The 456,603-nt window shown below is 56.3% G+C and carries 450 protein-coding genes, 13 tRNA genes, 1 other RNA gene, 4 pseudogenes and 1 riboswitch (2 of these 469 cut by a window edge); of the genes and pseudogenes, 264 read left to right on the top strand and 204 right to left on the bottom strand.

The features are described 5' to 3' along the window. A protein-coding gene (locus AAC637_RS00605) for an ABC-F family ATP-binding cassette domain-containing protein (protein WP_340303110.1) crosses the window boundary here: on the bottom strand, window positions 1-1,095 show its 5' portion. 756 nt of this gene lie to the left of the window's left edge; 1,095 of the gene's 1,851 nt are visible here — the first part of the coding sequence; its start codon is at window positions 1,093-1,095; the stop codon falls past the left edge of the window. Window positions 1,096-1,198: 103 nt separating this feature from the next. Here AAC637_RS00605 and ndk point away from each other — a divergent pair, with 103 nt between their 5' ends. Beyond that, the gene (gene ndk / locus AAC637_RS00610; protein ID WP_213675270.1) at window positions 1,199-1,621 is read left to right on the top strand and encodes a nucleoside-diphosphate kinase; all 423 of its coding nucleotides are present in this window, start codon (window positions 1,199-1,201) and stop codon (window positions 1,619-1,621) included. A gap of 297 nt (window positions 1,622-1,918) precedes the next feature. Here the strand turns inward: ndk and AAC637_RS00615 are convergent. Together AAC637_RS00615 and AAC637_RS00620 are read right to left on the bottom strand one after the other, a co-directional pair. Then, window positions 1,919-1,993 (bottom strand) — tRNA-Asn (locus AAC637_RS00615). A gap of 71 nt (window positions 1,994-2,064) precedes the next feature. After that, window positions 2,065-2,919, bottom strand: a complete 855-nt coding sequence (locus AAC637_RS00620; protein ID WP_340301865.1) for an MBL fold metallo-hydrolase — start codon at window positions 2,917-2,919, stop codon at window positions 2,065-2,067. Between the two features lie 52 nt (window positions 2,920-2,971). On the opposite strand from AAC637_RS00620, the gene AAC637_RS00625 reads away from it, so the two are divergent. Beyond that, window positions 2,972-4,306, top strand: a complete 1,335-nt coding sequence (locus AAC637_RS00625) for an ATP-binding protein (protein WP_340301866.1) — start codon at window positions 2,972-2,974, stop codon at window positions 4,304-4,306. Window positions 4,307-4,323: 17 nt separating this feature from the next. On the opposite strand, the gene AAC637_RS00630 is transcribed toward AAC637_RS00625, so the two are convergent. Then, window positions 4,324-4,400, bottom strand: a tRNA-Ile gene (locus tag AAC637_RS00630). A gap of 125 nt (window positions 4,401-4,525) precedes the next feature. Here AAC637_RS00630 and purM point away from each other — a divergent pair. Genes purM through rnd form a run of 3 tightly spaced genes read left to right on the top strand, consistent with a single transcriptional unit; the run spans window position 4,526 to window position 7,423 of the window. Beyond that, window positions 4,526-5,587 carry a phosphoribosylformylglycinamidine cyclo-ligase gene (gene purM / locus AAC637_RS00635; protein ID WP_340301867.1) on the top strand — a complete coding sequence of 354 codons (1,062 nt, stop codon included), beginning with the start codon at window positions 4,526-4,528 and terminating at the stop codon, window positions 5,585-5,587. Continuing rightward, on the top strand, window positions 5,584-6,186 hold the full coding sequence (purN, locus tag AAC637_RS00640) for a phosphoribosylglycinamide formyltransferase (RefSeq protein WP_340301868.1): 603 nt from the start codon (window positions 5,584-5,586) through the stop codon (window positions 6,184-6,186). The genes purM and purN overlap by 4 nt, the downstream gene beginning before the upstream one ends. A gap of 43 nt (window positions 6,187-6,229) precedes the next feature. Next, window positions 6,230-7,423: a ribonuclease D gene (gene rnd / locus AAC637_RS00645; RefSeq protein ID WP_340301869.1), complete on the top strand. Its 1,194-nt coding sequence runs from the start codon at window positions 6,230-6,232 to the stop codon at window positions 7,421-7,423. Here rnd and AAC637_RS00650 read toward each other — a convergent pair. Further along, window positions 7,420-7,863, bottom strand: coding sequence for a hypothetical protein (locus AAC637_RS00650; RefSeq protein ID WP_340301870.1), 444 nt, complete (start codon window positions 7,861-7,863; stop codon window positions 7,420-7,422). The genes rnd and AAC637_RS00650 overlap by 4 nt on opposite strands. 128 nt (window positions 7,864-7,991) lie before the next feature. Here AAC637_RS00650 and AAC637_RS00655 point away from each other — a divergent pair, with 128 nt between their 5' ends. After that, window positions 7,992-8,417 carry a SufE family protein gene (locus tag AAC637_RS00655; protein ID WP_340301871.1) on the top strand — a complete coding sequence of 142 codons (426 nt, stop codon included), beginning with the start codon at window positions 7,992-7,994 and terminating at the stop codon, window positions 8,415-8,417. Here AAC637_RS00655 and AAC637_RS00660 read toward each other — a convergent pair. The 4 genes from AAC637_RS00660 to AAC637_RS00675 form a co-directional block, all read right to left on the bottom strand. After that, window positions 8,414-9,064, bottom strand: a complete 651-nt coding sequence (locus AAC637_RS00660; protein WP_340301872.1) for a DUF1638 domain-containing protein — start codon at window positions 9,062-9,064, stop codon at window positions 8,414-8,416. The two genes, AAC637_RS00655 and AAC637_RS00660, sit on opposite strands and share 4 nt — an antisense overlap. A 6-nt stretch (window positions 9,065-9,070) precedes the next feature. Then, window positions 9,071-9,775, bottom strand: coding sequence for a corrinoid protein (locus AAC637_RS00665; protein WP_340301873.1), 705 nt, complete (start codon window positions 9,773-9,775; stop codon window positions 9,071-9,073). Window positions 9,776-9,910: 135 nt separating this feature from the next. After that, complete coding sequence (bmt, locus tag AAC637_RS00670; protein WP_340301874.1) at window positions 9,911-10,924, bottom strand: betaine--homocysteine S-methyltransferase; 1,014 nt, start codon at window positions 10,922-10,924, stop codon at window positions 9,911-9,913. A gap of 162 nt (window positions 10,925-11,086) precedes the next feature. Further along, window positions 11,087-11,401 (bottom strand): DUF1476 domain-containing protein, encoded by a 315-nt coding sequence (locus tag AAC637_RS00675; RefSeq protein WP_340301875.1) that lies wholly within the window; start codon window positions 11,399-11,401, stop codon window positions 11,087-11,089. Window positions 11,402-11,632: 231 nt separating this feature from the next. On the opposite strand from AAC637_RS00675, the gene purC reads away from it, so the two are divergent. The 7 genes from purC (at window position 11,633) to AAC637_RS00710 (ending at window position 20,723) form a co-directional block, all read left to right on the top strand. Continuing rightward, entirely contained in the window at window positions 11,633-12,391 is a 759-nt protein-coding gene (gene purC, locus AAC637_RS00680; RefSeq protein ID WP_317655038.1) for a phosphoribosylaminoimidazolesuccinocarboxamide synthase, read from the top strand. Between the two features lie 47 nt (window positions 12,392-12,438). Continuing rightward, window positions 12,439-12,669: a phosphoribosylformylglycinamidine synthase subunit PurS gene (gene purS / locus AAC637_RS00685; RefSeq protein WP_317655037.1), complete on the top strand. Its 231-nt coding sequence runs from the start codon at window positions 12,439-12,441 to the stop codon at window positions 12,667-12,669. A gap of 12 nt (window positions 12,670-12,681) precedes the next feature. Beyond that, window positions 12,682-13,719 carry a zinc-binding dehydrogenase gene (locus AAC637_RS00690; protein WP_340301876.1) on the top strand — a complete coding sequence of 346 codons (1,038 nt, stop codon included), beginning with the start codon at window positions 12,682-12,684 and terminating at the stop codon, window positions 13,717-13,719. Between the two features lie 18 nt (window positions 13,720-13,737). Next, a complete protein-coding gene (gene purQ / locus AAC637_RS00695) occupies window positions 13,738-14,406 on the top strand; it encodes a phosphoribosylformylglycinamidine synthase subunit PurQ (protein WP_340301877.1) in 669 nt (222 codons plus the stop codon). An 83-nt stretch (window positions 14,407-14,489) separates the two neighbouring features. Next, a complete protein-coding gene (locus AAC637_RS00700; RefSeq protein WP_340301878.1) occupies window positions 14,490-16,262 on the top strand; it encodes an ATP-binding protein in 1,773 nt (590 codons plus the stop codon). Between the two features lie 22 nt (window positions 16,263-16,284). Continuing rightward, window positions 16,285-17,607, top strand: coding sequence for a sigma-54-dependent transcriptional regulator (locus AAC637_RS00705; RefSeq protein ID WP_340301879.1), 1,323 nt, complete (start codon window positions 16,285-16,287; stop codon window positions 17,605-17,607). A gap of 488 nt (window positions 17,608-18,095) precedes the next feature. Further along, the gene (locus tag AAC637_RS00710) at window positions 18,096-20,723 is read left to right on the top strand and encodes an Rne/Rng family ribonuclease (protein ID WP_340301880.1); all 2,628 of its coding nucleotides are present in this window, start codon (window positions 18,096-18,098) and stop codon (window positions 20,721-20,723) included. 69 nt (window positions 20,724-20,792) lie between these two features. Here the strand turns inward: AAC637_RS00710 and AAC637_RS00715 are convergent, their stop codons facing one another. Together AAC637_RS00715 and AAC637_RS00720 are read right to left on the bottom strand one after the other, a co-directional pair. Then, entirely contained in the window at window positions 20,793-21,554 is a 762-nt protein-coding gene (locus AAC637_RS00715; protein ID WP_340301881.1) for a DsbA family protein, read from the bottom strand. Window positions 21,555-21,565: 11 nt separating this feature from the next. Continuing rightward, window positions 21,566-22,882 carry a M48 family metalloprotease gene (locus AAC637_RS00720; protein ID WP_340301882.1) on the bottom strand — a complete coding sequence of 439 codons (1,317 nt, stop codon included), beginning with the start codon at window positions 22,880-22,882 and terminating at the stop codon, window positions 21,566-21,568. A gap of 63 nt (window positions 22,883-22,945) precedes the next feature. Between AAC637_RS00720 and AAC637_RS00725 the strand changes: the two genes are divergently transcribed. The 20 genes from AAC637_RS00725 (at window position 22,946) to AAC637_RS00820 (ending at window position 46,642) form a co-directional block, all read left to right on the top strand. Continuing rightward, on the top strand, window positions 22,946-24,097 hold the full coding sequence (locus tag AAC637_RS00725) for a pyridoxal phosphate-dependent aminotransferase (RefSeq protein WP_340301883.1): 1,152 nt from the start codon (window positions 22,946-22,948) through the stop codon (window positions 24,095-24,097). A 108-nt stretch (window positions 24,098-24,205) separates the two neighbouring features. Next, window positions 24,206-25,141, top strand: a complete 936-nt coding sequence (locus tag AAC637_RS00730; protein ID WP_340301884.1) for an N-acetylmuramoyl-L-alanine amidase family protein — start codon at window positions 24,206-24,208, stop codon at window positions 25,139-25,141. 119 nt (window positions 25,142-25,260) lie between these two features. Next, the gene (locus tag AAC637_RS00735; protein ID WP_340303111.1) at window positions 25,261-27,810 is read left to right on the top strand and encodes a penicillin-binding protein 1A; all 2,550 of its coding nucleotides are present in this window, start codon (window positions 25,261-25,263) and stop codon (window positions 27,808-27,810) included. An 86-nt stretch (window positions 27,811-27,896) separates the two neighbouring features. Further along, entirely contained in the window at window positions 27,897-29,024 is a 1,128-nt protein-coding gene (gene prfB, locus AAC637_RS00740) for a peptide chain release factor 2 (protein WP_340301885.1), read from the top strand. A gap of 74 nt (window positions 29,025-29,098) precedes the next feature. Beyond that, window positions 29,099-29,233: riboswitch (FMN riboswitch) on the top strand. A 98-nt stretch (window positions 29,234-29,331) separates the two neighbouring features. Continuing rightward, complete coding sequence (locus AAC637_RS00745; protein WP_340301886.1) at window positions 29,332-29,769, top strand: 6,7-dimethyl-8-ribityllumazine synthase; 438 nt, start codon at window positions 29,332-29,334, stop codon at window positions 29,767-29,769. A gap of 5 nt (window positions 29,770-29,774) precedes the next feature. Further along, entirely contained in the window at window positions 29,775-30,938 is a 1,164-nt protein-coding gene (locus AAC637_RS00750) for an iron-containing alcohol dehydrogenase (protein WP_340301887.1), read from the top strand. Window positions 30,939-31,207: 269 nt separating this feature from the next. Next, window positions 31,208-32,155 (top strand): sugar-binding transcriptional regulator, encoded by a 948-nt coding sequence (locus AAC637_RS00755; protein WP_340301888.1) that lies wholly within the window; start codon window positions 31,208-31,210, stop codon window positions 32,153-32,155. A gap of 31 nt (window positions 32,156-32,186) precedes the next feature. After that, complete coding sequence (locus tag AAC637_RS00760) at window positions 32,187-33,632, top strand: ABC transporter substrate-binding protein (protein WP_340301889.1); 1,446 nt, start codon at window positions 32,187-32,189, stop codon at window positions 33,630-33,632. A gap of 123 nt (window positions 33,633-33,755) precedes the next feature. Next, window positions 33,756-34,679: a carbohydrate ABC transporter permease gene (locus AAC637_RS00765; protein WP_340301890.1), complete on the top strand. Its 924-nt coding sequence runs from the start codon at window positions 33,756-33,758 to the stop codon at window positions 34,677-34,679. A gap of 18 nt (window positions 34,680-34,697) precedes the next feature. Then, on the top strand, window positions 34,698-35,555 hold the full coding sequence (locus tag AAC637_RS00770) for a carbohydrate ABC transporter permease (protein ID WP_317655016.1): 858 nt from the start codon (window positions 34,698-34,700) through the stop codon (window positions 35,553-35,555). A gap of 4 nt (window positions 35,556-35,559) precedes the next feature. Then, window positions 35,560-36,672, top strand: a complete 1,113-nt coding sequence (locus AAC637_RS00775; RefSeq protein ID WP_340301891.1) for an ABC transporter ATP-binding protein — start codon at window positions 35,560-35,562, stop codon at window positions 36,670-36,672. Then, a complete protein-coding gene (locus tag AAC637_RS00780) occupies window positions 36,672-37,799 on the top strand; it encodes an ABC transporter ATP-binding protein (protein ID WP_340301892.1) in 1,128 nt (375 codons plus the stop codon). The genes AAC637_RS00775 and AAC637_RS00780 overlap by 1 nt, the downstream gene beginning before the upstream one ends. Then, window positions 37,796-39,367, top strand: a complete 1,572-nt coding sequence (locus AAC637_RS00785) for an FGGY-family carbohydrate kinase (protein ID WP_340301893.1) — start codon at window positions 37,796-37,798, stop codon at window positions 39,365-39,367. The genes AAC637_RS00780 and AAC637_RS00785 overlap by 4 nt, the downstream gene beginning before the upstream one ends. 5 nt (window positions 39,368-39,372) lie before the next feature. Next, on the top strand, window positions 39,373-40,422 hold the full coding sequence (locus tag AAC637_RS00790) for a 2-hydroxyacid dehydrogenase (RefSeq protein WP_340301894.1): 1,050 nt from the start codon (window positions 39,373-39,375) through the stop codon (window positions 40,420-40,422). Beyond that, window positions 40,419-41,108, top strand: a complete 690-nt coding sequence (locus AAC637_RS00795) for a class II aldolase/adducin family protein (protein WP_340301895.1) — start codon at window positions 40,419-40,421, stop codon at window positions 41,106-41,108. Before AAC637_RS00790 ends, AAC637_RS00795 begins: the two co-directional genes overlap by 4 nt. Continuing rightward, a complete protein-coding gene (locus tag AAC637_RS00800) occupies window positions 41,105-42,610 on the top strand; it encodes a glycerol-3-phosphate dehydrogenase (RefSeq protein WP_340301896.1) in 1,506 nt (501 codons plus the stop codon). Before AAC637_RS00795 ends, AAC637_RS00800 begins: the two co-directional genes overlap by 4 nt. Next, window positions 42,607-43,614, top strand: a complete 1,008-nt coding sequence (locus AAC637_RS00805) for a class II aldolase/adducin family protein (protein ID WP_340301897.1) — start codon at window positions 42,607-42,609, stop codon at window positions 43,612-43,614. The genes AAC637_RS00800 and AAC637_RS00805 overlap by 4 nt, the downstream gene beginning before the upstream one ends. Continuing rightward, entirely contained in the window at window positions 43,607-44,863 is a 1,257-nt protein-coding gene (locus tag AAC637_RS00810) for an FGGY-family carbohydrate kinase (protein WP_340301898.1), read from the top strand. Before AAC637_RS00805 ends, AAC637_RS00810 begins: the two co-directional genes overlap by 8 nt. Beyond that, complete coding sequence (locus AAC637_RS00815) at window positions 44,860-45,708, top strand: TIGR01459 family HAD-type hydrolase (RefSeq protein WP_340301899.1); 849 nt, start codon at window positions 44,860-44,862, stop codon at window positions 45,706-45,708. The genes AAC637_RS00810 and AAC637_RS00815 overlap by 4 nt, the downstream gene beginning before the upstream one ends. A gap of 1 nt (window position 45,709) precedes the next feature. Then, window positions 45,710-46,642 (top strand): sugar phosphate isomerase/epimerase family protein, encoded by a 933-nt coding sequence (locus tag AAC637_RS00820; RefSeq protein ID WP_340301900.1) that lies wholly within the window; start codon window positions 45,710-45,712, stop codon window positions 46,640-46,642. Window positions 46,643-46,696: 54 nt separating this feature from the next. On the opposite strand, the gene fsa is transcribed toward AAC637_RS00820, so the two are convergent. After that, the gene (gene fsa / locus AAC637_RS00825; RefSeq protein WP_340301901.1) at window positions 46,697-47,350 is read right to left on the bottom strand and encodes a fructose-6-phosphate aldolase; all 654 of its coding nucleotides are present in this window, start codon (window positions 47,348-47,350) and stop codon (window positions 46,697-46,699) included. Between the two features lie 227 nt (window positions 47,351-47,577). On the opposite strand from fsa, the gene AAC637_RS00830 reads away from it, so the two are divergent. From AAC637_RS00830 to AAC637_RS00845, 4 genes are all read left to right on the top strand, one after another. Continuing rightward, window positions 47,578-48,345, top strand: a complete 768-nt coding sequence (locus AAC637_RS00830) for a DeoR/GlpR family DNA-binding transcription regulator (protein ID WP_340301902.1) — start codon at window positions 47,578-47,580, stop codon at window positions 48,343-48,345. Between the two features lies 1 nt (window position 48,346). Next, window positions 48,347-49,117: a triose-phosphate isomerase gene (locus AAC637_RS00835; RefSeq protein WP_340301903.1), complete on the top strand. Its 771-nt coding sequence runs from the start codon at window positions 48,347-48,349 to the stop codon at window positions 49,115-49,117. A 17-nt stretch (window positions 49,118-49,134) separates the two neighbouring features. Further along, window positions 49,135-49,572, top strand: a complete 438-nt coding sequence (locus tag AAC637_RS00840) for an RpiB/LacA/LacB family sugar-phosphate isomerase (protein WP_340301904.1) — start codon at window positions 49,135-49,137, stop codon at window positions 49,570-49,572. A 79-nt stretch (window positions 49,573-49,651) separates the two neighbouring features. Next, window positions 49,652-50,446, top strand: coding sequence for a DUF2189 domain-containing protein (locus AAC637_RS00845; RefSeq protein WP_340301905.1), 795 nt, complete (start codon window positions 49,652-49,654; stop codon window positions 50,444-50,446). A gap of 66 nt (window positions 50,447-50,512) precedes the next feature. Here AAC637_RS00845 and AAC637_RS00850 read toward each other — a convergent pair whose 3' ends face one another. From AAC637_RS00850 to bcp, 4 genes are all read right to left on the bottom strand, one after another. Beyond that, window positions 50,513-51,040, bottom strand: coding sequence for a bactofilin family protein (locus AAC637_RS00850; RefSeq protein ID WP_340242508.1), 528 nt, complete (start codon window positions 51,038-51,040; stop codon window positions 50,513-50,515). After that, window positions 51,030-52,370, bottom strand: coding sequence for a M23 family metallopeptidase (locus tag AAC637_RS00855; RefSeq protein WP_340301906.1), 1,341 nt, complete (start codon window positions 52,368-52,370; stop codon window positions 51,030-51,032). Before AAC637_RS00855 ends, AAC637_RS00850 begins: the two co-directional genes overlap by 11 nt. A 199-nt stretch (window positions 52,371-52,569) precedes the next feature. Continuing rightward, the gene (locus AAC637_RS00860; RefSeq protein WP_445322721.1) at window positions 52,570-53,370 is read right to left on the bottom strand and encodes a ferritin-like domain-containing protein; all 801 of its coding nucleotides are present in this window, start codon (window positions 53,368-53,370) and stop codon (window positions 52,570-52,572) included. Between the two features lie 47 nt (window positions 53,371-53,417). Beyond that, complete coding sequence (gene bcp, locus AAC637_RS00865) at window positions 53,418-53,882, bottom strand: thioredoxin-dependent thiol peroxidase (RefSeq protein WP_340301908.1); 465 nt, start codon at window positions 53,880-53,882, stop codon at window positions 53,418-53,420. A gap of 259 nt (window positions 53,883-54,141) precedes the next feature. Between bcp and AAC637_RS00870 the strand changes: the two genes are divergently transcribed. The 7 genes from AAC637_RS00870 to AAC637_RS00900 all read left to right on the top strand — a co-directional run bounded on the left by AAC637_RS00870 (window position 54,142) and on the right by AAC637_RS00900 (window position 66,372). After that, on the top strand, window positions 54,142-57,432 hold the full coding sequence (locus AAC637_RS00870; protein WP_340301909.1) for a YhdP family protein: 3,291 nt from the start codon (window positions 54,142-54,144) through the stop codon (window positions 57,430-57,432). A 43-nt stretch (window positions 57,433-57,475) separates the two neighbouring features. Then, window positions 57,476-58,531 carry a tRNA preQ1(34) S-adenosylmethionine ribosyltransferase-isomerase QueA gene (gene queA / locus AAC637_RS00875; protein ID WP_340301910.1) on the top strand — a complete coding sequence of 352 codons (1,056 nt, stop codon included), beginning with the start codon at window positions 57,476-57,478 and terminating at the stop codon, window positions 58,529-58,531. A 56-nt stretch (window positions 58,532-58,587) separates the two neighbouring features. After that, window positions 58,588-59,868 carry an MFS transporter gene (locus AAC637_RS00880; protein WP_317654993.1) on the top strand — a complete coding sequence of 427 codons (1,281 nt, stop codon included), beginning with the start codon at window positions 58,588-58,590 and terminating at the stop codon, window positions 59,866-59,868. Between the two features lie 45 nt (window positions 59,869-59,913). Next, on the top strand, window positions 59,914-60,492 hold the full coding sequence (locus tag AAC637_RS00885) for a DUF924 family protein (RefSeq protein ID WP_340301911.1): 579 nt from the start codon (window positions 59,914-59,916) through the stop codon (window positions 60,490-60,492). Window positions 60,493-60,592: 100 nt separating this feature from the next. Further along, window positions 60,593-61,987: a dihydrolipoyl dehydrogenase gene (lpdA, locus tag AAC637_RS00890; RefSeq protein ID WP_340301912.1), complete on the top strand. Its 1,395-nt coding sequence runs from the start codon at window positions 60,593-60,595 to the stop codon at window positions 61,985-61,987. A gap of 192 nt (window positions 61,988-62,179) precedes the next feature. Continuing rightward, entirely contained in the window at window positions 62,180-65,047 is a 2,868-nt protein-coding gene (gene uvrA, locus AAC637_RS00895) for an excinuclease ABC subunit UvrA (protein WP_340301913.1), read from the top strand. An 89-nt stretch (window positions 65,048-65,136) separates the two neighbouring features. Then, a complete protein-coding gene (locus AAC637_RS00900; protein WP_340301914.1) occupies window positions 65,137-66,372 on the top strand; it encodes a DVUA0089 family protein in 1,236 nt (411 codons plus the stop codon). Between the two features lie 6 nt (window positions 66,373-66,378). Here the strand turns inward: AAC637_RS00900 and tpiA are convergent, their stop codons facing one another. Then, window positions 66,379-67,131, bottom strand: coding sequence for a triose-phosphate isomerase (gene tpiA / locus AAC637_RS00905; RefSeq protein ID WP_340301915.1), 753 nt, complete (start codon window positions 67,129-67,131; stop codon window positions 66,379-66,381). An 80-nt stretch (window positions 67,132-67,211) separates the two neighbouring features. Here tpiA and AAC637_RS00910 point away from each other — a divergent pair, with 80 nt between their 5' ends. Then, window positions 67,212-68,117 carry an isopenicillin N synthase family dioxygenase gene (locus tag AAC637_RS00910; RefSeq protein ID WP_340303112.1) on the top strand — a complete coding sequence of 302 codons (906 nt, stop codon included), beginning with the start codon at window positions 67,212-67,214 and terminating at the stop codon, window positions 68,115-68,117. On the opposite strand, the gene AAC637_RS00915 is transcribed toward AAC637_RS00910, so the two are convergent. The 5 genes and pseudogenes from AAC637_RS00915 to rimK all read right to left on the bottom strand — a co-directional run bounded on the left by AAC637_RS00915 (window position 68,114) and on the right by rimK (window position 72,006). After that, the gene (locus tag AAC637_RS00915; RefSeq protein WP_340301916.1) at window positions 68,114-68,842 is read right to left on the bottom strand and encodes a glycosyltransferase family 32 protein; all 729 of its coding nucleotides are present in this window, start codon (window positions 68,840-68,842) and stop codon (window positions 68,114-68,116) included. The two genes, AAC637_RS00910 and AAC637_RS00915, sit on opposite strands and share 4 nt — an antisense overlap. Window positions 68,843-68,887: 45 nt before the next feature. Then, window positions 68,888-69,697, bottom strand: a complete 810-nt coding sequence (locus AAC637_RS00920; protein WP_340301917.1) for an FkbM family methyltransferase — start codon at window positions 69,695-69,697, stop codon at window positions 68,888-68,890. Window positions 69,698-69,779: 82 nt separating this feature from the next. Then, window positions 69,780-70,157 (bottom strand): HesB/IscA family protein, encoded by a 378-nt coding sequence (locus tag AAC637_RS00925; RefSeq protein ID WP_340301918.1) that lies wholly within the window; start codon window positions 70,155-70,157, stop codon window positions 69,780-69,782. Between the two features lies 1 nt (window position 70,158). Beyond that, window positions 70,159-70,536 carry an SUF system Fe-S cluster assembly protein gene (locus AAC637_RS00930; RefSeq protein WP_340301919.1) on the bottom strand — a complete coding sequence of 126 codons (378 nt, stop codon included), beginning with the start codon at window positions 70,534-70,536 and terminating at the stop codon, window positions 70,159-70,161. A gap of 84 nt (window positions 70,537-70,620) precedes the next feature. Then, window positions 70,621-72,006: pseudogene (rimK, locus tag AAC637_RS00935) on the bottom strand (30S ribosomal protein S6--L-glutamate ligase). Window positions 72,007-72,099: 93 nt separating this feature from the next. On the opposite strand from rimK, the gene tgt reads away from it, so the two are divergent. From tgt to AAC637_RS00965, 6 genes are all read left to right on the top strand, one after another. Further along, window positions 72,100-73,230 (top strand): tRNA guanosine(34) transglycosylase Tgt, encoded by a 1,131-nt coding sequence (gene tgt, locus AAC637_RS00940; RefSeq protein WP_340301920.1) that lies wholly within the window; start codon window positions 72,100-72,102, stop codon window positions 73,228-73,230. A gap of 257 nt (window positions 73,231-73,487) precedes the next feature. Then, a complete protein-coding gene (gene lon, locus AAC637_RS00945; protein WP_340303113.1) occupies window positions 73,488-75,896 on the top strand; it encodes an endopeptidase La in 2,409 nt (802 codons plus the stop codon). 141 nt (window positions 75,897-76,037) lie between these two features. Continuing rightward, a complete protein-coding gene (locus AAC637_RS00950; protein WP_340301921.1) occupies window positions 76,038-76,496 on the top strand; it encodes an HU family DNA-binding protein in 459 nt (152 codons plus the stop codon). Between the two features lie 48 nt (window positions 76,497-76,544). Continuing rightward, window positions 76,545-76,619: transfer RNA gene (locus tag AAC637_RS00955), tRNA-Val, on the top strand. Between the two features lie 58 nt (window positions 76,620-76,677). Next, on the top strand, window positions 76,678-77,283 hold the full coding sequence (locus AAC637_RS00960; protein ID WP_340301922.1) for a histidine phosphatase family protein: 606 nt from the start codon (window positions 76,678-76,680) through the stop codon (window positions 77,281-77,283). 91 nt (window positions 77,284-77,374) lie between these two features. Then, window positions 77,375-77,450 (top strand) — tRNA-Val (locus AAC637_RS00965). A 51-nt stretch (window positions 77,451-77,501) separates the two neighbouring features. Here the strand turns inward: AAC637_RS00965 and AAC637_RS00970 are convergent. Continuing rightward, window positions 77,502-77,870: a hypothetical protein gene (locus AAC637_RS00970; RefSeq protein ID WP_340301923.1), complete on the bottom strand. Its 369-nt coding sequence runs from the start codon at window positions 77,868-77,870 to the stop codon at window positions 77,502-77,504. 41 nt (window positions 77,871-77,911) lie between these two features. After that, window positions 77,912-78,388, bottom strand: a complete 477-nt coding sequence (locus AAC637_RS00975) for a hypothetical protein (protein WP_340301924.1) — start codon at window positions 78,386-78,388, stop codon at window positions 77,912-77,914. A gap of 142 nt (window positions 78,389-78,530) precedes the next feature. On the opposite strand from AAC637_RS00975, the gene AAC637_RS00980 reads away from it, so the two are divergent. The 3 genes from AAC637_RS00980 to AAC637_RS00990 all read left to right on the top strand — a co-directional run bounded on the left by AAC637_RS00980 (window position 78,531) and on the right by AAC637_RS00990 (window position 79,084). Further along, window positions 78,531-78,746, top strand: a complete 216-nt coding sequence (locus AAC637_RS00980) for a superinfection immunity protein (RefSeq protein ID WP_340301925.1) — start codon at window positions 78,531-78,533, stop codon at window positions 78,744-78,746. A 149-nt stretch (window positions 78,747-78,895) separates the two neighbouring features. Continuing rightward, window positions 78,896-78,972: transfer RNA gene (locus AAC637_RS00985), tRNA-Asp, on the top strand. 35 nt (window positions 78,973-79,007) lie between these two features. Then, window positions 79,008-79,084 (top strand) — tRNA-Asp (locus AAC637_RS00990). 36 nt (window positions 79,085-79,120) lie between these two features. Here the strand turns inward: AAC637_RS00990 and mnmA are convergent. Then, entirely contained in the window at window positions 79,121-80,266 is a 1,146-nt protein-coding gene (mnmA, locus tag AAC637_RS00995) for a tRNA 2-thiouridine(34) synthase MnmA (RefSeq protein WP_340301926.1), read from the bottom strand. Between the two features lie 150 nt (window positions 80,267-80,416). Further along, window positions 80,417-80,557, bottom strand: coding sequence for an integrase core domain-containing protein (locus tag AAC637_RS12660; RefSeq protein ID WP_445322722.1), 141 nt, complete (start codon window positions 80,555-80,557; stop codon window positions 80,417-80,419). On the opposite strand from AAC637_RS12660, the gene AAC637_RS01000 reads away from it, so the two are divergent. The 4 genes from AAC637_RS01000 to AAC637_RS01015 all read left to right on the top strand — a co-directional run bounded on the left by AAC637_RS01000 (window position 80,505) and on the right by AAC637_RS01015 (window position 85,199). Then, window positions 80,505-80,630 (top strand): hypothetical protein, encoded by a 126-nt coding sequence (locus tag AAC637_RS01000; RefSeq protein ID WP_340301927.1) that lies wholly within the window; start codon window positions 80,505-80,507, stop codon window positions 80,628-80,630. The genes AAC637_RS12660 and AAC637_RS01000 overlap by 53 nt on opposite strands. Before the next feature lie 63 nt (window positions 80,631-80,693). Beyond that, the gene (ligA, locus tag AAC637_RS01005) at window positions 80,694-82,883 is read left to right on the top strand and encodes an NAD-dependent DNA ligase LigA (protein ID WP_340301928.1); all 2,190 of its coding nucleotides are present in this window, start codon (window positions 80,694-80,696) and stop codon (window positions 82,881-82,883) included. 3 nt (window positions 82,884-82,886) lie between these two features. Further along, complete coding sequence (gene recG, locus AAC637_RS01010; protein WP_340301929.1) at window positions 82,887-84,986, top strand: ATP-dependent DNA helicase RecG; 2,100 nt, start codon at window positions 82,887-82,889, stop codon at window positions 84,984-84,986. Window positions 84,987-85,076: 90 nt separating this feature from the next. Further along, window positions 85,077-85,199, top strand: a complete 123-nt coding sequence (locus AAC637_RS01015) for a hypothetical protein (protein WP_317654970.1) — start codon at window positions 85,077-85,079, stop codon at window positions 85,197-85,199. Window positions 85,200-85,368: 169 nt separating this feature from the next. On the opposite strand, the gene AAC637_RS01020 is transcribed toward AAC637_RS01015, so the two are convergent. Continuing rightward, window positions 85,369-85,815, bottom strand: a complete 447-nt coding sequence (locus AAC637_RS01020) for an iron-sulfur cluster assembly scaffold protein (protein ID WP_340303114.1) — start codon at window positions 85,813-85,815, stop codon at window positions 85,369-85,371. A gap of 87 nt (window positions 85,816-85,902) precedes the next feature. Here AAC637_RS01020 and hisI point away from each other — a divergent pair, with 87 nt between their 5' ends. Further along, entirely contained in the window at window positions 85,903-86,334 is a 432-nt protein-coding gene (hisI, locus tag AAC637_RS01025) for a phosphoribosyl-AMP cyclohydrolase (protein ID WP_340301930.1), read from the top strand. Here hisI and gluQRS read toward each other — a convergent pair. The 4 genes from gluQRS to gyrA form a co-directional block, all read right to left on the bottom strand. Continuing rightward, window positions 86,270-87,136 (bottom strand): tRNA glutamyl-Q(34) synthetase GluQRS, encoded by an 867-nt coding sequence (gene gluQRS, locus AAC637_RS01030; RefSeq protein WP_340301931.1) that lies wholly within the window; start codon window positions 87,134-87,136, stop codon window positions 86,270-86,272. The genes hisI and gluQRS overlap by 65 nt on opposite strands. Then, window positions 87,120-88,469, bottom strand: coding sequence for a methylenetetrahydrofolate--tRNA-(uracil(54)-C(5))-methyltransferase (FADH(2)-oxidizing) TrmFO (gene trmFO, locus AAC637_RS01035; RefSeq protein WP_340301932.1), 1,350 nt, complete (start codon window positions 88,467-88,469; stop codon window positions 87,120-87,122). The genes gluQRS and trmFO overlap by 17 nt, the downstream gene beginning before the upstream one ends. A gap of 54 nt (window positions 88,470-88,523) precedes the next feature. Further along, complete coding sequence (locus tag AAC637_RS01040; RefSeq protein ID WP_340301933.1) at window positions 88,524-89,216, bottom strand: hypothetical protein; 693 nt, start codon at window positions 89,214-89,216, stop codon at window positions 88,524-88,526. Window positions 89,217-89,455: 239 nt separating this feature from the next. Beyond that, entirely contained in the window at window positions 89,456-92,230 is a 2,775-nt protein-coding gene (gyrA, locus tag AAC637_RS01045) for a DNA gyrase subunit A (protein WP_340301934.1), read from the bottom strand. A gap of 253 nt (window positions 92,231-92,483) precedes the next feature. Between gyrA and AAC637_RS01050 the strand changes: the two genes are divergently transcribed. Beyond that, window positions 92,484-92,774 (top strand): usg protein, encoded by a 291-nt coding sequence (locus AAC637_RS01050; protein ID WP_340301935.1) that lies wholly within the window; start codon window positions 92,484-92,486, stop codon window positions 92,772-92,774. A gap of 20 nt (window positions 92,775-92,794) precedes the next feature. On the opposite strand, the gene AAC637_RS01055 is transcribed toward AAC637_RS01050, so the two are convergent. Together AAC637_RS01055 and AAC637_RS01060 are read right to left on the bottom strand one after the other, a co-directional pair. Then, the gene (locus AAC637_RS01055) at window positions 92,795-93,292 is read right to left on the bottom strand and encodes a disulfide bond formation protein B (RefSeq protein ID WP_340301936.1); all 498 of its coding nucleotides are present in this window, start codon (window positions 93,290-93,292) and stop codon (window positions 92,795-92,797) included. Next, a complete protein-coding gene (locus AAC637_RS01060) occupies window positions 93,289-93,870 on the bottom strand; it encodes a YqaA family protein (protein ID WP_340301937.1) in 582 nt (193 codons plus the stop codon). The genes AAC637_RS01055 and AAC637_RS01060 overlap by 4 nt, the downstream gene beginning before the upstream one ends. Window positions 93,871-94,282: 412 nt before the next feature. On the opposite strand from AAC637_RS01060, the gene zwf reads away from it, so the two are divergent. From zwf to pgi, 3 genes are read left to right on the top strand one after another with little or no spacing between them, the layout of a single operon-like run. Then, window positions 94,283-95,734 carry a glucose-6-phosphate dehydrogenase gene (gene zwf, locus AAC637_RS01065; protein ID WP_340301938.1) on the top strand — a complete coding sequence of 484 codons (1,452 nt, stop codon included), beginning with the start codon at window positions 94,283-94,285 and terminating at the stop codon, window positions 95,732-95,734. A gap of 4 nt (window positions 95,735-95,738) precedes the next feature. Further along, the gene (pgl, locus tag AAC637_RS01070; RefSeq protein WP_340301939.1) at window positions 95,739-96,410 is read left to right on the top strand and encodes a 6-phosphogluconolactonase; all 672 of its coding nucleotides are present in this window, start codon (window positions 95,739-95,741) and stop codon (window positions 96,408-96,410) included. Beyond that, window positions 96,411-98,021: a glucose-6-phosphate isomerase gene (gene pgi / locus AAC637_RS01075; protein ID WP_445322723.1), complete on the top strand. Its 1,611-nt coding sequence runs from the start codon at window positions 96,411-96,413 to the stop codon at window positions 98,019-98,021. Here pgi and AAC637_RS01080 read toward each other — a convergent pair. Both AAC637_RS01080 and AAC637_RS01085 read right to left on the bottom strand, forming a co-directional pair. Then, a complete protein-coding gene (locus tag AAC637_RS01080) occupies window positions 98,018-98,494 on the bottom strand; it encodes a DUF2938 domain-containing protein (protein WP_340301941.1) in 477 nt (158 codons plus the stop codon). The two genes, pgi and AAC637_RS01080, sit on opposite strands and share 4 nt — an antisense overlap. Window positions 98,495-98,519: 25 nt before the next feature. Then, the gene (locus AAC637_RS01085; protein ID WP_340301942.1) at window positions 98,520-99,209 is read right to left on the bottom strand and encodes a fumarylacetoacetate hydrolase family protein; all 690 of its coding nucleotides are present in this window, start codon (window positions 99,207-99,209) and stop codon (window positions 98,520-98,522) included. A 271-nt stretch (window positions 99,210-99,480) separates the two neighbouring features. Here AAC637_RS01085 and AAC637_RS01090 point away from each other — a divergent pair, with 271 nt between their 5' ends. The 12 genes from AAC637_RS01090 (at window position 99,481) to AAC637_RS01145 (ending at window position 108,356) form a co-directional block, all read left to right on the top strand. Next, window positions 99,481-100,491 carry an ABC transporter substrate-binding protein gene (locus AAC637_RS01090; protein WP_445322697.1) on the top strand — a complete coding sequence of 337 codons (1,011 nt, stop codon included), beginning with the start codon at window positions 99,481-99,483 and terminating at the stop codon, window positions 100,489-100,491. A gap of 74 nt (window positions 100,492-100,565) precedes the next feature. Continuing rightward, a complete protein-coding gene (locus AAC637_RS01095; RefSeq protein ID WP_340301943.1) occupies window positions 100,566-101,360 on the top strand; it encodes an ABC transporter ATP-binding protein in 795 nt (264 codons plus the stop codon). Continuing rightward, a complete protein-coding gene (locus AAC637_RS01100) occupies window positions 101,357-102,124 on the top strand; it encodes an ABC transporter permease (RefSeq protein ID WP_317654955.1) in 768 nt (255 codons plus the stop codon). The genes AAC637_RS01095 and AAC637_RS01100 overlap by 4 nt, the downstream gene beginning before the upstream one ends. 263 nt (window positions 102,125-102,387) lie before the next feature. Beyond that, complete coding sequence (locus tag AAC637_RS01105; RefSeq protein WP_340301944.1) at window positions 102,388-103,137, top strand: urease accessory protein UreD; 750 nt, start codon at window positions 102,388-102,390, stop codon at window positions 103,135-103,137. A gap of 3 nt (window positions 103,138-103,140) precedes the next feature. After that, window positions 103,141-103,443, top strand: coding sequence for an urease subunit gamma (locus AAC637_RS01110; protein WP_340260444.1), 303 nt, complete (start codon window positions 103,141-103,143; stop codon window positions 103,441-103,443). Window positions 103,444-103,461: 18 nt separating this feature from the next. After that, the gene (locus AAC637_RS01115; protein ID WP_340301945.1) at window positions 103,462-103,629 is read left to right on the top strand and encodes a peptidase M23; all 168 of its coding nucleotides are present in this window, start codon (window positions 103,462-103,464) and stop codon (window positions 103,627-103,629) included. Then, complete coding sequence (locus AAC637_RS01120) at window positions 103,626-103,931, top strand: urease subunit beta (RefSeq protein WP_340301946.1); 306 nt, start codon at window positions 103,626-103,628, stop codon at window positions 103,929-103,931. The genes AAC637_RS01115 and AAC637_RS01120 overlap by 4 nt, the downstream gene beginning before the upstream one ends. After that, complete coding sequence (ureC, locus tag AAC637_RS01125) at window positions 103,931-105,643, top strand: urease subunit alpha (protein ID WP_340301947.1); 1,713 nt, start codon at window positions 103,931-103,933, stop codon at window positions 105,641-105,643. The genes AAC637_RS01120 and ureC overlap by 1 nt, the downstream gene beginning before the upstream one ends. A 15-nt stretch (window positions 105,644-105,658) precedes the next feature. Beyond that, entirely contained in the window at window positions 105,659-106,147 is a 489-nt protein-coding gene (locus AAC637_RS01130) for an urease accessory protein UreE (RefSeq protein WP_340301948.1), read from the top strand. Then, window positions 106,137-106,787, top strand: coding sequence for an urease accessory protein UreF (locus AAC637_RS01135; protein WP_340301949.1), 651 nt, complete (start codon window positions 106,137-106,139; stop codon window positions 106,785-106,787). The genes AAC637_RS01130 and AAC637_RS01135 overlap by 11 nt, the downstream gene beginning before the upstream one ends. Next, window positions 106,784-107,428, top strand: coding sequence for an urease accessory protein UreG (ureG, locus tag AAC637_RS01140; protein ID WP_340301950.1), 645 nt, complete (start codon window positions 106,784-106,786; stop codon window positions 107,426-107,428). The genes AAC637_RS01135 and ureG overlap by 4 nt, the downstream gene beginning before the upstream one ends. A gap of 112 nt (window positions 107,429-107,540) precedes the next feature. After that, the gene (locus AAC637_RS01145; protein WP_340301951.1) at window positions 107,541-108,356 is read left to right on the top strand and encodes a bifunctional allantoicase/(S)-ureidoglycine aminohydrolase; all 816 of its coding nucleotides are present in this window, start codon (window positions 107,541-107,543) and stop codon (window positions 108,354-108,356) included. Here AAC637_RS01145 and AAC637_RS01150 read toward each other — a convergent pair. Together AAC637_RS01150 and puuE are read right to left on the bottom strand one after the other, a co-directional pair. Next, window positions 108,351-108,833 carry an ureidoglycolate lyase gene (locus AAC637_RS01150; RefSeq protein WP_340301952.1) on the bottom strand — a complete coding sequence of 161 codons (483 nt, stop codon included), beginning with the start codon at window positions 108,831-108,833 and terminating at the stop codon, window positions 108,351-108,353. The genes AAC637_RS01145 and AAC637_RS01150 overlap by 6 nt on opposite strands. Next, on the bottom strand, window positions 108,830-110,242 hold the full coding sequence (gene puuE, locus AAC637_RS01155) for an allantoinase PuuE (RefSeq protein WP_340301953.1): 1,413 nt from the start codon (window positions 110,240-110,242) through the stop codon (window positions 108,830-108,832). The genes AAC637_RS01150 and puuE overlap by 4 nt, the downstream gene beginning before the upstream one ends. A gap of 175 nt (window positions 110,243-110,417) precedes the next feature. Between puuE and uraH the strand changes: the two genes are divergently transcribed. Then, on the top strand, window positions 110,418-110,771 hold the full coding sequence (gene uraH, locus AAC637_RS01160; protein ID WP_340256093.1) for a hydroxyisourate hydrolase: 354 nt from the start codon (window positions 110,418-110,420) through the stop codon (window positions 110,769-110,771). Here uraH and AAC637_RS01165 read toward each other — a convergent pair. Next, window positions 110,768-111,685 carry a LysR family transcriptional regulator gene (locus tag AAC637_RS01165; RefSeq protein WP_340301954.1) on the bottom strand — a complete coding sequence of 306 codons (918 nt, stop codon included), beginning with the start codon at window positions 111,683-111,685 and terminating at the stop codon, window positions 110,768-110,770. The genes uraH and AAC637_RS01165 overlap by 4 nt on opposite strands. 104 nt (window positions 111,686-111,789) lie before the next feature. Between AAC637_RS01165 and AAC637_RS01170 the strand changes: the two genes are divergently transcribed. Next, window positions 111,790-113,016 (top strand): urate hydroxylase PuuD, encoded by a 1,227-nt coding sequence (locus AAC637_RS01170; protein ID WP_340301955.1) that lies wholly within the window; start codon window positions 111,790-111,792, stop codon window positions 113,014-113,016. Between the two features lie 6 nt (window positions 113,017-113,022). Here the strand turns inward: AAC637_RS01170 and bhcR are convergent, their stop codons facing one another. After that, window positions 113,023-113,838 (bottom strand): HTH-type transcriptional regulator BhcR, encoded by an 816-nt coding sequence (gene bhcR, locus AAC637_RS01175; protein WP_340301956.1) that lies wholly within the window; start codon window positions 113,836-113,838, stop codon window positions 113,023-113,025. A gap of 168 nt (window positions 113,839-114,006) precedes the next feature. On the opposite strand from bhcR, the gene bhcA reads away from it, so the two are divergent. The 4 genes from bhcA to bhcD are packed head-to-tail and all read left to right on the top strand — an operon-like array spanning window position 114,007 to window position 118,321. Further along, the gene (gene bhcA, locus AAC637_RS01180) at window positions 114,007-115,197 is read left to right on the top strand and encodes an L-aspartate--glyoxylate aminotransferase BhcA (protein WP_340301957.1); all 1,191 of its coding nucleotides are present in this window, start codon (window positions 114,007-114,009) and stop codon (window positions 115,195-115,197) included. Between the two features lie 12 nt (window positions 115,198-115,209). Further along, the gene (bhcB, locus tag AAC637_RS01185; protein ID WP_340301958.1) at window positions 115,210-116,181 is read left to right on the top strand and encodes a beta-hydroxyaspartate dehydratase BhcB; all 972 of its coding nucleotides are present in this window, start codon (window positions 115,210-115,212) and stop codon (window positions 116,179-116,181) included. Window positions 116,182-116,185: 4 nt separating this feature from the next. Further along, window positions 116,186-117,349, top strand: a complete 1,164-nt coding sequence (bhcC, locus tag AAC637_RS01190; protein WP_340301959.1) for a 3-hydroxy-D-aspartate aldolase BhcC — start codon at window positions 116,186-116,188, stop codon at window positions 117,347-117,349. Between the two features lie 12 nt (window positions 117,350-117,361). Next, window positions 117,362-118,321 (top strand): iminosuccinate reductase BhcD, encoded by a 960-nt coding sequence (gene bhcD, locus AAC637_RS01195; protein ID WP_340301960.1) that lies wholly within the window; start codon window positions 117,362-117,364, stop codon window positions 118,319-118,321. 15 nt (window positions 118,322-118,336) lie between these two features. Here bhcD and AAC637_RS01200 read toward each other — a convergent pair. The 5 genes from AAC637_RS01200 to AAC637_RS01220 form a co-directional block, all read right to left on the bottom strand. Beyond that, window positions 118,337-118,410: transfer RNA gene (locus AAC637_RS01200), tRNA-Gly, on the bottom strand. Window positions 118,411-118,477: 67 nt separating this feature from the next. Further along, entirely contained in the window at window positions 118,478-120,541 is a 2,064-nt protein-coding gene (locus tag AAC637_RS01205; protein WP_340301961.1) for an ASKHA domain-containing protein, read from the bottom strand. Between the two features lie 102 nt (window positions 120,542-120,643). Beyond that, window positions 120,644-121,720: a methyltetrahydrofolate cobalamin methyltransferase gene (locus AAC637_RS01210; RefSeq protein ID WP_340301962.1), complete on the bottom strand. Its 1,077-nt coding sequence runs from the start codon at window positions 121,718-121,720 to the stop codon at window positions 120,644-120,646. Window positions 121,721-121,726: 6 nt separating this feature from the next. Further along, on the bottom strand, window positions 121,727-122,656 hold the full coding sequence (locus AAC637_RS01215; RefSeq protein WP_340303116.1) for a methylenetetrahydrofolate reductase: 930 nt from the start codon (window positions 122,654-122,656) through the stop codon (window positions 121,727-121,729). A gap of 29 nt (window positions 122,657-122,685) precedes the next feature. Then, window positions 122,686-122,988 carry a virulence factor gene (locus AAC637_RS01220; RefSeq protein WP_317654931.1) on the bottom strand — a complete coding sequence of 101 codons (303 nt, stop codon included), beginning with the start codon at window positions 122,986-122,988 and terminating at the stop codon, window positions 122,686-122,688. Window positions 122,989-123,355: 367 nt separating this feature from the next. Between AAC637_RS01220 and AAC637_RS01225 the strand changes: the two genes are divergently transcribed. After that, window positions 123,356-124,471 (top strand): Ppx/GppA phosphatase family protein, encoded by a 1,116-nt coding sequence (locus tag AAC637_RS01225; RefSeq protein ID WP_340303117.1) that lies wholly within the window; start codon window positions 123,356-123,358, stop codon window positions 124,469-124,471. A gap of 24 nt (window positions 124,472-124,495) precedes the next feature. Here the strand turns inward: AAC637_RS01225 and AAC637_RS01230 are convergent, their stop codons facing one another. Together AAC637_RS01230 and AAC637_RS01235 are read right to left on the bottom strand one after the other, a co-directional pair. Continuing rightward, window positions 124,496-124,864 carry a DUF6976 family protein gene (locus AAC637_RS01230; RefSeq protein WP_340301963.1) on the bottom strand — a complete coding sequence of 123 codons (369 nt, stop codon included), beginning with the start codon at window positions 124,862-124,864 and terminating at the stop codon, window positions 124,496-124,498. Between the two features lie 104 nt (window positions 124,865-124,968). Beyond that, window positions 124,969-125,628 carry an alpha/beta hydrolase gene (locus tag AAC637_RS01235; RefSeq protein ID WP_317654925.1) on the bottom strand — a complete coding sequence of 220 codons (660 nt, stop codon included), beginning with the start codon at window positions 125,626-125,628 and terminating at the stop codon, window positions 124,969-124,971. Window positions 125,629-125,883: 255 nt separating this feature from the next. On the opposite strand from AAC637_RS01235, the gene AAC637_RS01240 reads away from it, so the two are divergent. From AAC637_RS01240 to AAC637_RS01300, 13 genes are all read left to right on the top strand, one after another. Further along, entirely contained in the window at window positions 125,884-126,345 is a 462-nt protein-coding gene (locus AAC637_RS01240; RefSeq protein WP_340256538.1) for an Rrf2 family transcriptional regulator, read from the top strand. Then, window positions 126,345-127,397: a cysteine desulfurase family protein gene (locus AAC637_RS01245; protein ID WP_340301964.1), complete on the top strand. Its 1,053-nt coding sequence runs from the start codon at window positions 126,345-126,347 to the stop codon at window positions 127,395-127,397. The genes AAC637_RS01240 and AAC637_RS01245 overlap by 1 nt, the downstream gene beginning before the upstream one ends. Before the next feature lie 120 nt (window positions 127,398-127,517). Beyond that, window positions 127,518-129,035, top strand: coding sequence for a Fe-S cluster assembly protein SufB (sufB, locus tag AAC637_RS01250; RefSeq protein ID WP_340301965.1), 1,518 nt, complete (start codon window positions 127,518-127,520; stop codon window positions 129,033-129,035). Next, window positions 129,035-129,229: a hypothetical protein gene (locus AAC637_RS01255; RefSeq protein WP_340301966.1), complete on the top strand. Its 195-nt coding sequence runs from the start codon at window positions 129,035-129,037 to the stop codon at window positions 129,227-129,229. The genes sufB and AAC637_RS01255 overlap by 1 nt, the downstream gene beginning before the upstream one ends. A 4-nt stretch (window positions 129,230-129,233) precedes the next feature. Continuing rightward, window positions 129,234-129,428: a hypothetical protein gene (locus AAC637_RS01260; protein WP_340301967.1), complete on the top strand. Its 195-nt coding sequence runs from the start codon at window positions 129,234-129,236 to the stop codon at window positions 129,426-129,428. A gap of 5 nt (window positions 129,429-129,433) precedes the next feature. Continuing rightward, entirely contained in the window at window positions 129,434-129,745 is a 312-nt protein-coding gene (locus tag AAC637_RS01265) for a heavy metal-binding domain-containing protein (RefSeq protein ID WP_340256141.1), read from the top strand. Window positions 129,746-129,778: 33 nt separating this feature from the next. After that, window positions 129,779-130,534, top strand: a complete 756-nt coding sequence (gene sufC / locus AAC637_RS01270; RefSeq protein ID WP_340301968.1) for a Fe-S cluster assembly ATPase SufC — start codon at window positions 129,779-129,781, stop codon at window positions 130,532-130,534. Then, entirely contained in the window at window positions 130,534-131,832 is a 1,299-nt protein-coding gene (sufD, locus tag AAC637_RS01275; RefSeq protein ID WP_340301969.1) for a Fe-S cluster assembly protein SufD, read from the top strand. Before sufC ends, sufD begins: the two co-directional genes overlap by 1 nt. A gap of 15 nt (window positions 131,833-131,847) precedes the next feature. Further along, complete coding sequence (locus AAC637_RS01280; RefSeq protein WP_340301970.1) at window positions 131,848-132,354, top strand: YIP1 family protein; 507 nt, start codon at window positions 131,848-131,850, stop codon at window positions 132,352-132,354. Window positions 132,355-132,358: 4 nt separating this feature from the next. Next, a complete protein-coding gene (locus tag AAC637_RS01285; RefSeq protein WP_340301971.1) occupies window positions 132,359-132,955 on the top strand; it encodes a YIP1 family protein in 597 nt (198 codons plus the stop codon). Window positions 132,956-132,964: 9 nt separating this feature from the next. Next, window positions 132,965-134,185 carry a cysteine desulfurase gene (locus AAC637_RS01290; RefSeq protein WP_340301972.1) on the top strand — a complete coding sequence of 407 codons (1,221 nt, stop codon included), beginning with the start codon at window positions 132,965-132,967 and terminating at the stop codon, window positions 134,183-134,185. Window positions 134,186-134,241: 56 nt separating this feature from the next. Next, window positions 134,242-134,318: transfer RNA gene (locus AAC637_RS01295), tRNA-Arg, on the top strand. Window positions 134,319-134,395: 77 nt separating this feature from the next. Beyond that, on the top strand, window positions 134,396-135,328 hold the full coding sequence (locus AAC637_RS01300) for a 3-hydroxyacyl-CoA dehydrogenase (RefSeq protein WP_340301973.1): 933 nt from the start codon (window positions 134,396-134,398) through the stop codon (window positions 135,326-135,328). A gap of 5 nt (window positions 135,329-135,333) precedes the next feature. Here AAC637_RS01300 and AAC637_RS01305 read toward each other — a convergent pair whose 3' ends face one another. The 8 genes from AAC637_RS01305 to AAC637_RS01340 all read right to left on the bottom strand — a co-directional run bounded on the left by AAC637_RS01305 (window position 135,334) and on the right by AAC637_RS01340 (window position 144,446). After that, complete coding sequence (locus AAC637_RS01305) at window positions 135,334-136,965, bottom strand: acyl-CoA synthetase (RefSeq protein WP_340301974.1); 1,632 nt, start codon at window positions 136,963-136,965, stop codon at window positions 135,334-135,336. Continuing rightward, window positions 136,962-137,771, bottom strand: coding sequence for an enoyl-CoA hydratase (locus AAC637_RS01310; protein ID WP_340301975.1), 810 nt, complete (start codon window positions 137,769-137,771; stop codon window positions 136,962-136,964). The genes AAC637_RS01305 and AAC637_RS01310 overlap by 4 nt, the downstream gene beginning before the upstream one ends. A 24-nt stretch (window positions 137,772-137,795) precedes the next feature. After that, entirely contained in the window at window positions 137,796-138,242 is a 447-nt protein-coding gene (locus AAC637_RS01315) for an OsmC family protein (protein WP_340301976.1), read from the bottom strand. Window positions 138,243-138,269: 27 nt separating this feature from the next. Further along, a complete protein-coding gene (locus AAC637_RS01320) occupies window positions 138,270-139,448 on the bottom strand; it encodes an NAD(P)/FAD-dependent oxidoreductase (RefSeq protein WP_340301977.1) in 1,179 nt (392 codons plus the stop codon). Continuing rightward, window positions 139,445-140,509: an Ldh family oxidoreductase gene (locus AAC637_RS01325; RefSeq protein ID WP_340301978.1), complete on the bottom strand. Its 1,065-nt coding sequence runs from the start codon at window positions 140,507-140,509 to the stop codon at window positions 139,445-139,447. The genes AAC637_RS01320 and AAC637_RS01325 overlap by 4 nt, the downstream gene beginning before the upstream one ends. Before the next feature lie 76 nt (window positions 140,510-140,585). Continuing rightward, window positions 140,586-141,779: an FAD-binding domain-containing protein gene (locus tag AAC637_RS01330; RefSeq protein ID WP_340301979.1), complete on the bottom strand. Its 1,194-nt coding sequence runs from the start codon at window positions 141,777-141,779 to the stop codon at window positions 140,586-140,588. A 67-nt stretch (window positions 141,780-141,846) separates the two neighbouring features. Further along, window positions 141,847-142,395: a carboxymuconolactone decarboxylase family protein gene (locus AAC637_RS01335; RefSeq protein WP_340301980.1), complete on the bottom strand. Its 549-nt coding sequence runs from the start codon at window positions 142,393-142,395 to the stop codon at window positions 141,847-141,849. Window positions 142,396-142,409: 14 nt separating this feature from the next. Continuing rightward, window positions 142,410-144,446 carry an NADH:flavin oxidoreductase gene (locus tag AAC637_RS01340; protein ID WP_340301981.1) on the bottom strand — a complete coding sequence of 679 codons (2,037 nt, stop codon included), beginning with the start codon at window positions 144,444-144,446 and terminating at the stop codon, window positions 142,410-142,412. A 171-nt stretch (window positions 144,447-144,617) separates the two neighbouring features. On the opposite strand from AAC637_RS01340, the gene AAC637_RS01345 reads away from it, so the two are divergent. Next, entirely contained in the window at window positions 144,618-144,797 is a 180-nt protein-coding gene (locus AAC637_RS01345; protein WP_340301982.1) for a hypothetical protein, read from the top strand. 170 nt (window positions 144,798-144,967) lie between these two features. Here AAC637_RS01345 and msrA read toward each other — a convergent pair whose 3' ends face one another. From msrA to AAC637_RS01360, 3 genes are all read right to left on the bottom strand, one after another. Continuing rightward, window positions 144,968-145,468 carry a peptide-methionine (S)-S-oxide reductase MsrA gene (gene msrA, locus AAC637_RS01350; protein ID WP_340301983.1) on the bottom strand — a complete coding sequence of 167 codons (501 nt, stop codon included), beginning with the start codon at window positions 145,466-145,468 and terminating at the stop codon, window positions 144,968-144,970. Between the two features lie 3 nt (window positions 145,469-145,471). After that, window positions 145,472-145,915, bottom strand: a complete 444-nt coding sequence (gene msrB / locus AAC637_RS01355; protein WP_340301984.1) for a peptide-methionine (R)-S-oxide reductase MsrB — start codon at window positions 145,913-145,915, stop codon at window positions 145,472-145,474. 142 nt (window positions 145,916-146,057) lie between these two features. Next, complete coding sequence (locus AAC637_RS01360) at window positions 146,058-146,612, bottom strand: YcbK family protein (protein WP_340301985.1); 555 nt, start codon at window positions 146,610-146,612, stop codon at window positions 146,058-146,060. A gap of 423 nt (window positions 146,613-147,035) precedes the next feature. Here AAC637_RS01360 and AAC637_RS01365 point away from each other — a divergent pair, with 423 nt between their 5' ends. From AAC637_RS01365 to AAC637_RS01380, 4 genes are read left to right on the top strand one after another with little or no spacing between them, the layout of a single operon-like run. Then, window positions 147,036-148,742, top strand: a complete 1,707-nt coding sequence (locus tag AAC637_RS01365) for a L,D-transpeptidase family protein (protein WP_340301986.1) — start codon at window positions 147,036-147,038, stop codon at window positions 148,740-148,742. Window positions 148,743-148,795: 53 nt separating this feature from the next. Continuing rightward, on the top strand, window positions 148,796-149,881 hold the full coding sequence (locus tag AAC637_RS01370; protein WP_340301987.1) for a UDP-3-O-(3-hydroxymyristoyl)glucosamine N-acyltransferase: 1,086 nt from the start codon (window positions 148,796-148,798) through the stop codon (window positions 149,879-149,881). Between the two features lie 38 nt (window positions 149,882-149,919). Beyond that, entirely contained in the window at window positions 149,920-150,186 is a 267-nt protein-coding gene (locus AAC637_RS01375) for an acyl carrier protein (RefSeq protein ID WP_340301988.1), read from the top strand. Next, window positions 150,183-151,394, top strand: coding sequence for a beta-ketoacyl-[acyl-carrier-protein] synthase family protein (locus tag AAC637_RS01380; protein WP_340301989.1), 1,212 nt, complete (start codon window positions 150,183-150,185; stop codon window positions 151,392-151,394). Before AAC637_RS01375 ends, AAC637_RS01380 begins: the two co-directional genes overlap by 4 nt. Window positions 151,395-151,416: 22 nt before the next feature. Here AAC637_RS01380 and AAC637_RS01385 read toward each other — a convergent pair whose 3' ends face one another. Continuing rightward, a complete protein-coding gene (locus AAC637_RS01385) occupies window positions 151,417-151,929 on the bottom strand; it encodes an invasion associated locus B family protein (protein WP_340301990.1) in 513 nt (170 codons plus the stop codon). A gap of 294 nt (window positions 151,930-152,223) precedes the next feature. Between AAC637_RS01385 and AAC637_RS01390 the strand changes: the two genes are divergently transcribed. The 10 genes from AAC637_RS01390 to rpsI all read left to right on the top strand — a co-directional run bounded on the left by AAC637_RS01390 (window position 152,224) and on the right by rpsI (window position 160,344). After that, complete coding sequence (locus AAC637_RS01390; RefSeq protein WP_340301991.1) at window positions 152,224-152,382, top strand: hypothetical protein; 159 nt, start codon at window positions 152,224-152,226, stop codon at window positions 152,380-152,382. Window positions 152,383-152,569: 187 nt separating this feature from the next. After that, on the top strand, window positions 152,570-154,549 hold the full coding sequence (locus AAC637_RS01395; protein WP_340301992.1) for a heme lyase CcmF/NrfE family subunit: 1,980 nt from the start codon (window positions 152,570-152,572) through the stop codon (window positions 154,547-154,549). Further along, complete coding sequence (locus AAC637_RS01400; RefSeq protein ID WP_340301993.1) at window positions 154,546-155,022, top strand: cytochrome c-type biogenesis protein; 477 nt, start codon at window positions 154,546-154,548, stop codon at window positions 155,020-155,022. The genes AAC637_RS01395 and AAC637_RS01400 overlap by 4 nt, the downstream gene beginning before the upstream one ends. Window positions 155,023-155,049: 27 nt before the next feature. Further along, a complete protein-coding gene (locus AAC637_RS01405; protein ID WP_340301994.1) occupies window positions 155,050-155,826 on the top strand; it encodes an enoyl-CoA hydratase-related protein in 777 nt (258 codons plus the stop codon). 113 nt (window positions 155,827-155,939) lie between these two features. Further along, window positions 155,940-156,422: a 3-hydroxyacyl-ACP dehydratase FabZ gene (gene fabZ, locus AAC637_RS01410; RefSeq protein ID WP_340301995.1), complete on the top strand. Its 483-nt coding sequence runs from the start codon at window positions 155,940-155,942 to the stop codon at window positions 156,420-156,422. After that, complete coding sequence (lpxA, locus tag AAC637_RS01415) at window positions 156,422-157,222, top strand: acyl-ACP--UDP-N-acetylglucosamine O-acyltransferase (protein ID WP_340301996.1); 801 nt, start codon at window positions 156,422-156,424, stop codon at window positions 157,220-157,222. Before fabZ ends, lpxA begins: the two co-directional genes overlap by 1 nt. Before the next feature lie 11 nt (window positions 157,223-157,233). Next, the gene (locus AAC637_RS01420; protein ID WP_340301997.1) at window positions 157,234-158,019 is read left to right on the top strand and encodes an LpxI family protein; all 786 of its coding nucleotides are present in this window, start codon (window positions 157,234-157,236) and stop codon (window positions 158,017-158,019) included. Beyond that, window positions 158,016-159,203: a lipid-A-disaccharide synthase gene (gene lpxB, locus AAC637_RS01425; protein ID WP_340301998.1), complete on the top strand. Its 1,188-nt coding sequence runs from the start codon at window positions 158,016-158,018 to the stop codon at window positions 159,201-159,203. Before AAC637_RS01420 ends, lpxB begins: the two co-directional genes overlap by 4 nt. A 169-nt stretch (window positions 159,204-159,372) precedes the next feature. Continuing rightward, a complete protein-coding gene (gene rplM / locus AAC637_RS01430) occupies window positions 159,373-159,831 on the top strand; it encodes a 50S ribosomal protein L13 (RefSeq protein ID WP_340301999.1) in 459 nt (152 codons plus the stop codon). A 3-nt stretch (window positions 159,832-159,834) separates the two neighbouring features. Then, window positions 159,835-160,344 carry a 30S ribosomal protein S9 gene (rpsI, locus tag AAC637_RS01435; protein WP_340302000.1) on the top strand — a complete coding sequence of 170 codons (510 nt, stop codon included), beginning with the start codon at window positions 159,835-159,837 and terminating at the stop codon, window positions 160,342-160,344. 97 nt (window positions 160,345-160,441) lie between these two features. Here rpsI and AAC637_RS01440 read toward each other — a convergent pair whose 3' ends face one another. Both AAC637_RS01440 and AAC637_RS01445 read right to left on the bottom strand, forming a co-directional pair. Next, on the bottom strand, window positions 160,442-161,860 hold the full coding sequence (locus AAC637_RS01440; protein ID WP_340302001.1) for a methyl-accepting chemotaxis protein: 1,419 nt from the start codon (window positions 161,858-161,860) through the stop codon (window positions 160,442-160,444). Between the two features lie 113 nt (window positions 161,861-161,973). Beyond that, window positions 161,974-162,756 carry a glycosyltransferase family 25 protein gene (locus AAC637_RS01445; RefSeq protein WP_340302002.1) on the bottom strand — a complete coding sequence of 261 codons (783 nt, stop codon included), beginning with the start codon at window positions 162,754-162,756 and terminating at the stop codon, window positions 161,974-161,976. A gap of 227 nt (window positions 162,757-162,983) precedes the next feature. Between AAC637_RS01445 and AAC637_RS01450 the strand changes: the two genes are divergently transcribed. Genes AAC637_RS01450 through AAC637_RS01460 form a run of 3 tightly spaced genes read left to right on the top strand, consistent with a single transcriptional unit; the run spans window position 162,984 to window position 165,765 of the window. Then, a complete protein-coding gene (locus tag AAC637_RS01450) occupies window positions 162,984-163,877 on the top strand; it encodes an ABC transporter permease (RefSeq protein ID WP_340302003.1) in 894 nt (297 codons plus the stop codon). Beyond that, on the top strand, window positions 163,874-164,680 hold the full coding sequence (locus tag AAC637_RS01455) for an ABC transporter permease (RefSeq protein ID WP_340302004.1): 807 nt from the start codon (window positions 163,874-163,876) through the stop codon (window positions 164,678-164,680). Before AAC637_RS01450 ends, AAC637_RS01455 begins: the two co-directional genes overlap by 4 nt. Next, a complete protein-coding gene (locus tag AAC637_RS01460; protein WP_340302005.1) occupies window positions 164,677-165,765 on the top strand; it encodes an ABC transporter ATP-binding protein in 1,089 nt (362 codons plus the stop codon). Before AAC637_RS01455 ends, AAC637_RS01460 begins: the two co-directional genes overlap by 4 nt. On the opposite strand, the gene AAC637_RS01465 is transcribed toward AAC637_RS01460, so the two are convergent. Then, window positions 165,762-166,004 (bottom strand): sulfurtransferase TusA family protein, encoded by a 243-nt coding sequence (locus AAC637_RS01465; protein WP_340250994.1) that lies wholly within the window; start codon window positions 166,002-166,004, stop codon window positions 165,762-165,764. The two genes, AAC637_RS01460 and AAC637_RS01465, sit on opposite strands and share 4 nt — an antisense overlap. 107 nt (window positions 166,005-166,111) lie before the next feature. Between AAC637_RS01465 and AAC637_RS01470 the strand changes: the two genes are divergently transcribed. From AAC637_RS01470 to AAC637_RS01490, 5 genes are all read left to right on the top strand, one after another. Beyond that, entirely contained in the window at window positions 166,112-166,858 is a 747-nt protein-coding gene (locus AAC637_RS01470) for a cytochrome c biogenesis CcdA family protein (protein ID WP_340302006.1), read from the top strand. Window positions 166,859-166,908: 50 nt separating this feature from the next. Beyond that, window positions 166,909-167,124, top strand: a complete 216-nt coding sequence (locus AAC637_RS01475; protein ID WP_340302007.1) for a hypothetical protein — start codon at window positions 166,909-166,911, stop codon at window positions 167,122-167,124. 21 nt (window positions 167,125-167,145) lie between these two features. Further along, window positions 167,146-167,355, top strand: coding sequence for a hypothetical protein (locus AAC637_RS01480; protein WP_340302008.1), 210 nt, complete (start codon window positions 167,146-167,148; stop codon window positions 167,353-167,355). Then, the gene (locus AAC637_RS01485; RefSeq protein ID WP_340302009.1) at window positions 167,348-167,491 is read left to right on the top strand and encodes a hypothetical protein; all 144 of its coding nucleotides are present in this window, start codon (window positions 167,348-167,350) and stop codon (window positions 167,489-167,491) included. The genes AAC637_RS01480 and AAC637_RS01485 overlap by 8 nt, the downstream gene beginning before the upstream one ends. 91 nt (window positions 167,492-167,582) lie before the next feature. Then, window positions 167,583-168,476 (top strand): fructose bisphosphate aldolase, encoded by an 894-nt coding sequence (locus AAC637_RS01490; protein ID WP_445322698.1) that lies wholly within the window; start codon window positions 167,583-167,585, stop codon window positions 168,474-168,476. Here the strand turns inward: AAC637_RS01490 and AAC637_RS01495 are convergent. The 8 genes from AAC637_RS01495 to AAC637_RS01530 all read right to left on the bottom strand — a co-directional run bounded on the left by AAC637_RS01495 (window position 168,458) and on the right by AAC637_RS01530 (window position 173,645). Then, window positions 168,458-168,688 carry a ribbon-helix-helix domain-containing protein gene (locus AAC637_RS01495; protein WP_340302010.1) on the bottom strand — a complete coding sequence of 77 codons (231 nt, stop codon included), beginning with the start codon at window positions 168,686-168,688 and terminating at the stop codon, window positions 168,458-168,460. The two genes, AAC637_RS01490 and AAC637_RS01495, sit on opposite strands and share 19 nt — an antisense overlap. Next, on the bottom strand, window positions 168,685-168,882 hold the full coding sequence (locus AAC637_RS01500; protein WP_340302011.1) for a DUF4169 family protein: 198 nt from the start codon (window positions 168,880-168,882) through the stop codon (window positions 168,685-168,687). The genes AAC637_RS01495 and AAC637_RS01500 overlap by 4 nt, the downstream gene beginning before the upstream one ends. Before the next feature lie 112 nt (window positions 168,883-168,994). Continuing rightward, complete coding sequence (fumC, locus tag AAC637_RS01505; RefSeq protein ID WP_317654858.1) at window positions 168,995-170,389, bottom strand: class II fumarate hydratase; 1,395 nt, start codon at window positions 170,387-170,389, stop codon at window positions 168,995-168,997. Window positions 170,390-170,455: 66 nt separating this feature from the next. Then, on the bottom strand, window positions 170,456-171,016 hold the full coding sequence (locus AAC637_RS01510) for a class I SAM-dependent methyltransferase (RefSeq protein ID WP_340302012.1): 561 nt from the start codon (window positions 171,014-171,016) through the stop codon (window positions 170,456-170,458). A gap of 63 nt (window positions 171,017-171,079) precedes the next feature. Then, entirely contained in the window at window positions 171,080-171,577 is a 498-nt protein-coding gene (locus AAC637_RS01515; protein ID WP_340302013.1) for an SspB family protein, read from the bottom strand. Between the two features lie 79 nt (window positions 171,578-171,656). Then, window positions 171,657-172,013, bottom strand: a complete 357-nt coding sequence (locus AAC637_RS01520; RefSeq protein ID WP_340251007.1) for a DUF4345 domain-containing protein — start codon at window positions 172,011-172,013, stop codon at window positions 171,657-171,659. Window positions 172,014-172,139: 126 nt separating this feature from the next. Further along, window positions 172,140-172,493, bottom strand: a transfer-messenger RNA (tmRNA) gene (gene ssrA / locus AAC637_RS01525). A gap of 108 nt (window positions 172,494-172,601) precedes the next feature. Next, the gene (locus AAC637_RS01530) at window positions 172,602-173,645 is read right to left on the bottom strand and encodes an extracellular solute-binding protein (RefSeq protein WP_340302014.1); all 1,044 of its coding nucleotides are present in this window, start codon (window positions 173,643-173,645) and stop codon (window positions 172,602-172,604) included. A 282-nt stretch (window positions 173,646-173,927) separates the two neighbouring features. Between AAC637_RS01530 and AAC637_RS01535 the strand changes: the two genes are divergently transcribed. The 9 genes from AAC637_RS01535 (at window position 173,928) to AAC637_RS01575 (ending at window position 183,361) form a co-directional block, all read left to right on the top strand. After that, window positions 173,928-175,343: a cryptochrome/photolyase family protein gene (locus tag AAC637_RS01535; protein WP_340302015.1), complete on the top strand. Its 1,416-nt coding sequence runs from the start codon at window positions 173,928-173,930 to the stop codon at window positions 175,341-175,343. 78 nt (window positions 175,344-175,421) lie between these two features. Next, entirely contained in the window at window positions 175,422-176,633 is a 1,212-nt protein-coding gene (locus tag AAC637_RS01540; RefSeq protein ID WP_340302016.1) for a cyclopropane-fatty-acyl-phospholipid synthase family protein, read from the top strand. A gap of 8 nt (window positions 176,634-176,641) precedes the next feature. Then, complete coding sequence (locus AAC637_RS01545) at window positions 176,642-177,748, top strand: NUDIX domain-containing protein (protein ID WP_340302017.1); 1,107 nt, start codon at window positions 176,642-176,644, stop codon at window positions 177,746-177,748. A gap of 79 nt (window positions 177,749-177,827) precedes the next feature. Continuing rightward, a complete protein-coding gene (locus AAC637_RS01550; protein ID WP_340302018.1) occupies window positions 177,828-178,856 on the top strand; it encodes a cysteine synthase A in 1,029 nt (342 codons plus the stop codon). Beyond that, window positions 178,856-181,186, top strand: coding sequence for a mechanosensitive ion channel family protein (locus AAC637_RS01555; protein WP_340302019.1), 2,331 nt, complete (start codon window positions 178,856-178,858; stop codon window positions 181,184-181,186). Before AAC637_RS01550 ends, AAC637_RS01555 begins: the two co-directional genes overlap by 1 nt. An 8-nt stretch (window positions 181,187-181,194) precedes the next feature. Further along, entirely contained in the window at window positions 181,195-181,911 is a 717-nt protein-coding gene (locus tag AAC637_RS01560; protein ID WP_340302020.1) for an alanyl-tRNA editing protein, read from the top strand. Window positions 181,912-181,996: 85 nt separating this feature from the next. Beyond that, window positions 181,997-182,086 (top strand) — tRNA-Ser (locus AAC637_RS01565). A 309-nt stretch (window positions 182,087-182,395) separates the two neighbouring features. Continuing rightward, window positions 182,396-182,863 (top strand): lysozyme inhibitor LprI family protein, encoded by a 468-nt coding sequence (locus AAC637_RS01570; RefSeq protein ID WP_340302021.1) that lies wholly within the window; start codon window positions 182,396-182,398, stop codon window positions 182,861-182,863. A 60-nt stretch (window positions 182,864-182,923) separates the two neighbouring features. Further along, window positions 182,924-183,361 carry a hypothetical protein gene (locus AAC637_RS01575; RefSeq protein ID WP_340302022.1) on the top strand — a complete coding sequence of 146 codons (438 nt, stop codon included), beginning with the start codon at window positions 182,924-182,926 and terminating at the stop codon, window positions 183,359-183,361. 110 nt (window positions 183,362-183,471) lie between these two features. Here the strand turns inward: AAC637_RS01575 and AAC637_RS01580 are convergent. From AAC637_RS01580 to AAC637_RS01595, 4 genes are all read right to left on the bottom strand, one after another. Continuing rightward, window positions 183,472-184,595, bottom strand: a protein-coding gene (locus tag AAC637_RS01580; protein WP_445322699.1) for an IS3 family transposase whose coding sequence is annotated in 2 segments (ribosomal slippage) — window positions 183,472-184,334 and window positions 184,334-184,595 — 1,125 coding nt in all. Because the reading frame shifts where the segments join, the coding sequence is not laid out codon by codon here. A gap of 238 nt (window positions 184,596-184,833) precedes the next feature. Continuing rightward, window positions 184,834-185,220 carry a hypothetical protein gene (locus AAC637_RS01585; RefSeq protein WP_340302023.1) on the bottom strand — a complete coding sequence of 129 codons (387 nt, stop codon included), beginning with the start codon at window positions 185,218-185,220 and terminating at the stop codon, window positions 184,834-184,836. Continuing rightward, the gene (locus AAC637_RS01590; protein ID WP_340302024.1) at window positions 185,217-185,681 is read right to left on the bottom strand and encodes a hypothetical protein; all 465 of its coding nucleotides are present in this window, start codon (window positions 185,679-185,681) and stop codon (window positions 185,217-185,219) included. The genes AAC637_RS01585 and AAC637_RS01590 overlap by 4 nt, the downstream gene beginning before the upstream one ends. A 219-nt stretch (window positions 185,682-185,900) precedes the next feature. Next, the gene (locus AAC637_RS01595; protein ID WP_340302025.1) at window positions 185,901-186,233 is read right to left on the bottom strand and encodes an EthD family reductase; all 333 of its coding nucleotides are present in this window, start codon (window positions 186,231-186,233) and stop codon (window positions 185,901-185,903) included. A 75-nt stretch (window positions 186,234-186,308) separates the two neighbouring features. Here AAC637_RS01595 and AAC637_RS01600 point away from each other — a divergent pair, with 75 nt between their 5' ends. Next, window positions 186,309-187,115 (top strand): SDR family oxidoreductase, encoded by an 807-nt coding sequence (locus tag AAC637_RS01600; RefSeq protein ID WP_340302026.1) that lies wholly within the window; start codon window positions 186,309-186,311, stop codon window positions 187,113-187,115. A 5-nt stretch (window positions 187,116-187,120) separates the two neighbouring features. Here AAC637_RS01600 and AAC637_RS01605 read toward each other — a convergent pair whose 3' ends face one another. Further along, window positions 187,121-188,638, bottom strand: coding sequence for a UxaA family hydrolase (locus tag AAC637_RS01605; RefSeq protein ID WP_340302027.1), 1,518 nt, complete (start codon window positions 188,636-188,638; stop codon window positions 187,121-187,123). A gap of 95 nt (window positions 188,639-188,733) precedes the next feature. Between AAC637_RS01605 and AAC637_RS01610 the strand changes: the two genes are divergently transcribed. The 3 genes from AAC637_RS01610 to AAC637_RS01620 are packed head-to-tail and all read left to right on the top strand — an operon-like array spanning window position 188,734 to window position 191,351. Next, on the top strand, window positions 188,734-189,462 hold the full coding sequence (locus AAC637_RS01610) for a GntR family transcriptional regulator (protein ID WP_340302028.1): 729 nt from the start codon (window positions 188,734-188,736) through the stop codon (window positions 189,460-189,462). 10 nt (window positions 189,463-189,472) lie between these two features. Then, a complete protein-coding gene (locus AAC637_RS01615) occupies window positions 189,473-190,465 on the top strand; it encodes a sugar phosphate isomerase/epimerase family protein (protein ID WP_340302029.1) in 993 nt (330 codons plus the stop codon). After that, a complete protein-coding gene (locus AAC637_RS01620) occupies window positions 190,455-191,351 on the top strand; it encodes a PfkB family carbohydrate kinase (protein ID WP_340302030.1) in 897 nt (298 codons plus the stop codon). Before AAC637_RS01615 ends, AAC637_RS01620 begins: the two co-directional genes overlap by 11 nt. Here the strand turns inward: AAC637_RS01620 and AAC637_RS01625 are convergent. Next, window positions 191,346-192,185, bottom strand: coding sequence for an amidohydrolase family protein (locus AAC637_RS01625; protein WP_340302031.1), 840 nt, complete (start codon window positions 192,183-192,185; stop codon window positions 191,346-191,348). The two genes, AAC637_RS01620 and AAC637_RS01625, sit on opposite strands and share 6 nt — an antisense overlap. A 22-nt stretch (window positions 192,186-192,207) precedes the next feature. After that, the gene (locus tag AAC637_RS01630; protein WP_340302032.1) at window positions 192,208-193,233 is read right to left on the bottom strand and encodes an aldo/keto reductase; all 1,026 of its coding nucleotides are present in this window, start codon (window positions 193,231-193,233) and stop codon (window positions 192,208-192,210) included. Window positions 193,234-193,306: 73 nt separating this feature from the next. Between AAC637_RS01630 and AAC637_RS01635 the strand changes: the two genes are divergently transcribed. The 4 genes from AAC637_RS01635 to AAC637_RS01650 are packed head-to-tail and all read left to right on the top strand — an operon-like array spanning window position 193,307 to window position 197,483. Then, window positions 193,307-194,143 (top strand): BtpA/SgcQ family protein, encoded by an 837-nt coding sequence (locus AAC637_RS01635; RefSeq protein ID WP_340302033.1) that lies wholly within the window; start codon window positions 193,307-193,309, stop codon window positions 194,141-194,143. After that, window positions 194,140-195,231 carry a M42 family metallopeptidase gene (locus AAC637_RS01640; protein ID WP_340302034.1) on the top strand — a complete coding sequence of 364 codons (1,092 nt, stop codon included), beginning with the start codon at window positions 194,140-194,142 and terminating at the stop codon, window positions 195,229-195,231. Before AAC637_RS01635 ends, AAC637_RS01640 begins: the two co-directional genes overlap by 4 nt. A 15-nt stretch (window positions 195,232-195,246) precedes the next feature. Further along, complete coding sequence (locus tag AAC637_RS01645) at window positions 195,247-196,743, top strand: FGGY-family carbohydrate kinase (RefSeq protein WP_340302035.1); 1,497 nt, start codon at window positions 195,247-195,249, stop codon at window positions 196,741-196,743. Further along, complete coding sequence (locus AAC637_RS01650; protein WP_340302036.1) at window positions 196,743-197,483, top strand: creatininase family protein; 741 nt, start codon at window positions 196,743-196,745, stop codon at window positions 197,481-197,483. The genes AAC637_RS01645 and AAC637_RS01650 overlap by 1 nt, the downstream gene beginning before the upstream one ends. Window positions 197,484-197,496: 13 nt before the next feature. On the opposite strand, the gene AAC637_RS01655 is transcribed toward AAC637_RS01650, so the two are convergent. The 4 genes from AAC637_RS01655 to AAC637_RS01670 form a co-directional block, all read right to left on the bottom strand. Beyond that, complete coding sequence (locus AAC637_RS01655) at window positions 197,497-197,952, bottom strand: RbsD/FucU family protein (RefSeq protein ID WP_340302037.1); 456 nt, start codon at window positions 197,950-197,952, stop codon at window positions 197,497-197,499. Next, window positions 197,952-198,869, bottom strand: coding sequence for a carbohydrate ABC transporter permease (locus tag AAC637_RS01660; RefSeq protein WP_340251046.1), 918 nt, complete (start codon window positions 198,867-198,869; stop codon window positions 197,952-197,954). Before AAC637_RS01660 ends, AAC637_RS01655 begins: the two co-directional genes overlap by 1 nt. Before the next feature lies 1 nt (window position 198,870). Beyond that, the gene (locus AAC637_RS01665; RefSeq protein WP_340302038.1) at window positions 198,871-200,052 is read right to left on the bottom strand and encodes a carbohydrate ABC transporter permease; all 1,182 of its coding nucleotides are present in this window, start codon (window positions 200,050-200,052) and stop codon (window positions 198,871-198,873) included. Window positions 200,053-200,135: 83 nt separating this feature from the next. After that, on the bottom strand, window positions 200,136-201,785 hold the full coding sequence (locus AAC637_RS01670; RefSeq protein WP_340302039.1) for a substrate-binding domain-containing protein: 1,650 nt from the start codon (window positions 201,783-201,785) through the stop codon (window positions 200,136-200,138). 221 nt (window positions 201,786-202,006) lie between these two features. Here AAC637_RS01670 and AAC637_RS01675 point away from each other — a divergent pair, with 221 nt between their 5' ends. From AAC637_RS01675 to AAC637_RS01690, 4 genes are all read left to right on the top strand, one after another. Then, window positions 202,007-203,071 carry an ABC transporter ATP-binding protein gene (locus tag AAC637_RS01675; RefSeq protein ID WP_340302040.1) on the top strand — a complete coding sequence of 355 codons (1,065 nt, stop codon included), beginning with the start codon at window positions 202,007-202,009 and terminating at the stop codon, window positions 203,069-203,071. Window positions 203,072-203,102: 31 nt separating this feature from the next. Continuing rightward, on the top strand, window positions 203,103-203,555 hold the full coding sequence (locus tag AAC637_RS01680) for an RbsD/FucU family protein (protein WP_340242635.1): 453 nt from the start codon (window positions 203,103-203,105) through the stop codon (window positions 203,553-203,555). A 9-nt stretch (window positions 203,556-203,564) separates the two neighbouring features. Next, complete coding sequence (locus tag AAC637_RS01685) at window positions 203,565-204,485, top strand: ribokinase (RefSeq protein ID WP_340302041.1); 921 nt, start codon at window positions 203,565-203,567, stop codon at window positions 204,483-204,485. Between the two features lie 69 nt (window positions 204,486-204,554). Next, on the top strand, window positions 204,555-205,562 hold the full coding sequence (locus AAC637_RS01690; RefSeq protein WP_340302042.1) for a LacI family DNA-binding transcriptional regulator: 1,008 nt from the start codon (window positions 204,555-204,557) through the stop codon (window positions 205,560-205,562). Here AAC637_RS01690 and AAC637_RS01695 read toward each other — a convergent pair. The 3 genes from AAC637_RS01695 to AAC637_RS01705 are packed head-to-tail and all read right to left on the bottom strand — an operon-like array spanning window position 205,552 to window position 208,719. Continuing rightward, window positions 205,552-206,688 carry a Gfo/Idh/MocA family protein gene (locus AAC637_RS01695; RefSeq protein ID WP_340302043.1) on the bottom strand — a complete coding sequence of 379 codons (1,137 nt, stop codon included), beginning with the start codon at window positions 206,686-206,688 and terminating at the stop codon, window positions 205,552-205,554. The genes AAC637_RS01690 and AAC637_RS01695 overlap by 11 nt on opposite strands. Window positions 206,689-206,706: 18 nt before the next feature. Further along, window positions 206,707-207,597, bottom strand: coding sequence for a sugar phosphate isomerase/epimerase family protein (locus AAC637_RS01700; RefSeq protein WP_340302044.1), 891 nt, complete (start codon window positions 207,595-207,597; stop codon window positions 206,707-206,709). Between the two features lie 18 nt (window positions 207,598-207,615). Next, on the bottom strand, window positions 207,616-208,719 hold the full coding sequence (locus AAC637_RS01705) for a Gfo/Idh/MocA family protein (protein ID WP_340303120.1): 1,104 nt from the start codon (window positions 208,717-208,719) through the stop codon (window positions 207,616-207,618). A 116-nt stretch (window positions 208,720-208,835) separates the two neighbouring features. On the opposite strand from AAC637_RS01705, the gene AAC637_RS01710 reads away from it, so the two are divergent. From AAC637_RS01710 to AAC637_RS01720, 3 genes are read left to right on the top strand one after another with little or no spacing between them, the layout of a single operon-like run. After that, window positions 208,836-209,813, top strand: a complete 978-nt coding sequence (locus tag AAC637_RS01710) for a PfkB family carbohydrate kinase (protein ID WP_340302045.1) — start codon at window positions 208,836-208,838, stop codon at window positions 209,811-209,813. A 12-nt stretch (window positions 209,814-209,825) separates the two neighbouring features. Further along, window positions 209,826-210,683: a 5-deoxy-glucuronate isomerase gene (locus tag AAC637_RS01715; RefSeq protein ID WP_340302046.1), complete on the top strand. Its 858-nt coding sequence runs from the start codon at window positions 209,826-209,828 to the stop codon at window positions 210,681-210,683. Beyond that, window positions 210,680-211,507 carry a class II fructose-bisphosphate aldolase gene (locus AAC637_RS01720; RefSeq protein WP_340302047.1) on the top strand — a complete coding sequence of 276 codons (828 nt, stop codon included), beginning with the start codon at window positions 210,680-210,682 and terminating at the stop codon, window positions 211,505-211,507. The genes AAC637_RS01715 and AAC637_RS01720 overlap by 4 nt, the downstream gene beginning before the upstream one ends. Here AAC637_RS01720 and AAC637_RS01725 read toward each other — a convergent pair. Continuing rightward, complete coding sequence (locus AAC637_RS01725) at window positions 211,504-212,580, bottom strand: fatty acid desaturase (RefSeq protein WP_340302048.1); 1,077 nt, start codon at window positions 212,578-212,580, stop codon at window positions 211,504-211,506. The genes AAC637_RS01720 and AAC637_RS01725 overlap by 4 nt on opposite strands. Window positions 212,581-212,729: 149 nt before the next feature. On the opposite strand from AAC637_RS01725, the gene AAC637_RS01730 reads away from it, so the two are divergent. Next, window positions 212,730-213,500, top strand: coding sequence for an SDR family NAD(P)-dependent oxidoreductase (locus AAC637_RS01730; protein WP_340302049.1), 771 nt, complete (start codon window positions 212,730-212,732; stop codon window positions 213,498-213,500). Window positions 213,501-213,530: 30 nt separating this feature from the next. Here AAC637_RS01730 and AAC637_RS01735 read toward each other — a convergent pair whose 3' ends face one another. The 6 genes from AAC637_RS01735 to AAC637_RS01760 are packed head-to-tail and all read right to left on the bottom strand — an operon-like array spanning window position 213,531 to window position 217,730. Beyond that, entirely contained in the window at window positions 213,531-213,731 is a 201-nt protein-coding gene (locus AAC637_RS01735; protein ID WP_340302050.1) for a hypothetical protein, read from the bottom strand. A 3-nt stretch (window positions 213,732-213,734) separates the two neighbouring features. After that, complete coding sequence (locus tag AAC637_RS01740; protein WP_340302051.1) at window positions 213,735-213,878, bottom strand: hypothetical protein; 144 nt, start codon at window positions 213,876-213,878, stop codon at window positions 213,735-213,737. A 28-nt stretch (window positions 213,879-213,906) separates the two neighbouring features. Beyond that, on the bottom strand, window positions 213,907-214,803 hold the full coding sequence (locus tag AAC637_RS01745; RefSeq protein ID WP_340302052.1) for a MurR/RpiR family transcriptional regulator: 897 nt from the start codon (window positions 214,801-214,803) through the stop codon (window positions 213,907-213,909). 11 nt (window positions 214,804-214,814) lie between these two features. Then, window positions 214,815-215,936, bottom strand: coding sequence for a Gfo/Idh/MocA family protein (locus tag AAC637_RS01750; protein ID WP_340302053.1), 1,122 nt, complete (start codon window positions 215,934-215,936; stop codon window positions 214,815-214,817). Beyond that, window positions 215,926-216,909, bottom strand: a complete 984-nt coding sequence (locus tag AAC637_RS01755) for a hydroxyacid dehydrogenase (protein ID WP_340302054.1) — start codon at window positions 216,907-216,909, stop codon at window positions 215,926-215,928. The genes AAC637_RS01750 and AAC637_RS01755 overlap by 11 nt, the downstream gene beginning before the upstream one ends. Then, the gene (locus AAC637_RS01760) at window positions 216,909-217,730 is read right to left on the bottom strand and encodes an HpcH/HpaI aldolase family protein (RefSeq protein WP_340302055.1); all 822 of its coding nucleotides are present in this window, start codon (window positions 217,728-217,730) and stop codon (window positions 216,909-216,911) included. Before AAC637_RS01760 ends, AAC637_RS01755 begins: the two co-directional genes overlap by 1 nt. A gap of 188 nt (window positions 217,731-217,918) precedes the next feature. Here AAC637_RS01760 and iolD point away from each other — a divergent pair, with 188 nt between their 5' ends. The 6 genes from iolD (at window position 217,919) to AAC637_RS01790 (ending at window position 224,495) form a co-directional block, all read left to right on the top strand. Continuing rightward, window positions 217,919-219,796, top strand: a complete 1,878-nt coding sequence (gene iolD, locus AAC637_RS01765) for a 3D-(3,5/4)-trihydroxycyclohexane-1,2-dione acylhydrolase (decyclizing) (protein ID WP_340302056.1) — start codon at window positions 217,919-217,921, stop codon at window positions 219,794-219,796. A gap of 5 nt (window positions 219,797-219,801) precedes the next feature. Then, on the top strand, window positions 219,802-220,698 hold the full coding sequence (iolE, locus tag AAC637_RS01770) for a myo-inosose-2 dehydratase (RefSeq protein WP_340302057.1): 897 nt from the start codon (window positions 219,802-219,804) through the stop codon (window positions 220,696-220,698). Continuing rightward, window positions 220,695-221,510, top strand: a complete 816-nt coding sequence (locus tag AAC637_RS01775; RefSeq protein WP_340302058.1) for an SDR family oxidoreductase — start codon at window positions 220,695-220,697, stop codon at window positions 221,508-221,510. Before iolE ends, AAC637_RS01775 begins: the two co-directional genes overlap by 4 nt. Window positions 221,511-221,611: 101 nt before the next feature. Further along, complete coding sequence (locus AAC637_RS01780) at window positions 221,612-222,523, top strand: sugar ABC transporter substrate-binding protein (RefSeq protein WP_340302059.1); 912 nt, start codon at window positions 221,612-221,614, stop codon at window positions 222,521-222,523. An 86-nt stretch (window positions 222,524-222,609) separates the two neighbouring features. Continuing rightward, entirely contained in the window at window positions 222,610-223,722 is a 1,113-nt protein-coding gene (locus AAC637_RS01785; RefSeq protein ID WP_340302060.1) for an ABC transporter permease, read from the top strand. Between the two features lie 2 nt (window positions 223,723-223,724). After that, a complete protein-coding gene (locus AAC637_RS01790) occupies window positions 223,725-224,495 on the top strand; it encodes an ATP-binding cassette domain-containing protein (protein WP_317654704.1) in 771 nt (256 codons plus the stop codon). Here AAC637_RS01790 and AAC637_RS01795 read toward each other — a convergent pair. The 7 genes from AAC637_RS01795 to AAC637_RS01825 all read right to left on the bottom strand — a co-directional run bounded on the left by AAC637_RS01795 (window position 224,492) and on the right by AAC637_RS01825 (window position 233,241). After that, window positions 224,492-225,127, bottom strand: a complete 636-nt coding sequence (locus tag AAC637_RS01795; protein ID WP_340302061.1) for an ATP-binding cassette domain-containing protein — start codon at window positions 225,125-225,127, stop codon at window positions 224,492-224,494. The two genes, AAC637_RS01790 and AAC637_RS01795, sit on opposite strands and share 4 nt — an antisense overlap. Then, a complete protein-coding gene (locus AAC637_RS01800) occupies window positions 225,124-226,794 on the bottom strand; it encodes an ABC transporter permease (protein WP_340302062.1) in 1,671 nt (556 codons plus the stop codon). The genes AAC637_RS01795 and AAC637_RS01800 overlap by 4 nt, the downstream gene beginning before the upstream one ends. After that, window positions 226,794-227,981, bottom strand: coding sequence for an ABC transporter substrate-binding protein (locus tag AAC637_RS01805; protein WP_340302063.1), 1,188 nt, complete (start codon window positions 227,979-227,981; stop codon window positions 226,794-226,796). Before AAC637_RS01805 ends, AAC637_RS01800 begins: the two co-directional genes overlap by 1 nt. Before the next feature lie 12 nt (window positions 227,982-227,993). Then, window positions 227,994-228,611 (bottom strand): CDP-alcohol phosphatidyltransferase family protein, encoded by a 618-nt coding sequence (locus AAC637_RS01810; RefSeq protein ID WP_340302064.1) that lies wholly within the window; start codon window positions 228,609-228,611, stop codon window positions 227,994-227,996. Next, window positions 228,608-230,761 carry an FAD-dependent oxidoreductase gene (locus AAC637_RS01815; RefSeq protein ID WP_340302065.1) on the bottom strand — a complete coding sequence of 718 codons (2,154 nt, stop codon included), beginning with the start codon at window positions 230,759-230,761 and terminating at the stop codon, window positions 228,608-228,610. Before AAC637_RS01815 ends, AAC637_RS01810 begins: the two co-directional genes overlap by 4 nt. A gap of 104 nt (window positions 230,762-230,865) precedes the next feature. Next, window positions 230,866-231,738, bottom strand: coding sequence for a universal stress protein (locus AAC637_RS01820; RefSeq protein WP_340302066.1), 873 nt, complete (start codon window positions 231,736-231,738; stop codon window positions 230,866-230,868). Window positions 231,739-231,750: 12 nt separating this feature from the next. Then, the gene (locus AAC637_RS01825) at window positions 231,751-233,241 is read right to left on the bottom strand and encodes a SulP family inorganic anion transporter (RefSeq protein WP_340302067.1); all 1,491 of its coding nucleotides are present in this window, start codon (window positions 233,239-233,241) and stop codon (window positions 231,751-231,753) included. A 190-nt stretch (window positions 233,242-233,431) separates the two neighbouring features. On the opposite strand from AAC637_RS01825, the gene AAC637_RS01830 reads away from it, so the two are divergent. Both AAC637_RS01830 and dusA read left to right on the top strand, forming a co-directional pair. Then, on the top strand, window positions 233,432-233,980 hold the full coding sequence (locus AAC637_RS01830) for a GNAT family N-acetyltransferase (RefSeq protein WP_340302068.1): 549 nt from the start codon (window positions 233,432-233,434) through the stop codon (window positions 233,978-233,980). A gap of 25 nt (window positions 233,981-234,005) precedes the next feature. Beyond that, window positions 234,006-234,998 carry a tRNA dihydrouridine(20/20a) synthase DusA gene (gene dusA / locus AAC637_RS01835; protein WP_340302069.1) on the top strand — a complete coding sequence of 331 codons (993 nt, stop codon included), beginning with the start codon at window positions 234,006-234,008 and terminating at the stop codon, window positions 234,996-234,998. Here dusA and AAC637_RS01840 read toward each other — a convergent pair. From AAC637_RS01840 to ccmI, 3 genes are read right to left on the bottom strand one after another with little or no spacing between them, the layout of a single operon-like run. Then, window positions 234,995-235,225, bottom strand: coding sequence for a DUF1289 domain-containing protein (locus tag AAC637_RS01840; protein ID WP_317654695.1), 231 nt, complete (start codon window positions 235,223-235,225; stop codon window positions 234,995-234,997). The genes dusA and AAC637_RS01840 overlap by 4 nt on opposite strands. A gap of 14 nt (window positions 235,226-235,239) precedes the next feature. Further along, a complete protein-coding gene (ruvX, locus tag AAC637_RS01845; RefSeq protein ID WP_340260618.1) occupies window positions 235,240-235,731 on the bottom strand; it encodes a Holliday junction resolvase RuvX in 492 nt (163 codons plus the stop codon). Further along, complete coding sequence (gene ccmI / locus AAC637_RS01850; protein WP_340302070.1) at window positions 235,728-236,975, bottom strand: c-type cytochrome biogenesis protein CcmI; 1,248 nt, start codon at window positions 236,973-236,975, stop codon at window positions 235,728-235,730. Before ccmI ends, ruvX begins: the two co-directional genes overlap by 4 nt. Before the next feature lie 241 nt (window positions 236,976-237,216). Between ccmI and AAC637_RS01855 the strand changes: the two genes are divergently transcribed. The 6 genes from AAC637_RS01855 (at window position 237,217) to rarD (ending at window position 244,100) form a co-directional block, all read left to right on the top strand. Further along, window positions 237,217-238,461 carry a sarcosine oxidase subunit beta family protein gene (locus AAC637_RS01855; protein WP_340302071.1) on the top strand — a complete coding sequence of 415 codons (1,245 nt, stop codon included), beginning with the start codon at window positions 237,217-237,219 and terminating at the stop codon, window positions 238,459-238,461. Window positions 238,462-238,504: 43 nt separating this feature from the next. Beyond that, complete coding sequence (locus tag AAC637_RS01860; protein ID WP_317654691.1) at window positions 238,505-238,825, top strand: sarcosine oxidase subunit delta; 321 nt, start codon at window positions 238,505-238,507, stop codon at window positions 238,823-238,825. Further along, window positions 238,822-241,824, top strand: coding sequence for a sarcosine oxidase subunit alpha family protein (locus tag AAC637_RS01865; protein ID WP_340302072.1), 3,003 nt, complete (start codon window positions 238,822-238,824; stop codon window positions 241,822-241,824). Before AAC637_RS01860 ends, AAC637_RS01865 begins: the two co-directional genes overlap by 4 nt. Beyond that, window positions 241,817-242,374, top strand: a complete 558-nt coding sequence (locus AAC637_RS01870) for a sarcosine oxidase subunit gamma (RefSeq protein WP_340302073.1) — start codon at window positions 241,817-241,819, stop codon at window positions 242,372-242,374. The genes AAC637_RS01865 and AAC637_RS01870 overlap by 8 nt, the downstream gene beginning before the upstream one ends. Before the next feature lie 81 nt (window positions 242,375-242,455). Beyond that, a complete protein-coding gene (locus AAC637_RS01875) occupies window positions 242,456-243,058 on the top strand; it encodes a superoxide dismutase (RefSeq protein WP_340302074.1) in 603 nt (200 codons plus the stop codon). A gap of 169 nt (window positions 243,059-243,227) precedes the next feature. Continuing rightward, entirely contained in the window at window positions 243,228-244,100 is an 873-nt protein-coding gene (gene rarD, locus AAC637_RS01880; RefSeq protein WP_340302075.1) for an EamA family transporter RarD, read from the top strand. On the opposite strand, the gene AAC637_RS01885 is transcribed toward rarD, so the two are convergent. After that, window positions 244,085-244,639: an LOG family protein gene (locus AAC637_RS01885; protein WP_340302076.1), complete on the bottom strand. Its 555-nt coding sequence runs from the start codon at window positions 244,637-244,639 to the stop codon at window positions 244,085-244,087. The genes rarD and AAC637_RS01885 overlap by 16 nt on opposite strands. 209 nt (window positions 244,640-244,848) lie before the next feature. Between AAC637_RS01885 and AAC637_RS01890 the strand changes: the two genes are divergently transcribed. Both AAC637_RS01890 and AAC637_RS01895 read left to right on the top strand, forming a co-directional pair. Further along, entirely contained in the window at window positions 244,849-246,222 is a 1,374-nt protein-coding gene (locus AAC637_RS01890; RefSeq protein ID WP_340302077.1) for a LysM peptidoglycan-binding domain-containing protein, read from the top strand. Between the two features lie 157 nt (window positions 246,223-246,379). Continuing rightward, entirely contained in the window at window positions 246,380-248,155 is a 1,776-nt protein-coding gene (locus AAC637_RS01895) for an ABCB family ABC transporter ATP-binding protein/permease (RefSeq protein ID WP_340303121.1), read from the top strand. A 15-nt stretch (window positions 248,156-248,170) separates the two neighbouring features. Here the strand turns inward: AAC637_RS01895 and AAC637_RS01900 are convergent, their stop codons facing one another. Together AAC637_RS01900 and AAC637_RS01905 are read right to left on the bottom strand one after the other, a co-directional pair. Then, the gene (locus AAC637_RS01900; RefSeq protein WP_340302078.1) at window positions 248,171-251,866 is read right to left on the bottom strand and encodes an efflux RND transporter permease subunit; all 3,696 of its coding nucleotides are present in this window, start codon (window positions 251,864-251,866) and stop codon (window positions 248,171-248,173) included. Next, a complete protein-coding gene (locus AAC637_RS01905; protein WP_340302079.1) occupies window positions 251,863-253,050 on the bottom strand; it encodes an efflux RND transporter periplasmic adaptor subunit in 1,188 nt (395 codons plus the stop codon). The genes AAC637_RS01900 and AAC637_RS01905 overlap by 4 nt, the downstream gene beginning before the upstream one ends. Before the next feature lie 294 nt (window positions 253,051-253,344). Between AAC637_RS01905 and AAC637_RS01910 the strand changes: the two genes are divergently transcribed. The 5 genes from AAC637_RS01910 (at window position 253,345) to AAC637_RS01930 (ending at window position 256,504) form a co-directional block, all read left to right on the top strand. Then, complete coding sequence (locus AAC637_RS01910; RefSeq protein ID WP_340302080.1) at window positions 253,345-254,016, top strand: hypothetical protein; 672 nt, start codon at window positions 253,345-253,347, stop codon at window positions 254,014-254,016. Window positions 254,017-254,029: 13 nt separating this feature from the next. Beyond that, on the top strand, window positions 254,030-255,394 hold the full coding sequence (locus AAC637_RS01915; RefSeq protein WP_340302081.1) for a PQQ-like beta-propeller repeat protein: 1,365 nt from the start codon (window positions 254,030-254,032) through the stop codon (window positions 255,392-255,394). Window positions 255,395-255,468: 74 nt separating this feature from the next. Next, the gene (locus AAC637_RS01920; protein ID WP_340302082.1) at window positions 255,469-256,080 is read left to right on the top strand and encodes a holin-associated N-acetylmuramidase; all 612 of its coding nucleotides are present in this window, start codon (window positions 255,469-255,471) and stop codon (window positions 256,078-256,080) included. After that, entirely contained in the window at window positions 256,071-256,253 is a 183-nt protein-coding gene (locus AAC637_RS01925) for a hypothetical protein (protein WP_340302083.1), read from the top strand. Before AAC637_RS01920 ends, AAC637_RS01925 begins: the two co-directional genes overlap by 10 nt. Window positions 256,254-256,273: 20 nt before the next feature. Beyond that, a complete protein-coding gene (locus AAC637_RS01930; RefSeq protein ID WP_340302084.1) occupies window positions 256,274-256,504 on the top strand; it encodes a 3TM-type holin in 231 nt (76 codons plus the stop codon). Window positions 256,505-256,533: 29 nt separating this feature from the next. Here AAC637_RS01930 and AAC637_RS01935 read toward each other — a convergent pair whose 3' ends face one another. From AAC637_RS01935 to AAC637_RS01945, 3 genes are all read right to left on the bottom strand, one after another. Next, the gene (locus AAC637_RS01935) at window positions 256,534-258,954 is read right to left on the bottom strand and encodes a GcvT family protein (RefSeq protein WP_340302085.1); all 2,421 of its coding nucleotides are present in this window, start codon (window positions 258,952-258,954) and stop codon (window positions 256,534-256,536) included. Between the two features lie 130 nt (window positions 258,955-259,084). Beyond that, on the bottom strand, window positions 259,085-259,864 hold the full coding sequence (gene xth, locus AAC637_RS01940) for an exodeoxyribonuclease III (RefSeq protein ID WP_340302086.1): 780 nt from the start codon (window positions 259,862-259,864) through the stop codon (window positions 259,085-259,087). 26 nt (window positions 259,865-259,890) lie between these two features. Next, window positions 259,891-260,229, bottom strand: coding sequence for a HesB/IscA family protein (locus AAC637_RS01945; RefSeq protein ID WP_340243585.1), 339 nt, complete (start codon window positions 260,227-260,229; stop codon window positions 259,891-259,893). Window positions 260,230-260,323: 94 nt separating this feature from the next. On the opposite strand from AAC637_RS01945, the gene AAC637_RS01950 reads away from it, so the two are divergent. The 7 genes from AAC637_RS01950 to AAC637_RS01980 all read left to right on the top strand — a co-directional run bounded on the left by AAC637_RS01950 (window position 260,324) and on the right by AAC637_RS01980 (window position 267,386). After that, on the top strand, window positions 260,324-261,487 hold the full coding sequence (locus AAC637_RS01950) for a deoxyguanosinetriphosphate triphosphohydrolase (RefSeq protein ID WP_340302087.1): 1,164 nt from the start codon (window positions 260,324-260,326) through the stop codon (window positions 261,485-261,487). A 71-nt stretch (window positions 261,488-261,558) separates the two neighbouring features. Then, window positions 261,559-263,286, top strand: a complete 1,728-nt coding sequence (argS, locus tag AAC637_RS01955) for an arginine--tRNA ligase (RefSeq protein ID WP_340302088.1) — start codon at window positions 261,559-261,561, stop codon at window positions 263,284-263,286. A 188-nt stretch (window positions 263,287-263,474) separates the two neighbouring features. Next, complete coding sequence (locus AAC637_RS01960) at window positions 263,475-264,539, top strand: SPOR domain-containing protein (RefSeq protein WP_340302089.1); 1,065 nt, start codon at window positions 263,475-263,477, stop codon at window positions 264,537-264,539. A 12-nt stretch (window positions 264,540-264,551) separates the two neighbouring features. Beyond that, window positions 264,552-265,565, top strand: a complete 1,014-nt coding sequence (locus AAC637_RS01965; protein WP_340302090.1) for a glycoside hydrolase family 3 N-terminal domain-containing protein — start codon at window positions 264,552-264,554, stop codon at window positions 265,563-265,565. Next, on the top strand, window positions 265,562-266,392 hold the full coding sequence (locus AAC637_RS01970) for a segregation and condensation protein A (protein WP_340242689.1): 831 nt from the start codon (window positions 265,562-265,564) through the stop codon (window positions 266,390-266,392). The genes AAC637_RS01965 and AAC637_RS01970 overlap by 4 nt, the downstream gene beginning before the upstream one ends. Continuing rightward, complete coding sequence (gene scpB, locus AAC637_RS01975) at window positions 266,389-267,123, top strand: SMC-Scp complex subunit ScpB (protein ID WP_340302091.1); 735 nt, start codon at window positions 266,389-266,391, stop codon at window positions 267,121-267,123. Before AAC637_RS01970 ends, scpB begins: the two co-directional genes overlap by 4 nt. A gap of 80 nt (window positions 267,124-267,203) precedes the next feature. Continuing rightward, entirely contained in the window at window positions 267,204-267,386 is a 183-nt protein-coding gene (locus AAC637_RS01980) for a hypothetical protein (RefSeq protein ID WP_340302092.1), read from the top strand. Window positions 267,387-267,437: 51 nt separating this feature from the next. On the opposite strand, the gene glnA is transcribed toward AAC637_RS01980, so the two are convergent. The 3 genes from glnA to AAC637_RS01995 form a co-directional block, all read right to left on the bottom strand. Continuing rightward, entirely contained in the window at window positions 267,438-268,844 is a 1,407-nt protein-coding gene (gene glnA, locus AAC637_RS01985) for a type I glutamate--ammonia ligase (protein WP_340242691.1), read from the bottom strand. A 77-nt stretch (window positions 268,845-268,921) separates the two neighbouring features. Further along, window positions 268,922-269,260, bottom strand: coding sequence for a P-II family nitrogen regulator (locus tag AAC637_RS01990; RefSeq protein WP_340302093.1), 339 nt, complete (start codon window positions 269,258-269,260; stop codon window positions 268,922-268,924). A gap of 165 nt (window positions 269,261-269,425) precedes the next feature. Continuing rightward, on the bottom strand, window positions 269,426-269,911 hold the full coding sequence (locus AAC637_RS01995; protein WP_340302094.1) for a hypothetical protein: 486 nt from the start codon (window positions 269,909-269,911) through the stop codon (window positions 269,426-269,428). A 161-nt stretch (window positions 269,912-270,072) separates the two neighbouring features. Here AAC637_RS01995 and AAC637_RS02000 point away from each other — a divergent pair. Continuing rightward, window positions 270,073-270,157: transfer RNA gene (locus tag AAC637_RS02000), tRNA-Leu, on the top strand. A 188-nt stretch (window positions 270,158-270,345) separates the two neighbouring features. Here the strand turns inward: AAC637_RS02000 and AAC637_RS02005 are convergent. Then, a complete protein-coding gene (locus AAC637_RS02005; RefSeq protein WP_340302095.1) occupies window positions 270,346-271,920 on the bottom strand; it encodes an FG-GAP-like repeat-containing protein in 1,575 nt (524 codons plus the stop codon). A gap of 498 nt (window positions 271,921-272,418) precedes the next feature. Beyond that, window positions 272,419-272,874, bottom strand: a complete 456-nt coding sequence (locus AAC637_RS02010; protein ID WP_340302096.1) for a c-type cytochrome — start codon at window positions 272,872-272,874, stop codon at window positions 272,419-272,421. 176 nt (window positions 272,875-273,050) lie between these two features. On the opposite strand from AAC637_RS02010, the gene AAC637_RS02015 reads away from it, so the two are divergent. From AAC637_RS02015 to AAC637_RS02030, 4 genes are all read left to right on the top strand, one after another. Continuing rightward, entirely contained in the window at window positions 273,051-274,580 is a 1,530-nt protein-coding gene (locus AAC637_RS02015) for an aldehyde dehydrogenase (NADP(+)) (RefSeq protein ID WP_340302097.1), read from the top strand. 9 nt (window positions 274,581-274,589) lie between these two features. Then, window positions 274,590-275,447 carry an SMP-30/gluconolactonase/LRE family protein gene (locus AAC637_RS02020; RefSeq protein ID WP_340302098.1) on the top strand — a complete coding sequence of 286 codons (858 nt, stop codon included), beginning with the start codon at window positions 274,590-274,592 and terminating at the stop codon, window positions 275,445-275,447. Window positions 275,448-275,588: 141 nt separating this feature from the next. Further along, window positions 275,589-276,914, top strand: a complete 1,326-nt coding sequence (gene tig, locus AAC637_RS02025; protein ID WP_340302099.1) for a trigger factor — start codon at window positions 275,589-275,591, stop codon at window positions 276,912-276,914. A gap of 155 nt (window positions 276,915-277,069) precedes the next feature. Continuing rightward, window positions 277,070-277,975 carry a hypothetical protein gene (locus AAC637_RS02030; protein ID WP_340302100.1) on the top strand — a complete coding sequence of 302 codons (906 nt, stop codon included), beginning with the start codon at window positions 277,070-277,072 and terminating at the stop codon, window positions 277,973-277,975. Between the two features lie 80 nt (window positions 277,976-278,055). On the opposite strand, the gene rplI is transcribed toward AAC637_RS02030, so the two are convergent. From rplI to rpsF, 3 genes are read right to left on the bottom strand one after another with little or no spacing between them, the layout of a single operon-like run. Beyond that, window positions 278,056-278,682 carry a 50S ribosomal protein L9 gene (gene rplI, locus AAC637_RS02035; RefSeq protein WP_340302101.1) on the bottom strand — a complete coding sequence of 209 codons (627 nt, stop codon included), beginning with the start codon at window positions 278,680-278,682 and terminating at the stop codon, window positions 278,056-278,058. A 12-nt stretch (window positions 278,683-278,694) separates the two neighbouring features. Continuing rightward, entirely contained in the window at window positions 278,695-278,922 is a 228-nt protein-coding gene (gene rpsR, locus AAC637_RS02040; RefSeq protein WP_213675305.1) for a 30S ribosomal protein S18, read from the bottom strand. A 20-nt stretch (window positions 278,923-278,942) separates the two neighbouring features. Further along, the gene (gene rpsF, locus AAC637_RS02045; protein WP_340302102.1) at window positions 278,943-279,296 is read right to left on the bottom strand and encodes a 30S ribosomal protein S6; all 354 of its coding nucleotides are present in this window, start codon (window positions 279,294-279,296) and stop codon (window positions 278,943-278,945) included. A gap of 247 nt (window positions 279,297-279,543) precedes the next feature. On the opposite strand from rpsF, the gene fabD reads away from it, so the two are divergent. The 5 genes from fabD to mltG all read left to right on the top strand — a co-directional run bounded on the left by fabD (window position 279,544) and on the right by mltG (window position 284,287). Continuing rightward, window positions 279,544-280,476, top strand: coding sequence for an ACP S-malonyltransferase (fabD, locus tag AAC637_RS02050; RefSeq protein ID WP_340302103.1), 933 nt, complete (start codon window positions 279,544-279,546; stop codon window positions 280,474-280,476). 11 nt (window positions 280,477-280,487) lie between these two features. Beyond that, window positions 280,488-281,225: a 3-oxoacyl-[acyl-carrier-protein] reductase gene (gene fabG, locus AAC637_RS02055; protein WP_340302104.1), complete on the top strand. Its 738-nt coding sequence runs from the start codon at window positions 280,488-280,490 to the stop codon at window positions 281,223-281,225. A 213-nt stretch (window positions 281,226-281,438) separates the two neighbouring features. Then, window positions 281,439-281,672: an acyl carrier protein gene (locus tag AAC637_RS02060; protein ID WP_340302105.1), complete on the top strand. Its 234-nt coding sequence runs from the start codon at window positions 281,439-281,441 to the stop codon at window positions 281,670-281,672. Between the two features lie 188 nt (window positions 281,673-281,860). After that, window positions 281,861-283,117: a beta-ketoacyl-ACP synthase II gene (fabF, locus tag AAC637_RS02065; protein WP_340302106.1), complete on the top strand. Its 1,257-nt coding sequence runs from the start codon at window positions 281,861-281,863 to the stop codon at window positions 283,115-283,117. 3 nt (window positions 283,118-283,120) lie between these two features. Beyond that, window positions 283,121-284,287 carry an endolytic transglycosylase MltG gene (gene mltG / locus AAC637_RS02070; RefSeq protein WP_340302107.1) on the top strand — a complete coding sequence of 389 codons (1,167 nt, stop codon included), beginning with the start codon at window positions 283,121-283,123 and terminating at the stop codon, window positions 284,285-284,287. Here mltG and AAC637_RS12665 read toward each other — a convergent pair. Beyond that, window positions 284,284-284,415 (bottom strand): annotated as a pseudogene (locus AAC637_RS12665) (V4R domain-containing protein); the annotation flags it as partial. The gene mltG and the pseudogene AAC637_RS12665 overlap by 4 nt on opposite strands. 47 nt (window positions 284,416-284,462) lie before the next feature. Between AAC637_RS12665 and AAC637_RS02075 the strand changes: the two are divergent. Both AAC637_RS02075 and cysE read left to right on the top strand, forming a co-directional pair. Then, complete coding sequence (locus AAC637_RS02075) at window positions 284,463-284,705, top strand: hypothetical protein (RefSeq protein ID WP_340302108.1); 243 nt, start codon at window positions 284,463-284,465, stop codon at window positions 284,703-284,705. A gap of 89 nt (window positions 284,706-284,794) precedes the next feature. Then, window positions 284,795-285,610, top strand: a complete 816-nt coding sequence (gene cysE / locus AAC637_RS02080) for a serine O-acetyltransferase (protein WP_340302109.1) — start codon at window positions 284,795-284,797, stop codon at window positions 285,608-285,610. Window positions 285,611-285,646: 36 nt separating this feature from the next. On the opposite strand, the gene typA is transcribed toward cysE, so the two are convergent. Then, complete coding sequence (gene typA / locus AAC637_RS02085) at window positions 285,647-287,464, bottom strand: translational GTPase TypA (protein ID WP_340302110.1); 1,818 nt, start codon at window positions 287,462-287,464, stop codon at window positions 285,647-285,649. Between the two features lie 378 nt (window positions 287,465-287,842). On the opposite strand from typA, the gene AAC637_RS02090 reads away from it, so the two are divergent. Next, window positions 287,843-288,241, top strand: a complete 399-nt coding sequence (locus AAC637_RS02090; RefSeq protein ID WP_340302111.1) for a PAS domain-containing protein — start codon at window positions 287,843-287,845, stop codon at window positions 288,239-288,241. Between the two features lie 136 nt (window positions 288,242-288,377). Here the strand turns inward: AAC637_RS02090 and AAC637_RS02095 are convergent, their stop codons facing one another. The 5 genes from AAC637_RS02095 to AAC637_RS02115 form a co-directional block, all read right to left on the bottom strand. Beyond that, a complete protein-coding gene (locus tag AAC637_RS02095; protein ID WP_340302112.1) occupies window positions 288,378-288,587 on the bottom strand; it encodes a hypothetical protein in 210 nt (69 codons plus the stop codon). A 470-nt stretch (window positions 288,588-289,057) separates the two neighbouring features. Next, entirely contained in the window at window positions 289,058-289,462 is a 405-nt protein-coding gene (locus AAC637_RS02100) for a hypothetical protein (RefSeq protein WP_340302113.1), read from the bottom strand. Next, entirely contained in the window at window positions 289,416-289,661 is a 246-nt protein-coding gene (locus AAC637_RS02105) for a hypothetical protein (RefSeq protein ID WP_340302114.1), read from the bottom strand. The genes AAC637_RS02100 and AAC637_RS02105 overlap by 47 nt, the downstream gene beginning before the upstream one ends. Beyond that, complete coding sequence (locus AAC637_RS02110; RefSeq protein ID WP_340302115.1) at window positions 289,648-290,895, bottom strand: tyrosine-type recombinase/integrase; 1,248 nt, start codon at window positions 290,893-290,895, stop codon at window positions 289,648-289,650. The genes AAC637_RS02105 and AAC637_RS02110 overlap by 14 nt, the downstream gene beginning before the upstream one ends. Before the next feature lie 117 nt (window positions 290,896-291,012). Continuing rightward, window positions 291,013-291,102 (bottom strand) — tRNA-Ser (locus AAC637_RS02115). A 322-nt stretch (window positions 291,103-291,424) separates the two neighbouring features. Here AAC637_RS02115 and rplU point away from each other — a divergent pair. From rplU to AAC637_RS02150, 7 genes are all read left to right on the top strand, one after another. Further along, the gene (gene rplU, locus AAC637_RS02120) at window positions 291,425-292,060 is read left to right on the top strand and encodes a 50S ribosomal protein L21 (protein WP_340302116.1); all 636 of its coding nucleotides are present in this window, start codon (window positions 291,425-291,427) and stop codon (window positions 292,058-292,060) included. Between the two features lie 12 nt (window positions 292,061-292,072). Then, window positions 292,073-292,342: a 50S ribosomal protein L27 gene (rpmA, locus tag AAC637_RS02125; RefSeq protein ID WP_317654644.1), complete on the top strand. Its 270-nt coding sequence runs from the start codon at window positions 292,073-292,075 to the stop codon at window positions 292,340-292,342. A gap of 96 nt (window positions 292,343-292,438) precedes the next feature. Further along, window positions 292,439-292,978 carry a GNAT family N-acetyltransferase gene (locus AAC637_RS02130; protein WP_340302117.1) on the top strand — a complete coding sequence of 180 codons (540 nt, stop codon included), beginning with the start codon at window positions 292,439-292,441 and terminating at the stop codon, window positions 292,976-292,978. Window positions 292,979-293,049: 71 nt separating this feature from the next. Continuing rightward, window positions 293,050-294,090 (top strand): GTPase ObgE, encoded by a 1,041-nt coding sequence (obgE, locus tag AAC637_RS02135; RefSeq protein ID WP_340302118.1) that lies wholly within the window; start codon window positions 293,050-293,052, stop codon window positions 294,088-294,090. A 17-nt stretch (window positions 294,091-294,107) separates the two neighbouring features. After that, a complete protein-coding gene (gene proB, locus AAC637_RS02140) occupies window positions 294,108-295,214 on the top strand; it encodes a glutamate 5-kinase (RefSeq protein WP_340303122.1) in 1,107 nt (368 codons plus the stop codon). A gap of 39 nt (window positions 295,215-295,253) precedes the next feature. After that, a complete protein-coding gene (locus AAC637_RS02145; protein ID WP_340303123.1) occupies window positions 295,254-296,489 on the top strand; it encodes a glutamate-5-semialdehyde dehydrogenase in 1,236 nt (411 codons plus the stop codon). Then, window positions 296,486-297,670 carry a trans-sulfuration enzyme family protein gene (locus AAC637_RS02150; protein ID WP_445322701.1) on the top strand — a complete coding sequence of 395 codons (1,185 nt, stop codon included), beginning with the start codon at window positions 296,486-296,488 and terminating at the stop codon, window positions 297,668-297,670. Before AAC637_RS02145 ends, AAC637_RS02150 begins: the two co-directional genes overlap by 4 nt. Window positions 297,671-297,678: 8 nt before the next feature. Here the strand turns inward: AAC637_RS02150 and AAC637_RS02155 are convergent, their stop codons facing one another. Continuing rightward, window positions 297,679-298,053 carry a hypothetical protein gene (locus tag AAC637_RS02155; RefSeq protein WP_340302119.1) on the bottom strand — a complete coding sequence of 125 codons (375 nt, stop codon included), beginning with the start codon at window positions 298,051-298,053 and terminating at the stop codon, window positions 297,679-297,681. Between the two features lie 189 nt (window positions 298,054-298,242). Between AAC637_RS02155 and AAC637_RS02160 the strand changes: the two genes are divergently transcribed. The 9 genes from AAC637_RS02160 to AAC637_RS12675 all read left to right on the top strand — a co-directional run bounded on the left by AAC637_RS02160 (window position 298,243) and on the right by AAC637_RS12675 (window position 307,003). After that, on the top strand, window positions 298,243-299,298 hold the full coding sequence (locus tag AAC637_RS02160) for an ATP-binding protein (RefSeq protein ID WP_340302120.1): 1,056 nt from the start codon (window positions 298,243-298,245) through the stop codon (window positions 299,296-299,298). Window positions 299,299-299,507: 209 nt separating this feature from the next. Further along, window positions 299,508-300,527 carry a PstS family phosphate ABC transporter substrate-binding protein gene (locus AAC637_RS02165; RefSeq protein WP_340302121.1) on the top strand — a complete coding sequence of 340 codons (1,020 nt, stop codon included), beginning with the start codon at window positions 299,508-299,510 and terminating at the stop codon, window positions 300,525-300,527. 96 nt (window positions 300,528-300,623) lie between these two features. Further along, on the top strand, window positions 300,624-302,192 hold the full coding sequence (pstC, locus tag AAC637_RS02170) for a phosphate ABC transporter permease subunit PstC (protein ID WP_340302122.1): 1,569 nt from the start codon (window positions 300,624-300,626) through the stop codon (window positions 302,190-302,192). Continuing rightward, window positions 302,192-303,961: a phosphate ABC transporter permease PstA gene (gene pstA, locus AAC637_RS02175; RefSeq protein WP_340302123.1), complete on the top strand. Its 1,770-nt coding sequence runs from the start codon at window positions 302,192-302,194 to the stop codon at window positions 303,959-303,961. The genes pstC and pstA overlap by 1 nt, the downstream gene beginning before the upstream one ends. 3 nt (window positions 303,962-303,964) lie before the next feature. Further along, window positions 303,965-304,774 (top strand): phosphate ABC transporter ATP-binding protein PstB, encoded by an 810-nt coding sequence (pstB, locus tag AAC637_RS02180; RefSeq protein ID WP_411567067.1) that lies wholly within the window; start codon window positions 303,965-303,967, stop codon window positions 304,772-304,774. 22 nt (window positions 304,775-304,796) lie between these two features. Then, a complete protein-coding gene (gene phoU, locus AAC637_RS02185; protein WP_340302124.1) occupies window positions 304,797-305,510 on the top strand; it encodes a phosphate signaling complex protein PhoU in 714 nt (237 codons plus the stop codon). A 22-nt stretch (window positions 305,511-305,532) separates the two neighbouring features. Continuing rightward, the gene (gene phoB / locus AAC637_RS02190) at window positions 305,533-306,219 is read left to right on the top strand and encodes a phosphate regulon transcriptional regulator PhoB (RefSeq protein ID WP_340302125.1); all 687 of its coding nucleotides are present in this window, start codon (window positions 305,533-305,535) and stop codon (window positions 306,217-306,219) included. A 264-nt stretch (window positions 306,220-306,483) separates the two neighbouring features. After that, a complete protein-coding gene (locus AAC637_RS12670) occupies window positions 306,484-306,786 on the top strand; it encodes an autoinducer binding domain-containing protein (protein ID WP_445322724.1) in 303 nt (100 codons plus the stop codon). Beyond that, window positions 306,752-307,003, top strand: a complete 252-nt coding sequence (locus tag AAC637_RS12675; RefSeq protein ID WP_445322702.1) for a sigma factor-like helix-turn-helix DNA-binding protein — start codon at window positions 306,752-306,754, stop codon at window positions 307,001-307,003. Before AAC637_RS12670 ends, AAC637_RS12675 begins: the two co-directional genes overlap by 35 nt. Window positions 307,004-307,307: 304 nt before the next feature. Here the strand turns inward: AAC637_RS12675 and tsf are convergent, their stop codons facing one another. Together tsf and rpsB are read right to left on the bottom strand one after the other, a co-directional pair. After that, on the bottom strand, window positions 307,308-308,183 hold the full coding sequence (gene tsf / locus AAC637_RS02200) for a translation elongation factor Ts (RefSeq protein WP_340302127.1): 876 nt from the start codon (window positions 308,181-308,183) through the stop codon (window positions 307,308-307,310). Between the two features lie 109 nt (window positions 308,184-308,292). Further along, window positions 308,293-309,084: a 30S ribosomal protein S2 gene (rpsB, locus tag AAC637_RS02205; protein ID WP_317654632.1), complete on the bottom strand. Its 792-nt coding sequence runs from the start codon at window positions 309,082-309,084 to the stop codon at window positions 308,293-308,295. A gap of 220 nt (window positions 309,085-309,304) precedes the next feature. Here rpsB and AAC637_RS02210 point away from each other — a divergent pair, with 220 nt between their 5' ends. From AAC637_RS02210 to AAC637_RS02220, 3 genes are all read left to right on the top strand, one after another. Further along, window positions 309,305-310,195, top strand: coding sequence for a PfkB family carbohydrate kinase (locus tag AAC637_RS02210; RefSeq protein WP_340302128.1), 891 nt, complete (start codon window positions 309,305-309,307; stop codon window positions 310,193-310,195). Window positions 310,196-310,197: 2 nt separating this feature from the next. Beyond that, window positions 310,198-311,109: a pseudouridine-5'-phosphate glycosidase gene (locus tag AAC637_RS02215; RefSeq protein WP_340302129.1), complete on the top strand. Its 912-nt coding sequence runs from the start codon at window positions 310,198-310,200 to the stop codon at window positions 311,107-311,109. 94 nt (window positions 311,110-311,203) lie between these two features. Further along, window positions 311,204-311,917, top strand: coding sequence for a DUF502 domain-containing protein (locus AAC637_RS02220; RefSeq protein ID WP_340242733.1), 714 nt, complete (start codon window positions 311,204-311,206; stop codon window positions 311,915-311,917). A gap of 59 nt (window positions 311,918-311,976) precedes the next feature. On the opposite strand, the gene AAC637_RS02225 is transcribed toward AAC637_RS02220, so the two are convergent. After that, window positions 311,977-313,788: an extracellular solute-binding protein gene (locus AAC637_RS02225; RefSeq protein ID WP_340302130.1), complete on the bottom strand. Its 1,812-nt coding sequence runs from the start codon at window positions 313,786-313,788 to the stop codon at window positions 311,977-311,979. A 256-nt stretch (window positions 313,789-314,044) separates the two neighbouring features. Here AAC637_RS02225 and AAC637_RS02230 point away from each other — a divergent pair, with 256 nt between their 5' ends. From AAC637_RS02230 to AAC637_RS02240, 3 genes are read left to right on the top strand one after another with little or no spacing between them, the layout of a single operon-like run. After that, complete coding sequence (locus AAC637_RS02230) at window positions 314,045-314,830, top strand: 3-hydroxybutyrate dehydrogenase (protein WP_340302131.1); 786 nt, start codon at window positions 314,045-314,047, stop codon at window positions 314,828-314,830. Next, window positions 314,827-315,480, top strand: a complete 654-nt coding sequence (locus AAC637_RS02235) for a DsbA family oxidoreductase (RefSeq protein WP_340302132.1) — start codon at window positions 314,827-314,829, stop codon at window positions 315,478-315,480. Before AAC637_RS02230 ends, AAC637_RS02235 begins: the two co-directional genes overlap by 4 nt. Further along, entirely contained in the window at window positions 315,477-316,688 is a 1,212-nt protein-coding gene (locus AAC637_RS02240; protein WP_340302133.1) for a multidrug effflux MFS transporter, read from the top strand. The genes AAC637_RS02235 and AAC637_RS02240 overlap by 4 nt, the downstream gene beginning before the upstream one ends. On the opposite strand, the gene mfd is transcribed toward AAC637_RS02240, so the two are convergent. Both mfd and AAC637_RS02250 read right to left on the bottom strand, forming a co-directional pair. Next, window positions 316,685-320,140 (bottom strand): transcription-repair coupling factor, encoded by a 3,456-nt coding sequence (mfd, locus tag AAC637_RS02245; RefSeq protein WP_340302134.1) that lies wholly within the window; start codon window positions 320,138-320,140, stop codon window positions 316,685-316,687. The genes AAC637_RS02240 and mfd overlap by 4 nt on opposite strands. A 38-nt stretch (window positions 320,141-320,178) precedes the next feature. Further along, entirely contained in the window at window positions 320,179-320,700 is a 522-nt protein-coding gene (locus AAC637_RS02250; protein ID WP_340302135.1) for a hypothetical protein, read from the bottom strand. Between the two features lie 118 nt (window positions 320,701-320,818). Between AAC637_RS02250 and hemB the strand changes: the two genes are divergently transcribed. From hemB to AAC637_RS02265, 3 genes are all read left to right on the top strand, one after another. Beyond that, window positions 320,819-321,817, top strand: coding sequence for a porphobilinogen synthase (hemB, locus tag AAC637_RS02255; RefSeq protein WP_340303125.1), 999 nt, complete (start codon window positions 320,819-320,821; stop codon window positions 321,815-321,817). Window positions 321,818-321,931: 114 nt separating this feature from the next. Beyond that, a complete protein-coding gene (locus tag AAC637_RS02260; protein WP_340302136.1) occupies window positions 321,932-322,519 on the top strand; it encodes a lipid-binding SYLF domain-containing protein in 588 nt (195 codons plus the stop codon). Between the two features lie 11 nt (window positions 322,520-322,530). Beyond that, entirely contained in the window at window positions 322,531-325,005 is a 2,475-nt protein-coding gene (locus AAC637_RS02265; RefSeq protein WP_340302137.1) for a penicillin acylase family protein, read from the top strand. Here AAC637_RS02265 and hflX read toward each other — a convergent pair. The 9 genes from hflX to dusB all read right to left on the bottom strand — a co-directional run bounded on the left by hflX (window position 325,002) and on the right by dusB (window position 336,933). Next, entirely contained in the window at window positions 325,002-326,252 is a 1,251-nt protein-coding gene (gene hflX, locus AAC637_RS02270) for a GTPase HflX (RefSeq protein ID WP_340303126.1), read from the bottom strand. The genes AAC637_RS02265 and hflX overlap by 4 nt on opposite strands. 44 nt (window positions 326,253-326,296) lie before the next feature. Next, window positions 326,297-326,530, bottom strand: a complete 234-nt coding sequence (gene hfq, locus AAC637_RS02275) for an RNA chaperone Hfq (RefSeq protein ID WP_317654620.1) — start codon at window positions 326,528-326,530, stop codon at window positions 326,297-326,299. Window positions 326,531-326,662: 132 nt separating this feature from the next. Then, on the bottom strand, window positions 326,663-328,171 hold the full coding sequence (locus tag AAC637_RS02280) for a TrkH family potassium uptake protein (RefSeq protein WP_340302138.1): 1,509 nt from the start codon (window positions 328,169-328,171) through the stop codon (window positions 326,663-326,665). Between the two features lie 47 nt (window positions 328,172-328,218). Continuing rightward, the gene (gene trkA / locus AAC637_RS02285) at window positions 328,219-329,595 is read right to left on the bottom strand and encodes a Trk system potassium transporter TrkA (RefSeq protein WP_317654618.1); all 1,377 of its coding nucleotides are present in this window, start codon (window positions 329,593-329,595) and stop codon (window positions 328,219-328,221) included. 108 nt (window positions 329,596-329,703) lie between these two features. Beyond that, complete coding sequence (gene ntrX, locus AAC637_RS02290; protein ID WP_340302139.1) at window positions 329,704-331,092, bottom strand: nitrogen assimilation response regulator NtrX; 1,389 nt, start codon at window positions 331,090-331,092, stop codon at window positions 329,704-329,706. Between the two features lie 13 nt (window positions 331,093-331,105). Next, the gene (locus AAC637_RS02295) at window positions 331,106-333,433 is read right to left on the bottom strand and encodes a sensor histidine kinase NtrY-like (protein ID WP_340302140.1); all 2,328 of its coding nucleotides are present in this window, start codon (window positions 333,431-333,433) and stop codon (window positions 331,106-331,108) included. 21 nt (window positions 333,434-333,454) lie between these two features. Further along, on the bottom strand, window positions 333,455-334,849 hold the full coding sequence (locus AAC637_RS02300; RefSeq protein WP_340302141.1) for a response regulator: 1,395 nt from the start codon (window positions 334,847-334,849) through the stop codon (window positions 333,455-333,457). Between the two features lie 15 nt (window positions 334,850-334,864). Continuing rightward, a complete protein-coding gene (locus tag AAC637_RS02305) occupies window positions 334,865-335,932 on the bottom strand; it encodes a two-component system sensor histidine kinase NtrB (protein WP_340242745.1) in 1,068 nt (355 codons plus the stop codon). Further along, window positions 335,929-336,933, bottom strand: coding sequence for a tRNA dihydrouridine synthase DusB (dusB, locus tag AAC637_RS02310; RefSeq protein WP_340302142.1), 1,005 nt, complete (start codon window positions 336,931-336,933; stop codon window positions 335,929-335,931). The genes AAC637_RS02305 and dusB overlap by 4 nt, the downstream gene beginning before the upstream one ends. A 192-nt stretch (window positions 336,934-337,125) precedes the next feature. On the opposite strand from dusB, the gene AAC637_RS02315 reads away from it, so the two are divergent. The 4 genes from AAC637_RS02315 (at window position 337,126) to AAC637_RS02330 (ending at window position 340,608) form a co-directional block, all read left to right on the top strand. After that, window positions 337,126-338,325, top strand: coding sequence for a bifunctional 2-C-methyl-D-erythritol 4-phosphate cytidylyltransferase/2-C-methyl-D-erythritol 2,4-cyclodiphosphate synthase (locus AAC637_RS02315; protein ID WP_340302143.1), 1,200 nt, complete (start codon window positions 337,126-337,128; stop codon window positions 338,323-338,325). Beyond that, window positions 338,322-338,810 carry a phosphatidylglycerophosphatase A family protein gene (locus AAC637_RS02320; protein ID WP_340302144.1) on the top strand — a complete coding sequence of 163 codons (489 nt, stop codon included), beginning with the start codon at window positions 338,322-338,324 and terminating at the stop codon, window positions 338,808-338,810. Before AAC637_RS02315 ends, AAC637_RS02320 begins: the two co-directional genes overlap by 4 nt. Next, window positions 338,798-339,277, top strand: coding sequence for a CinA family protein (locus AAC637_RS02325; protein ID WP_340302145.1), 480 nt, complete (start codon window positions 338,798-338,800; stop codon window positions 339,275-339,277). Before AAC637_RS02320 ends, AAC637_RS02325 begins: the two co-directional genes overlap by 13 nt. A 149-nt stretch (window positions 339,278-339,426) precedes the next feature. Then, window positions 339,427-340,608 (top strand): ammonium transporter, encoded by a 1,182-nt coding sequence (locus AAC637_RS02330; RefSeq protein ID WP_340302146.1) that lies wholly within the window; start codon window positions 339,427-339,429, stop codon window positions 340,606-340,608. 48 nt (window positions 340,609-340,656) lie between these two features. On the opposite strand, the gene AAC637_RS02335 is transcribed toward AAC637_RS02330, so the two are convergent. Then, a complete protein-coding gene (locus AAC637_RS02335; protein WP_340302147.1) occupies window positions 340,657-341,109 on the bottom strand; it encodes a type II toxin-antitoxin system RatA family toxin in 453 nt (150 codons plus the stop codon). 78 nt (window positions 341,110-341,187) lie between these two features. Here AAC637_RS02335 and hpt point away from each other — a divergent pair, with 78 nt between their 5' ends. The 4 genes from hpt (at window position 341,188) to AAC637_RS02355 (ending at window position 343,512) form a co-directional block, all read left to right on the top strand. Then, window positions 341,188-341,724, top strand: coding sequence for a hypoxanthine phosphoribosyltransferase (gene hpt, locus AAC637_RS02340; RefSeq protein WP_340251307.1), 537 nt, complete (start codon window positions 341,188-341,190; stop codon window positions 341,722-341,724). A gap of 64 nt (window positions 341,725-341,788) precedes the next feature. Further along, complete coding sequence (locus AAC637_RS02345) at window positions 341,789-341,950, top strand: hypothetical protein (protein WP_340302148.1); 162 nt, start codon at window positions 341,789-341,791, stop codon at window positions 341,948-341,950. Window positions 341,951-342,135: 185 nt separating this feature from the next. Next, window positions 342,136-342,603 carry a c-type cytochrome gene (locus AAC637_RS02350; protein WP_340302149.1) on the top strand — a complete coding sequence of 156 codons (468 nt, stop codon included), beginning with the start codon at window positions 342,136-342,138 and terminating at the stop codon, window positions 342,601-342,603. 21 nt (window positions 342,604-342,624) lie between these two features. Further along, a complete protein-coding gene (locus AAC637_RS02355) occupies window positions 342,625-343,512 on the top strand; it encodes a cytochrome c (RefSeq protein ID WP_340302150.1) in 888 nt (295 codons plus the stop codon). Here AAC637_RS02355 and lipA read toward each other — a convergent pair. The 4 genes from lipA to AAC637_RS02375 form a co-directional block, all read right to left on the bottom strand. Then, window positions 343,509-344,459, bottom strand: a complete 951-nt coding sequence (gene lipA / locus AAC637_RS02360; protein ID WP_340302151.1) for a lipoyl synthase — start codon at window positions 344,457-344,459, stop codon at window positions 343,509-343,511. The two genes, AAC637_RS02355 and lipA, sit on opposite strands and share 4 nt — an antisense overlap. Before the next feature lie 76 nt (window positions 344,460-344,535). Continuing rightward, the gene (locus AAC637_RS02365; protein WP_340302152.1) at window positions 344,536-344,835 is read right to left on the bottom strand and encodes a DUF6456 domain-containing protein; all 300 of its coding nucleotides are present in this window, start codon (window positions 344,833-344,835) and stop codon (window positions 344,536-344,538) included. Further along, window positions 344,808-345,077, bottom strand: coding sequence for a hypothetical protein (locus tag AAC637_RS02370; RefSeq protein WP_340302153.1), 270 nt, complete (start codon window positions 345,075-345,077; stop codon window positions 344,808-344,810). Before AAC637_RS02370 ends, AAC637_RS02365 begins: the two co-directional genes overlap by 28 nt. Then, the gene (locus AAC637_RS02375) at window positions 345,059-345,622 is read right to left on the bottom strand and encodes a hypothetical protein (protein ID WP_340302154.1); all 564 of its coding nucleotides are present in this window, start codon (window positions 345,620-345,622) and stop codon (window positions 345,059-345,061) included. The genes AAC637_RS02370 and AAC637_RS02375 overlap by 19 nt, the downstream gene beginning before the upstream one ends. A gap of 218 nt (window positions 345,623-345,840) precedes the next feature. Between AAC637_RS02375 and AAC637_RS02380 the strand changes: the two genes are divergently transcribed. Further along, entirely contained in the window at window positions 345,841-346,191 is a 351-nt protein-coding gene (locus AAC637_RS02380) for a DUF6477 family protein (RefSeq protein ID WP_340302155.1), read from the top strand. Here the strand turns inward: AAC637_RS02380 and AAC637_RS02385 are convergent. Continuing rightward, on the bottom strand, window positions 346,146-347,693 hold the full coding sequence (locus AAC637_RS02385) for a trimethylamine methyltransferase family protein (RefSeq protein ID WP_340302156.1): 1,548 nt from the start codon (window positions 347,691-347,693) through the stop codon (window positions 346,146-346,148). The genes AAC637_RS02380 and AAC637_RS02385 overlap by 46 nt on opposite strands. Before the next feature lie 173 nt (window positions 347,694-347,866). Here AAC637_RS02385 and guaA point away from each other — a divergent pair, with 173 nt between their 5' ends. Then, window positions 347,867-349,450 (top strand): glutamine-hydrolyzing GMP synthase, encoded by a 1,584-nt coding sequence (gene guaA / locus AAC637_RS02390; RefSeq protein WP_340302157.1) that lies wholly within the window; start codon window positions 347,867-347,869, stop codon window positions 349,448-349,450. Between the two features lie 10 nt (window positions 349,451-349,460). Here guaA and ccmE read toward each other — a convergent pair whose 3' ends face one another. Genes ccmE through speB form a run of 5 tightly spaced genes read right to left on the bottom strand, consistent with a single transcriptional unit; the run spans window position 349,461 to window position 353,697 of the window. Next, window positions 349,461-349,904: a cytochrome c maturation protein CcmE gene (gene ccmE / locus AAC637_RS02395; protein ID WP_340302158.1), complete on the bottom strand. Its 444-nt coding sequence runs from the start codon at window positions 349,902-349,904 to the stop codon at window positions 349,461-349,463. A 39-nt stretch (window positions 349,905-349,943) separates the two neighbouring features. Next, window positions 349,944-350,972 carry an N-acetyl-gamma-glutamyl-phosphate reductase gene (argC, locus tag AAC637_RS02400; protein WP_340302159.1) on the bottom strand — a complete coding sequence of 343 codons (1,029 nt, stop codon included), beginning with the start codon at window positions 350,970-350,972 and terminating at the stop codon, window positions 349,944-349,946. 10 nt (window positions 350,973-350,982) lie between these two features. Then, the gene (locus AAC637_RS02405; protein ID WP_340302160.1) at window positions 350,983-351,810 is read right to left on the bottom strand and encodes a glutamate racemase; all 828 of its coding nucleotides are present in this window, start codon (window positions 351,808-351,810) and stop codon (window positions 350,983-350,985) included. Further along, complete coding sequence (locus AAC637_RS02410) at window positions 351,791-352,729, bottom strand: lysophospholipid acyltransferase family protein (RefSeq protein ID WP_340302161.1); 939 nt, start codon at window positions 352,727-352,729, stop codon at window positions 351,791-351,793. Before AAC637_RS02410 ends, AAC637_RS02405 begins: the two co-directional genes overlap by 20 nt. Continuing rightward, complete coding sequence (speB, locus tag AAC637_RS02415; protein ID WP_317654594.1) at window positions 352,726-353,697, bottom strand: agmatinase; 972 nt, start codon at window positions 353,695-353,697, stop codon at window positions 352,726-352,728. The genes AAC637_RS02410 and speB overlap by 4 nt, the downstream gene beginning before the upstream one ends. A 136-nt stretch (window positions 353,698-353,833) precedes the next feature. Here speB and AAC637_RS02420 point away from each other — a divergent pair, with 136 nt between their 5' ends. The 14 genes and pseudogenes from AAC637_RS02420 to grxD all read left to right on the top strand — a co-directional run bounded on the left by AAC637_RS02420 (window position 353,834) and on the right by grxD (window position 365,127). Then, on the top strand, window positions 353,834-354,361 hold the full coding sequence (locus tag AAC637_RS02420; RefSeq protein ID WP_340302162.1) for a flavin reductase family protein: 528 nt from the start codon (window positions 353,834-353,836) through the stop codon (window positions 354,359-354,361). An 11-nt stretch (window positions 354,362-354,372) separates the two neighbouring features. Then, window positions 354,373-355,185, top strand: coding sequence for a nucleoside triphosphate pyrophosphohydrolase (gene mazG, locus AAC637_RS02425; protein ID WP_340302163.1), 813 nt, complete (start codon window positions 354,373-354,375; stop codon window positions 355,183-355,185). 87 nt (window positions 355,186-355,272) lie between these two features. Continuing rightward, a complete protein-coding gene (locus tag AAC637_RS02430; RefSeq protein ID WP_340302164.1) occupies window positions 355,273-356,169 on the top strand; it encodes a DMT family transporter in 897 nt (298 codons plus the stop codon). Between the two features lie 93 nt (window positions 356,170-356,262). Then, entirely contained in the window at window positions 356,263-356,733 is a 471-nt protein-coding gene (locus AAC637_RS02435; RefSeq protein ID WP_340302165.1) for a hypothetical protein, read from the top strand. Further along, window positions 356,700-357,047 (top strand): hypothetical protein, encoded by a 348-nt coding sequence (locus AAC637_RS02440; RefSeq protein WP_340302166.1) that lies wholly within the window; start codon window positions 356,700-356,702, stop codon window positions 357,045-357,047. Before AAC637_RS02435 ends, AAC637_RS02440 begins: the two co-directional genes overlap by 34 nt. After that, a complete protein-coding gene (locus AAC637_RS02445; protein WP_340302167.1) occupies window positions 357,013-357,393 on the top strand; it encodes a hypothetical protein in 381 nt (126 codons plus the stop codon). The genes AAC637_RS02440 and AAC637_RS02445 overlap by 35 nt, the downstream gene beginning before the upstream one ends. A 92-nt stretch (window positions 357,394-357,485) precedes the next feature. Next, window positions 357,486-358,358: an ATPase gene (locus AAC637_RS02450; protein ID WP_340303127.1), complete on the top strand. Its 873-nt coding sequence runs from the start codon at window positions 357,486-357,488 to the stop codon at window positions 358,356-358,358. Window positions 358,359-358,392: 34 nt separating this feature from the next. Continuing rightward, window positions 358,393-359,340 carry a homoserine O-succinyltransferase gene (locus AAC637_RS02455; protein ID WP_340302168.1) on the top strand — a complete coding sequence of 316 codons (948 nt, stop codon included), beginning with the start codon at window positions 358,393-358,395 and terminating at the stop codon, window positions 359,338-359,340. Between the two features lie 219 nt (window positions 359,341-359,559). Beyond that, window positions 359,560-360,286, top strand: a pseudogene (gene ppk2, locus AAC637_RS02460) (polyphosphate kinase 2). Continuing rightward, window positions 360,279-360,893 (top strand): TetR/AcrR family transcriptional regulator, encoded by a 615-nt coding sequence (locus AAC637_RS02465; protein ID WP_340302169.1) that lies wholly within the window; start codon window positions 360,279-360,281, stop codon window positions 360,891-360,893. The pseudogene ppk2 and the gene AAC637_RS02465 overlap by 8 nt, the downstream one beginning before the upstream one ends. Window positions 360,894-361,035: 142 nt before the next feature. Further along, on the top strand, window positions 361,036-361,938 hold the full coding sequence (locus AAC637_RS02470; protein WP_340302170.1) for a LysR family transcriptional regulator: 903 nt from the start codon (window positions 361,036-361,038) through the stop codon (window positions 361,936-361,938). 328 nt (window positions 361,939-362,266) lie between these two features. Beyond that, window positions 362,267-364,429: a phosphoribosylformylglycinamidine synthase subunit PurL gene (gene purL / locus AAC637_RS02475; RefSeq protein ID WP_340302171.1), complete on the top strand. Its 2,163-nt coding sequence runs from the start codon at window positions 362,267-362,269 to the stop codon at window positions 364,427-364,429. 88 nt (window positions 364,430-364,517) lie between these two features. After that, a complete protein-coding gene (locus AAC637_RS02480; RefSeq protein WP_340242769.1) occupies window positions 364,518-364,754 on the top strand; it encodes a BolA/IbaG family iron-sulfur metabolism protein in 237 nt (78 codons plus the stop codon). Between the two features lie 13 nt (window positions 364,755-364,767). Beyond that, window positions 364,768-365,127 (top strand): Grx4 family monothiol glutaredoxin, encoded by a 360-nt coding sequence (gene grxD, locus AAC637_RS02485; RefSeq protein ID WP_340302172.1) that lies wholly within the window; start codon window positions 364,768-364,770, stop codon window positions 365,125-365,127. A gap of 56 nt (window positions 365,128-365,183) precedes the next feature. Here the strand turns inward: grxD and der are convergent, their stop codons facing one another. Both der and AAC637_RS02495 read right to left on the bottom strand, forming a co-directional pair. Continuing rightward, complete coding sequence (gene der, locus AAC637_RS02490) at window positions 365,184-366,644, bottom strand: ribosome biogenesis GTPase Der (protein ID WP_340302173.1); 1,461 nt, start codon at window positions 366,642-366,644, stop codon at window positions 365,184-365,186. A gap of 81 nt (window positions 366,645-366,725) precedes the next feature. After that, a complete protein-coding gene (locus tag AAC637_RS02495) occupies window positions 366,726-367,220 on the bottom strand; it encodes a YaiI/YqxD family protein (protein ID WP_340302174.1) in 495 nt (164 codons plus the stop codon). A gap of 256 nt (window positions 367,221-367,476) precedes the next feature. Between AAC637_RS02495 and AAC637_RS02500 the strand changes: the two genes are divergently transcribed. From AAC637_RS02500 to AAC637_RS02520, 5 genes are all read left to right on the top strand, one after another. Continuing rightward, complete coding sequence (locus AAC637_RS02500; RefSeq protein ID WP_317654580.1) at window positions 367,477-368,661, top strand: ABC transporter substrate-binding protein; 1,185 nt, start codon at window positions 367,477-367,479, stop codon at window positions 368,659-368,661. A 75-nt stretch (window positions 368,662-368,736) separates the two neighbouring features. Continuing rightward, window positions 368,737-369,519: an ABC transporter ATP-binding protein gene (locus AAC637_RS02505; RefSeq protein WP_340260731.1), complete on the top strand. Its 783-nt coding sequence runs from the start codon at window positions 368,737-368,739 to the stop codon at window positions 369,517-369,519. Next, complete coding sequence (locus AAC637_RS02510) at window positions 369,516-370,235, top strand: ABC transporter ATP-binding protein (protein WP_340302175.1); 720 nt, start codon at window positions 369,516-369,518, stop codon at window positions 370,233-370,235. The genes AAC637_RS02505 and AAC637_RS02510 overlap by 4 nt, the downstream gene beginning before the upstream one ends. 3 nt (window positions 370,236-370,238) lie before the next feature. Further along, window positions 370,239-371,249, top strand: coding sequence for a branched-chain amino acid ABC transporter permease (locus AAC637_RS02515; RefSeq protein ID WP_317654577.1), 1,011 nt, complete (start codon window positions 370,239-370,241; stop codon window positions 371,247-371,249). Continuing rightward, complete coding sequence (locus AAC637_RS02520; protein WP_340302176.1) at window positions 371,246-372,556, top strand: branched-chain amino acid ABC transporter permease; 1,311 nt, start codon at window positions 371,246-371,248, stop codon at window positions 372,554-372,556. Before AAC637_RS02515 ends, AAC637_RS02520 begins: the two co-directional genes overlap by 4 nt. A gap of 63 nt (window positions 372,557-372,619) precedes the next feature. Here the strand turns inward: AAC637_RS02520 and AAC637_RS02525 are convergent, their stop codons facing one another. The 9 genes from AAC637_RS02525 to pyrH all read right to left on the bottom strand — a co-directional run bounded on the left by AAC637_RS02525 (window position 372,620) and on the right by pyrH (window position 381,301). Then, window positions 372,620-373,213, bottom strand: a complete 594-nt coding sequence (locus AAC637_RS02525) for an OmpH family outer membrane protein (protein ID WP_340302177.1) — start codon at window positions 373,211-373,213, stop codon at window positions 372,620-372,622. Further along, window positions 373,213-375,519, bottom strand: a complete 2,307-nt coding sequence (bamA, locus tag AAC637_RS02530; protein WP_340302178.1) for an outer membrane protein assembly factor BamA — start codon at window positions 375,517-375,519, stop codon at window positions 373,213-373,215. Before bamA ends, AAC637_RS02525 begins: the two co-directional genes overlap by 1 nt. 120 nt (window positions 375,520-375,639) lie before the next feature. Beyond that, window positions 375,640-375,774: a hypothetical protein gene (locus AAC637_RS02535; RefSeq protein WP_340302179.1), complete on the bottom strand. Its 135-nt coding sequence runs from the start codon at window positions 375,772-375,774 to the stop codon at window positions 375,640-375,642. 96 nt (window positions 375,775-375,870) lie between these two features. Then, entirely contained in the window at window positions 375,871-377,202 is a 1,332-nt protein-coding gene (gene rseP, locus AAC637_RS02540; RefSeq protein WP_340302180.1) for an RIP metalloprotease RseP, read from the bottom strand. A 15-nt stretch (window positions 377,203-377,217) separates the two neighbouring features. After that, on the bottom strand, window positions 377,218-378,396 hold the full coding sequence (dxr, locus tag AAC637_RS02545) for a 1-deoxy-D-xylulose-5-phosphate reductoisomerase (RefSeq protein WP_340302181.1): 1,179 nt from the start codon (window positions 378,394-378,396) through the stop codon (window positions 377,218-377,220). Window positions 378,397-378,411: 15 nt separating this feature from the next. Continuing rightward, the gene (locus AAC637_RS02550) at window positions 378,412-379,200 is read right to left on the bottom strand and encodes a phosphatidate cytidylyltransferase (protein ID WP_340302182.1); all 789 of its coding nucleotides are present in this window, start codon (window positions 379,198-379,200) and stop codon (window positions 378,412-378,414) included. Continuing rightward, window positions 379,197-379,907, bottom strand: coding sequence for a polyprenyl diphosphate synthase (gene uppS, locus AAC637_RS02555; protein ID WP_340302183.1), 711 nt, complete (start codon window positions 379,905-379,907; stop codon window positions 379,197-379,199). The genes AAC637_RS02550 and uppS overlap by 4 nt, the downstream gene beginning before the upstream one ends. Before the next feature lie 26 nt (window positions 379,908-379,933). Next, entirely contained in the window at window positions 379,934-380,500 is a 567-nt protein-coding gene (gene frr, locus AAC637_RS02560) for a ribosome recycling factor (protein WP_340242782.1), read from the bottom strand. A gap of 69 nt (window positions 380,501-380,569) precedes the next feature. Then, entirely contained in the window at window positions 380,570-381,301 is a 732-nt protein-coding gene (gene pyrH, locus AAC637_RS02565; RefSeq protein ID WP_340303128.1) for a UMP kinase, read from the bottom strand. Window positions 381,302-381,502: 201 nt separating this feature from the next. Here pyrH and miaA point away from each other — a divergent pair, with 201 nt between their 5' ends. The 3 genes from miaA (at window position 381,503) to AAC637_RS02580 (ending at window position 383,320) form a co-directional block, all read left to right on the top strand. After that, entirely contained in the window at window positions 381,503-382,393 is an 891-nt protein-coding gene (miaA, locus tag AAC637_RS02570; RefSeq protein WP_340302184.1) for a tRNA (adenosine(37)-N6)-dimethylallyltransferase MiaA, read from the top strand. A 52-nt stretch (window positions 382,394-382,445) separates the two neighbouring features. Beyond that, the gene (locus tag AAC637_RS02575) at window positions 382,446-382,745 is read left to right on the top strand and encodes a hypothetical protein (RefSeq protein ID WP_340302185.1); all 300 of its coding nucleotides are present in this window, start codon (window positions 382,446-382,448) and stop codon (window positions 382,743-382,745) included. Window positions 382,746-382,942: 197 nt separating this feature from the next. Then, the gene (locus AAC637_RS02580) at window positions 382,943-383,320 is read left to right on the top strand and encodes a helix-turn-helix domain-containing protein (RefSeq protein WP_340302186.1); all 378 of its coding nucleotides are present in this window, start codon (window positions 382,943-382,945) and stop codon (window positions 383,318-383,320) included. 12 nt (window positions 383,321-383,332) lie between these two features. Here AAC637_RS02580 and AAC637_RS02585 read toward each other — a convergent pair whose 3' ends face one another. From AAC637_RS02585 to pdxH, 8 genes and pseudogenes are all read right to left on the bottom strand, one after another. Next, window positions 383,333-384,355 carry a quaternary amine ABC transporter ATP-binding protein gene (locus AAC637_RS02585; protein WP_340302187.1) on the bottom strand — a complete coding sequence of 341 codons (1,023 nt, stop codon included), beginning with the start codon at window positions 384,353-384,355 and terminating at the stop codon, window positions 383,333-383,335. Then, window positions 384,352-385,242 (bottom strand): ABC transporter permease, encoded by an 891-nt coding sequence (locus tag AAC637_RS02590; protein ID WP_340251395.1) that lies wholly within the window; start codon window positions 385,240-385,242, stop codon window positions 384,352-384,354. The genes AAC637_RS02585 and AAC637_RS02590 overlap by 4 nt, the downstream gene beginning before the upstream one ends. A gap of 84 nt (window positions 385,243-385,326) precedes the next feature. Next, window positions 385,327-386,340, bottom strand: coding sequence for a glycine betaine ABC transporter substrate-binding protein (locus AAC637_RS02595; protein WP_340302188.1), 1,014 nt, complete (start codon window positions 386,338-386,340; stop codon window positions 385,327-385,329). A gap of 417 nt (window positions 386,341-386,757) precedes the next feature. After that, window positions 386,758-390,417 carry a vitamin B12-dependent ribonucleotide reductase gene (locus AAC637_RS02600; RefSeq protein WP_340302189.1) on the bottom strand — a complete coding sequence of 1,220 codons (3,660 nt, stop codon included), beginning with the start codon at window positions 390,415-390,417 and terminating at the stop codon, window positions 386,758-386,760. Between the two features lie 544 nt (window positions 390,418-390,961). Continuing rightward, a tRNA-Pro gene (locus AAC637_RS02605) sits at window positions 390,962-391,038 on the bottom strand. Between the two features lie 54 nt (window positions 391,039-391,092). Further along, window positions 391,093-391,536, bottom strand: a complete 444-nt coding sequence (locus AAC637_RS02610) for a DUF192 domain-containing protein (RefSeq protein WP_340302190.1) — start codon at window positions 391,534-391,536, stop codon at window positions 391,093-391,095. Window positions 391,537-391,555: 19 nt separating this feature from the next. Further along, a pseudogene (locus AAC637_RS02615) lies at window positions 391,556-392,083 on the bottom strand (cold-shock protein). A gap of 220 nt (window positions 392,084-392,303) precedes the next feature. Continuing rightward, on the bottom strand, window positions 392,304-392,915 hold the full coding sequence (gene pdxH / locus AAC637_RS02620; protein WP_340302191.1) for a pyridoxamine 5'-phosphate oxidase: 612 nt from the start codon (window positions 392,913-392,915) through the stop codon (window positions 392,304-392,306). Between the two features lie 153 nt (window positions 392,916-393,068). On the opposite strand from pdxH, the gene fabI reads away from it, so the two are divergent. The 3 genes from fabI to gpt are packed head-to-tail and all read left to right on the top strand — an operon-like array spanning window position 393,069 to window position 395,050. Then, window positions 393,069-393,884 carry an enoyl-ACP reductase FabI gene (gene fabI, locus AAC637_RS02625; RefSeq protein ID WP_317654552.1) on the top strand — a complete coding sequence of 272 codons (816 nt, stop codon included), beginning with the start codon at window positions 393,069-393,071 and terminating at the stop codon, window positions 393,882-393,884. Between the two features lie 7 nt (window positions 393,885-393,891). Beyond that, window positions 393,892-394,512: a LysE family translocator gene (locus tag AAC637_RS02630; RefSeq protein ID WP_340302192.1), complete on the top strand. Its 621-nt coding sequence runs from the start codon at window positions 393,892-393,894 to the stop codon at window positions 394,510-394,512. Window positions 394,513-394,531: 19 nt separating this feature from the next. After that, window positions 394,532-395,050: a xanthine phosphoribosyltransferase gene (gene gpt / locus AAC637_RS02635; protein WP_317654549.1), complete on the top strand. Its 519-nt coding sequence runs from the start codon at window positions 394,532-394,534 to the stop codon at window positions 395,048-395,050. Here gpt and aroB read toward each other — a convergent pair. Further along, window positions 395,047-396,162, bottom strand: a complete 1,116-nt coding sequence (gene aroB / locus AAC637_RS02640) for a 3-dehydroquinate synthase (RefSeq protein ID WP_340302193.1) — start codon at window positions 396,160-396,162, stop codon at window positions 395,047-395,049. The two genes, gpt and aroB, sit on opposite strands and share 4 nt — an antisense overlap. Beyond that, a complete protein-coding gene (locus AAC637_RS02645) occupies window positions 396,159-396,740 on the bottom strand; it encodes a shikimate kinase (protein WP_445322703.1) in 582 nt (193 codons plus the stop codon). The genes aroB and AAC637_RS02645 overlap by 4 nt, the downstream gene beginning before the upstream one ends. A gap of 168 nt (window positions 396,741-396,908) precedes the next feature. Here AAC637_RS02645 and AAC637_RS02650 point away from each other — a divergent pair, with 168 nt between their 5' ends. Genes AAC637_RS02650 through AAC637_RS02670 form a run of 5 tightly spaced genes read left to right on the top strand, consistent with a single transcriptional unit; the run spans window position 396,909 to window position 401,474 of the window. After that, on the top strand, window positions 396,909-397,043 hold the full coding sequence (locus AAC637_RS02650; RefSeq protein ID WP_317654546.1) for a hypothetical protein: 135 nt from the start codon (window positions 396,909-396,911) through the stop codon (window positions 397,041-397,043). Window positions 397,044-397,049: 6 nt separating this feature from the next. Next, window positions 397,050-398,600: a hypothetical protein gene (locus AAC637_RS02655; protein WP_340302195.1), complete on the top strand. Its 1,551-nt coding sequence runs from the start codon at window positions 397,050-397,052 to the stop codon at window positions 398,598-398,600. Window positions 398,601-398,612: 12 nt separating this feature from the next. Beyond that, window positions 398,613-399,563, top strand: coding sequence for a tyrosine recombinase (locus AAC637_RS02660; RefSeq protein ID WP_340302196.1), 951 nt, complete (start codon window positions 398,613-398,615; stop codon window positions 399,561-399,563). A gap of 8 nt (window positions 399,564-399,571) precedes the next feature. After that, window positions 399,572-400,873, top strand: a complete 1,302-nt coding sequence (locus tag AAC637_RS02665; RefSeq protein ID WP_340302197.1) for an HlyC/CorC family transporter — start codon at window positions 399,572-399,574, stop codon at window positions 400,871-400,873. After that, window positions 400,866-401,474 (top strand): nucleotidyltransferase family protein, encoded by a 609-nt coding sequence (locus tag AAC637_RS02670; RefSeq protein WP_340302198.1) that lies wholly within the window; start codon window positions 400,866-400,868, stop codon window positions 401,472-401,474. The genes AAC637_RS02665 and AAC637_RS02670 overlap by 8 nt, the downstream gene beginning before the upstream one ends. Here AAC637_RS02670 and AAC637_RS02675 read toward each other — a convergent pair. Further along, a complete protein-coding gene (locus AAC637_RS02675; RefSeq protein ID WP_340302199.1) occupies window positions 401,471-402,073 on the bottom strand; it encodes a Hint domain-containing protein in 603 nt (200 codons plus the stop codon). The genes AAC637_RS02670 and AAC637_RS02675 overlap by 4 nt on opposite strands. Before the next feature lie 616 nt (window positions 402,074-402,689). Here AAC637_RS02675 and AAC637_RS02680 point away from each other — a divergent pair. After that, window positions 402,690-403,376, top strand: a complete 687-nt coding sequence (locus AAC637_RS02680) for a haloacid dehalogenase type II (protein WP_340302200.1) — start codon at window positions 402,690-402,692, stop codon at window positions 403,374-403,376. Between the two features lie 15 nt (window positions 403,377-403,391). On the opposite strand, the gene AAC637_RS02685 is transcribed toward AAC637_RS02680, so the two are convergent. The 5 genes from AAC637_RS02685 to AAC637_RS02705 form a co-directional block, all read right to left on the bottom strand. Next, window positions 403,392-403,476 (bottom strand) — tRNA-Leu (locus tag AAC637_RS02685). A 37-nt stretch (window positions 403,477-403,513) separates the two neighbouring features. Continuing rightward, entirely contained in the window at window positions 403,514-404,353 is an 840-nt protein-coding gene (locus AAC637_RS02690) for a YdcF family protein (protein ID WP_340302201.1), read from the bottom strand. 9 nt (window positions 404,354-404,362) lie between these two features. Then, window positions 404,363-404,947: an HNH endonuclease gene (locus tag AAC637_RS02695; protein WP_317654532.1), complete on the bottom strand. Its 585-nt coding sequence runs from the start codon at window positions 404,945-404,947 to the stop codon at window positions 404,363-404,365. A gap of 187 nt (window positions 404,948-405,134) precedes the next feature. Then, the gene (locus AAC637_RS02700) at window positions 405,135-405,806 is read right to left on the bottom strand and encodes an alpha/beta hydrolase (protein WP_340302202.1); all 672 of its coding nucleotides are present in this window, start codon (window positions 405,804-405,806) and stop codon (window positions 405,135-405,137) included. Beyond that, a complete protein-coding gene (locus AAC637_RS02705; RefSeq protein WP_340302203.1) occupies window positions 405,803-406,429 on the bottom strand; it encodes a DNA-3-methyladenine glycosylase family protein in 627 nt (208 codons plus the stop codon). The genes AAC637_RS02700 and AAC637_RS02705 overlap by 4 nt, the downstream gene beginning before the upstream one ends. A 100-nt stretch (window positions 406,430-406,529) precedes the next feature. Here AAC637_RS02705 and AAC637_RS02710 point away from each other — a divergent pair, with 100 nt between their 5' ends. Continuing rightward, complete coding sequence (locus AAC637_RS02710; protein WP_340302204.1) at window positions 406,530-407,777, top strand: MFS transporter; 1,248 nt, start codon at window positions 406,530-406,532, stop codon at window positions 407,775-407,777. Here AAC637_RS02710 and AAC637_RS02715 read toward each other — a convergent pair. The 3 genes from AAC637_RS02715 to cysS all read right to left on the bottom strand — a co-directional run bounded on the left by AAC637_RS02715 (window position 407,750) and on the right by cysS (window position 411,601). After that, window positions 407,750-408,526 carry a squalene/phytoene synthase family protein gene (locus AAC637_RS02715; protein ID WP_340302205.1) on the bottom strand — a complete coding sequence of 259 codons (777 nt, stop codon included), beginning with the start codon at window positions 408,524-408,526 and terminating at the stop codon, window positions 407,750-407,752. The two genes, AAC637_RS02710 and AAC637_RS02715, sit on opposite strands and share 28 nt — an antisense overlap. After that, on the bottom strand, window positions 408,523-410,145 hold the full coding sequence (gene cimA / locus AAC637_RS02720) for a citramalate synthase (RefSeq protein ID WP_340302206.1): 1,623 nt from the start codon (window positions 410,143-410,145) through the stop codon (window positions 408,523-408,525). The genes AAC637_RS02715 and cimA overlap by 4 nt, the downstream gene beginning before the upstream one ends. Before the next feature lie 88 nt (window positions 410,146-410,233). After that, on the bottom strand, window positions 410,234-411,601 hold the full coding sequence (gene cysS, locus AAC637_RS02725) for a cysteine--tRNA ligase (protein WP_340302207.1): 1,368 nt from the start codon (window positions 411,599-411,601) through the stop codon (window positions 410,234-410,236). 194 nt (window positions 411,602-411,795) lie between these two features. Here cysS and AAC637_RS02730 point away from each other — a divergent pair, with 194 nt between their 5' ends. Further along, on the top strand, window positions 411,796-412,164 hold the full coding sequence (locus AAC637_RS02730; RefSeq protein WP_340302208.1) for an MmcQ/YjbR family DNA-binding protein: 369 nt from the start codon (window positions 411,796-411,798) through the stop codon (window positions 412,162-412,164). Here the strand turns inward: AAC637_RS02730 and eda are convergent. From eda to AAC637_RS02765, 7 genes are all read right to left on the bottom strand, one after another. After that, a complete protein-coding gene (gene eda / locus AAC637_RS02735) occupies window positions 412,161-412,802 on the bottom strand; it encodes a bifunctional 4-hydroxy-2-oxoglutarate aldolase/2-dehydro-3-deoxy-phosphogluconate aldolase (protein ID WP_340302209.1) in 642 nt (213 codons plus the stop codon). The genes AAC637_RS02730 and eda overlap by 4 nt on opposite strands. Before the next feature lie 17 nt (window positions 412,803-412,819). Next, complete coding sequence (edd, locus tag AAC637_RS02740; protein ID WP_340302210.1) at window positions 412,820-414,625, bottom strand: phosphogluconate dehydratase; 1,806 nt, start codon at window positions 414,623-414,625, stop codon at window positions 412,820-412,822. Window positions 414,626-414,696: 71 nt separating this feature from the next. After that, complete coding sequence (locus AAC637_RS02745) at window positions 414,697-415,830, bottom strand: ABC transporter ATP-binding protein (protein ID WP_340302211.1); 1,134 nt, start codon at window positions 415,828-415,830, stop codon at window positions 414,697-414,699. Window positions 415,831-415,864: 34 nt separating this feature from the next. Next, a complete protein-coding gene (locus AAC637_RS02750; protein WP_340302212.1) occupies window positions 415,865-417,517 on the bottom strand; it encodes an alpha-amylase family glycosyl hydrolase in 1,653 nt (550 codons plus the stop codon). A gap of 9 nt (window positions 417,518-417,526) precedes the next feature. Continuing rightward, window positions 417,527-418,705, bottom strand: a complete 1,179-nt coding sequence (locus tag AAC637_RS02755; RefSeq protein WP_340302213.1) for a carbohydrate ABC transporter permease — start codon at window positions 418,703-418,705, stop codon at window positions 417,527-417,529. Further along, the gene (locus AAC637_RS02760; RefSeq protein WP_340302214.1) at window positions 418,705-419,706 is read right to left on the bottom strand and encodes a carbohydrate ABC transporter permease; all 1,002 of its coding nucleotides are present in this window, start codon (window positions 419,704-419,706) and stop codon (window positions 418,705-418,707) included. Before AAC637_RS02760 ends, AAC637_RS02755 begins: the two co-directional genes overlap by 1 nt. Before the next feature lie 92 nt (window positions 419,707-419,798). Beyond that, window positions 419,799-421,160 carry an ABC transporter substrate-binding protein gene (locus AAC637_RS02765; protein WP_340302215.1) on the bottom strand — a complete coding sequence of 454 codons (1,362 nt, stop codon included), beginning with the start codon at window positions 421,158-421,160 and terminating at the stop codon, window positions 419,799-419,801. Between the two features lie 337 nt (window positions 421,161-421,497). On the opposite strand from AAC637_RS02765, the gene AAC637_RS02770 reads away from it, so the two are divergent. The 3 genes from AAC637_RS02770 to AAC637_RS02780 are packed head-to-tail and all read left to right on the top strand — an operon-like array spanning window position 421,498 to window position 424,872. Continuing rightward, on the top strand, window positions 421,498-422,517 hold the full coding sequence (locus AAC637_RS02770) for a substrate-binding domain-containing protein (RefSeq protein WP_317654510.1): 1,020 nt from the start codon (window positions 421,498-421,500) through the stop codon (window positions 422,515-422,517). Between the two features lie 60 nt (window positions 422,518-422,577). After that, complete coding sequence (locus tag AAC637_RS02775; protein ID WP_340302216.1) at window positions 422,578-423,906, top strand: GH1 family beta-glucosidase; 1,329 nt, start codon at window positions 422,578-422,580, stop codon at window positions 423,904-423,906. A gap of 15 nt (window positions 423,907-423,921) precedes the next feature. Beyond that, window positions 423,922-424,872, top strand: a complete 951-nt coding sequence (locus AAC637_RS02780) for a glucokinase (protein ID WP_340302217.1) — start codon at window positions 423,922-423,924, stop codon at window positions 424,870-424,872. Here AAC637_RS02780 and AAC637_RS02785 read toward each other — a convergent pair. Next, on the bottom strand, window positions 424,869-425,342 hold the full coding sequence (locus AAC637_RS02785; protein WP_317654506.1) for an Lrp/AsnC family transcriptional regulator: 474 nt from the start codon (window positions 425,340-425,342) through the stop codon (window positions 424,869-424,871). The two genes, AAC637_RS02780 and AAC637_RS02785, sit on opposite strands and share 4 nt — an antisense overlap. Before the next feature lie 119 nt (window positions 425,343-425,461). On the opposite strand from AAC637_RS02785, the gene putA reads away from it, so the two are divergent. Next, complete coding sequence (gene putA, locus AAC637_RS02790; RefSeq protein ID WP_340302218.1) at window positions 425,462-428,944, top strand: bifunctional proline dehydrogenase/L-glutamate gamma-semialdehyde dehydrogenase PutA; 3,483 nt, start codon at window positions 425,462-425,464, stop codon at window positions 428,942-428,944. Here the strand turns inward: putA and AAC637_RS02795 are convergent. From AAC637_RS02795 to AAC637_RS02815, 5 genes are all read right to left on the bottom strand, one after another. Then, window positions 428,941-429,666, bottom strand: coding sequence for a VIT1/CCC1 transporter family protein (locus AAC637_RS02795; RefSeq protein ID WP_340302219.1), 726 nt, complete (start codon window positions 429,664-429,666; stop codon window positions 428,941-428,943). The two genes, putA and AAC637_RS02795, sit on opposite strands and share 4 nt — an antisense overlap. Continuing rightward, window positions 429,659-431,074 (bottom strand): FAD-binding oxidoreductase, encoded by a 1,416-nt coding sequence (locus AAC637_RS02800; protein WP_340302220.1) that lies wholly within the window; start codon window positions 431,072-431,074, stop codon window positions 429,659-429,661. Before AAC637_RS02800 ends, AAC637_RS02795 begins: the two co-directional genes overlap by 8 nt. A 79-nt stretch (window positions 431,075-431,153) precedes the next feature. Further along, a complete protein-coding gene (locus AAC637_RS02805) occupies window positions 431,154-432,632 on the bottom strand; it encodes a carboxypeptidase M32 (protein ID WP_340302221.1) in 1,479 nt (492 codons plus the stop codon). Then, complete coding sequence (locus AAC637_RS02810) at window positions 432,629-433,786, bottom strand: COX15/CtaA family protein (RefSeq protein ID WP_340302222.1); 1,158 nt, start codon at window positions 433,784-433,786, stop codon at window positions 432,629-432,631. The genes AAC637_RS02805 and AAC637_RS02810 overlap by 4 nt, the downstream gene beginning before the upstream one ends. A gap of 83 nt (window positions 433,787-433,869) precedes the next feature. After that, window positions 433,870-434,637, bottom strand: a complete 768-nt coding sequence (locus AAC637_RS02815; RefSeq protein WP_317655779.1) for an RNA methyltransferase — start codon at window positions 434,635-434,637, stop codon at window positions 433,870-433,872. A 100-nt stretch (window positions 434,638-434,737) separates the two neighbouring features. Between AAC637_RS02815 and AAC637_RS02820 the strand changes: the two genes are divergently transcribed. Next, on the top strand, window positions 434,738-435,358 hold the full coding sequence (locus AAC637_RS02820; protein ID WP_340302223.1) for a thiamine phosphate synthase: 621 nt from the start codon (window positions 434,738-434,740) through the stop codon (window positions 435,356-435,358). Here the strand turns inward: AAC637_RS02820 and AAC637_RS02825 are convergent. The 3 genes from AAC637_RS02825 to AAC637_RS02835 all read right to left on the bottom strand — a co-directional run bounded on the left by AAC637_RS02825 (window position 435,330) and on the right by AAC637_RS02835 (window position 437,302). Beyond that, window positions 435,330-436,178, bottom strand: coding sequence for a lysophospholipid acyltransferase family protein (locus tag AAC637_RS02825; protein WP_340302224.1), 849 nt, complete (start codon window positions 436,176-436,178; stop codon window positions 435,330-435,332). The genes AAC637_RS02820 and AAC637_RS02825 overlap by 29 nt on opposite strands. Before the next feature lie 4 nt (window positions 436,179-436,182). Beyond that, the gene (locus tag AAC637_RS02830) at window positions 436,183-436,956 is read right to left on the bottom strand and encodes a GNAT family N-acetyltransferase (RefSeq protein ID WP_340302225.1); all 774 of its coding nucleotides are present in this window, start codon (window positions 436,954-436,956) and stop codon (window positions 436,183-436,185) included. A 160-nt stretch (window positions 436,957-437,116) separates the two neighbouring features. Then, window positions 437,117-437,302 (bottom strand): DUF3553 domain-containing protein, encoded by a 186-nt coding sequence (locus AAC637_RS02835; RefSeq protein WP_317654491.1) that lies wholly within the window; start codon window positions 437,300-437,302, stop codon window positions 437,117-437,119. Window positions 437,303-437,316: 14 nt separating this feature from the next. On the opposite strand from AAC637_RS02835, the gene AAC637_RS02840 reads away from it, so the two are divergent. Further along, entirely contained in the window at window positions 437,317-437,946 is a 630-nt protein-coding gene (locus tag AAC637_RS02840) for a histidine phosphotransferase family protein (protein WP_340302226.1), read from the top strand. Here AAC637_RS02840 and AAC637_RS02845 read toward each other — a convergent pair. Together AAC637_RS02845 and gmk are read right to left on the bottom strand one after the other, a co-directional pair. Next, window positions 437,941-438,459 carry a gamma carbonic anhydrase family protein gene (locus AAC637_RS02845; protein ID WP_317654488.1) on the bottom strand — a complete coding sequence of 173 codons (519 nt, stop codon included), beginning with the start codon at window positions 438,457-438,459 and terminating at the stop codon, window positions 437,941-437,943. The two genes, AAC637_RS02840 and AAC637_RS02845, sit on opposite strands and share 6 nt — an antisense overlap. Beyond that, the gene (gmk, locus tag AAC637_RS02850; RefSeq protein ID WP_340302227.1) at window positions 438,456-439,133 is read right to left on the bottom strand and encodes a guanylate kinase; all 678 of its coding nucleotides are present in this window, start codon (window positions 439,131-439,133) and stop codon (window positions 438,456-438,458) included. The genes AAC637_RS02845 and gmk overlap by 4 nt, the downstream gene beginning before the upstream one ends. Before the next feature lie 334 nt (window positions 439,134-439,467). Here gmk and AAC637_RS02855 point away from each other — a divergent pair, with 334 nt between their 5' ends. Beyond that, window positions 439,468-440,004, top strand: a complete 537-nt coding sequence (locus tag AAC637_RS02855; RefSeq protein ID WP_340302228.1) for a PAS domain-containing protein — start codon at window positions 439,468-439,470, stop codon at window positions 440,002-440,004. A gap of 20 nt (window positions 440,005-440,024) precedes the next feature. On the opposite strand, the gene AAC637_RS02860 is transcribed toward AAC637_RS02855, so the two are convergent. Continuing rightward, on the bottom strand, window positions 440,025-441,410 hold the full coding sequence (locus AAC637_RS02860) for a class II 3-deoxy-7-phosphoheptulonate synthase (RefSeq protein ID WP_340302229.1): 1,386 nt from the start codon (window positions 441,408-441,410) through the stop codon (window positions 440,025-440,027). A 225-nt stretch (window positions 441,411-441,635) separates the two neighbouring features. Here AAC637_RS02860 and AAC637_RS02865 point away from each other — a divergent pair, with 225 nt between their 5' ends. Beyond that, the gene (locus AAC637_RS02865; RefSeq protein WP_317654482.1) at window positions 441,636-442,634 is read left to right on the top strand and encodes a GlxA family transcriptional regulator; all 999 of its coding nucleotides are present in this window, start codon (window positions 441,636-441,638) and stop codon (window positions 442,632-442,634) included. Between the two features lie 4 nt (window positions 442,635-442,638). On the opposite strand, the gene AAC637_RS02870 is transcribed toward AAC637_RS02865, so the two are convergent. Both AAC637_RS02870 and AAC637_RS02875 read right to left on the bottom strand, forming a co-directional pair. Further along, entirely contained in the window at window positions 442,639-442,905 is a 267-nt protein-coding gene (locus AAC637_RS02870) for a hypothetical protein (RefSeq protein WP_340302230.1), read from the bottom strand. 39 nt (window positions 442,906-442,944) lie between these two features. Next, window positions 442,945-445,758, bottom strand: a complete 2,814-nt coding sequence (locus tag AAC637_RS02875) for a glutamine-synthetase adenylyltransferase (protein WP_340302231.1) — start codon at window positions 445,756-445,758, stop codon at window positions 442,945-442,947. 59 nt (window positions 445,759-445,817) lie between these two features. Here AAC637_RS02875 and AAC637_RS02880 point away from each other — a divergent pair, with 59 nt between their 5' ends. The 3 genes from AAC637_RS02880 (at window position 445,818) to speE (ending at window position 447,883) form a co-directional block, all read left to right on the top strand. After that, window positions 445,818-446,291, top strand: a complete 474-nt coding sequence (locus AAC637_RS02880) for a YbaK/EbsC family protein (protein ID WP_340302232.1) — start codon at window positions 445,818-445,820, stop codon at window positions 446,289-446,291. 159 nt (window positions 446,292-446,450) lie between these two features. Then, window positions 446,451-446,951: an adenosylmethionine decarboxylase gene (gene speD / locus AAC637_RS02885; RefSeq protein WP_340302233.1), complete on the top strand. Its 501-nt coding sequence runs from the start codon at window positions 446,451-446,453 to the stop codon at window positions 446,949-446,951. Window positions 446,952-447,019: 68 nt separating this feature from the next. After that, the gene (gene speE, locus AAC637_RS02890; RefSeq protein WP_340302234.1) at window positions 447,020-447,883 is read left to right on the top strand and encodes a polyamine aminopropyltransferase; all 864 of its coding nucleotides are present in this window, start codon (window positions 447,020-447,022) and stop codon (window positions 447,881-447,883) included. Window positions 447,884-447,887: 4 nt separating this feature from the next. Here the strand turns inward: speE and ispG are convergent, their stop codons facing one another. The 3 genes from ispG to hemA all read right to left on the bottom strand — a co-directional run bounded on the left by ispG (window position 447,888) and on the right by hemA (window position 451,757). Beyond that, window positions 447,888-449,015, bottom strand: a complete 1,128-nt coding sequence (gene ispG, locus AAC637_RS02895) for a flavodoxin-dependent (E)-4-hydroxy-3-methylbut-2-enyl-diphosphate synthase (protein WP_317654474.1) — start codon at window positions 449,013-449,015, stop codon at window positions 447,888-447,890. Between the two features lie 113 nt (window positions 449,016-449,128). Next, window positions 449,129-450,382, bottom strand: coding sequence for a helix-turn-helix domain-containing protein (locus AAC637_RS02900; protein ID WP_340302235.1), 1,254 nt, complete (start codon window positions 450,380-450,382; stop codon window positions 449,129-449,131). Between the two features lie 151 nt (window positions 450,383-450,533). Then, window positions 450,534-451,757 (bottom strand): 5-aminolevulinate synthase, encoded by a 1,224-nt coding sequence (gene hemA / locus AAC637_RS02905; protein WP_340302236.1) that lies wholly within the window; start codon window positions 451,755-451,757, stop codon window positions 450,534-450,536. Between the two features lie 271 nt (window positions 451,758-452,028). Between hemA and parE the strand changes: the two genes are divergently transcribed. After that, window positions 452,029-453,990, top strand: a complete 1,962-nt coding sequence (gene parE / locus AAC637_RS02910; protein ID WP_340302237.1) for a DNA topoisomerase IV subunit B — start codon at window positions 452,029-452,031, stop codon at window positions 453,988-453,990. A gap of 30 nt (window positions 453,991-454,020) precedes the next feature. On the opposite strand, the gene AAC637_RS02915 is transcribed toward parE, so the two are convergent. The 3 genes in view from AAC637_RS02915 to AAC637_RS02925 are tightly spaced (at most 51 nt apart) and all read right to left on the bottom strand, a layout consistent with a single transcriptional unit that may run on beyond the window. Then, entirely contained in the window at window positions 454,021-455,850 is a 1,830-nt protein-coding gene (locus AAC637_RS02915) for an ABC-F family ATP-binding cassette domain-containing protein (protein WP_340302238.1), read from the bottom strand. A gap of 51 nt (window positions 455,851-455,901) precedes the next feature. Beyond that, window positions 455,902-456,456, bottom strand: coding sequence for a peptidylprolyl isomerase (locus AAC637_RS02920; RefSeq protein ID WP_340302239.1), 555 nt, complete (start codon window positions 456,454-456,456; stop codon window positions 455,902-455,904). Continuing rightward, on the bottom strand, window positions 456,449-456,603 hold the 3' portion of the coding sequence (locus AAC637_RS02925; protein ID WP_340302240.1) for a peptidylprolyl isomerase. The gene runs 352 nt beyond the window's last position; 155 of the gene's 507 nt are visible here — the last part of the coding sequence; the start codon falls outside the window, past its right edge; the stop codon is at window positions 456,449-456,451. The genes AAC637_RS02920 and AAC637_RS02925 overlap by 8 nt, the downstream gene beginning before the upstream one ends.

Consider the following 456,603-nt stretch of genomic DNA (forward strand, 5'->3'; position numbering starts at 1 on the left):
GACACTGCCTGCCATTGCCGCCAATTTGCCTGCAATCAATTTGGACAGGGTCGATTTGCCCTCGCCGTTGCGCCCAAGCAGAGCGATGCGATCATCTTGGTCAATGCGCAAATCCAGCTTTGACAGCACTGCACGCCCCTCATAGCCAACACTTGCCCCGTCCAGCCGCAAAATAGGCGGCGAGAGCGTCTCAGGTTCGGGGAAGGTGAAGACGGTGCGGGCCGCGTCTTCGGGCGCGCGGATGGGTTCCATCCGTTCCAGCATCTTAAGCCGCGCCTGTGCCTGCTTTGCTTTCGAGGCTTTGGCGCGGAAGCGATCCACGAAACTCTGCAAATGCGCGCGCCGCGCCTCTTGTTTTTTGGCTTCTGCCGATTGCAGCGCCCGCTGCGCCGTGCGGGTTTTGATGAAATCATCATAGCCGCCCGTGTAAAGGGTCAATTTTTGATCGCTTACATGCAAGATATGCCCCACCGCGCGATTGAGCAGTCCGCGATCATGGCTGATGACAAGGACAGTGTGCGGATATTTGGCCAGATAGGCCTCAAGCCAGAGCGCCCCCTCAAGATCGAGATAGTTGGTGGGTTCGTCCAAGAGCAGGAAATCAGGTTGTGAGAACAGAACGGCGGCCAAGGCCACGCGCATCCGCCACCCGCCCGAAAAATCGGAACAGGGGCGGGCGGTTTCCGCATCGGTAAAGCCCAAACCCCGCAGGATCGTGGCGGCGCGCGCCTCGGCCGACCAAGCATCAATATCGGCAAGCCGTGTTTGCACCTCGGCCATGCGTTCGCCCTTTGCGGTTTCCGCCTCGGCCATGAGGGCGGCGCGCTCTGTATCAGCGGCCAAGACAGTGTTGAGCAGCGACACCGCGCTGCCAGGCACTTCTTGGCTGACGCCGCCGATGCGCGCGCGCGCGGGGATCTCAATCCCCCCCCCATCAAGCGATAATTCCCCCTTGATCAGGCGAAACAGCGTGGTCTTGCCCGCGCCATTGCGCCCGACAATGCCCACCTTATGCCCCGTGGGGATGGTCGCGCTGGCCCCATCAAACAGGGGACGACCCGCCATAGAAAAAGAGAGATCAGATATGCGCAACATGCGCGGCTCATGCACGGCTTGGCGCGTGCTGTCAATCGCGGCTTCCCTATTCTGATCCCTCATGTTATGGCCGCGCCAAATTCACCTTCACATGGAGAGATCAATGGCCGTGCAACGCACATTTTCCATCATTAAACCCGATGCAACCAAGCGTAACTTGACGGGTGCAATCAACGCAAAGATCGAAGCAGCGGGCCTGCGCATCATCGCGCAAAAGCGCATTCACCTGACCCCCGCGCAGGCAGGCGTGTTCTATGCCGTGCATAAAGAGCGCCCTTTCTACGGCGAGCTGTGCGAATTCATGGCGTCTGAGCCCGTTGTCGTGCAGGTTCTGGAAGGCGAAAACGCGATTGCGAAATATCGCGAAGTCATGGGCGCCACTGATCCTGCCGAAGCGGCAGACGGCACAATCCGCAAAGATTTCGCGCTGTCTAAGGGCGAAAACTCCGTTCACGGGTCAGATGCCCCTGAAACTGCCGCGGAAGAGATTGCCTATTTCTTTGCAGGCTTGGAATTGGTCGGCTAAGCCGATCACCATAGTCCCTGAATGAGGGCCGCATAGCCAATCGGCTGTGCGGCTTTTATTTTGCGCGCAAGCCGAGAATATCCATTTGGCGTTCAAATTCGCTGCGGTCTGGATCGTGGTGGTCATTGCAAATCTGATCAAAACGGCGTTGATGATTCCCATCACGCAGCGCGATCAATTGTGGCAATTTTGCCCTAAAAATCCCTGTCGCCATGCTTTCACTATGCTTCCAGAAATCAACGGCGGGCAAGCGCTCGCGGGCGGGGTGCCTGTAAGATATTGTTATATTTGGGTAATTGGCTCCGGCGGTAGGGATCGAACCTACGACCAATTGATTAACAGTCAACTGCTCTACCGCTGAGCTACGCCGGAACACGTTGGGCCGTATAGCAAGACGATTTTTGCGCGTCCAGTGCTTTGGGGCGAAAAAATCGTTCTTTGGATCAAATTCTGGAAAAACCTGCCTCGGCGCTGAGGGGGCTGTCTGGTTTTGCCTGATTTTCTTCAATCAATCCAATGAGATGCGCCAAAATGTTGCGCTCAGCCATCGGGTGTAGCAGGGGCTGAAGATCGGGGTAGATTTCCGCGCGCAGGCTGTTGAGACTGCGCGGGGTTGCTGTGAGGGCTGAAAGAATCTGGCCATGTCGCATCGCGCGATGGGCGCGCAACTCGGCACAGCGCGCGCGGGGGCTCTCAATCGCGGCCCCATGGGCGGGCAAAAGCCGCTTTGGCCCGCGCGCCTCGATCGCGGCGAGCGAGGTCAAATAGGCCCCCAAATGACCATCAGGCGGGGAAATCAAGGTGCTTGACCAATCCATGACGACATCGCCGCAAAATTCGACATCTTGCCATGCGACATTCATATGATTGCCCATATGGCCGGGGCTGTGATGGGCAGTGATGCGCCAGTCTTCTGTCTCGATCACGGCCCCATCGGGCAGGGCAATGTCGGGGATGAAGCCGTGATCGACCCCCTCGCCACCGCCCAGATCAGGCAGTGTGCTGCGCCCCATATCCCATGGGCCTGCCGCCAAAATGGGCGCCTGTGTCGCCGCGGCCAAGGGGCCGGCGAGGGCGCTGTGATCTAAATGCGCATGGGTGACAAAAATATGGGTGATCCGCCCGCCCTGCGGCACGGCTGCGAGGATCGCGGCCAGATGCTGATCTGATGCGGGCCCGGGGTCAATCACGGCGATAGAGGTTTCCCCCAGCATATAGGTCAATGTGCCCTCTGCCGTCATGGGCGAAGGGTTTGGGGCGCAGATGCTGCGCAAAAGTGAGCCATGCTCGGTCATCATCGGGCGTGTTTTTCCTTTGGCGCTTTGCGCGGGCCGCGGCTATAGATGGCCTATGTTTACGCGATTGATCAAGAAAATGCTGCCACGCAGCCTTTATGGGCGGGCTGCGCTGATCATGCTTGTGCCGATTTTGACGATCCAGCTTGTGGTTTCTGCGGCGTTTTTGCAGCGCCATTTTGACGGGGTGACGCGCCAGATGATGGAGGGGTTGGCGGTTGAGCTGCGCTTTATCATCCAAGAGATTGAGCGCGGTGGGATTTGGGCAGGTCGCAGTGTGGCCGCCCCGCTTGAGATCAGCCTTTTTGAGGGTGGGGGCAAGCCATTTGAGGGCGACGGACTGGAGGCGCGCGCCTTTTATGACCTATCGGGGCGCGGTGTGATTGAGGTTTTGCGCCGTGCGGTGCCTGAGGTGACATGGATTGATCTGATCACCGATGATCGCAAAGTGATGATCGGGCTGCGTCTTGCCGATGGCGCGCGCGTGGATGCCGAGATTGCACGGCGGCGTGTATCGGCCTCGAACCCGCATCAATTGTTGGTCTTGATGGTGTTTACGGGCATTTTGATGACCACTGTGGCGTTTCTCTTTCTGCGCAACCAACTGCGCCCCATTCGCCGCTTGGCGCGGGCGGCTGAGGATTTCGGCAAAGGCCGTATCGTGGATTACAGCCCCGCAGGGGCATTGGAGGTGCGCAGTGCGGGCCGCGCCTTCCTCGATATGCGCAATCGTATCGAAAACCAGATCGAGCAGCGCACCATGATGCTCTCAGGTGTCAGTCACGATTTGCGCACCCCGCTGACGCGGATGAAATTGGGTCTCAGTGTCATGGAGGAAAGCGAAGATGTGACGGCCCTGCGCCGTGATGTCGAGGAGATGGAAACCCTGCTCGAGGCGTTTCTTGATTTCGCCCGAGGCGATGCATTGGATGATTTGGCGGAATTGGATATTGATAAATTCCTGCGCGAGATTGTCTCGGATGCCACGCGGTCAGGGGCGCAGATCAGCTTTGCCCATTCTTCGAACAGTGGGATGCTTCAGGATTATACGGCCACATTCCGACCTGCGGCGCTGCGTCGTGCGCTTGGCAATTTGATTTCAAACGCGCAGCGATATGGCAGCGAGGCGCGTGTGACCTTGTCGCTTACGCCGCGTCAATGGCGCATTTCTGTGGAAGATGACGGGCCAGGCATCCCCGCAGATCAGCGCGAGGAGGCGATGCGCCCCTTCGTGCGGTTGGATGTGGCGCGAAACCAAAATCGCGGCTCGGGCGTTGGATTGGGTTTGGCGATTGCGCAAGATATCGCACGGCGGCATGGCGGGCGGCTGACTTTGGGGCAAAGCGCCGATCTGGGCGGATTAAAGGCAGACATTATTCTGCCGCGATAGCCGTGCTGGGGGGGAAATGGTAGGCCCGGCAGGACTTGAACCCGCAACCAAAGCGTTATGAGCGCTCTGCTCTAACCAATTGAGCTACAGGCCCCCGTAGGGCTTGGGTTACTGCGCCAATGCGAGGGGGTCAAGTATTGGATCACTCGCTTATGGACGAAGGCGGCGAAGATCGGTATCAGGGCGGAAAATCACGCCCCCTGAGGAAAGGCCCGATCAATGCCCGCAGATGCGCAAGCGCCCAAAAACAGTCTCACCTATGCCCAAGCGGGTGTTGATATTGATGCGGGCAATGCGCTTGTTGATCGGATCAAACCTGCCGCTGCCGCAACTGCGCGGGCGGGGACGATGTCTGGACTGGGCGGTTTTGGGGCTTTGTTTGATCTCAAGGCCGCAGGATATCATGACCCGATTTTGGTCGCCGCCACCGATGGGGTTGGCACCAAGCTGCGCATCGCGATTGATACGGACGCGGTGGACACCATCGGCATTGATCTGGTGGCGATGTGCGTGAATGATCTGGTCTGCCAAGGGGCGGAGCCTTTGTTCTTCCTTGACTATTTTGCCTCGGGCAAATTGGCGGTGGATCAGGCTGCGCGGATCATCGAAGGGATTGCCGAGGGCTGTGCGCAATCGGGCTGTGCTTTGGTTGGGGGGGAAACCGCCGAAATGCCTGGTATGTATGACGCAGGCGATTTCGACCTTGCGGGCTTTGCCGTTGGCGCGATGGAGCGTGGCGCAAGCCTGCCTGCCAATGTCACGGCGGGCGATGTGATCCTTGGCTTGGCCTCCGATGGGGTGCATTCAAACGGCTATTCTTTGGTGCGCCGCATTGTTGATGTGTCGGGTCTGTCATGGTCTGACCCCGCGCCCTTCGCCCCTGAGACAAGCCTTGGCGCCGCGCTTTTGGTACCAACACGGCTGTATGTGGAGCCTATTCTTGAGGCGATCCGCGCAGGCGGGGTGCATGGGTTGGCCCATATCACGGGCGGTGGTTTGACCGAGAACCTGCCCCGTGTCCTGCCTCAGGGGCTTGGCGCGCGGATTGACTTGGGCGCTTGGGGTCTGCCACCCGTGTTCCAGTGGTTGGCCGAAACAGGCGGGATAGAGACGCGCGAGATGCTCAAGACCTTTAACGCAGGGATTGGGATGTGCGTGGTAGTCGATGCGGCTGAGGCCGATGCCATTGCGCGGCTCTTGGTGGCTGCGGGTGAAACCGTGACACGGCTTGGCGTGGTTGAGGCGGGCTCTGGCGTGACCTATGAGGGCGCGCTTTCGTGAAACGGGTCGCTATCCTGATTTCAGGGGGCGGTTCCAATATGGTGGAACTGCTCAAGTCAATGACGGGGGATCACCCTGCGCGGGCCTGTGTGGTTTTGTCGAATATCCCTGATGCGGGCGGTCTGGCCAAGGCAGAGGCTGCAGGCGTGCCAACAGTGGTGGTGGATCACAAACCTTTTGGGGCTGATCGCGCGGCCTTTGAGGCTGAGATGGCCAAGGCGCTTGACCAATATCAGCCTGATATCATCGCGCTTGCGGGTTTTATGCGGGTTTTGACGGCTGAATTTGTGGCCCGCTATCAGGGGCGGATGCTGAATATTCATCCCTCGCTATTGCCCAAATATCGCGGCCTGCATACCCATGCCCGCGCGATTGAGGCAGGGGATGACATCGCAGGCTGTACAGTGCATGAGGTGACCGCGGATTTGGATGATGGCCCGATCTTGGGGCAGGCACGCGTCCCAGTGGTGGCGGGGGATGCGCCCGAAACCTTGGCCGCGCGGGTTTTGGTGCAGGAGCATCGCCTTTACCCTGCCGTATTACGCCGCTTTGCTGCGGGGGATCGCCGCCCGCTGATCTTTGAGGATGCTGAGCCCTGATCTAGAGGGGGGCTTTCCTTTTCCTGCGTCTTTTCGTAAACCCGTGTATCGCGGAAAAATTGAAGAAGTAACGCCCTTGCCGAAGACGCTGACAACCACATCCGAATTGGCCGAATTTTGCGAGGCCGCCGCACTGCACCCTTATGTGACCGTTGACACCGAATTCCTGCGCGAGCGCACCTATTACGCGCAGCTGTGTCTTGTTCAATTGGCGATGCCGGGCACGGATGACAGTGGCGCGGTTTTGGTTGACCCGCTGGCCGAAGGCATGTCGCTTGAGCCGCTTTATGAGCTGTTCCGCAATCCTGATGTGGTCAAGGTGTTCCATGCTGCGCGGCAGGATCTCGAGATCTTTCATGTCGAGGGCGGGCTCGTGCCTGCGCCACTCTTTGATACGCAAGTGGCCGCAATGGTCTGCGGATTTGGCGATCAAGTGGGATATGAAACTTTGGTGCGCAAAATTGCCAAGGCCGCGCTTGATAAATCCTCACGCTTTACCGATTGGTCGCGGCGTCCTCTATCGGATGCGCAAAAAACCTATGCCTTGGCCGATGTCACGCATCTGCGCCAGATTTATGAATATCTGTCCGCGCAACTGGCCCGATCTGGGCGCAGTGCATGGATGGAGGAAGAATTGGCGCAGCTGACCAATGCGGACAGCTATATCGTAAATCCAGATCACGCGTGGATGCGGATCAAAATGCGCTCAAGCTCGGGAAGGCTTTTGGCGGTTGTGCGCGAATTGGCCACATTCCGCGAGGCCTATGCGCAGGAACGTAACATCCCGCGCTCGCGCGTCTTCAAGGATGATGCCTTGATGGAATTGGCCTCGACCAAGCCGCGCTCTTTGGCGGATTTGTCGAAATCGCGCCTATTGCTGCGCGAGGCGCGGCGGGGCGATATTGCGGAAGGTATTATTGCGGCGGTCAATCGCGGCATGGACACGCCGCCCGAAAAATTCCCCAAATTGCCAAATGGGCCAGATCGCAGCGACCTTAACCCTGCCTTGGCGGATTTGCTGCGTGTCTTGCTCAAGGCCAAGGCCGATGAGGCGGGCGTTGCACAAAAGCTGATCGCGTCCAGCGCGGATTTGGACAATATCGCTTCTGGCCATTTGGATGGCCTGTGGTGCAAAGGTTGGCGCGGCAAGGTCTTTGGCGAGGATGCATTGCGCCTTGTTCAAGGCGATGTGGGCCTTGGTGTCAAAGGCAGCAAAGTGGTTTTGTTCGAACTTTAACGCGACACTGTGCGGCGATTATTGGCCCCTTGCACGCTGATCCGTGTGACACCGCGCAGTTCATTCGCGCTGCGGAACGTGCCGACCAGAATTTCGCGAGTGCGCGGCGCACCTTCTGCCGTGTCATCCCGCGGGGGAACCACGCGGAATTCGAACAGCATTAGCCCGTCCTCATTGGAAATCTCGACCAGTTCGGCCTCCCAATAGCCTTGACGTTCTGCGCGTCCTACGGCGCGGATGATGGCGCCGCCGTCAACCTGATCCGCTTCAAGCGAGATGACATCTGCGACAAGCGGGCGTGGATCGACAAATTCCTCGACCTGCACAACCTCAATCCGTTGCTCTTGGCGGTCATTTCCGAACCAGTTGAAGGGGTTCAGCCGCGTGGAACAGCCCGTAAGCCCCAAGATCATCGCAGCAAAAATGGCAGTGCGCAGCATATTGGCCCCTCTTGGCAAAGCATCACCCTTTGAGTGCTACCCTATCAGGGCGGTTTTGAAAAGCGCCTCTGGACGAATGGGGGGCTGCGCTTTAGGTCAGGGGGAGGTGACAAAAGGATGAGGGCAGAATGGCCAGCGAACGCTTTGAGGAAATCGCAGACACATTCGAATTTCTGGACGATTGGGAAGACCGCTATCGCCATGTGATCGAATTGGGCAAAGCGATGGAGCCCTTACCCGAGGCGATGCGCGTTCCCGCCACCAAGGTGGATGGTTGCGCCTCGCAGGTCTGGATCATGCCGCGGATCGAAGGGCAGGGGCCAGAGGCGCGGTTCGACTTTCAAGGTGAAAGTGACGCGATGATTGTCCGCGGCTTGATTGCGGTTTTGCACGCGCTTTATGCGGGCCTGAGCATTGCCGAGGTTCTGGCGGTTGATCCACGGGCAGAATTGGCGCGGTTGGGGTTGAATGACCACCTCTCCGCGCAGCGCTCAAACGGGTTGCGGGCCATGGTCGAACGCATCCACCTATTGGCGGCAAAAGCGCGGGGTTAATCCCCCCATTTTTTCAGGGCCGTTTCAAGATCACCATAGCCCGTAAAGCGGCGTTCAAAAGCAAGGCCAAGAAAATCGGCACAGGCCTTGGCTTTTTCGGTTAGGGCGGCGTCATCTGTCTGCGCCTGATAAACCAGCTTTTCGTAATTGCCAAAGTAGATATCCCGCAATTCGGGGTGTTTATCGAGGCCAAGAGGGCGGGTGACAAAAGCGTCAAACTGACGGGTAAGGAAATCCGTCAGGTAAAAGGCAGTGACCTCGCCCAAGTCTTCAAAGCGGGCATTGCCCTCGAAAAAGCTGTAGCAATGTGGGCCTTCGAGCATTTCAACGCCAAGCGCGGCGCAGCGCGCGGCCAAAGCCCCGCCTGTGCCGCAATCGGCATAAAGCACATAGATACTGTCGTAATCCCCACGCACCCGCGTGACCGCAGCTTCAACCGCGTCAGGGATCAATTCGGGGCGATTGTGCAGAATGGCGGGCAGGCATTGCAGGTCGAGATGGTCAAACCCATTGGCCGCCTTGATCGCCAAAACCTCATGCGCCAAAGCCCCGCAGGCCAAAAGCAAAACCCGCCCCCTGCCAGATGCTGAAACGCCGCTATCGCGTAACGTGTCGTCATCTGGCAGATGCAGGGCGGGATTTGTCATAATCGCTTAATGCGCGGCCATTTGGTTGTGTTTGCGCAGAACGAACTCCTTGGCGGTTTCCACGGCCACGGCCGCGTCACGGCAATAAGCGTCTGCGCCAATCGCGCGGCCAAATTCTTCGTTCAAAGGTGCGCCACCGACCAACACGATGTAATCATCGCGGATGCCTTGCTCTTTCATCGTGTCGATCACGACCTTCATATAGGGCATGGTCGTTGTCAAAAGTGCGGACATCCCCAGAATGTCGGGGGTCTCTTTTTCCAAGGCTTCAAGATAGGCTTCGACCGCGTTGTTGATGCCAAGGTCAACCACTTCAAAACCTGCGCCTTCCATCATCATGGTGACGAGGTTCTTGCCGATATCATGGATATCGCCCTTTACCGTGCCAATCACCATTTTGCCGATACGGGGGGCGCCTGTTTCCGCCAAAAGCGGCTTAAGGATGGCCATGCCACCTTTCATCGCGTTTGCGGCCATCAGAACCTCGGGCACAAACAAAATGCCGTCACGGAAATCGTGACCCACAATGGTCATACCACCCACCAAGGCCTTGGTCAGGATGTCGTAGGGGGCCCATCCGCGCTCAAGTAGAATGTTAACCGCCTCTTCGATTTCTTCTTTTAGACCATCGTAGAGGTCATCGAACATTTGTTGGACAAGTTCGTCATTGTCCAGTTCTGAGAGGATGATTTCATCATTTTCGTCAGACATCTCAAGCGTCTCCTGAAGCGGCACTTAGCCGATAGCGTTTGAACGATTACGTAAGCTCTTCGCGCCACCAGACGCGCAAATTTACGACATCACGACCGCCGCAGGCGACCTTTGCCCATGCGATTGCATACCAAATTAGCTGCGGCGGCGGCCTGTGCGCTCGCGGCGCTGCGGGCCATTGCCATCCGTGCCATCCGATCCTGAGGAAAAGCCGCCCAATGCTTCGGCGATCTGTTCAAGGCTTGGAACCGCGCCGCGCGGGGTCTCTTCCAGCGCCTTGCGCATTGCCGCAAGATGGACAGGTTGGGTGCCGCAACAGCCCCCGATGATCTTGGCCCCTGCATCGCGGGCCAGAACCGCGTAACGGGCCATCAACTCTGGGGTGCCATCGTAATGGATATGGCCATCAACGTATTTGGGGATGCCTGCATTGCCCTTGGCAATCACGGGGCGCTCGTTGCCCGAGGCACGAAAGCCCAGAACCGTGCGCATCAAATCCGAGGCCCCAACACCGCAATTTGCACCATAGGCCAAAGGTTTGTGATCCAGTTTCTCAACCAAATCCGACATCGCGGCGGAGGTGACACCCATCATCGTGCGCCCTGCCGTGTCAAAGCTCATGGTGCCGCACCATGGCATACCTGCTAGTTTGCAAGCTTCGGCTGCGGCGGCGTATTCTTCGGGGGCTGAGATCGTCTCAACCCAACATACATCCGCACCGCCTGCCTTAAGCCCTTCGGCCTGTTCATGGAACATCTCCACGGCGGCCTCGTGGGTCAAAGGCCCCATTGGCACCATGATCTCACCCGTTGGCCCCATGGACCCTGCAACGACCACCTCGCGGCCAGAGGCATCAGCGACTTCGCGGCCAATCTCTGCGGCAATTCGATTTAGGTCAAACGCGCGATCTTGGGCATCATGCAATTTCAGCCGTGCGCGCGTGCCACCAAAGGAATTGGTCAAGAAGATATCGGAATCCGCATTGACGGCCCCGCGATAGAGTTCGGCAATGCGGTCAGGGTGATCTTCGTTCCACAATTCTGGCGCATCGCCCGATTGCAGCCCCATGTTAAAGAGGGTCGTGCCCGTTGCGCCATCGGCCATCAGCCAATCGCGGGTTTCCAAAAGGGACTGCAAACGGTTCGACATAATAAAATTCCTTGTGTCACATCAGCTGCGACATGGCCCCTCTGGGGCTATGATGCAAGCCCGAAAATCCACATGATCTTTATGAAAAATCTGCGAGGTCAAAAAAGAAACACCCCGCGCAACAGATGCACGGGGTGCGCAGAACTGGGGCAGGGGTGGTGATTAATTCTCGTTCACCAATTGGGTCTTGGCCTTGATCAAGAGCGCGTCAAATTTTGCGCGCAGCTCATCTTCCGAAACTTTATCGCCCAAATCCGCCTTCAGCTTGCCGATGACATCCTCGTGGCCTGCTTCTTCGAAATCAGCGCGGATCACCTCTTTTGCATAGGCCTCGGCCTCATCGCCCGTTTTGCCCAAGATTTCGGCGGCCCATAGGCCCACCAGTTTATTGCGGCGCGCTTCAAGCTTGAACTTCATTTCTTCATCATGCGCGAATTTTGCTTCGAACGCGTGTTCACGGTCGTCAAATGTGCTCATTAATCTGTCTCCTTGGGCGGTGAGCTTGCGGTTTATCCCTGTGATAGCCTTAGCAGGGTTTTGGCCGCAAGCGGTGATTGGCAATCCAACTTGCGACACAGCGCGCTTTGGTCTATTGCGCGGACAATAGAGAGCGGGGCGCAGCATTGGTTTGGGCCAGATGCGGCGTTGCAGCATGCCCCCGATCTCAGACCACCACCTGCCTCCCGCAGATCAGGGATTGGAGACATCATGGCACGGCGCAAAAAAATCTACGAAGGCAAGGCGAAAATCCTATATGAAGGCCCCGAGCCAGGCACATTGGTGCAATATTTCAAGGATGACGCGACCGCCTTTAATGCGGAAAAGCGCGCCACGATTGACGGCAAAGGCGTGTTGAACAATCGTCTGTCCGAATTTTTCATGTCAGGTTTGAATGCAATTGGCGTTCCAACCCATTTCATTCGCCGCCTGAATATGCGCGAACAGCTGATCCGCAGCGTTGAGATCATCCCGCTTGAGGTGGTGATCCGCAATGTCGCCGCGGGTTCGATTTCCAAGCGATTGGGGATTGAGGAGGGCACAGCCCTGCCGCGCCCGATTGTTGAATTTTACTACAAGGATGACGCGCTGGGTGATCCTTTGGTGGCTGAAGAACATGTCATTGCCTTTGGCTGGGCCAGTCAGCAAGATTTGGACGATATGGTCGCCTTGGGCTTGAGGGTGAATGATTTCCTGTCTGGTCTGATGATGGGTGTCGGCATCAAATTGGTGGATTTCAAAATCGAAATTGGCCGCATTTGGGAGGGCGATTATATGCGCCTGATCGTGGCCGATGAAATCAGCCCCGATAGCTGCCGCCTGTGGGATATGAAAACGGGCCAGAAGTTGGACAAAGACGTCTTCCGCCGTGATTTGGGCGATTTGGCAGATGCCTATACCGAGGTGGCCAAGCGCCTTGGCGTTTTGCCTGATCAGGGCACGGTGTCAGGCCCGACATTGGTGAATTAAGCGAAGCCCCGCTTCGCAGATAGAACGTAGACAGAAAGGCAAAAGTAATGCGCGCAACCGTGACCGTGATGTTGAAGCAGGGGGTTCTTGATCCACAAGGCGAGGCGGTGCGCCATGCGCTGGGCGCTTTGGGCTTTGAGGGTGTTTCGGGTGTGCGTCAGGGTAAAGTGATCGAACTTGATCTGGCCGATGGCACAACCGAAGACCAAATCCGCGAGATGTGCGAAAAGCTTTTGGCCAATACTGTGATCGAAAGCTACCAAATCGCGATCAGCTAAAGGGGTCTGTCGATGCGTGCTGCCATCCTGCGTGAATATAACAAAGACCTGTCGATTGAGACTGTGTCAGACCCTGAATGCCCCGAAGACGGGGTGATCCTCAAAGTTCTGGCTTGTGGCGTTTGTCGCTCTGACTGGCATGGTTGGGTGGGGGAACACCCACGCATCAAACCCGGTCAAATCGGCGGGCATGAATATTGTGGCGAAGTGATCGAAGCAGGACCGCGCGCCACCTATAAAAAGGGGGATTGTTTGGTTGCCCCCTTTATTCTCTCCTGCGGCTCTTGCCCGACCTGTCAATCTGGCGCGGGTCATACCTGCCCTAATCAACGCTTGCCGGGCTTTACTGAGCCGGGCGCCTTTGCCGAATATGTCGCCGTTCCCTTTGATCATAATCTTGCGCGCTTGCCCGAAACTCTGTCACCGACTGTTGCGGCGGGGCTAGGGTGTCGTGTGACCACATCATGGCACGCGCTAACAGGGCGCGCGGCCGTGCAGGCGGGGGAATGGGTCGCGGTGCATGGCACGGGCGGCATTGGCCTTTCCGCCGCGATTTTGGCCAAGGCGCTTGGGGCTTTTGTGGTTGTCGTAGATGTCGTGCAGGAAAAGATCGACCATGCCCTGTCTTTGGGCATTGATGCAGGGGTGAACGCCCGTGATGGCGATGTCGCAGCCAAGATCATCGAAATCACCAAGGGCGGCGCGCATGTCAGCATCGAGGCACTCGGGATCGAGGCCACGGTTGCAGGCTCTATTGGATGTTTGCGCCCCTTGGGGCGTCATGTGCAGGTAGGCATGCCCGTTGGGCATACGGCCCAGATGCAGATTGATATGAACACGGTCTATATGCGCAATCTGGCCCTTTACGGAACGCGCGGCATGCCCTCTTGGCGGTATCCAAGCCTGTTGGGTCTGATCGAGGCGGGGCGGGTGGATATGTCCCCCCTGATTGCGCGGGAAATCCCGCTTTCGCAAACAGGGGCTGAGCTTGCCGCATTCAATGGCCCAACACCGCCCGGTGTGGCGGTCATCACTGATTTTACGTCCTGACGAAAGGAACCCCCAAAGATGAAAGCCGCCGTTCTTGTGTTTCCCGGATCGAATTGTGACCGCGATCTGAAGCGCGCCTTTGAACAGGCGGGCTTTTCCGTGGATATGGTTTGGCACAAGGACACCAAACTGCCCGAAGGGGTGGATTTGGTCGGTGTTCCGGGTGGGTTTTCTTATGGCGATTATTTGCGTTGCGGCGCGATTGCCGCGCAATCGCCCATTTCAGGCGCGTTAAAATCCCATGCGGATCGGGGCGGGTATGTGTTTGGGGTTTGCAACGGGTTCCAAATTTTGACGGAAACCAAATTGCTGCCCGGTGCGCTGCTGCAAAATATGTCGACCCGCTATATTTGCAAAACGGTTGGGTTGCGCGTGGAAAACACGCAAAGCGCCTTTACCACCGCCTATGAACAGGGCGCTGTGATCGAGGTGCCAATCGCGCATCATGAGGGAAATTATCACGCCGATTCAGAGACGCTTGCGCGCTTGAACGGCGAGGGTCGGGTGGCATTTCGCTATGTCGAAAACCCCAATGGCGCGGTCGAGGATATTGCAGGCATCCTATCAGAAAACCGCCGCGTTTTGGGAATGATGCCGCATCCCGAGCGCGCCTGCGAGCCATTGCATGGTGGCACGGATGGTGCGGGCGTTTTTGCTGGTTTGGCACAGGCCTTGGTTGCGGCCTAGCGCGGCTCTGCCATCGGCAAGACATCGCGCAAGCGTGATCTAATCTTCTTGTCTGGCCTGCAGGGCGCGCGTAGGTTTGCGCCATGAGCCTAAACACACGCCCCACTCTTGAACCCCGCCGCTTGCGTGCCTTACCACGCCTGAGTGGCGTTTGGGTTTTACGCCTGTTCTTGGCGCTGTTCTTGGTGGGCTTTATCGTCACGATCTGGGCGACAAACCTGTTTTTGACCGAGCGCCTGACCGAAAGCACCCGCAACCGCGCAGAAATTCGATTGGCGCTCTATTCTGGCACGATCATGTCAGAGCTACAGCGCAGCTCTGTCGTGCCGCTGTTGTTATCGCGCGACCCTGTCCTCATCACCGCGTTGCGCGAGGGGGAATTTACGGCCACCTCACAACGCCTGATTTCTTATTTGGATGAAATCGGGGCGGCCTCTTTTGTGCTGCTGAGCCGCTCGGGCCGTGTTGTTGCTGCGACCGACCGCGCGCGGCTTGGGGAATTGCGCGCAAGCGAGCCCTTTTTTGTGCAAGCGGTGCGCAGCGCAGATACGGTCTTTACCTCAAACGAACCTGCCACTGGGCGGTATGACTTTACCTTTTCGCGCCATATCACTGATAACAATCAGCTTTTAGGCGTGATCATGGTAGAGGTGAACTTGGCCCGTGTGGTCGAACAATGGCGCGGGGCATCCGAGGCTGTGTTCATCACCCAAAGGTCAGGCGAGATCATTTTGGCAACCGAACCCCGTTGGCGTGGCTTGATTGAGGCGGATGCCTTGGTCCGCCAAGATGCCCCATCGGCCATTCGCCGCGCCATTGAGAATGCGGGCGATTGGGCCTTTGGCGAGGAGGGTTATGTGTTTGGTGATGACACGCTGCGCCTTGCCCAAAATATGCCCTTTCGTGGGTGGGAAATCGTGTCCTACACTGCCTATGCCTCGGTGCGTGAGCGGGTGAACGGGGTATTGGCCCTTTTGACAATGGGCTTTGCCCTTGTGCTTGCGGGCGCGTTTTACCTGTTGTCGCGCCGCGCGCGGTTGCAAACGGCCGTGTTTCAGCGCGAAAGTGCGGAATTGCGCCGCTTGAATGATCGCCTCAGCCGCGAGATTGCCGAGCGCGAAAAAGCGCAGCGCGATTTGGAGCAGGCCGAATTGTCGCTAGCGCAGAGCCAGAAATTGGCCGCTTTGGGGGAAATGTCCGCTGCTGTCAGCCATGAGTTGAACCAACCGCTTGCGGCCATGAAAACCTATCTGGCAGGGGCGAAATTGCTGTTGCAGCGCCGCCGCCCTGATGAGGCGATGTCCTCCTTTCAGCGCATTGACGATCTGATTGAACGTATGGGGGCGATCACGCGGCAGCTCAAATCCTATGCCCGCAAAGGCGGTGACAGTTTTGCCCCCGTTGATCTGCGCGATGCGATCACAGGCGCGATGACCATGATGGAGCCGCAAATGCGGCAGATGAAGGTGGAAATTGCACAAATCATCCCCAACCAGCCTGTGATGATCTTGGGCGATATCGTGCGGCTGGAACAGGTGATCATCAATCTGTTGCGCAACGCCCTTGATGCGATGAAAGGCCAAGAGACGCGGCGCATTGAAATCCTTTTGGCCGAAGGGGATGAGGCGGTTCTCTCGGTGCGTGACAACGGGGCAGGGATCGAAGATTTAGATCAACTCTTCGAGCCGTTTTACACCACCAAGAAGCCCGGTGAAGGGGTGGGGCTTGGCCTTGCGATTTCTTCGGGCATTGTCACTGATTTTGGGGGTCGCTTGCGCGCACGCAACAGCGAAACAGGCGGCGCGGTATTTGAAATCAGGCTGCCGCGTCATCAGATAAAGGGTGCCGCAGAATAGGCGGCGAAAGGATCGGGTTGGAATGAAAGTTGTGATTGTCGATGACGAGCAGGATATGCGCCAATCGATCAGCCAATGGTTGGCCCTTTCTGGCTTTGAAACCGAAACCTATGGCAGCGCGGAAGAGGCGCTCAAAGAGATCACATCCGATTTCGCGGGTATTGTTATCAGTGACATTCGTATGCCGGGCATGGATGGGATGGCGTTTCTTAAACGGCTGAATTCTATCGATCACAGCCTGCCTGTGATCATGATCACGGGCCATGGCGATGTGCCAATGGCGGTCGAGGCGATGCGCATCGGCGCTTTTGATTTTCTCGAAAAACCCTTCGATCCCGAAAAGATGAGCAGCCTTGCCAAACGCGCGATCCAAGCGCGGCGTTTGACCCTTGATAATCGCTCGCTCAGGCGAGAACTCAGCGATGGCACAGGGATTATGCGCCGCTTGGTGGGCACAAGCCCCGCGATGGAACGGCTGCGCGAGGATATTCTCGACCTTGGCCAAGCCGATGGTCATGTCCTGATCACGGGCGAGACGGGCACGGGCAAAACCCTTGTCGCCCATGCCCTGCACGCGGTCGGCCCCCGTGCGGGCAAACCCTTTGTCACCGTCACCTGTGGCGCGCAGGACGAGGCGCAGTTGCGCAGCCTGATCTTTGGCGCAGAAGAAAACGATCTGGCCCGCCCCGCCCTAGAGGCCGCACGCGGCGGCACATTGGTGCTTGAGGATGTCGAAACCCTCAGCGATGCGCTGCAGGCGCGGCTGCTGTCGGCTTTGGACGAGGCGCAAAGCGCGGGCCGCGATCTGCGCATCATTGCCATTTGTAACGGGGCCGAAGGGGCCGCGGGGTGTGAGGCGGCGCTCAGGCCCGATCTGTTTTTCCGCTTGGCCGCGATGCGCATCGCGCTGCCCCCCTTGCGGCAGCGGGGCGAAGATGTGCTGACACTGTTCGCACAATTCGCTGAAAATTACGCCGAAGAATACGGCACCGAGCCAATCCACCCCAATGCCCAAGAGGCCGCGCAAATGTTGCAGGCCCCATGGCCTGGAAACCTGCGTCAATTGCTGAACTTGGCTGAACGCGCCACGCTGCAAGCCCGCCGTGGCGCGGCCTCGATCACGGCGCTGTTGATGAACGACACAACCGAGGTGGTGCCGCAGGATATGGACGAGGGCAAACCCCTCAAAGAATATGTCGAGGCGTTCGAGCGGATGCTGATCGACAACACCATGCGCCGCCACCGCGGCTCCATCGCCGCCGTGATGGAAGAACTCAGCCTACCAAGACGCACCCTGAACGAGAAAATGGCGAAATACGGGTTGAGTAGGTCGGATTATTTGTGAGGGGGCAAAGGGCTCTATGGGCCGATCGCCGACCAAAATGATTTCATCTACATACATCGTTGCCCATCCCCCCCCAAAAAAAACCCATTGCCCTCTTCCCCGCTCTGCCTCTATGGTAAACGTGATGATCTGGCGGTTTGAGCTAGCTGGACATCTGCAAAGTTTATCTGCCCCCTTCTTGAAGCGCGTCCGAAAACCCGCGCGGGAGAGAGGGCAGGATGCCAAAGCCTGACCGCCGCCCTTGTGCTGCCCTCAGGCCCATCTAACCCCCGCGCAAGCGGGACATAATGGGAGAGGCGCGGGCGAGTGCACGCGCAGCTTCGGAGATAAATCGCGATGAAACGCGTGCAGATCAGCCAAGTGAGTGACGGGTTGGCCCATGCCGCGCCCGCCCATCCTGCTGTCCGCGTCATCGCCCTTTCAGGACAATATCCCCCTCTCACGCGACACTCTGGGGTGCGCGCAGCGCGGGGATGTGCAAGGAACCCATGGCAAAGAAAATGCTTATCGATGCCACCCACGCGGAGGAAACCCGCGTTGTTGTGGCAGATGGAAACAAGGTCGAGGAATTCGATTTCGAGTCGCTGAATAAGCGACAACTGGCAGGAAATATCTATTTGGCAAAGGTGACGCGGGTTGAGCCCTCGTTACAGGCTGCCTTTGTGGATTATGGCGGCAATCGTCATGGTTTCTTGGCCTTCTCGGAAATTCATCCCGATTATTACCAAATCCCCAAAGCGGATCGTGAGGCGCTTTTGGCCGAGGAGCGGGAGTTGGCCGTCGAGGCCGAAGCCGATGAGGAGGAGAAATCCGCCCCCGAACGCCGCCGCTCGCGCCGCCGCAAATCCTCGGACACTCGTGCAGAGGCCGCCGCAGGTGATGCGATTGCCACAGGCGAGGTTAGCACGCCCTCGGGCATGGATGTGATTGATCTGGACGCTGAGGCTGAATCTGAGACGGAAGCAGATGAGGCGCTTGATGCGGTCCTCACTGACACGGCCGCCCCTGAGAGTGCTGCCGATACTGAGGTTGAGGCCGATATCGAAGATTGCGCATCTGACGAGGACGCCACCGCCCCCGCCGAGGCCGAAACCATCGCCGATGATGATGATCACGAAGATATTCGTCCTGCCCGCAAACCGCGCGCGCGCAAATATAAAATCCAAGAAGTGATCAAAGTGCGCCAGATTATTCTGGTGCAGGTCGTCAAAGAGGAACGCGGCAATAAAGGCGCGGCCCTGACCACCTATCTCAGCCTTGCTGGGCGCTATTGTGTTTTGATGCCCAATACCGCGCGCGGTGGCGGGATCAGCCGCAAGATTACCAATATTTCGGATCGCAAAAAGCTAAAGGAAATCGCGCAATCGATGGAGGTGCCGCAGGGCGCTGGTCTGATCATCCGCACCGCGGGCAGCCAACGCACCAAGGCCGAGATCAAGCGCGATTACGAATATTTGCAGCGCCAATGGGAACAGGTGCGCGAATTGACCCTGCGCTCGATTGCGCCTGCGCCAATTTATGAGGAAGGTAATCTGATCCACCGCTCGATCCGCGATCTCTATAATCGCGATATTGACGAGGTGCTGGTTGAAGGCGAGGCGGGGTATCGCCAAGCCAAGGACTTCATGAAAATGATCATGCCGTCCCATGCCAAAAACGTGAAACATTATGCGGACAGTCTGCCGCTTTTTGCGCGCTATCAGGTCGAGGGTTACTTGGCCGATATGTTCAACCCTGTCGTGCAGCTCAAATCGGGCGGCTATATCGTCATCGGCATCACCGAGGCTTTGGTTGCGGTTGATGTGAACTCGGGGCGCGCGACCAAGGAAGGCTCGATTGAGGAAACCGCGCTTAAGACCAATCTTGAGGCTGCCGAAGAGGTGGCGCGCCAAGTGCGTCTGCGCGATTTGGCGGGTCTGATTGTGATCGACTTCATCGATATGGATGATCGGCGCAACAATCTGGCAGTAGAAAAGCGGCTGAAAGATCGCCTCAAAACCGACCGCGCGCGCATTCAGGTTGGGCGTATCTCAGGCTTTGGCCTGTTGGAAATGTCGCGCCAACGTCTGCGCCCTGGGATGTTGGAGGCCACGACACAGCCCTGCCATCACTGCCACGGCACGGGGCTTGTGCGTTCTGATGACAGTCAGGGCCTATCGATCCTGCGCCAGTTGGAAGAGGAAAGCACCCGCCGCCGCTCGCGCGAGTTGTTGTTGACTGCGCCCGTGGGCATTGTGAATTTCATTATGAACCAAAAGCGCGAATATCTCGCTGATCTCGAGGCGCGCTATGGTGTTTCGATCCGTGTCGAGGCCGATCCTGCGATGATCACGCCCGATTATCGGATTGAAAAATTCAAAACAGCGACCCGCCGCATCGCCCCTGCAAGCACTGTTGTTTCGATGGATGCAGGGCTGATGGAGGAAATCGAATCCGCCGAAGCCGAGGCTGTGGATGAGATTGATATCACCGAGGCACCTGAGGCAGACCGCCCCGAGGCACAAGGCGAAGAGGGCGAGGGCAAGAAACGCCGCCGCCGCCGCCGTGGTGGCCGTGGCCGCCGCCGCAATCGGGGCGAGGGGGACGAGGCCCGCACAACCGGGGAGTTCACTGAGGCCCCAGAGGTTGCAGAACAGAGTGCAGGCGCGTCTGGGGCTGATGCCTTGCCCGCAGCGGAGGCAGTCGCCATCCCCAAAGTTGAAGAAAAGCCAAAGCGCCGCCGCAGTCGCAAGCCGACCAAATCTGACGCATCGGCGGAGACGGTAGCCGCGCCAGAACCATCTGATCCCACTACAGAAGCACCTGCAGAAGCAGCGGCAGAAGAGGCCCCAAAACCAAAGCGCCGTGGTCGCAAAACCAAGGCCGAAAAAGCCGCTGAAGAGGCCGCTGCGGTAACGGAATTGGTGGCTGAGGCGGAAAATGCCTCAGAGCCTGCGGAAGAGGCACCGAAGCCCAAGCGGGCCACGCGCAGCCGTAAAACCCCTGCGAAAAAGGCCGAACCTGTGGCCGAGGTGCCATCTGCGCCAGATGTTGATGTCGCGGCGGTGTCTGCGCCACAGGCCGCAGAACCTGCGCCTGAGGGGCCAAAGAAGCGCGGGTGGTGGTCACGCGGCTAACCGACCCGATCAAGATAAAACGGGCAGGGGAAACCCTGCCCGTTTTTCATTTTCACGCTAAGCGTTTGTTCAGTTTGCGTTGCGCTCAGTTGTAATCGCCGCCTCAATCTGGTCGCGCGGCAAAGCCCCGCGCAAGAGCCCCGTTTCCAGCACAAAGGTTGGCGTGCCGGAAATATTCAGCGCACGGGCCAATTCGTAATTGAGGCTGATTGTTGCATCGATTTGCGGGTTGTTGATTTCGGCCACGATGGCCGCGTGATCAAGACCCAGCCCTTCGGCGGTGGCCTGCAATGACCCTTCGCTGACCTCGGCCCGCATCACCATCATCGCATCATGAAGCGCGCGATAGGCTTCATCCCCCAATGCGATTTTGGCCGCGATCGCATAGCGTGAGGCCAAGAGCGAGGCATCGCCCAAAATCGGAAACTCTTTGACGATAAAGCGGATGTTCCCATCTGCCTCAAGCATGGCTTCGATATCGGGGAAGGCACGTTTACAATAGCCACAGCGATAATCAAGAAACTCGACTAGGGTCACATCACCCTCGGGGTTGCCGCCAACATAATCATAGGGTGAGGCGAAAATCGCGTCAGAATTGGCCGCGATAATCTGGGATTCAGCCTGCGCCTCTGCGGCCGCTTGACGCTCGTCTAGAATGTCGAAGGCCTCCATCAGCACTTCGGGATTATCCAGCAGATAGGCGCGGATTTCCGCGCGAAACGCTGCGCGTTCTGTCTCGCTCATGGCATCGATGTCAAATGCTGTAGCGGGATTGAGGGCGCCAAGTGTTAGGCCAAGCGCCAAGATCAGGCTTTTCAGGGAAGGGGTCATCGCGCATCCTGTCAGTCGTTTTTCGTTTCAGCCACACGTAACACATCTTGCGCCCGAAGCCACCCGCTTGATCCTTGAGGCAAGAGGCCTGTGGCACGGCGGGCGTGAAGGGCGGCGGTTTCAAAATCTCCCTCCAAGGCCGCGCGTTCTGCGGTGGCCCATGCGGCCATACCATCTTGGCCATCGCGCGCATAGGCCATAGCCAAATCTCGCATAAGCCGCGCGTTGCGCCGTTCGCGGGCAAAGGCGGCCTCTAGCACCGCCAAGGCCTCGGCATTGCGCGCGGGGCTGTCGGGCGCAAGAAGGGCACGACCATATCCCGCTAAAATCAGACCTGCATCAGGGGACATCTGGATGGCCCGTTCATAGGCCACAATCGCCGCGTCATACCGGCGGTTTTCAAATAGAACCTGTGCATATAGCTCTTGGTAATAGGGGTCTGCGGGGTGGTTTAGGATCAACCGCTCTAACTCACGCAAGGCGGCATCGCCTTCGGAATTGCGGTGATAGGCCACTGCGCGGCGCATTGTTGCGATCTCTGAGGGGTCATTTCCCACCTGCGCAAATGTCCAAGAGGGTGGGTTCAGAAAGGCTGCTAATTTCCCCTTGCTACGATCAAACCAATATTGCGCTTCGCTGTCAGGGGGTGGGGCCGTGCCGCCGTCAAAATTTGCGACCAATCGCAGACGATCACGGGTCAGCGGGTGGGTGCGCACATAGGGGTCTTGGCGGTTAGTTGAGAGTAACTCTTGCCCTGCAAAGCGATCTAGGACGCGCGCCATTGCGGTGGGGTCAACGCCTGCGCGCTCGAGATATCTAAGGGCGGCGGCATCCGCGCTCGCCTCTTCGGCGCGGGTATGTGAGAAAAAGACGCGCTGTGCGCTTGAGGCCATACCTGCCGCAACGCCCGCGCCTGCACCCGCATCCCCCGTGACGCCTGCGGCCAGCAGACCTGCCACTAAACCCAGCCGCGATGCACCGCTCATCGTGTCGGCATTCTCGGGGCGGCGGGCCAAATGCCCGTTGGCAATATGCGCGGCCTCATGGGCCAAAACGGCCTGCAATTCGGCAGGCTCGTCCAAGGCCATCATCAGCCCCGAAGTGACAAAAATCGTGCGTGCATCGCGAACAAAGGCGTTCATCTGCGGATCATTGAGCAAAATCACGCGGATAGATTGCCCCAATCCTGCCGCCTCGAGAATGGGCATCAGCAGGTTGCGTAAACCTGCCTCAATCTCGGCATCGCGGATCATGGATTGCGCCAAGGCCCCTTTGGGCGCAAGGCCAAGGCACAGGCCCAAGATCACGGCATAAAGAAAGGATCGCATCTGTGATTGACCTTTTCGGGCTAGGCTGTTTCAAACCGATGCATCCAGTCTAGTGAGGAAGCAATGCGTCATTCAAGCCGTGGTCAGGTTGATCCCTTTATTGTGATGGACGTCATGGAGGCCGCCCGCCGTCTTGAGGAGGAGGGGCGCCACATAATCCATATGGAGGTCGGCCAACCCGGCACAGGCGCGCCACGCGCCGCGCGCGAGAGGCTGGCGCGCGCAATGGAAGAAGACACGCTAGGCTATACTGTGGCGCTCGGGCGTCCTGATCTGCGCGCGGGGATCGCAGCCCTTTATGGCGAATGGTATGATATCGACCTTGATCCTGCGCGCGTGGTGATCACCGCGGGGGCATCGGGCGGGTTTTTATTGGCATTTTCCGCGCTTTTTGATGCGGGCCAAAAGGTTGGTATGGGGCTTCCCTGTTACCCGTCTTATCGGCAAATCCTTAAGGCAATGAGTTTGGACGTTGCGGGATTGCGCACCGATGCCAGCAGTGGGTTTCAGCCGCGCCCCGAACAGATCACCGAAGATCTCGCAGGTCTGATCTTGGCAAGCCCTGCAAACCCGACAGGCACGATGATCCAAAAGCCCGCACTTGCGGAACTGGCGGCTGCCTGCGCCGCGAGGGATGTGGCCTTGATCAGTGACGAAATCTATCACGGGCTGCATTACGAGGCGCGCGCCGTCAGCGCGCTTGAGGTGACCGATCAGGCCTATATTATCAACTCCTTTTCTAAATATTTCTCGATGACAGGATGGCGATTGGGGTGGATGGTCGTGCCCGAAGATCACCTGCGCGTGGTCGAGCGTTTGGCGCAAAATATGTTTATTTGCGCGCCACATGCGGCACAAATCGCAGCCCTAGGGGCCTTGTCGCCTGAAGGGCGTGCGGAACTGGATGAGAACCGCGCGATCTATGCCAAAAACCGCATGATCTTGTTGCATGGGCTGCGCGCGGCGGGATTTGAGCACCTCGCGCCCGCAGATGGTGCGTTCTATGTCTATGCCGATATCAGCGCCTTTGATTGGCCCGCGCAAGATATGGCGCGCGCAATGTTGGAGGAGGCAGGGGTTGCCGTCACCCCAGGCCTTGATTTTGATCCCGAAGAAGGCACGCGCGCCTTGCGGTTCTCCTATGCCCGCAGCACGGCCGATATCGAACAAGGGGTTGCACGTATCACGGCCTTTATGGCTGCACATGCAAAATAGATTGTAAATTTTGTATCTTTCTGACGCGGATAAGAGCAGAAAGACAACCCCATGCCGCAGGTCGTGTTTCGCAGTATTTTTGCGATTCTGTTTTTGTGGATTGGCCCCATGGTTTGGGCCGAAACACCTGTGCGCCTTGATCTAGGCGAAAGCTATGTCACGGATCGAGGCCAAGGGATTGAGGTGCAGCTTCGCCTTAATCGTGCCACCGCCTATGGGCTGCGTCTGTGCGACAATCCGATGCGGTTGATTGTTGATTTGGCAGGGGTAGAGGCGCAAAATCTGCCCAATGGGTTTGATCGAGCGGATCGCGCACAGGCGGTCACGCTTGGCCCCGCACCGCGTGCAGGTTGGGGGCGGTTGAGCCTGAATTTGACCGCGCCCATGGTGATTGAGCGCGCGGTGATGGATACAGGGCATCCTGACGCGGTGCGTCTCACCTTGCGGCTGCGCCCCGCAACGGCGCAAGAATTTGCAACCCATCTCACCCCAGCAAGCGCAGATGAGCCACCTGAAGCGGTGATTGCTGAACCCGCGCCGCCACTGCGCACACGGCCCTTGATTGCCCTTGATCCGGGCCATCGCGGGATTGATCTGGGCGCAGAGCGCGATGGCTATAGCGAAGCGGATTTGGTTTTGCTCTTCGCGTTAGAGTTGCGCGAGATGCTGTTGCGTGATGGACTCCTGGATGTGTTCATGACGCGCGAGCGGGATGAATTTATCCCCCTGCCTTATCGGATGTCGCGCGCGCGCATGGCGGGGGCTGATCTTTTCATTTCAATTCATGCCGATGCCTTGGTGACGGGCCTTGAGGGGGCAGGGGTTGAATTGCACAGCCGCCCGCGTCTTGAGGCAAATTTTACGGTGCTGCGCGCGCCTGATTACCCCTCTGTCCTCTTGGAAATCGGTTTTATGTCCGAAGGTGGGGATTTGGAAAATATCCTTGACCCTGTTTGGCGGTCGCGGGCGCAAGGCGGGATTGCGCGGGCCATCGAGGCATGGTTGGCCGAAGACAATCTGCGCCGCAGCCTGATGCGGCGATAATCTTGTGTGATCTCACCATGAAGTGAAGGTTTAAGCTTTTGACGCGCGCGCGGCTGCGCCCTATAAGCGGACACGCGCTTGGGGTAGGGCTTTTTGGGGAAGTGACACGCATGAGCCAGATCATCCGTTTTGTGATGGGTATTTTCGGCGGGCTCTTTGCCTCGGCGATCATGGCGGTTGTGTTTGGTGCCATTATTGTTGGCGGCGTGATTTGGGTTTTTGCGCGCGATTTGCCCAATTACGAAACGCTGTCGCAATATACCCCTGCCACAATCAGCCGTATCTACTCGCGCGAAGGCCGTATCATTGACGAATTCGCGCAAGAGCGCCGTGTTTTCGTGCCAGCCGAAGAAATCCCTGATCTGGTGGCTCATGCCTTTATCAGCGCCGAAGATCGCAATTTTTATCAGCATGGGGGCTATGATCCGCGCGCGATTGCATCGGCCCTTGTGGATGCGGTGCGTTCGCGCGGGCAGGATGTGCGTGGCGCCTCCACCATCACGCAGCAGGTGATGAAGAATTTCCTTCTCGATGGCAGCCGCACGATTGAGCGCAAGGTGCAGGAAATCATTTTGGCCGCACGGATTGAGCGATCCATGAGCAAGGAACGTATCCTTGAGCTGTATCTGAACGAGATTTTTCTTGGTCAAAATTCCTATGGTGTTGCCGCCGCTGCGCAGACCTATTTCAACACGGCGCTGTCCGATTTGACCCCTGCGCAAGCTGCCTATTTGGCGGCTCTGCCGCAACGGCCTGCGCGTCTACATCCTGTGCGCGATTACGATGATGCGGTTGAACGGCGCAATTATGTGCTGCGCGAGATGTTCGAGAATGGCTATATCACGCGCGAGGTGATGGAAGGTAGCCAAGCCTCAGAGCTTGAGACGGTGCAGCGGGGGGATATTGCGCCTTTCCGCTCTAGCCTGCCGCCACGGGGCTATTTTACGGATGAAATTCGCCGCCAATTGTCGACCCAGTTTGGCGAAGAAGAATTCTTCACAGGCGGGTATGCCGTGCGCGCAACGATGGATGAAAATCTTCAAATCGTGGCACAGCGCGCGTTGCGCAGCGCGCTTGAAACCTATGATCGCGGGCGCGGAGTTTGGCGGGGGGCCTTGGCGCAACTGGATGTAGCGGCCCTTGAGGATGCGGCCAGTTTGGCCGAGGCGCTTTCGGTTGCGGAAATCCCGCGCGATGTGGATCAGTGGCACGTGGCTGCTGTGACGGGGTTCGAGGGAGGTGATGCGCTGATTGCCTTTGAGGATGGCGAAACGGGTCGCATCTTGGCGGAGGATGTCACTTGGGCGCGCCCTTTGCGCGAAGATGGCACAACAGGCAGCGCGGCCAATTCTGCCGATGACCTGCTTGCGCGCGGGGATGTGATCCATGTTCTGCCTGTTGAGGATGACACAGGGGCAGGGCATTATTCCTTGCGCCAAATCCCCGAGGTGCAAGGGGCCTTTATGGCGATGGATGTGAACACGGGCCGCGTTTTGGCGATGCAAGGCGGCTTTTCCTATCAATATTCGGTGTTTAACCGCGCCACCCAAGCCACGCGGCAGCCTGGCTCAAGCTTTAAGCCATTTGTGTACGCGGCGGCGTTGGACAGTGGCTATAGCCCCAACACCATTGTGATCGATGCGCCCATTCAGGTGGAAACGCCCGAGGGTCTTTGGCGTCCAACCAATGCCTCGGATCGGTTTTATGGCCCTGCGCCCATTCGCACAGGGATTGAACAATCGCGCAACTTGATGTCCATCCGCTTGGCCCAAGATGTGGGGATGGAGACCGTTGCGCGCTATGCTGAACGCTTTGGCGTTTATGATGAGATGCAGCCATTTTTGGCCAATTCCTTGGGGGCGCAAGAAAGCACGCTTTACAAAATGGTCGCGGCCTATGCGATGTTTGCCAATGGGGGTGAGCGCGTGGAGCCTACCCTTGTTGACCGTGTCCAAGATCGGTTTGGACAAACTGTGTATCGCCATGATCAGCGTATTTGCGAAGATTGTTTGAGCGACACATTGCCCGCAGGCTTGGGGCCGCGGATCGTATCCAACCGCGCCCGTGTTATGGATCCAATTACCGCTTTTCAACTCACCTCGATGCTTGAGGGGGTTGTCGAGCGCGGAACAGCCGCGCGCGCGGTGAACCTGCCTGTGCCTGCTGCTGGGAAGACGGGCACAACCAATGACGCCCGCGATGTTTGGTTTGTTGGCTTTACCTCCAATATCGTGGCGGGGTGCTATATCGGCTATGACCAACCGCGGTCGCTTGGCCGCGCCTCGGGCGGTGGGACTTGTGCGCCCGTGTTCCAAGAATTTATGCAAGAGGCCGTAGCCGAATATGGCGGCGGCCCGTTTCGCGTGCCCGAGGGTGGTGTGTTCGTGCCAATTGATCGCTTCTCTGGCGAACGTCTGGCCGATGGGGAAAGCGGCGAAAACGTGGTTTATGAATATTTCCGCGCCGCAGAAGTGCCCCCTGTTGGTGCGCGTTCGGCCATTGTGGATGGTGGGTTTGCTATGGCCTCGGATTTGCCCGTCTTTGGGCCGGGTGAGGTTGATGGTGCATTGCAGGAAGAGGGCGCAGATGTGCGCACCTCGTCAGGCGAAACAGTGCGGGTTCCCACCGATACGGGCTTTGGCACGATCAGCTCAGGCGGGCTCTATTAAACCCCATCGGGGATTGCAGCCACGCCTCCGCTAGTCTAGATCACCGCGACCAGATGATTTCTTGATGCAATTGGAGCAGGTATCCGATGCGGGCCGAAACCCAATCCAATATCGACAAAATTCGCCGTTCGCTTGATTTGCTCGGGCAGCGAATGGATTTGACCACCGCCAAGCACCGCTTGGAGGAGTTCAACGCCCGTGTCGAGGATCCAGACCTGTGGAACGATCCCGAAAAGGCGCAAAAGCTGATGCGCGATCGTCAGGTGTTGCTTGATAAAATCGGCACCTATGACGCGATCAAATCGGGACTGGACGATAATATTGGCCTCATCGAATTGGGCGAGGAAGAAGGTGACAGCGCCATCGTGACAGAGGCGGAAGCCACCCTGTCTGCCTTGGTCGAGACCGCCGCCGCAAAAGAGCTTGAAGCCCTATTGAACGGCGAGGCGGACGCCAATGACAGCTTCCTTGAGATCAATGCGGGCGCAGGCGGCACGGAAAGCTGTGATTGGGCCTCCATGTTGGCACGCATGTATGTGCGTTGGGCCGAAAAACAGGGATATGAGGTTGATCTTCAATCCGTCTCTTACGGGGAAGAAGCGGGGATCAAATCCGCCGTTTACAAAATCTCTGGCCATAATGCCTATGGCTGGTTGAAATCGGAATCGGGCGTGCATCGTTTGGTGCGCATCTCGCCTTATGACAGTTCCGCGCGGCGGCATACGTCCTTTTCTTCGGTTTGGGTCTATCCTGTGGTTGATGACAATATCGAAATCGAAGTGGCCCCAAATGAGATCCGCATCGACACCTATCGCTCGTCAGGGGCGGGGGGGCAGCACGTCAACACCACCGACTCTGCCGTGCGTATCACCCATATTCCAACGGGGATCGTGGTCACAAGTTCGGAAAAATCTCAGCACCAAAACCGCGATATCGCGATGAAGGCGCTGAAATCGCGCCTCTATCAGATGGAGCTTGACCGCCGCAATGCCGAGATCACCGCAGCCCATGAGGCCAAAGGTGAGGCGGGTTGGGGCAATCAAATTCGCTCTTATGTTTTGCAGCCCTATCAAATGGTTAAAGACCTGCGCACAGGGTTTGAGACCTCTGACACCCAAGGTGTTTTGGATGGTGAAATTGATGGGTTGATGGCCTCGGTTTTGGCGCTGGATGTCTCTGGCAAAAGCCGTGCCGATGCACAGGCCGAAGATTGACGCCTGAGACGCAAGCACGCAGCGATGCGGCGCATTCGCGTCTTGCGCTGCTGCCTTTGGTTGATTACTTCTACTGACATTCTCGGGGCGGGGTGAAATTCCCCACCGGCGGTGACAGCCCGCGAGCGCTTTGGTTTCACGACCAAGGGTCAGCAGATTTGGTGAAATTCCAAAGCCGACGGTTATAGTCCGGATGAAAGAGAATGAGCCGTGTTTCGCGGTTGCGCGGGGGCGTGTCCCATGTGCAGGTGCGGGCGCGTGTTCACGATCGCCTTGGGCACCTTGGTCTTTAGAAAGGATGACCCAAATGACGAAAACACTGACTATCGCTTTTATCAAAGCAAATTGGCACAGCGACATTGTCAACCAAGCCTTGGTTGGCTTCGAAGCGGATATGAAAGCATCAGGTCAGGCGTATAACCTGATGACCTATGATGTGCCCGGCGCCTTTGAAATGCCGCTATTGGCAAAGAAACTGGGCGCGTCTGGTAAGGTTGATGCGATTGTCTGCGCCGCATTGGTGGTGGATGGGGGCATTTACCGCCATGATTTTGTGGCCGCTGCTGTGGTTGATGGTCTGATGCAAGCACAGTTGGACACAGGCATTCCCACCTATTCCGTATCGCTGACCCCGCATCATTTCCACGAGCATGCGGTGCATCACGATTTCTATCATGATCATTTCGTCAAGAAAGGCGCAGAAGCAGCGCAAGCCTTGCGCATGGTCGCAAGTATCGAGGTTTGATCCTGATGGCGCAGGCCCTGAGCTGTGAGTTTCTCACCGCAGGTCAAATTCAATTTGGTCGCGGGAAGGTCGGGGCGGGGCTTGCGCCGCAGATTATGACTTTGGGGGTGCCCGTTATGGTGATCACGGGCGGCTCTGGTCTGCGTCACACAGGAACGCGTGCTTTGGTTGATGCTCTTGCGCCCGTGCTGCAGGTGGCGATTGCGGCTGAACCCGATTTGAAAACCATCGAGGGCGCGGTGATGCGCGCGCGCGGGGCAGGGGTTGCCTGCGTTGTGGCGATTGGCGGGGGGGCTGTCATTGATGCAGGCAAGGCCATTGCCGCCTTGATCCCTGCACCGCATCCCGCCCTTCGTTATCTTGAGGTTGTCGGTGAGGGGCGCGCGCTTGATGCCGCGCCTTTGCCTTTTGTGGCCATTCCCACCACAGCGGGCACAGGGGCCGAGGTCACCAAAAACGCGGTGATTTCTGTGCCCGAACACCAGCGCAAAGTATCTTTGCGTGATGCGCGGATGCTGCCAGATTTGGCCATTATTGACCCAAGTTTATGTGACGGGATGGGGCGCGCGCAAACCATGATGAGCGGGCTTGATGCCCTGACCCAAGTGATCGAGCCTTATCTGTGCACCCGCGCCAACCCGTTCACCGATGCGCTGTGCAGGGATGCCATTCCGCGGGCCGTGTCGGGGCTGCGCCGCCTATCTGATGCCTTTGATCGGGGCGGCGATGATCCGATGGCGCGCGATGATATGGCCTTGGCATCGGTGATTGGCGGTCTTGCCTTGGCCAATGCGGGTTTGGGGGCGGTGCATGGCTTGGCGGGGCCTGCAGGCGGCTATCTGGCGCAACATGGCCTGATTTGCGCCCGTTTATTGGTGCCTGTTCTTTTGGCCAATGAGGCCCGCGCCGAAAGCCCCGCATTGCGTGGACGCTTTTCTGATCTGAGCGCTTGGATGGGCGATGCCTTTGGCGTCAGCGCCGAGATGGCCTTTGAGGCCTTGGCGCGATTTATCGAGGGGCAAAACCTGCCGCGATTGGGGCAAGCGGGTCTGCCTGCCGACAAGATCGACCAGATTGCACAAGCGGCGGCAAGCTCGTCTTCGATGAAGGCGAATCCAGTCGATTTGACCGCGTCTGATTTGACCGAAATTCTGCGCGAAGCCTTATAACCTAAGCCCCAATATACCCGTTGCAATTGCAACAATGGCCTCGATTTCCGCCAAAGCTCCAAAGATTTTTTCAAGAAATTATCCCATGAAATCAACGTAAAGTTGAGGCCGCTCGCATGTTTTCTGCAATGCGGCGTGTAATCCCTGTTGACGTAATTTTGCCCGAATGCAAGAAATTACAGTAAGTGTAATATTTTTCATTGCGGCGATGTATTGCCGCGTGAGGGGGGGATCACGGGTTATGCCGAAGCCAAGGATGATCTTTGGGGATGCTCATGGATTATGAGGCCAGTCTCGCCATTCGGGCTGCGTGGTTGCATTACGCAGGCGGTTTGACGCAGGCGGCTGTGGCCAAGCAGCTTGGCGTGCCATCGGTGAAGGCGCACCGCCTGATCTCGCGCGCGGTGCAAGAGGGTGCTGTCAAAGTGTCGATTGATGGCGATATCTCGGAATGTGTGCGCTTGGAGAGCGAGCTAAAAGCGCGCTTCAATTTGGATTTTTGCGAAATTGCCCCCGATATCGGCGAAGAAGGCTTTCCCATTCGGGCCTTGTCGATCGCGGGGGCAAGCTTTCTGCGCCGCGAAATCGAACATGGCGGCCACAGTTGCATCGGGGTTGGGCATGGGCGCACCTTGGCCGCTTCGGTGGCAGAGATGCCGCGTCTCGATGCCAAAGGGGTGCAGTTCGTGTCCCTTCTGGGGGGGCTTACGCGCAATTATTCGGCCACGCCCCATGACGTTATGACCCGCTTGGCCGAAAAAACAGGCGCAACCGCCTATGTGATGCCCGTGCCGTTTTTCGCCAACACTGTTGAGGATCGCGAAGTGCTGCTCAGTCAGCGCGGTGTTTCTAACGTGTTTGAGCTGGCCGCAGGGGCCGAATTGAAACTTGTCGGGGTCGGCACAACCGAACCTGACGCCTCCCTGGTTTCATCGGGCATGATCCAGCTCGATGAAATCCAGGAAGTCATTTCTCAAGGGGGGGTGGCCGAAATCTTGGGTCACTTCTTTGACGAGAAGGGGCAGCCGTTGGAAACAACGCTGACCGCAAGAACGCTGTCGGTCGGGCTGGAGGAGCCTCGCCGCACGCGGATTGTCGCCATCGCTGGTGGCAAGGAAAAGATCGGCGCAATCCGATCTGTTTTGATGAGCGGCTGTCTCAGCGGCCTCATCACTGATGAGCGCACAGCTATGGCGCTTGTGTTTCAAAAATCCTGATTGGTATCGGGATATAACGGGAGGATACCCTATGTACGATAAGGAAAAGCAGCTTGCCGAGGATTTTGTTGCTAAAAAAATCGGCCGCCGCGATCTGATCAAGGGAATGTCGGCTTTGGGCGTGAGCACTGCTCTTGCATCCACTTTGGTGAATGCCGCAGCGACACGTGCATTGGCGCAAAACGGGTTCAACTGGCGTGCGCATGAAGGCACGACCATCAAATTGCTGCTCAATCAGCACCCCTATACCGATGCGATGATCGCCAATATTGAAAACTTCAAATCCCTCACTGGGATGAATGTTGAATATGATGTGTTCCCCGAAGACGTCTATTTCGACAAAGTGACCGCGGCGCTGTCCTCGGGCTCAAGCGAATATGATGCCTTCATGAGCGGCGCATATATGACTTGGACATATGGCCCTGCAGGCTGGATTGACGATCTGAATGAATACATCATGGATCCTTCGAAAACCAACCCAGATTACAACTGGGAAGATGTTTTGGAAGGCGTGCGCAAATCTTGTGCGTGGAATGGTCGCCCAGGTGGTGCATTGGGCTCTGACGATGCGATGCAGTGGTGTATCCCATTGGCCTATGAGCAGAACAACCTGACCTATAACAAGCGCGTTTTTGACGCGAATAGCCTCAGCGTTCCAACCGATCTCGACAGCCTTGTTGATACCGCCGCTGCCGCAAAGGCCGCGATGGGTGATGGCTACGGCATCGGTGTGCGCGGCTCGCGGTCTTGGGCAACGATCCACCCAGGCTTCTTGTCGGGCTATGCAAACTTTGGCCAGTCTGACCTGACTGTTGGTGGCGATGGCACCTTGTCTGCGGCAATGAACACAGATGTGTCGCGTAACTTCCACAGCAAGTGGGTGGAAATGATCCAGAATTCAGGCGCGCCTGACTGGTCAACCCATACATGGTATCAGGTCGGCACAGATGTCGGCGCAGGTAAGTCTGCGATGATGTTTGACGCGGATATCTTGGGCTACTTCATGAATGGTGGCGATAATGCCGAAGCGGGTAACCTTGCCTTCTCCGCATTCAAAGCCAACCCTGCGGCCGCTGCCCCCACACCAAATATCTGGATCTGGGCAATGGCGATGTCGTCTTTCTCGACCAAGAAAGACGCGACATGGTATTTCCTCCAGTGGGTTACTGGCCCTGAGCATCAGCTGTTCGGTGCGCAGGATATGGACCTCGTGAACCCAGCCCGCAGCAGCGTTTGGGCGGATGAAATGTTCCGCAACAAGTTGTCTGCATCCTATTCTGGCTATGTGGAAATGCATGACGTCTCGGCACCTGGTGCATCGATCAAATTCACCGCACAGCCCTTGTTCTTCGATCTGACCACAGAATGGGCGGCGATGTTGCAGCGCATGGTGGCAGGCGAGGTGCCTGTGGATGAAGGTCTCGATATGTTGGCTGAATCGGTAAACAGCCAGCTTGCTGAGGCTGGTCTGCGCTAAGCGATCACGCAGGGGTCGGGGGTGCACTTGCATCCCTGACCTCATCCATTTTCACAATTTATTTTCTAATTCAGTGCCGCCCCATAAGGTTTGCGCCTTGGGGACGCCATAAGAGGGACTGAAATGTCTGACATCAGCTTTAACGCGCCACCGCGGCGCAGGTTCAAAGTCAGCCGCAAGTTTTTGCCTTATCTGCTGAGCTTGCCCGCGCTTTTAACCTGTATCGGCATTTTGATCCCATTCTTTACGGCCGTTTGGTATTCGCTCCAGCGGTATCGTCTGTCTCAACCTTGGAACCGTGGGTTCAATTGGGGTGAGAATTACCTGAATTTCATGACCGATGACGCGTTTTGGAATACCTTGCAGGTGTCCTTGACCTATGCGTTTTTCGCGGTCACGGCGCAGCTGCTCTTGGGGCTTGGGATTGCGCTGCTTTTGCAAAAGCGCAGCATGTTCAACAATTTTGTCTCGATCATGCTGCTGATGCCGCTGATGACGGCCCCTGCCTTGGCAGCCCTGATGTGGAAGCTGATGACCAATCCAGGCTTCGGGATCTTAAGCTATCTGGCAAGTTTGATCGGGCTGGAAGATTTCAGATGGGCGTCTGACCCGCAGACCGCCATGCTGACCGTGGTGATTGTCGATATCTGGGTCTACACGCCCTTTATCATGATCTTGCTTTTGGCGGGTTTGCGCTCGCTGCCGCAGCAGCCCTTCGAGGCCGCGGCCCTTGATGGTGTGCCGCGCCTCTTTGTGTTCTGGCGCATCACCCTACCGATGCTGACGCCATTCCTTTTGACTGCGACCCTGTTTCGCGTGATCGAAAGCATTCAGCAATTCGACATTATCTACGCCATGACCCAAGGCGGGCCCGGTAATACGCTGACCGTGTTTCAGGTCGAGGCCTATTTGAATTTCTTCCAATCCACCAATGTGGGGCGGTCTGCAGCGCTTTTGATGATCCTTTGGGCGATCACCTATGTGCTGTCGAACATCTTTATCAAAAACTGGTTGCGCCTGCGTGAAAAGCAGCGCGGCGAAGCCTAAAGCGCGGAGGGGGCATCCATGGAAAGCACAAGTTTGATTGAACGCATCCTGCGCGGCATCGCCATCACCGCAGTGATCCTTTTCTTTATGTTTCCGATTTTCTGGATTTTCTTGATGAGTCTCCAGACAAACGAAACGATTTTGCGCGTCCCACCTTCGATGGTGTTTGAGCCGACTTTTCAGAATTACCGCGCGCTCATCACGGGGCAGCTTGAGACACAGACGGGCACATTGGAAATTCGGTTCATGGGGAACCTGTTTAACTCCTTCTTCCTGTCGACCACATCGGTTGCGATTGGTTTGTTGTTGGGCGTGCCTGCGGCCTATGCTTTTGCGCGGCTGAAATTCCGCGGCTCTGAGGACATCGCCTTTACGCTGCTCTCCTTCCGCTTTGCGCCGCCTTTGTTGGTGTTGCTGCCCTTGACCATCTATTTCCAGCAATTGGGTCTGGCAAATACCTATGGCGGGTTGATCTGGGTGTATCAGTTAATTGTGCTGCCGCTTATCCTTTGGATCGTGCGGGGCTATTTCGAGGATATCCCCGCCGATGTCGAATATGCCTATCGCATCGCGGGGCATGATTTTTGGGCGACCTTCCGCAAAATCGCGCTGCCTTTGGCGGGCCCAGGTATCGCGGCGGCAGGTCTGTTGGCCTTTATCTTTGCGTGGAACAATTTCATTTTCGCCTTGGTTTTGGCCTCGGCTGATAAGCAGCCCGTCACGGTGGGGGCCTTGGCCTTTATCACGGCATCGGGCATTCAATATGGCCAAATCGCGGCGGGGATTGTGCTGTCAATCGCACCTACATTTGCCCTCGCGCTTTATGCGCAGCGCTATCTCGTTGAGGGTCTCAGCCTTGGCGCGGTGAAAGGATAAGAACATGAGTTTGGTTCTCAATAATATCGTCAAACGCTTCAAGACTGAGACCGTTCTCGATGATGTCAGCCTCAGCGTTGACACGGGCGAGACGCTTGTGTTGTTCGGGCCATCTGGCGCAGGGAAAACCGTTTTGTTGCGTCTGATTGCAGGGGTGATCGAACCCGATGCAGGGCAGATTTCCATTCATGGCCAAGATATGGACGGGGTCGAACCCGAAGATCGCGGGATCGGGATGGCGTTTCAAAACTTTGCGCTGTTTCCCCATATGGATGCCAGTGCCAATATCGCGGCCCCTTTGACCGCGCGGCGCATGGGGCAGGGCGCAATTTCTGACACGGTCGGAAAAGTCGCTAAGATGTTGAAGATCGACCACGTTTTGCATCACAAGCCCAAGGAATTGTCGAACGGGCAAAAGCAGCGCACGGCCTTGGCCCGCGCACTTGCGGGCGCGCCATCAATCTTGTTGTTGGATGATCCGCTACGCAATGTGGATGCCAAGCTGCGCTTTGAGATGCGTCTGGAATTGCCACGTTTGCTGAAAGATCAGAAGGCCACAGTGATCTATGTGACTCAAGATTATAAAGAGGCGATGGCGCTTGGCGATCGCATTGCGGTGATGAGTGGCAGCGGCATTCAACAAATTGGTACGCCGCAGGATATTTATCTCAATCCTGCAAATATTGATATCGCGCGTCTCTTTGGCGACCCTGTGATCAATCTGCTGGATGTGACCCCTGAGGCGGATGGTGCGGGTGTTGTTGTCTCGCTTTCGGATCAGCCGCTTAGTCTTGATGCGGGCTATGCCGATGCTGTCGGGCAGGACTGTGTAATCGGCATTCGCCCCGAAAGCCTGCGTTTTGTCAGCAAAGGCACCAAGGGCGCAATTCCTGTGACCATTGAAACAGAGGCACCGTTGAACGAGAAAACAGTGACCTTGGCGCTGACGAAGAATGGCCGCGAGATCATGATCTCGCGCCCCGCAGGTCAAATCGCACCGAGCAGTGGCGAGGCCTATATTGCCGCAGATACATCACAGATTTATCTGTTCGATCGCAAAAGCGGCGCGCGCATTACGCAATCTTCGGCACAAAACAAGAAAAAAGGAGCGGCCTGATGACAGCGCAACTCAAGCTACAGGGCGTTGATAAATTTTACGGCCCGATTGGCAAAGGCGTTCATGCCGTGCGCGATATCAATATGGATATCGAAAAAGGCGAGATTATCGCCCTTTTGGGCTCGTCTGGCTGCGGTAAAACCTCGACCTTGCGGATGGTTGCAGGGTTTGAAGAAACCAGCCGTGGCAAAATCCTAATCGCGGGGCGTGAGGTGCAAAACCTGCCTCCTGTGCGCCGCAATGTGGCCATGGCCTTTGAGGGGTATTCGCTTTATCCCACGGTGACGGTGCGCGAGAATATTGCCTTTGCCCTGAAGGCGCAGCGTGAAAGCGATGCGCAGGTGGATGCCAAGGTCAATGAAGTGGCCGAGATGTTGGAAATCACATCCATCCTCGACAAATTTCCCGCGTCCATTTCTGGCGGCCAGCAGCAGCGCGCCTCTTTGGCGCGCGCCTTGGTGCGCGATGCTGATCTCTATCTTTTGGATGAACCCATGGGCCAGCTTGAGCCGCAATTGCGCACGCTTTTGCGCGGGCGGATCAAATATTACATCAAGGAACGTGGTCTAACCGCGATCCTTGTGACCCATGACCAGACCGAGGCCAATGCCATGGCAGATCGCATCGCGGTGATGGAAGGGGGCGTTTTGCAGCAATTTGCAAGCCCCGATGAAATCAAACTGGCCCCTGCCAATCTGTTCACGGGCACATTCGTGGGCGAGCCGCCAATGAATGTGTTTCCCGCCCGTGCGTCCGAAGTGTCAGGCGATATTCAGTTCCGCCTCGATGCAGGGGTAGAGCTGACCTATAACGCCGATCAATTCGCGACTGATCTGCGCGCGGCGCTCTTGTCGCGCGGTGATGTGGTCATGGGGGTGCGCCCCTATGCTGTGCGCCGCGCCAAGGGCAAGAGTGGGGCTGCCGCGCAGGTTGTAGCCAATCAATGGTTGGGGGATCAAACCCATATCGCCGCGGCCTTTGCAGGAAGCACGGTGGTCTTGGTCGAACATGATCGCGCTGATATTTCGATGGGCGACACCATTAGCGTTGAACTGAAGCCCGAAGATTTACATTTCTTCGACCCTGCAAGCGGGGCCGCAATCAGCCACGGGGCGCAAATGGCATGAGCGCATCAGGGGCAGACATTCTGATTGGAATTGATGCAGGCACATCGGTGATCAAATCGGTGGCCTTTAGCCTTGGCGGACAGCAGATCGCCATGGCATCGGTTCCGAATGTCTACCACTCTGATGCAAGCGGGGCGGCGAGCCAAACCTTGGCGGATACATGGGCGGGCTGTGCGCAAACGCTGCGGGATTTGGGCGAAAAAATCGAAAATCTGGGGGCGCGGGTTGCTGCGATTGCCGTCACGGGACAGGGGGACGGCACATGGTTGGTGGGGGCAGGGGACAAGCCCGTCACTGATGCTTGGCTTTGGCTCGATGCGCGGGCTGCTAAAACCGTGGATCGCCTGCGCGCTAGCGCCGCGGACATAATGCGGTTTGCCAAAACGGGGACGGGTCTCAACACCTGCCAGATGGGCACGCAAATGGCCCATATGGATCAGCACCATCCCGATTGGTTGGATGCTGCCGAAGTCTCGCTGCATTGTAAGGACTGGCTTTATCTTCAGCTGACAGGCATACGCGCCAGCGATCCGTCCGAGACAAGCTTTACCTTCGGCAGCTACAAAACGCGCGGCTATGAGGCGGATGTGATTGCCGCTTTGGGATTGACCCATCGCGCGCATCTTTTGCCCCCCGTGGTCGATGGGGTGCGCGAGACACATCCCTTAAGTGCTGATGCCGCAAGCCAAACGGGCCTGCGCGCGGGAACGCCCGTTTCCCTTGGCTATGTCGATGTGGTTTGCACCGCTTTGGGGGCGGGGATTTACACACCAAACGCCCCATCGGGTTGCACCATCCTTGGCTCAACAGGCATGCATATGCGCGCCACGGCCGAGGCGGATGTTGTCCTGAACGAGGGGCGCACAGGCTATGTCATGGTTTTGCCCGTTCTAGGAATGGTTGCGCAAATCCAATCGAATATGGCCGCGACATTGAATATTGATTGGGCGCTGAAATTGGGCGCGAAACTGATGGCTGAGTTTGGCCATGAGGTGAGCCACAAAGAGATGGTGGCCCGTATCGATGATTGGCTATCGGCCACCCGTGCGGGCCAGATTCTGTATCACCCTTATATTTCCGAAGCAGGTGAGCGCGGCCCCTTTGTTGATGCGCGCGCGCGCGCAGCCTTTACGGGGTTGGCCAGCAATCACGGCTTTGCCGATCTCATCCGCGCGGTGATAGAGGGTTTGGGATATTCGGCGCGCGATTGCTATAGCACCATGGGGGCTGTGCCCGATGAGGTTCGCCTCACGGGGGGGGCGGCGCGCTCGGGTGCGCTGCGCAAAATCATGGCCGCCGCGATTGGCACCAATCTGCGCAGTTCGACCCGCGAAGAGGCGGGTGCTGCAGGGGCCGCGATGATGGCGGCCTGCGCCATTGGTGTCTATCCTGATATGGATGCCTGTCTGCGCGATTGGGTCGAACCTGCGCTTGGCCCGATTGAGGCCCCAGATGCCGCCCTCACAGCGCGCTATTCGGCACTGTTCCCGTCCTATCGTGCGCTGCGTGAAGCCGCGCCTGTGGCGTGGGCGGCCCTCTCTGAAACTCAATCGCAACAAGGAGAATAATAAAAATGACAACCAAAATTGCGATTATTGGCGATCTGTTCATGTTGCCTTCAGCCTTTGAGGATGCCGTGACATTGGCCTGCGCAGGTAAGGATCTAGATATCCGCACCCGCCAAGATGCATGGCCCGATGAGCCGATGGAACATGGCTATGCGGTGGCGGGCATGGATGGCCTGAAAGAATATTTTGGTACGGCTGACGATGTGGTTGAATTTGTTGCGGATGCAGAGATTTTGATCACGCAGTTAGCGCCCATGTCGCGCGGCATGTTCGAGCGCCTTCCCCATCTCAAGATGATTGCCGTCTCGCGCGGTGGCCCTGTGAATATCGATATGAAGGCGGCCAAGGATCACGGCGTCTTGGTTGTGAACACGCCTGGCCGTAATTCTTCGGCAGTGGCCGAGTTCACCCTTGGGGCGATCCTTTCGGAAACCCGCCGCATTCGTGCAGGGCATGAGGCGCTGCGCGCAGGCACTTGGCGCGGGGATCTCTACCGTGCCGATGTGACGGGGCGCGAATTGTCAGAGATGACTGTGGGTGTCATCGGCTATGGGGCGATTGGCACCAAGGTCGTGCGCCTGTTGCGCGCCTTTGGAACCCGCGTTTTGGTGTGCGACCCCTATGTGCAACTCAGCCCCGAGGATGCGCGCGATGAGGGGGTCAGCCATGTCGATTTCGACACGCTTTTGGCGCAGTCGGATGTGGTCACCTTGCACAGCCGCGTCACCGATGAGACGCGGGGGATGATGAACAAGCATGCCTTCGCCAAAATGAAGCCTGACGCGATTTTCGTGAACACGGCGCGCGGGCCGATGTGTGATTATGACGACCTTTACGCCGCCCTCACCACGGGCGAGATTGCAAGCGCGATGTTAGAGACCTTTGCGGTTGAACCTGTGCCAGTGGATTGGCCGCTGCTGCAATTGCCCAATGTCACAATCACCCCTCATATTGCGGGCGCGTCTGTGCGCACCGTCACCTATGCCGCCGAACAAGCCGCAGAAGAGGTGCGCCGCTATTTGGCGGGCGAGCCAGCACGGAACCCTTGCGCATGAGTGGCCTTGCATCAGAAAAGCGGTTTCGCGCTGATATTGTCGCCGCTTGTCACAAGCTAGAGGCGATGGGACTAAACCGTGGCGCTTCGGGCAATATCTCGGTGCGCTATGGTGATGCGATGCTGATCACACCTTCGGCCATTCCCTATGATGCGCTGACACCCGATATGATTGCGGTCATGGATTTGGCGGATGAAACAGGCGCATGGCAGGGGCCAAAGGCTCCTTCGTCCGAATGGCGCTTTCACCGCGATATTTTGCGCGCGCGCCCCGATATGGGGTCAGTCGTGCATACCCACGCGCCCTATTGCACGATTTTGGCTGATGCGCGCCGCCCGATCCCTGCCATTCACTATATGATCGCGGCCTTCGGCACTGTGGAAATCCCCGTGGCGGGCTATGCGCGCTATGGCACGCAAGAGCTATCTCAACAGATCATCAAGGCGCTTAGCCCAGTGCAGGGCGGCAGCATGGGCTGCCTTATGGCAAATCACGGCATGATCGTTGGAGGGGCTGACCTGACGCGGGCCTTATGGTTGGCGGGCGAATTAGAAAGCCTTGCGCATCAATATTATCACCTTCTTGCCATTGGCGGGGGGCATGTCTTGAGTGCGGCAGAGATTGAAGACACTGCGCGCGGCTTTGAAAGCTATGGCGTGCAGTCGAAAGGGGACGGTGCATCATGACGCAAACGGTTGATCTGTTTGTCATTGGCGGCGGCATCAACGGCGCAGGCATTGCGCGCGATGCAGCAGGGCGTGGCCTGTCTGTGGTCTTGGCGGAAAAAGATGATCTGGCACAAGGCACGTCCTCGCGCTCGGGGAAGCTTGTTCATGGTGGTTTGCGCTATTTGGAATATTATGAATTCCGCCTTGTGCGCGAGGCATTGATTGAACGCGAAGTTTTGTTGAACTCTGCCGCCCATATCATTTGGCCGATGCGGTTTGTCTTGCCGCATTCGCGCGATGATCGGCCTGCATGGTTGGTGCGGTTGGGTCTGTTTCTTTATGACCATTTGGGTGGGCGCAAGAAATTGCCGCCCACGCGGGTTTTGAACCTTGGCACGGCCCCCGAAGGGCGGGCGCTGAAAGACATCTATAAAAAAGGCTTTGAATACTCTGATTGCTGGGTCGATGATGCTCGGCTTGTGGTCTTGAATGCTCTTGATGCCGCCGAACATGGAGCCAAGGTTCTCACCCGCAGCGCCTGCACCTCTGCGCGGCGCGTGGATGGGATGTGGCAGATTGAGGTGCAAGATGGGCGCACAGGCGAAAAACGTCAGTTTCGCGCCCGCGCCTTGGTGAATGCAGGCGGGCCGTGGGTGAATGACATCATTGGCCGCGTTGCAGGCAGCAACAGCCGCCGCGCGGTTCGCTTGGTCAAAGGCAGCCATATCATCACCCCAAAATTTTGGGAGGGGTCACAAGCCTATCTGGTGCAAAACCACGACAAACGCGTGATTTTCATCAACCCCTATGAGGGGGATAAGGCGCTGATTGGCACAACGGACATTCCCTATGAGGGTGCGCCTGAACGGGTCGAGGCGGATGAAGATGAAATCACCTATTTGCTCGCTGCAGTGAACCGCTATTTCAAGTGCGCGTTGACCCGTGAGGATGTGATTGAACATTTTTCAGGTGTGCGGCCCCTCTATGATGATGGCAATGGCAACCCCTCTGCGGTGACGCGGGATTATGTGTTTGATCTTGATAAAACCGCCCAAGTTCCGATGCTGAACGTGTTTGGTGGCAAGATCACCACCTTCCGCAAATTATCTGAACATGCGATGCATAATCTGCGTGAGATTTTCCCGCATATGGGCGGCGATTGGACGGCGACAGCGCCGCTGCCTGGGGGGGATATGGCGCAGGCTGATTTTGAGGGCTTTTTGCAAGAGGTCAGCGCGGCTTATCCGTTTTTGCCATTTGAATTGTGCCACCATTGGGCACGGCTTTACGGCACGCGGATGGATCGCTTTTTGTATGGAACCAACAGCCTTTCCGATCTGGGGCGGAAATTCGGCCCGCGCCTCTATGAGGTTGAGGTGGAATATTTGCGCGACCATGAATGGGCGCTGAGTGCCGAGGATGTGCTGAAACGGCGCACCAAAGAGCATCTCAATATGACCGATGCCCAGATGACCGATTTGCAGGCATGGTTTGATGATATGCTGGAGAAATCCGCATGAGCGCGCCTGCGCGCCCCGCTGATCTGGCGGCTTTGGCGGAATATTCTGCCAAAATCGGGGCCGATCCTTTGCTGATACAGGCTGCGGGTGGCAATAGTTCTGTCAAATCAGGCGATGTCATGTGGATCAAGGCCTCGGGCACGGTTTTGGCGGACGCGATGCGGCGCGATATTTTCGTGCCCTGTGATCTACCCAAGATGCGGGCCGCCCTTGCCGCGCAAAGCGCGATTGCCGATCAACCGCAGGAGTTTTTGTTGCAAGAGGGGGGGCTGCGGCCTTCGATTGAAACCTCGCTTCATGCGGTGTTTCCGCAGCCTGTGGTGGTGCATGTGCATTGTGTGCATACGCTGTGCATGGCGATCCAAGCCGACCCTTTGGCGGCTATTGGCACAGCGCTTGACCATTTTTCTTGGGGCTATGTGCCCTATGCAAAGCCTGGCGCGAATTTGGCCGCGCAGGTTGCGGGGCTTGTGGGCGGTGGCGAGGTCGATGTGATTGTCTTGGGCAATCACGGCTTGATCGTGGCAGCAGAAACTGTGGGCGAGGTTGCCTCGCTGTTGGCGGCTGTGCATGAGGCGTTGCGCCCGAAACAGGCCCCGTTGACGGGGCCCACGGATATGCCTGATCTGCCCAAAGGGTGGCAGCCCGCACCAGACAGTTTGATCCGCCTTGGCAAATCGGCGGATTTAACGGCAATGGCCAGTGCAGGCAGCCTTTATCCTGACCATGTGATTTTCTGCGGTGTTGCAATTCGTGCGGTTTCCTCTGTCGCGGATTTGCCAGACCCAACTGACCCCGACACGCCCCCCGCGATTTTGATCCAAGGGCAGGGCGCGGCCCTTCGGGCTGATGCAAGCGCAGGCGCGCGCGCCTTGGCGCAATGTTTGGGCGATGTTCTGGGTCGCACCGCCCCTGATGCCCGCCTGCACTATCTGAGTGCAGCGCAGAATATGGAACTATTGGATTGGGATGCCGAGAAATATCGGCAAGCGTTGAATGCCTGATCTTTATCTTGGCCTTGATATCGGCACATCGGGCGCGCGGGCGCTTGTGATGTCCGATAGAGGCACGGTTGTGGCCAGTGCAAAATCCGCCATGTCGGAGCATGGGGCCAATCATCGTGACCCGATGGTGTGGTGGGCTGCGGCGCAAACGGCCTTGCAGCGGGCCTTGGCGGACTGCCCTGTAAAAAATATCCGCGCCGTGGCTGTGGATGGCACATCTGGCACGATGCTGGCCTGTCACCGCGCGCTGACGCCTCTTGGCGATGGGGTCATGTATAATGACCCTTGTAGCGATCAAGGCTTGATCGCGCGTATTGCGGCCGCTTCGCCCCCCCAAACCGCGGCGCGGGGCACAACCAGTGCCTTGGCCCGCGCCGTTGCCTTGCATCAAGCGCATCAGGGTGTGAAGGGTTTGCACATCCTGCATCAGGCCGATTGGATCGCTGCAAAGCTGACGGGGATTGTCGCCAGTGACGCAAATAACGCCCTGAAAACGGGCTATGACCCTGTGGCGGGCAGTTGGCCTGATTGGGTGGCAGGGTTTTTGCCCCTCGATCTTCTGCCCAACATCCATGACGCAGGCACAGATTTGGGGATCATTGGCGCGAATGATTTCGGTTTTTCGCCCGACACCCGACTGGTTGCAGGCACGACAGATGGCTGCGCCTCTTACTTGGCAACGGGGGCCGATCAAGCGGGGGATGGGGTCAGTGTTCTTGGCACGACCCTGACCCTTAAAATCCTGTCAGATCAGCCCATTTTCGCGCCTGACTTCGGGATATATAGCCATAAAGTTTTAGGTCTTTGGCTGGCTGGCGGGGCATCGAATACGGGCGGGGCGGTGATTTTGCAAGAATTCCCCGACCAAGATATTGCGCAGCTCTCGCAGCAGATTGACCCTGCCGTACCAACAGGTCTGGACTATTACCCCCTGACCCAAAAGGGCGAGCGGTTCCCAATCAATGATCCAGAGCTGCCCCCCCGCCTTGGCCCGCGCCCCGCGCAGGATTGGCGGCACCTTCAGGCGATATTCGAAGGGATTGCGGCGATAGAATGCCGTGCCTATCGCCGCTTGGCCGAATTGGGTGCGCCTGCCTTGAGCACCATTCGATCTTTGGGGGGCGGGGCACAGGATCGGGCCTTTACGGCCATCCGCCTGAATAGCTTGGGGGTTCAGCCCCGCAAGCCCCTCTCGGGCGAAGCCGCGATGGGCGCGGCGATTTTAGCGCAAAAGGGGATGCGCGGATGAGTGCCACGCTCACCACATTGCGCGATCTGGCCGATCAATATGATGCCTTTTTGATTGATCAATTTGGCGTTCTTTTGGATGGCGCTGGCGCCTATCAAAATGCCACTCGGGCCCTGTCGGAATTGGCCAAAACGGGCAAGCCCATTGTGATTTTGTCCAATTCTGGCAAACGCGCGACCCCCAATGAGGCACGCTTGACGCGTTTGGGCTTCGCACGGGGGGATTATCAAACCGTGCTTTCCTCGGGTGAGGCGGCCTATCGCCTGCTGTCAGAAACGGGGGGCGATCGGTGGGGTGGGGCCACGCCCGTGTGGTTGCATGCCCGTGACGGCGATCAAAGCGCGATTGAGGGGCTCAATCTGCGCTCTGTCGCCTCCGCCTCTGAGGCCGATCTCTTGATCCTTGCGGGCAGCCAAGGGGATCAGCGGGGCCTTGAGTGGTATCGTGCCGAACTTACACTTGCGGCGCAGCGCGCTGTGCCCTGTTATTGCACCAATCCCGACCTCGAAATGTTGACCCCGCAAGGCAAGGCCTTTGGGGCTGGGCGGATTGCGGCGCTATACCAAGAATTGGGCGGACGCGTCACCTATATCGGTAAGCCCTATCCTCAGATTTACCAAATCGCGGGGCAGATTTTGGGCCAGATCGCGCCGCGTGGGGTCTTGTGTATCGGCGACAGCCCAGCGCATGATGTTTTGGGTGGGGCGGGTGCAGGGTTTTCAACCGCGCTTGTCCGCGATACGGGGCTTCATGCGGGGGCCGATTTTGCCCATTTGCAAGAGATTTGCGAGGGTCTGGGCGCGCGGCTTGACCATGTGATACCCGCCTTCGACTGGGAGAGTTGAGATGCCACTGACCTTGTCATTGAACACCAATCCTTTGGTCAATCGCTTTGCCGAAATGGATGATCTGATCTTCACAGTCGCGCGTGATATCAAAATCCGCGATCTTCAATTGACGCATGAATTCATCAACCCTGCATGGCCTGCCCATGTGACCGCGCGGCTTACGCGCCAGATGGGGCGGGCTTTGCAGCAAACGGGTGTTCGGGTGACCTCGGGCATGACGGGGCCTTACGGGCGGCTCAACCATTTCGGCCATCCCGATGCGGATGTGCGGCGATACTATCTTGATTGGTTCAAACATTTTGCCGCGATCACCGCCGATTTGGGTGGGCTGGCCTTGGGCACGCAGTTTGCCATTTTCACCTATCGCGATTTTGATGACCCTGCACGCCGCGCCGCGTTGATTGAGATTGCGCTCGATCATTGGACGGAACTGGCCGAATATGCCAAGCCCCTTGGGATTGAGCATATTTTTTGGGAACCGATGAGCGTGGGTCGCGAATTTGGTGACACGATCGAGAACGCGATGGCGCTGCAAGATCAGATTGCCGCGCGCAAGATGGCCGTGCCTATGTTCATGATGGCCGATATTGATCACGGGGATGTCACATCGCCAAATCCGGATGATTTTGACCCTTATTCTTGGGCGCGCGCCGTGCCGCCTGTCTCGCCCATCATCCATATCAAGCAATCTTTGATGGATAAGGGGGGGCATCGTCCCTTTACCGCCAAACATAATGCGGTCGGACGGATACAGCCCGCACCGCTTTTGGTGGCCTTTGCAGAAGGCGGGGCGGTGGATAACGAGATTTGCCTTGAGTTAAGTTTCAAAGAGCGTGAACCAGATGATCGGGCCGTGGTGGCCGATATCGCTGAAAGCGTGGCTTTCTGGGCGCCTCATATCGACACAGGCGCATCTGATCTGCGGGTATGAAAAATGCGGCGGGCCTATGGCGCCGCCGCTTTTCAAAATCGGTATAAACCTGCCTTAAAGAATGGTTTGGCCCGTTGCAGCCCAATCTTTTGTGAATTGCTCAAGGCCCTTATCGGTCAAGACGTGCTTGGCCAGACCCTTGATCACTGCGGGCGGAATGGTCGCGACATCTGCACCAACCATCGCGGCATCTTTCACATGGTTTGCCGTCCGAATGGACGCCGCCAGAATTTCAGTCTCAAAACCATAATTGTCGTAAATCTCGCGGATTTCCGCGATCAATTCCATGCCATCGAGGTTGAGGTCATCCAAGCGCCCGATGAAGGGGCTGATATAGGTTGCACCTGCCTTGGCCGCCAAAAGCGCCTGATTGGCCGAGAAGCATAAGGTTACATTGGTCTTAATGCCTTTAGTGGCGAAATGGCGGCAGGCCTTTAGGCCATCCAAGGTCAAAGGCAGCTTGATCACGACATTATCGGCGATTTTTGCCAAATGCTCGCCTTCGGCCACCATGCCTGCAAAATCGGTTGCGGCGACTTCGGCGGATACGGGCCCATCGACCAGCGCGCAAATTTCAGCGATGACCTCTTTGAAATCGCGGCCTGATTTTGCGATCAGCGAGGGGTTCGTGGTGACCCCGTCCAACAGACCATAATCGTGCAATTCACGGATTTCATCGACCACGGCAGTATCGACAAAGAATTTCATGGATGGCTCTCCTTGATGCTTATTAGCGCGGGGCAGCGAGGCCTGATGCGCATGGGTTGATTGGCGCTTCGATAACCTTGCGCGACAAATTCTGCAAATCGCAATTTGCGCAAGGCCGCTTGTAAACCACCAGATCAAACATCACAATTAAAAATCACAAAATCACATTTTTATATTGATTTAACTCCGCCCCCTGATAGCGTGCAGGCGTATCTAAAGGGGATCACATGAAACTTGAGACGCGGCGCGAGCAGATATTGGCATGGCTGGCCGAAGCGGGATTCGTAGGGCTCGATGATCTGGCTGCGCGGTTTGCCGTGTCAAAGATGACGATCCACCGCGATTTAGATGATCTTGAGGCAGCGGGGCTTTTGCGCAAGTTGCGTGGTGGGGCCTCGATAGAGGCGAGCGCGCAGTTTGAGGCAGATTATCGCTATCGCGCCCTGCGCCACGTCGAGGCCAAGCGCCAAATCGCCCGCGCTGCGGCAGATCGGGTTGAGACGGGCATGCGTGTGATGCTGAATGATGGCAGCACCGCCGCGCTTTTGGCCGAAGAGATTGCCCTGCGCGGTCTTGGCGTGACCATTATCACCAATAACCATGCCGCCATCCATGTGCTGCAAGAGGCCGCAAGCGTGACCCTGATCACCCTTGGTGGTCGCTATAGTCGCAAATTTCACTGTGCCACGGGGCCCATGGTGCAAGCCGAAATTGCAATGATGCGGGCTGATCTGGCCTTTATCTCGAGCCCCGCAATTGATGCGCGGGCCTGCTATCACATGGATGAGGGCGTGCGCGCGATAAAGGCTGGGATGATTGCGGCCGCCGCGCGCCCCATTTTGATGGCAGAAGGTGCGAAATTTGGGCGCGATGCGTTGTATCATCTTGCCGATCTAGACGCGTTTTCAGCACTCGTGACCTATGATTTGCCACAGGCCCATAGGTCTGTTTGGGCAGACCTCAACCTGCCTTTCATTGATGCAAAGGAAATATGAAATGTCCGAATTTTGGGTTGGCACCAGTTGGAAGATGAACAAAACCCGCGCCGAGGCACGGGCGTTTGTTGCAGGTCTCAAGGCGGCGCAGACCCCCGCCGACCCGCGCATTCAGCCTTTTGTGATCCCGCCTTTCACAGCCTTGGCTGAGGTTGCGGCAGATCTGGCGGATAGCTCGGTGATGGTGGGGGCGCAGAATATGCACTGGGCCGATCAAGGTGCATGGACGGGGGAAATTTCCCCCGTGATGCTGCGCGACTGCGGTGCGCAGATTGTCGAATTGGGCCATTCTGAGCGGCGCGCCAATTTTGGTGAGACGGATGAGACAGTCGGGCTAAAGGTTGCGGCTGCGTTGCGCCACGGCCTTGTGCCCCTTATTTGTATCGGCGAGACTTGGGCCGAGCGCGAAGCAGGGCGCGCCACCGAAGTTTTGCGCGCTCAAACCGAGGCTGCTTTAGCGCAGATTGCCTCGACTGATCGCGCCCGTGCCATTCTATTTGCCTATGAACCCGTGTGGGCGATTGGCGATGGGGGCGTGCCTGCAACCGCTGACTATGCTGATGCGCGCCATGCCGAGGTCATCGCGGTCACGCAGGCGGTGATGGGGCGCGCTTTGCCCTGTCTTTATGGCGGGTCGGTCAATCCTGAGAATTGCGCAGAATTGATCACCTGTCCGCATATTGACGGGCTGTTTATTGGCCGCTCCGCGTGGAACGTGGCGGGCTATCTTGATATTTTGGCGCGGGTGTCGCGCGCTATTCAATCCCTATGATCGCAGGAGGAATGATCATGAAATTGGCAATTGCAGGTGACAGTGCAGGTGACGGTTTGGCGCGGGTTTTGGCAGATCACCTCAAAGCCAGCCATGAGGTGACGCTGATTGATATGGATGCAGCAGGCGCAGAGTTTTACGCCAACCTGTCTGAATTTGTGGCCAATCGGGTTTTGACGGGCGAGTTTGACCGCGCGATTCTGGTCTGCGGCACGGGGATTGGCGTGGCGATGTCCGCGAACAAGGTGCGCGGCATTCGCGCCGCACAGAGCCATGACACCTATTCAGCCGAGCGTGCCGCGCTGTCGAATAATGCGCAGATCATCACGATGGGCGCGCGGGTGATTGGGGCAGAATTGGCGAAATCCATTGCCGAGGCCTATTTGGCACAAAGTTTTGACCCTAATGGCCGCAGCGCCAGAAATGTTGCCGCGATTGATGCGCTAGACGGATAACGCGGTTAGCCAAATTTCCCTTGGCGGCGTGTGGATCGGGGGCGTAACCTATTCCTGACGGAAGAAGGGAGGGCGCAATATGAACGACCGCGTGCAGCTCGAGGGGCCATCGCCCCTGCCGCCATTGGCCAAGATGGGATTGGGCGATATTTGGGCGGCATTGGGCGCAGGGTGGCGCGATTTTCGCCAAAAGCCGATGATGGGCCTGTTCTTTGCCCATATCTATGTGGTGGGGGGCTGGTTGATCTATGGCAGCCTTTCGATCCTGGATATGGGGTGGTTGGCTATTCCGATTACGGTTGGGTTTCCCCTCATAGGGCCTTTCTTGGCGGTCGGGCTTTATGAGGTTTCCCGCCGTCTTGACGCGGGGGATCGGGACTTTCGCCGCAATGATATCTTCAGCGTGATCTGGCGGCAAAGATTGCGCCAATTGCCGTCTATGGCATGGGTGATCATCGTGTATTTTCTATTTTGGTCTTTCTTTGCGCATATGCTGTTCGCCCTGTTTATTGGGCCATCTGCGCTGATGAATGTGACCTCAAGCTATGCCTATCTGCTTCAGCCCGAAGGGTTGATTATGCTGTTGGTGGGCTCAGGCTTTGGTGCGGTTTTTGCGTTGGTGTTATTTTGCCTCACGGTGATTTCGCTGCCCCTTTTGTTGGATAAGGAAGTGGATTTTGTCACCGCCATGCTCAAAAGCATTGCGGTGGTTAAAGCCAACCCGAAGGTGATGCTGATCTGGGGGGCGCTGATCGCAAGCCTGACCTTTTTGGCGATGCTGCCTGCACTGTTGGGGTTGTTTTTGGTCTTGCCCGTTTTGGGTCATGCCTCATGGCATATTTATCGCCGCGCCTTTGTGCATGAGGCGATATGATGACAAAGAAAAACCCCCGCGCGCGGATGCGGGCGGGGGTGCGTTGTAAATAAATCGCGCCTGCGCTTATTTCTTTTCTGGCTCTGCGGCGGCTGCGGCAGGTTTTGCGGCTGGGGCAGGGGCCGATTTCGCACCGCTAGACAGCGGGTCTTCTTGACGCTGAACCGTGCCTTCAAAATGCGCACCAGATTCAATCGCGATGGTCTTATGAATGATGTCGCCCTCAACTCGCGCGCTTGAGGTGAGGCGCACTTTCAAGCCACGAACGCGGCCTTTGACATAGCCGTTCACGACCACATCATCGGCAAGAACCTCGCCATCAATGCGTGCGCTTTCACCAACAGTCAGTGAATGTGCGCGGATGTCACCCTTGACGGTGCCTTCGATTTGAATGTCGCCCGAGGTTTTCAGATTGCCCGTAATCACCAAATCCGAGCTCAGCAAAGACGCAGGCGGCTTTGGCTTGGCGGGGGCAGCAGATGTGCTGGGGGCCACCGGTGCCGAAGGCGCGCTTGGCGCTGTCGCGGCAGGGGCCGCGCTTGGCGTTGTTGTTTCTTTTGGTCCAGGTTCGTTGATTTTTGATTTAGAAAACATTTCGTCCTGCCGTGATAAAGGTCATCGGGTTGGTTGGGTTGCCATTCTGGCGCACTTCGTAATGCAAATGGGACCCGGTCGAGCGTCCAGTATTTCCCATATCACCAATTCTGTCGCCGCGCGACACTCTTTCGCCCCGTGTCACGCGAATACGCGATAAATGTGCGTAGCGTGTTGTATATCCCATAGCGTGGCGAATTTCTATCATATTGCCATAGGCGCCGCGGCGGCCCGCGAAAACCACAGTGCCATCTGCGGCAGCAACAATCGAGGTTCCAACGGGGCCCGCAAAATCTTGGCCCTCATGCATCCGCCGCCCCCCTTGGATCGGATCATTGCGATAGCCATAGCCCGAGGTGCGCCGCGCAGCGCCCTGCACAGGATAGCTGAAGGGCAGGCTCTCTGCGGCAATACGATAGAGGTTCACCGCATCGAGATCTTCCAACACCTCATTGGCGCGCAGCGAAACAGGGTCGGGTTGGCCGTTGGAGGTGGAAAAGGTAATTGGCGTCAAAGGCCCGCCTTGGCCTGCATAGCCACGGCGCACCGTCTCAAGAATGCTGTCGGTGGGCAGGCCTGCCGCACGGAACATCGCATTAAGTGGCTCAAGCGACATCGCGACCGCGTCTTCGATTTGAGTAAAGATGCGTTCATTGCGCTCGGCGGAAAGGGCAGCTTGGAATTCCAAGTCTTGAATCTGCGCGCGCGCCTCGGCGATCAAATCATGGGTTGTATCGCGCCCTTCGGCTGTTTCTTGCAGCGCCTCGGTCAATAGCGCCAAAACCTGCTCTAGATCTCGTTGACGGCTTGCGGCGGATTGCAGGCTGCCATTCTCATCGGTCATCTCGGCGGTCAATTGTGCCACCTCTTCAAGCGCGTCATCGCGTTCACTGATGGTGCGGCGCAAGGTGCTTTGGATCACGTTGACCGCGGTTTCCAATTCGCGGCGGCGTTCTTCTGATGCCAGAAGCTGCGATTGCATGGCAGAGACTTGGGTCATCGCAACGCCAAATCGTTCATGGGCGGCTTGTGCCTCAAGGGCGCGGCTGTCGCGTTCGCTGGACATTGTATTGAGGCGGTCTTGATAGGCCTGCGAGGCGCGCGCGACCTGATCGCGATTAGAGCCTGCATTGATGGCATCGATGAAAAACACCGCTGAAACAATCGCTGTCCATGTGACCAGAAGCCCTGTCGTGGCAATGATTGCGGCCTGCGTCAGGGGCCTCAGGCGCACAAAGCGCGTGCTTGTATCGGATTTCAGAAACAGCCGTTTTTCAGGCAAATGTCGATCCAATGCGTGGTTTGCGCGCTCAATCAATCGCGATTTCAATGCCAAGTCCCCTGTTTTGTCGTTCGGGCGCTTTGCTATGCGCCTCTCGTCACCACCCCATCACAGCGTCCCCAGGCCATTTGGGGGGCGCGAGGATTGGATAGGACATTGAGCGGGGCGGCTCAATATTTTTTGCGCCATTTAGACGGGAAATTGAGGTCATTCCCGCAATTTGGGCGAGATTTCGCCGATAGATGGCCTAGCGTTCAGAGAGAGGCCAGTAAAAATCGGGTGGAAGGCCCGCTTCGGCGCGCTTTTCTTCGTTAAAGGGTGGCTTCAACGCGCCGTGGAAATAGCGTTGCACCAGTTCGTGAAACGCATCCTTTGGATCAAGGTTTTCGCGGCCACAGAGGAAATGAAACCATTTGCTACCATAGGCCACGTGATGCACCTCTTCGGCATAGATCACGTTTAGCGCATCGACCGCTGCACTGGCCGCAGGGTCATTTTGCGGGCGTTTGAAAATCTCGATCATTGAGGGCGTGACATCAAGGCCGCGTGCCTCGAGAACCATCGGCACCACCGCCAAGCGGCCCATGAAATCAGTGGCCGTATCTTCGGCGGCGCGCCACATCCCCGCATGTGCGGCAAGCGCGCCATAATGACTGCCCATTTGTTCAAGGCAATCTGACAATAGGTTGAAATGCTTGGCTTCTTCATCGGCCGATTTGACCCAATCATCGTAGAACCCGATGGGCATGGGCGTCTCGGCAAAGCGGGGGATAATGTCCCAATGTAAATCCACCGCGTTAAGTTCGATATGCGCCACCGCGTGCAAAACAGCGATCCGACCCTCGGCTGTGCCAGGTTTACGCTTTGGCACCTCGCGCGGATCAAGCAATGCGGGTTGTGCAGGGCGCGCGGGTTGATCGGGCGGTGTGGCGCGGCCAAGGGGCAAGGGCGTGCTTGCTGCCCGCGCCGCAAACCATTTCTTGGCACAAGCGCGCGAAAGTGCGCATTTCTCCTTTGCATTGGCGGTGGTCAAAACCGCCACCGCCATTTCGGCCAATGTCTCGGGTATTTGTAAATCACTCATGGGGCGGTGAATTAGCCCAAGGATTTCACCGCGTCCAGCACTGCATCAACATGGCCTGGCACCTTTACCTTGCGCCAAATCTGGGAAATTTTCCCATCGCTATCAATAAGATAGGTGCAGCGTTCGATGCCCATGTACTTCTTGCCATACATGGATTTCTCCACCCATGCGCCATAGCGTTCGCAGACATCGCTGGTTTCATCCGAGGCAAGGACCACCCCAAGATCATATTTGGCGATGAATTTATCGTGTTTGGCCACGCTATCTTTGGAGACACCAATCACCACGGTGCCTGCCGCAGCAAAGGCGTCTGCCGCTTCGGTGAAGCCCTGCGCCTCTTTGGTGCAGCCTGATGTGTCATCTTTGGGATAGAAATAGAGAACCACTTTCTTGGGCTTTTGAGCAGATAGCGTCACTTCGCCACCGCCAGCGCGGGGAAGGTTGAAATCTGGGGCGGGGCTGCCGATCTCAAGCATGGGCTTCATCCTTTATTCATTCTTTTGCGCGGAAACTCGCCACATCGTGATCCAGTGCGGCGAATATTTGCGCGGGGCCAGTTGCATGGTTTTGTTATGTGTGATTGCAAGCTAGGGGATTTACAGCAAAGATAAAGGGCGGCATCCGAAATCGCCCCTCTCTTTGTTCCGCGCCCGACCCGTAAACAGCCCCGTGACCAACCTCGTGACCAGACAGATTATAGATTGACCGCTTCCCGTGACCTCCAAAGAAAACGCCGTGTCCAAACCTAAACCACAGCCTGCCAAATCCCGCAGAGGGCGGTGGGTCTTGGCTGTGGTTTTGGGCCTGTTTGTGACCATTTCAGCGGTGCTTGGTGGGTTTTACCTGCGACTGTCTCAGGGCCCCGTTTCGCTGCCTACCGCATGGCAGGCGCATATTATTGCGCAAATGCAGGCGGGTATGGTGCGCGATGAGTTAAGCATTGCAGATATGTCCATTGCCCTTGATGAGACGGGGCGCCAAGCCCTTTTGGTCATCACCGATGTCACGGTGCGCGATGAAACTGGCCTGCGTGCGGCGTTTCCGCAGCTTGGCTTTGCCTTCGATGCAGGCGCCTTGCTGATGGGGCAAATATCCCCCATCCGCGCCGAAATGCGCGGTGCCAGTCTCTTGCTTGAACGGGACGCAACTGGTGGTATCGATTTGGCTTTCACAACCAATCAAGACGCCGCGCGCGCTGATTTGGCCCAAACCATGTCCGCCTTTGACAGAATGTTTGCCGATCCGCGTTTTGCCAATTTTCAAGAGGCCATTGGCCGCGAGATTACGATTTCTCTGCGCGATGCCACCACAGGACGGGCCTTATCTATTGAAAACGGGCAAATGCGTCTGGCCCGTCAGGGCCAAGATTTGGTTTTGGCGGTTACCGCAGGTCTAGAGGCCCACGCGGAGGGGGCGGCAGATCAGGCGGGGCGTCTTTCCTTTGTGGCGACCCGCACCGATGCCGCGCGTGAGACCGAATTACGCCTCCAATTTCAAGGGATACCTGCAAATAACCTTTCTGTTGCATCGCCTGCCTTGCGGTGGCTTGATCTGATCTCTGCGCCATTGTCGGGCAGTCTCAGCACGAAATTGCGCGATGCCGAAGGCGTTGGTGATCTTGAAGCCCGCCTTGATTTGGGGCCAGGGGAATTGGCCCTTGAGGGCGCAGAGCGCCCCCTAAGCTTTAGCGAGATCTCAGCGCGATTTCGGTATGAGGCAGCCACAGGGCGCGCGGCGCTGGATGAGCTGTTGGTTGATGCGCGCGACCTAGATTTTACCGCAACGGGTGATGCGCTGATTTCGCCTGATGGCACGCAAATTGACGCCACGCTTGATCTTAATGATGTATTGGTGAACCCCAATGCGATGTTCGAGGCGCCCTTGCTGTTCTCGCAGGGGCAGTCTGAGTTTCGGATCAGTTTAGGGGAGGAGCCGCGCCTCGATCTTGATCGTGTTTTGATCCGCACAGATGCGTTTGAGCTGACCCTTTCAGGCTATGGGGTGGCGCGCTCTGATGGCACGGAACTGGCGATTGATGGGAGTATTGCGCAAATGGTGCTGCGCGATGCCCTGATTTATTGGCCAAATGAGTTTGTCTCTAAAACGCGTGACTGGATTGATCGCAATCTGCACGAAGGGCAGGCGCAAAACCTCGTTCTGAGCCTGCGTAAGGCGCCGCAAGATGCCCGTGCGCAGGCGGCCTTGGGGTTTGATTTTAGCGCGCTCGCGCTTAGCCCCATTCGCGATATGCCACCTTTGCGGGATCTGCAGGGCCAACTGCGTCTAGAGGGCGCGCGCCTGACCATTGTGGCGCAAGATAGTCTGATGCGCGCGCCAACGGGCCAAGATATCGTGATGCGCCAAGGCAGGTTCACTGTGCCCAATGTGGCAATGCGCGGCCCTGCTGCCACCCTTGATTTGGATGTGTCGGGAGAAATCCCTGATCTTTTGACCCTATTCGCAGGGCCGCCCCTGAACCTATTTCCCGAAGACGGGCGTCTTGACCCTGCCACATTGGCCACAGGTCAGGCAGAGTTGTCGGGTCAGATCGGTCTGAATCTTGTGCAACGCCAACCCATTGGTGAGATGAGCCTCGATATCACGGGCCGTCTGATAGATGTGCGCTCAGACACACTGGTTCCCAATCGCGATCTGCATGCAGAGGCGCTTGATTTGGCGATTACCTCCGAGGCAGGTGTGATGATTTTTGGCGCTGCCACAATTTCAGGTCAGCCCCTCACGGGCCGTTGGGTTCGGCCTGATCTTAACCGTGATGCCCCGCAATCTTATGTCGAAGGGCAGGCGCGTTTGAGCCCTGAAACCCTTGCGACCTTTGGTGTCATTTTGCCTGATGGCATGGTGCAGGGCGATGCAGCACTGGATTTGCGGCTTGATCTTGCAGTGCGCGGTGCAGCCCCAGAGTTGCGTCTCACATCACCACTTGAGGGCGTTGCGCTGTCCCTTACAGCGTTGGGGTGGACGAAACCCGCAGAGGCAGCAGGGGATTTGGACGTCACCCTGATCCTTGGGCCTGACCCAAGCCTGCGCGCATTCCGCCTATCAGGGGCGGGCCTATCTGCACAGGGTTCGGGGGATCTCAGCCCCGAAGGCCGTCTTGAGCTGTTGCGCATAGAAGGCTTTACCATTGATGACTGGCTAGATGTTACAGGCACGCTGACGTCGCGTGGCGAGGGGCTGGCACCTGCACTTGGGATTGCTTCGGGGCGGTTGGATTTGCGGGGCCTGCCGCAAGGCGGCGCACAAGCGCAAACGGCACGCGCCCCCCTGTCGGTCAATTTGGACGAGCTGCGCATTGGCGCCACGATTGCCCTCAGCGATCTGCGCGCGGATCTCAGTTCTGGCGGTGGCGGGTTGGCAGGGGCGTTTCGCGGCAATCTTAACGGCGCCGTTCCGCTAGAGGGCGCGATTGCCCCGATTGAGGGCGGGGGCATTGATATTCGCCTTCAGGCTGATGATGGCGGGGCCGCCATGCGCAGCGCGGGCATCATGCGCAACCTCTATGGTGGCGCGCTGACCCTGCAATTGCAGGGCGCGACTGGCGCGCGCAGCTATGAGGGCCAGTTGCAAATCACCAACCCCAGACTGCGCGATGCGCCCGTTATGGCCGAATTGCTCAACGCCGTCTCCGTGATTGGATTGATTGAACAACTGTCGGGGGACGGGATTAATATGGGCGAGGTAAATGCGCGCTTCACGCTCGATCCGTCAAAGATCACTGTGCATCAAGGCGCCGCCATTGGCCCGTCTTTGGGTATCAGCATGGATGGGGTCTATAATACATCTGAGCGGAATTTGGACTTTCGCGGTGTGCTTACGCCGATTTATGCGCTCAACGGCGTTGTCGGGCGGCTGTTTGCAAGGCGTGATGAGGGGTTGTTTGGATTTAATTTTACTCTGAACGGCCCGCCCGATACGCCGCAGGTGCAGGTCAATCCGCTCTCCATACTTGTGCCAGGCATTCTGCGCGACTTGATGCGCCCGCAGCTTGACACAAATTCCCAATAATCCGCCCGTTTCTTTGCGATGGCCCGTTTCTGTCAGGTTTACGATGCGTCTTGATGATTTCGATTTTCACCTTCCCGAAACCCGTATTGCGACCCGTCCGGCAAAGCCGCGCTCTTCGGCGCGGCTGCTACATGCGCAAGGCCGGCAGATCACCGATGCGATTGTGCGCGATTTGCCGCAATTCTTGCGCAAGGGGGATCGGTTGGTCCTGAACGACACCCGCGTCATTCCCGCCCGTCTGCGTGGCCAAAGGTGGCGCGACAGCGCGCAAGGCCGCGTGAGCGCAAAGATTGAGGTGACCCTTCTCGAGCCACAGGCCGATGGCACATGGTCGGCCCTTGCCAAGCCGATGCGGAAACTGGCCTTGGGCGAGGTGGTGGAGTTCACCCCCGATTTTCACGCCGAGGTGGCAGGCCTTGAAGGGGGGCTGCGTCTGCGCTTCAACCTTGAGGGGGATGATTTTGATGCGGCGTTGAACGCCGCAGGCGCGATGCCCCTGCCGCCCTATATTGAGGCCAAGCGCCCCTCCGATGCCCAAGATCGGGAAGATTACCAAACCATTTGGGCCAAGCGCCAAGGGGCGGTGGCCGCCCCAACCGCAAGCCTGCATTTTGACGAGGGGCTGATGGCAGATTTACGCGCCCATGGGGTGAGGTTCAGCTTTGTCACCTTGCACGTTGGCGCAGGCACGTTTCTGCCCGTGACGGTGGAAGATGTCACCACCCATAAAATGCATGCCGAATGGGGCGAGGTTTCGCAAAGCGCGGCGGATGAAATCAACGCCACCCGCGCCGCAGGCGGGCGGATTATCCCCGTGGGCACAACAGCATTGCGTTTGATTGAAACTGCGGCAAGCGAAACTGGCGAGATGCGCCCCTTTGAGGGGGATACCGATATTTTCATCTACCCCGGGTATCGCTTTAAAATCACCGATGGGTTGATGACCAATTTCCACTTGCCCAAATCGACCCTGATGATGTTGGTGTCGGCCCTGATGGGGGCAGATCAAATTCGGACGATCTATGACCATGCAATCACGCAGAACTATCGTTTTTTCTCCTATGGGGATGCTTCGCTATTAATCGGGTCGCAGACGTGACAGGATAGGGCGTGAACGCGGCATTAGTTTGGTGCCGTGCAGCGTAAGGATCGCGCATGTTATTGGTGTTGCGGAATTCATGGGCCTTGCTTTTGGGTATCATGCTTCTGATGGTCGGGAATGGCCTTCAGGGCACGCTTTTGGGTGTGCGCGGCGAAATTGAGGGTTTTTCAACCTTTGAGATGTCCGTGGTGATGTCTGCCTATTTTGCGGGGTTTCTGATCGGTTCGCGTATGGGGTCAGAAATGATCCGCCGCGTGGGCCATATCCGCACCTTTGCTGCGCTGGGCTCGGTCATATCGGCGGTGCTGATCCTTTATCCTGTGCTGACGGATCCCATTGCATGGACAGTGTTGCGCCTGATTATTGGGGCCTGTTTTGCAGCCGTCTATGTCACGGCGGAATCTTGGTTGAACAATGCCGCAACCAATGAAACCCGTGGTCAAACGCTATCAGTCTATCTGGTGGTGCAGATGGTCGGCATTGTTGCCGCGCAAATGCTGCTGAACCTTGGGGATCCGTCCGACTATTTCCTCTTTGTGGTGCTGTCGGTTCTGGTTTCGCTAAGTTTCGCGCCGATTTTGCTGTCGGTCACCCCAACGCCGGCATTTGAAACCGCCAAGCCGATGAGCCTGATGGAGGTCTTGAAAATCTCGCCACTGGGTGTGATTGGCACATTCCTTATGGGCGGTGTCTATTCGGCCATGTTCGGCATGGCGGCCGTTTTCGCCACGCAGGCAGGGCTGCCAATTGCGCAATTGTCCATTTTTGTATCGGCCTTTTATGTGGGCGGCTTAGTTCTGCAATTCCCCATTGGATGGATTTCTGATCGGATGGATCGCCGTCTGTTGATCATGATCTTGGCGGCCATTTGTGGCGCAGCGGGCCTGTTGGGTGCGCTCAGTTCTGGCATCTTTTCGATCTTGGTGATTTCGGCCTTCTTCATAGGCGGCATGGCCAACCCGCTTTATGCGTTGTTGATTGCCTATGTGAACGACTTTCTTGAGGTTGAACAAATGCCCGCAGCAGGGGGGCGTCTGTTGTTTGTGAACGGGGTCGGGGCGATTTTCGGCCCGATTGTCGTGGGCGGCATGATGCAGGCCATTGGCCCCTTGGGGTATTTCTATTTCATTGGCGGCTTGGTTACGGTTTTGGCGCTTTATGCGGCCTATCGTATGACGGTGCGCCCTGCACCCACAGTGGAAGATACGGGCAGCTATGCGCCTGTTTTGCCCTCAGCCTCTCCCGTTGTGGTGGGCTTGGCGCAAGAGGTTTTCGCGGATGCGGCCTCCGATGATGGCGATGACGCGCAAGGAACGCTTCCTCCTGCTGCGTGATCGTGGCATTCTCTCTTTGACAATGGTCTAAAGGGGGAAGATCGGATGGCAGAACCACTGGCGCAAGAGATCACAGAGTTCTGGATCGGGGCAGGGCCCGAGGCGTGGTATTGCCGCGATGATGATTTTGACGCTGAAATTCGCGCCCGTTTTGGCACGGCATGGCAGGGGGCGGCAGCAGGCGCGATGGATCATTGGATCAATACCGCGCCGACTGCCTTGGCGCTGATGATCCTGCTGGATCAATTCCCGCGCAATATGTTTCGCGCCGACCCGCGGGCCTTTGCCACCGATGCAAAGGTTTTGGGATTGGCCAAGGACGCGCTAGAAATGGGCCATGATCTGAGCATCCCAGAGCCTGAAAGTCAGTTTTTCTACCTGCCCTTCATGCATTCCGAGGATTTGGCAGATCAAACCCGCGCGATTGAGTTGATCGAAACGCGGATGCCGCAGACGGGGCAAGGCAATGTGATCCATGCCCGCGCCCATGCTGAAATTATCCGCCGATTTGGCCGTTTTCCCTATCGAAACGCGGATTTGGCGCGGGATATGACCGCAGAAGAACAGGCGTTTCTAGACGCGGGCGGTTATGGTTCTGTGCTGCGCAGTCTGCAGGAATCTTAGATAGATTGCAGCGCGATCAGAGATGGTTTAGAGATAGTTTAACGTTGAACAATTCCGAATCCCGCCGCCCCTGCGTGGCCCGAATTGCAGGAGAACTGCCATGTCCAACCAAGATTTCGATGTAATCGTCATCGGTGCAGGCCCCGGGGGCTATGTGGCCGCGATCCGCGCCAGCCAATTGAGGCTGAAAGTTGCGATTGTCGAGCGGGAACATATGGGCGGGATTTGTCTCAATTGGGGCTGTATCCCAACCAAGGCCATGCTGCGCTCGTCCGAAGTTTTCCACTTGATGCACCGCGCTAAGGAATTCGGTCTGTCTGCGGATGGGATTTCCTATGATTTGGATGCGGTCGTGAAACGCTCGCGCAATGTGGCCAAACAGCTGAATTCGGGCGTGGGCCATTTGATGAAGAAGAACAAGGTCACAGTCGTGATGGGCGCGGCCACAATTCCCGCGAAAGGCAAGGTCGAGGTGAAGGCGGAAGATGGCGTGAAAACCCTGACCGCCAAACATATCATTCTGGCCACAGGCGCCCGTGCCCGCGAACTGCCGGGCCTAGAGGCGGATGGCAAGCGCGTATGGGCCTATAAATCGGCACTGACCCCGCCGCATATGCCTAAGAAATTGCTTGTCATTGGGTCTGGCGCGATTGGGATTGAATTTGCAAGTTTCTACAACACGCTGGGCGCTGAGACGACAGTTGTTGAGGTGATGGATCGCATCCTGCCCGTGGAAGATGCCGAGATTTCCGCCTTTGCCAAAAAGGCCTTTGAAAAGCAGGGGATGAAAATTCTGCAAAAGGCCGTGGTCAAGAAACTGGATCGCGCGGCTGATAAGGTCACAGCGCATATCGAAATGGGCGGCAAGGTTGAGACGCAAGAATTCGACACAGTCATTTCTGCCGTTGGTATTGTCGGCAATGTTGAGGGCTTGGGCCTAGAGGGGCTTGGGGTCAAAATAGACCGCACCCATGTTGTGACGGATGAATATTGCCGCACGGGCGTGGACGGGCTTTACGCGATTGGCGATGTTGCAGGCGCGCCGTGGCTTGCGCATAAGGCCAGCCATGAAGGCGTGATGGTCGCCGAGATGATTGCAGGGCGCAAGGTTCACGCGGTGAAACCTGAAAGCATTGCAGGCTGCACCTATTGCCACCCGCAAATCGCCTCGGTCGGTTTGACCGAAGAAAAGGCAAAAGCCGCAGGCTATGCCGTAAAAGTGGGCCGCTTCCCCTTTATTGGCAATGGCAAGGCCATCGCCTTGGGCGAGCCTGAAGGGCTGATCAAAGCCGTGTTTGATGCCAAAACGGGCGAGCTTTTGGGCGCGCATATGGTGGGCGCGGAAGTGACCGAACTGATCCAAGGCTATGTGGTGGGGCGCAAGCTGGAAACCACTGAAGAAGACCTGATGGAGACCGTTTTCCCGCATCCAACCTTGTCAGAGATGATGCATGAGGCGGTTCTTGATGCCTATGGGCGGGCGATTCATATCTAGAGGGCCGGCGTCTCAGGTGTCTGGGTTATTGGGGCAGGGGCAACCTTGCCCCTTTTGCTGTTCTAGCGCCATGCTTGACAGGTTTGCGCGTTTCGGTTTTGTTCTCGCCATCCTGCCCCTTGCTTTGTGGCACTGGCGCAGGCACAGGATCGCCCTAGCTTATGGCGCATCAATATAGGATCGGGCGGTCAGATGGCGGAATTAAAGAAAATCGAAGTGCGCGGCGCACGCGAGCATAATTTGAAGAATATCGATGTCGATATTCCCCGCGACCAACTGACCGTGATCACGGGCCTATCGGGATCAGGAAAATCGTCACTTGCCTTTGACACGATCTATGCCGAAGGGCAGCGCCGCTATGTCGAAAGCCTCAGCGCCTATGCGCGGCAATTCCTTGACATGATGCAAAAGCCCGACATGGATCACATCTCGGGACTGTCGCCCGCGATTTCCATTGAGCAGAAAACCACTTCGAAAAACCCGCGCTCGACCGTGGGAACCGTGACCGAAATTTACGATTATATGCGCTTGTTGTTTGCGCGCGTGGGCACGCCCTATAGCCCCGCAACAGGTCTGCCCATTGAGGCGCAGCAGGTTCAGGACATGGTCGACCGCATTATGGGCATGGAGGAGGGAACCCGCGCCTATCTCTTGGCCCCGATTGTGCGCGACCGCAAAGGCGAATATCGCAAAGAAATGCTGGAGCTGCGCAAGCAGGGGTTTCAAAGGGTCAAGGTAGATGGGGCGTTTTACGAATTAGAAACCCCGCCAAGCTTGGACAAGAAATTTCGCCACGATATTGACGTTGTGGTGGATCGCATTGTGGTGCGTGCGGGCAGTGAAACGCGTCTGGCCGATAGTTTGCGCACGGCGCTTGATCTGGCCGATGGGATTGCCATTCTGGAGACTGCACCAAAGGACGGTGATCCCGAGCGGGTTACGTTTTCTGAGAATTTCGCCTGTCCTGTTTCGGGCTTTACCATTCCCGAAATTGAGCCGCGCTTGTTCTCTTTCAACGCGCCCTTTGGGGCGTGCCCGTCTTGTGATGGGTTGGGGCATGAGCTGTTTTTTGATGAACGGCTGATGGTGCCTGATGTCACGCTTAGCCTTGCCGATGGGGCCATTGCGCCATGGCGCAAGGGGAAATCACCCTATTTCCTGCAAACCATCGAAGCGATCGCCCGTCACTACGGCTTTGATCCTAAGGCGCAATGGAAAGACCTGCCTCAGGCGGTGCAAGATGTGTTCTTGCGTGGCTCTGGCGAGGAAGAAATCGCCTTTCGGTATGACGAGGGCGGGCGGGTTTATCAGGTTTCCCGCGTGTTTGAGGGGGTGATCCCCAATATGGAACGCCGCTATCGCGAAACCGATAGCGCGTGGATCCGCGAAGAATTTGAACGCTATCAGAACAATCGCCCCTGTGGTGCTTGTGGGGGGCACCGCCTGCGGGCTGAGGCATTAGCGGTGAAAATCGGCGGCCTTCATGTGGGCGAGGTGGTGCAAATGTCCATCCGTCAGGCCTATGATTGGATCGACACTGTGCCAGCGGCCTTGAGTGCGCAAAAAAATGAAATCGCCCGCGCGATCCTGAAAGAGATCCGCGAACGCCTCGGGTTTTTGAACAATGTGGGGTTGGATTACCTGACGCTGTCACGCAATGCAGGCACCTTGTCAGGTGGTGAAAGCCAACGCATCCGTTTGGCCAGCCAGATCGGCTCGGGCCTCACGGGGGTGCTTTATGTTCTTGATGAACCCTCAATTGGTTTGCATCAGCGCGACAATTCCCGCCTTCTGGATACGCTAAAAAACCTGCGCGATCAGGGCAATACCGTCATCGTTGTTGAGCATGACGAGGAAGCCATTCGCGAGGCGGATTACGTTCTGGATATTGGCCCAGGTGCAGGGGTGCATGGCGGCCAAGTTGTGGCCTCTGGCACGCCGCGTGAGATCATGGAGAACCCCGCCTCAATCACAGGGCAATATCTGTCGGGCAGCCGCGAGATTGCTGTTCCCCAAGAGCGGCGCAAGGGCAAAAAGGGCGGCAAGTCCGTTACCGTGGTCAATGCGACAGGCAACAACCTGCAGGTGGTGACAGTGGATTTCCCGCTCGGGAAATTTGTCTGCGTCACGGGTGTTTCGGGGGGGGGCAAATCCACCCTGACGATTGAAACCCTGTTCAAAACAGCCTCAGCGCGGCTGAATGGGGCGCGCCAGACACCTGCGCCTTGCGAGACGATCAAAGGGCTAGAGCATCTCGATAAGGTGATCGATATTGACCAACGCCCAATTGGGCGCACGCCCCGCTCCAACCCTGCGACCTATACGGGCGCCTTTACCCCAATCCGTGATTGGTTTGCAGGCCTGCCCGAGGCCAAGGCGCGCGGCTACAAGCCTGGGAGGTTCAGCTTTAACGTCAAAGGCGGTCGCTGCGAGGCCTGCCAAGGCGATGGGGTCATCAAGATCGAGATGCATTTCTTGCCCGATGTTTATGTGGAATGTGAAACCTGCAAAGGAAAGCGCTATAACCGCGAAACCCTTGAGGTGACGTTCAAAGGCAAAAGCATTGCCGATGTATTGGACATGACTGTGGAAGACGCGCAGGAGTTTTTCAAAGCGGTGCCATCCATTCGCGAGAAGATGGATGCGCTGATGCGCGTGGGGCTCGGCTATATCAAGGTGGGCCAGCAAGCGACCACCTTGTCGGGTGGCGAGGCGCAGCGTGTGAAACTGTCCAAGGAATTGAGCAAACGCGCCACGGGCCGCACCCTCTATATTCTGGATGAACCCACCACGGGCCTGCATTTCGAAGATGTGCGAAAATTGTTGGAAGTGCTGCATGAATTGGTTGATCAGGGCAACTCAGTTGTAGTGATTGAGCATAATCTTGATGTGATCAAAACCGCCGATTGGCTGATCGACATTGGCCCCGAAGGCGGTGATGGCGGTGGGCAGGTCGTGGCGACAGGCACGCCCGAGGATGTCGCGGGCGTTGCCGCATCGCATACGGGACGTTATTTGGCCCCGATGCTGCCCGCGGCCCGCGTTACGGCTGCGCAATAGATTTGCCCCCTCACGCAAATTTTTCCCCGTTCGGCGCTGATTGCGTCTAAGCTTGGCGTGACGGATGAAGCATAAATAGGGGTTAACCAATGTCGGCACGTATGTCTTTTGCCTTGTCACTGGGGCTGTTTGCGGCAAGCAGCCCTGCCTTTGCGCAGGATTTTTGTGGGGGAATGGGGGCCATGGGTCTTTGGGCCAATGGCACCGAGGCCGCCTCTGACCTCAGCCAATCAAGCACGGCCTTTGATCTGACGGGTCTTGGCCTGTCTGCGGGCAACCAGGCGGTCGGGCTGTTCACATTATCGCAATCTGCAAATCTGCGCGTTGAGGCGGTGGGGCAGGGTGGGGTTGATCCCGTTTTAGACCTCTATGACGAAACGGGCCGTTTGATCTTGAATGATGACGATAGCGGCGGAAACCTTGCTGCGCGCGGTGAGATCAACTTGGCGGCGGGGCGCTATTGCGTTGCGGTGCGCGATTTTAGTGGAACCGCTGGCGCGGTTGACCTGCGTATTGGCCTCAGTGATCGCGATCCTGCGCTGACGATGGGTTTGGATGCAGGAACAGGCAGCTTTGCAGGGGTTACGCCCTGCACGGCGGATACGCCCGCCACGGTTTTGGGGGCGGGGGCCTTGAGCCAAGCTGAGCTGAGCGCAGGTATCAGCCAAACAGGCAGCGTGGCAAGCACGCCCTATTATCGCTTTGGCCTTTCGGCCCCAACGGCGGTGACCATTCAAGCCGAAAACAGTGCGGCTGATCCCTATATCTATCTCTATGGGCCAGATGGGCGGCTCTTGGCGGAAAATGACGACCATATGGGTCTTGATAGCCAGATTGACATGGCTGACCCGCTGCCTGCAGGCAGCTATTGTATCGCGATGCGCGCCTTGTCAGATCAAAACGCGCCTGTGACAGTGACCTTGCGCGATTACGACCCAATGCGTGCCATGCAGCAGATGTATGAGGCGCTCGAGGCCAGCCCCCCTATCGGTGGCAGCTATCCTATCACGGATTTGGGCGCAATTTCGGGGCAGTTCGTGCGCGATGTCAGCGTATCAGGCAAGGCGCAATGGTTCCTCGTGTCTATGCCAGAGGATGGGCTTTTGCTGATTGATGCGGTTGGCATGGGCAATTCTGACCCAATTCTGGCCCTTTACGATCCAGTGGGTCGTGAGCTTGCCTATAATGACGATAGCGGGTCTGGGTATGACAGCCAAATCGCGCAGCCTCTTGGCGGGGGCAGCTATTTGGTGGGCTTGCGGCAATATGATAACAGCGCAGGCATGGTGCGTCTGGTGATCCAGCGCTTTGTGGCGGCCAATTAAGCGCGTTCAGGCCCCGTCTGATGCAGCCAAGGCCGTGATGATGGGGCCAAAATCCAGCGCCTTCAGAGAGGCCCCCCCCACCAAAGCGCCATCGACATTTTCCAATGCGAAAATCTCGGCGGCATTGGTTGGCTTGACTGACCCGCCATAGAGCAGCGGCACGCTTTTTGCGGCATCCGCGCCGTAGCGGGCAGCCAGATTAGCGCGCATGGCATCATGGATTTCGGCAATATCACTCAGTTCAGGAACAAGCCCTGTGCCAATCGCCCAAATCGGTTCATAGGCTATTACAAACGCGCCTTCATCGGGGAGGGAGGCGTCAAGCTGTGCTTCAACAACCGCGCGGGCATGGCCCGCGCGCCGTTCTGCCTCGCTTTCACCTAAGCAGATAATGGGGGTCAGCCCCGCCGCCAATGCCGCTTCTGCCTGCGCGCGCACTTGGGCGTTGGTTTCGCCGTGATCAGCGCGCCGCTCGGAATGGCCCACAATCACATAATCCGCCCCTGCATCCTTCAGCATGGGTGCGGAAATATCGCCCGTATGCGCGCCTGCCGTTGCGGTATGGCAATATTGCCCCCCGAGCGCGATGGCGCTGTCGCGGCACTGTGCGGCAAGGGCACCCAGCAAGGTCGCGGGCGGACAGATCAAAATATCGACTGGCTGCGGTGCAGGGAATGCCGCAATCAGGCTTTGCACTTCGGCCATATTCGCCAAAAGCCCGTTCATCTTCCAATTTCCTGCGGCAAGTTTTCTGCGCATCGCGCTCTCCTCTTTATCTTTGGTTTTATGGGTGGCAAGGATGCAGCCAAGGGTCAAGCCAATATGGGGTAAGAATCGTGATGATACCGCGAATTGATTTTCAGAAAATGATCGCAGGTGATGCCGAGACCCTTGAGACTATCGCTTATGGCGCGCGTGACGTTGGGTTTTTGACGCTTCAGAATACGCCGATTTCGGGCGAGGCTGTTCAAGAGTTAATCGCGCTCTATCGCCGTTTTTTCAAAATGGATGATGCGGCCAAAGCGGCCGTGGATATGGCGCGCACAGGGGCCAATCGCGGGTGGGGTGCCTCCAAATCCGAACAGGTCGATCCCAAGGCAAACCCTGACTACAAACAAGTGTTTGACTGTGGCTTGCCGGTGCCCGATGGCGATCCAATGGCGCATTTGCCTGTTTATGCGCCAAATCTTTGGCCCGAAGCCCCTGAAGGTTTTCAAGAAACAGTCGAGCAGTATTTTGCGCAAGCGCGTGCTGTGTCCTTGGCCCTGCTTGCGGCGATTGCACGAGCAATTGGCAAGGACGGGGATTATTTTGCCGATAAATTCGACCGCCCCATGGCGCTGTTGCGGGCAAATTTCTATCCACCCCGTCCAGATTGGGCGGGTGAAAAGGATTTCGGCATCGCAGCCCATACCGATTATGGCTGCCTCACCCTTTTGGCCACGGATGGGCAGGCGGGCCTTGAGGTGGAGATGCGGGATGGTTCATGGCTGCCTGTCGCGGTTGAGCCGGGTGTCTTTGTCATCAATTTTGGCGAAATGCTCGAGATGTGGAGCGAGGGCGGGGTGAAGGCCACATTGCACCGCGTCACAGGCGGTGCGGAGGAGCGCATTTCCATCCCGCTGTTTTTTAACCCTACTTATGATGCCAGCGTCGCACCCGCAGGATCAGATCAGGTGATCCGTGCAGGCGATCACCTCAGCCGCCGCTACGCAGAAACCTATCTGCATATGAAAACCGCCTAAGCGACCATCAGCGCGGCAAGGATTTCTGCGCGGCTTTCCTCAATCTCTTGCGGGGTTTTGGTGGTTGAGTAGCCGCTTGTTGTCGTGCCCCATAACTGTTTGCAAAACGGGTGCTCGGGGCCCTCATAGCGCCATCCGCGGAAATGTTCCGGCACTAACATATAGGCGGGATACACATAAAGGCCCCGCGCCAAATCCCGATGCCGCTTGAAAAACTGCCGCAACCTAAACTTTCCTGATCCTTTCCATGGCTTTGGCAAAGTAGCTGGATCTGATTGTGACAGTTCTTCAATCAAAGCGGCGAGAATTGGATGGCCCTTGGGGCTGCCCAGAATGGGGCAAAGCAGGCCCTTTTTGCGCGGCATTCCGTGGGTATCGCATGCTTCATTTTTCACCTCACGGCAGGTGAACGGGCCTTGATGGTGAAGAAGGTCATGGACGGGGCGCAGGCAGATGGAATCCGTTTCAGGAATGATCCCGCCAAATCCAAAGATAATTTCATAGCGCATCAAATCTGATACGCCCGCACATTCCCCTTGCCGAAAATATTCAGTGATCTGCGCATGGCATTTGAATTTGCGTCCCGTAAAAAACTGATTGTCATACAGGGTATAGTCCCAGTCAGGGTGCATATCGCGCCAAGTTTTCATCCACTGAAGCGGTGGATCAAGCGGGCCAATCCAGATTTGCCCAAGCCGTTTGTCGACCGTTTGCGAAGCAGACATCAGAGGCCTTTCATCTCTCAGTGACCCATTTTATCGCGTCATGGATTATTCGGGTGCGGCTGTGATTTTATTATCCTTGTGGTGAAACAGATAATCAGTGCGGCCAAACCGATAGGCCAGTTCATATCCGATTTTCTTCAAAGCCTCGGTCGCAGGGGCCACTTCGCCAAAGCGGGGGATCAATTCGATCCACATCGGAGGTTTGAACCTGTCCAAGATTTTATGCGCCCCCGCAATCACCCCAAGGGCCATGCCTTCGACATCAATTTTGATGAAATCAATCGTCTTGAGTTTGGCTTTGGCGCAATAGGAATCCAGTGACTGCACCTCAAATGTTCCGCCGTCAGACAGTTCAAATCGGGTTGCACCGTAATTATTGGGATCAAACCGCGTGATTTGCATTTTTGCGGCCGCGCGTCCAAGGCCCATCAACTCAAAGCGCGCACCGCTGATATTGTTTTCTTGAACATTGCGTTCGAAAATACGCTGGCAATGGGGTTGAGGATTAAAGGCGATGACCTTTGTGGCCTTCATCACTTTTGCAAAAAATAGGCTGTGATTTCCGATATTGCAGCCAATATCCAGAACCGTGCCGCCCGCGGGGATCAGTTTGTCATGATACACACCCGTCAGATGGTTCATTTCGAAAAAGCTGCCTGTGGTGGCGATCAGGCCTTGGATCACATCTTGGGCCACATCAGGCAAATACATTCGGATCGTCTCGCCAAAGGCGTTGAATGTGAAAATGCCCTCTGCATCCAACAGCGCCTTGCGCCCCTGCGCCGCAATTTGCGCATTGAGCGAAATCAAGCTGTCGATTTTTTTCGACAGCGCCTCAAATTCTTCTGATTGCACGGATCAACCCCTTGTGCCCGTCCCAAGTTTAGCGGGTTCACTATAGGGGGCAGAAATCGCGCTTGGCAAGCGATGCGGTGCGTCAGCCCTCGCGTTCTGCGTTGAGTTCTGAGACATCCTTGAACTTGATCGATTCACCACAACCACAGGCATCGGCCACATTGGGGTTGTTGAATTTGAACCCAGCCTCAAGAAGCGAGGTTTGATAATCGATCTCTGTGCCAAAGAGGAACATTTGCGCCATGGGCGCAATCATCACGCGCGCGCCTTCGACCTCGATCACCTCGTCATGGGGGTCAATCTCCGCGGCGTAATCCATCGTATATTCCATGCCCGCGCAGCCGCCCTTTTTCACCCCGATGCGCAGCCCCTGATGCCCGTCACGCGTCATCAGTTTCTTGATCTGCCCAATCGCAGCGGGGGTAAGGGTTACTGCCGCTTTTCTTGGAATGCCGAACATCTTACATGAACCCTAGCTCAAGACGGGCTTCATCGCTCATCATATCCATGCCCCATGGGGGTTCCCATGTCAGCTTGACATCGACCTGCTTGATCCCTTCGAGCGGCTCGATTGCATCTGCCACCCATCCAGGCATCTCGCCCGCAACCGGACAGCCCGGTGCGGTTAAGGTCATGATTACCTCGACTGCATTCTCAGCATCGATATTGATCGTATAGACCAAGCCCAGATCATAAATATTCACTGGAATTTCAGGGTCGTAAACAGTGCGGCAGGCCTCGACCACCGTGTCGTAAAGCGGGTGGTCCGTGCTAGAGGGCGCAATCAAAGGCGCCCCTTCAAGCGTTTTTTGCGGCATCGGATCGGGAGTGCTGGTCATCTTGGGCCATATCCTTTGCGGGACGAATTCCTGACTAAAGATATAAGGAAAGGGTGGGCCAAGGGCAAGGGTAAGTGACGCTCATCACCGCGGCGGGCGGCGTTTGATGGGGGCAGGGCGCACATGTTTTTCGATGGCGCTATAAAGATGGGCAGCGATGTTTTTGCCCGTGACCTCCTCGGTGCCCTCAAAGCCCGGCGAAGAGTTGACCTCAAGCACCTTAGGCCCGTCAGCGCCACGCAGCATATCGACCCCCGCGATCCCAAGGCCAAAGGTGCGCGCAGATCGAATGGCGGTTTCGCGTTCCTCGCGGGTGATGCGCACGCTGACCGCCGTGCCGCCACGATACAAGTTCGAGCGGAAATCATCCGCCGCCCCCACACGTTTCATCGCAGCCACCACTTTGCCATCAATGACAAGGCAGCGAATATCCTCGCCTGCGGCCTCTTTGACAAAATTTTGCACAACGAAATTCGCAGATAGGCCGCGAAAGGTATCGATCACTGATTGCGCGGCTTTCTTGGTTTCGGCCAAGACCACGCCCTTGCCTTGGCTCGATTCCAACAATTTCACTACCAACGGGGCATTGCCCACCAAGGTGATGAGGTTGTTGGTGTCCTTTGGGCTTGCCGCAAAGGCCGTTTGGGGCATGCCAATGCGGTGGCGCGACAGAATTTGGTGGGCGTGCAGCTTGTCACGGCTTGCGGTGATGGCGGCGCTGCCATTTAGGCAATAGACCCCAAGCGTTTCAAATTGCCGTAAAATCGCCGCACCATAGGCCGTAATCGAAGGACCGATGCGGGGAATAACCGCATCATATTTTGGCAATTCTTGCCCGTCATAATAAACCGCAGGCGTCATGGCATTTAGCGCCATATAACAACGGGTTTTGTTGATCACTTCAACGACATGACCGCGCGCCTCGCCCTCGGCCTGCAATTTTTGTGTGGTGTAGTTTTGTTCGCGACTCAGAACGGCAATGCGCAGCGCGCGTTTGGGCGCGGCCTCTTTGACCGCAGCGGTGTGATAGACCTCGTAACTGCGTTGCGGCTGACAGAAACTTTCTGAGGGGGTGATGATCCAATCTGCCCCAATCGCCTGCCGCCCCAGAAGCATCCGATAGCTCATATTCGCGCGATCGGTGAGCGCGATTTCAATTTCTTGCCGCAACGGGCCGATTTAGAGCGGGCTGAGGATCACATAGCGCGCCTCTGTATCACCATTGGAACTGGTCACATCGCGGCGGTCATGGATGGTTGCAGAACAGGCAATCGCCAAATCGGGGCGGGCAGGAATTGGATTGATCAAAAACCGCACTTTCTGCTTAGTAGCTGGGCCAAAGAGTTCGATATCAAAGGCGTGCAGCGCCGAGGTGCGTGCGCCTGTGTCCACCTTAGCCTTCAGCGCAGGCAGCCCCAATTGCGGCAAGCCAACCCATTCTTCCCAACCAAGTTTAAAGACTTGATCCATGCGATGCCCCGTCTGGTGAAATCATTCTCGGGCCTTGGCATTGGCGTAGAATCGCCTATGAACAGAGGCCCAATCTGAGCGAGGCTTTATCCCGTGCCCAAAGAGTCTGCATTTGAATTATTACACCAAGATGGCAAGGCGCGCCGTGGCGTGATTTCGACCCCGCATGGGCAAATCCGCACGCCTGCCTTCATGCCTGTAGGCACGGCTGCAACGGTCAAGGCAATGATGCCAGAAAGTGTTGCTGCCACAGGTGCGGATATTCTTTTGGGCAACACCTATCACCTCATGCTGCGCCCCACCGCTGAGCGGGTTGCGCGTTTCGGGGGCCTGCACAAATTCATGAATTGGCAGAAGCCTATCCTGACCGATAGCGGCGGGTTTCAAGTGATGAGCCTGTCAGATCTGCGCAAGCTGACGGAGGAAGGGGTTGCCTTCCGCTCGCATGTGGATGGGTCAAAACATATGTTGACGCCCGAGCGCAGTATGGAAATTCAGGCGCTGCTGGGGTCGGACATTGTCATGTGTTTCGATGAATGCCCCGCTTTGCCTGCGGATCGACATCGCATTGCGTCCTCGATGGAGTTGTCCATGCGATGGGCAGCGCGCTCGAAAGCTGCGTTTGGCGAGAGGCCGGGTCATGCGCTTTTTGGGATCATGCAAGGCGGGCTAGAGCGCGATTTGCGACAGGCAAGCGCCGAAGCGCTTTGTGATATTGGCTTTGACGGTTATGCGGTTGGTGGTCTCGCCGTTGGCGAGGGGCAGGCGGCCATGTTTGATTGCCTCGATTACGCCCCTGATTTCTTGCCCCAAGATCGCCCCCGTTATCTGATGGGGGTGGGCAAGCCCGATGATATCGTGGGGGCTGTGGCGCGTGGGATTGATATGATGGATTGCGTGCTGCCTTCGCGTTCGGGGCGCACGGGGCAAGCATGGACGCGGCGGGGGCAGGTGAATATCAAAAATGCCCGCCACCAAGATGATCCGCGCCCCTTGGATGAAAATTGCACCTGTCCCGCCTGTAGCAATTACTCGCGCGGCTATCTGCATCATGTGTTCCGCGCGGGCGAGATTATTTCTTCGATGCTGCTGACATGGCATAATTTGCATTACTACCAAGAACTTATGGAAGGGATGCGCGGGGCCATCGAGGCGGGGCAATTCGCCCAGTTTGAGGCGGGCTTCCACGCTGCACGCGCAGAGGGCGATATCGAGCCGATCTAACCCTGATTTTCGGCTTGTCACTGCCCGCGCCCTAGTGCAGCATTGCATGAAATGCAGCCGCAAGACGCGTCAAAACTGGCAGGGGCGCAATATGGCACGCAGATTGAAGGCGCGGCCCTGATGCGTAAACCATAGATTAACTTCCGCGCTTGAAATGCGTCTCAAGGCTGCCCAAATGTAGCTGCTCCATGAGGAGAGAGCCAAATGATTGCCAAAGATGGGATCGCGCGCTCTCTTGCCACGAAGAAAAGGAAGGCATGATGCCAGAAATTCACGAAACCTATCCAGTTCTGCCGCTGCGCGACATTGTCGTGTTTCCCCATATGATTGTGCCGCTTTTTGTGGGGCGCGAAAAATCGGTGCGCGCGCTGGAAGAGGTGATGCAGGATGATCGCCAGATCCTGCTGTCCAGTCAAATTGACCCCGCCATTGATGACCCTGAACCAGAAGGAATTTATTCGGTGGGTGTCTTGGCCTCGGTTCTGCAATTGCTGAAATTGCCCGATGGTACAGTCAAAGTATTGGTCGAAGGAAAATCCCGCGTCAAAATCAAGAAATTCACCAAAACGGATGAGTTTTTTGAGGCAGAGGCCGCGCCGCTTGAAGAAAAATTGGGCGATGAGGCGGCAACAACGGCCTTGTTGCGGTCGGTGTCAGACGAGTTTGAGCGCTATGCCAAGATCAAGAAAAACATCCCCGAAGATGCGCTGACCTCGGTTTCTGAAACCCAAGCGCCACAAAAACTGGCCGATCTGGTCGCGGGGCATCTCGGCGTTGATGTAGCGCAAAAGCAAGATTTGCTTGAAACGATTGACGTCTCTGAGCGCCTTGAAAAGGTCTATGGCCTGATGCAGGGCGAAATGTCCGTGCTGCAGGTTGAGAAAAAGATCAAAACCCGCGTGAAGTCGCAGATGGAGCGCACGCAGCGCGAATATTATCTGAACGAACAGATGAAGGCCATTCAGCGCGAGTTGGGGGATGGCGAAGACGGCGCCAATGAGGTGGCCGAACTAGAAGAAAAAATCGCCGCCACCAAACTGTCAAAAGAGGCGCGCGACAAGGCCGATGCAGAGCTAAAAAAGCTGAAAAATATGTCGCCTATGTCCGCCGAGGCGACTGTGGTGCGCAATTATCTCGATTGGATCGTCTCGCTGCCTTGGGGCGTGAAAAGCCGTGTGAAAAAGAACCTCACCCGCGCCGAAGAGGTTTTGGATGCGGATCATTACGGGCTTGAAAAGGTCAAAGAGCGCATTGTCGAATATCTTGCGGTGCAGGCGCGTTCGGCCAAGGTGAAGGGGCCTATCCTTTGTCTTGTGGGCCCTCCGGGTGTTGGGAAAACCTCGCTTGGAAAATCGGTGGCGAAGGCCACGGGGCGCGAGTTTATTCGCATAAGTCTGGGTGGTGTGCGGGACGAGTCCGAAATTCGAGGCCATCGCCGCACCTATATCGGGTCGATGCCTGGCAAGATCATTCAGGCGATGAAAAAGGCGAAAACCACCAATCCGCTGATCCTGCTCGATGAGATCGACAAGATGGGTCAAGATTTCCGTGGGGATCCTGCCAGTGCGATGTTGGAGGTTCTCGACCCCGAACAAAACGCCACATTTGTGGATCACTATTTGGAGGTTGAATATGATCTCTCGAACGTGATGTTCCTGACCACGGCGAACAGCTATAACATGCCTGCGCCGCTGTTGGATCGCATGGAGATCATTTCGCTTTCGGGTTACACCGAAGATGAAAAACTGGAAATTGCGACACGGCATCTGCTGCCAAAGCAGATGAAAAACCACAATCTCATGGCGCGGGAATTCGCGGTCGAGCCTGAGGCGCTGACCGATGTGATCCGCTATTATACCCGTGAGGCAGGTGTGCGGAACCTAGAGCGCGAAGTTGCGAAACTTGCCCGCAAGGCCCTGACCGCGATCCTCAAGGGCGGCGAGAAATCGGTGACAGTCACCCGTGAGCGCCTTGAAGAGATGCTTGGTGTGCGCCGCTATCGCTTTGGTCTGGCGGAATCGGATGATCAAATCGGTGTTGTCACAGGGCTGGCTTGGACAAGTGTGGGCGGTGACCTGTTGTCGATTGAGGCGCTGCGCCTGCCGGGTAAGGGGCGTATGAAAACCACGGGTAAGCTTGGCGATGTGATGAAGGAATCCATCGATGCGGCCAGTTCCTATGTGCGTTCTATCGCGCCCAAAATCGGCGTGCAGCCCCCGAAACTGGACGGTTGGGATATCCATGTCCACGTTCCAGAAGGGGCAACCCCGAAAGATGGCCCCAGTGCAGGGATTGCGATGGTGACGTCTATCGTGTCGGTTCTGACCCAAACGCCCGTGCGCCGTGATATTGCTATGACGGGCGAGGTGACGCTGCGCGGCAATGTCTTGGCCATCGGTGGCCTTAAGGAGAAGCTGTTGGCCGCGTTGCGGGGGGGGATCAAAACAGTGCTGATCCCGCAGGAAAATGAAAAAGACCTGCCCGAAATCCCTGACAATGTGAAAGAGGGATTGGAAATTATCCCTGTGTCCCATGTCAGCGAGGTTCTCGCCAAGGCCTTGACGCGTCAGCCCGAACCGATTGATTGGGATGAGGAGGCAGAGGCCGCCGCCGCCGCACAGCGCGCGCTTGAGGCCGCAAAAGACAGCAGCGCCACAACCCATTAACGTGGCGCATTCCGCGAAATTGCCCCCGTCAGATTCATGGCGGGGGTTTTCGGGTGATGGAAAATAAAAATATATATTCTTAATACATAATATGTCCTGATACTATGCGGCTTAGATAGGATTGGCCAAATGGGGGCGCACATGGCACCAAAATCACCAAAATCCACAACGGATAAGGTGGCAGCGAAACCAAAACCTGTGGTGGCCTCGGTCGCGGCGGTGACCGCGCCCAAATCAAAGGCGGCGGCAAAAGCAACAGCAAAGCCGTCTGACAAGCCTGCGCTCAAGGCCATGACCGCCCCCAAATCTGACAGCAAACCCAAAGCGAAGATTGAGGCGCTTAAGCGCCGCGCCCTGCTTGAGGCGGTTGCGATGCGCGTGGGTTTCAAACGTACGGATGCGCGCGACGTCATGGATGCGGTTCTGGTCGAGATGGCCGAAGCCCTAGATCAAGGGCGCGACCTGATCCTGCCGCCATTTGGCAAGGTCATGTTGCGCAAAGATAAGGATGGTCAGGATGGGCGCCCGATGGTGGCGCGGATAAAACTGATCGAGGCTGATAAACGCGGTGCAAGCGCCGAGGAAACCGACCAAGACTAAACCCTTGCGCAGTGGGGCGCGGCTGACTAGAAGAGCCCCGCGCAGAACGGGTGATTAGCTCAGTGGTAGAGCGCTTCGTTCACATCGAAGATGTCGGGGGTTCAAATCCCTCATCACCCACCATCTGGCCTATTATTGAGGCAGGGCAGGTCTGTGACCCACGGGCGAGGTGATCTTTGTGATGCGGCGAAATTTTCCGATATATTTGCTGCGCCATGGGGAAACCGAATGGAACAACGAACATCGGTTTCAAGGTTGGCTCGACTCTGCGCTTACCCCCAATGGGATTGCGCAGGCGCAGACGCAAGGTCGTTTGTTGCAGGAAATGATTACCTGTCAAGGCTATGACGCGGTGACAGATTTCCGAACCAGTCCACTTGGGCGCGCGGCACGCAGCGCGCGGTTGATTGCGCGGGCCTATCCCGATTTGCCGACCGTCGTGCAAGACGCGCGTCTGCGCGAGGTGAATATGGGGCAATGGCAGGGGCTTACGCGGGCCGAGGTGCAGGCGAATTGGCCTGTGTGCTTTGACACCGAGGCACAGGTCTATCGTCATTCTCTCTTGACCCAAGGGGGCGAAACGCGCGCGGCCCTCGAGGCGCGTCTGCAGGATCTTGTGGCTGATTTGAAGGGGCCAAGCCTATTGGTCAGCCATGGTGTTGTGATCCAAACCTTGCGCGGCCTTTTGCGCGGGCTAGACCCTGACCAAACGGCACGTTTGGGCCATGCGCAGGGCGGGGTTTATGTGATTGCCGCCAATGGGGGTGAGGTGAAGATTGGGTTTTGAGAAAACTTTGCGCCTTTGGTGCAAAATTCTTTGCAGATCGGGCTTGCATATCCCTGCATCATGCGGCTAATACGCCCTCACGCGATGGCGAGGGTGATTAGCTCAGTTGGTAGAGCGCTTCGTTTACACCGAAGATGTCGGGAGTTCGAGTCTCTCATCACCCACCACGCGCTTCCCTCCCCAATCCTCAATCTGATTGATGCAAAGGGCGTGCGCGATCATTTTGCACTGTAAAGCAAGGCTGTAATGCGGTCGCGGATATTGCCCGCGTCACCAGTATCCCCAATCCGATGCACATGGATGAAATACAGCTGATTGTTGTAACATTTCATGGTCACAAAAATATTGCCGTTGATTTGATACCACAAATATTCCGCGCCATCGCCGCCCGAAAAATCGACCCAAGAAGCGACTTGGTTCACGGCGCGCTCGGAGGCGGTGACGCAGGCATAATTGCTGCTAAAGCTGCGTTCATCCACGGCAAAAGCCACCTCATCGGCGCGGGCAATAGTGGCAAGGCTGCATAGGGCAAGAGCGGCAAGAATTGTTTTACGGGTCATTGGGCACTCATCATATTCATCGGTCATATGAATTGGCCGCACAATCATCACTGTGCAGCCAAATTTGATCAGAAAGTTTCGATTTCCAAACGGGCGTTGCAATAGGCCCCATCATAGGTGCCAACCCAAATATCAATTGGCCCGTCTTGCGGGTTGGTTAGGATGATACGGGGGTCAAGATTTCCGTTATCGTCATCATCATAATACCAAGTTGCCGATGCGGTATTGATCAAAAGGGCTGCGTCACATTCGCTGACCACGCGAATATGCAACTCGTAAGCCGCCATGCCCGAGACGTTGAACCGGAAATCTGGTCGATCTGGAAAAAATCCTGAGCCAACATCTGTAGCCGGTCGGATATGGCTGCATTTCGAGAGCGAATAATCACCCCCAGCGACAATATTATAATAGCGTGGCGTGTAAAAATAGCTTCCGCTGCCGCTATATTGCTCTGCCGCTTGAAAGTTCCAATTTGGACACGCGTTCGCTGATGTGGTGAAGAATGACCCCGCAACAAGCGCCGCTGAAAGCAAGATGTTTCGCATCTGTTTGTCCCTTATTTCCCTTATTCATTGAAATAAACCTAACTCAAAATATAAATTTGTCTAATGTTTTGCGGATAAATTGAATATCGACATTGCAGTGGAACGGGCGCAGCATAATCTGGGATGAGCGAGAGGCGGATGAATGACAGGTGATCCAAGTTTAGACGGGTTTCTGGCGACCTATGCGATTGTGATTGTCGCAGCGTTCTTCTTTCCAAACCTCGTGGCCATCCTCCGTGGCCATAAGCGCACCATTGGCGTTTTCATTCTGAACATCGTGGTGGGATGGACGGGATTGGGGTCGATTTTACTGCTGGCCTACGCGTTATTGAGCGAGGCAAAAGCGCAGCCGAGGTAAGCTCTGAACTTTCCCTGCGCACATGCGGTCAAACGCAAATTTGCTTTTGCGCATTTTTTGCGCCAATCGCGCCAAAGGGGGCCTTGACGGGGCAGGGCGCGCAGCATAGACACCCTGCACGCTACAGGGTTGCCTGTGGCCGATGGTGAGCGGTTGTAGCTCAGTTGGTTAGAGTACCGGCCTGTCACGCCGGGGGTCGCGGGTTCGAGCCCCGTCAACCGCGCCACCACCATCGCGCCCCGAAAGCCCCTGTTCGTCTGCGCGGTTGTAGCTCAGTTGGTTAGAGTACCGGCCTGTCACGCCGGGGGTCGCGGGTTCGAGCCCCGTCAACCGCGCCACTTCTTGCCTAGATCCACGAAAAATGTGCGGGCGGTTTACCCTTTGTGGATCCATCCACCGCCAAAGATTCGGCTGCTGTTCTCATCATAAAAGACACAGGCTTGACCAGGGCTGACACCTTCCTCGGCGGTCAGCAATTCCACCATCGCGGTTGTCGGGGATGTCGGATGGATCAGGGCCGCGCGCGGTGGGCGGGTTGAGCGGATTTTGACCGCAACCTCGCGGGTCTTTTCGCTGTCAAAGGGCGTATCACCCAACCAGTTGATTTCGCGCACGGGGATATGGCGGGTCGCCAAGGCCTCCTTGGGGCCGACCACGACATGACGCGCCTCTGGATCAAGTTTGACCACATATAACGGGTCAGCCAGCCCACCAATACCAAGGCCGCGGCGTTGGCCGATTGTGTAATGAATCACGCCATGATGTTGGCCCAATATACGGCCGTCCATATCCACGATATCGCCCGGATCCGCAGCGCCGGGCCGCAATTTTTCAATCACACTGGCATAGTCGCCATTTGGCACAAAGCAGATATCTTGGCTGTCTGGCTTATCAGCCACGGGCAGCCCGTATTTATGAGCCAGTTTGCGGGTTTCTTCCTTAGACGCCAGATGACCAAGGGGAAAGCGCAGGAAATCCAATTGCGCTTGCGTGGTCGAAAACAAGAAATAGGACTGATCGCGCGTTGCATCCGCGGCGCAATGCAGCTCTGCTTTCTCAGCCCCCATTTTACGTTGAATATAATGCCCCGTGGCCATGCAATCGGCCTCGAGTTCTTGTGCGGTGGCAAGCAGATCTTTGAATTTCACGCGCTCGTTGCAGCGGATACAGGGCACAGGCGTGGCCCCGGCGAGATAGGCATCGGCGAATTCGTCAATCACCGCATCCTTAAAGATATTCTCGTAATCCAGGACATAATGCGGAAAGCCCATATTTTCGGCCACACGGCGCGCATCGTGAATATCGCGCCCTGCACAGCAGGCCCCTTTTTTTGCTAAGGCCGCACCGTGATCATAAAGTTGCAGAGTTACGCCCACCACATCATAGCCTTCTTCGGCCAATTGGGCCGCCACAACCGAGCTATCCACCCCCCCAGACATAGCCACAACAACCCGCGTCTCCTGCGGGGGTTTGGCAAAGCCAAGCGAGTTGAGCGGCGCATTGGGGCGGTCAAGGGGCATGTCGATCTCCAGATGATAGGGCGGAATATAAGAAAATCTTATCTATTCACAAGGGGCTGAAGGCTTGGGGGGTTAGCCCTAGGCCTGCGTTCGTGAATAAGGATAAGGTTATGTATATCCGCAAACCCAAAGGCCCTGTTGTCAAGCCCCCTATGTTTGATCCAATTTTAGGGTCGTAGTTTTTGATGTTGGTGGGCGCATTCCGAGGCTTTGATGGGGCCGGATATGGTTGTACTCTTTGATCCAGCGATTGATTGTGGCTTGGGCTTGGCAGGTGGTTCGGAACCATATTGAAACGGTTTGGGGGCGTGGTTACGTGCTGCGTGACCCGCATCCAAAGGCCACTTTGGCTGCCACGGCTTGATCTGCGCTAGACCTCTGCCGCTGCTGCCCATATCTATAGGGCAGCAGTCAGGCGAGGCGGTCTATGTCAGAAGAAGATCAAAACACGGGCGCAGGGGTATCCCTCTTAGGACGCGATCAGGCGGCACAGCGTTTGGCCGAATTGGCCGATATTTTGGCGCGCGCCAATAAGGATTATTTCCAAGAAGACGCGCCCACCCTCAGCGATGCGGAATATGACCACTTGAAACGCGAAAACGCGGATCTTGAGGCGCGGTTTCCCGATCTGATCCGCGGCGATAGTCCAAGCGCGCAAATCGGCGCCAGCCCTGCCGAGGGCTTTGGCAAAATCACCCATGCCGAACGCATGATGTCCTTGGCCAATGCATTTGACGAGGCCGATGTCGCGGAATTTATCGCGGGCATTCAGCGCTATTTGGGCCTGTCTGACACCACGCCCTTGGTCTTTACCGCCGAGCCAAAAATCGATGGGCTGTCCCTGTCTTTGCGCTATGAAAACGGCGTTTTGGTGCATGCCGCCACGCGCGGCGATGGGGAGACGGGCGAAAACGTCACCGCCAACGCCCGCACGATTGCCGATATTCCGCAGGCCATCCATCACAGCAATTGTCCCGATATTCTCGAAGTGCGCGGTGAAGTTTACATGAGCCACGCAGATTTCGCCGCGCTCAACGCGCGCGCTGAGCAGGCAGGGGGCAAAACCTTTGCCAATCCACGCAATGCGGCCGCAGGATCGCTGCGCCAATTGGATGCCGAGATCACCCGCGCCCGCCCGCTGCGGTTTTTTGCCTATGCGCTTGGGGTTGTCTCCGCTCCGCTTGCAGACACGCAATTTGGACTGATTGCGAAATTGCGTGATTTTGGATTTCAGACCAATCCCTTGACCATTCGCTGCGAGAGCCTTGAGGCGATTATCGCCCATTATCAGGCAATTGCCCATGATCGCGCGGGTCTTGGCTATGATATTGATGGGGTGGTCTACAAACTCGATGATCTGGCCTTGCAGCGCCGCTTGGGGTTACGCGCCACCACCCCGCGTTGGGCCATTGCGCATAAATTCCCCGCTGAACTGGCCTGGACGCGGATCGAGGCGATCGACATCCAAGTGGGGCGCACAGGCGCGTTGTCGCCCGTAGCGCGGCTTGCCCCCGTGACAGTGGGCGGTGTGGTTGTCTCGAATGCAACGCTGCATAACGAGGATTACATCGCAGGCCGCAACAACACAGGCGAGGCGATCCGCGCGGGGCGCGATATTCGCGTGGGTGATTTGGTTCAGGTCTATCGCGCGGGTGATGTGATCCCCAAAATTGCAGATGTGGATGTCACGCAGCGCCCCGCTGATGCACAGCCCTATATCTTTCCCACCACATGTCCCGAATGCGGATCAGAGGCGCATCGTGAGGAGGGCGATTCCGTGCGCCGCTGCACGGGCGGGCTGATCTGCCCGGCCCAAGCGGTTGAGCGCCTCAAGCATTTCGTCTCGCGCGCGGCCTTTGACATCGAGGGTTTAGGGGCAAAGCAGGTCGAACAATTCAACAAAGACGAATGGATCACCGAGCCTGCCGATATTTTCACGCTTGAGGCACGCTATGGCAGCGGTATCCAGCAGCTTAAAAACCGCGAGGGGTGGGGGGGTAAATCTGCACAAAATCTTTTCGCGGCGATTGCAGAGAAACGTCAAATCCCCCTCGGCCGTCTGATCTTTGCCTTGGGCATCCGCCATGTGGGCGAAGTGGCGGCCAGGGATTTGGCCGAACATTTCCGCAGTTGGGCTGCCTTTGACGCGGCCATTCATGCCGCCCGCCTTGAGCCTGCCGCAACGGCGCCTGAAGCCAAATTGCGCAAAAAACTGCTTGAGGACAGTCCCGCATGGGCCGAAATCACTGGTATTGATGGCATCGGGGATACGGTTGCCACGGCGCTCTGCGAGGCATGGGCGCAGCCGCGTGAATATGCGTCAATCGAACGGCTTGTGGCCCATCTTGAGATCCAATCGCCCGCTATTCGTGATGTGTCGGGCAGCGCCGTGATGGGCAAGACAGTGGTGTTCACGGGCAGTCTCGAAAAGATGACGCGCGCAGAGGCCAAATCGCGTGCCGAAAGTTTGGGGGCCAAGGTCGCAGGTTCGGTTTCTGCCAAAACCGACCTTTTGGTTGCAGGGCCTGGGGCAGGATCAAAGGCCAAAAAGGCCGCAGAATTGGGCATTGAAACCATTGACGAAGATGCGTGGTTGGCCCTCATTGGGGATCTTTAACCCATGGCCGCGCAGGGCCGACCAGAGGTTTTGTTCGAGCTCTTCTCGCGCCTTGACGGCCTGTCTGGTATTGGCCCCAAAGCTGCGCAGGCCTTGGGGCATCTTCATATCGAAACCCCGAAAGATCTGATTTACACCTTGCCTGTGGGGGTGGTGGATCGCCGCCCCGTAACGCGCCTTGCCGAAATCACCCTACCGCGCATTGCCACGTTAGAGGTTGAGGTGATCCGTCACCGCCCGCCCCCGTCCCGCGGGCGTGGGCCCTATCGGGTCACGGTCACCGACAGTCAAACCGCCATTGATCTGGTATTTTTTCACGCGCGTGCGCCCTATCTTGAAAAGCTTTTGCCCATAGGCGCGCGGCGTCTGATCTCGGGCAAGGTTGAGCTTTTCGATGGGATTGCGCAAATCGTGCATCCCGATCACATCCTGCCCGTTGAGGAGGCGGAAAACCTCCCCAAATTTGAGGCGATTTATCCGCTTGGACAAGGGTTGACGCAAAAGATCATGGCGCGCGCGATTGCCGATGCCTTGAAAGCCGTGCCTGACCTGCCCGAATGGATTGATCCCGCCCTAAAGGCGCGCGAGGGATGGCCGGATTGGGCCAATGCGATGCGGGCACAGCACCATGTGCAATCGGCCAGTGAGGCTGCACCCAATGCCAAGCCGCGGCTGCGTCTGGCCTATGACGAATTGTTTGCCCATCAATTGACCCTTGCCCTTGCGCGGGCGCGGGCCAAGCGGCGCAAAGGGCGGATCAGCCAAGGCGATGGTGCGCTGCGGGCCAAGGTTCTGCAAAGCTTGCCCTACAGCCCCACGGGCGCACAGACCAGCGCCATTGCGGAAATCGTGGCCGATATGGCAGCGCCCGAACGGATGAGCCGCCTGTTGCAGGGCGATGTTGGGGCGGGCAAAACCCTTGTTGCCTTGATGGCGCTTTTGGCTGCGGTCGAGGCGGGTGGGCAGGGGGTGATGATGGCACCCACCTCGATCCTTGCGCAACAGCACGCCGCCAATCTGCGCCCCTTGGCCGAAGCGGCAGGTGTCGTGCTTGAGGTTCTCACAGGGGCGGATAAGGGGCGCGAGCGGGCCGCAAAACTGGCCGCCCTTGCGCGCGGCGATATCGCGATCTTGGTCGGCACCCATGCAGTGTTTCAAGAGGATGTTGAATTTGCCGATCTGCGTTTGGCGATTGTGGACGAGCAGCACCGCTTTGGCGTGCGCGAACGCCTGCGATTGGGGGAAAAGGGCGCCTTGGCGGATATGTTGGTGATGACGGCCACGCCCATTCCCCGCACGCTGAGCCTTGCGCAATATGGCGATATGGATCTGTCGATCTTGGATGAAAAACCCGCCAATCGTGAAAAGATTACCACGGCTTTGGTGTCCGAGGCGCGGATGGATGAGGTGGTGGCACATCTGCAAAAGGCGGTGGCAGAGGGCCAGCAAGCCTATTGGATTTGCCCATTGGTTGAGGAATCCGAAGTTTACGAGGCCACCGCTGCTGAAGAACGCTTTAAATCCTTGCGCGCACGACTGGGCGAGGGGGTGGTGGGCCTTGTCCATGGGCAGATGAGCAGCCCTGAAAAAGATGCGGCCATGACCGAATTTAATGAAAACCGCACCAAGGTTCTGGTGGCCACCACGGTGGTTGAGGTGGGGGTGGATGTGCCAAATGCCAGCATTATGGTGATTGAACAGGCTGATCTTTTCGGCATGGCGCAGCTGCATCAATTGCGGGGGCGGGTGGGGCGCGGCAGCCGTGCATCGACTTGTGTGCTGCTTTATCGCAATGGCCTGACAGAAACGGCCAAGCGCCGCTTGCATGTCCTGCGCGATACGGATGATGGCTTTGTCATCGCAGAAGAAGATTTGGCCATTCGCGGCGCAGGCGATGTGATTGGCACGGCACAATCTGGTCTGCCGCGGTTTCGCGTGGCCGATCTGGAACAACATGGCGGCTTGATGGCGATGGCGCAAAGCGATGCGCGCGCGCTTTTGGCGCTTGATCCATCGCTTGAGGGGCCGCGCGGCCAGGCCGCACGCACCCTGTTATGGTTGCTTGAGCAAGATAAGGCTATTCGCTTGATTTCGGCGGGCTGACCCGTTTTGTTCACAAATGTTCTCAAAAAGTTCTTGACGACTCGCGTCAGGGTATGAGAACAATCAGGCAACATTAACGGGAGATGGCCCATGTTGTCAGATGTAAAAACGATTATTACGCGTTCATCCACCACGCTTTTGGCCGATCTTTGCGGGGCGATGTCCCTTGTTGTTTTGGCGATGGGGCTGCTGCATCTGCCGCAATTTTTCTAAGTTTTCTGCCTGCGGTTTAGGTTTCGGGGGTTTGCGCCCCTTTGGCATCATGATCCTTGCCTCGGATCTGTCTCCAATGCCGATAGGCCGCGCGATCCCCCAATCGCACGGTTGAAACGATACACCGCATCACTGTGACCGCCCCTTTGCATTGCCCTGCAGGGGCTTTTTAGGGGTCTTCGGCGCGCTCCATCGCCTCAAGGGTCGCTTCGAGTGACAGCATGATAGAGGCGTGGCGATTGCGATAATCGCGGGCGGGGGTCAGCACCTCATAACCCTTAAATGGGGCCTCTGGCCCGTTCCCCTCACCTTTGAGCATGGCGGCAAGCGCGTCTCGGGCGGCGGCAATTTCGGCGCGGTTGCGGCCCAGAATATGGGCACCCATCAATGCGGCGGAGGCCTGACCGAGTGCGCAGGCCTTTACATCTTGGGCAAAGCGGCTGATCCGCCCCTCGGCGACATCCAAATCCACTGTAACGGTTGATCCGCAAAGCGGGGCCCGCCGCTTGACACTGGCCTGTGGCGCCTCAAGCCGCCCGTGATGCGGAATATCCGCCGCCAATGCCAGAATTCGCTGCGAATATAGCTGCACCAAATCGGATTTTGTGTCGCTCATCTCAGCCATGCGCGTCTTGGCCCCTTCCATGATCTACCCCCAAGAGCTAGTGTGAACAAGACGATTTGGAAAGGGTGAGATGTGGAAATGACGGGTGCTGCGGAATTTGACCCAGATAGCCTGCGCTATAATGAGGCGGGTCTGATCCCTGCGATTGCGCAATGCGCCGAGACGGGCGATGTGCTGATGATGGCATGGATGAACCGTGCCTCTCTCGTAAAAACCCTAGAAACATGCAAAGTCACCTATTGGAGCCGCTCGCGCGCGGCCTTTTGGGTTAAGGGTGAAAGCTCGGGCCATGTGCAGGATCTGGTTGATCTGCGTGTGGATTGTGACCGCGATTGTCTTTTGCTCGTGGTTCGGCAAACGGGGCCTGCCTGCCACACCAATCGCCGCAGTTGCTTTTACACCGCGATCCGCGAGGGGGGCGAGGTCGAATTGATGCAATCCGAGGCTAAAGCCCGACCATTGCACGAATATCAGCAGGGGTTTTTCCTGCATCCCGATAAAGGGCAATAGCGCGCGCATCATCGCGCTTGGCCAGACGTTTGCCCTGCTCATCACGGATCAAGGCGTGATGATGATATTGCGGCACGGGGTAGGCCAACAGATTTTGCAAAATCACATGGATTGCGGTTGCCTCAAATAAATCTTCACCGCGAATGACATGGGTTACGCCTTGGGCCGCGTCATCAACCACCACGCTCAGGTGGTAAGAGCTGCCCATGTCTGGCCGCGCCAATACAGGGTCGCCAATATGGGCCAGCGCGGTATCGCGCGTGATCTCATGCCGCCCCTGATGGCGCGGCCCTGTTTCTGTGAAACGCATTTGCGCAAGGCGCTCAAAGGCGCGCGCCAGATCAAGGCGTAAGGCTGCCCCTTCGCCCTCAGCGGCACTGGTCACAGACTGGCCGCGACAGGTGCCAGGATAGATGCGCCCATCTGGCCCGAATGTGGGGGCCCCTTCCTGCGGGGCGGCACTGGCCGCCTCGATATCCCGCCTGCGGCAGGTGCAGCGATAAATCAGGCCCTGTTGCGCCAATTGATCCAAAGCGGCGCGATAGCGGGCCATCTGCTCGGATTGCCGCATCACGGGCAGGGGCCAAGACAGCCCCAACCATGTCAGATCATCATAAATTTGCGCCTCCCATTGCGGGCGGGCGCGGGATTGGTCGATATCCTCAATCCTGAGCAGAAATTGCCCCTGCGTCATTCGCGCCATGTCATGGGCCAGACACGCACTATAGGCATGGCCCAAATGCAAAGGCCCCGTGGGGGACGGGGCAAATCGGGTGACACAGCCCTTAGGCAGGGAAGGCATCAAGCCATGCGCGCCAATCGGTCTTGGCGCGATCCGTATAGGCCTTATAGCGGTCTTTGCGTCCACGCCGCCCCGATTTCAGGCCTTCGACCGGCGGAAAAAGACCGAAATTCACATTCATCGGCTGAAAGGTTTTCGCCTCCGCCCCGCCCGTGATGTGATGGATCAAGGCCCCCATCGCGGTGGTATTGGGCAAATCGGGCGGGGTGAGGCCGCGCAATTCTGCCACCGCGTAGCGCCCCGCAAGCAGCCCCATTGCCGCCGATTCAACATAGCCCTCAACCCCCGTGATTTGGCCCGCAAAACGGATATGTGGCATGGATTTCAACCGCATTTGCGCATCGAGAAGCGTGGGGGAATTGATGAAGGTGTTGCGATGAATGCCGCCAAGACGAGCAAATCGTGCCTGCTCCAAACCCGGGATCATACGCAACACTTCGGTCTGTGCGCCGTATTTCATTTTGGTTTGAAAGCCCACGATATTGTAAAGCGTGCCCAGTTTATTGTCGCGGCGCAGCTGCACCACAGCCCAAGGTTTCACATCGGGCTGATGCGGGTTGGTTAAGCCCACAGGTTTCATAGGCCCGTGGCGCAGGGTTTCGCGGCCCCGTTCTGCCATAACCTCAATCGGCAGGCATCCATCGAAATAGCCGGCCGTTTCGCCTTCGTGAAACTCGGTTTTTTCGGCAGCCAGCAGGGCATCGATAAAGGCATCATACTGGTCGCGCGTCATGGGGCAGTTTAGATAAGCGCGCTGCTCTTCCTCGGTTTTGCCCTTGTCGTAGCGCGACTGCATCCACGCCCGCGACATGTCGATACTCTCGGCATAAACTATGGGGGCGATGGCATCGAAAAAGGCAAGGCTGTCTTGACCTGCCTCTTGGGCAATGGCCTGTGCCAACGCGCCTGATGTCAATGGGCCTGTTGCTATGATCCAATGGCCTGTTTCGGGCAGGGTGCTGATTTCGCCTTCCTCAATCGTAATGTTGGGATGCGCGTGCAGCCGCGCTGTGACGGCTTGGGCAAAAGCATCACGATCCACCGCCAATGCGCCCCCTGCTGGCAGGCGGTGATGATAGGCCATTTCCATAATGAGGCCACCTGCCGCGCGCATTTCCCAATGCAAAAGGCCGACCGCGTTTTGTTCGTGATCATCCGAGCGGAAGGAATTGGAACATACCATTTCCGCCAAATGCCCAGTTTGATGGGCAAATGTGCCAATCTTTGGGCGCATCTCATGGATGACGACCTGTTGACCAAGCTCTGCGGCCTGCCAAGCGGCCTCAGAGCCCGCCATGCCGCCGCCAATGATGTGAAGCGCGTTATCTAACATGGGCGCTTCTTAGATCAAAAGCGGGGCAGGGTGAAACGGGTTTTTTGGGGGGCGTTACAGGCCGCAAGCCACCACAGGCAGGAATGGGTCTGCAAAGGGCAGGGGCGTGTAAACAGGGCGTTTTCCCAAGGTGATCTCGACCCCAAGACGGAACTGGCCTCTATCGCGCAAGGCGGGGTTGGAGAATTCTTCAAAACCATAGCTTGCCGTCACCGCAACTGCACCGCTGTGATCCAGCCATTGCACACCAATTTCGCCAGTGACCTGCGTTGTGGACAGACGCAATTCGTCAAATTCGGCAAGTCCGATTTGCGCAAAGCCCTGCCATGAGGGGCCTAGATCAAAACGGATCTCACCACCTGCAAAAAGCACATCTGAATCCCCAAGGGGGCGTGTTGCCATGGCGCTGTCGCGCAGGTCAAACCCGCCATAAGCCCCTAACGTAAGCCCTGCAATTTCACGGCGCCCTTGAATGCCAAGCCCACCCAAGCGGCTGCTTTCATTGTTGAAATCGGCCAAATAGGCAAAAAGACTATAGCGCCGGTCAGAGGCGGGGCTGAGGTGTAGGCCTGCCCGAACGGCGCCAATGGTGCTGATTTCGGTATCGGCCAAATCAAAATTCACCTCAAGCCCGTGATGCGCGGTAATCGCGTAATGAAGATTGAGATGCGCCCCATTTTGGTCAGCACCAGTGCTGTTAAGCCCAAGCGTTGCGGCACGCAGGCCCAAATTATTGGCGTGTGCCATCTCCGCAGCCAAAGAGACCAGACCGAGGCAAAGGCAAAATTGCGAGATTGGTGCAGCCATCAGAACGCGCTTTCAACAAAGGTTCCTTTGCAAATGGCGCATGGTGAAGCAAAAATATATATGAATTATATCATATGGTTAATGGCGGCAAGTTATCCAAAATCTTAAGGGCCGCACGCGCCTTGGCGGTGCGGCCCTTGATGTGGGTCGTAAATTTTTGGTTTGAGCGGGCCTGAGATTTAGGTGTCTGCTCTGGCCTCGGCCGCATCCGCATCCGCCGTGGCGGTGTCCTCGTCATCGCCTTCAACGATGCGCGCGACTGACACAACGGTTTCGCCTGCCTTGGTGTTAAACACCTTCACCCCACCTGCCGAGCGTGAGCGGAATGAGATGCCCTCAACAGGCACGCGAATAGATTGGCCCGTTGATGAGGCGAGCATGATCTGATCGGTCATCTCGACAGGGAAGGCTGCCACCAATGGCCCGCCGCGCATCGCCTTGTCGATGGCCATAACCCCCATGCCGCCACGGCCCCTGACAGGATAATCATGGCTTGAAGATAATTTTCCAGACCCGCTTTCAGTGATGGTCAGGATCAAATCCTCTGAGGCGCGCATTTCGGCAAAGCGTTCAGGGCTAAGGGTGCCTTCGGCCAACACGCCCTCATCCTCGTCCGTTTCGACCTCATCTTCGGGCACACCCGCCAAGGCGCGGCGCTGTTTGAGATAGGCGGCGCGCTCAGCAGGGTCAGCGGTGAAATGGCGGATCACGGCCATAGAAACCACAGATTCCCCATCACCCAAACGGATGCCGCGCACGCCTGTGCTGTCGCGGCCCTTGAAGACGCGGACATCGGTGCAAGAGAAGCGGATCGCGCGCCCCCCTTCGGTGACCAACATCACATCGTCTTCCTCGGTGCAGATGCGCGCATTCACAAGGCTGACTGACCCATCTTCGGGCAATTTCATTGCAATCTTGCCGTTTGATTTCACATTGGTGAAATCCGACAATTGGTTGCGGCGCACATCGCCTGCTGATGTGGCAAAGATGATTTGCAGATCGCCCCAATCTTCCTCGGGGCGGTCAACGGGCATGATCGCCGCAATCGTAACCCCCACAGGAATGGGCAGGATATTCACAATGGCCTTGCCTTTTGATGTGCGGCTGCCAAGCGGCAAACGCCATGTCTTGAGCTTGTAGACCATCCCATCTGTGGTGAAGAACAAAAGCTGGGTGTGGGTATTAGCCACAAAGAGCGATGTTACGACATCGTCTTCCTTGAGGCTGCCGCCCGATAGCCCTTTGCCGCCGCGTTTTTGTGCGCGGAATTCAGCCAAGGCCGTGCGCTTGATATAGCCACCTGCGGTGACGGTCACGACCATGTCTTCGCGTTCGATCAGGTCTTCGTCATCCATGTCGCCAGACCAATCGACAATCTCGGTGCGGCGCGGCACGGCGAAGGCCGTTTTCACCTCGGCCAATTCTTCCGAGATGATCGCCATGATCCGATCACGGCTGGCGAGGATGGCAAGATATTCTTTGATCTTACCTGCGAGTTCCTCCAACTCATCCGTCACTTCCTTGACGCCAATCTGGGTCAGGCGTTGCAGGCGTAGTTCCAAAATCGCGCGCGCCTGCGCCTCGGAGAGGTTATAGGTGCCGTCCTCGTTCATCGTATGGGTCGGGTCGTCAATCAGACGGATATAGGCGGCAATATCCGCCGCAGGCCAGCGCCGTGTCATCAAGGCTTCGCGCGCCGCGGCCGCATCTGCGGAGGCGCGGATCGTGGCCACAACCTCATCGACATTGGAGACGGCAACCGCCAAACCACACAAAATATGACTGCGTTCGCGTGCTTTGTTCAACTCAAACGCGGTGCGGCGCGCCACGACCTCCTCGCGGAAGGCGATAAAGGCGGTCAAAAAGCCCCGTAAATCCAACTGCTCGGGCCGCCCGCCATTCAGCGCCAACATATTGCAGCCAAAGGAGGTCTGCATCTGGCTAAAGCGGAACAATTGGTTCAGCACCACATCAGGGGTGGCATCGCGTTTCAACTCGATCACAACGCGCACGCCGTTGCGATCAGATTCGTCCGCCACGCCTGAGACGCCTTCGACCTTTTTCTCGCGCACCAATTCTGCAATGCGTTCGATCATCGAGGCCTTGTTCACCTGATAGGGGATCTCATCAATAATGATGGCAAAGCGGTCTTTGCGGATTTCCTCAACATGGGTGCGCGCGCGAATGACCACGCTGCCGCGTCCCTCGGTATAGGCCCGCCTTGCGCCAGAGCGGCCCAAGATGATCCCGCCTGTGGGGAAATCGGGGGCAGGGATAAACTCGATTAACTGTTCCGAACTGAGGTCGGGATCTTGGATCAAGGCCTGACAGGCATCAATCACCTCGCCCAAATTATGGGGTGGGATATTGGTGGCCATGCCAACCGCAATGCCGCCCGCACCATTGACCAACATATTGGGAAAGCGCGCAGGCAGAACGGTGGGTTCCTTTTGCTTGCCATCATAATTGTCTTGGAAATTGACCGTGTCCTTGTCGATATCGGCCAAAAGATAGGCTGCGGGTTTGTCCATGCGCACTTCGGTGTAGCGCATGGCAGCGGGGTTATCGCCATCCATAGAGCCGAAATTGCCCTGACCATCGAGCAGGGGCAGGGACATCGAAAATGGCTGCGCCATCCGCACAAGCGCGTCATAGATCGCACTGTCGCCATGCGGGTGATATTGGCCCATCACATCGCCCACGGGGCGCGCAGATTTCCGATAGGCCTTTTCATGCGTGTTGCCCGTTTCATGCATCGCAAACAAAATGCGGCGATGCACAGGTTTGAGGCCATCGCGCAAATCGGGGATCGCGCGGCTGATGATCACCGACATCGCATAATCGATAAAGGATGTTTTCATCTCATCGGCGATATCAATCGAAGGGCCAGAATGCGGGTGCCGCGCGGGGGGCGTGGCGGGGTCATTCTCGGGGGGGGCGGGCGTATCTGTCACTGTGCGGGCCTGCTGTCTTTTCGATCTTGTTCTGCGATGACATGCCGCACCTCTTGGCACAGCTATATTTTGTTGTCTGACACTATAGACCCCCGCGATATAAGGCGCAATGCTCCTGTCAGGTGAATTGGCCTTTGACGGCCTGCCGCTTGTTATGAGCCACCATAGAATGCTGCTAATGAATTGTTTTTGTTGATTTTTAATTTGCATTTGCAATCATGAGACATCATGAACCAAGCAAGGGAATGTGCAGATGACTTGGCAGTCTCGCAACAGTGATGAAACCGCAACGGGGCTGATGCTTAAGGGGGATGGGCTGACCACAGCGGAATTTTACTATCGGATGCCTGATTATCGTAATGTTATCAACGTGTTCATCTGGCAGGATTACGATCTCGCGCCAGATTATCCGCGCATTTTCGGCTTTATTGATTTATGGAAGCGCGAGATCGAGGCGCTGTTGCATTCTGTGCGTTTTGCGCATCGGCGGCTGATTTATGACGGGTCATGGCGCAATGTCGTTGAGGAGATTTCCTATCACTAGCCCACAGGACAGGCGTGGGGCTATGCTTTGGCCGCTGCGGCCTTGGCCCAGATCACGAACAGGGCCAAACAAATCAGACAATTCCATGAGGCCATCGACAAGCCCGCAAAGGCCCATGCAACCTCGTCACACATAACAATCGCAGGCGCGGTGTCTGTTGACAGCAGTTCATTCGCCGAAAGCGACAGTATATCTTCTGCGCCCCCCGTGCAGGAGGTAGGGCCTTGCCACCACCCGCGCTCAACCCCTGTGTGATACAGCGCGATGCCTGTATTCACGAGCATCGCGCCCGCCCCAATCAGGGTCAAGCCGCGCGCCAATTTGGGGGCAATGGCGGCAATGATTACGATGAACAGCGCAACCAGTGCAGCGCCCGCATGGGGCCATCGTTGCCACAGGCACATGGCGCAGGGCGCAAGCCCGCCAAGATACTGAAACCCAAAAGCGCCCGCCAATGTCGCGGCAGACCCAAGACCCGCGAGGGCCGATAATTTTGGCAAATTCAGAACCCGCATCATCCCATGAACCTCACAGCATAAAACCCGCCAAGCAAGATGACGATGAACAATGTAAACATCAGCCCCAGACGGCGCTCGATGAAATTGCGTAAAGGGGCACCGAATTGGCGCAGCAATGCCGCGATGACAAAGAATCGAATCCCCCGCGCGATGATCGAGGTGACAATGAATGTCCCCAAAGGCAGGCCTGTCCACCCCGACATGATGGTGATGACCTTATAGGGGAAGGGGGTTAGCCCCGCGATCAATACGGGCCAAAAGCCAAGATCATTAAAGCGCGTGTTAAACTCGGCCATTGCATCGGCCTTGCCAAGGGCCGCCAAAATCGGCGCGCCGATCTGGTCATAGAACAGCGCCCCAATCGCATAGCCTGCAATCCCCCCCAAAACTGAGGCGATTAAGCAGACAGAGGCAATTAAAAAAGCCCGATTGGGCCGCGCAAGGATCATTGGGATCATCAAAATATCAGGGGGAATGGGAAAGATTGAACTTTCCGCAAAGGACACAATCGCCAAGGCCCCCAGGGCGTGGCGACGACCCGCCAAACCCATTGTCCAATTATAGAGCCCGCGCAGCATCACATTTATCCTAATATCGCCCCAATGCCAGAGGCGATGCCCGACAGGGCGGAAAAGGTCAAGCCAAAGCCAGGTGACATGAGTGCGACAAAACTCTTGACGGATCGTTGCAAATGATAAAATGTCACGGGCACATTGCATACGCGCGAGCCCCGAAAGGGAGTTTCACGTCGCGTTGAGGCTCAAGCGGAGGGGAGGCCGCTTGAGCCTTTTTCATTTTACGCCGTGCCACAGCGCGCGAAAATCTGCCCCGCCGCTTTGCCAAATCGTCAGGCTCTGCTAGACTTTGGGTTCGAGATTGGCTAAGCCCGCCTCAGCTTTCGTTAGCGCTAACGTATATCGCGGCCAAAGGCGGCAATAACCTGTGAATTTCCCAAAGAATTTGGGTCAGATGCAGGGCAAAGGAGAGAAAATGGTTTCGCGCGTCATTCCAGTTGAAGATTTTGATCTGGTAATTTTTGGGGCGACAGGGGATCTGGCGCGGCGCAAAATCCTGCCTGGACTTTATCGGCGCTTTCATGACGGGCAAATGCCGCCCGAGGCGCGGATCATCGGCGCGGCGCGCACATCCCAAGATGACGCAGCCTTTCGTGATTTTGTCCGCGCAGCCATTGCCGAATTCACCCCCGAAGCCAGGCGCGATGAAACCAGCCTTGCCGCGTTTTTGCAGCGTTTGAGCTATGTCGCCATTGATGCGCGCGGTACGGATGGATGGGCCGATCTCGCGGGCACAATGCGTGATGGTGTCGTGCAGGCCTTTTATTTCTCGGTCGCGCCCGCCTTGTTTGGCGATCTGGCCGAACGTCTGCACACCCATAAAGTTGCGCGCTCTGACGCGCGGATTGTGGTGGAAAAGCCCTTTGGTCATGATCTGGCCACCGCCAAGGCCTTGAACGCAACACTGGCCGAGCATTTTGACGAAGGCCAGATTTACCGTATCGACCATTATTTGGGTAAAGAAACGGTGCAAAACCTGATGGCGATCCGCTTTGCGAATATCCTGTTCGAGCCGCTGTGGAACGCCCAATATGTCGACCATGTGCAAATCACTGTGGCCGAAGAGGTCGGTGTTGGCGGGCGGGGGGCCTATTACGATAAATCAGGCGCGATGCGTGATATGGTGCAAAACCATTTGATGCAGCTTCTGTGTTTGACCGCGATGGAGCCGCCCAATCATTTTGACCCTGATGCGGTGCGCGATGAAAAGCTTAAGGTGATCCGCGCACTCGATCCTGTGCGCCCCGAGGATATTGTGCGCGGCCAGTATGAAGCAGGCGATAACACCGCGTCTTATTCGGACGATGTCGAAGACCCCAAAAGCCGCACAGAAAGTTTTGTGGCCATGAAGGTGCATATCGCCAATTGGCGGTGGAACGGCACGCCATTCTACTTGCGCACAGGCAAACGGATGCGCGCGCGGATGTCCGAGATTGTGATCCATTTCAAAGAACCGCCCCATTCCATTTTTGATGAGGATGCAGGGACGAAGCCCAATGTTTTGTCTATTCGCCTGCAACCTGATGAGGGCATTGATCTGAGCGTCACCATCAAAGAGCCAGGCCCAGGGGGGATGCGTTTGGTCGATGTGCCGCTTGATATGACCTTTGCTGAGGCGCTTGGGGCGGATGCGGCCGATGTACCCGATGCTTATGAGCGGCTGATCATGGATGTGATCCGTGGCAATCAAACGCTATTCATGCGCGGCGATGAGGTTGAGGCAGCTTGGCGTTGGACGGATCCAATCATCCAAGGGTGGCAATCGCGCAATGAGCGCCCCGTGCCCTATCAGGCCTTTAGCACAGGGCCAGAAGAGGCGCTGATGTTGTTGCATCGGGATGGGCGCCGTTGGCGTGAGGTGGGCTGATCCCATGGAATTGATCACCTATCCCGACCGCGATCTATTGATGATGTCCTTGGCTGATCGTATTGCCTCGGAATTAGGGCAGGCCTTGCGCATGGCGGGGCGTGCCTCGCTCTGCGTTCCAGGCGGCACGACACCGGGCCCTGTGTTCAAAACCTTGGCCGAAGTGGATTTGGCTTGGCGTGATATTGCAGTCTTTCTCAATGATGAACGCTGGCTTGGTGAGGATAGCCCACGCTCCAACACAAGGCTTTTGAAAGAAACGCTATTGCAATCAGAGGCCTCCGTGGCAAAGTTAATTCACTTATTTAACGGCGCCGATACGCCAGAGGATGGCATCCCCGATCTGACAGATGGGCTGTTGCCGCATTTGCCGATCACGGTTTTGCTGTTGGGGATGGGCGCAGATATGCATACCGCAAGCCTCTTTCCCGATGGGGATAATCTCAACGCAGCCCTCAGCGCAGATGCGCCGCCCCTGATGGCGATGCGGGCCGCAAATGCGGGCGAGCCGCGGATAACCTTGACCGCCCCCGTGCTGAAAGCCGCGCTGCATTGCCATATCTTGATCACAGGGCCAGAAAAGCGCGCAGCACTTGAGCGGGCCGCAGACTTGCCTGAAGATCAAGCACCAATTGCCACTGTTTTAAAGACCGCAACCATTCATTGGGCCGAGTAAATCATGACCATCTGGACAGAGCTTTCCACCGCGTGGGATCACCTGCACAGCACCCCTATGTCGCAGCTTTTTGATATTGATCCTGCCCGCGCTGCGCGGTTTTCGGCCAAGACGGGCGATATGATGTTCGATTTTTCTAAGACACATATCACCGATGAGGTGCTGTCACTCTTAGTGGAATTGGCGCGCAAGTCCAATGTTGAAGAAAAACGCACGGCGATGTTCGTGGGCGAAAGGATCAATGAAACCGAAGGTCGCGCTGTGCTGCACACGGCCTTGCGTGCGCCCTCTGGCCCGATCATGGTGGATGGGGTGGATGTTCTGCCTGCCGTTCAAGAAACCCGCGCTCGTATGGCACAGTTCGCCGATGATCTGCGCGCAGGCCGCTATCAGGGGCAGGGCGGCAAGATCACGGATGTGATCAATATCGGGATTGGCGGGTCTGATCTGGGCCCTGCGATGGCCACGCTTGCGCTGGCACCTTATCACGATGGGCCGCGGGTGCATTATGTGTCAAACGTGGATGCGGCACATATCAACGACACGCTGCAAGGGATTGATCCAAAAACAACTTTGGTCATTGTTGCCTCGAAAACCTTCACCACGATTGAAACCATGACCAATGCGCAAACGGCGCGCGATTGGATGGCGCAGGCGGTCAGCGAGCCTGCCGCGCAATTCGTGGCCCTGTCCTCGGCCACGGATAAAACAGCGGCCTTTGGTATTGATCCGTCCCGCGTGTTTGGGTTCGAGGATTGGGTCGGTGGGCGCTATTCCCTCTGGGGGCCAATTGGCCTTGGGGTGATGCTGGCCATTGGGCCAAAACAGTTTGAGGCATTCCTCGCGGGTGCGGCGGCCATGGATGCCCATTTCCGCGAGGCTGATCTTCCCAAGAATATGCCGGTATTATTGGCCTTGATCGGGCTGTGGCACAATCAGGTTTGCGGTCATGCGACCCGCGCGGTGTTGCCCTATGACCAACGCCTGTCGCGTCTGCCCGCCTATTTGCAGCAATTGGAAATGGAATCGAACGGCAAGGGCGTGTCTATGGATGGGCAGGATTTGCCCTATCATTCAGGCCCGATTGTTTGGGGGGAGCCGGGCACGAATGGGCAACACGCGTTTTATCAGCTGATCCATCAGGGCACGCGTGTTGTTCCGTGCGAATTTATGGTGGCCGCCGCAGGGCATGAGCCTGAATTGGCGCATCACCATACCTTGCTCTTGTCGAATTGCTTGGCGCAATCTCAGGCCTTGATGCAGGGCCGTAGCCTTGAGGTGGCGCGCGGCATGATGGCTGCAAAAGGCCTGTCTGGTGCGGAATTGGAACGCCAAGCGCGGCATCGCGTTTTCACGGGCAATCGCCCGTCAACCACGCTGATCTATCCGCGCCTGACCCCGTTCACCTTGGGGCAGATCATCGCCCTTTATGAGCATCGGGTTTTTGTGGAAGGGGTGATCTTGGGGATCAATTCCTATGACCAATGGGGTGTGGAATTGGGCAAAGAACTGGCTTTGGCCCTGCAACCCGCCGTTGAGGGCGCGGCGGGGGCAGAGGGGTTAGACCCCTCTACCGCAAGCCTGTTGCGCTATATCCATGCGCATCGTTAACCAAGCGCCACCGCGCCCACCCACATTCCAAGGCCAAAGACCGTGTGGGCCATAAGGCCCAAAACCCGCCCCTTCCATGGGGCGGCGGTTTTCGCAAGCGCCCATCCAAGCCCGAGGCCTGGATGCAACAAAAACCATCCCGCCCCGATGGTCAGGATCGCGAAAATCCAAAGCGGCAGGAAATTGGGCGCGCTTAACCACGCTTGGCCCATGATCCCCAAAAACAGCGCGCCATAGACCGCACCGACCGCATAGTGGAAAACCCAACCAATCATGCGTTCGCGGGCCACAGGGGCGCTGGTATTGATATCAGCGTGAAACACTGTCCCGCGCCCCAAATGGGCAACCCAACGGCCCACATTGCCCCAATTGGGCGCAGGGATGCCCGCAATCCGTGTCAGGATCACCGCCCAGATATCCATCGCAACAGTGCCACAGATGCCCATGATTAGGCCCAGTGTGATGACGCTCATTTTCTCTTCTCCCCTGCTTGCAGGTTCAGGTCACGCGGACGCGCAATGTGCCCAGACCTGCAACCTTTCCTTCCATCACATCGCCGCGCGCCACGGGGCCAACCCCCGCAGGCGTGCCCGTCAGGATCACATCCCCTGCCGCCAATTCAAAATATTGCGACAGATAGCGGATGATTTCAGGCGTTTTCCAAATCATTTGCGCCAAATCCCCCTCTTGGCGCAGCGCCCCATTCACATGCAGCGTGATCTCTCCTGTGCTGGGATGGCCCACTTGAGATACGGGCAAAAGCGGGCTTATGGGGGCGGAATGCTCAAAGGATTTACCGATCTCCCAAGGGCGGCCTAATTTCTTGGCCTCGCCCTGCAAATCGCGCCGTGTCATATCAAGCGCCACCCCATAGCCCCATACATGGGACAGCGCATCTTCAAGTGCGATATCGCGCCCGCCTGATTGCAGCGCCACCATCATTTCGATCTCATGATGCAAGTCAGATGTGCCAACAGGGTAGGGCATCTCGCCGGACGCATACAAACTATCTGGATTTTTCTGAAAGAAGAACGGCGGCTCGCGGTCGGGATCATGACCCATTTCAATCGCATGGGCGGCATAATTGCGCCCGATGCAATACACGCGGCGGACTGGAAATACGCCCCCTCCCTCCACGGGAATCATGGGGTGCGGGGGGGCAGAGATCACAAAATTATCTTGGTTCATTTGGGCTATTTTCTTTTTTGGTTCTCACGCGACTGCCACGCTAGGGGCTTGGGGTTCGCTTGGCAATTGGAGAAAAATTTAAGGGGATTTTACAAATTCTTCATCTAACAGCTTCGCGGGTTGCTTTTTTTCTAGGCAAAATTTCTGGATCTGCCTAATCTTTAACAGGCTTTCGTCATGGCGCGCCGTCTTGCCCATGCCGCGGATTGACCGCAGGCGGGTGGGATCATGAGGTGGCTTCACAGTGCTGCATTGGATTGGAGAAAAAGCCGTGCTTCATAAAACACTACCACTGATCGCCGCAGGGATGATTGCAACCACCCCTGCCTTCGCCCAAACCGACATCCCCTTTACGCTCGATTGGCGGTTTGAGGGGCCATCTGCGCCTTACTTCTTGGCAATTGATAATGGCCATTTCGCAGATGCAGGCCTTGATGTTGAGATTTCTGCAGGTGAAGGGTCGCTCGATGCGATCCCTAAGGTTGCCACGGGTGCATTTCCCATTGGGTTTGCCGATATCAACTCATTGATCCGCTTCCTAGATCAAAACCCTGGCGCCCCTGTGACCGCCGTTATGATGATCTATGACAGCCCACCTTTCTCGATTGTGGGTCGTAAAAGCCTTGGGATTAACGGGATTGAAGATCTCGAAGGCTCTACCCTTGGCGCACCGCCCCCTGACGGGGCATGGGCGCAATTCCCGATTTTGGCAGCCGTAAATGGTATCGATGCCAGCACAATTACGGTCGAGCCTGTTGGCTTCCCCACGCGCGAGCCATCTTTGGCCGAAGGTACAGTGGACAGTGTGACGGGCTTCAACTTTAGCTCCTATCTCAGCGCCGCACGTTTGGGCGTGCCTGAGGATGATCTGACCACGATCCTTTTTGCGGATCACGGCGTAAAGCTTTATGGCAACGCAATCATCGTGAACACGGATTACGCTGCCGCGAACCCCGAGATTGTGACCGCGTTCTTGGGTGCGGTTGTCGATGGTGTGCGCGATGCTCTGGCTGACCCTGCCGCAGGGGCGGCTGCCGTAATTGCGCGCAACCCCGCAGGCGACGTTGATTTGGAAACGCGGCGTCTGCAAATGGCACTCGATGCGAATATCGCAACCGTTTATGCGCTTGAAAACGGTATGGGCGATATTGACCCTGCCCGCATGGCCGAGGCGCTTGAGCAGATGACCATCGTTTACGATTTCCAAAACGCGCCGGACGCATCGCTTTATTTCACCGATGCCTATCTGCCCCCCGCTGAGGAGCGCAGCTTGGCCCAATAAAGCCAAACGATAAGACAATAAGGGCCAGCGCGACCTGATCTCGCTGGCCCAATTTTTCGAGGATAAAGGCACAGATGGCGTTTCAAATAGAATTAAAAGGGGTCACCCATGCCTATCGCACGGCATCGGGGCCTTTGCCTGTTCTTGATGATCTGTCCTTGCAGATCGAAGAACATTCATTTTGCGCGGTGGTTGGGCCTTCGGGCTGTGGGAAATCCACGCTGACGCGGTTGGTGTCGGGGCTGATGCGCCCTGACCAAGGCGAGGTCTGGTTGTCAGGTCAAAAGGTAACAGGGCCACGCCCCACAGTGGGGATGGCGTTTCAAAACCCTGTTCTGTTGGAATGGCGCACGATTTTGGAAAACGTGCTTCTGCCCTTGGAGATTGTCAAAACCCCAATGAGCCGCGCCGAGGGCGAGGCCCGCGCGCATCATTTGTTGGAATTGGTGGGGCTCAAAGGGTTTGAGGGCAAGAAACCCTCCGAGCTTTCAGGGGGAATGCGCCAACGGGCCTCCTTGTGTCGCTCTATCATCCATAAGCCCGATGTGCTGATCTTGGATGAACCCTTTGGTGCGCTTGATGCCTTCACCCGCGAAGACCTGTGGTGCACCATGCATGATCTGCGCGCGGAAGAGCCCTTCACCTGCCTGTTGATCACCCATGATCTGCGCGAAAGCGTGTTTTTGGCAGATCAAGTGGTGGTTCTCTCGGGGCGTCCCGCCCATGCCCAGCACATTTTGCAGGTTGATTTGCAGGGCAAGCGCAGTCTCGAAGACCTCTACAGCAAAAAAGCGGTCGATATGCTGGCCGTGCTGCGCCACCAAATTCAACTGGCGCAAGGTCGCGTTCCTCAGGAGGGCGCAGCATGAATGATAAGTTTCTTAAAATCGGCGTGCCGATCCTGTTCATTGCGGCTGTGATTGCCATCTGGGAATGGTTGGTCTGGTTCTATCAATTGCCCAATTATCGCATGGCCTCACCTTCGGATTTGATCCCAAAATTTTGGCAATTCCGCGAATTATTCGTTGTGGCCTCGTGGGAAACGCTGTGGCGCACAGTGGTGGGTTTGGCCTTGGCTGTGGTGTTTGGCACAGGGTTGGGGATGATCATGGGCTTTTCGCGCATCGCGCGCGAGGGGTTATACCCGCTCTTGGTTGGCTTCAACGCAATCCCCAAGGCGACAGTGGTGCCGATTGTGGCGCTGATCTTCGTGGGTCAGCATGATTTCAACACGGTGCTCATCGCCTTTATGATCTCGTTTTTCCCGATTGCGGTCTCCGTCTCAATCGGATTGTCCACACTAGAACCTGAATATCGCGATATTTTGCGCGCACTTGGTGCCTCGAAATTCACGATTTTCTGGAAAATCGCATTGCCCAAAACCCTTCCCGAATTTTTTGGAGCGTTGAAGGTTGCCGTCACCTTGGCCTTTATTGGCACAAATTTGATGGAAATCGTCAGCCCGCATGGTCGCGGCCTTGGGGCATTGTTCGATTCAGGGCGGATTAGCGCAGATTATCCATTGATGTTTGCGGTGCTGTTCATGTTGGCCGCCCTTGGTATCTTGCTGTTCTATGTGGTTGTGGCGCTTGAGCGTATCTTTGCAGGATGGGCAGAGCGCGCGCCAAACTGATCCCAGTGATTTGGACCCCGCAGACACGCGCCGCGGGGGCTTTTCATTTCGCGCTATTTTTGAGCGCGGATCAAAATTTCGATTAAAATTTGATCAATCATCCGCAGGGGCCGATTGGGGCCAAGCGCGCCTCTTTTCCTTGCTGCCTTAGAGGGAAATCGTGGGTGTGACGTGCAATTAACCATCAAGGCCGCCTCCGCGTGACTGAAACTTTGCCCATATCGCCACCATGCGCCCCCCCGCGTGCAAAGGGGGCTTTGCATGTGGGCTTGGGGCCCTCGGGGCGATTACAGGATTTTCGGGCCGAAGGATCATTACGCGCGCTGTTTCCGCGCCGCGAAGGCACCGTTGAGGCGGTGATGATCAACACCGCAGGCGGCATCACAGGCGGGGATCGCTTCGCTATTATGGGCGATGTGGTGGGCGGGCATCTGACCCTGACCACGCAATCGGCCGAACGCATCTATCGCGCTGCAACGGGCCGTGGTCAGGTCAGCACGCAGTTAACCATTGCAGCGGGGGCTGCGCTGTCATGGCTGCCGCAAGAGGTGATCTTGTTTGATGGCGGCGCGCTGCGGCGGCGCCTCTGCGTAGAGATGGCTCAAGACGCGTATCTATTGGCCGCCGAAAGCGTTATCCTTGGTCGCGCCGCGATGGGTGAGGTGGTGCGAGAGGGCTATCTGCAGGATCACATCAGCATCACCCGCGCTGGGCGCCCCCTCTACCGCGATGCGCTGCGGATGGAGGGTGATCTTCACGCCCATCTTGCGCCTGCGGCCATCGGGCAGGGGGCTGCGGGATTTTCCACAGTGATATGTGCCGCGCCTGATGCCTGCGCCAAGCTTGAGATGATCCGCACCCTGTTGCCCCGCACTGCCGCCGTCTCAGCCCCGCAAGCGGATTTATTGCTCGTGCGCATTCTGGCCGAAGATGGGTTTGGTCTGCGCCGCGCCTTGGTGCCCGTTTTGCGCGCCTTGTCCCCCCATGATCTTCCCCGTTCTTGGAGCCTGTAAGAGATGAACCTCACCCCCCGTGAAAAAGATAAACTGCTAATCTCGATGGCCGCTGAGGTGGCCCGCCGCCGCCTTGCGCGGGGGGTGAAGCTGAACCATCCCGAGGCGATCGCGCTGATCACCGATGCGGTGGTCGAAGGGGCCCGTGATGGCCGCAGCGTGGCGGATTTAATGCAGGCAGGCGGCCATGTCATCACGCGCGATCAATGTATGGAAGGCGTGGCTGAGATGATCCACGAGGTGCAGGTCGAGGCCACATTTCCCGATGGCACAAAGCTGGTCACTGTCCATAACCCTATTCGTTGAAGATAAAGGAATAAATTCATGAAAAATATAATCCTTTCCGCCCTGTCCCTCATGCTTGCTGGCCCCGCAATTGCGCATGACGGTCTGCATCTTCACCCGCACGGGGTCGAACCTTGGGCCGTGGCACTTGGCGCGCTTGGCGCAATTGGATTGGCCGCTTTGATCATTGCGGAGCAGCGGAAATGATCCCGGGCGAGTTGTTTGTTGCAGAAGGGGATTTGACCCTGAATGTGGGTGCCGCGGTGGTGACAGTCATGGTTGCCAATACGGGCGACAGGCCTGTGCAAGTGGGCAGCCATTATCATTTCGCCGAAACCAACCCCGCGCTAGAGTTTGACCGTGTGGCCGCCCACGGAATGCGCCTTGATATTGCCTCAGGCACATCGGTGCGGTTCGAGCCCGGTCAGCGCCGCGAGGTCACTCTGATCCCGATTTCTGGGGCGCGGCGGGTCTTTGGCTTTAACGCCGCAATCATGGGGGATTTGTGATGCCTGCCTCAATTTCGCGCCGCGATCATGCAGGGATGTTTGGGCCGACCACAGGCGACCGACTGCGCCTTGCCGATACAGATTTGATCATCGAAGTCGAGCGTGATCTCACAGGCCCCCATGGGGAGGAGGTCAAATTCGGCGGCGGTAAGGTGATCCGCGATGGCATGGGCCAATCGCAACTGACCCGCGCTGAAGGGGTGATGGACACAGTCATCACCAACTCCTTGGTGGTGGATTACACAGGGATTTATAAGGCGGATATTGGGCTGAAGGACGGGCGCATCGCCGCCATCGGTAAGGCGGGCAATCCCGATACGCAACCCAATATCACCATCCCCATCGGCGCAGGCACCGAGATCATCGCGGGCGAGGGGCGCATCCTGACCGCAGGCGGGTTTGACAGCCATATCCATTACATCTGCCCGCAGCAAATCGAAGATGCGCTGCATTCGGGCCTGACCACGATGCTGGGCGGGGGCACGGGGCCTGCGCATGGGACGCTTGCCACCACCTGCACGCCCGGGCCTTGGCATTTGGGGCGGATGTTGCAGGCGGCGGATGCCCTTCCCATGAACCTTGCCTTCGCGGGCAAAGGCAATGCAAGCCTGCCCGCCGCCCTTGAGGAACAGATTTTGGGCGGGGCTTGCGCGTTGAAACTGCACGAAGATTGGGGCACGACGCCCGCGGCGATTGATTGCTGCCTCAGCGTGGCCGATGCCTTCGATGTGCAGGTGATGATCCATACCGACACGCTCAACGAGTCGGGCTTTGTCGAACATACGATCAAGGCGCTGAAGGGCCGCACGATCCATGCCTTTCATACCGAAGGGGCGGGGGGCGGTCATGCGCCTGACATCATCAAAATCTGCGGCGAGGCCCATGTGATCCCGTCCTCGACCAACCCCACACGGCCCTTCACCGTGAACACGGTCGAGGAACATCTTGATATGTTGATGGTCTGCCACCATCTGGACAAATCCATCCCCGAAGATATCGCCTTCGCCGAAAGCCGTATCCGCCGCGAAACCATCGCCGCCGAAGATATCCTGCACGATATGGGCGCATTTTCGATCATTGCGTCTGACAGTCAGGCAATGGGGCGGGTGGGCGAAGTGATCATCCGCACATGGCAGACCGCCGATAAGATGCGCAAACAACGCGGCCGCCTGCCCGAGGAGACGGGCGAAAATGACAATTTCCGCGTCTGCCGCTATGTCGCGAAATACACGATCAACCCCGCCATCGCGCATGGAATTTCGCATGAGATTGGCTCGATTGAGCTCGGCAAGCGCGCCGATCTGGTGCTGTGGTCACCTGCCTTTTTTGGGGTCAAGCCCGAGATGGTCTTGATCGGCGGCACGATTGCCGTGGCGCAAATGGGCGATCCCAATGCCTCAATCCCGACCCCGCAGCCTGTCTATTCGCGGCCCATGTGGGGGGCTTATGGGCGTTCGGTTGAACGGGGGTCGGTCAGTTTCGTATCCGAGGCCGCGCAGTCGCGCGACATCAAATCCGCGCTTGGTCTTGCCAAGTCGACCCTTGCGGTGCGCAACACCCGCGCCATCGGCAAGGCAGATATGAAGCTGAACACCGCCACCCCAAAGGTCGAGGTGAACCCCGAAACCTATGAGGTGCGCGCAGATGGCGAATTGTTGATCTGCGAACCTGCCGAGGTGCTGCCAATGGCACAGCGCTATTTCCTATTCTGAAAAAAGGGGGGAAGGATGACTGATCTACCCTTGTGCCATGAGGTGATGCGTGGGCCTGTCACAGGCGTGGCCCTTTCTTTTGACACGATCACGCTGGACTACGAGGCGCGGTTTCTACGCCGAAAGCGCCTCATCAGCGATGGTGGACGGGCGTTTTTATTGGATTTGGCGCAGACCACATCGCTGGATGCGGGGGATGTTTTGGTGCTGACCGATGGCCGCCGCATTGCGGTGCGCGCCGCCCCTGAGGCGGTGTTGGTCATCTGTGGTGAAAACTTAGCGCGTCTCGCGTGGCACATTGGCAATCGCCACACCCCGTGCGAGATTGGGCAGGGCTGCCTGATCATCCGCCGCGACCCCGTGATCGCGCATATGTTGGGGCAACTTGGGGCGGATTTGGTGGAAGAAACCCGCCCCTTCACCCCCGAGGGTGGGGCCTATGGTCATGGGCGCACCCATGCCCATGAACATGGCGCAAGCGCGCATATGCCCCATGCGCATTGATGCCGATTATATCACGCTGGCGCAGTGGGTTTCGCCTGCGTTCCCTGTGGGGGGCTTTGCCTTTAGTCATGGGATTGAGGCTGCCATTCAAGACGGGCTGATCACATCTGCCGCTGATCTTGAGGATTGGTTATGTGACCTGCTGCATCATGGAACGGGGCGCAATGATACGATTTGGATCGGGCTTGGCGCTAAGGCCGAGGGGCATGGCGCCTTGATCGCACTCCAAGATGAGGCCCGCGCATGGCAGTTCGCGGCCCCCCGTCTGCGCGAGGCGCAAAATATGGGGGCCAGTTTCAGCGCCTTGATGCGCGATGTTTGGGGGCAGCAGGGCATGCCTGATCTGTTTGTGCCAATCGCGCTAGGCTTTGTGGCCGCACAGCGCGGGATTGCGCCCGCCGATGCGGCGGCCCTCTATCTTCAGGGGTTCTTCGCAAATCTTGTCGCTGCGTCGCAACGTCTGATGCCCTTGGGGCAGGTGGCGGCACAAGGGATATTGGCGCGGCTTTCGCCCCAGATTGCCGCCCTTGCCCCGATTGCTGAAACCGCAAGTTTGGATGATTTGCACAGCACCGCCTTTCTTTCTGACATTGCCGCCGCACACCACGGGTTGGCCCCTGCGAGGATGTTTCAATCATGACCAATCTTTCCCCAAATGGCCCGCTTCGAATTGGGATCGGTGGCCCTGTTGGCGCGGGTAAAACCACGCTGACCGCAAGGCTCGCAGCGCGACTGAAAGCCCAGTTTTCCATCGGTGTCATCACCAATGACATTTACACCCAAGAGGATGCAGAGGCGCTGATGCGGATGCAGATCCTGCCCCTTGATCGGATCATTGGGGTTGAGACAGGGGGGTGCCCCCATACGGCCATCCGCGAGGATGCCAGCATCAATTTGGCCGCAATTGCGCAAATGCAGGCGCGCCACCCTGACCTTGAGATCGTGTTGATCGAAAGCGGCGGCGATAACCTATCGGCGACTTTCAGCCCTGAATTGGCGGATTTGACGATTTATGTGATTGATACGGCATCGGGCGAGGATATTCCGCGCAAAGGCGGGCCTGCACTGACACGCTCGGATATCTTGGTGATCAACAAAACTGATCTCGCGCGTTATGTCGGGGCGCGGCTTGAGGTGATGGAGGCTGACGCCACCCGCGCACGGGCAGGGCGGCCCTTCGTGATGGCGCAATTGCGCAATGAGCAGGGCGTGGAGAAGATCGTTGATCTGGTCCTTGAGATGGGCGGCTTGCCTAAGCTACAGTCTGCAAAAATTGCCTAATAGAGTGCTGCGATTATCAAAGAAACCCGAAAACTGCCTTCGTGCTTTTTGGGTGCGACAGCGCCGCAACAAGCGCCTATCATAGCCTCAGTTTTCAATGTGAGTTGCCTTTATGAGCCCCAAATATTTCGCCCCCACAGGCGGCCATCCCCCGCAGGAACAGCTTTTGACAGATCGCGCGGTCTTTACCGAGGCCTATGCCGTGATCCCACGCGGCACGATGCGCGATATTACCACCAGTTTCCTGCCCTTTTGGGAGAAAACCCGCCTTTGGGTGATTGCGCGGCCCCTGTCGGGCTTTGCCGAAACCTTTTCGCATTACATCATGGAAGTCGCGCCCGAAGGTGGCAGCGCGCGCCCTGAAACCGATGAGGAGGCCGAGGCGGTTCTTTTTGTGGTGGAGGGCCAAGCAAGCCTGACAGTGGATGGTCAAACCCATCTGTTGGAGGAGGGCGGTTACGCCTATCTGCCGCCTGCCCACGCATGGGAATTATATAATCGCGGGCAGTCACCTGTGCGGTTTCATTGGATCAGAAAGGCCTATCAAGAGGTTGAAGGTCTTGATCACCCTGATGTTCTAATCTTGAACGAGCGCGATATCGCGCCCACGCCAATGGCGGGCACAGAAAGGAAATGGGCCACCACGCGCTTTGTTGACCCTGCTGACCTGCGCCATGATATGCATGTGACCATCGTGACATTTGAACCGGGCGCGGTGATCCCGTTTCTGGAAACCCATGTGATGGAGCATGGTCTTTATGTGCTAGAGGGCAAGGCCGTCTATCGCCTTAACACGGATTGGGTCGAGGTTGAGGCGGGCGATTATATGTGGCTGCGCGCCTTTTGCCCGCAAGCCTGCTATGCAGGGGGGCCGGGCAAGTTCCGCTATCTGCTTTACAAAGATGTGAACCGCCATATGCCCTTATGAGGTGGCGATAATCACTTCATCAGGCAGCCAATATTCTTCTAAATTGGGGCCTTCGCCGATGCGGTCGATGACCGCGAAAAGACCCGGGTCATAAAGCGGCGTCAGCACCCCGTGCCAGACGCCGCGATGAATATTAATCGCTTGCCCTGCCTCGGTCAGGAAGGCGCGGATGTTCTGCGGTGTGCCGTTTTGATCTTCTGCCACGACCACCAAAAACGGCTGGTGGCTCATCGGAACAAAGGCCTGAGATCCGTCAGGGTGCCGCTCGACCAGATCAAGCTTTAAGGGCAAATCGCGCTTTTCTGCGTGAAAGATACTGATCCCTGCACGCCCATCCGAAAAATCCATCCGCGCGCGGTCGTGGAAACGGCCACATAGGCCTTGATTGATGATCTTATCCGGCGCGCCTTTCGCCTCAAGCAGATCGCCAAACGGGGCGAAGGCATCGGCGGTCATGGGTTCTATGATGATTTTCATTGTGCGAACCGATCTATCAGACGCAATTCTGCGATACGCTCGACCTGACGGCAGGCTTCGGTGAATTCCACATCGCGCGATTGCGTCACACGGCGCTTGAATGCCTCCAAGATACTGGCCTTGGTGTTGTCGCGGACAGCGATGATAAAGGGAAATCCGAAGGCTTGGGTATAGCGGTCATTCAAGGCGGTGAATTCCGCGCGTTCTGCATCTGTCAGGCTGTCAAGCCCGACTGAGGCCTGCTCGGCGGTGGAGTCTGCCGTCAGACGCTTGGCCGCGGCCAGTTTCCCCGCCAGATCAGGGTGGGCCTGCAATACCCCAAGCCGTTCCGCCGCGCTGGCGCTGCGAAAGGCGCGGGCGAGAACGGAGTGAACCCCCGCCGCACAATCATGTGCGGCACCAAGTTCCATCTCAAAGGCGCGTTCAGCAATCCACGGGCTATGCTCAAACATCCCGCCAAATTCGGTGACAAATTCCTCCCGTGTCATTTGCGAGGGGGTCATGCGCGCGGTCACGGGGTGGGTCGCGGCCCAATGATCGGCAATCTCCGCGCGGGTGGCGAACCAAACGCCCTCATGCGCCTTGAAATGCGCAAGCGCGCGTTTCAGCGCCCGCGCACGGGCAGGGCGCCCTGCAAGGCGGCAATGCAGGCCGATCGACATCATCTTGGGCGCGCCTGCCACCCCTTCGGCGTAAAGCTGATCAAAGGTGTCGATCAAGCTGCGCTCGAACTGCGCGCCTTCGGTAAAGCCTGCTTGGATGGCAAAGCGCATATCGTTGCAATCCATCGTATAGGGCACGATCAACTGATCCTTGCCACCCGCCTTGACCCAATAGGGCAGGTCATCGGCATAGCTGTCTGCGATATAGGCCAGATCCCCCTCTTGCGCGGCAAGAGCCACAGTGTTCATGGAACAGCGTCCCGTATACCACCCGCGTGGCGGGGTTCCTGTGACCTCAGTATGCAGGCGGATGGCCTCGCGGATTTGCGCGCGCTCCTCTTCGGGGGGCATATCTTTGTGTTCCACCCATTTCAGGCCATGGCTGGCAATTTCCCAACGCGCCTGTTTCATTGCCGCCACCTGTTCGGGGCTGCGAGCAAGGGCCGTGGCCACACCATAAACTGTCAAGGGCAGGTCGGACATCATGGAATAAAGCCGCCAAAACCCTGCACGCGCGCCATATTCGTAGATCGACTCCATATTCCAATGACGCATCCCAACCCATGGTTGAGCGCCTGTGATCTCGGATAAAAAGGCCTCGGATGCGGCATCGCCGTGCAGGATATTGTTTTCGCCACCTTCCTCGTAATTCAGCACGATCTGCACAGCGATTTTCGCGCCATTTGGCCAAGCGGCATGGGGCGCGTCTGGCCCGTGGCCGCGTAAATCTCGGGGGTAGCGTGTCATATCAGCCTCGTTTGTTTTTCTATGGCATAATGCAGATAATCACAGATGATTTTAAAAAAAATCTATAAGCACTCTTTTGACCGCTCTGCACTGTATCAGGCGCATAATCTCGCCTATCATGGGCGCAAGTTCTGAGATTTTCTAGGGTTCATTTACAGGCAAAAGGACGCGCGCCATGGCGGGATATTTGACCACCCATGTTTTGGATACGGCAACGGGCCGCCCTGCGGCAGGCATGACAATTGATCTTTATCGCATCAGCGATGCTGGGGCGGAGTTGATCAAAACTGTTGAAACCAACGCAGACGGGCGCACCGATGCGCAGATTTTGCCAAGCGCGGAATTTGCGCGCGGGGTTTATGAGCTCTGCTTTCACGCAGGCGCCTATCTTGACGCGCAAGGCGTGCCAAAAGAAAGCCCCCGTTTCTTGGATATGATCCCGATCCGCTTTGGCATGTCAGAAGACACCCATTACCACGTGCCGCTTTTGCTGTCGCCTTTTGGCTATTCCACCTATCGAGGCAGTTAATCGCGCGCGCTGTTGCGGATCACATCCCCCACGCGGTCGATCATGAATTCCATGAAAAGCCGCGTTTTGGGGTCTTGTCTGCGCCGATGGGTGAACAAACAGGCCATTTGAATAGGGGCGGGCGGGGTTTCGCTGGCCACAGGCACAAGCGCGCCTGAGCTGAGATGCTCGGCCACCTCAAAGATGGGTTTCATCACAATCCCATGCCCCGCCAAAGCCCAGTCTGTCAGGACATCGCCGTCATCGGATTCGTATCGCCCTGCCACGCGGAACCGCTCAAACCCCGCTTTGGTTTGCAACCGCCATTGAAATTCCTTGGCCCCTGGAAAGCGCAGGTTGAGGCATTCATGCCGCTCGGTCACGAGATCAGCCCCTGATTTGGGCATGCCCCGCGCGGCGATATAGGCAGGCGCTGCACACAGCACCCGCGCGACATCCGCAATCTTGCGGATGCGCAGATTGCTATCCTCAGGTTCCCCAAGGAAAAACGCCAGATCAAGCCCTTCGGTGGTCAGATCAATTTTGCGATCTGACAGGCGCAGACGCACGTGAATTTCAGGGTATTGCGCAATGAAATCTGGCACATGGGGCGCGATCAAGCGCCGACCCACCCCCAAAGGTGCGGCCACATAGAGACTGCCTTTGAGGTTCTCTGTGATGTTGACGATCTGCGCTTCGGCGTCCTCGACCGACTCCAAAATCCGCGTTGCCCCGCGATAAAAGGCTTGGCCCTGCTCGGTGGGGGTGAGGTTGCGGGTTGTGCGCTGAAACAGACGCACGCCCAAATGTTCCTCAAGTTGTGAAATCCGCGAAGATGTCACGGCAGGTGAGATGCGCAAATCGCGCCCTGCCGCCGACATCGACCCAAGCTCGTAGACACGGACAAAGGTTCGGATATTATCAATATAGGACATTGTTTTGCTTTTTTTGATACTGCTTGGCGTTTGCTCGTAATAGCAGAATAAACCTCAGCCGCCTAGTATGCAGGAAATACAAATAACAACAGGGAGATGCCGGTATGTATGATCTGGCCATCATTTGGGATTGGATCGCGTTTTCCGTCAGGTGGCTGCATGTCATCACGGCGATGGCGTGGATTGGCGCATCCTTGTTTTTCATTGCCTTGGATTTGGGGCTGCGGCCTGTGCCGAATATGCCCAAAGGGGCCTATGGCGAAGAATGGCAGGTGCATGGCGGCGGCTTTTACCACATTCAGAAATATCTGGTCGCCCCTGAAAACATGCCTGAGCATCTGATCTGGCACAAATGGCAAAGCTATATGACTTGGGTCTCAGGTGCCGCTTTGTTGATGATTGTCTATTGGGTCGGGGGCGAGTTGTTCTTGCTTGACCCGACAAAGGCCAATCTGGTGCTGTGGCTGGGGATTTTGATCTCGGGCGGCTCGCTGGCCTTGGGATGGGTTCTGTATGACCAATTGTGCAAATCGCCTTTGGGTGAGAACCCCACGACCTTGATGTTGATCTTGTTTGTAATCCTTGTGGTGATGTCTTGGGGGTATCATCAGGTCTTTACGGGGCGGGCGGCGCTGCTGCATTTGGGGGCCTTTACCGCGACCATTATGACGGGGAATGTGTTTTTCCAGATCATGCCAAACCAACGCATTGTGGTGGCAGATCTCAAGGCGGGGCGCACGCCTGATGCGAAATATGGCAAGATCGCCAAGCTGCGCTCGACCCATAACAATTACCTCACGCTGCCCGTTATTTTTCTGATGCTGTCCAATCATTATCCGCTCGCCTTTGCGACCGAATATTCGTGGATCATTGCAAGCTTGATCTTCCTGACGGGTGTGACCATTCGCCATTATTTCAATACGATGCACGCCACGGGCAAGGGGCCGCATTGGACATGGGCGGTTACGGTCTTGCTGATGATTGTCATCGCTTGGCTATCAATCCCGCGCATGGCGGAAACCTACGAGGCCGCCGCAAGCCGCGCCTTGACGCCCTATGAGGCCGAGATGGTCGCGGCAGACGGGTTTGAAGAGGCCTATTATGCCGTGATCGGCAATTGCTCGATGTGCCATGCCCGCCAACCCGCATGGGATGATATCCGTTGGGCGCCGAAAAATGTCTATCTCGAAACCGAGGCGGATGTGGCCCGTCATGCCAGCCAGATTTATACACAGGCGGGCGTTTCCCATGCGATGCCGCCCCCAAATGCGTTTGCAATGGATGAGGAGGCGCGCCGCGCCATCGTGGCATGGGTGCAAGCCGCGCGCTAGGGCGCTTTAGGGGCAGCGCCCCCCAATGGCGGCGGTGACCTGATCGGCCGCTTCGCGCACCATGCTGCCAAAATCCATTGAACGGGTCAGGGACAGTCGAAATGCGGGGCCAGAGATTGAGATGCCCGCCACAGGTTCGCCATGCACATTGAAGATCGGGGCTGCAATGCAGCGCATTCCCTCGGCGCGCTCTTGGTCATCAATGGCAAATCCGCGCGCGCGGGCCTGATCAAGATCGGCGCGCAAGGCTGCCTCATCTGTTAGGCTATGCGGGGTAAAGGCCGACAAGCCCCGTTTGAGGATGATTGACTGCACATGGGCGGGCGGAAGCCATGCCAATAGCGCCTTGCCAATTCCAGAGACATGCATTGGCGCGCGGGTTCCGGGTGGAAAAAAGGCGCGGATCGCCTCGTGGGTTTCGACTTGGGTCAGGAATAAAACCTCATCCTGCATTTCGACACCCAAATTTGCAGTCTCGCCCGTTTCGCGCATCAGCCGCGTCATGCCTGCGCGGGATCGTTCCACAACATTGGTGCGGCGCAAAAAAGCAGACCCGATTTGAAAGGCGCCTGCGCCGATATGCCAGACCTGCTGCATCTCATCGCATTCGACCATCCCGCGCGTCTGCAATGTGGTCAGCGCACGATAGAGCGTTGCGGTGGCCTGACCTGTTTCCTCGGCCAGTTCAGAAAGCCGCAAACCAGGTTTTTGTGCCACCACCTCCATCACCGCTAGCGCGCGATCTAGGGCCTGCACCGTGTTTTGTTCGGTCTTGTCACGAAAGGCCTTCGGACGGCCCCGTTGACGCGTGGTTAATGTCATATTTGCGGCCCTTTCATCTAAAAAGAGAGAATTGAAAAACTGCAACGCTTTGAATTTTATGATGAAAAAGTATTTTTTCATCTATTAAAAAATTATTTCGAAAAAATTGCGAGCTGTAAAGCCCCCCTGCTAATCTGCATCCAACCTTTGAAGGGAGGGCCGCACGAAATGTCGTTTCAAAATCCAGTTTTCATTCCTGGGCCAACCAATATCCCAGATAGCGTTCGCAAAGCCTGTGATATGCCCACGCTTGACCACCGCAGTCCCGCCTTTGGCGCGATTTTCAAGCCTGCCGTGGCGGGGGTGCGCCGCGTGTTGAAGATGACCGAGGGCGAAGTGATCTTGCTGCCCTCGACAGGCACAGGCGGGTGGGAGGCGGCCATCACCAATACATTGAGTGCGGCTGACACTGTCCTTGCCGCGCGGTTTGGCATGTTCAGCCATCGCTGGATTGATATGTGCCAACGCCACGGTCTAAACGTCCAGATCATTGATGTGCCATGGGGGCAGGCGGCCCCGATTGCGCAGATTGAGGCGGCATTGCGTTCGGATGTTCAGGGCAAGATCAAAGTCGTTCTTGCCACCCATAACGAAACCGCGACAGGGGTGCGCTCCGATATTGCGGGGATACGCGCGGCCCTTGATGCCGCAGGTCATGATGCGATGCTGTTTGTCGATGGCGTGTCGTCCATTGCGTCTATGCCGTTTGAGTTTGACGCATGGGGGGTCGATATTGCGGTGGCAGGTAGCCAGAAAGGCTTCATGCTGCCTGCAGGTCTTGCGATTTTGGGCGTCAGCCCCAAGGCCTTGGCGGCAATGGATAGTGCCACCTTGCCGCGTTGCTTCTTTGATTTCCGCGATATGCTGAAATCCTACGCGGCGGGGGGATACCCCTACACCCCTTCTGTTGGTCTGATCGCGGGCCTGTCTCACTCTATCGCACTTCTTGAGGGTGAGGGGTTAGAGGCTGTTTATGCGCGCCATCATCGACTGGCCGAAGGGGTGCGCCGCGCTGTTGCGGCATGGGGTTTGCAGATTTGTGCAACCGATCTTGCCTCGGCCTCTGACACAGTAACGGCGGTGGTGGTGCCTGCGGGGAAATGCGGCACCGAACTCGCGCAGCTTGCCGCCACCAAATACGGCGTGGCCTTTGGTGTGGGTCTGGGCGATGTCGCAGGCAAGGTGTTTCGCATCGGCCATTTGGGGATGCTGTCCGATGTTATGGTTCTTTCTGGTCTGGCCACTGCCGAAATGTGCATGGCCGATCTGGGATGGGACATTCCACTTGGCTCGGGGGTTGCCGCTGCGCAGGATTATTTCCGCGCGGATCAGAGCGCCCTTCGCCAAGACGCTGAATGAAAGGGTAAAAATATGAACGACCTTAGCCCAATTTCCGTGCCAAGTTATCAAGACAGCCTTGATGCCTACGCACGGATCACGCCCCATATCCACCGCACGCCCATTCTGACCTCGCGCTTCTTGAACGAGTTGGTCGGGGGTGAGATGTTCTTTAAATGTGAGAACTTTCAGAAGGCAGGCGCCTTCAAGGTGCGCGGTGCGTGTAATGCGGTGTTTGGCCTGTCCGATGCAGAGGCCGCGCGCGGCGTTTGCACCCATTCGAGCGGCAATCACGCCTTGTCTTTGTCCTACGCTGCAGGGCGGCGGGGCATCCCGTGCCATGTGGTGATGCCGCATAGCGCGCCGCAGGCCAAAAAAGATGCGGTGCGGGGCTATGGCGGGATCATCACGGAATGTGAACCTTCGACAACCTCGCGCGAGGCGGTCTTTGCCAACGTGCAGGCCAAAACAGGCGGCAATTTTGTGCATCCCTATAATGATCCGCGCGTGATTGCAGGCCAAGCCACCTGTTCGCGCGAACTGATCGAAGATGTGCCCGATCTTGACGCTGTGGTGGCCCCAATTGGCGGGGGTGGTATGATCTCTGGCACCTGTTTGACGCTGTCAAATATCGCCCCTGAAATCAAAATATATGCCGCCGAACCAGACCAAGCGGATGATGCCGCGCGCAGTTTTCGGGCAGGCCATATCATCGCGGATGACGCGCCCCAGACCATCGCGGATGGATTGAAAGTGCCGCTGAAAGACCTGACTTGGCATTTTGTGAAATCCCATGTCACCGATATTCTGACCGCAAGCGAAGATGAAATCGTGGATGCGATGAAACTGACCTGGGCGCGCATGAAAATTGTGATCGAGCCAAGCTGTGCTGTGCCCTTGGCGGTGATTTTGAAGAACAAACATCTCTTTGCGGGCAAGCGCACTGGGGTGATTATTACAGGCGGCAATGTCGATTTAGACCGTTTGCCATGGATGAAAGGCTAAGAGCATGAACACCCATACAAGTTTTGAAAATCTGGAAGTTGGCTATGACATTCCCGCGCTGCCTGGCATGGCGGAGGCGGATATCCAGACCCCGTGCTTGATCCTTGATCTCGATGCGCTTGAGCGCAACATCAAGAAAATGGGCGATTATGCTGCCGCCCATGGCATGCGTCACCGCGTGCATGGCAAGATGCATAAATCGATCGATGTGGCCAAATTGCAAGAAAGCCTTGGCGGGGCCTGTGGTGTCTGTTGCCAAAAGGTGAGCGAGGCCGAGGTCTTTGCCCGCGGCGGTATTCGGGATGTCTTGGTCAGCAATCAGGTGCGCGACCCGCAAAAAATTGATCGCTTGGCCCGTATCCCGCTTTTGGGCGCGCGTGCGATTTGCTGTGTCGATGATCTGGGCAACATCGCCGATCTTTCTGCGGCTGCCACGCGTCATGGCACGGTCATCGAATGTCTGGTTGAGATTGACTGCGGGGCAGGGCGCTGTGGCGTCACCACCACCCCCGAGGTTGTGGCCTTGGCCCGCGCCATTGATGCGGCCGAGGGGCTGAAATTTGCGGGCATTCAGGCCTATCAGGGCGCAATGCAGCATCTTGATCACTATGAAGACCGTAAAGCTAAAATTGCGGTTGCCGTGGCCATGGTCAAGGACGCGGTTGATACATTGGCCGCAGAAGGGATCACCTGCGATATCGTGGGCGGTGGCGGCACAGGCAGCTATTATTTCGAAAGCACATCAGGCGTCTATAACGAGCTTCAATGTGGCTCTTACGCCTTTATGGATGCGGATTATGGCCGCATTCTAGATGCAAGCGGCAACCGCATTGACCGCGGCGAATGGGAAAATGCCCTGTTCATCCTGACCTCGGTGATGAGCCATGCCAAGGCCGATAAGGCGATTGTCGATGCAGGGCTCAAGGCGCAATCAGTCGATAGTGGCCTGCCCGTGATTTATGGGCGCGATGATGTCGAATATGTCAAATGCAGCGATGAACATGGCGTGGTGGCCGACCCTAAAGGTGTTTTGGCCATCAATGAAAAGCTGCGTCTTGTGCCGGGCCACTGTGACCCCACCTGCAATGTCCATGATTGGTATGTCGGCGTGCGGGGCGGCCAGGTTGAGGTGGTTTGGCCCATCTCGGCCCGTGGCAAGGCCTATTGAGGCGGCGGGACGATGTATATCATTCCAGAACGTTTGATTGCCGATCTTGTCAGTGCCGAAGATGCGTTTGATGCGATGCGCGGGTGTTTCGCCGCGATGGCCGATGGGGATGCCTATAATTTCCCCGTGATCCGCGAGGCCTTGGGCGAGGGGCGTCAATACGGGTTAAAGTCGGGCTTTGATCGCGTAGGCGCGGTGATGGGGGTGAAATCGGGCGGGTACTTCCCCGGAAATGCCGCGCGCGGTTTGATCAATCATCAATCCTGCGTGCTGTTATTTGATCCTGAAACAGGCCGCCCCACCGCGATGGTGGGGGGGAACCTGTTGACGGCCTTACGCACAGCCGCCGCATCGGCCCTGTCGATTGATCAATTGGCGCGTCCCGATGCCCAAGTCTTGGGCATGGTGGGCGCGGGGCATCAGTCGGCGTTTCAATTGCGCGCGGCCTTGCGGGTGCGCAAATTCACCCGCGTTTTGGGATGGAACCGCAATCCTGACCGCCTTTCCCGCTTGGCGGAGGTCTGTGCCGAAGCGGGGGTTGAGTTTACCCCCGTTGATCTGGCCGCGATGCAGGAGGCCGATGTGATCATCACCATCACCTCATCCAATGCCGCAAGCCTGCTTGCGGATCATGTTAGTGCGGGCTGCCACATCTCTGCGATGGGAACCGATACAATCGGCAAGCAGGAGATTGATCCTACACTCTTTGCGCGCGCTGCGGTCTTTACCGATGAGGTGGCACAATCTGTCACCATCGGCGAGGCGCAACACGCCGTGGCGCAAGGCTTGATTGGGCGCCAGGATATCACCCCCTTGGGGGCGGTGGTCACAGGGGCGGCCAAGGGCCGTGTCTCGCCCGATCAGATCACAATTTTCGATGGCACGGGTGTCGGGCTTCAGGATTTGGCCGTAGCCCAAACTGCCCTCAGCCGTGCCCGCGCGCATGGTCTTGGGGCAGAGGTCGTGTTTTAGGGAAAGACATAAGGCTGGAGCGGGTAGCGGGAATCGAACCCGCGCCAAGAGCTTGGGAAGCTCGTGTGATACCATTTCACCATACCCGCGCATGGCCTTGATGCGCCAGTCGATACGATAAGGCAGGGGTTTCGTCAACCTCTGCCTTTTTTTCGGTCAGCCCCGCCGTCTGCGCCGCCGCCCGTCATCATTGCCCACACCGCCAGAGGCGCCAAAATTCACATCGGGCAGGCTGACCACAGTGGCCAGATTGGGCATGGAGGCGGTTTTATGCGGGATCGCGTTTGCGGCCACGAAATGTTCCTGAAACCTTGGCTCAATCGCGGTTTCAACTTTTTGGATGGCGCGCACGCCCCCCTCAATGCGCTTGCGCGCTGCACGGTTGCACAGCGCAATGCGCGCGCCATGGCCTGCGGCATTGCCTGCGCTTGTGACTTTCTCAAGCGGGGCATCGGGGATCATTCCCAAAATCATAGCGTGTTTTGGGCTGATATGTGCGCCGAAGGCCCCCGCCAAAACCACGCGGTCGACCGCGTCTACATCCATCTGATCCATCAACAAACGCGCGCCTGCATAAAGCGCGGATTTCGCCAATTGAATGGCGCGAATATCGCCTTGCGTGACCGTGATGCGTGGCCCGCCCGTGGCGGTGCCGTCAAAGATCAGATATTCATGGGTGCGCCCTGTGGGGATAGACCGCGGGGTTCCTGTCTGCTCGGCACTGCCAATCAGACCTGACCCGTCCAACAGGCCCGCGGCGCGCATTTCCGCCACAGCCTCGATGATGCCAGAGCCGCAAATGCCCGTGATGCCTGTCTGCGCAGTGGCCTCGGCAAACCCTGCCTCGTCAGACCACAGATCACAGCCAATGACGCGGAACCGCGGTTCTTTGGTGGCGGGGTCGATTTCGATATGCTCAATCGCACCAGGCGCGGCCCGTTGCCCTGAAGAGATTTGCGCCCCCTCAAAGGCAGGCCCCGTGGGCGAGGAGCAGGCGAGAACCTTGGTCCTATTCCCAAGCAGGATTTCAGCATTGGTTCCGACATCCACGATCAGCACCAAATCCTCAGATTGTTCTGGGGCCTCAGATAGGGCCACGGCGGCGGCATCGGCCCCCACATGGCCCGCGATACAGGGCAGCAGGTAAATCTGCGCTTGTGGGTTCAATGTAGACAGCCCCAAGTCAGGCGCACTGAGACGCAAGGCATCCGAGGTTGCCAGCGCAAAGGGCGCTTGGCCCAATTCCACAGGATCAATCCCCAAGAGCAAATGGTGCATCACAGGGTTGCAGACGAATACGGTTTCCAAGATCAGCTTGGGGTCAATGCCCGCATCCTCGGCAATTTGCCCCGCTAATGTGTTAATGGCCTCGCGCACCGCGCGGGTCATCTCAGTGGCACCGCCTTCTCGCATCATGGCGTAGGAGACGCGGCTCATCAGATCCTCACCAAAACGGATTTGTGGGTTCATGATCCCCGCAGAGCCCATCACCGCGCCCGTGGTCAAATCGCACAGATGCGCCGCGATTGTGGTCGAGCCAAGATCAATCGCAAGGCCGTAAATTCCGCCCTCATGAAGATTTGGCCAAATCTCAAGAATTTGCGCCACGCCGCCCTCATCGGGTTGAAAGAGGGCAACTGAAATTTGCCATTTGCCCTTGCGCAAAACGGTTTGCAGCTTGGCCAAAACGGGCAGGGCGGCGCTGACCTGATGCACATCCCATTGTTGTGCGAGGGCATCTTTCAAACGTTCAAAATCGCCCGAGGGTTCATGCATATCAGGCTCGGTCACCTCGACCATGACAATACGCGTGGCAGGGTCCATGGTAATAGGCTTGGTTGAGGCCTCTTTTCGCACGACCTGACGGTGCACCTGACTGGTTTCAGGCACATCAATCACAACATCGCCGAATACCTTGGCTTGACAGCCCAAACGGCGGCCTGAAATCAGACCTTTCACGCGGTCATAGCGGGCTTCAACCTCGTTCCATTCGGAAAGGGCATCGTCGCGCACTGTGACGCCATGTTTGGCAAATTCACCAAAACTGGGGGTGATCTGGCATTTTGAACAGATGCCGCGCCCGCCACAGACACTATCCAAATCCACCCCAAGCGCGCGCGCCGCCTGCAGCACGGGCGTGCCTTTGGCAAAGCGACCGCGTTTGCCAGAAGGGGTAAAAATCACCAAAGGGTCTTTGTCATCTGTGCTTGCGCTGCCCATCGGGAAGGATCCTGTTTTTGGTCTTTCATTGCTTTTATTGGCGGAAAAGCCAGAGCATAAGGTTAAATATGCTCTGGCCCGCGATTTTCAAAAAATGGTGCCTTAGCCGCGGCGGCGACCCCCTGCGCGGCGGTTGGCGCGGCCCCCTTGCACGGCGGCATCTGGATCTTTGTTGAAATTGATCCAAGCAGCCCCGCCGTCATCTTGGTTAAGCAGCAGGTTGGCAGCGCGGATCGCCTCCATCTCCTTGCCCGCGCGCGGCTTGGTCGAGCCCATGCCGAACAATTTGACGAAGGTTTCATCGTCCAGATCTGCGGGCAGGATAATTCCTGCAGCTTCAATCGCGGCTTTCTTTTCGGCAATCGCCTTGGGGCCAACGGGCAGGGCGACTGGGTTCATGATCGCACTGGTCATGCCCGCTGCATAGGCCATGGGCAAAAACGCGTTATTCACGCCGTGGCGGTTGGGCAAGCCAAAGCTGATATTGGATGCGCCGCAGGTGGTGTTCACGCCCAATTCCTCGCGCAAGCGGCGCACAAGGGTAAAGACCTGATGGCCCGCTGTGGCCATTGCGCCAATGGGCATGACCAATGGGTCAACCACGATATCATGGGCGGGAATGCCATAATCAGCCGCGCGTTCTACAATCTTCTTGGCAACGGCAAAGCGCACTTCGGGGTCTTCGGAAATGCCTGTGTCATCGTTTGAAATCGCAACAACGGGCACATTGTATTTCTTGACCAAGGGCAAAACCATCTCAAGGCGTTCTTCTTCGCCTGTGACCGAGTTCAAAAGCGGGCGACCCTTGGCAGCAGCCAGACCATTTTCCAACGCACCCGGAACCGAGCTGTCGATGCACAAGGGGCAATCGGTCACTTCCTGCACGCATTCGACCAAGGCCTTCATCAAGGCAGGCTCAACAAAGTTATTGTCGGCATAGCGGGGGTCTTTGGCCATTTTGTTCGAGAACACCGCGCCAGAGTTGATGTCCAACACGGTCGCACCCGCCGCCACCTGTGCAATGGCATCCGCTTGCACGCGTGAGAAGTCACCGCGTTCTAGCTCCTCGTTCAAGATTTTGCGCCCTGTGGGGTTGATCCGTTCGCCAATCACGCAAAACGGTTCGTCAAAACCGATCACGGTGGTTTTGGTTTGGGATTCAATGATGGTGCGGGTCATGCTGGCTTATACTCCTTCAACGGCTGGACGCGTGGATGCGCCGCCATGGTCGATGGCCCATTGGGCATTTGTCTTGATCCCGCCAAGCGGGAAGAAATGGACGGATTCAATTCCGAAATCAGGATTTGCGGCCTTATGCGCGGCGAGTTCTGCAATGATCTCGTCAGGCTCAAAGGGCAAAAGAAGTTTCGAGACATCCTTCGCGCGTTTTTGCAAAACCGACAGAGATGGGCCAACGCCGCAGGCAATGGCGAATTTGATCAAGGTTTGTAGCTTGGCGGGGCCTGCGATACCGATATGGACGGGCAGCTCAATCCCCGCGGCCTGCAAGGCATTCACCCATGCAATCACGGGCTTGGCTTCAAAGCAGAACTGCGTGGCAAGGGCCATTTTTGCATCTGTGCGCGCGCTAAAGGCCTGTTTCCAACGCAAAGCCTCCATCACATTGGCATCGCTGCCATCTGGGTCGATGTCGCGGTTGCCTTCGGGGTGGCCTGCCACATGCAAGCGTTTGAACCCTGCCTGATCAAACAGCCCCGTTTCCAACAGCTGCATCGAGCTTTCAAATTCACCATGCGCCTGTGGGATGCCGCCCGCCAAGATGAGGCCAGAGGTGACACCCGCCTCGCCTTGATAGCGCGCGATCCAATCGCTAAGAGTGGCCTTGTCTTTGATCGAGCGGGCGGGGAAATGCGGCATCACCTCGAACGCGTCACGGGCAAGGCGCGCTGCGGTCGCGACCATGTCATCAATCTCGGTGCCATCAATATGGGCGATATAGACGCGGGTGCCCTCGGGCAAAAGGGCGCGGAAATCTTCCACCTTTTCGGCGGTGCGCGGCATCACCTCAATCGAATAGCCTTGAAGAAAGGCCTCAACCTGAGGGGAATGGGGCGCGACTGGCGCGCTTGGTTTTTTAAAGTTTAACAAGGCCATAATCTGATCCCTCACGCGCTCAAGGCTCATCAGGCTGCCTCAACCCCATCGCCCGCGATCAAACGCTTGAGGCGGTCGGTGTCATAGTCGGCATCCAAACGATCTGCATAGACGCGCGCGATGTCGGATGGGTCACCTTCGACCTCGGCCTCTACCACGCGGCGCCACTCGGCGAGATAGGCTTCGTCATCTTTTGCCCCAACCTTCATCGCGCAGCGGTCAATTGCCTGCTCGAACCGTTCGGGCAGGGGCAATTTGGCTGCAGCGCGGCCTTTGCCCACAATCACTTGGGCAGGGATGTCGCGCCAGTAAACGATGGTCACAGATGGCATTGGATGCGATTCCTTTCTCGTAAGGCGCACCATATGGGCGCAACCCCCGCGCAATGGGACTAATTTCGACACTAAAATCGGCGCAACCGACCTTGTATGAGGCACATAGCCCGCGCATACGCACATTGCGAGTGGCCGAACATCCCAAAATTTTCATGATGATCATGTGCCAAAGCGCCCAACTGCCCCCGAATGCCACGCGAAAGCAGTTGTCGCTTTTTCATGGGGGCGCTACCATGCCCACGAAGGAGGGGCAGAAATGGCCCGCAAACGGCGCAGCCCAAACCGACCGAAAGACGCAAAAGAGGGCGGGGTAAACCCTGCGCCTGTGGCGCATATTTCTGATCCAAGCGGCCTTGATCCGAATATGGTGCAGGGGCAGCGCAGATTCTATAGCAAACCCAAACCTGCCGCCCCCGCACAGATCGAAAAAGCAGACCCGGCCGATCTTTACGCCGCCCTTGATTTGGGCACGAATTCCTGCCGAATGTTGATTGCACAGCCGAAAGGCACGCATCTGCATATCGTTGATAGTTTCTCGAAATCGGTGCAACTGGGGCAGGGGCTAGAGGCCTCGGGACGCTTGTCGCGCGCCTCGATGGCGCGGGCGATTGGGGCGCTGAAAATCTGTCAGCGCAAACTGGCCCAACACCAAGTGCGCCGTATGCGTATCGTAGCCACTGAGGCCTGCCGCCGTGCCACCAATCGGGGCGAGTTCCTCAACCTTGTGAAGCGCGAAACGGGCTTGCAGATGGAGATCATCAAGCCCGAAGAAGAGGCGCAACTGGCGGTGATCTCCTGCGCGCCATTGGTGTCAGCGAAAACCGAACAGCTTTTGGTGGTTGATATCGGGGGGGGATCAACCGAATTGGTTTGGATCGACCTGTCTCGGGTTGCGTCCTCGGAACGCGCCCGCGCGATCATGCGCCTGCATCAAGGGTTTGGGCATGAGGAAACCATTTTTCCCCGCGCGAAAGTCGTGGATTGGATTTCTGTGCCTTTGGGCGTGGCAACGCTGAAAGACCTTTACCACGATGTCGAAGATGACGGGGCGCGGTTTGCGCTGATGTCATGGTATTTCGAAGAACAGCTTGCCAAATTCTCACCCTATGTCGATGCGGCAGATCAAGCGCGCGAAGGGTTCCAGATCATCGGCACTTCTGGCACTGTCACAACCGTTGCGGCCAGTCATTTGGGCCTCAAGCGCTATGACCGCAACAAGGTCGATGGTCTGCGAATGACATCGGATCAGATTGACACTGTGATCCAAACCTATCTCGCCTTGGGGCCAGAGGGGCGGCGCAATGACCCGCGGATCGGGCGGGATCGGCACAGTCTGATTATGTCGGGCTCTGCGATTTTGCAGGCGCTGTTGCGCGCATGGCCAACGGATCGGTTATCTGTGGCAGATCGTGGCCTGCGCGAGGGCTTGCTCTATGCGCAGATGTGCCGCGATGGGGTGATGGAAGACGGGCTGCTGTAACAGCCGCCTGCCTTGAAAAAGCCGTTACGCGGCCTTATGCAGTTCAAGCCGAACAAGGGTTTGGTTCAGCAGCATATAGGCAATTTCCCCAAAGGTAATTGGGCCTGTGAATCCTGACACTGATTTGCCCTCCATCTCGCCGTAGAGGTAGTTCAAAATGCAATTACAACGGTAATCAGCGCCCGTGGCCTTATCGCTGAGCGAGGTGGCAAAGGCTTGGGCATAGTCATCGGGAAGGGTTGCGGCGGGGCGATAGACCACGCCCTCCTGCACAGGGGCATAGAAGCTGACAATGCCTTTATCAGCATCAACCGATTTGATCGACACATTGAGATGCGCGCCGCCGTAATTGGCGATGAGCGGCAAACGTGTATCCCAATTTTGCGCTGTCAAATAACGTGCCAGATTCTGCTTGGCCCCGTTTCTTGCGCGACACGCAGGGCCTCTTGGGCCAAGGCATCTGCGATTTCTTCGGCAAGACGGGTGCTCATCGTGGATTACCGCGTGTTTTCCGTCAGGCGCCGCTTCACATAGGCCTTAACCATGTCGATCATGGGGTTCATCTGCGTCTCTTCATCTTCAAAGAAGTGACCCGCCCCCTCCATCTCCTCGTGGGTGATGGTGATGCCTTTCTGCTCGTGCAGCTTATCGACCAAAATACGGGTGTCTTGGGGTTTGGCCACGCGGTCGGCGGTGCCGTTCACGATCAAACCTGACGCGGGGCAGGGTGCAAGGAAGCTGAAATCATACATATTCGCTGGCGGTGCGACCGAGATAAAGCCCGTGATCTCAGGGCGCCGCATCAGCAGCTGCATCCCAATCCATGCGCCGAAAGAAAACCCCGCAACCCAACAATGTTTCGAGTTGGGGTTCATCGTTTGCAGATAATCCAAGGCCGATGCCGCATCAGACAATTCGCCCTGACCTTGGTCATATTCGCCCTGACTGCGTCCGACACCGCGGAAGTTAAAGCGCAGAACGGTGAAGCCCATGTTGTAGAAGGCGTAATGCAGATTATAGACCACACGGTTGTTCATCGTGCCGCCAAATTGCGGATGCGGATGCAGGACGATGGCAATCGGGGCATCCTTTGCCTTTTGTGGATGATAACGGCCTTCAAGCCGCCCTTCTGGGCCTTGGAATATCACCTCGGGCATGTCGTTCCCCTTGTCGCTTTCTGGCGCATGCGCGTCATGCTTGACCTGCGCTATCGCCCTACCTAGAACCTGTATCACCGCGATGCTGCGGTTTTGCCCCTAAACGCGGGGCGCGCGTGTGCCTGCGGTTTGCACCACGCATTGCAGTTAAGCGTGACGGATCAAAAGGTCAATCACGGGCTTGGTCTGAATAAGGGCGCGCGGCAAAGTTTCTGCGAAACAGGGCTGCCAATATGGCACAATTCGGGGGGCAAGATGAAGCTCAGTACAAAAGGCCGATACGCGATGGTGGCTATGGCCGATCTTGCCTTGCAAGAGGAGGGCGCGTTGACCTCTCTCGCGGATATTGCCAAGCGGCAGGATATTTCTTTGCCCTATCTTGAGCAGCTGTTTGTAAAATTGCGCCGCGAGGGTTTGGTGGTGTCTGTGCGCGGGCCCGGCGGGGGATATAAGCTGGCCAAAGCGCCCGCAGAAATTCGCGTGGTCGATATTTTCTCGGCGGTCGAGGAAACGGTTTCAGCGCTGCATAAAGGGGCGGGCGCCTCTGGCGGCATGTCGGGCAGTCGCGCGCAAAGCATGACCAATCGTCTTTGGGAAAGCCTCAGCGCCCATGTCTATGTCTATCTGCATCAAACACGGCTTTCGGATGTGATCCGCAATGATCTAACGCCATGCCCTGCGGTTCCGACCCTGTTTACAGTGGTGGATGGGGCCTGATGGCGCGGGTTTATCTGGATCACAACGCCACAATGCCGCTTCGGCCCGAGGCGCGTGCGGCGATGATCGCTGCAATGGATGTGGTGGGTAACCCGTCCTCCGTTCATCAAGAGGGGCGTGCGGCCAAGGCGTTGATGGAACGTGCGCGCAGTCAAATTGCCAGTGCCATCGGCGCAGAGGCCGCCGATATCGTGTTCGTGTCTGGCGCGACCGAGGCCGCCGCATTGGCCCTATCTAGGCGCAATCTTAAAGGAGCCGCGATTGAACATGACGCTGTGCGCGCGTGGATCCGTGAGGAGTTAGAGGTCGATGCGCAAGGTCAGGTACATGTAACAGATCCCGCAGACGCGACCCTGCAACTTGCGAATTCCGAAACGGGGATCATCCAATCCCTGCCCGAAGGTTTGGCCGTATCTGATTGGACGCAAGGCTTTGGCAAGCTGCCGCTTGCCTTTGATTGGTCGGGGGTCGATATGGCGTTTATCTCGGCGCATAAAATTGGCGGGCCAAAGGGAATCGGCGCGCTGATCTTGCGGCGTGGCCTTGATGTGGCGGTGCAAATTCGTGGCGGCGGTCAAGAAATGGGGCGCCGTTCTGGAACCGAGAATTTAATTGGCATTGCAGGATTTGGTGCTGCTGCACAGGCCGCCATACAAGATATTGAAAATGGCCTGTCGAAAAAGCTGGAAAAACTTAGAAATATTCTAGAAAAGACACTGGAACATCGCGCCAAAGATACTATTTTTGTCGGGAAAGATGTCGCGCGGCTTCCCAATACCAGCCTGATGGTCACGGAGGGGTGGAAAGGGGAAAGCCAAGTGATGGCAATGGATCTGGCAGGATTTGCGATTTCCGCAGGCTCTGCGTGTTCCAGTGGCAAGGTCAAATCCAGCGCCGTTTTGCAGGCGATGGGGCTGACGCCAGAGATGGCAGGATGCGCGATCCGTGTCTCTCTTGGGCCACAAACGCAGGAGGCCGATGTAATGGCCTTCGCGGAGGCTTGGGCCGATGCCTATGACAGGCGCAAGGCGCGGTCAGGGTTAAACCGCTAGGGGGCCGCATCATTATAAGATGCGGCAGGGCCGCCGTGCCGCACCCCTTGCGATCGAATAGATGCACGAGGGGGTGGGTGGTCTATACGCACCCATCAGGAAGAAACAGGAGTTGATCCCATGACCGCACTCGACAGCGATATCCGCGAAGGTGTCGATCGCGAAACCGTTGAAACCGTCAAGGCAATGGGTGGCGCGTATAAATACGGTTGGGAAACCGATATTGAGATGGAGTTCGCCCCAAAGGGCCTGAACGAGGACATTGTGCGCCTCATCTCGGAAAAGAATAACGAGCCCAAATGGATGCTTGATTGGCGTCTGCAGGCGTTCAAACGCTGGAAGCAGATGTCTGAACCTGATTGGGCCATGCTGAATTACACGGCGATTGATTACCAAGATCAACATTACTACGCCAAACCCAAAAGCATGACCGAAAAGCCCAAAAGTTTGGACGAGGTCGACCCAAAGCTTTTGGCGACTTATGAGAAACTGGGTATTCCCCTGAAGGAGCAAATGTTGCTCGCAGGGGTTGAGGGCGCAGATGCCGAGGCCGCACCGCGCAAAGTGGCGGTTGATGCGGTGTTTGACAGTGTCTCGGTCGGCACGACATTCAAGGATGAATTGGAAAAGGCAGGGGTCATCTTCTGCTCCATCTCCGAGGCGATTCAAAAGTACCCAGATTTGGTGAAGAAATATCTCGGCTCGGTTGTGCCTATTTCGGATAATTTCTTTGCCACTTTGAACTCTGCCGTGTTTTCGGATGGCTCCTTCGTTTATGTGCCGCCAGGCGTGCGCTGCCCTATGGAATTGTCCACCTATTTCCGCATCAATGCGGAAAACACGGGCCAATTTGAGCGCACATTGATCATTGCGGATAAAGACGCCTATGTGTCCTACCTTGAGGGCTGCACCGCGCCAATGCGCGACACCCACCAATTGCACGCCGCAGTTGTTGAATTGGTCGCCCATGATGATGCCGAGATCAAATATTCCACAGTGCAAAACTGGTATCCGGGCGATGAAAACGGCAAGGGTGGGATCTACAATTTCGTGACCAAACGCGCCGATTGTCGTGGGGATCGCTCTAAAGTGATGTGGACCCAAGTGGAAACAGGGTCGGCCATCACGTGGAAATACCCGTCCTGCATCCTGCGCGGTGATGACAGTCAGGGGGAATTCTACTCCATCGCTATCGCCAATAATGCGCAGCAGGCCGATACAGGCACCAAGATGATCCATTTGGGCAAGAACACCAAATCGCGGATTGTCTCCAAAGGTATCAGCGCAGGGCGCGCGCAAAATACTTATCGCGGTCAGGTCTCGATGCATCCAAAGGCAAAAAACAGCCGCAATTACACCCAATGCGACAGTTTACTAATTGGCGATAAATGCGGTGCGCATACTGTGCCTTATATTGAGGTCAAGAATAACTCCTCGCGGGTTGAGCATGAGGCCACCACTTCGAAAGTGGATGATGATCAGCTGTTCTATTGCCGCTCCCGCGGGATGGATGAGGAAGAAGCGGTGGCCTTGGTGGTCAACGGCTTCTGCCGCGAGGTGTTACAGGCGCTGCCGATGGAATTTGCCATGGAAGCGCAGCAATTGGTTGCAATCAGTCTTGAGGGGAGTGTCGGCTGATGAACTGGAAATATTGGCTCTCAGCAGGGGAACCACGCCCGCGTTATGCGCTGTTGGTTGCCGTTGGTGTGGTTGTGATGATGGCCTTGACCTATTCCATCTGGCATCCAGGTGGGCCAGGTCTGGCGGCCTTCGCCGCCGTGGCGGCCACCATTATCAGCCATGTGTCGGCAAAAATGATCATGCGGAAATAAGCCCATGTTGCCAGAGCTGTTGCATCAAACCGCGGGCATCGGTGTTGGCACCTTTCTTGGGGCGCTGATCGGCCTGTCCGTGCGGGCTCGCCAAGGCAAGCGCGGTGGATTGGTGCGCGGATCGCTCTTTTTGACCTCGGTTCTGGTGGGCATGGCGGCTTGGGTTGCAATGGCCGTGCTGCGCGGCGTTATGGGGTGAGGCGGATGATCGTTACAACAACACAATCTATCGAAGGTCAAAAAATCACGGACTATCGCGGTATCGTGGTGGGTGAGGCGATTTTGGGCGCAAATGTGTTTCGCGATATTTTCGCAAGCATCACCGATATTATCGGCGGGCGCTCAGGGGCCTATGAGGGCGAGATGGCCCGTGCGCGCGAAACCGCGCTGGCGGAAATGCAAGATCGCGCGCGCGAGCAGGGCGCAAATGCAGTGGTCGGTGTCGATCTGGATTACGAAGTTATCAACAATATGCTGATGGTCAGTGCCTCAGGCACGGCTGTCACAGTGGAATAAGGGAAAGGGCCCGCGCCCTTGAAGGAGAAGATAATGCTTGAGATCAGGAACTTACATGTCGAACTTGAGGAAGAAGGAAAGCAAATCCTCAAAGGTGTCGATCTGACCGTAGAGGCGGGCAAGGTTCATGCGATCATGGGGCCAAATGGCTCGGGCAAATCGACCTTGTCCTATGTGCTGTCGGGGCGCGATGGGTATAGCGTCACGGATGGTTCTGCCACTTTGCTGGGCGAAGACGTCCTTGAGATGGAACCCGAAGAGCGCGCCGCCGCAGGCCTGTTCTTGGCATTCCAATATCCCGTTGAGATCCCCGGTGTTGGCAATATGACCTTCCTGCGCACAGCACTGAATGCGCAGCGTAAACTGCGCGGCGAGGATGAGGTGAGCGCGGCAGAGTTTCTGAAACTGGTGCGCGAAAAGGCCAAGACCCTCAAGATTGACGCAGAAATGCTCAAGCGTCCCGTCAATGTGGGCTTCTCGGGCGGTGAGAAGAAGCGCAATGAAATCCTGCAAATGGCAATGCTAGAGCCCAAGATGTGCATCTTGGACGAAACCGATAGTGGCCTTGATGTGGATGCGATGAAACTGGTCTCCGATGGCGTAAACGCGCTGCGGGATGCGGGGCGCGGGTTCCTTGTGATCACTCACTATCAACGCTTGCTTGACCATATCAAACCTGATGTTGTGCATATCATGTCGGATGGCCGTATCATCAAAACGGGCGGGCCAGAATTGGCCTTGGAAGTAGAGAAAAACGGCTACGCGGATCTGTTGGCGGAGGTTGCGTAATGGCTTTGGCGCAGGCACGCATTGATTTGACCGAGGCGCGGATTGCGGCGCTTGAGTTGCCGCACGGGGCCAATTGGGCCAATGAGGCGCGCCACACAGCCCTCACACGGCTGCGCGCCATGGGTTTGCCGACCGCGCGGGATGAATATTGGAAATACACAAACCCCGCCGAGTTGACCGTGGCCGATGCGCCGGCAGCGGCGCTATTTGATCCGGGCCAAGATCGCCGCGTCTTTGAGGACATTGACCGCCTCAAGATTGTCTTTGTGGATGGTGTTTTTGATCCGGCTCAATCAGATGATCTCAACCTTGAGGGGCTGGAAATCTCGCGCCTGACGGATGTTTTGAAAACCGACATCCACTGGGCGATGGAGCTTTATGGTCATCTCGAAACCCATGGCCAAGACCCCGTTGCACGCCCCTTGGCCGCGCTGAACACGGCCTTTGCCACGGATGGCATTGTGATCCGTGCAACAGGGCGGGTGTCCAAGCCCGTCAGCCTCATCTATCTGCATCAGTCTGAAACCTCCGATGCCGTGCTGCACCATGTGATCCGCGTTGAGGAAGGCGCAGAGATGACCTTGCTTGAACAGGGCCCTGCGGCGGCGCGGTTCAATAAATGTACTGAGGTTGATCTGGCCCCGACCGCACGCTTTCATCACATCCGCGCACAGGGGCGCGATCACGCCCGCCGCGCCGTGACCCATAGCTTTGTGCGCGTGGCCGAGGCGGCGCATTACAAAAGCTTTACCCTCACCTGCAACGGCGTTCTGACCCGCAACGAGCATGTGATTGATATCGTTGGGGATAATGCAGTTGCCCATGTGGCGGGTGCGGCACTTGGCGATGGCAAGCGGGCCGAGTTCTATCATGACGACACGGTCTTTGTGACCCATCGGGGTGAGGATTGCGAAAGCCGTCAGGTGTTCAAAAAGGTGTTGCGCAACGGGGCCTCTGGCGTGTTTCAGGGGAAAATCCTTGTGACGCCCGGTGCGCAAAAGACCGATGGCTATCAAATCAGCCAAGCCCTGCTTTTGGATGATGACAGCACGTTCTTGACCAAGCCCGAGCTTGAGATTTACGCCGATGATGTGAAATGCAGCCACGGCTCGACCACTGGCGCGATTGATGAAGAGGCGTTGTTCTATCTGCGCTCGCGCGGGGTGGATCACTCAACAGCCACTGATCTTTTGGTTCTGGCCTTTTTGGCCGAGGCGATTGACGAGATCGAAGATGAGACGCTGCGCGCAGATATACTGGCCCAGCTGGAGCTGTGGTTGGCACGGCGGCGCGGCTAAAGGGTAGGGTCTGCAATGTCAGTCAGCCGCGATATTGTCGCCTCTTGGCGTCGCCCGCGACAGGTGCTGCGGTCTATGCTGAACCATGGCCGCCACGAGGATCGGGCGATTGCCTTTGTCATGATCGCGTGTTTCCTGATGTTTGTTGGGCAATGGCCCAAACTCAGCCGTGAGGCGTTTTTGGATCCATCGGTGCCACTGCAGGCGCGCCTTGCCATCACATTTTTCTCAATGATGATGGTGATGCCTTTGATGCTCTATGTTTTTGCAGGGATTTCGCATCTGGTGGCGAAATTGTTTCGCGGGCGCGGCACGTTTTATTCTGCGCGGCTGGCGCTGTTTTGGTCGCTTTTGGTGACGGCACCGCTATTTTTGTTGAACGGGCTTGTGGCAGGTTTCATCGGACAGGGGCCTGCATCAGATGCCACGGGTTTGGTGACATTGCTTGGCTTTTTGGTGATTTGGCTCGCGTGCCTGATTGAGGCAGAACGCGCGCCAGAGGCCGTAACAGAAGGGGTTTAGGCGCGTGAACCTGTCAGAGATTCTCACCCTATCGGGTCTGTGGCGTCACACGCGCGACACGATCCGTGCCCCGCAAGAGGCGGCGCAGGCGGTTCTGGCCCTTAATCTGCCGCGCAATGTTTTGTGGTTGGGCTTGGCCTTGGTCATTACCCTATCAACCCTGTTGGCAAGTGCGGTGTTGTTGATGGTGCCGATGCCAGAGGCGGGCGCAGGCGTGCCGATGCCTGTCGTTATGGGGATTGTTCAGGCGGTTTTCCTTGTTTTGGTGTCCCTTGGCATCGCGGTGATTGGCGCGCGCTTTGGGGGCAAGGGCGATTTTGACGGCGCGCTTGCATTGATGGTCTGGTTGCAGGCCGTGTTTCTGGTCGTGCAGGCCTTTCAAATCGCGGCCATTGCCATCGGTTTGTCGGTTCTTGCCGATATTGTCAGTCTTGCCTCTATCCCACTATTCTTTTGGCTCATGGCGCAGTTTGTCACTGTTTTGCATGGGTTTTCGTCCGTTTGGAAAACCTTTTGGGCGATTATCATGTTTCTCATCGCCTTTGCCTTTCTTCTTTCGCGAGTCGTGACAGGTTTCGGCCTTGTCCCAATGATGCCGTAAAGGGTTTCCATGTTTGATGTTGATAAAATCCGCGCTGATTTCCCGATCCTCTCCCGTGAGGTGAACGGAAAGCCATTGGTCTATCTCGACAATGGGGCGAGTGCGCAAAAGCCGCGCGCGGTGATTGATGCGATGACCCATGCCTATGAGGCGGAATATGCCAATGTGCATCGTGGGCTGCATCATCTCTCTATGGTTGCGACCGAGGCCTATGAGGGGGTGCGCGGCAAGATTGCGCGCTTCCTAGGCGTGGCGGACGAGCGCGAGATTGTCTTTACCTCAGGGGCCACCGAAGGGATCAATCTTGTTTCCTATGGTTGGGCCGCGCCGCGCCTGCAAGCGGGGGATGAGATCATCCTGACCATTGCCGAACATCACGCCAATATAGTGCCGTGGCATTTTCTGCGCGAACGTCTTGGCGTGAAATTGGTCTGGGTCGAGACAGATGTGAGCGGGGATTTGGATCCGCAAGCGATGATTGATGCGATCACCCCGCGCACGCGGCTGATTGCGATGTCGCATATGTCAAATGTGCTTGGCACAGTATTTGACGTCAAAACGGTGATTGATGCCGCCCATGCCCGCGATATCCCCGTGTTGGTGGATGGGTCGCAGGCGGCTGTGCATATGCCACTGAACCTTGATGCGCTTGGCGCGGATTTTTATGCAATCACAGGGCACAAACTCTATGGCCCGTCAGGATCAGGTGCGATCTATATAAAATCGGCGCGCATGGCTGAAATGCAGCCCTTCTTGGGCGGGGGGGACATGATCCGCGAAGTGCATCGTGATGAGATCACATGGAATGACCCCCCAATGAAATTCGAGGCGGGGACACCGGGCATCGTGCAGCAAATCGGTCTTGGCGTTGCCCTTGATTACATGAGCGCCGTGGGTATGGAGGCGATTGCCGCACATGAGGCCGATCTGACCCAATATGCGCGCACCCGCCTTGCGGGACTGAATTGGCTGAATGTTCAGGGGAATTCTGCGCATAAAGGCGCGATCTTTTCCTTCACCATAGATGGGGCTGCGCATGCCCACGATATTTCCACTGTGCTTGATAAAAAAGGTGTGGCCGTGCGCGCAGGCCATCATTGTGCCCAGCCTTTGATGGACCATATGGGGGTGACGGCCACCTGCCGCGCGTCCTTTGCAATGTATAACACCCGTGCCGAAGTAGATGCCTTGGTCGAAGCCTTGGAACTGTGCCACGATCTTTTCGCCTAAGCTCGCATGGATTGATGATTGCGAAACCGTGCCCACACCGCTAAAAGCGGGCTCAGGCACCCGTAGCTCAGCTGGATAGAGCGCTGCCCTCCGAAGGCAGAGGTCAGAGGTTCGAATCCTCTCGGGTGCGCCAGTTTTCTTTTTCATCTGGAATGCCGCCCCGCCGATCCTATAGCATATCGACAGATATGATTTTGGAGGGCGGGAGATATGGGCAAGATTGCGATTGTGGGGGCAGGGCTGATTGGTCAGGCATGGGGGGCTGTATTTGTGGCAGCGGGCCATGATGTTGTGCTTTATGATCCTATGGCGGGTGTTGCCGATGGGGCGGTGCCAAAGGTTTTGGCGCGGTTGCAGGATTTAGCCGATCACGGCTTGATTGCCGCACGAGAGTATCGCAGTCAGATCAGCGTGGCTGCGAGCTTGGCCGCGGCGCTTGAGGGGGTGATATATGTCCAAGAAAGTGGCCCAGAAAAGCGCGATGTAAAGGCGGCCCTGACTGCGGAGATGGATGCAATTCTGCCGCCTGATGTGCCGATTGGCAGTTCAACCTCGGGCATTCCTGCCTCGTCCTATGCGGCTGATGTCACGGGGCGCGCGCGGTGCTTGGTCGTGCATCCGATCAATCCCCCCCATCTGGTGCCCGCCGTTGAGATTGTGCCTGCCCCCTTTACCGCAGCTGAGGTCACCCAAAAAGTGCGCGATTTGATTGCACAGACAGGGCAAATTCCAATTACATTGAAGCGCGAGATTGACGGGTTTGTGGTTAACCGATTGCAAGGTGCGCTGCTGATTGAGGCGTTTAAGCTGCTGCAAAACGGCGTGGCCGCGCCCGAGGATATTGACCGCGCCATTTGCGATGGTTTGGGGATGCGATGGTCGTTTATGGGGCCGTTTGAAACGATCCACCTGAATGCACCAGGGGGCGTGTCGGATTATGTCACGCGCTTTGAGGGCATGTATCAGAGCATGTTTGAGGGCGATACAAAGATCAGCGATTGGTCATCCGCCTTAGACCAAGGACTGACGTCCTATTTGGATGCCCTGCACCCGCAAGACAGCCTGCCCGAGGCGCATCGCGCGCGCGATCTAAAGCTTATGGAGCTTTTGCGCGCGCGGCGTGCGGGGGATCGCAGGGGGTAAGCCTGTTAGCTTGCCCCTGCCTTTGCCATGTCGCGCAATTGGAATTTTTGGATTTTACCCGTGCTTGTGCGCGGGATCTCCGTGAAAATAAAATCACGCGGGCATTTGTAATGGGCGAGGCGGTCGCGGCACCATTCGCGCAGATCCTCTGCGCTGGCGCTTTCCCCTGATTTCAACTCGATAAAGGCGCAAGGCGTCTCGCCCCATTTCTCGTCTGGCTTGGCCACCACGGCCACGACAGCCACGGCAGGATGGGCATAAAGCACCTCCTCCACCTCGATGGAGGAAATATTCTCGCCTCCTGAGATGATGATATCCTTTGAGCGGTCTTTCAGCTGAATATACCCATCTGGGTGGATCACCGCCAAATCGCCCGAATGGAACCAGCCGCCCGCAAAAGTTTTTTCGGTGGCGCTTGGGTTGCGGAAATATCCCTTCATCACGACATTGCCGCGGAACATGACCTCGCCCAAAGTTTCCCCATCGCGCGGGACAGGCTGCAACGTATCGGGATCAAGCACATCCAGCTGTTCCAGCGGCGTGTATTTCACGCCCTGACGCGATTTAAGCCGCGCTTGTTCGGGCAGGGGCAAATCTGACCATTCCTGATGCCATTCATTGACCACGGCGGGGCCATAGGTTTCGGTAAGGCCATAAAGGTGGGTCACATCAAACCCCGCCTGTTGCATATCGGCCAAGACCCGCTCTGGTGGCGGGGCTGCGGCGGTAAAGAAATTCACCTGTGATGGCAGTTGCTCTCGCTCGGGCGCATCCAAGATCACCGACATCACAATTGGCGCGCCGCATAGATGGGTTACGCCATCCTCGGTCAGGGCGCGCCAAATCGGCGCGCTGCGCACTTGGCGCAGGCAGACATGGGTGCCGATAATGGCGGAAATTGTCCAAGGGAAACACCAGCCGTTGCAGTGAAACATCGGCAAGGTCCACAGATAGACCGCGTGTTTCTGCATCGAAGTAATCAGCGCATTGCCCTGTGCCAGCAAATAAGCCCCCCGATGGTGATAAACCACACCTTTGGGATCGCCCGTGGTGCCGGAGGTGTAGTTAAGCGCAATCGCATCCCATTCATCATTGGGCAGGGCCCATTGATAGTCAGGATCGCCTTTGGCTAGATAGGCCTCGTAATCTTCGGCTATTACATCGCTGCGCGGGCCGTAATATTCGGGGTCATCATATTGCACCAACTGCGGCTTGGATTTCGCCAGTTGCAGCGCCTCTTGGGCCAGTGGCATGAATTCCGCATCTACGATCAGGATTTTGCTTTCGGCATGGTCGATCTGAAAGGCGATGATGGCCGCATCAAGCCGCGTGTTAATAGAATGCAGAACAGCGCCGCACATTGGCACGCCGTAATGGCATTCCAACATGGCGGGTGTATTGGCAAGGATCACCGAGACATTATCGCCCTTGCGCACCCCGTCTTGTGTCAGGCGAGACGCCAATTGCCGCGCGCGCGCATAGAAATCGCGGTAACTGCGGCGCAAGGGGCCATGAATAATGGCCACATGATCAGGGTAACTGCCTGCAGCGCGCTCAAGAAAACTCAGCGGGCTGAGGGGTTGATGATTGGCCGCGCGCCGCGCAAGGCTTGGGTTATCGTGATAAATCTGGCTCATTTGTCCTGCCATTGTGGATGACGTTTTTCGATAAAGGCCCCTATCCCTTCTTCGGCATCATGGGTCAGCATATTATCCACCATAACCTGCGCGGCATAATTATAGGCTTCGGACAGCCCCATTTCAGCTTGGCGATAGAAGGCCGATTTTCCAGTGGCGAGGGTCATTGTGGATTTTCCGGCGATTTTGGCGGCCATCTCTTCGGTTGTGGCGCTGAGTTCTGCCTCAGGGACGGCCTTGTTCACCAACCCAATCTCAACCGCACGCGGGGCCGCGATCATATCGCCCGTCAACAGCATCTCCATCGCGTGTTTATGGCTGACATTGCGCGACAAAGCGACCATGGGGGTCGAGCAAAAAAGCCCAATATGCACCCCTGGTGTGCCAAAGCGCGCGCCGTCTTCGGCCACCGCCAAATCACAGGTCGCAACCAATTGGCACCCCGCCGCCGTCGCCACGCCCCGCACCTCGGCAATCACGGGCTTGGGGCAGGCCACAATCGCCTGCATTACGGATGCGCAAAGCGCCATGATCTTGGTGAAATAGGCGCGCCCCCCATCGTCCTCAGCGCGGGCGGCGGTCAATTCCTTTAGATCATGACCCGCACAAAAAGCGGGGCCACGAGAGGCAAGAATGACCATCCGCACCTCAGGATCATCGCCTGCCGCATGGATCGCCTCAAGAAGGCGGTTCAGCATCGCCTCAGACAGCGCATTGCGGCGTTTTTCGTCATTTAGGGTCAGACGTAAAATCCCCCGCGCATCAAGCGCGCTGTCTAGGATATTGGTTTGGCTGGCTATGGTCATGGCATCCTCTCCCAGATTAGGGGCTTAGCTGATCGTCACCTCAACATAGTCGGCGATGGAATTTGCAACAAAGCAATAACGATGGGCGCGGTGCTGCATCTCGTCAAGCGTTTCCTGATCCACTGAAAAGCCCGTATCAAATGTCACTTTGGGGTGCAGATCAATACGGGTCACGGCCATGCGGCCTTTTGGGCTTTTGCCCAAATGGGCCACGGCATGGTCTCTATAGCTTGCCACAGGCCAACCTGCTTTCGCGGCAAGGGCCAGAAAGGTCATCATATGGCAACTCGACATCGCAGCGGCCAAGGCCTGTTCTGGATTGGTATAGGCGGGGTTCCCGCCCCAATCGGGCGCGGCATCCCCCATGACCTTAGTGTCATCAGTATAGGTGATCTGATGGGCGTTGCTGTATTTCTGCGGGGTCAGCGTGGCCTGTTGGCGCTGCCAGTTTAGGGTAATGGATAGGCTCATGACGCGGCAACCTTTCGTTCGTTACAATCAGATAAATTTGGTTTTGAAATCGGTGTCATACCCCTCAGGGGCGAGGGGTTGGCCTGTGGCCGCCAAAGCCCCCAGGCGACCGATTTCATCACAGCTTTTCGCGGCGGCCCCATTGCCCCCTGTCAGAATGGTCAGGTGATCATCAAGCCGCTCGATATAGGGGTATCCTGTGGTGGTGAAACTGATGACGCATGTATCGGTGTGATAGGATTGCACTGGCAGATCAGGTAAAATTGCCGTCAAATAGCCTTGCAAACGCGCGGCGGCCTCTGCGCTGCCCTGAGAGCGGAACCATGCGGTCATCTCAGCCTGAGTGGTCAGGCTTGGCGAGGCAGGTTCGCCCCCGATTTTCAGATAATATTTCCCATCGGGATATTGGATCGGGGGCAGCAGATACAGGTCTTCATCCATGCGCCCATCTTCGGGCATGGAAATCAGCGTGGGCATCTCGGCCAAGCGCGCCACATCATTGGGCGCGATTTCGGCCAAAAGCACGGTGCGTGCCATCACGCTCATATCGGGGCGGGCGGGTAAAAGCCTGTCGGTGCGCGCATAGCCCCCCGTGGCGATGACGACATGTCCCGCATCCACTGTTTCGCCCGTTGTAAAGGTGACTGTGCCCTGATCCTGCGCCACGGCGGCGGCGTCAATCACCATGCCCCCCGCCTGTTCCATCGCGCGTTCCTCTGCGGCGCGTAAACGGCGGGGGTTGATCCAACCGCCTGCGGCCTCCCATGCGGCGGCTGTTCCTACGGGAAACCGCATAAAGCGAAAGCGCGCGGCAAGCCCTGCATCATCAAGCCGCTCATGGGGAATGGCCAAGGCCTCAGCAGCCTGCAGAAAGGCGCGCGTAAAATCCGCAGCGGGCCCTGCGATTGGCCCTGCCATCATCACCCCGCATGGGGTGTAGAACCTTTGTCCTAATACCGCCTCAAGTTCACGGTATCGCGCCATTGAACGCAAGGCGAGGCGGGACCAATCCGCCTTTTCAGCAAGGCCGCGCGTGATCCTGCCTGCGTCATGGTGGCTGCCAAAGGGGCCATCATGGGTTGCACGGTTTTGCGGCTCGGAGGGGCCGATTAGGGCCACGCGATGACCCATTTGCGCCAGATACCGCGCGGCGGCTGTGCCCATCAGGCCACGACCAACCACCGCGACATCAAAGCGCCCCGTCACAGCGACAATCCTGTTGTCTTGGTCAGTTCGGCAAAGCTTGCTTGGGTAACAGGGTCAAGGGGGATGCCCTTTTGAGCGCGTAAGGCTGCCACATCCCATTCGCGATCCCCAGGCGCCATGACGCGCGCGCTTGTGCGTGGCGTGCTGGTGCGCAGCTTGGTCAGGTAATGCTCCATGCCCGCAATGAACATAGGGCCTGTCAAAAAGGCCTCAGGGTCAATCGCAATCACAAATCCCCCCACGCCCCGCGGACGGGTCATGTCACCGCCCACCATCGCATCGAGATCGGGCGAGATTTTCATGCCCGTGAAAACCGCCGAAAAGATTTCTGCAACGCCCCCCAATGCGGCCCCCTTAAACCCGAATTCGCCCCCGAGCGGGGCCAACATTTCAGCTTTATTAGGGTCGGTTGTGTTCACACCTGCGGCGTCAGATGCGACATCTTCGGGCAAGGTCACGCCAAGGGAAGCATAAAGTTGCACGCGGTTATAGGGCACGGAACTGGTCGCCATATCCATAAGCCAAGGGTTGCCTGCGGTGGGAAAGGCGATGGAGATCGGATTGGTGCCGTGAAACCGTTCGGCCCCGTCATGCAGGCGCACAAGGCTGTCTGAATTGCCAAAGACCATCCCACCCATCCCGCGCTTGGCCAAGGCCATGCTATAGGCCCCCGCAGCGCCGTAATGCGAGCTGTTCATCACCCCAACTGCACCAATGCCCGCCTCACGGGCCAAATCGGCGGCATGATCCGCTGCAGCATAAAGTGCGCGCGCACCATGCGCATCATCCGCGTCCAACATGCCCGTGCCTGCACGGGTTTTGGTGAATTTGAGATTGGGGCGTGGGTTGACACGCCCGCCGCGCATCGCCGCCTGATAATGCGGCAAAAGGCGGAAGCCGTGGCTGTCTACGCCATGCAGGCTGGCATGCATCATGGCATCTGTAGTGGTTGTGGCCGTGGCCTCATCTGCGCCCGCAGCGCGCAATATGGCGTGGCTGAAATTTGTTATTGCCTCGGCACTGACCCAAATTTGATTATCATCCTGCCTTTGCGCTGTCATTTTACCCTCTCGCCAGCTTACAATTTCGCGCATGTTGCCTCAGCGCCACGGGCGATGCCAGTTAAGAATTTATCTCTCAATCCAATGCGGCAATCAGCTGAGGGATTTTCTGTTTTACCTTGAAGAAACCCGCCGTGGCATGGGGCCATATCCTTTGATCCCAGGGGTCGCTCCATTCGGCGAAGGCGATATTTGCGGCCTCAAGGGGCCTGCGCGCCTCGGTCATCCAATCGAATAACGGCCCTTGCGGGATATAGGGGGTGGCGATTTGCACGGCCCCAAGCCGGCTGGCGATTTGCGCCAAGAGTTTTGGATCGCGCGCCTCGACCATTTCAGCGGTCAGGCCAAGCCGATTTGCACAATCGCGAATGGCCTCGGCCTCGAAGGCGGCGACATCTGGGCTTGCATGGCGCAAATGCGATTGGGTCAACCCCACCACGGCAACAACATCAAAGCCCGCAATATCGGCGCCTGTGATCCCGCAATCCTCATCAGTGATCAGCAAAAGGGTTTTCGCCCCCGCCTGTGGCGCAACGGGGCGGCGCAGCGGTAGGGTTGGGGGCAGACCATCAGGTTCGGTCGCTTCAAGCCCTTCTGTCACCGCGGCCAAATCTACATCGCGCGGGGTAAATCGGTTTTGCGTGAATTTTGCGATATTCGACGCCTCGGCCGCATAGAATTTGCCCCGCGTATGTAGGCCCGCGACCCATCGCCAGCACAAGGTATTAGACGCTGCATCCCCATCCAAGAGATGACGATAAAAGAAATCCGCGCCAAGCCGCCATGGCAATCGCAGCGTGAATATCCATATCGAGGCAAACCACATCCGCGCGTGATTGTGCAGATAGCCTGTTTCAACCAATTCGCGCGCCCAATGGTCAAAGCAGTCTATCCCCGTGCGCCCTTCGATGGCGCGGGTATAGGCGCGGGACAAAGGGCGATCTTGGTCGAGCGCGCCCATATCGGCCTCAAGACCTGATACGTAACTGCGCCATATGGCGGGGCGTATCTCAAGCCAGCCCTTGAAATAGCTGCGCCAAATCACCTCTTGAATGAATTTTTCAGCGGAAACCGCGCCATGTGTGCCAAGCGCGGTTTTGACAACCTCTGCTTCGCGGATCAGGCGGCGGCGGATATAAGCCGACAGGCGCGACACAGATTTATGTGCGCCATGTCCCAGATCGTAATTGCGGCCATTGGCATAGGCCTTGCCCATTTTGGGAGTAAATTCTACTAGACGTGCCTCTGCCTCTGCCCGTGTGGCCTGCATGTTTTTGCCTCGCTAGGATGTGCCTTGCGCCTCTAGCTAAGGCAGCAGGGGGCAAGGTCAACTGCGCCTAAGCGCCCTCAAACGGGGTTTGGCGCAGCTCGCGCGCGACCGCCTCATCCAGCGGTGGGGGGAAGGAGTTAAGGATAAAACCAAGCGTGCTGTAAAAGCCTACTGTGGCAATCAAATCAAAAATGCCCTCTTTGCCAATTTCCGCCTCAAGCGGCCCCTGCATCTGGGGGGGGATCGCGCGCGCGCTCATCAGGGCATCGACTGCACGGGCGATGGTTTGATCCTTACCTGTGATCTCGTCAATTGGGCCTGCGAGACGCGCGATGCGGTGATCTTCAAACCCAAGGGCGCGCGCACGGCTGACATGATGCGCCCATTCATAATCCGAGCCCATCCAATGCGCGGCACGCAGGATCACCGCCTCGCTCAATTCGGGGCCAAGCGCGGTTTTGACCACCACATGATCCCGCAAATCCGCCCAAGCCCGTAGTAATGCAGGGTGATGTGCCATCACCCGATAGACATTCAGCCGCCCCGCAAACCCCGCTTGCATATCCGCGATTTCGGCGGGCCAATGGGTGTTGTCTAGGGGCGGGTAGTGGGTCATTTTGGGCTCTTTCCTTAGAGGCTGCGCGCAAGGCGCAACCCATCATAAATTGCGGCATGGGTGTTGCGCGGTGAGACTGCATCACCAATGCGGTAGAGGTCAAACTGCCCGTCTGGATTTTTGATAATCTGTTGGGACTGCCCCGCAAGAAAGGCATGGTAATCCATCTCGCCCAAATTGCGCGACTGTGGTTTGAGCGCAAAATAAAGATCATCAAGCGGCATTGTACCTTGATTGACCACGACCTGATCCACCTCGCGGGTTTCTATTTTGTCGCTATAGTCGCTGATTAAATGCGCGGTCAGGCGATTGCCTGTGCGCGTTACATGGCTGAGATACCATGTGATGGTCATCTGCGCGCCTGAGTGTTGAAGCGCACGAATATAGGGGGTGAGGTTCATGCCCATCACCTCGGGCGCGATGGCGCGGTCGCGGGTGATGATTTCAATGCTGCGGGCATGGGGGGCTGCAAATTCCGCGGCCTGCAACCCGGAGTGATCGCCTGCCTCATCAAAGATCAGGATATCGCCTTCGGGTTTGACATCGCCCGATAAAATATCCCATGCGCTGCAAATGAGGTCGCTGCCTGTCTCTAACCCCCCTTCGCGGGCCATGCCGCCTGTGGCCACAATCACCACATCGGGCGCAGTCGCCAAAACATCTTCGGGTTCGGCATAGGTGTTGTATTGCAGGCGCACGCCCAGCTTTTCGCATTGTGCAACCCGCCATTCGGTGATCGCCAACATCTCGCGGCGGCGGGGCGATTGCGCGGTGAGGCGAATTTGCCCGCCTGCCTGCGGGGCGGCCTCAAGGAGATGCACCTGATGCCCGCGCGTGGCCGCAACCCGCGCGGCCTCAAGGCCCGCAGGGCCCGCGCCGATAATCGTGATGCGGGTCGGGGTGTCTGTTGGGGCAATCTTATGCGGTTGGCTCAATTCCCGCCCCGTTGAGGGGTTATGCAAACACAGCGCTTTTTCGCCCTGATAAATGCGGTCGATACAGTAATTGGCACCAACGCAGGGGCGAATATCCTCCTCGCGCCCCTCGAGAAGTTTTGCCATGATATGCGGGTCGGCAATATGCGCCCGCGTCATTCCCACCATATCCAACTTGCCCGCGGCAATGGCGTGGCGCGCGGTCGATAAATCGGGAATGCGCGCGGCGTGAAAGATCGGGATCCCCGTTTGCGCGCGTAACTCGCCCGCAAAATCCAGATGCGGGGCAGAGGCCATGCCCTGCAACGGGATCACGCGGGTCAGGCTCGCATCGGTGTCGATATTGCCCCGAATGACGTTTAGGAAATCGACCATCCCGCTGTTGCGCAGGCGGCGGGCAATCTCTTGGCCATCGGTGGCCGAAATACCGCCCTTGATATCTTCATCGGCCACAAAACGGACGCCAACGATGAAATCATCCCCAACGCGGGCACGAATGGCGCGCAGGACATCCATCGAAAAAGCCATGCGCGTCTCAAGCGTTTCAGCCCCGTATCGCCCGTCTAGGTGATTGAGGCGGGGCGACCAAAACGCATCCATCAAATGGCCGTAGGATTCCAATTCGATCCCGTCTAGCCCTGCATCCTTCATCCGTTCAGCCGCATCGGCATAATCACTGATGATCCGCGCGATGTCCCAATCCTCAAGCATTTTGGGATAGGCGCGATGTGCAGGTTCGCGCAGCGCACTTGGCGAGAGGACAGGCAGCCAATCGCCTGTGTCCCACCGCGTGCGCCGCCCCAGATGGGTGAGTTGGATCATCACAGCCGCGCCCTCGTCATGCACCTCGCGGGCAAGACGGGCCATATGCGGGGTAATCTCGTCCCGATAGGCCAAGAGATTGCCAAAGGCGGGAGGGCTGTCGCGGCTGACCACGGCAGAGCCCGCCGTCATGGTCAGCGCAATGCCAGCACGGGCGCGTTCCACATGATAGGCGCGATAGGCATCGGTTGGTAGGCCATCTTCGCTATAGGCAGGCTCGTGGCTGGTGATCATGACCCGATTGCGCAAGGTCAGATGTTTCAGCTGAAACGGCTGCAAGATCGGGTCTGCCATAGGATGCCTCTTAACGGTTCGCGACTGTGTCAGCCTAGGCTGGCCGTGACGGGCTCTGCTTGTCAAGGAAGGGGCGCGTCACGACAAGGCGCGTTTGCGCCATTTGCGCCTAGGCGGCCTCTGCCATGACCCAATCTGCAGGCAGGGCATTAGCCAAGACCAATTCGGCATTTGGCACGCCATCTCAACGCTGAACTTATAAGAGCCGTTAATGAAGCAGCTTTCGCTCATTATGATCATCGCGGATTAAAAGGCACCACCATTGTTTCCGGTGAGATAGGTATTTCAGCCCGCGCGATCGGTTCTGGTATTGCACCGATCTTAGAAGAATATGCCTTAGATCAACTCTAACTATTTTAAGGCTCTTAGAAACCATGTTTTAACCTGAACAAAACACCTAAAACTGCCTAAAGCGGCCGATACAGGCTGTTTCGTTTAGGAATGTTTCTACGCTAGACACAAAATAAGAAAACAAAGTGCGCCAGATGTTTGGTCCATGTTCCAGTTTGTCGTGCGGCCCGTTAAGCGCGCTTTGGCAAGACCCAATCAGGGCGCGGGAAATGACAGGTATACCCATTGGGAAGGCGCTCAAGATAATCTTGATGCTCAGGTTCTGCCTCCCAAAACGGGCCCACAGGCGCCACCTCAGTCACAACCTTTCCAGGCCAAAGCCCCGATGCGTTTACATCTGCGATAACCTCTAACGCGGTTTCGCGTTGTGCTTCATCGACATAAAAAATCGCAGACCGATAGGACATCCCAATATCATTTCCCTGACGGTTCGATGTGGTGGGATCATGAATTTGAAAGAAAAACGCCAACAGATCGCGATAGGTTAGGCGCTCGGGATCAAAGAAAATTTCAATCGCCTCGGCATGGGTGCCATGGTTGCGATAGGTGGCATTTTGAACATCGCCCCCCGAATAGCCAACACGGGTTGCACACACCCCATCCATGCGGCGGATCAATTGTTGCATCCCCCAAAAGCATCCACCTGCTAAAACCGCCCGTTCTTGCGCCATTGTTTACGCCTCCAACATCATCAGATAATCGCCATACCCTTCGGCTTGCATATCTGCTTCGGGAATGAAACGTAAAGCGGCCGAATTTATACAATAACGCAAGCCCCCGCGATCCCGCGGCCCATCGGGAAAAACATGGCCCAAATGGCTGTCGCCATATTTCGAACGCACCTCAACGCGCACCATCCCATGACTGAGGTCGCGCTTTTCGACCACCATTTCATCGCTGACGGGCTTTGTGAATGAGGGCCAACCACAGCCAGAATGAAATTTGTCATTCGACAAAAACAGCGGCTCGCCAGATACGATATCCACATAAATCCCGCGCGCCTCTAAATCGGTATAGGCCCCCGTAAAGGGGCGCTCGGTGCCATTTTCTTGGGTAATGTGGTATTGCTCGGGCGTCAGTGCCGCGATGGCCTGCGGCGTCTTTTGATAATTTGTCATGAGGAACGGCTCACTCCTTCTGGGGTTCGAGCCATAATGTGGGGGCGCCGCGCAAATTATCCAGTGAGAATGGCAAGTCACACACGGACGTTACGCCAAAATAAGCGCACTTTATGCCGAATTGAGGCGGATATTGGCTGACTTACCCGCCCCAATGGCGGACATCGCCACAATCCATATGCACAAAGTTCGAGCGCGAATACCGTCCAACCCCACCCGCAGCGCAGCTTTCGGCCGCGCGCGCAATTTGACTGACGCTGCGGGAGGTGAGGCGCAAATCAGCCGCCTCGCCAACCATATGGAGTGAGTTCCGCGCAACACCTGACGAGCGTTGACGCAGCATCGCGTTGGTTGCAGGCGAGCGATAGCCAGACAACAACAGATACGGTTCGTTCGTATCCAAAAGGTTATGAGAGGCCGCCATGATGTCGAGGGTGCGCGGGTCAATCGCATGCACCTCATTTTGGCGCCAATCGCGCATGAAGTAGCTGATTTCTTCGATTGCGGGGCGAATATAGTCGCCATCAATCCAGTAAATCATATCCAGCGTTTCGCCCGTGCGGCCATTGTGCATGCGCAATTTGCGTAAATCGCCTGCGCCGCGCAAAATCCCAAAGGCATTGGCCGATACAGGTGCCGCCGCGATCGTTGTCGCAGCAAATGCCCGCAATAAGCCCCGACGGCTAATCAATTTCATTCCAGTCCCCATGCTTCTGCCCTGATTACCACTACACTTAATACGGGTGCCTCTGTCCCTGAGCTGGACGGATCCAGCGTGAATGGCAGCGGGCGGTTTTTTATTCGCACGTTACGTCACGAAATATGACACAGGTGAAATGATTGTGAAAGCATTGATTAACCTTTTGGCGGGCAGGGTCTTTCGATTCGGCGGAAATTTGCCAATCGGTGTAATGCTCTGTTTTTAAGTAAAAATTCGCCTGTCTCTGCACAGGTCTGGCCTCGTGGTGCCCATCAGATTCTCGTTAAGGTTAAAAAACATCTGTTGCAATGCTGCATAGGCGTGACGCCTGAGCGATCGCACGCCCGCGATTGGACATGGACGGCGCGGGCCTTCTTCCCCATATTTGGCAGAGGAGTTCGTTTGAAAATAGGTATTATCGTGAGTGTTGAAAAAACTGGTTTTTGGGTTGAGTTGGTGGCTGGGGCGGGCTTAGGCCTGATCATCGCGGGCGCTGCTGTGGCGCAAAGCCTGCCCGCCACGGTGGTCACCTCACCGCCATCATCGGCGCAGTTCTGGCAAGATGTCGCCGCGCGCGAAGAAATGGCGGCCCGCTTTGCCAATAATCCTGAGGTATTCGCCTTTTATGCCGCACGCGATTTTGCACCAATTTGGACCGGCGAGGGGCCTGAATTTGAGCTGCGCCGTGCTGCGCTGCTTGCGGCCCTTGAGGCATCTGGCGATCACGGCCTGCCGCGCGCGACTTATGACATCGCAGGTTTACGCGCGGGCTTTGCAACTGGGGCAGATATTGCATCCGAGTTGCGCGCGGCTTTGACCTATCTGGACTATGCGCAAGATATCAGCGCAGGCGTGTTAGAGCCTGCAACCTTGGCCGAAGACATTCATAAAACCACCCCACGCCAAAGCAGTGAGGCATTACTTTCGGGCTTCGCTTCGGCTGATAATCCAATGATATATCTGTCAAATTTGACGCCGCAGCACCCACAATATGCTCGCCTTCAGCGCGCAATGTTTGATTTGGCGCGCGTGGTTGAGGTGGGCGGATGGGGGGCGCCTGTGGTGGCCGAAAGACTGGAATTGGGCGACCAAGGGCCCGCTGTCGCGGCCCTAATTGCGCGGCTGCAAGCGATGGGATATCTCGCCGAAGAGCCCAGTTCTGCATCCGTAACCCTATCAACCGCGAATGATGCGCAAACGGCGACCGAAGCGCCCGTGCCACCCCTGTTCGATGACAGGCTGGTCGGGGCGGTGATGCGCTTTCAAGCGGATAACGGGTTAACCCAAGATGGAATTGTTGGCGCCAATACATTGGCCGCGATCAATGTGGATGCCGAAACGCGCCTTAAAGATGTGATCTTAGCCATGGAGCGGCAACGTTGGATGAATTTTGACCGCGGTGAGCGCCATGTCTTGGTCAATATCCCTGACTTCCATGCGACTGTGGTGGATCAAGATGTCGTGACCTTCTCAACCCGTTCGGTTGTTGGGCACCCCGATCCACGCCGTCACACGCCCGAATTCTCAGACGTTATGGAATATATGGTCATTAACCCCAGTTGGACGGTGCCCCGTTCAATCACCACACGCGAATATCTGCCGCAATTGCAAGAAGACCCCACCGCGCAAGGTCAGTTGGAATTGTGGAGCGGGGGACAAGTTGTTGATCGCGCGCAGGTGGATTTCACCCAATACACAGCAAGCACCTTCCCGTATACGTTGCGCCAAGCCCCCTCAACCAGCAATGCCCTGGGGTTGGTGAAATTCATGTTCCCCAATCCGTGGAACATTTACCTGCATGACACACCTGCAAAAAACCTTTTCGCGCGCGAAACGCGGGCCTATAGCCATGGCTGCGTGCGGCTGCAGGATCCGTTTGATTTCGCCTATCATCTTTTGGCCCCTCAAGTGGACGATCCCGAAGCCTATTTCGCGCGTATCCTTGCAACGGGTCGCGAAACAACGGTGCGGCTTGAAACACCGATCCCCGTGCATTTGGTCTATTGGACATCCTTTGTGGACCCCGATGGGCGACTGAAGCACCGCGCCGATATTTATGGGCGCAATGCCGATTTGTGGCAGGCCCTTGAGGCGGCGGGGGTTTCCGTTGCGGCAATCTCAAGTTAAAGGCAAAGGGTGGCCCCGTGGTTGGGCCATAGCAAGAATAAGGCGCATCCCACATGGCTGGCAGCAGCATTGAGCATATCGCCAAGGAATTGGGCGCAAAAGCCGAAGGCGCGGTTGGATTGGTCGTCTCGCGCCTGTCCGAGCCCGCCACGGCGGCCGCTGATCATCTGGCGTTGGCGATGTCAGAAAAATATCTGCCCGATTTGGCCAAAGGACAGGCCAAGGCTGCGATTTTGGCTGAAGGCACGGATTGGAAGGCCCTTGGATTAGAGGCTGCGATTTTAATCGCCCGTCCGCGCTATGCGATGGCGGGTGTTACGGCCCTCATGGATCAAGGGCCGCATATTGTGGCAGGAATTCACCCCAGCGCGGTGGTTGACCCAAACGCCCAAATTGGCGCGGATGCTGCCATCGGGCCTTTTGTGGTCATCGGGGCGGGCGCCATCATCGGGCCACGCGCCCGTATCGCCCCGCATGTCAGCATTGCCGAAGGCGCGGAAATTGGTGCTGATGCGTTGATCCATGCGGGTGTGCGCATCGCGCATCATGTGCAAATTGGGGATCGTGTGATCATTCAACCCAATGCGGTGATTGGGGGGGATGGGTTCTCTTTCGTCACCCCAGAAAAATCCCAAGTCGAAATTGCCCGCCAATCTTTAGGGAAATCAGACGCGGCGCAGACCCCGCAATCTTGGGCGCGCATTCATTCTTTGGGTCGTGTCGTCATCGGGGATGATGTCGAAATTGGCGCAGGCGCTGCGATTGACCGTGGCACTGTAGCGAATACGGAAATCGGATCAGGCACAAAGATCGATAATTTGGTTCATATCGGCCACAATTGCCGCATTGGTCGCGATTGCCTGCTCTGCGGGCAGGTCGGGTTTGCGGGATCTTGTAGCGTGGGCGATCGCGTGGTTTTGGGCGGGCAGTGCGGTGTCTCCGATAATATCGAGATCGGCTCTGATGTGGTCGCCGCAGGGGCCACCAAGATTTATTCTAGCCTTCCATCGGGCAGAATGGTGATGGGCAGCCCGGCTGTCAAAATGGAGACACATATCGAGATGTATAAGGCGCTAAGGCGATTGCCGCGTCTTGCAAAAACTGTGGCGGCGCTTGAGAAGAAATTGACCAATCCGTAAGGCTAGGCCTTTGGATATGCTGATGGAGGCAAGGTTTTATGTCTGGAGATATTTCTGAGCGGATCATCAAGATCATTGCAGAACAAGCGGTGCTTGAGGCAAGCGATGTCTCGCCTGAAAAAACACTCGAAGATTTGGGGGTCGACTCGTTAGGGTTGGTCGAAGCCATCTTTGCCATCGAAGAAGAATTCGACATTCAGGTGCCGTTCAACGCCAATGAGCCTGACAAAGGCGATTTTGATATCTCATCGGTTGCGGCCATTGTGGCGGCGGTCGAAAAACTCGTGGCCGAGCAGCACGCATGAGGCGCGTTGTTATCACGGGGCAGGGCACAATCAATGCATTAGGGCATGATGTGCCGACCACCTTGGCCGCGATGCGCGAAGGAAAATGCGGGATTGGCCCCCTTGATTTGCGCGATGTGGACCGGCTGTCCGTCAAAATTGGGGCGCAGGTGAGGGGCTATGATCCTGAGGCGCTGTTCAACCGCCAGCAAATAGCGCTCTATGACCGCTTTACGCAATTCACCTTAATCGCTGCGCATCAAGCCTTAGATCATTCTGGCCTTGTCTTTGGGGGCGAGGCGGCCACGCGGGCGGGCGTGGTTCTGGGCACGGCAGGGGGCGGTGTTAATACATGGGATGAGAATTACCGCACTGTCTATGAAGAGGGGAAAAATCGCGTTCACCCCTTTGTTGTTCCCAAGCTGATGAACAATGCCGCAGCCAGCCACGTGTCGATGGAATGGAACCTTAAGGGGCCATCCTTTTCGGTCGCCACCGCCTGCGCCTCGTCAAACCATGCGATGGGTTTGGCTTTCCAATTGATCCGCGGCGGGGCCTGTGACGTTATGGTTACAGGCGGGTCTGAGGCGATGCTCTCCTTTGGCGGGGTGAAAGCTTGGGAAGGGTTGCGGGTCATGTCCAAAGATGCCTGTCGCCCGTTTTCGGCCAACCGCAATGGGATGGTGCAGGGCGAAGGGGCCGCGGTGTTTGTGTTCGAAGACTATGATCACGCCAAACGGCGTGGTGCCGAGATTTTGGCCGAAGTGGTGGGGTTTGCCATGACATCGGACGCGGCGGATATCGTCATGCCGTCCAAGCAAGGGGCAGGTCGTGCGATTTCAGGCGCGCTCAAGGATGCGCGGCTGAACCCTGAGGATATTTGCTATATCAATGCGCATGGCACGGGCACGGCGGCCAATGACAAGGTGGAATGCGCGGCTGTCGCCGATGTATTTAGCCATCACGCCGATGATTTGATGATATCCTCCACCAAATCGATGCACGGGCATTTGATCGGCGCCACGGGCGCGGTCGAGCTGTTGGCCTGTATCATGGCGCTGCGCGATGGGGTGATTGCACCCACCATCGGCTATGATGAGCCCGACCCTGAATGTGCCCTTGATGTTGTCCCCAATGAGGCACGAGAGGCCAAGGTTGATGCAGTTCTCTCCAACGCCTTTGCCTTTGGCGGGTTGAACGCGGTTTTGGCATTAAAAGCAGCGCCCTAAGCGGGGCGCTGCTCATGATGGTTTATTCAGGTTGAAGGCTAGCAAAGGCTGCGGTGAACCCGTCAAAAGACAGGGTTAGGGCAACCTCTGCATCGGGCGCAGCAATCGGCACGATGGTGACAGCCGCCGCCGTGGCCCCTTCGAAGGCGTCAATATTGTTTTGGGTCAGACCGATTTGCACCACGCATCCACCGGGTTGGCAGAAATTGAACGGTAGGCGGTTTTCATCGAATTCATCGACCTTGAACCGAACACCTGGCAAAAGCAGCGTATCAATCGGGGTTGCGATGCTGATCGCGCCCACCGTATCGCCGCCGTCAATGACATCGGCAATACTGACCTCGGCCACGTTATTGCCATCCGTATCTTGCAGCACCTGCGAAATCAGACAGGCTTGCGCCTCGCCTTCGCCGCTGCAAATTTTTGTCCATGCGCCAAAGGTCTCGGTGTCTTGCGCAAAGGCCTGTGGGGCCATGCCCCCGCAAAGCGCCAGAGTGAGAACCGTATGCGAAAGGTGACGTGAAAATCGGGTCATAATATCCTCATATGTCATATGACCTCTGCGCTAGCATAGCATGGCACCATTGTCAGCGGGTGCAGCGCGATATGATTTAAATTCTTGGCCGGCGGGGCAGAATTGCCATGATTTACATGTGGCGCGTTCCCAACAAAAAAGAGCCTCAAAACGAGGCCCTTTTTTGATCAGTCTTTGCGACTGAATTATCGCTCCCTGTCGGACTGGCCGACTTATTGTCACGAACGCTATGTCAGGATTTTCATTCCGTCAACAGGGGTTTTTTATGAAACTGCGATTTTTTGCTGCGGGCCCTTGGGGCACAAAAAAGCCGCGCGCGAGTTTTCAGCAGCGCGCCGTTATACTGCGGGGGACAGCCCCAAGCGAAAAGCACCCTTGCGTGGCGATAGTGTTGGCACAGCCTTTGCCGAAGTTTCGCCCGTCAAATGGGCACAAGGGCAGGGCGCGCGGTGATGCGCGGCGTCTTGGGGGCGCTCACGGGGCGTTGAGATGTCCCCTGGTAGATCACGGCTCTGTGATCAGGGGTGCGGCTCTTTCGCGCTAACCCCTTGGATGCGGGCGGCTTTGTCGTTACTCTTTGCCGCGAAGGGACGGCAAAATCTGGATCATGCGGGCCGCGCTGTGATGAAGGAGGGCAGAGATGATCGTTGAAATTGGCCATTTTGCTTTGGTTTTGGCCTTTGCCGTGGCTGTGTTTCAAATGATTGTGCCGATGATTGGCGCACATAAAAATTGGAGCGCATGGATGGCGGTTGCCAGCCCGGCGGCCAGCTTGCAATTCGCGCTTGTGGCAATTTCCTTTGCCGCGCTGACCTATGCCTTTGTGACCTCTGATTTCTCGCTGAATTTGGTTGTTGCCAATTCCCATACCGACAAGCCGCTGCTGTATAAAATCAGCGGTGTCTGGGGCAACCACGAAGGCTCGCTTCTTCTATGGGTTTTGATTTTGGCACTATTTGGGGCCTCAGCCGCGTGGTTTGGTGCAAACCTGCCACCGCGCCTGCGCGCGCGCGTATTGGCCGTGCAATCTTCGGTGGGGGTTGCGTTTTACGCCTTTATTTTGTTCACATCGAACCCGTTTTTGCGGCTCGAATTGCCGCCCTTCAATGGCCAAGATTTGAACCCGCTTCTGCAAGATCCTGGTCTCGCCTTCCACCCGCCGTTTTTATACTTGGGGTATGTTGGCCTTAGCATGGCGTTTTCTTTTGCTGTGGCGGCCTTGATCGAAGGGCGCGTTGATGCGGCATGGGCCAGATGGGTGCGCCCTTGGACATTGGCGGCATGGGTGTTTCTGACCATCGGGATCGGCCTTGGGTCTTGGTGGGCCTATTACGAGCTTGGATGGGGCGGGTTCTGGTTCTGGGATCCAGTTGAAAACGCCTCTTTCATGCCTTGGTTGATTGCGGCGGCCCTGTTGCATTCGGCAATTGTGGTCGAAAAACGCGAGGCGCTGAAAAGCTGGACAATTCTCTTGGCGATTTTGGCCTTTGGTTTCTCGCTCATCGGCACATTTATCGTGCGGTCGGGCATCATCACTTCGGTTCACGCCTTTGCCAATGATCCAGAGCGCGGGATGTTTATTCTTATGATCTTGGCCGTTTTCATGGGCGGGGCCTTTACGCTCTATGCTTTCCGCGCAAGCGCGATGGAGGCTAAGGGCGTGTTCTCAACTGTGAGCCGCGAAAGCGGTTTGGTCTTGAATAACCTTCTTTTGGCGGTGTCATCCTTTGTCGTGTTCATCGGCACAATCTGGCCTTTGGTGGCAGAGATGTTCTGGGGCCGCACCGTTTCGGTAGGGCCACCTTTCTTTAATGCGGCCTTTACGCCCTTCGCCTTTGCCATTGCGGTGGCCTTGCCCATTGGGGCGGTCTTGCCGTGGAAACGCGCGCAACTTGGCCGCGCCATGCGCCTGATGAGCGGCGTGGCCCTTTTGACCATCGCGTTTTTGGGTTTGTTTTATGCGCTTGGAACGGGGCGCTCGTTGGCGGGCTTGATCACCCTCGCGCTTGGGGTTTGGCTGGTTGCAGGGGCAGCGGTTGATCTGTGGCAGCGCACAGGGCAGGGGCGTGCGATTGCCGCGAAATTTAGCCGCCTGACCCGCCTGCCGCGCGCCGATTGGGGCAAGGCCTTGGCCCATGCGGGGCTTGGCATCACCTTTATTGGTGTGGGGGCCTTGGTGACCTACCAAATCGAAGATATCCGCGTGGCGCAAATTGGCGAAGAATTCGATGTGGGCGCCTATCATTTGACAGTGCGCGATGTGCGCGAGGTCCAGGGGCCAAATTACATCTCAACCATGGCCTTTGTCGAAGTCGCTAAAGCCGGGCGTATCGTGGATCTTTTGACCCCTGAAAAGCGGATATATCCCGTGGCGGGTATGCCCACCACAGAGGCCGGGATCGACAGTGGATTTACCCGTGATGTTTATGTGGCGCTTGGCGATCCCCAGTTGGATGGGGGGTGGGCCGTGCGCACATGGATCAAACCCTTTGCAAATTGGATTTGGGGCGGTGCAATTATCATGGCCCTTGGCGGGGCGCTTAGCCTGACCGATCGCCGCTATCGTGTCGCGGCGGGGGCCGCGCGGGATCAGGCCGCTATTGGGGTGCCTGCCGAATGACGCGGGCCTTCGCAAAAGCCGCGCTTGCCGCAATATGGTTGATTCCAACCCCCGCGCTTGCGGTGCAGCCTGATGAGGTTTTGCCTGATCCTGCCCTCGAGGCGCGGGCGCGTGAGATTTCAGCTGATTTGCGCTGCGTGGTGTGTCGCAATGAATCGATTGACGAAAGCAACGCCACAGTCGCCCGCGATCTGCGCATTTTCGTGCGCGAGCGGATCATGATGGGCGATAGCAACGAGCAGGTCATCGCAGAGGTGGTGGATCGATATGGTGAATATGTGCTGATGCGCCCGCCGATGTCGGGCAGCAATCTGGCGCTTTGGCTCGCGGGGCCTGCCTTGCTTTTGTTGGGCTTTGGTGTGGCCTTTGCCTTTATCCGCACGCGAGCGCGCAGCACGAACCCCACCGAAGCAGAACTCACCCCGGATGAGCAGGCCGCGCTTGCGCGTATTCTTGGCGACGAGCAAAGTTGAGCCCTCCAAACCCAGATTGAGGCGATCATGAAGTACGAGCGGATTCTCTATGAATTGGATGATGGCATTGCGGTGATTACGCTCAATCGACCCGATGTCTTAAATGCGCTCGACACGCAGATGCGGGCCGAATTGACTTATGCGATAGGGCAGGCGGGGGCCTTTGCGCGGGTTTTGGTGATCACAGGCGCAGGTCGCGCCTTTTGCGCGGGACAGGATCTGGGCGATGCGGGCCGTGTGGCTGATCTCAATCTTGAGCGGGTCTTGCGGGATGAATACATGCCGCTGATCTTGGAGATTGCCGATTGCCCGATCCCTGTGATTGCGGCGGTCAATGGCGTGGCGGCGGGGGCGGGTGCAAGCCTTGCCTTGATCTGTGATATTGTCATTGCAGCCGAAAATGCACGATTTATCCAAGCTTTTGCACAAATCGGCCTCATGCCTGATGCGGGGGCAACTTGGGTTTTGCCCCGCCTCGTGGGGCAGGCCCGTGCCATGGGGGCAGCACTTTTTGGCGAGCCTGTCACCGCGCGGGAGGCCGAAGCAATGGGGATGATTTGGCAGACCACAAGTGAGGCCGAATTTGACGCCACATGGCGCGCCCGCGCCGCGCATTTGGCCAGTGGCCCCACACAGGCCTATAGCAAGATAAAATCTGCACTGCGCGCATCTGCGCAACAGGGGCTTGAGGCGCAAATGTTGCAAGAAGCCGCGCATCAAGGCGCGCTCAGCCACACGCGCGATTTCAAGGAAGGTGTTTTGGCCTTTAACGATAAGCGCAAACCCACATTTGAAGGGCGCTAAGGCCGCTTGCGCAGGCTTGCCCCAAGGGGCGCCAAAGTGCTAGGGATGCAAGGCCGCGGGGGGATGTGATCGTCCTACCCACGCAAGGCGGAATTTGATAAAGGAAGACCAAAATGACGGGCGAGACGCCGAAAGAGGCAGATATTCATCTGATCCAGCGGATTATTCCGCATCGCTATCCGTTTTTGTTGATTGACCGCGTGCGCGATATTGAAGGGTATCATTTGGCCACGGGCATCAAGAATGTCACCTTTAATGAGCCTCATTTTCAGGGTCACTTCCCATCCGCTCCCATTATGCCCGGCGTCACCATCATCGAGGCGATGGCGCAAACCGCCGCCGTGATGGTTGGGGTGGCTATGGATATGGCTGATCGCAATTTGCTTGTGTATTTCATGGGCATTGATGGTTGCAAATTCCGCCGCAAGGTTGTGCCGGGCGATGTGCTCGAGCTGAAAATCGAAACCACGCGCGGCAAACCCGGTGGTAAGGTCTGGCGCTTTAAGGGGCAGGCCACTGTCGAGGGGGAAATGGCAGCTGAGGCTGAATTTACCGCGATGATGGATCTTGAGGGTGCCACGGGTGGGGCGGCGTAATGGCGATTGATCCTTCGGCCTCGATCCATCCATCGGCTGTCGTTGAAAACGGGGCAAAGGTCGCTGCAGGCTGCCAGATTGGCCCGTTTTGCCATGTTGGCCCTGAGGTGACCTTGCATGAGGGGGTGGTGCTTAAATCCCACGCCGTGGTCACAGGATTGACCGAAATTGGCGCTGAAACCGTGATTTTCCCCTTCGCGAATATCGGCGATATTCCGCAAGATTTGAAATATGCGGGTGAAAAGACGCAGCTGATTGTGGGCAAACGCAACCGCATCCGCGAAGGTGTGACCATGAATACGGGCACAGATGGCGGGGGCGGAATCACCCGTGTTGGTGATGACAACCTCTTTATGACAGGCGCGCATGTTGGCCATGATGCAATCGTGGGCAACCATGTTGTGGTGGCCAACCAATCCGCCATTGCAGGCCATTGCATCATTGAGGATGGCGTGATCATCGGCGGGCTTTCGGGCATCCACCAATTTGTGCGCATCGGGCGTGGGGCCATCATTGGCGCGGTCACGATGGTGACCAATGATGTCATTCCCTATGGCCTTGTCCAAGGCCCGCGCGGGGCCTTGGATGGACTGAATTTGGTGGGCTTAAAACGCCGTGGCGTGGCCAAGGAAGATATCACCGCATTGCGCGCCGCCTATCAGGCCTTGGCGCAAGGCGAAGGTGCATTTCAGGAACGCGCGCGCCGTCTATCAGAGGAGGCACCAAATTCCCAATATGTGCGGGATGTGGTGGATTTTGTGCTCAAAGGCTCGGATCGGTCATTCTTAACACCGGGTTGAACGGGGGGATCATGCCAAAACGCGCAATCTTGGCGGGTGGGGGTGCCCTTCCGCAATCGCTGCTTCAGGCGGGGGACGCGATATTGGTCACCTTCCACGGCACGCCCGTGGATGCTCGCGCATCGCAGCAGATTGAGGCGCGGTTTGAGCAATTGGCCTCCCTGTTTGCGCGTCTGAAATCCGAAGGCGTGACGGAGCTGTGCCTTGCAGGTGCAATGCGCCGCCCCGTGTTTGACCCCACCGCGCTTGATGCGGGCACAGCTGCGCTGATGCCACGCCTTATGGCGGCCTTGCAGCAGGGGGATGACGGGCTGTTGCGCGCCGTGATCGCGCTGTTAGAGGAACAGGGGTTCACCATTTGCGCCCCGCATGACATCCGCCCCGATCTCTTGGCGTCCGAGGGCGTGATGGTGGGCGAGGTCAGCGCGGCCTTGCACGCCGATGCACATCGCGCTGCTGCCGTTTTGGCGGCCCTTGCGCCCCAAGATGTCGGCCAAGGTGCCGTGGTGGCCAAGGGCCAAGTTCTTGCGATTGAAACCCTACCCGGCACAGATGCAATGCTGGAATTCGTGGCGCAGACCTGCCCCAATTCGGGGGGTGTTCTGATGAAGCGCCCTAAGGCAGGGCAAGATTTGCGCGTTGATATGCCCGGAATTGGCCCGCAGACGATTTCGATGATGCAAAAGGCGGGGCTGTCTGGCTTGGTGGTGCAGGCAGGTGGCGCGCTGATCCTTGAGCGGGCCGAGGTTCTCGCCCGCGCGGCATCGGCGGGCATCACCCTATGGGCCGCGCCGTGAAACTGTTTCTCATTGCGGGCGAACCTTCGGGCGATGCGCTTGGGGCCAGCCTGATGGCGGGGTTGAAGGCCGCGCGTTCTGACATTGAATTCTCAGGCATTGGTGGCCCGTTGATGCAGGCCGAAGGGCTAAGCAGCCTCTTTCCCATGTCTGATCTGTCCGTCATGGGGCTGGCTGAGGTGCTGCCGCGCCTTCGGCATTTGTTCAAGCGCCGCGATCAGGCGGCCAATGCGGTGATTGAGGGGCAGATTGATGCGCTCATCACCATTGATAGCCCTGATTTTTGCTTGCGCGTGGCAAAGCAGGTGAAGAAACGCGCAGCAAAGCTTCCTGTGATCCATTATGTCGCCCCAACTGTCTGGGCATGGCGGGCGGGGCGTGCGCGTAAAATGGCACGCTTTGTTGACCATGTGCTGGCGCTGTTTCCGTTTGAGCCGCCATTGATGCAGGCTGTGGGGATGGGCTGTGATTTTGTGGGGCATCCAGTCGCGCAGATGCCGCAAGCCGTGCCCGAGGACTGCAGCGCCTATCGCGCGGGCCTTGGTGTTGGGGGAGGGGATCCCTTGCTCTTGCTGCTGCCTGGTTCGCGGCGGGGCGAAATTGTGCGGCTTGGCCCCCGATTTGGGCAGGTTGCGCGCGGGTTCCTGCAGGCGCATCCACGCGCCCATCTCGTTTTGCCTGCGGCGCCCGCCATTGCCGATGATGTCGCTCAGATGGTGGCCACTTGGGATCTTGGGCCAAGGGCGCACCTGCTCGACCCGCGTGCCGCGGGCGCGGACTATCCACATCAAAAATCCTGCGCTTTTGGGGCGGCGGATCTGGCGCTTACGGCTTCGGGAACCGTGTCCTTGGAATTGGCTGCAGCAAAAACCCCGATGGTGATTGCTTATGATATGGCGCCGCTGTCACGGGTTTTGATGCGGTGGATGTTGAAAATTGACACGGTCACTTTGGTCAATTTGATCAGCGAAACCCGGCATATCCCCGAATTTTTGGGGAAAGCATTTGAACCTGCGCCTGTTTTGGCGGCGCTTGAGCGGTTGCTGAGCGATCAGACCGCGCGCAACGATCAAATCCAAGCTGCCGAAATGAGCATGGTGCGGCTTGGGGCAGGGGATCGCGACCCAAAGGCCCGCGCGGCAGAGGCAGTTTTGCGGGTTTTGGGGAAGAAAGTTATGGGGTAAAATATAACCCCATATCCAAGTGACTGATTTTTATTAATTAATCATAATTTAGGCGTGCTAAAAAGGCTTGACCTTACCCTGTCTCTGCCGCATAAGCCTGCCATCTTTAACGGGGGTCGCACAGGCGGCCTCTTTTTTCGGTCAAAATCTAAGACCAAGGAACGTATACATGAAAACCTTTACCGCAACTCCTGCGGATATCGACAAGTCATGGATCGTGATTGACGCTGAGGGCGTTGTTCTCGGTCGTCTTGCCTCGATCATCGCCATGCGGCTGCGCGGCAAGCACAAGCCGTCCTTCACGCCCCATATGGATATGGGCGACAATGTCATCGTCATCAACGCTGAAAAAGTGCAGGTGACGGGCAACAAGCGCAACAAGCCAAACTATTGGCACACAGGCTATCCCGGCGGGATCAAGAGCCGCACCACAGGCCAGATCCTCGAAGGTGCGCATCCTGAGCGCGTTGTGATGCAGGCGGTCAAGCGCATGCTTCCCGGTGGCCCGCTGTCGCGCCGCCAGATGACTAATCTGCGTGTCTATGCAGGTGCAGCACACCCGCATGAGGCACAAAACCCCACAATTCTGGATGTAAAATCCATGAACAAAAAGAACACGCGGAGCTAAACCATGGCCGAGACACTCTCTTCGCTCGATGAGCTGAAAGGCGCCGTGGCTGAGGGCTCTGCCCCCGCCGCAGGTGCGACATCCATTTCCATGGATGCCTCCCCCCGCGAGCCTGTGCGCGATGCGCTTGGCCGCTCTTATGCAACGGGTAAGCGGAAAGATGCGGTTGCCCGCGTCTGGATCAAGCCAGGCTCTGGCAAGGTCACCGTGAACGGAAAAGAGATCAAAACCTACTTTGCCCGCCCTGTGTTGCAGATGATCCTGCGTCAGCCTTTCTCTGTGGCTGGTGTGGAAGATCAGTTTGATGTGATGGCAACCGTCAAAGGCGGTGGCTTGTCAGGTCAGGCAGGCGCTGTAAAGCACGGCATCTCTAAGGCGCTGCAGCTTTATGATCCCTCCTTGCGCGGCGCGCTGAAGGCGGCAGGCTTCCTGACCCGTGACAGCCGCGTTGTAGAACGTAAGAAGTTCGGTAAGCGCAAAGCGCGCCGCAGCTTCCAGTTCTCAAAGCGTTAATCTGGATCAACGCCTTTCAAGATCACAAAAAAAGGCCACCCGTTTGGGTGGCCTTTTTCTTTGTCCCTTTGACGCATCCCCATTCTGTGCGGTCAATTTATATGGCGCGCGCATAGTCCTGTGGTTTTGTCATCGGCCCGGTCTGTGCTGGATAGGCGCGATCATAGCCCTGTGTCGTCTCCCCAAGCTTGAAGAACTGCAATTCCCCCGTCAGGCCCGTTGCGGCCTTCGTCATCTTGCCGCTGTCCTTGACCAATTCCTCGGCCATCGTGGCGTTTTCTTGGGTCGCGCGTTCCATATTGAAAATGGCGCTATTAATATCGGCAAGGGCGATGCTTTGTTCGCTGACACCCGTCACGATGCCATCGACCTCATGGGCGACTTGGCCAATATCTTCGAAAATGCGGCGCAGTTCGCTGCCTGTTTTATCGACCAAATCAACCCCGCCTGTGACATGGCGTCGGCTTTCTTCGATCAGCGTGCTGATTTCGCGCGCGCTGTCGGCGCTGCGTTGTGCCAATTGCCGCACCTCCGAGGCCACGACCGAGAACCCGCGCCCTGCTGCGCCCGCGCGTGCGGCCTCAATCGCGGCGTTCAGCGATAGCAGGTTGGTCTGCGCCGCGATCCTGTCAATCACGGAAATGATTTGCGCAATACGATCTGAGCTTTCCTTGATTTTATGCATGGCGGCAACGGCATTAGCCACCACTGCCTGGCTCTCGCGGGTGCGGTCACGGGTGGAATTGGCCCCTGATAAAACCCGCCGCGCGGTGTCGGCATTGGCCTTTGTCGAGGTGGTGAGTTCCTCAACCGCAGAAGCCGTTTGTTCGATCTGCGCAGCCTGTTCGGTGGCGCGATTTGCCAAGGCATCTGCGGCGCTGTTGATGGCTTGCCCAACCTCCTTCACCTCGCGGCTGACATCGGTTGCATTGCGCATCAGATTACCCAATCGCGTTGCGGCCTCATTATAGGCCACAGCCACCTTTGCCAGATCAGGCAGTTGGCTGAGGGCGACCCGCGCGGTTAAATCGCCCTCGTGCAAGGCAAATAGCGCCTCTGCGATTTCCTCGATTGCTGTGACGCGTTCGGTGATATCGGTTGCGACTTTGACAACACGGGTCAGATTGCCGTTCTCATCCTTCACGGGCGCATAGGTGGCTTGGATCCAGACGGTTTGACCTGTCTTGGTGCGGCGTGGAAATTGATCCGTGAATATTTTGCCGCTCTTCAGATCATCCCAAAATTTCGCATAGGCCGCGCTGCGGGCATAGTCAGGATCCGCAAAAAGGGCGTGATGTTTCCCCACCACCTCATCTAATCGATAGCCGAGTGTGGAAAGGAAGTTGTGATTAGCCGTAATGATGGTGCCGTCAATTTTGAAATGAATGACCGCTTGGGTGTCATTCACCATGGACAGGAGAGCCTGATCTGCGATGGCAGAAAGGCGGGCCTCTTCGCCATCAATATCATGCTGATGTGGTGTGGCGCGCTGTAGGGTCATGAAGGAATCCGTCATCTATATTCAGTTACAGATGATAACGAACAGCTTAAGGTTGAGTTTAGCCTCTCGCGCAAAAAATATTTGATGCAAAGATTTTGAATCAAAGCTTCGATTTTGCTGCCATCATCTTATCGCAGAAGGTTGTTGCCCCATGCACGGAAAAGTTGAAACAGCCGTATGATCAAGCGAGAGATTTCCAGCCATGCGCGATAGGGCAAAACCGTCAAATAGCGCCATTTGGGCAGTTTGAAATCCGGCCCTTGGTTTTGGATTTGCGTCACCTCGCCGGTAATTTGCGCGCAAGGCAGGGGTTTGACGAAAACCGCCCGCAGGCCTGCAAGATATTCGAGGTCAAACATAATGTCATAGGCCAACCGCATGGGCAGTTGCCGCACCAACCATTTGGCCGCGCGCCGATTGACCATATAGGCCCCCGCACCTTTTTCGCGGGTTAGGGCCAGGGCTAGACGATAGCGCCCTGTAAGCCCGCTATAGGGAATGGCGCGGCCCGTATTCACAGTTGAAAGGCGCAGAATATCCCATTCGCCCGCCCGCGCGACTGCGGCCTGCATCACCTGCGTAAAATCAGGCTCGAATGTAATGTCATCTTCTAAGATCAGCGCGTGATCCGCGTCACTGTTTAGAAATTCGCGCAGGGCCTCGATATGGCTGAAGTAACACCCAACCTCAGCGGGTGCGCGTCTGCGGCCATGCAGCAGGCGATAGGCCAAATCGCTGAAATCAGGATGGGGAAACTGCAGCATTTTGCCATCCACCGCCGCGATCCGCTGATAGGGTAGGCCAATCGTCCGAAGCCGCGCGTCAAGCTTGGCCAAGCGCGCAGGCGCGCGATCCAAATTGATCAGATAGGTTTTGACCTTATCAAGGGAGGCGCGTGCAGATTGGGGCATGGATATTATGATAGGCCTGTCAGTGTTGGTAAAAAAAGGGGCTACAGGCTTGCCTGCGTTGGTGCAAGGGCCAAGGCGTAGGCAATGGTGCGGCAGGACTGTGCAGAATATTCGCGCAAGCGCCCGATCTTGCGCCTTCACGCATCGAATCCCTTGCGCAAAGATTGATTTCTTCTAAAGGTCGAATGCTATGCACCCCTGATTAGGGGCGAATTTGGGGGATATAAATGGCCCGATCCTTTGATCTGGGAAGGTTCCTGCGCCGCGATGAGACCAAAGGAATGGTTCTGATCGCGCCCCCATTCATTTACGCGGTTTTGCTGCTGGCGGCTCCTTTGACCGCGATTGTTTTGTTTTCCTTCTGGACGCAGGATTTCATGACGATTGATCGCAGCTTTACTTTGTCGAATTACCGCGAGGCTTTCACAGACCCGCTATATATGGAATTGCTGTCGCGCTCTTTGCGCATATCGTTATCGGTGACGGCCATCACAGTCGTGTTGGCATTTCCCGTGGCCTATTTCGTGTCCTTCTATGTGGCCCCAGAACGCAAATCCTTGTGGCTGTTTTTGATCACAATCCCGTTTTGGACAAGCTACCTGATCCGCGTGTTTTTGTGGCGGGTGATTTTGGCCTATGATGGGCCCGTAAACGGCACATTGGTGGGCCTTGGTGTGATAGACGAGCCTTTGGCCTGGATCCTCTACTCGGCCAATTCCGTGGTTATTACCTTGGCGCATGCTTATGCCCCCTTTGCGATTTTGCCGATTTTCGTCAGCCTTGAGAAAATAGATCGATCCTTGCATGAGACGGGGCGCGATTTGGGGGAAAATCGTGTGATGGTGTTTTTGCGTGTCACATTGCCCCTTGCGATGCCGGGTGTTTTGGCCGCGGTTTTGATCGTGTTTATTCCGACAATCGGCGATTACGTCACCCCGCGTCTTGTGGGCGGGTCGGATGGCACGATGATTGCGAATATGATCCAAACACAATTCATGCGCCTCAATAACGCGCCGATGGGGGCGACCTTATCGGTTTTGGCGATGCTGATGGTGGGGTTTGTCTCGCTTGTGATGATCCTTGGCACATTGCGGTGGACACGCGGGGGCAAATCGAAATGAAGGGGCAAAGCCTTAAGATCTATGTGATCCTTTATTTGGTGTTTTTATACGCACCGATTGTGCTTTTGCCATTATTTGCCTTCAATTCGGGCACAGTCATCGCCTTCCCGTTGCAGGGCTTTACCTTTGGCTGGTTCATCGAGGTTTTCACCACCCAAGCCTTGGTTGAGGCCGCGCGCAATTCCGTCTTTATCGCGGTCTCGGTTGCGGTCTTGTCGACCTGTTTTGGCCTGTTCGCGGCACGCGCCGCCACGCGGTATAATTTTCCTGCCAAAGGGGGAATTGTGGGCTTTGTCATGTTGCCCTTGGTTCTACCCGAAATCATTGTGGCGGTGTCCTTATTGGTCGTGTTGATCCAAGCGGGGCTGTCCACGGGGATTTGGTCGGTGATTGCAGGCCATGTTTTGATCTGCACCCCGTTTTCAATTGCGATCCTGCAAGGCAGCTTTACCAATATGGACAAAAGCCTAGAAGAGGCGGCTGTGGATTTGGGCGAAACACCCCTCAGCACGTTTCGCCTTGTCACCTTGCCGCTTGTCGCACCTGGCATCATTGCGTCCCTTTTGATCTGCTTCACGATCAGTCTGGACGAATTTATTATCGCCTTCTTCCTGTCTGGGAATGAGCCGACCTTGCCCGTTTATATCTGGGGTTTGCTGCGCTTTCCTGCGCGGGTTCCTGTGATCATGGCGCTTGGGACATTGTTGGTGGCGTTGTCGATTATTCTGTTGATCACTGCCGAATATTTCCGCCGCCGTGGCCTGCGCAGTGCAGGCAAGCGCGATGTTGGAGGGTTTTTATGACCAAGCAAGAGCCAATCATCCGTCTAGAGAATGTCCACAAATATTACGGCGATTATCATGCGCTGCGGGGCATCACGGCCGAAATCGGGCAGGGTGAATTCTTCTCGCTGCTGGGGCCATCAGGCTGCGGCAAGACCACGCTTTTGCGCGCGATTGCGGGCTTTGAGGATATCTCCTCAGGCGCGATCATGCTTGGCGGCAAGAATATGGAGGGGGTGGCGCCAAACCATCGCCCCACCAATATGGTGTTTCAATCCTATGCGATTTTCCCGCATTTGAATGTCGAGCAAAACGTGGCCTTTGGTTTGCGAAAATCGGGGATGTCTGCAGCGGATAAGACACGCGCCGTAGGGCAGGCCTTGGAAATGGTGGGCCTTGGGGGCTATGGCGCGCGCGCGGCACACGCGCTTTCGGGCGGGCAAAGGCAGCGTGTCGCCTTGGCCCGTGCCCTGATCCTAAAGCCGAAGGTTTTGCTTCTTGATGAGCCGCTTTCGGCCTTGGACAAAAAAATGCGCGAGGTGATGCAGGTTGAATTGATCAAACTGCAACGCGAAGTGGGGATTACCTTTATCCTTGTGACCCATGACCAAGAAGAGGCTTTGGTCATGTCTGATCGCATCGCGGTGATGTTCGAGGGCGAGATCGCGCAATTGGATGACCCCGAGCGCCTTTATCGCCGCCCTGTCAGCCGCAGGGTAGGGGAATTCATCGGGATGATGAATTTCCTTGAGGGCAGTTTGGAACACTCGGGCGGTTTGTCTGTAGATATCGCGGGGCTTGGCCGCGCGGAGATCGCCCCCGAGCAAGTGGTTGGATCAGGCGCTGCGGGGGCCGTTTCCATTGGGCTGCGCCCTGAAACCCTGTCGATCCTCTTTGACGATGATCCCAAATCCGCGCGCACCGCTCAAGGTGTGGTGGATGAGGTCGTCTATTATGGCGATATGACCTATTATGATTTGCGCCTTGATGGGGCTGCGCGCCCTGTGCGGATTTCTATGCGCAATGTGGTGGGCCGCCCTGTTCTTGAGGTCGGCGCGCGCGCCCGCGTCAGTTGGGATCCCCGCGCGTTTACGGTCTTCACTTAACACTGCTTTTCTACAAAAAACATATAGGTGCCATTCTCTTGGTGAGATGAGATCAGGGCGTGGCCCGCCTCGGCACAAAAATGCGGCACATCAATCTGGGCCATCGCATCGGTGGCGCAGAGCTTGACCACCGCGCCGATCTGCGCCGCCCGTATCGCCTTTTGCAGACGCAAAACAGGCAGCGGGCAGCGTAAATCGCGCGCATCAATTTCAATCTCATATGGGATATGGTCTTGCATGGGGTGTGGCTTAGCGCGCGGGCCTGCCTGCCGTCCACAAGAATGTGATCTCCTGCGCAGAGCGGCCATAGGTGACGCAGGGGCAAAAATACCCTAAAGCCAAACTTATGTTCGGAATCGATCTATATGACGCATCGCTTTTGCCCGCGATCCTAGTGGCGTTAACCGCAGGGGTGCTGAGTTTTCTCAGCCCTTGTGTGTTGCCTATTGTTCCACCTTATCTGGCCTATATGGGCGGGATCAGCCTAGACGATGCCAAGGGGCGGGGACGCAATCGTGCGGTTGTTGCGGCCTTGTTTTTTGTTCTGGGCCTTTCGACCGTGTTTTTATTTTTGGGCTTTACCGCTTCAATTTTTGGCCAGTTTTTTCTGCAAAATCAAATTCTTTTGTCCCGTATCTCGGGCGCGGTTATCATCGTTTTTGGCCTTCATTTTTTGGGGGTTTTCCGTATCCCGATATTGGATCGCGAAGCACGGCTTGATGCGGGTGATCGGGGCGGATCTGCACTTGGGGCCTATGTTTTGGGCTTAGCTTTTGCCTTTGGCTGGACGCCGTGCATTGGCCCGCAGCTTGGGGTGATCCTAACCTTGGCCGCGAATGAGGCCAGCCTTGCGCGCGGTACAATCTTACTTGGGGTATATGCCGCGGGTTTGGGGATACCGTTCTTGCTAAGCGCGCTGTTTCTTGAGCGTGCGATGGGGGTCATGGCGCGGCTCAAGCGCCATATGAAGCTGATCGAGCGGCTGATGGGGGCGCTTTTGATTGTCGTGGGGCTTGCCCTTTTGACGGGTGCGTTTTCTGCCTTTTCTTTCTGGCTTCTAGAGAATTTCCCAGCCCTTGGTGCGCTCGGTTAAAGGTTTTTTTCATATAGCAATTTCCACTCTTTCGGCGATAGTCTGGCCGCATGGATGGGGTGGGTCATATCGTGCGCCGTAGGGCGGTTTTCTTTGTGCCAGGGTTTGACCCTGCGCCGCCACGCGCCTTGCGCGAACGGTATCGCCGCGAGGCCGCGAAACAGGCCCGTCTCTCAGGCCATGTGATCCAAATCAGCGTGGATGGCACCCATGCATGGCGCGTGGATGCGGTGATCGAGGGGCAGGAATGCGAAATACGAATTTAGGTTCTGGCATGGTCTGATTTGGTGCGCGCAGAAATGCGTGGGGGTGGTGTTTCGCGCAGTTTTGCCAATCTCACCCACGCGGCGCTGACCTATATTCGGGCAGGGGCGATTGCGCCCTTGTTCTCGCTGCGCAAGGGGCCTGTGATTGCAATCTCTTACCCTGTCTTGGTGGTGCTGGCTGAATTTTTGGTTGCCGCGCATCTGCACAGGCGCGGGGTTTGCAATGGTTGAGGGGGGTGTCCTCTTGGCCATGCTGGCCCGCGCCTATCGGTTAGACCTGATTGAAGGGCGCGCCCCTCCGCGCTCTGTGGCCCATCTTGCCTTGCGCGCCGCCAATGGGATTTGGCTCAACATCACGCAGCGCTAACGGTAGCGATAACATCGCCCATGCCCCTATGCAGCCCTGTTTTATTGGCGTATGCAGCCAAAAGGCGCAGCTAGAAAAAGGCGGTTTTACGATGTTTGATATGTTCCAAGACATGCGCACGCGCATCATGACGGATGCAGGCTTTATCGCCGCTTTGGATCAATCGGGCGGCTCCACCCCAAAGGCGCTGGCGCTTTATGGCATTACGGAAGATGCTTATAGCAGCGAGGCGGAAATGTTTGCGCTGATGCATCAGATGCGCGCTCGGATCATTATGGCGCGCGATTTCACCGCCGAGAAAATTCTAGGCGCGATCCTGTTCGAGCGCACCATGCGCGACACGGTCAACGGCACGCCTGTGGCAGAACTTCTGTGGCGCGATAAGGGCGTTGTGCCGTTTTTGAAAATCGACAAAGGCTTGGAAGAGACACGCGATGATGTGCAGCTTCTTAAACCGATTTCGGGCTTAACGGCGCTCTTGTCACTTGCGCGCGCCTTTGGCGTCTTTGGCACCAAGGAACGCTCGGTCATCCATGCCGCCAATGCAGGTGGCATCGAGGCGGTTGTGGCGCAGCAATTCGATCTTGCGGCAGAGGTCTGCGCAGCAGGGTTGGTGCCGATTATTGAGCCAGAAGTGAATATTCACGCGGATACCAAATCCGAGGCGGAAACCCTATTGTGCGATGCCATTGCCCGCCATTTGGATCAACTGGCCGCTGGCCATGAGGTGATGCTCAAGCTGACCATTCCAAATGAAGCAGGGCTTTATGATGGTTTGGCCGATCACCCCTGTGTCTTGCGGGTGGTGGCCCTGTCGGGGGGCTATAGCACAGATGACGCTTGTGCGCGCCTGTCGCATAACCCAAAAATGATAGCAAGCTTTAGCCGTGCCCTGACCGAAGGCTTAAATGTGGCGCAATCTGATGCCGAATTTAACGCGGCACTTGGGGCGAATATTGATAAGATTTACCGCGCGTCTCTTTGAGCGCGCACTTCTTTTAGGACAAATAACCTAATCGCCGTGGCAAGGCCCGAGGATAATCCACGGGCCTCGTCTATTTCTGCGGCTAGGGCATTCACCGACTGCCCGCGCGCAGCGGCAATAGCGCAGAATTCCTCCCAAAACGGATCCTCCAATGAGACGGAGCTGCGATGCCCGCGCAAGGTGAGGGAATGCTTTTTCGGGCGGTCAGTCATTCTGCATCATATTCTGAATCGGGGGTCAGTTTATGCTGATCCAACACTTCGCGAAGACGCGCCTCGCGCGTGGCGGCGAGTAATTTCTCAGCCTTCGATTGACCAAATTTTAAAGCATTTTCAGATGCCTGTTCGCGGTTCTTCATGCGTTGTTTTTCCTTGCGCGCGCGGCGTAGATTGATGATCTGGCTCATACTCGTCACTCTTTGCAAGGGGACTATCTGGCGGTTTCAGGGGTGATTTGGCAAGAAAAATGGGGTGCCTGCAAGAGGCACCCCATCATTCGTGATCAAAATGCTGCAGTGATTAGCCTTTGGGGCCAATCATATCTTCGGGGCGGACCACGCGGTCAAAGGTTTCCCCGTCGACAAAGCCCAGATTAATGGCCTCTTCGCGCAAGGTCGTGCCATTCTTATGGGCGGTTTTCGCAACCTTGGTGGCATTGTCATAACCGATTGTGGGCGCAAGCGCGGTGACCAACATGAGGCTTTCGCGCATCAGCTTTTCGATCCGCTCGACATTGGCCTGTGTGTCTTTCAGCATACGCTCGGTAAAGCTATCGGCAGCATCTCCCAACAGCTGCATGGATTGCAGCAGGTTATAGGCCATCATCGGGTTATAGACGTTTAATTCAAAATGGCCTTGGCTGCCCGCAAAGGAAATCGCGGCGTCATTGCCCAAGATATGGGCGCAGACCTGTGTCATCGCCTCGGCCTGTGTTGGGTTCACTTTGCCGGGCATGATTGAGCTGCCTGGTTCATTTTCGGGCAGGATCAATTCACCAAGGCCCGACCGCGGGCCAGAGCCCAAAAAGCGCATATCATTGGCGATCTTATAGGCGGCCATTGCCGTTGTTTTAATCGCGCCCGACATAAAGACCATCGCATCATGCGCGGCCAAGGCTTCGAATTTATTGGGTGCGGTGATGAAGGGCAGGCCCGTGATCCGCGCCATATTGGCCGCAACTGTGGTGTCCCAGCCTTTATCCGTGTTCAGGCCAGTGCCAACCGCTGTGCCGCCCTGTGCCAATTCGTAAATGCCTGGCAGGGCCATTTCGATACGGGCAATCCCATTGCGGATTTGCTGCGCATAGCCCGAGAATTCTTGCCCCAAGGTCAGTGGGGTTGCGTCTTGGGTATGGGTGCGCCCAATCTTGATAATGTCCTTGAACTCCTTGGCCTTCGCCTCAAGGGCGGTGGCCAGTTTGTCGAGGCCAGGCAGCAAGACATCGCGCGCTGTCATTGCGGCGGCGATATGCATGGCGGTGGGGAAGGTGTCGTTAGACGATTGCCCCATATTGCAATGATCATTGGGGTGCACGGGTGTTTTCGAGCCAATCACACCGCCCAAGATTTCAATCGCGCGGTTCGAGATCACCTCATTCGCGTTCATATTGGATTGCGTGCCAGAGCCTGTTTGCCACACCACAAGGGGGAAATGATCATCAAGCTTGCCATCAATCACCTCTTGCGCCGCCGTAATCATGGCATCGGCCAAGTCCGCGGGCAGTTTGCCGCTTGCCTTATTCGCCTCGGCACAGGCGCGTTTGATCACCCCAAGGGCGCGCACGATGGCAACGGGCTGTTTCTCCCACCCAATGGGGAAGTTCATCAGGCTGCGCTGTGTCTGCGCGCCCCAATAGCGGTCGGCAGGAACCTCCAACGGGCCAAAACTATCGGATTCGGTGCGGGTTTGGGTCATCAAAGATCCTCCAGTATGCTGTTGCATACCAAATAGGGCCTGCGCCGCTTAATCGCAACGGGGAATTTAGTGCATCGGCCGCGTAAAGCGATAGACGCGGGCAGGGGGCAGGTTGCGCCAGATCTTATCGCCGCGTGTCCATGACAGGGCCATCTCCTTGCGTAGATCGGCATTCACCGAAGGGTTTGGCCCATAGGTGAATTGCACAAAGCTGCCCTCGGGCGCGAGGCTGTTGAAACTGCCGTTGAGAATATCGCGCTGCACCCCAATGGGCATCGACAGGAGCGGCAGGCCCGAGATCACGGCCTGCACATTGTTTAACCCCAACTTGTCGAGATCACAGGCGCTCATGTTATGGACATTCACCCCTGCAAAACTCTCGCGCAGATGGGTGCAAAAGTTGGGGTTCATTTCAACCGAATGAAGCATATGCGGGGCAATTCCACGGCCCAAAATGGCGTGGGTGATGTTGCCCGTGCCCGGGCCCAATTCGATCACGGGGCCTTTATTGGGATCAAGACCTGCAACCATCTCTTGGCACAGCGCCGCCGATGAGGGGGCCAATGCCACAACCTGATGGGGTTTTGACACAATCTGAGATAGGAATAAGCGCAGATCTTTGTTCATACCGCATCCGATGCAGGGTTATTGTAATTTATTTATGTCGAATATGCGGGATGCCCACAAATTTCAGGTATTTTTTCTGAACCGATCCAGTGATACCACTTCGCCTTGCGCTTTGGCCCCTTTCGGGGCGGGGTCGGGGTCAGTGACGGGGTCATCCTCGGCGGGGGTGTCTGGGTCGGGGGTGTCATCTTTGGCTTCCACCGATTCAAACCGCAGACCAAATTCAACCGAAGGATCAACGAAGGTGACAATCGCGTCAAAGGGCACGCGCAGCGCCTCGGGGTTGTCGCCAAAATTCAGAACGATGGAAAACCCGTCCTCATCCACCTCAAGCGCGTCATACCAATGTTGGATCACAATGGTCATTTCCGCGTCATACCGCTCGCGCAGCCAATCGGCCATTTCCACATCAGGGTGGCCCGTGGCGAAGGTGATGAAGAAATGATGGTTCCCGGGCAGGCCGTTATCCGCGACATCCTCTAGCACAGTCTGGATCAGCTTGCGCATTGCGTGATGCATCAAGCGACCATAGGGGATAGAGGCGTTGGAACTCGAACTCATCTTCATTGCCTTTGCTGCATCTGCAGCCCCAAGCATAGAAGATTCGGAACGGAAAGAAAGCGCGGTTTTGGTCCGCGCCTCAGCTATTTGCGAGGATCAACCACGCGGCCAATCCCGCCTCGCAGCCAAAAAAGGTCAGGCTTTGACGCGACCACGCCTTGTCGCGCAGGATCGAGGTGATCCGACCAAGCGCTGCCCCCGCATAGGCCAATCCCATCACAACCCATGCCAGCGGGTCACTGATCAAGATCGCGCCCAGACCAAGGCCCACAAACAAACAGCCCGAGGCGGCAGAGACTTCGGTATAGGCCATATTGGTGGGGCCTGCGCGCATATCAAGCACATCCATCGTCCAACGCGTGGCCAACCACCCAAGCGCGCCAAGGGCGATGGTGATCGCGCCCGCCGCGAAATTTAGAATATCAACGATGCTCATCTGACCCTTCTAAGCCCTGTCTTTCCCCTTATTCGGCGGGGGCGTGGGATTGGATCACTTTTCCTTGCATTCGCAAGAAAATCTTTTCGGCGTCTTGGTTGGAAATTGGGGGGCAATCGGGGGGAAAGTGCAGGCTTCTGTTGCCAGGTGCCTGCGGACCCCGCCTTACGCGGCTAGGCGCAAGGGCTTAGTTTCGGCGACCCGAACTGCTTACGCAGCCAGAGCCATTGCCGGAGCACGGTTGTCATTTGCAACTGTACGATTTGAACCGATAACGGTGGTATCTCACCGAGACAAAGCTAACCCCTTTAGACGTTCGTCGATCCTATTTCGGCCCCATGATCCGCAAATGACGGGGTATGGTGGAGCCGCCGGGTACCGCCCCCGGGTCCGATCCGCTTATTACGAGCGCGTTTATGTCCATAGCCCCGCGAAGGGGACAGGGGGAATATAGGCGCTGTGGGGGCGGATGGGAAGGGGGGCAGCCTTCTAAAGGTTGGTTCGATTAGCGTCCGTCCCACGCCCCCCCAAAAACGCAAAACGAGCGCCCTTTCGGGCGCTCGTCTCGTTTCCACCTTCTGAACTAAATCAGAAGCCTGCTTTGATCCGCACAAAGGCCTCGGCCTGTGCCTCCCGGCGGTCGTTGCTGATGGGCAGCTGTGCCAGAACGGGTACGGTCACTTCGCCCAAGCCATTGGCCTCGAGCGTTTCTGCGCCAAGGGCGGCAAGGGCCGCGCTATTGGCGGTGCCAAAGCCGCCATCAAGCAGGGGCTGTGCTGACACCTCGGACTGCATCGCGTTGACGAAGTCATAGGCCTTGTCCTCTGATCCTGGTGCATCGGCCATATTCACATAGCCGCACAGCCAGACCGATGTGCCCTCGACCGTGTTGCGTTCAAACCCAACGGGGAAGCCTTCATCGGCCAACGCCACGGGCACCTCGTTCCATGCCCAAGCCACCAGAACCTCGCCCGATGCCATCAACTGGCCTAATTCGGCGGGGTCGGTCCAATAGGTGCGCAGGTTTTCGTGAATCGAACGCAGCCATTCGGTGGCGGCCTCAAACTCGGCATCTGTGGCTTTCGTCCAATCGGTAATCCCTGTCGCCAGATAGGCCAGCGCATAGGCGTCATCGACATTGTCAGGGATCGACAAGCGGCCCGCGAAGGCGGGATCAGTGAAGACTTGCAATGAGGACACGTGTTCGGCGGTCACTTCCTCGGTGTTATAGGTGATCGCGGTCGTGCCGTAATCGGTGGGCAGGAAGAACAGCTCAGACATGCCCGCAAGCACATCTTGGCCCACGAGGCTTGCATCGAGATTGTCAAAGGCCGCGATGCGGTTCTGATCCCATGGTTCGATGATGCCTGACTCTTGCCAACGTGGCACGGAGCCTGCGCAAATATGGGTCACATCGGATTTGAACCCAGAGACCAGACGCTGAAACGCTTCGTCCTCATCCCCGAAGAACACAAAGCTGGGGCTTGCGCCATGTTGGTCGATATAGGGTTGGTGGTAGCCGGGTTCTTCAAAGCCCGAATAATCGAACACGGTCAATTCGCTATCCTGGGCGAGGGCCACACCAGACATCGCCATCAGTGCAACAGTGCTAAAGAGCATTTTCTTGGTCATAAGCAGCAATCCCGATCCTGTGAGTTAAGGGAAAAATCGCAACGGACGCTAGGGCGAAGCCAGCCATCACGCAAGAGGATTCGCGAAATTCGCGCTCTGGGATTGGGCAAGTGCCAAAGAATTAAGCAGTTTGTGACCCGAGATTTTACCCCCCATACCTTGACCCGCCAGATGCTGCACTAGCTTGCACCCAAAAGATCGGGTTGGGCCTTGTGACACCGCCCCAAAACAGGAAATGCCAAGGCCAATTGCGCCAACGGCCAAAGATCAAAAAGAGGGGTCATGACAGACGCGCCTGTCCTATATTGGATCCGCCGTGATTTTCGCCTCAGCGATAATCCCGCGCTTGTGGCCGCCGCCACCATGGGGCCTGTGATCCCCGTTGTGATTTTGGATGACAGCATTGATCAGATGGGCGCGGCCCCCCGTTGGCGCTATGAAATGGGGCTGCGTGCCTTGGCCCGCGCCTATCGCGCCCACGGTCTTGATCTGGTGATCCGCAAAGGGGCGGCTGATGCGGTCTTGGCGGATCTTGTGGCCACGACTGGGGCCAAGGCGGTGCATTGGAACAGGCTCTATGGCCCCTATGCCCGCGCGCGCGACAGTGCTATCAAGACGGCGTTGCGCGATCAAGGCATCGCTGCACAAAGCCATAATGGCCATCTCCTGTTCGAGCCATGGGAAGTGCAAACAGGGCAGGGTGGGTTTTATCGCGTTTATACCCCCTATTGGCGCGCGGTGATGGGGCGTGATGTGGCGCGCCCCTTGCCCGTGCCCGCCTTGCGCGGGGTTGATCACGCGCTTGACAGCCTATCAGCCGAGGATCTGAACCTTGCGCCGCAAATGCGCCGTGGCGCGGGCGTTTTGGCGCGCTATGCGCAAATCGGGGCCGAGGCCGCCCAAACCTGTCTGGCGCAATTCCTCGATCACAAGGTGGGGGCCTACAAAGACAAACGTGATTTTCTTGATCAAGACGCTTGTTCTAACCTGTCCGAGCATCTGTCGCTTGGCGAAATCAGCCCGCGCGAGATTTGGCATATGGGGTGGGAGGCACATCGCCATGGTGCGGCGGGGGCTGAGCATTTTGTGAAGGAATTGGTTTGGCGCGAATTCGCCTATCATCTTCTGTATCACTCGCCCCAGATTGCGACTGAAAATTGGCGACCTGACTGGGACAGTTTCCCATGGGCCACCGACCCGCATGCCCCGCAGGTTATGGCGTGGAAACAGGGGCGGACGGGCATTCAAGTGATCGATGCAGCGATGCGCGAGCTGTATGTGACGGGGCGTATGCACAATCGCGCGCGGATGTTGGTGGGGTCCTATCTGACCAAACATATGATGTGCCATTGGAAAATTGGGCTTGATTGGTTCGCCGATTGCCTGATTGATTGGGATCCCGCCGCCAATGCGATGGGGTGGCAATGGGTTGCGGGCTCTGGCCCTGATGCGGCCCCTTATTTCCGCATCTTCAACCCAGAAACCCAAGGCGAAAAATTTGACAAGCACGGGCGGTATCGGGCGCGCTGGATTGCTGAGCTATCAAACCCTGCACCGCAAACCGCGCTTGATTTCTTTGAAGCCGCGCCGCGGTCGTGGAATTTGCAGCCTAAAATGGGCTATCCCACCCGCCCCATTGTGGATCTGGCCGAGGGGCGCGCGCGGGCGCTTGCTGCATATGGCGCGCGAAATTCTTAACGCATGCAACGATGAGATGAATTCGCTTGAGCCTGCACAGGTTTAAGGCGAAACTGGCTGGCAATGTCAGGGGGAACGATGACAATAAAAACAACCACCAAGGGTGAACCAAACCTACCGCGCTATTTTGAGGTGGTTTTTGCCAAATCGGTGGATATGAAAAACGGCCGTTTGGATATGGTTCTGCCCGATGGTCGCATCTTTCGCGCCGAAGGGGCTGGACAGGGGCCTGTTGCTGCAATTCACATTCACAATGTGGATGTGTTTGCGCGCCTGATCCGCGAAGGGGATCTTGGGTTTTGCGAGGCCTATTTGGATGGGTGGTGGTCAACCCCTGACCTGCAAGCCTTTCTTGATCTGGTTCACGCGGGCAATGACGATATCTATGATGGTTTCTTGGGTCTCAAAATCGCCCGCGCCTACGAGCGATTTCGGTTTTGGCTGCAAAGCAATTCCAAATCTCAAGCGCGCAAGAATATCTCTTATCACTATGATCTGGGCAATGATTTCTACAAATTGTGGCTTGATGACACGATGACCTATTCCTCGGCCCTGTTCCAAACGGGCCAAGAAAGCCTTGAGGCCGCGCAGATCGCCAAATACGCCTCGATGGTGGATCAGATGGGCGCACAGCCTGGGGATCATGTTTTGGAAATCGGCTGTGGATGGGGTGGGTTTGCCGAATATGCCGCGCGCGAACGCGGCCTTAAGGTCACGGGCCTAACCATCTCGCGCGAGCAGCATGATTACGCGGTTGATCGGATTGCCCGCGCGGGCCTGTCTGATCAGGTCGAGATCAAGATGCAAGATTACCGCGATGAAACGGGGCTTTATGATGGGATCGCCTCGATTGAGATGTTCGAGGCGGTTGGCGAGAAATATTGGCCCGTCTATTTCAAAACGCTGCGAGATCGCTTGAAACCTGGCAAACAGGCGACTTTGCAAATCATTACAGTTCAGCATCGCCGTTGGCAGATTTACCGCAATACGGTCGATTTCATTCAGAAATATATCTTTCCCGGTGGTATGCTGCCATCGCCCGTTGTTTTGCGCGAAGAAGTGCAAAAAGCGGGGCTTGAGGTTGCGGGGTCAATTGAATTTGGCGAAAGCTACAGCCAGACCTTGCGGCGTTGGTATCACACCTTCAACGATCGTTGGGATGAGGTGGCCGCCCTTGGGTTTGATGATCGCTTCCGCAGGATGTGGAATTTCTATCTAACCTCTTGTGCCGCAACCTTTCATTTCCGCAATTGTGATGTGACCCAAATCACGGTGCGCAAGCCAAGCTGAGGGATAGTATGACTGATCTCGCGCTTTACGGCACGCTGCGTGATCCTGATATCCTCAAGATTGTCTTAGGGCGGGCAGGGGGCGAGATGCCATCTGCCCGTCTTTCTGGCTATCGTGTGGCGATGGTTGCCGAACAGCATTATCCCATGATCTGGCCCGAGGGTGGGGCGGACTGCGAGATAGACATTTTGCAAGGGTTGGATGCGGGCGATCTCGCACGGCTTGATTTTTATGAGGATGTGTTTGGATACACTCGCACAACCATTTCCTATAAGGCGCGACCGCTGCAGATTTATCTGCCACCTAAAGGTGGGTCTTGGCCTAAAGGTAGGGCCTATGACCCTGCAACTTGGGCTGTGGCACATGGCGCGCTGACACGTTTGGCCGCGCAAGACATCATGTCGTCATGTGGTATTGAAACGGCCAAGGCTGTTGCCGCCCGCCTGCCAATTATTCGCGCGCGGGCGCAGGCCCATCTGCGTGCGGGTGATCATCCGCCTGCAGGCGAGACCCTAAAGCGCTGCATGAATATCACGAATCAAGGTGCTGTATATAATGGATTTTTTAATTTAATCGACATTGCGGCCTCTTATCAGCGATTTGATGGCAGCCTGTCTGAGCCCGCGGGGCGTTTGATCCTTGATCTGGGCGAAGCTGTCACTGTGCTGCCTTATGACCCCAAGCGGGACTTGGTGCTTTTGATTGAACAATTCCGCCTCGCCGCTGTGGTTCAAGGTGACCCAAACCCATGGCTGCTTGAGACTGTGGCAGGCATATGTGACGAGGGCGAAACCTATGAGCAGACTGCGCAGCGCGAAGCCCGCGAGGAAGCAGGGGTTGCGCTGCACGCGCTGCATCTCATCGGGCGGTATTACCCAAGCCAAGGGGCGGTTGCGCAAATCCTGATTTCTTACATCGGCCTTGCTGATTTGGCGCAGGATTATGACAGCACCCATGGCCTGTTGGCCGAAGACGAAGATATTCGCGCCTTTACCTTGCCCTTTGACGAAGCCTTTCGCCTTGTACAGGAGGCGCGCCTGAGCAATGCACCGCTTTTGCTATCTTTGATGGCGCTTGATCGCATGCGTGCCGCGCGGGGCTGGCCCTCACAATAGCGCCAACGCCCCTTGAGTTATCGCCCCATCCCACCTATCCCTTGAGAAAGCAAAGAATTCTGCCAAAAAGGGGAGCGCTATGACCATTTATTCCGATCTTTCTGATGCGATTGGCAATACGCCCCTGATCCGTCTGAACAAAGTCAGCGATGAGACTGGGTGCGAGATTTTGGGCAAAGCGGAATTCATGAATCCCGGTCAGTCGGTCAAGGATCGCGCAGCGCTTTATATCATTCGCGATGCCATTGCGCGCGGTGATCTCAAGCCCGGCGGCACGATTGTTGAGGGCACGGCGGGCAATACGGGCATTGGTCTTGCGCTGGTTGGGGCCTCGCTTGGGTTTCGCACTGTGATCGTGATCCCCGAAACGCAAAGCCAAGAAAAGAAAGACATGCTGCGTTTGGCGGGTGCCGAATTGGTGCAAGTGCCTGCGGCACCCTATAAAAATCCGAACAATTATGTGCGATATTCGGGGCGTTTGGCGGCTGAACTTGCAAAATCCGAACCTAATGGGGCGATTTGGGCCAATCAGTTTGACAATACCGCCAATCGTCAGGCGCATATTGAGACAACGGGCCCAGAGATTTGGGAACAGACCGCGGGCAAGGTGGATGGGTTCATCTGCGCGGTTGGCTCGGGCGGCACATTGGCGGGGGTTGGTGCCGCGCTGCAACCCAAAGGCGTGCGCATTGGTTTGGCTGATCCTGAAGGGGCCGCGCTTTATAGCTTTTACACCAATGGAACCTTTGACGCGCCCGGAACCTCGATCACCGAAGGGATCGGGCAGGGGCGCATCACCGCAAATTTAGAGGGGTTTACGCCTGATTGCGCCTATCGCATCTCGGATCAAGAGGCGCTGCCGATCGTGTTTGATTTGCTCAGCACGGAGGGCTTGTGCCTTGGTGGCTCATCAGGGGTGAATATTGCAGGCGCGGTTCACATGGCGCGCGAGATGGGGCGGGGTCATACCATCGTGACCATTTTGTGCGACTATGGCACCCGCTACCAATCAAAGCTCTACAACCCTGAATTCTTGCGTGAAAAGGGCTTACCCGTGCCCGCATGGCTTGATTGCGGCGCGGCGGATTTGCCCGTGGTATTTGAGTAATGATGACATTCGCACGACCAAGTTTGGCCTTGACGCGGCTTTTGATCGCTTTTGCGGTCTTTTGGCTTAGCCTCACAGCCGAGGTTTTGGCACAAGACCCGCCTGATTACACTGCGTGGTCACAACTGAGTGCGCGCGCGCAGGTGATGATTGACGGGGATCGCGCGTCAACCTCGATGCTCGAGGCGGTGCGCGCCGAGATCGTCACGTGGCGCACGGTGTTTTTGGACGCGCAAGATATCAATGCCAGTCGCATCGCAACATTGCGCGAACAGATCGCGGCCCTTGGCCCTGTCCCCGCAGAGGGGGAGGTCGAGCCTGCGGCGATTGCCGCAGAACGCGCGGATTTGACCCAACGCCTGACCGATGCAGAGGCACCCGCGCGGCGCGCGGAGGCGGCCTATCGCGAGGCGCAAGGCCTCATCGGCGAAATTGATGCGCAAATCGCCGCCCGTCAGGCGGGCGCCTTGTTGCAGCTTGAACCCGCCCCGATTAACCCCGCCAATTGGCCCAGCGCGGTTGCAACACTGCTTGGCTTTGCTTTTGCCGTAGGGCAGGAGGTCGTAACCTACTCACTTGCGCCTGCGCAGATATCCGCCCTTTGGGCGAACCTGCCGCTTGTGGCAATCTTTGTGATTGTGGGGCTTGTTCTCTTGACCCGTGGCAGGGGGTTTGTAGGGCGGTGGATGCAAACGCATCACAGCCCAAGCCCGACCCCCACAGCGCGGCTTGCCCTGTTTGGTCTGTCACTTTTGCATCACGCCATGCCCGTCATTGGGGTTTGGGCCTTGGCCTATGCGGTGCACATCTCGGGCATGGTCGGGTTTCGCGCGGCGGTGTTGGTTCAAATGGCCGCCCCGATGGCGCTCAGCTTTATGGCGGCGATATGGCTTGGGCGGCAGGTTTTCCCCTTTGATGAGGACAACCGCCCCCTTCTGCGCCTAGACGAGGCGACACGCGTAACAGGCCGCCGCTTGGCGCGGGTTTTGGGGGCGATTGTGGGGCTGTGGCTTTTGGTGGGGCAGGTGGCACAAACCGAAAATTTCACCTCCGCTGATCGATTGGTGATCAGTTTCCCAATCGTGGTCTTAGCGGGTCTGATGATGTGGCAATTGGGCCGTCTCTTGGCCCTTCACGTCAAAAATTCAGCCCAGTTGGACGGCGCGCGCCCCCTCATGCTGCGCATGACACGCGCGCTATCTTTGGCGGCCATGGCGCTTGGTCTTTTGGGGCCGATTTTAGCGGGGGTCGGGTATTTCACCGCTGGATCGTCCTTCCTGTTGCCGATGTTGTTCAGCCTGTCTTTGCTTGCGGTTCTAGGTATCTTGCAGCGGGTGGTGACCGATGCCTACGGGGCCTTGACCCGCCGCAGCGAGGGGTTGGACGAGGCCCTGACCCCGACCTTGATTGGGTTTATCCTGGTCTTGGCGTCCTTACCCGCCTTTGCCCTGATCTGGGGGGTGCGGCCCGCGCAATTATCTGACATTTGGGCGCAGATTGTCTCGGGGTTTACCATTGGCGGCGTGACGATTTCTCCCCGCAATTTCCTGATTTTCGCGATTGTCTTCGCGATTGGCTATACGGCAACCCGCGCGCTTCAAAGCACGCTGCGCTATAACCTTCTGCCAAAAACCCAAATCGACCAAGGCGGTCAAAGCGCGATTTTGGCGGGAACGGGCTATGTCGGCATTTTCTTGGCCGCACTTTTTGCCATCACCTCGGCTGGAATTGATCTATCCTCCCTTGCGATTGTGGCTGGTGCGCTGTCGGTCGGTATCGGTTTTGGCCTGCAAACAATCGTGTCCAATTTCGTCTCAGGGATCATTTTGTTGATTGAGCGCCCGTTCAAAGAGGGCGATTGGATCGAGGTCAATGGCCAGATGGGCTATGTGCGTGAAATCTCTGTGCGCTCGACCCGAATTGAAACCTTTGATCGTTCTGATTTGATTGTGCCGAATGCCGATTTGATTGCGGGGGTGGTCACCAATATGACCCACTCCTCCAACACAGGCCGCCTGATTTTGCCTGTTGGGGTGGCCTATGACAGCGATCCGCAGCTTGTGATGAAAATCATGACCGAGGTGGCCGAGGCGCATCCGATGGTGATCTTGAAACCAAAACCAACCATCTTGATGGTGAATTTTGGGGCGGATGCGTTGGAATTTGAAATTCGCGCGATCCTGCGAGATGTCAATTTCCTATTGTCGGTGAAATCAGAGATGAACCTTGAACTGCTGCGCAGGTTCCGCGAGGCAGGTATCGAAATCCCATTCGCACAGCGTGATTTGTGGCTGCGCAACCCCGAGGCGCTTGCCGCCCCTAAATCTTGAGTGCTGGTATGAGTGAGCTTTTATTCCTGGAAGATGCCTATCGCAAAACTGCGCCTGCTACAGTTAAGGGGCTGACGGATGCAGGTGGGATTATCTTGGATCAAACCATCTTCTATGCCCAAGGGGGCGGACAGCCGGGCGATAGCGGGTGGTTGGATTACGAGGGCGGGCGCATCGCCATCGCCACCACGATGAAGGGCGAGGGCGGGGATGTTGTTCTCTTGCCTGCCGAACCCGTGGCCCTGCCAAAATCTGGCGCGGCGGTTGAGCAGCGTCTTGATTGGGCGCGCCGCTTTAACCATATGTGCATGCACACCGCCTTGCATCTTTTGTCTGTTGTTCTGCCCTATGGGGTGAAAGGCGGGGCGATCGGCGCAGAACGTGGGCGGCTTGATTTCGACATTCCCGATAGTTTGCCCGAGCGTATGATCCTGCAAGGTCAACTTAACGCATTGGTTGATCGCAACCTGCCCGTAACACAGCACTGGATCACCGAGGCTGAATTGGACGCAAAGCCTGAGATGGTCAAAACCCTCTCGGTCAAACCTCCGCGCGGCGCGGGCCGTATTCGTCTTGTGCAAATCGGCGAGGGGGCTGCGCAGATTGACCTGCAACCTTGCGGCGGCACCCATGTTGCGCGCACAGGCGAGATCGGCAAATTAGAGATCCTTAAAATCGAAAACAAAGGCCGCCAAAACCGCCGCGTCAGCATCGGGTTTGCCTAAACTCGTGCCACGGCGAAATTCTCTGTGGGGGATGTCAATTCACGGGTTGCACAAGGGGGGTGATATCCTATAGGAGACCTCTCACGGACAGGTGGCCGAGTGGTCGAAGGCGCACGCCTGGAACGCGTGTAGGCGGGAAACCGTCTCCAGGGTTCGAATCCCTGTCTGTCCGCCATAATTTTTCTCATAAATAATTGATAAATATAGGAATTATGCCCTACAGGGGCTAGTTCGTATACCATTTTTTATAAACATCTTGGCACATCATGGCAGTTGTGATTTCTTTCCTGTGCAAGATTAAGACCTGCACAAACGGAAGAATACATAACTAGGGATGCGGAGAAGCCATGAAACATCTTCTGACACCAACACCTGCCCCTAATTACAATATTTAGACGAATTTTTATTGTCAGAGTGGTAACTGGCGCTATGTGCCGTCAAAGTGGGCGGCGTTTATGGACATTGTATGTATAGGAGTAGTTCCATGTTTGTAGCCTGTGGAAGCCATAGACTTCGTTTCGCGACACTCGCATTAGCGGCAACCGCCTCGGCGGCGGCCGCGGGCAAGAGGTGCACCGAGAAAATGACATTTCCCCGCATGATGGCGACTTTCGTGGGGCTACTCGTGAGCCTTACATCTCCTTCGCAAACACTTTCTGCCTCGTTTGACTGCGGGGCCGCGCAAAGTTACGCTGAAAAGATGGTGTGTCAGGTACCAGAACTCTCCGCACTAGACGAGATGATGGCACACAATTATACCGTGATGCGATCCGCCGATCTCGGCGACGGGGCGTCAGAACACCTCGTTCAGACGCAGCGCGACTGGCTCAGCCTCCGCGACCAATGCAATGATGTGGACTGCCTTCTGGACCAGTACCTGCTGCGCATTGAGCAGATCTGCATGTATCCAGTGATTAGCGGCATGTATCCCGACTGCCGCGAACCTTACTGAGCGACGAACACGCCGAAAGTGTTTTGGGCAAATCTGAAGAAACAAAAGAGGTAAACTTACATGCGTTTTTTTCTGATATCGATTTTACTATGGGTAGGCGCGACTGCTGCGAGTGCGGCTCCAGTTTGCAGAAATTGGGACGGCTCTCCTGCAAAAGCTGAAGGTTACATTGTATCCTATGTCTTTGAAATAAATCCCCAAGACCGTGTGAATTCGCGCGGCGTTGCGCTTAACGATGCGCTTGCTCTTATACAGCAGGACCGCGCCAACATGCACCGTTTCAACGCGCCGGGATATTTAGATGAGTGGGACAGTTTTTTTACAGAACTCGACCAGAGGTCAATGATTTCCAACGCTGATTTGCGGACATTTTGTGGTGCAAATGTTCCCGACCTAGAGAGCATGATGATTGATGCACGCTATAATAACGCGTTCATTGTAGATGTATTTCAAGAAAGCGGCCGTCTTGTTTTGTTTGTGAGTGTGATGGCGGGTTGATAGTGTAGATCGATTTCCTCTTTATCCAGAGTGTTTAGATTTTATGCTTGAGACTTACGAAATCGCCTGGTGATCCTGAGCAGCCTCATCTGACTGTGCCAAGTTAATTGTTAGTGCATGATCGGCCTCTGATCTATGGTAATTACGGCTTCTGGTGCTGGTGGGCGATACCCCAATGCACTGTGTGGTCTCTTTGTGTTGTAGTGTTTCCTCCACTCTTCGATGATTATCTGTGCTTCCCGAAGGCTGTAGAAGATTTCTCCGTTGAGCAATTCATTTCTGAACCTACCGTTAAAGCTCTCGCAGTATCCATTCTCCCATGGACTGCCTGGTTCGATGTAGGCGGTCTTAGCTCCAACAGCTGCAATCCAGTCTCTGACAGCCTGAGCAATGAACTCAGGGCCGTTGTCCGAGCGAATGAATGCGGGAGAGCCACGCAGGATGATCAGATCGGTTAGAGCATCTATCACGCTCGTTGAGTTCAGCTTTCGCTCGACCTTGATGGCCAGACACTCCCGGCTAAACTCATCGAGGATGTTCAGTGTTCGAAAAACTTTACCATCATCGGTTCGGCAATGAACGAAGTCATAGCTCCAGACATGATTGCGATACTCAGGACGCAGCCGAACGCATGAGCCATCATTCAGCCAAAGCCGCCCTTTCTTTGGTTGCTTCTGTGGAACTTTTAGCCCCTCTCGCCGCCAGAGCCGCTCAATACGTCCATCGCTGACGGACCAGCCTGCTTCCTTGAGCAATGCTGCAATCCTGCGATAACCATATCTGCCAAACTGTCTGGCTAGCTCAATCATATCGGCAACCAGCCTGTCTTCATCAGCACGCCCCTTGGGGATATGTCTCTGTGTAGAGCGATGTTGCCCCAGCACTCGGCAAGCTCGACGTTCCGAGACTTGAAACTGGCTTCGCACATGATCGATGCAGGCACGACGACGAGCGGGGCTCAGAAGTTTCCCCGTGCTGCTTCCTTTAGGATCAACTTATCGAGCGTTAGATCAGAGATAGCCCTGCGCAGTTGTTCATTCTCCTTCTGGAGCTTCTTCAGTTCTTTCAACTGATCTACACCCATCCCGCCATACTGCTTGCGCCAGCGGTAATAGGTTTGTTCAACAACTCCAATCTGTCTGATCGCGTCCAGACGGGCCATGCCTTGCCCCATCAAAACCTCAACTTGCCGTAACCTCGAGACAATCTCTTCCGGCTTCGGTCGCTTGTTCATAATCCTTAGTCCTCCAATTCCTAAACATAGTGATGGACCAGTTCAGATGGGAAAGCTCACAACCATGCCGCCTGGGTCATTTGGCCCTACGTCTTCAGGAAGCGGAATTCTCGCCCAACTGTCATACCCGCTGGGCGCGAGGGGATTTTCTTTAGTCCCATATACAACTGATACGAGGCTAAAACCCCTCACAGGCGAGGCAAGCGCGGTGGCGATCAGTGCGGTTTTAGAAGGTGTTTCATAGTGGGCGTGTGCAGTTTTCTTGGCGTTGTGTAATGCCTTCATTCGATACAACGGCACTCGATAGTCGCATCGTCTTAATATCCAAAACAGCACTGTGGAGCGCACCGTGAAGATCGTTAGGCAAAGGTAACGATTGATACATCCAGCCTATCGCTTCATCTGACCAGAAAGCTAGAGGTATTGGACCAGGGTTTAGGAAACGGCTAACCGAAACTGTCATGAGGTCTTTGTCTAATACAAATTCGCTTTGAACCAAGATCGCTTCCCGTCGGACATCATCCCAATAGGTGCGACCATCAGTACAGATTAATGTGATGGTCTCCCCCCTCACAGGCGAGGCAAGCGCGGTTGCGATCAGTGCTGCTGTCAGGATGTGTTTCATGGGAGAACAAGTTGTTTTGTAGAAAGAAGAAAATTCACCCAGGCTGAATATTCACTGTAACCATCGATTGAGTTGACGAGGAAGCGGGGTCCGTCCAAAAACTCATCATCACGACATCGATAAAATCCAAAGTCACTTAAAGCAATCTCGTCTGAATTATTGACGCCGTAATCGTCATTTATGAAGGTGAGATCAAAAGACCCATCTGGCCTTCTAATTATCTCAAAATTCACTCCCATATATGGAGTGTTTCGCAAAATAGTATTTATTACATACAAGTGGCCATTGTCGTGACACACTTCAGACTGATGAATGCGGGCAGGCACGGATACTGCTAGATCAGAAACGGTAGGCGCAAGACTACCTACCAATTCGTTGTAGTTTCTATCTAGCTCAAACCCCCCCACTGGTGAAACAGGCGCGGTGGCGATAGACGCTGCAGCTAAGATTTTCTTCAACATGTGTAAATCCAGTCTCGTGTTGTGCAATATTATCTCAGCAAGCTAATACCAAATTGATAAGATCATACTGCCCAAAATGTGCCAAGATGTTTTGATAAAAGGGTCTACAAAAAGGTCTACAAGTTACATATTCTGTTAGACTTATTTTTATATAACAACATCTTAAATCAAAAATACTCGCGGGCTGTCTCTCCGCCACCCCACCCTTTGATGAGCTGCTTACATCGGATAAAACTGATCGGCGGCAAAGACCGTGTGGATGACATGGCCGTCAAACATGTCAAAAAGCCGCTTTGACACTTCTTTGCTTTGCCATCTTGTGGGGGAATTCAGCGCCTCTTCGATGTCATCGCGGGTTTTGAATTTCATGGCCATCACAAGCGGGAAGGGGCTGTCGGGGTCATCGCTTTCCACTTCACGCATCACGCGCAACTCTTGCAGATTGGGAAAGGCCGACCAAAGCGGCACAAGATTTTCGCGCCAATGGCTGTGGAAGTCTGCCTCCATGCCATCCTTGATTTTACCCTTAAAAAAGGCGCATCTTACAAACATCTGTCCCGCTCCATTTTATGCGTTGCAGCAATAGGATTGCCGAAAGCCTGCGCACAAGCAAGGGGAATGGGATGGATGTTCGCCCCTGTGAAACGTGGGGGGCATGCAAGCGACAAACGGGGGCGGGTCATGGATTTTGGGCTAAAGGGGAAACCCTGCATCGTGACAGGCGGGGCATCGGGGATTGGCGAGGCGATTGTGCAGGATCTTGTGGCCGAAGGGGCCAATGTCATCGTGATCGACAAAAACCCCTGCAAGGTGGCGCAGATTGCGACATCCGTCACCCTTGATTTGACCGATGATGCGGCTTGTGCGGCGGCATTGCGCGATATTCGCGCTGAATTTGGGGCGATTTACGGGCTTGTGAATAATGCAGGCCTCAATGATGGCGTGGGTCTAAAGGCGGGGCCTGACGCGTTTCGGGCCTCTCTCAATCTCAACCTCGTGCAATATTACACCTTGATGCATCACCTGCATCATGACCTGCGCGCAAGCTGTGGCGCAGTGGTCAATGTGGCCTCAAAAACCGCTGTTACAGGGCAGGGCGGCACATCGGCCTATGTGGCCGCAAAGGCGGGCGTCTTGGGTTTGACGCGAGAATGGGCGGCGGAGCTGGCCCCGGAGGGCGTCCGCGTGAATGCCGTTTTGCCCGCCGAGGTGATGACGCCCATGTATCAAAACTGGCTGTCGACCTTGCCTGATCCAGATGGCATGCGCGGCAAGATCGAGGCCGTAATCCCCCTGTCGCGCCGCATGACCGAAAGTGCGGAAATCGCAGCAATGGTGGTGTTTTTGCTCTCTGCGCGGTCGGGCCATACCACGGGGCAATGGATGTTCGTGGATGGCGGATATGTGCATCTGGATCGCAAGCTGACGCTGTGATCCAACTACATCACCGCCCCCACTTGCCACGGCACGAATTCGACCCCGCCAAAGCCCAATTCCTCGCTTTTCGTGGTGCCGCCTGAGGCCACGCGTAGTATTTCGCGGTAAATCTCTTGCCCCTTATCAGCAAGGCTGATGCCGCCGCTGATAATGTCACCGCAATTGATATCCATATCGTCCCCCATGCGGGCATAAAGATCATCATTGGTCGAAAGCTTGATGCAAGGCGTGGGCATATAGCCCGACACAGACCCACGGCCCGTGGTGAATGTGATGATATTTGCGCCTGAGGCAATCTGCCCTGTGACCGAGCATGGATCATATCCAGGACTGTCCATATAGACAAAGCCCTGCGTGGTCAGGGTTTCTGCAAATTCGTAAACCCCCACCAAAGGGGCAGTTCCACTTTTGGCCACTGCGCCCAAAGATTTTTCAAGAATTGTGGTCAGCCCGCCGCGTTTGTTGCCTGGGGATGGGTTATTGTCCATCTCGCCGCCATTTCGGGCGGTATAATCTTCCCACCACTGGATGCGCGAAATCAGTTTTTCACCAATTTCGGGGGATATCGCGCGGCGGGTCAAAAGATGCTCTGCCCCATAGATTTCTGGTGTTTCAGACAGGATTGTGGTGCCGCCCTGACGCACGATTAAATCAGACGCATACCCCATGGCAGGGTTAGCGGTGACGCCGGAATAGCCGTCCGAGCCCCCACATTGCATGCCTACCACCAATTTTGAGGCGGGCGCAGGGGCGCGTGTTGCAGAATTGGCCACGGCTGCAATCTCGCGCAGCATGCCGAGACCCCGTTCAATTGTGCGCTTTGTGCCGCCTGTCTGCTGAATGGTCATATAGCGGAAACTCTCGCCATCGCGCAGGCGGGCAGGGCCGATCAAGTCAGGCACCTGCATCACCTCGCAGCCCAGACCGACCAACAGGATCGCCCCGAAATTTGGATTTTTTGAATATCCCGCCAAGGTTCGGAAAAGCATCTGATACCCTTCACCCAAGCCAGACATCCCGCAGCCAGAACTGTGCACAATCGGGACAATCCCATCGACATTTGGGAAATCCTCCAACAGCCCCGATTTTTCAGCAGCCTCCGCGATAAAGCGGGCCACGCTGCCCGCGCAGTTCACGGATGTCAGAATGCCAATATAGTTGCGCGTGCCGACCTGCCCATCAGGCCTATGATAGCCCATAAAGCTGTCGCTTTCTTCCGCCGCAGGCAGGGGTGTGTTCTGCGTGGCAAATTCATAGCCGCGTTTGTGATCGCCAAAAGACAGGTTGTGGCTATGCACATGTGCGCCTGCGGCAATATCTTCCGTCGCAAAACCGATAATTTGACCATAGCGGATCACCGCCGCGCCCTTGGCAATAGGGCGCAATGCAAATTTATGCCCTTTTGGAATGTCGGATTGCGCAAGCGTTTCAAAAGATGATAGAGCCGCGCCTGATCGGATATCAACTAATGCAATTCCGACCGTGTCATCTGCGTTCAGGATCAAAATATCTTGGGTCATTGCTGGCATCATTCATTCACAGTGAGAGTTTACGATCTTGAAATTTCCACGGCAATCATACTAACATGCTAGAATTATCGAGATTGAGCGACACGATGCAAGAGAATTCACCATCAGACCCCACGCAAGGCAGCGAAGTTAGGCTGCGATTTTTGGATGCCTATGAAGGGAATTTGGCACGGCGCACCTACGCCGCCCTGCGTGAGGCAATTTTGACCTTGCGCTACAAACCGGGCGAGGCGCTGCGAAAGCAGGATATTTGCGCAACGCTTGGCGTGTCGCGGTCCCCTGTGGCCGAGGCGATCACGCGCCTCTCTAATGAGGGTCTGGTGGATGTTGTGCCGCAATCTGGCACATTTGTCGCGCGCTTCTCGATGGAGGAAATTCGCGAAGGTGCGTTTCTGCGGGAAAGTATCGAACTGGCCTGCGCCGAGCTTTTGGCCGAGATTATCACAGACGAGCAGATCACCGAATTGCGCCGCAATTTGCGCCTGCAAAAGGTGATGGTTGAGGAAGGCGATTTTGCCGAATTTTATCGGCTAGATGGCGAAATGCACGATCTCATCATCGGCTTTACGGGGTTCAAGCAATTATCGACCATTGCCAAAACGGGGTGGGTTCATGTGGATCGAGCGCGGCAATTGATCTTGCCCATGCCTGGGCGCGTGGCCGAGACATTGCAAGAGCATTGCGATTTGGTCGATGCGATTGCCGCCCGTGACCCGCAAGCGGCGCGAAAAGCGATGCGCGCCCATTTGGGTCAATTGATGAAATCTTTGATCCCGCTTGAAAAGACCCATCCAGAATTGTTCGACCCCAGTTGAAAGTCAGTAAATGTCCTATCCTGCGAATAAACCCCGCTATGCCGCGCGTCTGAATGCATTCAAACCAATGGCCGAGGGGCGGGGTATCGCGGGAATGATTGCCGCCGCCGCCCGTGTTGAAGGGATGGATGCAGCGGATTTGAACTATCCCGATCACTTCGAAGGGCGTCCTGCGCGTGAGATTGGCGATATGTTGCGCGACAATGGGTTGGGGTTAAACGGGCTTGCGATGCGCTATTACTCTGACCCTGCCTTTGCCATCGGGGCCTTTACCAACCCAGATCCCGCAACACGGCGCAAGGCGATTGATTTGACCAAACAGGGTCTAGATGCTTTGGCGGAAATGGGTGGGGGCGTGATGACCCTTTGGATGGGGCAAGACGGGTTTGATTACGCCCTTCAGGCTGATTATGCGCGTCTTTGGGGCGATACGCTTGATGCTTTGGCTGAGGTCAGCGCTCATAACCGCGATCTGCAACTTGCTATCGAATATAAACCCAATGAGCCGCGCGCCTTTGCGCTGATGCCCGATATGGCCACAACATTATTGGCCATTCGTGATGTTGGGGCCGAAAATTTGGGCGTCACTGTGGATTTTGCCCATGTGCTTTATGCAAATGAGATGCCCGCCCATGTGGCCTATCTGGCGCAGCGCCATGCCAAGATTTTGGGGGTTCACCTGAATGATGGCTATGGCAAGCGCGATGATGGCTTGATGGCGGGCACGGTGCATCCTGTGGCGACAGTCGAGTTATTCGTGCAATTGCACCGCATGGGCTATGATGGTGTCATTTATTTCGACACATTTCCCGACCATTCGGGCCTGAACCCGATTGAAGAGGGGCGCACAAATATCCTGATTATCGAGCGGTTGCGCGCCATTGCCGCAGAACTCGCCGAAAGTTCAGAGCTGTCTGATCTGTTGCAAAAGCAAAACGCGGCACTCACCCAGCGACTGATCGCCGAGCGGCTTTATGGCGGGGTGATCCCTGATGGGCGCTGATATCCTTGTGATGGGGGCGCTGCATCTTGATGTGATTGTCAACGCCCCCGCTTTGCCCGCCCCAGACGAGACGATGATGGGCCAAGATGTGGCCTATCGTTTTGGTGGCAAAGGCGGCAATCAGGCGGTTTCTGCCGCCCGCATGGGGGGCAAGGTTGCCATGATTGGCGTGGTTGGCACGGATGAGTTTGCGTTGCCTTTGCGCGCTGAACTGGCGCGCGCAGATGTCGATATGTCCATGCTTGCGACCTGTGATGGGGCCTCAGGCATGAGCGTGGCCATCGTGCAAAATGATGGCAGCTATGGCGCCGTGGTCGTTTCGGGCGTGAACCGCCGAATCAACGCGCAGCAGGCAAAACTTGACCCACCCCCCAAAGTGGTTGTGCTGCAAAATGAAATCCCTGTTACGGAAAATCACGCGCTCTTGGCGCGTTTACCGCAGGATGTCACCGTTATCTGGAATGCGGCCCCCGCTTTGGCGCGTGACGCGGTGATGATTGAGCGGGCTGATATTTTGGTGGTTAATCGCCTAGAGGCCGCAATGCAGGCAGGGCTGCCGCATGATCTGCCCGATCCTGGGGCGGCCTTAGCGCAGCTTGCGCGCGAAGGGCGTGCGGTGATCATTACACTCGGCCCGGATGGCTATATCGCGCAAGCGCGGGACGGCACTCGCTTTGGGGCCAAGGCGCATCGCGTGCCCGTCATCTCCACCCATGGGGCAGGGGATGCCTTCGTGGGGGCGCTTGTCGCTGAGATTGCGCGCGGTGCTGATTTAGCGGCGGCGGCGGCCTTTGCCCAAGGGGCGGCCGCCCTTCATGTCTCAACCCCGCTTGAGGGGCGCGCCAATATTACCCCTGGGCAATTGCGCCATGCCTTTGGCCTATAGCGCCAAGCGATAGGCCTCGGCCGCCGTGCCGCCAAAGACCCGCGCCCGTTCTTCGGCGGTTAGGGTATGGGTCAGCTGCTCCGCCGCATGGCGCCATGCATCATATTCCGTCCGCAGACGGCAGACGGGCCAATCTGAACCCCACATGATGCGCTCAGCGCCGAAACAGGCAAAGACATGATCCGCATAGGGGCGGAGGTCTTCGACTGTCCAACCTTCATTTGCCTCGGTCACAAGGGCCGAAAATTTCAAATAGGCCTTGGTGTCACGCGCCAAAGCGGCCATGCCATCGGCCCAAATCTGAAACGTCTCGGCGCTGTGCGCGTGGATTTGCGGCTTCATGCAGTGATCAATCACGCAGCGCATCTCGCTGTGGCGGGTCAAGATGGCGTGGAAATTCGCCAAATGTCGCGGAAATCCAAGCGCGTCAAAGCACAGATCATGCTTGGCGATGGCCTTATAGGCCCATGCGATATCTGCGCGCAGCATCCAGTTATCGTCTTCAATATCTTGGATCATGGGGCGCACGCCCACGAATTTAGGATGCTTTGCAAATCGCGTTAAGACCGCCTCATCGTCTGGATTTTCGAAATTAATCCACCCCACAACGCCTGCAACAAAGGGCGTGGCATCGGCAAGGCCTAACATATAGGCGCTTTCCTCCACTGTTGGGGCGGCCTGCACCAAAACGGTTTTATCAATACCATGACGCGCCAGATGCGGGCGTAAATCATCCGGGCCATAGAGGCGATAGAGCGTGGCGTTAGAGGGATCCATCCATCCATAATCCCCACGGGCAGGGTTCCAGAAATGTTGGTGGGCATCAATTTGCATCGTTTGTCTCCCCGTTGCGAATTTAGGCGGTTGGTGCGTCTTGGCGCATCAATCCTGCGGATTTGAGATCAGACCAAAGGGCGGGCGGGATTTGCGCCTGTGCCGCGCGCAGATTGCTGGCCATTTCTGCAGGGCTTTGCCCACCTGGGATCACCGAGATCACCGATGGATGCATCAGTGGAAACCGAAAGGCGGCATCGACAAGGCGCACATCATGCGCGGCACAAACCGCCTCTATGGCCGCGACCTTGTCCAAGATGTGTCGCGGGGCAGGGTCATAGTTGAAATACGCCCCCTCGCGCGCACCTGTCGCCAAAATGCCCGAATTATACGGGCCGCCAATGACAATCCCAATTCCACGCGCGGCGCAGAGGGGAAGGAAGGTTTCAAGCGCCTCTTGCTCAAGCAGCGTGTAGCGGCCCGCAAGAAGGAAGATATCGAAATCGCCACGCTCGGCCAGCCATTGTGACGCTTGCCATTCATTCAGGCCCGCACCAAATGCCGTGATCACCCCTTGATCACGCAATGCGGTCAGCGCGGCCAAGCCCCCCCCCATGAATGCGGCGCGCTTTTCCTCAAGCACGGCATCGGTCTTGTGGGTGAAGAGGTCAAGATCATGCACATAAAGCACATCAATGCGGTCTATTCCCAAGCGCTCAAGCGAGGCCTCAACAGAGCGCATCACACCATCATAGCTATAATCGAACACCTCGCGCCGCGCGGGCACATCAAACCATTTCCCAAACCCATCTCGCTCCTCTGGGGCTGTGACCTGCATCAGCCGCCCAACCTTGGTCGAGATCACATAGTCTTCGCGCGGCTTACCCCGCAGAAAATGGTTGATCCGCGTCTCAGAGAGGCCAAGCCCGTAAAGCGGTGCAGTATCGAAATACCGCAATCCTGCATCCCACGCATCTTGCAGGGTGTTTTGCGCATCCTCCTCAGAAATCGCGCGATAGAGATTGCCCAAAGGGGCCGCGCCAAACCCAAGCTCGCTCAGCCTCAGCCCGCCATTTCTCAGGCGATCCCAATTGCGAAATTTGATCATTCTGCGCCCTCCAAGGTTTAACTGACATGCTAGTATGTTTTGCCTTGGATGCAAGATAGTTTCACGTTAGGCTATGTCTCGCGCAGTTCGCGCATGGGAGAGTATCGTGCAGAAATTCAAAGCTATTTTTGGGGATAAGAAACCTGTCATCGCCATGGTTCATTTCGGCGCCCTGCCAGGTGCGCCGCTCTATGATGCAGAGGCAGGTATTGAGGGGTTGATTGCAGGCTGCAGGAAAGATTTGCACGCCTTACAGGCCGCAGGCGTTGATGCGGTGATGTTTGGAAATGAGAATGATCGCCCCTATGAATTGAATGTAGATACTGCCTCGACTGCGACCATGGCCTATGTCATCGGTCGGCTGCGCGATGAGATCACTGTGCCTTTTGGCGTGAATGTTTTGTGGGATCCAAAAGCAAGCCTTGCTTTGGCGGCGGCAACGGGCGCGCGTTTTGTGCGTGAGATTTTCACGGGCACCTATGCCTCGGATATGGGGGTTTGGGCGCCTGATGCAGGTGCGGCCTATCGCTATGGCGCGCGTGTCGGCGCGGGCGATGTTGCAAAGTTTTTCAACATTAGTGCCGAATTCGCCTATAGCCTTGATCAGCGCTCGGTCGCGGATCGTGCGCGCAGCGCCGTGTTCTCGTCCATCCCTGATGCGGTTCTAGTCTCTGGCACCATCACGGGCGAGGCCGCGAAAATGGAGGATCTCGAAAGCGTCAAAACGGCTTTGCCCGATGCGCCCGTTTTGGCGAATACAGGCGTTAAGCATGAAACTGTGGCCGATGTTATGCGGGTCGCGGATGGTTGTATTATTGGATCGGCGCTCAAGGTGGATGGGCATACATGGAACGCGGTTGATCCTGATAGGGCCAAGGATTTCATGGATCGGGTGCGAGCAATCAGATGAGCGAGCAATTAAAAAAAGATCTTATTGATCTGATGCAGATCGTGGGCCTGTCAGGCCATGAGGATCGGGTGCGCCGCGCGATTGCGGCGCGTCTGTCGCAAATGGGTATTGCGCATGAAACCGACAGGCTCGGCAATCTCATCGCGCGGTTTTCAGGCGATCCTGATGCGCCGTCCGTGATGGTTTTTGCGCATATGGATCAGCTTGGGTTCTTTGTGCGTAAAATCGAACAAGATGGCAGCATCAGGGTTGAACGCATGGGCGGCGTGCCCGAGCGTGCGCAAGCCTCGCAGGCGGTGCGGCTCTGTATCGGGGAGGGGCGTGATATTGATGCTGTGATTGCTAATAAATCGCATCACGCAACCACCCCTGACGAGAAATATCAGGTTTTGACCACGCCGCAGATTCGCATTGATGCAGGCTTTACAGCCAAGGCTGAGGCAGAGGCCGCAGGGGTGCAAATAGGCACGCCCGTGGTCTATCGGCCCAATGTGATCGAATTGGCAAATGGCCGCATTGCGGGCACAGCCGTTGATGATCGCGCGGGCTGTGCCGTTCTTCTGGATTTGGCCGCGCGCCTTCAAGCGCGCAAATCAGGGCCGCCTGTTGCCATTGTCTTTTCGATTCAAGAAGAATTCAATTTGCGGGGTGCAATGTCTGCTGCACAAATTTTGCAGCCCGATATTGCCATACAATTGGATCTGATGCTGGCCTGTGACACGCCTGACATGGCGGATCGGGGCGAGATGGTTTTGGGCGGTGGCCCGGGAATGTCGCTCTATTCCTTTCACGGTCGGGGCACCCTCAATGGTGTGATCCCGCACCCTAAGATGGTTGCCCTATTTGAAGGCGCTGCCAAAACGGCCAATCTGCCCCTGCAGCGCAGCGCGCAGGTCGGGGTTTTGACCGACCTATCCTATATTCAGCAGATGGGGCAGGGTGTTGCCGCAATCGATTTGGGTTTTCCATGCCGTTACACCCATTCCAGTCTCGAGGTTTGCGCGCTCAGGGATTTGACTGATCTTGCGCAGCTTCTTGAAACAGGGCTTGCGCAAATTGGCCCAGATTTCAATCTCAACCGCGATTAACGGGGGGCTTGGGCGATGGCCGTGTTTCTTGGTGTAGACATTGGCACCTATGAGACAAAAGGTGTTTTGACCAATGAGGTCGGCCAGATTTTGGCGCAGGCCGCTGTCAGACATGAGATGATCGTGCCACGCGCGGGTTGGGCCGAGCATCGCGCAGAAGAAGATTGGTGGGGTGATTTCGTTGCGGTCACCAAGGCGCTGCTTGCCCAGTCTGGGGTTGATCCGCAGGAGATTGCCAGCATCGCCACCTCAGCCATTGGCCCCTGTATGCTGCCCGTGGATGCCGCAGGGACGCCCTTGATGAATGGCGTGCTTTATGGGGTGGATACCCGCGCCACCGCGCAAATTGACCGCCTTAACGCTGAGATTGGCGAAGATCAGATCTTGGCACGCTGCGGCAACGCGCTGACCTCGCAATCTGTGGGGCCAAAAATCCTATGGCTCAAAGAGACGCAGCCCGATCTTTACGCGGCCACAGCAAAAATTCTGACCTCGACCTCGTTTCTCGTGCATCGCCTGACGGGGGAACATGTCATTGACCATTACACAGCCGCAAATTTCAGCCCGCTTTACGATGTAACCACGCAGGACTGGACACAATCCTTAAGCGATCAGATCATCGAAACGGGGCGTTTGCCGCGCCTTTTATGGTCAAGCGAGATTGCAGGGCGGGTGACCGAACAGGCCGCAGCGCAGACGGGATTGGCCGTTGGCACCCCTGTCACGGCAGGCACAATTGATGCCGCTGCCGAGGCGTTGAGTGTCGGGGTGCAAGAGTCGGGTGATATGATGATGATGTACGGCTCGACCATCTTTATCATACAGCGCACCGTAGAACGGGTGAGTGACGCACGGCTGTGGTATGCGCCATGGCTTTGGCCCGACAGCCACGCCTCAATGGCGGGCCTTGCCACATCGGGCACGCTCACCCATTGGTTTCGCGACAGGTTCGCCTCAGACCTGCCAAAGGACACCGCCTTTGGCACATTGGCACAGGAGGCGGCAGCCTCCCCCGTGGGGGCCAATGGCGTTTTGGTTTTGCCCTATTTTTCGGGCGAAAGGACGCCGATCCATGACCCGCTGGCCAAAGGGGCGATTTTTGGCCTGAACCTGACCCATAGCCGTGGCGACATCTATCGCGCCTTCATTGAGGGGATCGCGATGGGAACCGCCCATGTCATCGAAACCTATCACGAGATTGGCCATGCACCCGAACGCTGTTTGGCGGTTGGGGGCGGCACGAAAAACCCGCTGTGGTTACAGGCAACCTCGGATTTTGGGAATATCCCGCAGATCGTCTGTGAAAAGACCATCGGCGCGTCATTTGGGGATGCATTCCTTGCCGCCTGCGCCATTGGGGCTGCGCGGCCCGAGGATATCAGCAAATGGAACCCTGCCGCCCACGAAGTGGCGCCCAACCATAGTGCGGCGCATGCCCGTCACTATAAGCTGTTCCGCCAATTATACGAGGACAGCCGTGGCGTGGCGCATAGCCTATCTGGGGGGCAGTGATGCGCTTCGAGCGGATGTTGCCCCATCAAATTCGGCATGCGATTGCCGAAAACACGCCTGTCGCCTTGGCGCTTGGGGTTATGGAATATCACGGCGAACATATGGCTGTTGGGATGGATCTCTTGGCGGTCACAGAGATCCTCACGCGTCTTGAGGCGGAGATGGATTTGGTGATCCTACCGCCCTTTGCCTATGGCGCGGCCAGTTATGCGGTTGCGGGGCCAGAGGGCACGGGCAGCATGGATATTGATGCATCCAGAATTTCGGCACTGGCCGAGGACATGTTTTTTGCGCTTTTGCGCATCGGGTTTCGCAATATTCACGGCATTATCCATCACCAATCGGAAAACTTCACCGCAGGTATGCCAACCGATCTGGCGTTCAAATTCGCGGCGCGGCGCGCCTTGTTTCGGTATCTGCAAGAGACGCGCGGCGAAGGGTGGTGGGGCGATAACGCCATGGCCGATTACTATGCCGAGCATGCCACGGGCAGTGATCCCTTCAACTGGATCAAAATTCACCCGCTTATGGGGCCCGAGGTGACGGCGCATTATCCCTTTGATCATGCAGGGGCAGGGGAAACTGCCCTGATGATGGCGCTTGCCCCCGATGTGGTCGAGGCTGCACGCATGGCGCAGAACACAGCATGGTATACGTCCAGCGCGAGTGAGGCGACACCAGAGCTTGGCGCGAAAGGGGTGTCCTTGATCATGGCTGAGATACGCAAGCGCCTGAGCTAACACCCCGCGCGCGCTAAAGCGGCGCTAAATCCACCACACCTTTTTTCAGGATAAAGCAGCCGTAAGGCCCGCTATCGGCGGTGCGAATGATGCAAAAGGCCCGCTTTGCGGCCTCGTAGAAGGCAAATCGTTCCAAGGCCTCGACCAAGACAGGCGCACCGTTTGAGGCATCGAGAACCTTCTGCATCTTGTCGAAAATAGGCACTACGCCTTCGGGGTCACCCACAACTTGCATCCGCCTAACGGGGGCAGGGACAAAGCTATCGAGCGGCATGAGGGACAGAATGGCGCGCGTTGCGGTCGGAATATCGCACCCCGCCATATCCAAAAGGCGGCCATAGGTCGTCTCTTTTGCGATGGTCACGGCGGGGTGGTTGATGTCGCAGATCACCAGATCATCCCCATGCCCCATTTGCATCAGCGCATAGACGATTTCAGCAGAAAGGCGCTGATCAATGCCCTTCAGCATTATTTGACCGCCCCTGCTGCCATGCCCTTGATGATGTATCGCTCAAGGATGATGCCGATGATGATCAAGGGCACAATCGCCGCAAAGGACAGCGCCGCCATAGACCACCATGAAATGCCCTGTGAGCCCGTTTGTGAGGCCACCATCACAGGCAAGGTCTTTGCCGCAGATGAGGTCAGAAGTGCTGCAAAGAAATACTCGTTCCATGTCAGCACAAGCGACAAGATGAACGCGGCCACCATACCGGGCAGGGCGATTGGCATCACAATGGTGCTAAAGGCCCCCCAGATCGACAACCCATCAACCAAAGCTGCCTCTTCCAACTCGGTCGGGATTGAGCTGAACTGATCCCGCATGATCCAAATAACAATGGGCAAAACTGTCAGCGTATAAAGCAAGATCAACCCAATCCGCGTGTCGAGAAGATCAAGCGACTTATACAAAACCAAAAAGGGCAGGGCCAAAACCACAGGCGGCAGGATCAACTGGCTGAGGAAGAAGAACGAGATGTCCGAATTGCGCATGAAGCCAAATTTGTAGCTGAACCGCGACAGGCCATAGGCGGCGCAACTGCCCAAAACGACCGCAAAAAACGAAGCGGTGACAGAGACGACTGTCGAATTCCAAAAGCGCTTGAGAAATTCTTCGCGCACGGTGGATTCGTTTCCGATCGTATCAGGTGACAGGCCAAGCGAGCGCCACCCCAACCAATTGGGCGTGAAATCTGCCCAAGGGATTATATTGCCCTGCATCACATCAGGCGCGGTCTTAAAGGCTGTTGTGGCTGTCCAAAAAATTGGAAACAGGCACACAATGGCCCAAAGGATCAACACGCCATAGATCAGGCCGCGCGAGAGATACCAAACGGGGCGAAATTTGCGGTCAGTGTCGCTGTCTTTGAAAATCTGCGCCGACATTTTAATACCTCGGTTTCATCCAGCGATCTGCCAGTTTCATCAGGATTGTCATCGCAATCACGATCACAACCAAATAAACAATCGCCAAAAGCGTGCCATATCCCACATTGGATCGGTCACGATATTCTCGGAAAATAAAGCTGGTTACACTATCGGTCGCGCCGCCTGGCCCGCCCGAGGTGATGTTGATGATGATATCCGCCAATTTGAGCTTAAAGATAATGCGGATCAAAATCGCAGTGATGGAAACGGGCAACATTAAGGGGAAGGTCACCTCCCAAAATTGCCGCCATTTCGAGGCGCCATCGACCTCGGCCGCTTCGAACAATTCGCGCGGGATTGCCTGAAGCCCTGCAAGGATCATGATCATCATGAAAGGGATGAACGTCCACGCGTCCATCATCATGATCATCGCGCGCGCAACGCCCGCAGAGCCGAAGAAGGACGGGCTTGCCCATCCCAACCATTGACCAAAATCACTGATATAGGAAGCCAGCCAAAACAGCGGGGCAGGCAGGTCGGCTGAAGGCTCGGCGGCGATATAGCGCATAAAGCGCGAAATCGGGCCAAAGCGGATTTCCAACATGGATTTGCCGATCATCCAGCTGACTGCAACGGGGGACAGCATCAATGGCAGAAGGAAGGCCACACGAAAGAATTTGCGCCCTCGAATTTGCCCGTTCAGCAATAGCGCAAGGCCAAAGGCAATCGCATATTCCACTGCAATAGCGGCCGTATACCAAACCATGTTGCGCATCGCGTTCCAGTAAAACGGGTCGCTCGCCATCTGCCGCAGATTGTCGATGCCGTTAAATTGCCGCCCATCGGGCGAGGACAGGTTCCAATCTGAAAAGGCAATGATCAATCCAAAGAGCAGCGGGAACACCACCATGGAGATCACGAATAATGCCGCGGGCAGAACAAATAATGTGCGCTTTCCATGTTCGCCGCGGATCAAAACCTGCGACACGCAAAGGCAAGTTGACCATAAGAGATACGCATAAAGCGAGGGCCTCCAATTTTCAAACCCGATAGACAGCGTGCCAATCCCATCAAGGGTCTGTAAGACCATGATCAAGGCCATCAGCGCGGCTGATCCCCAGACAAGGGCTTTCCCCAAACGGCGGCGTTGATCCGAAATATGATCCGCCGTCACCACGTGAAGCCTGTCGCCGTCTTCCATGCCTATCGCCCGATTTATTGCGTAAATGGATTAACAAATCTGTGGCCGACCCTGAATGATCGGCCACAGCGTGTTTTTTGCGCTTAGAGCCCGAGAGAGGCGCGATAGAGGCTGACTTGGGTGTCACGACCGATTTGATCGGTGATGCCTTCCCATGCGGCTGCAATCGCATCGGCGGTCTCTTGTGCCGATCCGTATTGACCCGCAAAGCCTTTGGCCAATTCGTCTTCCGCCACCGAGTAATATTGGAAGATGCCAGGGATACGAGGCTCAATCGCCGCGTTGGGGTGGTTGTAGCTATCCGCGTTCGAGCCCAGATAATCCTCGACATAATCGCGGTCATAGCCCGCCGCTTCCCATTCGTCATACTGGAAGTGCGAGTTACGATAGGGCTGGAAGCCCGATGGATAGGCCGACATCCACAGCGAGATATCTTTGCCGCCCAGATGTGCTGCCGCTGACCAAGCCGCTTTGCGCTTGAGGTCATCGCCCTGCACGTTCTTGGTGACATAGATGCCCCAGCCCAGATAGGCCATGTTGGGCGCTTCGTTATAGCTGTCTTCCCACTGGCCTGTTTGCGAGTTGTAGACCCGATCCGAACCTGGATTGATGCCGAAGCCCACGACATCCCCCACAACGGAGGTGTCTGATGTGCGCGCGTTCGAGCCAATATCACCCCACCACATCAGCATCGACCCTGTGCCAGCCAAGAATTGCTGGAAGCCCGTTGTGCCAGGGTCAGCATTGATCTGATCCGCAGGGTAGGCGCCTGGGGTGTCGATCAAATCCATCACATCTTGGATGGCCTGAACCCATGCTGGGTTGTTCACCCGTGGGGCCATAGTGTCTGGATCAAACAGCCACGCGGGATCATTTGGGTGCTTGGCATATGCAGCCGCGCGGTTGGCGATAAAGTAGAAGCCAAAACCACCCCAACCTTTGAGCGGATCAAGATAGCCATGTGCAGGCAGACCGGTCAGGGGGTCGGTCTTGCCAACCAAATCTTTGGTCACTTGGTTCACCTGTTGCCATGTGCGCGGCACTTCGGCCCCACCGATTGCGCCATCGCCGAAGTAATCCTTGCGATAGCAGAATGTATGGCAGTCGCCATCAATGGTGATGCGATAGGATTTGCCATCCCATGTCCCCACGGGTGGCTGCAAATACCCAACCAAATCATCGGCTTCGATCTGGTCTTTCACCCACTCTGGCATTTCATCCAACAGGCCTTTGCCTGCGGTGTCACCTTCAAATGGGGCGCCCATTTCGATGATGTCGAAATCAACTGTGCCGGTTGCAATCGCTTGCTGCAGACGGGGGTTATAATCGGCCTGTGCAAGGTCGATCCAGTTGATCTTCGCGCCAGTATAGGCCTCCCATGGTTTGAGGAAACCACGGAACAAGAAGTTATGCAGGTTTTGGTTGTTGAGGCCCAAGAAGGTAAGTTCAACACCTTCAAACTCGCCTTCAGCAACACGTTCACGGGTTGGCCCGAGGCATAATTCGCCAACGCGCTGCCAGTCTGCATCGGTGGGTGAACCCATGCCGACACCTGGAATTTGTAACAATTGCGCCCGCAAATCGCCATGTGCTGCGGCTTGGGCAGGTTTAGCACCTGTCAATGCGCCCGCGCCGCTGATTGCGGCCATCGCGCCGACACTGGCGGCACCTTTGAGCATATTACGGCGGCTCATTTGCGCAGCCATAATAGCCTTATACATTTCAACTTTCACGACCTATCCTCCCAGATATTTTTCGCGTCTTTGACAACAGTCGGTGTGCCAGCTTTGCCCGCCTCCCGCGGATAGTGCTGATTTCGCTCAAGCCAGCCCCCCCACCTTTTCAGCCAGATTTGCGTCTGTCAAGATTCTAACATGTTAGTATGTTTAAGTCATGGACAGCACAAAATTTTCCTCTTAACGTCCAAGCCAAAGCGCATGAGAGGAGTGACAGAATGGCAGGCGTAGAAATCCGATCTTTGCTGAAGTCTTACGGCGAAACGGCCGTATTGCATGGGTTGGATGTCGATATTGAGGATGGCGAATTTGTTGTTCTGGTGGGCCCCTCGGGATGTGGGAAATCCACGCTGTTGCGCATGATTGCGGGGCTTGAGGGGATCACGGGGGGCACGATTCACATTGGGGATCGTCTGGTCAACAACCTACCACCTGCCGAGCGGGACATCGCAATGGTGTTCCAGAATTACGCGCTTTACCCTCATAAGACAGTGCGTGCCAATATGGCCTTTTCTCTGCGGATGCGTGGCATGGATAAGGGTGAGATCAACAGCCGCGTTGATCGCGCCGCCGAGATTTTGGGTCTGACCCCCTATCTTGATCGCTATCCCCGCGCCTTGTCAGGCGGGCAGCGCCAACGCGTTGCCATGGGGCGCGCCATTGTGCGTGACCCGCAGGTGTTTTTGTTTGATGAGCCGCTTTCAAACCTTGATGCGAAATTGCGCGTGCAAATGCGCACCGAAATTCGGGAATTGCACCAAAGGCTACAAACAACCACAGTTTATGTGACCCATGACCAAATCGAAGCGATGACGATGGCCGATAAGATTGTGGTCATGCAGGGCGGCTATATCGAACAAATTGGCACCCCGCTGGAGCTATATGACCGCCCGCGCAATGTCTTTGTTGCGGGCTTTATCGGCAGCCCTTCGATGAATTTCTTTGAAGGTCAGGTGGTCAAATCTGGGCGTTCTGTGGCGGCGCAGATCGGTGGTGCGGTGGTTTCCTTGCCAAAAGGGGCGGGCGTTGCCGAAGGCCAAGAGGTCATCATCGGCATCCGTCCCGAGGCCCTACAAATCGCGGATAAGGGGATTTCTGGCACGATTTCAGTGATAGAACCAACAGGTTCAGAGACACATGTGATGTTGCGCCATAGCACGGGGCAGGATTTTACGCTGATCTCGCGCGAGCGGCGCGATTTCAAGGTGGGCCAAACGATCACGATGACGGCTGATCCAGATGGCCTGCATATTTTCGATAAATCCACCAAAGAACGCGTGTGATCATCACTATTCGAGAAAAGGGGAGGGTATCATGCTGAAAGGAATTGATCCAAGGCTTAATGCCGATGTTTTGCATGTTTTGCGCATGATGGGGCATGGCGATGTTCTGATCATTGCGGACACGAATTTTCCATCCGACTCGGTTGCCCGCGCCACGGTTTACGGCAACCTGTTGCGCATGGATAACCTCACCGCGGCCGAGGCGGTCGAGGCGGTTCTTTCGGTCATGCCCCTTGATACTTTTGTTGATGATTTTGCAGGCCGTATGGAAATTGTGGGCGAGCCTGACACAATCCCCGCCGTTCAGGCCGAGGTGCAGCAAAAAATCAACGCCGCCGAAGGGGCGGAGCGGCCCATGATCAGCATTGAGCGATTTGCCTTTTATGATATGGCGCGGCAAAGCTATGCTGTGATTCAAACGGGCGAGCGGCGTTTTTATGGCTGCTTCATGTTGCGCAAAGGCGTGATTGGCCCTGACGCATAGGGGAAATGGATGTCTAAGGCGATTGTGATTTTGGGCGTATTTGTGGCTGATACGGCCTATACCGCGCCGCGTCAGCCCGTGATGGGCGAGACGCTGATTGGATCACGTTTTGTGTTGGGGCCAGGTGGCAAAGGGTCGAACCAATCGGTTGCGGCCGCCAAGGCAGGCGGGGATGTGCATATGATCACGCGGCTTGGCCAAGATGATTTTGCCAAGATGGCGCTTGATCTTTGGGCCGAGTGCGGCGTGACCCCCCATGTCAGCCACCACCCCGAAAGCTATACGGGGGCTGCGTATATCTTTATCGAAGAGGGCAGCGGCAATAACGCGATTATCGTCAGCCCCGGTGCGGCCGCCGAGATTGCGGTTGCCGATCTTGAGGCGCGCGCCAGCGTCATCAACACGGCAAAGGTTTTCATGACCCAACTTGAACAACCTTTGTCCGCTGCAAAGCACGGGTTGAGCATGGCGAAATCCGCAGGGGCGCTGACGATCTTAAACCCCGCACCTGCGCAAGAATTAGGGCGGGATATCTTGGGCCTTTGTGATTATGTGACGCCCAATGAGATTGAGGCGGAGCAGTTGACAGGGGCGAAGGTGACCACGCCTGAAACTGCGCAATTGGCCGCGCAAAAATTGCTTAATCTTGGTGCCAAAGCGGCGGTGATCACCTTGGGTGAGCAAGGCGCCCTTTACCATGACGGTCAGCAAACCCTGCACCAACCCGCCTTTAACTGCGGCGCGGTGGTCGAGACAACGGGCGCGGGGGATGCGTTCAATGGCGGCTTTGCTGTGGCGCTTGCCGAAGGGCAGGGGATCGAGGCCGCGTTGCGCTTTGCTTGCGCGACTGCAAGCCTGTCTGTCACCCGCCAAGGCACGGCCCCCGCAATGCCAACCCGCCCAGAGATTGAGGCGGTCGTGTCCTCGTAAGCCGCGCTTTGTGATTGCCGCGCTTCCCCGCTTTGGGTCATAGTCAAACGCGGAGAGGGGACGGGTTTGATGCGCAAGGCGAAAATCACGCTTAGGGATGTTGCGGCAAAGGCGGGGGTTTCACCCTCTGCCGTGTCGCGCGCCTTTACCGATGGTGCATCTGTTTCGCCTGCGATGCGCGCGCGGGTCGAGGCGGCCGCCGCTGCCCTTGGCTATCGTCCAAACGCCTTGGCCTCATCCCTGACCACTGGACGCAGTAAGCTGATTGGCTTGGTTGCAAATAATTTCCAGAACCCTGTCTTTCTCGAGATTTTCGATCAGTTCACCCGTGGCTTGCAGCAGATGGGGTTGCGGCCACTTTTGGTTAATCTCAGCGATGTGAGCGATATTGAACAAGCCGCTGCAATGCTGCGGCAATATTCGGTCGATGGGGTGGTGGTGGCCTCATCCACCTTGCCCGCTGGCTTGGTCGAGCAATTCTATGAAGAGGGCGTTCCTGTGGTTCACGCCTTTGGTCGCCATGATCCGCAGGCGCGGGTCAATGTGGTGGGCATTGATAACCACGCTGCAGGCCGTTTGGCGGGCGAGACATTAATCGCGCGCGGCTACCGCGAGATCGGGTTTCTAGGCGGGCCAGAAGGGGCCACCTCAACCCAAGATCGTTTGGCGGGTTTCCGCGCGGCCCTTGCAGAGGCAGGGCTGACCTGCCGCGCGCGCTTTGTGCACGCCTATCGGTTTGAAGCGGGGCAGGCGGCTATGTCCGCCGAACTGTCTGCGGGGCCTGCCGAGGTTTATTTTTGTGGCGATGATATTCTATCCATCGGCGCCATGGCCGCGATTGGCGCGGCAGGTCTAGGCTGCCCTGATGATATTGGCATATTGGGGCTGAATGATATGGCAATGGCCGCGTGGCCCAATATTCGCCTCACCACGATTGCGCAGCCGATTGAGGCGATTGTGGGGGCTGCGTTGTCGCTTGTCGTGCACCTAAGTGAATACCCCAGCCCGCAGGCTGAGGCACAGATGTTTCCTTGTCATTTGGTCGAACGCGCAAGTTTGCGTGCGCTTAACCCCTGAACATGGGCGGGCGGGCCTCCTGCCACGCGCCGTGATCCTTGGCAGAGGCCACCGCCGCATAAACAGCCGCCAACGAGCGACATCCATCTTCTGCCGTTGGCAACCCATCACGGGCCTGACCACGAATGGCATCGGCCAGATCGCTATAAATATTGGCCACAGCCAAGGGGAACCCTTCGGGATGTGCAATGGCGACACGGCTGAGCCGCGTGGCCTCGTCATGCAAACCCCCTTCGCCCTTTTCGATGATCTCCGTGCGCCCGCCTGTGCGGGTATAGATCAATTGATTGGGCTGCTCTGACGCCCATCTTATGCCGCCTTTTTCGCCAAAGACTTGAATGTCGAACCCGTGTTGGCGGCCAATCGCAACCGATGATGTCCAGAGCCGCCCGACAGTGCCCTTGGACATACGGAAATTCACCATCGCGTCATCTTCGAGCACGCGCGATGAAATTGTTGAGGCGAAGTCAGCGGACAATGTGGTGACGTGATCGTCACAAATAAACCCTGCCATATGCAGCGCATGGATCCCACAATCAGCAAACTGCCCAGAAACACCCGCCATCGCAGGGTCATAGCGCCACCGCACCCGTGGGTTATCGGCATCTTCCGCATCGCCGTGATGGCCATGACTAAAATTGGTGACGACCAACCGAATACTGCCCAATTCGCCCGCGCGCACCATGGCACGCGCCTGACGGATCATCGGATAGGCGGAATAGCAATAATTCACCGCGCAAATACGGGCATTGGCGCGGGCGATTTTTACGATTTCTTCGCCTTCTTCGACTGTCACCGTCATGGGCTTTTCGCAAAGAACATTAAAGCCCGCTTCAAGAAAGGCTTTGGTGATCTCAAAATGCGTGGAATTTGGCGTGGCCACAGTCACGAGATCAACGCGATCCTCGCGGGCGCTTTCCCCTGCCAACATCTCGCGCCAATCGCCATAGGCGCGATCAGCGACAATTCCCAGACGCTGTGCATAGGCGCGACCCACATCCGCGCGGTGATCCAAAGCGCCTGCCACAAAGTCAAAATGCCCATCCGCCTGTGCGCCTAAGCGATGCGCAGGGCCGATCTGGCTGCCTTCGCCACCACCGATAAGACCCCATTTTAGTTTTGTCATGATTTGATCTCTTTTCGCTTAAATACCAATGGATTGCAGATAGGCGCGGTTGGCGCGTGCGTCATCAATAGGACGCACATCTAGGGTTGGATCGCAATCTTGCTCGACTGTGCACCAGCCTGCAAAATTTGCATCCAAAAGAACCTTGCGCACCGCCTCAAAATCTACATCGCCTTGGCCGAGGTTGCAGAAAATCCCCTGTCCGCAGGCCTCATAAAACCCTGTGCGATTGGCAATCACATCTGCCTTAACCTTGGGGTCTATATCTTTGAAATGCATGTAGGAAATGCGGCTGACATATTTTTGCATGAAGGCCACAGGATCAAACCCCGCATAGGAGTGATGGCCCGTGTCAAAGCAGATTTTCAAAAGGCCCTCATCAACCTCATCAAGCAGTCGGATCAATTCAGGTTCAAAATCCATAAATCCTGCCGCATGGGCGTGGATGCCAACCGTGAGGCCATAGTCTTCGGCGCCAATTCGCGCGCTTTCTACGATGCGGTCGCGAAAGCCAGTCCATTCGGCCTTATCCATCTGCACCGCCTCATCAGCGCGGCCCGCAGTAGGGGCGCGGCGCGGTGAGATACTGTCGATAATCACCAGATGCTCGGCCCCATGTGCCTTGAGGGCGCGGGCGGTGCGATGCGTGGCATCGAGCACATCCTCCCATGCGTCAGGGTCGTGATAGGGGCGGAAAATCACGCCGCCAATCAAGGTGAGGCCAAATTCATCAAGCGCCTCGCCCAAAATTGCTGGATCTTCGGGCATAAAGCCAACAGGCCCCAGTTCAATCCCGCGATAGCCCGCCTCAGCGCAATCCTGCAGGACTTTGCGCCATGTTGGATTGCGGGGATCATTTGCAAATTCAACACCCCAAGAGCAGGGCGCATTGCCGATTTCGATTGTCATAATGGGTTATGCCCTCGTTTAAACAGATGAAATATCGCACCACGCACCTTGATCGCTTGAGGCGATTACGGCGGCAATCACGCGGTTCACATCGTGACCATCACGGAAGGTGGGCCAAATCGCCTCTCTCGTTTCAATCGCGCGCAGAAAATCACGGGCTTCGATGATGATTTGGTCTTGATAGCCCGTCCCATGACCTGGCCCTTGGCAAAAGGGCAGATAATCAGGATGCGCAGGCCCCGTTAAAATCTTGCGAAAGCCGCGCGTGGCTTCTGGCCCTGTCATCTCATAGAGCCAGAGCGCGTTTTGATCTTCCTGATCAAATCGAATGGCGCCTTTGGTGCCTGTGATCTCGTAAGCATAGCCCATTTTGCGGCCAGTCGCGATGCGCGAAGCATAGATTTGCCCCATGGCCCCGTTTTCAAAGCGACACATGAACTGCGCATGGTCGTCATTGGTCACCACGCCCTTGGGCCGTGATGTGTGGACGGTTTCATAAACCCCCATGACCGATGCAATGGGCCCCATCAGTGCAAGGCTTGCGTTGATGATATGCGGGGCCAGATCCCCCATTGTGCCATTGGCCATTCCCGAAGTGCGCCAATTTGCGGGCAGGTTTGGATCGGCCAAAAAATCTTCGGTATGTTCGCCGCGAAACCATATGATTTGGCCAATTGCCCCCTGTGCAATCAGCGCGCGGGCGTATTGGCTGGCAGGGGTGCGGATATAGTTGAAACCGACCATATTGGCGACACCTGCGGTCTCAGCCGCAACGACCATAGCCTGACTTTCGGCCAAAGAAGCGCCAAGGGGTTTTTCGCATAAAACAGGTTTTTTCGCCGCGAATGCGGCAAGCGCGATGTCGTGATGTGTGGTTTGTGGCGAGGCGATGATGATTGCCTCCACCTTTGGATCATGGACCAAAACGCGCCAATCATCGGTCGCGCGGGCAAAACCATATTCAGCGCGATAGGCTTCTGCGCTTTTTGTGCTGCTCGCGCAGACCATTTCCAAACGGGGCCGCAGCGTGGTGTTGAACACCGCACCAACGGCGGACATGGCCACGGCATGAGCCTTGCCCATATAGCCGCCTCCGATAATTCCTATCCCAATTTCTGACATGGCGGCACCTTCGTGAAATGCACTTGCAAGCGGTTGCAAAAGAAGTAGCTTTGAACGCATAGTCATGCAAGCACGATTGCAGTGCAAGCAAGGTCACGAATGAGGGGCGGGGGCCAGTGTCCGAATTATCTGCGCAATTACACAATGGTATCGCAAAAGGCAGTTTCGTGGTTTTGGGCCGCGCGGGCATGGATCTCTATGCCGATCCGATTGGGGTAAAGGCCGAATTCGGCGAAAATTTTCGGGCTGATCTTGGCGGGTCTTCTGCGAATATTTGTGCAGGCCTCTGTAAATTGGGGATGCAAGCCGCGCTTGTGACCTCGCTGAGCGATGACACGGTGGGGCGGTTTATCCGTAACAAGCTGATCCAGTATGGCGTGGATGTGGGGCACATCCGCACTCTAGCAGGGGAATACCGCTCCTCCTTGGCGGTTTATGAATCGGTGATGGAGGATTTTCAGGTCTGCATCTATCGCAACAATGCAGTCGATTTTCAGGTCACGCCTGAGGATGTTGCCGATATTGACTATGGCCGCTTTGGCGCGCTCGTCACCGCAGGCACGGTTTTCGCAGCGGAACCTTCGCGCAGCGCCACCTTTGCCGCTTTTGATTTGGCGAAAAAAGCGGGTGTGCCGATTATATTTGATATTGATTATCGGCCCTATTCTTGGCCCTCGCCAGACGTTGCAGCCGATGTTCTGACCCGTGCGGCAGACGCATCGGCGATGATTGTCGGCAATGATGAGGAATTCGGATTTATGGCAGCCGCCTATGAGCGCGGTCTTGACGCGGCACGGGGCTTGGCCGCGCGCGGCAAATTGGTGATTTACAAAATGGGGGCCGAAGGCGCGATCACTATGACGGGGGATCAGGAACTTCGCACAGGCACCTATCCCGCCACGCCGCTCAAGCCTGTTGGGGCGGGTGATAGTTTTATGGCGGCAACTCTTGCGGCCTTGGCCAATGGTGCAAGCCTTGCCGATGCCGTGGATCAAGGTGCCGCAGCGGCGGCCATCACCGTCTCGCATCCCGGTTGTGCGGGGGCCATGCCCGACCGCGCGACCCTATCCCAATTCATCGAAATTCATCAGTAAAGGAGGGGCCCGATGCATATCCCACCCCATGACAACCAAAATAAACCCATCGTTGACGTAGATCACGGCTTGGTGCCGCTGAATTATTTCAACATCGTAAAGCTGAAAAAAGGCGAGGTGTTTGACTATCAAGTTGCGGGATATGAGACTTGCATCGTGCCTGCTACGGGCAGTGTCGATGTGGATGTCGATGGCGCGTCCTATCCCCGCCTTGGCAATCGCGGGGCCGATGTTTGGGATGGCGAACCCGAGGGGGTTTATGTTCCCGTGGGCGCGCGGGTGCGGATCACATGTGTGAGTGACACGACTGAAACCTTCATTGCGGGGGCCAAATATGACAAAGTTTTGGAGCCGTTTGATGTGCGCGAAGCGGAATTGGATGTGATCCAATACGGATCGGATGACACCAAAACGCATCGTAAGATCAAACATATCCTCGGCACAAAATACGCGGATAAGGTTGGGCGGCTTTTGGTGTCGGAATTGTTCACTGTAGGGGCAGGGGGCTGGTCAGGCTTTCCCAGCCACAAACATGACACGGATCGAACCGATGACGCGGGCGAGATCATCGAAACCCGTCATGATGAAACCTATAATTTCCGCTTCCGCCCCAATTACGGGTCGGGTGTGCAAATGTTGCAGCGGGTCGATAATCAGGTGGGCGAAGCCTATCACATCATGGATGGCTCGACCATTTTGCTTGATAGCGGCTATCACCCTTGCGCCGCGCTGCCGGGCTATGAGATGTATTACTTCACCATTCTAGGCGGCCTGAGCCAACGCTCGCTCAAACAATATTTCCAACCAACCCATGCCGAACAGATCCACACGATCCCAGGCATTTTGGATATGGTGGCCAAGTTTAAATGACCCGCGCGACCCTCACCGATGTCCTGACGCCCGCCTTAGCCCAAGGTTATGCGGTGGCAGGCGTGGTCTGTTTGGGGTGGGAGGACGCGCGCGCCTACACGCGCGCCGCGGAATTAGAGCGGCTGCCCATTATTTTGCAGGCGGGCCCAGGCGCGCGGGCGCATATGCCGATTTCGGTTTGGGGGGCGATGTTTGGCGAATTGGCCAAAAGCGTTTCAGTGCCCGTGGTCAGCCATTTGGATCACGGCACGTCACTTGAGGAGTGCGCCGCAGCAATAGCGGCAGGGTTTTCCTCGGTGATGTTTGACGGCTCGGCGCTGCCCCTGTCGCTAAACATTGCCCGCACCGCCGAAATCGCAGAGATGGCCCATGCGGCGGGTGTCTCTTGTGAAGGTGAAATTGGGTATGTCGGCTATGCGGATGGGGCAAAATCGCGGGGCACAGACCCTGAGGAGGCTGCCCGATTTGCCCAAGAGACGGGCATAGATGCAATGGCGATTTCCATCGGGAATGTGCATTTGCAACAAGAAAAGCACCACGGTCTGGATCGCAACCGCCTTGCCGCGATTGAGGCGCTTTGTGACATTCCACTGGTTATTCATGGCGGCTCAGGCGTGCCTGTGCGAGAGCGTCAAGATTTGGCGCGCATGTCTAAGATTTGTAAATTCAACATCGGAACCGAATTGCGCATGGGGTTTGGTGCGGCCTTGTCCCATGTGATGTCAGAGCAGCCCGCCGAATTTGATCGCATCAAAATCCTTGGCCAAACCGAGGAAGCCTTGGTCGCGCTGACCCGCCCCATTTTGCGCGCGCTGAAACCCTAAACCGCCAGATCGTGCAGATGCGCCTGATAGGGTTTGGCGGTTGGGGGTAAGGTTTTTTCAATCCGATATTCGGGTTCACTCAGCTGCATTTTCAGCGCATGCGCCACCTCGCGCAGCCCATCGACAAAGCCACGATTTGCAGGCGGCAGATCATGTTTGATCACCTCATGCAGGTCGGGCAGATTGTGATAGGGCACCATTGGGAACATATGATGCTCAACATGGTAATTCATGTTCCAATAGATGAAACGGCTGATGGGGTTCATGTAAACGCTACGGGAATTGAGGCGGTGATCAAGCACGTTATCGGCCATGCCGGTGTGCTGCAATAACCCCGTCATGATCAGATGCCATGACCCCAAGAGGGCAGGGCCAACCCCCACCAACATCAACGGCAAGATCGACCCAGTGATCGGCACCAATGCCAAAACCACGGCGCAGATCGCAAGCCAAATCTGCGCAATCACCTGCGCCCTTTTCCAATAGCGGTCAGGAGTGAAACTGCGTTCTTCTTTGTTCAGCCCATAAAGGGCGTGGCGGAACGTGGCCTTGAACCCATCCCATGTATGGCTGCCAATAAAGAGCCATAGAACCTTAAATATTTGCGGCGGGCGCATGGTGATAATTTCGGGATCACGGCCCACGATGATCGTGTCAGTGTGGTGGCGGGAATGGCTCCATCGCCACAAGACAGGATTACGGAACAGCATGAAGCAGGCGATGTGATAGACCACGGCATTCATCCAATGGGTCAAGAACGCCGTGCGATGACCTGCCTCGTGCCAGCGGCTATCTGCGCCTGCGGTGTAAAATGTGGCATATACCACCCAAAAGGGCGCTGACCACCATGACCCCCACAGCATGATCCCGCCCGTGGCAGAGGTGATCAAGACCGCGAAATAAAGGATCGTATCACGAATTGCAGGCCCATCTTTGCGCTGCATCAGGCGGCGCATATCCTCGCGCGGGATATCTGAGTGATACCACTGCGCGGCGGCCAGACCCTTTTCCTCGGCCTCGACCGCAGATGCGCCAAGCAGGCTGTAATCTCGGGTGATCTTATTCACGGGCATCCTCCCTTATGCACGCCTTTACAGATGCAACCATTGCCACTCATTTCTGTCAATCCTTTCCACGAATAACCGCTTTGCGCCTTGCCGCCCAAAGGGGCAGCGGTTAGGTTTTGCGCGAAAAGAGGCATTGCCAAAGGAGGGGCAGACCCATGGGTCAGATTGATCAATCACAATTCGCCAAATATCCGAGCCTAAAGGATAAATCCGTCTTTGTTACGGGCGGTGCATCTGGGATTGGCGCGGAAATCGTCAAGGCTTTTGCGGCGCAAGGCAGCCGCGTTGGTTTTGTCGATATTGATGCCAACGGCGGTGCGGCCTTGGCCGCCGAATTGGGCGTTACTGTGCATTTCGAGCACTGTGACCTGCGCGATATTTCTGCATTGCGAACAGCCTTCAAATCATTGGCTGAGGCCTGCGGGCCGGCACATGTTTTGGTGAATAACGCCGCCCGTGATGATCGTCATGACTGGCGGACAGTCGAACCCGATTATTGGGACGAGCGATATGCAACCAACCTGCGTCATATGTTTTTCGCCATTCAGGCCGTAGCGCCCGCGATGATTGAGGCGGGTGGTGGCTCGATCATCAATTTTGGGTCCAACTCTTGGATGCAGGCCAGTGGCGATATGCCCGCCTATACCAGTTCTAAATCGGCGGTGCACGGCCTGACCCGCACAATGGCGCGCGATTTGGGGGATCATCGCATTCGGGTGAATACGGTCGTTCCGGGCTGGGTGATGACAGAGCGGCAAAAACAGCTTTGGGTGACGCCTGAGGCCTTGAAAGAGGCGCTCGATCGTCAATGTCTGCCCGATGAGATCGAACCCGTTTATCTCGCGCGGATGGTTTTGTTCTTGGCCTCTGACGATGCGGCCATGTGCACCGCAAATAATTACATGGTCGAAGCTGGATCAATCTAAGCGACCAAGGGGGCGGCACATTTGCCGCCCTTATTCCTTGCTTGGGACATCTTCCCACAGGAAAAAGAAATTCGACCCGCAATAGATCGTGATGGCTGCGATGAAGGCGGCCCACCCATAGGTTTGGTTCCAAATCTCGACCCCCGTCCAGAGGCAGAGAAATATGGTCAAGGCCACCCGCCGCCACAGCGGGTTGAAAATGGGATCAGCAAGGGTTTTATGCGCGGCCATCTCTCACCCTTTTCGGGCCTGATCCCACAGCGCTGAGAAGCTGCGATAGCGATCTGCCATTTGCGAAATTGCCTGCGCATCGCTGATTTGCGCCGTAAGCCAAGCGCGGCCAATTGTGATGACATCCAGGTCTTTTTTCACGCTCATTGCGGATCTTTCCTTTGGAAGTCGGGGTTCAAGTGTCTTTTTGGGTCACATGGGGGATCAGCGGTGCCTCCGCCCCCTTTTGTAGGCGCGCCGCTGTCGCCACGACCAAAGCCTGCGCCACGCACATGGGTGCGGCCAAGGAGCGAGAGAGGCTTTGCTGATATTCGGGCACGGCAAGCAGGATCTTTGCCGATTTTGCGAGGGGCGATAGGGTCGTGTCGGAAATGGCAATCACATCATGCCCCGCCGAGGCGGCCTGATCGACAATCTGCACAACCTCATTGGCGTAGTAGCGAAAGGATACAGCAAAGAGCACGTCCCGCGGCCCCATACTGCGCGCCATATGGGTGGCAAGGCCGCCGCTGGCATCCAGAAGGATGCAGCGTTTGCCAATCATGGTCAGCAGATAGCGCATGAGCAAAACCACGGGTGAAGATCGATTTTGTCCGACCAAATAAATGGTTTCGGCCCGCTCCATCAGCTTGGCGGCGGCGGCCATATCAAGGCCTGAAATCTCATCAACCAGACCTTCGAGCGAAGCAATGTCTTGCACGATCATCTCGCGCAGGAATCCGATTTCCGAGACATCATCGCGCGCGGCCATGCCATCACGCAAGGATTGCACGCGCGCCCCAAATCCAGGCGCAGCCGTCTCTAGGCGTTGTTGGAACAGGGCCTGCACATCCCGAAACCCTTTATACCCCAAGGCCTGCGCAAAGCGTACGAAACTCGAGGCATGCACCCCGCAGCTTTCGGCAATCGTATTGACCGAACGCACCGCCACATCATTGGGGTTTTGCGTCAGATAGAGCGCGATGGCCTGATAGGTGTTGCTCATCGCGCTGTGACGTTCATGGATCAGGCGGATGAACCCCTCATAGGTATCAGGCGGCGGGGTATCGTTGAGGGAGGTCTTGTGATCCATCACGCTCCCGATCAGACTGTCGCGATCCACGCCTCGGATTTGGCCGAGGCTTGAATGGTTTCAACCAGATATTGAATGCGCAACCCCGCACGGAAGTTAAAGGGTTCAGGCGCGCGATCTGCGATGGCATCAAGATAGCCTGCGATCTCAATCGCCTTGAGGTCGTTAAAGCCAATCTGATGGCCTGGTGCCACACAGAATTGCCCATAGGGCGGGTGATCTGGGCTGGCCTCGATTTTGCGAAACCCCTGACGGCCTGTTGCGTCATCGGTGTTGTAGAAATGCAGTTCGTTGAACCGCTCGCCCGTAAAGATGAGCGCGCCCTTGCTGCCATAGACCTCGAAATCATGCTGCATCTTGCGGCCCGTGGCGACCCAATTGGCCTCAATCGAGCCCGTTGCGCCATTTTCAAACCGCAAAAAGGCGCGCCCGACATCATCGACCTCAATTTTGCGGGTGGATCCCGTGGCATCCTTGCGGTGGTCAATCATGGTGACGCAATCCCCCATAACGCGGGTGATTGGCCCCAACAGATATTCTGCCGTGGCCAAGGCATGGCTGCCAATATCGGCCAAAGCCCCGCCGCCCGCAGGATCATGACGGAAGGAATAGGGCGCGTTTGCATCACGCATATAATCCTCGGCATGCACGCCGCGGTAGCTGCGAATGTCACCCAATTCGCCGCCCGCAATCATCTCGCGGGCAAGCGCCATGATAGGGTTGCACAGATAATTGAAACCAACTTGGGTTTTGACCCCTGCCGCCTCTGCCGCAGTGGCCATCTCCTCTGCGTCACGCGCCAAGGGGGCCAAGGGCTTCTCGCAATAGACATGCTTGCCCGCCGCAATCGCGGCCATGGCCATTTCTTTGTGCAACGCATTTGGCGCGGTGATATCGACCACATCTATATCGGGGTTTTCGATTAAATCCTGCCACCGATCCGTGGCATGGGCAAAGCCAAACCCAGCCGCCGCGGCCCGAGCCCCCGCAAGCGTGACATCGGCCAGCGTGTGTAATTCCACCGTATAGGGCAAATCAAACACCCGCGCAGCGGTGGCAAAGCCAAAAACATGCGCTTTGCCCATAAAGCCCGATCCAATCAAGCCAATGCGAAGTTTCGGTTTAGCTGCCATTGATTGCCTCGTGATTGACAATGAGCGCAGGATCAATCCTGCCTTCGATGAAGTTCAGCGCGTTTTCCACGCTGGCGCAGGCCATACGTTCAGCCGCCTCATTGGACAGCCCGCCAATATGGGGCGACAGGATCACCCGCAGATCCGAGAAAAGCGGGTTATCAAGGGCAGGGGGTTCTGATTGGAACACATCCAACCCTGCCGCAGCCACCGTGCCATCCTTGAGCGCCGCCAACAGGGCCGCTTCATCGACAACGCCACCGCGCGCCGTGTTGCAGATCACAACGCCGCGTTTCATTTTCCCATAGGCAGCGCGATCCAACAGCGCGCCCTTGGCGGCGGGGATATGCACCGATATGAAATCAGCATCAGCCAAGGCTGCGGATAAATCTGTCACTTCTTGCGCGCCCCCTTCGGGCCATGCGCCCATTTGGGAAAGATAGGGATCATAGGCGAATATATGCATGCCAAACCCATCGGCCATTTTCGCCAAACGCCGCCCGATGCGGCCATAGCCGATGATCAAGAGGCGTTTGTTATACACTTCACGCGCGCGCAAAAGATTACGCCAGTTCCAATCAAACCCTTCGCTGCCACGCGTGGCGACATGCGCCTCTAGCGCCTGTTTCGCGCCAGCAAGCATCATCATCATTGCCTGCTCGGCCACGGAGATAGAATTGACATCCCCCACAACGGCCAAGCCAATCCCGCGGGCAGACAATGCATCTACATCCACCGCGTCATATCCCACGCCGTGGCGCGACACGATTTTCAGGTCTGGTGCAGTTGCAATCATCTCAGCCGTCAGGGGTTGTGTGCGCAGCACAAGCGCATCGGCCTGCGGCAGATAGGGCAGATAGGCCGTAGGTGCGGGATCGGTCACATAGGTGACATCCACGCCCTGCGTTTTAAGCCGCTCAAGCAGCGCCTCGCCCGTTGGATGAAGCGCCCCTGCAACCAAGAGCCGTGTCATCAATAGCCCCCTTTGCCAGCACCTGTGCTGTCCGAACCACCGGCGCGGGCCACAACCTCATGCCAGCCTGTGACCGCCGCGCGGGCTGATTGCGCCAAAAAGCGCACATCACCCCCAACAGTGGTGAGGCGATAGCCCCACTCAATGGCGCGGGCTGCATAGGCGGGGCTGCCGCAATGCAGGCAGGCGGCGATCTTGTTCTTGCGACATACGGCGGCGATTTCCTTAATCATCGCGATCATCTCGGGTTCTTCGCGGTCAAACCCTGGGGGAAAACGCCCCGCTTGGGTGCCGAGGGTCAGATCAGCAGGGCCAACATAAATACCGTCTAGGCCAGGGGTCGCTGCGATTTTCTCAAGATGTTCCATGCCCGCTGCGGTTTCGATCATGGCAATGGCCAGAACCTGCGCATTCGCGCCTTTGACGTTGTAACTGGGGTCGGCAATCACCGCGCGGGTCGGGCCATAGCTGCGCTGCCCATGCGGGGGGTAGCGCAGGTAGCTGACGAATTCTTCTGCTTCGGCGCGAGAATTCACCATGGGGCAGATGATCCCCTCAACGCCCATATCCAAGGCCTTCATGATCCAACTGGGGTCACGCCACGGTACGCGGGCCATGATCGTGGGGCCTGCATTACGCAAGGCCTGCACCATGGGCAAAGCCATGCCATAATCCAACGCGCCATGCTGCATATCAATGGTGATGCTGTCAAAACCCTGCGCCGCCATGATCTCGGCGGTAAAGCTAGAACCGATGGAACACCACCCATTCAACGCGGGCTGATCCCCTTGCCATAAGGCCTTGAGTTTGTTTGCTTTCATTTCTAACCTCCCCATGACTGCGGTCGCGATTTGGGGGAATCTCTCGCCCAAAGCTTAAGCAAGCGCACAATCTTTCAGCGTCACTATTGCAGCGTCAAAAAGTTTTTGCAATGATCGTTGCATCAAAATTTTTTTGTCAATATACATTTCGTGTGAGGACGAATCTAGCCCAGGGGAGGGGTGCTGGTATGAGTAACCGAGCAAGTGCAAACGGCACTGTGCGTCTAACTATGGCGCAGGCAATCGTGCGCTACATGGTTAATCAATTCACCATCATTGATGGCGAAGAGGTGCCGCTGTTTGCAGGGGTGTTCGGGATCTTTGGCCACGGCAACGTAACCTGCTTGGCCGAGGCGCTAGAGCGAGTTCAAGATCAGCTTCCCACTTGGCGCGGGCAGAATGAGCAATCCATGGCCTTGGCCGCGATTGCCTATGCCAAAGCAAAGAAACGCCGTCAGATCATGGTCGCGACCTCATCAGTCGGGCCAGGTGCCACGAATATGGTCACCGCTGCGGGCGTTGCGCATGCCAATCGCCTGCCTGTCCTGTTGTTGTCGGGCGACACTTATGTAAACCGCTTGCCCGATCCTGTGTTGCAGCAGGTCGAGCATTTCGGGGATCCAAGCATCACGGTGAACGACAGTTTCCGCGCTGTGACGCGCTATTGGGATCGGATCAGCCATCCCGCGCAGATTATCCAATCCTTGCCTGCGGCTGTGGCCACGATGCTAGACCCTGCGGATTGTGGGCCGGCCTTTCTTGGCCTGCCTCAGGACACGCAGGAATTGGCCTATGATTATCCAGAGGCGTTTTTCGAGCGCAAAGTTTGGACTATCGCCCGCCCACGCCCCTCGCGCGATCAGGTCGAGGCGGCGGTCGAAATTTTGAAAACTGCGAAAAACCCTTTTATTATTGCGGGCGGTGGAGTGCGCTATTCTGGGGCCGAGGCCGCGGTGGCAGATTTCGCGAAGCGCCGTGGTATCCCGATGGCTGAAACCATTGCCGGCAAGGGCGGCGTTGTGCATGACAACCCTGCCTATGCAGGCCCAATGGGGATTGAGGGCACCGAGGCCGCGCGGCAATTGGCCGAAACGGCGGATGTGGTGATCGCCATTGGCACCCGTTTGCAGGATTTCACCACAGGATCATGGACAACATTCCCAAAGGATGCGCGGTTTATCAATATCAACGCGGCGCGGTTTGATGCGCAAAAGCACCGCGCACAGGCCGTTGTGGGGGATGCGTTTGAGGCGATCACCGATATTGATGCGCAATTGGGGGATTGGTCTGCCCCTACCGCCCGTATGACGCAGGCACAAAAATGGTATGCCGAGTGGAATGATTTCTTGGACAAGGGCCAAGCCCCCACAAATCAGGCCGTGCCATCCTATGCGCAGGTCATCGGTGTTGTGAACCGCATGGCGCGCCCCGAAGATGTGATGGTGACTGCCGCAGGCGGATTGCCCGGTGAAACGATCAAAAATTGGCGCTGCAAAGCACCGCACACCTATGATTGTGAATTCGGCTATTCCTGCATGGGCTATGAGGTTGCAGGGGGCTGGGGCCACGCGATGGCGATGGCAGGCAGCAAAGGCACACCCATCGTCATGGTCGGGGATGGGTCTTATATGATGATGAACTCCGATATCCATTCCTCGGTGATCTCAGGTCATAAGATGATTGTTATCGTCTGCGATAATGGTGGTTATGCGGTGATCAATCGTTTGCAGACCAATACGGGCGGGGCAGGGTTCAACAACATGCTGAAGGATTGCCGCGTGAAAGACCCTGCCAATGTGCGCCATGTTGATTTTGCAAAACATGCTGAGGCTATGGGGGCCTATGCGCGCCATTGTGACAGCCTTGCTGATCTAGAGGCCGCGATGGAATGGGCGCAGACCACCGATGCGACAACCGTGATTTCAATCGCCTCTGATGCCTATAGTTGGACAGATGGCGGCGCGGATTGGTATGTCGGCGTGCCCGAAGTCAGCCCCCGCGAAAGCGTTCAAGCTGCCCGCAAGGGACAAGAAGAATTCCGCAAAAAACAGCGGATTGGAGTGTAAACCTCATGTTGAAGGCCAAATTGGGCATTGCCCCGATTGCATGGTGGAATGACGACCTGCCTGAATTGTCAGATGACGTCAGCCTAGAGGAATGTCTGGCCCAAGCCTCGGAGGCAGGGTTTAGCGGCATGGAAACAGGCCGCCGCTTTCCAATGGATATGGCGGTTTTGGGCCCGATCTTGGATCGCTATCGGATATCGGTTTGTGGCGGATGGTTTTCGGGTGAATTGCTTGATGGGGATATCGAGCGCGAAAAAGATCGCATTGCAGAGCAAATGGCGTTTTTCAAAGCCGCAGGCGCGCCGTGCATCGTCTACGGGGAAACAGCGCGGTCTGTGCAGGGCAAGCGCGAAGTGCCTTTGGCGCAAAAGCCAGTCATCAGCGAGGCCGAGATGGCCGCCTATGGGCGCAAGATGTCGGATTTCGCCGATTGGTGCGCGGCCCAAGGGATGCCGATTTCCTATCATCATCACATGGCCGCTGTGGTCGAAACCGAGTCTGAGCTTGATTTGTTTATGAAGCATTCCTCGGTTCCGCTGCTGTTTGATGCGGGGCATATGGCCTTTGCGGGCGGGGATAATCTGCGCGTCATCGACAATCATCACACGCGGATCAGCCATGTGCATACGAAGGATATTCGGAAAAATGTGATAAACACCCTTGACCGAAGCAGCGAAAGCTTTCTTGATGCTGTTGTTAAGGGGGCCTTCACAGTGCCAGGGGATGGGGATTTAGATTTTCATGCGATTGTTTCAGCGCTTGCAGGCCATGGATATGAGGGTTGGTTCGTGATCGAAGCCGAACAAGACCCCAAGCCAAACCCTCCCAAGGAGATGGCCATCACGGGACATAAGACCCTGATGGATGTCATGGCGCAGGCGCATTATGAGGTTATTGGATGAACCGTATTGACGGAAAAATTGCCGTCATAACGGGCGCAACCCAGGGTCTTGGGGCCGCGATTGCGCGCGTCTTCGCACAAGCGGGAGCCGAGGGGCTTATTCTGGTCGGTCGTGATAGCGCTAAAGGCCAGCGCGTTTGCGATGAAATCGCGGACGAATTTGGCACCCCATGTCATGTTGTGGGCGCGGATCTGGCAGATTTGGACGCGGTGCGTGGCATTATTCCCGCAGCCAAGGCGCAATTTGGCCGCGTGGACATTTTGGTCAATGCGGCAGGCATGACCGATCGTGGCAATCTGCTGAACACCAACGCCGCGCTGTTTGATAAGATGATTGCGGTTAACACGCGCGCGCCGTTTTTCTTGATGCAAGACGCCGTTTTGCTGATGCAAGAGGCAGGTGTCAAAGGCAGCATCGTCAATATCGGTTCTGCATCTTCGCGGGTGGGGCAACCGTTTCTTGCGCCCTACGCGGTGTCAAAAGGTGCGCTTGCCACGCTGAGCCGCCATGCGGGCTTTGCCCTTATGCGCAATGAGGTGCGGGTGAACCAATTGGATATCGGATGGATGAATTCCGATGGCGAACGCGCCTTGCAAGAAGCGGAGACGGGAGATGCAGGCGCCCTTGATCGCGCCGCAAAAGAATTACCTTATGGAAGACTGCTTGACCCGGTGGAGGTGGCAAAAGCAGTTTTGTGGATGGCGTCAGATGATAGCGGGATGATGACGGGCTCTGTCATTCATTTCGATCAATCTGTCTGGGGCGGGTACGATGGACAGGCACCTGCGCCTGCCCATGCATTGGTGCCATGAGGAGGGGCCAAGCATGAGGGCGCGCGCATAGGTGTTTCAAAGAATTCTGCCATAAGCGCAGAATAACAGCTCTTCGGAGCATATAACTTGGGAGGAAGACCATGAAAAAACTTATTCTCACCGCTGCAGCAGCTGCTTTGATGGCAGGTGCGGCACATGCTGAGCGTTATGTTATGATCACTCACACGCAGGGCACAGACCCGTTCTGGCCTGTGGTGGAAAAGGGTGGCCGTGATGCAGCCGAGGCTGTAGGTGCGACCCTTGAATATAACTTTGACGTATCTGGCGACATGGCTGCAATGGCGCAGCTGATCGAAGCCGCAGCAGCAACGCAGCCCGATGGCATCATCGTATCGCTGCCTGACGCAGACGCGCTCGGGCCAGCAATTCGTTCCGCTGTTGCCGATGGTATCCCTGTGATCACCATGAACTCAGGCCTCGAAGCATCTGCAGAGCTGGGTGCATTGATGCACGTAGGTCAGCCAGAGCGTTTGGCAGGTCAAAAGGCCGGTGAGCGCGCCGCAGCAGAAGGCGTGACCAACGGGCTTTGCTTGAACCAAGAAGCGTTCAACACTGCGCTTGTGGATCGTTGCACAGGCTATTTTGAAGGTGTTGGTGGCGATTTGAACATGATTGACGTGTCAAACGACCCTGCACAGATCGAAACCCGCACCGCAGCGGCGCTGCAGGCAGACGCATCCATCGATGGCGTTTTGGCTGTTGGCCCACATGTCTGTGAAGCGGCAAACCGCGCGATCAAGGAAGTTGGCGCAGACGTGCATTTGGCATGTTTCGACCTTTCCCCTGGCGTGATGGACATGATCCAAGCAGGCGATGCGGCCTTCACAATCGATCAGCAGCAGCGTCTGCAGGGCTACATGCCTGTGATCGTTCTGCACCTCTACAACACAGGCGCAGGCCTGTTGCCTGGTGCGAACATCCCATCTGGCCCAGGCTTTGTGGATGCATCCAACGCGGCATCGGTTTCTGCACTCGCAGGCATCGATCGCTAAGTTTTGTGATCAGTCGAGACTCGAAACAGGCGGGATTTCCCGCCTGTTTTCACCCTCAAAATCCAGATAAAAACAGGATGTGAGATATGGCCGATCGAAGCGAAGCGAACAGGCTTCAACAAGAAACTGCCTTTCAAAAAATCTTACGCCGTCCCGAGATCGGCTCTTTCGTGGTGATGATTATCATCATTGTGGCCTTGGCGATTGCCTCGGATGGTAAGGCGTTTAACCCCTTGGGCCTGAAAAATAACATCGCGATTATTGCCCAATATGGGATCATTGCCACAGGGGCCGCTGTGTTGATGATTGCAGGCGAATTTGACCTGTCAATCGGTTCGATGATTGGCTTTGCGGGCATGTCGATGGCGATGATGCTGAAATGGGGTTTGCCCTTTGGTCTGGGCGAAGCAACCCCTGCCGCAGCGTTTTTCATCACCCTTGCGATGACATTGGGGATCGGTTGGGTGATTGGCATGATCGTTGTGCGATCTGGCCTCTCGAGCTTCATTGTGACCTTGGCGTTTTTGTTTTTCTTGCGCGGGGTTACCGAAGTTTGCTTCCGCTTGATCAACCAATCGACCCAAATCTCGGGTTTGCAAGATTTCAAACTGGAAAGCTGGTTCGCCGACATCATGGGCGGCGAGGTTTTCGGGTGGTTCTATGATATTTGGTTCGCGCTTGGCGGAAATCTTAACCGCAATGGCGAACAATGGGTTCACGGGTTTGACGCTCGGTTTTTCTGGTGGATTGTGATCGCGGGCGTGGCCTATTTCGTGCTCAGCCGCACCCAAATCGGCAACTGGATTTATGCGACAGGCGACAATAAAGATGCCGCGCGCGCCAATGGTGTGCCAGTCGACAAGGTTAAAGTGGGCCTGTTCATGTTCACTGCCTTTTGCGCCACGATGTTTGCCGCATGCCAGGTGTATGACACCAACACATCAGATGCCGCCAAAGGCAATTTGATGGAATTGTTCGCGATTGCCATCGCGGTTGTGGGTGGCACGCTGATGACGGGCGGCTTTGGATCCATCCTTGGCGTGGTCTTTGGGGCGATCACCGTTGGCCTTGTGGCGAATGCGGTGTTCTTCATTCCTGCTATCGATGGCGCATGGTTCCGCGTTTTCCTTGGCGGCATCCTGCTTGCTGCGGTTTTCGCCAATGAGCGTATCCGCAAGCGTATCACGGGAGGGATTTAACCATGGCCGAACCATATCTTCGCGTAGAAAACCTGGTCAAACGCTTTGGCCCTTTCACAGCCCTTGGTGGCGTTGACCTTGAGGTCTTTCCAGGTGAGGTGCATTGCCTGTTGGGGGATAACGGGGCGGGTAAATCGACCCTGATCAAAACCCTTGCTGGTGTCCACCAACCCACCGAAGGCAAAATCTATATCGAAGGCAAACCTGTTACCTTCCGCTCGCCACGGGATGCCTCTGCGGCTGGCATTGGCACAGTGTATCAAGATTTGGCCCTGAACCCGTTGATGAGCGTCACCCGTAATTTCTTTATGGGTCGTGAATTGACCGGGCCCCTTGGCAGCTTGCGCATGAATGAAATGAACAAGATTGCGCATGATGAGATGCTGAAAATCGGTATTGATTTCTCTGACCCCACGCAGGCGGTTGGTACAATGTCAGGCGGTCAGCGTCAGACATTGGCGATTGCGCGCGCGATTTATTTCGGGGCTAAGGTTCTGATCTTGGATGAACCAACATCAGCGCTTGGTCAGCGTCAGCAGATGGGTGTTTTGAAAACAATCAAACGCGTCCGCGCACGCGGGGATATTGCGATTATTTTCATCACGCATAACGAAATCCATTCGCGTCTGGTGGGGGATCGCTACACGTTCCTTGCGCTTGGTAAAACGATTGGGGCGGGCACCGCTACCGAGATCGGTGACAAGGAAATGCGCCGCTTGATGTCAGGGGGCGCAGAGATGGGCGACCTCAAGGCAGAGCTAGACGTGATCTAATCTCGCTGTAACTGACAGCAGGGGCCGTTCGCGGCCTCTGCATCCGCGGGGTCATGTGTGACCAAAACCGTAGGAATATTGCGCGCGCGAATATGTGCAAAAACAAAGCGGCGCATCTCATCTCGCAATTCCATGTCCAAGGCCGAAAAAGGCTCGTCCATCAACAGCGCGCGCGGCTCTGCCAAGAGGCTGCGCATCAGGCTGGCACGGGATTTTTGGCCGCCTGAAAGGGTGTCTGGGTCAGCCTCATAGAGGTCCGCAAGGCCTGCTGTCTCAAGGGCTGCCTCTATGCCTGCGCGGCGCGCCGCGCGGTCGGCGCTTGCCCGCAGACCAAAGGCAAGATTGTCACCAAGGCTGAGATGGGGAAAAAGGCACGGATCTTGAAAAATCATGCCCACCCCGCGTGTTTCGGGGGCAAGGGAAGCTAGGTCTTGCCCCTCAAGGGTCATATGACCAGTCGCCGTGACGGACGGGTCAAGATGGCCTGCGATCGCCGCCAAAAGGGTGGATTTTCCGATGCCAGATGGCCCCATAATCGTGGCAACCTCACCACGCGCAACACTCAGGCTAAGGGGCTGAAACAGCCTCCGTTCTCCAATGCTGAGGCTTAGTTCTGTGATCTCTAGGCTCATGTCACCCTCGCTTGCATCGCGCGTCTGTTGCGCCAAACATAGCGCGGGGTCAAGAAGGCCAGCAGATAGACCAACAGGGGCAGCGCGGCCTGAAGGCTGCCATAAACCCCTGTGATCCTGCGATCCCCGCCTGAGGCGAACGTGACCGCCTCAGTGGTGATCGTAGCAACCCTGCCGCCGCCCACAAAGAGGGTCGGCAGGTATTGCGCAATGGAAACGGCAAAGCCAACTGCGATGGCCACCATGATGGCCCGTAGCATCAAGGGAAGTTTCACAGCGAAAAACCGCCGCCACGGCCCTGCGCCAAGTGCGGCTGCCGCCTGTAAAACCCTGCGATCTATTGCGCGCCACGGATCGAGCAGCATCAACAAAATATAGGGGTAAACGAATAAAAGATGCGCCCAAATCACGGGCGCCACCCCTGCCGTGATGCCAAGTTTCAGCGCGGCAATATTCACCCCATAAAGAAACCCAATTTGGGGCATCAACAGCGGGGTGTAGATCAGCGGCAAAAGGATAGGTTTTGCCAATTTGTTGGGCAAATGCTCCACCGCCTCGAGTGTCAGAAGCGCAAGCGGTGTTGCGATTGTCAGATTGATCACTGCAATCTCAAGGCTTGTATGAAGGGGCGCACCCCAATCGCCGCTTTGCCATGCCCTGAGGGATAGGGATTGTGGAAAAACATCAGGCCAAACCCACCGCCATGTGATTGACCACAAAAGCAAGCCCACAATGCCGAGCAGACCCAACCCCATGATCCCGCGCGGCAGGGGCGTGATCCATGACAGGGGTATCCGCGTTCCCCCACGCCGCCCCATGCGCGCCTCGGCCTTGGCAAGTCGCATCATGCCGCGCTCACATAACCATAGGCTGAGACAGGCCAAGGCAATCAGTGCGATTTGAACCATAGCCCCCGCAAATGCGGGCAAAAGCAGCGTCAAATCAGGCGCGATGAACAGGCGCGTGACCAAGACGGCGAAGGTTGGCGGCGCATTCGGCCCCAAGATCAAGGCCATATCCACCACAGATAGCCCGTAAGCCAACACCACCATCACAGGCAGTCTGATCAGCGGGTAAAGCCGCGGCAAGATCAGCAGCGCCCAAATGCGCAGCGTGCCATAGCCAAGGCTTGCCCCGATTTGGCGCGTGCGGGTCACGGGCAATTGCGCCATGGCACTGGCGATAGCGATGACCAAAAAGGGGGTTTCTTTGATCACTAAGCCAAGGATCAGCGCAAATCCCGCAGGATCATTCACCAAGGCCAGATCTGGGGGGCGCTCAAAGCCCAAAAGGGGCGCAAGCGCGCGCATAATCCACCCCGAAGGCGCAATCAAAAATGCAAGGCCAAGGGCGATTGCGGCGTGGGGAATGGCCAATAGCGGGGCTAAGATACGGCTTTCCCCGCCGCCTTGCGCCACGAAGATCAGCGCAAGCAACAGCGACAGGGCCGTGGCCACCCCCCCTGTTTGCAGCGACAGACCAAGCGCGCCCCAAAACTCGGGCACCGCCATCAAGCGGTGATAGGGCACAAATGTCAGGTGATCCGCGCCAATCGCGGGGAAAAAGCCCAAACTGGCCGCAAGGCCAATGGCAAAGCCCGCGACAATCGGGGCCAAGACCAAGGCCGCCGCCGCGCTGAACACACCGATAGATGCGCCACGCCCCATCAGCGTGCGTAGCGCGCCGCCCAATCTTCGGCGATGGCGGTCATCCAGCTGGCATGGGGTTCAAGCAAGGTTGGCCCCAGATCGGCCAATTCGGGCAAGGCGGGGCTTTGCGGAAGGTCTGCAAAAAACGCTGCCGCTTCCGCATCCATCAGCGCGGGGTCAAGCACGGAAAACGCGCCGAGATTGTCGATATTTTGCATATGCGCCTGCGCTTCGGGCGATAGCAGGAAATCTGCCACAACCTGCGCCCCCTCAACATGGGTCGCGTTATAGGGGATCGCCACAAAACTGATATTTCCAAGTGTTCCCCCCTCGGGCACGAAAACGCGGGCCGTGTCGGGCAAAAGCCCCAAATTGATGGCCGCTGCCGAATAGCTTGGGTCAAAGGACATGGTGATATCGATTTCGCCATCGTTCAAAAGGCGCGCTTGGATCGACTCGTTTTCAGGGAATGTTTCACCCTCCCGCCACATCAAGGGGCGCAAGGCATCATACCATGTCCAAAGGGGGGCAGTGAGGGCGGCATAATCCGCCTCGCTCACAGGGTTTTGCAGGATGGCGGGGGTATCAACCAAACTGATCAAAGCCTGTTTTAGAAAACTGGCCCCCATAAAATTGGCAGGATCGGGATGGGTAAAGCGGCCGGGATTGTCACGCGCCCAATCAAGCAATTCGCCCATAGATTGAGGCGGGTTCGGGACGCGGGCGCTGTCATGGATGAACACAAATTTGGCCAAGCGCCATGGGGCCTCTAGCCCATCAACGGGAACGGTAAAATCAACCGATGCAGGTGCATCAGGCGACAGGTCAACAAAGCGCGCATTTGGCAGGCGTTGAACAAAGGGGCCAAACAGCAAATCTTGCTCTTTCATCGCTAGAAAATTTGGGCCGTTGATCCAGATCAGATCAACCGCACCGCCCGTGTTCTGACCTGCGGCACGTTCTGAGAGAACCCTTGTCACGGCCTCGGCCGTGTCGGTTAACGGCACATGCTCGACCGCAATACCAAACCGCGCCTGCATCTGCGCATCGACCCAATCAATATATTTGTTCGTGCGTGGATCACCGCCCCAAGCATGCCAATACACAGTCTGCCCGCGCGCGGCATCCACTGTGTCTTGCCATGTTTGCGCATGGGTTTGTGTGGCCATCATCAGAGCCAGTATCGGCAAAAGGCGTTTGATCATGAGGTCTCTCTCTCAATGCGTGTTCGGTGAAAAAGCCACCCATGCCGCGATGAGGCGGGTGAGTGTTGTAATGGCGCAGGCCGCTGCAAAAATAAACGCAAAGGCAGGGAAGGCCATCGGGAAAAGACAAAAGATCACAAATGCGGCAATTGTTTCGGCCCCTTCGGTCAGGCCGCCCAAATAATAGAACCCTTTTTGCGGGAAGGCTGAAGAGTGCAACCCGCGTTTCGCGGCAATCACCGCATAAGCCATAAATGAAACGCCCGTGCCAATGAAACTCGCCAGTAAGAGCGCAGCAGGAAGGGCGTTGCGGGTCGGATCGAAGAGCGCAAACCCAATTGGGATGCTCGCGTAAAAGAGAAAATCAAGCGCGATATCCAAAAACGCGCCCCGATCTGTTGGCCCTGCGATCCGCGCCACAGCCCCATCCAACCCGTCACAAAGGCGGTTGAGCAGGATGAACATAAGACTCAGCCCAAAGTGCCCCATGGCAAGCGCAGGCAGGGCGCACAGCCCCAGAGCAAAGCCAAACAAACTGATCTGATCTGCACTTATACCGGCCTTATACAAAGCTTCGGCAAAGGGGCGGGTCAGGCGGCGTTGCAGGGGCAATAGGCGGGCATCGATCATTTTCCGAGCCTCCAGGCGTGAAACCGCTGCAGCAGCGCAAGGGCGCGGGGGTTCACGCGTGCTTTGCGCCAATTCCCCGCGACATATTTATTAGCCTCTGCGAGGGTTGGATAAATGTGAATGGTGCCCAAGATTTTGTTCAGCCCAAGCCCGTGTTTCATGGCCAAGGTGAATTCGGCCAAGAGATTTCCCGCCTCGGCCCCGATGATTGTGGCCCCAAGAATGCAATCACTGCCTTTTGCGGTCAGCACCTTTACAAACCCCTTTGTGGTGCCATCGGCAATGGCGCGGTCAAGATCATCGAGATCATAGCGCGTGACCTCATAGGCCACGCCCTTGGTTCGGGCCTCACTTTCAGAAAGGCCAACGCGGGCGATTTCGGGATCGGTAAAAATTGCAAAAGGAATGGTGCGATAATCGGCTTTGCTGCGCTTAATATCCCCAAACAGCGCGTTTACGGCGGCGTAATAGGCCTCGTGGCTTGCCGTATGGGTGAATTGATAAGAGCCTGCGACATCGCCAGCGGCGAGGATATTGGGGAGAAGGGTTTGCAAATAGTCATTCGTGTCGACCTTGCGATCTGTGACAATCCCCAATTCCTCAAGGCCAAACCCCGTCAGGCGTGGGCTGCGCCCGACTGCCACCAAAAGATCATCGGCCAGGATCACCTCACGGCCCTCTGGCCCTTCGATCTCCACGGCAATCTGATCACCCGCACGGCTCACGGATTGCGCTGCGTAGCCTGTTTTGACGGCAACCCCATCGCCCTCTATCGCGGCAAGAAGGGCGGCGCTGACCTCCTCATCCTCGCGCGCCAAAAGCCGTGGCGCGCGTTCGATTTGCGTGACCTGAACTCCAAGCCGTGCGAAACTTTGCGCCAATTCGCAGCCAATCGGCCCGCCCCCTAAAACCACCATGGATTGTGGGGCGGTTTCACGGGTTTTCATCTCTGACCATAATGTGTCAGAGGTCAGATAGGGCACATCGGACAGGCCCGTAATGGGGGGGATGGTCGGGGATGCGCCCGTGGCCACGATGATCGCGCGGGTGGATAAGGTCGTGACGCTGCCATCATTTTGGGTGATCTCTACATGCCAAGGGTCACGGATGCGGGCATAGCCTTTGATCACTTCAACCCCCAAACCCTCGTAACGCTCTACGCTGTCATGGGGCGCGATGGTTTCAATCACCTTATGAATGCGGGCCATGATGCGCGGGAAATCCACCTTGGGGGGCGCTGCGATGAGGCCGTATTCCTCGGCATGGGCAATGTCATGGGCGCGCTTGGCGGATTTGATCAACGCCTTTGAGGGGACGCAGCCAAAATTGAGGCAATCCCCCCCCATTTCTCCGGCCTCAACCAAGGTGACCTTGGCCTTGAGTGCAGCGGCGATATAGGCCGAAACAAGACCAGCTGCGCCTGCGCCAATCACGATCAGATTGTGATCAAAACGGGCAGGGCACGTATAGGGGCGATAGGCGCGATAGCGTTTGATGCGCGCAATCGCAAATTTTGCAATCCATGGAAAAAGGCCAAGCGCTGCAAAAGACCCGATCAGCGCGGGCGACAGAATATCAGCAACGGCTGTGATCGTTGCCAATTGCGTCCCTGCGTTCACATAAACGGCCGTTCCTGCAAGCATCCCCACTTGGCTTACCCCGTAAAAGGTCAAGGCCTTCATCGGCGATAGGCCCATCACTAGATTAACTACGAAAAAGGGCACAATCGGCACAAGGCGCAAGGTAAAGAGGTAAAAGGCCCCATCTTGTGCAAGCCCGCGATTGACGCCCTCAAGCCGCGCGCCAAATCGGGCCATTACCCAATGCCGCGCTAGATAGCGGGCGGTGAGAAAGGCCAAGGTCGCCCCAAGGGATGCGGCAAAGGACACCATCAACAGCGCCGACCAAAAGCCGAAAATTGCGCCAGCCCCTAAGGTCATCCAAACCGCCAAGGGCAAAGACAGCGCGGTGACCGCCGCATAGATCAGGAAATAGAGGCCCCATAAAAGCCCTACATTTTGGTCGCGCCACATTTGCGCGTCATCCACAAAGCCGCGCAGCCCCTCAAGGGATAAATCAAGCGCGGATAGAGCCCAAAACCCTAAGACAATCAGCACCACCAAAAATGCGGCTATAGCGCGTTTTTTCATCGTGGTCCCCTTAGCCTCATTCGTCAGCGTTTCACCGCTTTTGACGAAGAATCCCGCGCGCGCCTAGTCTTATTTCTTTCCCTCACACCCATGTGAGAGGGGCGTTACCGCATCACCAAAACGGGGGCTTTGCAGGATTGGATCATCTGCGTGGTGGTTGAGCCGATCATCAATTGGCGCACACGACTGTGGCCATAGGCCCCCATCACCAAGAGATCATGGGCAGCGCCACTGCTGCTGTCACTGTCACAGAGCCGCGCAAGCAGGTGCTCGGGCTCGCCCGCCTCGATCAGGATGTCTGCGCCCATGCCTGCCGCGGTTAGACGATTTTTTGCCGCCTCAAGCGCCGTGATCTGTTCGGCGCTTGGTGTTCCCGCAAAAACCAAAGTGACGGCGCGATTTGAAAACGCGGGCAAAGTGGCGACATAATCGACTGCCTTTGTGGCAGAGATCCCACCATCAAATGCGATCAAAAGTTCAGAAATAGGGGCAAAGCTGCGATTGGCGATGAAGACGGGGCGGTGCGCGCTGCGCAAAATCCGTTCTAGGTTTGACCCCAAATGCGCCATGGCGTGGCTTGCAGCCTCGCCACGTTTGCCGATCATGATCATTTCAGCCGCTTGTTCTTTGTCAGCCACCGTATCGACAAGATCCCCCTGCCGCAGGCGGGTTTCGACCTCGACCCCCTCGGCGCTGATAAGGGCGGCGGCATCCTCTAGCACAGCGCGGCCTTGCTCTTGGGCCAATTTCGCGCGGGCTTCGTCCATTTGTGACAGCTCGGCCAAAAGACGGCTGCGCGCACCAAGGCGAATTGCGCCGCTATAATCCCCCCGATCATGCCCCGACCGGCGACCTAAGATGTGATAAAGCTTGACCTTCCACGCGTTCTGCCCCGCGATCCATGCTGCGTAATGGCACAGGCTTTCGGAATAGGCCGAGGCATCCACAAGCGCCATCAGGTTTGGTTTATCGGTCATCACACAATCCCCTCAATGGCCCGTCAGCGCATCCAAAGCGCCAGGTTTGTCATGAATGGCAAGTTTATCAACGATGGTCTCTGAGGCCTCGTTTAGGCCGATGACCTCAACCTCAGCACCCTCACGGCGGAATTTCAAAATCGCCATATCCAAGGCTGCTACGGATGAAATATCCCAGATATGGGCATGGGTCAGATCAATGGTGACACGATCCAAGGCTTCGCGGAAATCAAAGGCCTTCATAAAATCTTCGGAGGAGGCAAAGAAAAGCTGGCCTTCAATCCGATAGTTGCGATGGCGTCCATCGGCAGTGATGCTCGATGTAACGCGAAAGAGCTGCGAGATTTTCCAGGCAAAGAAAATGCCAGACAGAAGCACCCCAACCAAAACGCCAATCGCAAGGTTGTGCGTGTAAATCACAAAGAACACAGTCGCCAACATCACGATAGAGGAGGATTTGGGATGCTCGCGCAAATTGGTGATGGATGACCATGAAAATGTGCCAATCGACACCATGATCATAATCGCGACCAAGGCGGGCATGGGGATAATCGCCACGATGTCACCAAGCGAGACGCAGAGGATCAACAAGAAAATTCCCGCCACAAAGGTCGAAAGCCGTCCGCGCCCGCCTGATTTTACATTGATAATCGACTGCCCGATCATGGCGCAGCCCGCCATCCCGCCGATGAACCCGGTGGCAGAATTGGCCAGACCTTGGCCGATGCATTCTTGATTGCGATCTGACGCTGTGTCGGTCAGATCATCCACAATCTGCTGGGTCATCAGGCTTTCCAACAGGCCCACAACCGCAACGGCGAGTGAATACGGGAAAATGATCTGCAATGTTTCAAAAGTCAGCGGGATATCAGGGATCAAAAATACGGGCAGCGTGTCAGGCAATTGCCCCATATCGCCTACGGTGCGCACATCCCACCCCATGAAGACACATAGCGCCGTCAACACGATGATCGTGACAAGGGGCGATGGAACAGTCCGCGTCAGGCGCGGAAATAGATAGATGATCGCAAGCCCCGCCGCGACCAAGGGATAGGTCAAAATCGGCACATTGCGCGGGTCAAGTTCGGGCAATTGCGCCATGAAGATCAAAATGGCCAAGGCGTTCACAAAGCCCGTCATGACGGATTTTGAAACAAAGCGCATCACATAGCCAAGCCGTAAAAGACCCGCCATGATTTGCAAAAGGCCCGCCAAAACAGTGGCCGCCAAGAGATATTGCAGCCCGTGATCGCGCACCAAGGTCACCATCAAAACGGCGGTGGCCGCGGTGGCCGCCGAAATCATGCCAGGTCGCCCGCCTGTGATTGCGCAAATCACAGCGATGGAGAAACTGGCGTAAAGACCTACTTTGGGGTCAACACCCGCAATGATGGAAAAGGCGATTGCCTCAGGGATCAGGGCCAAGGCCACAACCAATCCTGACAAAAGATCGCCACGGATATTATGCGTCCATTCATGGCGGTACTGCGCGAGAGATATCATCAAATCTAGTCCCTTGCCGGCCTTGGAATGCCAAGGCGGGATCATGTCCGATCAGCGTGATCAAGCGTTGATTTTGGCCGCGAGGGGCCAGTGCTCCCCCTATGCTGTTCGGGCGGGTTTTAGGGGCAAAAGCCGAACTTGCCAAGCCCAGAGGGCAAAGTCGCATTTTGGCTTGAGTTCGTGATGGCCGATGCTAACTCTGCCAGACATGCAGTATCGCCGTGCCATGAATCCTGATCCCGCCACCTTTGCGGATGTGTTTTTAAAAAGCTTCACCGCCTCTGAAGGGGTGGAGGAGGGGGGATTTGTATCAGCACTCGCCGCTGACTTGATCAAAACTACCCCAGAAAATGACATTGCCGCCTTTACCGCCCATGAGGGCAATCTGTGCGTGGGCGCGGTGATTTTCACGCGGCTCTATTTTCCGCAGACAAGTGCGATTGTGTTCTTACTCTCGCCAATGGCGGTATTGCCAAACCATCAGGGGCAGGGCGTGGGGCAGGGGTTGATTGCCTGCGCCCTGTCACAGTTGGTGGGCGATATCGTGGTGACATATGGTGACCCTGCGTTTTACGGAAAAACTGGGTTTGCGGCCATTGACCCTGTGGTTTTGCCCGCACCTTACCCGTTAAGCCAACCGCAAGGGTGGATTGCACAATCCTTGACAAAGGCCCCAATTTTACCGCTAGAAGGCCCCGCAACCTGCGCGCCTGCCTTGCGAAACCCCGCATATTGGTAGGCCCCACCACCAACGCGGTAATGATGTGACCCAGACCCTCACCCACAATGCCCGCCTCAGCGTGGCGCCCATGATGGATTGGACGGATCGGCATTGTCGTTATTTCCATCGTCTGATGTCGCGTCACGCTTTGCTTTATACCGAAATGGTGACCTCCGCCGCTTTGGTGAATGGGGAGGCTTCACGGCATTTGACCTATGATGCGGCCGAGCATCCCGTTGCGCTGCAATTGGGGGGCTCTGATCCTTTTGAATTGGCGCAGGCGGTGAAAATTGCTGCGCCCTATGGGTATGATGAGATCAATCTCAACGTGGGGTGCCCGTCTGATCGGGTGCAATCGGGCTGTTTTGGGGCGGTTTTGATGAAGACCCCACAGCTTGTTGCTGATTGCGTGCGGGCCATGCAGGATGCTGCGACTGTCGAGGTGACTGTGAAATGCCGCATCGGGGTGGATGATCAAAACCCCACCGAGATTTTGCCCGCCTTTTTGAAACAGATGGCAGAGGCAGGGGTCAGGCGTCTGACAATTCACGCACGCAAAGCGTGGCTTGAGGGGCTAAGCCCCAAGGAAAACCGCACCATCCCGCCGCTTGATTACGCCTTGGTGCGGCGCATGAAGGAAGAATTTCCGAACCTGCATTTATCAATCAATGGCGGTGTTGAGGATCTAGACGCGGTCGCATCCCACTTTAGGGATGGTCTTGATGGGGTGATGGTTGGGCGCGCGGCCTATCATAGCCCCTATGTGATCTTGGGCCACGCGGATGCAGTGATTTTTGATGACCCGCGCACAGTGCTGTCGGCGCATGAGGTGGCCGAGGCGATGATCCCCTATGCCGAGCGCCATATCACCCAAGGCGGGCGGTTGCATCATGTGACGCGTCATATCTTGGGGCTATTTGCGGGGCAGCCTGGCGCGCGCGCATGGCGGCGTATTTTGTCGACCGAGGCACAAACAGTCGATGCAAGCCCCAAGGTGATTGCGCGCGCGATGCAGATGATGCGTGAGCCTGCCTAGCTCTGCACCCGTGCCGCGCGCCCGCCACGGCGCTTGCTCAAAAGGTTTGCACGGCTTGGCAGGGCCTTCATGATGTCAGCGCGTTCTTCGGGTGACTTGCGGCCCCATGTGCTGATTTCATCAATCGTACGATAGCATCCTGTGCAAATCCGTTCGGTCGGATGAACAAGGCAGATTTTTATGCAAGGCGAAGCGATTTCTTCGCGCGACCAAACCTCGTCCACCATTGCCTGCCCTGCCTCTATTCTGCGCTGCGGATCACCCGCATGCGATCCAGTGATCCTTGCAATATATAGCTTGCGGCGACCGCATCAATCACCTCGGCGCGACGTTTTCGGGACGTATCCGCCTCTAAAAGCGCCCTTTCGGCGGCCACAGTGGATAATCTTTCATCCCAAAACGCGGCGGGCAAATGCGACAGCCCCTCAAATCGGCCAATATTGCGCAAAAAAGCGCGGGTCGATTGGGCGCGGGGGCCTTCGCTGCCATCCATATTGCGGGGCAGGCCAAGGATGAGGCCGCGAATATCCCGTGCCGCCACCAGTTTTGCCAATTCTGCGGCGTCTTGGGTGAATTTCTCGCGCTTGATTGTGACCAACGGGGTTGCAACGCTTTGGAATAAATCGCTGATGGCAATGCCAATGGTTTTGGTGCCAAAATCCAAACCCAAAATCGCGGCAGGCGGCGCGGTGGCCGCTGCAAAGTCGTGAAGGTCGACAAAACCCTCGGTCATTGGGGCAGGCCTGCCTCAGCATTGTCGAGCACTGCCGCAGCGCTGTCTTGGCCCGCAAAATTTGCGCGCGCCTCAGCCAGAATTGTGCGCGCCTCATCAACGCGGCCCAAAACCCCCAAGGCCGTAATCAGCTGTGCATATTCTTCAACAGTGCCACCCTCATTGGCCAAACGGGCCGATAAATTGCCAACCATGCCTTCAATCATTGCAGCGCGATCTTCGGCGCTCATTTGACCTGCGGCTTCCATTTGCGCGGCATCGGGGCCGCGAAGAGGGGCGTCTTCACGGCGGGGTTGAGGCAGGTCATCCACATTGATGGGATCACCCGCAAGAAAGGCCACTTCCTCAATCTGCAAACGGATGGGTTCAAGCCATGGCGCATCAGGCGTGCTTTCGGCCAAAAGAGTGCGCCAGATTGTATAAGCCAGATCAGGGCGGCCCCCTTGGGCATACATGAGGCCCATGTAATAGCGCGCGGTTCCATTGCGCGGCTCTTGCGCGATGGTGTCGGTCAACACGGCCTCGGCCTCGGGCGAAACATACCCACCCGCCGCCAAAATCATCATTTCCGCCAGATTGGCCCTTGCGGCCACACCCTCGGGGCTTTCTGGGGCAAGCAGGCCGACAAGCTGTTCTTGCGCGGCAACGGCGGCCTCGAAATTGCCAAGGCGCAACTCGTTTTCCGCCAAGAGGCGCCATCCTGTTGGGTCATCGCGCCGCTCGGCCATTATCGCGCGCAAACGTTCAACCAAGGCCTCAAGTTCTGGGTTTTCAGGGATTGTGGGGCGGGCCGACACCGAAGCCTCGGCCACCGCCTCGGCCTGTGAGGGGCGGGTGGCGCGATTTTCTTCGATGCGCTCAATGCGGTTTGCAATCGGCATATCTGGATAATTGGGCACCCCCAATTGCGCATAGACCAAGACCGCAAGGGCCAATGTCGCAACCAAACCCACAGGGATCAAAACCTTGCCATGGGTAAGGCCCGTTCCCGCCTCTTGGGCCGCTTGCAGGGCGCGATCTGCCTCAATCAGGCGGCGTGAAACTTCGGCGCGGGCGCGTTCTGCATCTTGCGGCGATAGCACGCCACGCGCTTCATCGCGCTCAAGTTCCTGCAATTGGTCGCGATAGACCTGCACATCATAGGCTTCGGTTGGGGTTGTCGCGGATACGCCGCGCAGAAAGGCACGCAGCAAAATCAAGATAGCTGCCACAGAAATTGCAGCAGTTGCGATCCAGAAAACCATCAAGCCTATTCTCCCGCGAAATGTCGTCTTGGCCCAGATGTAAGCTCTTGGCCCGCAGATCAAAAGGATAATCGTGACACAAAGCCGCGACCATCTTGCGCAGGCCCGCAAAGCGGGGCAAGAAATGCAAGAATTGCGTTTTGCATCTGGTCGTTTTTGCGCGCAAATATGCCGCCCGCAGTATCCTTTTGCGTCCCGAACAGGGCCAAACAGGGGCAAGTTTTCAGGAGTGTCTTTCGCCATGCGCCACTATTCTGTCTTTGCCATCGTCAAAGAGGCATTGGGATATCACCAAGGTTGGGAACGCGCGTGGCGCAACCCAACACCAAAGGCCCAGTATGACGTGATCATCATCGGCGCAGGTGGCCATGGTTTGGCCACGGCCTACTATTTGGGTAAGAATTTTGGCATCACCAATGTGGCGGTGATTGAAAAGGGCTGGCTTGGCGGCGGGAACACGGGGCGCAACACCACGATCATTCGCTCGAACTATCTCCAAGACCCATCTGCCGCGATCTATGAGAAATCGCGCAGTCTGTATGAAACCCTGAGCCAAGATTTGAATTATAACATCATGTTCAGCCCGCGCGGCGTGATCATGTTGGCGCAGACCGAGCATGAAAAGCGTGGCTATTTGCGCACAGCACATGCAAATTCGCTGCAGGGCGTTGAGACACGCTTCATCACCCCGCGCGAGGTCAAAGAACTTTGCCCGATCATCCATCTTGAGGGGCCGCGTTATCCTGTTTTGGGCGGTCTGTGGCAGGCGCGCGGCGGCACGGCGCGCCATGATGCGGTGGCATGGGGCTATGCGCGGGCCTGTTCCGCGATGGGGATGGACATCATCCAACAATGCGAGGTCACAGCCATCCACCGCGAAAATGGCGCAGTCAGCGCGATTGAAACCACCAAGGGCCGCATTGGGTGCAACAAATTGGGCATCGTGGTGGCGGGTCATTCCAGCCATGTGGCCGATATGGCAGGCTTCCGCCTGCCCATTGAATCGGTTGCGCTGCAGGCGCTGGTGTCTGAACCCATTAAGCCCTGCATGGATGTGGTGGTTATGGCCAATACGGTGCATGGCTATATGAGCCAATCCGACAAGGGTGAAATGGTCATTGGCGGCGGCGCAGATGGCTATAACAACTACACACAACGCGGCTCTTTCCAGCATATCGAGGAAACAGTGCGCGCCTTGGTCGAGACATTCCCGATGATTTCGCGCCTTAAGATGCTGCGCCAATGGGGGGGGATTGTTGATATGACGGGGGACCGTTCCCCGATTATCTCGAAAACCCCTGTCGAGAATTGCTTTATCAACTGCGGTTGGGGCACAGGCGGGTTCAAGGCTATCCCCGGATCAGGTTGGGCGATGGCGGAACTTATGGCCAAAGGGCACTCACCCTTGGCCGATGAGTTTGGCCTAAACCGCTTCCGCGAGGGCCGCTTCATTGATGAAAGCGTGGCCGCAGGGGTGGCGCATTGATGCCTGCCTTGATGTTTAAGATTTACCAAAGCGAGGTTCAGCTATGCTGCTTTTGACCTGCCCTTATTGCGGTGTCTCCGCCGATGAGACTGAACTTTCCCCAGGCGGCGAGGCGCATCTCAAACGCTTTGGCCCAGGATCTTCGGATGAGGATTTTGAAGGTTATTTGTTCATGCGGCACAACCAAAAGGGCGTGCATTTTGAACGCTGGCGGCACACATATGGCTGTGGCAAATGGTTCTTGGCGGCGCGCTGCACCGCGACCCTAGAGGTGTTTGGAACCTATAGCGCACAAACGCCCGAACCCCCCAAAGAGATTATTGCAAAGATACAGGCAAAACGCCCTGATTGGAGCCTGACATGAGCCATCGTTTGCCTCAAGGCGGCCGTCTGATCGACAAGGCCCGCACGGTTTCTTTTGAATTTAACGGCCAGAAAATGCGCGGGCTTGCGGGCGATACGCTGGCCTCTGCCCTTTTGGCGGAAGACCAGATGTTGGTGGGTCGCTCGTTCAAATATCACCGCCCGCGCGGTATTGTGGCCTCGGGCGCGGAAGAACCAAACGCGCTTGTCGGTTTGAGCCGTGATGCGCGGTTTGAGCCGAACCAACGCGTGACCACCACCGAATTGTTCGAAGGACTTGAGGCGCAAAGCCAAAACCACTGGCCGAGCCTTGAGAACGATATTGGCGTGGTGAATAATTACCTCGCGCGGTTTTTACCTGCGGGCTTTTATTACAAGACATTCATCCACCCGCGCCCGTTTTGGAAGCATGTGTTTGAACCCATTATCCGTCAATCCGCGGGTTTGGGCAAAGCCCCCAAAGATCGCGATGCAGATCGTTACGAGCATTTCTACGCCCATGTTGATCTGCTAATTATCGGCGGCGGTATTGCAGGGCTTCAGGCCGCGTTGGACGCTGGCAAGCAAGGCAAGCGGGTGCTTTTGGTTGAGCAAACCGCCCATTGGGGTGGCCGCGCGCCTGTCGATGGGATCGAATTGGGCGGTAAATCTGCGGATGAATGGATCACCGCAACATTGGCCGCTCTTGGTAAGATGAAGAATGTCACCTTGCGCAGCCGCACAATGGGGGCAGGGGTCTATGATCACGGCTATGCCTTGGCCTATGAGCGCGTGACGGATCACGCGCCGAGCGTTGATGCCCCCCGTCATCGGTTGTGGCGTATTCGCGCCGCACGCATTATCACCGCGACAGGTGCAATCGAACGCCCGCTGTCTTTTGCAGGCAATGATATTCCGGGCGTGATGTTGGCCAGCGCCCTGCGCGATTACATCGTCAATTTTGGCGTGGCTGCGGGCAAGCGTATCGTGATTGCCACCAATAATGATGATGGCTATCGCAGTGCTTTGGTCGCCAAAGAGGCGGGTCTTGAGGTTGCAGCCGTTATCGACCCTCGCCCCGATGCGACAGGCGATTTGATTGAAGCCGCCCGTTCTGCGGGGATTGCGATCAAGCAGGGGATGGCCATTGCAGAGGCGCAAGGGGGCAAGCGTGTCACGGGCGTGAAAATCTGCGCGCAAGACAGCGATGGCAGCACGGGCGAGGTCATCGCCTGTGATGCGGTCGGCATGTCGGGCGGATGGTCGCCTGTGGTGCATCTGTGGTCACATTGCGGTGGCAAGCTGATTTGGGATGAGGCACAGGCCTGTTTCCGCCCCGATCTTACACGCCCGCCGCTCAGCCATGATGGCGAAGGGTTTGTTTTCGTTGCGGGGGCGGCAGACGGGCATTCCACCGCAGCTGGGTCTTTGAAATCCGCGCAGGCGGCTGTTGCGGCCGCCACGGGCCAAGCGGTGAAATCGCGCCTGCCCAAAGTGGTAGAGCCTGAATTGGGGGCTTTGGCCCCGATTTGGATCATGCCCGCCCGCGCGCCCATTAAGAAACGCGCAAAAATGTGGTTGGATTTCCAAAACGATGTGAAAGTGTCTGACGTTCAGTTGGCCGCGCGTGAGGGCTATGAAAGCGTTGAGCATACCAAACGCTATACCACATTGGGCATGGCAACCGATCAAGGAAAGCTCAGCAATATCAATGGCCTTGCGGTGCTTGCTGATGCACTTCAGGCGCAAATCTCTGCTGTGGGAACCACCACCTTCCGCCCACCCTATACGCCCATTTCCATGGGGGCCATCGCAGGCGAGGCGCGTGGTGCGGTGTTCCAACCGCTGCGCCGCACCCCGATCTTTGACTGGCACGTTGAACATGGCGCCGATTTTGAGCCAGTGGGTCAGTGGCGGCGCCCCTATTGCTATCCACGGGCGGGCGAAGATCGCCGCGCAGCCGTGACCCGCGAGATCAATGCCACCCGCGGCTCGCTTGGTCTGCTTGATGCATCGACCTTGGGCAAGATCATCGTCAAAGGGCCTGATGCGGGGCGGTTCATGGATATGCTCTACACCAATATGATGAGCACCCTGAAACCAGGCCGCTGCCGTTATGGTCTTATGTGCAATGAGAACGGCTTTTTGATGGATGACGGCGTTGTGGCGCGTCTCGATGAAGAGACGTTCCTCGTGCATACCACCACAGGCGGGGCTGATCACATCCACGCGCATATGGAAGATTGGCTGCAATGCGAATGGTGGGACTTTAAGGTATACACGGCCAATGTGACCGAAAGATGGGCACAGGTGGCCGTGGTTGGCCCAAATGCGCGCAAGCTGTTGGAAAAGCTCGGCTCTGATACGGATTTGTCGGCAGAAGCCTTGCCTTTTATGGCGTGGACAGATGCGAAAATCGGCGGGTTTGAGGCGCGGGTGTTCCGCATTTCTTTCTCGGGTGAGCTGTCCTTTGAAATCGCTGTTCCTGCAAGTCAGGGATTGGATTTCTGGAAAAGCCTAATTGAGGCGGGCGCAGAATGGAACATCACCCCCTATGGCACCGAAGGGCTGCACGTCATGCGGGCGGAAAAGGGCTTCATCATGATCGGAGATGAAACCGATGGCACGGTAATCCCACAGGATTTGGGCCTCGATTGGGCGATTTCCAAAAAGAAAGAGGATTATTTGGGCAAACGCGCACAGGCGCGGAGTTTCATGGATAATCCTGATCGGTGGAAATTGGTCGGTCTTGAGACGCTGGATGGTGGGGTTCTGCCAGATGGTGCCTATGTGATCCGCGCAGGCAAAAACGCCAACGGCCAGAACAATGTCCAAGGGCGGGTGACATCGACCTATTATTCACCAACCCTGAAACGCGGGATCGCGATGGCGCTGATCCATAATGGCCCTGATCGCATGGGCGAGGTGGTGAATCTCACCGATGGTAAGGGTGGTCAGATCAAGGCACGGATTTGTTCGACCATCTTCTTTGATCCCGAGGGGGAGAAGCAAAATGTCTGATCTCAGCACCCTAACACCATATGTCAGCGTCAGCGAACTGCCACTGCAAGGGATGATCACCTTGCGCGCAGATCTGTCCCAGAAAACTGTGGCGACAGCGGTCAAGGCCATCACGGGCCTAGCCATGCCTGCCCCGCGCGCAATCCTTGAGAAGGGCGCCTATGGGGTCGCATGGATGTCCCATGACGAGGTGATGATCCTCTGCCCCTATGCGGAATGCGCTGCCCATGTCGCCAGTTTGGACAATAAATTGGCCAAGCTGCATCATTTGGCGCTCGATATGTCCGATGCGCGCGCGGTGTTTGAGATAACCGCACCCACAGCGGGCGCATTGCGCGATTGTTTGGCCAAACTGATGCCCGCGGATTTTCATCCCGACAGTTTTGGGGTCGGTGAATTGCGCCGCAGTCGCGTGGCACAGGCCGCTGCCGCAGTTTGGCTGACCGATCCAAAAACAGCGCGGCTTTTTGCGTTTCGTTCGGTCAAACAATATGTCCATGACCTGCTGCGCGTCTCTGGCGCAAAAGGCGGCGAGGTGGGGTATTTCTGATCTGCCCCCCCTTGACCTTTGGGGGCGATGCCCTCCATCTGTGGTCTAGAAATTGAAACCGCGAGACGAGGGGATAAACCCATGGCTTTTACACTTCCTGACCTGCCCTATGCCCATGATGCGCTTGCCGCAAAGGGGATGTCGGCCGAGACATTGGAATTCCACCACGACCTGCACCACAAGGCCTATGTCGATAATGGCAATAAGCTGATTGCAGGCACCGAATGGGAAGGCAAATCTGTTGAAGAAATCATCACAGGCACCTATCAGGCAGGCGCTGTGGCCCAAAACGGCATCTTCAACAATGCAAGCCAGCATTGGAACCATGTGCAGTTCTGGGAAATGATGGGGCCAGGGTCATCGGCCATGCCATCGGAATTGGCAAAGGCACTGGTTGACAGCTTTGGCTCGGTTGATCAGTTCAAGGCTGATTTCGCTGCCGCAGGCGCGGGTCAGTTTGGCGCGGGCTGGTGCTGGTTGGTTCAGGACAAAGATGGCGGCCTTAAGGTTACCAAGACCGAAAACGGCGTGAACCCGCTCTGCTTTGGTCAAACGGCCCTGTTGGGCTGCGATGTGTGGGAACATTCTTATTACATCGACTACCGCAACAAGCGCCCTGCCTATTTGGATAATTTCCTGAACAACCTAGTGAATTGGGAAAACGTGGCCGCGCGGATGAAGTGAGGCGGTTCACAGCCTAGGATGAAACAGAACCCCTCGCGAAAGCGGGGGGTTTTTCTTTTCCTTTAGGATTTAAAGCGAAGGGGGAAATCTATCGCAAGTGCCCCCCTTGACCTCCCCCGTAATCCCCCCTCACATACGGACGTATCCACAGTACCGAAGGCGATGCTTCATGACAGAGGCCACCAAAGGCGTTTTGGCGATGGTGGGGGCCTGTGTGATTTGGGGCTTCTCCGCGCTTTACTATAAATTATTGGCCGATATCCCCCCGTTGGAGGTTTTGGCGCATCGCACGCTGTGGTCGGTCTTTGTCTTTATTGGCGTGCTTGCGCTGCAATCGCGACTGGGTGAGTTGCGTCGCGCGTTGTCGGGCGGGCGGTCGTTTTTATTGATCGGGGCTGCGGCCTTGATGATTTCAACAAATTGGTTTTTCTTCATTTTCTCCATCCAAACGGGCCATTTGATGCAAAGCTCGCTTGGCTATTACATCTTTCCCTTGGTGGCCGTGGCGCTTGGTGCGCTTGTGTTGAAAGAACCCCTTTCAACCGCAAAGAAAATCGCCGTTCTTTTGGCGGCCATTGCGGTTGTGCAATTGACCCTCGGTCTTGGGGTGGCGCCGTGGATTTCGTTGATCTTGTCCCTCACATTCGGCCTTTACGGTCTAATCAAACGCTATGTCGCGGCAGGGCCGGTTGTATCGGTCACGGCTGAGGTGTTTTTGCTGATGCCAATCGCGCTTGGCTATCTGGTCTGGTTGGGGCGGGCTGAGGGCGTCTTTGGCGCTGATCTGATCCAATCGGGGCTGTTGATCTTGTCTGGCCCATTGACCGCGGCACCTTTGATTTTGTTTTCCTACGCGTCAAAGCGTGCGGCCCTCTCAACGATTGGTCTGGTGCAATATCTGAACCCTACGCTGCAGTTCACCATTGCCGTGGTCATTTTCGGTGAGGTTCTCACCCTGTGGCACGCGATTGCCTTTGCGCTGATTTGGACAGGGCTTGCGATCTATTCGGTGGGGGCCGTGCGCCCTCAGGCCGCGCGATAGGTGTTAAGCCGCGCCAAGATATCGGCAGGCGTATCTGCCGTTTCCACAAAGCCCAACAGGCTAGCATCGGCAAAGCCATCTGTGACCACATGGTGCAAAAGATCGGTCAGCCTGTCCCAATAGCCCGCGGTGTTCATGAGGATAATAGGCTTATCATGGAGGCCCAACTGCCGCCATGTCAGCACTTCAAAAAACTCGTCCAAGCTGCCAGCGCCGCCTGGCATCATCACGACCGCATCGCAATTCATGAACATCACCTTTTTGCGCTCATGCATGGTTTCGGTGATCACAAAACGCGTCAGGTCGCGTTTGCCGACCTCACGCGCCATCAGATGAGTTGGGATGACCCCGAATGTGTCACCCCCTGCTTCTTGCGCGGTGCGGGCGATATGCCCCATCAGCCCAACATCACCCGCCCCGTAAACAAGGCGCATTCCCGCCGTTGCAATTGCAAGGCCTAAGTCACGCGCGGCCTTTGCATAAAGGGGATTTGCCCCGTCCCGCGCGCCACAAAAGACACAAACTGAAAAATCGCGCATCGGGCCTATCCTTTGGTTTTTGCATATTGGGTTGGTTCTGTGATAGCCGCCTTCGGCAAAGGGCTCAACTGTTGCGGCGCTATCAGTGTGACACAGTTTTGTGTCAGATAGGTTTCGCAACATCTTGCGGACGGTGCTAAGGGTGGTGCAATATCTGCGCAAGCCCTTGGTTTGGGGATAAATCTATACGCCCGCAATGCGGTGCGATCATGAAGGTAGAAAATATGACAAACGGGTCAAAAATGGCGGGCGGCTTGTCGGGGGTTGGGATGGGCATTATTGCCCTTGCCATCGCAGCTTTGGTTTTTTTGGGCTGGCAAGTAGTGAACGAAGACCGCGCTGGTGAAGAGGCCGTAGCAGAGGCGCCCGCCGCGTCAGATAACGCCACAAGCAGCACAGAAGCGCCAGGGCCCGCAGAAGAAGCGGCTGCGGAAGAGGCCGTAGCAGAGGCGCCCGCCGTGTCAGATAACGCCACAAGCAGCACAGAAGCGCCAAGGCCCGCAGAAGAAGCGGCTGCGGAAGAGGCCGTAGCAGAGGCGCCCGCCGCGTCAGATAACGCCACAAGCAGCACAGAAGCGCCAAGGCCCGCAGAAGAAGTGGCTGCGGAAGAGGCCAGTTCAGAGGCCCCTGAGGAAACCGCCGGGACTGAGGAAACTGCAAGCGAAGAAACCGCTGCGCCCGAAACATCTTCGGCTGATCAGGAGGCGGCAGATGTCGCTGAGGCCGTGGTGACGACCACGCCTGTTTTGGATGTCATCCGTGTCTCGCCCGATGGCATGACGGTGATCGCCGGCAGCGCGATGCCAAATGCCGAGATTTATCTCTTGCTCGATGGGGTCGATAACGCAGATGCCACTGCGGACCGTGCGGGCAATTTCGTGCTTTTGTCCAAACTTGCCCCTTCGGACAGTCCGCGTCTTTTGTCGGTCGAAGCGACCGATGAGACAGGTGCGCGGGTGGCTGCAGCACAAACCTTGGTCGTTGCGCCGATTGCCGCGCCTGTGACTGTTGCAGAGGCTACAGACGAGGCGGAAACAGTCACCCAAAGCACCACAGCGCCCATCGTTCTGCAATCAGACGGGCAGGAGGTTTCCCTAGTTCAAGGTGGCAGCACTGATGGCGTGGCCCTCAGCATTGACACGGTCAGCTATTCGAGTGCGGGGGATGTTCAAATTGCGGGGCGTGCCGATAGCGGCGCTGCTTTGCGGGTTTACCTCAACAACGCGCTTGTGGCTGAGGTGACAGGCGGTGACGATGGCACATGGCGCGCCGATGTCGCCAATGTTGCTGCAGGTGCTTATGATCTGCGCGTGGATCAACTGGCCGCGGATGGCACAGTGATCGCGCGGTCTGAAACCCGCTTTATCCGCGAGGCTGCGGCTGAGATTGCGGATGCCGCAGGTGGCGCGCAAAACGCCATTCGTGTGGTGACAGTTGAACGTGGCTTTACGCTATGGGGAATTGCCGAAAATATGCTAGGGTCTGGCTTTGACTATGTGCAGATTTTCAATGCCAACCGCGACCAAATTCGGGATCCCGATCTGATTTATCCGGGTCAGGTCTTCACCATCCCTACGCAATAGGTCGCGGGGGTAGGGGCGGGATCGCTCAAGCGGGGCTCTGGTCATCAGCGCCCCGCTTCTTTACGTTCGGGTCACCTGACCAAATCCGAGTCTCCAAATAATGACAGCACCAGATACAAACGGGCCAGCGATTGATCCTGAAAGTCGCGCCTCTAGCATGATCACCTTGCGCAAGGTGGGGCCCTATCTCTGGCCCAAAGAGATGCCATGGGTAAAATATCGAGTTGTCTTTGCCCTTGCCGCCTTGGTGGTTGCCAAATTGGTCGCGGTTGCGGGGCCTTTTGCCTATAAGGCAGCCGTGGATGCGCTTGGGGGCGATGCCCCAAGCCCTGCTTGGGCTCTTGGCCTTGGGGCGGTTGGCCTGACAGTGGCCTATGGGGTCGCGCGCGCGGGAAATGTTGGCTTTCAACAATTGCGCGATGTGATTTTTGCCCGTGTTGGGCAGCGCGCCTTGCGCATGATTGCGATTGAAACCTTCCGCCATATCCACGCCTTGTCGATGCGGTTTCACATCACGCGGCGCACAGGGGGCCTAAGCCGCATCATCGAGCGCGGGGTCAAGGGCGTAGATTTTCTTTTGCGGTTTTTGCTGTTCTCAATCGGGCCGCTGATCCTTGAATTACTGCTAACGGGGATCATCCTCGCCACGGTGTTTGACATCAGCTATTTGGCGGTTCTGATTGTCACCATTGCCCTCTATGTTTGGTTTACCTTTAAGGTAACAGAATGGCGCGTGAAAATTCGCCGTCAAATGAATGATCAGGACACCGATGCCAATCAAAAGGCGGTCGATAGTCTTTTGAATTTTGAAACCGTCAAATATTTCAACGCCGAAGAGCGTGAGGCACAGCGCTATGATCGCGCGATGGCGGGCTATGAAGAGGCGGCGATCAAAACCAATTACTCGCTCGGGTTTCTAAACTTCGGCCAATCATTGATCATCACCACGGGTCTTGTGATTGTGATGATCATGGCGGCTTTGGGGGTTGAGCGGGGCGATTTGACTGTGGGCGATTTCGTCATGGTCAACGCGTTTATGATTCAAATCACCATGCCATTGAATTTCTTGGGCACAGTCTATCGCGAAATTCGACAGGCTTTGGTTGATATGGGCGAATTATTCACTTTGCTTGAGCAGCCCGCCGATGTGCATGACGCCGCTGATGCGCAAGTGCTGAAGGTCAGCCGTGGCAAGGTGGAATTCCGCGCCATTGGTTTTTCATATGAAAGCACGCGCGCGATTTTGCACGGGGTGGATTTCACCTTAGAGGCGGGTCAAAGCGTGGCACTAGTTGGGCCGTCTGGTTCGGGAAAATCCACCATTGGGCGTTTATTGTTCCGCTTTTACGATCCCCAAAAGGGCCAGATTTTGATTGACGGACAAGATGTCGCCAAGGTGACGCAAAGCTCGCTGCATGACGCCATTGGCGTGGTGCCGCAGGATACGGTTTTGTTCAATGATACTATTTTCTACAACATCGCCTATGGCCGGCCCAATGCCACCCGTGCCGAGGTTGAGGCCGCCGCAAAATCCGCGAAAATCCATGATTTCATCGAAAGCCTGCCCGAAGGCTATGAGACAATCGTGGGGGAGCGGGGGTTAAAGCTCTCTGGGGGTGAAAAGCAGCGGGTGGGGATTGCGCGCACCTTGTTGAAAGATCCCCCCATTCTTTTGCTCGATGAGGCGACATCGGCCCTTGATACGGAAACCGAGCGCGAGATTCAGGGCCAATTGCGTGCGCTTGGTCAAGGGCGCAGCGTGATAATGATCGCGCATCGCCTGTCGACTGTGGTGGATGCGGATTTGATCATGGTGCTTGAAAAAGGCGTTGTTGTAGAACGGGGGCGCCACGATGATTTGGTTGCCGCAGGTGGCCGTTATGCGGCCATGTGGGCGCGTCAGATGAGTGAGCAGGAACGCGCGCCCCAATAAGGGGCGCGTTTATCTTTACTGTGCGGCGTGAACAGTCGGGCCTGCAGGTTTTGTCTTTTGATCTTCGGCTGTGTCATCCTCCCACAAGATGAGGGGGTTTGCCGTTTCCAATGCCGCGCGCGCCAAAGCGTAATCTTGGGTGCGCTGTGACAAGCGCGCCGCGCCAATGCGCGCCAAGGCCTGCGCAATCCAGCCTAAAATTTTATTCCACCAGACCCGCACCGCCAAAAGCGATGGTGTGAAGACCAAGGTCAGAACTGTGGCAATGCCCAATCCAAAGACCACTGCCGTGGCAAGGTTTTTCCACCACAGGGCAGTCGGGCTATCAATGGTGTAACCGCCATTTGCAAAATCAAGGCTGATGCCAAACATCATCGGCGCAAGCCCCGCCATCGTGGTGATAGTGGTCAAAAGAACAGGGCGAATGCGCGCCTCGACTGTGCGGATGATCGCCTCAATCGGGGCCAGATAGCGGCTATATTCTTGATAGGTGTCAATCAGAACAATGTTATTGTTCACCACAATCCCCGCCAAGGCGACAATGCCCGTGCCCGTCATGATGATCGAAAAGCTTTGCCCCATGGTCAAAAGCCCGATCAACACTCCTGCGGTCGACAAGACAACCGCCAGAAGCACCAGCACCGAATTGTAAAACGAATTGAACTGCGCCAGCAGGATGATGAACATCAAGCCCAATGAGGCAGCAAAGGCCTGAGATAAGAAGGCCTGACTTTCGGCTTGCTCGGCTTGGTCGCCGCCCCATTGCCAATTCACGCCATCGGGCAAAATCGTGCCTGTTTCTAATACGGCGGTAATATGGGCAATCCGTTCATTGGCCGTGATAGCCGTCAGGGTAATATCGCCGTTCAATGCATCGTCAAACTCGGCGCGGCTCACGCCTTCGGCCAAGGAATGAAGCACATAGTCGCGCCCATCTATGCTGAATTCAGCGGGCCTGTTGGCGTGTTCAGGCGCCGCATTGCGCAGCAATCCCAAGTCACGATCCCCGATCGTCACCAGCATAAGGCCCGAGATAACATCGGCCTTCACTTGGAATATGCGCGATTGATCAAGGCGTTTGATCTCGGCCAAACGGCGCACGGGTTCCCATGTGACGAAATTTGACAGCGGCACCAATCCATCTGCGGTGCGCACGCGCAAGGTGTCTAGGGTCGACAGGACGCGGGCATCTTCTGGAAAACGCACGCGAATTTCAATCTCATCATCCGATGAAGGCACGCGCATCCGATCAAGCAAAATCCCGCGCGTGACCAATTGCACCATAGCGCCTACTGTGGCCACATTTGCGCCATAACGGCCTGCGGCCTCGACATCGACATTGATCTGCCAATCAATCCCAGGAAGGGGCAGGGTATCTTCGATGAGGGTCAGTCCCTCGAGGCTCTCGAAATAGGCGTGAACGTCTGCCGTAGCTTGCTGAAGCTGCACCCAATCATCGCCTGTTAGTTCGAGATCAATCGGCTTACCATTGGCAGGGCCATTGGCCTGCTCGAATATCTCGGTATGAACGCCGGGAATGGTGTCCAACTTCGCTTGGATCGCATCAAGGATGATATTGCCATCGGCCCGCGTGCCCCAAGGGGCGAGGTCGATTTGAACCTGACCGATTGTATCCTCAGGGGCGCTTGCGCCGCCTGTGTTATTGTTCAATCCGCCATCACCCGAAAAGGCAAAGACATCGCGCACGCCCTCGAACCCAAGCACCCGCGCCTCAACCTGTGCGACCAAAGCGTCTTTTTCTTCGACCGACAGATTGCCGCGCGCGCGCACATAGACAATTGCGTTTTCAGGCTCGGTTTCCACGAAGAAATCCACGCCGTTATTGTTGGCCCCGTAATAGCTGAAGGTCACGACAACAAAGCCCAAAACCGCGGCAATGGTCAAAACGGGGGCAAACGGGTTGCCCACCAAACGCTCTATCAGCAGGCCCAATCTTGTGCGCTTATATCCGCCCTCAACCCGTTCCACCACGCGCGGGCGGATCAATGTGCCCATGACAATCGACATGGCCAAACCTGTAACCGAAAAAACCAAAACACCCGGCAGGATCGCAAGAAGGGCAGGGGTGTCTGGCCCTGCGCCACCGCCACGCATAACCATCAAAGCGGATTGAAACAGGGCAAAGCCCACCACAACCGCAAGACCGATGCGAATGGCGCGACTTGGCACAAGGCGCATCAATAGCACACCAAAGCGATCCGCGCCGCGCGACAGACGGGCGGCAACGCCCCCCATTACAGGCAGATAGACCAACGCCACAATCAGAGAGGCGGATAGAACAAAGATCAACGTGACGGGGAGCATCCCCATAAATTCACCCGGAACCCCAGGCCAGAATAACATCGGCAGAAAGGCGCAAAGCGTGGTCGCGGTCGAAGATATAACGGGCCAGAACATCCGCTTTGCGGCATCTGTATAAGCCTGCATAGGGCGCGCGCCCTCAGCAAGGCGTTTGTCGGCATATTCGACCACAACAATCGCGCCATCAACGAGCATCCCAACGGCCAAGATCAGGCCGAACATCACGATATTTGAAACCGCAATGCCCATGATGCCCAAAAAGATAAAACACAATAAAAATGAGGTGGGGATGGCAAAGCCCACAAGAAGCGCCGATCTTGTGCCAAGCGTGGCCAGAACAACGATCATAACAAGCGCGATTGCAGTCAAAACCGACCCTTCAAGCTGTGCCACCATCGAGGCCACAGTTTTGGATTGATCCAAGGAAGTGGTGATATGAACAGCGGCACGCAATTCTTCGGGCCATTCCGCCTCGAAGGCGGCCACTTCTTGGCGCACCAATTCGGCGGTGTCGATAATGTTAAACCCTTGGCGCTTGACGACCTGAAGCGCAATCGTGGGGTTCCCGTTAAAGCGCGCAGCGCCCGTGCGATCCTCATAGGTGAGGCGAATTTGCGCCAAATCCCCTAAGGTCACAACGCGGTCACCATTTACCTTGACGGGCAAATCATAAACGTCCTGCGGACTTTCAAACGAGGATGGAATGCGCACAGACAAGGCACCCGTTGGGGTGTCGACCACGCCCGCCGCGATCAATTGGTTGTTGTTCACAACCGCCGAAATCAATTCCTGCGCCGTGACATTATAAGCCTCTAGCGAGAGCGGGTCGATCAAGACCTCCAACATCTCATCGCGCGCGCCTGCAATCCCCGCCTCTAAAATGGGCGACAACCCCTCAAGCCGTGTTTGCAAATCCTGCGCAAGGCGGATCAATGTGCGCTCGGGCGCGTTGCCAGACAGCGCCACGATGATGATTGGAAACTCCGAAAAATTGATTTCATTGATGGAATAGTTCTCCGCCCCTTGAGGGAATTGCGTCTCGGCGCGGTTCATGGCATCGCGCACATCGGCAATGGTTGCGGATTTATCCCATCCAAATTCAAACTCGATAAAGATCCCCGCATAACCTTCGGCGGCGGTGGAGTTGATGGATTTCAATCCATCGAGATCTTGAAACTCGGTCTCCATCGGACGCACTAATTGGCGCTCGCTATCCTCTGCGGAAATGCCGGGGAAGGGGACAGAAACAAACAAACCCGGAATATCAATGTCAGGTTCACCCTCTTTGGGTAGTCCGACATAGGCGGCCGCACCAACCGTCAGCGACAAAACGATAAAGGCCACGACCATCCGCGCACGGGCGGCTGCCCAATCGATGATCCCGGTCATTGTGCCCCTCCAAGCGCGGATCGCGCTGCATCAATCGTGGCGTTTTGGCCTGTGGGGATGTCATGGATCGAGACAGGCACGACCTGCCCCCCGTTTGAGACAAATTCCTGCCCTACGATGATAATGTCGACCTGCTCAGGCAGCCCTGTGACTAAGGCCCCATCAGGCGTGTCGCGTAGGAGGGTGACGGGGTAAAATGCAACAAGATTATCTTCGGCCACAACACGCAGCCCCAAATCACCCTGATCATCCAAAGTCAGCGCAGAACTTGGCACCAAATGGGCGGCTGTCCCTTCGGTGGCAATGGCGATATCGGCACTTTGGCCATCCCCAATGCTGAGATCGGGGTTTTCTGCCTCGATCTCAACGCGGAAGGTGCGGGTTTGCGGATCAGCGGAACGCGCAACAAATCGCACAATTCCGTCTACCTCACGCCCATCCACCAGCCGCGTGGTTGCCGTTTGGCCGATGCTGATGCGCGCCAATTCAGCCTCGGGCAGGAACCCAACGAATTTGATTGGATCAAGATCAATCACCGTTGCGCATAATGCGCCCGGCTGCATCAATGTGCCCAGTTCCGCAGTGTCGCTTTCCAACAGCCCGTTGAAGGGCGCGCGAATTTCTACGCGGGCCAATTCTTCCGCGGCGCGATCAATGGCCGCCTCAGCCGAGCGCAAGGCGGCCTCTGCACTGCTGAGGCTGGCTGAGGCGCTGGCCGCGCGTGTCTCAGAGGCAAAACCGCTCTCATTCAGGCGGGTTGCGGCATTGGCGTCAATTTGCGCGGCTGCAAGTTGCGCGTCTGCGGTGCTGCGCGCGGCCTCAGCCTCGGCTAGCGCTGCAGCGCGGGTGCCTTCATCGATTTGGCACAGAATATCACCTGCGGTCACGGATTGGCCCGCCTTGATCGGGTCTGAAATAATCCGACCCGAGGTTTCAGCGCGAATCTCGACAAAGCGTGCGGCCTCGGATCGTCCGCGCAGACGCATGGCATCGGAAATCATCTCAGCGCGGCTTGGCAAAATCACCACGCGCATCGCATCCCCAAATGTGCCGCTGTCAATTTGCGTGGCCTCAGCCGCCGCAGGGCTTTCACTGTCGCGCCCCATCAAGGCATCGCGCTGAAAAATCAGCACATAAAGCGCCGCGCAGACCAAAAGGGCCGTGATGACTGGAAAAATGCGCATTAAATAACCTCTTTTCGGGGCGGATATATGATCTGATCACGCCCGCTGATCTTTTGTGTTCTGCGTTTGGTTGGGTAACGCTTTCTGTCTCATACGAGTGAACTGTTGCGTTTAGATTAGTCTTTTATACCTACGTCCGCAAGAATGAACGGAATGGTTTAGTTTTTATTTTGTGACAGAATTTGGCCATCTGTTGCGAATACGCCGTTTGGGTGCGGTTGCACTTGGCAAAGCTCTCTGCTTCGCGTTAAGTGAGGCACGTGGGTTTTGATTTCAAAGAGAGAACGGCACAGCATGAGCCAAAGCGACAGTTTCATTGATGAAGTCACCGAAGAATTGCGCCGCGATCAGCTGTTTCGCGCGCTCAAAAGGTGGGGCTGGATTGGCATTTTGGCTGTTGTCGCATTGGTGGGGGCCGCGACCTATCGTGAGATCAGCACAAATCGCGATCTTGCGGCGGCGCGTGATTTTGGGGACGCGGTGATCGCCGCCCTAGATCTGCCCGATGCCGAGGCCCGCGTTGCGGCCCTCGCTGAGATCACCCCAAGCCGCAGCAATCAAGAGGTGCTATTGGCTTTCATTCGCGCCTCGGACCTCAGCGAAAGCGACCCGGTGGCCGCTGCAGTGGCGTTGCGCGCGATTGCAGATGCACCCGATCTCTTGCCGCGTTATCGCGATCTGGCCCTGTTGCGTGCCCATATCCTCGCCCCCTTGGAGGATCAGGGATTGGTCGATGCAACATTGGCGCGTTTGGCCGAGGATGGTGCGCCTTTCGCAGGCATCGCGCGTGAAATGCAGGCGCTGGAACTGTTAAAAGCGGACGATAAAGAGGGGGCGATTGCAGCACTTGAGGCCTTGTCTGAGCAATCCGTTGTGATCCTGTCACAGCGTCAGCGGATCAGCGCCTTGATTTTCGCGCTGCAAAGTGGCGCTACGATCACGGGCCAAAGCGCGTCATCTGAGTAAAGGTACAGGTTTCATGCACAATACCGTTTTTTACGCAAAACCTGTGGCGCGGCTCTGCGGTGTCAGCCTCATCGCTTTGGCCCTTTTGACGGGCTGTGAGCGCGAGCCGATCTTGCAAGGTGAACGGTTCGGGACACGCGTGCCTTTGGCGCAAACCCTGCCAAGCGAGGAAGGGTTGGACGCCACCGCTGAGGCGGCGGATGCGGCCCTCGTGCCTTTCGCGCAACCAACAGCGCAAAGTTTGACGGACTGGCCATTGCGCGGTGCGAATGCTGCGAATGCGATCCCTGCGCTTGGGTTCTCGCAATCGGCAAGCCTACTGTGGTCAACGGATATTGGCCAAGGCAATGGCCGACGCACCCGACTGACCGCTGACCCGATTTTCACAAATGGCGCAATTGTTACGCTTGATAGCGATGCAGGGCTTCAGACGACCTCGCCCGAGGGAGCCGTGATTTGGCGCACTGATTTGACCCCTGCCAGCGAACGCGATGGCGGTGTCTCTGGCGGCGGGATTGGCGCCGCAGGGGATCAGATTTTTGCAACCACTGGATATGGTGAATTGCTGGCCATTGATGCCGCAAGCGGTGCTATTTCATGGCGTCAACGTCTGGGGGCAACGCTTGGCGCACCAACTGTGGCGGGCGGCGTTGTTTATGTGACGGGCCGTGATGATCAGGCCTATGCCGTGGATGCGGCCACGGGGCGTGTGCGGTGGGAAATCCCCGCAACTGGGGCCCCTGCGGTCTTGTCAGGCAGCCCATCCCCTGCGCTGACCTCGCGCTTGGTCGTGTTTCCCTTTGGCTCGGGCGAGTTGACAGGCGTGCTGCGCCAATCGGGCGTGCGGGTCTGGTCGGGTGCCATCGCGGGTGAGCGGATCGGTGTGGCTTATAATTATATCAACGATATCACCTCTGACCCCGTTCTGGTGGGGGGCAGGCTTTATGCGGGCAATCTGTCTGGCCGCGTTGTCGCGATCGATGCGGGATCGGGCGAGCGTCTTTGGACAGCGACAGAAGGGGCCTATTCGGGTCTGATCGTTGCAGGAAATTCCGTGTTTTTCGTATCTGACCGCAATGCGTTGATCCGTCTTGATCAAGCGACTGGTGAGATGATTTGGGAAACCGAATTGCCCCTTTACGAGGCCCGCCGCGAGCGCCGCCGAAAGGCCGTATTCACCTATTACGGGCCGATTTTGGCGGGGGGTCATTTGATCTTGGCCACGGGCGATGGGGAAATTCTGCGTTTTGACCCTGAAACAGGTGCCGCGCTTGATGGCAGCCTTACCCTGCGCGGCGGGGCGGCAAGCCAACCCATCGTTGTCAATGATACACTTTATGTGGTCAGCGCAGATGGTCGCCTGCATGCCTATCGCTGAGCCGTTAAGCCTGTTTTAACGATAGGCTGATAGACCCTCCCCGTCATTAACCGCAGAGCAGGGAGGGCGCGCCTATGCTTTCGGTTCGGGCGATTTCACACCAGGTCCTAAGCCATGAGGGCGGCTTTTCCGATGATCCCGATGATCCGGGCGGCCCCACAAATTTTGGCATCACCTTGGCCGCCCTGCGAAATGCAGGGCGCGATTTGGATGGCGATGGTGATATCGACCGCGAGAATATCCTGCGCCTGACGCGCGCCATTGCCATCGAAATCTTCGAAGAAGATTACTATCGCGCCCCGCGCATATATTTGCTGCCTGAGGCGTTGCAGCCTGTCGTTTACGATATGCAGGTGAATGCGGGGGCGCAGGCGATAATTTTGCTGCAACGACTGCTGCGCGATATGGGGTTTGATATCGCGGTTGATGGGGTGATTGGCCCCGTAACCGTACGGGCCGCACAGGCCGCGAGCAGCCGAAATGAGCGCGCGTTGATTGATGCCTATGCCATTGCGCGGCGCAATTTCTATTACAGCTTGGGGGACAGACGCCCCAGTTTGCGGAAATTTGCGCGCAAGCGCGATGGGGGAAAGGGCGGTTGGATCACGCGGGCAGAAGCATTTTTGTCGTCCAAATATCATTTTAGCGCGGCAGAGCATCACGAAAGGGTTAAATTATGGCGGTGATTGGGGCGCTTGGCGGGCTCACGGCCCTTGGCCAGACTGTTGAAAATATATCCGAGGTCTTTGCCTGCAATGCGGCCGCGCGCGAGGCCGCAGATGCAGAATTTCGCGCAGCTGCGCGGCCGAATTCACCCATAGTGGCAGCACGGGGTTTGACCGCGCGATTAATGGGCTAAACCGCCTGCCGCGTCCTTTGATGGCGCTGCCGGTCATTGGCCTATTCGCCTTTGCCATGATCGACCCTGTGGCTTTTTCCGCGCGCATGACGGGTTTGGCGGCCATCCCTGAGCCGCTTTGGTGGCTTTTGGGGGCGGTGGTAAGTTTCTATTTCGGCGCGCGCGAAATGTATTATGCCCGCATACCCGATACACCGCCGCAAAGATCAGCACGCCGATGGTGGCCTTTTGGCCAAAGGGGCAGTCACTAAAATCCCGCGCTTGAGGAATGGCGCGCCGATTAAGGCGCGCGCATCACCTGGGCCTCTGGGTCAAACAGGGGCTGGGGCAGGGGCGTGGCCTTGAGGGCATTGCCCAAAACCTCGATGGTGAAGCCATCCGCCTGATCGGCATATTCCTTCGGTACATATCCCATCGCAACCGATGTCGCGCTGGCATGGGCATAGCCGCCAGATGTAACCCAACCGATGGTTTTCCCCTGAAAATCAATTGGCTCATCCCCGATCACATCGGCATCATGTGCGTCAATCGCGAAACTCATTAGGCGTAAAGCTCCGCCCGTCTCCCGCTCGGCCAAGGCTGCGGCTTTGCCGATAAAATCAGCGGGTTTATTATAAGTCACAAACCGATCAAGACGCGCCTCAAGCGGGCCATAGACGGGGCGATATTCGCGCGCCCATCCGCCAAAGTTTTTTTCCAAACGCAAAGAATTGAGCGCCCGCAGACCGATAGGACGCAGCCCGTGATCCGCCCCAACGCGCAACAAGGCCTCAAAAATTTGGCGCTGGAATTCTGGGCGCATCCAAATCTCATAGCCCAAATCACCCGTAAAGCTGACTCGCCCAACATAGGCGGGGGCCATGACCACATCCATTTTCGCAAAATCCATGAAGCGCATCTTCGCCATATCAGGGGCAATTTGCGCAAGGATGTCGCGCGCCTTTGGCCCGGCAATATGCAGCCCGCAAAGACCCAAACCGATCACCTCAATGGTGACGTCTTCGGTGCTCAATTTTTGGGCCTCGAACCAACGGGCATAGAAATTTTCAGCCATGCCAGAGCCAAACAGCATATAAGTCTCAGGATCTAAGCAGGCGCAGGTGAGATCACCTTGCAGCTTGCCATTTTCCTTTAACATCGGTGCCAACGTCATCCGACCGGGTTTGGGCAGGGCACAGGCCAAAACCCGGTCAAGAAACGCGCCTGCATCCGCGCCCACGATCCGAAATTTCGAATAGCCCGATATTTCCAACAGGCCCGCAGCCTCGCGCAGGTTGCGCGCCTCGGCCCCAACATGGTCAAAATCACTTGAGCGCCGCCATGAAAATTGATCTCGCACACCTTCGGGCGAGAACCAAAGCGGCACTTCAAGCCCCCAAGATTCACCCATCTGCGCCCCAAGCCCAACCATGCGATCATAAATTGGCGTTGTCTTATGAGGGCGGGCGGCCTGCAATTCCTCGTTCGGGAATTTGATGGAGAACCGCCGCGAATAGTTTTCTTGCACTTTCGGGTTGGTGTAGCTGAGGGTCGTCCAATCGCCATAGCGCGCGACATCCATCGCCCACACGTCAAACCCAGGATCCCCTTGGGTGATCCAATTGGCCAGCGCCAGACCAACACCCCCGCCTTGGCTGAAGCCCGCCATAACCCCGCAGGCTGACCACATCCCCTCAAGCCCGCGAATAGGCCCGATCAACGGGTTTCCATCAGGGGCAAAGGTGAAGGGGCCATTGATGATCTGTTTGATGCCCGCATTCGCAAAGGCGGGGAAATGTTCAAACCCCACTTCAAGGCTTGGCGCGATGCGGTCAATATCGGGTTGCAGTAACTCATGCCCGAATTCCCAGGGCGTGTTGCGGGTCGACCATGGAACACAGGCCTTCTCATAGGTGCCCATAAGCATCCCGCCACGTTCTTGGCGCAAATACAGCTCGCCATCGAAATCGACCGCATGGATCACTTCGCGGCCTGTTTTTGCGTTGATCTCGGCCACTTCGGGCATGTCTTCGGTGATGAGATACATATGCTCCATCGCCAAGATGGGCAGTTCAAGGCCCACCATGCGCCCCACTTCGCGCGCCCAAAGCCCGCCTGCATTCACCACATGCTCGCAGGCAATGTCGCCTTTGTCGGTTTGCACGATCCAACCACCATCGCGCGCGCGCAGGATGCCCGTCACCATACGGTGGGTCTGATAGCTGGCCCCAAGAATTTTGGCGGATTTGGCATAGGCATAGGTCACACCAGAAGGGTCAAGATGGCCATCGACAACGGTGCGCAAAGCACCCGTAAACTGCCGCGGATCAAGAAGCGGCATCAGCTCATGCGCCTCTTCGGGGGTGATTACTTCGGTTTCAATACCCTGATAGCGCCCTTTGGCAGAGATGGATTTCAACCAATCAAACCGCTCAGGCGTGGAGGCCAACATCACCCCACCTGTCATGTGAAAGCCTGTGGCCTGACCTGACAGCTCTTCAATTTCTTTATAAAGATCAATCGTGTATTTCTGAAGCTTGGCAACATTTGGATCACCGTTGATGGTGTGGCACCCGCCCGCTGCGTGCCATGTGCTGCCCGAGGTCAGTTCAGACCGTTCGATCAAAAGGCTATCTGTCCAACCCGCTTTGGCGAGGTGGTAGAGAACGGATGCCCCCACAACACCACCCCCGATAATCACGACCCGCGCTGTTTCAGACATCCATACCTCCCGTTGAGATGATCCTTACCTTGCACAAAACTAGACCGCCAAATGGCGGCTGAGGTGCTTAAATTCGACCAAATTGGGGGGGCAAATGCCGCGAATAGGCTAAATCGCGGGGCGCTGGAAATCAGGCGGCCAGTTCAACCCAAACCGGCACGTGATCTGATGGTTTTTCACGCGCGCGGATTTCACGATCTATTCCAACATCTTGCAAAAGATCAGCCGCGTAGGGGCACAGCAAAATGTGATCAATGCGGATCCCATCATTGCGGTTCCACGCCCCCGCTTGGTAATCCCAGAACGAATAATTGTCGCCACCTTGCACCCGTACGCGAAATGCATCTGTCAGGCCAAGGTTCACGATTTTGCGAAACGCCTCGCGGCTGGTTTGACGCGCCAATGCATCCTCGCGCCATGCATCGGGGCGGGCGGCATCTTCGTCTTGGGGGATGATATTGTAATCCCCTGCAAACAAAACGGCGGTTTCTTCCGCCAAAAGTTCGGCAACACGCGCCTGCATCCGCGCCATCCACGCCAATTTATACTTATATTTCGGGCCAGGGCAGGGATTGCCATTGGGCAGATAAAGCCCGCAAATCCGCAGCGCCTTTTGACCGACCACTGTGGCCTCAATCCAACGTGCCTGCTCATCCTCCGCGTCACCGGCCAGGCCGCGGATCACATCTTCGAGCGGATATTTTGATAAAATCGCCACGCCGTTGAAACTTTTTTGACCATGGGTTTCCACGTTATAGCCCCGGTCCTCGAAAATCTCGCGGGGGAAGGACTCGTCAACCGATTTGATCTCTTGCAATAGCGCCACGTCAGGGGCCGCCTCATCCAACCATTGCGGCAGGGCATCTATGCGCGCTTTGATCCCATTGATGTTAAATGTGGCTATTTTCATAAGCGCAGGCCTTTTTAATCAATGGGTTAAAGAGAAAAGCTAATCCCGCAGCCGCAGGATGACGCTGCATTTGGATTATCGATCACAAAGCGCGCGCCGATCAATTCTTCGGAAAAATCAATGACGGCATTGGCCAAAAACGGCAGCGAGGTTTCATCAACCACAACCTTTTGGCCTGCATCCTCCAAGATCAGATCACCATCGGCGGGATCATCAAGCCGAATATCATATTGAAAGCCAGAACACCCGCCCCCCTCAACGGCCACGCGCAGCGCCTTCGGGGCAGGTGTATCTGCGTTAATCTCAGCCAGACGCGCAAAGGCGCGGGGGGTTACTTTGGGAGGTAGGTTCAAATCCATCGCCATCTCGTTTGGGCAAAAATTGCTGTGATTGCGGGCTGTTAGAACAGTGTGTTTTCCAATATAAGACCGCCAAATTGAAACGGCAAGGATAGGGATCATGCGCGCAAACTATGCCTGCACTCCGAGCGACAGTCGCGGCAGGCTCTACCCCGAGGCGGAAAGTGGGCACAGGTCTTGCTTTCAGCGCGACCGCGACCGCATCATCCATGCCTCTAGTTTTCGCCGCCTCAAGCATAAGACTCAAGTTTTTGTCGAGCATGAGGGCGATTATTTTCGCACCCGTCTGACCCATTCAATCGAGGTCGCGCAAGTGGCCCGCACGATGGCCCGCGCCCTCGCGGCGAACGAGGATTTGACCGAGGCGATTGCACTGGCCCATGATCTGGGCCACACGCCCTTTGGGCATACGGGCGAGGATGCGCTTTGCGATTTGATGGCGCCCTATGGCGGGTTCGATCATAATGCGCAGGCCATTCGCATCGTCACCAATCTCGAACGCCATTATGCCGATTTTGACGGGCTAAACCTGACATGGGAAAGCCTTGAGGGGATTGCGAAACATAACGGGCCTGTAGCCGCCCCATATCCTTGGGCCTTGGCCGAATATAATGCGCGCCATAATCTAGAATTGACCACCTATGCCAGCCTTGAGGCACAGATTGCTGCGATTGCGGATGATATCGCCTATAATCACCATGATCTTCATGACGGGCTGCGGGCAGGGCTATTTGAGGTGGCCGATATTATGGCGCTGCCCCTTGTGGGCCCGTGTTTTGGCGAGGTGGATACGGCCTATCCCGATGTTGACCCAACCCGCCGCAGGCACGAGGCGCTGCGCCGCTTTTTCGGGGTATTGGTTGAGGATGTGATTGTCTATGCCACCACAGCTCTTGGCGCGCTTGATCCTGCTTCGCCGCAAGATATCCGTCATGCAGGGCGCGCAATGGTGCGGTTTTCGGATCAGGTTTTTGCTGATCTCAAGGAGGTGCGCGCGTTTTTGTTTACCCGCATGTATCGTGCGCCGCGGGTGGTCGAGACACGCGCAATCGCCACGGATGTCGTGAATGATTTATTCCCGCATATGATGGCCCACCCTGACCAACTGCCCCGGCAATGGCAGGCCGAAGTGCGCGCAGCGCAAGATGACACCACGCTTGCGCGGTTGGTTTGCGATTATATCGCGGGCATGACGGATCGGTTCGCACTGCAAACCCATCGGCGGATCTTCAATCGTGACTTGGGTCTGGGGGCCGTCTTCTAAGGGGCTTTGTGGCATTGACCTTGCCCTGCAACCTGATAGAGCAGGGCGCAAGACAATCAGGATGATAAAACATGATGCTTTTTGCCGATATTCGCGCCTTGGTGATTGACGCTTTGGGTCAGATGGAGGCCGCAGGCACGTTGCCCGCAGGGCTTGATTTCGCCAATGTCGCGGTTGAACCCCCGCGCGATGCTGCCCATGGCGATATGGCAACGAATGCGGCCATGGTTCTGGCAAAACCTGCAGGGCTAAAGCCACGTGATATCGCCGATGCATTGGCCCCGATCCTGATGGCCGACCCGCGGATTGAGACCGCCGATGTGGCGGGGCCAGGCTTTCTGAACCTTCGCCTTTCTGCGCAGACATGGCGCGAGATGCTGCGCGGCATTGCGCAGGCGCGCGGTGCCTATGGTCGCGTCAATATCGGGCAGGGGCGAAAGGTGAATATCGAATATGTGTCGGCCAACCCGACAGGGCCCTTGCATGTGGGCCATACGCGCGGCGCTGTTTTTGGCGATGCTTTGGCCAGCCTGTTGGATTACGTAGGATATGACGTTACGCGCGAATATTACATCAATGATGGCGGGGCGCAGGTCGATGTTTTGGCGCGTTCTGTGTATTTGCGCTATCTCGAGGCGCATGGTCAGGCTGTGTCCTTTGAGGATGGCACCTATCCAGGCGATTACCTGATCGAGGTGGGTCAGGCCCTGAAATCCGAGGTTGGGGATGCATATCTTGGTCGCCCCGAGGGGGAATGGCTTGCCCCCGTGCGTGATTTCGCCATCGCGGCCATGATGCAGCTGATAGAGGCTGATCTCGACAGTCTTGGCGTGAAAATGGATCACTTCTTTAGTGAAAAATCCCTCTATGGCACGGGGCGGATTGAAGCCGCGATTGAAGACCTTAAGGGTAAGGGCCTGATTTATCGCGGTGTGTTAGAGCCACCAAAGGGCAAAACCCCAGAGGATTGGGAACCGCGCGAACAAACCTTGTTCAAATCGACCGAGCATGGCGATGATGTGGATCGCCCGATTATGAAATCGGATGGCGCATGGACATATTTTGCCCCTGACATCGCTTATCATTATGACAAGGTCACCCGTGGTTATGATGAATTGATTGACGTCTTTGGCGCCGATCATGGCGGCTATGTCAAACGGATGAAGGCAGCCGTGGCGGCGCTGTCCGAAAACAAGGTGCCGCTTGATATTAAGCTGACGCAATTGGTGCGCCTCTTCAAAGGCGGCGAGCCGTTTAAGATGTCAAAACGCGCAGGAACGTTCGTCATGCTGTCCGATGTGGTCGAGGCGGTCGGGCGCGATGTCACGCGCTTTATCATGCTGACCCGCAAGAACGATGCGCCATTGGATTTTGATATCGACAAGGTTTTAGAGCAATCCAAAGATAACCCCGTGTTCTATGTCCAATACGCCCATGCCCGCATTCAATCGGTGCTGCGCAAGGCGGGAGAATTGGGCATCGAGATAGATCACAAAAATCTGGACGCGATCAACGATCCTGCTGAATTCGCGCTGGTGGCGAAACTCGCGGAATGGCCGCGCGTGGTCGAGATCGCGGCACAATCGCACGAGCCGCATCGCATTGCGTTTTTCCTCTATGATCTGGCCGCTGAATTCCACGCTCTGTGGAATAAGGGCAATGCTGCACCCCATCTGCGCTTTTTGCAAGAAGATGATTTGGCAACGACTTCGGCAAAATTGGCCCTTATTGATGCAGTAGCCGTTGTTATTTCCAACGGTCTTGGTATCTTAGGGGTAACACCTGCGGATAAAATGTAAGGCGAGAAACGTCTTCACCCTCCGCAGGCCAGAGGCAGAGCAGGATAGTCCCGTGACATAAGCCCATAAAACAAAGGGCATCACGGCGGAAAAGGGCAGGCATGGCGGCTTATGAAAAAGAACCTCCCGCGCAAAGACCGTTTCAGCGCATAGCGAACTCTCCGCAGGCCAGACGCCCTGTCGGGGGGATGACGGTTGATCCAGCGCGTCTTTTTGCCAACCCGCCGCAAAGATTTGATCCCCCGTCCGCGCGCGCGCCGCAGATGCCGCAAACAGGGTGGGATCCTCTCAGCGCCACAGCCGAGCGCGACCTTCAGGCCTCTGCCGATCAGATCACCACGAGCCTTGTCGAGGTCGAACGCACGCAGGCTGTGCGCAAGCTGGGTCTTGGGGTCATTGGGCTGATGTCGGTCGCCATGGTGGCGCTTGGGGCGTATTGGGGATATGAGGTGCTGAAACGGCAAACCCTTGGTGTGCCCGTGATTGCCGCACCATCCGAGCCGTTTCGCGTGCCGCCGGATGATCCGGGCGGGGTTGAGGCGGATCATATGGGCCTTGCCGTAAATGAGATCGCCGCAGGGCGTGAGGCGGGGCCTGCAGCCGCGCAAATCATCCTTGCGCCGCCGCCTGTTGATTTGATCGAGGATGTGACCCTTTTGGTGACGCCTGAGGCTGAAATGCCCCAAGCCGCGCCTGAATTGGACATTATCGCGCCTGACAGTTTTGACTTGATCGGGCCGCCTGCGCCGCCTGTCGCGGATGTGCCGGAGGCGACCGAAGATTTGATCACCGCCCTTTTAGCAGAGGCTTTGGGGGAGAGCCCTAATGCGCCTCAGCCTGATCTTACGCCTGAGGTCGACAGAATTCCCGCCTCTGTAGCGGGCGTGGCTGTATCACTTATTCCAACACCGCGACCCTTTACGATGGATCTGAGCCTTGCACAGGTGCCCAGTGATGCTAGCCGTGATGACGCCATCGAAATTGATCCTTCAACCCTTGCCGCGGGGGACATGGTTGTGCAGCTTGGCGCCTTTGACAGCCCCGATGCGGCGCGGCGTGAATGGGATCGGCTTGCGGCGCAATATGATGGCTTTTTCGATGGGCGCGGCCGCGTGATTATGGCGGCCAGTTCGGGCGGTCAGGAATTCTTCCGTCTGCGCGTAGCGGGGTTTGACGGGGTGGATGATGCTCGCCGTTTCTGCACGGCGCTCTTGGCATTGGGTCAGGCCTGTATCCCTGCGACCATTCGGTGAGGGGGCAGGGCTATGTCTATCCCTTATTCTGCTACAATCCTTGGCCTGCAGGGCCTAAGTTTGTCGGCGGATGAGGCGCAGTTTTTTCGCGCGGCCAACCCTTGGGGATTTATTCTTTTTGCGCGCAACATTGATACCCCCGACCAACTGCGGGCCTTAACCGATAGCTTGCGCGATTGTGTTGGGTGGGATGCGCCCATTTTGATTGACCAAGAGGGCGGGCGTGTGCAGCGCATGGGGCCACCGCATTGGCGGCACTGGACACCGCCCCTTGATATGATCGCAGGCCGTGACCCGCACTCGGCTGCACGCGCCTTATATTTGCGCGCGGCCTATATTGGGCTTGAGATGCGTGCCGTGGGGCTTGACGTTAATTGCGCGCCTTTGGCGGATGTTGCGCGGCCTGAAACTCATGCGGTGTTAAAAAATCGCCTTTACGGGTTTCAGCCTGACACAGTTGCAACCTTTGCCCGTGCCTATGCCCAAGGGTTGATGGATGCGGGCGTGGCCCCGATTTTGAAACATCTGCCCGGATATGGGCTTGGTCAGGTGGATAGCCATCTAAGCTGCCCCCGTGTCAGTGCCGCGCTCAGTGAATTGGAGGCGGTTGATTTCGCGGCCTTTCGGCCCCTGATTGATCTGCCAATGGGGATGAGCGCGCATATCATATATGAGGCACTTGACCCCGACCTGCCTGCAACCCTGTCCCCTGTTCTGATGCGGATGATCCGCGAGGATATTGGGTATCAAGGGTTGATGATGACCGATGATATCTCGATGGGGGCGCTTGGGGGTAGTTTGGAAGAACGCAGCACACAGGCCCGCGCGGCGGGCTGTGATGTGATTTTGCATTGCAACGGCAAGCTTCCCGAAATGGAGGAGGTCGTTGCCCATTCTGGTCTTTTGGATGGGATCGCGGCAAAACGCGCGCAGGCTGCACTTTTGGCCCGCAAATCCGCGACATCGCTTGACTTATATGCGATAGATGCCGAACTTCGTAGCCTAAGCGAAAAAGGCCCAATATGAGCGATACACCTGCGCTGCCCCCTGAGGCGGCAAATGACAATCTTCTCGCCGATCCTGGTGAGTGGGATAGCGTGGCCGAACGCCGCGCGGCCGAGGCGTTGATTGTCGATGTCGATGGGTTTGAAGGGCCGCTTGACCTATTGCTGACATTGTCGCGCACGCAAAAGGTGGATTTGCGCAAAATATCGGTGTTGCGATTGGCCGAACAATATTTGGCCTTCGTGGAAGAAGCGCGCAAATTACGGATTGAATTGGCAGCGGATTACTTGGTTATGGCCGCATGGTTGGCCTATCTCAAATCGCGGCTCTTATTGCCGCCTGATCCCGAAGAAGAGGGCCCATCAGGCGAAGAATTGGCGGCGCATTTGGCCTTCCAATTGGAGCGATTAAGCGCCATGCGCGAATGCGCGGCCAAGTTGATGGCGCGGGATCGTTTGGGACGGGATCGTTTCGTGCGTGGCATTCCCGAGGCCGTTACCCATGCCCGCAAGGTCAAATATACCGCAAACCTTCTTGATTTGATGCAAGGTTATGCGCGGATAAGAACCCGTGATGATTTTCGCCCCTTTGTCATGGATCGCGATAGCGTCTTTACAATGGAGCAAGCCCTAGAGCGGATGCGTGGCCTGATCGGATATGCGGGCGAGTGGACGGATATTTTGACCTATCTGCCCGATGGGTGGGGCATGGATCCGAAAAAACGCCGCTCTGCCACCGCAGCCACATTTGCGGCGAGTTTGGAATTGGTAAAGGCGGGAAAATTGGTCATTCGCCAAGCGGAAACATTCGCGCCAATTGAAGTGAAACGAAGGGATGATGAAAGATGAGCGGCGTGGCGGATACACCTGAAACTTCCCCCGAAACACCTGCTGAAGCACCCTCAAACACGCCTGAGAAGAGCCTGTTTCAAGCGCCCCCTTTGGCAGAACAGGAACGCATGATTGAGGCCTTGCTTTTTGCCAGTGCCGAGCCTGTCTCAATCCGCGAGATGGAAGCACGTCTTCCGCATGGTTGTGATCCTGCTGAAGCCTTGCAACTGCTGCGCCGCCGCTATGAGCGGCGCGGTGTGAATGTGGTCAAAGTGGGTGATGCATGGGCGATGCGCACCAGTTCTGATCTAGGGTTTCTGATGAGCCGCGAAACGGTCGAGACACGGAAGCTGTCGCGCGCGGCAATCGAAACCTTGGCAATCGTGGCCTATCATCAACCTGTGACACGCGCCGAGATCGAAGAAATCCGCGGCGTTTCTGTCAATCGGGGCACGATTGATCAATTGATTGAAATGGAATGGATCAAATTTGGCCGCCGCAAGATGACGCCAGGCCGGCCCGTCACATTCGTGGTAACGCCTGCATTTTTGGATCATTTCGGTTTAGAATCTGCCCGCGATTTGCCGGGCGTGAAGGAATTGCGCGATGCAGGGCTGCTCGACAATCGCCCACGCGGCTTGAACCTGTCTGAGGAGGGCGCAGAAGCCCCAGAGGAGGAGGGCGGTCTTCCCTTCGATATGGATGACGCAGATGAGGATGGCGCCTTGTTCGAGGATGACGCGCCCTGATTTTGCCCCAATATCCTGGTATCATCTCACATGGCCCGCGTTCTGCGGGTCTTGTTTTATGGGCTGCAATTGAGGGTGAGATGAGCAACCTTATTTCGGCACTGATCCGCATGGTGATGAGGCGGATAATTTGGCGTGGGGTGAATAATGCAACCGACCATGTCGCACGGCGAGGTACAGGGGGTGATCCTACACAGGCCCGTGCGACTGAGCGCCGTCTGCGCCAGACTACGGGTCTTATGCGGCGGTTCATGCGGTTCTGAATAAAAAAGGCGCAAGCAATGCTTGCACCTTTTTTGTTCGATTTCTGCTGCTTAGCAGGAGAAATACATCTTGTATTCCACGGGGTGTGGGGTGTGTTCGAAGGCATAGACCTCCTGCCACTTAAGCGCGGCATAGGCATCGATTTGATCCTTTGTAAACACATCGCCTTTGAGCAGGAAGTCGTGATCTTTTTCCAGCTCTTCCAATGCCTCGCGCAAGGATGCGCAAACAGTTGGGATTTCGGCCAATTCTTCTGGGGGCAGATCATACAGATCCTTGTCAGAAGGCTCACCTGGGTGGATTTTGTTCTGAATGCCGTCCAGACCCGCCATCAACAAGGCCGAGAAGGCCAAGTAGGGGTTTGCGGATGGATCAGGGAAGCGGGCCTCAACGCGCTTGGCTTTGGGGCTTTCTGTCCATGGAATTCGCACGCAGCCCGAACGGTTCCGTGCAGAATAAGCGCGTAGAACGGGGGCTTCGAAGCCGGGGATCAGACGCTTATAGCTGTTGGTCGATGGGTTGGTGAACGCGTTCAACGCTTTGGCGTGCTTGAGGATGCCACCGATGAAGTAAAGCGCCTCATCTGACAGATCCGCGTATTTGTCGCCTGCGAACAAGGGCTTGCCATCTTTCCAGATCGACATGTTCACATGCATCCCCGTGCCGTTATCGCCTGCCATAGGCTTGGGCATGAAGGTGGCTGTTTTGCCATAGGCATGGGCCACGTTCTGGATGATGTATTTATATTTCAGGATGTTGTCGCCCTGTTCGGTCAATGTCCCGAAAATCAGGCCCAATTCATGCTGACAGGTCGCCACTTCATGGTGATGCTTGTCCACTTTCATCCCGATGGATTTCATGGTCGACAGCATTTCAGAGCGCAGGTCTTGGGCTTCGTCAATTGGGTTCACAGGGAAATAGCCGCCCTTGTGGCCCGCGCGATGGCCCATATTGCCCATCTCGAACTCAGCATCTGTGTTCCATGCGGCTGCGACCGCGTCAATTTCGTAGCCCACTTTGTTTGGGGCGACCGAGTAACGCACATCATCAAAGATGAAGAATTCGGCCTCTGGGCCGAAATAGGCCACATCGCCAATCCCTGTGGATTTCAGATAGGCCTCTGCCTTCACGGCGGTGCCGCGTGGGTCACGCTCGTAAGGCTCGCCTGTGTCGGGCTCGACCACGTTACAATGCACGCACAGGGTTTTCTCTGCGTAGAACGGATCAATATAGGCGCTGTCTGTGTCTACCATCAATTTCATGTCGGAAGCTTCGATGCCTTTCCAACCAGAAATCGAGGAGCCGTCAAACATGAAGCCCTCATCGAGGAAATCTTCATCAACCAGATCAGACATCACGGTAACGTGCTGGATCTTGCCGCGCGGGTCTGTGAAACGAATATCGACATATGCGATGTCTTCGTCTTTGATCAGTTTAAGAACCTTGTCTTTGCTCATCGTGACCTTCCCTTACATTTTGGTCTTTGGGGAGTGAGATAGGGCCAAAGCGACCCTGGCTATTGTGGCCTCATGCCTTAGAGCGCGTCTTCACCAGACTCGCCTGTGCGGATGCGGATTGCTTGCTCGATGGTGGAGACGAAAATCTTACCGTCCCCAATCTTATCGGTCTTCGCCGCGTCAATGATCGCCTCAATCGCGCTATCGACCATATCATGGGAGAGAACAACTTCGATTTTTACCTTAGGCAAGAAATCAACCACATATTCCGCGCCGCGATAAAGCTCTGTATGACCTTTTTGACGGCCAAACCCTTTGACTTCGGTCACCGACAAACCTTGAATGCCGATTTCCTGAAGCGCTTCTTTCACTTCATCAAGCTTGAATGGTTTGATGATCGCTTCGATTTTTTTCATGTGGCCCTCGCCTTCCTGCGTGCATTGCGCCTTTCTGACACCATGTTGTGCGGGGCGGGGCAATCTGATTGCCCGCTCGCGCTGCTCTCTCTCAAGGGAAATTTGGCTACTTGCAACATATTTGTGCGCTGCGCACAAAATTTAATCAGTTTGAAAACTGTGGCTTTAGGCTGCGGCCTGATCGACCGAACGGGCAGCCTGTAGGATCAGCCCATTGGCAAAAATCTGGACATCGCGCGTAAAATGCAAGGCTAACAAGCGCGCCTGTGGCAGATTGCGATACCTAACGCCTCGCTGCCCGATGAAATCCCGCGCAAAGGCCATGTCACCTTGGCGTGTTTTCAACAATTGACTGGGAAAGAGATCAAAAGGCTGCGTCTGGTCAGAGCCAAGCGCATAGGCCTCAAGATACACCACGCACAGGGGTTGGGCGATATGCACAGGCATCAGTGCCTGAAGGGGCAGGGCGCCAATACTGGTGATGACACGATCCCCCACACAGAGATGTTCTGCAGGCATGGCCCCCTCAAGGGTAAGAATGGGCAAATCTGCCATAATGAGCTGCGTCTCAAGCGCGGGCTTTGCGTCATTTGGGCTTTGCACCAAATCACGCAACCCCATAAGCAGTGCAGGGCTAACGGGAATTGTCATTTGTTTTGCCCGCTTTTGCCTCTGTGGTGAGATAACATCAGAAATAAGGCGAAATTGTGGCGCGGCCTTTGGTGCGGGGCGATGTGGCCCTTAAGAAATTGCAAAAAGGGTAATTTTCCCCCTCGCACTCCGCAAAAGCCTCTGCTAAGGACAGCGCCGTTGCGGGTGTGGCGAAATTGGTAGACGCACCAGATTTAGGTTCTGGCGCCGCAAGGCGTGGGGGTTCAAGTCCCTCCACCCGCACCAAATCATGAAAATATAGAGATAGACATCAAGGTCTTAGTGGTTGATGCGCAAAGGTCATCCACCCTTGTATCCACCTTCCTTGCTGTGCGTCCCGCACGCGCGTGGCTGCATGTTTGCTCCCGCGCGCGTGCGCGTTGCTCCCAAGGTCTGAGCAATGTAGAGCTTCAGCAGGCCTATCTAGGTTTGTTTTACCTTAGCCAATGAAGAGAAAAATTGGCACCCCATGTTTGATGTGGCTGCTGATCGTATCTCCCGTAAAGTTCGTAACTGACAATAGCAGGCCCACCTGATGGTCCAAAGTTCCCTGCGACTGGTCCACGAAAGTTAACTTCTCGACCGTTAGACACCCATCGCGGATCAAGCGGACGAAAAACGCCCTCTCCCAAATTGATAGCAATCTGGGCAATCGCATCATCAAGATTGGAAGACCTCATGGCTGGGGAGCCTGAACGGGTTACCAGATCTAAATCTCCATCGCCATCTAAGTCGATAACCTGCGTCTCATCTGCAAATGGAATGTCTGCAAGAGGCGTTCTGTAGCCTTGGTTCCACATGCGTGATGCAGTTTGATCGACAAAAACACCAGGTTCTGCTTGCATTAAGATTTGCAAGAAATGGCCTCGCCACCATCCATCTCTAGTCGATTGGGTTAGTACGAGGTCTACAAGACCGTTACCGTCTAAATCAACACCGTCGGCATCGTTTGTAAAAGTGTAGTAACCCCATCTATTTGTAGGCAAATCGGTTTGAGTGCTGCCATTGAAAGTTCCGTTGCCTTCATTCCATAGAATGTGACTAACTACCTTATCATCATCCTGTTGTTGGTCGCATCGAAGCAAAAGTAATTCAGGAGCATTGTCATTGTTTAAATCAATCAAACGGAAGGTTGAGTACCTGTTGTCTGCTCTATTTTGGTATAAATGAATGAGGCTTGGGTTGGTTACGAAATCGGCGAGGTCACGTTTTTCAAAAACACCTTGCCCATTATTGAGAAGCACATAAGGTTCGTACCTATTTGAAGAAAAATGCGTTGCTACGACAATATCGATATCTCCGTCATTATCGATATCTCCATCATCTGCCCCGTGAGAAAAGTCCTCCATTTGAGGGATGTTCGTAGCGGTTACGTCTACTGGGCCGATAGGGGTTGATAGTACGAGCATGTTTTGCCCGCCAGGAAACGGATTTCGATCCAAACCATGATTGGCTATAAAAAAATCGTCTATGCCGTCACCATTGAAGTCTGCTATGACGGCCTCCCTTTCGTGGACCCCGGCCAAGTTATGAGGGCCATTAGAGAACTCAAGCTCCGCAACCAGACCTGGCTGATCAGAGAAGTCTAAAATTAAAAGCCGAGAGTTCTGATCTACTGGGACACTGTTATTAGAAAGGTCGCCAATATGCTGGCCTATTATCAGTTCATCGATGTTATCATTGTCGAAATCACCAGCCCCCAATACTAGCGTGCTTACGCCTGTACATTCTTGGCAATCGTAGTTGGAGCCACGTATATCGCTCGTAAATATTCTGCGTGTGTTTAAGGTATTGGGTGGAGTGATAATCTGAGTTTGATCATAGAATGGGTCTCCAAACCAGCTTTCCTCAACCTCCTGCATTAGGGCAAGCAATGTTTGGACAGATTTTTGTTCATTCGGATTTGCGTACTGATTAAAAAAAGCGTCAATTGCGCCTTCAGTTCGGCGACCCCATAATCCATCAGCTGCACCCGCGTTGAAACCGAGGTTGTTTAATTGCGATTGCACATTCTGTGTAAGTCCTCGGTCGGCTCTGAAGTCCGCGGACAAATCTTGTGTATGCGATGCAGACGCCATTGAACAAAAAAAGGCGGCTAAAGTAAGCCTATGGAGCGTGTAGGTAGGCATCGCGTTTCTGTCGCCCAATGTTGGAATAATTTTTGGATTAAAGCATCACAGTTTAGCCTGTGTCAAATTATGGTGGCCCAACGTTTTGCGCGCGTGGCTGCGTGTTTGCTCCCGCCCGCGCGCGCGTTGCTCTCGTTTGTGTGTGGGCTGCATATAGGTGTCTGGACACGCGGGCAAGCAAGTTAGAATAGGGTTTGACAAGGTGGGGGTGAAGTCCCGCGTTGAGCTGCTTCCGCTCTTTATGGATGAGTTCATTGATATTGGCGCGACCAAGTAAGCAGCGCCCTAAGATGGCCATCAAGCCATGCGTTACTTTCACGCTCTGACTTTATCTCGCGCGGATGGCTAAAAGACCATGCCGCGCGAGAAGGTTTTGCGTTACTCGGTCGCCAAAGATTGCAGATAGGCGTAAAGGTTGCGGGCATCTTCCTCGCCACGCACACGGAACGACATCGCGCTGCGCGCGCCATTGTCGCCAAGTGCCTCGCGCAGATAGGCGGTCGGGTCTTGGACATAGGCCACAAAGGCCTCTTCATCCCAAACGTTGCCTGCCTCACTATAGGCTGCAAGGCTGGCGGAATAGCGGAACCCTTCGGCCGCCCCTGCAGGGCCGCCTGCCACGCCGTATAGGTTTGGCCCTGTTCGCCCATTACGCCCCGCAAGCGTGTCGCCTGCTGCGTTTTTAACCACATGGCACGCTATGCATTGGTTGAACGCGCGTTCACCCGCAGCGGCATCACCGCCTGCCCATGCTGCCCCGCCCGAAACTGCAAAGGCCAAGGTTGCGGCCAGTCCGATTTTTTGCGTCAAATCACTTACTCCCTTGTCAGTCATTATTGGCACGAATGACTGAAATTGACGCCGTCACAAGGCTAGTTTTGGCGTTGATTGATCTGATTTCAAGTCAGGCTTGCGCGACAAATTCCCGCAAACCCTGACGCCCCTCCCTTGCAGCATGGCTTGCAGGTCTTTAACGATAGCGCCAACAACCAGTGATAAGGGAGCGTGTTATGGGATCTGAGCCAAAATTTCACCCGCATGGACAGCATTTGATTGCAGGCCATTGGCGTGCAGGAGAGAGGCAGTTTGCCTCGGCCCCTGTGGATGGTCAGGGTCACGCGGTTTCAAAGGGCAGCGTCGTTTTGGTGGATCAGGCCGTTCAGGCCGCTGAAACTGCATTTTGGAATTATAGCGCCACATCCCGCGCAGCGCGCGCTGCATTTCTCAACAAAATCGCGGATGAGATTGAATCGCGCGGCGAGATGATCACCGATATTGGGGCCCGCGAAACGGGCCTGCCTGCCGCGCGCCTTGAGGGGGAGCGCGGTCGCACCACGGGCCAGTTGCGGATGTTTGCGGCGCATATCCTAAAAGAGGACTATCTTGATTTGCGCCATGATGCAGCCCTGCCTGATCGCGCGCCGTTGCCGCGCCCTGATTTGCGCTTGATGCAGCGGCCTGTTGGCCCTGTGGCCGTGTTTGGCGCTTCGAATTTCCCGCTCGCCTTTTCAACGGCTGGGGGCGATACGGCCAGCGCCTTGGCGGCAGGCTGCCCCGTGGTGGTCAAGGCGCATGAGGCGCACCCAGGAACGGCTGAAATCATCGCTGAGGCTATCTTGGTCGCGATCCGCGCCTGCGAAATGCCTGAGGGCGTGTTCAGCATGATTCATGGCGGGGCCTATGAGGTGGGCGGCGCGCTTGTGCAACATCCATTGATCAGCGCGGTTGGCTTTACGGGATCGCTCAAAGGCGGGCGCGCCTTGTTTGATCTTTGCGCAGCGCGCCCAACCCCAATTCCATTTTTTGGCGAATTGGGCAGCGTGAACCCGATGTTCTTGATGCCTGCCGCGATGGCCGCGCGTGGCGCGGCGATTGGCACGGCGTGGGCGGGGTCGCTGACCATGGGCGTGGGGCAGTTTTGTACCAATCCAGGGATTGCCGTGGTGATTGATGGGGCTGAGGCCGATGCATTCGTGGCCGCCGCAAGCGATGCGCTTTCTGCAACCGCGCCGCAAGTGATGCTAACCACAGGCATTGCCGAGGCCTATCGCAATGGGGTCAAAACCATCGGCGCCCAAAACGCGGTGCGTGAGATTTTGGGAACCATGTGCGACAACCGCGATGCAGCCCCCTATCTCTACGAGGTGAGCGGTGCAGATTGGTTGGCCAATGACACGCTTGGTCACGAGGTGTTTGGGCCAATGGGGATGGTTGTGCGCGCCCGCGATCTTGAACAGATGCGCGAAATTGCCCTCAGCCTTGAGGGGCAGTTGACCTGCACGTTGCATATGGATGACGGCGATCTGGCAGAGGCCCGCGCGTTCTTGCCGATCCTTGAGCGCAAAGCAGGCCGCGTTTTGGCCAATGGTTTCCCCACTGGGGTCGAAGTCTGCGATGCCATGGTGCATGGCGGGCCGTATCCAGCGTCTACAAATTTTGGGGCGACATCCGTGGGTTCTTTGGCGATCCGCCGCTTTTTGCGGCCTGTGTGCTATCAAAACATGCCTGAAGGTCTGTTGCCCAGTGAATTGGCAAAGTGAGGTTGGATCATGGGTGTGCATGCAAGCGCGATAACGACACAGCCAAATTTCCTAGGTGAGGGGCCTTTGTGGCATCCGTTGCGTGGCGAATTGCTGTGGTTCGATATCATGAACAAAACCCTGTTTGCGCTGAAAAATGGCGCTCAGCGCGAATATGGGTTCCCAGATTTGGTTTCGGCGGCGGGATGGGTTGATGAGACCCGTATCGTCATCGCCTCTGAACGCGCGCTTTTTGTGTTTGATTTGGACACAGGCACCGCCACGCCGTTGTGTGATCTTGAGGCAGATAACCCCGTGACACGCTCAAATGATGGCCGCGCGGATCATCAGGGCGGGTTCTGGATCGGGACGATGGGCAAGAGTTTCGAAGAGGGGGCAGGAGCGATTTATCGCTACTATAAGGGCGAGTTGCGTAAATTATTCGCCGCCGTGACCATACCCAATTCGATTTGTTTTTCGCCTGATGGCAAGACCGCTTATTTCTGCTCGACCCCAGATCAGCAGATTATGCAAGTCGGCCTTAATTCCGATGGATGGCCCGATGGGCCAATTTCGGTCTTTCTTGATCTGCAAGGGGAGGATTTGAACCCTGACGGGTCTGTGGTGGATGCCGAAGGCTATGTTTGGAATGCGCAATGGGGCAGTGGCCGTGTTGCGCGATATGCCCCCGATGGCAGGCTTGAGCGCGTGGTCACGCTTGACGGGCGGCATTCCAGTTGCCCCGCCTTTGGTGGGCCTGATCTTCAAGACCTCTACATCACCTCCGCACAGGAGGGGATGGAAGCGGCTGATGCGCCGCAAGGATTGCTTTATCATGCACGGCTTGAGGTCAAAGGCGTGGCTGAACCACGGGTTATTTTGCCCTAATTTATGTGAATGCCGGGGCCAAGCGCCGCTTGGCCCGCATTTCGGGGTTGAACGCCCCTCTGCCTGTCAATAGTAAGGCGCAAATTCCCTTTTTGCGGGTCGCCTTTGGGTGACCACCGTTTTCGATTGCGAGGAAAGCAGATGAACGTCACGGAAACCCTAAACGAAGGCCTAAAGCGCGCCTATGAAATCACCATCACGGGTGCGGAACTTGAAGCCAAGGTCAATGAGAAACTGGTCGAAGCGCAGCCTGAGATTGAGATGAAAGGCTTTCGCAAGGGGAAAGTGCCGATGGCGCTTTTGAAAAAGCAATTCGGCCCCCGTGTCATGGGCGAAGCGATGCAAGACGCTGTTGATAGCGCGATGCAAAACCACCTTGAAACATCTGGCGACCGCCCTGCGATGCAGCCTGAGGTCAAGATGGTGAACGAGGATTGGAAAGAAGGCGATGATGTCATCGTCTCGATGGCCTATGAGCGTCTGCCAGAAATCCCCGATGTGGATTACAAGAAGCTGAAGCTTGAGCGCATGGTTGTGCCTGCATCAGACAAAGAGATTGCCGAGACACTGGCGAAACTGGCTGAGACAGCCCAGAATTTCGAAACCAAAAAGGGCAAAGCTGCCAAGGATGATCAGGTCGTCTTTGATTTCGTAGGCAAGGTCGATGGCGAGGCGTTTGAAGGCGGCAGCGCCGAAGATTACCCACTTGTTTTGGGTTCGAATAGCTTCATCCCAGGGTTCGAAGATCAGTTGATCGGCGTAAAAGCGGGCGAAGAAAAGCAGGTTTCTGTAACCTTCCCTGAGGAATACGGCGCTGAGCATCTGGCAGGGAAAGCAGCGACTTTTGATTGCACGATCAAAGAGGTCAAAAAGCCCGTTCCTGCGGCGATTGATGATGAGCTTGCCAAGAAATACGGCGCAGAAAGCCTTGATGCCCTGAAGGGTCAGGTGTCGGAGCGTTTGCAGGCTGAATATGCAGGGGCCGCGCGCCAGATCACCAAGCGCGCTTTGCTCGATCAGTTGGACAAGCAGGTTAAGTTTGATCTGCCCCCAAGCCTTGTCGAGGCAGAAGCCGCGCAGATCGCGCATCAACTTTGGCATGAAGAAAACCCTGAGCATCAGGGCCATGATCATGGTGAGATCAAACCGACCAAAGAGCACACAAAACTGGCCGAGCGCCGCGTGAAGTTGGGCTTGCTCTTGGCTGAACTGGGTCAGAAGAACGAGGTTCAAGTGACCGATGCGGAATTCACCCAAGCGGTCATGAATCAAGCGCGTCAATACTCCGGTCAAGAGCGCGCCTTCTTTGAATTTATTCAGAAAAATCAGCAAGCGCAACAGCAGCTTCGCGCACCATTGTTCGAGGATAAGGTCGTTGACTATATCTTTGAGCAGGCTGAAGTGAAGGATGTTGAAACCACCAAAGCCAAGCTCGAAAAAGCTGTTGAGGCCTTGGACGAAGAATAATCTTCCAAAGACTTAGTGCAGCATCACGAAAGGCCCCCAATGAAGATTGGGGGCTTTTTTGTGGTGTTTTGGGGATTTCGGCGTAAGCTAGAGACGGGGTGCAATGCACATATGGGTCGCGCGTGCCTTTCGCGACTTGGAGATAAGCCAACAAAATGAGGTACGAAGTCATGCTACGCGTTTTACTACCAGCCTGTGCCGTGTTGTTTGTGTCTGTGGTCACGGCAGCCGCCTGTCCAACCTTTGCCAAAAGCGGCACTTATCTGAGCTTTACCGGGGATCAGCTTTATTCACCGCAAAGCTATTCGACCATGGCAACGGGCGGGGCGATGCTCAGCAATTGCGGCATATCTGGTGCAGGATCGGTCTCGACAAGCCCGCAATATACGTTGAACCTGTCAGGCATGCAGGGTTATGATCTTGAGATCCAAGTGAACAGCAGTTGCGATGCTACGCTACTTGTGAATTCAGCTAATGGCATTTGGTATTTTGACGATGACAGCAACGGCAATCTTGATCCGATGCTGCGCATTTCGGGCAGCGATGCGCTGAATGGGCAGGTGGATGTCTGGGTTGGCACCTTAGGGTCAAATTGTTCGGCTACGATTGAATTTGAAACATGGACGGCGAGCACCGCCGCGCCAAGCAATTCGGGCAGTTGTCCGACCATCGGCCTTACAGGGCCAAGCTATGGTTTGAACGGGCCGCAGCTATACTCACCCACCAATTTCTCTGCATCGGCCTATGGCAGCGGCGAGATTTCTGGGTGTGGTTTGCCTGGTCATGGCTGGTTCACGCCTGCACCGCAATTTTCCTTCAACCTCAGCCAGATGCAGGGGTATCGGTTGGAATTGCAGGTCAATGCGAGCTGCGACACTGTGATGTTGGTCAATACCGCAGATGGAACATGGCTGTTTGATGATGACAGCAATGGCAACCTTGATCCTTTGGTCAATGTCTATGGGCCATCGGCGCTAAATGGGCGTGTTGATGTTTGGCTTGGCACATATAATGGTCAAAGCTGCCCCGCCAATTTAGAATTGGAGACTTGGACGAACTGATCCAAGCGAAGGTGGTAAGCAGAAAAAACCGCGCCCTGCTTGGGGCGCGGTTTTCTTTTGGTTTGCAGCCTGAGAAACGCTTATGCGTTTTCTTCACCTTCGTCTGCTGCCTTTGCCGCAGGGGCGGGGGCATCTTCGTCATCGACCATCTGAGCTGCACCGATATCGTCAAAAAGTTCTGCAATTTCGAATTCTGCAGCAGCTTCTTCTTCGGCGGCCAGTTCTTGGATTGACTTACCAGAGGCTTGCAATTCTGCCTCTTCGGTCGAACGCGCCACGTTGAGGGTGATGGTCACATCTACCTCAGGGTGCAGAACGACAGACACAACGTGAAGGCCAAGCTCTTTGATCGGCGCGGTCAGGGCAACCTGCTTGCGATCAATGCTGAACCCTGCATCGGTGGCTGCATCAGCCGCGTCACGAGTGGTGACAGAGCCGTAAAGCGCACCAGAATCAGAGGCTGAGCGGATCACAACGAATTGCTGACCACCCAAGCGGGCTGCCAAATCCTCGGCTTCTTTCTTGGTCTCGAGGTTGCGCGCTTCAAGCTGGGCTTTTTGCGCTTCGAAAGCCTTGAGGTTGTTGTCATTTGCACGCATCGCCTTGCGCTTTGGCAAGAGATAGTTGCGCGCATAGCCGTCTTTTACCGAAACGACATCGCCCATCTGGCCAAGTTTGGCCACGCGTTCAAGAAGGATCACATCCATATCGGTTTCTCCTTACTTCACTGCATAGGGCAACAGCGCGAGGAAACGAGCGCGCTTGATGGCCTGTGCCAGCTTGCGCTGGTTTTTTGCGGATACGGCAGTGATACGTGCAGGCACGATCTTGCCACGCTCAGAGATATAACGCTGAAGCAAGCGCACATCTTTGTAATCGATTTTTGGCGCGTCTTCCCCGTCAAACGGGTCGGACTTGCGGCGGCGGAAAAACGGTTTTGCTGCCATGCTTCTATCCTTCCCTTAAATTAACGGCGCTCGCGGCGTTCGCCGCGTTCTTCGCGTTTTTGCATTTGAACCGAAGGGCCTTCTTCGTGGGCGTCAACCTTGATGGTCAAGACGCGCATCACGTCATCATGCAAGCGCATCAAACGCTCCATTTCATGCACGGCGGTCGATGGGGCATCGCTGCGCAAGAAGGCATAATGGCCTTTGCGGTTCTTGTTGATTTTGTAGGCCATGGTCTTGATACCCCAATATTCGGCATCAACCACGGAACCACCATTGTCCTTGAGGACGGTGCTGAAATGCTCGATCAAGCTTTCAGCTTGCGCGTTGGATAAGTCCTGACGCGAGATCATAACATGCTCGTAAAGGGGCATGTGAACTCCGATACTGTTCGGGCGCGTTTCAAAGACCGATGCGTTCCACTTTCGCCCCATCAGTCACGAGGGATCACGCCGTTTCATTTATAATAGGCGAAAGTTGCCTGCCTTATACACAGATCACGGCAGGGTGCAAGCTGTAGCGGTCTCGCCGTAAAATCAGGGTAAAATTGCGGTTATGAATTGCCCTTGCCCCCTATATCTTGTAGCCATAACCCCAAGACAAACAAGTGGGAGAGGCAATATGAGCCGTGCTTTTATCTTTCCGGGCCAAGGGGCGCAGACCATTGGAATGGGTCGTGATTTGGCTGAAACCTATGCCGCGGCGCGCGCGGTGTTTGAAGAGGTGGATGAAGCACTGGGTCAAAACCTGTCGCATTTGATTTGGGAGGGGGATCAGGACGAATTGACCCTGACCGCCAATGCGCAACCTGCGTTGATGGCAACGTCCATGGCGGCTGTGCGCGCGCTTGAGGCCGAAGGGTTTGCCCTGAAAGATCACGTAAGTTTTGTGGCGGGGCATTCTTTGGGCGAATATTCCGCGCTTTGTGCGGCAGCTAGCCTGTCGGTGGCGGATACTGCCAAGTTGTTGCGCATTCGTGGCGATGCAATGCAAAAAGCTACGCCAAAAGGGCAGGGCGCGATGGCCGCAATCTTGGGCCTAGATTTTGATACGGTTGCGGATTTGGCCTCTGACGCGGCTGAAGGGGATGTTTGCCAAGCGGCCAATGACAATGACCCCGCGCAAGTTGTGATTTCGGGTCATGCGGCGGCGGTAGAGCGCGCCGTTGAGCTTGCCAAAGCACGCGGGGCCAAGCGCGCTGTGATGCTGCCTGTCTCTGCCCCCTTTCATTGCGCGCTGATGCAACCTGCGGCCGATGCAATGGCGGATGCGTTGGCAAGTGTCACGTTAAACGCGCCTGTTGTGCCATTGGTCGGCAACGTGATGGCGGGGCCAAGCGATGACCCCGCACTGATCCGCGACAATCTGATTACGCAGGTCACAGGCCGCGTGCGGTGGCGCGAATCCGTGATGTGGATGGCGCAAAATGATGTGACCGAGGCGTGGGAGGTTGGCGCGGGCAAAGCGCTGTCTGGGATGGTCAAGCGCATTGCCCGCGAGATGGAGACAAAAGCAATCGGAACGGCCGCGGATATTGCCGCGCTTAAGGGATAAGGACGGGCTTTATGTTTGATTTGACAGGAAAATCTTCGCTTGTGACGGGCGCATCTGGGGGGATCGGTGCGGATATTGCGCGCGCGCTGCACAGCGCGGGGGCAGTGGTCGCCCTATCTGGCACGCGGGTTGAGCCGCTTGAGGCCCTCGCCGCTGAACTGGGTGAGCGCAGCCATGTTCTGCCGTGCAATTTGTCCGATGCTGAGGCGGTTGAAGCCCTGCCAAAACAAGCCATCGAGGCCATGGGTGCGATGGATATTTTGGTCAATAATGCGGGCATCACACGCGATAACCTGTTCATGCGGATGTCAGACGAGGAATGGGCGCAGGTGTTGGAGGTTAATCTGACATCAACCATGCGGCTGTGCCGCGGCGCGTTGCGCGGTATGATGAAATCGCGTTGGGGTCGGATCATCAATATCAGCTCTATCGTGGGGGCAACGGGCAATCCAGGGCAGGGGAATTATGCAGCTGCGAAAGCGGGCATGGTGGGTATGTCAAAAAGCCTTGCCTATGAGGTGGCGAGCCGTGGCGTGACTGTGAACTGTGTCGCGCCAGGCTTCATTGCAACACCGATGACAGATAAGCTGAATGATGATCAAAAAGCGGCCATCAATGTAAAAATTCCCGCAGGGCGGATGGGAACACCCGAGGAGATCGCGGCAGCCGTGCTGTATCTGGCATCAAATGAAGCGGGATATGTTACAGGGGCCACGTTGCATGTGAATGGCGGCATGGCGATGCTGTAACAGTTGTGCCGTTATGGTGGGATTGAGGCATTGCCTTATTTCGGAAACATGCTATAGCGGCGCTGATTTTCACCGAAAGGCTTTGCTTTTCGGCGCCTCTGGTTCTGGCATTTCTCTGGTTGAGTCGGTTAGGATCGGGATTGAGCGGCCAAAATCGGCCCAGTGAAACAGTGCAGGGGATAAACCCACGCACGAAATGGATGAGGAAAGAACATGAGCGATATCGCAGGTCGCGTGAAGAAAATTGTTGTCGAGCATCTGAGCGTAGATGAAGACAAAGTGACTGAAAACGCGTCTTTCATTGACGATCTGGGCGCGGATTCGCTCGATACAGTTGAGTTGGTAATGGCGTTCGAGGAAGAATTTGGCATCGAAATCCCCGATGATGCGGCGGAATCGATCCAGACTTTCGGCGATGCGGTCAAGTTCATCACTGACGCGCAATAAGTCATTCCCCCACAGTCCGCCTAGTTGCTGAGGGAAAGGTTTTGAAAACGGCATCGTTGCGGCGGTGCCGTTTTTTTTGCCAAAATGGCAAGGGAATCTGCCTGATTTCTGCGAGAGGGATTGCCCATCTTGGCACCCCTAGGCTATCAACGTGCAAGCTTTCGCGAAACGAGAGAAGGGCAGTGAAGATGCGGCGCGTTGTTGTGACAGGATTGGGACTGGTGACACCTCTGGCCACAGGGGTGGAGGAGACATGGTCGCGGCTTTTGGCGGGCCAATCAGGGGCGGGAACCATCACCCGTTTTGACGCAAGCCATCTGGCAACGACGTATGCCTGCGAAGTGAAGCGCGGCGATGGGTCGGATGGAACCTTTAACCCTGATCTTTACATGGAACCGAAAGAACAGCGCAAGGTGGATGAATTCATCCTCTATGGCGTTGCGGCGGCAGAGCAGGCCATCAAAGACGCAGGATGGGAGCCCGAAGATCGCGATGCGCTTGAGCGCACAGGTGTTATGATTGGGTCGGGCATCGGTGGCTTGGCCTCAATTGCGGAAACATCCATCACGCTTAAGGAGAAAGGGCCGCGCCGTGTATCGCCTTTCTTTGTGCCAGGTGCGCTGATCAACCTGATCTCTGGGCAAGTGTCGATCAAATATGGCTTTCGTGGGCCAAACCATGCGGTTGTAACGGCCTGTTCCACGGGCGCACATGCCATTGGGGACGCGGCGCGTCTGATCCAATGGGGCGATGCGGATGTGATGATAGCAGGCGGTTCAGAAAGCCCGATTTGTGAAATTGGTATTGCGGGCTTTAACGCGTGTAAGGCGTTGTCGACCAAGCGGGGCGATGAGCCGCAAAAAGCCAGCCGTCCATGGGATAGCGACAGTGACGGGTTCGTCATGGGCGAAGGCGCAGGCGTGGTTGTGTTGGAGGAATATGAACACGCCAAAGCGCGCGGCGCAAAAATCTACGCCGAAATTTTGGGCTATGGCCTGTCGGGTGATGCCCATCACATTACCGCCCCGCCGCCTGACCATGAAGGGGCCGAGCGCGCGATGCGTGCCGCGCTAAAGCGTGCAGGGTTGGCGCCGTCAGATGTGGATTACGTCAATGCGCATGGCACCTCGACCATGGCCGATACAATTGAATTGGGCGCGGTTGAGCGGTTGATGGGGGATCATGCGAAAAATCTGCTGATGTCCTCAACAAAATCCGCAACAGGGCATTTGTTGGGAGCAGCGGGCGCGATTGAGGCTATTTTCTCAATCTTGGCCATTCGTGACCAAATCGTCCCGCCAACAATTAACCTTGATACGCCTGCGGCAGAAACGGACATCAACCTTTGCGCCAATCAGGCTGTGAAGGGCGAGATCAATGTGGTGCAAAGCAATTCCTTTGGCTTTGGTGGGACAAATGCCTGTCTGATTATGGGGAAAGTCTGACACATGTGGAAAAGCGTGGCTGCGAATGCGTTCAGCCTGCTGATTGTGCTATGTATCGCCGTGGCTGGCGCGATCGGGTGGGGGCAGCGGGAATTTACCAAGGAAGGGCCGCTTGAGGGGCCGATTTTTTTTGAGGTGCCGCGTGGTGCGGGCCTGTCGCAAGTGGCGGCCCGTTTGGCCGAAGCGGGGGCTGTGACGCATCCTGCGATTTTTCGCTTAGGCGCAGAATATAGCGACATGGCAGGCGCTATTCGTGCAGGGTCGTTTGAAATCCCTGCGCGCGCCTCAATGGAGGAGATTTTAGGGGTTATCACCCAAAATGCCGCCCCCGTTTATCGTTACGTTGCAACCTATGTTCTGCGCATAGATGGCACGGGCGAGCAGCGTCTGGTCGAGCGGGTGCCTGGCACGGGCGAGGTCATTGAATTGGCTGAATTTACCTATGATGCGGAAATCCCAACAATTTATAGCGAGATCACCGAAAGCGGCGCAAGCATTGCCTATCGCGTGTCGATCCCAGAAGGTTTGACATCATGGCAGATTGTTGAAGGGGTGAAATCAGCTGAATTTCTAACCGGTGAGGTTGCGGAGATCCCTTCAGAAGGATTATTGGCCCCAGACACCTACGAGGCCACGCGTGGCATGGAGCGGGCGGAGCTGTTGGTTCAGATGCAAGCCCGCCAAGAGGCCATTTTGATGGAGGCGTGGGCCAATCGCGCAGAGAACCTGCCAATCAGCACGCCGCAAGAGGCGTTGATCTTGGCCTCGATCATAGAAAAAGAAACGGGGCAGGCCGAAGAGCGAGGGGTTGTTGCCAGTGTCTTTACCAATCGTTTGCGGCAGGGAATGCGTTTGCAGACTGACCCGACTGTGATTTACGGCGTCACAGAGGGGCAAGGTGTGTTGGGGCGCGGCTTGCGGCGAAGTGAGCTTGACCGCGTAACCCCCTGGAACACATATCAAATTGACGGCCTGCCACTAACACCGATTGCAAATCCAGGGCGCGCTTCTATTGAAGCGGCGTTGAACCCTGACGACACGAATTACATCTTTTTCGTGGCGGATGGCACAGGCGGCCACGCCTTTGCTGAAACATTGGCCGAGCATAACGGAAATGTCGCGCGCTGGCGCGGGATTGAGGCGGATGCACGAGCCAATTCTGGAAATTAACCGCGGTGCAGAACGAAACGGCAGGCGTCCGCACCTGCAGCAGCGCAAGCTTTTTCACGGCAGAAGACATCAGGACTGACGAGGCGGCGATAGAGCCGTTCAAAAACCGCGCAGTGCCAGTGGCACAAAAGACCCTATTTCTCCAGAACGCAGCATCGGGTTGGGGGTCACGGGATTGGTCACATCCACGCTCACGGGCACGCTGAGCACATGGGCGATTGGGGTCGCAGACGACCCCTTGCGATTTGGATCAGGCATATCTTTGGGTGTCAATTCATGGGTGAACGGGCCGCAAGCACCGCTTGATTATTGGTTACCAACTGCCCTTACCCTTACTGCAGAAGGCGGTGTTTTTTCAGCTGAAACGGTGCGATTGGTGGCGCATTACATCGAATTAAGCCTGCCCGATTGGGTCTAACCCGCCCCAAATTTTGAAAGCGCATTGGGTTTCCAAATATGCTATACCTGCTATATCGGCCGTCTGAATTGACGTGATGGAGGCAGAATATGGCCCAAACACACCCCAAACCATCTAAGCTGGATCCTGTATGGGATCGCATCTTGCGCGAGGCGGAGAAGGCTATTGTGGCCGAGCCTCTGCTGGGTGGTGTGATCCATGGCTGCGTGCTGCATCATAAATCGCTAGAGGCGGCATTGGCCTATCGGATGTCGCAGAAGCTGGCCTCAAGCGAGATGAGCGAACAAATCCTGCGTGAGATTGCAGATGAGGCCTATCGCAGCGACCCATCTCTTGGGGCAGCGGCCCGTGCGGATATTGTTGCCGTGACGGATCGCGACCCTGCCTGCCATCGTTTCATCCAACCGCTTCTCTATTTCAAAGGGTTTCAAGCGGTGCAGGCCTATCGTTTGGGTCATTGGCTGTGGCAGCAGGGACGGCGCGATTTTGCATATTTCATCCAAATGCGCACCTCTGAGCTATTCGGCGTGGATATCCATCCCAATGCGCGAATCGGGCAGGGGATCATGATCGACCACGCGCATTCTATCGTGATCGGTGAAACGGCCGTGGTCGGCGACAATGTGTCGATGCTACATTCGGTGACCTTAGGCGGCACAGGCAAAGAGGAAGAAGATCGGCATCCCAAAATTGGGGATGGCGTGTTGATCGGCGCCGGCGCCAAAGTTTTGGGCAATATCCGTGTTGGTCATTGCTCGCGCATTGCTGCTGGTTCTGTTGTCCTGCACGAGGTGCCTGATTGCACCACAGTTGCGGGGGTGCCTGCAAAGGTTGTGGGTGAGGCAGGATGCGCACAGCCCTCTATCAGCATGGATCAACTTTTACCGACTGGCAAAAACGAATAAGGAAAAGCCCGCCAAAATGGCGGGCTTTTTTCTTTATCAGCTTGCCGCGCGCGATTGGCGCTTACGCTCGTGCGGATCAAGGAAGCGCTTGCGCAAACGGATCGAATTCGGCGTCACTTCAACCAGTTCATCATCATCAACATAGGCGATGGCCTCTTCGAGGCTGAATTGAACATGCGGGGTCAGGCGCACTGCCTCATCAGAGCCAGAGGCGCGCACATTGGTCAATTTCTTGCCCTTAAGCGGGTTCACTTCTAGATCATTGTCGCGGCTATGTTCGCCAATGATCATGCCTTGATAGACCTTTTCCTGCGGGCCAATGAACATTCGGCCACGCTCTTCAAGGTTCCAAAGGGCATAGGCCACGGCCTCGCCATCTTCCATCGAGATCAAAACGCCTGCACGCCGACCGGGAATTGGCCCTTTATGGGGTGCCCATTCGTGAAAGACGCGGTTCAGCACGCCCGTGCCGCGCGTATCGGTCAAGAATTCCCCGTGATAGCCGATCAAACCACGCGATGGCACATGTGCCACGATACGGGTCTTGCCGCCATTCTGCTTCATCTCGACCAGATCGCCCTTGCGCGGGCCTGTGATTTTCTCAATCACCGCCCCTGCATATTCATCATCCACATCAACAGTCACTTCTTCGATGGGTTCGAGGCGTTGACCGCCTTCCTCACGGAACAAAACTTGCGGGCGGGAAATCGAGAGTTCAAATCCCTCGCGGCGCATGTTCTCGATCAAGACACCCATCTGCAATTCGCCGCGCCCTGCAACCTCAAACGCCTCACCGCCGGGTGTATCTGTCACCTTGATGGCCACATTCGATTCCGCCTCTTTCATCAGGCGTTCACGGATCACGCGGCTTTGCACCTTTTTGCCATCGCGGCCTGCAAGAGGGCTGTCATTGATGCCGAAGGTCACAGTAATCGTCGGAGGGTCAATCGGTTGCGCAGGGATAGCCTCGGTGACTTGGGGCGCGCAGATTGTATCTGCCACCGTGGCCTTGGTCATACCCGCAAGGGTCACAATATCCCCCGCTTCAGCTGCATCGATGGGTTGCTGGCCTAAGCCGCGGAAGGCCAAGATTTTGCTTACCCGAAAGCTTTCGATTTGGGTGCTATCACGTGACAGCGCCTTAACGGTTTCATTTGGCTTTAGCGTGCCGCTTTCAACGCGCCCTGTCAGGATGCGCCCAATAAACGGGTCAGAGCCAAGGGTTGTGGCCAGCATCCGAAACGGCGCGCTGCGTTCTGCAATCTGACTCGGGGCATGGACATGGCGCAACACCAATTCAAACAGCGCCGTCAAATCCTTGCGCGGCCCTTCTAACGATGTATCCGCCCAACCAGAGCGCCCCGATGCATAGAGATGCGGGAAATCAAGCTGCTCATCACTTGCCCCAAGCGAAGCAAACAGATCAAAACATTCGTTCAAGGCGCGATCAGGCTCGGCATCAGGTTTATCCACCTTGTTCAGCACAACAATGGGGCGCAGGCCTAGCGCCAACGCCTTGGATGTTACGAATTTCGTCTGTGGCATTGGCCCTTCTGCGGCATCCACCAACAACACCACGCCATCCACCATGCTCAAAATGCGCTCCACCTCACCGCCAAAATCGGCATGGCCTGGAGTGTCCACAATATTAATGCGCGCGCCATTCCATTCCACGCTGGTGGCTTTCGCCAGAATAGTGATCCCGCGCTCGCGCTCTAGGTCATTGCTGTCCATCGCGCGCTCAGCCACGGCTTGGTTCTCGCGGAAGGCGCCTGATTGCTTGAGCAGCTCATCAACAAGGGTTGTTTTGCCATGGTCAACATGGGCGATAATCGCGATATTGCGCAGTTCCATCGGAATTCCTTATCCGCAAAGGGGGAGAGTTTCGCAGGCCCATAACGGCAAAGCCCGACAAAAGCCAGACGCAAATGCGCGGGGCAGGGGTTGGTTGTGCAGGGATGTGGCGGAGAGATAGTCCGCAAATTTTGAAAATTTAAGCATCTGTTATTAAATAATAAATTGTAAAAATTTTGTGATTTGTAGACCCTTTTGTAGACCCTTTTTCTAAAACATCTTGGCATACAATGGGGCGTGTGGTTTATCAGTTTGGTATCAGCTTGTTGATATAAAACAGCACAATACGAGGTTTGGTTTACACATGTTAAAGAAACCCTTAGCCGCAGCTCGCTGAATGCGAATAGTTGTACAAGTGATATTTTAAGGAGTACGAACTTGGAGCCTTCGGTAGATCGGGAAGTATTTGAAGCTGCATTTTACGCAGTAGCAGATGGTATAGTTATAACAGATGCTGATTTTTCAGGAGGAGGCCCTCATATTTTATACGCAAATCCAGCGTTTACAAAGATCACAGGTTATGAGCTACACGAAGTAGTTGGTAAAAATCCGAACTTTCTGCAAGGGCGAAAAACCGACCGCCGAGTGCTGAAAAAATTGAAAGATGATCTTCTGAGTGGAAATCATTTTTTTGGTCAAGCATGGAACTACAAAAAAAATGGCACTCCATTTCTAATGCAATGGAGCATCGCCGGTGTGAAGAATAGTCAAGGCACCGTGAAGTACTATGTAGCAATTCAACGCGAGTCATCTGAGCGTGAGGCTATTATTGAATAGCTACGTCACCACTCAATTCATGATCAGTTAACTGCATTTTTTATAAGTATTATGATGCGGGTTCTAACACTCGCAGTTTGAGTGGGTTTTGTTACCGTGAGGACCGCTTTGCTGTAACAAAGCTAATACAGCTCTGTTACAGCTCTCCAAAAACCATGCTTGCTCCAAGCAGCCATGGGCAAACCAGATAAGCAATGACAGTTAGCCAAAAACGTATTGGCTCTTCACTACGATAAATGATTTTGCCCTGAAGGAAGTCGCTCCAGGTATATCCTTTGCCCCAAACCCAGCCTTTTGAAAGTGCAACGATGCCCATTACGAATATCACAATGAGGAACAGGAACATCGTGGTATAAAATAATATAAGCAAATATGTCATCCAAGAATAACATATAAGTTAATCACTGTAGTGTAGCGCATGCGAACTTTCTATGCTGACACTAGCGGATGAATACACAGATTTAACAGGCTATTCCCCCACCCCCTCAAAAGTTACTTTCACAATTTGTTTGAAGCGGGTAACGCAGCAGCGCGCCTTTTGCCTAGGTATAGACACTAATACGGCACTTTAATTTACAAGTTTATTGGAGAAACTGGAGCCGCTTTATCGGCCGACAAGCCCGTTATCCAAGGGGGGTGTTTTTAATGAGGCACAGGTCCGAGGTATGAGAGGCCTATAGCCACCGCCAGCTTTGTTTTACGACAGGCGCGTACTACGCAACTGTGAGAAAATCAGAAATTTAGACGACAGCTTTTGCATAATATATTTTGTGTTATGAGAGGGTTACGTAGCAAGGTGTTACAACGTCGGCCACTCTAGTCCACCGAAACGCTAATCACTTCGTCTTGTTCGAGGTCATATGTACACGAGGCTATTGAGTTCACCATCGCTCCAAATCCATTTTGCAACTTAACTTCTCTATCCACTAATCGCACAACACCAGTGTCGATGTAAGAAGTCCCATTGTAATAATTTGAAAATGGAGTGATGAGCCATCCACCCCAGTCAGGTTCACCAAACCTTGCTCGGCCCTCTACAGCTCTCATACAGGCGCAACGGATACGTATGACGCGTTGACTATTATTAATAAAATCTTCATTATCAATGCTCGCTTTCCAGTTAAAAGCACAGTCTTCGCTTCTCTCGAACGCTTCAGCCGTGTTACAGTCCAAATCATTTGCTTCCCGCTCGTCTGCAGCGCTCGAAAATCCACCCATCATCGACAGCTGTTTGTTTGCGCTTCGTCCAAGGGTCGCCTTTGTCTATTAAATCTGCAACGTCTTCCGCCATGCCCGCTGGCCAGGGGATGTTGGTTGCCCCTCCGATACGAATGAAGTCGGCCAAAATACCGCCTTCCTCGGGATCCTTGTACATTTTGTAAATGAATTGTAATTTTCTTGTTCTCTCATCCCGTGACATAATCAGCCCACCTCTGCAGTGCCTCGAGCCGCTGCTCCAGCAAGTCTGAACGCTGATAGGCAGCATCTAGGTATTTCGGTTGGTGTGCTTTGATAATCTTGCTGACCTGTTGGTCTATACCATTTTCCTCACACCATGTTCCGCAGGTCGCGCGGAACCCGTGTATTGTGATTTCGTCAAAGCGCTTTACTGCCACGAGCATAGCGTTTTCGCTGATAGGCTTATCAGCCACTCCAAGCGCAAACTTTTGATTGCTAGTCAGTCGCTTCAAGTCGTGGAGCATGCTCAAAATTGGCTCCGTTAGCGGCTGGCGGTGTTCCTTGCGCATTTTCATACGGCTTGCAGGTGTGGTCCACACGGCATTATCGAAGTCGATATGGCTCCACTCAATGAAACGTATCTCCTGACTACGTTTTGCCAGTAGCAAGGCCATAGCGATGCCTGTGCGTGTCTGCAGGCTCATTCTGGGGCGAGACATGAGCCACTGCCAGAACTCAGGAGCGCGTTCGTGGGGCAGGTGGGCCATGTGCTGAACGAAATGCCGAGACTTGGGCATTAACCTTGGCGAAGGTGTCGGGTTGTATTCCACCAACTCATCCGCAACGGCTAACTCAAATATGCGCTCGATATTGCTACGGATTTTTTTGCCGCTGGGTTCATGGTTGACCCAAATGTCACTCAAAGCCTCACGGATTTCCTTTTGCTTAATCTCATTTATTTGGCGCCGACCAAGCTTTGGAAACACGTGATCCCGTAGCTGCTGAATAACCTGTTTCTTGTATGGACCGTCAGACAGGCCATCGCGGAGGTGCGTTTCATACCAATGTGTAGCCACCTCCTCGAAGGTAGGGGTCTGTCCGCTGGCTGAGACCTTTTCAGCACGCACCAGTGATGAGAACTGAATTGGATCAAGGGTGAGGCTAAGCGCGTTTTTCACCGCTTCAGAATTGTACCCACCTTTTAGCATGGATTTGATTGCAGGCGTTATGTCGCGGGCCTCATTAGCCGTCACGTTTGGCCACTTACCGATGGTAATGTTCTGCCTTTTTCCATCAATTGCGACACGAGCAATCCACGTTACGGAACCATTTCCACGCGCTACGGCGTATAGATTTGGCGTCCCAGCAGGCTTCCAGCGGGTGTCTGGTGATTTCTGCAGTGCTTCTAAATCTTTATACGCGAGTGCCAATTTGTAGACCTTTTGTAGCCAAACATCATGGTTTGTAGGCCACATTATGGACTATATGGGCATCCTGAGACAAATAAAAAAAAATCAAAAAACACCAATATTTGTTGGTATTTTTCTTGTTTTCTTCTTTTCTTGTTTTCTTGAGTTTTGTGAAATGGGGTGTGGCGGAGAGACAGGGATTCGAACCCTGGGTGGAGTCACCCCCACAACGGTTTTCGAGACCGCCCCGTTCGACCACTCCGGCACCTCTCCGCGCTTTGGGTCAGGGTGGTGGGGGCATAGCGGCAGGCGGCAGGGCGCGCAAGGGGGTGTGGGCAGCTGCTTGCAAGATTTTTTGCGGCCTTGAATGCATAGCCCTATTTGCCATGATTTGCCGCTGACTTCACCTTGACAGTCAAACGCCCTTGGGGCATACGCAGTGCACAGGCCGCGCGAGGTGACTCGGGCGGTTTCTGATTTTTGTGATGAACGCCCTAAAATCAGGGTGCGCAGCCAGAGGCGCAAGTGGGTCAAACCCTTGCATCAACACCCCAAGGCGGGGGCCGCACGGCGCGGAACTGGAAAGGAAAGACCCATGTTCGCGGTCCTTAAGACAGGCGGCAAACAGTATAAGGTGCAGGCGGGTGACGTTCTGCGCGTTGAAAAACTGGCGGCTGCAGCGGGTGAAACCGTTCAATTCAACGAAATTCTGATGGTCGGTGGCGACAAGCCTGTGCTTGGTGCGCCGCTTGTGTCTGGTGCTGCTGTTCAGGCCACTGTGATCGACCAGATCAAAGGCGAAAAGCTGATCCATTTCGTCAAGCGCCGCCGTAAGCACAGCTCTAAGCGCACGAAGGGCCATCGTCAGCAACTGACCCTGTTGCGCGTGACAGAGATCCTTGCCTCGGGCGCTGATAAATCTGGCGTTAAGGCGGCTGTTGGCGCGGGTTCTGTTGCTGCGGCTGAAATGGCGGCCTTGGTTGCAGCAACCCCTGCAAAAGCCACTGCCAAGAAGGCAGCGGCGCCGAAGGCGGCAGACGCGGCAGAGAAGCCTGCAAAAGCAGCCGCGAAGAAGCCTGCGGCCGCAAAGGCAGAGGTTGCAAAGGCAGACGCCCCTAAAAAGGCCCCTGCCAAGAAAGCAGCCCCCAATAAGGACGCCGCCGAGAAGAAAGCCGCAGCACCTAAAAAGGCAGCTGCGAAACCCAAAGCCGCGAAAGCGGACAAGGCATAAGGAGAGAGACACATGGCACATAAAAAAGCAGGTGGCTCGTCCCGCAACGGTCGCGACAGTGCTGGTCGCCGCCTTGGAATTAAGAAATTCGGTGGCGAAGCCGTAATTCCAGGTAACATCATCTGCCGTCAGCGCGGCACAAAATGGTGGCCGGGTGAAGGTGTTGGCATTGGCAAAGATCACACGATCTTCGCAACCGCCGAGGGCAATGTCAGCTTCCGCAAGGGCTTTAAGGGCCGCACATTTATCTCCGTGTTGCCGACAGCAGAAGCTGCTGAGTAACGCCACACTTTTCGCGATGATTTCGAAAAGGGGCCGGCGTTTCAGCCGGCCCTTTTTTCGTTGGTGAAGCCCTAAAATGGGGCAATAGGTGCGATCATGAAGCAAGACAAAATCACCGCGCAATCTGTCATCACGACAGATCGCTTTCAGCTGCGCCTCTTAAGCATGGCGGATACAGGGTTGATGTCGCTGTACGCATCCGACAAACGCGTGGCCGAGATGACACCCAATATCCCGCATCCGCTGCCACCAGGGGCAGTTGAAGCCATTATTGAGCGCGCCTTGGCGGATCAATCCCAAGATGTGATTTGGGCCATTGATGCCAGCCCTTCAGGTGGGGCGGAATTGGTTGGCGTGATCGAATTGCACCAAATGGATCGCGGGCAGTCGGAAATCCGCTATTGGGTGGCCCCCACAATGTGGAACACGGGTATCGCCTCTGAAGTGGTGCGCGCCCTCATTGCTGCCAATCCGCTGGCCAATGACACAATTTTCGCAAGCGTCTTTCAAGACAACCCAAGCTCGGCGCAGGTTTTGGTGAATGCAGGCTTTGAGTATCTGGGCGATGCAGAAAGCTATTCAGTCGCGCGCAGCGCGGCATTGCCTACATGGACATATTTGAAAAGACTGATCTAAGGCGCTAAGGCAGGTCAGACATTCCGAATTTGGCAAGGGAGCGCCATGAGCTGCCCGCGAAAGGTGAACTTATGAAATTCCTTGATCTTGCCAAAGTTTATATCCGCTCGGGCGCGGGCGGTTGTGGCTGCGTCAGCTTTCGCCGCGAAAAATTCATTGAATATGGTGGCCCCGATGGCGGCGATGGCGGGCGCGGCGGTGATGTCTGGGCAGTTGCGGTTGATGGGCTAAACACCCTCATTGATTTTCGGTATCAGCAGCATTTCTTTGCCAAAAACGGGCAGCCTGGCATGGGGCGCCAGCGCACGGGCAAAGATGGTGACGAGATTATTTTGCGCGTGCCTGCGGGCACAGAAATCCTAGACGAGGATATGGAAACCGTCATCGCTGATCTGACCGAGGTTGGCCAGCGCGTACTGTTGGCCAAGGGGGGGAATGGCGGCTTTGGGAATTTACATTTCAAATCTGCCACAAATCAGGCTCCCCGCCGTGCAAATCCTGGCCAAGAGGCGGTCGAGCGCACCATTTGGCTGCGCCTTAAACTGATTGCGGATGCGGGGCTTTTGGGTTTGCCAAATGCGGGGAAATCGACATTTCTCGCAGCAACGTCCAATGCCCGCCCGAAAATCGCGGATTATCCCTTTACCACCCTGCACCCGAATTTGGGGGTTGTTGGGGTCGATGGGGTCGAATTTGTGGTTGCTGACATCCCTGGTTTGATCGAGGGCGCATCTGAGGGTAGGGGGCTTGGCGATCTCTTCTTGGGTCATATCGAACGCTGCGCGATCTTGTTGCATCTCATTGATGGCACATCCGAGGATGTCGTGGGTGATTGTGAAACCATTCTGACCGAGCTAGAGGCCTATTCAGACGCGCTGTATGACAAGCCCCGTGTCACAGTTCTCAATAAAATTGACGCGCTCAGCGATGAAGAAATCGCCGAGAAACGCGAGGCTTTGCAAAAGGCGATTGGCAATAAAGTCATGTTGATGTCAGGGGTCGCAAAAACAGGGGTGACCGAGGTGTTACGGGTCTTGCGCGCGGGGATTGATGACAGCAATCTGCGCCAAAAGAAATTGGACGCAAAGGAAGACGAAGCGTGGCGGCCATAACACAGCCCCAGCAGGCGGTGCCGCAACTGGCACAGGCGCGGCGATTGGTGGTGAAAATCGGCTCGGCCCTTTTGGTCGATGCTGTATCGGGCCAATTGCGCGAGGCATGGTTGCAAGATTTGACCGCGGACATCGCGCGGGTGCGCAATCGCGGCACGGATGTGATCGTGGTGTCGTCTGGTTCAATCGCGCTTGGTCGCGGCGCGCTTGGATTTGGGGCCAAGGCGCTCTCCCTTGACGAGGCGCAGGCCGCCGCCGCCGTAGGGCAAATCCGTTTGGCCCGCGCCTATGAAGAATATCTCGCCCCGCATGGGATCACGGCCGCACAAATACTGCTGACCTTGGATGATAGCGAAGATCGGCGGCGCTATTTGAACACGCGCGCAACCTTTGCAACGCTTCTCGCACAGGGTGCGGTTCCCATCGTCAACGAAAATGACACTATTGCCACTGATGAAATCCGCTATGGTGACAATGATCGTCTGGCGGCGAATGTGGCCGCCATGGCGGGCGCGGATCAATGTATTTTGTTGTCAGATGTGGATGGGCTTTATTCCGCCAACCCTTCACAAGACCCAAGCGCCATACATTTCCCCGTGATCCATGACATCACTCCTGAGATCGAGGCGATGGCAGGCGATGCGGGAACGGGTCTGTCAAAGGGTGGAATGAAAACCAAACTGATGGCCGCACGCAATGCCATGAGTGCAGGATGCGCCATGGCGATTGCCCAAGGGGCGGTGAGTGCGCCCCTTTCGGCGATTGAGGGCGGCGCGCGGGTGACATGGTTTATTCCAACACTCGACCCCCAAGATGCGCGCAAGCGTTGGATTTTGGGAATGAAGCCCAAAGGTAGCCTGACCTTGGACGCAGGCGCGTTGCGCGCGCTCAATCTGGGGAAGTCTCTGCTGCCTGCTGGGGTGCATAAGGTTTCAGGCAGTTTTTTGCGCGGCGATCCTGTGGAACTGCTTGGCCAAGACGGCGCGCATATCGGAATTGGCCTGTCGCGCTATAGTGCCGATGAAACCAAGATTATTGTAGGCCATCATTCTGATCAGATTGAAGAATTACTTGGCTATCCAGGGCGCGCGGCCTTGGTGCATCGCGATGACATGGCCTTATAAGGGAGGGCTGCGCCAGTGACAGAGGATATCACAGGATTGATGAACGACCTATGCGCGGGCGCCAAAACTGCGGCGCACGCCTTGGCCACAGCATCGGCTGAACGCAAACATGCAGCCCTGATTGGCGCGGCAGACTATGTGTGGAAATTCCGCGCGGATATTCTGGCCGCGAATGCGCAAGATCTGGATTACGGACGTGAAAAAGGGCTGACAGCGGCGATGATGGATCGCCTCACCCTGACCGAGGATCGACTGCGCGATATCGTGGGTGGCCTGCGGGCGATTGCAGAACAGCCCGATCCGATTGGCGCCACGATTGCAGAATGGGACAGGCCCACAGGGTTGCATATCGCCCGCGTGCGCACCCCGCTTGGGGTGATTGGCGTCATCTACGAAAGCCGCCCCAATGTGACTGCGGATGCAGCGGCGCTATGCTTGAAATCTGGCAATGCCGTGATCTTGCGGGGGGGATCGGAAAGCTTTCATTCTTCGCGCGCTATCCATGCCGCGATTGTGCGTGGCATTACTGAGGCAGGCCTGCCCGCAGAGGCCGTGCAAATTGTGCCAACACGGGATCGCGCGGCTGTCAGCGCCATGTTGAATGCACAAGGACAGATTGATGTCATCGTGCCGCGCGGTGGCAAGGCCTTGGTCGGTTTGGTGCAGGCTGAGGCCCGCGTGCCTGTCTTTGCCCATCTTGAAGGCATCTGCCATATCTATATCGACAAGGATGCCGATTTGGATAAAGCGCTGCGCGTGGTGTTAAATGCAAAAACCCGCCGCACAGGTATTTGTGGCGCGGCTGAATGTTTGCTGATCCATCAAGACGCAATCAATAGCCATGCGGAACCCATTATTGCCGCACTTCTTGCCGCAGGGGTTGAGGTGCGCGCCGATGGGGCCTTGGCCGATATTGCAGGCACAAACCGCGCCGCACCAGACGATTTTGGCAAGGAATTCTTGGATATGATCATCGCCGCCAAGCCCGTGGAAAACCTATCTGCTGCGATGGATCATATTGCCCAGTTTGGCTCGGGCCATACGGATGCGATCCTGACGGAAAACCTTGAGGCCGCACAGATTTTTGCCGCGAATATCGACAGCGCGATTGTGATGGTCAACGCCTCAACCCAATTCGCCGATGGTGGGGAATTTGGAATGGGCGCTGAAATCGGTATCGCCACAGGCAAAATGCACGCCCGCGGGCCCGTAGGCGCAGAGCAGCTGACCTCATTCAAATATATCGTCAAAGGAAATGGGACGACCCGCGCATGAGTAAAGATCCCAAAACCACCAGTCAGATCATCCGCCGCCAAGCCATGGATATTGGCGCGGCGCGGCCAGTGGCCACACCTTTGCACCAATCCGTGGTCTATGCCGCAGGCAGCCCTGACCAGCTGGATGCGCAATATAGTGGGCAATTGGCGGGCTATACCTATGCACGCGAAGGTCATCCTAACGCAGCCGCATTGGCCGCGCGTATTGATGCCCTAGAAGGCGCAGAGGGCGGCCTGATCACGGGGTCTGGCATGGCCGCGATCACCGCCGCACTTCTGGGGCTTTTGAGGGCGGGCGATCACATGATCGGCGCCGACCAGCTATATGGCCGCTCCTTGCGGTTGATGTCGCAAGACCTGCCGCGTTTTGGAATCGAGACGGGTCAATTTGATCCGACCGATGCGCCAAGCCTTAAACACGCCCTTCGCCCCAATACGAAATTGGTTTTGGTCGAGGCCCTCTCAAACCCCACCTTGCGTGTGGCCGATATGGCAGGCATTGCCGAGATTTGCACCCAACATGGTTTGATCATGGTGTTGGACAACACCTTTACCACGCCCGCAATGATGCGCAGCTATCAGGTCGGGGCAGATATCATCATCCATTCCGTGACCAAGCTTTTGGCGGGCCATGCCGATGTGACCTTGGGATATGTTGCCGCGAAAAACCCAGACCATCGCAAAGCGATCTATGATTTTGCGGTCACAACGGGCATGACGCCTGCACCCTATGAATGTTGGCTGGCCGAACGGGGGCTGTTCACCTTTGATCTGCGCTATGCGCGGGCACAGGAAAATGCCGCTGCCTTGGCTGAATTTTTGGCCCATCATCCAAAGGTAAAGCGTGTGCTATATCCAACGCGTCCCGATCACCCTGATCACAACCGCGCCATGGCGCTATTTGAGGGGCAGGGGGGCAATATGCTGTCCTTTGAGATTGAGGGCGGTCGCGATGCGGCCAATCGCTTTGTGCAAGCGGCCCCCAGTATCGCCTTTGCGCCCACATTGGGGGATGTGGCCTGCTCTCTTAGCCATCCCGCCTCGAGCAGTCACCGCGCCTTAACGCCAGAGGGGCGCGCGGCCCTTGGCATCAGCGAAGGCTTTTTCCGCCTGTCAGTCGGGATTGAAGATGTGACGCAACTGAAATCCGATTTCACAGCGGCATTGGCGGCGGTCTAAACCCTGATCTAACGGTCCTTATCGCCCAAAACCAACAGGCTAACCGTGAACCCCAAGGCCTGATTTTCAAGTTCTTGTCGGATCAAAGAGAGATCAGGTAGCTTATCGCAAATGACCACCAACCGCCCCCGAAATGCGGCCTTGCGCAGTTGAACCGCCAATTCAATCGCGTCAAATTTCGGGCCCATCAAGGGTGAGATCACCATATCAGGGCACTCAGTGGTCAAAATTTCGGGCATTTTATCAACATTCGCCGCCATAACCATTTCCGCGGCATCAACCACCATGCGCGGCAAACGAGAGGCGAGATTTGGGGGAACATCCACCAAAACCAAGTTGCGCATCTGACGCAACGCGGTGTCGTTATTTGAAGCCGATGACATCGTCCCGCACTCTCAATTCGGACATCTAAGACCTGACGCCTAATCCATTATCCGCCGCAAAATCGTTACAGATGTAACGAATTAGAATGAATAAGCACAAAAAAAAAGGGGCGGTCGACATTTTCTGAAACTTGGCGAAGCTAAAGAGCGTATTGATTCGACCCTTTACCCCCCGAAAAGGCCCAGAAAATGACCAACACCCATTCCTTTGAGGCAATTGTGACAGCCATGTTCGATTGCGTGCCTGACCCAATGGTGCACTTGGGGCCGAATGGTATTTTGCTCGAACAAAACGAAGAAGCTGAGGCCATGTTTGGAACATGGGCGCAAGGCCGCTCTTATGTGACACTGTTTCGCCAGCCTACTTTGGCACAGGCGATTGAGCAGGTTTTGCAATCTGGCGTCTCATCCGAAGCGGAATTTATCCAAACCAGCTCCGCAGGTGCTGAGCGGTTTATCGTGCGCATCACGGCCTTGCCCGAAGCAAATCTGGGCATTGTCTTGCATTTCGAAGATGTCACCCATTTGACCGAGGTTGAAGAAATGCGCCGCGATTTTGTGGCCAATGTCAGCCACGAATTGCGCAGCCCGCTTACGGCAATTCTTGGGTTTATCGAAACACTGCGCGGGCCTGCCGCCAAAGACCCCGCAGCGCAATCGCGTTTCTTGCAGATCATGCAGGATGAAGCACAGCGGATGAACCGCCTAATCGGGGATCTTTTGTCGCTGTCACGGGTTGAATCACAACAGCGTCAGCGCCCCGATCAAGTGATTGACGTGATGCATGTTGTCTCGCGCGTGCAGGCAGCCTTGCGCCCCTTGGTTGAAGAAAGCGGCTGTCAGGTGATGATACAGCGCCCCGATGATGTCAGCACCGAATTGCGCGGCGACAGCGATCAACTGACACAGGTTTTCCGCAACCTTATTGAAAACGCCCTGAAATATGGCGGACAGAACAAGACCGTAACAATCAAGATGCGCCACGAGACAGGGCAGGGCAGCCTTAAGGGCAGGCTTTTATGTGTCGATGTCATCGATCAAGGGGAAGGAATTGATGCCTTGCACATCCCGCGCCTGACAGAGCGATTCTATCGCGTGGACAATCACCGCAGTCGCGCCATGGGGGGAACGGGTTTGGGCCTTGCGATTGTAAAACACATCGTCCAGCGCCATCGCGGGCGTTTGAAAATCACTTCGGAACAGGGGAAAGGCAGCTGTTTTTCCGTGATTCTTCCGAGCGAATAACCATCGAAATTCGCCGTTTTTCCAAAGTAATGCTCAAAATTTCGGAATTTCGCAGAATTTTCACAGAATTCGGGCGATCCGAGGATATTGTCATATAACTGTTACATTTCTGTCACAAAAGCTTGGCGAAGCACGCATAGGCAGGCCCACAAGAGCGCGGCACTGGTGCCCGTTCTGCCAACCCGAAAACCACTTGGAGTGACAGAAGAATGTCTTTCACAAAATTGACCGTTTCCGCCCTTGCCTTGGCGGCATTGTCCGCAACGGGCGCAGCCGCGCAAAGCCGTGACTATGTTAGCATCGCGGGCTCATCCACGGTTCTGCCTTACGCAAATATCGTTGCCGAAGCGTTTGGCGCTGAAACCGATTTCGCAACCCCCGTTGTCGAGGGTGGCGGTTCGTCCACTGGCCGCCGCATGCTGTGCGAAGGCGTTGGCGAAGGCACAATCGATATCGCGAACTCCTCTAGCTTGATGAAAGACTCCGAGCGCGAAGTATGCGCAGGCAACGGTGTAACCCCAATCGAAGTTCGCATTGGCTATGACGGCATCGTATTTGCCTCTGACATCAATGGCCCTTCTTTCGCATTCACACCTGCAGATATCTACTTGGCGCTTGCCGCTGAGTTGCCTGTTGATGGAGCAATGGTTGCCAACCCAAACACCAACTGGGCTGACGTAAATGGCGATCTTCCTTCTCAGGAAATCAACATGTTCGTTCCTGGCACGAACCACGGCACGCGCGAAGTTTTCGAAGAAAACGTGATCCTCGCAGGCTGTGAGGATACTGGTGCAGCAGAAGCAATGGCTGGTATGGGCATGGACGAAGATGCGGTTGAAGAAGCCTGCATGACCCTTCGCACCGATGGCCGTTCGGTTGATATCGAAGGCGACTATACACAGACGCTTGCAAATCTCGACAGCACCCCAACAGGTATTGGCGTATTCGGTCTGTCTTTCTATGAAAACAACACCGACCGTCTTCAGGTTGCGACTATGTCTGGCGTAACCCCAACCGTTGATGCAATCGCATCTGGCGAATACCCCGTATCGCGCCCTCTGCAGTTCTACGTCAAGCAAGAGCATATCGGTGTGATCCCAGGTTTGAAGGAATATGTTGAGTTCTTCATCTCTGACGAAATCGCAGGCCCTGGTGGCCCATTGGCTGAATACGGCCTTGTTCCAGATCCAGAATTGGCAGCGACCCAAGCAATGGTTGCAGGCCTCTAAGATCTGACGGTTTTCTAAATTCGGTCTGGGCGGTTCCACCGCCCAGATCCACCCCGCCCAAAGAGCAAAACTTAAAAGAGCAGAGCGGACGACCAAATGCCCCTGACAATCAGCATTTCGCTTGTTTTGGCCCTAATTGCAGTGCTTGCGATTGTGGGCTTTTTTATCGGGCGCGCCCGCGCGATTTCTGTCGCAAATGGGGTTGAGTCGAGCCTGCATTCGCTTCCGAAACAACATGGCATGCATGTGGCCCTTGCGGCCTCTGTGCCTGCACTAATTTTCATTATTCTCTGGTGGATTGGATCAGGGATTGCATCGAACAGCTATACCGCCTCGATCATTGATCCCAATGCACTTGAATTGCAGTTATCCGCTGACGTTACCGATGGCTTGCCGCAGGACGAGATAGACGTCCGCCTTGCCGCGCAGCGCGATCTCTTCGTTGCGAATGTCAAAGGGTTGGCGGTTGCGATTGATGGCTATATCGCCAATGGCAACGCAGCCGAAGCCGATATTGAGGGCTGGCGTGTAGATTTCACCCCTTTGGCGCAGCGCTTGCGCGATGACGGGCAAATTATTGGCGCGAATATCTCGCAAAAAATGTTTGAGACAGCTTTGCGCCTGCGCGGCTTTAACGCCACGGTCGAACTGACAGGGCGGCTCGGCGCAGTATTTTTGGCCATCGGCGGGTTTCTCTATGGTCTAAAATTGATCAACCGCGATTTCCGCGCGCGCATCTCGGTCGAGCGTTGGATCCTTGCCTTTTTGATCTTTGCCTCCACCATCGCCATTTTGACCACTGTTGGCATTCTATCTGCCATCACATTCCCCACATTAGCCTTTTTCAAGGAATACGGGATTTTCAATTTCCTCTTTGGGATGGAATGGGCCCCTGCGGGCGATGTTGCAGGTGCGCCTGAGGGGCCAGATGGCAGCTATGTCTCGGCGCTTGGCTTTTTGCCTTTGATATGGGGCACGCTTTACATTGCGCTTGTGGCATTATTGGTGGCGGTTCCCTTGGGCCTCTCCGCGGCAATCTACCTGTCGGAATTTGCCCCAAGCGCGTTGCGCGCCACGATCAAACCCGCGCTAGAGATCCTCGCGGGGATCCCGACAATCGTCTATGGTATCTTCGCCCTTGTGACAGTCGGCCCGTTTTTGCAGGCGGTGGTGGGGTCAACGATTATGCCCAACACGGTCTCTGTTTTGACCGCAGGCGTTGTGATGGGGATGATGTTGGTGCCGTTTGTCTCGTCTTTGTCCGATGATGTGATCAACGCCGTGCCTCAGGCGATGCGGGATGGCTCGCTTGGTCTAGGGGCGACACCCGCGGAAACGGTGACCAAGGTGATCTTGCCTTCCGCGCTGCCTGGCATTGTGGGCGCCATCGTTTTGGCCGCATCCCGCGCGATTGGGGAAACCATGATTGTGGTTCTGGCAGCAGGCGCGCTGTCTTCGGTCACAGGGTTGGAGCCAAACCCATTCGGGGCGGTTGTGACTGTGACAACCCGCATCGTGGCCGTCCTCACGGGCGAGGGGTCAGGGTTCGACTCGATCGATGTTCTGGCGGTTTTCGCGCTGGCCTTCACACTCTTCTTCGTCACGCTCGGGTTGAACCTGCTCGCACAGCGGATTGTTGCCAAATATCGGGAGCAGTATGACTGATGACTGATCTGTCCAACCCCTCTGATCTGCCAAAGCGCAAGATGCAATCGCTATATGCCCGCTCAGAACAGGTGCAAAAGCGCCACCAAAAGGGTCTTGCGCTGCGCATTCTTGGCATCTCGGCCATCACAGTGGTTTTGTTTTTCCTGTGTGTGCTTCTGTGGTCAATCGTCTCGCGCGGCATCCCTGCGCTCTGGCAATATCAAGCCGAGATTGAACTCTATTACGACCCTGCAATTCTGAATGAAAACGGGGGCGAAGTTACGCCAGAGGAAATCGCTGACGTCAGCCTGCGCTCGGGGTTTGAGCGCGGGATTTACGCAAACTCTCTCAAGGCCACAATTGAGGCCGCAGGGATTGACGTCATGGCCACTGTGACCGCGCGCTACGCTGACCGTGCGGAGGAAATTCTTGCCCAAGTAGGGCTAATGGATGGGGCAGGGGTGCCTTTGTCAGATCTGCGAAACGGTGCTGTTGCAGGGGATGATGTCGCCCGTATCTTCGGCCAAGCGGGCAGCGCCTTGCGCGGGGCACAATCTGCCCTTGATGGCGATGATATCGCGGCCGCAAATACCGCGCTTGAGGCCGCCGCTACGGCCCTTTCTGGTGCGGGCTTTGCATCTGCCGCGTCACAGGTTCAGGCCATTGCCGATGGGATCACGGCTGATGCCATGCCCGCTGCCGCCGCCGCATTGGCACAAACAGGCCTGCAATCCGCCTTACTCGATGCCGCAGGTCTGATGCGCCAACCCGCAGAATTTGATGATGCGGCCTTGGCCTCGATGATCTATGCCGCCAATCGCCGTGATACGCGTGATTACCTCGTAGCTAATCCCAATCTGGTCGGCGAAACTAAATTCACTGGCGTGCCTGTTGCAGTCTCGCTCACCCGCTATCTGACGGGTGAATTGCAAGGCCGCGGTCAGGCCGATATGCCACCTGGTTTTGGATTGGGTCATTTGGCCATGGCGGATGCAATGGTTGAGGCCGACATCATCAATCGCCATTTCCATTGGAAATTCTTTACCAATCTTTACTCGCAAAGCGGTGAGATTACGGGAATTGGCCCTGCCTTGATGGGCTCGCTCTATATGATGCTGGTGGTCTTGGTGTTCTCGCTGATTTTTGGGGTCGCAGCCTCGATTTATCTTGAGGAATTCGCGCCCAAAAACAAATTCACCGATTTCATCGAGATCAACATTGCCAACCTTGCGGCGGTGCCGTCCATCGTGTTCGGTATCCTTGGGGCCGCAATTTTGTTCGCGCTGACGGATCTTGGAATTACAACCTCCATTCGCGGCACGGCCTTGCTTGGTGGCTTTGTTCTGTCTTTGATGACACTGCCCACCATTGTGATCGCGACCCGCGCGGCCCTAAAGGCGGTGCCGCCTTCAATCCGTGAAGCAGCCCTTGGGGTAGGGGCATCGAAGGTGCAGGCCATGTTCCACCATATTCTGCCTCTCGCAGCACCCGGCATTCTAACAGGCACGATTATCGGAATCGCGCAGGCCCTTGGGGAAACCGCACCTTTGCTGTTGATTGGTCTGTCTGTATCAACGGGCGCGGATCTGCTATCCTCTCCTTTCAGCGGGGGTCTGTTGGAGCAGACACAATCGATGCCAACGGTTGTTTACCTTTTGGCACAAAATGAAGATGCGCCTGTGCGCGAAGGTTTGGCACAATCCGCGATTATAGTGATGCTGGCCCTTCTATTCTTGTTGAACTTCCTCGCCATTATCCTGCGCCGTAAATTCGAGCGGAGGTGGTAAGTCATGGAGACGAAAGTGAATAATATGCAACTCGACACCCGTATTGCAGGCGAGGATGCCATCAAGATCGCCGCGCGCAATGTGCAGGTCTATTATGGCGACACCCATGCGATTAAGGATGTGAATGTCGACATTCTCGATAAAACTGTGACCGCCTTCATTGGGCCGTCAGGCTGTGGGAAATCGACCTTTCTGCGCTGTTTGAACCGCATGAATGACACCATCTCGATTGCGCGTATTGAGGGCGATATTCGCATTGATGGCGAGGATATTTACGACCGCCGCGTTGACCCTGTGCAATTGCGCGCCAAGGTGGGGATGGTGTTCCAAAAACCAAACCCGTTTCCAAAATCCATTTACGAAAACGTCGCCTATGGCCCGCGCATTCACGGCTTGGCCCGCAGCAAGGCCGATCTAGACGAGATCGTGGAGAAAAGTCTGCGCCGTGCGGCCCTGTGGGATGAGGTGAAAGACCGCCTTGATGCCCCGGGAACGGGTCTGTCGGGCGGGCAGCAGCAGCGCCTATGTATCGGGCGGGCTGTGGCCACCAACCCTGAGATTTTGTTGATGGACGAGCCTTGTTCAGCGCTTGACCCTATCGCGACCGCGCAGGTGGAAGAACTGATTGACGAGCTGCGCAGCAATTATTCGGTCGTGATTGTCACCCACTCGATGCAACAGGCCGCACGCGTCAGCCAAAAGACCGCGTTTTTCCACCTAGGAAACTTGGTTGAATTTGACGACACCTCAAAGATTTTCACCAATCCCGAAGACCCGCGCACCGAAAGCTATATCACGGGCCGTATCGGTTGATTCTCGGCTTGGAAGGGCTGCCATGAACACGAATGAACATATTGTTTCCTCATTTGACCGCGACCTAGAGAGCATTCAGGCGGGGATCATGAAGATGGGCGGGTTGGTCGAGGACTCGATCCATAAATCGGTCTTGGCTTTGGACACGCGCGACCTTGAACTGGCCGATCTGGTGCGGGCAGGGGACGCGGCCATTGATGCCTTGGAAACCCAAGTGAACGAGGAAGCCGCGCGCATTTTGGCCTTGCGCTCGCCGACAGCGTCCGATTTGCGCACGGTGCTTTCTGTTTTCCGTGTCTCGACCAATTTGGAACGGATTGGAGATTATTCGAAAAACATCGCCAAGCGCAGCCATGCAGTGATGGCGCAGGCCCCGATTGAGGGCGCAACTGCCTCACTGCGCCGAATGGCGCGCGAGGTGGAACTGATGCTTAAAGATGTGCTTGATGCCTATATCCAACGGGATCTGGGCTTGGCCGAAGATGTGCGCGAGCGCGATCTTGAAATTGATCAGATTTATTCTGCACTTTTCCGCGAATATCTGACGTTTATGATGGAAGATCCAAGATCAATTACGGCCTGTATGCATTTGCATTTTATGGCAAAAAACATTGAACGCATGGGGGATCACGTCACCTCGATTGCAGAGCAGGTGGTGTATCTTGTAACGGGCGCAATGCCTGAGGATATCCGCCCCAAGCAAGATGTGATCTCTGAAGCCTCTAACAAGTTGTAATCCAACAAAAAAGTAGCGTAACATGGCACATTCCCCGGTAATTTTGGTTGTGGAAGATGAACCCGCACAGCGCGAGGTACTGGCCTATAATATCGCGGCCGAGGGGTTTGATGTGCTGACCGCCGATAGCGGTGATGAGGCATTGCTTATCGCGCGCGAAACAACGCCCGATTTGATTATCTTGGATTGGATGCTGCCCAATGTGTCAGGCATCGAAGTGTGTCGTCAGTTAAAGTCAGGCACGCAAACGGCGCGGATACCTGTGATCATGCTTTCTGCGCGATCCGAAGAGGTCGACAAAATTCGCGGCCTTGAGACAGGCGCCGATGACTATGTCACGAAACCTTATTCCTTGGCCGAGCTTTTGGCCCGCACCCGCAGCCAGTTGCGCCGCACACGGCCATCTTCGGTGGGGGAGACATTGGAATATGAGGATATCAAACTCGACACCAGCGCACATCGCGCATTCCGCGGTGACGCACAGATTAATCTTGGGCCGACGGAGTTTCGTTTGCTGACCGCGTTCATGGAACGACCAGGTCGCGTTTGGAGCCGTGAACAGTTACTCGATCGCGTCTGGGGCCGCGATATCTATGTCGATAGTCGCACAGTCGATGTTCATGTTGGCCGTCTGCGCAAGGCGCTGCGAGGCGGGGGCGAGGGTGACCCAATTCGCACTGTGCGCGGCGCTGGATACGCGCTTGGGTGATCATGGGGTCGCGAGAGTTTGCGCCCATCCATTTATCCGATAATCATGATTATGTTAATTATTGTGATGCGGAAACACGCAGGATCACTTCAATAAAGTATCGCAACCAACTAATTAAACAAAGAAATAATATTCGCTCGACAGCCACCCCCCGGCGCAGATACATTCAAGTCGCTAAACTTGGGGCGTGTTATGGTTGATGCACGGACTGCGCGTTACTTGGCCTGCGCTGATGGCGAGAGCTTGGTCGCGCTTCATCAAGAGATGCTGACGCCTTACGGCTTTCGCTATTTCATATATGCCACCAACCCGATTGCTGCTGAATTTGGCAAAACGGGTCACGCGCATGACAACCGTATACTGCACACCTGCCCAAAAACGTTGGTTGCGGGCTATGTTGGCGAAAATCTCTATCGCATCTGTCCTATCGTCAAATGGGCCATGCCCAACACTGGTGCAGAACCTTGGACGCATTTGCCATCAGCGCCACCATGCGGCAAATGCGGAATTCGGATTGATCGGCGCAGAACATATGACCCAAGAGGCTCTCATCGAGATATGGGATGAACACGGTGAAATTATCTTTGCCTATTGTCACCTGTTTCACCTATGCGCCACTGCACTGCCCGTCTCGCCACATTTGCGAATCCTAACCGAACGACAGCGCGAAGCATTGGAATTGGTGATCAAGGGACGCACCATGCGCGAAATAGCCTTTGCAATGGAGATAAATGTAACAACGGTTAAGGCGCTGGTTTTAAACCAAATTTTTATTTTAAGTTGATCGCAGAACTATTTTATTAACCAATTATTAACCTATCTCACAGTTGCGTGACCATGGTCAGCCCTGAGGAATTCCTCAGTGTCCAATGTTCTTAAATTGAATATAATAACGCTATGTGTCGCGCGGTGTCCCCCGCAGGCACATACAGGTTGTACCTAGAGCAACCTGTCAGTCCCGCGTCCCCAAATAAAAAGCGGGCTGTTGGCGGCGTCATTCATGTACCTGAGTGACGCCGTTTTCATTTTACAAGAAAAAAGGCAGGGGTTGCCCCCTGCCCTTCATTGTTTCGCAATTTGGTGCGGAGTTAGCCTTGAACGGCCTTCGCAACTTCTGCGGCGAAATCTTCTTTTTCCACCACAATGCCTTCACCAACCTCAAGGCGCACAAACCCTGTCAGCTCAACACCCGCTTCTTTCGCTGCAGCCGCGACAGTCAAGTCTGGGTTGATGACGAAGGCTTGGTTCACCAAGGTCACCTCGGAGAGGAATTTCTGCATACGGCCTTCGATCATCTTCTCGATGACGGCCTCTGGCTTGCCAGATTCACGCGCGATGTCGATTTGCACCTGACGCTCTTTTTCCACAATCGCAGGATCCAGATCATCCGCAGACAAGGATGCAGGGTTCACCGCTGCAACATGCATCGCCACCTGACGGGCAAAACCTTCATCGGTGCCATTGAACGCGACAAGAACGCCGATCTTGCCCATGCCATCAGCCGCGGCGTTGTGCACATAAGACACAACCGTCTGGCCCGACAATTTTGCCATGCGGCGCAGCGCCATGTTTTCACCGATTTTCGCAATCGCATCGGTGATCACTGTTTCAACGGGCTTGCCGCCCATATCCGCAGCTTTCAAGGCGTCTACGTCATCCACACCAAGCGCCGCTTGCGCGATGCCCGCAACCATGGATTGGAATTCAGCGTTTTTCGCAACGAAATCGGTTTCCGAGTTCACTTCAACCGCAACCGCGCTGCCGTTTGAAACAGCAACAGCAACCAAACCTTCGGCCGCGGTGCGACCAGATTTTTTGGCCGCTTTCGCCAAACCTTTGGTGCGCAACCAGTCAATCGCGGCGTCAAAATCGCCATCGGTTTCGGTCAGCGCCTTTTTTGCGTCCATCATTCCTGCGCCGGTTGCTTCGCGCAGGTCTTTTACCATTGCAGCAGTAATTGCCATGGTGAGAATCTCCTGATTTGTAAGTCAGGCGGGGATATGCCCCGCCGATATGTCACAGATATGTCAGTCGAGCGGGAAAGGCGCGCTTCCCCGCCAAACTTAGAACCCGTTAGGCAGAAGCGTCTTCTGCGGCTTCTTCAGCAGGTGCTGCTTCAGCCAAGGTTTCTTCGACAGTCTCTTCCATTGCGCCAAGATCAACGCCAGCTGCATCCATCTGCGCGCTCATCCCATCAAGGGCTGCGCGCGAGATCAGATCACAGTAAAGGCTGATGGCACGCGCCGCGTCATCATTTCCAGGAATGACGTAATCCACGCCTGCGGGCGAACAGTTGCTATCAACAACCGCCACAACAGGAATGCCCAGCTTGTTGGCTTCGGCAATGGCGAGGTCTTCTTTGTTGACGTCAATCACAAAGATCAGATCAGGCAGGCCGCCCATTTCGCGGATACCGCCAAGCGAGGCTTGCAGCTTCGCCTGATCGCGCTCCATGCCAAGACGCTCTTTCTTGGTCAGGCCCTCAATACCATTTTGCATCGCTTCATCAATCTCGTTCAAACGCTTGATCGAGTTGGAAACAGTCTGCCAGTTGGTCAGCGTGCCGCCCAACCAACGGTGGTTCATGTAATACTGTGCGCAACGCTCTGCCGCTTCGGCAATGGGGCGCTGTGCCTGACGCTTGGTGCCTACGAATAAGATGCTGCCGCCTTTGGCAACTGTTTCGCGCACAGCAACCAAAGCCTGCTCTAGCAGGTCAACAGTCTGGGTCAGGTCAAGAATGTGAATCCCATTGCGGTCGCCGTAGATATACGGGGCCATGCGAGGGTTCCAACGATGGGTCTGGTGACCAAAGTGAACGCCAGCTTCCAAAAGCTGACGCAAAGAAAAATCAGGAAGCGCCATAACAGTTTCCTTTCCGGTTTGCGCCTGAGCGAGGGATCAGGGGCCGTGCCCCAACCGGTGGATCGATAGAGATGTCTCCTCTATGCGACCCGCCCTCGCCTGTGAATTGCCCTTTCGGACAGGCGCGCTTTAGGGCATTTTCCCCCTGCCCGCAAGGGCCATCTGCAACAGCACTGCTGGGGCATAGACGTAGGCCCATAGGCGGGATAGAGACGCAGCCATGACAAAGAACAGCATTATCTGCATCGGATCGGTTCTGTGGGACGTGATTGGTCGCACAGATACGGCAATGGCGCTTGGCGATGATGTTGCAGGGCGTATTACGCGCATTCCTGGGGGGGTGGCGTTGAATATTGCCATCGGGCTTGCCGCCTATGGGATGCAGCCCGTTTTGCTGACCATGATCGGGCGTGATGCCGAAGGCGCGGATTTGCTGGCCTTTTGCGAAAAGCGCGGCATGAATTGCGACCATATTTTTCGTAGCTCTGAATGGCCGACCGACCACTACATGGCGATTGAGGCGCAAGGCCAAGTGATGGCTGCCATCGCCGATGCACATGGCCTTGAGGCCGCAGGCGCGCAGATTTTAGCCCCCCTAGAGCATGGCCCCTTGGGGGATGCCGCGGCCCCCTATCAAGGCGTAGTGGCGCTTGATGGCAATTTGACCGAGGCGCTTTTGGCTTATATCGCGGATGCCCCTGCCTTTCAGGCGGCGGATTTACGCATTGCGCCCGCATCACCCGGCAAGGCCACGCGTCTGTGCCCGCTTTTGCATCACCCAATGGCAAGCCTTTATGTCAATCGCCGTGAGGCCTATTTGATAGCAGGGCAAGCGCCTGACCTCTCGGCCACAGAGGCCGCAGAAGCGCTGATCGCGGCGGGGGCGGCGCGCGTGATCGTGACCGATGGTGCGGGCCTGACTGTAGACGCCAAGGCGGGTGCCGAAACAGTGACGGGCACGCCACCACAGGTTACCGCCACCCGCGCGACAGGTGCAGGGGATCGGTTCATGGCCGCCCATATCGCCGCCGAAACCGGAGGTGCATCGCGTAAAGAGGCGCAAATTTTTGCACTCAACGAAGCCGCCGCTTATGTGGCAGGAAAGGATTAAGCATGCTTCCCCTCACCATCGCCCCAGATGTTGCACATGCCCTAAAGACAGGCGGCGCTGTGGTTGCCCTTGAAAGCACCATCATCACCCATGGCATGCCCTACCCCGCCAATTTTGAAACCGCACAGGCCGTTGAGGCCGAAATTCGAGATCAGGGCGCGGTGCCTGCCACAATCGCCGTGGTTCAGGGGGAAATTAAAATTGGGCTTTCCGAGGCAGAGCTGCGCAACCTTGCGCAGGTCAAGGGGGCTGCGAAACTTTCGCGGGCTGATTTGGCGGCGGCGCTTGTTCTTGGCCAGACAGGCGGCACCACAGTGGCCGCAACCATGATCTGCGCCAATCTTGCGGGCATTCGCGTGTTTGCTACGGGGGGCATTGGGGGCGTGCATCGGGGGGCGGAGCACAGTTTTGACATCTCCGCCGATTTGACAGAACTGGCCGAAACGCCTGTGACGGTGGTCTGTGCGGGGGCAAAGGCCATTTTGGATTTGCCCAAAACATTTGAAACGCTCGAAACATTGGGCGTGCCTGTCATTGCCTATGGCCAAGAGATGATCCCTGCCTTTTGGTCACGCGACAGTGGCATTCGCGCGCCCCTGCAAATGAACAGCCCCCAAGAAATCGCCCGCGCCCATCTGATGCGCGGGACATTAGGGCTGAATGGCGGGCAATTGGTTACAAACCCAATTCCTGTGACAGATGAAATCGCCGCCGAAACCCTTGCACCTGTTATCGAAAATGCGGTGCGCAAGGCCGATGCACAGAACATCACCGCAAAGGCACTGACCCCCTTTCTTCTCGCTGAAATTCTAGAGGCCACCCAAGGGGCAAGCCTTGCAGCCAATATTGCCCTGATCCGTAACAATGCGCGCCTTGGCGCGCAGATTGCGCTGGCCATGGCAATGGAACCCTGACGACCTCGCCGCCCCTTGCCTCTTGTAAGGTTAACGAAACCCCCTTACACCTGATCGAGACAGGTTTAACGGTTCCCCAACGCGCCCCCGCATCATGCAATTGCCCGAAAATCCCAAACCCCCACGCCGCGGTATCTTGGCCGCCCTACGCAATAATTTCTTTACAGGCGTGGTGGTCATTGCCCCGATTGCGGTGACCATTTGGTTGGTCTGGACGCTGATCGGATGGATCGACAGTTGGGTTTTGCCCTTTATTCCAGGCCGCTATAACCCGCTGCTTTTGATCCAACATTATACGGGCCTTCAGGTTGATATTCGTGGCCTTGGCGTGGCGACCTTCCTCGTTTTTGCGGTAATTGTTGGCTGGATTGCCAAGGGCCTTATTGGCCGTTCGCTGATCCGTTGGGCCGAAAGTTTGGTTTTGTCGATTCCGCTTGTGCGCTCTGTCTATTCAGGGCTGAAACAGATTGTCGAAACTGTTTTGGCACAAGGCGAGCAGAATTTTGACCGTGCCTGCATGGTCGAATATCCGCGCAAAGGTATCTGGGCCATCGCCTTTGTCTCGACCAAGGCCAAGGGCGAAGTGGCCGAAAAGCTTGGCGATGATCTGATTTCCGTGTTTTTGCCCACCACACCAAATCCGACATCCGGCTTTTTGCTCTTTGTGCCTCGCAAAGACACGATTGAATTGGATATGACTGTCGAAGACGCAGCAAAGCTGATCATTTCCGCCGGGCTTGTCTACCCTAATGGCAAGGATGCAAAAAAAGCGGTCGAGGCTATGGCCGCGTCCAAGACCGCGAAATAGACCCGCGAACGCATCAGCCTAAAACACTAAAAAAGGGCGGCCCTCCGACCGCCCTTTTTTTATTGTGCCTCCATCCACCAGACATCGGGCTGCCATCCGATCCAATCGCCATAAATCGGGATGTAGTCGGGGAATTTCAGCTCTGCATTATGCGCCAAGCGGCTGATTGGCGAATACCAAAACGGGATTACATAACGCTCGCTCATCAGCACGCGATCCAAGGCGTGGACAGCCGCGCGGTAATCCTCTTGACTTGCCGAGGTCAACATTTGGTCAATCATCGCCTCAATCGCTGGATGGCAGGCCCCCATTAAATTGCGTGATCCTGTAGTTTCCGCCAAATCACAGCCCCAATAAAGCCGCTGCTCATTGCCCGGGCTCAGCGACAGACCGCGGGTGATATCGGTCATATCAAAGTCGAAATTATCAATCCGTTCGCGATATTGCGCGCTGTCAACAGTGGTGACTGTGGGAACAATCCCAAGCCGTGCCAAAGCCTCGACATAAATGTTCACGATGGATTGCATCTCGGTCGACCCTTGGGAGAGCAGAATATCAAAGGTAAACGGCGCCCCTTCAGGCGTCTGCATCACCCCATTTTCAACGCGATATCCTGCCTCCTCAAGCAGCGCCATTGCGCGGCGAATGCCTGCGCGATTGGCCTCGGTGCCATCGGTCTGTGGCAGGGCATAGCCCTCAAGCGCCCCTTGCAGCAAATCCGCCTCAAACGGCGCAAGTAACTCGACCACACGGCCCGTAGCCGCCCCATCGCGCATGCCCAAGGGCGAGTTTGAGAAATAAGAGGTAATCCGCGGCTCGACCCCGCCATTCAAGGTGAGATTGATATATTCGAAATTAAAGGCTTGGATCATCGCCTCGCGGACGCGCCAATCGGAAAAGGCCGCGCGGCGCGTGTTCATCACCAACCCATTCATTCCAGAGGGGCGCTGATGCGGCACTTCGGACAGAATAACCTCGCCCGATTGCACGCGGGGGAATTGATAATTTTCAGCCCAATTTGCGGCATTGGTTTCGCGCATTGTCGTCACGATACCCGCTTTGAACGCCTCAAACATCGCATTTCCATCGGCAAAGAATTCCAAGCGGATTTCATCAATCACATTGGTGCCACGGCGCACGGGCAAGTCCGCCCCCCAATAATCAGGATTACGGCGTAAGGACACAAAACGCCCCGCCTCGAAATCATCAACCACATAAGGGGCCGAAGCGATGGGGATCACATCCAAACCTGAGGCCTGAAAATCTTGCCCTTCCCATTGCGCCTTTTTCAAAATGGGGCGTAGGCCCATGATCAGCGCCATTTCACGATCAGCTTCCTTGAATGTGATCCGCAAGCGGCGCTCATCAAGCGCCTCGATTGTTTCGACATTCTGCCACGCATTCAGATAGCGCGGATGCCCTTCGGTGCCCAAAGTCTCGTATGACCAAATCACATCTTCCATTGTGACAGGGCTGTTATCCGAGAATCGCGCCGCAGGGTTAAGCGTGAACTCAACCCAAAATCCCGCAGGATCAACCTCAACCGATTCGGCCAACAGGCCATAAAGCGTGAACGGTTCGTCCCAAGAGCGGATCAAAAGCGATTCATAAGCCAAGAACCGCAATTGCCATGGCGTGCTGCCCAAACGGATATGCGGGTTGAGGCTGTCAAAGCCCCCAACCTCGCCTGTCACAATCCGCCCGCCTGTCGGCGCATCTGGATTTGCATAGGGTAAATGCACAAAATCTGGTGGGAGGGCGGGCTCGCCATACATAGCGATGCCATGTTGCGGTTCGCCATGTGCGGTTGACACTGCGACAATCGCGGCCCCCACCCATACCCCCAAACGTCTGAAACAAACTCGTGCCATTTTGAAAACAATCCCCGTTTTCTTATTAATTATAGGAACAATGCTAGGGGCTTGGCGCAAGAAGCGCAAACTTTTCTGTTGGAACTCTACCGCAAACATGGTTATACATAAGGCACTGCTCGATAGGTTTCTTGCCTGTATGAAACCTGCCTCAATAACTTGCGCCGGCCTTGTGCCGGCGTTTTTTTTGGGGTTTTCTCTGCGGCAGTGGGTCTAGGCCCCCTCCCCCATATTCGAGCCGCAGGAGATTCTTACCATGGCATTGCAGACTGATCTTTCAGGAAAAACCACTGTTATCACGGGTTCAAACTCGGGGATTGGGCTGGGCGTGGCTGAGATACTGGCGCAGGCGGGCGCGGATGTTGTTCTCAATTCCTTTACGGACCGCCCCGAAGACCATGATCTGGCGGCTGATTTAGGCAAACGTCATGGCATCAGCGCGCGCTATATCGCGGCAGATATGTCGAAGCCCGATCAATGCCGCGCCCTGATTGAGGCGGCAGGGCGCTGTGATATTCTTGTTAACAATGCGGGTATTCAACATGTCGCCCCGATTGAGGGCTTCACACCCGAAAAATGGGACGCGATCATCGCGATCAATCTCTCATCCGCGTTTCATACCACGGCTGTGGCGCTGCCGATGATGCGCAAAGCGGGTTGGGGGCGCGTGGTCAATATCGCCTCGGCGCATGGATTGACCGCCTCGCCCTATAAATCGGCCTATGTGGCGGCAAAGCACGGGGTCGTTGGCCTGACCAAGGTGACCGCCCTTGAAACCGCCGAAGACCCCATCACAGCAAACGCCATTTGCCCGGGCTATGTCTTGACCCCGTTGGTCGAGGCCCAAATCCCCGATCAAATGAAAACGCATAATATGAGCCGTGACCAAGTTGTGCGTGATGTGATGTTGGCCCGCCAACCTTCAAAAGAATTCGCCACAGTTGAACAACTGGGCGGCACAGTTGCGTTTCTGTGCAGCGTCGCCGCCGATCAGATCACAGGAACAACCGTATCCGTTGATGGCGGTTGGACAGCCCTATGAGTATCAAACTCGACATCCTATCCGATCCGATTTGCCCGTGGTGCTATATTGGTTGGACGAACCTTGCCCGCGCAATGGAACAGCGCGCAGACCACCCCTTTGTGGTCGAATGGCATCCGTTCCAATTGAACCCCGATATGCCGCCCCAAGGGATGGATCGTGTCACCTATCTTGAGACAAAATTCGGCGGGCGGGCCAATGCCGCCACCGCCTATGCCCCCGTTCTGGAACATGCCGAAAAAGCGGGTTTGTCGATAGATTTTGCCGCTATTCCCCGCACGCCCAGTACATTAAACGCGCACCGCCTCATCCATTGGGCGGGGCTAGAGGGGCGCCAAACCGCGGCTGCGGTGGCAATTTTCAAGGCCTATTTCATTAGCCACCGCGATATCGGTGCCGCAGATGTTCTAGAGGGTATCGCAAGCGAGATCGGTCTTGACCGCGCAATCATCGCGCGCCTCTTAGCGGGTGATGCGGATCAGGCCGACATCACCGCGCGCGACCAACATGCCCGCACCCGTGGGGTGACGGGGGTGCCCTGTTTTATTATCGCCAATCAACACGTTGTTAGCGGCGCACAGCCTAGCGATTTCTGGCTCAATGTGATTGATGAGCTCAACCAACAAGTCCAAGAAACGGCCCCCGAATGACCCCTGCCTCAAAATCCCTGTCAAAGCTTGAATTTACAGCGATGATGGGGGTGCTCTTTGCAACCATCGCCTTTTCGATGGATGCAATGCTGCCCGCCCTGCCCCAAATCGCAGCCGAGCTTTCGCCAGATGACATCAACCGCGCGCAATTGATCCTGACCTCATTTATCTTTGGCATGGGGATCGGAATTTTCATCGCTGGCCCAATTTCAGACGCTTTGGGACGCAAGCCCGTGATTTATCTCGGCGCAGGGTTCTACGCGCTTGGGGCGATCTTGGCCCATTATGCCCCCTCTCTCGAGCTTGTTTTGGCGGCCCGCGTCTTACAGGGCATTGGCGCCTCAGGCCCGCGTGTTGTGACCTTGGCAATGGTGCGCGACCTTTATCAGGGCCGCGCGATGGCGCAGATTGTGTCCTATGCCATGTTGGTTTTCACCATTTTCCCTGCCATCGCCCCGTTAATCGGTGCGGCGATTATCGCGGGCTTTGGTTGGCGGGCGATCTTCGTGGCGTTTTTGGTCTTTATTCTTTTATCAGTCTCATGGCTGGGTCTGCGGCAACCCGAAACGCTACCGCCCGAGCGGCGGCAAAAGCCAAATCTTGCCGCCCTCAAATCCGCCATTTCGACCGCCCTTGGCATGCGGCAAATGCAGCTTTCTATTCTTGTGCAAACCTGCATCTTTGGGGCGCTTTTTGGGGTGATTTCCTCCATTCAGCAGATGTTTGACCTCAGCTTTGGACGCGGCGCTGAATTTCCATTCTGGTTTTGTGCGATTGCATTGATGGCTGCCCCCTCAGGGCCAATCAACGGCAAAATGGTTATGCGATTTGGTATGCGTGCGATGGTGCGAGGCACGTTATTTGTGGTGCTGTTCAACAGCAGCATCGCGCTATTGGGCTTTGGCCTGATCTTTGAGGCGGGGCAAGGCTTTGCGCTTTATATTGCATGGACGCTGACAATCTTTGCCGCTGCGGCCTTTACCTTGGGCAATCTGAACGCCCTCGCGCTAGAGCCTTTGGGCCATATCGCGGGCACGGCCAGTTCGGTGATGGGCGCCATCGCAACCATCGGCGGGGCAGTTTTGGGGGCGATTGTGGGCCAGTTTTTTGACGGCACGCCTCTGCCCCTGATCTCATTCACGCTGATCTTTGCCGCAATCGCCGTGGGGCTGATGCAAATGATGCCAAAATCCGAACAGGCAGGCTAGCCCTTCGCCTGTTCGGCCAGATCGCGGGCTATTGCGAAGGCCCCTTTGATCTTATCGGCATCCTTGGCCCAGTCACGGCGAATGACGATTTTATTATCTTTGATCTTAGCCAACCCGCGCTGATTTTCGACAAAGACAACAAGGCCTGCAGGGTTCGGGAATTTGTCATTATGGAATTGCAAAGTCGCCCCTTTGGGCCCCGCATCCATCTTGGCGATATGGGCGCGTTTGCACATCGCCTTGATGCGCATGACCGAAAGCAGCGTGTTCACTTCGCGCGGCAGCGGGCCGAAGCGGTCAATCATCTCGGCGGCAAACCCTTCGAGATCGACCTTGCTTTCCAATTGCGACAGGCGGCGATAGAGGCCAAGCCGCACATCCAAATCGGGGATATAGGCCTCGGGGATCATGACGGGCACGCCCAAATTGATCTGCGGCGACCATTGCCCGTCACTGACGGTGCTTTCGGCCGCACCAGAGCGGATGGCGGCAATCGCCTCCTCCAACATGGATTGATACAACTCGAACCCCACCTCGCGGACATGGCCCGATTGCTCCTCACCCACGATATTGCCTGCCCCGCGAATATCGAGGTCTTGGGATGCGATGGTGAAGCCTGCGCCAAGACTGTCAAGGCTGCCCAACACCCTGAGGCGTTTTTCAGCGGCGGGGGTCAATTTCCCGCGCGGCTTGGTCGTCAGATAGGCGTAGGCGCGGGTTTTCGCGCGCCCGACACGGCCCCTGATCTGATACAACTGCGCCAGACCAAACATATCCGCGCGGTGAATGACCATCGTATTAGCGGTCGGGATATCAATCCCCGATTCAATGATCGTTGTGGCAAGCAGAACATCGTATTTGCCATCGTAAAACGCATTCATGCGATCATCGAGATCACCTGCGGCCATCTGGCCATGCGCCACCACGAAACTGACCTCTGGCACATGATCCCGCAGGAAGGTTTCAATCTCGGGCAAGTCTTCAATGCGCGGCACAACATAAAAGGACTGACCACCGCGATAATGTTCGCGCAACAGCGCCTCGCGGATGGTGGCCGCGTCAAATTCGCTGACATATGACCGAATGGCCAACCGATCAACTGGCGGCGTTCCAATCAGGCTAAGGTCACGCACACCAGAAAGCGACATCTGCAATGTTCGCGGAATAGGCGTGGCCGATAGGGTCAGCACATGAACCTCAGAGCGGAACTCTTTGAGCCGCTCTTTGTGGTTCACGCCAAAGCGTTGCTCTTCATCAATCACCAAAAGCCCAAGGTTGGCAAAGCGCACCCCTTTGGCCAAGAGCGCGTGGGTGCCGATGACAATATCAACTGTGCCATCCGCCAACCCTGTGCGGGTTTCTGCGGCTTCTTTCGCGGACACAAAGCGAGACAATTGCGCAACTTTAAGCGGGAAGCCACGAAACCGCTCGGCAAAGGTGCGGGCGTGCTGACGCGCAAGCAATGTCGTGGGGGCGATCACCGCCACCTGCAGGCCAGAGGCCGCCGCAATAAAGGCCGCGCGCATGGCGACTTCGGTTTTGCCAAACCCAACATCGCCAACGATCAAGCGATCCATCGGGCGGCCACGGGCCAAATCTTCCACCACATCCGCGATGGCAGACAGCTGATCCTCGGTTTCTTCATAGGGGAAGCGGGCGCAGAAATTCTCCCACATATCGTCAGGCGTGCCCAAAATCGGCGCTTGGCGCAATTCGCGTTCCGCGGCGATCCGAATAAGCTTATCCGCAATCAGGCGGATGCGTTCTTTCATCCGCGCCTTTTTTGCCTGCCATGCGCCACCGCCAAGTTTATCAAGCAGACCCTCATCATGGCCGTAGCGACTGAGAAGTTCGATATTCTCAACGGGCAAGAACAGACGATCCCCGCCTGCATATTCAAGCGCCAAACATTCATGCGGGGCGCCTGCGGCGGTGATGGTTTCAAGCCCCTTGAACCGCCCGATGCCATGATCAACATGCACGACCAGATCACCCGCTGAAAGGCTTTGCGCCTCGGTCAGATAATTCTCGGCACGTTTTGTTTTGCGGCGCGGACGGATCAGCCGGTCGCCCAACACATCTTGCTCTGAGATCACAGCTAGATTGGGGGCAGTAAACCCCTCCTCAAGCGGCCAGATCACGCAGGAGATACTGCCTTTGGGCAGATCAGGCGTGAAATGATCGAGCTTGACCAAACCAGACAAGCCTTGATCGGTCAAAATCTGCATCAGGCGTTGCAGCGCCCCTTCTGACCAAGAGGCTAAAATTACCGCGCGCGATTGGCGCATGTCGCGGATATGATCGCAAAGCGCCTCAAATATATTGATATTCTCTTGCTGCCGTTCAAGCGCGAAATTGCGCCCGACACGCCCGCCTACATCAATCACATTCGGGCCCGTGGCGGCAGGCAGCGGTGAGAAATGCAAAACCCGATGCGGCGCCAAGGCGGCGGCAAACCGCGTCTCGTCAAGATAGAGCAAGTCAGGCGGCACAGGTTTATAGACGCTGTCCAACCGCCCCTTTTGCGTCAATGCCGTTTTGCGCGTGTCATATTGATCGCTGATCGTCTCCCATCGTGCGGCGTGCTGCGGCACAGTCTGGTCATCCATCGTGACCACGGCATCGGGCAGATAATCAAACAACGTCTCAAGCTTGGGGTGAAAATAGGGCAGCCAATGTTCCACGCCTTGGTATTTGCGCCCCGCACTGACCGCCTCATAGAGCGCATCATCATTTCCCGCAGCCCCAAATTCGATGCGGTAATTCTGTCGAAACCGCGTGATTGCGGCCTCGTCCATCACAACTTCGGAGACGGGCGAAAGCGATAAATGGGTCAGGGTTTCAAGACTGCGCTGCGTTACAGGGTCAAAACTGCGCAGCCCATCAATAACATCGCCAAAAAGGTCAAGCCGATAGGGTTGCGGCGTTCCCGCAGGCCAAATGTCAATAATACCGCCGCGCAGGGCATAATCCCCCGCCTCGGTCACAGTGGGGGTTTGGGTGAACCCCATGCGCACCAAAAAGGCGCGCAAGGCGTCTTCGTCTATGCGCTGACCAACAGTGGCGTGAAAGGCCGCCTCACGCAGCAAATCGCGCGGGGGCAAAAATTGCGTGGCCGCATTGAGCGTGGTTAAAACAACCGCAGGCCCAACCCCGCCCTGCACCAACCGCGCCAAGGTCGCCATGCGCCGCGCTGAAATTTCGGCATTGGGGGAGATGCGATCATAGGGCAGACAATCCCAGCCGGGAAAGCGCAGAAGGGTCAGATCAGGGGCAAAGAATTGCAGCGCAGCGGCAATGCTTTCAGCACGTTTGTCATCACGCGCAATATGCAGCACCATTGCCTCATCAGACCCCGCGCGCTCTAATTCGCGCAGGATCATCTGCGCGTCATATCCTTCGGGCACGCCAGAGGCGCGAATATGGGCGGGTTGGGGTTTTGCGTGTGACATGGAAGCGTCAGGTAAAGGGGCAGCCCCGCGTGTCAAGATCAAAGCGGTGATTGCGGCACACGTTGAAGGAAAAACACGCCCCAAATCGCCGTGAAAAAAATCAACACGCTGCCAAAGAATTGCAAACGGCGGCGATGGCGCATCAATGCGCGGATCTGATCCTGTGGCGGGATCTGCGGCCAAGCCTGCGCCAAACCATTGCGCAAATAGCCGACACCTACGGCGGGCATCACAAGAAAGAACACCGACTGCGCCAAAGGACTGTCATAATAAAAGCCAAGCGCAGCCAGAAAGCCCAAGATCAGCCCTAAAAGCGTCACCAAGATTGGCCCAAGCTGTGCATCGAGGCCGCGCAAATCACGCGCGGTGATCTCGGCCAATTGCAGCGCATCACTTCGCGCAGTTTCATCCCCCAATTCGGCACGGCGGATCATGGCAAAGGGCACACCAAGCGTGGTTTGTGTCCAATGTGACCACAAAAGCGCAAACAACACCCAATACCACACCGCCTCAAAAGCGGAGAAATCCAAAACCGTGATGATATGATCGAGAAACTGCACTGATTTTCTTGGCCCTATTTTCGCACCCCGCCCCCTTCTACCGGCAATTATGGCCTTTTCTAGCCTTGAGAAATCTCCTGTGACCTGTCAGAAATTTGAGACAGATAGGATCAAGGAGATCAGCGTGACCCAAGCCCCGTTTCCCCTCGCCCGTCATCGCCGCACCCGCGCAAGCGCCGCTTTGCGCAATCTGACCCGCGAGGTGGAATTAAGCGTCAATGATCTCATTTGGCCCGTGTTTTTGCGCGATGGCGAAGGGGTTTGCGAACCTGTCGCCTCCATGCCCGGGGTCAATCGTTTGTCGCTTGATCTGGTGGTCAAAGCCACGCAGGAGGCCGAGGCGCTTGGCATTCCCGCGATCTGCCTGTTCCCCTATACAGATCCCGCGCTTAAAACCGAGGACTGCGCAGAGGCGTGGAACCCTAAAAACCTGACCAATCGCGCGATTGCCGCCATTAAAAAGACCGCCCCAAATATTGCGGTCATGACCGATATTGCCCTCGATCCTTATAATATCAACGGGCATGACGGCTATGTGCGCGATGATGAAATCATCAATGACGAAACCGTTGAGGCATTGGTGAAAATGGCATTGGCGCAGGCCGGGGCAGGCGCAGATATCTTGGGGCCATCGGATATGATGGATGGCCGCATCCGCGCCATTCGCAGCGCGCTTGAAGGGGCAAACCACCGCAATGTGACGATTATGTCCTATGCGGCCAAATTCGCCTCAAGCTATTACGGGCCATTTCGTGATGCGGTAGGTGCGTCTGGTGCGCTGAAAGGCGATAAAAAAACCTATCAAATTGATCCCGCCAATCGTAACGAGGCCTTGGCCTGCGTTGAGCGCGATTTGATGGAAGGGGCGGATATGGTTATGGTGAAACCAGGCCAGCCCTATCTCGACATTGCGCGCGCGGTCAAAGACCGCTTTGGCGCGCCGACCTATGCCTATCAGGTCTCAGGCGAATACGCGATGATCGAGGCCGCCGCCGCACACGGGTGGATAGACGGCGAAAAAGTCATGCTTGAAAGCCTGATGTGTTTCCGCCGCGCGGGCTGTGATGGTGTGCTGACCTATTTCGCCCCAAGGGTTGCGGCCATCCTACAGGGCTAGGCAAAAACACCTCAAACCTGCGTCATTTGATAAAATTGGGCCGCTTTGGTCATGACAAACCGCGCGCGACCCCGTAAAAGATAGGCAGAGACATTACAGGGAATGAGGTCACATATGAGCAGTGAAACAAAAACATCTCATTCGCCCCAAATTTTGACCCGCCGCAATTTCGTGCTTGGCGGGACAGCGGTGCCGTTCTTGGCGGCCTGCGGCAATGGGGTGAATTCGCAAGCCTCGCAGCGTCTGGATGCACGCGTGGACAGCGCGCAGGAATTCATGTTCCAAGAAATTCCAGGAACAGAAGAACTGGCCTATGCCGCGGCTGGTGTTTTGATCATGCCATTGGTCACCGAGGCTGGCTTTGGCTTTGGCGCATCTTATGGGCGCGGCGCATTGCGTATCAATGGCGCAACAGTTGATTATTACAACGCAATCAGCGGATCTTTCGGATTTCAAATCGGTGCGCAGCAATATGCACATGCGCTGTTTTTCATGACTGAAGAGGCGCTTAGATCGTTCCGTGGCTCGCCGGGTTGGGCGGTTGGTGCCGATGTGCGCTATGCCTTTAACGCAAGCGGCGCATCTTTAGGCATCGACAGCAACACCCTGACAAATCCCGTGATTGCGGTGGTGTTTGGTCAGGCGGGGCTGATTGCGGGCGCCACGCTTGAAGGCACGCGCTACTCGCGCATCATCCCGTAACTGACAGGGCAATGGGGTCGCTGCTGCGTTGGTTTGTGCGGATCACCTCAGTGGTGATCTTTGTGGTCGTGGTTGCAACCACGATTGCCTATTGGTTTGCCGCGCGATCCCTGCCCCAGTATAACGCCACATGGCGTATGGCAGGCTTGGAAAACGGCGCCGACATTGTGCGCGCGCAAGGGGCAATCCCGCATATATTTGGGACGACCGACCAAGATGTGTTCTACGGCCTTGGCGTTGCGCATGCCCAAGACAGGCTGTGGCAGATGTTGGTTTTGCGCCGCACGGCACAAGGCCGCCTTTCTGAAATATTCGGAGACCGCAGCCTACGCAGCGATGACCTCATGCGCCGCCTAGATCTCGAGGCCTATGCGGAAGCATCTTATGACAAATACTCGGCCGCCGCCCGCAACGATCTCGAGGCCTATGCCGCAGGGGTCAATGGGTGGTTGGATCAAATCGCGCGCGAGGCCTTAGGGCGTGGTGCGCCCGAATTGTTCTTGTTTGAACCCGATATCGCCCCATGGCGACCGCAAGACAGTATCGCAATCTCAATGTTGATGGCCCTCACCTTGAGTGACCAAGCGCAAAGCGATGTCTTACGGGCCCGCGCGATTTTGGCCCTAGATCGCCCTGAACGCATTCGTGATTTGCTGCCCGATGCCCCGGGTGCGGGCATCGCGGCGCTGCCCCAATATGCAAGCCTATTCAACGCAGATCCCAGTGATTTTGCTGAAATCACAACCATGCCCCGCATTGAGGACCCGCTCTATCCTGTGGCGCCCCGCGGCCTTGCGGGGGCGTCCAACGCATGGGCCGCAGCCCCATTTCGCGCGACAAGCGGCGCTACCCTTCTGGCCAATGACCCCCATTTGGATTTAAGCGCCCCGTCGATTTGGTATCTGGCGCGGCTTGAACTGGCCTCAGGCGGGGTAATTGGGGCGACCATTCCTGGCATGCCCATCGTGGCCGTTGGGCGCTCTGATCGTTTGGCATGGGGCATGACCTCGGCCTATATCGATGATATGGATCTCTTCGTTGAAGAACTTGATCCAAACGATCCTACGCTTTACCGCGCGGGGGCGGAGTTTATCCCCTTTGAGACGCGCCAAGAGATTATTCAGGTCGCCGATAGTGCGCCTGTAACCATCACTCTGCGCAACAGCCGAAATGGCCCCGTCATCCCTGCGACCCATTGGCAATTGGGAACGGTCACGCCTGAAAACCATGTCATGGCTTTGGCATGGACGGCGCTCAACCCCCGCAATACCAGTTTGCAAGCGGGGCTTGCCTTAATGCGTGCGCAATCCGTGGATGGAGCCATTCGCGCCACGCGCGCTCATATCGCGCCCTCGCAAAACCTGACTTTGGCCGATAGTGCAGGCAATATTGCGCTGCAGGTCATTGGCCGCCAACCCCGCCGCAATCCTGAGATGATTGGTCAGGGGCGCATCCCTGCGCAAGGATGGCTTGACCAGAACCGATGGCGCGGCATGATGCCCGCTGAGGCCAATCCAAGCTTTGTGAACCCAGAGGGCGGCATCGTTGGCAACACCAATAACAAAACGATAGATCGCGCCTTTCCAGATCATTTGAGCTATAATTGGGGCGATACGCAGCGCGTGTTACGCTGGCAGCGGTTGATGCAAATGCGCGAAGTGCATACGCGCGATAGTTTCATCGAAGCGCAGCTTGATCCCGTCTCTGCTGCAGCTGTGAATATTCTGCCTTTGGTTGGGGCGGAGTTGTGGTTCACAAGTACAACCGGCCCCGAAGGCACGCCCGAGCGGATGCGCGCCCGCGCCTTGGAGCGTTTGGCGGATTGGGACGGCAATATGAACGAGCATATGCCCGAGCCCTTGATCTACATCGCGTGGATGCGCGCGCTGCAACAGCGGCTGATCCGTGACGATATCGGCCCCTTAGCTGATCAATTTTATGCGGTTGAACCAATTTTTATCGAGCGCGTTTTCCGCAACATCGATGGCGCAGCGGTCTGGTGTGATCTGCGAACGACATCGCGCGTTGAGACCTGCCCTGAAATCGCAGAGGCCGCGCTTGACGATGCCTTGCTTGAATTGCGCGAGACATATGGCGCGAATTTGGACGGTTGGCGGTGGGGCGCGGCACATGAGGCGGTGCATCGTCACCCCGTCTTGGGCCAAACCGATCTTTTTTCGTGGATTGTGAATATCCGCCAATCCACATCGGGCGGGCCGCATAGCCTGATGCGCGGGGCCATTTCATGGGAGGGGGAAGCGCCCTATGAAAATCGTCACGCGGCAGGCTATCGCGGGGTGTATGACTTTGCCGATCTCGACAGCAGTGTCTTTGTCATTTCCACGGGCCAATCGGGCCATCCGTTAAGCCGTCATTATGACGACTTATCCGAACTGTGGCGGCGCGGCGAATACCTTCCCATGAGCCTTGACCCAACCCTTGCGCGGGCAGGAAACCTTGGGATCACAACCTTGATCCCGCGCTAAAGTTTGGAAAACCGCGCACTTTGGGTGGCAGTCCATTCGACTGTGAAATGTTGGCCCTGATCATCAACGTGCTCGTCGCGCACCACGCCCTGCTCAAACAGCCATGCGCGCGCGCGGCCTGCGGAATGGGGCAGATGCAGGGTTTCGGTGATCTTTGGCGGGGCCAGTTGCGCTGCAATCATGCGGTGCAGGTGATCTACCCCCTCGCCTGTCAATGCAGACATTGCGACAACATCAGTGCGCCGCGCGGCTAACACACGCAAACTGTCCTGCGCCTCAGGGCCAAGTCGGTCGATCTTATTCCACACTTCGATCTGCGGCACATCCTTGGACACCCCCAATTGCTCAAGGATCAAATGCACTTCGGCTGCCTGTTCCTCGGTTTGCGGGTGCGAAATGTCGCGCATATGCAAAATAAGGTCAGCGTCCAAAACCTCCTCCAAGGTGGCGCGAAAGGCCGCCACCAATTGGGTCGGCAAATCCGAGATAAAGCCAACCGTATCGGACAAGATCACCTCTGACCCATCAGCCAAATGAATGGCGCGCATGGTCGGATCAAGCGTGGCAAAAAGCATATCTTGCGCCAAAACATCCGCACCCGTTGCGCGATTGAACAGCGTGGATTTCCCCGCATTGGTATATCCCACCAAGGCCACAACGGGATAAGGCACTTTGGCGCGCGCCGCGCGATGCAAAGATCGAGTTTTAACCACCTTTTCCAATTGCCGCTTCAGGCGCACCATTTGCGCGTCAATGGCACGGCGGTCTGCCTCAATTTGGGTTTCGCCAGGGCCGCCCACGAACCCCAAACCACCCCGCTGACGTTCAAGATGCGTCCATGCGCGCACAAGGCGGGTGCGCTGATAGGATAGGGCCGCCAAGTCGACCTGTAACACCCCCTCGCGGGTGGCGGCGCGGGCTGCAAAAATCTCAAGGATCAGACCCGTGCGATCCAGCAGCTTGACCCCCCAATCCTTTTCCAAATTGCGCTGCTGCACGGGCGTCACTGCGCCATTGATCAAGACAAGACCCACATCATGGTCTTTGATTTGATCTTTCAATTCTGCCAATTTGCCCGTGCCAAACAAACGCCCCGGCTTAGCCGCCGGCAGCCGCACCACCTGAGACAGGGCAACCTCAAGATCAGGCAGCGCCATGGCAAGCGACACCGCCTCCTCAAGGGCTGCGGTGGGTTCGGGACGGTTTTTATCGCTCAGGATGTCAGGGTGGAGAACAAAGGCGCGCATATCCGCGCCCTTGGTCAGACCTTCATCGCGGCCCTTATTTGGCGTCACTCTTCGCCTTCATAAAGACTGATTGGTTGCGCGGGCATAATCGTGGAGATCGCATGCTTATAGACAAGCTGCGACTGGCCATCGCGCCGCAGAAGCACGCAGAAATTATCAAACCAAGTGATAACGCCTTGCAGCTTCACCCCGTTAATCAAAAAAATTGTCACAGGCACTTTTGCCTTGCGCACATGGTTCAGAAAAGAATCCTGCAAGTTTGTTTTCGTGTCGGCCATTTTAGTTTCGCCTTATCGTTGTGCTGTTTGGTTGGCTCCAAACACTGTCAATTTGCGGCAAGTATGAAGATAATTTTGGGAAAATTAAACCCCGATTTCAAACTTCCAAAATAAAACGTGAAAAAATATATATTAACCGCGCCAGAACCGTGGCGAGATCACTGCGACCAGCACCAATGTCTCCATCCGCCCCACAATCATCGCAAAGGCCAATAACATCTTGGCAAGGTCATTCAGACCCGTAAAGCTGATCGCTGTTTCACCCCCAACAGCGGCCAAAGGCCCTGTGGTGGTGAGCGCAGAGATGGTCAAAATCATGGCTGTCTCAAAATCGAGGCCTGTGGCCGCCAAAAGACACATGAACAGCGCCATGGAGAGGGTCAAAAGCATGAAAAACACCCATGCGATATAGGCCCCCTCACGGCGGATACGCCGCCCCAAGCGGCCTGCGCCCGCAACGGAATGCGGGTGGATCAGTTTCTCGACCTCGCGCAACCCATGCTTATAGAGCGCGTAGACCCGCAGCAATTTCACCCCGCCCGCCGTGGTCGCAACCCCACCCCCCATCAGGGCCAGACCGATCAACACCATGCCCGGCGCATCGATGCCCGACCATTGGCTTGCAGCATCCCAGCCTTGGCTGACAAAACCCGTGGTGGTCAGGAAAGAGGCCACGGTGAAAATGCCCCCCCATAGGGATGCCACCGCATCTGAAAACTGCGCTGTTTCCGTCTCAACGGCGCCAAACCAATGGCGCAGGAACAACAGCGCAGGCACGATCACAATCGCGGCCAAGGCCAGACGCACTTCACGATCTTTTAACATGCGGAGCGGGTATTCGCGGTTCAACGCATGGGTAAAGCTGCGGCGTGACAGGGCAAATATAAAGAAAATCAAAACCATCGCCTCGGCCCCAACAGAGCCGACTTGACCATTCAAACTGATCCCCGATGTGGACAAGGTTGACATTGCATGGATCAGCGCGGGCAAGCTTTCCGACCCTGTGATCATCAGCAAAACCCACAAGATAATCGTCAAGGCGATATAGGTCGGGGCCAAGCGGCGTGCATGTTTTACAAGGCGCTGCTCTGGCGAAGCGGCGCGCATCTGCCCCGCTGATCGGGTCTGAAGCCCCTTCACCTGCGCCTCGGATGTCACCTCATAGCCGCCCAAATTCAGCGGTGCCAAAATCGCAATCGCAGAGAGCCAGATTAAGAAACCGCCAAACCACGCCACAGTCGCGCGCCACATCACCAACGGATCGCTGAGGCGTTCTGCATCAAAGAAGCTGGCGCCTGTCGTGGTCAGGCTCGAAACCATATCGATATAGCAGGTGAAAAAGCGGGCATCCTGCATGGAGGCATCCATAGGAAAGGCCAAGATTAGCGGCAAAAGCAGATAGGCCAAAAGCAAGGTGATCAGCTGTGTCCACCCCGTTTGCACCCGCACGGAACTGGTGGTCACAAACCCAAGAAGCATTGCCAAAATGAAGAATAAAATCGCGCTGTAAAAGAAGACGCGGCTTGTTGGCATGTCGTCTTGCCCCAAAGCCACGATTGAGGGCAATAACATCGCCCCTGCCGAAATCCCGATGAGGATCACGAAAAGCGGCAGTTTAGCGATGCTTTGATCAATGCTCATGCTGACTTCACGGGCTGACTAGACGGGCGGGCCGCAGCGGCGGCTGCTTAAAAGAAATCGACCGAGACTTGTAACAAGGCCTCGACCGCAGGCACATCTTTCGACAAGGCGAACATCACGATAATATCGCCCTCATCCAAACGGGTCGAGCCTGCAGGGCGGATCACATCCCCCGCTTTTAGCAGCGCCCCAACCAAAACGCCCTCGGGGAATTCGATATCGCGGATTTGCTTACCCGCAAGCGGCGAGGTCGACATCACTTCCGCCTCGATGATCTCGGCCTCGGCATCGCCAATTGAATAAACCCCTTGCACACGGCCATGGCGGATATGGCGCAGGATGCTCGACACAGTGGTTGCACGCGGGTTGACATAGGCATCAATGTCCAGTGGGCCCATCATCGGCACCATAGTAGGATCATTCACAAGCGCAATCGCCATCCCTGCCCCTTCGGCCTTGGCGCGCACAGACGCGAGAAGGTTGGTTTTATCGTCATCCGTGACGCAAAGAACGGCGTCTGATTTATCAATCCCCGCCTCGCGCAGGATCTCGATATCCATGCCATCGCCATAAAGCACGATCGAGCGTTCCAACGCATCTGCCGCCCGTTCAGCGCGGGCGCGATTGGCCTCGATCAGACGCACGCGGGGACGATGTGCAGCACTTTCCAATTTGCGCGCAACAGCAAGACCCACATTGCCCCCGCCAATGATCACCACACGTTCTTGACGCGATTGCGTTTTGCCAAAAATCTCAAGGGTGCGCGCCGCATCATCCGTATGGGTAAAGACGTAAATCTGATCCCCTGCAAAAAGCTGATCGCGAGGTTCAGGGGCAAAAAGCGTGCCGTCACGGCGCACCCCCACTACCATCGCGCGCAAGGTCGAGAACAATTCCGTCAACTGACGCAACGGGGTTTCCAAGACGGGGCTATCATCCTCAAGCTGAATACCAAGCAGCTGCACCTTACCGCTGAGGAATACCTCGGACTCAAAACTTGCGGGTTGTGACAAGCGGCGCAATGCGGCCTCGGCCACCTCGCGTTCGGGGGAGATTACAACATCAATGGGCAGGTGATCCCTACGATAGAGATCGGAATAATCCGCCTTGAGGTAGGATTGCGCGCGCAATCGCGCGATTTTGCGCGGAACCCCAAAGACCGAGTGAGCCACCTGACAGGTGACCATGTTCACCTCATCAGAATAAGTAGCTGCGATAACCATATCGGCATCGCGCGCCCCTGCGCGCTCAAGCACATCGGGGTGGCTGGCAAACCCCGTGAGGCCCTGCACATCCAACGTATCGGTCGCACGGCGCACCAATTCGGGGTTGTTATCTACCACCGTTACATCATTGCTTTCGCCTGAAAGATGTCGCGCAATTTGCCAACCCACTTGGCCCGCGCCACAAATGATGACTTTCATCTTTCCCGTATCCTTACGCGATAACGTTCAGTGCGCCTTCAAGGGGATCAGGATTGGCAGAAACCCAGCACGGGGTCAATTGCCAATACCCACCCTTACGCTTGTGGCTCACTCCACCTCTTCGCCCGCTTGCGTCTTGCCAGATGTCACCACGCCGAGCGATTTCAGCTTGCGGTGCAGCGCGCTGCGCTCCATCCCGACAAAGCCTGCAGTTCGGCTGATATTGCCGCCAAAGCGGTTAATCTGGGCCATCAAATATTGCCGTTCGAACAATTCACGCGCCTCGCGCAAGGGCAGCATGGTCAAACCTGGTGAGAGGCTGGCCTCGCTGGTGCCTGATTTTCCTTCATCGCTCATAGGAAGATCATCCAAGCTGATCGGGCCTGTCCCTTCGCCCAAGATCAAGACGCGCTCGATCAAGTTGCGCAATTGGCGCACATTGCCTGGCCAACGCATAGTTTGCAAAGTTGCCATCGCATCATCGGCAATTTTGCGCAAAGCCAGACCTTGCTCGCGGTGGAACATCTCGATGAAATATTCAGCCAAGATCGGAATATCTTCGCTGCGCGCCTCAAGGCTTGGCACCTCAATTGGCACAACATTGAGGCGGTGATACAGCTCCTCGCGGAAGCGACCTTCGGAAATTTCGTTTGGCAGATGTTTTGTCGTTGAGGAAATCACCCGCAAATCCACATGCACCTTTGAAGCACCGCCAACGCGGGTAAAGGCCTGATCGACCAAAACCCGCAAGATTTTCGACTGCGTGCCAAGGGGCATATCCGCCACCTCATCAAGCAGCAAAACACCGCCATTTGCCTGCTCAAGCAACCCCTGCTCAACCCCGCGTTCGGGGCTTTCGCGGCCGAACAGCACCACCTCCATCTGATCAGGTGCAATCGCGGCACAGGCCACAGTGACAAAAGGCCCGTCCGAACGGTTAGAATGTGCATGAATATAGCGCGCGGCCATCTCCTTGCCGCTGCCCGCAGGGCCTGTCAGCATCACGCGACCATTGGATTTCGTGACCTTATCCAATTGCGATTTGAGATTGCGGAAGGTGGCAGATTGCCCAAGCATTTCGCCAACCCGCGTCTCGCTACGTTTCAGTGCCGAATTCTCGCGGCGCAGTTTGGACGTCTCCATCGCGCGGCGAATGACCACCAAGAGCTGATCAATATTAAAGGGCTTTTCAATAAAATCATAAGCCCCTTGTTTAATCGCAGCCACCGCGATTTCGATATTCCCATGACCGGAAATGATGACCACGGGCACTTCGGGCATATCGCGCTTGACTGTTTTGAGGATATCAATCCCATCCATATGGCTGTCTTTAAGCCAAATATCGAGGATGATCAGCGCGGGCAGCTCTTGCTGCAATTGCGCCATGCATTCATCGGAATTTCCCGCCATGCGCGTGGAAAACCCCTCATCCTGCAGAATATCGCAAACCAATTCGCGAATATCACGCTCATCATCGACAACAAGTATATCAGCCATGAATACCCCTCATTTAGCCAATCATTAACGGCAGGTGGATCACCGCCTGCGCTCCTTGATGCGCGCCACCCCCAAATGGCGGCGCATCTCTCAATTCTAGGCTTGCGCCATGTTCTTCGATTATTTTTTTCACAATCGGCAGTCCAAGCCCCGTCCCCTTTTCACGGGTAGTGACGTAGGGCTCAAAGAGGCGCGCGCGGTCTTCGGGCAGGCCTATTCCGTTGTCGTTGATTGTAATTTTCAGCACGGGCTGCGCGGCACCAGTCTCGACCACCAAAGCCACGCGGATCTCGCCGTGATGGGGCGTTTGTGGATGTTTCTCGCAATATGTTTCGATGGCCTCGCCCGCGTTTTTGATCAAATTAGTAAAGGCTTGCCCGATCATGGTTGCGTCAATCTCGGCCCAAATCTCGCCTTCGGGCTTTGTCAGGGTGATCTCAACCTCAGGCTGACCTGCGCGTTGAAGGGTCACAACCCCCTCCAACAGCTTGGCGATATCCTCACGGCGGCGGCTTGGTTCAGGCATACGCGCAAAGCGCGAGAACTCATCCACAATATGGGCCAGATCATTGGTCTGGCGCACGATCACATCGGTCAACTCTTTCAGGCTTTGACCGTCTTCTTCGGGCAAAATCTTGGTAAATTTACGCGCCGCACGTTCCGCTGACAAACGAATAGGGGTGAGTGGGTTTTTGATCTCATGTGCAATGCGCCGCGCGACATCGCCCCATGCGGCCATGCGCTGTGCCGCGACCAAATCGCTGACATCATCAAATGCAACCACATATCCCTCAATCGCGCCATCACTGCGCCCCCGCACCGCGATGCGCACCAAAAGCGTCTCTTGCGCCCCATTACGGGTGAGGCGCAATTCCTCTTGCAACGTATCGCTGCCCCGTTCCCGCAAGCGCGATGGCAGATCAGCAAATTCTGGCACAAGCACAGCCAAGGCACCGTGAATGTGCAATTCATCTTCAGACAGGCTCAAAAGCCGCTGCGCAGAGCGGTTGATAAACTCAACATCGCCCTCTGCTGTGACACCAATCACGCCAGCCGTAACCGACCCAAGCACACTATCAAAGAGGCGTCTTTGACCCTCGGTTCTGTCATTTTGTTCAACCAAGCGATCGCGCTGCGCCTTAAGTTGCAAGGTCATCTGGTTAAACACGCGGCCAAGCGTTGCGATTTCATCCCCGCTTTTTTCCTCAGGCACACGCGCCTCAAGATCACCTTCACCAATCCGCTCAGCAGCGGCGGCCAACCGCCCCACGGGACGCGACAGACGTTCGGCAAACCACAGCCCCAACCAAATGGCCGCCATGATCACAATCAGCGCAAAGCCAATATAGAGCAGGCCAAATTCGAATAAAACGCGCCCGCGCTCATTTTCCAATTGTCTGTAAAGCTGCACAGTTTGCTGGGTTTCATCGAGCAGCGACATAATCTGCCCATCCACCTCACGGCTGACATAGAGATAGCGGTCAAGATATTGCGAGAGCTTCAGCAGGGCGCGGAACTCGTTTTGGGCGCGATCTTCGATCAACACCACCTCACCCTCAGCCGCACGGATAAGATCAGCGTCACTGGGTTGATCATAATCAAACAAATACGAGCGTTCGCCGCGCGCGCGAATTTCGCCTGTTGCACTGATCACATAAGCCTCGCGCAGACCACGCTGGATGAGGCCCTGCCCTTGCCCCAAAAGGCGGCGAAGGTCGCCATCCGTGGTAGCCCCGTCATTGCGTGCGGCATTGTCCAAAAAGGCCGCAAGGGCGCGCGCATCTTCGTCTAAATCCGTGCGATGTTCTTGTTGATAGGCGATGGCGGCATCCACCGAATTGCCAAGTGCGCCTGAAACGCGGGTCGAAAACCATCCTTCAAGTCCCATGTTCAGGGTGATGGTTGCAAAAACCGCGACCAAAATGGTCGGCAAAAGTGCAACAATCGCAAAGACACCTGTCAGGCGCATGTGCAATCGCGATCCTTGCGAGCGGCTACGCCGTGCTGCGATCATCCGCACGACTTGGCGCGCCACGAGCGCGGCGATTACAAGAATGTAGACCAAATCCGCCAACAAGATTAGGCGCAAGGCAGGCGAAGAGGCCAAATCGCCAAGCGGGCCAAGCACCAAAAATGTCAAAAGTGCCAATACAGGCCCGAGCGTTACAAGCCCCAATGTGCCCGCATTGCGCAAGCGCTTGGTGCTTTGTAACAGGATCAATCGGCGCCAAGCCGATATCGCCTTATCATTTGATGGCTTTGCCACCTGCCCCGCCTGTCTTTTACGCGACCCGCAAACGCGGCCACGAATTTCGCCTGACGCGCGCCATATGTCGCCCATATGTCACGCCCTGTGGCGAGTTTACATCAATTTGCGCCGCCGTGTCACGCGTATATCGAGATCAGAGACTTTCTTTCTGAGGGTATTTCGATTGATCCCGAGCAAATCGGCACATTTCGCCTGATTGCCGCCCGTGGCCTCTAGCGCGATTTCCAAAAGTGGCGTTTCCACTTCGCGTAGGATTCGTGCGTGCAAGCCTGGAGGCGGCAAAACACCGCCGTGAAGATCAAAATAACGCCGCAAATGTTTGGCCACAGAGGCGGATAAACGATCCCCATCGCCGCCGCCTGTAAATGGCTCCATCGCGGGCTGGTTGCCAAGCACAATTTGCAATTCGGCACGCGCGATTTCTTCGCCCTGTCCTGTGACCACCAAACGGCGAATGGTGTTTTCCAATTGCCGCACATTTCCCGGCCATGAATAGGCACGCATCAATTCAACCGCATCATCGGACAAGCGGCGCAAGGGCATGCCATCGCGTTCAGCGCGGATCAAGAAATGCTCGGCCAAAAGCGCGATATCATCCACCCTTTCGCGCAAGGAGGGCACAGAAATCGACACGCCCCCAAGGCGGTAGAACAAATCTTGGCGGAAATCGCCTGCATCCATTTTTTCGGACAGATCGCGCTGGCTTGTGGCCATCACACGGGCATCATTCTCGCGCATCGTGTCAAGCAGACGCACGATACGGGCCTGCGCCTCATCGCTGAGATCAGACACCTCATCAAACAGGATCGAGCCGCCCTTGGCCCGCGCTAGCAGCGTGGAGGGGCCATCGACCCCCTCAAGATCATCGGCGCTTGCCACAACAAAAGGCAGCGTACGGCGGTCTGAGAAATCATGGATCGCCCGTGCAATCAAGCTTTTGCCCGTGCCGCTTTCGCCAGAAATCAGAACGGGCAGATCGGTGTTCATCACCCGCGCAACCAATCGATAGAGCGCCTGCATCGCAGCCGTGCGCCCCACAAGCGGCAGATCATGCTGCGCAACAGTGGCGCGCGCCTCACCATCGGCGCCAGTATCCCGCGCAGGCGGCGCAACGGAGGCCCGCCGTTTTTGATCCAGCGCGCGGGCCGCGCGTTTCATTAAATCTGGCAAGTCAAATGGTTTGGGCAAATAATCATAGGCATCTTTTTCCGTGGCTTGGATCGCCGTCATGATCGTATTTTGGGCCGATATGATGATGACCGGCAGGCCGGGTCGCGTTTCGGTGATCTTCGGCAATGTCTCAAGGCCGTTGCCATCTGGCATGACCACATCAGAAATCACCAAATCACCCTTGCCTTCTTCGACCCACCGCATCAGCGTCATCAAGCTAGAGGTTGCGTGAACCTTGCACCCTGCCCGCGTCAACGCCTGCGTCAATACAGTGCGGATTGTGCGGTCATCATCTGCAACCAGAACGGTGCCATCCATCGTCTCAACTCCTACTCACACGCCGCGCGGCGCGATTGGCAAAGATATCCGAAACACAGTTCGGCCCGGCACGCTGTCCAGCGCGATCCAGCCATCGTGGTCGGAAATGATTTTAGAAACCAAGGCAAGGCCAAGCCCCGTGCCATTTTCGCGCCCCGATACGAACGGTTCAAAAATTTCGCTTTGACGCTCGGGCGCAATACCTGGGCCATCGTCAATGATCTCGACCTGCAGGGGCATAGACGCGGCGCTGCCATCGCGTTTGCGCAGTCGCAAGCCCGCCTCGTAAAAACTGCGGATGGTGATTGTACCCCCTTCACGGCCCGCTTCGGCGGCGTTTTTCAAAAGGTTCAAGAACACCTGCAAAATCTGATCCGAGTCCACCCAAGTCGGCGGCAAAGACGGGTCATATTGATCCAAAATGCGCATATGCGCAGCAAACCCCACAGCCGCAGATTTGCGCGCGCGATCAAGGATATCGTGGATATTTACCGCCTTACATTCAGGCGGGCGCAGATTTCCGAATTCTTCGACCTGCTCAAGCAGTTTCACGATACGCCGCGTTTCCTCTACGATGAGATCAGTTAACTCGCGGTCTTCGCCGCTGGCATTCATCGATATCAATTGCGCGGCACCCGTGATGCCCGCAAGTGGGTTTTTGATCTCATGCGCCAGCATCTCGGCCATACCAATGGCTGACCGCGCGGCGGATTTACTGACCAAGCCCCGATCAAGCCGCCCCGCCAATTCGCGGCTTTCAAGCAGCATCATCACCTGATCGCCCCCCTCGCTCACAGGGGCTAGCTGCACATCACAAGACACTGGTTTTTTGGATCCTGTGCCAACATCCACACCGCCCACAAAAAGCGCGGATTGACCTTGACGCACGCGGGCCAATGCCTCCTCCATCGGGGCATCCACAAAGACGCGATCCCAAACAGGGTTGCCTGTCAAACTGCGCTCGGAGGCGTTCAGAAATGTCTCAGCCGCAGGATTGACCGATAGGATCAAATCGCCCCCGTCAATAATCAGCGCGGGGATTGGCAAGGATGACCAGATCATATCAGAGGTTACAGGGCTCATGCGGCGCAGCCCGTTTCTGCGTGTTCATCGGTTAGGGCCGCGCGCAGCAGGCGCAAAACCTGTTCGGGGTCATCTGTAGTCAGCACGGCACGCCGTGGCGCATCCCCAACCCCAGCCGCATCCAGATACCAACCCAGATGCTTGCGTGCGACTTTTGTCCCCAGTATTTTACCGTAGAAGGACAGCATATCCTCGTAATGGCGTGCGATGATCTGAAAAAGAGCCACGCCTTTGGGCGCATCAGCGCGCGCCTGGCCCGATAGGCCCGCCGCGATATCGCGCAGCACCCAAGGCCGCCCTTGCGCACCGCGCCCCACCATAACGCCATTCGCCCCCGATTGCGCCATGGCCCGCATGGCGCTTTGCGCATCCACGATATCGCCATTGGCGATCAGCGGAATATCAACCATCTCACGAAAGGTGCGAATGGCCTGCCAATTGGCATGGCCCTTATAGAACTGTGCGCGCGTGCGGCCATGCACGGTTAGCATGGCAATCCCCAAATCTTGGGCCATACGGGCAACCTGCGGTGAGTTTTCGCACGCATCATCCCAACCAAGGCGCATCTTTAGGGTGACGGGAACTGCAACCGCACGCGTCACCGCCTCTAGCACGGCGCGGGCATGAGACAAATCGCGCAGCAAAGCCGCCCCACAGGCCCCCGCACCTGAGCCAGATGTGACCTTTTTTGCAGGGCAGCCCATATTGATATCAATGATCCTTGCCCCTTCGGCCTCTGCCATGCGGGCGGCCTCCCCCATCCAACGAGGATCACGGCCAGCCAATTGAACGGCTGAGGCCGCAATGCCGAACCCAAGCTCGGCCTTCGCGCGGGCGGCGGGCTTGGCGTTGACCATATCTTGGCTTGCAACCATCTCTGAGACGACCAACCCCGCGCCGAAAGACGCAACTAATTTGCGATACGGCAAATCGGTGATCCCTGCCATCGGGGCCAGAAAGACGGGCGGGTCAAGACTGATATCGCCAAGTTGGATGGGCATGTGCGCTAAGCTGCCTATTCTTTGTGCAGTTGGGTTTGGCCTAATCTGCTTTGGGGCGGGAGATCAAAGGAAACGCCACCTTATACTGGGGCAATTTACACAAATGCACAATATTTAATCACCACGACCAAAAAATGTGCAGGACGTTGATCCGTATTGTGCGTCATAGGCTTAGCCCCTATCACCTGATCCATGGATAAATCTGGCCCATCCCACACCGCACACTCTTTGACGGCTGCACCGCTCGTGGCGCTGGTTGTGGCCGCGGGTCGGGGCACGCGTGCAGGCGGCGGTTTGCCCAAACAATATCGCAGTTTGGGGGGCGTCCCCATTTTACGCCGCGCCGTTCAGGCGCTCTGGCATGCTGCGGATTTCGCGCAGACCATCGTGGTCATTCACCCCGATGATGAGTCGCTCGCCCGTGAGGCGCTTGGGGCGGATGCCGCGCGACTTACACTTGCCCCTGGCGGGGCCACGCGCAGCGCCTCGGTGCAGGCGGGTTTGGCCGCTGTGAGTGATAAAAACGCCCATGTTTTGATCCATGATGCCGCGCGCCCCTTTGTGGCGGCCCGCATCGTGCAAGATGTGATTGCCGCGCTGCGCGAACCCGGCTGTTTTGCCGCCGCTCCCGCCTTGCCCATGACCGATGCCCTGTGGCGCGCGGGCGAAGGCCACGTTTCACAAATTCAATCTCGAGACGGATTGTTTCGCGCACAAACGCCACAAGCCTTTCATTATTCCACCATTTCACAAGCCTATGCCGCCGCAGGCGAAGACGCCGCAGATGATGTCGCAATTGCCCTAGCGCATGGCGTGAAAATTAAGGTGGTTACGGGGGATGAACAAAATTTTAAACTGACCACAGCGGCGGATTTTATCCGCGCGGGCCATGTCATAGGGGCAAGCGGCGCAATGGATATTCGGATTGGTAATGGCTTTGATGTTCATGCCTTTTGCGCGGGGGATCACGTCATCCTCTGCGGGGTGAAAATTCCACATGATCGCGCGCTCAAAGGCCATTCGGACGCGGATGTTGGGTTGCACACGGTAACAGATGCGATTTACGGGGCCTTGGCCGAAGGGGATATTGGCACCCATTTCCCGCCATCCGACCCAGAATGGAAAGGCGCGCCAAGCGACATTTTCCTCATTCATGCGGTCAAACTGGCAACATCGCGTGGCTATAGGATCAGTAATGTTGATCTGACCTTCATGTGCGAGGCCCCAAAGATTGGGCCCGTCTCAGCCGCGATGCGTGCGCGTTTGGCAGAATTGCTGAGCATCGACCAAGATCGCGTATCGGTCAAAGCCACAACAACCGAAAAACTGGGCTTTACAGGCCGCAAGGAAGGGATTGCCGCGATGGCCACAGTCACCTTGGTGAAACCATGACATATTGGATTACAACTGTTTTTGGCGTGGGTCGCCTGCGCCCTGCCCCTGGCACATGGGGCAGCTTGGCCGCGCTGCCGCTTGCATGGGCCTTGCATGAATTGGGCGGGTTTTGGCTGCTTGCTATGGCGACAATCGCCGTCTTTGCCCTTGGATCATGGGCGATTGAAACAGAAATCCGCAGTGGCGCCGAAGATGACCCTTCGGAATTCGTGATTGACGAGGTCGCAGGACAATGGATCGCGCTCTGGCCTGTCTCTTATGGGGCGATCTTCGCTGATGTCTCTATCTTGGCGCTATGGCCGGGCATTCTGACGGCCTTTGTCGCGTTTCGTCTTTTCGACATTTGGAAACCCGCCCCCGTGGCTTGGGCAGATGCCAAGCGCGGCGGGGTTTGGGTGATGATGGATGATGTGATTGCAGGCTGGCTTGCCGCGCTTGTGGTCGCACTTCTGGCCGCGATCGCGCATCTATGGCTGATTTAAGCGCGGATATCATCCAGACGGCCCGCGACAAGGGGCTGAGCATCGCGACTGCCGAAAGCTGCACGGGCGGGATGGTCAGTGCCGCGCTTACCGATATTGCGGGATCAAGCGCCGTGTTTGAGCGCGGCTTTGTCACCTATTCCAATCAGGCCAAAATTGACCTTCTCGGTGTCTCGCCTGAGACGCTTGCCGCGTTTGGCGCGGTTTCAAACGAGGTTGCGCGTGAAATGGCCCTTGGCGCGAAAACCCGTGCGGGGGTTGAGATGGCCGTGTCGATTACAGGCATCGCAGGGCCTGGGGGCAGCGCACATAAACCTGAGGGCCGCGTTTGCTTTGGCCTTGCAAGCCGTGCAGGCGTCGCGGTCGAGCAAGTTAATTTTGGTGCGCTTGGACGCGTGAATGTGCGCATCGCCGCGCGCGATTACGCCTTGCGCCTGCTGCACGAAGCCATTTCGCAAAGCGATTAAAATTTAAGCATAGTGCATAATTTGCGCATTAATTTCGCGCCAATTTGAAGATTGACCAAGATTTCATCGCCCATTTCACAGCTTGCCTCTTTTTTCGTCAGATGAATCCCGCTTTGAGGCGTGCAAATGACAAAAGAAGGGACGATGCAATGAATGCTGCCGATACAGCGTGGATCATAGTCGCCACAGCGTTGGTTCTGTTCATGACCTTGCCGGGCTTGGCGCTTTTCTATGGGGGGTTGGTGCGTGCGCGCAACGTGCTCAGCGTGTTTATGCATTGCTACGCAATAGCCTGTTTGATGTCGATTTTATGGTTCGCTTTTGGCTACTCCATCGCCTTTGGATCTGGCACCTCGGGGTTTTGGGGCGGGTTGGACAAGGCCTTTCTCAACGGGGTTACCGCAGATAGCCTGTCTGGCAGCCTGCCGGAAATCCTGTTTTTTGCGTTCCAAATGACCTTTGCCATTATCACGCCCGCCTTGATTGTGGGCGCCTATGTGGAACGTGTTGGGTTTGGCTTTGTGCTTTTGTTTTCTGCGCTTTGGATGCTGATCGTTTATGCGCCTGTCGTGCATTGGATCTGGGGCGGCGGTATGATGTCGGATGGTGGCATCTTTGGCGAGACAGGTGTGCGCGATTTCGCGGGCGGGATTGTCGTGCATGAAACCGCAGGCCTTGCGGCCTTGGTGATCGCAGTTTTCTTGGGCGCACGGAAAAATCAAACCACGCCCCCCCATAATCCGGGCTTTGTGATGATCGGGGCCGCGATGCTGTGGGTGGGTTGGTTCGGCTTTAACGGCGGCAGTCAGCTTGCTGCGGATGGCGGTGCGGCAATGGCGCTGACGGTCACGCATATTTCTGCCGCAGCAGCCTCACTCAGCTGGGGCCTGTGGGAGCGGGTGAAATACGGCAAGACCTCGCTTGTGGGTGTCGTCACGGGCACGATTGCAGGTTTGGCATCTATCACCCCTGCCTCTGGCTTTGTCGGGCCTGTGGCGGCGCTGATCATCGGGACGATTGCGGGCATTCTTTGCCAAGAGGCGGTGAATTTGATCCGTAACAAGGTCAAGATTGACGACACATTGGATGTCTTCGCTGTGCATGGTGTGGGCGGGATTTTCGGCACCATCATGATCGCCGTCTTTGGACAGGGTGCATGGGTGGCGCAGCTTGGTGCCTTGGCGGTGGTGGGCGCATACACCATCGTCTTGACCGTGGCCCTTGTAAAACTGGTTGGTATGATCACGCCGCTGCGCGTGAATGCGGAGACCGAAGTAAATGGCCTTGATCTCAGCGTCCATGGCGAACGCGCCTATGATATGAGCAGCTAAATCAGAGATTTACCTTACGACATGAAAGCGGGCCGTCAGGCCCGCTTTTTATTTTTTCCCATATAGCGCCTCTGCGCGGGCCTCAAAGGCGCGCACAATCCGCGTCATCGCCTCATGGAAAAACATGCCTGCCGCGCCTTGCAGCAGGCGGTTTTTGAATTCGAAATCCACATCAAAGCTGACCTCGCACCCGCCCTCGGGCAAATCGCGCAGGCGCCAATTGGAAATCATGTGGTGAAAAGGCCCATCAATATAGGCGGTTTCAATCCGCATTTCTGCATCGAACAGGCGCACGCGGCTGCCAAATTTTTCGCGAAACATCTTAAAACCGACGATTAAATCCGCCAACATTTCGCGATGGTCGCCCTGATCTGTCACACTGCGCACGCGTGCGGCTACGGCCCAAGGGATGAATTCAGGATAGCGCGCCACATCCGCCACAAGATCGTAGATCTCATGGGCGCGATAGGGCAACGTGCGCGTCTCGGAATGGGAGGGCATAGACAGCCTTTCATCTTTCTTTGCACCTTGTCATGTCTTAGATATAGCGGCGGAATTCAAGGTAATGAGCGTAAGAAAATGACAGATCGCCCCTATGAAATTGACGTTTTGATCTCGGCCAAGGCCATTGCCGCGCGGATCGAGGAATTGGCACGCGAGATTGAAGCGCGATTTGAGGATACCGATAAACTGGTGGTTGTGGGGCTTTTGCGCGGATCATTTATGTTTATCGCGGATCTGTTGCGCGAATTAAACTTGCCTGTTGAAGTCGATTTCTTAGAGGCGTCTTCCTACGGGAATGAAATGACCTCCTCGCGGGAGGTGCGGATTCTCAAGGATTTGCGCGGCGAGATCGGGGGGCGCGATGTGTTGGTTGTCGAGGATATTGTGGATACGGGGTTTACCTTGAGCCATGTTCTATCGCTGTTAAAATCGCGCGATCCAAAACGATTAGAAACAATCGCGCTTTTGGATAAACCCGTGCGCCGCGAGGTGGACATCAGCGCCACATGGACGGGGTTCGAAATTCCCGATCATTTTGTTGTGGGCTATGGTATTGATTACGCGCAACGAAATCGTAATTTGCCCTATATCGGCGCCGTGCGGTTCACCTAGTTAATTGCAGCCAAGGCGATCTACCCCCATATGACAGAGGTTAAATCGGTTTTGGGGGTGTAAGATGGGGCCAATATGGTTGATGCGGGCGGCCAAATGGGCGCGCAACCCGCCATCGGCGCAGCAGGTAAAGCGCCTATTGGTGATTTTCGCGATTGTATTTGCAATCTTTATTGCCGAGCGATTGGGGTTTTGGCCCGATGTCCCAACCTTACCCTCGCGTTAGGGCCGGTCATGTCCCTCACAATCTTGTGACCTTAGCGCGCTATGGCACAGGTATTGTGCAAAATATGCATATAAATTTCGTGCCATTCGTGCTTGAATGACGCGATACTGCTGGTGGTGACCTGATGCTGGACGGGTCATTTGGGACGACCGATTTACAATCCCGCATGAAACGGAGGGTTTCACATGACGTTTTCTGCAAGTTTCACGACCAAATCCATCTTGCTGGCTGCTGCTCTTGCTATGGCGGGCCTGCCTGCTTTTGCCGATGAAGGGGCGGTTGGTGCGCGTCAGGGGCAGTTCAAGATTATGGCGCTGAATATTGGGGTCTTGGGCGGTATGGCGCGCGGCACAGTAGAATATGACGCTGCACAGGCACAAATTGCGGCAGATAATCTGGCGGCAATTTCGCAATTGAACCAAGCCTTTAACTGGCCCGAAGGCAGCGACATGATGGCCGCAACGACCAATCGCGCCTTGCCCGCCATTTGGGAAAATCAGGATGATTTTCTTGCAAAATGGGCGGCCTTTGGCACAGCCGCGACAGGGTTGCAGGCCGCCGCGGGCAACGGTCTTGAAGCGATGCGAGCGGCGCTTGGCCCTGTGGGGGGCAGCTGCGGCGCTTGCCACGATGCCTATCGCCAGCCCCAATAAGACACGGGATACAGGCCGCCCATGTGGAAGAAACTGATCCTCAGCGCCAGTTTGGCCGCTTTTGGCGGGTTTGTTTTGATATGGGCGGTCTTTCCACGCACCCCAATCACGGCAAGCACCATGGCGGCCCTCGCTGACCCCAATCTAGAGAATGGCGCGCGGGTGTTTTGGGCGGGGGGATGTGCCTCATGCCACGCAACAAACGGGGCCGAGGGGGAGGCGCGGTTGATCTTGGCAGGTGGGCGCGCCTTTGAAACGGAATTTGGCACATTTTACGCGCCAAATATCAGCCCTGATCCGAATGCAGGCATAGGCGATTGGACAATGGCGCAGTTCTTACACGCCATGCAACATGGCCGCGGGCCGAATGGTTTGCCCCTTTATCCTGCCTTTCCTTACACAGCTTATCGTTTGGCTGACCCTCAAGATATGGCTGATCTATATGGCTATCTGCAAAGCCTGCCTGCCGACCCAAGCCTATCGCGCGACCATGATCTGACCTTTCCCTTCAACATCCGCCCCGCCCTATTTTTTTGGCAGGCCCTCTACCTTGAGCGGGGATATGCGGTTACGGCCCCCTTGAGTGACGAAGCCCTACGGGGCCGTTATCTGGTTGAGGCCCTCGCGCATTGCGGTGAATGCCACACATCCCGCGGCGCGCTTGGCGCAGTGGATCATGGCGCGTGGTTGAGAGGGGCGCCAAACCCTTCGGGACAGGGGCGCATTCCTCCCCTCACCCCAGACGCATTGACCTGGTCGAAGGATGAGATCGCGGCCTATCTTAATGATGGCTTCACCCCAAGCTTTGACAGCGCAGGCGGTCATATGGTCGATGTGATCCGAAACATGGCCATGCTGCAGCCCGATGATCGGGCCGCAATTGCGCAATATCTCAAAGAACTGCCTTAAGCGCCTAATTTTGCCAAACGCGCCGCTTTGAGGCGGGCAAAATCATCCCCTGCATGATAGCTAGAGCGCGTCAAAGGCGTGGCCGAAACCATCAAGAACCCTTTGCCAAAGGCCGCCTTTTCATAGGTCTTGAATTCCTCTGGCGTCACAAAACGTTCCACCGCGTGATGTTTCGGGGTTGGCTGCAAATATTGGCCAATGGTCAAAAAGTCGATATCGGCGGCACGCATGTCATCCATAACCTGCAACACCGCTTGGCGGTCTTCCCCAAGGCCAACCATGATACCAGATTTGGTGAACATGGTCGGATCCATCTCCTTGACCCGCTGCAGCAGGCGCAGGCTATGGAAATAGCGCGCACCAGGGCGCACCTGAGGGTAAAGACCTGGCACAGTTTCAAGGTTATGATTGAACACATCGGGCTTTGCACGCACCACGATTTCCAAAACACTTGGATCGCATTTCAAAAAATCGGGGGTTAGAATCTCGATAGTCGTGTCAGGGGATTGGCGGCGAATAGCGCGAATGGTCTGGGCAAAATGTTCTGCCCCACCATCCTCAATGTCATCGCGATCCACCGAAGTGATGACAACGTGGTTCAGGCCAAGTTTCTTGACCGCATCGGCCACGCGGCCCGGTTCGAAGACATCCAAGGCCTCGGGCGGTTTACCGGTTGCGATATTGCAAAATGTGCAGGCACGGGTGCAAACCTCGCCCATAATCATCATCGTGGCGTGACCTTGGCTCCAACATTCGCCGACATTGGGGCAACCCGCCTCCTCGCAAACTGTGGTCAATTTATGCTCGCGCATGATTTTATGCGTGGCCTTATAGCCTTCCCCAACAGGGGCCTTCACCCTTATCCAAGAGGGTTTTTTCGGCTGTGCCTGATCGGGGCGATGCGCCTTTTCTGGATGGCGCTGCTCGGGCAATTTAAGGTCGCGCATGGGTCTGGCTCCGTGACGTTGCGAAGGTAATTTAATCCCATTGCCACACGATTGTAACCCCGCAGTTCACTTTGCCTCACTCGATCATGGCGGGCACCAAGCCGTGATGCGTTTGATAAAATTCCAAAAGGCGTTGCAGCCCTATTTTCAGAACAACCTTTCCTGACCGCGCCGACCATCCCAAGCGGCGCTCTACCGATTCTATCCCCTCAAGGAAACAGCAGACCCGCATCACCACATCGGACAGACCCGGCCCTAAATGATCCATTGCATCCAAGACACGTTTGCGCACGGCGGCAGGCCCTTCGCCGATCCCACCATCGCCAAACACGCCGCGATCTGCCGAGGTCAAAAACCGATCCCAATTTTGCGCCACGCGCGGCCCCAATTGGGCGCGCTGAGAAACGGCTTACCATCGGCGCCCTTGCGCCGCGCCAAGCCTGACAGGGGCGACTCGTTAAGGTTAACACGCATCTGTGCATGGCTGCCATTGGCAAAATTTTCGCGCTTGATGGCATAGTCACCATGCTGCGCAGCAAAGACATTTGGCCTCTGCACCATATCCCCATCCGATTTGCGGCGGCGGCGGTCTTCCTCGATCAGGCGTTTGCGGGCCAAACGCCCGTTGGCGTAATCCGATAGGAGGCCACCCGCCCTTTGCGCGTGGCGCATATCCAATCCTTCAGCACAAAAGATTGTGCGTGGCTGCGATCCATCACCGCCGTGCGGGTTTGCCCCCCCTCAAGATTTGGGCGCAAAACAACCGCGCGATCCATATCTTGAGCCACAACCAAAACCGCGTCTCTCTCGCAAAGACGGCGCAAGATACGCCGCGCCGCGCCATCGCTATTAGGGGGGGATTTTTGCGCCTGCTTTGGCGCATAAGCATTCGGAATTGAGGGCATAGGAACAACATCCTTGGGAAGGAGAGGATCATCGAGATCGGCCAAAGCCTGATCTAAAAGCGGATCATCACGGGCATCTTCGATATGGCGCACATGGCGCAGTATCGTGCTGGGATGGCTGTGATAGGCCGCGGCGATTTTGGTGAAGGTCAACCCGTAATGAACGTGGCAAATGTAGTGCTGCACAGGGTGAGAAAACCCCGTCAGCCGATCTGGGTCGGGAAGATCAATCTGATAGGTCAGATCATCATCAGTCATGAATGGAGCCCCCAGATCAAACAACCAGAGCGGTCAAGTTTCTTAAGATTTCCCGCAAAGGGTTACTGAAGGGTTAATTTTTGCGAATATGGGGAAAACTCTTTAAATTTCGTAAAGAAAAACGGGCAGCGCGCGCGCTGTGCGCGGAATTCTGCAAGCCTTTGATATGCGGGTGCATTCTTGGGGGGTAAATCTTTATCGGAGAAAGACCCCTCCCCATGGCTGATTTGATGACAACCCTTCAAGATATGCGCTGCCCGCCTTCTCTTGTGCGTGCGGCGCGCTTTGCCGCCGCAGGTCAAGAACCCTTGCGCCAATCAAGCCAAGATCTTTTGGCACGCGAAGAAGCCCTCAATACTGCGCGCTTAAGAGGGGCCGCCCATTACTCGCCCACCCAACATATCACGACCCTTGCTGCGCTGATCCAAGTGGCTGAGCGCAAAAGCACAGATGCATCTGCCGCAAAAGAAAACCGCCCCAAGCTTGTGGCATGGGGCGGCGAAAGATCGTGTGACCTAGAAGCTCAAATAAAGGCGTCTGGCATCTCAGATTTGCGTTGCGCGATATAGGCCTTGAGGGCCTCGTCAACCGCAGGGTCTAGCGCGGGCTGAACATATTGAGACAGCATTTTGTCCACCCGCGCAGCCGCCAAGGCCACGCTGTCACGGCTGCCCTCATCCACCCATGTTTCATAGGGCTTGTAATCAAGCACATTGGTTTTCCAGAAGGCGGTTTTAAAATTCGCCTGTGTATGCGCACAACCCAAGAAATGCCCGCCGGGGCCAACTTCGCGCAACGCATCCATCGCTTGGGCATTCACGTCAATCGGCACACCTGCCGCCAGATGGTGCAACACGCCAAGCTGATCCGCATCAAGCACGAATTTCTCAGGGCTTGCGGCCAAGCCGCCCTCAAGCCAGCCGCAAGCATGCAGCATGAAATTCACGCCTGACAGCAAACCCATGTTTAGCGAATTTGACGTCTCATAGGCTGCCTGCGCATCGGGCAATTTTGAGCCGTTAAACGACCCCGCCGAGCGGTAAGGCAAGTTCAAACGCCGCGCCAATTGGCCTGCACCATATGTGATTTGCGCAGCTTCTGGCGTGCCAAATGTGGGTGCGCCTGAATTCATATCAATCGATGTCACAAAGGCCCCGAATATCACGGGCGCGCCTTTGCGGATCATTTGGCTATACGCGACAGCCACCATCACCTCGGCCAACACTTGGGTCAGCGTGCCCATAACCGAAACAGGCGCCATTGCGCCCCCCACGATAAAGGGCGAGACGATGCAAGCCTGATTATTCGCGGCATAAACCTCCAATGCGCCCATCATGGTTGCATCTAAAGTCAGCGGGGAATTGATATTGATCAGCGATGTCATGACCGTGTTATTGGTCGCGAAATCTTCGCCGAAGAGGATTTTGCACATATCAACCGAGTCTTGCGCCCGCGATGGTTCGGTCACCGACCCCATAAAGGGCTTATCGCTCAGGCTCATGTGCGCGTATAGCATATCAAAATGACGCTTGTTGACGGGAATATCCGTTGGTTCGCACACTGTGCCGCCCGAATGGTGCAGCCATTTCGACATATAGCCCAGTTTCACGAATTTCTGAAAATCAGCCATAGTCGCATAACGGCGGCCGCCAACACTGTCCCAAACGAAGGGAGGGCCGTAAACAGGGGCCAGCACCAAAGATTTGCCGCCAATCTCAACACTGCGCTCTGGGTTACGGGCGTGTTGGATAAACGAGGACGGCGCGGTTTTAATCAGGCTGCGAAGCAGTCCCTTGGGAAAACGCACGCGCTCGCCGTTTACATCGGCCCCGACATCTTTCCACCGCTTCAGTGCCTCGGGATTTTCTACGAAATTGACACCGATCTCTTCGAGAACAGTTTCCGCGTTCGCCTCGATGATCTCCAGCGCCTCATCTGATAGGATTTCGAGATTGGGGATTTTGCGTTCGATATATTTCGCCGCTTCAAGTTTGGGTGCGCTGCGCTCCGCACGGCGGGCGGCTCCGCCACCCCCTCTGCCCCGACGTCGATCTGCTGCTGCTTCGCTCATGATTTTGCCCTCTCGAAGTGACATAAATTTCAATCCCGCAAAAATTGCGGGGCAGGTGTGTTGCCGCTTTTATCTCGCCAAACATTGGGGGCGATGGCGATTTGCGCCATTTGCGAGGGGAAAGCGACATTCGCGCTCTTGCGTGCGCGCAAAGCCTCGCCTATGCGAAGCATATGACGATAGAACCCATTGCCCAATCCCATGAGCGGCTTCTGATCATTGATTTCGGCAGCCAAGTGACGCAACTGATTGCCCGCCGCCTGCGCGAGCAAAATGTGTATTGCGAAATTCACCCCTATCAAAATGTCGATGCCGCGTTTTTGGCGGAATTCGACCCCAAGGCGGTGATTTTCTCTGGCGGGCCAGATTCGGTGATGCGCGAAGGATCCCCGCGCCCGCCGCGCGCCGTGTATGATCTGGGCGTGCCGATCATGGGCATCTGCTATGGCCAGCAGGTGATGATGCAGGATCTCGGTGGCACGGTTGAGGCAGGCGAACACGCCACCGCCGAATTTGGACGCGCTTATGTGACAAAAACCACCGCCCAATCAGATTTTGTGGATGGATGGTTCAGCGCGGAGGATGGCCGCGAACAGGTTTGGATGAGCCACGGCGATCATGTCAGCAAAATTGCAGATGGGTTCGAAGTGCTTGGCACTTCCCCAGGCGCGCCTTTTGCGATCACCGCCGATGTGAACCGCCGTTTTTACGCGGTGCAATTCCACCCCGAGGTGCATCACACCCCCAATGGCGCGCAGCTCTATAAGAATTTTCTCTCCATCGCAGGTTTTCGCGGCGATTGGACGATGGCGGGCTATCGTGACCAAGCGGTCGCCGCCATCCGCGAACAGGTCGGTGATGCAAAGGTGATTTGCGGCCTCTCAGGCGGGGTTGATAGTTCGGTCGCCGCAGCGCTCATCCATGAGGCCATTGGCGATCAGCTCACTTGCGTCTTTGTCGATCATGGCCTGCTGCGCATGGGCGAGGCTGAGGAAGTGGTCACGATGTTCCGCGACCACATGAACCTGTCCGTGATCCACGCGCAAGAACAGGATTTGTTCCTTGGTGCGCTCGAAGGGGTCAGCGATCCCGAAGTAAAGCGCAAAACCATCGGAAAATTATTTATTGATGTGTTCCAGAAATATGCCGATGGCATCGAAGGTGCCGCCTTTTTGGCGCAGGGCACGCTTTACCCCGATGTCATTGAAAGCGTCAGCTTTTCTGGCGGCCCAAGCGTCACGATCAAAAGCCATCATAATGTGGGCGGCCTGCCCGAAAAGATGGGTCTGAAACTGGTCGAACCCTTGCGCGAATTGTTCAAGGACGAGGTGCGCGCCTTGGGGTGTGAACTGGGTCTGCCCGCGCATTTCATCGGCCGCCACCCCTTCCCTGGGCCTGGTCTTGCGATCCGTTGCCCCGGTGAGATCACGCGCGAAAAGCTAGAAATCCTGCGCAAGGCCGATGCGGTTTATATCGACCAAATCCGTAAGCATGGGCTTTATGACGAGATTTGGCAGGCCTTCGTCGCGATCCTGCCCGTGCGCACCGTGGGTGTGATGGGCGATGGCCGCACCTATGACTACGCCTGCGCCCTGCGTGCTGTGACATCAGTTGATGGGATGACAGCGGATTATTACCCCTTTAGCCATGATTTCTTGGGCGAAACCGCCACCCGTATCATCAATGAGGTCAAGGGCATCAACCGCGTGACCTATGACATCACCTCGAAACCGCCCGGAACGATTGAGTGGGAGTGAGGCGCGAGCCTTAACTCTCGGGTGCTTGATACACACCTTGTTCCTTCAGAGCGTCAATCACCTCTTCGGGCATATAGGTCTCATCATGGCGGGCGAGGATTTCGGTTGCTTCAAACACGCCATCAATCAGGCGGCCTGTCCCAACCATGCCTTCGCCCTCGCCAAACAAATCTGGCAAAACACCCGTGTAAGACACAGGGATGGAGGCCGCGCCATCGGTGACGTTGAAGGTAATGGTCGCCCCTTGTCCACGGCGCAAGGTCCCCTCCTCGACTAAACCGCCGATGCGGAAGGTTTTATTCGCTGCGGGCGGGTTTTCGGCCACCTCGGCGGGCGGCATGAAGAAATTGATGCCATCACGAAACCCATACCCAACCAACGCGGTCATGCCCCCAAGGAAAAACACAGCCAGCATCACAATTTGAATACGGCGTCTTTTTTTCAATGTTTGCATAGTCTTACACCTATCATTTCATCACGCCGTCACGCGGGATCATGGGAAAAGCGCGAGGTTTTCTAACCCTTGCTTTTCGTCAAACCCAAGCATCAGATTGGCGTTTTGCATCGCTTGACCCGATGACCCTTTGCACAGGTTATCAAGCGCGGCAAAAACAATCGCGCGGCCGGCGCGGCGATCTTTTGCCACCCCTATATAGGCATGGTTCGAGCCGCGCACATCATGCGTTGAGGGGGCTGCGCCAAAGGGTAGCACATGCACGAAAGGCTCGGATGCATAGGTCGCGGCCAATGTGTCGTAAATCACCTCAGCCTCGCCCTTGACATAGACCGTGGCCAAGATCCCGCGGTTAAACGGGGCGAGGTGGGGGGTAAATTGCACCTCAACCTTGCGCCCTGCGAGGGCCGAGAATTCTTGATCGAATTCCCCCAAATGGCGATGCGTGCCGCCCACCCCATAGGGGTTTGTGCCTTCGGAGAGTTCAGCATGAAGCAGGTTTTCTTTTAGGCTACGCCCTGCCCCCGACACGCCAACCACCATGTTGATGATGATCTCATCAAGATCAATCAGCCCCGCCGAAATCAAAGGCCGCAAGGCATATTGCCCCGTGGCCGCGTTGCAGCCCGTGCCTGCGACAAGGCGCGCCGCTGCTATCTCATCGCGGTAAAATTCGGTCAGGCCATAGACCGCTTCGGCCTGCAATTCTGGGGCGGCATGGGGTTGGCCATACCATTTTTCATAGGCTGCAGGATCGCGCAGACGAAAATCCGCAGAGAGATCCACAATTTTCAAATTGCGCGGCAGGTCTTTGATCACCGCCTGCGAGGTCGCATGGGGCAGCGCGCAAAAGGCCAGATCAATATTCGTGAAATCAATGTCTTCGATTTTCTGAAGAACGGGCAAATCTAAGTGACGCAGAAAGGGAAACACATCCCCCATCGCCATGCCCGCCTTGCGCTCGCCCGACAGGGCCACGATGCGCATGCCCCCATGCCCATCGATCAGCCGCACCAATTCCGCGCCCGTATATCCAGAGGCCCCTAGGATCGCGATATTCTTTATCATTCCATCTCTTTCATGCATCAGGAAGCTCTGCCTGTTCAAAGGCAATCTTGCGGCGCAAAAACTGTGTGGCCTTGTTCGATACTTTTTGCGGGTCGCCTGTTGTCAAAAACTTCGTCTCGGCCCCCGCACCGGCCATTTCAGGGCGGCGGGTCAGATAATCGGCCAGACTTTCGGCAACCAGATTGGGCTGGCTGTATACGGCCACATTAGGGCCAAGGGCAGTGCGGAAATGCTCTTCAACCAGCGGGTAGTGGGTGCAGCCCAAAATGGCCGCCTCGGGGCGCGGCATACGGCGCAACAGCGCCTCAACATGGCTGCGCACCATAGCCTCGGCCAAGATCATATCGCCCATCTCAATCGCATCCACTAAGCCGCCGCAGGGCTGTGCTTCGACATCAACGCCAATGGCGCGAAAGGCCAATTCACGTTGAAACGCGCGGCTTGAGACAGTTGCAGGCGTAGCAAAAAGCGCCACATGTTTTATCGCAACTTCGCGGGGGGGCGAGTTATCCCCCCACTGCCGCTCGGTCAGCGCCTCAATCAGGGGCACAAACACGCCAAGGACGCGCTTGTCTTTCGGAACCCACCCCTCCTGCATGCGCCGCAACGCGGCAGCAGAGGCGGTGTTACAGGCTAAAATCACCAGATCACAGCCTTGATCAAACAGGCATTGCACCCCGCGCGTGGTCAGGTGGTAGATATCTTCTGCATCCCGCACCCCATAGGGCGTGTGCGCGTTATCGCCAAAATATACCAACGGCAAACCGGGCAATCGCCGCGTGACCGCATCCAACACTGTCAGCCCGCCAAGGCCTGAGTCAAATATGCCGACCGCCATCTTCCTGCCTTTCATGCCGCTTGGCGAGACGCTTTTGATCAAATTCAAACCCGCGCAGGCGGGGGTCAATCGGCGTTTGGCTCAAGCGATAGGTTTCGCTGCGTAGAAAATCCATCAATGCGGGCGGATTGTCCAGATGAGCTGCCATATCTTGCCGCGAAATTGGCCTGCCCACAGTCACCTCAAGCGGCACTTTCATCTGTTTGCGAAATTCACGGATCAGCAACCCCATGCGCAAGGTGACATGGATATGGCTCATGATCTGGAAAAGACGCGAATTCTGCCCTTTAAAGAAAATCGGGATCACGGTTGCCCCTGAACGCGCAACCATGCGCGCGGTAAAGACCCGCCAATCTGGATCCATCGGAACGCCAAAGGGCTTGGCCGCAGTCGAAACTGTGCCGCCAGGAAAAATGCCAATCGCGCCCCCTTGATCGAGATAGGAAAACGCGGCCTTGCGTGTGGTGATGTTTTGCGCAACCGCCTCTTTGGTTTCATCGAAGGAGACGGGCAGAATGATGCGCTCAAGATCGGGGGCCTTGCGGAAAATTTGATGCGCGAGAATACGAAAATCCCCGCCACGGCGCTGCGATAAGATATGACCCATAATCAGCCCATCCAAAATGCCAAACGGATGGTTCGCAATCAAAATCAGTGGCCCCGCCTCGGGGATGCCCTCTAGCCCTGCCCCGTGATAGTTGATCTTCAGGCCGTAGCGATCGCACATCACCTGCCAAAAGTCATGGCCTGCCGCCACTTGATCCTCATAGCCTTCGGCACGGCGGATCAAGGACAGGCGCCCTGTCGTGTTTTCCAACAGACGTATCACCGCACGCCCCATTCGGGTCTGCGCCGAGGTCGCATAGGTGATATCACGTGCCACCTGATAGCGCATTAATTTGCGGGGATGTTCTGTCATCCATGCCCCCGCTTCGGCCAACCCCAAAGGCAGATCAGCTCTAGCGCAACATGGGCGGCAGCCACCGCCGTGATCTCGCCCGTGTCATAGGGGGGGGAAACCTCAACCACATCGCCGCCGATTAGGTTAATCCCCGCCAATCCGCGCAGGATCAAGGCCACCTCACGGCTGCTCAAGCCCCCCCAGACGGGCGTGCCTGTTCCAGGGGCATGGGCCGGATCAAGCGCATCAATATCAAAGGAAAGATAGACAGGCGCATCACCAAGCCGCGTGCGAATTGCTGAAATCACATCCGCCACACCGCGCCGCGCCACATCTTGGGCACTGATGATCTCGATGCCAAGATTGTCGTCCACCACTGTACGAATACCCACATGGATTGACCGCTGAACATCAATCAAACCTTCCTTCACCGCCTTGTAGCAGAAGGTTCCATGATCCACCCGCGCAGGCGCATCATCAGGCCATGTGTCGGTATGGGCATCAAATTGCAGCAGCGCCACGGGCCCGAATTTTGCCACATGGGCGCGCAAAATCGGCAGGGTGATGGAATGATCCCCGCCCAAGCTGATCACATTCGCCCCTTGCGCCAATATTCCCGCGATATGCGCCTCAATTGCGGCAGGCGTCTGCGCCGGTTGCGCATAATCCAGCGCCATATCGCCGTAATCGGCAATCGCAAATTCCTCAAGCGGCGAGAAACCATCCCACCCAAAGGGCGGATCAAAAGGTTGCAAACTTGAGGCGGCGCGGATGGCGCGCGGGCCAAATCGGGTGCCTGCGCGATGCGTCACCGCCTGATCAAAGGGAATGCCTGTAATAGCCAGATCCACCCCCGATAGGTCTTTAGACAGTTTGCGGCGCAAAAAAGAAGGCACCCCAGAAAACGCATTCTCAAACGCAAGCCCTTTGAACGATCCCGCCGTAATGGCCAGATCAATTTGGCTTTTGGCATCTTCCAGCGCCATTTTGCGCCTCTCCCTTACTGTCCTTGATCCGTTCTGTTCCAGCTTTGGGAAAAACTCAAGCCAAACCCGCCGCGGCGACTGGCCTCAAGGGTGAAATTCGACTAGATCTACCCCAAAGATCAAAAAGGATGGGCAGATGACCGAGCAGACCGATAAATTGCGCCAAGATTTTATTGACGCGATGAGCCTTTGCGCGAATTCCGTCTGCGTGGTCAGCACCGATGGTGTTGCAGGTTTGGGCGGCTTGACCGTCTCAGCCATGAGTTCCGTTTCTGCAGACCCAGACACCCAAGCCGTTGGCCCAACCATGTTGATTTGCGTTCATGCCAATTCGACATCGCTGCCTGTCATTCTGGAAAATGGCGCATTTTGCATCAATATCATCGGACAAGGATCTGATAAGATAGCAGAAATTTTTGCAGGCCGGCATGGCCTCACAGGGGCTGCGCGCTTTGACGGAGTGGCCTATGCCCCGCTTGCTACGGGCGCGCCTGTTTTCTCAGATGCTTTGGCCGCCTTTGATTGCAGCATATTAAAATCAGACACCATCGGGACGCATCATGTGATTTTCGGCGTGGTCCGCGCCGTGACCCTCTCCGATCAGACCGACCCGCTGATTTACCACAAACGCCGCTTTCGCGCCCTTGCGCCCGAAACCAAATAAAGGGATGCGCCATGTATGATCGTGATCTGATTGAAAATGGCGGCGGTTCTATGGCCCGCCTTCTAGAGATCATGCGCGCCTTGCGCGACCCAGAGGCGGGCTGCCCTTGGGATATCGAGCAAGATTTCGACAGTATTGCCCCCTACACGATTGAGGAGGCCTATGAGGTGGCCGATGCAATTTCGCGCCGTTCATGGGGCGAATTGCGCGGCGAATTGGGGGATCTGGTTCTGCAATCGGTCTATCATGCGCAAATGGCGGAAGAAGCGGGATATTTCACCTTTGACGATGTTCTGCGCGACATTTCCGACAAGATGGTCGCGCGCCACCCACATGTGTTTGGCGCAGAAAATCGCGACAAATCCGCAGACCAACAGGTCGAAGATTGGGAAAAGATCAAGGCCCGCGAGCGCGCCGCCCGTGCGAAAACGGGGGTTTTGGCCGATGTCGCACTCGGCTTGCCCGCCTTGATGCGGGCGGAAAAACTACAAAAACGGGCAGCACGCGTGGGGTTTGATTGGCCACAGATTGATCAGGTGATCGATAAAATCGCCGAAGAAGCCGCCGAATTGGCCGAGGCGCGCGCGACCCTCCCCCAAGAGAAAATTTCCGAAGAAATGGGTGATTTGCTGTTTGTGATGGCCAATCTGGCGCGCCATCTCAAGGTCGACCCTGAAACGGCCTTGCGCAAAGCGAATGAAAAATTCACTTGCCGTTTCAATTATATAGAAAACGAACTTCGGGCTGTTGGTCGCAGCGCAGATCAGTCCAACCTCGAAGAGATGGAAGCCCTGTGGCAAGAGGCCAAGACCAAGGGGCTGTAACGCCGCCATCTTGCCAAGCCTGTGATTTTAGCTACCTTCCTGCCTTGGCGCGATTTTGGGGCGCCTAACCTAGGAAAGCGTGCACTGATGAGCCAAGCAAACCAACAGCGCCCCGCATTGGCGGCGCTCTGGATGACGGGGGCGATTGTCGCCTTTACCCTAATGGCCATCGCGGGGCGCGCTGTCTCCTTTGAATTGGACACGTTCGAGATCATGGCCTATCGCTCGGCTGTGGGGGGTGTGGTGGTTGCGATCCTTGCCACGGTCTTTGGCAAATGGGGCGAGGTCAAACGCGACAAGCTGCCGATGCATATGGGGCGCAATATCTTTCATTTTGCGGGGCAAAACCTGTGGTTTTACGCGATCACTGTGATCCCACTTGCGCAGGTCTTCGCGCTTGAATTCACCTCGCCGCTTTGGGTCATGCTTTTGGCCGCCCTGTTTTTGGGCGAGCGTTTGACGCGGCTCAAGCTGTTTGTAGCGGCTGTGGGGTTCATCGGCATCCTCCTTGTCGTGCGCCCTTGGGTGGCGCCCCCCTCTGCGGGAATGATCATTGCCGCAGCGGCGGCGCTTTGTTTTGCCAGCACCGCGATTTTCACCAAGCGCCTGACGCAGAGCCAAACCATCACCTGCATCATGTTTTATCTTACGATGATGCAACTGGTCTTTGGACTGGTGTGCAGCCTTGCCGATGGGGATATGGCCTTGCCGACAGGGGGCAATGTGGCTTGGATTGTTTTGATCGGCTTTGCGGGGCTCGTGGCGCATTTTTGCCTTACATCCGCCCTCAGTGTCGCGCCCGCCTCGGTGGTGATGCCACTGGATTTTGTACGCCTGCCTGTGATTGCCCTGATTGGGGTCATGCTCTATGCCGAACCCCTTGACCCACTGGTGCTTTTGGGGGCAGCCTTTATTTTCGGGGCGAATTACCTCAATATTACAGGCGCCGCGCGGCTAGAACGCCGCAAATCCGCCACCAGCTAAATTAAATTTTTTAGGCATTTTTTATATATACAAAAAGAGTGTTCTTGCGCTTAATGATCTCCAACGGGGATCATTGTAGGAGGGACACCCATCATGACCCGTAAGCGTTGGTTGCTTGCACCCGTTTATTCACTTTTATGCAGCCTGTGCATTGGCCAAGTCGCCCATGCAGGGGGCCTAGATCAAACCACATTCTCACCTCTCATCCTGTTCGAGGATGGCGGTTATGCCGAATTTAGCGCACAGCGCCGCGATATTACTGTGTCAGGCGCACTTGTCGCCGCACCAAACGTGGACGCACAAAATGTCCTGAAAAACCGCACCACGCTGAATTTGGGATATAAGCAAGATTTGGGTGATCGCATGGGCGTGGCCTTGCAAATCACCACCCCCTATGCTGCCAACACCGCCTATAATGCGGCGGGCTATCCGCTGAACGGCACCACTGCCACATTGGAAAGCCGTGCGATCACGGCGCTTTTGTCCTATGACATCGCCCAAACGCCTTTGCTTATGGTGGTCTGCGCCTGTTGCAATCGGATGGTGATATTTACGTTTCGCTGAATGCAGGCTTGCCGAATTTCTTTTCCTACCGCTTTGATGGCGACAGCGATACGGGCGTTGGCTATGTTTTGGGGATTGCCTATAGCCGCCCTGAATTCGGCACCCGCCTTGCCCTTAGCTATACCAGCCCGATTGATTTGACATTTTCAGGCCAAGAGGGGCGAGTATTGGGCGCGGCAGGCGCAACCCCTGCCCTCAGCGACACGCGGTTTGGCGTTGAGATGCCCGCAACCCTCAGCCTTGATTTTCAACAGGGCATTGCGACCAACACCGCCCTTTTTGGCCGAATCCAACAAAGCCGTATGGGGATTTGAGATCAGGCCAAACCTCTATCCCGCAGGGGCATTGGTCACCTATCGCGATGATGTCATGCGCTATGATTTGGGCGTCAAGCATCGCCTGAGCGCGGAATGGGGTATATCGGCCCTGTATTCGCAAGAACCGCAAACGGGCGGCCTATCAAGCAACCTTGCCCCTGTTGATGGACTGCACGCCTTCACGCTTGGGGCCGAATATACGCGCAGCGGCGCGGCCATCGGCTTTGCCCTCTCTGAGGTGCGATTTGACGACACAACAACGGGGCTTGGAACCACGCCCTTTGCGCGGTTCAACGGAAACAGGGCAAGGCTTGTTACGATCCGTCTCAGCCATCGCTTTTAAGGCGGCGCACAAAATCGCCATTGGAATTTGGCAGGTTTTCGGGATAGACCTGCCAAAACAAGGCTTTGGCAAAGGCGGCAGGCCCTATGGAAATGCTTTATAAATCCGCAAGCGATTGGCGTGCAGCGGCGCAAAAACAGGTTCTTTTTTTCGGGATGTCAGGCCTTGGCAAGACACGGCTTGCCAATTTGCTACGCGATGCTGGGGATTGGTTCCACTATTCCATCGATTACCGCATTGGCACCGCCTATATGGGCGAGCATATTGTCGACAATCTCAAACGTCAGGCAATGCAAGTGCCGTTTCTGGCAGATTTGCTGAAGTCGGATTCGATTTATATCGGTTCGAACATCACGTTTAACAATCTTGCGCCACTCTCTACCTTCCTCGGAAAACCCGGTGATCCTGCCAAGGGTGGGGTCGGGTTTGACGAATATATGCGCCGTCAGGCGCTGCATCGGCGCGCTGAGATCAACGCCCTTTTGGACACGCCCAGCTTTATCATCCGCGCGCGCGACCTTTATGGATATGCCAATTTCGTCTGCGACACAGGCGGCTCTATTTGCGAGGTGGTTGACCCCAATGACCCGCAAGACGAGGTGCTGCGCACGCTTGCGCAAAATTGCCTGATGATTTGGATTGAAGGCAGCGAAGATCATACTGAGGAATTGATCCGCCGTTTCACCCGTGCGCCAAAGCCCATGTATTACCAACCGCAATTTCTGAACGCACGATGGACTGACTATCTGGCAGAAACAGGGCTGTCGCCCGATGCGGTCAATCCAGATGACTTTATCCGAAACACTTATGCGGCGGCCTTGCATCATCGCGCGCCGCTCTATCGCGACATGGCGAAAAACTGGGGCCTGAGGGTCAGCGCCGAAGATGTGGCGCGTGTGTCCGATGCCCAAGATGTGATTGATTTGATCGCCTCTGCCCTTGAGGCGCGCGGCGAGATCACCTAAATCCCCTTCTCGCGCTGAAGATACGGATCGACAAATGCCGATAACCCTGCCAACCAGCCTACCTGCATTCTCCATCCTTCGGGATGAGGGGGTGATGGTCATGGGGCGCAGCGCGGCAGAAAGCCAAGATATTCGGCCATTGAAAATTGGGCTTTTGAACCTGATGCCCAAGAAAATTCAGACCGAGACGCAATTTGCCCGCCTGATTGGCGCATCGCCGTTGCAGACGGAATTTTCGCTGATCCGTATGAGCAAACATGAAACCAAGAACACCGCCGCGGAACATATGGCCGAATTTTATCAGCCATTTCGTGATGTGCGCGACCAAAAATTTGATGGCCTAATAATCACAGGCGCGCCGATTGAGCATCTGGATTTCGAAGATGTGACCTATTGGTCCGAGCTGTGCGAAATCTTCGAATGGACGCAAACCAATGTCCATTCCACCTTTGGCATTTGCTGGGGCGGGATGGCTATGATCAATTATTTCCACGGCGTCAAAAAACATATGCTGCCCGCAAAGCAATTCGGGTGCTATCGGCATCGCAATCTGCAATCAGACAGTCCCTATTTGCGCGGGTTCTCCGATGATTTGGTGATGCCCGTCAGCCGTTGGACGGAAATGCGCCGCCCCGAGATCGAGGCCGCGGGCCTGCCCGTTTTGCTCGACAGTCCCGAGGTGGGCCCTGCCTTGGTCGAAGACAGCGCACATCGCGCGCTCTATATCTTCAATCATCTTGAATATGATAGCACCACCTTGGCCGAAGAATATCAACGTGATCTGGGCAATGTGCAGGTGGACGGGGCCAGTATCGCCCTTCCCGTCAATTACTTCCCTCACGATGATCCAAGCCAAAAACCGCTCAACCGCTGGCGCAGCCATGCCCATCTTCTATTCGGCAATTGGATTTCGGAAATCTATCTGACGACACCCTTTGATATGGCGCGCATTGGTCAAGACAGCACCGATCTGCGGCGGTGATAGGCGGGCGCAAGATGCGTCCCTATATTCATCCCAATCTGCACTGGGAAATTGGCCATGATTGATAGAAAACCATTTGATGGCGCCATTACGCGCTATTTTGAAGACGATGCGCCCGAGGCGATCCGCGCGGCCCTAAAGACGGCCGAGACTTCCGACATTCTTGATCCGACTTATCCCTATGCTGCGCGGATGCAAAATAATCTCTACATGGCTGAAATGACCGCATTGCAAATCGAACTGGCAAAATTTCACGCATGGGTGCGCGAAACAGGGCAACAGATTGCCGTGATTTTCGAGGGGCGCGATCCGCAGGCAAGGGTGGCGCGATTGCGCGCGTCATGGAAAACCTAAACCCGCGGATGGCGCAAATTGTGGCCTTGTCGAAACCCAGCGAAACCGAAGCGGGGCAATGGAGTTCCAACGCTATATTCAGCATCTGCCAAGCCGCGGGCAATTTCGGCTCTTTGATCACTCATGGTATAATCGGGGCGTTGTGGAACATGTGTTCGGGTTTTGCACGTCCGCGCAACGCGAGGCCTTTTTTGCCCAAGCCCCACGGTTCGAGGCTATGCTGCTTGAGGATGGGATCAGCCTGACGAAAATCTGGCTCAATCTGGGCCGTGCCGAACAACTGCGCCGCTTTTTGGCGCGTGAAAATGACCCGCTCAAACATTGGAAACTGTCGCGTATCGATTTCGATGGTCTGGCGAAATGGCACGAATACAGCGCCGCGATCCGCGAAACCCTGACCCGCACCGATACCGCGACAGCGCCGTGGCATGTGATCCGTGCCGATGATAAACGCCGCGCGCGTTTGGCGGTGATCCGACAGATTCTCAGCCAGTATGAGTATCCAGAAAAAGACCCCAACCTTGCGTCTGCCCCCGATCCTGCCATAAGTGGCGGGCCTGAGGCTTGGACAGATCAAGGGGACAATGCGTAAACAGGGCTATCATCACGGCAATTTGCGTCAAGCCTTGGTTGAGGCCGCTTTGCGGCTGATCACCGAAAAAGGCCCTGCAGGTTTTACCTTGGCCGAGGCAGCCAAGGATGCGGGCGTGACCCCTGCCGCCGTGTATCGCCATTTTCAAGGCCGTGAAGAATTGATCACCGAGGCAGCCTTGCAAGGTCACGCGATCTTTCGCGAGGCGATGGAGGCCGCGTTCAACAGCAAATCTACCCCTCTGGCCGCATTCGAGGCCACGGGCCGCGCTTATTTGCGTTTTGCGCAATCTTATCCTGGTCACTACATGGCCATGTTTGAAAGCGGCCTTTCGGCCAATGCCCATCCTGACTTGGCCCGTGCATCAGAAAGATCCCGCGCGATTTTGGAACGGGCCGCCGAGGCACTTAGCGCACAACTGCCCGCCGACAGACGCCCGCCTGCATCTATGTTTACCGCACATATCTGGGCCATGAGCCACGGGGTGGTCGAACTCTTTGCGCGCGGTCGCGAGGGCGGCAATGCCCCCTTCCCCCCCGAAGACCTTCTTGAGGCGGGGATCGGGATTTATCTGCGCGGTCTTGGCCTGCTCGACAAAAACTGTTAGCGCAGGACACAAGATGCGTCACGCAGTGCCAAAAAAATGGCACTGGCCCGTAAAATTTACACAAATGTGACGATCTCTCTTTAAGGAACGCAAGAAAACCCTTATAGTCCAAATACTTGGATATGCGCGCAGGATAAATGCAATGGATTGGGATCGTTTACGGATCTTTCACGCCGTGGCGGATGCAGGCAGTTTGACCCACGCGGGGGACGTGCTGCATCTCAGCCAATCGGCGGTGTCGCGCCAAATTCGATCCTTGGAAGACGAATTAAACGCAACCCTGTTCCATCGTCACGCGCGCGGTTTGATCTTGACCGAACAAGGCGAATTGCTATTCGATGCCACGCGCCATATGGCAAAGCGTCTTGATGCCGCCGCCGCCCGCATTCGCGACAGCGAAGAAGAGGTTTTCGGTGAATTGCGCGTGACCACCACCATCGGCTTTGGCTCGCTATGGTTGGCACCGCGCCTGCCCGCGCTTTATGAAAAATATCCCAATCTCAAGATTGATTTGATGCTTGAGGAACGGGTGCTGGATTTGCCAATGCGCGAGGCCGATGTGGCCATCCGCATGAAGGAACCCAGCCAAGCGGATCTCATTCGCAAGCGTTTAATGAATATTCGCATGCGCCTTTACGCATCGCCCCAATATCTCGAACAAAACGGCGTTCCCCAAACACTTGAGGATTTTCGCGACCATCGCCTGATCAGTCAAAATGCAACGGCGGCACAGGTCTCCTCAGGCGCGCTTTTGGTGCGTCAGCTGATGTCTTATGAAATTGGCAGCTTCTTGACTGTAAATAACTATTTCGGGGTGCTGCAGGGCGTCATCCATCACCTTGGCATTGGGGTCTTGCCCGATTACCTGACCCAAGACTTTCCCAATTTGGTGCGCGTTCTCGACACTGTCGAAAGCAATGATGTGCCCGTTTTCCTTGCCTATCCCGAAGAACTGCGGCAGTCTAAACGCATCGAGGCCTTCCGCGAATTTGTGACCGAAGAAATCATCGCACATCGCCGCAAAGAACGCGATGGAAACGTCTAAACGGCCCGAACTCCTGCGTGACATTTCCGCCATGGCCCTGTGTGATATGCGCCACATGCATAGCGGGTTTGCGTTCTTGTGGCGGGATTTTTCTTGATACTTCGCAAAGTGATCATTAATTGGGCAGTAGTGATGACATTTGCACAAAGTGTCATGACTACCTCCCTGTTGGACTTCGGCCGAGACTTGTCTCGGCCTTTTTTTTGGCCAAAGCGCAAGATGCGGCTTTTGCAAAACCTGTGCCCCGCCCCCCTTTCCCCTCGCGCGCCTATGCCGTAAAGACGGGGTGTCTGCGCGCCAGTGCGCCTCGCCACAGGAACGATACCCCATGACCGAACCCGAAATCACCCCCGAGTTGATCGCTGCACATGGCCTTAAGCCTGATGAATATGAGCGCATCCTCGAGATTATCGGACGCATCCCGAATTTCACGGAACTTGGCATTTTTTCGGCCATGTGGAACGAGCATTGCTCGTATAAATCTTCGAAAAAATGGTTGCGCACCCTACCAACCGAAGGGCCGCAGGTCATTTGCGGGCCAGGCGAGAACGCAGGCATTGTCGATATTGGCGATGGTCAGGCGGTCGTGTTCAAAATGGAAAGCCACAACCACCCCTCCTATATCGAGCCCTATCAGGGCGCGGCCACGGGCGTAGGTGGGATTTTGCGCGATGTTTTCACAATGGGCGCGCGTCCAATTGCGGCGATGAATGCACTCTCCTTTGGTGCGGTAGATCACCCCAAAACACGCTCTTTAATCCATGGGGTTGTGCGCGGTGTTGGCGGCTATGGCAACAGTTTCGGCGTCCCCACTGTGGGGGGCGAGTTGCGCTTTGACACGGCATATAATGGCAATTGCTTGGTCAATGCCTTTGCCGCAGGTCTGGCTGAGACGGATAAGATTTTCTATTCCGCCGCCTCTGGCGTGGGGATGCCTGTTGTCTATTTGGGCGCCAAGACAGGTCGTGACGGGGTTGGCGGGGCCACGATGGCCAGCGCCGAATTTGACGACACGATTGAAGAAAAGCGCCCAACTGTTCAGGTTGGCGACCCTTTCACAGAAAAGCGCTTGCTTGAGGCCTGCCTTGAATTGATGGCCTCAGGCGCGGTGATCTCGATCCAAGATATGGGCGCCGCAGGTCTGACCTGTTCTGCGGTCGAGATGGGGGATAAGGGCGGCTTGGGGATCAAGCTGCAACTTGATCATGTGCCGCAACGCGAGCCCAATATGACCGCCTATGAAATGATGCTCTCCGAGAGCCAAGAGCGCATGTTGATGGTGCTACGCCCTGAAAAAGAGGCAGAAGCGCGCGCCATTTTTGAAAAATGGGATCTCGATTTTGCCATTGTCGGGGAAACGATTGCTGAAGACCGCTTCGTGATCATGCACGGCAATGCAATTAAGGCAGATTTGCCGCTGTCGAAACTGTCCTCTACGGCACCAGAATATGATCGCCCTTGGGTCGAAACCCTTGCCGCCGAGGCGGTGGATTTCATCCCAGAAATCGACCCAATTGATGGGTTAAAAGCGCTTTTGTCTTCGCCCAATTACTGCGGGCGCGGCTGGGTCTATCAACAATATGACACCCAAGTTGGCGCAAACACGATCCGCACTCCGGGCTATGGGGCGGGCGTTGTGCGCGTGGCAGGCACGAATAAGGCGTTGGCATTCACCTCGGATGTGACACCGCGCTATGTCAAAGCGAACCCCTTTGAGGGCGGCAAGCAGGCTGTGGCTGAGGCCTATCGCAACCTTGTCTCTGTAGGGGCAACACCGCTTGCAACCACCGACAACCTGAATTTTGGCAACCCCGAAAAGCCCGAAATTATGGGCCAATTCGTGGGTGCGATTAAGGGCATTGGCGCGGCCTGTTCAGCGCTCGACACCCCAATCGTTTCGGGCAATGTCAGCCTTTATAATGAAACCGATGGCAGCGCGATCCTGCCCACTCCCACGATTGGGGCGGTTGGTTTGATTGCGGATATTGACCGCGACCTGATCAACGGAACGGCACGCGAAGGTCACTGGGCGCTTTTGATCGGGGAAACCCAAGGTCATTTGGGCCAATCTGCGCTATTGGCCGAAGTGTTCCATCGCGTTGAGGGCAATGCCCCCTCCGTAGATCTTGAGGCAGAGCGGAAAGCGGGCCAATTCATTCTCGACAATCGCGGAATGATTTCGGCGTGTAATGACCTCTCGGATGGCGGGCTTGCCTTGGCTGCGTTTGAGATGGCCGCAGCCTCAGACACGGGTGTAACATTGGACGCAAGCGATGCGGCCAGCTTGTTTGGCGAAGATCAGGGGCGCTATTTGATTGCCTGCTCGACCGATAAGGCAGAAGCCTTGATGGTTGCCGCGGGCCAAGTGGGCCTTCAGATCACCACGGTTGGTAAATTTGGCGGCGACCAGATCACCATCGGCGGCTCTGGCGAAAGCCTTGATGCGCTTCGGGCTCTATCCGATGGCACGCTGTCTCGGCTTTTTGACTGACCCATAGTGCTCCCCCAACAGGCCCCTTGTTTGGGGCCATATCGGGGCCTAGATTAGAGGTAACAGACCGGAATTCATGAGGGCAGATATGGCAATCACAGCACAAGACATCGAGGATCTAATCCGCGCATCCTTTCCTCAAGCGCAGATCACGGTTGAGGGTGATGATGGCCAGCATTTCGCTGCTCAAGTGATTGATGCCAGCTTTAAGGGCATGAACCGCGTGGCCCAACAACGTGCTGTTTATGCCGCCCTCAAAGGCAAAATGGATGGCAGCGCGGGCGAATTGCACGCGCTCGCCCTCACCACCCGCGCCCCCGATTAAAAGGAAGACCCAGATGAGCGTAGAAGATCAGATCAAAGAGATGATCACGAAAAATGACGTGGTCTTGTTCATGAAAGGCACAAAATCCATGCCACAATGCGGGTTTTCCAGCCGCGTGGCAGGTGTTCTGAATTACATGGGCGTGGAATTTGCCGATGTGAATGTGTTGGAAGATGAAAATATCCGCCAAGGGATCAAGGATTTCTCAGATTGGCCTACGATCCCGCAACTCTATGTGAAGGGCGAATTCGTGGGCGGCTGCGATATAATCACTGAGATGACCCTCTCAGGCGAGCTGGACACGATGTTTGACGCGCAAAATGTCAGCTATGACAAAGAGGCCGCAGATAAAATTCGCGAGGCAAACGCCTGATTTCGTTTGATATTATGAAAAAAAGGCGCATTAGGTTTTGCCTGACGCGCCATTTTTTATTTCTTCTTCGTATCCCCCTTGCGCACATGTTTGCTTAGGCGCGAGGGAATGGATTTCTTGCGATCCTTGTAGGGGTTTTTATCCGCTTGGCTGCGCATGAACAGACGGATCGGCACACCAGGCATGTCAAAACCATCGCGCAACCCATTGACCAAATAGCGCGAATAGCTTTCAGGCAGCTTTTCTGGCATCGAACACATCACAACAAACGAGGGCGGGCGCGCTTTGGCTTGGGTCATGTAGCGCAGGCGAATACGCCGCCCTGATGGTGCGGGCGGTGGATGCGCCTCGATCATTTCCCCCAACCATCGGTTCAGCGTGGCTGTTGGCACACGGCGGTTCCAAATCGTGGCGGCGTTAATGATTGCCGCATGCAGTCGATCTAGCCCTTTGCCTGTCTTGGCCGAAACCGTGACCATCGACACGCCTTTGATTTGCGGCAATAATTTTTCAAGACGATCCCGCAGGAATTTGAGTTTTTCCTGCTTCTCATTCTCAACATCCCATTTGTTTACCGCAATCACCACCGCGCGCCCCTCGCGCTCGGCCAGATCAGCGATGCGCAAATCTTGCGCCTCAAATGGAATGGCCGCATCCAGCAAAACCACGACCACTTCGGCAAATTTGACAGCACGCAGACCATCGGCCACGGAGAGCTTTTCCAGTTTTTCCTGCACGCGGGCGCGTTTGCGCATCCCTGCCGTGTCGAAAATCCGCATCGGCACCCCATCCCATGTCACTGGAAGGGAGATCGCATCACGGGTGATCCCCGCCTCGGGGCCAGTGAGCAAACGCTCCTCCCCCAAGATTTGGTTGATGAGGGTGGATTTGCCTGCATTGGGGCGGCCGATAACGGCGATTTGCAAAGGCCGCTCAAGCGTTAATTCGCGCAAGCCCCCTTCCTCAGTTTCATCTTCATCAAGCTCGATATCAGTTTCTGGGCTGTAATCCTCGGCTTCCTTCGCCTCAATCAGCGGGGCAAGGGCCACGGCCAATTCGCCCATACCTTCGCCATGCTCAGCGGATAGGGCTAAGGGCTCGCCCAAGCCCAGTTCATAGGCCTCAAGCCACCCTGCCTGCCCTGCCCGTCCTTCGGATTTATTTGCGCCCAAAAGAACAGTGACACCGCGCTTGCGCAGTAGATCGGCCAAGGCATGATCGGTCGGCGTCAGGCCTGTGCGCGCGTCAATCAAAAATAGGCACGCATCCGCCATATCGACCGCCCGCTCTGTCAAGCGGCGCATACGGCCTTGCAGACTGTCATCTGTGGCCTCCTCAAGGCCCGCCGTGTCAACCACCGTGAACCGCATCGACCCAAGCCGCGCCGCGCCTTCGCGTAGATCACGGGTGACACCCGGTTGATCATCAACCAAGGCAAGGCGCTTGCCCACCAAACGATTGAACAAGGTGGATTTGCCCACATTGGGCCGACCAATAATGGCGAGGGTAAAGCTCATGATCTCGACAGTGTAAAATTCCTAAGACCCGTCCCCTATCTTAAGGCAGGGACGAAGGAAAGCCCAAGCAAATCTCGACCGCTATTTTGCGCGGCGCAGCATTAGGTCGAACCGCTCAAGAAACCGCGAACGATCCGCCTTGGTAAAGGGGCGCGGGCCAGAAGGGGCGCCCTCCTGCGGCAGGCCAGCCCGCAAATCAGCCATAAGCGCCCGTGTTGCCACCTGCGCGCCGATTGTGTCCATTGTATAGGCATCTCCCTTGGACGAAATCACCTGTGCGCCAGATTTCAACGCGCGTTCCGCCAAAAGAATATCGCCAGTCACCACGATATCATTCGCTTCAAGCCCGGCTATGATCGCATCATCAGCGGCATCAAACCCGTCCCCCACCAGATGCATCGCCAATAGCGGGTGATCGGGCAGACGCAAATATTGATTGGCCACAAAGCGCAATCCAATCTTGTGGCGCAGCGCCACGCGAATGGCCTCTTCGCGCACGGGACAGGCATCTGCATCCACAAAAACCATCGGAGAGCTTGGCCTTGGCATTTCAGTCTTAGGGGCATCTACCGTCATTTTCACGTCTCCCGCGTCTGCTATCCGCGAATCTTCCAATTTCCGCCCGCGGGAAAAAAATCGTCTAGCGGGGCATTTCGCAGAAAAATGTAAGGCGAATTGGCTCAATTCCCTCTATCCACAGGCGAATGATCCGCAAATCCGCGCAAATGCGGTTCAATTCCCCGCCATTCTGGGTCGTTTTCTCTTTCCAACCCCATAAGCTGGCATTAATCCTTATTCATCTGGGGTAATAACAACAACTTGGGAGTTCTTCATGAAAAAACTTTTGCTGGCTTCGGCCGCCTCCTTGGCGCTTGCGTCCATGGCAACCGCACAAGAGGTAAAGATCGGCACTGTTGTGGGCTTTACAGGCCCGCTTGAATCGCTTGCGCCTGACATGGCTGGTGGCTCGGAATTGGCGATGAACGAAGTGAACGCAAGCGGCAATTTCCTGAACGGCGCGACTGTTGTCTCCGTGCGCGGCGACAGCACGTGTATTGACGCGGCCGCTGCAACTGCTGTTGCAGAACGCCTCATCACATCTGATGGCGTCAGCGGGATTGTCGGCGCGGATTGCTCGGGCGTCACCAACGCAATGCTGCAAAACGTAGCTGTGCCAAACGGCATGGTCATGGTGTCCCCATCCGCCACTTCGCCTGCGCTGACCACCGTTGAAGACAATGGCCTTTTCTTCCGCACCGCGCCATCTGACGCGCGTCAGGGTGTTGTGATGACCGAAGTGATCATGGATCGCGGCATCAAATCCGTGGCTGTGACCTATACCAACAACGATTACGGCCAAGGCTTGGCTGATAGCTTTGCCGCAGCATTCGAAGCTGCAGGTGGCACTGTGACCCTCGTTGCAGCGCATGAAGATGGCCGTGCGGATTACTCTGCAGAAGTAGGCGCCTTGGCGGCTGCGGGCGGTGACGCATTGGTCGTTGCAGGCTATGTGGATCAGGGCGGCTCGGGCATAATCCGCGCGGCGCTGGATTCTGGCGCATTTGAAACCTTCGTCTTCCCTGACGGCATGGTATCTTCTGCCCTCGTTGAAAATTTTGGTAGCGAGATTGATGGCTCCTTCGGCCAGCACCCTGGCACCGATAGCGAAGGTGCATCGATTTTCGAAACCCTCGCCGCTGAAGCAGGGTTCGATGGCACCCAGCCTTTCGCAAAAGAATCCTATGACGCAGCAGCATTGATCATGTTGGCCATGCAGGCCGCAGGCTCAAGCAACCCTGCCGATTACGCAGGCGAGATTATGGATATCGCAAACGCCCCAGGCACACCAATCCTGCCTGGTGAATTGGGCAAAGCCTTGGAATTGATCGCAGCGGGCGAAGACATCGACTATGTTGGTGCCTCTGCCGTTGAATTGATCGAGCCAGGTGAATCCGCGGGCAACTATCGCGAGATCGAAATCTCTGGCGGCGAGATCACAACAGCACGTTTCCGCTAAGTTGATCTAATCAAGACCAACGGGCAGCCCGGAGTGATTTCCGGGCTGCTTCGTTTAAAGGATGCGGGACAAGCGATGATTACTGTCGAAAATCTGCACAAACATTTTGGCGGCTTTCACGCCGTGGATGGAGCAAGCCTGACAATTGAAACAGGCTCTATCACGGGTCTGGTTGGCCCAAATGGCGCGGGAAAGACCACGTTGTTTAACGTGATTGCGGGCGTTTTGCCCCCGACATCTGGCCGCGTTGTCATGGATGGCGAGGATATTACGGGCCTTCCGCCCCACGAGCTATTTGGCAAGGGATTGCTGCGCACATTTCAGATCGCGCATGAATTCTCATCCATGAGCTGCCGCGAGAACCTGATGATGGTGCCAAGCGGCCAATCGGGGGAAACGCTGTGGAACACATGGTTTGGCCGCAAACGGATCGCCGAAGAAGAGCGCGCGCTGAAAGCCAAGGCCGATGAGGTGTTGGAGTTTCTGACCATTTCCCATCTCGCAGATCATCCGGCAGGCGCGATTTCTGGTGGCCAAAAAAAGCTGCTGGAACTGGGCCGCACGATGATGGTGGATGCAAAAATCGTGTTTCTGGACGAGGTGGGTGCAGGCGTTAACCGCACGCTGTTGAACACGATCGGCGATGCGATCATCCGCCTGAACAAAGAGCGCGGATATACATTCTGCGTCATTGAACATGACATGGATTTCATCGGGCGGCTTTGTGACCCTGTGATCGTGATGGCCGAAGGGCGCGTTTTGGCCGAAGGCACATTGGACGAGATCAAAGCCAATGACGATGTGATTGAGGCCTATCTTGGAACAGGTCTAAAAAATAAGGACAAGATCGGGGCATGAGCGAGACATCACCCTTTTTGATCGGAGAGGCGATGACGGGCGGATATGGCAAAGGGGCCGATATCCTGCACAGTTGCACCATCGCGGTCGAGCGCGGCGAGATCGCCGTCATTGTGGGCCCTAATGGCGCGGGCAAATCGACCGCCATGAAGGCGGTCTTTGGCATGCTGTCGCTGCGCGAGGGGCGTGTTGTGTTGGACGGGGATGATATCACCGCATTTTCGCCGCAAGATCGCGTTGTGCGCGGGATGGGGTTTGTGCCGCAAACCAATAACATCTTCACCTCTATGACAGTCGAAGAAAATTTGGAGATGGGTGCCTATATCCGCCGCGATGATTTTCGCGACACGATGGAACAGGTCTATAGCCTCTTTCCAATCCTAAAAGACAAACGCCGCCAAGCGGCGGGCGAATTATCAGGGGGACAGCGTCAACAAGTGGCCGTGGGTCGCGCGCTGATGACCAAGCCGAAAGTGTTGATGTTGGATGAGCCGACCGCAGGTGTTTCGCCCATTGTTATGGACGAGTTATTTGACCGCATCATCGAAGTGTCCCGCACGGGCATCCCCATTTTGATGGTCGAACAAAACGCCCGCCAGGCGTTGGAAATCGCGGATAAGGGCTTTGTTTTGGTGCAAGGGCGCAATGCCCATACAGGCACAGGCAAAGAACTGTTGGCAGATGCGGATGTGCGCCGCTCCTTCTTGGGGGGTTGAGGAATGGATCTTCTAAACGCAATTGTCGCTTTGTTGAATTTCGTGATTGTGCCTGCCACCGCCTATGGCGCGCAATTGGCGCTTGGTGCGCTTGGGGTGACGTTGATTTACGGCATCTTACGCTTTTCCAATTTCGCGCATGGTGACACGATGGCCTTTGGCACGATGATCACCATTCTGGCCACATGGGGCCTGCAATCTTTAGGCGTCACGGCGGGGCCTTTGCCAACCGCCCTCATCGCCCTGCCCCTTGGCATCGCTGCCACAGCCGCCTTGGTGGTCGGCACGGATAAGATGGTCTATCGCTTTTATCGCCAAACCAAAGCCAAGCCTGTGATCTTTGTGATTGCCTCAATTGGCGTGATGTTCGTGATGAACGGAATCGTGCGCTTTATCATCGGGGTTGATGATCAAAACTTCGCCGATGGGGCAAGGTTCCTGATCTCTGCTCGTGATTTCAAAGACATGACAGGCCTTGACGAAGGGCTTGCCATCCGTTCGACCCAAGCGATCACGGTGATCGTGGCGATTTTGGCGGTGGTGGCCCTGTTTTGGTTCTTGAACAAAACCCGCACGGGCAAATCCATGCGCGCGTTTTCCGATAACGAAGATTTGGCACTGCTCTCAGGCATCAACCCTGAGCGCGTTGTGATGATCACGTGGTTGATTGTGGCGGCTTTGGCGACCACGGCGGGCGTGCTTTATGGCCTCGACAAAAGCTTTAAGCCCTTTACCTATTTCCAACTGCTCTTGCCCATATTTGCCGCCGCGATTGTGGGCGGGCTTGGCAACCCTCTGGGGGCAATTTTGGGGGGCTTCCTGATCGCCTATTCCGAAATCGCGGTCACCTATGCCTTCCGTAAGGTGGTTGGATATATCGGCCCCGAAGGCTGGAGCCCCGAAGGAATGCTGCAGCTTCTATCGACCGATTATAAATTTGCCGTCAGCTTTACGATCCTTCTGATCGTGCTTCTGTTTAAACCCACAGGGATCATGAAAGGAAAATCGGTATGAACCTGACACTGGATCGCAAGGCGGCAGTCCTCTTTGCGTTGGTGGCTGTGCTTTATATCGGCACAGGCTTCGTTCAATCATGGAACACCGCGCTGTCTATTCTGAACATGGGCCTGATCTCGGCCATCATGGCGCTTGGTGTGAATATCCAATGGGGCTATGCGGGCCTCTTTAACGTGGGTGTAATGGGCTTTACCGCGCTTGGAGGTTTGGCGGCTGTTTTGGTGGCCTCTGATCCTGTTGAGGGGGCATGGGGGGCCACAGGCGGATGGCAAATCTTGCTTGCCCTGTTGATGGGCGGCGCAACCATTGCCGCCGCGATTGCGCTATGGGGCAAGATGAAAGGTCACAAATTGCGCGGCCTTGCGATGGCGGGCTTGTTAATCGCGGGCTTTTTCATCTTCCGCGCGGTGTTTGACCCTGCCGTGGCCACGGTTGAGGCCATTGACCCTGCCTTGACGGGCAATATCGGGGGCCTTGGTTTGCCCATCATTCTGGCATGGCCTGTGGGTGGGCTGCTTGCCGCAGGGGCCGCATGGATCATTGGGAAAACCGCGCTTGGCCTGCGGTCAGATTATCTGGCGATTGCCACTTTGGGTGTGGCTGAGATCATCATCTACATCCTGAAAAACGAAGATTGGTTGGCGCGCGGCGTGAAAAACGTCATCGGCCTGCCCCGCCCTGTGCCTTACGAGGTTGACCTACAAGCCAACCAAGCCTTTGTTGGCGCAATGCAAGGATTAGGCGCTGACCCTGTCACCGCCTCCTCCATCACGGTCAAGCTATCCTATGCGGTGTTATTCTCAATCGTTCTGATTGCCCTGATCTGGCTGACACAGCGCGCGCTCAACTCGCCTTGGGGGCGGATGATCCGCGCCATTCGCGACAACGAAGTTTCTGCCGCCGCGATGGGAAAAAATGTCACGGCGCGGCATTTGCAGATTTTCATCCTTGGCTCGGCCGTTTGTGGCCTTGCAGGCGCAATGATGACCACGTTGGACAGCCAACTTGTGCCAAGCACCTATCAGCCGCTGCGCTTTACCTTCCTGATCTGGGTGATGGTAATTGTGGGCGGATCAGGCAACAATATCGGCGCGGTCTTAGGCGGCTTCTTGATCTGGTGGTTCTGGATTCAGGTGGAACCTTTGGGTCTGTTGCTGTTGCAGGGGATCACGGCGGGCATGGCCGAAGGATGGCTGAAAGATCACCTTATCGATGCAGCCGCGCATATGCGCCTTTTGACCATGGGTCTTATCCTGCTATTGGTCTTACGCTTTAGCCCGCGTGGCCTGTTGCCAGAACGCTGAAAAAACAGCGCCCGCGAAGCGAAGGGGTCCCCTTGGGCTGCGCGGGCGCGTCAAAACCACGCTTCAAAGCTGAGGTTCAGGTAACTCGGCGAGGATCTCATCAATGCGATCTGCCAAGGCCGCATCAATCGCGGCAATCGCCTCATCGGTGATATCAATATCATCTCGGGCAAAGATCACAGCGCGGCGATCCATCAGCACCTCAGCCCCGCTGCGCTGCACCAGATCAATAAGAATTGGCCCGATAATCTCAAGGAACCGCTGTCGCGCCGCTTCCGCATAGGCACCAAGCGCGCGGTTTTTCGCGTCTTGCTCGCTGCGGATTTCAACGACACGGGCGTCAAATTCAGCGGCACGCAGGCGGAAATCCTCGATGCTGAGGCTGCTGCGCAATTCGGTCAATCGTTGTTCTTCTTGGGTCAGAACATCTTCAATCTCACGGTTCTGTGCCGAAAGATCACGCCCCACGCGATCAATCACCCCCCCGACCGCTTGACCAAAGACCGAACCAGAAAACAGGCGATCTTGATCAATCAGCACCACCTGTGCGGGTGCTTGCGGGGGTTGAACGGTAATATCCTGCGCCCTCGCCCCTGCCCCATAGATGGCAAGCACAAGGGCACATCCACCCACGCGCAGCCAAGCGCGCAAAGGCATCAGAACCGCGCCTCAACCGTAAAGTCGAAGTTGCGGGTGCGGTCATAGGATTCATTAGAGACAGGCCGCGAGAAGTTAAACCGCAGCGGGCCGATTTGCGTATCCCAGAAGATCGAGAAGCCAATCGTGCTGCGCAGATAGCTGTCATCGTCAACTAGGTTGCCACCCGTGCCCAAGACGTCATCCAAGCCCCACAGCGTGCCAACGTCATAAAAGACGCCGCCTGAAATGCCATACTCGGCGGGCACCCCGATGGGGAAGCCTGCCTCAAAGCGCGCAACGGCGAATTGGTTGCCGCCAAGCGCGTCTTGGTTCGCAGAATTGCGATCCCGTGGCCCGATCCCGCCTGCATCAAAACCACGCATTTGGCGTGATCCGAGGAAGAAACGATCCGTAACACGGCTATTGCCATCAAGCATATTCACCGAGCCAAGCTCGAACGCGGCACGCAACGAGACCTCTTCACGGAAGGCCGTTGTTTCCCCCTGCACAAGTGCGGTAGTGCGCAGGAATTGATCGTCAGCCAATCCCCCCAAGTCAGCATTGGCGCGCACCAATACGCCCGACGTTGGGTCAAGCCCCACGCCGCGTGTGTCGTAAATATAGCCCAGACCGATGGAGCTGCTGTCATAGCTGCCCGCCTCGCGCCGCAGAATATCCGATGATGTGGTCGGAACATTGGTCAATTCTGACTGCGCAATCCGCAAAGAGGGGCGCAAACGTCCGTATTCACTGACAGGGAATTCCAACGCACCGCTGACACCCACTTCGTTGGTGTTATAGGTCGCATTTTGTTGGTCGGTCGAACTACTGAAAACCGACAGCGCCAATTCCAAATCACGGCGCAAATAGGCGGGTTCGATGAAATTCGCCTGCAAGGATCGCGAGCTAGAGGTGGTATCAAAGGACAGACCCACAGTCTGACCCCGCCCGCGCCAATTGCGTTCGTTAAACTGAACCGCAAGCCCGGTGCCAACATCGGTCGAATAATTGACCGAGAACCCAAGCGTGCCTGTTGGCGTTTCTTCGACATTCACATCCACGATCACCTGATCGCTGCCTGTGCCTTCGCGCGCATTCACATCAACATTTGAAAAGAAATTCAGCGCACGGATCCGTTCCGCCGCTTGGCGAATTTCCCGTGGATCAAACGGATCCCCTTCGACCATATCGAATTGACGCCGCACAACGCGGTCAAGCGTGGTTGCGTTGCCCTCAATATCAATCCGCTCTACGAAAACACGCGGGCCGCGGACAATGGCAAATTCCACATCCAAGGTGAGATCTTCGTCATTTCGGATGATCCGCGGCTCAACACGGATGAAGCGCAACCCCTGCTCGGTCGCCAGATTTTCAAGCCGCGAAATCGTACGATCCACCAGACGCGGCGAATAGGTTACACCCTCGTTTAGGTCGATTGCGGCTTGAAATTCTTCGACATTCACTTCGGGCAAATCGCTGCTTGCAGTTAATGCACCGAAGGAAAAGCTTTGCCCTTCAATAATGTTAAAGGTCACAAAGAACCCGTCCCGCGCACGGGCAAGTTCCGATGTAACAGATTGCACTTCAAAATCAACATAGCCGCGATCACGATAGAAATCGGTCAAAAGCTGTTGATCAAAGGCCAGTCGATCCGCCACGAATGTATCGCGGCTGATAATCGCGCGGAAAAACCCCGCTTGGGTGGATTGCAGAACACGGCGCAAACGGCGGTCTGAAAAAGCGCGGTTGCCGACAAAGGTGATGCTTTCGGTTTCCACCACGCGGCCTTCGGTAATCTCAAAGGCCAGATCAACGCGGTTGTCGCTGCGGCGGATGATCTGCGGGGTCACGGTTGCACTCAGGCGGCCTGTCTGGCGATAGGCATCCACGATGGCCTGTGCATCGGCCTCGGCGATGGCGGGACTATAGACGCGGCGCGGTTGTGATGTCAGCAAAGCTGCCAGCGCATCATCATCAAGAAGATCATTTCCCTCGATGCTGATCTCGTTGATCGTAGGGTATTCTTGTAACTCGATAAACACCGTGTTGCCCTCTAGGCGCAGATCAACTGTTTCAAACAGACCTGTATCTTGCAGGCGGCGCAAGGCATCATTGGCTTGGCCCGCTGTGATTGTGCCGCCGGGCGCGATGCCTGCATATGAGAGGATCGTTGCCTCCTCGATGCGGATATTTCCGTCAATGACAATCGCGTCCAGCGCAATATCCTGCGCAACCGCAAGCCCTGAAAGGGCCATCCCCATCGCCAAAACCGAGGCTGTCATCAGCCCGCTGCGATATTTGCGATTGTTTGATTTACGCGACATTCTGCGCCCGCCTTTTTTGCTTTAGCAAATCCTAAAGCATCCCTAGCGATTGCAGGGGGCAATGTCAAAAAAATGCGCGCAAAAACGGGCGAAACTTACGCCCTTTTCAGCCTCTTGGTGTTAGCTTTGCACAATCGGTGCAATCATCACCGCAAAACCCAAAGCCAAAACCACGATACTGGGGCCAAGGATACGACCCCCAAGAATCGCCGACAGATAGCTGAGACGCGGCAATTGGCGCTGTAAAAATTTCATCGGCCTTTGATCCCCGAATATGTGAAACATATATCAGCGGATACCAAAACACTTGGGCAGAATTGGGGCGAATTCAGGGGAATTCAGCGGCCCGCCTTAGGGGCAGAGCAGAACATCATTGAATACCGCGAACACCATCAACCCCATGATCAGGGTCAACCCAACCGTCATAAAAACACGCATGAACATTTCAGGCGGTTTGCGTCCTGCAACGGCCTCAAAGGCGTAAAGCATCAGATGCCCACCATCCAGAATTGGGATCGGGAAAAGGTTCATCAAACCAACCGCGGTGGAGAGAACCGCAATCAGCCAGATAAAGCTTGCAATCCCTTGCGCGGCGGCAGCACCTGAGGTTTCCGCAATTCCCACTGGGCCTTGCAGATTACAGGTCGAAATCGCCCCCGTGATCATATGCCAAAGCCCCGATAGCGATGAGGTGATGATGAACCCCGTTTGCGACACCCCATAGGAGAGCGCGGCCAAGAGCCCCACGGCCTCGGTTTGCGGCACAAAGAGCATGCCCCCCGTGACGCCGATCAGGTAACGCGTTTCAAACCCACCCGATGCGACAGGCAAATCGGTGCGCCGCGGCGACAGGGTCACAGCGATTTCCCACCCCTCTTGGGTGCCATTTGCCCGCCAAAGCGTCAAATCAATCGGCGCACCCTCGGCCTGATCAACCGCCGCACGGAGTTGGGAAAAGCTCCAGATATTCGCGCCGTTGACGGCCAAAATCACATCGCCCTCGCGCAAACCCGCCTCCATGGCCGCCGATTGCGGCTGAACGCCATCAACGACAGGCGGCAGAGGCGCCGAGGCCTCGACCAAAATGGCGCGATCATCGCGCAGCACTTCATAGCTCACACGCGGACTAGGCGGCAGGTCAGAGGCGATTTGCAAAAGCGCCGCAAAACTTTCGATCTCCTGCCCCTCAAGCGCAAGGATCAGATCCCCCGCCTCAAGCGATTGATAGACGGGCGGCAGGTCGCGCGGCGCCCCAACACGGGGCTCATCCGTTGCTTGACCCGAGACCAAGACCACGCCTGCGAAAATCGCAATGGAAAGGATAAAATTGAACAACGGCCCCGCCACAACCGTGGCCGCGCGGGCCCAAAGGGGCGCGCCATGCATCGTATTACGCGCAGGCGTAACCGCCACATCCGCCCCAACAGAGGCGGCATTCGCATCGCCTGCAAATTTGACATAACCGCCAAACGGCAAAGCCGCGATTCGCCATTGCGTGCCCCGCCGATCTTTGCGCGAGAGCAGCACAGGCCCAAACCCGATAGAAAACACATCCGCATGGATGCCAGACCACCGCCCGACAATATAATGACCATATTCATGGATCGCTACGATGATTGAAATCGCAGCAATAAAGGCCAACATGGTAAAAGCAAAACTGCCGAATTGGGGGAGGAAATCCATCACTTGCCCTGTATTTTATGCCTTTTTGATACGCACAGAAATCAATGACCGCGCCCGCATCCTTGCGAGATGGTTCATCGCGAGAACATCTGCAAGGGTTTCAAGCGGATTTGACAGGGTTAATTCCTTGGAAAGCGCGGCAAGAGTCTCTTCGACCACTGCGGCCATGTCCATAAATCCAATTTCGCGCGCCAAAAACGCGTCAAGCGCCACTTCCTTGGCGGCGTTGAACGCGGCCCCAGCCCCCCCGCGCATCTCCATCACATCACGGGCAAGGCGCAAGGCAGGAAAACGCGCCAAATCTGGCGCCTCGAATTGCAGTTGCGCAATCTGCGCCAGATCAAGCCGCGCGACAGGAAGATCCTGACGCTTTGGCCAATATAAGGCATAGCCAATCGCATGGCGCATATCTGGCGGGCCAAGATGGGCCATCAACGCACCATCCCGAAACCCCACCAAAGCATGGATTAAGGATTGCGGATGAATGATGGTCTCTATCTGCGCGGGCGCAATCCCGAAATATTCTCGTGTTTCAATGAGTTCCAGCGCCTTGTTAAACATTGATGCGCTGTCAATTGTAATGCGTTGCCCCATATCCCAATTCGGATGCGCCCCCGCATCTTCGGGGGTCGCATGGGCCAATTTCTCAATCGGCCAATGCCGTAACCCGCCGCCAGACGCGGTGATGATCACGCGCTCAACCTCGGCAATATCTTCACCGACAAGGGCTTGAAAAACGGCGGAATGTTCGCTGTCTACGGGCAAGATCCGCGCGCCATGGGATGCGGCCGTTGCCAAAAGCAGCTGCCCCGCCGCAACCAAGCTTTCCTTATTTGCCAAGGCCAGCGTTGCGCCTTGTTCCAGCGCTGCAAATCCAGGCGCGATGCCCGCAGCGCCTACAATGGCCGACATGACCCAATCGGCAGGGCGCGATGCGGCCTCGATCAACGCGGCTTCGCCTGCGGCGGCCTCAATCCCCGTCCCTGCAAGCGCAGATTTCAGATCAGGCAGTCGATCTTCATAGGCAGTTACCGCAATTTCGGCACGATGTGCGATGGCATCCCGCGCCAATTGGTCAATATTGCCCCCGCCCGAAAGTGCCACGACCCGATAGGCATCAGGCGCGCGCGCGATCAGATCGAGGGTGTTCTGCCCGATGGAGCCAGTGGCCCCAAAAATACTAACACGGCGCATCTGAACAATTTTCCCTTATTGCGGTGGGAAGCTTGTTAAGCTTTCAACCAAGAGTAGCAAAGCCGCAGCGCCAATCATACCATCAAAACGATCGAAAACCCCGCCATGTCCGGGCAATAATCGCGAGCTGTCTTTGACCCCCACATGACGCTTAATGGCGCTTTCCGCCAAATCGCCCATCTGGCTGGCAAAGGCCAAGGCAACTGAAATTGCAATAATCCCTGCGCCTGCTTCTGTTTGGGTCATATACGCAACCCCAACACAGCCCGCACCAATCCAGCCTGCAATCGTTCCAGACCATGTTTTCTTTGGGCTAACACGCGGCCAAAACTTTGGCCCGCCCACAACGCGGCCAACGAGATAGCCCGCAATATCGGTCACAACCACAACCAAAACGAGCCATGTCATCCAGACAAAGCCAAAGGTCTCGCGATGTGCCAAAAGGCCGTAAGCGGCAAAGCTGATCAATAGCGCGAAGGGCATATATTTTTCGCGCCGCTCTTGCAGCAAAACAAGGCCAAGAAAGGCAGGCAAAAACAAAATAGGTAGCGCATAGGCAGGTGGCAGAATATGGGCGGCATAAAGACAGGCAATCATCCCTGCCCCAAGCCCCGCCGAACGCATCAACGAGGCGCCCAACATCACGGCCAATTCCCAGATCAAAATCCCTGCGATCAGGAAAATCATGCCAACATAAACGGGGCCACCCAACCAAACCGCATAAAGACCCGTCACAGCCATCAAAAGCCCTGTGATCATACGCGGCCAGAAATCAGAAAACAGGCTTTGGGGTTGATCGCTCACGCAGTGACCCCACCAAAACGGCGCTCGCGCAGACCATAGCGGGCGAGAATTTCTGCAAATTCTTGGGCGGTGAAATCAGGCCAAAGCGTATTGACGAATTCATATTCAGAATAGGCAGATTGCCACAAAAGAAAATTCGAAATGCGCGCCTCGCCCGATGTGCGGATCACCAGATCAGGATCAGGCAACACATAGGTGTCGAGATATTTGGGGAAGGTTTCGTCATCAATATCAGCGGGTTTGATTTTCCCCGCGGCCACATCATGGGCCAAACGCTTGGCGGCGCGGCTCACCTCATCGCGGCCGCCATAATTCAAGGCAACCGTCAAATGCAGCTTGTCATTTTCAGCGGTCATCAATTCAAGATTGTCCATCATTTCGACCAAAGACGGCTCAAGGCGCACGCGATCCCCGATGAAACGCACCCGCACCCCTGCCTTGATCAAGGCCTTGGTTTCACTGGTCAGATACCGCCGAAACAGCCGCATGAGGCCCGCAACTTCTGTTTGGGTGCGTTTCCAGTTTTCGGTCGAAAAGGCGAAAATCGTCAGGTATTTTACACCTAAATCAGGGCAGGCCCGCGCGATTTCCTTGACCCGCGCAGCGCCCGCATGATGGCCAACAAGACGCGCGCGGCCGCGCATCTTTGCCCAACGACCATTGCCATCCATGATAATGGCGACATGGGCAGGATTGCTTCGGCTCATCCGCGTATCCCCTTTTTTTGCTTTGCCTAGACCTGCATAATCTCGGCTTGCTTGCCCTCAAGCGCCGCGTCAACTTTGGCGATAAAACTATCGGTCAACTGTTGCACTTCGGCCTCCCAGAATTTCTGGTCATCCTCACTCAGGCCCGTTGATTTGGCTTTTTTGATTTGATCCATCCCGTCACGGCGCAAATTGCGCACGGCCACACGGGCGTGTTCGGCATATTGCGCAGCGACTTTGGTCAATTCGCGGCGGCGTTCTTCGTTCAATTCGGGGATCGGCAGCATGATGATCGTGCCGTTCAGTTGCGGGTTAATACCCAAGCCCGATTCACGAATGGCTTTTTCCACCTTACCGACCATTGCCTTGTCCCACACATTGATGGTGACCATGCGCGGCTCTGGCACGTTTACGGTGCCCACCTGATTGATGGGGGTCATCTGGCCATATGCCTCGACCATTACAGGTTCGAGCATGGTCGCGGAGGCGCGGCCTGTGCGCAGAGAGGCGAATTCCGTTTTCAGGGCGGAAATTGCGCCCTCCATCCGGCGGGTCAGATCATCTAGATCAAGTTCGAATTCATCTGCTGACATTGCCTCACTCCTCGCTTGTCAGGTCGCTTTGGCCCCATATAACCTGCGGGGCTGCCTGTTTCTATGGCTTTAGCGCACTTTTGTATAGGTTCCCTGCCCCGACAAAATCCCCCGAAACCCACCTGGCTCATCAAGGCTAAAGACAATGATCGGGGTGTCGTTTTCGCGCGCAAGCGCGATGGCCGAGGCATCCATGACGCCAAGATGCTGTGCGAGAACCTCATCATAGCTGATCTCGTCAAAGCGTTTCGCATCGGCGTGTTTTTTGGGATCTTTATCATAGACCCCGTCCACCTTGGTGCCCTTGAAGATTGCATCACAATGCATCTCATTGGCGCGCAATGTGGCGGCTGTATCTGTTGTGAAATAGGGGTTTCCTGTGCCTGCTGCAAAAATACAGACGCGCTTTTTCTCCAAATGGCGCACCGCACGGCGGCGGATATAAGGCTCGCAGACCTGATCCATCGGAATGGCCGAGATCACGCGGGTAAAGACCCCAAGCCCCTCAAGCGCGCTTTGCATCGCAAGCGCGTTCATCACCGTGGCCAGCATCCCCATATAATCGGCTGTGGTGCGCTCCATCCCCTGCGCGCTGCCTTGCAAGCCGCGAAAGATATTGCCGCCACCAATGACCATGCAAATCTCCACCCCCAGATCATGCACCGATTTTACCTCGCGCGCGATCCGCTCGACTGTAGGTGGATTGAGGCCAAAGCCCTTATCGCCCATCAAGGCCTCGCCCGAAATTTTCAGCATGACGCGTTTATAGGTTGTTTTGGGGGTGGCATCGCTTGCGGCCATGATATCCTCGTTCAAACGGGTGACAGGCCGCAGATCGGGCCAAAGTCACCAATGGGTGATTGAGCTTAGCGCATCATCGTCTAAAATGCGGATCACTTCAACGGTCGCGCCTGCCCTAGCGACTAAATATGCCAAAGCACGCCCAAGCGAAACCAGATATTGCTAGGCGCGCCGCAAAAGATCAGGAAAAAAGGCACGGCATTGGACGCTCTTAATTTGGAATTCGCAAAAGACATTGCGCCTGATCGTCCGATCCTGATTGCGGGGGCCACGGCCAGCGGAAAATCTGCGCTTGCCCTTGCCTTGGCTGACAGGTGGGGCGGGCAAATCATCAATGCAGACGCGCTGCAAGTCTATGACGGATGGCGCCTCCTGACCGCCCGCCCCAGTGCCGCGGACGAGGAGAGATGCCCGCATCATCTCTATGGGCATGTGCCGTTTTTGGGCGATTATTCCGTGGGGGCATGGCTGCGCGATCTGGCGCCGCTGCTGCGGACAGGGCCGCGCCCCATTATCGTGGGGGGCACAGGGCTTTATTTTCGTGCGCTGACTGAAGGTTTGGCCGAAATCCCGCCCGTGCCAAAACCCGTGCGCATCGTGGCAGATGAACAAAGCCATGCCGCCCTTTTGGCCGATTTAGAGCAATCCGACCCCGTGATTTATGCAAAGATTGACCGACAAAACCGCGCCCGCGTTCAGCGCGCTTGGGAGGTGTGGCGCGCCACAGGCAAACCCCTCTCGCAATGGCAGGCTGAAACGCCCGCCCCCCTCCTGCCTCTGGATCATGTGGCGGCGTTCAAACTCATGGCGGATCGAGATTGGCTCAATGACCGCATCGCCCGCCGTTTCCATACAATGATAAAAGAGGGCGCATTGGATGAGGCGCGGGCCGCCTTGTCCCATTGGGATCAGGTGCAAGGCGCGGCCAAAGCCATCGGCGCACCTGAATTGATCGCCCACCTTCGTGGTAAAATTTCGCTTGAGACAGCCATAGAGGCCGCCATTATCGCCTCGCGCCAATACGCAAAAAGGCAACGGACGTGGCTGCGCGCACAGTCCACAGGATGGACAGATCTATATATTCCTGTCTAAATTTTAGGTGCCTATAAATTTGGGGATATAGGCGCGAATCGGATAGGGGATAATGTCGGATCAGCAAGAGGTGAGCCCTACCAACGCACCTGCCTATGCCGCACGAACGATTGGTCAAATTCGACTTCATGGCGCTTGGCGGCATGAATTGGTGCATCACTGCCCCAAATCGCGTTTATTTTGGCTGACGCGCGGCACAACCCGCATCACGGCGGATTTGCACCCAATCGTGGCCACAGGCTCCAAGATGTTATTTATTCCAGCCTCAATGCTGTTATCCATTGAATTGCCCACGCAATTACAAGGCCATGTGGCCTATTTCCCCAATCTTGCCGATTTGGAATTGCCGTAAACATCCCTTTGCCTCACGCACGGTTCCGCCGAAGCGCAGGTGGAGATGACAGGCCTGATTGAGCGGATGGCGCGGCTAGAAGATCAAGACACCCCTTCAGCGAGACGTATGAACGGGGATATGGTCTGCTGCTCTCAGCGATGCTTTAGCGTGAAAGACTCATTTCCAGCCAACGTGACCGCGATGCCACCCACAGATTGCGCTCCCAAATCAAAAAGCCGAGCAAATCGGCGCAGCTCCTCTCGCGCTTTGCGGCGCTCTTGGCGCAAGGATTCAACGCCCAATTGGGCGTGTCCGACTATGCCGCGCGCCTTGATGTGACGCCCACCCATCTCACCCGCATCTGCCGCGAAATTACAGGGCGCACGGCCCTTGCCCTCATCAATGAGCTGCTGATGGCCGAGGCCCGCCGCCGTTTGGTCGATACCCATGACAGCGCCGCGAAAATCGCACGCGATTTAGGCTATTCGTCACCCGCCTATTTCACCCGCGCCTTTGGCCAAGAAACAGGCACAACCCCCACCGGATATCGCGATCAAAAACAGGGGCAATGGCACAGCACGCGCCACCGATAGCCCCAGTTTCACTTAGCCATGCAGCGCCTCAATGACAGCGCGGGTGGTGATTTTTCCCTTGGGCTGACCGCGTTCTTCGACAATTACAGTGTTGCCCTTTGATTGCGCGACCACCATCAGCGCATCTTGCAAAATGGTGTCAGCATCCAAACGCGGTGCGGAGTCAGGCAATGTCCCGCGACCCAGAGGTTGCATGATGGAACCCAATTTGATCACGCGGGCGCGGTTGATGTCCTTGATGAAATCCTCAATGTAATCATCGGCAGGACGCAACACGATATCCTGCGCGGTGCCTTGCTGCACCAAATGACCATCGCGCAAAATCGCGATATTGTCGCCAAGGCGCAGCGCCTCGTCCAAATCATGGGTGATGAACACAATCGTCTTGTGCAATTCCTTTTGCAGATCAATCAAAATGGATTGCATATCATAGCGGATCAACGGGTCGAGCGCAGAAAACGCCTCGTCCATCAGCAAGATATCAGCATCCGTTGCCAAACCGCGCGCCAGACCCACGCGCTGCCGCATGCCGCCCGACAATTGACCTGGATAATTGTTTTCATACCCCTCAAGCCCCACGCGGGAAATCCATTGCTTGGCCCGCTTTTCGGCCTCGCTCTCATCCACGCCCTGCACGATCAAGCCATAGGTGACGTTTTCAATCACACGGCGATGCGGGAAAAGACCAAAATGTTGAAACACCATCGACATCTTGAAACGCCGCAGATCCCGCAAAGCATCCTTGTCCATGGTCAGAACATTTTCGCCATCCACCAAAATTTCACCTGCGGTCGGCTCAATTAGGCGGTTGATATGGCGGATTAGGGTGGATTTACCCGACCCAGAAAGACCCATCACCACCTGAATATTTTGGGGCGCAATATCAAGCGAGACGTTATCCACGCCTAGAACATGCCCCGTTTCTTCGCGCAAAGCATCCTTGCCCATGCCAGATTGGACGGATTTCAACGCTTTTTGGGGCGATTTTCCAAAAATCTTATAAAGGTTTTTGATCTGAATTTTGGGATCGCTCATTTCTCGCCTCCCTCACGATGCGCCTGTAGGCGTTTGCCATAGGATTGGCTGACGCGGTCGAAGATGATGGCAAGCGCGACAATCGCCAAACCATTCATCAAACCAAGGGCCAAATATTGGTTCGAAATCGCGCGCAACACGGGCACGCCAAGACCTCGCACCCCGATCATTGACGCAATAACAACCATGGCCAGGGCCATCATGATCGTCTGGTTCACGCCCGCGAAGATATTGGGCAGAGCCAAGGGAATTTGCACGTCGAATAGCTTCTGCCGCGGGCTTGCGCCAAAGGCCTCGGCCGCTTCTAGAACCTCGCGATCCACCAATCTGATGCCTAGATTTGTTAGGCGCACGATGGGGGGAATTGCATAAATGCAAACCGCAATCAGACCGGGAACCTTGCCAATGCCAAGCAGCATCACAACCGGGATCAGATAAACAAACGACGGGATTGTCTGCATTATATCCAAAATAGGTGTTATCACACTTTGAATCCGATCGGATTTCGACATTAAAATTCCTAGTGGAATGCCAATTACTATGCATACAACAGTGGCCACCGAAATAATCGCAAGCGTGGCCATGGTTTCTTCCCACATATCGAAGTAGCCAATTAATATGAAAGCAAGAAACGTTCCAACTGTAATTTTCATTGAGCGGGAACCCACCCAAGCTAAACCGCATAAGACGATTAATATTAACGGCCAGGGAGTTGCCAAAAGAAGCTTTTCGAACCACACAAGAAAATGCAGGAGAGGGCTAAAAAAAATTTCTAAAGCTTCGCCGTAGCTTCGAGAAAAAGACCTAAAGCCCTCATCTATGCCTTGCCTTAAAGCACTTAAGTCGCGCCTGCCAATAGAAGGAAACTCAAGGAAAAAATCCCACATGCGTTGCACCCTAAGTTATATGTATTTGAAAAAGCGGAGAGGCAGCCGCCTCTCCGCTTTAGTTAACGTGTGTTATAATTATTGTCAGAGTGCATCGCGGATCATGCTCGCCGCGTCTTCACTCACCCATTGTGACCATATATCCTCATGGGTCAGCAGAAATTCGTACGCCGCGTCTTCGCCAGTAGCCTGATTATCAGTCATATAAACCAGCATAGCGTTCATCACAGAACCTGGAAAAACCCGATTTGCGAGATAATCCACAGCAATGCCACCCTCTTGCTGCAAACGATCCGTTATCACTGTGTGAACCTCCGACTCTGTATAGCGGGAAGGTTGAGGATCAGCACATTCCTGCTCTGGCTTAACAATACAACCATCCCAGTTTTCTGAACCACCCCAGGGCGTTTCCCATTCTAGCAAAGTTAAGTTATACTTTCCAATTACGGCTGTCGGCGCCCAATAATAACCGAACCAGTATTCTCCCCGATCAACCGCGCGCGCAATAGATCCGTCGAGACCCGCAGCGGATCCTGGGTCAACGAGGTGCCAGCCGAGGTCTTCCATTCCGAATGCCCGGAATAAATTCGCATTCGACAACTGACATCCCCAACCCGCGGGGCAACCCATAAAGGCGCCAAGACTTTCATCCTCCGCCCACGGAAACAGCTCAGGGTGTTGTAGCACTTTTTCTACAGTGTCGAGTTCGGGATAATCAGCTACGAACTGTGGATCCACCCACCAGCCTTCACCTAGTTGGGTGATTGGACCCTCAACAACCGAATGCAAACTACCTTCAGCGACAGCTGCGGCCAAAGGATCTCGAACCGCATTGATCCAAAGCTCCGGCGCAACATCTGGCTCAGCTTTCTCGTTCATAGAGGCAAAAGTTGTCATGGTCGCTCCTGGGATTAGCTCGACCTCACACCCATACCCTTCTTCCAGGATAATCTTGTCAACATTTGCCATTAATTCGGCTGAGGCCCAATCCATTTCAGCAATGGTCAATGAACCACAATCTTGCGCAGATGCAGCCCCACCAAACCCAAGCGCGGCAACGCCAACAATGCCAGCGGCGAGCGGTTTTACGAATTTCATATGATCTCTCCTGTCGATCGTTTTATTTTGGGCCGCGCATAGCGACCCAGACTAATTATGTCGCTATCGTTCTATATCGACTTAAAATTCTCAAGCTCTTATTTCTAAAATCGATCTAAGACACTGAAATAATGTGATTAAAAATATTTCACAACCCACGGATGAATATCGCAAAAGCGACATTTGTTTGCTTTGCGACACCAATTTACAATTCAGTTACAAACCAAACGCCACAAAAAATGGGGGCGCCGATGGCACCCCCAGTTTCGCTGATCAAGCTCACTCTATTTACCGCCCGTTGTTTCTGCCTGCGGCTTGATCCGCGTCAGGGGCGAGCGCACCCGCCCCGTGTTCCCCTCCCGCTGCGCGTGATCGTGGGCAAACGACCATCAGCGCGGCGGGATGGAAAATCTGTGCTTAACTGCAGCCCGATGTGCCGCCGCAGGTGTTGCACTTCATGCATGTGCCGTTGCGCACGAGGGTGTAGTTGCCACATTCCCCGCAGGCCTCGCCCTCATAGCCTTGCATCTTGGCCTTTGTGCGCGCATCAATCTCAACCGCGGCTGTGGTGACAGCGGCGGCTTGCACCGCCTCGGCCACGACCGCGCCAGATTGGCCGACCGCCGTAGCAGCAAGGCTAGAGACACCCCCCTGCAACACGACCAAATCCTGTGGGACACGCTTGCGCAAATAGCCTGTTGAGCTGATCTGTTTGAGCACGTCCAAGGATTTTGACGCCGCGCTGTCGGACAGTTCCTTGACGTTCGAGACACCCTCTTCGACACCGCGGCCCATATCGTCAAAGCTTGCGCCTTCTGGCTTTACATGGGCCAGATCGGTGCGGTCGAGATAGGACACCGCCAATTCGCGGAAGATATAGTCAAGGATCGAAGTTGCATTCTTGATCGAGTCATTGCCCTGCACCATGCCCGAAGGCTCGAACTTGGTGAAGGTGAAAGCATCTACGAATTCCTCAAGCGGCACACCATATTGCAGGCCAACCGATACTGCGATGGCGAAGTTGTTCATCATAGCACGGAAGCCAGCGCCCTCTTTGTGCATATCGATGAAAATCTCACCAAGCGCGCCATCGGCATATTCGCCTGTGCGCAGATAGACCTTGTGACCGCCCACAATCGCCTTCTGGGTGTAGCCTTTGCGGCGCTCAGGCAGTTTCTCGCGCTTGGCGCGGGCCACTTCCTTGATCACAATCTTTTCGATCACCTTTTCCGCCAAAACAGCCGCTTTTTCCTGCGGGCTGCCGCTTTCAAGGATCTCTGCCGCCTCGTCATCATCTTCGACCAAGGCCGCAGCCAAAGGCTGACTCAATTTCGAGCCATCACGATACAGCGCGTTTGCCTTGATCCCCAAAGACCAGCTCAATTCATAGGCCTCTTGGCAATCTTCGATTGTCGCCGAATTTGGCATGTTGATCGTCTTGGAAATCGCCCCCGAGATAAAGCTCTGCGCTGCAGCCATCATATAGATATGGCTGTTGACCGAGAGGTAACGCTTGCCCTTCTTGCCGCATGGGTTGGCGCAATCGAACACGTTGTAATGCTCTTCATTAAGGAAAGGTGCGCCCTCCAAGGTCATCGTGCCGCAGACATGATCATTGGCGGCCTCGATGTCCTTTTTCGAGAAACCCAAATGTTGCAGAAGGTTGAAGCTCGGATCATTCAACTTGGCCTGTGGAATGCCCAAGGTTTTGGTGCAGAATTCCTCACCCAACGTCCACTGGTTGAACACAAAGCGGATATCAAAGGCTTGTGGCAAAGCCGCTTCGATCTTGTCCAATTCCGCCTGACCAAACCCATGCCCCACCAAGGCGGTATGGTTGATACCAGGCGCATTGCCAAGCGTGCCATGGCCGACAGCATAGGCAATGATTTCTTCAATCTCGGAAGAAGAATACCCCAGTTTTTCCAAGGCGGCAGGCACAGAGCGGTTGATGATTTTGAAGTAACCACCACCGGCTAGTTTCTTGAACTTAACCAAGGCGAAATCGGGCTCGATGCCTGTTGTGTCGCAATCCATGACCAGACCGATTGTGCCCGTTGGCGCAATCACAGTGGCCTGAGCGTTGCGATAGCCATGCTTTTGGCCCAAATCCAACGCCTCATCCCATGCTTGTTTGGCCAGATCGACCAGACGCGCATCAGGGCAGTTGGCGTGATCCAATGGCACAGGGGTGACGTTGACGTCTTCATAACCATCCGCCTCGCCATAGGCCGCACGGCGATGGTTACGGATGACGCGCAGCATATTATCCGCGTTGCGCTTATACCCTGAGAATGGCCCCAGTTCAGACGCGATTTCCGCAGATGTTGCATAGGACACGCCCGTCATAAGTGCAGTCAATGCACCGCATAGTGCGCGACCCTCATCACTGTCATAGCCCAAGCCCATATTCATCAACAGGCCGCCAATATTGGCATAACCCAGACCCAATGTGCGGAAATCATAAGAAAGCTGCGCGATTTCCTTGGAGGGGAACTGCGCCATCATCACCGAGATTTCCAAGGTCAATGTCCAAAGCCGGGTCGCGTGCATGTAGCCATCTGCATCAAACTTGCCATCCTTGTAGAAGGTCAGCAGGTTCATCGAGGCAAGGTTACAGGCCGTATCGTCCAAGAACATATATTCAGAACAGGGGTTCGACCCACGGATCGGCCCGTCTGCAGGGCATGTGTGCCATGCGTTCACAGTGTCATGGAACTGGATGCCAGGATCGGCGCAGGCCCAGGCAGCATGACCAACCTTTTCCCACAAATCACGGGCTTGCAGGGTTTTGGTGGGCTTGCCGTTCACGCGTGATTTCAGATGCCATTCCGCACCGTCCTTGACCGCCTGAAGGAAATCATCGGTCACGCGGATCGAGTTGTTGGAATTCTGACCCGAGACGCTGGCATAAGCCTCGCTGTCCCAATCTGTGTCATAGGTTGGGAATTCTATCGAGGTGTAACCCTGACGCGCATAATCCAAGACGCGCTTGATATAGGTTTCAGGGATCGAAACCTTTTTCGCCGCGCGGATTGCATCCTTCAGCGCGCCGTTTTTCGCAGGGTCGGTCGCATCCGCGAGATCCCCGTCCCATGTCTTGACCGCCGCAAAGAGGCCGTTGAGCATTTTCTCATGCATCTTCGAGCCTGCAACAAGCGAAGCAACCTTCTGCTCTTCGATCACTTTCCAATCGATGAAGGCTTCGATATCAGGGTGGTCTGCATCTACGATCACCATCTTTGCCGCGCGGCGTGTGGTGCCGCCCGACTTGATGGCGCCCGCCGCACGGTCGCCAATTTTCAAAAAGCCCATCAGACCGCTAGATTTGCCGCCGCCCGACAGTTTTTCACCTTCGCCCCGCAGCATCGAAAAGTTCGTGCCTGTGCCAGAGCCATATTTGAACAGGCGCGCCTCACGCACCCAGAGATCCATGATCCCGCCTTCATTCACCAGATCGTCCGCAACGGATTGGATGAAACAAGCGTGCGGTTGGGGATGCTCATAGGCCGAGGCTGATTTGGTCAGCTTACCCGTTTTATAATCAACATAGTGGTGGCCTTGGCTTGGGCCATCAATGCCGTAAGCCCAGTGAAGGCCTGTGTTGAACCACTGCGGGCTGTTTGGCGCGGCCATCTGGCGCGCCAGCATCAATTTCATTTCTTCGAAATAGGCGCGCGCATCGGCCTCAGCCGAGAAATAGCCGCCCTTCCATCCCCAATAGGCCCATGCGCCTGCCAAACGGCGGAACACTTGCTTGGCCGATGTTTCGCCCACGATGCGCTGATCTTCGGGCAGCTCGGCCAAGGCCTCGTCATCCGCCACATGGCGCCAAAGGAAATCAGGCACACCCTTTTCTTTCACGGGCTTCAGCCGTGCAGGAACGCCTGCTTTGCGGAAATATTTCTGTGCAATCACATCCGAGGCAACTTGGCTCCACGATTTGGGAACCTCTACTTCGTCTAGTTTAAAGACGATGGTGCCGTCTGGATTGCGAATTTCAGAAGATGTGAGAGTAAATTCGAGATCTGCGTATACATCTGCGCCGTCGCGGGTGAACCTACGTTCAATTTTCATGGCTGCCTCTTTTGTTACTAGCCCTGTTCCAACTACGCGGCCTGCCAGCGTCTTACGCGCTCTGACCGTCTTTTTTCCGGAACCAGTCCAACAAACCCAAACAACTTTGCCCACACCGCCAAAAGAGGTTCGCTATGACAAAGGTTGAGGAACTGCCCCGCACCGAGACCACTAGATATTGTAGTTAAACTCTCAGCCCCCACAACCTGACGTAGGGACACATATTTGGTCAATCGATTTTTTGTGAATTTTCAAAATTTTCAGTCTTGAAATCTGCCCAAACTGCAAAACCACAAGAGGCGCTGTGATTCATCAATTCACCTACAATGGGCTCAATTTGTAAAAGAATTGTTACAGCACGACAGGTTAGACCATGAAACGAAAGCCATGGATCAGGCCGCGCGCATCGTGGCGCGGTCGGCGAATAAAAACCTTGGCCCCAAGATCTGCCCACAAAATATAGTATGTCTTTTAGAGGTAAATTCACGCCAAACGCGGATCACGCCCCATCTCAGGCTCAAATGACGATCTGCTTTTGTGGAAGTGGTCGGGGCGATAGGATTCGAACCTACGACCTACGGTACCCAAAACCGCCGCGCTACCAGGCTGCGCCACGCCCCGACTGCGTGCCTCTTAGCGCCTCTTTTCACAGATGAAAAGAGCACTCATGCACTTCTATTGAACTTCGCAGGGCCACAAAGCACCCTGTTGCGGCATTTGCGGGTGGCGGATCACCGCGCCGACCTGCAAATTCAGCATTTCTGACATGCCACCATTGATTTCAAGCACTGCGAGAATCTCATCACCGCCACGGATTGGCGTACGATCAAGGGGAATCGCGTTTTCATGAATGTGAACCACCTGCCCGCGCGAATCGATGAACAGCATATCAAGCGGGATCAGCGTGTTTTCCATCCAAAAGCTGGCGGGCTGCGGACGCTCGTAGATGAATAACATCCCCGCCATACGCGGCATTGCGGGGCGAGTCATCAAACCGACTGCGCGCTCTTGCGGCTCGTCTGCGATTTCCACTGTAAAGCGTGCCGTCCCGAAATCACCTTTGATCTCGACCCGTTCGGGACGGCAGGCTGCCTGCGCTGATATCCCACTGAAAGCCACCCCAAGGGCCGCCGCCGTGTTAATCCAAATTCTCGTGCTGCACATAATCCCACGCGCGCACCTCTGCGGCCATCTTACCGCGCAGGCCATCGACAATGCGAACGGCAAGCGCCTCGCCAGACTGCAAATCGGCAAAGCCAAAGCGGCGCAAAATCTCGACATGGATAAATATGTCATCGGCAATGCCAAATTCATTCGCAAAGTCAAACCCCTTTGCCTTGTCAAACCATTTCACCCGCGCCGCGACGAAAGGTGCATCTGTCTGCGGTATATCAATACGCGGGTGAAAATCCACCTCTTGCTCGCTTGGTGGTGTCAGTGACAACACCTCCTGCGCTTGCGCACCGCGGTCTGTGTAATTCACGACCACCTCGACATATGCATTCTATGCAATCGAGCTTTGGCCAAAATTTCTCAATACATTCGCGTGCAACAAAATGTCTGGGCAACCGTCATCTGCAAGGATAAATCCATACCCTTTGGTGGCATCAAACCATTTCACCTTGCCACGAACCGCCACCCCCATGTAGCGATCGACTTCCGTCATTGTGGTGCATCCTATGTCTTCGGGCCTAAGCCCATCCGTCCCTGCCTAAGGGTTTGGCCCGAAGCGAATATATCTGCAAGACGAAATTAAAATTTATGTCGAAAAAAGATAATTATTGGTGATTTATGCAAAATCACCCCCCAAATGTAATCAACTTGAGTATTTCTTGATTGAGCAATCGATGCGTTTCTCAGCAAGAAACGTCATAGCCTCGCGCAATTTAAGGGTTTAACCTCTGCACTGTCCAATTCGATGCATCTGCCTCGAGATCACGCGTCCACCGAAACCGATCATGCAGACGAAATGCACCATCGGCCCAAAATTCAATCTCAACAGGTCTGATGCGAAAACCGCCCCAAAATGGGGGCCGCGGTGGGTTTGGGCCTTTCTCAACGGTGATTTTAGCAACATCCGCCATCAATGAGGCGCGACTATCCAAGGGCTGTGATTGACGCGAGGCCCATGCCCCAAGCCTGCTTTTCAGAGAGCGTGAGGCGAAATAATCATCTGCCTGCGCCCCATCCTCACGGGTCACCATTCCCCGCACCCGAATCTGACGGCGCAAGGATTTCCAATGCAGCACAAAGGCCGCCTTGCCACTCGCGCTGATCTCTTGGCCCTTTTTGCTGTCGTAATTGGTGAAAAAGACGAAAGCGTCATCTTCAATTTGACGCAGCAAAACCATGCGCACATTGGGCAGGCCTTGCGCGTCTACCGTGGCCAAGGCAATCGCATCAGGATCGTTGAGTTCGCTTTTTTCAGCCTCCTTCATCCATGCGCGCGCAATGGCAAATGGATCATTCCCTGCAAAAATTCCGGTGCGATCGGTCATGCTATGCCTCATTTATTATTGCGGCATTTCTGCCGCGTCTAAACCTAGAGCGCACCCGCCCCCCCTTCAAGTCTGACGGGACATCTTGAAGCTGTGACCCCAAAGGTCTAAACCCTTCCTAACCCAACAATAGCGACAAGGATTGAGGGCGGCATGGGGATTATGACTGGCAAGCGCGGGCTGATTATGGGCCTTGCAAATGACAAATCCATCGCGTGGGGGATTGCAAAAGCCCTTGCAGAGCATGGCGCCGAACTGGCGTTTTCATATCAAGGCGAACAACTGCTCAAGCGGGTTCAACCTTTGGCGGCGGAACTGGGTTCCGATGTGGTGCTGCCGTGCGATGTGACCGATAATGACAGCCTAGATGCAGTTTTTGAGTCCCTCAAAGACAAATGGGGCAGTCTCGATTTCATCGTTCACGCCATTGGATTTTCCGACAAAAACGAATTGCGTGGCCGCTATGTGGACACAAGCGCCGCGAATTTCGAGATGACGATGAATATTTCGGTCTATTCTTTCACCGCCGTGATGCAGCGCGCCGAAAAACTGATGACCAATGGCGGCTCGGCGCTGACCCTGACCTATTATGGCGCGGAACAGGTGATGCCGCATTACAACGTCATGGGGGTCGCGAAAGCCGCGCTTGAAGCGTCCGTGATGTATCTGGCCGAAGATCTGGGCAAACAGAATATCCGTGTGAATGCTATTTCCGCAGGGCCGATCAAAACCTTGGCCGCCTCGGGCATTGGCGATTTCCGCTATATTTTAAAGTGGAACGAGCTGAATTCGCCGCTGCGCCGCAATGTCTCTATCGAGGATGTGGGCAAATCCGCGCTTTACCTGCTGTCTGATCTCGCCTCTGGTGTGACGGGCGAGAATTTGCACGTTGATGCAGGATATCACGTGGTGGGCATGAAAGCGGTGGATGCACCTGATATTGATGTCGTGACGGGACGCAAGGACTAGGGTCGCCATGACAGTCGCGGCCTTTTTCGCGATTTATTTGGTGCATCTGGCCGCCGCTATGAGCCCCGGCCCCACAACACTTTTGGCGGCCCGCAGCGCAGCGCGCGATGGGTTTGATCGCGCAATTTTCCTCGCCATTGGTTTTGGCATTGGGGCCTGCTTGTGGGCCGTAGCCGCAATTTTTGGCCTTGCGATTCTGTTCGAACACGCCCCTGCCGTGCTTTTGGGGTTAAAACTGGTTGGGGCGGGATATCTCTTTTACTTGGCTCTTAAGGTATGGCGCAACGCCGCCCTGCCCTTTGAGGTCACGCCAATCCCCGCGGATGAGGCGCCAAAATCAGCGGTGAAATTGATCTGGCTTGGCATAGCCACACAGCTTGCCAATCCCAAGCTCGCCGTGTTTTTCGGCAACATCTTTCTCACCTTCCTGCCCACCAATCCAGATCACTGGGTCTATGCGGTGGTGTTGGGCATGATCTTTGTAAATGACGCAGGCTGGAACCTGATTGTTGCGCGTATTTTCTCGCTATCGGGGCCACGGCGTGCCTATTTGGGTTTCAAACCCGTGATTGAGCGTATATTTGGTGGGCTTCTGGCACTTATGGGTGCCAAGCTTGCCCTTGGTTGATCAAAGGAGAAACAGTGCCATGGATCGTTTGCCACATGAGAAAGGCTTTCATGTCTCGTGGGATCAATTGCACCGCGATGCGCGCGCGCTTGCGTGGCGCTTAGACAAACGCGGGCCTGGGCCTGATGGGTCATGGCGAGCGGTGGTTGCCATCACACGCGGCGGCATGGCACCTGCAATGATTGTGGCGCGCGAATTAGATATCCGCACAGTGGATACGATCAGCGTCAAATCCTACCATTCAGGCGGCGGCAAGGCTGATCAGCGCCGCGAGGCAGAGGTGCTCAAAAGCCCAGATGTCGACATGATGGGGGATGGTGAGGGCGTCCTGATCGTGGATGATTTGGTCGATACAGGAAAAACCCTTGAACTGGTGCGCAAGCTCTACCCCAAGGCGCATTTTGCAACGACCTATGCCAAACCCAAGGGCGAGCCTATGGTCGACACATTCATCACAGGTGTCAGCCAAGATACATGGATTTTCTTTCCATGGGATATGGCCCTGCAATATGTCGAGCCTTATCGCGGCAAGGATTAATTGCGCGCGCTAAGCACCTCATTTAACAGTGTTTTAACGGCATCAGGCGGCACATCCGAAGTCACAAAGGATGTGCCAATGCCGCGCATCAAGATAAAGCGCAGCTGCCCTTCAAGCACCTTTTTATCTTGCGCCATCAGCGCAAGCAGCGCGTCTGCATCGGGCAAATCGCCCTCAATATCCGCCAAATCGCACTTCATGCCCATCTCGGCCAGATGCGCGCGGATGCGGGATGGCTCCTCCTGCGGGCACAACCCCAAGCGCGCCGATAATTCTGCCGCAAGGGCGCACCCAATCGCCACCCCCTCGCCATGCAACAGGCGATCAGAATATCCCGTGGCCGCTTCAAGCGCATGGCAGAAGGTATGGCCCAAATTGAGAAGTGCGCGATCCCCCTGCTCTGTCTCATCGCGGGCCACGATATCGGCCTTCATCTGAACTGACCAACGCACCGCCTCTTCGCGCAAGGCCAAATCACCTGCGGCCATGGCGAGGGCGTTTTCCTCAAGCCAGTCGAAAAACGCGGCATCGCCAAGCAAGCCATATTTCACCACCTCGCCATAACCCGCCAGAAAGTCACGCGGGGCCAACGTGGACAAAAGATCAATATCCGCCAAAACAAGGCTCGGTTGGTGAAAGGCACCAACGAGGTTTTTGCCGTGCCGCGTGTTGATGCCCGTTTTGCCACCAACCGAACTGTCGACCTGCGCCAGAAGCGAGCTTGGCATCTGCACAAAGCGCACGCCACGGCGCAGGATCGCAGCCGCAAAACCAACGAGATCCCCGATCACACCGCCGCCAAGCGCGATCACGATATCGCCCCGCTCAACCTTTTCATCGAGCAGCCATTCAACGGTCTGCATCAGATGGTGCCATGATTTTGTGCCCTCACCCGCAGGCAAGGTCAGCGCGCGCGCAGCAATCCCGCCTGCGGTCAAGGCCGCCTCAAGATGGGCCATATGCAAGGGTGCCACCCGATCTTCGGTCACGATCCAAACTTTTGGACGCCGCAACAAAGGCGCAAGATGGGTTGCCGCCTGCGCAATCAGACCAGAGCCGATCACCACATCATAGCTGCGACTGTCCAGATTTACCCGCACCGTGGATGTCATATTGCGGCCTCCGACAAGACATTATGAGCGTGAAGCAAACGCAGCACATGATCGGTCGTATCCTCAATCGACCAGTCATGCGCGATTTCAAGGCGCAATTCAGCCTGCTCATAGGCAGGGCGGCGCGCCACCATCAAGGCCTCAAGCTTGCCACGCGGATCAGGCCCATGTAGCAGCGGCCGCGTGGTTTTGTGGCGCACCCGCGACCACAAAAGCTCAATATCGGCATCCAACCACAAGACCGCCGCTTGCGCCGAAATCGAATCGCGGTTTTCAGGCGACAGCCACGCGCCCCCGCCGGTAGACAGAACTGCAGGCGCACCCGTCAGAAGCCGTGCGATGACTTTGCTTTCGCGGTCACGGAAAAACGGCTCACCGAAGCGTTCGAAAATCTCGGCGATGCTCATCTGTGCGCTTTCAACAATTTCGGTATCAGAATCGCGCAACTCAACCCTAAGCCGTGCGGACAAGGCCCGCCCGACAGCGGTTTTGCCCGAGCCTGGCATCCCGACCAAAACCACGGTTTTGTGCAAATTATAGGCGGTTTCAGCCCGTGTTTGCCCGTTCACCCTGTGCATCCTTTATGCATTTGCGAAGATTCCGCAAAATTCCCCCAAGAAATTCTGCGCGAACTCCCCTATATTGGCGCAAGATCGTCTATTATTCCACGCAATACGCGTTGGGGGGCAGACACGCAAGCAAGCAACCGCGCGCGAATAAGCGCAGAAGGCAGAGGCACGAGAAATATGGTTAAACTGTTCATGGGATTGGTGATTTTAATCCTGCTCACTGCTGTTGGCCTGTTGGGTTATGGCTATTCGGGTCTGATGCAGCCCGAGACAGTAGAATTGCGCGACACAATCTCGATCCCGCTCGAGTAACAGATCATGCGCAGGCTGAGGGGCGGAACATTTTGGGGGCTTGTGGCGGGTCTGATTTGGCTTTTGCCTGCGCTGCCACTGGCGGCACAAACACCGCAAATGTCACCGCAGGATATTGCGCCCACTTGGCTTTCCGACACGATTGCGCCGCGCAGCCCCGATGTTGCCGCAGAAATTGTCACCGAAGATATCCGCGTGATGCCGATAGGGCCAATTACGCGCAACGCCGTGGGGCTTTTGCCCGCGCGGGTTACGGGCTTTCCCAGTGGGCTTTGGGGCCAATCTGACAGTGCCGAGCTTGCAGGCCTGTTTCGCCGCTTGCCGATGACAGGGCCGCCCGCCATTTTGGATTTAACCGAGCGTTTGGCCCTGTCCGAGCTTGACCCCCCTCTTGGGGGCACTGATGCTGCGGCGGATGATCTGTTTTTGGCGCGGATTGATATGCTCTTGGCGCGCGGCGCGCTTGAGCCTGCACGCGCATTGATTGAGCGCGCAGGCGTAGAAGACGGCGAGGTATTTCGGCGCTGGTTCGATGTCTCGCTTCTTTTAGGGCAAGCAGATCGTGCCTGCGCCGCGATGCGCGCAAGCCCTGATATCGCACCAACATATCCCGCACGGATTTTTTGCTTGGCCCGTTCAGGCGATTGGTCAGCGGCGGCGCTCTCAATGGGCACGGGCGTTGCCTTGGGGTTCATCACCGAAGATGAGGCGGATTTGATCGCGCGCTTCCTTGATCCCGAGCTATTTGAGGGGGAGCCGCCCTTGCCCCTAGACCCCGATATAACACCGCTGCGCTATGTGATGCGCGCGGCCATTGCAGAACGCCCCTCCTCACTTGGGCTACCTTTGGCCTTTGCCCATGCCGACCTCGCCCCGCAGGCGGGGTGGCGCGCACAGCTTGATGCCGCAGAACGCCTGTTGCGCGCAGGCGCGATTGAGCCAAGCCAATGGTTGGCCATTGCCACCTCGCGCCGCCCCTCCGCCTCGGGCGGGATATGGGAGCGCGTTGCGGCCGTTCAGGAATTTGATGCAAGCCTCCTTGCGGGTGATGTGGCGGCCATTGCCCGCAGCCTTGGCCGCGTGGTTGATGCCCTTGGCCCCACGGGTCTTTTACCCGCTTTTGCACAGCTTTACGCCGACCCGCTTGGCCGCCAGCCGTTGGTGGGTGAGGCGGCGATCCTCGCCCGAAAAATCGAACTTCTCTCCCGCAATTACGAAAGCCTTGCTCTGCGCGCCGTGCCGCAATCCGCAGATGAGGCGGTGGCCTTTGCCGTGGCGCGCGGGCAGATGCCAAATTTGCCCGCAACGGCAAGCCCACGGGTTATGGCCCTTGCGGCGGGGTTTGACGAAATTGCGCTGCCTGACCGCTATGCGCCTCTGATTACAGGCAATCGCGCGGGAGAGGCGCTGTTGATCGCGGCCCTCACCCTATCAGGGGATGGTGCAGATTTAGACGATCTCTCAGATGCATTGCGGGTCTTGCGCTATTTGGGTCTAGAAGACAGCGCGCGGCGCGCGGCACTTCAGCTATATCTCCTGCCCGATAGAAACGGATAAGAGCGCCCGATCATGACAGATCAAAGATTGATCACCCAATTCCTTGAGGCGCAAGCAGCCGAGTTGAACGCTGCGCAAAACACGCTCTTGGCTTACGCCCGTGATTTGGACGATGCGCGGGCATTTTTCACCGATCACGGCGCAGATTTCCTCAGCGTCACGCGAGATGGGATCGAAACCTATCTTGCCGATCTAGAGGTTCGGGGGCTGTCACGCGCCACGCGCGCGCGGCGATTGTCTGCGCTGAAACAAATGTGTCGATTTCTGTTTGAGGAAGGCCTGCGCAACGATCACCCAAGCCTCAAAATCAAGGGGCCCGCGCGCGAGAAATCTTTGCCCAAAACCCTCAGCCATGAGGCCGTGGATCGGCTTTTGGCACAGGCTGAAATCCATGGGCGCAGTGCCGATGATCGGTTGCGCAACCATTGCATGATGCAAATTTTATACGCGACAGGGATGCGCGTAAGCGAGCTTGTCACCCTGCCCGTGGCCGCCGTGCGGGGTGACCCCAAGCTGATCTTGATCAAGGGCAAAGGCAGCAAGGAACGGATGCTGCCACTGACGCAATCCGCGCGTTTGGCGTTGCAATCCTGGCTTGCTCGCCGCGATGCATTGGAAGACCTCGCAACACGCGAGGGGGGGGCAAAACCCTCGCGCTACCTGTTCCCCAGCCGCAGCAAAGAAGGCCACATGACGCGGGTGCGGTTTTACACGCTGATCAAGGAAATCGCCCGTGATGCAGGCGTGCCACCGCTATCTGTGACCCCCCATCGCATGCGCCATGCATTTGCCACCCATCTATTGGCCGGTGGCGCAGATTTACGCAGCATTCAGGCCCTTTTGGGTCACGCGGATATCGCAACGACCGAAATCTATACCCATATCTTAGATGAGCGGTTAAAAGCCCTCGTGCTCGAACGTCACCCTTTGGCGGATCAGACATCTGCCTCGACTGAAAATTGATAGGCCCCATGACTGAAACGATTTCGTTTGATTCTGCCCTTTGGATAAGCGCCGCCTCGATTATGGGGCTTTTGGTGCTGTCTGCGTTTTTCTCAGGTTCTGAAACGGCATTGACCGCAGCCTCGCGCGGGAAATTGCGCGCACAGGCGGATCGGGGCTCAAAGGGGGCTGAGCGCGCCTTGCGCATGACCGAAGACAGCGAGCGGCTGATCGGATCGGTTCTATTGGGCAATAATGTGGTCAATATCTTGGCTGCTTCTTTGGCGACCGCCCTGTTCACGCGCCTGTTTGGGGAATCGGGCGTGGCGCTTGCCACGCTTGTCATGACCCTGTTGGTTTTGATCTTTGCCGAAGTGCTGCCCAAAACCTATGCCATCACCAATGCCGAAGAGACCGCCGCCCGCGTCTCCCCCGTGATTGCGGTGGTGATTTTCCTGTTTTCGCCGATTGTGGGCGCGGTGCGGATTTTGGTGCGCGGGGTCTTGCGCCTCTTTGGCGTGCAAACCGACCCTGACAGTAAAATCCTATCCGCGCGCGAGGAAATCGCAGGTGCGATCACGCTGGGCCATTCCGAAGGGGCGGTGGAAAAAGAACATCGCGACCGCTTGCTTGGCGCGCTAGATTTGCACGAGCGGATGGTTGAGGAAATCATGTTGCATCGCTCGAAGATCGAAATGATCAATGCTGATGCCACACCTGAGGAAATCTTGAGCCAAGCCTTGCAATCCCCCCATACCCGCCTGCCCGTCTATCGCGGCGAGACGGAAAATATCATTGGCGTGATCCATGCAAAGGATTTGCTGCGCGCCATGGATGGGCTGACGCGCGGCGAAAACGCGAAGGGGATCGAAAATTTCCGTATCACCGATGTGGCCATGAAACCCTATTTCGTGCCTGACACCACCACATTGGACGAACAGATGCGCCAATTCCTGCGCCGCAAAACGCATTTCGCGTTGGTGGTGGACGAATACGGCGCTTTGCGCGGCTTGATCACGCTTGAAGATATCCTTGAGGAGATTGTGGGTGAAATCACCGATGAATTTGATGTGGATGAAGCGCCGCAATTGAAACCTGGCCCCGATGGGCATTTCTTGATTGATGGGGCGATGACCATTCGTGATTTCAACCGTGCCACAGATTGGAGCCTTCCCGATGAAGAGGCCAACACTGTGGCAGGGTTGGTGATCCACGAGGCGCAAACAATTCCTGTCATCGGTCAGGCATTTTCCTTTCATGGCTTCCGCTTTGAGGTGGTGGCCCGTGAGAACAACCGTCTCACCCAGATCAAAATTCGCAAACTTGGCTGATCCGATCCCGCATAAAGCGCCCGCAATCGTGGTTCTCGCTGCAGGCAGGTCAAGCCGCATGCGGGGCCGCGACAAGTTGTTGGAAGATGTCGATGGCCAGGCCTTGCTGCGCCTCATGGTGGCGCGGGCACGCAAGGCGGGTGCATCTGCGGTGCGTGTGGTTCTGGCTGAGGGTCAAACAGACCGCGCCGCAGAACTGAGGAATTTCACGGATATCGAGATCATCCACCTGCCCGCAGGGCGCGACATGAGTGACAGTTTGAAAGCAGGGATTGCGGGGCTTGACTGCGCGGTGATGATCCTGTTGGCAGATCTGCCCGATCTGACCGCACATGACCTGTATCTGATGCTCACCTTCGCACAAATGCATCCAGATGCCATTTTGCGCGCGGCTGACAATAAAGGCCGCGCAGGACATCCAATTGTCTTTCCCCGCGATCTTCTGCCCGAACTTGCCCAAGTGACAGGGGATCAGGGCGCGCGCGCGGTGCTAGAGCAACATGGGGCGCGCGTTGTACACATCCCCCTGCCCGAAACCCGCGCGACAACAGACCTCGATACGCCCGAAGATTGGGCGGCGTGGCGCAAATCGCGGGCTTAGATAATATTGCGCATCATCCGATCCGTCCGAATATCGGACGCATAATCAACAATCGGGCGGGCGGCGCTTGCCTGCGCGCTTTGGCCTTCTTCTGTCTCTAACTCCGGGAAGAGAAACAAGATCTCACGCCGCTGCGCCGCATCCATGCCCCGCAATGTTTTGGTTTCTGCGTGAAAGCTTTCTGTCCAAATGCTGTCAGACATCACGATTTGATGATGCTCGAACATGATATGGATGTAATTCACCCGCACCGTATCGACCGCCAATGCGGCGGGATGTTCAGGCGTCAACAAAATGCGGTGACTGGGCGAAACCAACATATCACGCACGGGTAGTCCATCTCCCAAACAGCCCGCACGCAAAAGGACGGGGCGTAAGCTTGCGGCGCGCTGCATATTTGTACGCCCCAAAACACGTCCACCAATCCAAGCAATTTCTTGCACAACATTGTCACGGGTGACGATTTTATCCCCCTGCTGCAATGTCTCCACCGCGCGTTCGCCACGCAACGTGGCAATCATCGTGCCCGGCGTAAAGCAGGGCGTTACGGCAGTATGCGCGTCTTCTGCATCAAAATAGGATTGGGGCTGTGCTGTCATTTTTTTACTCCAAAATTCATTACTAACTCGATGGCACGGCTTAGACTCAGCCGAGGCGCCAAATTTTGACGGCCATATGCCTGTTCTCTGCCTCAATTGCTGCGATTCTAGGGCGCTCTTGCGGCGCTTTCATGACCATTTGAAATCCATGCCCACGATTCCGTATGGCCAATACTTGTATATATTATTAATATAAAATATTTACACATTTTTTACACCTCTTCGCCCCACCTAGGACAGTCTGGCTGCAAAACCAAGACGCCGCCTGCAACGGGTGGGAAAGCGTGAAGATGCAGCAAAGGATAACCAAACCCATACTTTCGACAACTGGTGTCAATAGCCATAAAACCCTAAACATAAAGGCACCCCTAATACCCCGCTGCTCCCAATGTGGCTTCCCCTAGGCGACATTGAGAGCAGCCCCCAAATCCCAAGTGTTGCCACGATATTCAGCCCCGCATTCCCCCAACGTGGCTGAAGAGAAACAGAATGTTTCTCACATGGGACAAGTTTGACGGGGCCCCTCACACGCAAAACATCGAAGACTGACTTGGTTTTGCCATGGCGCAGATCACGCGCTAGGCTGATTGCGCCCCTTCCCGCTTTGTGAGGCCCCATGCACACCACTGACCGCCCGACCCTGGTCTTTGACGTCAATGAAACATTGCTTGACCTGACCACGCTTGAACCTGTGTTTGCCCGCGCCTTTGGCGATGCGGCCATGATGCGGGTCTGGTTTTCTGAATTGATCCTTTATTCGCAAACCCTGACATTCGCGGGTCACTACCGCCCGTTTGGTGAACTGGGCATGGCGGTCTTTACAATGCTGGCCACAGTAAAAGGCATCGCTGTTCACAAGGATGATACAGCGGCGCTTGGCCATGCCCTGACCCATATTCCGCCCCATAGGGATGTTGAGGCAGGATTGACGCGCTTGCGTGCGGCGGGTTTTCGGTTGGTCACACTGACCAACTCGCCCCTTGGCGTAGAATCGGCCCTGTTTCGCGCGGGGCTAGACCGCTTTTTTGACGGAAATTTCAGCGTGGCCGAGGTTGCAGCCTTCAAACCCGCCCCCGCGGTTTACGAACATCTTGCCACTTCGCTGAACCTTGCCCCTGCTCAGTTGTGTATGATTGCCTGCCATATCTGGGATACGATCGGCGCACAGGCCTGCGGCTATCGCGGCGCGTTTTTGCATCGCACAGGCAATGCGCCCTTGCCGATTGCGGATATACCGCAACCCGACATCATCGCGCGCGATATGACCGATCTGACGGATCAGTTCATTGCGCGTTGGGGATAAGAGAAAAACAGAGCTTGGTACCCGAGGCCGGACTCGAACCGGCAAGCCGTTAGGCGGTGGATTTTGAATCCACTGCGTCTACCAATTCCGCCACTCGGGCTCTGTGCGAAGCGTCCTATACCGCGCGCGTGGGCGCGTCAACGGGTCAACACGCAGCCAAGTGCGAAAGTTTGATCTTCGCTTACCGCGCGCCCTGTAAAGCGATAGACCAAAGCCCCGACCCGCTCATGCAATGCGCGCCGCATAACCGCGACCTTATCGCGATATTCCCCAGAAAACCACTGATCCGCCATCGGACTATGATCCACGGGATAAGGGATCAAACTGCGCCACCCCGCCGCACAAAAGCTAGAGATCGCGCGCGGCATATGCATCGCCGATGTCACGATGATCCAATTCTGATTAGCCAAATCGGGGGTGATCTCACGGGCAATCGCGGCGGCATTCACCGCTGACTCGGCTGAATTGCGACTTTGCGATTCGAGGGTGAGGCGCTCAGCTGCAATCCCCGCCTCACGAATGGCCCTTGCGCTGACTTCAGCCTCACTCAAAGAATGGCCTTGAAGATCAAGCCGCCCCTGCCCACCTGCCACAATCACGGGCACATTCGGCAGGGCATGGGCCAAGGCAATGGTCGCCAAAATACGATCCGCCGCCTCGCCCGTATTGACGAGGCCCGTGTGGGCGGTGCGATCCGGATTCTCGGCCCCCGTCATCAGCAAAACACCGCGCGCCCCTGTCAGATCAGGATTGGCTATAAAACGCGCCTCAAGCGGCCCTGCAATCCAACGATCCACAGGCGCTGCCATCACAAACCCCACAAAGCCAAGCGATAAGAGCCAGAACCAAAGCGCAGCACGCCGCCACCGCATAAGCAGCGCCAGCACCCCAAGCGCCCCCAAGATATGTGGCCATAACTCAACATAGAGCGCGAACCGCATCAGTTTAGACGCGAGGTAAAAAAGGTCTTCTCCCATCTCAGCCTTTCACGCTTCGAGTTCTGCATCCCAATACAGGAAATCCAACCAACTTTCATGCAGATAATTGGGTGGAAATTTTCGGCCCAGATTGCGCAGCTCCTCCGCCCCCGGTTGACGCGGGGCTTGGCGCAGGCTCATACCCGCCTGACGCAGGCTTTTTGCCCCTTTGCGCAGGTTACACCGACCACAGGCCGCCACAACATTTTCCCAAGATGTAACGCCCCCTCGCGCGCGCGGCACAACGTGATCAAAGGTCAAATCCCCGCGCGAGCCGCAATATTGGCAAGAAAATTGATCCCGTAAAAAAAGATTAAAGCGCGTAAAGGCCACGCGCTTTTGAGGTTTCACATAATCTTTGAGAACAACCACAGAGGGGATTTTGATCTTGGTCGTTGGCGAATGAACGAAGGTGTCATACTCAGCCACGATATCTACCCGATCCAACCACACCGCCTTGACCGCTTCCTGCCACGGCCAAAGGGATAAAGGATAATAAGAAAGGGGGCGGTAATCCGCGTTCAGCACCAAAGCAGGATGTTGCTTTAGCGATGCGGGTTCGCGCGTAAATTCCGTCCTGAAATCGCCATCCATGAGTGACTCCGTCTCCGCTCTGTTTGCCTGCGCCTCAAGCACCAGAGCGGGAGCCCCGCTCCAGCATTAGTCCCACTATATATGGGCATTGCGATCTGGCAAGCCCCTTCATCTATGTGGTCACAATCCCAAGGGTAACGAAACTGAACGTCACTTTTGTGACATTGGAGGCACCCACCCCGTGCGTCTAATCTTCCAGCCCAAATTTATCGCGCAAAAAGGCCAGACAAACCTGCAACCCATCAGGCGCAATCCCATGCCCTGTGCCCCGCATGATATGGGCATAAACCTCGCGCCAGCCTGCTTCTTGCAGCGCCTCTGCGGCCTCGGGCAAGGCTTGTGGGGGGACAACATCATCTTGATCGCCATGGATCAGCAATACGGGCGGACGACACTCCGCCTCCTCTTTCAGGCGTTCTGGCTCCAACAAACGGCCCGAAAACCCAACCACTGCGCGCAGGCTATCTTCCATGCGCGGCGCGACATGTAAGCTCAACATCGTGCCTTGCGAAAACCCAACCAAGGCTACATCGCGCGGTGTCAGGTTATTCTCTTCCATTACCTGTTCCAAAAACGCGTTGAAATCATCAAAGGCCCGCACAAGCCCTGAACGCGCATCCTCCTCGGATGAGCCATCAATCCACGGGATCGGGAACCATTGATACCCCATCGGATTAACCGAACAGGCCTCTGGCGCATTAGGGGCGATAAAAATTGTGTCAGGCAGATGTGGGGCCATCGGATCGGCCAATCCCAAAAGATCAGCCCCATCCGCGCCATAGCCATGGACGAAAATCACCGCGCGGGCGATATAGCCTGACTGCGGCTCGCTGCTTTTGTAATCCAATGCGCGCGTCATGCGACCCCCTCACGTTCTTTGACCATGTGGTAGTAGCCCCAGAGCGCCCGCGCGGCAATGGCCCGATGCGGCGACCAAGGCGCCGCCATGGCGCGCAAGCGCCGCTCATCTGGCCGCTGCGGCAGATCAAACAAAACGCGCGCTGCCTCTTGCAGGGCCAAATCACCCGCGGCGAAGGCATCGGAATGGCCAAGGGCAAACATCGCGTAAATTTCTGCCGTCCAACGGCCAATCCCTTTGACAGCGGTCAAAGCGGCCACCACCTCATCGGTGCTTTGGCTGTGCAGCGGCGCATAATCAATCTGCGCCTCGGCCAAAGCGCGCATATACCCTGCCTTTTGACGGCTGAGGCCAAGCGCGCGCAAATCGGCCTCGGATGCCGCCAAAACCGCATCTGGCTGTAACATTCCCGCATCGGCAAGACGCGCGGTGATCGCATTCGCACTGGCCACTGAAACTTGCTGCGAGATAATCGCCTTGGCGAGGGCCACAAACCCCGCCTCTCTTGATCGCAAGGTGACGCGGGCAGGATCAACACGGGCAAAAGCAGGTTCAATCTGGCACAGGGCGGCCAACCCATCAGACAGCAAATTTTCGTCTTTGAGATGATAAGCCTGATCCATTGTTCAACCTGTCGCAGCAAAATCTTGCATTCCACCCTAGACCTGATGCGCAGAAAGGCCTAGCCCTGTGGCCATATGTGCCAAAGAATGAATATATCCCATGACCACTGCTCAAATCGATGATCGCGCCGCCAAACGCAATGTTTTCGTTTTGATCCTTGCGCAGGCCTTCCTTGGCGCGCAAATGCCGATGATCTTTGTGGTGGGCGGGCTTGCGGGCCTGATGATCGCACCAAGCCCCGCATTGGCCACAATCCCGATTTCTTTGATCGTCTTTGGCTCGATGACCACTGCACCATGGTTGTCGGCGCTCATGCAGAAATATGGACGGCGGGTTGGGTTCTTTGTTGGCGCGCTTGGCGGGGCGTTAGGGGCGGGCATTGCCAGTTTGGGCCTCTATCTCGACAATTTCGCGGTCTTCCTAATCGGCTCCTATCTGACGGGCATTTATATGTCGGCGCATGGGTTTTACCGCTTTGCCGCAGCAGATAGCGCCTCGGACGATTTTCGCCCGCGCGCCATTTCCTACGTCATGGCGGGCGGCCTTCTGTCGGCATTGATCGGGCCGCAATTGGTCAAATTCACCTCCGATGCCACTGTTGTGCCCTTTCTGGGCACTTACCTTTCTGTGGTTTTGATCAATCTCATCGGTGTCACCTTGTTCTTCTTCCTCGATGTGCCACCCCCCAAAGCCCCAAGTGCGGATGCGCCGCAGGCCCGCAGTCGCCGCGAATTGCTGCGCGACCCGAAAATCGCCGTTGCGATTATCTGCAGCATGGTTTCCTACGCTTTGATGAATTTGATGATGACATCGACCCCTTTGGCCGTTGTCGGATGCGGATTTCCAACCGGAACCGCCGCAGATATCGTCTCGGCCCATGTGATCGCGATGTATGCGCCCTCGTTTTTCACGGGCCATGTCATCGCGCGGTTTGGTTCGGTGCGGGTTGTGGCGCTTGGCCTATTCTTACTCGCACTTGCGGGCGTAGTGGCCTTAATGGGCGTTGAATTGACGAATTTCTTCATCGCGCTTGTTCTTTTGGGCATTGGTTGGAATTTTGGGTTTATCGGCGCAACCGCCATGCTGACCCAAGCCCATCCTGCCCATGAGCGAGGGCGCGTGCAGGGCTTGAATGATTTTCTGGTCTTTGGCTGCGTCACCCTTGCATCACTGTCATCAGGGGTTCTGATGTCTTTGGGGGAAACCACCCTTGCAGGGTGGAATGCGGTCAATATCGCAATGATCCCGTTTTTGGCCCTCGCAGGCGCTGCCCTAATCTGGCTTGTGCTGCGCCCTGCTGATGAGGCCGCCGCCTTACCCTACCAGCGCCCTGTCAGGGAAACATAGGCAAGGCGCAGACGCTTACCTGCCTCTGATGGCTCTAGCCCGCCTTGCGCGACAAGGGCAGGATGAGCAGCCGCCTTTTTCAAAATAGGCTCTGCCAGCCATGCCGCGTATAACGCGGGCGTCACATGGGCGGGGATCATTCCCCGCTCTATGCGCGCGGCGCGCAATTTACCAAGCCCCATTCGCGCCAAATGGGCCACAGTGGACGGGCGACCATCATGCAAAGGGGCACGCCCCTTTTCCTCAAGCGCGGGGATCGCGCGCAGATAATTGGCCAACCCCATGGCCCAACCTATCGCACGAATGGCAGGCTCGAACATGTCCTGCGCCCCCAAACTGCGCGCAGCCATCCACAAAAGCCCTGCCCCCGTGGCCTCGATATAGGCGCTGAACGCGGCCTCATCTGCGAAGCCATCCTTGGTGGTGTCGCGCATCCGTGCCGCCACAAGATCGGACAAAAGCCCTGCATCGCGCGCGGGCAAACTGGCCGCCAAAGGGGCCGCCCATTCATGCGCAGGCAAGGCTCGCCGCGCCTGCAATGCATCGGCCAGATCCGCCCAAAATTGCAAACGCATCTGTGCCACCAATGGCTCAGGCGAGGCATAGGGCGCGCGCGCAATTTCCAAATTTACCGCATAAATTGCAAAAAGACGGGCGCGCAGATCGGGCGGCGCGGCCATCACGGCCAAGAACCGCTCGGGATCGCCACGCTCGATCACGCCTGCAAGCCGCGCCAAATCTTGGCTCATGATGCAGGCGCCCCGTCTTGGATCAGTTTCCAATGCACTGCATCCAAAAGCGCCTCGAAACTCGCATCCACGATATTCGCAGAAACGCCCACAGTCGACCAACGCCGCCCTGTATCATCTTCGCTGTCAATGATGACACGCGTAACCGCCTCGGTGCCCCCTTGGGTGATCCGCACTTTGAAATCAACCAGACGGATCGTGTCGATATAGCTTTGATACGGCCCCAAATCCTTGGCCAAGGCTTTGGAGAGCGCATTTACGGGCCCGCGATCTGATCCTGTCTCATCCATGCTTTCAGAGACTGACAACATTTTCTGATCGCCAATTTTCACAACCACGACCGCCTCGGAAAGGCTGACCATCTTGTCATATTTGTTTTTGCGCCGCTCAACAGTCACGCGATAGCGTTTGACCTCAAAAAAGCGGGGCATCTGGCCAAGGGCGCGCCGCGCAAGCAATTCGAAACTCGCTTGGGCGGTGTCATAGGAATACCCTGCCGCCTCGCGCGCTTTGATCTCCTCTAGGATTTGGCCAAGCGCGGGGTCACCATCATCCACCATAATCCCCGCCTCGCTCAGGCGGCGGCGCAGATTGGATTGCCCCGCTTGGTTGGACATCGGTATCACCCGCGCATTTCCGACCAACTCGGGCTGGATATGTTCATAAGTGGTGGGGTTTTTCAGGATTGCCGAAGCATGCAAACCCGCCTTATGCGCAAAGGCGGAGCTGCCCACATAGGGGGCTTGGCGCTGTGGCACGCGGTTGAGAATTTCATCCAACAAGCGCGAGGCACGGGTCAGGTTTTTCAACCCCGCTTCGCTGACGCCAATTTCATGTTGGCTGCAATAGGGGTCTTTCAGAAGCAGGGTCGCAATCAGCGTTGTCAGATTGGCATTGCCGCAGCGCTCGCCCAAACCATTGAGCGTGCCTTGAACATGGCGCGCGCCCGCATCTATCGCGGCCAAACTGCCCGCAACGGCGGTTTCGGTGTCATTATGGGTGTGAATGCCCAAACGATCCCCCGCCACGCCAGAGGCGATTACCGCCCGCGTGATCTGGCCAATCTCATCAGGCAAAGTGCCGCCATTCGTATCGCACAGAACGATCCACCGCGCCCCCGCATCGTGCGCCGCGTGAATGGCGGCCAATGCATAATCTGGGTTGGCCTTATAGCCATCAAAGAAATGTTCTGCATCAAACATCGCCTCGCGCCCTGCGGCTACGAGATGGGCGATGGAGGCGCGAATATTTTCAAGGTTCTCTTCAAGGCTGATCCCAAGCGCCTCGGTCACATGGAAATCATGGGTTTTGCCCACCAGACAAACCGCAGCCGTGCCCGCATTCATCACGCCCGCCAGAACATCATCATTCGCGGCAGAGCGGCCTGCGCGTTTGGTCATACCAAAGGCCGCCATGGTTGCACGGGTCTCAGGGGCCGCTTCGAAAAAGGCACTGTCAGTGGGGTTGGCGCCGGGCCAGCCCCCTTCGATATAATCCACACCCAGATCATCGAGCATCGCCGCGATGCGCAACTTGTCTTGGGTAGAGAATTGCACCCCTTGGGTCTGCTGCCCGTCCCGCAAGGTGGTGTCGTAGAGATAGATTCGGTCGCGGGTCATGTTGCCCCCCTTATATTGCCCGCGCAAAGCGCAGGCAGCACCCGCACCGCCCCCCACGGGGCGGGCGCAGTTCTGTTCCAAAGGCCACTCACAACAGACCTTCCAATTTCAACGGGTCAAAATTCGCGGTTGGGATCAACTCGACCCCCTCCTTACTCATCCGCACCTCGACCCCCGCATCGGTCAGGGCAGATTTCAGGGTATCGACAGGCGCGAAATCTTTTGTCTCCATTGCAGTCTGACGCGCGGCAAACAACTGCGCCTCCAATGCCGATAGATCAACATCGGGGGAGGCTGCCCAATCAGGCACCCCGACAGAGGCTAGACCCAAAATCGAGAGGCCCTCACGCAAGGATGCAGCATCCCCAGACTGCGAAATCTGATGCAAGGCCGTAATCGCAAGGGGTGTGTTCAAATCATCAAACAGCGCCGCAAGCATCGCGTCAGGCACAGGGGCCTGCGGCGCATCAGCGGCCTGAGCATACCATTTGCGCAACGTCTTCTCCGCCTCCGCCGCCTTCTTCGCTGTCCAATCCATAGGCTTCGAATAATGCGTGGACAGCATCACGAAGCGGATCACCTCGCCCGGCACGCCCTGATCCAGCAAATCGCGCACGGTGAAGAAATTGCCCAAGGATTTGGACATTTTCTTACCCTCGACCTGCAGCATTTCATTATGCATCCAAATATTGGCAAAGCCCGCGCCTTGATGGGCGCAGCAGCTTTGCGCGATCTCGTTCTCATGATGCGGGAACATCAGATCATTGCCGCCGCCATGAATATCGAAATGCGGCCCCAGCAATTCGTGGCTCATGGCCGAACATTCAATATGCCACCCCGGACGGCCATTCCCCCACGGGCTGTCCCATCCGGGCGTGTCCGCATCAGATGGTTTCCACAGCACGAAATCCATCGCATCGCGCTTATAGGGGGCCACCTCGACCCGCGCGCCTGCGATCATATCCTCGACTGTGCGCCCTGACAGGCGGCCATAGTCGGGATAAGAGGCAACAGAAAACAGCACATGCCCTTCAGCCGCATAGGCGTGACCCTTGGCGATCAGGCCTTCGATCATCGCGATCATCTGCGGGATATATTCGGTCGCGCGCGGCTCATGGGTGGGGCGGCTTACGCCGATGGCATCCATATCCGCGTGATACCAACCGATGGTTTCCTCGGTGATCTCGCCAATCGCGCGCCCTGTTTCACGGGCCTTCGCGTTGATCTTGTCATCCACATCGGTGAAATTGCGCACATAGGTGACATGATCTTTGCCGTAGACATGGCACAGCAGCCGATACAGCACATCAAACACAATCGCAGGGCGGGCATTTCCCAGATGGGCGCGGTCATAGACAGTTGGCCCGCAAACATAGAGGCGCAGATTCGTTGGATCAATCGCGGTGAAAACCTCGATTTTGCGCGTCATAGAATTGCGAAGCTTGATCTCACCCATCGCTTAGATTGCCCCTCTCCCTGAGCCTGACGCGGCACTGCGGCCACAGCAGAATTAGCGCCATTGCCCTATCAGGTTGTTTTGGAATTGAAAATAACCCTTCGCGCGCCCCTTCCCGTCAGCGCGACCCAACCCTCGGGCAAGTGCCGCATAAATTCCTTGCATTTGATAAGAAATTGCACATTTTTAGGGCCATGTTTGAAGAGTTTGTCGAGCGCCATTGCAAATCCCTGCCTGGTGCGCGCCTGGCTGAGCCATTTGGCCCAGACATGTATGTCTGGACAGTGGCCGAGAAAATGTTTGCTGCTTACACCAAAGGCAGCACGGGCGTGTCTATCCGCGCAAGATCGGCCCAAGAGGCGCAAAAAATGATCCAACAAGACAAGGCCGTGTCTGCCCCCTATCTCAAAAGCGGGGGCTGGGTGATGGTTGAGTGGCGCAACACAAGCCCGCATGAGCTGCGCCGCTATATCACGCAAAGCTATGCGCAGGTTCGGGCAGAATTAAACCCAAACCAACAGGTCAGCCTGCCGCCCTTTGATGCGGCGCAATTCAAGGGTTAACGGGGCAATGCCGCCGCTTCGCGCGCAAGGCAGGTGATTGCCTCCCAATCCCCTGCGGCCATGGCCGCCTTTGGCGCGACCCATGATCCGCCCGCGCACAGCACGTTGGACAGGCTCAGATAGCTTGGCGCATTGGCAAGGCTGATCCCACCCGTGGGGCAAAAGGCCACTTGCGGGATTGGCCCGCCGATAGATTTCAACGCAGGCGCCCCGCCAACCGCCTCGGCGGGGAAGAATTTCAGCATATCATAGCCGCGCTCATAAAGCGCCATCACCTCGGAAGCGGTGACAGCGCCTGGAAGAAGCGGCAGCGCCTCATCTTCTGCCGCGGCCAAAACACGATCTGTCGCGCCGGGGCTAACCGCAAAACGCGCCCCTGCGGCCTTTGCGGCCTTCATATTGGCAGGGGTCAAGATCGTGCCTGCGCCCACAATCCCACCCTCAACCTCAGACATGGCGGCGATGGCATCCAAGGCACAGGCGCTGCGTAATGTGACCTCTAGCACAGGCAGACCACCCGCGACCAAGGCACGGGCCAAAGGCACCGCATGGGCGAGATCCTCGATCACCAAAACGGGAATGATGGGGGCGTGGGCCGCAAGGCCCCGCGCGAATTTTGATTGATCTTGCGGTGTCATTGGACCCCTTCCCTTTGTTACACGACAACACCAGCACCGCTTGAGGCGGGGCCAGCATGGGCGCGGAAGATTTCAAACAATTCACGGCCAATCCCGTGGCCATTGGCGCCAAGATCAGGTGTGACAGCGGCGCGATCTGCCAAATCAGGCACCAGAGCCTCAAGCACGCCTTTGATAGCATCCACGCGGATCATATCGCCCTCCTGCAACCGCGCAAGGAAACCACCATCCAACGCCTCGGGGCTGACATGGATTGCGGCAGGAACTTTGCCCGATGCGCCCGACATACGGCCATCCGTCACCAAGGCCACCTTGTGGCCGCGATCCTGCAACACCGCCAAAATCGGTGTTAGGTTGTGCAATTCTGGCATCCCGTTGGCCTTTGGCCCTTGGAACCGCACCACGACCACAACATCGCGGTTCAAATCGCCTGACTGAAACGCCGCTTTGACCGAGGCTTGATCATGGAAAATTGCGGCGGGGGCCTCGATCACCTGACGCTCAGGGGCGACAGCAGACACCTTCATCACACCTTCGCCCAAATTGCCCTTAAGCGCCACAAGCCCGCCTGTGCTTTGGAACGCATCCTTCGCAGGGCGCAGAATTTTTTCGTTCAGCGTGGTCTTGGGCCCTGCCTGATACACCACCCCGCCATCGCTTAGTTTTGGCTCTTGCGTGTAATGGGCCAAACCCTGCCCCATCACTGTCTGGGTGTCGGGGTGCAATAAGCCCGCATCGAGCAATTCGCCAATCATAAAGCCCAAACCGCCCGCAGCGTGGAAATGGTTCACATCGGCCAACCCGTTGGGATAGACCCGCGCCATCAGCGGCGTTGCAGCAGAGATATCCGCGAAATCCTGCGGCTCTAGGATCACACCCGCCGCGCGGGCCATGGCGACCAAATGGATGACCAAATTGGTCGACCCGCCTGTGGCCATCAGCCCAACAAGACCGTTCACAAAGGCCTTTTCATCCAGAATGTCGCAAACAGGGCGATACTGATCCCCAAGCGCGGTGATCTTGGCCACCTGCGCAACCCCTGCATCGGTCAGCGCATCGCGCAAGGGCGTATGCGGGTTCACGAAACTAGCGCCTGGCAAATGCAAACCCATAAATTCCATCAGCATTTGGTTGGAATTGGCCGTGCCATAAAAGGTGCAGGTGCCTGGCCCGTGATAAGAGGCCATCTCGGCCTTCATCAATTCCTCGCGCCCGACCTCGCCTGCGGCGAATTTCTGGCGCACCTTCGCCTTTTCATCATTGGGTAGACCACTGGTCATCGGCCCTGCAGGCAAAAAGATGGATGGCAAATAGCCAAATGTCGCCGCTGAAATCACCAAACCCGGAACGATTTTATCGCAAACGCCCAAATAAATTGCGGCGTCAAAGGTGTTATGGCTTAACGCGACTCCTGCGGCCAAGGCGATTACATCGCGGGAGAACAGGCTTAGCTCCATCCCCACCTGCCCTTGGGTGACCCCATCGCACATGGCAGGCACACCGCCCGCAACCTGCGCCGTGGCCCCATTGGCCCGCGCTGCGGCCTTAATCCGTTCGGGAAAATTCTCAAAGGGCTTATGCGCGGAAAGCATATCGTTATAGGCGGTCACAATCCCAAGATTTGGCGCGCGTGCCGCCACCAAAGGATCCTTGTCCCCCTCCATCGCCGCATAAGCATGGGCCTGATTACCACAGGTCAAATGCGCACGGCGCGGACCATCGGCGGCCGCTGCACGCATCCGATCCAGATAGGTCTTACGCGGCCCTTGCGAGCGCGCAATGATCCGCGCGGTGACAGCTTCGATACGGGTATCCAAGGACATAGACAAAAACCTCCATCTTCTGAGGCCTGCTATAATATGTTAGCGCTAACTATGCCAGAGGGAAATCGCACTCAATGCGGGGCTACATTCGGCAAAAACACCTTTTCACCGCGATAAAGCAGCGAAATTCCCTTGTGGAAAAGGTGAATTTTCTCAGGTGCTGCACCCAATCGCAGAACTTCCCCGCGCTTTGAGGGGTGAATCCCCGAAAGTTTTGCAATCACAGGATCATCGCCCGTGCTGCCTTTGCTGCCGAAATAGAGAAGCGTTACTTCGCCAAGCGCCTCGGTGATGCCGACACGCCCCTCAAAAGCGAAATTATTCCCGTCTGCGGCGACAAAATCTTCGGGACGGATGCCGATCTCAACCTTCATCCCTTCATCGCCCTTTTGGGTCGGGATGGCGGCTGTGATGATCCCACCGCCTTGATCCGTGCGGATCTTGGTGGTATTGCCTGTGCCAACCACCTCACCCGAGAGCAGGTTCATCGCGGGGCTGCCGATAAACCGCGCCACGAATGTGGAATTGGGCCGCTCGTAGAGATCAAGCGGCGCACCGACCTGCGCAATACCGCCACCTGCCAAGACCACGATACGGCTTGCCAAAGTCATGGCTTCAACCTGATCATGGGTCACATAGATCATGGTGGTTTCTGGCATCGCCTCTTTAAGCTGCGCGATCTCAAGACGGGTCGCCACACGCAAAGCCGCATCTAGGTTCGACAGAGGCTCGTCAAAGAGGAACACTTTGGGGTCGCGCACAATGGCACGGCCAATTGCCACGCGCTGCCGCTGGCCGCCTGACAATTCCTTGGGCAGGCGATCGAGCAAGCTGCCAAGCTGCAATTTCTCGGCAGCGGCGCGCACGGCGTTGTCGATGGCCTCTTTCCCCTGCCCTGCAATCCGCAGGGAAAACGCCATATTATCATAGACGCTCATATGCGGATAAAGCGCGTAGGATTGGAACACCATCGCAATCCCACGTTGCGAGGGCGGCATATCATTGACGCGCATCCCGTCAATTTCCAACGTGCCGCCCGTGATCCGCTCTAGCCCCGCGATCATCCGCAACAGCGTGGATTTCCCGCAGCCAGAGGGGCCAACGAAAACAACCAATTCGCCCGTCTTGATCTCAAGATCAATGTCAGACAGCACCTTGACCTTCCCATAGGCCTTTTCCACGGCACTCAGTTTCAAATCGGTCATCTTCAGCCCCCCTTTTGAACAGCCTTGCCGCGCCTTAGCGGTTCTGCGCGCCAAACCATGCTTGATAGGCGGGCAAGGTCACACTGCCCCCCGCAACCGTTGCATGGAATGGTGCGGTAATATCGTCATATGCGCCCTCAGGCAGTGGCAGCTCGCGTGTCTCGCCGCTGAGGTTGAAGGCACAAAGGACCGCACGCCCCTGATATCTGCGCCAGAACGCGACCACATCTTGCGTATGGGTGACAAATTCAAACTCCCCTTTGACCAATTCTGGCAAAGATTTCCGCAAAGCAATCATGTTGCGATAGAAGGCCAAAGTGCTGTCTTCAAGGCGGGTCTGCGCCTCGACAGAGCGCTGCAAATGCTCCACCGCGACAGGCAGCCATGGCTTGCTTTGGCTAAACCCGCCATTGTGATTGTCGCTGACCCATGGGATCGGCGTGCGACAGCCATCACGGCCCTTGAATTTTGGCCAAAAGCGGATGCCATAGGGATCCTGTAATTCTTCAAAGGCGACATAGGCCTCGGTCAGCCCCAATTCCTCACCCTGATACAGGCAAACCGAACCGCGCAGCGACAACAAAAGCGCCGCAAAGACGCGCTGCCCTGCCTCATCCAAATTCCAACGGGTTGGATGGCGCACCACATCATGGTTGGAAAAGGCCCAACAGGCCCAACCATCGCCAATGCTGGCCTCTTGCTTTTCAATGACCGCGCCCACGGTTTCCGCGCTTGGCGTCTCCCCTGAGAGGAAGTCAAAGCTATAGCACATATGCACCTTATCACCGCCTGAGGTGTATTGTGACTGTATCTCAAGGCCATATTGCGCATCACCCACCTCGCCTACGGCGGTGGCAGCAGGGTATTCGTCCATCACCGCGCGCATACGGCGCAAGAAATCCAAATTCTCGGGTTGGTTTTTGTCATAAAGGTGATCTTGCCAATTATAAGGGTTCACCTCAGGCGCGATGGTGAAATTCCGCCGCTCGGGCGCAAGCGCGGGGTTATCGCGCAGCAGCTTGTCATGGAAATAGAAATTGATCGTATCAAGGCGGAACCCATCAACCCCCCGATCCAACCAAAAGCGGCACACATCCAAAAGCGCATCCTGCACATCTGGATTATGCAGGTTCAAATCTGGCTGCTCGACAAGGAAATTGTGCAGGTAATATTGCATCCGCTCGGGCGACCATTCCCACGCGCTGCCGCCGAAAATAGACAACCAGTTATTGGGTGGGCTGCCATCTGGCTTGGCATCGGCCCACACATACCAATCCGCTTTTGGATTGTCGCGGGTTTCGCGGCTTTCGATAAACCAAGGGTGCTGATCCGAGCTGTGCGACAGCACCAAATCAATCAGAACCTTCAGGCCCAGATTATGCGCCTTTTCAATCAACGCATCGAAATCACCCAATGTCCCAAACATCGGATCGACATCGCGGTAATCCGAGACATCATAGCCGAAATCAAGCATGGGGGATTTAAAGAATGGCGAGATCCAAATCGCGTCCACCCCAAGGCTTGCGATATGATCAAGGCGGTGAATGATTCCCGCCAGATCGCCAATCCCATCATCATTGCTGTCTTGATAGCTGCGCGGGTAGATCTGATAGATCACCGCACCACGCCACCAATCCTTATCAATGCCAAGGATATCGTTGGGGTTAATTTCAGGCATGATTGTCATTTATATCTCTCATTTTACAGAGCCAGCCAAAAGGCCACGCACCAAGTAACGTTGTAAGGAAAAGAAAACCACCAAAGGCACCGCGATGGATACAAAGGCAGAGGTTGCCAATATTTCCCAATCGCCGCCGCGTGTGCCCATCATTTCGACCAATTGCCGCGTCATCACCGTGGTTTCGCCCGAACTGTCGATCAAGAACACCATCGCGACCAAAAGGTCATTCCATGTCCAAAGAAATTGGAAAATCGCAAAGGACGCCAAAGCAGGAAAACTGAGCGGCAGGATAATGCGCGTGAAAATCTGAAACTCGGTCGCGCCGTCCACGCGCGCGTTTTCAATCACCTCGCGCGGCAGGCCCACCATGTAATTGCGCAAAAGGTAAATCGCCAAGGGCAGACCAAAACCCGTATGCGCCAACCAAACGCCCAAATAGCCTTTGCCAATACCGATATCATTATGCAGCTTCAGCAGTGGGATCAGCGCCAATTGCAGCGGCACAACCAACAACCCCACAACCGCCGCAATCAGCAGCGCCCGCCCTGGAAACTCCATCCACGCCAAGGCATAGGCCGCAAAAGCCGCGATCAATATGGGAATAATCGTTGCAGGGATTGTCACCGTCAGCGTGTTGAAAAACGCCTTTGACATCCCCTCGCGGTTCGAAGGGTCGAACAGAACATTTTGATAATTGCCAAGGGTGAAATCAGGGGGGGCAGAAACAGTCACGAAAATCCGCGCACCGCGCCCCTCAATCTGATCTGCAGTGCCGCGCCATTCATAATCGCCACGCGCCGTGACGATCAGGGTTTCCCCATCGCCCAGATCAGCGACCTCATCGGGTTGATAGGCGTCAATCGCGCGCGAGGATGCACCCCATACGGTGATCTCTCGGACGATCTCATCCAAGTTTACGGCGGCCCCGCCCTCGACAAAAATATTGCCAGAAACGAGATAGAAACCATCGCCCAAATCCACCCGCGCCTCGTCAGGGTCTGCGGTGCGATAGGTTTCGTTTTGCACCGCAGGAAATAGCGCAGCCCACCATCCCGAACTGCGGATTTGATCCGTTGTGCGGAAGGAAGACACTAATAGCCCCAGTGTAGGCAGCACCCATACGATCACAAGGGCCAAGGCCGAAAAATGCACCGCCCATGACAGGCCCGATTTGCGCCCCGCAATATGATCCATCAGCGCATCTCCCGTCTGGCGTTATAGACGTTCCACACAAGGATCGGCAGCACTAAGATCATGATCACCATGGCAGCGGCCGAACCCACCCCCCAATCATTGGCGCGGAACAGTTTGTCATACATGTAATTCGCCAAAACTTGAGTTTCCCATTGTCCATTGGTCATCGCAAAAACGATGTCGAACACCTTGAGAACCACAATCGTAATGGTCGTCCAAACCACGACAATCGTGGCCGCGATTTGCGGCACTTTGATTTTGAAGAAAATTTGAAACGGGTTTGCCCCGTCCACAATGGCGGCCTCAATGGTTTCCTCAGGAATACCGCGCAAAGCCGCAGACAGGATCACCATGGCAAAGCCTGTCTGGATCCAAATCAAAACCATGATCAGGAAAATATTGTTCCAAAAGGGCACAGTCAGCCAAGTGATTGGGCTATCGCCGCCAAGCTGCAAATAAACGGCGTTAAGAATCCCGATCTGCGCCACATCCTCGGGGCGGGCATCATAGACCAATTTGAAAATCACCGCCGCGCCAACAAATGAAATCGCCATCGGCATAAAGATCAGGGATTTCGCGATATTCCCCCAACTGATCCGATCTGTCAGCTGCGCCGCCAACAAGCCAAAGGCAGTCGAGGCCGCAGGCACAATCAAAAGCCACAGGAAATTGTTGCGCAACGCCTCCCAAAACTTGGGGTCATCCGTCATGCGCGCGTAATTCTCAAGCCCAACAAAGGCGCCACCAAGGCTGCGGTCAGTCAAGGACAGACGCAATGTCTCAAAGACGGGGTAGGTCAAATAGAGCGCGAGCGCGAAAAGAGCGGGAAATAGAAAAAGCCATGGGCGTATCGCATTGGCGCGATTGATATTGCGCCCTGCATTTGCCCCGCGCGCAGGAAACAGCACGCGATCAAGAATTTGGTTCGAGAGGTAAAAATAACCCACGCAGCCCCCCACCCCGATCAGGATGGTCAATGCCGCTTGCATGATTGGTGACATGGGTGCCCTCCCCCGATGCGCACGAAAAATCCGCGCAAACATAGATAGGATCAGCCCGCGATACGCAGGCTGATCCAAAACCTAGCGCGATCTTATTTAATCGCGTCCCAGCTTTGCTGGATAGTGTCTGCCACAGCCGCCGCATCTGCGCCGCCTGCATAATCCACCATACCCGTCCAGAAGCTGCCTGCGCCAATCGCGCCGGGCATCAGGTCGGAGCCATCAAAACGGAAGGTCGTTGCATTGAGCAAGATTTCCCCCTGACCGCGCAGCGTATCGGTTTCATATGTGGCCAAGTTCACGCCAGAATGGGGCGTCAAGAAGCCACCCTGCGCCATCATGATCTCATGGGCGACAGGTGTTTTGAGAAACTCGATAAAGGCCATGGTCGCGTCAGATAGATCTGTGATTGCCATCAAAGTGCCGCCACCCAAAACTGGGCTGCCAAGGTCTTTTTCCGCAAATGCAGGGAAGTAGAAGAAATCAGCATCCTCGCCCACAACCGTGCCATCAGGGAAGAAGGCAGGAATGAAGCTGGCCTGACGATGCATGTAGCATCCGGGAGGAGACTGGAACAAGCCCGCCGGGCTATCACGGAAATCGGTGGTTGCAACCGCGCCAGCGCCGCCCATCACATAGGCGTCATTGCGTGCGAATTGACCAAAGGTTTCGATCGCCTCAACAACGCGCGGGTCATTGAATGGGATCTCATTGGCAACCCATGCGTCATAGACATCAGGGGTCTGTGTGCGCAGCATCAGGTCTTCAACCCAGTCAGTCGCAGGCCAGCCTGTGGCGGCCCCTGAACCCAGACCAATACACCAAGGCGTGCCACCATCGGCGACGATCTGGTCAGAAAGTGCGATCAACTCTTCCATGGTTGTTGGCACTTCGTAGCCTGCATCCTCGAAATTCTCAGGCACATACCACACCAACGACTTGACGTTGACGTTGAAAAAGAAGCCATAGAACTGATCCGCGCCCGATTGATCGGCATATGTGCCCAGATCAACCCATGATGGGCCTGCTGCAAAATTCTCAGACACCCATGCGGCATGATCCGCGCCAAGCGGGGTCAAAAGACCATTGGCCGCCATATTGGCCGCAAGGCCAGGCTGAGGGAAAACCGCGATATTGGGGGCAGAGCCTGCCTCAGCATCAATCACGATTTGCTGCTCAAAGCTATCCGACCCTGTATAGGTCGCATCCGCGCCTGTTGCCGCCTCGAAATAGGCCAAAAGCGCGTCAAAGCGATCCGCCTCAGGCGAAAGCCAAGGGCCAGAAATCGTGACAGTCTGACCTGTCAAATCATGCGCCGCTGCGAATGCCTCGTAGCTGGCCCAATTGAAATCCCCCTCACCCACAGGGAACACCAAACCACCATGCGCATCAGCCATCGCCATCCCCGAAGACAGCGCAAGGGCTGCGGCGCTTGCGTAAAACGAACGTTTCATAAGTAACCTCCCAGAACCGCACCCCCTGATTGAGGATGCCTAGAACCTGCATTTCAAAACCTATTCCGCGATTCCGTCAAGAGTGTTTCAAAGCGCTTTGGAAAAGAAATGTCTTTAAACGCCCAAGACGCTGAAAGGGCAAGAGAATTACAATATATTTGATTTTACGTTGGTTTTCTGCAGAAGCAGTGCGCCGAAATTTTAAAAATTTACTTTTGACAAGCCGCATAAAATTCGCCTAGCTGAGGAGAAATTTGAAAGCGCTTTGAAGTCAATCTTGTCGCGCCAGACGATAAAACGACCCAGCGCCATGCGCGACAAAGGAAGGAGGGAGGCGATGAATTTAAAAGAATTGGCATCATCGCTTGGGCTGTCTCAGACCACAGTCAGCCGTGCCTTGAATGGCTATCCCGAGGTGAACCCTGAAACCCGCGCCCGTGTCGAGGCAGCGGCGCGCGCGGCGAATTATCAACCCAATTCCCGCGCCCGCCGCTTGGCCACAGGGCGCGCGATGACCATCGGCCATGTGATCACGCATACGGGCGAAACTGAAATGGTAAACCCGATTTTTGCAGATTTTCTTGCAGGTGCGGGCGAGGTTTATGCCCGCGAAGGATATGACCTGCTTTTGTCTATCGTGCATGAGGGGGCCGCCGAACGGGCCTATCGACAGATGGCCGCGAATGGCTCGGTTGATGGGGTGATGGTCCAAGGCCCCCGCCAAGAAGACCCGCGCATTGCTCTACTACAGGAATTGGGGCTGCCGTTTTTGGTGCATGGCCGCACGGGGGATGCGCGCGGCTATAACTGGCTAGATATTGCCAATTTGCGGGCCTTTCGCCGTGCGACCGAATTCTTGTTGGATTTGGGGCATAGCCGCATTGCCCTGATCAATGGCCAAGAGGCGATGGATTTCGCCGCCCGCCGCCGCCGCGGATATGAAGAGGCGTTGCGCGCGCGCGGCATCACCCCTGACGCAAGCCTGATGTATGCCGATGTCATGACCGAAGGCTATGGCCACCGCGCCGCGGCACAATTGCTTGACCGTGAAAACCGCCCCACCGCCTTTTTGGTGTCATCGGTGATTTCTGCCATTGGGGTGCGTCAAGCGGCATGGGAGCGCGGGCTACAACTGGGCCGCGATGTCTCGATCATAACCCATGATGATGTCCTTTCCTATCTCAACAATGATGCCGAAGGCCCCGCATTTACCTCAACCCGCAGTTCAATTCGTTTGGCGGGGCGGCGCTGTGCAGAAATTTTGATCGAACGGATCAAACAGCCTGACGCGCCCTTTGTGCATGAATTATGGGAGGCTGAATTGATGGTCGGGCGCTCGACTGGCCCTGCACCATAACGCCTGTCTCTGCCTGCCCTGCTTTAACCCCGCTGCCGCATTGCAATGAGTTCTCTCGCCATGACCACCCCCACCCTTCCCGCGCGGTCGGATTTTCCGCAAGATTTTCTGCTTGGTGTCGCCACATCGGCCTATCAAATCGAAGGCCACGCTCAGGGTGGCGCAGGCCAGACCCATTGGGATACATTCGCCGCAACGGGCAATAACGTAACCCGCGCTGAAAATGGCGCGCTTGCCTGCGATCACCTGAACCGATGGGAAGACGACCTTGACCTGATCCGTGATCTTGGCGCCGATATATATCGCTTTTCGCTGTCATGGGCGCGGATCATGCCCGAGGGGCGCGGCGCGGTGAATAAGGCGGGCTTGGATTTCTATGATCGTTTGATTGACGGGATGTTGGCGCGCGGGCTGCGCCCTGCAGCCACGCTGTATCATTGGGAATTTCCCTCGGCCCTCGCGGATCAAGGCGGTTGGGTGAATGGCGATATGCCAAACTGGTTTGCCGATTACACCGAGATTGTGATGGCATGCCTTGGCGACAGGCTGTGGTCGGTCGCCCCCATTAACGAGCCGTGGTGCGTCTCATGGTTATCGCATTTCGAGGGGCATCATGCGCCCGGTCTGCGCGATATTCGCGCCGCAGCCCGCGCTATGCACCATGTCCTCTCCTCGCATGGCCGCGCGATTGAGGTGATGCGCGCGCGTGGCATGCGCAATCTGGGTGCCGTGTGCAATTTTGAGGCCGCCCTGCCCGCCGATGAAAGCCCCGCATCAAAGGCCGCTGCCGCGCGTTACGATGCGATCTATAACCAATTCTTCCTGTCAGGCCTGTTTCATGGCCGCTATCCCGATCTGGTGCTTGAGGGGTTAGAGCAACACCTTCCCCAGAATTACCAAGACGACTTTGCCCATATCACCGCCCCGCTCGATTGGTTGGGGTTGAATTACTACACCTGCAAACGCCTGAGCGCAAGATGCGGAATTTGGCCGAATTACCAAGGCGTTGAGGGGCCATTGCCCAAAACCCAAATGGGCTGGGAAATTTACCCCGAGGGGTTGCATCATTTCCTGACCCATACGGCGAAAACCTACACGGGCGACCTGCCGCTTTATGTGACCGAAAACGGCATGGCGAATGACGATACGCCCGAACAGCCAGATGTGGCGCGCATAACCTATCTTGATGCCCATATGCGCGCCTGTTTGCGCGCGATTGAGGATGGCGCACCCTTGAAAGGCTATATCGCATGGTCGCTGATGGATAATTACGAATGGGCCTTTGGGTATGAAAAACGCTTTGGCCTTGTCCATGTTGATTTCGACAGCTTGCAAAGACGACCAAAAGCGTCTTATCACGCGCTTGCACAGGGCTGGCGCGCGGGCTAAAAAAGGCAGGACAGGATGACATCTTCCCCCGATTTGGATTTGGTCGCTGATATCGGCGGCACCAACACCCGCGTGGCTTTGGCGCGCGCGGGCGTCATTGACCGCGACAGCATCCGCCGCTTTGCCAATAAAAAAGCCGCTGTTTTGCGCGAGATGTTGGCGCAATTCATGGAACAGGCGGGCCTCCGTTCTGGCGCGCTCTCGGGCATTTGCGTGGCCGCCGCAGGCCCCGTGCGCGATGGCGTGGCCAAAATGACCAATTTGGATTGGCATATTGACCGCGCAATGTTGGCTGATGTCTCGGGCGCGTCACGCGTGGCTGTGCTCAATGATCTACAGGCGCAAGGCTATGCGATTGGCCATATTTCCGATACGGAATTGCGTGTAATCCTGCCCCATGATCCCGCCTCTGCCCATACGGCGAAATTGGTCATCGGGCTTGGCACGGGGTTTAACGCTGCCGCCGTATTTGACGGGCCGCGGGGCCGCGTGGTGCCTCCTTCGGAATCGGGCCATATCACCCTGCCCACCCCTGATGACCAAACCCGCGATCTTGCCCGCTTCTTAGCCGAAAAGCATGGCTTCGCCGCAGTCGAGGAAGTTCTCTCGGGGCGTGGGATCAGCCATGTTCACGCCTTTTTGCACGGGATTGATCAGCCTGCTCAACAGATCATGGATGCGCTTGAGCAAGATGATGCCAAGGCCCGTGCCACCGCCGCGCTCGTTGCACAGGTTCTGGGCAATGTCGCAGGGGATCTGGCCTTGGTAAACCTGCCCTTTGGTGGGGTCTATCTGATTGGCGGCGTCTCGCGCGCCCTTGCGCCCTATTTGATGCAATTCGGATTTGCCGAGGCCTTTTCGAATAAAGGCCGCTTTGGCCCCTTTATGGCGCAATTCGGGGTCAGTGTGGTGGAAGATGATTTTGCCGCGCTCACAGGCTGCGCGCAGGCCTTGATCGAGCTTTAGAACGCACGATCTTTGACGGCCTGCATAGATACATGTGTAGAGGTTGAGGCGACATGCGGCAGGGCGGATATGACCTCGCCCAACACGCGGCGATAGGCGCCCATATCGCGGCAGCGCACCTTGACCAAATAATCAAACGCCCCCGCAATCATGTGGCATTCTTCGATTTCGGGCACGGCAATCGTGGCTTTGTTAAAGGCGGCCAATGCCGCCTCGCGCGTGTCGGACAATTTCACCTCAACAAAAGCCACATGTTCGCGGTCAAGCTTTACGGGATCAAGTTCCGCGCGGTAGCCTCGAATATAGCCTTCCTGCTCAAGACGGCGCAGCCGCACTTGGGTTGGGCTTTTCGACAGCCCCACGCGATCCGCTAATTCCGTTACGGAAATTCGGCCATCTTCTGAGACTTCCTTCAGAATCTTCCGATCAAACCCATCAATTTGCCCGCGTTCTGGCGATTTTGATACCATCAGACCCACCCTTTTCCTGTTTATTCAATTTATTTTCCCGCCAAACTACAAAGTCAAGGCGGATTTCCCGCCGATATCTTCGTATTGTAATTCATCTTCATTTTACACGTGGTGTCCACATGACCGACCTTTCTGTGCTGCGCGATGCGATCCGTGACGATCACTTGGCCGATGAGGCCGCTATTCTCGACCGCCTGATAAAATCGCATGGCCCCGATCAGGCCACGCGCACAGCCGCCAAGGCGCGCGCAACCCGCTTGGTCACTTCCATCCGCAATGACGCAGATGCAGGGTTGATGGAGGTGTTTTTGGCCGAATATGGCCTCTCAACCCGCGAAGGCATTGCGCTGATGTGTTTGGCAGAGGCGCTGTTGCGCGTGCCAGATGCGACCACGATTGATGCTTTGATCGAAGATAAAATTGCCCCCTCAGCCTGGGGCGAGCATTTGGGAAAATCCTCCTCATCGCTTGTAAACGCATCCACTTGGGCGCTGATGCTGACGGGGCGCGTTTTACAAGACGGCGAAGGCATGGATCGCGTGCTGCGCGGGGCCTTGCGCCGTTTGGGCGAACCTGTGATCCGCACCGCCGTGGCCAGTGCCATGCGCGAGATGGGGCGGCAATTCGTGTTGGGGCAAACCATGCCAGACGCGATGGCCCGCGCCGCAAAGCAGGAGGCAAAGGGATACAGCTATTCCTATGATATGTTGGGCGAGGCGGCGATGACCATGGCCGATGCGGATGCTTTTTTTGCCTCTTACAAAACCGCCATTGCCAAGATCACTCCGCGCTATAACGCTGGGGATATCCGCAGCAACCCTGGAATTTCGATCAAACTCTCGGCGCTGCATCCGCGCTATGAGGTGGCACAAAAAGATCGTGTTATGTCCGAACTTGTGCCGCGCGTTTTGGAATTGGCCCTTGATGCGCGTCAGGGCGGGATGGGTCTTAACATTGATGCCGAAGAAGCAAATCGTCTTGATCTGTCGCTTGATGTGATTGAGGCGGTGTTGGCTGATCCACGCCTTGCAGGGTGGGACGGGTTTGGTGTTGTGGTGCAGGGCTATGGCCTACGCGCAGGCGCGGTGATTGACTGGCTTTACGCCCTTGCCACCAAACTTGACCGCAAGATCATGCTGCGTCTGGTCAAAGGCGCGTATTGGGACACCGAGGTGAAATTGGCGCAGGTTGAAGGGCTATCTGGCTTTCCTGTCTATACACGAAAATCCGCCACCGATGTGGCCTATCTGTGTTTGGCCAAAAAGCTGCTTGGTCTGACGGATCGCATTTATCCGCAATTTGCCACCCATAACGCCCATTCTGTGGCGGCCATTATCGAAATGACGACAGACCCTACCCGTTTTGAATTCCAACGCCTGCATGGGATGGGCGAGGCGCTGCATGATCTGGTGCTGAAGGGCAACGCCATGCGCTGCCGCATCTATGCGCCTGTGGGGGCGCATCGGGATCTTTTGGCCTATCTCGTGCGCCGCTTGTTGGAGAATGGCGCAAATTCTTCCTTCGTGAACCAAATCATGGATGAAAACACGCCACCTGAGGTGGTCGCAGCTTGCCCCTTTGAACGGCTCGAACGCGCAGGGCCAAATCTTGCGGTGCGCCACCCAAACGCGCTTTTTGCGCCCGAGCGCGCAAATTCACGCGGGTTCGACCTTAGCGATCCTGTCACCTTGGCCGAGTTAGACGCGGCCCGCGCGCCATTTCGGACGCATCAGTGGCAGGCAGGCCCCATTTTGGCCGAACCGGCGACAGGGGCCGATGACATCACCCAAACCTGCCCCGCCGATCCCGCCGACATCGTGGGCCGTGTTACCGAGGCCGCCGCAGGTGATATCGAGACTGCACTGACATCTGCGCAGGCTTGGGACGCACCTGCCGCAGAACGCCGCGCCTGCCTTGAACGGGCCGCCGACCTTTACGAAGCGCATCATGCCGAATTATTTGCGCTTCTGGCCCGCGAAGCGGGCAAAAGCCCCGCCGATGCAGTGGCCGAACTGCGCGAGGCGGTGGATTTCTTACGCTACTACGCGGCCCATGCGCCGCTTTTGCAGCAGCCCGCGCGCGGGGTGTTTACCTGTATCAGCCCGTGGAATTTCCCCTTGGCCATTTTCACAGGGCAAATCGCTGCCGCGCTTGCGGCGGGAAATGGCGTTTTGGCAAAGCCCGCTGAGACAACCACCCTCATCGGTGCGCGGGCCGTGGAATTGCTCCATGCCGCAGGCGTGCCGCGTGGCGCCCTGCAATTTCTGCCAGGCCAAGGGGCCAAGGTCGGGGCGGCCCTTGTCAGCGATGCGCGTGTTGCGGGCGTGTGCTTTACGGGGTCAACGGCAACTGCCCAAGGGATCAATCGCGCCATGGCGGCCAATCTGCACCCCGCAGCCCCTTTGATTGCAGAGACAGGCGGCCTGAATGCCATGATCGTGGACAGCACAGCCCTGCCCGAACAGGCCGTGCGCGACATTGTCGCCTCGGCCTTTCAATCAGCGGGTCAGCGTTGCTCGGCCCTGCGGTTGCTCTATGTGCAAGAAGATATCGCAGGGGGCCTGTTACAGATGTTGCAGGGCGCGATGGAGGAACTCTCCCTCTCCCACCCATGGAACATATCCTGCGATGTGGCCCCCGTGATCACGGCAAGCGCGGCGGCAGAGATCAATGCCTATGTCCAACAGACCCAAACAGAGGGGCGTTTGATCAAACAGATCACCCCGCCCAGCACGGGCCATTATGTGGGGCCTGCCTTGATCTCATTGCCCGGTGGGATCAACGACCTTGAGCGCGAAGTCTTTGGCCCTGTCTTGCATGTGGCCACTTATAAGGCCCGCGATCTGGCGCCGGTTGTGGCCGATGTGAATGCAAAGGGCTATGGCCTGACCTTTGGGATGCACAGCCGCATTGATGACCGCATCGCCGAGGTGGCGAGCCAGATCAAGGTTGGCAATCTCTACATCAACCGCAATCAAATCGGTGCCATTGTGGGCAGTCAGCCCTTTGGGGGCGAGGGTCTGTCTGGCACAGGGCCAAAGGCGGGCGGGCCGCACTATTTGCCGCGTTTTACGACCCCCAACCTCGCGGCAGAAGGCCCAATGGGCGATGCGCCCCCCTGTGATGAGGCCGAAGTGACCCGCGCCCTTGCAGCACTTGCGCGTTCCTCTGACAGGCCCCTTTCCCAAGCAGAAATGCCTGGGCCTACAGGTGAATCAAACCTGTTGTCACGCTATGCGCGCGGGCGGGTTCTGTGTCTTGGGCCAACGGCGGAAGCTGCAATGATGCAGGTGCAAATGGCCAAAGAGGCAGGCTGCACCGCCCTTGCGATTGCGCCCAGTGTTGGCGCGCATGGGGTTGAAGGGCTACTTCCTGCTGACATGCTGCGCAGTCTCACGGGGTTTGATGCCGTGATCTTATGGGCAGACCCCGAAGAGGCCCGCCCCTATCGCGCGGCTTTGGCTGCGCGCGAGGGCGCCTTGATCCCGCTGATTTGTGAACGCGACCCTAAACCGCGCCTGATCCTTGAGCGGCATATCTGCATTGACACCACGGCGGCGGGCGGCAATGCGCGGCTTCTGGCGGCGGCAGGTGAGGCTTAGATCGCCAACCCCACGGCGCCGCCAATTAGGGATGTGGCCACCATCGCCAACACGCCCCAGAACATGACACGGAATGCGGCGCGCCCTTTAGGGGCGCCGCCCGCCTGCGCACCAAGCGCACCAAGCGTGCCAAGGGCCGCCAATGTGGCCGCCCCCACCCAAATCTCCACCTGATCATGCGGGGCCACGACCCCCATCAGCAACGGCACCAAAGCACCGCCTGCAAATGTCGCGGCAGACACCACCCCTGCCTCTACAGGCTTGGGCGGCGAGAGATCAGTCAGCCCAATCTCATCGCGCAAATGTGCGCCAAGCGCGTCTTTGCGGGTCAATTCGCGCGCCACCTCATCGGCCAACTGCTCCGACAAGCCGCGTTGACGATAGATCGCCGCCAATTCGGCCAATTCGCCCGCAGGGTTCAATTTCAACTCGCGCTTTTCGCGCTCGACATCGGCGCGCTCAACATCGGCTTGGCTTGAGACGGAAACATATTCCCCCGCTGCCATCGACATCGCCCCCGCAACCATGCCTGCAATCCCCGACAAGAGGATCGTGCCTTGATCCGCACCGCCTGCAGCAACCCCCACGATCAATGACGCTATCGACAAAATCCCATCATTCGCCCCCATCACCGCCGCGCGCAACCATCCTGAGCGTTGCGACAAATGCGGTTCCTCATGGGCCGAGGGGACATTGTGGGTATCAGGTCGGTGTTCAGCCATAATTGGGCAATCCCATTTTTCCTGGGTTAAAAATATTTTGCGGATCAATCCCGCGCTTGATTGTGGCCATGACCTCCATCGCTTCTGGCCCCAATTCGCGGATCAGATAGGCGGCTTTGCCTTGGCCGATGCCATGCTCACCTGTGCAGGTGCCCTCCATCGCAATCGCCATATCATTCAGCCATGCAACAAACCCCTCGGCCATCTCAACCTCGGCAGGACTGTCCGTGTCGATCAACATCAACACATGGAAATTTCCATCGCCCACATGGCCCACAACGGGGGCGATCATGCCCAATTCTGACGCACGCGTCTGTGCCTTTGTCACAGCCTCGGCCAGACGGCTGACGGGCACGCAAATATCGGTGGAAATCCCCTTTGCCCCGGGGCGCAGGGCCAAACCCGCCCAGTAGGCATCATGGCGCGCTTGCCACAGTTGATTGCGCTCCTCCTCAAGGGTGGTTGCGGCAAAGCCCGTGCCGCCAAAATCAGCTGCAATCTCGCCAAAACTTGCCGCATCCTCGGCCACACCTGTCTCGCTGCCATGAAATTCCAATAACAAAAGTGGCGTTTCTGGCAGGGACACTTTGGAATAACGATTAACGGCCTCAACCATCAGCTTGTCGAGCAATTCAATTCGCGCCACGGGCAATCCATATTGCACAGTCGCAATGACACATTCGCAGGCAGCCTCGACCGAAGGGAAAGAACAGGTCGCCGCAGAAATGGCCGCAGGGATACCGCGCAGACGCAAGGTTAACTCGGTGATCAGGCCAAGCGTGCCTTCAGAGCCGATCATCAGATGGGTCAAATCATACCCTGCCGAAGATTTCCGCGCCCGCGCGGCGGTTTTTACAATCTCCCCTGATGGCAAAACCGCCTTCAGCCCGAGGATATTTTCCTTCATCGTGCCATAGCGCACGGCATTCGTGCCGCTTGCCCCCGTGGCCGCCATACCGCCAAGCGTTGCATCTGCTCCTGGATCCACGGGAAAGAACAGCCCCGTGTCGCGCAAATGCGTGTTCAACGCCTTACGCGTGACACCTGGCTCAATCACGACATCCATATCCTCTGCACTGACCCGAATAATGCGGTTCATCTGACTGAAATCAATACAAATTCCCCCTGCGGATGCATTCACATGCCCCTCAAGGGATGAGCCTGCCCCAAAGGGGATCACAGGCACATGATGACGCGCGCATAGACGCACGACATCTTGGACTTCCTCGGTCGATTGCACAAACACCACAGCATCAGGTGCTTGGGTGCGCAGCCATGTGGTGGTGTGGCCATGCTGTTCGCGCAAGGCGGCACTGGTCGCAAGCCGCGCCCCAAATTGCCCCGCAAGCGCCTCGATTACGGCGGCAATGCCATGCTCATTGCGCGGAAGATCTAAAATTTCAGCCATGGTGATGCACTTTCCCTGTTGCTGCCTTTATGTTTAGCGACAGCCGCACAGAAGAAAAAGGGGGGCCGCACCCTCGGGGCTAAAGCCCGTAAAGGGCGCCAAATTTTTCCTCGAGATAGCGCAACAGCGGCTCAGGGGAGACAGGCCCACCGATTGCATCCTCAATCGTCTGGCGCGGCGGTTTCAGGCTGCCGTGGCGTTGCAATCTCTCGCGCAGCCAATCGGTTGCAGGGCGTGGATTGCCCTGTGCCAATGCCGCATCCAAATTCGGCACATCCGCGCGCAAAGCCTGCATCATGCAGCCGGCATAGACATTGCCAAGCGCGTAGGTGGAGAAATATCCAAACAGGCCCGCCGACCAATGCACATCTTGCAACACCCCGTGGCTGGGGCGATCCACGGCGAACCCAAAATCAGCCATAAAGCGATCATTCCATGCCGCCTCAAGATCACCCACGGCCAGATCACCGCTGATCAATGCCTGCTCTAAATCAAACCGCAGCATGATGTGCAGGTTATACTGCACCTCATCGGCCTCGGTGCGGATATAGCCTTTGGCAACCCGATTGATCGCCGCATATAGCGCAGCAGGGCTATCAGTTGAAAGCCCACCAAAGGCCGTCTGCATCTGCCGATAAAGCCATGTCACAAAAGGCAGGGATCGACCAAGCTGATTTTCGTAAATGCGGCTTTGGCTTTCATGCACCCCCATCGAGGCCCCCTGCCCCAATGCGGTCAAATGATAGAGCGGGTCAATATTTTGCTCGTAGCAGGCATGGCCCACTTCGTGAATGGTCGAATAAAGCGCATTAAACGGATCATCCCGCGCGACCCGCGTGGTGATGCGACTGTCACTGCCTGAGCCAGAAGAAAACGGGTGAACGGCAAGATCAATTCGCCCTTTGTCGAGATCATAGCCAAAGGCCAAGGCAATCTCGCGCGTCAGGGCAAGCTGCACCGCCTCGTCAAAATCACCCGATATCGCCGCAGGCATCGGTTTTTCAAGGATCGCCGCGCGCAAGGACACTAGGCGCGGACGCATCGCATCAAAAAGGGCCGCGATTTCGCTGGCGCGCATCTCAGGTTCGTAATCGTTCAACAGCGCATCATAAAGGGCAGCACCACGCGTCTCGCCTGACAGACAGGCGGCCTCTTCGCGGCGCAGGGTGATGAGTTGCTCAAGAACAGGTAAAAATCCCGCAACATCATCTTCGGCGCGGGCCTTGGCCCAGACCCCATGGGCGAGCGAGGCCGTCTGCGCCAATTCCGCCGCCAAACGCGCGGGGATTTTTGTAGCACGCTGATATGACCGCGAGATCAGCCGCAAAGAGGATGCTTCAAAATCCGTTTCAGCCTGTGCGGTTTCTAGCAGTTCGCCAAGTGCAGGGTCAGTACGGCGAGCGTGCAGAACCCCCTCCATCGCTGCGATTTCTTCGGCGCGCTGTGCCGCTGCCCCTTTAGGCATCATGGTTTCTTGATCCCAATGCAACCGCCCCGCGACCTGCTCAAGCGTGGCGGTTTGCGCTGCATGCGCCAAAAGATCCCCCATCGCGCTCATGCCGCTGCCCCACGCAAGGATTGCTCAGGCGGATAAATCGCAAGGAAGCGCGCGCGCAAAATCAAGACGACCAAGGCCACCGCGCCAAGCTGATGGGTCAAGCCAAGGGCAATTGGCGCAGAATGCATCACCGTTACGATCCCGATCACCACCTGCCCAAACAGCATCACCGCCATCCACGCATAGGATTGGCGCACCAGCGCATTGCCCGATTTGCGCCCTTTGAGCCAAACCGCAATCCCATAGGCAAAGACCAGATAGCCCAGCATCCGATGGATGAATTGGACGGTGCCATCATTTTCGAACAGATTGCGATACCAGGGGTCAATCGCCCACATATCAGGCGGGGTGAACCCGCCCGCCATCAAAGGCCAATCAATATAATTACGCCCTGCATCGATACCCGCGACCAAAGCCCCAACCAAGACTTGCAAAAAGGTGAGATGCAAAAGCCCCGTGGTCATACCAAAGAGGCGCTTATCGCCTGCACGCCGCGCCGCCAATAGCGCGGGCGCAGGTCGGCTGAGCTGCAAAATAAACCATGTGATAAGGGCAAGGATGAAGAACGCGACACCCAAATGTGTCGCCAACCGATAGGAGGCAACATCAAACATGCCAGGCGCAAGACCTGAATAGACCATCCACCATCCGATGGCCCCTTGCAGACCACCAAGCGCCCCAAGCGCCACGATTTTTGGAACCCACGCTTTGATCAGATTGCCAGAGAGCGCAAGCGCGGCAAACCCAAGGGCCCAAACAAGACCGATTGCGCGCCCCCATTGACGATGACCCCATTCCCACCAGAAAATATACTTAAACTCGGCCATCGACATGCCGCGATTTTGCTGTTGGTATTCGGTTGTCTGCTGATAGGCGGTGAATTGCTCTTGCCACTGGTCATCACTGAGCGGCGGAATGGCTCCCGAAATCGGCGCCCATTCAACGATAGACAACCCTGAATCGGTCAGGCGCGTCATGCCCCCAATGGCAATCATTGCCGCAACCATCACGAAGAGAACCGCCAAATAGGCCCGCATCCATCTGCGCGCCGCGCCCGTGTCGCGGGAAATCCCCGAAGGGTTCGGGCCTGTTTTCCCCGTCCCAGAGGGCCCTTTGCCGGATTGGTCGACCTCTTCGAAAATATTGCGGCTCATGGCGCGACCCCTTCTCGATCTTCATTTAGCAAAAGCCCTAGCGCCTTGGCAAAGGCTTCGCAAGAATGCGCGGCAGTTTGGCGCTAGGGCCGATCGCGCCAACGCTGCATCTGTCGCAAAATGCCGTGAAACAGCTGAACATCGGCCCGCGTCAGGGGCAGACGCCCCCACAGATTGCGCAAGACCAGCTTCATGCCAGCGGCCTTTGTTTCGGGAAAGAAATAGCCCATTTCATCAAGCTTTTCTTCGTAGTGATCCGCCAGTTTTTCTACCTCAATCGCGGTGGCAAAATCGCTGCGGGCAAATTCCATGCGCATTTCCACCACCTCGGTGGTTTGGCGGCGCCACTCATAAGCGCATAGCAGCACAGATTGCGCCAGATTGAGCGATGGAAAATCAGGGTTCACGGGCACAGTTATAATCGCATCAGCCCGCGCGATATCGTCATTTTCCAAACCTGCGCGCTCGGGGCCAAAGATCACCGCAACCTTGCCCCCCGCGGCATGGATGGCCCGCGCCTGCGCCATCGCCGCCTCGGGGCTGAGGATCGGTTTGGTCAGCCCCCGTTCGCGGGCAGTGGTCACAAACACATGGGTGCAATCGCCAATCGCCTCGGGCGTTGTCTCCACCACCAAAGCAGGATCGAGCACCACGCCTGCGGCGCCACTGGCCAAGGCCACCGCGCGTTCATTCGGCCACCCATCGCGCGGGGCCACAAGGCGCATGTGGTTCAGGCCGAAATTCCACATCGCCCGTGCCGCCGCGCCGATATTCTCACCCATCTGCGGGCGCACAAGCACGAAACAAGGCATTGGATGGGCGGTTGCGGGAATTTGGCTATCGTCACTCATGATCCTGCCATATCGTGCGGAGCCATTCTTGCCAAGCGCCCCATTGCTGAACACGAAGCAAACCATTAGAAACAAACAAAGACTGACAAGAGGCAGCCCTATGTCCGACATGGATATTCCACAGATTTACCTTGTGACCCCACCAAATTTTGAGCTGACGGGCTTTGGCGCGCAGCTTGCGGCAGTTTTGGATGCCTATCCTATCGCCTGCCTGCGCCTTGCTCTGGCAAGCCGTGATGAGGATGACCTGGCGCGCGCGGCAGATCACTTGCGCGAAATTGTCCATGCCCGCGACATCCCTTTAGTGATGTCAGAACATATCAAACTGGTCGAACGCTTGGGGCTTGATGGCGTGCATCTCTTGGATGGGTCGCGCAGCACCCGCAAAACCCGTGCGGATCTTGGCGGCGATGCAATCATCGGCTGCTTCTGTGCCAATTCCCGCCATGATGGGATGAATGCAGGGGAAATGGGCGCGGATTACATCAGTTTCGGCCCTGTTGGCGACACAAGCCTTGGCGATGGCAGCCGCGCCGAAGATGATCTTTTCGCATGGTGGAGCCAAATGATCGAACTGCCAGTCGTGGCCGAAGGCGCGCTGACGCTTGCAGATATCGAACGCCTTGCGCCGATCACGGATTTCTTCGCCATCGGTGGGGAAATTTGGCGCAAAGACGACCCTGTGGCAGCCCTTAAGATGCTTCTGTCCCCTCTGGGCTAAGGGCCTGAGCAAGCCCTGCACGCACGGCCGTTTCGGCGACCTGCGCCAGTGCCTTGCGCGATGCAAACTGTGAGACGCGCAAGGGCGCGTGATAGATGACCGTGACATGGCCATTTTCACGGACAGATAGCACCCGCATCAGGCCCGCACCAAAGGATTGATCCCCCCACCACCCGTAAAAGGCGGGATTTTCGCCTGCGGGGGCGTGATAGGCGATGGTGACGGGCTGAACAGTGATATCCCGTGGCATATCAGCTGCAAAAAACGCCTCAAACAGGCTTGAGCGGAAGGGTAAAACGCGCAACCCATCGGTGGATGTGCCTTCTGGGAAAAACACCAAACGCTCGGCGTCTTCTGCAAGGCGCATATGCAACAGGCGATTTTGATCTTTTGCCGCCATGCGCCGCCGCTCGATGAAAACGGTGCCTGCTGCGCGCGCCAAAATCCCAATACCCGCCCAATCGCGCACTTCAGATTTTGCCACGAACACCACAGGCCCGCCCGAATTGAGCGGGAAAATATCAAGCCAAGACACATGATTGGCGACAATCGCGCCCGCAGCTTGTGCGGCATTTCCTTTGCGTGTCACCTTGAGGCCCAAAATCATACAGACAAAGGCGCAGACGATTTGCGTGATCCGCGCAGTTACAGGGCGGCGCAAAGGCCCCGCGATGACGCGCTCTGGCACGCGGCACAATAGCAGGGTCAAAAACCCAAACCCAATGACCAGAAGGATCGCTGCCCCGCGCAGACAGGCGCGCAGAATACCCAAAACCCCAACAGATGCGGGCGTGACCTGAGGGGCGCCATCCCATCGCATGGGCCTATATCCCCCGACCCCGCGCGTAGAGCGCGCGGTGTTTTTCCGACATCAGGGCCGTATCAAGGATCAAACAAATATCTGTGCAATTAAAGGCGTGATCGACAAAGGCCCCCTGCCCAACCGCACCGCCAAGGCGCAGATAGGCCTTGATCAACGCGGGCAGCGCACGCGTAGCAGCCGTGCGCTCAAGCGCATCTTCAGCAATGAGGTTCATATCCTGATAACCCGCCGCCCGCGCCTTTGGGCGCAGCCCCTCAGGCGCAAGATGGCGGTGATGCAGCAGCGACAGAGGTGCGGCCAATTCAGCCACATCGGTGCCATGCAGTGACGCCACACCAAATAAAATTTCAATCTCATGGGTCACGATATAATCGGCCAGCCCATTCCATAAATGCATCAGCGCCGTGCCCCCGCGATAATCGGCATGCACGCAAGACCGCCCCAATTCCAGCAAACGCCGACCCGAAGATTTGAGCGGCGCGAGATCATATTCGTCTTCGGAATAGAATTGCCCTGCGGCTTTGGCCCCGTGCTCCTGCATCACGCGGTAAACGCCCACAACTTGCTCGCCCACAGCGCGGCGATGATCCAGAAGCATGAGATGATCAAAAAATGGGTCAAAGCGATCTGCCTCAAGTCGCGCCTCGTGATCCACCAAGGCCCCATCAGCGCCCAATTCCGCCACGAATACCTCATAGCGCAGGCGCTGTACCGCGCGAATATCCTCTGGGCTTGAGGCCAATCGCAGCTCAAAATGCGGCTCTTGCGACACCATAAGGTGGGCCTTCCTGTCTTGGCTGTGCCTTTCGCGCCGCAATTTTGCGGCCTTTGGGGCAAATGCGTTTATCTGTGCAGCGCGATGCGCCTCTCCAAGATATGATCTTCATGATGCAGAATTAGGGTATTGTTAACCATCATTCCAGTAGACCGAACCCTTAAGCGCCCCATTCGGGCAGCAATGTCACATGGCGGGAGTCGATCACTTGTTTGCCTTGATGCTCGAAATTGACGGTCACCTTGCCGCCAATATTGGATTGCACCTGCCCCAACCCCCAATCGGGTTGCGCAGGGTTGCGCACCAACATTCCAGGCTCAAGCAGCGCATTCAACTCTTCGGTCATCGGAGGCCTCATTGATGGATCAAATCGTCTTTAGCCCAAATTCACAGGATTTGTCAGCCCTGGTTGCATCACGGCTCTGCCATGATTTGGGCAACCCTTTGGGGGCTGTTTCAAACGGGGTTGAACTTCTGCAAATGAGCGGCTTGGCAAATAGTCCTGAAATGGCTCTGATTGCCGATGCGCTGCGCGATACCGAAGCGAGGTTGCGGTTTTTCCGGATCGCCTATGGTGCGGCGCGGCTTGATCAGCATATATCTGAACGCGAAACGCGCAATATTCTGAGCCAGATGTATGGCGCGGGCCGCCTGACAGTTGACTGGCTTTTGACGGGGGATTTACCGCGCCATCATGCAAAAAGCGCCTTTTTGATGATCGCCTGTGCCGAAGCGGCCCGTCCTATGGGGGGACATATCACAATCGCACAGCCAGAGCGCGGCACGCTTACAGTCGGCGCTGACGGGCCACGGATCTTGCACGACTTGTCAGGTCTGGCATGGCTCGGCGGGGTAAGTCACAGCACCCCAAGCCCGCGCAAGGTGCAATTCCTGATGCTGTTAAAGGAGGCCGCTGAAATCGGGGCTGAGATTTCCCTTAGCCTCTCGGACACCCGTGTGCAGATCAGCGTGCAGGGGTCGCGGTTATAAGGCCTGCAATCCTGCGCGAAACCGCGCGGCTTTGGCCACATACCCCGCCGCCGATTGAATAAGCCCTGCGCGTGCTGCCTCGTCTAGCGCGCGAATAACACGGCCTGGCATCCCCATCACCAAACTGCCGTCAGGAATAACTTTGCCCTCGGGGATCAAGGCCCCCGCCCCGATCAAGCAGCCCTTTCCGACAACCGCACCGTTCATCACCATCGCGCCCATACCAATCAATGTGCCATCGCCAATCGTGCAGCCATGCAAAAGCGCGCGATGCCCAATGGTGCAATCCTCGCCCACAGTCAGGGGTAGACCTGGGTCTGTATGGCAGATCACATTTTCCTGCAGATTGCTGCGCGCGCCAATGGAAATCAGTTCATTGTCACCGCGCAACGTGGCCCCAAACCAAATGCTGCTTTCGGCAGCAAGGGCAATCTTGCCGATGACATTGGCATCATCGGCAACCCATGCATCGGCGGCGATATCGGGCTGATGCCCCTCAAATGCGTAAATCATGGCGCGCGCATCCCCTCATATTCACTTTGTAAACCCCGCAAAAACCCTGCAAGGCTTGGCTGTTGAATGCGGCGCATCCGTTCAGCCGTGATGATTGTGGTCAGATTGTCAAAGCACGCGTCTAGATCATCATTAACGAGAACGTAATCATAGCCATCCCAATGGCTGATCTCATCCCAAGATTTTGCCATGCGTTCGACAATGGTTTCGGCATCATCTTGTGCGCGCGTCACCAGACGTTCGTGCAAGGCTGCAATGCTCGGGGGCAGGATAAAGATCGACAGCGCATGTGCGCCCAGCGCCGAGTTGCGGATTTGCTGCGCCCCCTGCCAGTCTATGTCAAATAAGACATCACGCCCCGCATCAATGGCCGCACGCACAGGTGGCATCGGGCTGCCGTAGAGATTGCCGAACACCTCGGCATGTTCCAGCATCGCGCCCTCATCCACCATCCGCTCAAACCCTGCGCGGTCGAGGAAATGGTAATGTTCCCCATCCACCTCGCCTATACGCGGCGCGCGCGTGGTGGCGGATACTGAAAACCGCAACGACCTGTCCCATGCCATCAAACGCCGTGCCAACGTGGATTTCCCCGCGCCCGAAGGCGAAGAAAGAATGATCAGCAAGCCACGGCGTGTAGCAGCGTTGAGAGATTTTGCATCGGTCTGAGACATCAGGCGCGTCTTTCTATGGCGATCTTTACTGTGCGCGCGCATCTTGAGGATCAGACCGCAGAGGTCAAGCCAAAGCAGCGCCGATGCCCCATTAACCAATTTCTGTCATATGGGCTGAATTTTCCGAAAATTTGCCGTTACTATGCCCGAGGTAACACACCTCAGCACATAAACCTTCGATCCGCCGCATAGGGGTATGCAGCAGGCGTATCGAACCCGTTGAGGATAGGGGAAAACGATGGGGAATTATTATTTTGGCGATGCCGCGCGTGACAAGGACGACAGCCTTGATCACCATATGGCCTTCACGCGATTGCGGCAGCATTAGAACAGTTTGCGTGACACCGTCCACCAACCACCCAAAGCACGCGATTTGCAGCAGCATATCTTAGGCGCGGCCCTGCCATTCGTGTTTTTGTTGGAAAATCTCGGCGGTGAGATTTTGCGCCTGAAACTGGGCGGCACGCATTTATGCGATGTTATGGGGATGGAACTGCGGGGAATACCGCTGCGGTGTTTTTTTGCCTATAATGAACGCCCGCGCTTTGCCGCTGCGGTCGAGCCTGTTTTCACGGGACCTGCGGAATTGGATATAAGACTGCAAAGCAGCTATAGCGGGATTGAGCCACCCGTTTTGGCGCGCATGATCCTTTTGCCCTTGCAAAGCGCCTCGGGCGTGATTGATCGCGCGATTGGGGCTTTTGTGACCAAAGGGCCGCTTAACCATGCGCCCTATCGGTTTGAAATTGAGCGCACGGATCTGCACCCGCTTCATGCAGAAACGGCGGCTGTAACGCCGCCGCCCCATATGGACATGAAACCCACCAAAGTGCCCTATCTGCGCGTCCTTTCAGGGGGGCGCGCAGGCTAGCTCATAAGCGCGGCGGGGTTTTATCCCGCCGCCGCTGCCGCCGCATCACGGCGGGTTGAGGACAATTCCTCCGCCACCAAGAAGGCCAATTCAAGCGACTGGCTGGCATTGAGGCGCGGGTCACAGGCTGTGTGATAGCGGCTTGAGAGATCCTCATCGGTCACAGCGCGCACGCCGCCTGTGCATTCGGTGACATCTTTGCCTGTCATCTCGAAATGCACCCCACCCGGAATGGTGCCTTCGGCGCGGTGGATGGCAAAGAATTCCTGCACCTCCCGCAAAACCGAGTCGAAGGGCCGCGTCTTAAACCCACTGGCCGATTTGATCGTGTTGCCGTGCATCGGGTCACAGCTCCAGACCACATTTGCCCCATGCGATTGCACCGTGCGCACAAGGCGTGGCAAATGATCGCCAACCTTGCCCGCACCAAAGCGCGCAATCAATGTCAGGCGGCCTGCCTCATTTTCTGGGTTCAACTTATCCATAAGGATTTTCAGATCATCCTCGGTGGTGGTTGGCCCGCATTTCAGACCAATCGGGTTTTGCACCCCTGCACAGAATTCAACATGCGCGCCCTCTGGCTGACGGGTGCGGTCGCCAATCCAGATCATATGACCCGAGCCTGCAATCGGTTTTCCGGTGGTTGAATCAATCCGACACAGGGCTTCCTCATATTCCAACAACAGCGCCTCATGGCTCGTGTAGAAATCGACACTGTGCAATTCATGTGTGGTCTGTGGGCTGATGCCAGCCGCGCGCATAAAATCAAGGCTATTTTGGATATGATTGGCCATGTCGCGGTATCTCTCCGCGTCATCGTGATCGGTAAAGCCCAAGGTCCAGCTATGCACCCGTTCGATATCTGCAAAACCACCCGTTGAGAAAGCCCGCAACAGGTTCAACGAAGCGGCAGCCTGCGTATAGGCCTGCAACATCTTCGCAGGGTCAGGAATGCGCGCCTCGGGCGTGAAGGCCAACTCGTTGATGATATCACCGCGATAAGAGGGCAACTCGACCCCGTTGATCACCTCGGTGGGCGCTGAGCGCGGCTTGGCGAATTGCCCTGCCATACGGCCCACTTTGACCACGGGAACCTTGGCGCCATAGGTCAAGACCATCGCCATTTGCAGCATTACTTTGAAGGTGTCGCGAATGGAATCTGCCGAAAATTCAGCAAAGCTTTCGGCGCAATCGCCCCCTTGCAGCAAAAACGCCTCACCACCGGCCGCTTTGCCAAGCGCGGCTTTGAGGCGGCGCGCCTCACCCGCAAAAACCAAAGGAGGATATTTACCAAGCTGCGCCTCAACCGCCGCCAATGCTGCCTGATCAGGATAATCAGGCATCTGCACGCGCGGCTTGCTGCGCCAGCTAGATTTCGTCCATGTTTGTGCGGCTTCAGCACCCATGGGAGCCTCCTTCAGTCTTCCATAAAAATTACGATTTCGGCCTGCTTATAGACGCGGAAACCCCCCGCGTCCAATGGCAATTTCGCAAGCTACGGATCAAAAGGGGGGCTTGCGGCGCGCGCAATTTGGTGGTTTCGCTAGAGAAACGACCACGTAAGGTTGCATCGTGATATGCGCCTCGGTGCGATGTTTAATGATTGTGGCTTTGTTCAAAGGACTCTGGAGATGAGCAGACCGACCCCCCGCGATGCAGACGCCGCGAAACGCTATGTTTTCGTGCTGTTGGATCGCTTTACGATGCTCTGCTTTGCCTCTGCGGTCGAAGCCTTGCGCATTGCCAATCGGATGTCGGGACGCACACTCTATGAATGGGCCTTGGCGGGGGATGGGGGCGAGGTTGCGTATTGCTCTGCGGGGATCGGCTATAAGCTAGATATGGATCTCGAAGAGCTGACCCGCGAAGACACAATCATGCTGTGCGGCGGGATTGATGTGCAATCCGCCACAACGAAGCGCATTCTCAACTGGTTGCGGCGCGAGGCGCGGCGCGGTTCGGTTGTGGGCGGGCTGTGCACCGCAGGCTATACTTTGGCCAAGGCGGGGCTGTTGGACGGCAAACGCGCCACGATCCATTGGGAAAACCAAGACAGCTTTTCCGAAGAATTCGAAGACGTCACCCTGACAAAATCGGTCTTTGTGATTGATGGCAACCGCATCACCACCGCAGGCGGTACCGCCTCGATTGATTTGATGCTGAAAATCATTGCCAATGACCACGGCGAAGAATTGGCGAATTTGGTGGCGGATCAGTTGATCTATACCTCGATCCGCACCGACCAAGACACGCAGCGCCTGTCAATTCCAACCCGCATCGGCGTGCGTCATCCAAAACTCAGCCAAGTTATCCGGATGATGGAGCATAATATCGAAGACCCGATCAGCCCGGCAAGTTTGGCCAAAGAGGTCGGAATGTCCACGCGCCAATTAGAGCGATTGTTCCGCCGTTACCTGAACCGCAGCCCCAAGCGATATTATATGGAATTGCGCCTTGCCAAAGCGCGCAATCTGCTGATGCAAACCGATATGAGCGTGATCAATGTAGCATTGGCCTGTGGATTTGCATCCCCCTCGCATTTTTCAAAATGCTATCGGGCGCAATATGACACCACCCCCTATCGTGAGCGGGGCACCCATGCAAGCAAACCTGACATAATCGTCAAATAATACCTTATTGCCCCACCCGTGCGGCGCGTCCCCCACGGCGCACAGCGCGCGGGGCTTGTTCAAGCGCCTCGCGCAGGGTTTCGCTCATCGGGTGCCCTTTATCTTCGGCTGCATATTGCTCAAGCAGATGGCGAATATAGGTTTTGGGGTCATCCGCGGTGATGGACAATGCCCAATCCATGAAAATCGTGCGGCATTCGCCCCGCGTGATCCCCTTAATGCGATAGGCCTCGCGGATCAGCGCCTTTGGATCATAGATATCGCCCTTCATAACACCGAAACTCCTGCATCTCATATGCCCTTGGCCGATCTAGGGCTTGCGCGTCAAAGCGGCCTCGATAATTGCGACAGATTCCAAGCGGCCAGCGTCAAGCGCAGTTTCCAAACTGGCGCGATCCGCGTGGCCCGTGGCGCGCACCAGAAATTCTAGCCCGCCCTGCCCGATATCACTTGGATCAAGCGGCGCATCCGTCAAGAGGCGCGCAGCCTGCGCCGCACGAGAAAATAGCGCATGCGCGGCAGATAAGGCCTCCGCTTCGGTTTGGGTCAGCCAACCGCATTTGGCCGCTGCGCGCAGATGGCGCGCGGTGGCACGGGTCGCACTGCCCGCGATCAGCGCGCCCGCCTGCCCGATCAGATCAATATCCTGCATACCGCCCATGCCCGCCTTGACGTCAAAGGTGCTGCCCTTGCGCCCTGCCGCTGCAAGGCGTTGGCGCATATCGGCCAAATCCGCGATGATCGTGCTTGGCTTGCGCGGGGTTTGGATCACCTGCATCCGCGTGGCTTCGACATCTGCGCCAAGGCTTACATCGCCTGCAACAACCCGTGCGCGGGTGAGGGCCATATGCTCCCAACCCCATGCCTCATTCATTTGATAATGCGTGAAGGCCTCCAACGATGTCGCAACCGGCCCTTTGCGGCCTGAGGGTCGCAGACGCATATCAACCTCGTAAAGCCGCCCCTCTGAGGTCGGTGCAGAGAGTGCGGTGATTAGCATTTTTGTCGCCTTCGAGAACCACCCCCGCGCGTCCAATGGGCGCGGGCCATCCGTCATCTCAACACCGCCCGCGTCATAAATGACGATCAAATCCAAATCCGACCCCGCCGTGAGCCGCGCAGCCCCAAGGCTCCCCATGGCCAAAACAACCCCACCGCGACCCGGCGCGACCCCATGTTTTTTGGCCAATTCCGAACAGACCAAAGGCCAGAAACAGGCAATCACCACATCGGCCAAATCGGTATATTGCTTGGCCGCTTCTTCGGCCTCAATCAGGCCGCGCAGGTGATGCACCCCAACACGGAAATGCCATTCTTTCAGCCAACGGCGCGCAGCGTCCAACTGTCCTTCATAATCAAGCCCTTCAAGCGCGCTGCTGAGAGATTGCATCAATTCGTCCCGTGCGGGCCATGGCGCAAAGAACCCACCGCTGAGAACCGCATCTAGAACTTTAGAATTGCGCGATAAGTATATGGAAAGCGCGGGCGCCGTTGCGCAGATATCGGCCAAAAGATCAATCAATGACGGGTTTGACTGGAATAAAGAAAATAGTTGAACACCCGCAGGCAAGCCTTTGAGAAAGCTATCAAAATTTGAAAGGCTTTCATCTGGATTTGCGGATTTCATCAGCTTGGTCAAGAGGGCGGGTTTGATCTGTTCGAAAATCTCGCGCCCGCGTGAGGCGCGCAAACAGGAATAGCCCGGCCAACGTGATAAAACCTCTATTTGTGAGGGGGTAAGAGTGACATCTTCATGTTCAATCTCAGCTTGCTTTTGCGGTGTGTAAAACGGCTCGCAGGCGTCATCAACTGCGTGCAATCGCGCCAGAAGCGCGGCACGAAATGCGGCGACATCGCCCTCGCCCATAAAGGCCGCAAGCCGCGCAATCCCTTCGGGCGATTTGGGCAAGCTGTGCGTCTGCGCGTCATGGATCATCTGCAAACGATGCTCGACCTCGCGATGCGCGATGTAATGCGCGGTCAGGCTTTCTGTGACTTCTGGATCAACCCATGATTTCTTGGCCAAGGCGGCCAAAGCATCAACCGTGCGCCGCATCCGCAAATCGGGATCTCTGCCACCCGCCACCAATTGGCGGGTCTGGGCAAAAAATTCGATCTCACGAATGCCGCCCGCCCCCAGTTTCATATTATGCCCCTCAAGGGTGAACCCATGCAGGCCCTTATGGTCGCGGATACGCTGGCGCATGTCTTGGGTGTCACGGATGGCGGCGAAATCCAAATGCTTGCGCCACACGAAAGGGGTGAGGGTTTTCAAGAACCGCTCCCCTGCCGCAAGATCACCTGCGGCAGCGCGCGCCTTGATATATGCGGCGCGCTCCCAATTTCGTCCCTCCGCCTCGTAATAGCGTTCAGCCGCAGCCATTGAGATACAGACGGGCGTCACAGAGGCATCAGGGCGCAGCCGAAGATCGGTGCGGAACACATAACCTTCGGATGTGATTTCCCCCAAACTTGCGGCAATGCGGCGGGTTGCGCGCACGAACCCTGTGCGCACAACCATCTCATCACCTGCATCGAATCTTGTCTCATCAAAGAGGCAGATCAGGTCAATGTCAGAGGAATAATTCAACTCCCCCGCTCCCATTTTCCCCATCGCAAGCGCCACCATTCCCGCGCCATCGCGGAGCGCATCCTCCTCGGTTTGGTTCGGAATGCGTCCGCGCCGCGCCTCGGCCCCAACATGAACCCGTAGCGCCGCCTGCACACAGGCATCGGCGAATTGCGACCAGAGGGCCGTGGTGGTCAACAAATCCCAAACACCGCCACAATCGGCCAAAGCCACAAGGATCGCGGCGCGGCGTTTGAGGCGGCGTAGCCCCGCATCCAGATCACTGGCCGCCAAGGCGGCCGCCTCTGCCAAAATTGCAGCCATACCCGCCTCAGGCGCGGCGCTGAGGGTGGGGATTAACCAATCGACTTCGCGGCGGATCAGGCCCGCCAGATACGGCGCACATCCGGCAACGCCATGGATGACCTCACGCAGTTCAGGCGCAAGGTCGTTCAATTGGGGCAGATCCGCGAATAGACCTGTCGCCAAGGCGCCGTCATAGGCAAAGGGGGCGCGGGTGATCCGAGTGGCGAAGCGGGCGGCGTTTTGGGTCATCTTGTCATTATCATGCGTTTGCGCTCAAAGGTTGTGACAGATGATAGAAGGGAATGCGCATGAGCAAAAGCCTCGCCCGCGTGGCCCATGCCCTAGAGAGGGCGGGGCTAGAGCCTATGATCCTTGAGATGGCCGAAGGCACCCGCACCGCCGAAGATGCGGCGCGTGCGGCGCAATGCCAAATCGATCAAATTGCGAAATCAATCATATTCCGCGAGGTCGCGAGCGGTGAGTTGGTTTTGTTCATCACCGCAGGCGTTAATCAGGTCGATCCCTCGCGGGCCGAAGCCCTGACTGGGTGCGCCTTGGTGCGGGCGGATGCCGACACGATTCGCCGTGTCACGGGCTTTGCAATCGGGGGCGTGGCCCCTGTCGGGCATCTGAGCCCCTTGCGCATATGGTTTGACCCGCGGCTTTTAGCCTTTGATTTGGTATACGCGGCGGCAGGCACACCGCGCCATATTTTCGGCATCTCCCCCGAACAGCTTTTGCGACTGACCGGGGCGAAACAGGCCGATTTCGTGGCCGAATAAAAAGAATCGGAACATATGCCAAGATTTTCCTTGAAATGGGAAACATGACGCACTAGGTGCCCCCCTTACGAACCGGGTGCCGATCCCAACCTCGCTGCCACCAGCGGGGGGGCGCTAAGGGCCCACCACATCAATCTGCTGGTAAGAAGGGGGCGTGCTATGTCTAGCGCCGACCTCTTCCAACTGGGGACTGGTCTGGAGACAGGCGCCCATGCGGAAGACACTCACAGCCTTTTGGCTGACCGAAGCGTGTTCGATGAAACACGCGATGATCACTTCATTCGCCGCGATGGCCGCGTTTTCGCGGGCACGCATCTGATCATCGAAGTTGTCAATGGCCATGGCCTTGATGATGAGGCGCGGATTCAAACTGCATTTCGCGACTGCGTGCGCGAATGTGGGGCAACGCTTCTGCACATTCATACCCACAAATTCAGCCCCCAAGGCGTGTCGGGTGTGGCGGTTTTGGCGGAAAGCCACATCTCGGTGCATACATGGCCCGAGATTGGCTATGGCGCATTTGACGTCTTTATGTGCGGCAATGCCGAACCATGGCGCGCGGTGGATGTGCTTAAAGCGGCCTTTGGCACGCAAGATGTGCGCGTCACAGAATTGCTGCGCGGCGAAGGCCTTGTGACCGAGGCGATTGCCGCGGCATAACTGCGCGTGCAGGGGCGGTGAAACCCCGCCCCTCCCCCTGCCCCAAACTGCCCTAAAGGAGGCCGCCGATGAGCGATCCTGAAACCATGCGCGATTGGAGCGTTGAGCGTCTGCACCAAGATCACGGGCAAGCCTTGCGCGTGGCGCAAATGCATTATGACAGCGAAACCGATCACCAACGCCTACTCGTGTTTGAAAACCCCACATTCGGGCGCATCTTAACGCTTGATGGCGTGGTGCAGGTGACCGAAGCGGATAATTTCATCTATCATGAAATGCTGACCCATGTGCCGATCTTGGCCCATGGGGCCGCCAAGCGCGTGCTGATTGTGGGCGGCGGCGATGGTGGCATGGCGCGCGAGGTGCTGAAACATGACAGCATCGAACAGGTGACCATGGTCGAGATTGACGCGGGCGTGGTGGATTTTTCCAAGAAATATCTGGCCGCTATTTCAGATGGGGCCTTTGATGACCTCCGCCTTGATCTTGTGATCAATGATGGTGCCGTGTTCATGAAACAAAACGCGGATGTCTATGATGTCATCATCATCGACAGCACTGATCCCGTTGGCCCCGGTGAGGTTCTCTTTACCGATCATTTCTACGGCCACGCCAAGGCGCGTTTGGCCGAAGGTGGGATTTTGGTCACGCAAAACGGGGTTCCGTTCCTGCAAGGGGATGAGCTGACAGGCACAATGCGGGCCTTTAAGACGCTATTTTCTGATTACAGCTGCTATCTGGCGAGCATTCCGACCTATGCAGGCGGGCCAATGGCCTTTGGCTGGGGCAGTGACAGTAACGCGCGGCATGTTGATCTTACCACCCTTGAGGCGCGGTTCAAAGCGGCAGGGATCAGCACAGATTATTATACCCCCGAGGTGCATCGCGGCGCGTTCGCCCTGCCCCCCTTTGTGGCGCGTCTGATCCCCTAAGGGGTTATTCCGCCGCTTCGGTTTTCTGGGCCGCCTCAAGTTGGGCGGCCTTTTTTTCGACCTGCTCTACGATATGGTCGATCATTTGGTCATTGTTCAGCTTGTGGCTTTGTTTGCCTGCAAGATAGACCATACCTGACCCAGCACCGCCGCCTGTAAAGCCCACATCGGTCATCAGCGCCTCGCCCGGCCCGTTGACCACACAGCCGATAATCGAAAGGCTCATCGGGGTTTTGATATGCTCAAGACGCTTTTCCAAAGCCTCGACTGTTTTGATCACATCAAAGCCCTGACGCGCGCAAGATGGGCAGGAAATGATATTCACTCCGCGATGGCGCAGGCCCAAGGATTTGAGGATCTCATAGCCAACTTTCACCTCTTGCACAGGATCGGCAGAAAGGCTGACACGGATCGTGTCGCCGATCCCCATCCACAGCAGGCTGCCCAAACCAATTGCAGATTTGATCGTGCCAGAGGTCAAACCGCCTGCTTCAGTGATGCCCAAATGGATGGGGGCATCGGTGGCCTCAGCCAGACCTTGATAAGCCGCAGCCGCCAAAAACACATCGGACGCTTTGACCGAGATTTTGAACTCGTGAAAATCATTATCTTGCAAGATCCGAATGTGATCGAGACCTGATTCAATCATCGCCTCAGGGCAAGGTTCGCCATATTTCTCAAGCAAGTGCTTTTCCAAGGAGCCCGCATTCACCCCGATACGGATCGAGCAATTATGATCACGGGCGGCCTTGATCACCTCACGGACACGAGTTGCATCGCCAATATTGCCAGGATTGATCCGCAAACAGGCCGCGCCTGCCTCTGCCGCCTCAATGCCGCGTTTATAATGGAAATGGATATCTGCAACGATTGGCACAGGGCTTTCGCGCACAATCTCTTTTAGCGCCTTCGAGCTGGCCTCGTCTGGCACGGAGACGCGCACGATGTCAGCGCCTGCCTCGGCACAGGCCTGCACCTGTGCGATGGTCGCCTTTATATCGGTGGTGGGAGTGTTGGTCATGGTTTGCACGGAAATCGGTGCATCCCCCCCAACTGGCACAGAGCCTACATGAATCTGACGGCTTTTGCGGCGGTCGATATTGCGCCAAGGGCGGATCGGATTATGAGACATGGGGAGTGTGACCTTTATCTTGTCGCATCGCAAAGACGTTTCACCGCGCAAGATAAGCCCTTGCCACCGATTGCACAATGCTTGGACACGCAGAGCGCGAACAGGCCCCCGATTTATTCGCCTTGCGCCAGGCGCTCGAGAACCAATTGCGCCACTTCGGGCAATTGTGGATCAGAGGCCGCGCTTGCAATGGAATAGCGGGTTTGAATCTGATCGGCAGAAATCGGCACATCCTTAATCACACTGCTGCCTTCACCCGCAGGGCCAAAGGTGACAGAGTTCAGCGCAAAATAAAGCGCACTTGAATTGCCTGCGCGCAGCACGGGCTCCTCATCCATGACGGGGACGGTATAACTATCGCCCGCATTCAACGTGCCCTCAAAAAGAACGGTGCCATCGGTCGTGGTGATCCTGATCCATGAGGGGCGCACAGCAAACAGGACGACCTCATCGCGCGGCTCTTGGGTCACGGGCGGATTGCTGGTTGAGGCGGTCGGTGCGGCCTCCCCCCCTCCTGCGGCGGCAATCGCGCGCGAGATATCATCGGGGCGCAAGACGGGGCTGTTATCGCGGGCAAAAGCCCCTGTGGTTGAGGGGTTCAAGGTGCTGATGGCGCGGTCACGCGGCACCAAGACCGGGGCCTCAAGCAAGGTGGGGCGATAAAGACGCTCCATCGCGGCACTGTCGCGCGTCTCTTCTTGGGCGGGCAGAGCGGGGCTTGCATCGGTCAAATCGCTGGTTGTGTTTTGCGGCAAGGGCAGCGGGTCAAGCGCTGTTAATGCAACGGGCGTATCAGCGACAGGTGCGAATTGAACGCGCTGAAAATCATTGAGCAAGACCCACGCGCCATAGCCCACGCCAAGCAAAACCACCGACAAGACAAAAAGCGAGCCAAGCGCGCCCGCCTCAAGTCGAGGGAGAAACCCGTCATCCGTGTCGTATAAAACATGGCGCTTTGAAAAGCGGCGGTCTTCTTGCAGGCCGCCCATCTGGCCTTTGGGCATTTCAATTTTCTGCGGTCTGCGCGCGGTTCGATCCACCTCGGGAGAGAACCCGCTGACCCCTGAAAACCCTGTTTCCTCGCAAAACCGCGAAAACACCCATTCAGGGTCAAGACTCAGATACCGCGCATATGACCGCACATAACCCGCGATAAACCCGCGCGAGGTAAAGACCGTTAAATCCGCGTTTTCGATAGCGGCGAGATATGAGGCACGGATCCGCAAATCCGCCTCAACATCCTGTAGCGATTTACCCATGGTTGCGCGTTCACCGCGCATCAGATCGCCCAAAGGCACATCCATAAGCAATTCGCTGTGCAATTCTTCTGTTGATGCCCCCATCATCCCCGTCTCATCATGCCCCATTTGGCGCCCCGCTAAACCTACCCTTGGATGCAGTTTCTGGCCAAAACTGCTTTTCCGTTGCCCATATATCACAAGGCCGATTCGTATCGGCCCCGTCATCCCCCAAAGACAGAATAGCATAAGCTAGGCTAGGTGATAAACTTATTGTGTATTAACCCACCAACTCGGCACGATTCAGCGCACAATGGCTCCAGAGGCGATCCATGGCATCCACCAAAGCATCCATCATTTTGGGGTCATGCACAGGGCTTGGGGTAAAGCGTAACCGCTCTGTCCCGCGGGGAACAGTTGGGAAATTGATCGGCTGCACATAAATCCCGTGATCCCGCAAAAGCATATCCGAGATTTTCTTAGTATGAACAGGGTCACCTACGATCACAGGCACAATATGGCTGCCGTGATCAATGATAGGCAGCCCCATCCCCTTTAGGCGCAGTTTCAGAACTGCTGCGCGCTCTTGATGCAGATCCCGCAGGGCCTGATCCGTCTTAAGATGCGCGACCGAAGCGGCAGCGCCTGCTGCAACCACAGGTGGCAGTGATGTTGTAAAAATGAAACCCGGCGCATAGGAGCGCACAGCATCACACATTTTGGCCGATGCCGCGATATATCCGCCCATCACACCATAGGCTTTGCCAAGCGTGCCATTGATAATGTCGATACGATCCGACAAGCCCAGTTTTTGGGCCACCCCGCCCCCGCGTGGGCCATACATCCCCACCGCGTGAACCTCGTCCAAATAGGTCAAGGCGCCGAATTCCTCGGCCAATTCTACGATCCCCGAAATCGGGCCAAAATCGCCATCCATAGAATAGACCGATTCAAAGGCAATCAATTTTGGCGCAGCAGGATCATCTGCCGCCAGTTTGGCGCGCAAATCAGCAAGATCATTGTGTTTGAACACGCGCTTTGCCCCGCCATTGCGGCGAATGCCCTCAATCATAGAGGCGTGGTTCAACTCATCCGAATAAATGATCAGACCCGGAAACAGCCGCGGCAGGGTCGAGAGGGTGGCATCATTGGCAATATAGGCAGAGGTAAACACAAGCGCCGCCTCTTTGTAGTGCAAATCGGCTAATTCCGCCTCAAGGCGTTTGTGATAGACAGTGGTGCCTGAAATGTTGCGCGTGCCGCCAGACCCTGCGCCTGTGGCGTCAAGCGCCTCGTGCATAGCGCTCAAAACGACAGGGTGTTGCCCCATGCCCAAATAATCATTGCCGCACCAGACCGTGATATCCTGCTGGCTGCCATCGGGCCGCGTCCAAGTTGCGTGCGGAAATTGTCCCTTGCGGCGTTCAATATCAATGAACGTGCGATAGCGACCCTCGTTGTGAAGGCTATCCAAGGCATGATTAAGGGCGTTGTTATAATCCACACTCGTCTCCTTACATTTCCGCGCGCAGGCCGTGGTTTAAAGCATAACGGCCAGCGTTGCGTGTCAGATAGTCCTGTCGGTGTTGAAAATCCAAGTAACAAATTGACGCGCGCCTGTATTTGATCGGGCGCAAATTTAGATTTGGTTGACATGCAAACACGCGCAAGCGCCCAAGATGTAGTAGTTTGCAAGGCCGTTTTTGGCTTTTCGCCGCGAGATAAAGCTGCCAATATAGGCGAAATCGTAAAGCAAAAATGTGATTGAGCAGAGCATGGCGGATGATCTTTTGGGCCAAGCGGCCTCGGAACAGGCCTATGACGCCTCATCTATTGAGGTGTTGGAAGGGTTGGAACCCGTCCGCAAGCGCCCGGGCATGTATATTGGCGGCACCGATGAACGCGCCTTGCACCATTTGGTGGCGGAAATCCTTGACAACTCGATGGACGAGGCTGTCGCGGGCCATGCCAATCGGATTGAGATTGAACTGGCCGCAGATTACACCGTCACAATCCGCGACAATGGCCGCGGGATGCCGATTGATCCGCATCCCAAATTCCCCGACAAATCCGCGCTTGAGGTGATTTTATGCACCCTCCACGCGGGCGGCAAGTTTTCGGGCAAGGCCTATCAAACCTCAGGCGGTTTGCACGGGGTTGGGGCATCGGTCGTGAATGCGCTTTCCGATCATTTGCGGGTCGAAGTGGCCCGAAATCGCACGCTGTACTCGCAAGAATTCTCGCGCGGCCTGCCCCAAGGGGGATTGCAGAACCTTGGCGCGGCCCCCAATCGGCGCGGCACGCAAGTCAGCTTTCATGCCGATGAACAAATCTTTGGCAGCCATCGCTTTAAGCCTGCCCGCCTTTTCAAAATGGTGCGCTCTAAGGCCTATTTGTTTTCAGGCGTGGAAATTCGTTGGAAATCCGAAATTGATGACGGCGAAACCCCACAGGAGGCCACGTTCCATTTCCCGGGCGGCTTGGCCGATTATCTGGGCGAGGTTTTGGGAAATGCCGCGACCTATGCGCAAGCCCCCTTTGCGGGCAAGGTAGAGTTTCAAGAACGCTTCGGCGCGGCGGGTTCGGTCGAATGGGCGATCAATTGGACACCGGCACGCGATGGGTTCATCCAATCTTATTGTAACACCGTTCCCACGCCAGAGGGCGGCACCCATGAGGCTGGATTTTGGGCGGCAATCCTGAAGGGCATTCGCGCCTATGGCGAATTGGCGGGCAATCGCAAGGCCGCGAACATCACCCGCGAAGATCTAAATGCGGGCGGGTGTGCGCTGGTGTCATGCTTTATCGCAGAGCCCGAATTTGTCGGGCAGACGAAAGACCGCCTCGCCACCACCGAAGCGGCGCGCATGGTCGAAGGGGCGGTGCGCGACCGCTTTGACAATTGGTTGGCCGCAGATACCAAATCAGCGGGGGCGATCCTCGATTTTCTAATCCTACGCGCCGAAGAACGCCTGCGCCGCAGGCAAGAAAAAGAAACGCAGCGCAAGTCTGCCACCAAGCGCCTGCGCCTGCCGGGCAAATTGGTCGATTGCTCGGCTACAAACCGCGAAGGCACAGAATTGTTCATCGTGGAAGGCGACAGTGCAGGCGGGTCTGCAAAAATGGCCCGTGACCGCAAGACGCAAGCCCTGCTGCCTTTGCGTGGTAAAATTTTGAACGTGCTTGGTGCGGCCTCCTCCAAAATGGGCCAAAACCAAGAGATCAACGATCTGTGTCAGGCGCTTGGCGTGTCGATGGGCACGACGTTCAATGTTGAAGATTTGCGTTATGACAAAATCATCATCATGACCGATGCCGATGTCGATGGGGCGCATATCGCCTCGCTCTTGATGACATTTTTCTTCACCCAGATGCGTCCGATGATTGATCAGGGTCATCTCTATCTCGCCTGTCCCCCCTTGTTCCGCCTGACCCAAGGCGCGCATCGGGTCTATGCCCTTGATGAGGCCGAGAAAGAGAGTTGGATGGCGCGTGGCTTAGGCGGGCGCGGTAAGATTGATGTGAGCCGATTTAAGGGTCTAGGCGAGATGGACGCCAAAGACCTTAAGGAAACCACGATGGATCCCGCCTCGCGCAAGTTGATCCGTGTCACAGTGGATGAGGACACGCCCGGCGAAACCGGGGATCTGGTGGAACGTTTGATGGGCAAAAAGCCCGAATTGCGGTTCCAATATATCCAAGATAATGCGCGCTTTGTTGAGGAATTGGACGTTTAACCCTGTCGAATATTGGCACAGTTTGGGCGCTCACGCCCCTTGCGCCTTTTCCTCAAGCAGCAGCCATTCTTCTTCGGCAGCCGCAAGTTTCGCCTGACGTTCGGCCAAGGCCTCGGTCGCTTTGGCGAATTTGACAGGCTCGCGCGTGTAGAGATCAGGGTCAGACAGCAATTCAGACAGCTTGCCCATTTCCGCCTCAAGCCGCGCAATCACCGATGGCAACTCCTTGAGACGATGAGTTTCCGTGAAACTAAGACCCGCAGCGGGTTTTGCACCCGCATTTGACACCACCCGATCAGAGCCTGATTTTGCGGCAGGCGGTGCTTCGCGATCCTCCTGCGCCGCGCCAATCCGCGCGCCTTGGGCCAAAGCATCGCTCCATCCACCCGCATAGACCTGCGCACGGCCCTGCCCCTCAAGGACAACCGTGCTGGTGGCAACCCGATCCAGAAAATCGCGGTCATGGCTGACCAAAAGAACCGTGCCCGCATAGTCGCCAAGCAGGTCTTGCAGCAAATCCAATGTCTCGACATCCAGATCATTGGTCGGTTCGTCCAAGATCAAAAGATTGCTTTCGCGCGCCATGATTTTGGCAAGCATCAACCGCGCCCGCTCGCCCCCCGAGAGGGAGCGCACAGGCGCGCGCGCTTGCGCCTCGTCAAACAGGAAATCTTTGAGATAGCCCATCACATGGCGGGGGCTGCCGCGCACCATGACCTGATCAGATGATCCATTCACGGCAATCTCACGATCCAAGGTCAGACTGTGCCACAGACTGGCCTCAGGGTTCAATCCTACGCGGTTTTGGTCAAACACCGCCATCTCAAGGCCCTTGCCCAAGGTGACATGCCCCGTGTCAGGGGCAAGTTGGCCTGTCAGCATATTCAAAAGCGTGGTTTTGCCTGCGCCATTTGGGCCGACAAACCCCACCCGATCCCCGCGCAAAATGCGCAGATCAAAGGGTTTCAGAATTTGCGTTTCTCCAAAGGATTTTGCAATTCCCTTGGCCTCGATCACCTTGCGGCCAGATTGCGGCCCCTCCTCCAACACCATGGCGGCGGTGGATTGGCGGCGGATCATTGCAGCGCGTTCTGCGCGCAAATCGGCCAAAGCGCGCACACGGCCCTGATTGCGCTTGCGCCGTGCACTGATCCCTTCAACGGCCCAACGGGCCTCGGATTTGATTTTGCGATCCAATTTGTGGCGCGCTGTGTCTTCCTCGTCCCAAACCTTATCGCGCCACGCCTCGAAGCTGGCAAAGCCTTGTTCATTGCGGCGCAACTGCCCGCGATCCACCCATAAGGTGGCGCGGGTCAAGGCGTTCAAAAACGCACGGTCATGCGAGATCACGACAAAGGCTGTGCGGGTTTCTGCAAGCCGCGCCTCGAGCCATCCGATGGCCTCGATATCAAGATGGTTGGTGGGTTCGTCCAAGAGCATGATATCAGGCTCTTCGGCCAAAAGCCGTGCAAGGGCCGCGCGGCGGCGCTCCCCGCCAGAGGCCTTGGCAGGATCAGCGTCAAGGCGCAGCTTAAGACCATCGGCCAAGGCCTCGACCCGCCACGCTTCGCTTGGGCCAAGCGTGGCGGTGGCAAAATCACCCAATGTGGCAAAGCCCATAAAATCAGGCTCTTGCTCCATATAGCCGACCGAGGTGCCTTGCGGGCTTGTGATGCTGCCTGTATCAGGTTCGGTCAACCCCGCCATAACCTTCATCAAGGTCGATTTGCCCGACCCGTTGCGCCCAACGAGCGCCACGCGATCCCCCTGATGCACAACCAAATCCAACCCATCAAAAATAGGGTCACCGCCAAAGGTCAGTGAAATATCCGAAAGCTGCAAAAGCGAAGGGCGGGCCATGGGGGCTATCTTTCACGCAAGCCCGCCTGAACACGGCGGGCTTGTCTTTGGTCAATCACGAATGGCCCGAACAGCCGCCATCTGATCAGGTTCGCCAATCACAGCGCCATCTGGCCCAAGCCCACGCTTGATCTGATCGACAATCTCCATCCCTGATGTGACCTCGCCCACAACGGTGTAATCCCCATTCAATTGGGGCACGGGGGCAAACATGATGAAGAATTGCGAATTGGCGCTGTCTGGGTTCGTCGCGGCGCGGGCCATGCCGACCACGCCCCGCTCAAAGCTGATATCAGAAAACTCGGCAAGCAGGTCTGGATATTGGGATCCACCCCGCCCTGCAAAGCGCATATCTTGTCCGATGCGGCCATATTCCACATCGCCCGTTTGTGCCATGAACCCATCAATCACGCGGTGAAACACCACGCCATCATAGGCGCCATCTTCGGCCAGTTGCAGCATCCGCGCCGTATGTTCTGGGGCGACATCGTCGAACAAGTCGATGACGATGGTGCCATTCGCCTCGCCCGCGATATCAATCTCTAGCCCCGCCCCAAAGGCAGGGCTTGCCAGAAGCAAGGCCATCGCTGCGCCAAGCTTACGCATCTGCGGCCACCTTCACGCTGATCATTTTATCAGGGTTTGCGGGCGGCTCGCCACGGGTAATCGCGTCAATATGCTCCATCCCTGCAATCACGCGGCCATAAACGGTGTATTGGCGATTGAGGAAATGGTTGTCGTTAAAATTGATAA

The sequence above is a fragment of the Roseobacter sp. HKCCD7870 genome, from assembly GCF_037830315.1.
Taxonomy (GTDB): Bacteria; Pseudomonadota; Alphaproteobacteria; order Rhodobacterales; family Rhodobacteraceae; genus M30B80.

Coding starts and splice junctions, on each gene's coding strand:
- AAC637_RS01730 (WP_340302049.1), top strand. CDS start 212,730: ATGGGTCAGATTGATCAATCACAATTCGCCAAATATCCGAGCCTAAAG.
- AAC637_RS01890 (WP_340302077.1), top strand. CDS start 244,849: ATGAAGGTAGAAAATATGACAAACGGGTCAAAAATGGCGGGCGGCTTG.
- aroB (WP_340302193.1), bottom strand. CDS start 396,162: ATGACATCCACGGTGCGGGTAAATCTGGACAGTCGCAGCTATGATGTG.
- AAC637_RS02295 (WP_340302140.1), bottom strand. CDS start 333,433: ATGGGCGACATATGGCGCGCGTCAGGCGAAATTCGTGGCCGCGTTTGC.
- AAC637_RS01650 (WP_340302036.1), top strand. CDS start 196,743: ATGCGCTTCGAGCGGATGTTGCCCCATCAAATTCGGCATGCGATTGCC.
- xth (WP_340302086.1), bottom strand. CDS start 259,864: ATGAAAATAGCCACATTTAACATCAATGGGATCAAAGCGCGCATAGAT.
- AAC637_RS02320 (WP_340302144.1), top strand. CDS start 338,322: ATGACATATTGGATTACAACTGTTTTTGGCGTGGGTCGCCTGCGCCCT.
- AAC637_RS01685 (WP_340302041.1), top strand. CDS start 203,565: ATGTCTAAGGCGATTGTGATTTTGGGCGTATTTGTGGCTGATACGGCC.
- ntrX (WP_340302139.1), bottom strand. CDS start 331,092: ATGGCTGATATACTTGTTGTCGATGATGAGCGTGATATTCGCGAATTG.
- AAC637_RS02240 (WP_340302133.1), top strand. CDS start 315,477: ATGACCCCTGCCTCAAAATCCCTGTCAAAGCTTGAATTTACAGCGATG.
- AAC637_RS01785 (WP_340302060.1), top strand. CDS start 222,610: ATGGCCGATCGAAGCGAAGCGAACAGGCTTCAACAAGAAACTGCCTTT.
- AAC637_RS01905 (WP_340302079.1), bottom strand. CDS start 253,050: ATGCGCATTTTTCCAGTCATCACGGCCCTTTTGGTCTGCGCGGCGCTT.
- AAC637_RS01795 (WP_340302061.1), bottom strand. CDS start 225,127: ATGAGCCTAGAGATCACAGAACTAAGCCTCAGCATTGGAGAACGGAGG.
- AAC637_RS02585 (WP_340302187.1), bottom strand. CDS start 384,355: ATGAGCGATCCCAAAATTCAGATCAAAAACCTTTATAAGATTTTTGGA.
- uppS (WP_340302183.1), bottom strand. CDS start 379,907: ATGAGCCGAAGCAATCCTGCCCATGTCGCCATTATCATGGATGGCAAT.
- lpxA (WP_340301996.1), top strand. CDS start 156,422: ATGGCGATTGATCCTTCGGCCTCGATCCATCCATCGGCTGTCGTTGAA.
- AAC637_RS01615 (WP_340302029.1), top strand. CDS start 189,473: ATGTCCTATCCTGCGAATAAACCCCGCTATGCCGCGCGTCTGAATGCA.
- AAC637_RS02715 (WP_340302205.1), bottom strand. CDS start 408,526: ATGAGCCAAGATTTGGCGCGGCTTGCAGGCGTGATCGAGCGTGGCGAT.
- fumC (WP_317654858.1), bottom strand. CDS start 170,389: ATGACCCAAACCCGCACCGAATCCGATAGTTTTGGCCCGTTGGAGGTT.
- iolE (WP_340302057.1), top strand. CDS start 219,802: ATGTTGAAGGCCAAATTGGGCATTGCCCCGATTGCATGGTGGAATGAC.
- AAC637_RS02815 (WP_317655779.1), bottom strand. CDS start 434,637: ATGAGTGACGATAGCCAAATTCCCGCAACCGCCCATCCAATGCCTTGT.
- AAC637_RS01215 (WP_340303116.1), bottom strand. CDS start 122,656: ATGGCCTTGTTAAACTTTAAAAAACCAAGCGCGCCAGTCGCGCCCCAT.
- AAC637_RS01395 (WP_340301992.1), top strand. CDS start 152,570: ATGATCGTTGAAATTGGCCATTTTGCTTTGGTTTTGGCCTTTGCCGTG.
- typA (WP_340302110.1), bottom strand. CDS start 287,464: ATGGAACTGCGCAATATCGCGATTATCGCCCATGTTGACCATGGCAAA.
- dusB (WP_340302142.1), bottom strand. CDS start 336,933: ATGCCCATCCAACTTGGCGATATCAGTCTTGACCCGCCCGTCTTTCTG.
- AAC637_RS00700 (WP_340301878.1), top strand. CDS start 14,490: ATGAGCCTAAACACACGCCCCACTCTTGAACCCCGCCGCTTGCGTGCC.
- AAC637_RS02655 (WP_340302195.1), top strand. CDS start 397,050: ATGCGCAGGCTGAGGGGCGGAACATTTTGGGGGCTTGTGGCGGGTCTG.
- AAC637_RS01675 (WP_340302040.1), top strand. CDS start 202,007: ATGGCAGGCGTAGAAATCCGATCTTTGCTGAAGTCTTACGGCGAAACG.
- AAC637_RS01260 (WP_340301967.1), top strand. CDS start 129,234: ATGTTGCCAGAGCTGTTGCATCAAACCGCGGGCATCGGTGTTGGCACC.
- AAC637_RS02130 (WP_340302117.1), top strand. CDS start 292,439: ATGAAGCAAGACAAAATCACCGCGCAATCTGTCATCACGACAGATCGC.
- AAC637_RS01240 (WP_340256538.1), top strand. CDS start 125,884: ATGAAGCTCAGTACAAAAGGCCGATACGCGATGGTGGCTATGGCCGAT.
- AAC637_RS00665 (WP_340301873.1), bottom strand. CDS start 9,775: ATGTCTGACGAAAATGATGAAATCATCCTCTCAGAACTGGACAATGAC.
- fabF (WP_340302106.1), top strand. CDS start 281,861: ATGCGGCGCGTTGTTGTGACAGGATTGGGACTGGTGACACCTCTGGCC.
- AAC637_RS01810 (WP_340302064.1), bottom strand. CDS start 228,611: ATGATCGATGCCCGCCTATTGCCCCTGCAACGCCGCCTGACCCGCCCC.
- AAC637_RS01560 (WP_340302020.1), top strand. CDS start 181,195: ATGAGTGAGCTTTTATTCCTGGAAGATGCCTATCGCAAAACTGCGCCT.
- AAC637_RS02315 (WP_340302143.1), top strand. CDS start 337,126: ATGGATAAATCTGGCCCATCCCACACCGCACACTCTTTGACGGCTGCA.
- AAC637_RS01800 (WP_340302062.1), bottom strand. CDS start 226,794: ATGGGGCGTGGCGCATCTATCGGTGTGTTCAGCGCGGCGGCGGCCTTG.
- AAC637_RS02795 (WP_340302219.1), bottom strand. CDS start 429,666: ATGGCTGAACACCGACCTGATACCCACAATGTCCCCTCGGCCCATGAG.
- fabG (WP_340302104.1), top strand. CDS start 280,488: ATGTTTGATTTGACAGGAAAATCTTCGCTTGTGACGGGCGCATCTGGG.
- AAC637_RS01015 (WP_317654970.1), top strand. CDS start 85,077: ATGTTGTCAGATGTAAAAACGATTATTACGCGTTCATCCACCACGCTT.
- AAC637_RS02165 (WP_340302121.1), top strand. CDS start 299,508: ATGTCTTTCACAAAATTGACCGTTTCCGCCCTTGCCTTGGCGGCATTG.
- hfq (WP_317654620.1), bottom strand. CDS start 326,530: ATGGCCGACACGAAAACAAACTTGCAGGATTCTTTTCTGAACCATGTG.
- AAC637_RS12670 (WP_445322724.1), top strand. CDS start 306,484: ATGCTGACGCCTTACGGCTTTCGCTATTTCATATATGCCACCAACCCG.
- lon (WP_340303113.1), top strand. CDS start 73,488: ATGATGCCAGAAATTCACGAAACCTATCCAGTTCTGCCGCTGCGCGAC.
- sufD (WP_340301969.1), top strand. CDS start 130,534: ATGGCTTTGGCGCAGGCACGCATTGATTTGACCGAGGCGCGGATTGCG.
- AAC637_RS01945 (WP_340243585.1), bottom strand. CDS start 260,229: ATGGCGATGGATTTGAACCTACCTCCCAAAGTAACCCCCCGCGCCTTT.
- AAC637_RS02060 (WP_340302105.1), top strand. CDS start 281,439: ATGAGCGATATCGCAGGTCGCGTGAAGAAAATTGTTGTCGAGCATCTG.
- AAC637_RS02590 (WP_340251395.1), bottom strand. CDS start 385,242: ATGTGGGATTTTTTCCTTGAGTTTCCTTCTATTGGCAGGCGCGACTTA.
- AAC637_RS02845 (WP_317654488.1), bottom strand. CDS start 438,459: ATGATTTACGCATTTGAGGGGCATCAGCCCGATATCGCCGCCGATGCA.
- AAC637_RS00820 (WP_340301900.1), top strand. CDS start 45,710: ATGCCACTGACCTTGTCATTGAACACCAATCCTTTGGTCAATCGCTTT.
- tpiA (WP_340301915.1), bottom strand. CDS start 67,131: ATGCGCAGAAAACTTGCCGCAGGAAATTGGAAGATGAACGGGCTTTTG.
- ureG (WP_340301950.1), top strand. CDS start 106,784: ATGACCAATCTTTCCCCAAATGGCCCGCTTCGAATTGGGATCGGTGGC.
- rplI (WP_340302101.1), bottom strand. CDS start 278,682: ATGGATGTGATCCTTCTTGAACGCGTGGCCAAACTTGGCCAGATGGGC.
- AAC637_RS00900 (WP_340301914.1), top strand. CDS start 65,137: ATGTCGGCACGTATGTCTTTTGCCTTGTCACTGGGGCTGTTTGCGGCA.
- AAC637_RS01625 (WP_340302031.1), bottom strand. CDS start 192,185: ATGCAAATTGATGCCCACCAACATTTCTGGAACCCTGCCCGTGGGGAT.
- AAC637_RS01960 (WP_340302089.1), top strand. CDS start 263,475: ATGACGGTTGATCCAGCGCGTCTTTTTGCCAACCCGCCGCAAAGATTT.
- AAC637_RS02470 (WP_340302170.1), top strand. CDS start 361,036: ATGGATTGGGATCGTTTACGGATCTTTCACGCCGTGGCGGATGCAGGC.
- AAC637_RS01775 (WP_340302058.1), top strand. CDS start 220,695: ATGAACCGTATTGACGGAAAAATTGCCGTCATAACGGGCGCAACCCAG.
- edd (WP_340302210.1), bottom strand. CDS start 414,625: ATGTCCTTGGATACCCGTATCGAAGCTGTCACCGCGCGGATCATTGCG.
- AAC637_RS00790 (WP_340301894.1), top strand. CDS start 39,373: ATGACAACCAAAATTGCGATTATTGGCGATCTGTTCATGTTGCCTTCA.
- AAC637_RS02820 (WP_340302223.1), top strand. CDS start 434,738: ATGTCCGACATGGATATTCCACAGATTTACCTTGTGACCCCACCAAAT.
- AAC637_RS02260 (WP_340302136.1), top strand. CDS start 321,932: ATGAGCAGTGAAACAAAAACATCTCATTCGCCCCAAATTTTGACCCGC.
- AAC637_RS00710 (WP_340301880.1), top strand. CDS start 18,096: ATGGCAAAGAAAATGCTTATCGATGCCACCCACGCGGAGGAAACCCGC.
- AAC637_RS01455 (WP_340302004.1), top strand. CDS start 163,874: ATGAAGGGGCAAAGCCTTAAGATCTATGTGATCCTTTATTTGGTGTTT.
- AAC637_RS12675 (WP_445322702.1), top strand. CDS start 306,752: ATGACCCAAGAGGCTCTCATCGAGATATGGGATGAACACGGTGAAATT.
- AAC637_RS02095 (WP_340302112.1), bottom strand. CDS start 288,587: ATGTTCCTGTTCCTCATTGTGATATTCGTAATGGGCATCGTTGCACTT.
- AAC637_RS00970 (WP_340301923.1), bottom strand. CDS start 77,870: ATGACCGATGAATATGATGAGTGCCCAATGACCCGTAAAACAATTCTT.
- fabD (WP_340302103.1), top strand. CDS start 279,544: ATGAGCCGTGCTTTTATCTTTCCGGGCCAAGGGGCGCAGACCATTGGA.
- msrB (WP_340301984.1), bottom strand. CDS start 145,915: ATGACAAATTATCAAAAGACGCCGCAGGCCATCGCGGCACTGACGCCC.
- AAC637_RS02755 (WP_340302213.1), bottom strand. CDS start 418,705: ATGGATCATATTGCGGGGCGCAAATCGGGCCTGTCATGGGCGGTGCAT.
- rpsR (WP_213675305.1), bottom strand. CDS start 278,922: ATGGCAGCAAAACCGTTTTTCCGCCGCCGCAAGTCCGACCCGTTTGAC.
- AAC637_RS01130 (WP_340301948.1), top strand. CDS start 105,659: ATGACTGATCTACCCTTGTGCCATGAGGTGATGCGTGGGCCTGTCACA.
- AAC637_RS01780 (WP_340302059.1), top strand. CDS start 221,612: ATGAAAAAACTTATTCTCACCGCTGCAGCAGCTGCTTTGATGGCAGGT.
- AAC637_RS01440 (WP_340302001.1), bottom strand. CDS start 161,860: ATGACGGATTCCTTCATGACCCTACAGCGCGCCACACCACATCAGCAT.
- AAC637_RS02785 (WP_317654506.1), bottom strand. CDS start 425,342: ATGGTATCAAAATCGCCAGAACGCGGGCAAATTGATGGGTTTGATCGG.
- AAC637_RS01060 (WP_340301937.1), bottom strand. CDS start 93,870: ATGCTGCGCGGGCTCTATAATTGGACAATGGGTTTGGCGGGTCGTCGC.
- rpsF (WP_340302102.1), bottom strand. CDS start 279,296: ATGCCCCTTTACGAGCATGTTATGATCTCGCGTCAGGACTTATCCAAC.
- AAC637_RS01235 (WP_317654925.1), bottom strand. CDS start 125,628: ATGCCCGAGGTGATATTCCAAGGCCCAGAAGGGCGGCTTGAAGGCCGT.
- AAC637_RS01475 (WP_340302007.1), top strand. CDS start 166,909: ATGGATGGGGTGGGTCATATCGTGCGCCGTAGGGCGGTTTTCTTTGTG.
- AAC637_RS01470 (WP_340302006.1), top strand. CDS start 166,112: ATGTTCGGAATCGATCTATATGACGCATCGCTTTTGCCCGCGATCCTA.
- AAC637_RS01690 (WP_340302042.1), top strand. CDS start 204,555: ATGCGCAAGGCGAAAATCACGCTTAGGGATGTTGCGGCAAAGGCGGGG.
- AAC637_RS02665 (WP_340302197.1), top strand. CDS start 399,572: ATGACTGAAACGATTTCGTTTGATTCTGCCCTTTGGATAAGCGCCGCC.
- pstC (WP_340302122.1), top strand. CDS start 300,624: ATGCCCCTGACAATCAGCATTTCGCTTGTTTTGGCCCTAATTGCAGTG.
- AAC637_RS02695 (WP_317654532.1), bottom strand. CDS start 404,947: ATGGATGGCGATTTCAGGACGGAATTTACGCGCGAACCCGCATCGCTA.
- ispG (WP_317654474.1), bottom strand. CDS start 449,015: ATGTCTCATAATCCGATCCGCCCTTGGCGCAATATCGACCGCCGCAAA.
- AAC637_RS02800 (WP_340302220.1), bottom strand. CDS start 431,074: ATGGCTGAAATTTTAGATCTTCCGCGCAATGAGCATGGCATTGCCGCC.
- AAC637_RS00810 (WP_340301898.1), top strand. CDS start 43,607: ATGCCTGATCTTTATCTTGGCCTTGATATCGGCACATCGGGCGCGCGG.
- AAC637_RS01110 (WP_340260444.1), top strand. CDS start 103,141: ATGAACCTCACCCCCCGTGAAAAAGATAAACTGCTAATCTCGATGGCC.
- AAC637_RS01540 (WP_340302016.1), top strand. CDS start 175,422: ATGACAATAAAAACAACCACCAAGGGTGAACCAAACCTACCGCGCTAT.
- AAC637_RS01600 (WP_340302026.1), top strand. CDS start 186,309: ATGTTCGCCCCTGTGAAACGTGGGGGGCATGCAAGCGACAAACGGGGG.
- AAC637_RS02825 (WP_340302224.1), bottom strand. CDS start 436,178: ATGCGATGGGATGGCGCCCCTCAGGTCACGCCCGCATCTGTTGGGGTT.
- AAC637_RS01805 (WP_340302063.1), bottom strand. CDS start 227,981: ATGATCAAACGCCTTTTGCCGATACTGGCTCTGATGATGGCCACACAA.
- AAC637_RS02710 (WP_340302204.1), top strand. CDS start 406,530: ATGACCACTGCTCAAATCGATGATCGCGCCGCCAAACGCAATGTTTTC.
- recG (WP_340301929.1), top strand. CDS start 82,887: ATGGCCGCGCAGGGCCGACCAGAGGTTTTGTTCGAGCTCTTCTCGCGC.
- cysS (WP_340302207.1), bottom strand. CDS start 411,601: ATGGGTGAGATCAAGCTTCGCAATTCTATGACGCGCAAAATCGAGGTT.
- glnA (WP_340242691.1), bottom strand. CDS start 268,844: ATGAGCAAAGACAAGGTTCTTAAACTGATCAAAGACGAAGACATCGCA.
- AAC637_RS01205 (WP_340301961.1), bottom strand. CDS start 120,541: ATGGGCAGCGCAAGCACAGATGACAAAGACCCTTTGGTGATTTTTACC.
- rseP (WP_340302180.1), bottom strand. CDS start 377,202: ATGGATTTCCTCCCCCAATTCGGCAGTTTTGCTTTTACCATGTTGGCC.
- AAC637_RS01595 (WP_340302025.1), bottom strand. CDS start 186,233: ATGTTTGTAAGATGCGCCTTTTTTAAGGGTAAAATCAAGGATGGCATG.
- ligA (WP_340301928.1), top strand. CDS start 80,694: ATGTCAGAAGAAGATCAAAACACGGGCGCAGGGGTATCCCTCTTAGGA.
- AAC637_RS01145 (WP_340301951.1), top strand. CDS start 107,541: ATGAGCCCCAAATATTTCGCCCCCACAGGCGGCCATCCCCCGCAGGAA.
- AAC637_RS02430 (WP_340302164.1), top strand. CDS start 355,273: ATGAGCCAAGCAAACCAACAGCGCCCCGCATTGGCGGCGCTCTGGATG.
- AAC637_RS01150 (WP_340301952.1), bottom strand. CDS start 108,833: ATGAAAATCATCATAGAACCCATGACCGCCGATGCCTTCGCCCCGTTT.
- AAC637_RS00845 (WP_340301905.1), top strand. CDS start 49,652: ATGAACGACCGCGTGCAGCTCGAGGGGCCATCGCCCCTGCCGCCATTG.
- AAC637_RS01995 (WP_340302094.1), bottom strand. CDS start 269,911: ATGACAATTCCCGTTAGCCCTGCACTGCTTATGGGGTTGCGTGATTTG.
- AAC637_RS00650 (WP_340301870.1), bottom strand. CDS start 7,863: ATGCTGCGCACTGCCATTTTTGCTGCGATGATCTTGGGGCTTACGGGC.
- AAC637_RS01705 (WP_340303120.1), bottom strand. CDS start 208,719: ATGTCAGAAATTGGGATAGGAATTATCGGAGGCGGCTATATGGGCAAG.
- der (WP_340302173.1), bottom strand. CDS start 366,644: ATGAGCTTTACCCTCGCCATTATTGGTCGGCCCAATGTGGGCAAATCC.
- AAC637_RS00910 (WP_340303112.1), top strand. CDS start 67,212: ATGATACCGCGAATTGATTTTCAGAAAATGATCGCAGGTGATGCCGAG.
- AAC637_RS02860 (WP_340302229.1), bottom strand. CDS start 441,410: ATGGGTGCTGAAGCCGCACAAACATGGACGAAATCTAGCTGGCGCAGC.
- AAC637_RS00765 (WP_340301890.1), top strand. CDS start 33,756: ATGTCTGACATCAGCTTTAACGCGCCACCGCGGCGCAGGTTCAAAGTC.
- AAC637_RS01930 (WP_340302084.1), top strand. CDS start 256,274: ATGGCGCTGCCGGTCATTGGCCTATTCGCCTTTGCCATGATCGACCCT.
- AAC637_RS01385 (WP_340301990.1), bottom strand. CDS start 151,929: ATGACCCGATTTTCACGTCACCTTTCGCATACGGTTCTCACTCTGGCG.
- AAC637_RS02775 (WP_340302216.1), top strand. CDS start 422,578: ATGACCACCCCCACCCTTCCCGCGCGGTCGGATTTTCCGCAAGATTTT.
- AAC637_RS01490 (WP_445322698.1), top strand. CDS start 167,583: ATGTTTGATATGTTCCAAGACATGCGCACGCGCATCATGACGGATGCA.
- AAC637_RS01165 (WP_340301954.1), bottom strand. CDS start 111,685: ATGTCCTATATTGATAATATCCGAACCTTTGTCCGTGTCTACGAGCTT.
- AAC637_RS02630 (WP_340302192.1), top strand. CDS start 393,892: ATGACAGTCGCGGCCTTTTTCGCGATTTATTTGGTGCATCTGGCCGCC.
- AAC637_RS01895 (WP_340303121.1), top strand. CDS start 246,380: ATGATCACCTTGCGCAAGGTGGGGCCCTATCTCTGGCCCAAAGAGATG.
- AAC637_RS02765 (WP_340302215.1), bottom strand. CDS start 421,160: ATGAAACGTTCGTTTTACGCAAGCGCCGCAGCCCTTGCGCTGTCTTCG.
- AAC637_RS02505 (WP_340260731.1), top strand. CDS start 368,737: ATGATTACTGTCGAAAATCTGCACAAACATTTTGGCGGCTTTCACGCC.
- AAC637_RS02420 (WP_340302162.1), top strand. CDS start 353,834: ATGACCGAGCAGACCGATAAATTGCGCCAAGATTTTATTGACGCGATG.
- obgE (WP_340302118.1), top strand. CDS start 293,050: ATGAAATTCCTTGATCTTGCCAAAGTTTATATCCGCTCGGGCGCGGGC.
- AAC637_RS02805 (WP_340302221.1), bottom strand. CDS start 432,632: ATGAGCGCGATGGGGGATCTTTTGGCGCATGCAGCGCAAACCGCCACG.
- AAC637_RS02480 (WP_340242769.1), top strand. CDS start 364,518: ATGGCAATCACAGCACAAGACATCGAGGATCTAATCCGCGCATCCTTT.
- msrA (WP_340301983.1), bottom strand. CDS start 145,468: ATGGCGCAAGAACGGGCGGTTTTAGCAGGTGGATGCTTTTGGGGGATG.
- AAC637_RS01510 (WP_340302012.1), bottom strand. CDS start 171,016: ATGAACAAAGATCTGCGCTTATTCCTATCTCAGATTGTGTCAAAACCC.
- AAC637_RS01745 (WP_340302052.1), bottom strand. CDS start 214,803: ATGGATCACAAGACCTCCCTCAACGATACCCCGCCGCCTGATACCTAT.
- AAC637_RS01305 (WP_340301974.1), bottom strand. CDS start 136,965: ATGAGCCAGATTTATCACGATAACCCAAGCCTTGCGCGGCGCGCGGCC.
- AAC637_RS02875 (WP_340302231.1), bottom strand. CDS start 445,758: ATGACCCAAAACGCCGCCCGCTTCGCCACTCGGATCACCCGCGCCCCC.
- AAC637_RS02900 (WP_340302235.1), bottom strand. CDS start 450,382: ATGGGGCATGATGAGACGGGGATGATGGGGGCATCAACAGAAGAATTG.
- grxD (WP_340302172.1), top strand. CDS start 364,768: ATGAGCGTAGAAGATCAGATCAAAGAGATGATCACGAAAAATGACGTG.
- AAC637_RS01300 (WP_340301973.1), top strand. CDS start 134,396: ATGGGCAAGATTGCGATTGTGGGGGCAGGGCTGATTGGTCAGGCATGG.
- AAC637_RS01610 (WP_340302028.1), top strand. CDS start 188,734: ATGCAAGAGAATTCACCATCAGACCCCACGCAAGGCAGCGAAGTTAGG.
- AAC637_RS02455 (WP_340302168.1), top strand. CDS start 358,393: ATGCCGATAACCCTGCCAACCAGCCTACCTGCATTCTCCATCCTTCGG.
- AAC637_RS00815 (WP_340301899.1), top strand. CDS start 44,860: ATGAGTGCCACGCTCACCACATTGCGCGATCTGGCCGATCAATATGAT.
- mfd (WP_340302134.1), bottom strand. CDS start 320,140: ATGTCACACGCAAAACCCCAACCCGCCCATATTCGCGCCTCTGGCGTG.
- bhcD (WP_340301960.1), top strand. CDS start 117,362: ATGTATATCATTCCAGAACGTTTGATTGCCGATCTTGTCAGTGCCGAA.
- AAC637_RS01655 (WP_340302037.1), bottom strand. CDS start 197,952: ATGCTGAAGGGCATTGATCAGCGCCTTTCTGCTGAAATCGTCTATGCG.
- AAC637_RS01530 (WP_340302014.1), bottom strand. CDS start 173,645: ATGACCAAGAAAATGCTCTTTAGCACTGTTGCACTGATGGCGATGTCT.
- AAC637_RS01535 (WP_340302015.1), top strand. CDS start 173,928: ATGACAGACGCGCCTGTCCTATATTGGATCCGCCGTGATTTTCGCCTC.
- AAC637_RS01680 (WP_340242635.1), top strand. CDS start 203,103: ATGCTGAAAGGAATTGATCCAAGGCTTAATGCCGATGTTTTGCATGTT.
- AAC637_RS01605 (WP_340302027.1), bottom strand. CDS start 188,638: ATGACCCAAGATATTTTGATCCTGAACGCAGATGACACGGTCGGAATT.
- AAC637_RS02600 (WP_340302189.1), bottom strand. CDS start 390,417: ATGAAAATTGAACGTAGGTTCACCCGCGACGGCGCAGATGTATACGCA.
- rplM (WP_340301999.1), top strand. CDS start 159,373: ATGAAAACCTTTACCGCAACTCCTGCGGATATCGACAAGTCATGGATC.
- AAC637_RS01760 (WP_340302055.1), bottom strand. CDS start 217,730: ATGAAAGCAAACAAACTCAAGGCCTTATGGCAAGGGGATCAGCCCGCG.
- gmk (WP_340302227.1), bottom strand. CDS start 439,133: ATGTCTCAGACCGATGCAAAATCTCTCAACGCTGCTACACGCCGTGGC.
- AAC637_RS02690 (WP_340302201.1), bottom strand. CDS start 404,353: ATGGGAGAAGACCTTTTTTACCTCGCGTCTAAACTGATGCGGTTCGCG.
- AAC637_RS01460 (WP_340302005.1), top strand. CDS start 164,677: ATGACCAAGCAAGAGCCAATCATCCGTCTAGAGAATGTCCACAAATAT.
- tig (WP_340302099.1), top strand. CDS start 275,589: ATGAACGTCACGGAAACCCTAAACGAAGGCCTAAAGCGCGCCTATGAA.
- AAC637_RS02145 (WP_340303123.1), top strand. CDS start 295,254: ATGAACGACCTATGCGCGGGCGCCAAAACTGCGGCGCACGCCTTGGCC.
- AAC637_RS00745 (WP_340301886.1), top strand. CDS start 29,332: ATGACGAAAACACTGACTATCGCTTTTATCAAAGCAAATTGGCACAGC.
- AAC637_RS01790 (WP_317654704.1), top strand. CDS start 223,725: ATGGCCGAACCATATCTTCGCGTAGAAAACCTGGTCAAACGCTTTGGC.
- pstA (WP_340302123.1), top strand. CDS start 302,192: ATGACTGATCTGTCCAACCCCTCTGATCTGCCAAAGCGCAAGATGCAA.
- fsa (WP_340301901.1), bottom strand. CDS start 47,350: ATGAAATTCTTTGTCGATACTGCCGTGGTCGATGAAATCCGTGAATTG.
- puuE (WP_340301953.1), bottom strand. CDS start 110,242: ATGACACGCTACCCCCGAGATTTACGCGGCCACGGGCCAGACGCGCCC.
- AAC637_RS01020 (WP_340303114.1), bottom strand. CDS start 85,815: ATGAGCGACACAAAATCCGATTTGGTGCAGCTATATTCGCAGCGAATT.
- AAC637_RS02155 (WP_340302119.1), bottom strand. CDS start 298,053: ATGTCATCGGCTTCAAATAACGACACCGCGTTGCGTCAGATGCGCAAC.
- AAC637_RS01750 (WP_340302053.1), bottom strand. CDS start 215,936: ATGGCAGCTAAACCGAAACTTCGCATTGGCTTGATTGGATCGGGCTTT.
- AAC637_RS00730 (WP_340301884.1), top strand. CDS start 24,206: ATGGTTTGGGCCGAAACACCTGTGCGCCTTGATCTAGGCGAAAGCTAT.
- AAC637_RS01630 (WP_340302032.1), bottom strand. CDS start 193,233: ATGATCAAATTTCGCAATTGGGATCGCCTGAGAAATGGCGGGCTGAGG.
- AAC637_RS00780 (WP_340301892.1), top strand. CDS start 36,672: ATGACAGCGCAACTCAAGCTACAGGGCGTTGATAAATTTTACGGCCCG.
- AAC637_RS02675 (WP_340302199.1), bottom strand. CDS start 402,073: ATGACAGCACAGCCCCAATCCTATTTTGATGCAGAAGACGCGCATACT.
- AAC637_RS00720 (WP_340301882.1), bottom strand. CDS start 22,882: ATGCGATCCTTTCTTTATGCCGTGATCTTGGGCCTGTGCCTTGGCCTT.
- putA (WP_340302218.1), top strand. CDS start 425,462: ATGACCGACCTTTCTGTGCTGCGCGATGCGATCCGTGACGATCACTTG.
- AAC637_RS01450 (WP_340302003.1), top strand. CDS start 162,984: ATGGCCCGATCCTTTGATCTGGGAAGGTTCCTGCGCCGCGATGAGACC.
- AAC637_RS01485 (WP_340302009.1), top strand. CDS start 167,348: ATGGTTGAGGGGGGTGTCCTCTTGGCCATGCTGGCCCGCGCCTATCGG.
- AAC637_RS02160 (WP_340302120.1), top strand. CDS start 298,243: ATGACCAACACCCATTCCTTTGAGGCAATTGTGACAGCCATGTTCGAT.
- rarD (WP_340302075.1), top strand. CDS start 243,228: ATGACAGAGGCCACCAAAGGCGTTTTGGCGATGGTGGGGGCCTGTGTG.
- AAC637_RS01550 (WP_340302018.1), top strand. CDS start 177,828: ATGACCATTTATTCCGATCTTTCTGATGCGATTGGCAATACGCCCCTG.
- fabZ (WP_340301995.1), top strand. CDS start 155,940: ATGACGGGCGAGACGCCGAAAGAGGCAGATATTCATCTGATCCAGCGG.
- AAC637_RS01855 (WP_340302071.1), top strand. CDS start 237,217: ATGCGCCACTATTCTGTCTTTGCCATCGTCAAAGAGGCATTGGGATAT.
- mazG (WP_340302163.1), top strand. CDS start 354,373: ATGTATGATCGTGATCTGATTGAAAATGGCGGCGGTTCTATGGCCCGC.
- hflX (WP_340303126.1), bottom strand. CDS start 326,252: ATGCGCGCCTTTGTTCTCCACCCTGACATCCTGAGCGATAAAAACCGT.
- AAC637_RS01375 (WP_340301988.1), top strand. CDS start 149,920: ATGTCTGGAGATATTTCTGAGCGGATCATCAAGATCATTGCAGAACAA.
- AAC637_RS01050 (WP_340301935.1), top strand. CDS start 92,484: ATGACTTGGCAGTCTCGCAACAGTGATGAAACCGCAACGGGGCTGATG.
- uvrA (WP_340301913.1), top strand. CDS start 62,180: ATGGCGGAATTAAAGAAAATCGAAGTGCGCGGCGCACGCGAGCATAAT.
- iolD (WP_340302056.1), top strand. CDS start 217,919: ATGAGTAACCGAGCAAGTGCAAACGGCACTGTGCGTCTAACTATGGCG.
- AAC637_RS00915 (WP_340301916.1), bottom strand. CDS start 68,842: ATGTCTGCTTCGCAAACGGTCGACAAACGGCTTGGGCAAATCTGGATT.
- bhcA (WP_340301957.1), top strand. CDS start 114,007: ATGTCGTTTCAAAATCCAGTTTTCATTCCTGGGCCAACCAATATCCCA.
- purQ (WP_340301877.1), top strand. CDS start 13,738: ATGAAAGCCGCCGTTCTTGTGTTTCCCGGATCGAATTGTGACCGCGAT.
- AAC637_RS02500 (WP_317654580.1), top strand. CDS start 367,477: ATGAAAAAACTTTTGCTGGCTTCGGCCGCCTCCTTGGCGCTTGCGTCC.
- pdxH (WP_340302191.1), bottom strand. CDS start 392,915: ATGACCGATCGCACCGGAATTTTTGCAGGGAATGATCCATTTGCCATT.
- AAC637_RS01360 (WP_340301985.1), bottom strand. CDS start 146,612: ATGAAATTGATTAGCCGTCGGGGCTTATTGCGGGCATTTGCTGCGACA.
- lipA (WP_340302151.1), bottom strand. CDS start 344,459: ATGCGCGACCTTAAATTGCCCGAGCAGCGCCATCCAGAAAAGGCGCAT.
- AAC637_RS02380 (WP_340302155.1), top strand. CDS start 345,841: ATGGCTGATTTGATGACAACCCTTCAAGATATGCGCTGCCCGCCTTCT.
- AAC637_RS01255 (WP_340301966.1), top strand. CDS start 129,035: ATGAACTGGAAATATTGGCTCTCAGCAGGGGAACCACGCCCGCGTTAT.
- AAC637_RS01325 (WP_340301978.1), bottom strand. CDS start 140,509: ATGACAGCGCAAAGGCAGGATGATAATCAAATTTGGGTCAGTGCCGAG.
- AAC637_RS01860 (WP_317654691.1), top strand. CDS start 238,505: ATGCTGCTTTTGACCTGCCCTTATTGCGGTGTCTCCGCCGATGAGACT.
- AAC637_RS00675 (WP_340301875.1), bottom strand. CDS start 11,401: ATGAGCACATTTGACGACCGTGAACACGCGTTCGAAGCAAAATTCGCG.
- pstB (WP_411567067.1), top strand. CDS start 303,965: ATGGAGACGAAAGTGAATAATATGCAACTCGACACCCGTATTGCAGGC.
- AAC637_RS01875 (WP_340302074.1), top strand. CDS start 242,456: ATGGCTTTTACACTTCCTGACCTGCCCTATGCCCATGATGCGCTTGCC.
- AAC637_RS00850 (WP_340242508.1), bottom strand. CDS start 51,040: ATGTTTTCTAAATCAAAAATCAACGAACCTGGACCAAAAGAAACAACA.
- AAC637_RS01370 (WP_340301987.1), top strand. CDS start 148,796: ATGGCTGGCAGCAGCATTGAGCATATCGCCAAGGAATTGGGCGCAAAA.
- AAC637_RS02350 (WP_340302149.1), top strand. CDS start 342,136: ATGACGTTTTCTGCAAGTTTCACGACCAAATCCATCTTGCTGGCTGCT.
- AAC637_RS00690 (WP_340301876.1), top strand. CDS start 12,682: ATGCGTGCTGCCATCCTGCGTGAATATAACAAAGACCTGTCGATTGAG.
- AAC637_RS00795 (WP_340301895.1), top strand. CDS start 40,419: ATGAGTGGCCTTGCATCAGAAAAGCGGTTTCGCGCTGATATTGTCGCC.
- AAC637_RS02220 (WP_340242733.1), top strand. CDS start 311,204: ATGCAATTGCCCGAAAATCCCAAACCCCCACGCCGCGGTATCTTGGCC.
- phoU (WP_340302124.1), top strand. CDS start 304,797: ATGAACACGAATGAACATATTGTTTCCTCATTTGACCGCGACCTAGAG.
- AAC637_RS02520 (WP_340302176.1), top strand. CDS start 371,246: ATGAACCTGACACTGGATCGCAAGGCGGCAGTCCTCTTTGCGTTGGTG.
- AAC637_RS00755 (WP_340301888.1), top strand. CDS start 31,208: ATGCTCATGGATTATGAGGCCAGTCTCGCCATTCGGGCTGCGTGGTTG.
- AAC637_RS00840 (WP_340301904.1), top strand. CDS start 49,135: ATGAAATTGGCAATTGCAGGTGACAGTGCAGGTGACGGTTTGGCGCGG.
- sufB (WP_340301965.1), top strand. CDS start 127,518: ATGACCGCACTCGACAGCGATATCCGCGAAGGTGTCGATCGCGAAACC.
- speE (WP_340302234.1), top strand. CDS start 447,020: ATGAGCGATCCTGAAACCATGCGCGATTGGAGCGTTGAGCGTCTGCAC.
- rplU (WP_340302116.1), top strand. CDS start 291,425: ATGTTCGCGGTCCTTAAGACAGGCGGCAAACAGTATAAGGTGCAGGCG.
- AAC637_RS02810 (WP_340302222.1), bottom strand. CDS start 433,786: ATGAGCCGCAATATTTTCGAAGAGGTCGACCAATCCGGCAAAGGGCCC.
- AAC637_RS01910 (WP_340302080.1), top strand. CDS start 253,345: ATGAGCCAAAGCGACAGTTTCATTGATGAAGTCACCGAAGAATTGCGC.
- AAC637_RS00950 (WP_340301921.1), top strand. CDS start 76,038: ATGGCACCAAAATCACCAAAATCCACAACGGATAAGGTGGCAGCGAAA.
- AAC637_RS01040 (WP_340301933.1), bottom strand. CDS start 89,216: ATGGCACACGCCAATAATTTGGGCCTGCGTGCCGCAACGCTTGGGCTT.
- AAC637_RS02110 (WP_340302115.1), bottom strand. CDS start 290,895: ATGTGGCCTACAAACCATGATGTTTGGCTACAAAAGGTCTACAAATTG.
- AAC637_RS02835 (WP_317654491.1), bottom strand. CDS start 437,302: ATGACCGAAGAGTTGAATGCGCTGCTTGAGCCTGGAATGTTGGTGCGC.
- gluQRS (WP_340301931.1), bottom strand. CDS start 87,136: ATGCCTTCCCTGCCTAAGGGCTGTGTCACCCGATTTGCCCCGTCCCCC.
- AAC637_RS01840 (WP_317654695.1), bottom strand. CDS start 235,225: ATGGTGGACGAGGTTTGGTCGCGCGAAGAAATCGCTTCGCCTTGCATA.
- AAC637_RS02760 (WP_340302214.1), bottom strand. CDS start 419,706: ATGTCACCAATCATGCAAGCGGCATTGACCATCCTGATCGGGGTGGGG.
- AAC637_RS00800 (WP_340301896.1), top strand. CDS start 41,105: ATGACGCAAACGGTTGATCTGTTTGTCATTGGCGGCGGCATCAACGGC.
- AAC637_RS01735 (WP_340302050.1), bottom strand. CDS start 213,731: ATGGCCGCGCATAAAACCCTTGCTGATCCCATTTTCAACCCGCTGTGG.
- AAC637_RS02150 (WP_445322701.1), top strand. CDS start 296,486: ATGAGTAAAGATCCCAAAACCACCAGTCAGATCATCCGCCGCCAAGCC.
- hpt (WP_340251307.1), top strand. CDS start 341,188: ATGACAGATCGCCCCTATGAAATTGACGTTTTGATCTCGGCCAAGGCC.
- AAC637_RS02495 (WP_340302174.1), bottom strand. CDS start 367,220: ATGACGGTAGATGCCCCTAAGACTGAAATGCCAAGGCCAAGCTCTCCG.
- AAC637_RS02770 (WP_317654510.1), top strand. CDS start 421,498: ATGAATTTAAAAGAATTGGCATCATCGCTTGGGCTGTCTCAGACCACA.
- sufC (WP_340301968.1), top strand. CDS start 129,779: ATGCTTGAGATCAGGAACTTACATGTCGAACTTGAGGAAGAAGGAAAG.
- AAC637_RS02680 (WP_340302200.1), top strand. CDS start 402,690: ATGCACACCACTGACCGCCCGACCCTGGTCTTTGACGTCAATGAAACA.
- AAC637_RS01635 (WP_340302033.1), top strand. CDS start 193,307: ATGTCTCGCGCAGTTCGCGCATGGGAGAGTATCGTGCAGAAATTCAAA.
- AAC637_RS01265 (WP_340256141.1), top strand. CDS start 129,434: ATGATCGTTACAACAACACAATCTATCGAAGGTCAAAAAATCACGGAC.
- rpsB (WP_317654632.1), bottom strand. CDS start 309,084: ATGGCGCTTCCTGATTTTTCTTTGCGTCAGCTTTTGGAAGCTGGCGTT.
- AAC637_RS00885 (WP_340301911.1), top strand. CDS start 59,914: ATGGCAGAACCACTGGCGCAAGAGATCACAGAGTTCTGGATCGGGGCA.
- mnmA (WP_340301926.1), bottom strand. CDS start 80,266: ATGCCCCTTGACCGCCCCAATGCGCCGCTCAACTCGCTTGGCTTTGCC.
- AAC637_RS01740 (WP_340302051.1), bottom strand. CDS start 213,878: ATGAGCGTGAAAAAAGACCTGGATGTCATCACAATTGGCCGCGCTTGG.
- AAC637_RS02010 (WP_340302096.1), bottom strand. CDS start 272,874: ATGACTGACAAGGGAGTAAGTGATTTGACGCAAAAAATCGGACTGGCC.
- AAC637_RS02840 (WP_340302226.1), top strand. CDS start 437,317: ATGGATCAAATCGTCTTTAGCCCAAATTCACAGGATTTGTCAGCCCTG.
- AAC637_RS01950 (WP_340302087.1), top strand. CDS start 260,324: ATGCGCGCAAACTATGCCTGCACTCCGAGCGACAGTCGCGGCAGGCTC.
- AAC637_RS00770 (WP_317655016.1), top strand. CDS start 34,698: ATGGAAAGCACAAGTTTGATTGAACGCATCCTGCGCGGCATCGCCATC.
- AAC637_RS01920 (WP_340302082.1), top strand. CDS start 255,469: ATGCTTTCGGTTCGGGCGATTTCACACCAGGTCCTAAGCCATGAGGGC.
- AAC637_RS02015 (WP_340302097.1), top strand. CDS start 273,051: ATGGGATCTGAGCCAAAATTTCACCCGCATGGACAGCATTTGATTGCA.
- AAC637_RS01520 (WP_340251007.1), bottom strand. CDS start 172,013: ATGAGCATCGTTGATATTCTAAATTTCGCGGCGGGCGCGATCACCATC.
- gpt (WP_317654549.1), top strand. CDS start 394,532: ATGGATCGTTTGCCACATGAGAAAGGCTTTCATGTCTCGTGGGATCAA.
- AAC637_RS01290 (WP_340301972.1), top strand. CDS start 132,965: ATGTTTGATGTTGATAAAATCCGCGCTGATTTCCCGATCCTCTCCCGT.
- mltG (WP_340302107.1), top strand. CDS start 283,121: ATGTGGAAAAGCGTGGCTGCGAATGCGTTCAGCCTGCTGATTGTGCTA.
- AAC637_RS00715 (WP_340301881.1), bottom strand. CDS start 21,554: ATGACCCCTTCCCTGAAAAGCCTGATCTTGGCGCTTGGCCTAACACTT.
- trkA (WP_317654618.1), bottom strand. CDS start 329,595: ATGAAAGTCATCATTTGTGGCGCGGGCCAAGTGGGTTGGCAAATTGCG.
- ccmE (WP_340302158.1), bottom strand. CDS start 349,904: ATGCAAACATTGAAAAAAAGACGCCGTATTCAAATTGTGATGCTGGCT.
- AAC637_RS02105 (WP_340302114.1), bottom strand. CDS start 289,661: ATGTCACGGGATGAGAGAACAAGAAAATTACAATTCATTTACAAAATG.
- ureC (WP_340301947.1), top strand. CDS start 103,931: ATGCCTGCCTCAATTTCGCGCCGCGATCATGCAGGGATGTTTGGGCCG.
- purL (WP_340302171.1), top strand. CDS start 362,267: ATGACCGAACCCGAAATCACCCCCGAGTTGATCGCTGCACATGGCCTT.
- AAC637_RS01420 (WP_340301997.1), top strand. CDS start 157,234: ATGCCAAAACGCGCAATCTTGGCGGGTGGGGGTGCCCTTCCGCAATCG.
- AAC637_RS01495 (WP_340302010.1), bottom strand. CDS start 168,688: ATGACTGACCGCCCGAAAAAGCATTCCCTCACCTTGCGCGGGCATCGC.
- AAC637_RS02750 (WP_340302212.1), bottom strand. CDS start 417,517: ATGACAATCATGCCTGAAATTAACCCCAACGATATCCTTGGCATTGAT.
- AAC637_RS01210 (WP_340301962.1), bottom strand. CDS start 121,720: ATGACCCGCACCATCATTGAATCCCAAACCAAAACCACCGTGATCGGT.
- AAC637_RS01865 (WP_340302072.1), top strand. CDS start 238,822: ATGAGCCATCGTTTGCCTCAAGGCGGCCGTCTGATCGACAAGGCCCGC.
- AAC637_RS00805 (WP_340301897.1), top strand. CDS start 42,607: ATGAGCGCGCCTGCGCGCCCCGCTGATCTGGCGGCTTTGGCGGAATAT.
- purC (WP_317655038.1), top strand. CDS start 11,633: ATGGCACGGCGCAAAAAAATCTACGAAGGCAAGGCGAAAATCCTATAT.
- bmt (WP_340301874.1), bottom strand. CDS start 10,924: ATGTCGAACCGTTTGCAGTCCCTTTTGGAAACCCGCGATTGGCTGATG.
- phoB (WP_340302125.1), top strand. CDS start 305,533: ATGGCACATTCCCCGGTAATTTTGGTTGTGGAAGATGAACCCGCACAG.
- cimA (WP_340302206.1), bottom strand. CDS start 410,145: ATGACCCGCGACCGAATCTATCTCTACGACACCACCTTGCGGGACGGG.
- rpmA (WP_317654644.1), top strand. CDS start 292,073: ATGGCACATAAAAAAGCAGGTGGCTCGTCCCGCAACGGTCGCGACAGT.
- AAC637_RS01340 (WP_340301981.1), bottom strand. CDS start 144,446: ATGGCAGACCCGATCTTGCAGCCGTTTCAGCTGAAACATCTGACCTTG.
- AAC637_RS01315 (WP_340301976.1), bottom strand. CDS start 138,242: ATGAGCCTATCCATTACCCTAAACTGGCAGCGCCAACAGGCCACGCTG.
- cysE (WP_340302109.1), top strand. CDS start 284,795: ATGGCCCAAACACACCCCAAACCATCTAAGCTGGATCCTGTATGGGAT.
- AAC637_RS02030 (WP_340302100.1), top strand. CDS start 277,070: ATGAGGTACGAAGTCATGCTACGCGTTTTACTACCAGCCTGTGCCGTG.
- AAC637_RS01830 (WP_340302068.1), top strand. CDS start 233,432: ATGCTAACTCTGCCAGACATGCAGTATCGCCGTGCCATGAATCCTGAT.
- AAC637_RS02235 (WP_340302132.1), top strand. CDS start 314,827: ATGAGTATCAAACTCGACATCCTATCCGATCCGATTTGCCCGTGGTGC.
- AAC637_RS01575 (WP_340302022.1), top strand. CDS start 182,924: ATGCGTTTTTTTCTGATATCGATTTTACTATGGGTAGGCGCGACTGCT.
- AAC637_RS02465 (WP_340302169.1), top strand. CDS start 360,279: ATGCGTAAACAGGGCTATCATCACGGCAATTTGCGTCAAGCCTTGGTT.
- AAC637_RS02865 (WP_317654482.1), top strand. CDS start 441,636: ATGAGCAGACCGACCCCCCGCGATGCAGACGCCGCGAAACGCTATGTT.
- AAC637_RS02385 (WP_340302156.1), bottom strand. CDS start 347,693: ATGAGCGAAGCAGCAGCAGATCGACGTCGGGGCAGAGGGGGTGGCGGA.
- queA (WP_340301910.1), top strand. CDS start 57,476: ATGCGTCTTGATGATTTCGATTTTCACCTTCCCGAAACCCGTATTGCG.
- AAC637_RS02265 (WP_340302137.1), top strand. CDS start 322,531: ATGGGGTCGCTGCTGCGTTGGTTTGTGCGGATCACCTCAGTGGTGATC.
- AAC637_RS02920 (WP_340302239.1), bottom strand. CDS start 456,456: ATGCGTAAGCTTGGCGCAGCGATGGCCTTGCTTCTGGCAAGCCCTGCC.
- AAC637_RS02325 (WP_340302145.1), top strand. CDS start 338,798: ATGGCTGATTTAAGCGCGGATATCATCCAGACGGCCCGCGACAAGGGG.
- AAC637_RS02830 (WP_340302225.1), bottom strand. CDS start 436,956: ATGGTGTCGCAAGAGCCGCATTTTGAGCTGCGATTGGCCTCAAGCCCA.
- AAC637_RS01055 (WP_340301936.1), bottom strand. CDS start 93,292: ATGATGCGGGTTCTGAATTTGCCAAAATTATCGGCCCTCGCGGGTCTT.
- AAC637_RS00830 (WP_340301902.1), top strand. CDS start 47,578: ATGAAACTTGAGACGCGGCGCGAGCAGATATTGGCATGGCTGGCCGAA.
- AAC637_RS02650 (WP_317654546.1), top strand. CDS start 396,909: ATGGTTAAACTGTTCATGGGATTGGTGATTTTAATCCTGCTCACTGCT.
- pgl (WP_340301939.1), top strand. CDS start 95,739: ATGGAATTGATCACCTATCCCGACCGCGATCTATTGATGATGTCCTTG.
- AAC637_RS01380 (WP_340301989.1), top strand. CDS start 150,183: ATGAGGCGCGTTGTTATCACGGGGCAGGGCACAATCAATGCATTAGGG.
- ruvX (WP_340260618.1), bottom strand. CDS start 235,731: ATGACCGAGGGTTTTGTCGACCTTCACGACTTTGCAGCGGCCACCGCG.
- AAC637_RS01330 (WP_340301979.1), bottom strand. CDS start 141,779: ATGCAGGCCACACGGGCAGAGGCAGAGGCACGTCTAGTAGAATTTACT.
- AAC637_RS02405 (WP_340302160.1), bottom strand. CDS start 351,810: ATGGCGGTCGGCATATTTGACTCAGGCCTTGGCGGGCTGACAGTGTTG.
- AAC637_RS00980 (WP_340301925.1), top strand. CDS start 78,531: ATGACAGGTGATCCAAGTTTAGACGGGTTTCTGGCGACCTATGCGATT.
- hisI (WP_340301930.1), top strand. CDS start 85,903: ATGACGGGTGCTGCGGAATTTGACCCAGATAGCCTGCGCTATAATGAG.
- AAC637_RS02870 (WP_340302230.1), bottom strand. CDS start 442,905: ATGAAGGGCGATATCTATGATCCAAAGGCGCTGATCCGCGAGGCCTAT.
- AAC637_RS02575 (WP_340302185.1), top strand. CDS start 382,446: ATGTCGGATCAGCAAGAGGTGAGCCCTACCAACGCACCTGCCTATGCC.
- pyrH (WP_340303128.1), bottom strand. CDS start 381,301: ATGGCCGCAAGCGATGCCACCCCCAAAACAACCTATAAACGCGTCATG.
- argS (WP_340302088.1), top strand. CDS start 261,559: ATGATGCTTTTTGCCGATATTCGCGCCTTGGTGATTGACGCTTTGGGT.
- AAC637_RS01310 (WP_340301975.1), bottom strand. CDS start 137,771: ATGACCATAGCCAGCCAAACCAATATCCTAGACAGCGCGCTTGATGCG.
- AAC637_RS01980 (WP_340302092.1), top strand. CDS start 267,204: ATGAGCAACCTTATTTCGGCACTGATCCGCATGGTGATGAGGCGGATA.
- AAC637_RS02450 (WP_340303127.1), top strand. CDS start 357,486: ATGCTTTATAAATCCGCAAGCGATTGGCGTGCAGCGGCGCAAAAACAG.
- AAC637_RS01400 (WP_340301993.1), top strand. CDS start 154,546: ATGACGCGGGCCTTCGCAAAAGCCGCGCTTGCCGCAATATGGTTGATT.
- AAC637_RS02525 (WP_340302177.1), bottom strand. CDS start 373,213: ATGCCTTTGCGCGCTTGGCTGCGCGTGGGTGGATGTGCCCTTGTGCTT.
- AAC637_RS02280 (WP_340302138.1), bottom strand. CDS start 328,171: ATGAGCATTGATCAAAGCATCGCTAAACTGCCGCTTTTCGTGATCCTC.
- AAC637_RS00775 (WP_340301891.1), top strand. CDS start 35,560: ATGAGTTTGGTTCTCAATAATATCGTCAAACGCTTCAAGACTGAGACC.
- AAC637_RS02020 (WP_340302098.1), top strand. CDS start 274,590: ATGGGTGTGCATGCAAGCGCGATAACGACACAGCCAAATTTCCTAGGT.
- AAC637_RS02215 (WP_340302129.1), top strand. CDS start 310,198: ATGCTTCCCCTCACCATCGCCCCAGATGTTGCACATGCCCTAAAGACA.
- zwf (WP_340301938.1), top strand. CDS start 94,283: ATGGTTTCGCGCGTCATTCCAGTTGAAGATTTTGATCTGGTAATTTTT.
- AAC637_RS01100 (WP_317654955.1), top strand. CDS start 101,357: ATGAATGATAAGTTTCTTAAAATCGGCGTGCCGATCCTGTTCATTGCG.
- bamA (WP_340302178.1), bottom strand. CDS start 375,519: ATGTCGCGTAAATCAAACAATCGCAAATATCGCAGCGGGCTGATGACA.
- dxr (WP_340302181.1), bottom strand. CDS start 378,396: ATGCGCCGTGTTAGTATTTTTGGGGCCACTGGCTCCATCGGGCAGAAC.
- rpsI (WP_340302000.1), top strand. CDS start 159,835: ATGGCCGAGACACTCTCTTCGCTCGATGAGCTGAAAGGCGCCGTGGCT.
- AAC637_RS01515 (WP_340302013.1), bottom strand. CDS start 171,577: ATGAGTTCGAGTTCCAACGCCTCTATCCCCTATGGTCGCTTGATGCAT.
- AAC637_RS00655 (WP_340301871.1), top strand. CDS start 7,992: ATGGCCAGCGAACGCTTTGAGGAAATCGCAGACACATTCGAATTTCTG.
- AAC637_RS02300 (WP_340302141.1), bottom strand. CDS start 334,849: ATGGATGGCACCGTTCTGGTTGCAGATGATGACCGCACAATCCGCACT.
- AAC637_RS01220 (WP_317654931.1), bottom strand. CDS start 122,988: ATGCCATCTGTGACCATCGTTTACTGGCGCGACATCCCTGCCCAAGTG.
- AAC637_RS00930 (WP_340301919.1), bottom strand. CDS start 70,536: ATGACCAGCACTCCCGATCCGATGCCGCAAAAAACGCTTGAAGGGGCG.
- AAC637_RS01335 (WP_340301980.1), bottom strand. CDS start 142,395: ATGACCCACTACCCGCCCCTAGACAACACCCATTGGCCCGCCGAAATC.
- AAC637_RS01570 (WP_340302021.1), top strand. CDS start 182,396: ATGTTTGTAGCCTGTGGAAGCCATAGACTTCGTTTCGCGACACTCGCA.
- AAC637_RS01085 (WP_340301942.1), bottom strand. CDS start 99,209: ATGAACCAAGATAATTTTGTGATCTCTGCCCCCCCGCACCCCATGATT.
- AAC637_RS01925 (WP_340302083.1), top strand. CDS start 256,071: ATGGCGGTGATTGGGGCGCTTGGCGGGCTCACGGCCCTTGGCCAGACT.
- AAC637_RS00705 (WP_340301879.1), top strand. CDS start 16,285: ATGAAAGTTGTGATTGTCGATGACGAGCAGGATATGCGCCAATCGATC.
- AAC637_RS01590 (WP_340302024.1), bottom strand. CDS start 185,681: ATGTTGAAGAAAATCTTAGCTGCAGCGTCTATCGCCACCGCGCCTGTT.
- AAC637_RS02375 (WP_340302154.1), bottom strand. CDS start 345,622: ATGACTGATGATGATCTGACCTATCAGATTGATCTTCCCGACCCAGAT.
- AAC637_RS01820 (WP_340302066.1), bottom strand. CDS start 231,738: ATGACCGATAAACCAAACCTGATGGCGCTTGTGGATGCCTCGGCCTAT.
- AAC637_RS01935 (WP_340302085.1), bottom strand. CDS start 258,954: ATGTCTGAAACAGCGCGGGTCGTGATTATCGGGGGTGGTGTTGTGGGG.
- trmFO (WP_340301932.1), bottom strand. CDS start 88,469: ATGTTAGATAACGCGCTTCACATCATTGGCGGCGGCATGGCGGGCTCT.
- speB (WP_317654594.1), bottom strand. CDS start 353,697: ATGGCGCTGGAAGATGCCAAAAGCCAAATTGATCTGGCCATTACGGCG.
- AAC637_RS00960 (WP_340301922.1), top strand. CDS start 76,678: ATGCGGCGAAATTTTCCGATATATTTGCTGCGCCATGGGGAAACCGAA.
- AAC637_RS02100 (WP_340302113.1), bottom strand. CDS start 289,462: ATGATGGGTGGATTTTCGAGCGCTGCAGACGAGCGGGAAGCAAATGAT.
- AAC637_RS01965 (WP_340302090.1), top strand. CDS start 264,552: ATGTCTATCCCTTATTCTGCTACAATCCTTGGCCTGCAGGGCCTAAGT.
- AAC637_RS00620 (WP_340301865.1), bottom strand. CDS start 2,919: ATGATGACCGAGCATGGCTCACTTTTGCGCAGCATCTGCGCCCCAAAC.
- ccmI (WP_340302070.1), bottom strand. CDS start 236,975: ATGGTTTTCTGGATCGCAACTGCTGCAATTTCTGTGGCAGCTATCTTG.
- AAC637_RS02225 (WP_340302130.1), bottom strand. CDS start 313,788: ATGGCACGAGTTTGTTTCAGACGTTTGGGGGTATGGGTGGGGGCCGCG.
- AAC637_RS01815 (WP_340302065.1), bottom strand. CDS start 230,761: ATGAAAAAACGCGCTATAGCCGCATTTTTGGTGGTGCTGATTGTCTTA.
- AAC637_RS00760 (WP_340301889.1), top strand. CDS start 32,187: ATGTACGATAAGGAAAAGCAGCTTGCCGAGGATTTTGTTGCTAAAAAA.
- bcp (WP_340301908.1), bottom strand. CDS start 53,882: ATGCTTGAGATCGGCAGCCCCGCCCCAGATTTCAACCTTCCCCGCGCT.
- AAC637_RS01885 (WP_340302076.1), bottom strand. CDS start 244,639: ATGCGCGATTTTTCAGTTTGTGTCTTTTGTGGCGCGCGGGACGGGGCA.
- AAC637_RS01665 (WP_340302038.1), bottom strand. CDS start 200,052: ATGGAAGACGGCGACAGGCTTCACGTGGTGACGGCGGATCATATTTCG.
- AAC637_RS01990 (WP_340302093.1), bottom strand. CDS start 269,260: ATGAAAAAAATCGAAGCGATCATCAAACCATTCAAGCTTGATGAAGTG.
- bhcC (WP_340301959.1), top strand. CDS start 116,186: ATGAACACCCATACAAGTTTTGAAAATCTGGAAGTTGGCTATGACATT.
- AAC637_RS02515 (WP_317654577.1), top strand. CDS start 370,239: ATGGATCTTCTAAACGCAATTGTCGCTTTGTTGAATTTCGTGATTGTG.
- ndk (WP_213675270.1), top strand. CDS start 1,199: ATGGCCGTGCAACGCACATTTTCCATCATTAAACCCGATGCAACCAAG.
- AAC637_RS01225 (WP_340303117.1), top strand. CDS start 123,356: ATGGTGCAGGGGCAGCGCAGATTCTATAGCAAACCCAAACCTGCCGCC.
- bhcR (WP_340301956.1), bottom strand. CDS start 113,838: ATGACATTAACCACGCGTCAACGGGGCCGTCCGAAGGCCTTTCGTGAC.
- AAC637_RS01715 (WP_340302046.1), top strand. CDS start 209,826: ATGCATATCCCACCCCATGACAACCAAAATAAACCCATCGTTGACGTA.
- AAC637_RS01825 (WP_340302067.1), bottom strand. CDS start 233,241: ATGATATCTCTCGCGCAGTACCGCCATGAATGGACGCATAATATCCGT.
- AAC637_RS02700 (WP_340302202.1), bottom strand. CDS start 405,806: ATGACGCGCGCATTGGATTACAAAAGCAGCGAGCCGCAGTCAGGCTAT.
- AAC637_RS00925 (WP_340301918.1), bottom strand. CDS start 70,157: ATGTTCGGCATTCCAAGAAAAGCGGCAGTAACCCTTACCCCCGCTGCG.
- AAC637_RS01135 (WP_340301949.1), top strand. CDS start 106,137: ATGCGCATTGATGCCGATTATATCACGCTGGCGCAGTGGGTTTCGCCT.
- AAC637_RS02355 (WP_340302150.1), top strand. CDS start 342,625: ATGTGGAAGAAACTGATCCTCAGCGCCAGTTTGGCCGCTTTTGGCGGG.
- AAC637_RS01405 (WP_340301994.1), top strand. CDS start 155,050: ATGAAGTACGAGCGGATTCTCTATGAATTGGATGATGGCATTGCGGTG.
- AAC637_RS02660 (WP_340302196.1), top strand. CDS start 398,613: ATGACAGATCAAAGATTGATCACCCAATTCCTTGAGGCGCAAGCAGCC.
- speD (WP_340302233.1), top strand. CDS start 446,451: ATGTCTAGCGCCGACCTCTTCCAACTGGGGACTGGTCTGGAGACAGGC.
- purS (WP_317655037.1), top strand. CDS start 12,439: ATGCGCGCAACCGTGACCGTGATGTTGAAGCAGGGGGTTCTTGATCCA.
- AAC637_RS00785 (WP_340301893.1), top strand. CDS start 37,796: ATGAGCGCATCAGGGGCAGACATTCTGATTGGAATTGATGCAGGCACA.
- AAC637_RS02330 (WP_340302146.1), top strand. CDS start 339,427: ATGAATGCTGCCGATACAGCGTGGATCATAGTCGCCACAGCGTTGGTT.
- AAC637_RS01245 (WP_340301964.1), top strand. CDS start 126,345: ATGGCGCGGGTTTATCTGGATCACAACGCCACAATGCCGCTTCGGCCC.
- AAC637_RS01280 (WP_340301970.1), top strand. CDS start 131,848: ATGTCAGTCAGCCGCGATATTGTCGCCTCTTGGCGTCGCCCGCGACAG.
- tsf (WP_340302127.1), bottom strand. CDS start 308,183: ATGGCAATTACTGCTGCAATGGTAAAAGACCTGCGCGAAGCAACCGGC.
- AAC637_RS01755 (WP_340302054.1), bottom strand. CDS start 216,909: ATGACACGGCTCTTGGTTGCAGGGGCGCTTCATCCAACGGGCGAGGCG.
- AAC637_RS01080 (WP_340301941.1), bottom strand. CDS start 98,494: ATGAGCGTCATCACACTGGGCCTAATCATGGGCATCTGTGGCACTGTT.
- AAC637_RS01660 (WP_340251046.1), bottom strand. CDS start 198,869: ATGTCGGCGCAGATTTTCAAAGACAGCGACACTGACCGCAAATTTCGC.
- AAC637_RS01640 (WP_340302034.1), top strand. CDS start 194,140: ATGAGCGAGCAATTAAAAAAAGATCTTATTGATCTGATGCAGATCGTG.
- AAC637_RS00860 (WP_445322721.1), bottom strand. CDS start 53,370: ATGGCGGTGGCGGTTTTGACCACCGCCAATGCAAAGGAGAAATGCGCA.
- AAC637_RS02335 (WP_340302147.1), bottom strand. CDS start 341,109: ATGCCCTCCCATTCCGAGACGCGCACGTTGCCCTATCGCGCCCATGAG.
- uraH (WP_340256093.1), top strand. CDS start 110,418: ATGGCGGGATATTTGACCACCCATGTTTTGGATACGGCAACGGGCCGC.
- AAC637_RS00725 (WP_340301883.1), top strand. CDS start 22,946: ATGCGTCATTCAAGCCGTGGTCAGGTTGATCCCTTTATTGTGATGGAC.
- AAC637_RS01445 (WP_340302002.1), bottom strand. CDS start 162,756: ATGCCCCAATCTGCACGCGCCTCCCTTGATAAGGTCAAAACCTATCTG.
- AAC637_RS02345 (WP_340302148.1), top strand. CDS start 341,789: ATGGGGCCAATATGGTTGATGCGGGCGGCCAAATGGGCGCGCAACCCG.
- AAC637_RS01500 (WP_340302011.1), bottom strand. CDS start 168,882: ATGAGCCAGATCATCAATCTACGCCGCGCGCGCAAGGAAAAACAACGC.
- AAC637_RS01170 (WP_340301955.1), top strand. CDS start 111,790: ATGTATGATCTGGCCATCATTTGGGATTGGATCGCGTTTTCCGTCAGG.
- eda (WP_340302209.1), bottom strand. CDS start 412,802: ATGACACCGCAAGATCAATCAAAATTCGCGCGGGGCCTTGCGGCCCAC.
- AAC637_RS00880 (WP_317654993.1), top strand. CDS start 58,588: ATGTTATTGGTGTTGCGGAATTCATGGGCCTTGCTTTTGGGTATCATG.
- AAC637_RS02705 (WP_340302203.1), bottom strand. CDS start 406,429: ATGGATCAGGCTTATCATCTCAAAGACGAAAATTTGCTGTCTGATGGG.
- AAC637_RS02745 (WP_340302211.1), bottom strand. CDS start 415,830: ATGACCGATTTGAAACTGAGTGCCGTGGAAAAGGCCTATGGGAAGGTC.
- purM (WP_340301867.1), top strand. CDS start 4,526: ATGCCCGCAGATGCGCAAGCGCCCAAAAACAGTCTCACCTATGCCCAA.
- AAC637_RS02305 (WP_340242745.1), bottom strand. CDS start 335,932: ATGAGCCCTGTAACCTCTGATATGATCTGGTCATCCTTGCCAATCCCC.
- AAC637_RS01555 (WP_340302019.1), top strand. CDS start 178,856: ATGATGACATTCGCACGACCAAGTTTGGCCTTGACGCGGCTTTTGATC.
- AAC637_RS02730 (WP_340302208.1), top strand. CDS start 411,796: ATGTTTGAAGAGTTTGTCGAGCGCCATTGCAAATCCCTGCCTGGTGCG.
- AAC637_RS01900 (WP_340302078.1), bottom strand. CDS start 251,866: ATGACCGGGATCATCGATTGGGCAGCCGCCCGTGCGCGGATGGTCGTG.
- frr (WP_340242782.1), bottom strand. CDS start 380,500: ATGTCAGCAGATGAATTCGAACTTGATCTAGATGATCTGACCCGCCGG.
- AAC637_RS01970 (WP_340242689.1), top strand. CDS start 265,562: ATGAGCGATACACCTGCGCTGCCCCCTGAGGCGGCAAATGACAATCTT.
- AAC637_RS01095 (WP_340301943.1), top strand. CDS start 100,566: ATGGCGTTTCAAATAGAATTAAAAGGGGTCACCCATGCCTATCGCACG.
- AAC637_RS02535 (WP_340302179.1), bottom strand. CDS start 375,774: ATGAAATTTTTACAGCGCCAATTGCCGCGTCTCAGCTATCTGTCGGCG.
- AAC637_RS02645 (WP_445322703.1), bottom strand. CDS start 396,740: ATGCACAGGGTGAACGGGCAAACACGGGCTGAAACCGCCTATAATTTG.
- guaA (WP_340302157.1), top strand. CDS start 347,867: ATGACGATAGAACCCATTGCCCAATCCCATGAGCGGCTTCTGATCATT.
- prfB (WP_340301885.1), top strand. CDS start 27,897: ATGCGGGCCGAAACCCAATCCAATATCGACAAAATTCGCCGTTCGCTT.
- AAC637_RS02210 (WP_340302128.1), top strand. CDS start 309,305: ATGACAAAGAACAGCATTATCTGCATCGGATCGGTTCTGTGGGACGTG.
- fabI (WP_317654552.1), top strand. CDS start 393,069: ATGGGGATTATGACTGGCAAGCGCGGGCTGATTATGGGCCTTGCAAAT.
- AAC637_RS01695 (WP_340302043.1), bottom strand. CDS start 206,688: ATGACAAAACTAAAATGGGGTCTTATCGGTGGTGGCGAAGGCAGCCAG.
- bhcB (WP_340301958.1), top strand. CDS start 115,210: ATGAACGACCTTAGCCCAATTTCCGTGCCAAGTTATCAAGACAGCCTT.
- AAC637_RS00975 (WP_340301924.1), bottom strand. CDS start 78,388: ATGCGAAACATCTTGCTTTCAGCGGCGCTTGTTGCGGGGTCATTCTTC.
- AAC637_RS01120 (WP_340301946.1), top strand. CDS start 103,626: ATGATCCCGGGCGAGTTGTTTGTTGCAGAAGGGGATTTGACCCTGAAT.
- AAC637_RS01620 (WP_340302030.1), top strand. CDS start 190,455: ATGGGCGCTGATATCCTTGTGATGGGGGCGCTGCATCTTGATGTGATT.
- lpdA (WP_340301912.1), top strand. CDS start 60,593: ATGTCCAACCAAGATTTCGATGTAATCGTCATCGGTGCAGGCCCCGGG.
- AAC637_RS01725 (WP_340302048.1), bottom strand. CDS start 212,580: ATGCCCGTGAATAAGATCACCCGAGATTACAGCCTGCTTGGCGCATCT.
- AAC637_RS00835 (WP_340301903.1), top strand. CDS start 48,347: ATGTCCGAATTTTGGGTTGGCACCAGTTGGAAGATGAACAAAACCCGC.
- parE (WP_340302237.1), top strand. CDS start 452,029: ATGGCGGATGATCTTTTGGGCCAAGCGGCCTCGGAACAGGCCTATGAC.
- AAC637_RS02230 (WP_340302131.1), top strand. CDS start 314,045: ATGGCATTGCAGACTGATCTTTCAGGAAAAACCACTGTTATCACGGGT.
- AAC637_RS01700 (WP_340302044.1), bottom strand. CDS start 207,597: ATGACAATCGAAATCGGCAATGCGCCCTGCTCTTGGGGTGTTGAATTT.
- AAC637_RS00660 (WP_340301872.1), bottom strand. CDS start 9,064: ATGACAAATCCCGCCCTGCATCTGCCAGATGACGACACGTTACGCGAT.
- AAC637_RS02880 (WP_340302232.1), top strand. CDS start 445,818: ATGAGCAAAAGCCTCGCCCGCGTGGCCCATGCCCTAGAGAGGGCGGGG.
- AAC637_RS01870 (WP_340302073.1), top strand. CDS start 241,817: ATGTCTGATCTCAGCACCCTAACACCATATGTCAGCGTCAGCGAACTG.
- AAC637_RS01720 (WP_340302047.1), top strand. CDS start 210,680: ATGACCCGCGCGACCCTCACCGATGTCCTGACGCCCGCCTTAGCCCAA.
- AAC637_RS02510 (WP_340302175.1), top strand. CDS start 369,516: ATGAGCGAGACATCACCCTTTTTGATCGGAGAGGCGATGACGGGCGGA.
- AAC637_RS01645 (WP_340302035.1), top strand. CDS start 195,247: ATGGCCGTGTTTCTTGGTGTAGACATTGGCACCTATGAGACAAAAGGT.
- AAC637_RS02410 (WP_340302161.1), bottom strand. CDS start 352,729: ATGACAGAACATCCCCGCAAATTAATGCGCTATCAGGTGGCACGTGAT.
- AAC637_RS01915 (WP_340302081.1), top strand. CDS start 254,030: ATGCACAATACCGTTTTTTACGCAAAACCTGTGGCGCGGCTCTGCGGT.
- AAC637_RS02780 (WP_340302217.1), top strand. CDS start 423,922: ATGACATCTTCCCCCGATTTGGATTTGGTCGCTGATATCGGCGGCACC.
- AAC637_RS00750 (WP_340301887.1), top strand. CDS start 29,775: ATGGCGCAGGCCCTGAGCTGTGAGTTTCTCACCGCAGGTCAAATTCAA.
- AAC637_RS01115 (WP_340301945.1), top strand. CDS start 103,462: ATGAAAAATATAATCCTTTCCGCCCTGTCCCTCATGCTTGCTGGCCCC.
- AAC637_RS01545 (WP_340302017.1), top strand. CDS start 176,642: ATGACTGATCTCGCGCTTTACGGCACGCTGCGTGATCCTGATATCCTC.
- AAC637_RS02595 (WP_340302188.1), bottom strand. CDS start 386,340: ATGAAATTCGTAAAACCGCTCGCCGCTGGCATTGTTGGCGTTGCCGCG.
- AAC637_RS01585 (WP_340302023.1), bottom strand. CDS start 185,220: ATGAAACACATCCTGACAGCAGCACTGATCGCAACCGCGCTTGCCTCG.
- AAC637_RS02915 (WP_340302238.1), bottom strand. CDS start 455,850: ATGGCCCGCCCTTCGCTTTTGCAGCTTTCGGATATTTCACTGACCTTT.
- argC (WP_340302159.1), bottom strand. CDS start 350,972: ATGATAAAGAATATCGCGATCCTAGGGGCCTCTGGATATACGGGCGCG.
- scpB (WP_340302091.1), top strand. CDS start 266,389: ATGAGCGGCGTGGCGGATACACCTGAAACTTCCCCCGAAACACCTGCT.
- AAC637_RS01465 (WP_340250994.1), bottom strand. CDS start 166,004: ATGCAAGACCATATCCCATATGAGATTGAAATTGATGCGCGCGATTTA.
- AAC637_RS00625 (WP_340301866.1), top strand. CDS start 2,972: ATGTTTACGCGATTGATCAAGAAAATGCTGCCACGCAGCCTTTATGGG.
- AAC637_RS02435 (WP_340302165.1), top strand. CDS start 356,263: ATGACCCGTAAGCGTTGGTTGCTTGCACCCGTTTATTCACTTTTATGC.